We start from the raw sequence: 461373 nt of genomic DNA, 5'->3' as shown, positions 1-461373 counted from the left end.
CGAGTTCGCCGACCATCCAGCTGCTCAGGCCGCGCCTGCGATAGGCATCCAGTAGCTCGCCGTAGTACCAGAGATGGTCGTGCGGGTTCTTTCGGTTGAACCGGTCCCACAGTGACGGCCCGTGCGTGTGGTAGTCGCGCAGCATCGACCTCGCGTTGTCGAGCTTGTCGGCGACCGAGACCAACAGCATGTCCTGGCCGACGTCCGCCAGGTGGTCGATGTACTTTTGCTTGCGCTCCGGCCACGGCGGCTTCGGCACCTCGTTGGTGTCGCTGCACTCCTCGACGATGCGCGCGACCTCGTTGCCGAAATTGACGCGGATCTCCTCCAGCGTCGGGGGACCGCCCTGATCCTCGACGGCGTCGTGCAGCAGCGCCGCGATGGCCTGCGTCTCCGAGCCGCCGTCGTTGAGCACCAGCCCCGCGACCGTCAGCAGATGCCCGACATACGGGATGTCGCCGCCCTTGCGGACCTGGTCGTGATGCTTCTGCTCGGCGTACACCAGCGCTTTCGAGAACTGCCCCGTCAGTATCGGAGTTGCGGTTTGCTCAGTCACCTTCTTTTGCCTCCTCTTCCAGTACGACCATAGCGAGAGGGAGTGACATTTCTGTTTGCCCATCTCTCAGCGAGAAAGTCGCTGACGGGTCTCGAACGACCGCCCGCGCGGGACGAACTACACTCGTCTCAGCTTCACGAGATGCCGTCGCCAAGCTCCGACTGGACGGCACGCCAACCCCACGCTCGTGGGTGGCTCGGATGACGAAGCGGTCTGCACCAGCCGGTGCGGGCAAGAGCGCCTCGGCCGCCGGGGCCCGGAAACCTGAGAGCCTTTCGTGCGTAAGTCCTTCTTCCGCCATTTCATCGCCGACCCCGTGTGCGCGTTGTCTGACCCCGGTCATCACGTCGACATCGGCCGCTACTTCATGGCCGTGGTCAAGTCGTCGGTCGCCGTCCGGGTCACCGGGGTCGTCGGCGACGACGGGTTGGTCCGCCTCGACTGGGACGACGGGTCGGCCCGTCTCTGGCATCACCGCCCGGCGGATCTCGAATTCGCGCTGCGAGACACCGCGGGCCGCGCCGAATGGGCGCCGGAATGGCAGGTGCTGCTCGTGCCGGGCGCCGCTTTGGCCGACGAGCGCACGGTGTTCACCCTCGCCACACCCGACCAGCACAGCGAGTGCATCGCCGGTTGACGGTTACTCGAAGTCAGCCCTGCCCAACGGTGTTGGAGTCAACGGCGTTATCGTCACCGTGTTGGAGACACCGCTGACGCTCACGAGGCTGTCGTTGCACTCGATCGCCTTGTGGTCTCCGACGCCGGCGACGCTGATCTGCCCGCCCGGCTCCGGCGGCGCCACCGTGGGGTAGCTCGGCATGCTGGGGAAGCTGGGAATCGTCGGGATCGTGCCGCCGGGCAGCGCACTCTTCACGCTGTAGACGATCACGCCCGCGACCCCGCAGATGGTCCCACACGGCCGTTTGCGGTGCCGGGATTGCGGCAACTCCGCCGCCATGATCGGAAACCTGCGCTCCGTCGTGCTCGACACCAAAGATCCGCGCCAACTCGGACAGTTCTACGAGGCGGTGCTCGGCGGAACATTCGAGGCGGTGGACGACACCTGGTCGGTGCTGACGGACCCGACCGGCCGCCGCCTCGCGTTCCAGCTGTCGCCCGAACACCAACCGCCGCGCTTTCCCGACCCCAGGGGTTCCCAGCAGTTCCACCTCGACATCCAGGTCGACGACATCGACACGGCCGAGCGTGACGTGTTGGCGCTGGGCGCCAGCCGGGTGACGGACGCCGAAGGTGAAGACCGCTTCCGGGTCTTCCGCGACCCCGCGGGGCACACCTTCTGCCTGGTCTGGGGCATCACCCCAACCGATGTCTGATCGCGGCAGGCAGCGTCCCCTCGGGATCGCACAGTCGCAGGACTCGCAGCACCGCACCGCTGGCGAGCAGAATCCAGCTCACGGATGCCTGTGCGCATCGTGTTTCGATTGTGCGTAGCGCCGAAAACCCTGCGGTGCCAAAGAATTCCACCTGGCTCAGGTCCAGGATCAAGTGACGGCAGTTGGCGGCGCGCCCGAAAACGTGGGCCGCGAGGCACTCGGCGTTCGAAGCGTCGATGTCGCCGGCGACGCCGATGCGCACCTCGGAGGGACTGAGCCACTCGGTCGAGGCAAACAATCGGTCACCGCCGATCGCGGCCACGGGCCTGCCCGACGCCGGGCGGTCAGAGGGCATTGCTTCGGACATAAGTGTGGTTACGGAAGTAGACATAGCCGACATGGCTCCAATGGTCAGACTAAGAGAGAGCTTGAGGAATAGCGTCAAAAGGGCCGCATAAGCAGGAATGTTGATTCTGCACGCCTACGACGTTTGAAGGCTGGAAACTCAACCTGATCCAACTGTATCGCGAATCGGCCGCTTTCGGAGATTCCGCGTCGATTCAGCGTCGACTCTCATCGACCCGCCAGGATTGACGCTAACGCGCGACAACAGCAAAAGTGACCAAAGTCGCGGGCAGGCTCAGCAGCGCTACAGCCAGTCCCGGCGCCTGAACGTCCAGTACAGCCCTGCCACGCACAGCACGATGATCGCCGTGCTCGCGACCCACCCCCAGAATGTGCTGACGCCGGGATACTGCACGTTCTGGCCGTAGTAGCCGGTGACTGCCGTCGGCACCGCGATGATCGCCGCCCACCCCGTCAGCTTCTTCATCACCGTGTTGAGCCGGGCATCCTGCAGGGACAGGTTCGTCTCGAAAACCGTGGTCACCATGTCCCGCAACGATTCCGTCCACTCCGACACCCGCAACACATGGTCGTACAGATCGGCGTACTGCGGATCGAGTTGCGGCGCCGTCTTGGCGTCCAGCCTGCGATGCTGGATGGCGTTGACCACCTCCCGCATGGGCAGCACGACCCGCCGCAACTGGACCAGGTCCTTGCGCAGCGTGAACGTCCGGCGTTGGAGCGCAGGACCTTTGATGGGCTTGTCCGCGAACAGATCGTCCTCGATGCCCTCGATACCGTCGTCGAGATTCTGCACCGCCTCGAAGTGGCCGTCGACGATCCAGTCCAGCAGACCGTGCACCAGCGCACCGACCCCGTACTCCTGGCCGCCGAGTTCGTCGAACCGCTGCGAGATCGCCTCCACGTCGACGTCGGGGGACAGGCGCACCGTGATCAGGCCCTGCGGCAACACGAACCCCGAAATGCGGTGCACGTCGATCGTCGACTCCGCGACATCCTCCGGAGCGGGGTCCTTGGTGGTGACCGAGTAGACGGTGAAGAACGTGTGCGACTTGTAGACCGAGGCTTTGCTGCGTTCGGCGTCGTCGATCGCGTCCTCCACGGCCCAGTGGTTCAGTCCCAGCTCGTTGGCCAAGTCCTTGAGGATCGCGTGGTCGGGGTCCCAGATGTCGCACCACACCAGCGTGTCGTCCTGCCTCAGGTAGTCCGAGATCGCCGAGAAGTCGAAATCGTCCTGCGCTTTACCGTCTCGCCACACTCGGCCTCGGACGTGGGTCACCCGTCCATCATGGCGGCGACGGCCGATGGTGCCCTGGACGTACGCTGAGGGCGGGTCGACCGAAGGGGCGCCGATGACCGTCGAGTCTGAGAACACGGATCGCGACTATCCGCAGATGCCCGCCGCGCGCGGCCGCATCGAACCGTCGCCGCGGCGAGTCCGGGGCTATGTCGGCAGCGATCTGGTGGTCGACACGACCTCTGCCCTCTATGTGTGGGAGGTGCCGTACTACCCGGCGTACTACCTTCCGCTGCGCGACGTGCGTGAGGAACTGCTGAAGGACGAGGACCATCCGCAGAAGGTTCAGTTCGGTCGGTCGCGGATGTACGCGCTGACCGCCGGCGGGCGCACCCAACCGTCGGCGGTGCGCGTCTTCGACACCGGCGGCGACAGCCCGGTCGCAGGCACTGCGCGCTTCGAGTGGGACAGCATGGACTGGTTCGAAGAGGACGAACCGATCGTCGGCCACCCGCGCAACCCGTATGTCCGGGTGGATGCCCTGCGCTCGCACCGCCATGTCCACGTCGAACTCGGGGGCGTCGTGCTCGCCGATACCAGCTGTCCTGTAATGCTTTTCGAGACCGGACTGCCGACCAGGTACTACATCGACGCCACCGGCGTCGTGTTCGACCATCTGGAGCCGAGCGCGATGCAGACGTTGTGCCCGTACAAGGGGGTGACTTCCCAGTACTGGTCGGTCCGCGTCAACGGTGAGCTTCATGCCGATCTCGCGTGGGCCTATGACTATCCGCTGCCCGCGGTCGCTTCGATCACCAGGATGGTGGCGTTCTACAACGAGAAGCTCGACATCACCGTGGACGGCGTGGCGCTACCGCGGCCCCGGACGCACTTCGGGTGAGACCGGGAATCAGCATCGGTACCGACTCGCGATAGACGGCATCACTTCTCGGATCCGCCGGTCAAGCCGTGCTCGAGTGCGTACATGCTCGCTCCGATCCGGTTCGAGACGCCGATCTTCGCGTACGTCCGCTCGACGTGGTTGCGCGCGGTCTTTTCGCTGATCACCAGTTTCGCGGCGATCTCCTTGTTGCTCGCGCCCTGCGCCACCAGGCGCAGCACCTCGATCTCGCGGGCGGTGAGACCGCCGGGTCGTGACCTCGACGGGGTCGACGCGTGCCCAGCCGCGTGCAGTACCGCCTCCGCCGCGACGCCGTCGAGTTCCCCGTCGTGCACCCGCCCGCGTAACCGTCGCGCCGCACCCGCCGGCGAGAACGGCTCCCGGTACGGTCGTGGCTCCAGCGCCGACTGGTAGCTCACGGCGGCGGCGACGATGCGGTCCGGCACCGTCAGCTGTCGCGCGGACAACCCACGCGGGTAGCCCGAGCCGTCGAGGCACTCGTGGTGATTCGCCGCGACGGTGGCCACCTCCTTCAGGCCAGGCACCCGCTGCAGGATCCGTTCGGTCAGATACGGGTGGAGCCGCATCCGTTCGAACTCCGACATCGTCAAATCCCCAGGCTTGGACCAGATCTGGTTGGACACCCCGATCCGGCCGAGGTCGTGAATGTGGGCGGCCCTGCGCGTCAGCGCGACCTCATCGGCGTTGAGACCGGCGGCGAGTGCCGCATCGGCGGCGAGCTGCGCGGTGGCCCGCGAGTGCCCCAGCGTGAACGGGCATTTGAGGTCGACGAAGTCGCCCAGCGCGACGAGCAGGGCGTCCAGCGCGGGTCCGTTCAGCGCGGTGTGACGGTCGGGGGCGTTCTGCAGCGCCATCGCCCACGCGTCCCCGGTTGCCGGCACCGCGAGCAGGTTCTCGGCGTCGCCGACGAACGCGTCGACGACCGCCGGGTCGAACTGTCCACCTCGGCGGCTGCGCACCATCGCCACCGCGCCTTCGATGCCGTACTCGCGCTGGTGCACCTCGACCATGTCCGCGAGCTGGGCGACCCGCATCTCGATGGGGATGGCCTCGCCCTCCACACCGTTGGGCAGCCCGCCGCCGTCGAAGCGTTCGAACGTGTGCCGCAGCGCGGTCTGGACATCGTCGGCCAGCCCGATCCGCTGTGCCAGCAGCGCCGCCGACGTGCAATGTGAGTGGATGAGCTGCGAAATATGGCCCCGGGCATTGGCATACAACGTCGTCATGGTCTTCAGCCGCTGCAGCAACGACTCACCGTGTCCGATGTTCGTCAACAGGAAGCGTTGATACGGCAGCCCCGACCAGTCGACCAGATACGAGCCACGCCGGACCGCGATGTCATCGCCGAACCATCGCGCGTATTCGTGCGAATCGGCGTGACAGCCGATCCACATGATCAGATTGGAGTAGTAGACGCAGTCGCGTTGCGCCTTCGGCAGACCGAGCCGATCGGCGAGGCGTGTCGCGATCAGCGCCGACCGCAGCATGTGCTCGGCCGGCTGCCCGAGCCCTAGATCGATCGCGACCGACAGCGCCGCCAGAACTTCCGCGCGGGTCGGAAGCTCGGGCGATCGGCCGGACGTCACTCGCCGATTCTGCGCCGTCGCATGCGTCTGGTCAGCTGGATAGGTCAAGACGGGCCGAGTCACGGTGCCGGACGGTGTCGAACGGTTCGAACAGGCCTTGGCCGGCCACGCACACTCCGCGCTGCGGCAGGAGGAAGTCGCCGAGATTGTCCTGGGTGGGCAGCGGGCCGACAGGCCCGAGATCCTCGCCCCGCACAACGGCGGTCGAACCGGCGACCGCCCATACGCGTTTCGGCCCGATGCGGAACCGCTGGCCGTTGGGCATGGTGCCGGCCAGTCGCATCCGGCCGATGCCGAGCAATGGCCCGGCGATAGCGCTGAGCACGGCCAGGATGGCGCGATTGGTCCATGCGGCGGCGGGCAGACGGGTGGCGATCGCGGTCATCAGGCGTGTCGCCGGTGTGGCCTCGATGTCGACACGCCAGTCGACAAGCCCGTCGATGGAGATGGCCAGTGACCACGGCGTCACCCACCGGGATCGGATGTCGCACTGGATGGGATCGGTCGGGGTGGCCGAGCTGAAGTACCTGGAGCAGCTCTGCGCGCCCGGCGTGGTGGCGTAGAACGTCCACTGACCGTCCGGGGTGCGATGCCACACCGACAGGTAGGCCGGGGCGAAGGACGTCGCCGGGAAATCGCGGTACGCGAGGTAGTGTCCGCCGGCGAAGGGCAGGCCCATCACGCCGAAGCCGACCACCTTTTCGTCCTCTCCGTCGGGGAGTTGCATTTGCGTGGCGGCCTGGGCGGCCGCCTGGGGTGTCGTTCTCATGGCGTCATCATTTGTCGGCAGCCCGTGGCCGGACATGGGGCATTCGCCCCAATTCGCGTCGACCCAGTCGTCGGCCGCATCACCGCAGCCCGGTCAGAAGCGACGTCACGCCGAGATTCCACCGTCGTTCGATCAGCGGGGCCGACGGGCCCAGCGATCGGCCGGCCTCCTGGACCGCCAAACCCTGTGCGAGAGCCAGCAATACGTGTGCCATGTCGGTGGGATCACCGGTCAGCAGACCAGCGTCGATGCAACACTGGATCCGCCCGATGAACTCCTCGCGGACCGCTGACCCCGCCGCCAATTCGTCGGGGCCAGGCTCGAAATCGGCAAACGGCCGCGAGAACATCACCTGCGCCAACCGCGGATAGGCGCGGCAGAACAACCGGAACACCGGGACCAGCCGCTCCAGGTCACTCAGCGGGTCGTCGGTGTGCGGGACCTTGGCCAATTCGCTGCCGAGCAACCGGAACCCCTCGAAGAACATCGCCCGCACCAGGCCGGCCTTGTCGTCGAACAGCTCGTAGACCGCGGGCACCGATGTCCCCGCCCGCTCGGCGACCCGTCGCGTCGTGAACCGGGCGATGCCTTCCTCGGACAGCGTCGCGATTGCGACGTCCAGCAGCCGGTCCCGAAGCTCGGGTGTGCGCTGCTTGGCCCTCGGCATCGCAACGGCCTAGCCGGAGATTTCGCTCGGCAGCGCGTCGATTCCGGCCCGGATGGCCTTCAGCGCCGCATCGCGCACCTTCAACTTCGTCGCCAGGTGCGCACGGGCGTGCAGCGTCGTCGCCGCCTCGGCCGCCACCTCCTGCGCCCGCGTCAGCACCTTGTCGGCCTCGACGATTTCGTCGAGCCAGCCGCCGGCGACCGCCTCGTCGCCGGCGAACGTCGCCGCCAGCGCCGCTCCCCGGTTGAATGCGGCCGGTGTCAGGCGAGCGCGCATGATCTCGATCGCCGAAATCGGGATCGTCATACCGATCGCCACCTCGACCGCCTGGCAGCGTGATTTCGGTTGCCCGATCCGGTGATCACCGGACAACAGCAGGAACGATCCCATCGCGATCGCGGGACCCGTCGCGGCCATGATCACCGGAACCGGAAAACTCAGACACCGAATCGAGAGTTCGAATCCTCCCGCCAGCATCGCCAGCGCGGCCTCGGCGTCGCCGGACTGGAATACCGCCAGGTCGAAGCCGCCGCTGAAGACCCGCGCGTTACCGGCCAGCACCACGGCCTTGGCGCCGTCCTTCTCGGCGTGGTCGAGGGCCTCGTTGATGCTCTGTTGCATCGCGGGCCCCAGGACGTTGACCTTGCCGTCGTCGAGGGTGACGGTGGCGACGGTCTCGTTCAGCTCGTAGCCGACGCTGCTGGTCATGGACTCTCCTCCGAGCGCTGTACCGTTAATTGGACCGATGTTACGTAACGGTGATACGAATACCAACGGCCACTACCTGCATCGGGAGGCACGGGGCCCGCCCAAGTCAGGTAGTCCCCCACGCACGAAGAGGTTCCCGCCCCGCCTTGACGTCAGAGATGTCCCGGCGGCGAGGGGTCGCCGGGACATCGAACCAGGACCTCTTCGCGGGTCACACCGGCGGCAGGATCGAATTGCCACGAGCCCACCTCTGAGCGACAAAGTCGCTGGCAGCGACAGTGTCGCTGAGAGGTGGGCAGCTGAGAAACCGTCATGTGCGCGAAGCGCGCCACGAGGGGCCAACCATTCGAGTGGTGGCGTTTGGACTTCGTCAGTGACGAGCGCGCGGGTCATCCCTATCCGTGTGCGCCGCTCCGGATGAGCGCGGCCAGTTCGTCGCGGTCGGAGATGTCGAGCTTGATGCAGGCTCGATAGAGGTGGCCCTCTACCGTGCGCACGGACACCGTCAGCCGGTCGGCGATGTCGCGGTTGCTCAGCCCTGCCGCGACAAGGTTGGCGATCTCCCGCTCGCGAACCGTCAGCGGCAGCGGGTTGACCGCGAGCTCGAGTGCCGGCGTGCGGATTCCGCCACAAGCGGCAGCCAGCCGGTTCGCCGAGGCCGCGGCCTCCACGGCGCGCCGACGGTCGTCGTCGGCCGCGAACACGATTCCCGCCTGGGCGGCGGCATCGGCGGCTGACAGCAGTGCGCCGATCGCCTCGAATTGCTCTGCCGCCGCGGCTATTTGCGGGCCATTGCGGTTCCGCAACGCTTCGGCATGGGCCGCGATCGCCACTGCCAGCCGCCCGCCGGTCGCGGTGGCGACCTCCACCAGGCGGTCCAGACAGGTCTGGTCGCCGAAACGCGCAGCGTCATGCAGCGCCATCATCTCTATCGCCTGCTGGCCCGACTCTGCCGCCAGCCGTGCGGCGGTGAGCGCGAGTTCGATTGCCGTGCTGACGTTTCCCTCCGCGGCCGCCTGCCACGACTCAGCGATCTTGAGCTGCGGGCCGAACACCGCGACATGTTTGCCGTACCGCGTCTTCACCTCGGCCATCATCTTGGCACCCGGCTGCACACGTCCCAGCACGCAGTAGGACTGCGCGAGTAGGAGGCGGGCCGGGAAGCTCCATGACGCCGCCGATTCCGCGGTCAATGCCGCGACCGTCTGTTCCATCCGCGGCACCGTTTCGGCGAACAGGCCGCGGGCCACCCCGACGGTGCCGACCAGCACGTTGGCCATGCCCCACGCCAGATACTGGCCCGCCGAGGTGACCTTAACGATGTCGGCGGACCGCCGCGTCGCCGTCTCGAAGTCACCGGCCAGTGTCAGCGCACGGACCTCGCCGAAAGCGGCGAGGTAGCGCAGCAGTCCGTCGACCTTGCTCTCGACTTGATGACCCCGCTCGGCCACCGCGGCAACCTCGTCGGCGCGTCCCATCAAGGCGAGTGCCAACGCGCCGCCGAACGCCGCCCACTCGACGGCCGTCGGGTGCGCGTCGGGATCCGCAAGCACCTTCTCCGACAGGGTGACGGCCTCGGTGAGCTGGTTCTCGAACGTCCGGGATGCGGAGCCGACACCGTCGACGAGCAACTTGAATCCGTCATGGGTGACCTTGTCCCGTAAGACCTCGAATACTTCGTCAGCGCTCTCGGCATCGCCCATCGACCAGTGCAGGTTGGCGATCCGCGCCGAACCCCACCGCACCAGATCGAGTTCGTCCAGATCGTCGGGATCGAACACGCCAAGGATCTCCTCGGCCTCCGCGGCTCTGCCCTGCCACAGCACCGACCGGGCCACCAGCTCACTGGCCACCAGGCCGCCACCCCGGTGCACGGCCGCACGCGCCAGCCGCTCGCCCAGTGTGACGTTGGTCAGCGCGACCGCGTCCCGCGCCGCGGTCACGAGAAGTTCGAGATTAGGTTGCTCGTCACTGTCAAGGCTCAACTCCGCCAAACGAATTCGGTCCACCGGACCACGCAGCGGGCGGCCCCGCAGGCCGCGTACCACCTCGCCGCGCAGCCGCCGCGCCGCAGCCGTGCCCAGCTGTCTGCGGATCACCTCGCCGAACAGCGGGTGGTTGAACCGCACATCGATAACGGAGTGATCCTCGACGACCCGGATCAGGCTGCGGCTCTCGGCGTCCTCAACCGCATCGACACCGACGATATCGGTGAGCGTGTCGAGATCGAGCGGCTCGCAGAACGTGAGCAAACGCAGAGCGTGCAACACGCCGTCGGGCAACTGCTCGACCCGGGCGTCCAACAGTGATGCGAGTTCGGAGGTGACCGCGGTCCGGCCCCGGAGTTGCCACACGCCGCGGACCTGACGCAGTGTGCCCGCCTCCAGCGCGCCCTCGACGAGATGCCGGACGAACAAGGCGTTGCCGCCGGACGACTCCCACATCAGGTCGGCGGACAGCCCCTCGACGCGGCCGCCGAGTGCCTCCTCGATCAACGTGACGCATTGCTGCCGGGTGAACGGCATCAGGTGCAGCCGCCGCAGGTAGCCGTCCTTCCACAGCGAGGTGATGGCGTCGGGCACCGTCTCGCCCGTACGGACGGTGGCGACGATGCGCACCGAGCCGTCCAGCGCCAGCTGGTGCAGCAGGGTCGCCGACAGATGGTCCAGCAGATGGGCGTCATCGACGCCGATAATGGAATGTCCCTCGGTGAGAATGGATTCCCGCGCCGCCGCCAGGAAGGCGACCGGATCGCTGGCCGTGGCGGTGCCCACCAGGTGGGCGAACACGCCAAGAGGAATGCTGCGGGCGGATTCGGTACCGGCCACCCACGGCACACGCAGCGGCAGCGACTGCGTGACCAGGCGCGCCAGGGTCGTCTTTCCCACCCCGGCATCGCCGATGAGGACGATGCCGCACACGCCGTTTTGCTCGACGAGGGCGTTGTGAATGATCGTGTACTCGTCGTCGCGCCGCACCACAGGCCAGTTGTGGGCCATGAACTGCGACTTTACTACCTCCAGCGGGTCCAGAGCGGTGCTTGTCACGGGAGGATGTGCTCTCTGTCCACGAGTTCGGGTGGCAGCCCGAGGGTTTCGACTTGTTCCACCGGATCGGACGCCGAGGTGATGATCGTCATGTAGGGATTCTGCAGACCCACGACTCCGAAGTCTCGCGTAGTGCACTACGCGAATTTTCCAGGTGACTACGCCACAGTCAGTGGCGCTACCCGGCCCAGGGTGTGGCGGCACCCGCCAACTCGACGCCGGCGGCAACCGGCGCCGTACGCGCCGAGGTGTGCACGAGGCGTTCGCTGCGGGCCAGCCAGTCGAGGTCGGCCCACACCACATGCGCCGGCAGCCGTCGCCGGTATTCGGGATGTGCGCGCAGGTACATGTCGACGCTGGAGTGCACCACGGCGCTCTCCGGCAACCTGCGGATTGCGATCATGCGCGAGCTCTCCGCCGGCGCGCCGAAGGAACTCGGCGCGGGCGCGGTGTACCGATAACTCGGCCGCACCAGCAGTCCCGCCTCGAGCGCGCCGTCGAGCATCCAGTCGAACGTGATATCGGCCAGCGGCCAACATGCGCGCCGGCCACCCGCGACGTCGCGGTGCCCGCCACGGAACCACACCTCTTCGATCCGTTCGGAGTCCGGCGACACCAGATGCCCGCCGACCGAGGCGAGCCCCCCGTCGACGGCCACGGCATGGCGGCCGACCGCCACATTGGTCAGTATCTCCGGCCTTCGCGGCAAGCCCGGCACGCCCACCATGTCCCAGAGCCCGAAAAATTCACAGAAATGGCGTTTTCGGGTTTGCCAGACAATGGCGACGCCACCCGACGGGTGTGATTGACGCTTGACGACAGTTTGCCAGGCGCCAGTTCCCGTGTCTTGCGTATTGTGCTACTCAAACGAATTTCGTCGGCGGATTCTTGCCTTTGCAAGCTGTATCGCTGCGGAATCCGTGGGTTGCACGCCGCATGCACGTGCGAATTCCTCCGCATTCAAGCCGTCTGCGGAGTTCATATCGCAGGGACCGAATGGCGGTGCGCCCTCCGGGAGCCCACCGCCGTAGCCCTCGCCGTTGGTGTACTGGTGGGCGACCTTTCCCGGGTAGGGCGGGTTGTGGCCGTAGCCGGCGACCACCAGTCGGATGCCGGACGGTTTGTCCGGCCACAGACGGTTCAGGTCTCCGACGTTCCCGTAGCCGATCACCTTCGCCGTGGACCCGACGAACGCTCCGACCGCCTCATGGGTGGCGTTGATGTCCGCCGACCTGTTGCCACGGATCTGCCCCTCCCACGACTCGACGTCGAGCATCACGGCCATCCTCGGATGCGGCGTGCCAACCATGTCCTTGAAGGTGTCCACGGTTTGTTGCCAGTTGGGCCGCCAAACGAAGTAAACGATGAAGAACGTCAGGCGGCCGCTGCCGGCGCCGCGCAAACACCAACCATAATTGTTGACCCAGCGACGATCTCGATGTGTGCCGTCATTGGAGCGGATGCACAGCACCGGATACGGATAAGTGTCGTTGACGCCTACCTGCCACTCGGACACGTCGGCGTAGAGTGTGTCAGCCACGCCTCCCAGTCTTGCGCGCAGAGCAGACGGTTACGACAACGGGATGTCGACCCCAGGACTGACCGGGTCACCGTGCACCTCGAGCGTCTCCGGCACGGTGCCGGGCGGCACGTCGAATGCCAAGCCGACATCTGCGGTGTCACCCGGATTCAGCTCGGCCAGACCGCCGTTGAGGTAGGACGTCGCCTCGTCGTCGATGTTGTACACGGCGCCCGCCGCCTTCAGCTTCTGCAACGTGGCCAGAAAGGTCAGCGGCGCCTCGCCGGAGTTCAACACCGTCATGTTCACGATGACGAACTCACCCTGGGCGGTCTTCTCCGCCGGCGCGTCCCCGGACTGCACCGACGGAGCGGTCTGAACGCCGGTCACCGCGAAGGTGATGCCCGCATCACTGGCTTGGCCGGAAGGTGGTGCCGCAGTGGGGGTTTCGGCCGGAGCTTCGGTCTCGGTAGCGGTCGTCGACGTCGGCTTCGCCGCAGAGGTCGACGTCGGCGACGTGGTGGGCGGCGCCCCGACCTGGATCGCGTTGTCCTTGTGGATGAAGGCCGCATAGATGACAACGACCACCAGCACCGCCAGCAGGGCCGCACAGGCGACGCCGAACCGGATGGCGAGTTGTCGGTTGTCGCCGGCACCCTGCGGCGCCTCGCCGAACCGCCCACCGTACGTCGCCGGTTTGGGCTCCGGCGCGGGTCCGGTGAATGCGGCGAAAGGGGTCGGCTCCGGTCGCGTCGCCTCCGCCGGATACGTCACCGGCATCGTGGGCTGCGATATGACCTCGGTGCGCCCGGGCGCCATGCCCGGATCTGTATCGGGATCTGTGTCGTCTTCGGGCAGCGGGGCTGGGTCGTCATCGGGTTCGGGACGGCGGTGCGCGCCGACACGCTGACCGCTCGGGACGGATGAAAGGGAGACGACGACCGTCGGCTGCTCACCGCCATCAGTCTCCGGCTCAGAATCGACTTCCGGCTCGGGCATCGGCTGCGGCTCGAAAATCGGAGCTGCCGGTGCGCGGTGCTCGGTCCATGTGGAACCGTCCCAATACCGTTGACCGCCTGAACCGTCGGGATCCGGGTACCAGCCGGCGGGCGTGGGCGGTGTCGTCATCGCAGTGGGTCCTCCCCGTTGCGCGCCGCGGGGCGCTGAGCGGGAGAATAACGTAGGCCGTCATACCCACGTACGACTTTTGCTCATGCAAACACTGCGAAGGGCAGCGGGTCAGGCGCCCATCAACATGCGCCACTGGTCCAGATTGCTTGCCCGGTAGACGTAATTGGTCCGCTTGACCTCCTCGAGCGGCGCACTCGGTTGCGCCGAGTACCAATGCCCAGGAAACACCGTCGGATCGCCCGACAACTGCGCAAGAGCCTGCAGGCTTCGGAACATCTCGTCGACGTCGCCGCCCGGGAAATCGGTGCGGCCGCAGCCCTCGAGGAACAGCGTGTCTCCGGCGACGAGTCGGCCGTCCAGGAGGAAGCACTGGCTCCCCGGCGTGTGACCGGGGGTGTGCAGCAGCTCGATGTCGATGTCGCCGACGTTGACCACATCGCCGTGTTCGTGTGCGGTCAGCTCGCTGCGCGCGATTCCCGTGATCCGCGAAACATATTCCGCCTCATGGGCGTTCACGTGCACGGGCACGCTGACCCGCTCCATCAGCTCGGCGAGGCCCTTCAGCTCGAAGCCCATCATCGACCCGCCGACGTGATCGGGGTGGTGGTGTGTGACGAGCACACCCGCGAGGTGCATACCGTCACTCTCGAGCACATCGACCAGATCCTGCGCGGCATAGGCGGGGTCGACGACGACGGTGTCACCGGTCTGGCGGTCGCCGATCAGGTAGGCGAAGTTGCGCATCTGCGCGGCGATCATGTCGCCCGCGGCGAAATCGCGACCGGACAGCAACTGGCGGAAGTACAGGCGCCCGGGCTGTGAATCTGCCATGACTCTCAGCGTATCGGCGTCCCGGTCCTCTCACTCTCCGGTGTCTTCTGAGTGGTCTTCTAGGTGAAGCCGCACCATCCGCGTCGTGCTGCTCTCGTCCAGGTCGACCACACCAATGCGGGAGCGAAGAAAATCGCTGAACGAACGGAAGCCAAGCGCCTTCTCGGAGAACGACGGGTCCATCCGTTTCATCTGCGCCTTGACCGCCGAGTTGTGCAGCCAGTCGGCGTCGTCCTTCTCATGGCCGATCTGCAGGGCGCGCTGGAGCAGGCCGGTCGCGGCCGCTTGCGGATCCGGCTGTTCGGGCTCCTGGTCGGCATCGGCCTTGGTGCGCCGTGCCCGTTTCTTCGGCGCGTCGCCGGGGGCGAGCACCGGGACGCCGGGCAGCGCGTCGTAGGTGACGAACTCGTCGCAGGCGGCGGTGAGGGAGCGGCTGATCGACCCGGTGATGCCGATACCGACGACGTAACGACCCAAGCGCTTACACCGCTGGGCCAGCGCGATGTAGTCGGAATCGCCCGCGACGATCACCACGTGCGTGAGGTCCGGCAGGCGGAACATGTCCTCGACCGCGTCGACGGCCAACCGGATATCAGCGCCGTTCTTCGCGTATGCGGCGGCGGGGAAGAGTTGCACCAGGTCGACCGCGCGACCGACCAGCTGGCCGCGGTAGTCGGCGTTGACGTCGGCCGACCAGTCGGCGTACGCCTTCGTCAGCACCAGGGTGCCGAACGACGATGCGAAGTCGATGATGGCGCCGACGTCGACGGTCGCCGTGGTCAAGCGGCCCGGTTCCTTGTGGAAACCGGCGGTCCTGTCCCGATGGAACGAGTTGCGACCGTGCACCTGGTCGTAGCGCGAGATGACGATGTTGTCGAAGTCGAGGTAGACCGCGACGCGCGGCGCGCCAGGTTCCGTCACATCTGTTGTCCTATCACTCGAGTCACTCGTGTCATGCGCAATGGGCGTCGAAACTGCGCACAGATCGCATTTCAGTGTGGGTTTGCGATCTCCCAGCAGTCTCGGCGGGCTGGACCGCCGGCAGTGAACCGGCTGAGCAGCGGTTTGGCACCTCAAACCGCGAGAATGTACCCTCTTTAAGGCCCACGCCACTACTGCGCGGGTTTGGCCCCCTTAGCTCAGTCGGTAGAGCGTTTCCATGGTAAGGAAAAGGTCAACGGTTCGATTCCGTTAGGGGGCTCGGTGGTTGCCGAGCTTTTGGAGCTGGTCAGGCGGCGCCGGATGGCGGTGTAGCTCAGCTGGTTAGAGCGCACGACTCATAATCGTGAGGTCGGGGGATCGAGCCCCCCCACCGCTACAACACAAGCAGTACCTGAAGACGAAGGACGATAGACGTGGCCTCAAGTACCGACGTTCGGCCCAAGATCACTTTGGCCTGCGAGGTGTGCAAACACCGTAACTACATCACCAAGAAGAATCGCCGCAACGATCCGGACCGGCTCGAGATCAAGAAGTTCTGCCCGAACTGCGGCAAGCACCAGGCCCACAAAGAGTCGCGGTAGCGGTCAGAAAAAGGCCGGTTCAGCCAACCAATGGGGTTTTGCCCGGCCTGGCTAGGTAGGTTCACAGACTGTGTCGTTGTCACAGAACGTCGTCGGGATGCACTATCGCCACCCCGACCACTACGTCGTGGGCCGGGAGAAGATCCGCGAGTACGCGACCGCCGTCAAGAACGATGACGCCTCGTTCTTCGATGAGACGGCCGCCGCGGACCTCGGCTATCCGGGTCTGTTGAGCCCGCTGACCTTCATCTCGGTTTTCGGGTACCAGGCGCAGACGGCGTTCTTCGCCAGCGCCGATATCGGCATCAAGGACGCGAAGATCGTCCAGGTCGACCAGGAACTCAAGTTCATGAAGCCGATCGTCGCCGGCGATCGGCTCTACTGCGATGTCTACGTCCATTCGATACGGCAGTCGTTCGGCGCCGACATCATCGTGACCAAGAACATCGTCACCAACCATGCGGGTGACGTGGTGCAGGAGACCTATACGACTCTGGCGGGCCGTACCGCTGAAGAGGGAGAAGAGGGTGGCTTCAACGATGGCGTTGCGTGAGTTCGATTCGGTGAAGGTGGGCGACCTGCTGCCGGAGAAGGTCATCCCGCTGACCCGCCAGGACCTGGTCAATTACGCGGGCGTGTCGGGCGACCTCAACCCGATTCACTGGGACGACGAGATCGCCAAACAGGTGGGTCTGGACGTGGCCATCGCCCACGGCATGCTCACCATGGGTTTGGGCGGCGGGTACGTCACGTCATGGGTCGGTGATCCGGCCGCGGTGACGGAGTACAACGTCAGGTTCACCGCGGTGGTACCGGTGCCCAACGACGGCAAGGGCGCCGAAATCGTGTTCAATGGCCGTGTGAAAGCTGTTGAGCCAGAGACGAAATCGGTAACCATTGCGCTGTCGGCCACCACGGGGGGGAAGAAGATTTTCGGGCGCGCCGTGGCGACCGCGAAGCTGGCGTGACGCATGGCGCTCAAGGCTGACATCCGCGGCATGGTCTGGAAGTACCCGGACACCTTTGTCGTGGGTCGCGAACAGATCCGCCAGTACGCAGGCGCCGTCAAGGCCGATGACCCGGCGACGCACGACGAAGCGGCCGCCGCCGAGCTCGGGCACGATTCACTGGTCGCCCCGCCGACGTTCATGTCGATTTTCGCGGTGATGATCCAGCGGCACTTCTTCCAGCACGTCGACGTCGGCATGGAGACGATGCAGATCGTCCAGGTCGACCAGAAGTTCCTGTTCCATCGGCCGATCGTGGCGGGCGACGAGCTGACCGGCACCATGTACGTCCAGACGGTCGACGAGCGGTTCGGCGCGGACATCGTGACGACGCGCAACGTGCTGACCGACGCGAGCGGAGACACTGTGATGGAGTCGTTCACCACGCTGATGGGCCACGAGGGCGACAACTCGATCTCGGTGAAATGGGACCCGGAGAGCGGCCAGGTCGTACGTAAGGCTGTCGGCGAGTAGTCCCGGCGGCCCGGATTAGTAACTGGGACCGGGTGCGCGCTACACTCGGACCTCGGGGTTTTCCCATTCCAGCGCGCTATCCGTCGGTTTCAGATGGACCGAACGGGGAGCGCGCGAATTGTGTAAGCCCCGAATCGGGTGGCCCTGCCACAAGTGCCATCCTGAAGGGGCGTAGCTCAACTGGCAGAGCAGCGGTCTCCAAAACCGCAGGTTGCAGGTTCAAGTCCTGTCGCCCCTGCTCAACTGAATACTCGACAAGCGTGGACACTGGAAAGTGACCACGAAGACCAGAAGATCTCAGAACAGGAAGGCATGCGGTGAGCGACGAGCGCGATAGTGCCGGCTCCGCAGGCACCGGTACGGACACCGACTCCGACACCCAGGACACCGGCGACACCCACGGTCAGACCGCGGTGGTGACCCGGCCGTTGCGCCCGACCGGCAAGCGGTCCAGGCGTGGATCGGCCGCCGACGCCGAGGATGGCGAAGACACTTCGCCGAAGACCGAGGCCGCGGTCACCAAGAACGGGTCCGGCGGTAAGGCGAAGACGGCCAAGAAGCGTGAGCCGCGTCGCAACCCGATCACCTTCATCTGGAACTTCCTGCTTGAGGTCGTCGCCGAGCTGCGCAAGGTGATCTGGCCGAACCGCAAGCAGATGATCAGCTACACCACCGTGGTGCTGGTTTTCCTGGCCTTCATGGTGACGTTGATCGGGCTGGTCGATCTCGGCCTGGTCAAGCTCGTGACGCTGGTGTTCGGCTGACCGAGAGAATGAGAGAGGACTGACAAGTGACTTCCTTCGAGGGCGAATCGCCTTCGGCCGTGTCCGATGCGCTCGCCGAAGCGGCGGACCCGGCGACCGTGATCACAGACGAGGCCGCCGAGCATCTGCAGGACAGCACCGCTGCCGAGGCCGTCGAGGCTGCGGCGCCCGTTGACGAGACTCCGGCGCCCGTTGACGAGACTCCGGCCGCTGAGGCGCCCGCCGATGACGCCGAAGAGGAAGATCCGGCTGTCGCGCTGAAGAAGGACCTCCGCCTGAGGCCCGGCGACTGGTACGTCATCCACTCCTACGCCGGCTACGAGAACAAGGTGAAGGCCAACCTCGAGACCCGCGTGCAGAACCTCGACGTCGGCGACTACATCTTCCAGGTCGAGGTGCCGACCGAAGAGGTCACCGAGATCAAGAACGGCCAGCGCAAGCAGGTCAACCGCAAGGTGCTGCCCGGCTACATCCTGGTGCGCATGGACCTCAACGACGAGTCGTGGGGCGCGGTGCGCAACACGCCCGGCGTCACCGGTTTCGTCGGTGCGACGTCGCGTCCGTCGCCACTGGCACTCGACGACGTGGTGAAGTTCCTGCTGCCGCAGGGACAGCCCAAGAAGGTCGCCAAGAGCACATCCGGTGCCGCCGCGTCCACCGAAGCCACGCTGGAACGTCCGGAGATCCTGGTGGACTTCGAGGTCGGCGAGTCGGTGACGGTCATGGACGGTCCGTTCGCCACGCTGCCCGCGTCGATCAGCGAGGTCAATGCCGAACAACAGAAGCTCAAGGTGCTGGTGTCCATCTTCGGCCGCGAAACGCCTGTCGAGCTGACCTTCAACCAGGTCGCGAAGATCTAAGCCCGGGCGTCACGCCCACTAGAAAGGAACACCACACCCCATGCCCCCGAAGAAGAAAGTCGCCGGGCTGATCAAGCTGCAGATCCAGGCCGGGCAGGCCAACCCCGCCCCGCCGGTGGGTCCGGCGCTCGGCCAGCACGGCGTCAACATCATGGAGTTCTGTAAGGCGTACAACGCCGCGACCGAGAGCCAGCGCGGCAACGTCATCCCCGTGGAGATCACCGTCTACGAGGACCGCAGCTTCACGTTCGCGCTGAAGACCCCGCCCGCGGCCAAGCTGTTGCTGAAGGCCGCAGGCGTGCCGAAGGGTTCCGGCACGCCGCATACGACCAAGGTCGCCAAGGTGACGTGGGACCAGGTGCGTGAGATCGCCGAGACCAAGAAGGAAGATCTCAACGCCAACGACATCGACCAGGCCGCCAAGATCATCGCCGGCACCGCCCGGTCGATGGGGATCACCGTCGAATAGCGCCGAGTAGCGCAGCACTGTTCGACCGAGGTCCCGTGGAAGAGCTGGCATCGGCTCGCCTAAACCACAACTCCAACGATTGGAATATCAATGAGCAAGACCAGCAAGGCCTACCGCGAAGCCGCCGAGAAGATCGACAAGGAGCGTCTCTACACGCCCCTGGAGGCCGCGAAGCTGGCCAAGGAGACGTCCTCGAAGAAGCAGGACGCCACCGTCGAGGTCGCCATCCGGCTGGGCGTCGATCCGCGTAAGGCCGACCAGATGGTGCGCGGTACCGTCAACCTGCCGCACGGCACCACGGTAAGACCGCCCGCGTGGCGGTGTTCGCCGTCGGCGACAAGGCCGAGCAGGCCGAGGCCGCCGGCGCAGACATCGTCGGCAGCGACGATCTGATCGAGAAGATCCAGGGGGGATTCCTCGACTTCGACGCCGCGATCGCCACCCCCGATCAGATGGCCAAGGTCGGCCGTATCGCCCGTGTGCTGGGCCCGCGTGGCCTGATGCCCAACCCGAAGACCGGCACCGTGACGCCCGACGTCGCCAAGGCCGTGGCGGACATCAAGGGCGGCAAGATCAACTTCCGCGTCGACAAGCAGGCCAATTTGCACTTCGTCATCGGCAAGGCGTCGTTCGACGAGAAGTCGCTCGCCGAGAACTACGGCGCCGCGCTGGACGAAATCCTGCGGGCCAAGCCGTCGTCGTCGAAGGGCCGCTACCTGAAGAAGGTCGTCGTCTCGACCACCACCGGGCCGGGCATCCCGGTTGACCCGTCGGTGACGCGCAACTTCAACGAGGCGTAACCATCCGGGGCGCAGCAGGCAGCCTGATCGTCGTCACCACGGCGCGGTGGTCGGTGTCCGGGATCCGCACGGAATATGCGTCGACCGCGGTGCAGCGACGGAGCAGCACGTGGTCGATGCCGAACAATGCGAGCGCGCTCGGAAAGGTCGGCAGGCCGCCGGCGCCGGCCTGCTCGGCAGCATCACGGTAGCCGTCCCGCAGCAACGCACGGAACGGGTGCATGTCCAGCGTGCTGTTGAAGTCACCGGCCAGCATCACGGAGCCGTTCCCCGCCCAGCTGTCCATGTCACGCAGGGTGTCCGGCAGGCGGCCGATGTCGTGCCGATAGCCGTGGATGCGCCGCGGATTACGCAGGTGCACGGAAACGACGACGGGCGGGCTCTCCGCGTCCGGGACGTCGATCTTGGTGGCCAGCAACGGCATCAGATATCCCGATATCGATTGCGTCGCCATGATCGGGTACCTGCTCCAGACGCCGGTGCCGGCGCCACCGGGCCGCGGGTCGACGGCTCGATAGGGGAACAGCACGTCGATTCCGGCTGCCGACAATCGAGTGTGCGCCTCCGGAGTGAACTCTTGCACCGTGAGAACATCGGCCCCGGCTTGCCGTGCCGCGTCTACGAGCGCGTCGCAATCGACGCGGCCTATGAACAGGTTGGCGGTCATCAGCCGCAGCTCCCGGCCGGGGGAGTCGGGCGCCGTCCGGTAACGAGTGGCCTGAGTCGCCACCGCGGCCGCCGCGATGACCCCGGCACCGCCCGCCAGCCGCGGCCGGCGGGCCAGCGCCAGCGCCGCGGCGGAAACCGGTCCGGTGAGGGTCAGATACGGCAGCAACGCGGCGGCGAACAGCACGAAGCGATTCGCCACTGGAAGATAGCGCGCGATCACACCTGACGAAACGGATGCCAGTCCCGCCAGTCCCACGGCCGTGAGTAGCGAGCGTGCCGGGCCGTGGGGTCTCTTCACCCCCGACACCGTACCGGCAGAAACTTTCAGTCGGCGTTGATGATCCTTCCGAGCTCGGCGCGTGAGCTGATGCCGAGTTTGCGGTAGATCCGGGCGAGGTTGCTGTCCACCGTCTTCGGGCTGATGAACAGTTTCGCCGCCACGTCGCGGTTGGTCATCCCGGCCGCCGCCAGTTCGGCAACCTGTTGTTCGGATGGGGTCAGCGAAAGAGTACGAGTCGGAGCGACCTTGGTGCGTGCAAGGTCGGCCCGGGCCCGGTCGGCCCATAGCGGTGCGCCGAGTTCATCGAAGGCGTTCAGCGCCTGGCACAGAGTGGCCGTCGCGGTTCCCTTCTGCCGCAGACGGCGCTGAAGCTGGCCGAGCAACAGGAGTGTGCGGGCGCGTTCGAAGCGCATGGGTAACCGGTCGTGTTCGGCCAGCGCCTGTTGCGCCATCTGCTCGGCGGCCGTGACGTCGCCGCTCGCGGCCAGCAGCATGCTGCGGTAGCGGGCGCCCATCGCGATCATCCACGGGCGGTCGAGTCGACGGCCGTTCGTCTCCAGCGCCTTGATGAAACGCTCGGCTTCGCTGTGACGTCCCAGCGCCACCAGCGATTCCACCGCATCCGGGAGGTAGCCGGCGGTGATGATCTCGGTGCCGGGGACGAAGTCGAACCGCGCCATCATCGGTTTCAGGACGGTGAGTGCCTCGGCGTAGTTGCCGAGCGAGACTTCGAGGAAGCCCAGGCTGATCAGTGACCAGTCCGCGAGGCGATGTGAACCGCACCGCTGGGCGATTGCGAGGGCGGTCTGGGCCGCCTCTCTGGTCTCGCGTTCTCGGCCGGCGTAGGCAGCGATGGTCGCCCGAAGCGTCATCGCCACCACACGCAGGTGGTCGCCGCCGAGTTGTTCTGCGCGCTGGACGGTTTCATCGGCGACGATCTCCGCGTCGGCGAAGCGGCCACTCCAGATCTCGATCAACGTGGAGAAGAACGACACGAAGATGAGATCGGTCTCGGCGCCGCGCTCGACACAGTGCCTGCGCACCGACGTCATCTGCTTGCGGGCCTCGTCGAGCGCCCCGGTATACGCCAGCATGAATGCGTTGTTCGCACTGGCGCGGAACGCAATTGGCGCGTCGTCGTCGGGGTCTTCCAGGTCCAGCGCGCGCGCCATCCTGCCCTGGTCGAAACCCAGACCCGACATGCAATTCACCATCACCGAATTGGCCAGTACCTGGCTGGTCAATGCGGGGAGGCCGATTTCCTCCGCGTCGGCCACCGCCTGCTCCGCGGTGTATCGAGCGGCATCGAATTCTCCGCTGTTGAGTTGGGCGAAGGACAGCAGCATCAGGCTGTGAACGCCTATCTCGGGACTGTCGCCGGCGTTGACGAGGGCATCCTGGAGCAGTTCGGCGGCACGCTGGAAGCTGCTGTCGTGAAAGTGCATGGAGGCAAGCAGGTTCAGCGCCGTCGCCCGCTGGACGCCGTGCGGGAAGCGGTCGATCGATTCCTCGAGCAGCTCGTGGGCGCGGCCCGGATCACCCGCCTGCAGGTGGTGTCGCGCCGCGTGTATCCGGCGCCACGGGGAGTCGCCGCCCAGTCGGATCGCCAGCTCGAGCAGCTCGGCCGCCGCGGCGGGGGCACCCCGGGTCACCGCCGACTCGGCCGCGGTGTCGAGCGCCCGCAGCGTGTCCGGCTCCGCGCTCGACGCCGCCAGCGCCATGTGCCTGGCTCTGAGTTCGGGAATCTCCAACATCCGCGCCAGCGTCCGGTGCACCGCGCGCCGGCGCGATGGGCTTGCGTCGGTGTACACGCTCCGCGCGAGCAGGGGATGGGTGAACCGGACCTGATTGCCGTCGATCGTGATAAGCCCTTTGCCCGCAACGTCTTCTAGCAACTGTTCGGCGCGTTCCACCGTGGTCTCCGCTACCTGGGCGAGTAGTTCAAGAGACGGGTCGGCGACCGAAGCCGCCACCAACAACATGGTCACGACGTCGTGGTCCAGATTGCCGGTCCGCAGGCGCATCAGCTCGGCCAGCGAGCTGGGTAACGAGGCGCGGTCGCCCCTCGATCCGGGCTGGATCGAGCGGGCGAGTTCCAGGGCATAAAACGGGTTGCCGCCGGAGATCCCGGCGATCCGCACCAGCGTGGGGCGCGGGAACGATCGTCCGAGTCGGGTAGAGATCAGGGCGTGCAGACCGCCCAGACTCAGCGGACTCATCCGAATCCGTTCGATCCCGTCCGCGCGCACCATCTGCAGCCAGCTCGTCGCGGTTGCGCCGACGGAGTCCGCGCGCTCGGTGGCGACGACGCCGACCGGACCGGCGAACCGTCGGGCCGCGAACGAGATCACGGCCTGGCTGGATGCGTCCATCCATTGCACATCGTCGATCGCGACGAGTACCGGCGCCCCAACGGCGAGGCGGTCGACGATGCCGGCGAAAGCGGCCGCTACCACATGCTGATCGGTGGCCGGTCCATCCGAGGTGGTCCGCAGCAGAACATGGTCGACGGCGATGCGTTGCAGGTCCGGCAGGTCGGCGAGGATTCCCGGGTCCACGTCACGCAGCAAGTCGGCAACCGTGGCATAGGCCAACTGCGACTCTGTTTGCCCCACTCGGGCGGTCAAAACCCGGTATCCGCGCTCGCGGGCCTCGTCGACCGCCACCAACCACAGCGTGGTCTTGCCGATGCCGGCCTCACCTTCGATGGTGAGACCGGACGGCTGCGTGCCTGCCGATCGCAGGAACTCCGACACCGCTCGCAATTCCAGCGGCCGGTTGACCACTCCGGTATTCAACAACCCACCCCATGACAGATAGCAAACCGAGGATACAGCACCACACCACCTTCTGCCGGGGGCTGCGTGCCAGCTAGAGGGTGATTTTTCCGGTGCTCGACTCAGCGCGGCGGGTATATTTGCGGCAACGTCAATGAGGTCTCGCTCGGGCGCGCGCCGGATGCTGGTGCCGGATGCGGGTGCCGACCCGTCCGGTGAGACGCTGGTGCGGTACGCCTGCCCGCAGGCACGCCGCGGTGACAACGGCAGAGGATTCGGCGTCGAAGACGCCGTACAGCACCTCGTCGGTGGGCACGGCGAGCGTGACAATCAGGCGCACGGGCGTGCCTTCATCGCTGACGGTCGAGGTGGCCTGATCGAGCCTCGTGACGATGTCATCGACCGATTGCTCGGTCAATTCGGGCAGATACCACTCCGCCAGGTAATGAGAGACGTCGGGTCTGGCGTCCATGTGCCGACTGTATGCAAGCAGAGCCCAGACGGAATCGGGTGTTTCCCTACGGTCAGGGGCCTTACGTGACCGTTCAGAGATATCCGACTGTCACCACAAGAGCTCGATGGTCAGAGCCTGGCAAAGCCACGGTGCGCGCCGAAACCGCTTCGCAGTCGCGGGTCAGAATGTGGTCGAGTGCGAATACCGCCGGGATGACACGGAGATCGGCGGGATGAGTGCGAGTCAAGCCTGCGCCCGCCTGTTCGGCGGCGTCGCGGTAGCCGTTCCGAAGAAGTCGGCGAAACTCAAGCAGGTCCGGTGTGGCGTTGAGATCGCCGGCCACTAGCACGGGTCCGGGTGCTGATGTGCCAATCTCCTTCAGTGTCACGGCAAGGCGCGACATGTCGTCGCGCCAGCCCTGGAGCGGATCCGGCCATGGCGCGGACATGTGGGTGACGACGACGGTGGTCTCGCGGTCCGCGCCGGGTGTGCGAATCCGTGCTGTCAGCAATCCCAGCCAGAACTCGTCGTACTCCGCGCCAGGCAGGGCCGGGTAACGGCTCCAGATCCCCACGCCTGCAGGCCCTTCTCGAGCCCGTAACGCACGGTAGGGGAAGGTTGTGTCGATACCCGCGGCGGACAGCCGATCAGCCTCTTCTGGGGTAAGTTCCTGAACCGCAAGGATATCGGCATGCTGGTTCGCCAAATGCACGAGCGCATCGGGATCGGCGTGGCCATACCGCAGGTTGGCCGACATCATCCGCAGACCGCCCGCCGCGGTTTCCCCGCCGACCCACCACGGCAGCTGAACGGCAACCATGGCGATTGTCAGGGCAGCGCCGAGGAAGCCGAAGGTCCACTCCCGGATCGTCGCGAACAGGATCACGGCCAGGGGCGCGCCGAGCATGAGATAGGGCGCCAGCGCAGCCGTCACCAGCAGAGGGCGGTTTACGTTGGGAACGAAGCGGGCGGCGAACGCCGCCGCGGCGACGACAAGGGTCAGGCCGGCGATCACCGCGACCACAGTGCGGGCCATCACACGCTCTCAACGCGCACGGCGAGCGCGAGTGAGTACATTCGGGGTTGTCTCCTCCGGTTGTGCGTGGAACGCGGCGATCCGCACCGCCCAGCCTTGCGGGCCGGCCGATGTGGCGGCTACACGGATCGCCCGCCGCTGCCGGCCGGCATGGCTGCCAGCAAATCCGCGACGTAAGGCTACTAGTCTGAACGGCGGCGGCCACTTCCGACAGGTGGCATCCGGCATCGGACAGGGTCGCCGTCGGACAAACCAAATGAACGCCCGCGGCGTTAGGGGAGTTTTCAGTGAAGGTGTTGGTCACCGGCGGCGCCGGTTACATAGGCGGCCACGTCGTCAACTCACTCGAGGGTGATGGGCACGACGTGGCGGTTCTCGATGACCTGTCCACCGGGCAGCGAGAGAGGCTGAAGCCGCAGACGCCGCTGTTCGTCGGCTCGGTGCTCGACACCGAGTTCGTCGCCGGGACTTTGCGGGAGCACCGAACCGACTGCATCGTCCATGTCGCCGCCAAGAAGGCGGTGGAAGAGTCCGTCGGGGATCCTCTGATGTATTACCGCGAGAATGTGATCGGCATGCACAGCGTGCTGAGCGCGATGGTCCGCGTCGGAGTCGCGAAGTTGCTCTTCTCCTCGAGTGCCGCCGTATACGGGGTGCCCGCCGAGGGTTTGGTGATCGAAGATGCCCCGACGGTGCCGGCCTCGCCGTACGGCTGGTCTAAGCTGATGTGCGAGCAGATGATTCGTGACACCGCGCACGCTGAAGGGCTCGAGTGGGCTTCGCTGCGCTATTTCAATGTCGCGGGCGCCGTCGCACCCGAACTGGCCGACCGGGGTGAGAACAACTTGATTCCCCGCGTTTTCCGCGCCATCAGCGCCGGCGAGCGGCCACAGATCTTCGGAACCGACTACCCGACACGCGACGGCACCTGCATCCGGGACTACATCCACGTCGGTGACATCGCCGACGCCCATGCCGCGGTGGTCCAGCGCATGGCAGACGTACGGCTCGCCTCGACCTACAACGTCGGAACCGGCCAGGGCACCTCGGTGCTGGAGGTCATGCTGACGACGAGGCGGGTCACCGGTATCGACTTCTCCTGGGACGAACGACCCCGGCGGGCAGGCGATCCATCATCGGTCGTCGCCGACGCCAGCAGGATCGGATCGGAATTGGGCTGGCATTCTCGATACGACCTGGACAGTATCGTCGAAAGTGCTTGGCAGGCATGGTCCGCCGTGCCCAGCACGCCGCAGAGCTGAACCGGTCACTATTCGATGGTGGATCACAGCGACGTCAGGAACGCGACGAGCTGTCGATTGACCTCGGATGCACGCTCCTGTTGCAGCCAGTGCCCGGCGCCGGTGAAGATCTTCATGTCCTGAAGCCCCGGCACCTGGCCGGGCAGGCTCGCGAGTGCGTCCGGGGCGTTGCCGGCGATCAGGTCGTATTCGCCGGCAAGATACAGTGCCGGCTGGTGGATGGCCGCGCCCACGAACGGTCCGAGGATGGTCGGCAACGCCTTGATGTTGCGGTACCAGTTGAGACCACCGCGGAACCCGGTGCGGGAGAACTCCGACACATAGAACGCCACGTCGTCCTCGGTGAGCCAGGGGGGCAACACCTCGGGTCGCACGAGGTTCTCGACGAAACCCTGCCCCTTCGGGAAGTACCCGTCCCAGCCACCCGTATGCACACCGTCGGCCACGATGTCGCCGCTGATGGTGTACAGAAATCCGCGGATGGAATCGTCTACTTCGGCCTCCAGGTCGGCTTCGGCCACCCCGGGCTCCTGGAAGAACAGGCGGTAGTACTCCCGCGAACCCGCGACCTGCCGCATCACGTCGTTCATCGTCACGCCGTCGGGCAGTGCGGGAATCGGCGGCACGAAGGGCACGCTCAGCGCGGCAACCGCACGGAACATGTCGGGGCGCATCAGCGCGCTGTACCAGGCTGCCATGGCGCCCCAGTCGTGGCCCACCACGACGGCCTGCTGCGCTCCGGTCGCGGCGACCACACCCACCACGTCGGCCACGATGTGGCTGATCGAGTACGCCTCGACCGCGGCGGGCGCACTGGTGCCGCCGTAACCACGCATGTCCAAGGCCATCGCCCGGAAACCGGCCTCGGCGACCGCCGGCAGTTGGTGGCGCCAGGAGTACCACGACTCGGGGAATCCATGGCAGAACACCACCAACGGGCCGTCACCGATCGATACGGTATGTACCGCAATGCCATTGGACTCGATCTGGTCGTGCTCGAACGATTCAGTGCCCACCGCTACTCCTGTTTTGTCTATCGATGAATATCGAGCGCCACAATTCGATTGAGTGGAGTCGTTGCCGTGCAGGTCAACTCCCAGATATCGAGATAGACCTGCACGCGCCGCGTCTTGGCGCCGCCCCGAAATGTGACGAACGCGAACCGCGACCCACGTCCGTCAAACGCATAGCCAGGGCCAAATCGTGCACAACGTCTCGTATCCGCGTGTCAGGAGTGTCCCGGTCTTCGCCGAGGATCGGCTCGTCGACTCATGGACAATACGCCGGCCGACGGCCAGGAGACGCAATGTTGACGGTCAGATCGCGCACACCGGCACTGCTTGGCTGAACCTCAGAGTTAAACGGGCTATGAGGCGACAACACCGTGAGTGAGGCCGTCGCTGCACTCCTCGAAGCATATTTCCTCTTAGCCTTGACAAGACGGTGGCTGAGCACTCTGCCGCCGATGTCGCAGGGGAATCAGCCGCCGCATTCGGTGACACGGCGCTGCAGGAATGCCCGTGCGGGATCGGACCCGCTGTATCCCAGGGCGATTCCGTACCACTTTCGTGCGTCGGCTCGACGCCCAGCCCGTCGAAGGAGATCGGCGCGGATCGACGCCACCGTACTCGACCGGGCCAGCCGAGGATCATCGGCGACCTCGTCCAACGCGTTGAGCCCCGCGGCAAACCCATCACGGAATCCGATCGCGAGCGCTCGGTTCGCCCGTACCACCGGTGAGTCGGCGATCGCCAACTGCGTGTCATAGGCCCGGCAGATGGTCGACCAGTCCGTCTCCTGCCAACTCGGTGCTGTCGCATGCACCGCGGCGATCACCGCCTGTGGCAGGTACCCGCCTGCCGCGCCGGCGGCCCGACGCAGCTCGTCGAGCCCGCGGCTGATCCGGTCACGGTTCCACCGGCTGCGGTCCTGCTCATCGAGCGGTATCAACGCGCCGTCGGTGTCGACCCGCGTCCGGCGCCGCGAGTCATGCAGCAGGACAAGGGCGGCCAGGGCATGCGCATCACGCTCATCGGGCATCAACGAACACAGCTCGCCGGCCAGCCGGACGCCTTCGTCGCACAGCTCGTCACGGATCGCCGACGGTCCCGCGGTTGACCAGTAGCCTTCGGTGAAGACCGAGTAGATGCAGCCGAGGACATGTGGAGTCCGTTCCGGGAGCAGCTCCCTCGGCGGCACCCGCATCGGGATGTTGGCATGCCGAATCTTGCTCTTGGCCCGGGTTATTCGCTGGCCGACCGCAGACTCGGATTGCAGCAGTGCCCGCGCGATCTCGGGAACGGTCAGTCCGGAGATCAGCCGCAGGGTCAGCGCGAGCTGCGACGCGCTGTCCAGCGCTGGATGCGCGCAGGTGAACATCATTCGTAGCTCGTCGTCGCGCACGGGGTGCGGATCGGAGCGGGTGGCGCGGGCCGCAATATCATTGATCACGGCGGCGAGTTCCTTTCCCGGCCGCGCGGATTCTCGGCGCAGCCGGTCGAGGGCGCGGTTGCGGGCGACCGTCACAATCCATCCGCCCGCATTGTCTGGAACACCGTCGCGCGGCCAGGCGCGCAGCGCCTCGGCGAAGGCCTCCTGGACGGCGTCCTCGGCGACGGTGAGATCACCCGACCAGCGCGCCAGCACCGCGACGGCCGGACCCCACTCGCGCCGGAAGACGCCGTCCAAGTTCGTCATTGGGGCCAGTCGTCAGAGACCTGAGACGCCGGCCAGCCGACGCAACTCCACCGCCGATGCCGGTATCATCGAGGCGATCTTGACGGCTTCGTCGCGGTCCGGCGTATTGATGTAGTAAAAGCCGTTGGCCACTTCGGCACCTTCGGCGAACGGCCCGTCCGTCAGCGTCACCTGCCCGTCCCGCACCCGCACCGTTGTGGCGGTGGTCGGAGGCTGCAGCGGTGCCCCGCCGACGACGGTGTCACCCGCCACCTCGCCGAACGCGATGTGCGGCTTGACACCTTCATCCCACTCGGGCGTTCCCGGCGTCACCACGTTCTCGGGCGCTTCCAGGAGCAAGGCCAGCCAGCTGTCGCCGGTCAGCGGTGTCCGAGCGGGGGAATAGTGCACCATCGGCCACACCTCGACGGCGCCGTATTTTGCGGCGGGGATCTGGCGGGCGAGTTCGAGTGCGTCGTCGAGGTCGTCGGCCTCGAAGACGTAATAGCCGCCGGCCACCTCTGCTCCCTCGACGAAGGGACCGTCGGTGATGGTGGGATTGGCCGGGCCGCCGGTGATCCGCACCCCGGCAGCCGACGGGGTCAGCGCGTCACCCGAGCGGATGGCGGACGAAGCCACCGCGTGGAAAGCCTGGTATGCCTCCATCTCGGCGGCCAGGGCGTCCGGGTCCGGGGCCGTGGTGGGCTCGGGGCTGAGCAGCAGCGCGAAGTAGTGCATCGTCATGTCCTCCGGGATAGCGAGCGGAACCCTGTGTCCCACTCTCTACCTGTCCGACGAACGGCGTTGCCCGGATCCGACAGCCTCACAGGAACGTCAGAAATTGCTTCGGTGTTCTACCTTCTGCGTGCGGTGCGTTATGTGATTGTTAGCGAATGCGTAAATCGGTTCGGCCACTGGTCGTCGTTGTTCTTTCGCTTTTCAGCGCCGTCGTGCTCGGCATCGCCTCGGCCTTCGTGTCCGCACTCGCGTTCGGCGCGGTGGGGTTGATCGTGCCGGGCACCGGTACGCCGATCGCAAGCAACACGACGGACTACCTGAAGAACGCCCGCGATTACTACATGCAGGGGACGGCGTGTAGCGACGAAGGAAACTGTCCCGAGGCCACCAATCTCATCGGCATCGACTATCCGGCATCGTTCTGGCCGCTGCCGTTTGCCGGCTGGTGCCGATCGGGACCGGACGGGTGCGACAAGTGGGACGAGTCGGTGGGCAAGGGTGCTGCCGAGCTTCAATTGCAACTGCAGCACTACTTGGACTCAGATGACCCGGATGACCAGCAGATTGTCATCTTCGGTTACTCCCAAGGTGGCGCCGTCGTCTCCAACGTCTTGAACGCTTACATCGCCGGGCTCGGCCAATCGGAGAAGGATCGACTGAAAATAGTCACGATCGGCGGCATTCAGAATCCCAACGGCGGCCTGTGGCCACGCCTCGGGTTCTTGGGATTCATCCCCATTCTCGACGTGTCTTTGCGTCCACCGATGAATCCCAACACTGGCGTGACCTACACGGCCATCGGCTTCCAGTACGACCCCGTGACCTTGGCTCCGCGCTATTGGGGAAATGCCTTCGCGCTGCTGAACGCGTTGGCCGCGTTCGAGACCGTCCACGGCTACTACCTCGAACCAACGGGCCCCAACAACACCCCGCCCACGGGGTCCCCGGCCTACGGGTACGACCCAACGGAACTCGAGGACCAGGTGAACTGCACCGCGCACCCGGGGAATTGCCGCGACGACCAGTACGGCAACACGTACGTGACGATTCCAGCGCGGAGTCTGCCACTGACGGACCTGGTCATGTCGGTTGTGCCTGCGCCGCTGACCCCGATCGTGAAGCCGTTCATCGACCTGGCCAAACCGGTGCTGAAGGTGCTGGTCGATCTCGGGTACGACTTCAGCGGCGATCTCAGCGTGCCAACACCACTGTCGATCTTGCCGTTCAACCCCTTCCAGAACTGGCTCACCGTCGGGGTAAACCTCGCCAACGCAACGGCGCAGGGCATGCAGGCCTTCCTTGCCGACTTCGGCATCGGTGCCCCCGCCGTCGCACCGGCTGTCAGCGGGGTGACGTCGACGAATCAGATGCGTGCGATGTCGCTCGCGGGGCCGACGTCGAGCGAGCAACGAAATCAGGTCGAGCAGTCGAAGAAGGGCAGTGTCGCAGAGGAACTGGGATCCAACACCCAGACCGTGAAGCAGGACGGGGAACTCGATAAGAAGATCGAAGGAAACGTCGATGACACCCTGCCCGCCAAGACCGACATCGAGGGCGAGGGCAATGTCACGCAACCCGAGGTGACAGACTCCGATCCTGAGGAGACCCAGAAGGTGGACGACACCCAGAAGGTGGACGACAAGAAGGTGGACGACACCCAGAAGGGTTCCGAGGAAACCAAGAAGGGCTCCGAGGAGCTCAACAAGGACCCTGAAGACACCAAGCAGAACGACGTCAAGAAGGACGCAAACGAGGGCCGCGCCTCGATGAACTTCTCGCCGAAGAAGACGAACGAGGGCTCGGAGGGTGGTACGGGCGCAGGCAAGAACGACGCTGCGGGCACCCCGGCCCCGTCAACGAATGACACCGAGGGCTCTGAGAAGGCCGCGGCCTGAGCCTCCTGCCGTTCGCCGAGGGAGCGCCCTTTCGTGAGCTGTCACCGTGTGATGACGGCTTGCGAAAGGAAGCATCTCCGCTCCGACGCCTCCACGCGAGCGATTTTGCGGGGGACGACTAAACGGCTGCCGCCGGTTTCTGGCAGGTCGCCAGGTTTACGTCGGTAGGGCCACTGCAGTCGGGGCTTGTCGATGCGCAGGCGCTCCAAACGTGTTGTTTACCTTGGTGTTCGGCGGCGATAGCAGCGCCGAGACCGGTCCAGTCGCGACATGACCCGGACCAGACGCATGGATGGACCGTGAACGTCGCGTCAACGGCACGGACCGGCCGGCGTAACGGGCTGCCCCCGGCCCTCGCGGTGTCCGCTCTTCGGCTGACAAGAATTTGCTATATCTACATATCGATGCGCCATACGAAAATCTACTCGTCCAGCAATAGTTTGCCTCCTGCCAGCGGCAAGTCTGCTCCGCTCGGCAATAAATCCCATCTCAACTGCACTTATCAAGGGCTCGACAGAAAGTGAAGTTTCTCATTTCCTGTTGCACGATCTGCGTCCTTATGTAACGCTGGTCTCCTGAAGGACAAGATCAAACTTCGCCAGAACGGAATATAGGCGACATTCAAGGGTGAGGAGGCGCCGCAGCCATATCTGCGGGACGTATCTCAGCCGCTATCGAGCGGTGTGCAGGCCGAGGTTCGCTCACCCGAGCTTGACGACCACGTTTCCGAATGGATGCCTATTGCCCGAATCGCGCATGAACTCTGCGGTCGGCAACGACCGCGAAGCCGAGTTTGGTTGCGTCCGAACGAAATTCACAGAGGATCGTCCTCTGGAGAGGATCACGGGGAGAACTCAATGACCAACCTTCTGGCGCGGTCTCTTTCGACCAAGTGGGTTCGAGGGTGACGACACTGTCGATCGTCATGCCGGTCTACAACGAGTCGGCCACGATCGTTCGTGCTCTGGAACGCGTGCTTGCGGTGGAGTATCCCTGCCCCATGGAGTTGGTGGTGGTGGATGACGGAAGCACGGACATCACACCTGCGCTTCTGCAGCCCTTCCAGGATCGAGGGGTGACGACGGCTCGCCACACGACCAACTTCGGCAAGGGCGCGGCTGTTCGCACGGGGATCGAGATAGCGACGGGTACCCACATCATCGTTCTCGATGCCGACCTCGAATACTCACCGTCGGACATCCCCAGCCTGCTGGCTCCGGTGCTCGACGGCTTCGCCGACCACGTGTTCGGGACCCGAGTGTTCGGGCTGAACACGAGGTTCCCGTCCTACCGGTTCGCCAAGGGTGGCCGGTTCACCACGGCGGTGGCCAACATGCTGTACGACTCGTACATCACCGACATGCACACGTGTCTGAAGCTCATACCGTCACAGGACCTGCGGGCGCTCACCCTGTCCCAGGCGGGTTTTGGTCTTGATACCGAATTGACCGCCAAGCTACTGCGCGCCGGCATCCGGCCCTACGAAGTGCCAGTGACCTACTACGGACGGACAATCGCCGAGGGCAAGAAGATCACCTGGCGCGACGGCGTCGAATGCCTCTGGATTCTCGCGAAGATCCGGATGCGGCAACCCGATCAACTCCCGACAACCGCGCAGAACGTCAGCATCCTGTCGCGGCGGGGTATCCGCGCTATCCGGCCCATGCACAAGGTGTTGCTCGAGCCGAAAGTGGCAAATGCCCCGAGCTGACGAACTATCCGCGATCGGCTACGCCGACGACACTCGACCCCTTGTCTGCGCTGAGGATTCGACAACGGACACGGCGCCGAGAACCGAGCGGCGGCCGGCGCTCGGCGGCTTCGGCGCGGTGCTCGGTGCGCTCGTCGTTCTGCTGATCGGCGGTGCCGTCGCAGGCTTGGTGTCCAGTGGCGCCAGGCACCAACTGGCCATGTCATTCACGGAACAACCGCAGCGGTACACGGAGCTGTACTTCTCCTCGGCCACGGCGGCGCCGATCAAGGATGGGTCGAGTCGGTTGGCGGTGACGGTGTCATTCGTCGTGACGAATCACCAGGGCCAAGTGGTCGAGTATCCGTTTGCGGTGACGCTTGTCGACGCCGACGACCGGCCGGTCGCAGGCACGACTGGCACTGTGGCGGTGCCCGAGTCCGCGTCGACCACCCCCTCGGCCGTCGTCGATGTGCCGGGCTCGGCGCAGTGGACCGCCATCGAGGTCAGTTTGACCGGTCGATCGGAGCAATTGCACGTGCTGCGATCGCAGTTCGTGGCGGCAGACGGATGAGGATCGTCAAACGTGCTCAATGCCAAGGCCATCCGCCGCGACATCTCATCACATATGTCAGTGCTTTCTATCCGCCTCACGTCGGCGGCCTGGAAAGCGTCGCAGAGACGTTGGCCACTCGAGTGGCGACTCGACACGACGTCAGCGTCCTCACCACGAGGTGCGGCGCGCAAAAGGCTGCCGGCAGGGAGACGGACGCCGGTGTTCGGATCCGGAGATTCATCGGCTGGACGGTCGCGCACACCCCGCTGTCTCCCGGTCTGGTTCTGAAGCTGCTACTGGTGAGCCGGCGTTCCATTGTCCACGTCCACGTCGCGCACGCCTTCGTGCCGGAAGTCGTTCTGCTCACCTCGGCAATTCGGCGTCGGCCCTATGTCGCGCACTTCCATGTCGATGTCGAGCCGACGGGGCCGCTTGGTGTCTTGCTCGACACCTACAAGCGGTGGATCCTCCGGCCCGTCCTGCGCCGGGCGGCGGTCGTCATCACCCTGTCGAAGCATCAGGCGGATTTTGTCGAAACGCAATACGGCATCCAGCCTGCACGCATCGCGGTCATCCCGAACGGCGTTGACACCAATCGCTTCCGAAACGATGAACCCGCCGAAGGCCGAGAGACGACACAGCGTCCGCTGCGGATCCTGTTCGTCGGTCGGCTGGAACCCGAGAAGAACCTGACCCGACTGCTGGACGCATTGACCGACGTCTCATCCGATGTCGAGTTGGTCATCGTCGGGTCCGGCAGCCTGTCTGAAGATCTGCGTGATCAAGCGGATCGCCTGGGTCTGTCGGGCGTGAGGCTGGTGGGTGAAGCACGCGGCAACGCATTGACTCACTGGTACCGATGGGCCGACGCATTCGTATTGCCGTCGGACAGAGAGGGAATGCCCCTCGTCGCTCTGGAAGCCATGGCGGCAGGCCTGCCGATCATCGCCACCGACGCTGCGGAAACCCGCGAACTCATGGAGGGCGTCGCCTTGCTCACGGGGCGAACGCCGGAGTCGCTGGCCGAAGCCATCGAACGCATGGCGACCGACCATGAGCTTCGTTCACAGCTCTCCGCCTGCGGTGCCGATCGCAGCCGGGAATTCGACTGGGGCGCGACGGTCGTCAAGCTCGAGCAACTCTACGATGCGGTGGCGGCAAGGTGACCACCACCACGTCGGCGGCGCCTGCTCGCGGCCTTCCTCGCGCCTCCGGCAGCCGGGGAGAACTTGTGCTCATGTTCGCCTCACCCGCCGCGGCGGCTCTGGTGCTGGTCGGCTGGGGACCTCTGGTCCTGCGCATGGCCGCGGGCGTGTTCCTTCTCATCGGCCTGCCCGTCATTCTTCTTAACGCCAAGATCAATTGGCCGAGCGGGACCCGTCTTCACGAGTCGTTGTTGTACTCACTTGCGATCGTCATGGTGGGGATCATCTTCGGTGGTCTCGTGATAAATCAGACGCTGCAGTTTCTGGGTATTTCCCGACCACTCGACCGGGTACCGGTAGTTGCAACGGTTTTCGTCGTGCTCCTGGCTTTGGGGATCTGGCGCCCGCATCGATGGCGATGGTCCGACGGCTTGCCGCCCGATCACCCGCCGATCGCCCTTCTGGCGATCGGCCGCCGCGACCAAGTGCTCATTGTCGGATCCGTCGTCGTGCTCATCGGCTCGGTCGCCGGCGCCATCCGGCTGAACAACGATCTGGGTGGCGGTGTTGCCAACCTCACTCTGATCGTTGCCGCGATCGTTCTGGTCGCGTTCTTCGCCTGGCGTGATTCGATCAGCGAATTGACGGTGGGTATCACCGTCTATCTGGTGTCTTTGGCGCTGCTCTTGATGAACTCGCTGCGCAGTTGGCTATTCGTCGGCGGCGACATCCAGTACGAATTCTCGATGTACCAGCTCACCTCGGGCCATGGGCTGTGGGATGTCGGATCCCTACGTGAGGCGTACAACGCATGCCTTTCCGTCACCATTCTTCCCACGGTGATGGGGCATATCACCAGCGTTCCGGACCTGTATGTCTTCAAGGCGCTGATCCAGGTCTTGTTCGCGCTGTGCCCGGTGCTGCTGTACTTGATCGCTCGCCGCTTCGCCTCCAAATCGGTGGCGATGCTGGCGATAATCTTCTTCATCCCCCTGCCGATGTACTGGGGTGACATGCCCACGATGGTGCGCCAGGAAGTCGCTTTCTTCTTCATGGCGGTGGCGCTTCTCCTGATCACGAACCGTGCATTGTCGCTCCAGCATCGCCGAATCGGTTTCCTCATTCTCGGCGCCGGAGTGATGCTGTCGCACTATTCGACGATGTATGTCTTGTTGTGCACTTTCGTTCTGGCGCGCCTGATCGGCGGCGTCGTGACATTTGTCCGAAAGGTGCGTGAAAAGCGGCAGGGCAGGCGCCGAATTGTGCGCCACCGCCGGCCCTGGCCGAAAGCATCGGTTGTCGTCACCTGGCCTGTGATTCTGCTGCTTGCCTGCCTCACCTACGTGTGGATCGGACCGCTCACGGGCACGGGTGGGGAACTCGACAACACGTTGCGGTCGACGCTGAATTCTCTGAGCGGGGAACAGGCCGGCCTACGGTCTTCGTCAACGTCCTACAGCGTGCTGGGCGGCGGAAAGGCCACCCCGGAAGCTGTACTCCAGGACTACAAAGACTCCGCCATCAAGGACATGCAGGACAGTCGAGCACTCGGTCTCAGCTATCCGATCTCCGAGGTCGAAAAGTATCCGGCTGGTGTCGATCTCCCCGAAGACATGCCGCTGTCGGGGGTCGGACAGGCGGCGCAGCAAATGGGCGTGAACCTGCCCGATGTGAAACGCGTTGTCGCGGGAGTGCTGGCCAAAATGGTGCAGCTGTTCATAGGTCTGGGACTGCTGCTGGTGATCTTGGGGCGTGCGCGCGATTTTAGGCCCAGCCGCGAATTCACCATGGGCGCCGCCGCATGTGTCGTGATGATTTCTCTCGACGTGCTCCTGCCGATGGTGTCCACCCGCTACGACGTCGGGCGAATGCTCTGCCAGGGGCTGTTCTGGCTCGCCCCGTTCCTGGCGGTGGGTGCCATCCAGGCGTTCGGGTGGCTCGGACGGTCCTGGGCGGTGCGAGTGGCGTCGGGCCTCGCCATCACCCTGTTTCTGCTGTCGACCTCCTGTCTGTCCCAGCTGATGGGTGGGGAGCCTCCGGCATTGCACCTCAACAACGCCGGCCCGAACTACGACAAGCACTACCTGATCGAACAAGAAAGCACCGCGGCCCAGTGGCTACAACGACGCGTTGAGTACCGATCGGATTTCACGGTGCAGTCCGAATGGGATGCGGGTCTGATCGGCTTCTCGACCATTCGCCCCTCCGACGGTGCGTACCCGGCCTTCATTCGGAGGGACGGTTACGTGTTCCTCGGGATGTCCACCGTGGAGAAAGGCACGGTGACGGTTTTCCACGGTGGTGACTTGGTGGCCTATCACTATCCGTTCGACTTCCTGACGCAGAACAAGAGCCTCATATACAGCAACAACGCCGCGAGAATCTACCGATGAACCGTACCAACGCGGCTCCCGGCATTGGTGCCGACGCCAAAGCCACAGCAATGATTCTGGATGTCATCGCGGTGATGTGCGCTTGCGTCTGGTTCTATGTGGCGACTGTCGCGGCGCTGAAGCCTACTGAGTTGGTCCGGCCGTTGTGGGGGGTCGTTCCCTGGCGGCAGGACACCGTGGCGGCGGTCTGCTTCGCCGTGTCGGCGGCGGCATGTCTGGCGGCCCGTGTGGTCGTTCAACGGCGTCGGAATGCCGGATTGTCGCGGCGCGCGTTCGCGGAGGCGTGCCTTCGAACACTTCTCGTGTACAGCGGGTTGGTTGCGGTGTACCTGTGCGCCAACGCCATCACCCATCCCAGCACGCTGGATATGCCTTTGACTCACTTCATGAGTTGGCCGACGGAGGCTGTCGCGCTGGCAACGTCGATGATCTGTGTAGCCGCATCTTTCATCGTGCTCCGCAGCCTGGAGAACCGACGCCGACACGGGCTCGGTAACGGATCGGATCACGATGTTCAGTCAACGAACTGAACCTCATCCGCACCTCGATGCCGATGCCAGGGGCAACGTCGATCGGCTGGTCCGGAGTTCCGTATTTCTGATGGCGTCCTCGGCAACGATGGCGCTGCTGGGATTCTTCTTCTGGATCGTGGTCGCCCGCAACTTCAGTCCTGAACAGGTCGGTGTCGGAACCTCGCTGATTTCGGCGATTTCCCTGATCGCCTATCTCAGCCTGCTCGGGCTCAACGGAACGCTTGTCCGATTCATGGCGACGTCGAGGGCAAGAGACGCACAGATCACCGAAAGCCTGGTGGTGGTCGGCGTGGTCGGGATCGTCATCTCGCTGGTCTACCTCATGGTCGTGCCCCTCTACGCGCCGTCGCTCGCCTTCGTCGCCGACCATCCGTTGTATGCGTTGGTATTTCTGCTCGCCGGAGCAGCAGCCGCGCTGAACCTGCTGACCGACGCCGTCTTCATCGGAGCCCGCAAGCCGGAATACAACCTGCTCCTCGATGGTCTCGTCCAAGGGCTGGTGAAGCTCGTCCTGCCGATCGGGCTGTTGGGCCTCGGCGCATACGGGATCTTCGGCTCCGTTGCCACCGGTTATGTGGTCGTCGTCGTCCTGAGCCTGCTGTGCATGCGCCACTCGCTCGGCTTTCGATTCACCTTCCAGCGGTCGGCTATCACGAAATCGCAGTTCACTTACTCGATCTCGACCTACGTCTCCAGCGGCCTGGCGGTGCTGCCGACGTTGTTGTTGCCGTTGATCACGCTGCACACCCTCGGCGAGTCGCAGACGGCCTACTTCGCCTTGGCCTTTCAGATCGCCCTGACTCTTTATGGGGTTTCGTATGCGGTCGGAGAGGCGATGTTCGCGGAGGGTTCGTTCGACGAATCAAAACTGCCAAGCCTGCTGAAACGTTCCGCGCTGTTGTTGACTGCGGTGCAACTCTGCGGTGTCGTTGTGCTGATCGTCTCAGCGCCCCTGGTGCTGCGCCTCTTTGGCGCGCAGTACCGAGAACACGCGCTGGACGTGTTGGTGGTGCTCGCCGTAGGAGCGGTCGCGGTCGCGCTGCATACCTGGGCCGATTTCGTGCTCAAGGTGGTCGGGCTGATGCGGAACCTCGTCATCTCCGGCGTCATATGTGTGACAGTGACCATCGGCATGGCCCTGCTGTTCGGGTCGCGCGGCCTGACGTGGTTCGGGTGGGCATGGGTGATCGGAAATCTGGTCGCCGGTCTGTACGGAGGGTTCGTCGTCATCATGCGGCAGCGGCGCGCCGGGCACGACCTCGCGCTGACCGGTTCGCCCGACGCATATACGGGCCAGACGGAGACAGCCGATGCGGACTGAATCGCGTAAGTGGCGCGCTTGGATCGTCGATGGATGTCGTGATGGAGCCGGGAGAATTCGTTGCGTATCTGCTTTGTGACCAACCTCGGCTGGCCCGCCGGGGGCGCGGAGACCAGCATCATGTTGCTGCGCTCGGCGTTGGTCGAGCGCGGTCATGAAGTCCTGGTCGTGGCGACCGACGCGGGCGCGGCCGGCAGAAGCGATGTGTTCGCCGACATCTTGATCCCGCACATCGAAGGCGGGCCAGTCCGGCGGCTCGGTCAGTATCTCTTCTTCAGTGCGGGATACACCGCGCTGAAGCGGGCATTCACGTCGTTCCGCCCCGACATCGTGCATTTCCACACGGTGGGGGAGCTGAGTCCGGCGGCAATTTTCGCGGCGTGGGGCATCCCGTTCGTCATGACAGTGCACGGGCCCGAGGACTTCACCCTGGCACTACATCCCTGGCACCTGCCCGCCACCGACTACCGCCGCCGATCATATCGACGATCAGATATGCGGCCGATCGGTTACCTACGATTGCTGTACCTACGGCTGATGCAACGTCCTGTATATCGTTTGGCGCTCCGTCGCTGCAAGGCGTTCGTCGCGCCCAGTTCGTTCATCGCACGTGTGTTGGAAAGCGATGTGCGCTCCGATCGAATCGTCCAGCTCGACAACGGTGTCGTGCTCGGCGAACCGACGCCGGTGCCCGGCGGGGAACGCTTCGTGTATGTAGGGCGCCTGGAGGCCGTGAAGGGTGTCGATGTGCTGTTGCGCGCCGTCGCACGGGCACGTGTGCAGCGTCCTGAGATACGGCTGGCCCTGGTCGGGGACGGCGACGAACGGGCTTCACTCGAAGAGCTGAGCATGCGGCTCGGGGTTTCCGATTCGGTGACGTTCCGTGGACGCCTCGACAGCGCGGCCGTGGTCTCGGCGATCTCTGAGGCGAAAGCGCTTGTGATTCCCTCTCTTTGGCCCGAAACGTTCGGCTTGGTGATTGTCGAGGCGATGGCCGCGGGCAGACCGGTTCTCGGCAGTCGAGTCGGCGCGATTCCCGATATCGTCACCGACGGGGTGAACGGGATCATCACCGATCCTTACGACGAGGGGGCGCTCGCCGACGTGTTGGTGCGTCTGGCCGACGAGGATGCACTGTGTCGAAAGATGGGCGAGGCGGCCCGTGAACGCGCAGAGGAGTACTCCGTCGAGAAGTTCACGGAGAACATCTGGTCGCTCTACAACCGAATCGTGAGGATCGCGGCATGACCATGTACGCGCGTCGGCTGCCGACGCGAAGACAGACCCCGGCGACCGAGGTATTCGAGGCCGACGTCTTGTCGGTGGATTCTGAATTCAGAACGCTACCAAAGGCGCTCGTCGTTGCGCACTACTTGCCTCCGCACATCGGAGGGCTGGAATGCGTGGCACAAGCCGAGGCCGACGGACTGTCCGCCGCGGGATTCCAGGTTAAGGTCATCACGAGCTCCTGTGGAGCAGACCCAGCGGCTGCCGCCGCGTCGCAGACCGGTCCCGACATAGTGCGGCTGCGCGCTTACAACGGGTTCGAGAAGTATGGCGTTCCGTTCCCCGTCTTCACGCCAAAGATTTTCACTTCCGGATGGCGGCTCGTGCGGTGGGCTGACATCGTCCACATTCACGACACGCTCTACATCTCCTCCTGGGTCATCGCCGTCCTGTGCTGGCTTCTGCGGACGCCGTATGTCGTCACCAAGCACGTCTACTTCGTGGCACACCCGTCGCGTGTCGTCGGCGCGGTTCAGCTCGGTGTGAATCGACTTTTCGGCAGATGGGTGTTGGCAAAGGCACAAGCGATCCTGGCGATCAACCCGGATGTGGAGCGGTGCGTCGTCCAAGACGAACCCCGCTTCCGAGGCAAAACGCGGGTACTGCTGAATGGCGTGGACACCAACCGCTTTCGGCCGCCGACCGATACGGCCGAAATTGCGGAGATCCGCACACGATACGGATTGCCGAGCGGAGCGCTCGTCCTGTTCGCCGGCCGTTTCGTCCCGAAGAAGCGCCTTGAATTGTTGCTGGAGTGCGACAGCGACCACTACACGATCGTCTTTGCCGGTGGTGGACCTGACGACCCGAGCCGGTCCTCGGGTAATCGCGTATTCCTGGGCAGCCTCGCCCAAGGGCAGTTGGCGGAGGTCTACCGGGCGGTCGACATCTTTGTATGTCCCTCGATCTCGGAGCATATTCCGTTGACGGTGCTCGAGGCGTTGGCCTCGCGACTGCCGGTCGTGGTCGAGGACGATTCGACAGACGACCTGTCATCCTTGTTCGGGGAACAGTTGATCCGTGTGCCGGACCTGGCGTCGAACCTGGCCGAAGTTCTGGACAACCTGGCGATGGAGGTCACGCACCGACGGACCGGAGGTGACCAGGGCGTTGAGGCGGTGGCCGAATCGTTTTCCCTGGACGCACACATACGGAACCTGTTCGTCGCCTACGTCGAGGTGATGGATACATGCCGCGCCGATCGGCCGCAGTTGTCTTGAGTCCTGTGCACTTTTCTCGCATGACGGCATGCCTGGGCGCGATCGCGCTCATCGCCACGCTGTGCACCGCTGATAGATCCGCGAGCGAAAGGCCGGTACTCGTGAACGGAGAAGCCCTGCGGATCGGGCTGGCGTTCGGTGGCACCCTCACGTGGTTGCCGCCGGACCAGTTGGCCACGACCCTGGACGATGCGGTGGCGTCGGGCGCGAAATGGATTCGGACGGACCTGTCCTGGGCCGAGATCCAACCGGACTCGCCGACGGCGTACCGATGGCAACGCTTCGATCTGGTGGCGGCCGCGGCGCGCCAACGGGGCTTGACGCTGCTCCCCATCATCACGTACACCCCGGCGTGGGCCAGACCGCAAGGGTGCACCAGCGACAAGTGCGCACCGGCCGACCCCCGGCAGTTCGCGAAGTTCGCAGGCGAGGCGGCCGGCAGATACCGTGACATCGCCACCTGGGAGATATGGAACGAGGAGAACAGCGAATTGTTCTGGGAGCCAGCCCCAGACGCGCTCGCCTACGGCGAGCTCCTCGAGGCCACCACGGTGAGCATCCGCGCATCGAATCCGTCCGCCCAGGTGATCATCGGCGGCCTCGCCAATACCGGCGGGATCCCGCCCCGTGCGTATCTGGCGGACCTTGTCGCCACGGGTGCAACCCGAGAAGTGGACGGACTGGGGGTCCATCCCTACACCTATCCGGACCTGGCCAGCGCGAACGGTCCGTGGGATGGACCCGGCGGCAACAGCGCCACCAACCCGCAGAGCTTGCGTTCCGTGTTCGCAGAAGCCGGCATGCCCGAACTTCCGCTGTGGATAACAGAGTACGGTGCCCCGACCGGCGGGGGCGACGTGACCGACCACGTTTCGGAAGCACGGCAAGCGGAGCTCGTCGAAGACGGTCTGCAGACCGCCGCCGGTGACGACGCTATTGCATCGTTCATCTGGTACAGCTATCAGGACACCGGTTCAGATCCCGAAGATCCAGAAAGCCACTACGGCCTGGTCCGGGCCGACGGCTCGAAAAAGCCGGCCTACGAGGCATTTCGGCGGACGGCAGCTCGCCCTCATCGCTGAACCAGCTCATCCAGGAAGTCGATCATCTTCGCCATTTGGCCTGCGGATTCCCAGCGTTCGAGGGCGTCGACCCTTCCGGCCTTCCCCATCACATCCGACAGATGCGGATCCCTCAGTACGGTCAAGCAGGCGTCCGCGAGGGCCTTCGCATCGCCGGGGGGAACCAGGAATCCATTGACATTGTCTCTTACGCTGAATGGGATGCCACCGACATCGGATCCCACCACCGGCCGTCCGCACGCCATCGCCTCGATGAGCACGAGGCCGAGCGCCTCGGATTGGGTCACCGACGGCAGAGCCACTACCGCAGAACGACGATACGCCGCTGTCAGATCGTCACCATGAAGGTTCCCACGCCAAACGATGTGACCCGCAACATCCAGCGCGTCTGCACGCTCCTCGAGTTCGGGAATCCAGTCTCCCGAGCCCACCACCTCCAGACGCGCGGCCGGCATCTGGGCGACGATCGTCGCCATGGCGTCGATCAACACGTCGACGCCTTTCCACCGTGAACTGCGCTCGACCCGTCCGACATAGAGAATTACCGGGTCGCGGTCGAGGCCTTGATCCGCGGGCGAAAACTGTTGGGTATCAACGCCGCCGGGAATGATTCGGGCGCCCTGGTACCGGTTGGTCATCGAGATGGGTGAGACCGCGACCAGCCCCTTACACCGTCTGAACACCGCGGGAAGAACGTACTTCTCATAGACCTTCAACACGATGTCGACGCCCGAACGCCCCTTGAGCATGCTTCCCGAGTGGTAGGTCATGACGACGGGGCGGGACCTGTTCAAGAGCGCGGCGATATCGGGCAGGAATGGGACCGGCGCATGCGCACTGACGATATCGATGTCCAGCCTCTTCAGAAGGCGGCCGACCTGCCAGAGCCAGGACGGGTTGACAGGCGTGTTCGAAACCGTCCATCGCGTCCCGAGTCTGACGACGAGCACGCCGTCTCGTCGCTCGACCTGCGTGCTCCTCGAATCGTTGGCGCAGATGACCACGGCTTCGTGTCGCTCACTTGCATGCAGGGTCTGAGCCAACCGTTCGGCATACCGCTCGATGCCGCCGACCTCCGGTGGATAGCGGGGCACCACGATGGCCACCCTTGTCTGGCCCCTTCGGCCGGGGCCGGCCGCCGTCCGGCGTGGGTTCATGGTATGCCGTGCCTTGTGGTCGAAGGTGATAGGAACGGTATTACCCCAAGCCCGAGGCGACCAGCTTGAAGCTTGGGAATGACAGACTGCTCGCGATGCCGACCCTCGGGATGGCCAGCGGATCGGAGTCGAGATGTGCGAAACCGTGCGTTGTCGCCAGGGCCCACCGGATGCCACGTCCACGCAACGCTGTTCTGCAGCGTTCGTCGAAGTCGCGCAGTCCTCCGTTGGGATAGGCAAAAACTCTTGGCGCAGAGCCAATTTCACGTTCGATGTCAGCACAGGACTGGGTCACCTCATGCAGCACTTTCTCGTCGGAGCACTGGGAAAGGATCGGATGTGTGGACGAATGTGGGTGAAGTGTCACCGATCCATCGGCAGCCAGCAGTCGCGCCTGATCCCATGACAACAACCGGAACGGACCCGGGTCGCTACTGTGTGGGTTCAAGTGTGCGATAAGGGAGTCGACGGCCGCCAGCCGCTCGTCGTCCGGCAGCACCTTCAAGTGCTCGACCACCTTCGAGCATGCTGCTCCGCGCTCGGCGGCGCTGGCGAGCGCGACATCGCCCAGTTCGAGCGGCGCCAGGTCCAGCACCGGTGCGGAGGTATGCGCGAAGGCGAGCCACAGCGCATCCGCCCACAGTGCCTTCTCCGTTCCCATCAGCCCCGTCGCCAGGAATACCGCAGCAGGCAATTCGAGTTCGCGAAGAACCGGCGCCGCGTGGGTCAAGAGGTTCATGGTTCCGTCGTCGAAGGTGATGGTGGCGGCTCTCTTCGGCAGCGTTCCGGAGTAGAGCCGGTCGAGGGCTTCCTCGAGCGGGAGCACATGGAATTTGTCGCGGATGTATCCAAGCTCGCGCCGGAGGGTGGCGACGTCGAGCACGTAATCACACGGGGGAGAAACGGGTTCGGACTCCACGCCGTGGAACATGAGGATGGAGAGGCGTCGCCGGTTCACCCGCCTTGCGATCGCCGGCGCCCCGAAAGCGCACAACAGCACGGCGGCAAGGCGCTTGGCCACTCCGAGAAGCGATGGGCCCGTCACCGAGCGCTGCTCATTTGTTCGCCTTCCTGATCGCAAGCGATCCCATTTTGGCGCTTTTGCTAGATCTGGCAAGTAATCTCCTTGGCACCGCTAAGTCGCAATAGTTTGCTACGTTTGTTGGAAATTATCAAATCCTCCGAAGGAGGCCGATGACCGAGCTGCAGAGCCTGGGGCAGACGTGGAACTCGCTCGGGCAGATCAATCCGATGTGGGCGATTCTGACCGGATGCGGTCTCGGCAGGCTCACGCAGCCATTGGCGGACTATTTTCAGGAGGCCGTCGGGGTCGACATCGCTGCCGGCATGATCGAAGGCGCCCCCGCTTCGAATCGGCGCGGTGCGCGTTGCGAATTCGTTCACAACGACCACGACGACCTTGCGATCTTCGACGACGGTGCCTTCGACTTCACCTTCAGTCATCTGGTCCTCCAACATATGCCGCCAACTCTCGCCGAGCGTTACATGACAGAGTTCGTCCGGGTCCGCAAGCCGGGCGGAACTGGCTACTTCCAGATGACCGAGTATTCGCGGAACCCGGTGAAGCGGTTCATCATGAAACATGCACCACACGAGGAGCTCTACTGGCTTCTGCGGCACGGTACCCGCGCGCCGTTCCGGACGCCCGTGATCTCGACGATCGTCGCTAGCGTAACCGCGGCAGGGGCCCAAGTAGTGGGTGTCCGAACACGAGCCTACGGGGCCGGAAAGCTCTGGTTGGACCATCGCGTCGTGCTGAGGAAACCGCTATCGGTCACCGCCGAGTGAGGACCGGAAGGCGGCACGACACCTAGGCGGCGGCGCCCGGCTTCAAATAGGTCACCAGGCTCACGTCGATGGACTCGTCGATGAAGTAGTACTGGCAGCCCGTCAGGTACTTCATGTAGCGGTGATAGTTCTCTTCGTCGGTGGCCGCGATCGCCTCGTCCTTGTGCTGCTCGAGCCGGTCCGCCCAGATGCCGAGCGTCTTGATGTAGTGGTTGCGCAGCGACATCGTCTCCGGCACCTTGAAGCCGGCTTTCTCGCCGTGTTCCACCATCATCTGCGTGGTCGGAATGCGGCCGCCCGGGAAGATCTCGGTGATCATGAACTTGATGAACCGTGCCAGCTCGAACGTCAGCTTCTTGCCGCGGGCGTTCAGGTCGTACGGGTGATAACCGACGCTGCTCTGAATGGTCATCCTGCCGTCGTCGGGAAGGATGTCGAAGCAGGTCTTGAAGAAGTCGTCGTAGCGCTCGAAGCCGAAGTGCTCGAACGCCTCGATCGACACGATCCGATCGACCGGCTGGTGGAACTGTTCCCACCCCTCCAGACGCACCTCGAATGTGCGCTTGCTTTCGGACGTTGCCAGCAGCTGGTTGCAGTAGGCCTGCTGGTTCTTCGACAGCGTCAGGCCGATGACATTGACGTCGTATTTCTCCATCGCGCGCTGCAGCGTCAACCCCCAGCCGCAGCCGACCTCGAGCAGCGTCATGCCAGGCTTGAGGTCGAGTCGGTCCAGGTTCAGGTCGACGTCGGCGATCTGCGCCTCCGAGAGGGTGGCGCTGGGCCCGGTGAAGTACGCGCAGCTGTATTTGCGGGTCGGATCCTGAAACACGCCGAAGAAGTCGTCCGACAGGTCGTAGTGCGCCTGAATTTCCTCGAAGTGGGGCCGCAAGTCCTTCGTGCCAGTTGAGTTATCAGACATGTTTCCCCTGCTTGGCCTTTCCTCGTGAGGCTGCAGCCGCAGTCCATCACCAATGGTTGCAGTGACCGTACCGCGCCGCGGTCCGTCGACGTGTCGACACGCGTCTCAAGCGGTACACCATAGCGTTTCCGGGGTGATCCACTCCACTTCGGCCGTGGTGACGACACCATGCACCGCCGGGCGAGCCGAAATGGTTTATTTGACCAACGTGAATTGGTTGACATCGATGTAACCGACGCGGAATCCCTTTGCGCAACCGGTGAGGTAGCGCATGTAGCGGTCATACATTTCCTGCGACTGGATGGCGATCGCCTCGTCCTTGTGCGCCTCCAGCGCTTCGGACCAGCAGTCCAGCGTCCGCGCGTAGTGCATCTGCAGCGACTGGCGGCGGGCCAGCGTGAAGCCCGCCGGGGTGGCGTGCTCCTCGACCTTCTCGATGGACGGCAGCCGACCCCCGGGGAAGATGTCGGTGAGGATGAACTTCACGAACCTGGCCACCTCGAACGTCAGCGGTATGCCGCGGTCGACCATCTGCGGCAGCGTCAGCGCAGTGATGGTGTGCAGCAACATGACGCCGTCGTCCGGCAGCGCCGAATGGGCCATCTTGAAGAAGTCGTCGTAGCGATCGAACCCGAAGTGTTCGAATGCACCGATCGACACGATGCGGTCGACCGGCTCGTCGAACTGCTCCCAGCCCTGCAACCGCACCTGCTTGCTGCGGGGGCTGTCGGACTCGGCGAAGATCCTCTCGACGTGGCCCTTCTGGTTCTCGCTGAGCGTCAGCCCGATGACGTTGACGTCGTAGCGCTCGATCGCCCGCATCATCGTCGAACCCCACCCGCAGCCCACGTCGAGCAGCGTCATGCCCGGTTCGAGGCCGAGCTTGCCCAACGCGAGGTCGATCTTGGCCAGCTGTGCCTCTTCGAGAGTCATGTCGTCCCGCTCGAAGTACGCGCAGCTGTAGGTCTGGCTAGGGTCCAACCACAGGCGGAAGAACTCGTCGGACAGGTCGTAGTGGGCCTGAACGTCTTCGAAATGTGGTTGTAAGCTCTTGCCTCGAGCCATGGTCTCGGTGCCTTTCTGGCTGTTCACTCAACAGTCGACGTCACCTTTGTCGACGTCACCGATGACAACGTGCGATGCCCCCTGAAGCATTCGACCGAATGTTACGCGATTGGGGCTCCGGGAACCCAATTGACACGTGGGTCCTACGGGCTAGGCAGCTTCGGCGAAGGTGGTCTTCAACTCGCCGATGATGTCATCCCAGAGCTCACGCGGGAGCTCGTGTCCCATCCCACTGAACAGCACCAACCTGGCGCCCGCAATCGCTCGGGCAATCGCGCGGCCACCGGACGGGCGCATCAGCTTGTCGGCCCTGCCATGAATGACCACCGTCGGGGCGGTGATCTGCCGGTCGTAGTGCAGCAGGCTGCCGCTGCCCATGATCGCGGCAAAATGGCGGCCGACCCCGGCGGGGTAGTAGGAGCGGTCGTAACCCTCGATCGCCTCGGCGCGGATCCGATCGGCAGGAGCCGGATAGCCGGGGCTTCCTATGATCCTGGTGACCCGGATGGCGTTGTCGATGATGGCCTCGCGGGTGGCGCTCTTCGGCCGCTGCAGGATGGCCAGCAGTTGCTTGGGCCCAGGCGGCGGCAGCAACGGCTGGTTGTTGCTGGAGAAGATCACCCCCAGCGTCTTCGTGCGGGTGTGGTGACGAGCGGCGAAAACCTGCGCGACCATGCCTCCCATCGAGGCGCCGACGATGTGCGCCCGGTCGACGCCGAGGTGATCGAGCAGTGCGGCCGCGTCGTCGGCGACGTCTTCCAGCGTGTACGCCGCCGGACTGGGCAGACCGAGGAAGGAGCGGATCATCCGCGGTGCCATCGCGGCCCCGGTGTGCCGGCCCGTCACCTTGCTCGAGAGGCCGACATCGCGGTTGTCGTACCGGATGACGCGCAGACCCTGGTTGACGAGCTTCTCGCAGAAGTCCTTGCGCCAGAACAACAGTTGCGCGCCGAGCCCCATGATGAGCAGGACGGCAGGATGGTTCGGATCGCCCATGTCCTCGTAGTAGATGTCGAGCTCACCCGATTTCGCGGTGCCGGTGCGGACATCCACTACGCTTCGACCTCTTCTGTGTGTTCCCGGGAGACCTCGACCATGAAGTTGGCGAAGTAGCCCGTCAGCTGCGGATCGGACATCATCTGCCACTTCGGGGCCAGCAGCTTCATATAGCGCTCGACGTAGAGGAACTGCTTGCCGATCAGCACGAGCTCGCGGGGCAGCTTCACGTCGTAGGCATCGGCCAGCGTGGACAGCTGCTTGCCGATCTCGGCGTAGCTCATCTCGCCCAACGACGACATGGTCAACGGCGTCGCGAACCTTTCCAGGTCCTTGGCGGCCTCCGCCTCGGGCTTCATGGTGCCGACGGCACCCATCAAGACGACGATCTTGCCCGCCGCGGCGTGGTCCTTCGTCACCAGCAGGGCATAGACCAACTCGCGCAGCAGCCACCGGGTGCGTGGGTCGATACGGCCCATGATGCCGAAATCGAAGAACACGATCTTGCCGTCGGGGTCGACGTACAGGTTGCCGGCGTGCAGGTCCCCGTGGAAGAGGCCGTGGCGCAGGCCGCCCTCGAACACGCTGAATAACAATGCCTTGACGAGTTCGGTGCCGTCGAAGCCGGCCTTGCGGATCGCCGCGGCGTCGTCGATGCGGACGCCCTGGACGCGCTCCATCGTCAGCACCCGCTCGCTCGTCAGGTCCCAATAAACCTGAGGAACCCGGATGTTGCGGCCCAGCGGTGACGCGTGCATGTGTGACACCCACGCGTCCATCGACTGCGCCTCGAGCCGGAAGTCGAGCTCTTCGGCGAGGTTGTCGGCGAAGTCGGCGACGACATCCTGCGCGGACAGCCGCTGACCCAGCTTGGCGAACTCCACGAGGCGTGCGCCGCGCTTGAGGATCTGCAGGTCGGCCGCGACGCGGCGACGGATGCCGGGTCGCTGGATCTTGACGACGACCTCTTCACCGGTGTGCAGCGTCGCGTAGTGCACCTGCGCGATCGACGCCGACGCGAACGGCTTCTCGTCGAAGGTCGCGAACAGGTTCGAGGGTGCGTCGCCGAGGTCCTCCTTGAACAGCTTGTGCACTCCGTCCGTGTCGGCGGGCGGGACCGCGTCGAGCAGGCTGCGGAACTCCCGGGACAGCGACTCGCCGAAGGCGCCCGGGCTGGACGCGATGATCTGGCCGAATTTGACGTAGGTGGGCCCGAGATCGGCGAACGTCTTGGGGATCTGCCTGATCACCTTCTGCTGCAGCGAACCCTTGCCGGTGAGCTTGGTGACGATCCGGGCACCGGTGCGGGTCATCTGCCAACCCGTCGCGCCGATGCGGGCTGCCTCGACCGGCAGCGGTACCCGGTCCAGCCTGGCTACCTCACGGTGCGGTGTTTTCGGCGTAGGACTCATAGATTGCAGTGTCTCAAAATCGGCGGGCGGGCGAAAAAGCCTGTGGAGCGGGTCACAGTCCGGCTGACCGCGCCGAGACACAATTCCGGGCTGCCGCGGCGGTGGTTTGACGACCGAGGACGTTGTTTCGGCGTGTTCGAGGGCCTCGCGGTGAGCGGATGTTTCGTCTGCGCGGGGCAAAGCAGCGAGGTTTGGCCGCGAACTCATTTGGCTACCTAATAGATAGGGAGTCAATGTTGTCCCCTTCATCGTTCCGTTGGTCCCTATGAGCGCGTCCCGGGACCCATTTGATACCGGACGGAGTTGTGAATCATGAATTCGACGAAGTTCAAGGTTGTTTCGGCGGGCATCGGCGCGAGCGCCGCAGTCGCGATGACCGCACTCGGGGTGGCGTCCAGCACGGTCAGCTCCGCGGAACCGGGGGAGCCGTCGGCCCCGTCGACGGCGCCGGTTACCACGGGAGAGACCATCACCACGACCACGCCGCCTACCGAACCGCCCACGAGCGTGGCGGTTCCGTCGGTGACCGGCCCCGCGCCCCTCCCCAGTGAGGATCAGGGTGTGCCCGGCTGAGCCAGACGAAGCATGCCCTGCGGGTAGTCGCTGCGAGCCCTGAGCTCTTGAACCCGGTCAACGGGCAGAAGGAAGTTCGGGCCGTTGATGATCGAGATGTTGCGCACCTCGAACGCCAGCTCCTCGTCGGTGGACACGTGCTTGGCGGGCGCGCCGAACGCCAGCCTGATCACCCGCAGTCGTGGCACCGGGGAGGAGGGCCTGCCCGCACTGGTCATGATGAGTCCCAGCGACAGGATCTGGTCGGGGTGACTGCCGGCGAGCACCTGGGCGATCATCCCGCCCATCGATGCGCCGACGACGTGGGCACGCCCGATCTCGAGGTGATCGAGCAGTCCACGCACATCCTCGGCGAGGTCGACGAGGATGTGGGGCACGGACTGGCCCGGCCGACCAGATACCTCAACACTCGCGGGTACACCGACCCCGTGGCGCGGAGTCCGTTGCATCTTGCTCGACAACCCCGTGTCGCGATGATCGAAGCGGATCACGCGGTAACCACGCTCGATCAACTGGGCACAGAATCCGTCCGGCCACATCGTAGCTGGGCGCCCACGCCCATGATCAGCAGCACCGGAGGACCGGCGGGACTGCCGAGATCCTCGTAGAAGATTTCGACTCCATCGCCGCAGTCGGCTGTCCCGCTCCGGGTCTGCAGAGCTCGAAAGTACGGTTGTCGACGCTGATTGCGCGAATACCGTCGGAAACTTCATACCTGGACGGCTACACGAACGCGCTGATGCGCTCGTCGACTCCGAGTAGCGATTTGCCGAAGATCTCGTAGCCGACGACCGGATAGAAGCTGGCATGTCGGGCGGCGGTGTTGGCATCCCGCCAGAACTGTTGCAGCGGGTTCGATTCGGCGAAGGTGCCGGCGCCGTGGACGTCGACCAGGGTTTCGATCGCTTTGATCACCGTCCGCGCGGCGTAACCGCACTGCGCGCGGGCCTTCGCGCGCTCGTCGTAGCGGAGCGGCCGATCGGCGGTCACCGAACGGTCCAGCTGATCGGCAACGCTGTATGCGTGCAACCGGGCCGTCTCCAGCTGCAGCGCGGCCTCGGCGATCTGCACCTGCACCCCGACCGAGTCGCTCTGACTGGCGAAGAACGTGTGGTGCATGGCCTTCGTCGGCGCCTTGTCGATGGTGAAGTCCAGTGCCGCACGACCTATTCCGAGGATCGGCCCCAGCAGGTCGAGTGATGCGAGAATGGCGAACGGCAGTCGGTCCCTCGGTCCGGCGACGCTGCTGTCCAACTCTCCCGCCGACAGCACTCGGTAATCGGGAACGAAGATGTCCTCGCCGGCCCAGGTGTTGCTGGCGGTGCCGCGCATACCCGTGGTTCGCCAGGTGTCTTCGAGGCGCAGATCGGTCGCGGGGACCATGCAGTAGTACATGCCGGTGGTGGCTCCGGAATCATCGGCGGTGCTCACCGGGCATGCCGCCCACCTGGCGAACGCGGATCCGGACGCGTAGGGCCAGCGGCCGCTGAACCGAAGCCCCCCGGCGACGCGGCGACCGCGCGCCGGCGCGCTGCCCGCCGCGACGCGCGCGTTGCTGTCCTCGGCGAAGATCTCCGACTGCGCCTGCTCGGACAACCGGCCGACCATCCACGACGCGGTCGCCCCCAAACCCACCAGCCAGGCGGCGGAGCCGTCCGCCTCGCCCAGCTTTTCGGTGATCTCGACGACCGTGCGTACGTCGGCTTCGTAGCCGCCGAACTTCCGCGGAGTATGGAGCCGGAAGAAACCAGCCTCGGTCAGGCTGTCGACAACCTCGTCCGCCGTCCTGCGCGCGGCGTCGCCGGCGACGGCGTGTTTGCGCAGGAGCGGCTGTAGGCCAACGGCTTTCGACACGAGTTCATCGTGGATCGGATCCGCGATCGGAACGGTGGCGCACTTCATGTCCTCTACAACCCGGTCCGGACATGCGTTGGCGCAATCCGGTGAGCTACCTCACACAGCGGCCGGTCTCCATGGCTTGATCCAGTCGGTCTCCGGCCAACCCTCCAGACCGGCGATCAGGTCGTACATGGTCGCCCCGTCGATGGATTCTCTGATGATGTCGGCGTGTCCGGCGTGCCGGGCCAATTCGTTGATCAGGTGGTGAGCGACCCAGCGGATCGACCAGTTGGCGACGTCGGAGGGAAACCACGGTGCGTCGTGAGGCACCGGTACCGGGGTGTCGAGGTCGGACTCGGCGAAGATCCGCAGGGTATCGGCGTTCTGCGCCTTCAGTGCCGCGAGGAGGTCGCCGAGCGCCTCGTCCTCCCGCATCACGTACTCGTCCTGGTATTGCGCCGCGCGCTCCTCGAATGGCCGGTTGTCGGGGGCCGGAACGTCCGGCGCCGACGACACGCGCTGCATCCACGAGCGTTGGACACCCGTCGCGTGTTTGATCAAGCCGCCGATCGACAGTTTGCTCACCGAAGGGGTGGAGCGTGCCTGTTCGTCGGTGAGCCCATAGGCGACGGCGAAGAACGCTTTCTGGTGGTAGTCGAGAAATTGGTGGAGTGCATCGCGCTCGTCGTCGACGGGTGGGGCAATGCCGGGCATCGTTCAGTTCTCCTTCGTCGTGGTGGTGTGCGCGTACAGATCTCGAATGCAGGCGATCTCCGCGCCGTGGTGGATGACTTCCCGATTGATGTGCAGGACCAGGGCGCTGAATGGATAGTCGGCATACGGACCTTCGGCGGGTCCACACGGCCGGGTCAGGTCATCGTCGGAGAGGCTGCGGATGCCGTCGATCCATCTCCGGTACTCCTCGTCGAGCTGGCGCACCGCCGTCGCCGCGTCGGTGGCGTACTGCCATGTCTCATAGCTCGCCTCGGGGCCGCCGAAGTGGGAATGGCTGCGCATGGCCAGCACGCCGACGATCACGTGAGCGAGTCGCCACGCGATCGTCGTGAATGGGGCCGGCTCCGGCGCCGGGTAAGCGAAGTCGATCGAGCCGTCCCGGCCGACCGTCCAGCAGCCAGGGACCGGCTGCCAGAAGTACTCGTCGTCGGTCAGACCCGCCAATCGCGGACGCAATTGATGGGTCCAGTGGAAATCAAGCTGGTCGGCGAGCTGGGTGGTCAGGGTGTTTTCACTGGTTTTCTCAGGGGACCGTGCACTCATGTGACTACCCTGACATTGATATAGGACAGTTTCCGTCCTATGAATGCGGCAGAGTTGTCTCGTGTCGGAAACGACGAGCCGGGTGCTGCGGCTCCTCGGTCTGTTGCAGTCGCGCCGGGTGTGGACGGGTGAGGAGCTCGGCGAGCGGCTCGGCGTGACCACCCGTAGCGTGCGCCGCGATGTGGAGCGGCTACGTGACCTCGGCTACCCGGTGCATGCGAGCAAGGGACACGGCGGTGGCTACCAGCTGGGGGCGGGCGCCGCGTTGCCCCCGCTGCTGCTCGACCCCGATGAAGCCGTCGCCATGGCCGTCTGCCTCCGGCTGGCGGCTGGGGGCAGTGTGGCGGGTGTCGGCGAGTCGGCGCTGCGCGCGTTGAGCAAGCTCGATCAGGTGATGCCGGCGCGGCTGCGGTCACAGGTGTCGGCGGTCCACGACACCACGGTGACGCTCACGACCGACCACTCGGATTCACCCGTCGAACCCGATGTGCTCATGACCCTGGCCCGCGCCTGTCGCGATTGCGAACATGTCGCCGCCGGCTACATCGACCGCGCGGGCACCAGCACCGAGCGCAGGCTGGAGCCGTACCAACTGGTGACCACGGGACGGCGCTGGTATCTGCTGGCCTACGACCGGGATCGCCTGGACTGGCGCAGCCTGCGACTGGACCGATTCGGCGACGTCCGGGCACTCGGCAGCACTTTCACACCGCGCGAAGCGCCGGACGCGGCGACGTATGTACGCCGTTCGATCAGCTCGTCGCCCTACCGCTACGTCGCCCGGGTGCGCTACTTTGCCCCGCGAAATGTGGTGGCGCAATATTTCTCGCCCACCTCGGTGACCATCGAGGCCGATGGACCGGATGCCTGCGTGTTGACCGCGGGCGCGGACGATCCGGAGAAGATCGTCTTCTACCCGGCACTGCCCGGCCGTGATTTCGAAGTGCTCGACCCGCCGGAGGTGGCCGAGGCGGTGAGATCGCTGGCCGAGCGGCTGACTCGCGCCACGCTCAGGCCGTGATGCCCAACCGGTCGATGAGAAAGACCAACGCGGCGGCGAAGTCGTTATCGGCGGTGTCAGCGCGCACCCGATCCCAGTCCACCTGTTCGCGGACGGCCCGCACCGCCGGCAACAGTTCGGTGAAGTCGCAGTGATGCTCGTTGAGCGAATTCAGTTTCTCCGTGATCACCTGCGTCGGAGGCAGCACCGGCATGCGAATGGCGAGGACGTCGACGTCGTCCGACGAAGCGAGCGTCGCGGCGTCGACGGGCGTGTTGTTGAGCCGGTGCAGGACATCGATCACGAAGTCCTCGCCGACACACGCCTTGAACAGCCAGTCTTCCGGGGTGCGCTCGATCCGGAAGCCGACCTTCTCCAGCGTGAGCGCAGCGGCTTCGGTATCCGCTTCCGCGACGACGAAATCGACGTCGTGCACGGGTTCGGGGCCGCCATAGACCCACAGCGCATAGCTTCCCGCCAGCGCGAACTCCGGACCATGGGCCTTGAAGGCCGAGGCCGCGCGCTTCAGCGCCTCACGCAGATCGTCATTTCTTCTCGGCATCGTGGGTACCTAGTACCCATGCGGATGGCCACCTTCAACATCTTGCACGGGCGCAGTGTTCGCGACGGCACCGTCGGACCGGAACGACTGGCCGAATCGGTCCGTCAGCTCGACCCCGACGTGCTGGCGCTGCAGGAGGTCGATCTGGACCAGCCGCGCTCGGGCATGTCCGACCTGACCGCCGTCGCCGCCGAGGCGATGGGGGCGATCAGCCACCGGTTCGTGGCGGCGATCGCCGGTACGCCGGGCGCGACGTGGATGGCCGCGACGGGCCGCGAGCAGCCCGGTACCGCCGCCTACGGCATCGCGCTGTTGTCGCGGTTCCTCGCCGAAACGTGGCAGGTGGTGCGCCTGCCTCGGATACCGGTGCGATTTCCCATGTATCTGCCCGCACCCGGCCGTATTCAAGTGGTGAACGAAGAGCCCAGGGCGGCGATGGTCGGGCGGTTCGACACCCCGCTGGGCCCGTTGACCGTCGCCAACACCCATCTGTCGTTCGTGCCGGGATGGAACCGGATTCAACTGCGGCGGCTGATCCGCGATCTGCGCGGTTTCCCGGGGCCTCACGTGCTGATGGGTGATCTCAACATGACACCGACGGGCCCCAGTCGCTGGACCGGGATGCGTTCGCTGGGTGAGGCGCCCACATTTCCGGTCGACGACCCCGACCAACAGCTCGACCACGTCCTCACCGACGACCAGACTCTGCGGGTCGAGGCCTGTTCGGCGCCGCGCCTGCCCATCTCGGACCATCGTGCGCTTGTCATCGACATTTCCCGTCCTTGACGCCGTAGGGTTCTGGGGTGCAGGTCATCTCGGCGGAGTCGACGGAGCTGTTCACCGGGCCGCCGGACGCGCCGCTGCAGCTGGTGCGGGTCGCCCATACCGGCGGCGCCGCGGAGGTCCGGATCGTCGGTGACGGCCTGAGCACGCCGTCACCGGTGATGGCCTCCGCGGAGGGCTCGGTCGAAGTGCCGGTCGCCGTGACGGCCCCCGTCGTCGGTCAGCTACGCGATGCCGCGATCCTCGCCGGCGACGCCGCCACGCCGTTCACCTTCACCGTTGCCGAGCCCGGCTGGACCATGCACATGGTCAGCCACTTCCATTACGACCCGGTGTGGTGGAACACCCAGGCCGCGTACACCAGCGTGTGGACCGAGGATCCGCCCGGCCGGTGCCGGCAGACCAACGGGTTCGAGCTGGTCCACGCGCACCTCGAGGTGGCGCGCCGCGAACCGGAGTACAAGTTCGTGCTCGCCGAGGTCGACTATCTCAAACCGTACTGGGACACCCATCCCGAGGACCGTGCCGACCTGCGCCGGCTCATTTCCGAGGGCCGCGTCGAGATCATGGGCGGCACCTACAACGAGCCGAACACCAACCTCACGAGTCCGGAGACGACGATCCGGAACTTCGTGACCGGCATGGGTTTTCAGCGTGGCGTGCTCGGCGCCGACCCGGCCACCGCGTGGCAACTCGACGCGTTCGGGCACGACCCGCAGTTCCCCGGCATGGCCGCCGACGCCGGACTGACATCCAGCTCGTGGGCCCGCGGCCCGCACCACCAGTGGGGGCCGATGGCCGCAGGCGGCGACCCCGAGCGCATGCAGTTCGCCAGCGAGTTCGAATGGGTCGCCCCATCTGGACGCGGTCTGCTGACCCATTACATGCCCGCGCACTACGCCGCCGGATGGTGGATGGATTCGGCGGCGTCTCTCGAGGAGGCCGAGACCGCCACCTACGGTCTGTTCGCATCGCTGCGGCGGGTGGCGTTGACCCGCAACGTCCTGCTCCCGGTCGGCACCGACTACACGCCGCCGAACAAGTGGGTCACCGAGATTCACCGCGACTGGAATGCGCGCTACACCTGGCCGCGTTTCGTCTGCGCGCTGCCGAGGGAATTCTTTGCCGCCGTGCGCGCCGAACTGGACGCCCGCGGCATGGCCGCCTCACCGCAGACCCGCGACATGAACCCGATCTACACCGGCAAGGACGTGTCGTACATCGACACCAAACAGGCCAACCGGGCCGCCGAGGACGCCGTGCTCGACGCCGAGCGCTTCGCGGTGTTCGCGGGGCTGCTCGGAGGAGCCACCTATCCGCAGGCCGCGCTTCAGAAGGCGTGGGTACAACTCGCCTACGGCGCACACCACGACGCAATCACGGGGTCGGAGTCCGATCAGGTCTATCTCGATCTGTTGACCAGTTGGCGCGACGCGTGGGAGCTCGGGACCACGGCGCGCAACAATGCGCTGCAGCTGCTGTCCAGCGCGGTCGACGGATCAGTGGTGGTGTGGAACGCCTTGGCGCACAAGCGCACCGATGTGGTGACCGTCCGGCTGGGCCGCGCCGCCGGAGCGGGCGTGCGGGTGATCGACGCCGATGGCGCAACGCTGCCGGTGCACGTCGAGCACAGCGGACGCTCGCTGAGCTGGCTGGCGCGCGATGTGCCGTCGCTGGGGTGGCAGTCCTATCGGTTGGTTCCGGGTGAGCACGATGAAGGATGGGAACCCGTGGGCGGCAACGCGATCGCTAACGGGCACTACCGGCTGCTGGTGGACCCCATGAGGGGTGGCGGGGTGGGCTCCCTGGTCGAGCTCGCCTCCGGGCGCGAGCTGATCGGCGACGGCCGAGTGGGCAACGAGCTGGCCGTCTACGAGGAGTATCCGGCCCACCCGCAGGCCGGTGAAGGTCCGTGGCACCTGCTGCCGAAGGGGCCGATCGTCTTGTCGTCGATGGATTCCGCAGAGGCGCAGGCCTACCGCGGCCCGCTGGGAGAACGACTGGTCGTGCGCGGTCGGATCGGCGAATTGCTCTGCTATAAACAGACCTTGACGTTGTGGCATGGCGTGGACCGGCTGGACTGTGAGACCACGATCGACGACTTCGCCGGCGCCGACCGCCTGATCAGGCTGCGCTGGCCGTGTCCCGTGCCCGGCGCGCTACCGGTCAGCGAGGTCGGCGACGCCGTGATCGGACGCGGCTTCGGGCTGACCCACGGACGGGATCCGCGGTCCGCCGTCGACTCCGCGGTGCACCCGTGGACGCTGGACAACCCGGCTTACGGCTGGTTCGGGCTGTCGTCGGCGGTCAGGGTGCGCGTCAACAGCCGGGAGGTGCGCGCGGTGTCTGTGGCCGAGGTGGTGACGCCGACCGAGTCGGTGTCGGCGCACTTGGCGCGTGCCCTGGTGGTGGCGCTCGGCCGCGCGGGCGTCACAGCCACCTGCAGTAGCGCCGACAAGCCGCGATACGGTGATCTTACCGTCGACTCCAACCTGCCGGACACCCGGATCGTGCTCGGTGGTCCCGACCAGAATGCCTTCACTGCAGCCGTTTTGGCTGCCGCCGATCCGGTGTACGCCGAAGAGCTGAAGCGGCAGCTGTACGCGACGGGAGCCGCGCGGGTGTGGGTGCCCGCGACGTCGCCGCTCGTCGACCGGTGGGTGCCGGATGCCGATCTGCGAGGTGCCCGTGCGTTGCCGGTGCTCGTCGTCGCCGGATCGGATCTGGACGTCACGGTCGCCGGGGTGGTCGGTGATCTCGATGACGCCGAGATCACCGTCGAGCAGGAAGCTCCCGCGCAGTCGGGACCCTTCGAGGCCAGGACGGTTGCGGTGCTCAACCGCGGGATGCCCGGGTTCGCCGTCGATTCCGACGGCACGCTGAGCCTGTCGCTGATGCGGTCGTGCACGGGTTGGCCGTCGGGCACATGGATCGATCCGCCGCGCCGGACGGCACCCGACGGCTCGAATTTCCAGCTGCAGCACTGGACCCACTCGTTCGACTACGCGCTCGTGTCCGGCGACGGTGACTGGCGAGCCGCGGGAGTGCCGAGCCGCAGCGCGGAGTTTTCCCGGCCGCTCCTCGCGGTCGGCGAAAATACCAGGGCGGCAGGGGGATTGCCGTCCTGGGGCTCGCTGCTGGAGATCGAACCGGCCGGCAAGGTCTCTCTCGGGGCCCTCAAGGCGGCGGGCAACCCGCTGACAGCGGGCAGCGGCCAACCCGTCGACCCCGCCGAGGCCGTTGCGGTCCGCCTGGTCGAGACGTGCGGTGCCCCCACCGATGTCGTGGTCCGCTCCGGGCTGCGCCGGGTCTCGGCGGCCTCCCGCGTCGACCTCCTCGAACAGCCCCGGCTACAGGAACTCTCGCAAGACGGGCTGACGCTGCACGGCTACGAGATCGCCACCGTGCTGACCCGGCTGAACCTACCGCGGATGATCGAGGCCGATCACGCAGTCCTGGCGCCCGAAGCCGAAGCAGCGCAGCCGCTTTATGCACGGTACTGGCTGCACAACCGCGGACCCGCGGCACTGGGCGGGCTGCCCGCCGTGGCCCATCTCCACCCGCAATTCGCGGTAGCGGAGCCCGATTCCGAAGTGCGGCTTCGTCTTACCGCGGCCAGTGACTGCAGCGACGCGGTCCTGCACGGCAAGGTCCACCTGCTGTGCCCCGACCGCTGGACTTCCGATCAGGCCGAGCTGGCGTTCGTGTTGCCGCCCGGCGAGCACCTGGAGTCCGACATCGCCGTCGCCGTACCCGCTGACGCGCCACCGGGCCTTTATCCACTGCGTGCCGAACTTGTGGTCACGGGTAGCGATGCCGGTTCGATGCCGCCGGCGTGGCGTCAGGTGGTCGAGGACGTGTGCATCGTTTCGGTCGGCGCGCCGCAGGGACAGGTGCTGCTACGGCTGGTCGACGAGCCGGAAGCGGTGGAACTCGCGGCCGGTGAGACGGCCAGGCTGGCGGTCACGGTCGGCACCGACGCCCGTGCGGATCTCGCGGTCGAGGCGCACCTGATCAGCCCGTGGGGCACCTGGGACTGGTTGGGGCCTGCGGCGGTCGGCGCCGAGGTGCCCGCCGGGGGTGCGGTGGAACTTGCCTTCGAGGTGGCACCGCCGGTGTGGGTGGAGCGCGGTCAGTGGTGGGCGCTGATCCGGATCGGTTGTGCGGGAAGCCTGGTCTACTCGCCTGCGGTCACGGTGACGGTGCGGTGACACCGCAGCGCGCCGCCACCGTCGACGGCATCGTCGTGTCCGTTACCGAGGTGGACGCCCGCGAGGAACGGCTCCGGGCGACGCGGCTCGCCTCGTCGCTGCCCGACCGCCGCACCAGCGAGGGCCGGCAGTTGCGCCGCTGGCTGACCCAGCTGCTGGTATCCGAGCGTGTGGTGGCGAGCGAGGCGGCCAGGCGGGGCCTCTCCGCCGCCGGCGCACCGAGCGAGGACGAGCTGCTGCCGGATATCACCGCGCATATGGAGATCGGCAGTGTGGCCGCATCGGTGCTTGCCGATCCATTGGCGCGCGCGTTGTTCGTGAGCTTGACTGCCGGGGTGGACGTCACCGACGACGCCGTCGCCGCCTATCACGTGCGTAACCCGCTGCGGTTCGCCGCACCGCGGAAATGGACGGCTGAACCGGCCGACCCGCCCCCGCTCCACGACGTGCGCACCGAGGTGAGGGAGCATCTGCGCGCGGCGGCCAGGCGCCGCGCGTTCCGGCTGTGGCTCGACGGCAGGTTCGACGCACTCGTCGAACTCGCACCCGGCTATGAGCACCCCGGCGATCCCCGACAACCCGACAACACCCATAGGCACTGAGATGTCTCCTATGTCTCCTTCTTCCCCCTCCGAGCTCACGCTGGCGCTCGACATCGGCGGCACCAAGGTCGCCGCAGGCCTCGTCGACGACGCCGGTGAGATCGTCCAGCAGGCCAAACTGCCCACTCCCGACGGTGATGCCGAAGCGGTGTGGGCGGTTGTCGACACGCTCGTCACCGAAGCGCTGGCGGCCGCGGGTGGCCGAGTGAGCAGGGTGGGTATCGCGTCGGCCGGGCCTATCGATCTGCCGAGTGGCACAGTCAGTCCTATCAATATCACTGCGTGGCAACGCTTTCCAATTGTCGAGCGGGTGTCGACGCTCGCGGGTGTACCTCTGCGGCTCGGCGGGGACGCGCTGTGCCTGGCCCTGGGTGAGCGCTGGCGCGGTGCCGCGCGTGGCGCCGAGTTCCTGCTCGGGATGGTGGTCTCCACCGGGGTCGGTGGCGGGCTGGTGCTCGACGGCGCCCCCTACGACGGCCGCACCGGCAACGCGGGCCACGTCGGCCATGTCGTGGTCGACCCGGACGGCGGGCCGTGCTCGTGCGGCGGGCACGGCTGCGTCGAGACTGTCGCCGCCGGCCCCCGGATGGCGCAGTGGGCACGGGACAACGGATGGGACGCCCCGGCCGAGGCCGATGCCAGGGAACTGGCCGATGCTGCCTACGCAGGACATCCGGTGGCGCTGCGCGCCTTCTATCGCGGGGGCATTGCGGTCGCCGCCATGATCGCGTCGGTCGGCGCGGTCTGCGATCTCGACGCGGTGGTGATCGGCGGCGGCGTGGCCAAGGCCGGGAAGCTGCTCTTCGACCCGCTGCGCCATGGGTTGGAGCGGCATGCGCGGCTGGATTTCATCCGCGACCTGCGGGTGTTGCCCGCCGAGCTCGGGAGCGACGCCGGTCTGGTCGGCGCCGCTGCCCTGGCGCGCGACAGTTCGTCCTTCTGACCGTCAGGCCGTCGTGTTCTCGACCACGGCGCGTGACCGCAGCTTGCCCTCCGACAGCAGACCGAGCGCCTTGGACGCCTCGTCCATGGGAAAACGGTCCACCACTGTGCGCACCTTCCCGGCTGCGGCCAGGTCCAGCACCATCCGCATCTGTTCGCGGTTGCCGAGAAGTGACGTCTTGATCACCTGACCGAGGGCGAACGGAAGTCCGTCGACCGTCAGCGGTACGCCGGTGACCAGCGTGCCGCCCCACTTGAGGGTCCGCAGCGCCTGCGTTGTCACCTCATCGGACGGGGCGAACGTGATCACCGCGTCCATGGTGTCTGCTAGCGCGTCGAGAGCCGATGGATCCGAGGAGTTCACGATGTGGGCGGCGCCCAGTTCGCGTGCGACGCGCAGATGGTCTTCGCTTCGGCCCACCGCGGTGATCTCGGCGCCCGTCAGAGCCGCGAACTGCAGCGCCATGTGGCCGACCCCACCCAGCCCGAAGATCGCCACGGCGTCGCCCGGGCCGACGTCGAGCTTGTCCACCGCGCCATAGGCGGTGATGCCCGGGCAGAACAGCGGCGCGGCGTCGGCCAGGTCGAGGCCGGCCGGCACATGGTAGGTGTGCGCGGCGTTGGACAACATGTACTGCGCGTAGCCGCCGTCGACGTTCTCGCCGGTGATCCTGCGCTGATGACACAGTTGTTCCCGGCCGCTGGTGCAGAACTCGCATTCCTCGCATGTCCACCACAGCGGCTGGACGCCGACGGCATCGCCTGCCGCGAAGTCGGACACCCCCGCTCCGACGGCGGCGACGTGGCCGGTGACCTCGTGACCGGGAACGATCGGGCTGATCGACGGGGTACCGGCGTCGACCCAGTCCCCCTCGATCATGTGGAGGTTGGACCGGCACACACCGCAGGCGGCGACCTTGATCAGCAGCTGCCCGTCACCGGGTTCGGGGATGGCGGCCTGACGCCACTCCAGCGGGTTTTCGCTCAGCGGCGCGGGCTTGTCCAGTTCGTTGGCGTACATGGTGGCTGGACGGTCAGATGTCGCGGTCATGCAGGACACATACCCTCTCTCACCCGCTGTTGTCGATGCGTCTGGCGCGCGAGTGTGCGTGAACTCGGCAGTTTTCGCGGCGTGTCGGACGCGGACACGCACGCTCGCGGGCAGGGGTGGTCGGCGTTTTGGCTGATCGGGGGGCGACAGGCTATTCTTGGCCCGTTCCACCGAAGACCGTCGGTCACCGAGAAATCGGTTGAAGGTCCGGGATTACCCGGGCGGCCCACGCAGGAGGACGAGGCTACTGGTTCATTGTCACGCCCCGACCTGTCTGCGTCGGGGCGTTCGTCGTTTCCGGGCCTTGTGATCGGTCGGCCTCGGTCTGTGGCGGGACACCCGAATACCAACCACGAGGAGGCATGCATGGCCAAGGCTGACAAGGCCACCGCGGTTGCCGACATCGCCGAGCAGTTCAAGGACGCGACGGCGACGCTCGTCACCGAGTACCGCGGACTGACGGTGGCCAACCTCAAAGACCTGCGCCGATCGCTCGGTGACTCCGCCACCTATACGGTCGCCAAGAACACGCTGGTCAAGCGTGCCGCGGCGGAGGCGGGCATCGAGGGTCTCGACGAGCTTTTCGTCGGTCCCACCGCGATCGCGTTCGTCAAGGGCGAGGCTGTCGACGCCGCCAAGGCGATCAAGACCTTCGCCAAGGACAACAAGGCGCTGGTCATCAAGGGCGGCTACATGGACGGCCGTCCGCTCAGCGTCGCCGAGGTCGAGCGCATCGCCGACCTGGAGTCGCGCGAGGTGTTGCTGGCCAAGCTGGCCGGCGCGATGAAGGCCAATCTGTCGAAGGCCGCCGCCCTGTTCAACGCTCCGGCGTCGCAGGTTGCCCGGCTGGCAGCTGCCCTGCAGGAGAAGAAGGCCGGCGAAGAAGAGGCCGCGTAGCGGTCGCGCAGTACCACCCACCAAACCATCAGCACGATTAGCCAAGAAGAAGAATTCAGGAAGGACCCATCATGGCAAAGCTGTCCACCGACGACCTGCTCGACGCGTTCAAGGAACTGACGCTGCTGGAACTGTCGGAGTTCGTCAAGAAGTTCGAGGAGACCTTCGAGGTCACCGCCGCCGCGCCGGTCGCCGTAGCCGGCCCGGCCGCTGCGGCCGCTCCCGCCGAGGCCGCCGAGGAGCAGTCGGAGTTCGACGTCATCCTCGAGGGTGCCGGTGAGAAGAAGATCGGTGTCATCAAGGTCGTCCGCGAGATCGTCTCCGGCCTGGGCCTGAAGGAGGCCAAGGATCTGGTCGACAGCGCCCCCAAGCCGCTGCTCGAGAAGGTCTCCAAGGACGCCGCCGAGGAGGCCAAGGGCAAGCTCGAGGCTGCCGGCGCTTCGGTCACCGTCAAGTAGTAGCTCGATTCGCGCAAGACGCCCCCGCATACGCGGGGGCTTCTTCGTCTCTTGGTCGTTTCTACGCAGGCGATCCAGCAAACCCGTGGAGGCCCCGCCTCGCATCGTGTGAGCAGTAATAATGTGAGCTCACATCGGTGTTAGGGGCATGATGCGTAAGCTACAGTGACTCAAGCCACAGGCGGGAGCCATGTGGCGTGCCATTCATTGGTGGAAGGATTCGCGCGTGGGCATCGGAATTCAGGTTGAGGGACTCACCAAGTCCTTCGGTCCCCAGCGAATCTGGGAAGACGTCACCATGGAGGTTCCGGCCGGTGAGGTCAGCGTGCTTCTGGGCCCTTCCGGTACCGGCAAGTCGGTGTTCCTGAAGTCTCTGATCGGGCTCCTGCGTCCCGAGCGCGGCAAGATCATCGTCGACGGCACCAACATCATCGAGTGTTCGGCCAAGGAGCTCTACGAGATCCGCACGCTGTTCGGCGTCATGTTCCAGGACGGCGCGCTGTTCGGCTCGATGAGTCTCTACGACAACACCGCTTTCCCCTTGCGTGAGCACACCAAGAAGAAGGAAAGCGAGATCCGCAACATCGTCATGGAGAAGCTCGACCTGGTCGGCCTGGGCGGCGACGAGAACAAGTTCCCCGGTGAGATCTCCGGCGGTATGCGCAAGCGTGCCGGGCTGGCCCGCTCGCTGGTGCTGGACCCGCAGATCATCCTCTGCGACGAGCCCGACTCGGGTCTGGACCCGGTTCGTACGGCCTACCTGTCCCAGCTGCTGATCGACATCAACGCCCAGATCGACTGCACCATCCTGATCGTCACGCACAACATCAATATCGCCCGCACGGTGCCCGACAACATGGGCATGCTGTTCCGCAAGCACCTGGTCATGTTCGGGCCCCGCGAGGTGCTGTTGACCAGTGACGAGCCCGTGGTCAAGCAGTTCCTCAACGGCCGCCGCATCGGCCCGATCGGCATGTCCGAGGAGAAGGACGAGTCGACGATGGCCGAAGAGCAGGCCATGATCGACGCCGGCCACCACGATGGCGGTGTCGAGGAGATCGAGGGTGTGCCGCCGCAGATCCTGGCCACCCCCGGCATGCCGGAGCGGCAGGCCGTGGGCCGCCGCCAGGCCCGTGTGCGCGAGATCCTGCACACGCTGCCCCCGGCCGCGCAGGCCGCGATCCGGGACGACCTCGAAGGCACCCACAAGTATTCGGCCCACGAGTTCGGTGACACCGGCGATACCACCACCCGTCGCCGCACCGAGGACGAGGCGCCGACGGGTCGCATCCCGGTCAGCGAGGAGCGCTAGCCTCACCGCACCGCCACCCAGCAGCGGCGGTGGCCGACCAGTGGACCCGACGCCCTGACACCGCGGGCAATTTCTGTAAACGGCCCCGACGCTTTCAGCCTCGGGTTACCGTGGCCGCGGTCTGGGACAGGAGACGGCATGGTCAACCGGTTCTTGGTGTGGCTGGGCGCGGGCGTGGTCGCCGCAGGGATGACGGCGGCCGTCGCCACCGGGGCCGCGGCCGCGGATACCGGTTCCGAGTCGGGCGCCGGTGGCGCGACGTCGTCGGCGTCGACGAAATCCATTGACGACAAACCGGATTCGGAGAAGAACGGGTTCGCCGGTGACGGGTCGTCGGTGAAGCGCCATGGCCCGGTAGCGAAAACCGACGAGGGCGCAGGCGCCGCCGACGACGCCAAAGACGTCAAGCACCCGGACGCCGACAAGCCGGATGCCATGGACCCAACCGACACGGTTGCGACCGACGAAGACACCGACGTCACAGAGCCGATCACCGCGGAGCCGATCGTCAAGGACGATCCGCCGGTACAGGAGTCGAAGCCCTCGGGCGACGACTCCGACGGTCCGGTTGCCGGTCTGACCGCCGAGCACTACGCCAAGGACAACGGGTCAGCCGGTTCCGGAACCGCCAAGCCCATCACGACCGAGGTGGTCGAAAAGCCTGCCGCTACCGACTCCGGTGACAACGCCGAAGAAGCCGCCGTCGTAGACGTCGTAGACGACGTAGACGACGTGGACGACGTAGACGGCGGGGACTACAGGGACCCGGTCATCGCGCCGGAGAAGACGCCCGACGAGTCCACGCCCGCGGTGGCGGACCCACTGGCCACGGTTGTCGACACACCAGGCGCAGACGAGGACCACGCCACGTTCAGCGCCCGTAGCGCAACTTTCGCGATGTCTGCCGTGCAGTCGGCTCCGGAGATCACCGCCATGGCTGTCGCGCCGCCGCCGCCTTCGCTGATCAACGTGATCGGCACGCTGATCTTCACCATCTACAACGTGGCTTTGCGCCTCTTCGAAGGGCCGCCGGTGCTACCCCCGGGCAGTACGGTCACCGTGCGCAGTTCGACGCTCACGCTCGGTCCGGGGAAGGTGGTGCCCGCGGACTGGTACTTCCCGGCCGATCCGGACCCGACCAGGCTGATCTACCTCCAGCACGGCTTCCTGGCGAGCGGACGGTTCTACAGCTACACCGCGGCGACGTTGGCCCAGGAAACCCACAGCGTCGTGGTCGCGCCCTCGGTGACGTCGAACTTCTTCGCCATCGACGGCTTCTGGATCGGGGGTGCTCCGCTGCAAGGCGCGGTCGCCGACCTCTTCAACGGTGATCGAACTGCGCTCACCGACAGCGCCTCCACGGCGATCGGGCGCAGCGTCGACCTCCCGCAGCGGGTGGTGATCGCGGGCCACTCGGCCGGCGGTGGTCTGGCGCTCGCGGTGGCCGGCTACATGGCCGAGGACGGCACGATCGACGACCTGGCCGGCCTCGTCCTCCTCGACGGGGTGGCGCTCGGCGACGTCACCTCCACCGTCTCCGAGAACATCCCGGACTCTCTTCCGATCTATCAGATCTCGTCGCCCCCGTACGCATGGAACATGTTCGGCGCCACCAGCGCCGCCCTGGTCAAAGCGCGTCAGGGCGAATTCAACGGGGTCGAGCTGGTCGGCGGCTCGCACATCGACGCGATGCAGGGCGGCAACCCGCTGATCCAATTCGGCGCCTACTTGATCGCGGGCTTCTCGAAGCCACAGAACATCGAGGCGGTCAAGATTCTCGCGGTGGGCTGGATCAACGACATGTTCGCAGGCACCGACGAAGGCGTCGACGGTGATCCGGGTGAGGTGATTCCGATCCCCACCATTGCGGGGCCCGCCACCGCCGTCGCACTTCCGGCGTCCGAGAGCGGGCTGTCGCCGCTGGATCAGGTGCTGCAGTCGTTGTTCCTGGTGGGTTCACAGTTCTTCTTCACGCTCGGGTCGTCGACCCCCCAGTCCGTCGAGAGTAAGGAGTTGATGGCGGCCTGACAGCGTGGCAGACGACGAAAACAGCTGGGGGACAAGCCTGTTGGGTCGAACAATCAGTTCGTGCAGTTCGTCGTGGGTTCGATCAACGACTGCTGTGGCGACGCCCACACCGGCGAGTATCACGGCACGCAGCCGGCCGATGGAGCCTCGTCACCGACGCCCTGGTCGAATCCGTCGGGATACTCACCGTTGTTCACGGGGAACTGCGCGGTTGATCCCGGCGCGGCATTCGGGCTCAGAAATGCGGCGGTCGACGGAAAACTCCACACCAAACACGGCCCTATCTCTTGACGGACGGAGGCAAACGGGCCAATCTGTTGGGCAGCATGTGTGCACGGGTTGAGGACGCCAGCCAGCGCCCGGTGACTTTTGCATGCGGTGGTTGAGGAATACGCCGTCCTGCGGTACTGTTGGACGTTGCGCTGGCTGCATCCTGCCCACCCACACCCGCACATGACACCGATGTCCTAGCCTGAGTCCGCTCAGTGATCTAGTCGCGTGCCGTGCGTACGGGCACTTTGGGCTTGAGAAGGCCAGCCGAACCGACGCAGATATAGCGACGCAAAGGAACCGGCCTCGCCGGCTCTCGAAAGGTCGCATGAGGTGCTGGAAGGATGCATCTTGGCAGGCTCAGGCCAGATCAAGTCAGTCTCTACCAACAACAACTCCGTTCCCGGAGCACCCGACCGAATCTCCTTCGCAAAGCTGCGTGAGCCGCTCGAAGTTCCGGGGCTTCTGGACGTCCAGACCGAGTCATTCGACTGGCTGGTCGGATCGGATAGTTGGCGCGAGAAGGCGGCGGCCCGCAACGACGCGATCAACCCCGTCGGCGGCCTGGAAGAGGTGCTCGCCGAACTCTCACCGATCGAGGACTTCTCCGGCTCGATGTCGCTGTCCTTCTCGGATCCGCGCTTCGACGAGGTGAAGGCACCCGTCGACGAGTGCAAAGACAAGGACATGACGTACGCGGCTCCGCTGTTCGTCACCGCGGAGTTCATCAACAACAACACCGGTGAGATCAAGAGCCAGACCGTCTTCATGGGTGACTTCCCGATGATGACCGAGAAGGGCACCTTCATCATCAACGGCACCGAGCGTGTCGTGGTGTCCCAGCTGGTCCGCTCACCCGGTGTGTACTTCGACGAGAACATCGACAAGTCCACCGAGAAGACGCTGCACAGTGTCAAAGTGATTCCCGGCCGCGGTGCGTGGCTGGAGTTCGACGTCGACAAGCGCGACACCGTCGGTGTCCGCATCGATCGCAAGCGTCGTCAGCCCGTCACCGTGCTCCTGAAGGCGCTGGGCTGGACCAACGAGCAGATCGTCGAGCGCTTCGGCTTCTCCGAGATCATGATGGGCACGCTGGAGAAGGACAACACCGCGGGCACCGACGAGGCGCTGCTCGACATCTACCGGAAGCTTCGCCCGGGCGAGCCGCCCACCAAGGAGTCCGCGCAGACCCTGCTGGAGAACCTGTTCTTCAAGGAGAAGCGCTACGACCTGGCCCGCGTCGGCCGCTACAAGGTCAACAAGAAGCTGGGCCTGAACGCAGGCCAGCCGATCACGTCGTCGACGCTGACCGAAGAGGACGTCGTCGCCACCATCGAGTACCTGGTGCGTCTGCACGAGGGCCAGACCACGATGACCGCCCCCGGCGGCACCGAGGTTCCGGTGGAGACCGACGACATCGACCACTTCGGCAACCGTCGTCTGCGCACCGTCGGCGAGCTGATCCAGAACCAGATCCGGGTCGGTCTGTCCCGCATGGAGCGCGTGGTCCGCGAGCGGATGACGACTCAGGACGTCGAGGCGATCACGCCGCAGACCCTGATCAACATCCGTCCCGTCGTGGCGGCGATCAAGGAATTCTTCGGCACCAGCCAGCTGAGCCAGTTCATGGACCAGAACAACCCGCTGTCGGGTCTGACCCACAAGCGCCGCCTGTCGGCGCTGGGCCCCGGTGGTCTGTCCCGTGAGCGCGCCGGCCTCGAGGTCCGCGACGTTCACTCCAGCCACTACGGCCGGATGTGCCCGATCGAGACCCCGGAAGGCCCGAACATCGGCCTGATCGGGTCGCTGTCGGTGTACGCCCGGGTGAACCCGTTCGGCTTCATCGAGACGCCGTACCGCAAGGTGGTCGAGGGTGTGGTCACCGACCAGATCGACTACCTGACCGCCGACGAGGAGGACCGCCACGTCGTGGCGCAGGCCAACTCGCCGACCGTCGTGGCCGATGGCGGTGACAAGTTCGCCGAAGATCGCGTCCTGGTCCGCCGAAAGGGCGGCGAGGTCGAGTACGTGTCGTCCGATCAGGTCGACTACATGGACGTCTCGCCGCGCCAGATGGTGTCGGTCGCGACGGCGATGATCCCGTTCCTTGAGCACGACGACGCCAACCGCGCCCTGATGGGTGCCAACATGCAGCGCCAGGCGGTTCCGCTGGTGCGCAGCGAGGCCCCGCTGGTCGGCACCGGCATGGAGTTGCGCGCCGCGATCGACGCCGGCGACGTCGTCGTCGCCGACAAGGCCGGCGTGATCGAGGAGGTCTCCGCCGACTACATCACCGTGATGGCCGACGACGGCACCCGGCACACCTACCGGATGCGCAAGTTCGCCCGCTCCAACCACGGCACGTGCGCCAACCAGCGCCCGATCGTGGATTCCGGTGAGCGGGTGGAGGCCGGACAGGTCATCGCCGACGGTCCGTGCACCGAGAACGGTGAGATGGCGCTCGGCAAGAACCTGCTGGTGGCGATCATGCCGTGGGAAGGCCACAACTACGAGGACGCGATCATCCTCTCCAACCGTCTGGTCGAAGAGGATGTGCTCACCTCGATTCACATCGAGGAGCACGAGATTGACGCCCGCGACACCAAGCTGGGCGCCGAGGAGATCACCCGGGACATCCCGAACGTCTCCGATGAGGTGCTGGCCGATCTCGACGAGCGCGGCATCGTCCGCATCGGCGCCGAGGTCCGCGACGGCGACATCCTGGTCGGCAAGGTCACCCCGAAGGGCGAGACCGAGCTGACTCCGGAGGAGCGGCTGCTGCGTGCGATCTTCGGTGAGAAGGCGCGCGAAGTCCGCGACACGTCGCTGAAGGTGCCCCACGGTGAGTCCGGCAAGGTCATCGGCATCCGCGTGTTCTCCCGCGAGGATGACGACGAGCTGCCCGCCGGCGTCAACGAGCTGGTCCGTGTCTACGTGGCGCAGAAGCGCAAGATCTCCGACGGCGACAAGCTGGCCGGACGCCATGGCAACAAGGGCGTCATCGGCAAGATCCTCGCCGTCGAGGACATGCCGTTCCTGCCCGACGGCACTCCGGTGGACATCATCCTGAACACGCACGGTGTGCCGCGACGGATGAACATCGGCCAGATCCTGGAGACCCACCTCGGGTGGGTGGCCAAGAGCGGCTGGAAGGTCGACGGTTCGCCCGAGTGGGCGGAGCGGCTGCCGAAGGAACTGCTCGAGGCTCAGCCGGATTCGATCGTGTCGACGCCCGTGTTCGACGGTGCTCGCGAGGAGGAGCTGCAGGGGCTGCTGTCCTCGACGCTTCCGAGCCGCGATGGCGAGACTCTCGTCAACGCGGACGGCAAGGCGATGCTGTTCGACGGCCGCAGTGGCGAACCGTTCCCGTACCCGGTGACGGTCGGCTACATGTACATCCTCAAACTGCACCACTTGGTGGACGACAAGATCCACGCCCGCTCCACCGGTCCTTACTCGATGATCACCCAGCAGCCGCTGGGCGGTAAGGCGCAGTTCGGTGGCCAGCGGTTCGGCGAGATGGAGTGCTGGGCCATGCAGGCCTACGGCGCGGCGTACACGCTGCAGGAGCTGTTGACCATCAAGTCCGACGACACCGTCGGCCGGGTCAAGGTGTACGAGGCGATCGTCAAGGGCGAGAACATCCCCGAGCCGGGCATCCCCGAGTCGTTCAAGGTGTTGCTCAAGGAACTGCAGTCGCTGTGTCTCAATGTCGAGGTGCTTTCCAGTGACGGAGCTGCGATCGAAATGCGTGACGGCGATGACGAGGACCTGGAGCGCGCTGCCGCCAACCTCGGAATCAACCTGTCCCGCAACGAATCCGCCTCCGTGGAGGATCTTGCGTGATCTTCGGCGACCTCGCCTCCGTAGTTGTTTGTTTTTCTAATCCCGAGAGGGGAAAGGGAGTTACGTGCTAGACGTCAACTTCTTCGATGAACTCCGCATCGGCCTTGCCACCGCGGATGACATCCGCAATTGGTCCTTCGGCGAGGTCAAAAAGCCGGAGACCATCAACTACCGCACGCTGAAGCCGGAGAAGGACGGCCTGTTCTGCGAGAAGATCTTCGGACCGACTCGCGACTGGGAGTGCTACTGCGGCAAGTACAAGCGCGTCCGCTTCAAGGGCATCATCTGCGAGCGCTGCGGCGTCGAGGTGACGCGCGCCAAGGTGCGCCGTGAGCGGATGGGCCACATCGAGCTGGCCGCGCCCGTCACGCACATCTGGTACTTCAAGGGCGTGCCGAGCCGCCTCGGTTACCTGCTGGACCTGGCGCCGAAGGATCTCGAGAAGATCATCTACTTCGCGGCCTACGTCATCACCTCCGTGGACGACGAGATGCGCCACAACGAGCTGTCGACGCTGGAAGCCGAGATGGCCGTCGAGCGCAAGGCGCTCGAGGATCAGCGTGACGCCGACCTGGAGGCTCGGGCGCAGAAGCTCGAGGCCGACATGAAGGAGCTCGAGGACGAGGGCGCCAAGTCCGACGTCAAGCGCAAGGTGCGCGACGGCGGCGAGCGCGAGATGCGTCAGCTGCGTGACCGTGCCCAGCGTGAGCTGGACCGGCTCGAAGAGATCTGGACCACCTTCACCAAGCTGGCACCCAAGCAGCTGATCGTCGACGAGGTCCTCTACCGCGAGATCGTCGACCGCTACGGCGAGTACTTCCAGGGCGCCATGGGCGCCGAGTCGATCAAGAAGCTCATCGAGAACTTCGACATCGACGCCGAGGCCGAGTCGCTGCGCGACGTCATCCGTAACGGCAAGGGCCAGAAGAAGCTTCGTGCTCTCAAGCGGCTCAAGGTCGTCGCGGCCTTCCAGTCCAACAGCAATTCGCCGATGGGCATGGTGCTCGACGCGGTTCCGGTGATCCCGCCGGAGCTGCGCCCGATGGTGCAGCTCGACGGTGGCCGCTTCGCGACGTCGGATCTCAACGATCTGTACCGCCGCGTGATCAACCGCAACAACCGGCTCAAGAGGCTGATCGACCTCGGCGCACCCGAGATCATCGTCAACAACGAGAAGCGGATGCTGCAGGAGTCGGTGGACGCGCTGTTCGACAACGGCCGTCGCGGCCGGCCCGTCACCGGGCCCGGCAACCGTCCGCTGAAGTCGCTGTCCGATCTGCTCAAGGGCAAGCAGGGCCGGTTCCGTCAGAACCTGCTCGGCAAGCGCGTCGACTACTCGGGCCGTTCGGTCATCGTGGTCGGTCCGCAGCTCAAGCTGCACCAGTGCGGTCTACCGAAGTTGATGGCTCTCGAGCTGTTCAAGCCGTTCGTGATGAAGCGTCTGGTCGACCTGAACCACGCGCAGAACATCAAGAGCGCCAAGCGCATGGTCGAGCGTCAGCGTCCGCAGGTATGGGACGTCCTCGAAGAGGTCATCGCCGAGCACCCGGTGCTGCTGAACCGCGCACCGACGCTGCACCGCCTGGGCATCCAGGCCTTCGAGCCGCAGCTGGTGGAGGGCAAGGCCATTCAGCTGCACCCGCTGGTGTGTGAGGCGTTCAACGCGGACTTCGACGGCGACCAGATGGCCGTGCACCTTCCGCTGAGTGCGGAGGCGCAGGCCGAGGCGCGCATCCTGATGCTGTCGTCGAACAACATCCTGTCGCCTGCGTCGGGCCGCCCGCTGGCCATGCCGCGTCTGGACATGGTGACCGGGTTGTTCTTCCTGACCACCCTGATCGAGGGCGACACCGGCGAATACACGTCGGCCGCCAAGGACCAGCCGGAGTCGGGCGTGTACAGCTCGCCTGCCGAGGCGATCATGGCGATGGATCGCGGTGCGCTCTCGGTGCGCGCCAACATCCGGGTGCGGCTGACGCAGCTGCGTCCGCCCGCCGACGTCGAGGCCGATCTGTTCGGCGATGCGGGTTGGAAGCCGGGCGATGCCTGGACGGCCAACACCACACTCGGCCGGGTGATGTTCAACGAGCTGCTCCCGCTTGGATATCCGTTCGTCAACGAGCAGATGCACAAGAAGATCCAGGCCCGGATCGTCAACGATCTGGCCGAGCGCTACCCGATGATCGTGGTCGCGCAGACCGTGGACAAGCTGAAGGACGCCGGCTTCTACTGGGCCACCCGTTCGGGTGTCACCGTGTCGATGGCCGACGTGCTGGTGCCGCCGGAGAAGGGCGAGATCCTCGAGCGGTATGAGGCCGAAGCCGATGGCATCGAGAAGAAGTACCAGCGCGGTGCGCTCAACCACGACGAGCGCAACGAGGCGCTGGTGAAGATCTGGCAGGACGCGACGGAGGAGGTCGGCGAGGCGCTGCGGAGGCACTACCCCAAGGACAACCCGATCATCACGATCGTCGACTCGGGCGCCACGGGTAACTTCACCCAGACGCGCACGCTGGCCGGCATGAAGGGTCTGGTGACCAACCCGAAGGGTGAGTTCATCCCGCGTCCGATCAAGTCCTCGTTCCGTGAGGGCCTGACGGTGCTGGAGTACTTCATCAACACGCACGGCGCCCGAAAGGGTCTGGCGGACACCGCTCTTCGTACCGCTGACTCGGGTTACCTGACTCGTCGTCTGGTGGACGTGTCGCAAGACGTCATCGTGCGCGAGACCGACTGTGAGACCGAGCGCGGCATCAACGTCACGCTGGCCGAGCTGCAAGCCGACAAGTCGCTGGTGCGCGATCAGCACATCGAGACCTCGGCCTACGCGCGGACCCTGGCTCAGGACGCGGTGGATGCCACGGGCAACGTGGTCGTCGAGCGCGGTCACGACCTGGGCGACCCGGCGATCGACGCACTGCTGGCCGCGGGTATCACCGAGGTGAAGGTCCGCTCCGTGCTGACCTGCACCACCGGCACCGGCGTCTGTGCGATGTGTTACGGCCGTTCGATGGCGACGGGCAAGCTTGTCGACATCGGCGAGGCGGTCGGCATCGTGGCCGCGCAGTCGATCGGTGAGCCCGGCACACAGCTGACCATGCGTACGTTCCACCAGGGCGGCGTGGGTGAGGACATCACCGGCGGTCTGCCGCGCGTGCAGGAGCTGTTCGAGGCCCGCGTGCCACGGAACAAGGCGCCCATCGCCGACGTCACCGGGCGCATCCAGCTGGAGGAGGGTGAGCGCTTCTACAAGATCACCATCGTTCCCGACGATGGTGGCGAGGAAGTCGTCTACGACAAGCTCTCCCGCCGTCAGCGTCTGAAGGTGTTCAAGCACGACGACGGCACGGAGCGTCTGCTCACCGATGGTGACCACGTCGAGGTGGGCCAGCAGCTGATGGAAGGCTCGGCCGACCCGCACGAGGTGCTACGTGTCCAGGGCCCCCGCGAGGTGCAGATCCACCTCGTCAAGGAGGTCCAGGAGGTCTACCGCGCTCAGGGCGTGTCGATCCACGACAAGCACATCGAGGTCATCGTCCGGCAGATGCTGCGTCGCGTCACGATCATCGATTCGGGTGCGACGGAGTTCCTGCCCGGCTCGCTGACCGAACGCGGCGAGTTCGAGTCCGAGAACCGTCGGGTGGTGGCCGAGGGTGCTGAGCCCGCGGCCGGCCGCCCGGTGCTGATGGGTATCACGAAGGCGTCGCTGGCCACCGACTCGTGGCTGTCGGCGGCGTCGTTCCAGGAGACCACCCGCGTGCTGACCGATGCGGCGATCAACTGCCGCAGCGACAAGCTGCAGGGTCTGAAGGAGAACGTGATCATCGGCAAGCTGATCCCGGCCGGTACCGGTATCAACCGGTACCGCAACATCCAGGTGCAGCCGACCGAAGAGGCACGGGCCGCGGCGTACACGATCCCGTCGTACGAGGATCAGTACTACAGCCCGGACTTCGGCCAGGCCACCGGAGCCGCGGTTCCGCTGGACGACTACGGCTACTCCGACTACCGGTAGTCATCGGTTCTAAGAGAAAGCCCCCGCCATGTGCGGGGGCTTTTTCTTTGACTTCTGTGCCGCATGTTCGCTGCGGCGTAGCCACTCTTCATGGATGCCGTGGCGGCGGTGGTCATCCCCCGGTTGTTGTCATCATGCTCAGCGTGGCGATCACGCTTGTTGTCCGTCGAGAACAGCGACGCGACGATTGGCTACGCCACCGGGTCCGTCGGCCCGCGATCCATGCCCGCTGCTCACGACGCGCCATAGGGCATGTCGGCTCGCGTCACTAGACTGGCCGCGTGCTCATCGGTTCGCACGTCAATCAAGACGACCCCCTGGCCGCTGCCGAGGCCGACGGTGCCGACGTGGTGCAGTTCTTCCTCGGCAACCCGCAGAGTTGGAAGAAGCCCAAACCCCGCGAGGACGCGGAGGTGCTGAAGGCATCGAGCACGCCTCTGTACGTGCACGCGCCGTATCTGATCAACGTCGCCTCGGCGAACAACCGGGTGCGCATCCCGTCGCGCAAGATCCTGCAGGACACCTGCGACGCGGCATCGGAGATCAACGCCACCGCCGTCATCGTGCACGGCGGCCACGCCGACGACAACGACATGGAGGCCGGCTACGAGCGCTGGGTGAAGGCGCTCGACTACCTGAAGACCGACGTGCCGGTCTATCTGGAGAACACCGCAGGCGGTGACCACGCGATGGCCCGCCACTTCGACGTCATCGCGCGCCTGTGGGACTACATCGGCGACAAGGGCATCGGCTTCTGCCTGGACACCTGCCACGCCTGGGCCGCCGGTGAAGCACTGATCGACGCCGTCGACCGCATCAAATCCATCACCGGCCGCATCGACCTGGTGCACTGCAACGACTCGCGCGACGCCGCCGGTTCGGGTGCCGACCGCCACGCCAACTTCGGCACGGGGCAGATCGACCCTCAGCTCCTCGCGGCCGTGGTGAAGGCCGCCGATGCGCCGGTGATCTGCGAGACCGCCGACGAAGGGCGCAAGGACGACATCGCCTTCCTGCGCGAGCACGTCGGATGACGGTCGCGAGATCGCCGGGGCTCCGCGCGGCCTGATATAGTACGCATAGCGTACTAATATCGACGGGGGTGAAGCCGCGATGAACCACGCATCCTCTCGGGTGGAGGAGTCCGCCGCCGTCGCACTCACGCAGTCCGTCCATCGGCTGTCGCGCCGACTCCGAAAGCGTTCGCAGCTCGAGCTGACTCCGTCGCAGATGTCGGCGCTGAAGACGTTGGAGAGGCACGGCCCACTCCGGGTGGGGGAGCTCGCTCGCCTGGAGCAGGTCGGTAAATCGACGATGACACGCGTGGTGTCGAAGCTCGAGGCGGCCGGCTACCTCACACGCTGGGCTGACCCGGAGGACGGTCGTAGTTTCCTCGTCGCACTCACCGACCACGCGACCGGCGCATTGCAGGCCGCAGCGGCGCGTCAACATACATATCTCATGCGTCAGCTCGAGGCGCTCGACGCCGCCGACCGCGATGCGCTGTTCGCCGCCCTGCCTGCGATCGAGAAACTGCTGGAAGTCAAAGCGTGAAGCGGTATTTCGCGGCGACGTTCGCATCGCTTCGGATCCGGAATTATCGGCTGTACTTCATCGGCCAGTCGATCTCGTGGTCCGGCACGTGGATGCAAAAGCTCGCGCAGGCCTGGTTGGTCCTTGAGCTGACGAATTCCGGAGCCTGGCTGGGCACAACTTTGGCGCTGCAACAACTACCGACGCTTCTGCTCGCGCCATGGGGAGGAGTGCTGGCCGACCGATTCAACAAGCGAACGATCATGACCTGGACGGCCGCTGCCGCAATGGTGCCGGCGGCGCTGCTCGGTGTCCTGACCCTGGCCGGTAACACCAATATCTATGTGGTGATGTGTTTGGCGCTGGTCGGCGGGTTCGTCGACGCGTTCGACAAACCCGCGCGCCAGTCGTTCCCGAGCGACATGGTCGACTCCACGCACCTGACGAACGCGGTCATGCTCAACAGCGTCGTCCAGAATTCCGGCCGAGTCATCGGGCCCGCGATCGGTGGTTTTCTCATCGACGCCGTCGGCCTTGCGCCCACGTTCTTCATCAACGCCGCGTCGTTCGTGACGGTGATCGTCGGACTTCTCATGATGCGGACCGGCGAGCTGGCCGCGCCGACACCGCTGGTTCGCAGCCCGGGTCAGCTGCGGGCAGGCCTGGCGTATGTCCGGGCGAATCCTGCGCTTCTCGGTCCACTCGTCCTGCTGGGGTGTGCCGGCATGGTGGCACTCAACTTCCAGGTGCTGCTGGCGCTGCTGGGACGCGAGACGTTCAACGGGGATGCGCGGACGGTCGGCATGCTGCTCGGCGCGTTGGGGGCGGGTTCGGTCATCGGTGGGCTCGCACTTGCCGGCGTGCTCAAAGCGTCGGTCGGGCGGATCATCGGATCCGCGGTCGTGCTGGGTGCGCTGTTCATCGTCACAGGTCTTTCGCCGAACGTGACGTTGGCGGTCGGTGCCGTCTTCGTCCTCGGTGCGTGCAGCGTCGTATACAAGTCGCTCACGAGCACGTGGCTGCAGTTGACGGCGGCCCCTGAGATGCGCGGTCGTGTCCTTGCCCTGCTTGTGGTCGCCATGGGAGGAACCACCCCCATCGGTGCACCGATCATCGGATGGCTGGCCGAACACGTCGGCGCGCGGTTGACGTTTGTGATCGCCGGTGCCTCCACGGCCCTCGCCGCACTGGTTACCTACGGCTATGCCCGGCGCCACACCGGCATCACGCAGGCTCTCCGCACCGACGTTGTGGCACCAGGCGAGGCATCGATTGATCCCGCGGATTTTCCGGAAACCTCCGGGTCGGCACACCGCGGGTGACCCGGCTGAGTGACGGTTGTATAACCGAACGGTTGCCCAACTCGCCGTTATGCTGCGGTGAACTACGCTCGTTCGAGTGACCGCAGTTGACGATTCGTCAATTGCGGTAGCGCATGCCGAAGGCACGAAGCCCACCCGTCTTCGCACGCTGACCATCATGCGGCGAGTCGCGATCGCGATCTGGGCGTGCGTCGTGGTGTACCGCACCATCACCACGGGCTTCGCATTCAACCGCGAACTCCTTCTGCTGTACATCTGCAGCGGCCTGATCGCCGCGAGCATCGGGCAGGGCCGCCGCGTGCTCTACGTGGTCCGAGACTGGCTCCCGTTCGCCGTTGTTCTCGTCGGCTACGACCTGAGCAGGGGAGCGGCCACACTGCTCGGACGTCCGACATTGTGGCAATGGCAGGTCGACGCCGATCGATGGCTGTTCTTCGGAACGGTGCCCACGGTGTGGCTGCAGGAGCGCCTCAAACAGCCGATGCCGCCGTGGTGGGAGATCGTCATCAGCTCGGTCTACATGTCGTTTTTCATCCTGCCCTACGTGGTGGCGGCCGTGCTGTGGCTGCGCGACCGCGACGAATGGAAGGCCTTCGTCAGGCTGTTCGTCGTGCTGTCTTTCGCGGCCCTGGCCATCTATGCGGTGCTACCTGCGGCACCGCCCTGGGCCGCCGCGCGGTGCACCGCGGCCAAGGTCGCCGGGGGACCGGACGGGCCTGCTTGCATGTTCGGTTCCGCCCGCGGTGTGCCGGGCGGAGGGCTTCTCGGCGCGATGAGCAACTGGCAGCACGGCGCCCACCCGTGGATCGAGCGGATCGTCGGGCGCGGATGGGGCAAGCTGAACCTTCACTCCGCCAGTGCGCTGATCGATCAGGGCCAGGCCAGCGTGAATCTGGTCGCCGCGATCCCGTCGCTGCACGCCGGACTGACCGCGGCGATCGCCGCGTTTCTGTGGTGCCGGGTCAAGCGCAGGTGGCGGCCCCTGCTGGTGGCGTACGTCCTCGTGATGGCGTTCACGCTGGTCTATACGGCCGAGCACTACGTCGTCGACATCCTGCTCGGGTGGGCCCTGGCCGGTGTCGTCGTCATCGCGATGAGCAGATTCGGGTCGCTGCGGCCGCGCGCGAAGGCCGACGAACCCGTCCCCGCCGACTCGATTCCCTGACGCGGTGTCCTTCGATCACAAGGCTGTTACATCAGTTGTGCGACTGTCGGACAACTGTAATATGGCGATATGCCAGACACTCACACCGTCACCAATCAGGTCCCGCCGCTGGAGGGCTACAACCCGGCCTCGTCGCCGGTATTGACCGAGGCGCTGATCCGCGAAGGCGGTGAATGGGGGCTCGACGAGGTCACCGAGCTCGGCGCGCTTTCCGCTGGCGCACAGGCTCAGCGCTGGGGTGAGCTGGCTGACCGCAACCGCCCCGTCCTGCACACCCACGACCGCCTCGGAAACCGCATCGACGTGGTCGAGTACGACCCCGCCTATCACGAGCTGATGACGGTCGCCGTCGGTCACGGGCTGCATGGCGCACCGTGGGCCGATGACAGGCGCGGCGCACATGTCGTGCGAGCCGCGAAAACCTCGGTGTGGACGCCCGAGCCCGGACACATCTGTCCGATCTCGATGACGTACGCCGTCGTCCCGGCCCTGCGCAACAACCCGGAGCTCGCCAAGATGTACGAGCCGCTGCTCGCCAGCCGCGAATACGATCCCGAGCTCAAGATCCCAGCCACCAAGGCCGGCATCACCGCGGGCATGTCGATGACCGAGAAGCAGGGCGGCTCCGACGTCCGGGTGGGCACTACCCAGGCCACCCCCAACGGGTTCGGCAGCTACAGCATCACCGGTCACAAGTGGTTCACGTCGGCACCGATGTGCGACATCTTCCTGGTGCTGGCCCAGGCGCCCGGCGGGCTGAGTTGCTTCATGTTGCCCCGCGTCCTGCCCGACGGCAGCCGGAACCGGATGTTCCTGCAGCGGCTCAAGGACAAGCTCGGCAACCACGCCAACGCTTCCAGCGAGGTCGAGTACGACGGCGCGATCGCCTGGCTCGTCGGTGAGGAGGGCCGCGGTGTGCCGACCATCATCGAGATGGTCAACCTCACCCGCCTCGACTGCACGCTGGGCAGCGCGACGAGCATGCGCAGCGGCCTGACGCGCGCGATTCACCACGCGCAGCACCGAAAGGCGTTCGGCGCTTATCTGATCGACCAGCCGTTGATGCGCAACGTGCTCGCCGACCTCGCCGTCGAGGCCGAGGCCGCCACGATGGTCGCGATGCGCATGGCAGGCGCCACCGACAGTGCCGTCCGCGGCGACGAACGCGAGACGCTACTACGCCGGGTCGGACTGGCCGCCAGCAAGTACTGGGTATGCAAGCGCGCCACCCCACATGCTGCCGAAGCGATGGAATGCCTGGGCGGCAACGGCTACGTCGAGGAATCCGGCATGCCACGGCTGTACCGTGAGGCGCCGCTGATGGGCATCTGGGAAGGCTCGGGCAATGTCAGCGCGCTGGATACGTTGCGCGCCATCGCAACTCGGCCCGAATGCGTCGACGTGCTGTTCGACGAGTTGAGCAAGTCCACGGGCCAGGACCCGCGTCTCGACGCCCATGTCGACGCCCTCAAGCCGGTTCTCGGTCCCGAAGCCGACCTGGCGACCATTCAATACCGGGCGCGCAAGGTCGCCGAGGACATCAGCCTTGCGCTGCAGGGATCGCTGATGGTTCGCCACGGCCATCCTGCCGTCGCGGAGGCGTTCCTGGCCAGCCGGATGGGGGGTCAGTGGGGCGGTGCTTTCGGGACTCTGCCCACCGGATTGGATCTCGCGCCGATCCTCGAACGGGCGATGGTCAAGGGATGACTTGCGAGCGAGAAGCGAAGCGGGATCGCGCATGACCCACGCGATCAGACCGGTCGATTTCGACAACCTCAAAACGATGACCTACGAGGTCACCGGCCGCGTTGCCCGAATCACGTTCAACCGCCCCGAAAAGGGCAACGCGATCCTGGCGGACACACCGCTGGAACTGTCGGCACTCGTCGAAATTGCGGATCTAAACCCCGACGTGCACGTCATCCTGGTCTCGGGTCGCGGTGCAGGTTTCTGCGCCGGCTTCGATCTCAGCGCGTACGCGGAGGGAGCGTCGTCCGCGGGCGGTGGCAGCCCTTATCAGGACACCGTGCTGTCGGGAAAGACCCAGGCGATCAACCACTTGCCGGATCGGCCGTGGGACCCGATGATCGACTACCAGATGATGAGCCGGTTCGTCCGCGGCTTCTCCAGCCTGCTTCACGCCGACAAGCCCACAGTGGTCAAGATCCACGGCTACTGCGTGGCGGGTGGCACCGACATCGCGCTGCACGCCGATCAGGTGATCGCCGCGGCCGACGCCAAGATCGGCTATCCGCCGACCCGGGTGTGGGGGGTGCCTGCCGCGGGCATGTGGGCACACCGACTCGGTGACCAGCGCGCGAAACGTCTTCTGCTGACCGGGGATTGCATCACGGGTGCGCAGGCGGCGGAATGGGGGCTTGCGGTCGAGGCGCCGGATCCGGACGACCTCGACGACCGAACGGAGCGCTTGGTGGAACGCATCGCCGCCGTTCCGGTCAACCAGCTGATCATGGTCAAGCTCGCGATGAACGGCCCGCTGCTGCAACAGGGTGTCGCGACCAGCAGAATGGTCAGCACCGTGTTCGACGGTATCGCCCGCCACACCCCGGAAGGCCACGCGTTCGTCGCGGACGCCCGCGAGAACGGCTTCCGGGAAGCCGTCCGCCACCGTGACGAGCCGTTCGGCGATCATGGCCGGAAGGCGTCCGGGGTCTAGGCATGCCGTCGTACCCGAGGATGACGGCCAGGTCGGTCGTGCTGAGTGTACTTCTCGGCACCCATCCGGCCTGGGCTTCTGCGGGTGAACTGGTCCGACTGACAAGTGATTTCGGTATCCGCGAGTCCACCATGCGGGTCGCCCTGACCCGCATGGTGGGCGCGGGGGATCTGGTACGGTCGGCGGACGGATATCGACTCTCGGATCGCCTGCTGGTCAGGCAGCGCCGCCAGGACGACGCGATCGATCCTCGGTTGCATCCGTGGCATGGCGCGTGGGTCACCGTGGTGATCACCAGCGTGGGAGTCGACCCCCGCACCCGTGCCGACCTTCGCGCCACGCTGCAGCGCGCGCGTTTCGGCGAACTGCGCGAGGGGGTTTGGCTGCGGCCGGACAACATCGACGCCGGACTCAGCGCCGACGTGCTGAACCGGACCCGCGTGCTGTACGCCCGCGACGATGATCCCGCCGGCCTCGCGCACCTGCTGTGGGATCTCGAGCACTGGGCTCGGGTCGGCCGCGAACTTCACGAGGACCTCTCCGCCGCCGCCGACATGCCAGGTCGATTCGTCATCGCGGCGGCGGTGATCCGCCATCTGCTCACCGATCCGGTGCTACCCGACGAACTTCTGCCCGACGATTGGCCCGGCGATACGCTGCGCGAGGCCTACCAGAACTTCGCCGCCGAACTTCTCGCGCGGCGCGACGGAGTGAAAATGATGGAGGCGACATGAGCGGTGGAGTACGCGTCGAGCGCGCGGGGTCCGTGACGACGGTGATCATGAACCGGCCCGGTGCGCGCAACGCGGTCAACGGTCCGGCCGCCGCCGAACTCTATGCCGCGTTCGACGAGTTCGACAAGGACGACTCAGCGGCAGTCGCGGTCCTTTGGGGCGACAACGGGACCTTCTGCGCCGGAGCCGATCTCAAGGCATTCGGTACTGCCGACGCCAATGCTGTGCACCGCACCGGGCCCGGCCCGATGGGTCCGAGCCGGATGGTGTTGTCCAAGCCGGTGATCGCCGCGGTCGCCGGTTATGCCGTGGCGGGTGGTCTGGAACTGGCACTGTGGTGCGACCTGCGGGTGGTGGAGAAGGACGCGATCATGGGTGTCTTCTGTCGCCGCTGGGGCGTGCCCCTGATCGACGGCGGCACGGTGCGGCTGCCGCGGTTGATCGGGCACAGCCGGGCGATGGACCTCATTCTCACCGGTCGCGGCGTCGACGCCGACGAGGCCTTCGCAATGGGGCTGGCCAATCGCATCGTCCCCAAAGGTGAAGCGCGCCAACGGGCCGAGGAGCTGGCGGCGGAACTCGCCGAACTGCCGCAGCAGTGCATGCGCGCCGACCGGCTGTCGATGTTCAACCAATGGGGCAAATCCGAGGCCGAGGCCATGGACTTCGAATTCGGGAGCATGTCTCGCGTCGCGGCCGAATCACTGGCCGGCGCAGAGCGTTTCGCCGCCGGAGCGGGCCGCCACGGCGCCCACGCCTAGCCTGCGAACATGTCAGCCCTTCGAACAGCTCAGCCCTTCGAGACCTTGTTACCCGACCCGAGGTCGTTCAGCTCCGGGTCACCGTCCTTGTAGGTCACGGTGTTGTTCAGCCCGACCACCGATAATCCCTTGTCGATCTTGTCGAAGGTGATCTTGTTGTCTGCACCGCCGATGTTCACGTTGGCGCAGGTGCCCTTGACGGTCAAGGTGTTGTTGGAGCCGCCCACGTTGAGCGACTTCCCGTCGGCACAATCGATCTCGGCCGTGGTTCCGAACGACCCGTAGTTGATCGTGTTCGAGATCTCGACCTGCGCACCCGAGCTGCCTGCCGTCGCGGTCGGGGTTTTGGTGTCACTGCTCTCCGAGCCGCAGCCCGCCAGCCCGAAGACCGCCAGAGCACACATTCCACCAACCAGCCGAAGGCGGTAGACGCCCATGATTCCTCGCTTCCTCGACAAGAACTGTCAGGCGGGTACGCGATCGATGCGGTTGGTCATGCCCAACTCGCGGCCGCGGTCCCACACCGACGGTTCGCCGGTCTTGTAGAACACCGTCTGGTCGTTTCCGTACACGATGATGTTGTCCACCACGTTGTCGGCGACGATGATGTTCGACGACCCCTGCACCGTCACCGCCCAGCACGAACCCAGCGCGTAGATCTGGTTACCGGTCCCCATCACCAACAGCGTCGACTCGTTGCAATCGATCGTCTGGTTGATGCCCTGCCCGGTGATGTGGGTGTCACCGTTCTTCGCCTGGCCCGCGGGGCACCCCGACACCGACAGCGACGGCAAAGGTGATCGCACATGCGGCCAGTGACCGGCCCACTGCTGTCGAAATCACCATTGCTGCCCTTCGCCGCCGCACCGGCCCCGATGAACGTAGAGGGTACGTGGCGAAGCGTCCCGCGTGGCAGTGGTTTCGCACGAGTCGCCTTCGGTGACGTCGCTGGGTAGCGTGTTGGCACGATGCGATGGCCGGTCAAACCGGTTGCTGTCCTGGCGGTCACAGCGGCAGTGACCGTTGCAGGGTGCTCTCATTCCGTCAGCGGGACCGCGCGACGGGCCGAGCTTGTCGTGCCCGACCCCACCCGCAGCTACGGATATGCCGAGGATCGCTGTGGACTGCTGGTCGACAGTTCCGTACAGGAAGAGATCGGCGCGGACCACATCGTGCGCCCCTACAGCGGTGCGGTCTGTCAGTACGTGCTCTCGCGCGGTTCGGCGACCAACGGAACCGCCCCGGCGATGCTGATCGATGTCACGTTCTCCTGGTTCGAGACCGGCGACCTCGACCGCGAACGCGTACTTGCGATAGAGCGCGGTGCCACGATCACCGAGAAGATCGTCGAACGTCACCAGGCATTTCTGGCTCGCCGGGACACCACGGGAGTCTCGTGCTCGGCGACAGCCGCCGCGGGCACCGGTGTGCTGAGTTGGTGGGTGCAGTTCCGGAATCGGCACGACGGCGATCCCTGCACTGACGCCGAGAAGCTGCTTTCCGCCACGCTGCAGTCGGATATGTGACGTGGCCGCCCGAATGACTCGACTGTTGTTTTCGCGGTGCTGCGCCGCCCTGGCCGTGGGCGCCGTCCTGCTGGCCGGCTGCGGACCGTCGGACACATCGACCACCTCGACTGGACCGAACGCACCCACAGCACCGGGATCACCGGCGGCGTCGACGGGCGCCGGCTTCCGCAGCGCCGACTGCAACGGGGTCAGCGACGCCGATATCAACCGGGCGACCGCATCGTCGATGTTCAGCCAGGTGGTGGTCAGCGATGCGGGATGCTTCTGGCAGGAGAACACCGTGCTCGGCAACTTCGGTCAGGGCATGGGCATCTCGACGTGGTGGTACCGCGGCAGCGACATGGACACCGAACGCTCGCTGGAGCAACACGCCGGACGCACCCTCACGGAGCTCGCAATCGACGGCAACAAGGGTTTCAAGGCCTTTGACGCCAACGCGTGCAGCATCTACGTGGCCAAGGGCAGTGACGTCATCACCTGGTCGATCCAGACCATGAACCCCGGCAGGCTGCCCGATCTGTGCACGATCACCGAACAGCTCGCCGAGATCAGTCAGGAACGGGTGAACTGACTATCGCCCTAGAACGGGTTACAGTTTTTGGTTGAGCCGACCGCAGGGTCGAAACGATGATCCGAAGGACACGACGGAAAATGGCAGCTCGACCGCATGCGCAGTCGGCAGGCAGCCGTCCGCGCAGTCCGGCGCGCCCGGCCCGGCTGAGCCGGGAGTCGATAGTCAACGCCGCCCTGACGTTCCTGGACCGCGAGGGCTGGGATGCGCTGACCATCAATGCGCTGGCGATCCAACTCGGTACCAAAGGGCCGTCGCTGTACAACCACGTCAACAGCCTGGAAGACCTGCGCCGCACCGTCCGGATGCGCGTCGTGGGCGACATCATCGGGATGCTCAGCACGGTCGGGGAGGGGCGCACCCGCGACGACGCGGTCACGGCGATGGCCGGCGCCTACCGCAGCTACGCCCACCACCATCCCGGCCGGTATTCGGCGTTCACCCGGATGCCGCTGGGCGGTGACGATCCCGAGTTCACCGAAGCCACCCGCGCCGCGGCGGCGCCCGTGATCTCCGTCCTGGCCTCCTATGGGCTGGACGGCAACGACGCCTTTTACGCCGCGCTGGAGTTCTGGTCGGCGATGCACGGCTTCGTGTTGCTGGAGATGACCGGGGCGATGAACGGCATCGATACCGATACGGTGTTCACCGATATGGTGATGCGGTTGGCCTCCGGCATGGAGAGACGATAGTGCTGACCTGCAGAGAGACGTAAAAGTACGAGTTTGGATCGGCGCGGCCCGCCCTGGTATCGTGGACGATCGTGCCTGGCAGATTAAGGCGCATTGCGGACTTGAACCACGAAAAATCCGTAAGCATGCCTGCACGCCGGGCCAATTCGCGTGTCCACGAAGCCTAGAGAAAATCTACGCGGCGGGCGCATGCGACACACCCGGTCGCGGGGTAAGTGATCGGTAGATAACCGCAGTACAGAAGAACTTCGAACCACCTAGAGACGTACAAGCAACACAGGAAGCCGGTAGATGCCAACCATCCAGCAGCTGGTCCGCAAGGGTCGCCGCGACAAGATCGCCAAGGTGAAGACCGCGGCCCTCAAGGGCAGCCCGCAGCGCCGTGGAGTGTGCACCCGCGTGTACACGACCACCCCGAAGAAGCCGAACTCGGCGCTTCGCAAGGTCGCGCGCGTCAAGCTGACGAGCCAGGTTGAGGTCACCGCTTACATCCCCGGTGAAGGCCACAACCTTCAGGAGCACTCGATGGTGCTGGTGCGCGGCGGGCGTGTGAAGGACCTGCCGGGTGTGCGCTACAAGATCATCCGCGGCTCGCTGGACACGCAGGGCGTGAAGAACCGCAAGCAGGCCAGGAGCCGATACGGCGCCAAGAAGGAGAAGAGCTGATGCCGCGCAAGGGGCCCGCACCCAAGCGTCCGTTGGTCAACGATCCGGTGTACGGATCGCAGTTGGTCACTCAGCTGGTCAACAAAGTGTTGCTGGACGGGAAGAAATCGCTGGCCGAACGCATTGTTTATGGTGCGCTCGAACAGGCTCGTGACAAGACCGGCACGGATCCGGTGGTCACCCTGAAGCGTGCTCTCGACAACGTCAAGCCGGCCCTCGAGGTCCGCAGCCGCCGCGTCGGTGGCGCGACCTACCAGGTGCCTGTCGAGGTGCGTCCGGAGCGCTCCACCACGCTGGCTCTGCGCTGGCTGGTCAGCTTTTCCAAGGCCCGTCGCGAGAAGACCATGATCGAGCGTCTGGCCAATGAGATCCTGGACGCCAGCAACGGCCTGGGTGCCGCCGTCAAGCGGCGTGAGGACACCCACAAGATGGCCGAGGCAAACCGCGCGTTCGCGCACTACCGCTGGTGACACTCGCCTGCGTTGGGGCCGCGAAGGCGGCGCTCATCGGCAGAGTGGCCGATTCGGCGAAATAGAACTACCAAGCGAGAGAGAAGACTTCCGTGGCACAGAAGGACGTGCTGACCGACCTGAGCAAGGTCCGCAACATCGGCATCATGGCGCACATCGACGCCGGCAAGACGACGACGACCGAGCGCATCCTCTACTACACCGGTATCAGCTACAAGATCGGTGAGGTGCACGACGGCGCCGCCACGATGGACTGGATGGAGCAGGAGCAGGAGCGGGGGATCACGATCACCTCGGCTGCCACCACCACCTTCTGGGACGGTAACCAGATCAACATCATCGACACCCCGGGCCACGTCGATTTCACCGTCGAGGTGGAGCGCAGCCTGCGCGTGCTCGATGGCGCTGTCGCCGTGTTCGACGGCAAGGAGGGCGTCGAGCCGCAGTCCGAACAGGTCTGGCGGCAGGCCGACAAGTACAACGTGCCCCGCATCTGCTTCGTCAACAAGATGGACAAGATCGGCGCCGACTTCTACTTCTCGGTGCGCACCATGGAGGAGCGCCTCGGGGCCAACGTCATCCCGATCCAGCTGCCCATCGGTTCGGAGAACGACTTCGAAGGCGTCGTCGACCTGGTCGAGATGAAGGCGAAGGTCTGGCGCGGCGAGACCAAGCTCGGCGAGAAGTACGAAACCATCGACATCCCGGCCGAATTGGCCGACAAGGCTGCCGAATACCGCACCAAGCTGCTCGAGGCCGTCGCCGAGACCGACGAGGCCCTGCTGGAGAAGTACTTCGGGGGCGAGGAGCTCTCGGTGGCCGAAATCAAGGGTGCGCTGCGCAAGCTGACGATCACCTCGGAGGCCTACCCGGTCCTGTGTGGCAGCGCGTTCAAGAACAAGGGCGTGCAGCCCATGCTCGACGCGGTCATCGACTACCTGCCGTCGCCGCTGGACGTACCGGCGGCCGTGGGTCATGCCCCGGGCAAGGAGGACGACGAGATCGTCCGCAAGCCGTCGACCGACGAGCCGTTCTCGGCGCTGGCCTTCAAGGTCGCCACGCACCCGTTCTTCGGCAAGCTCACCTACGTCCGGGTGTACTCGGGCAAGGTCGACTCCGGCTCGCAGGTCATCAACGCCACCAAGGGTAAGAAGGAACGGCTGGGCAAGCTGTTCCAGATGCACTCCAACAAGGAGAACCCGGTCGAGACGGCGGCCGCGGGACACATCTACGCGGTCATCGGGCTGAAGGACACCACCACCGGCGACACCCTCAGCGACCCGAACGACCAGGTCGTGCTGGAGTCGATGACGTTCCCCGATCCGGTGATCGAGGTGGCCATCGAGCCCAAGACCAAGAGCGACCAGGAGAAGCTGAGCCTCTCGATTCAGAAGCTCGCCGAAGAGGATCCCACCTTCAAGGTCCATCTGGACCAGGAGACCGGCCAGACCGTGATCGGCGGCATGGGCGAGCTGCACCTCGACATCCTGGTGGACCGCATGCGTCGCGAGTTCAAGGTCGAGGCCAACGTCGGCAAGCCGCAGGTGGCCTACAAGGAGACCATCAAGCGGACGGTCGACAAGGTCGAGTTCACTCACAAGAAGCAGACGGGTGGCTCAGGTCAGTTCGCAAAGGTGATCATCAGCATCGAGCCGTTCACCGGCGAGGATGGTGCCACCTACGAGTTCGAGAACAAGGTCACCGGTGGCCGCATCCCGCGTGAATACATCCCGTCGGTGGACGCCGGCGCACAGGACGCGATGCAGTACGGCGTGTTGGCCGGCTATCCGCTGGTGAACCTGAAGCTCACGCTTCTCGATGGGGCGTTCCACGAAGTGGACTCGTCGGAAATGGCGTTCAAAGTCGCCGGTTCGCAGGCACTGAAGAAGGCAGCGCAGCAGGCGCAGCCCGTCATCCTGGAACCGATCATGGCTGTCGAAGTCACCACGCCCGAGGACTACATGGGTGAAGTGATCGGCGACCTGAACTCCCGCCGTGGTCAGATCCAGGCCATGGAGGAGCGGAGTGGTGCTCGCGTCGTCAAGGCGCACGTGCCGCTGTCGGAGATGTTCGGCTACGTCGGAGACCTTCGGTCGAAGACCCAGGGCCGGGCAAACTACTCCATGGTGTTCGACTCATACGCCGAAGTGCCGGCAAATGTGTCGAAGGAAATCATCGCGAAGGCGACGGGTCAGTGAGCAACTGTGCCTTGCGGCGTGGCCGCACGACACGGCGCGAACTGAGCCGGAGCCGAGCCCTGAATGGCGCGAAGGCGGCGGGTCGGTAATCGGACCCGTCGTTACCGCGGCGAACAACAACTGCAAAGATCAACACTGCTTTAAACGAAGCACCAACAAGTCCAGGAGGACATAGAAGTGGCGAAGGCGAAGTTCGAGCGGACGAAGCCGCACGTCAACATCGGGACCATTGGTCACGTTGACCACGGCAAGACGACGCTTACTGCAGCAATCACCAAGGTTCTGCACGACAAGTACCCCGATTTGAACGAGTCGCGCGCATTCGACCAGATCGACAATGCGCCTGAAGAGCGGCAGCGCGGCATCACGATCAACATCTCCCACGTGGAGTACCAGACCGAGAAGCGGCACTACGCGCACGTGGACGCCCCCGGCCACGCCGACTACATCAAGAACATGATCACCGGTGCGGCGCAGATGGACGGCGCCATCCTGGTGGTGGCGGCGACCGATGGCCCCATGCCGCAGACCCGCGAGCACGTGCTGCTGGCCCGCCAGGTCGGCGTGCCCTACATCCTGGTCGCTCTGAACAAGGCCGACGCCGTCGACGACGAAGAGCTGCTTGAGCTCGTCGAGCTCGAGGTCCGCGAGTTGCTCGCCGCCCAGGAGTTCGACGAGGAAGCCCCGGTCATCAAGGTCTCGGCTCTGAAGGCGCTCGAGGGCGACGAGAAGTGGGTCGAGTCGATCGTCGAGCTGATGGACGCGGTCGACGAGTCGATTCCCGATCCGGTCCGCGAAACCGACAAGCCGTTCCTGATGCCCGTCGAGGACGTTTTCACGATCACCGGCCGCGGCACCGTGGTCACCGGTCGTGTGGAGCGCGGTGTGGTCAACGTGAACGAGGAAGTCGAGATCGTCGGCATCCGCCCGGACACCACCAAGACCACCGTCACCGGTGTGGAGATGTTCCGCAAGCTGCTCGACCAGGGCCAGGCCGGCGACAACGTGGGTCTGCTGCTGCGCGGCATCAAGCGTGAGGACGTCGAGCGCGGTCAGGTCGTCGTGAAGCCCGGCACCACCACGCCGCACACCGAGTTCGAGGGCAGCGTCTACATCCTGTCCAAGGACGAGGGCGGCCGGCACACGCCGTTCTTCAACAACTACCGTCCGCAGTTCTACTTCCGCACCACCGACGTGACCGGTGTGGTGACGTTGCCGGAGGGCACCGAGATGGTGATGCCCGGTGACAACACCGACATCTCGGTGAAGCTGATCCAGCCCGTCGCCATGGACGAGGGTCTGCGCTTCGCGATCCGCGAGGGTGGCCGCACCGTCGGCGCCGGCCGGGTCGTCAAGATCATCAAGTGATCTGATCACGTACCGCGAAGCGGCGCTCACCCGTGAAGGGTGGGCGCCGCTTTGGTTTGCAGTGCTAGGCTCAATCATCGGATTCCGGGTCGGCGGTCCTTCCGCCGCGACGTTGTCGGCAAATCGAATTCTTCCTGGGGGAGGGACCACATGGACATGGACGCTGTGACAGGGCCTGTCCAAATTGCCGACCCGGAAGTCGCCGAGGCGCCGAAGCCCCGAACGGGGAAGACGCCGTTTACTCTGCGGGAGAAGACACCCTGGACCGCGCGGCCACCCATCATGATGGTCGCCAGCGCGGGACTCGGCGCGTTGATGGCCGCAATCGTCGTGCTCGTCTGGGCAGTGGTGGCCGGCCCGCAAAGCGGCCAACCCCAGGCCGACAGCAAGGCTTCGCCCGCCCAACCGGCTCCGGCCAACCCGTCCGACGTGCCCCTGTCCGCACCCGATGCGTCGGCCCTGCCGGGCGGATTGCCGGCGGGCCTTCCCGGCATACCGTCCGGCGCCGCCACTGGAGGGATCGGCGGCGCGAACCCGCTGGCCGCGTTCACGCCGCGACCGTCGGTTCTCTCCGGCGGTGGTGGCGGCGGAGGCGGCTCCGTTCCGGCTCTGCCGGCATTCCCGCCGCCTCCCGATCTGCAGACGACGTTGGACGCGTTGTCTCCCTACGCGGGGCCGGCCCTGGCGCAGTCCGTCACGGGTGACGCGATTGTCGGCCTGATATCCAACGTGGGCGGGTGGGCCACCGCCGCCGCGGTCGCAACGGCCAACAACGGCACATCTTTGGTGAACAACCTCATCCTGGCCAGCGCCCTATCGGGAGGCAATCCGCTGGGCTTTCTCGGCCAGGTGTCAGCGGGTGCAGTGGGGCTGGCGAACATCCCCGGGCAGATGCTGAATGCTGCGGCAAACCCCGTGGCGGCGTTGGGCGGCCTGGCCTCCGCGATGGCCGTGAGCATGCCCGCGCTGGATGCCCTGTCCAAGCTCCCGTCCATCCAACTACCTCCGATCGGTCTGCCGCAGCCGCCCCCGATTGGATTGCCCCCGATCGGGCTTCCGCCGCCCCCGCCGATCGGTCTGCCGGCACCACCGTCTCCGCTGATGCTCGCCGCACTGGGCCTCTGATCCAAAACCAGCCGCAGGGCGTTCATTCCACGCAGTGACACCACTTTGCTGGATATGCCTCCGAGCGCGGAAATCAGGCTGTATGGTGTTGCGATGGCAACGACGCGCGTAGCCGACCTGGATCTGTCGGTCACCGATATCGCGCGGAAGCTCGACCGCACAGGCTTCCTCTGTTTGAAGGATGTCGTCTCCCCAGCCTGGCTGGCCGAAGCGCGGGCCGGCGTCGACGCGAGCCTCGCCGAGTACGGCGAAACCGACTTCTGCGTAGTCAATCCGGGCAGAGAGGCGGGGACGCCCGCGCACCGCTTCATCACCGATCCGGACGTACGCGCCACGATGTCCGGGCTCGTGACGGATCGTTGGCCCCGCGCATTCGTCGAAGATGAAGAAATCGAAACGGTGCTTCGGGTGCTTGCCGGACCCGAACGGGCAGCTACCTCGTATGCGTTCCACTACGACGCGACCGTCATCACAATGCTGGTTCCCCTTTACATTCCTGCCGCCGGAACCGGCCGGTCGGGCGAATTGGTGGTCTTCGCGAACAAGCGCCCCTTCCGGCGCTCGGCGGTGATGAACATCGTCGACAAGATTGCCGCCCAGAACCCGCTGTACCGCAAGTACGCCGTGCGTAAGCTCCGGCGCGCGCCCGAGAAATACTCGGTGGTGCTCGAGCCGGGAAACGTCTACCTGTTCTGGGGTTACCGCACCTATCACGGCAACGGACCGTGCGCCACGGACACGGTGCGGGCAACGTTGCTACTTCACCTGGGAGATCCGCACCACGGCAGCCCGACCATCAATGCCGCCAAGGCCCTGAAGCTGTTTCTGGCGCCGTCTTCGGAGCGCACTGAAGCCACCGTGGAGCGGCTGTAGCACCTCTCGCCGTCGGGCGAAATGCCTGTCACCGCTGTAACGCATGGTTCGGCTGAGGCGATATCCATCGCAACGAACCTGTGGTTGGTGAGAACGGTGAGGGGTCGGGGTGTTTCGACGTTTTGGTGCGTTTGCATGCGCCGCTGCCGCGGTCGGCGCTGTGTTGGCCGGGTTGACGGCAGGCGCCGTTCACGCGGACCCCGGCTGTCCGGACGTCCATTGGATCGGTGCCGCCGGTTCCGGTGAGCGGGTGGATCCCACCGCGGACGCCGGAATGGGCCGCGTAGTGCTGCAGTCCTACCGCGACCTGGCCCGATATCTGCAACAAGATGGCCGCACCATCACCGCCGAAGCGGTCGAATACCCCGCCGTCGCGGTGCCCGCCGACGGTGATCTGCTCGGCTGGGCCGGCTTCATCCGCAGTGTGGACACCGGGGCCGCCGCGTTGGGTGTGCAGTACTCGTCGTTCGCGCTGCGGTGCCCGGGAACCAAAGTGGTGCTCGCCGGCTACTCGCAGGGCGCCATGGTGGTGCACCGCAATTTGCAGGCGCTCGCCGAGAGCCCGAACTTGGCTTCGGCGCTGCTGATTGCCGACGGTGACCGCTTGCCGAACGACACCACGGTCAATCTGGGTTCGGTCACCGCGGTCCGCGGCGCAGGTAAGGGTGTCGCGCAGGACTGGCCGATTCTGGCGCACGCGCCGACCGCCCCGCTGCCCCCGGCGCTCGGCGCCCGCACTGTCAGCGTGTGCGATCTCGGTGACGCGGTCTGCGACTACGACCCCGACGCCGAGTCGGTGTCGCCTGCCGCCGTGGCCATCCACACCAGCTACGCCCGATCCAGCAGCGGTGGTTACGCCTGGACCTGGCCGCTGTATCAACTCCTCGGGCCCTCGACTGCGACGGATCAACCGCTGGTGCTGGCGGCGGGCTAGCGTCGAGGCCTACGTGAGGGCTGTCCCCCCGCGACAATCACCGCCCCTGGTGCCGGTTTCGGCGCGTGCCCAGCGGGCCGCCGGCACAGTCACCGGGACTTCACAGCTTCGGGCGCCCCGCCGGCGATACGGCTCACGGTCGCCGCTGTGCGGCTAATCTGACACGCGAAAGCGGGCAAACGACGGGAGCGTGTAGATGCTAGGCCGTTACCTCAAGTCTCAAATGATGGTGCTGTTGTGCGGCGGTCTCGTCGGTCCGGTCTTCCTGGCGGTCTACTTCGCGACCGGTCAGACCAGCCTGTTGAAGTGGATGTTCTGGGTCGGCTTGCTGATCACCGCGGCCGACGTGCTGATTGCGATCGCGTTGGCCAACTTCGGTGCAAAGTCGGCCGCGAAGTCCCAGGCGCTCGAAAGGGGCGGCGTGCTGGCGCTGGCCCAGGTGGTCGGGATCCAGGAGACGGGCACCCGGATCAACGAGCAGCCGCTCGTGAAGATCGACCTCCAGATCTCCGGACCGGGCATCCGTCCGTTCAGCAGCCAGGACCGGGTGATCGCGTCGCTCACCCGGCTGCCGATGATCACCAGCCGCAAACTGGTCGCACTTGTCGATCCGGCCACCAATGAGTATCAAATCGATTGGGACCGAAGCAGTCTGGTCAGCGGGATGATGCCGGCCAACTTCACCATCGCCGAGGAGAACAAGACCTACGACCTGACCGGTCAGACCGGACCGTTGATGGAGATCCTGCAGATCCTCAAAGCCAACGGCATCGGGATGAACAACATGATCGACCTGCGCAACAACCCCGGCGCCCGGCAACAGGTGCAGGCGGTGGTGCGTCGCGCGGCCGAACCGGCGGCCGCCCCTGGCGCGGCACCATATCCGCCACCGCCGCCACCCCCAGCACCATATGCGCCGCCTCCCCTGCCGGAACCATCGGCCGCCCAGCGGCTTCAGGAACTGGAGACGCTGCGCGCCACCGGGGTCATCTCCGAAGCGGAGTACACCGCGAAGCGCCAGCAGATCATCGCCGACTTGTAGCGAGTCCTGGTTCGTCTCGGGCGGTGGCGGGCCGAATGGTCCTCGGCTCAAGTCGATGTGGTTCGCCGGGCGAGCTTTCCGGCGGGTCAGCCGCCGCAACCACCACGCCAAGGGAACGGTGATGACGACGGTGGCCAGCGTCAACACGGTCATCGAGCCGGTGAAAGGCCGCCATCCCAGAACGAATTCCATCGTCACCCACATCACGATGACGTGCAATAGAAAGACTTCGTAGGAGATCTCCCCGAGCCACACGGCCGGTCTGCTGCCGGTCAATCGGGCGTACCAGCCGCCATCGCCGAGAGCCGGCGGCGCGACGAGCAGGATGCCAACCACCGCATAGAGCAGATGTTTCACCACGGGCTGCCACCACGTCGGCGTGACGGTCAGTGCCCCGGCGATGGGGGTCGATACGATGAAAAAGCAGATCATCGCGACCGGAATGGCGACGAGGGCATAACAACGGACGCCCATCGCGCGCAGCACCGCGAGCATCATCCCCCCGACAAACCAGCCTAGGTTGGCGGGCAACCACATGCCCGCCGCGTTCGAGAACCAGTCGGTGGTTTCTTGCAGCACAAGCCAAATAGGGCTGATGGCACCCAGCATGCCCAAGCCTACGAGCAACCGGACGGGTCGCCAGCGGCGTCGGCACAGCCGGGTCAACAGTCCATAGACGATCAGGGGGAGCGTCACGTAGAACGCGACTTCCGTAGCCAGACTCCATGTTTGAGTGAGCCCCTGATGAAGATAGGTGAGGAGGTAATCGTCGGTATAGGTCTGGGTCAAGGTCAGGTAGCGCCACAATCCGGTCCAGGTGTGTCCGGGATTGGGATCGACCGGGTGCATCTGACAGACGACATACACGACCACCACCGTCACCAGGTATGCCGGCATGATTCGCCGTACCCGACGCCTGAGGTAGCGACCTGGCTCAGGCCACGCCGAGCCGGTGGCCGCCGCGGTCACCCAGGGCGTGAACAGCAGAAAGCCGGACAGCACGAAGAAGATCGTCACGCCGATCTCCCAGCGCGAGAAGAGTGTGCCCAGGTAGCTGTTGTCCTCTGCGCCGGTGCCGTACGCCGCATGTGTGCCGACGACGAGCAGCGCCGCCACGCCACGCAGCCCGGTGAGTGAATCCAGCCGTCCGCCGGGTGGTAGCGGGCCTCCCTGCTTCGGGCAGCGTGAATCGACCGAGGTCGAGGTCCACGCAGGGGGCAGGCAAAGCACCACGCCGAAGCTTAGCGTTTATAACTAAATTGGTCCTTAAATACCATAAGGGCCGGGATGATGGCGCGTTGCTGAGCTATCGTTCTCAGAGAGAAATCCCTGAACACACGCACGCCGGCGTCGGAGGTCGGAGGCGATCATGGCGAAGACTGAAGCGCCTGCCGAATTGCCTGCAGGGCAGACCAACGACACCGTCAGCCTTCCGACGCTGACCGCGATGGTGGTCGGCTCGATGATCGGGTCCGGCGTATTCCTGTTGCCACGCCGGTTCGGGGCCGAGACGGGCGTGCTCGGTGCGATCATCGCGTGGACCATCGCCGGGGCCGGGATGCTGATGCTGGCCTTCGTGTTTCAACGTCTCGCAACCCGCAAACCCAACCTCGATGCCGGTATCTTCGCCTACGCCAAGGCGGGATTCGGCGACTACGTCGGTTTCAATTCGGCGATCGGATACTGGGCGTCGGCCTGCGCGGGCAACACCTCCTACTGGGTTCTCATCACAGCCACGATGAGTGCGGTGGTCCCCGCGTTCGGCGCGGGCGACACAGTGCTTGCGGTGATCGTGTCGGCGGTCGGGGTGTGGTTGTTCGTCTTCCTCGTCCTGCGCGGTGTCAAGGACGCGGCGGTGATCAACTACATCGTCACTGTCGCCAAGGTCGTACCCATCCTGGTCTTCATCGTCATCGCGGCCATCGCGTTCAAGGCCGATGTCTTCACCGACAATTTCTGGGGCGGCGACAGTTACTCGTTCTCGTCGTTGTGGGACCAGGCCACCGGGACGATGCTGATCACCGTCTTCGTCTTCCTTGGCATCGAAGGTGCGAGCGTGTACTCGCGGATGGCGCGCAGGCGTGCGGACGTCGGCCGCGCCACCGTCATCGGATTCCTCAGCGTACTCAGTGTTTTCGCGCTAGTGACGCTGGTGTCCTACGGTGTGATGCCGCAGGGGGAACTGGCCGGCGCCGACCAGCCGTCGATGGCGGCTGTGCTGGAATCCATTGTCGGACCGTGGGGCTCGATCTTCATTCGTGTCGGCGTCATCGTTTCGGTGCTCGGTGCATACCTGGCATGGACGCTGATGGCCGCGGAGGTGCTCTACATTCCGGCGACCACCGAAGACATGCCGAGGTTCTTGGCGCGTACCAACCGTCACGGCGCTCCCATGCCGGCCCTGGTGATGGCCGCCGGGCTGATCTCACTGCTGCTCGTCGCGTTGCTATTCGCCGCCGATGCGCTGGATTTCATGCTCGATCTCACCGCGGCGCTGTCTCTCATTCCCTACCTATTCGCGGCGGCGTATGCGCTCAAGCTCACGGCGACCCGTGAGACGTACCAGGACGGGCACCCTCGAGCGGCTGACATGATCGTTGCCGCGCTGGCCACGGCCTATACGGTCTTTCTGATCTACGCCGCGGGAACCGACAAGCTGCTGCTGTCGTGCATCTTGTACGCGCCGGCCGCCGGGCTTTATGTCAAAGCGCGACGGGAACGCGGCCTCAGAGTCTTCAGGCCCGCGGAGGCGGTGCTGTTCGGCGTGATTGTCCTCGGCGCCGTCGCGGGTGTGGTGTCCTTGGCTACCGGGGCTATCGAAATCTAGTCGCCCGCGGTGTGGAAGGAGGGACAGATGACGAATCCGTCTGCCGACTACGGCGTTCACTCCGAGGTGGGCAAGCTGCGCAAAGTGCTGGTGTGCTCTCCCGGACTGGCGCACGAGCGGCTCACGCCGACCAATTGCGACGACCTGCTGTTCGACGATGTGTTGTGGGTGCAGAACGCTCGTCGCGACCATTTCGACTTCATCGACAAGATGCGCGACCGCGACGTCGAGGTGGTCGAGTTGCATGACGTTCTGAGCCAGACGATGAGCGATCCCGAGGCCAAGGCGTGGCTGTTGGACCGCAAGATAGTTCCGAACGAGGTCGGGCTCGGCCTGGTCGACGACACCCGCGGCTATCTGGACTCGCTGAAGCCGCCGCGTCTTGCCGAACTGCTCATCGGTGGCATGTCCATCCGTGATCTGCCGAAGGAACTGCAGTCCGGCTACCGCTCGCTGGCTCGCGAAAATACCGGTGTCACAGAATATCTGATGCCGCCGCTGCCCAACACGCTCTACACCCGCGATACCACCTGCTGGATCTACAACGGGTTGACCCTCAACCCGTTGTTCTGGCCTGCGCGGCACGACGAGACGCTGTTGATGAAGGCGATTTATGAATTCCATCCCGACTTCGTCGGCTCGCAGGTGTGGTGGGGTGACCCCGAGCAGGCATGGGGGATGGCCACCATCGAAGGCGGCGACGTGCTGGTGCCCGGCAACGGTGTGGTGATCATCGGCATGAGCGAGAGGACATCGCGGCAGGCGATCACGCAGGTGGCTGCCAGGTTGTTCGCCGAGGGCGCCGCCACCCAGGTGATCGTCGCCGGCATGCCGAAGATGCGGGCGGCCATGCACCTGGACACGGTGTTCACCTTCGCCGACCGAGACGTGGTCACGATCTATCCGGGAATCGTCGACGCCATGCAGACCTTCATCTTGAATCCAGGCGACAACGACGTCGGCGTGGAAGTCGTCGAGGCGAACAAGCCCTTCGTCGAAGAGGTCGCCGCGTCACTCGGGTTACCGAAGCTACGGGTCGTGGAGACGGGCGGCACCGCGTACGACTCCGAGCGCCAGCAGTGGGACAGCGGCAACAACCTCGTGGCAGTCGAACCCGGGGTGGTCTTCGCGTACGACCGCAACACCCACACCAACACCCTGCTGCGCCGGGCCGGAATCGAGGTCATCACCATCGTCGGCGCCGAGTTGGGCCGGGGCCGCGGTGGCGGGCACTGCATGACATGCCCATTGATCAGAGATCCCGTGTAGTGACGCAGGCCGACGGGTTACTAGAACACGTTCCAGTTCGGCTGTTAGCCTGATCCGCAAGCTCACGGAAGGAGCAGCGGTGACGGCATCTGGCGGACCCCTCGAAGGGCGAGTGGCACTGATCACCGGCGCCGCGCGCGGTCAGGGCAGGGCGCACGCGATCCGGTTGGCCGACGACGGGGCAGACATCATCGCCATCGACATCTGTCGGCCCATCTCGGACACCATCACCTATCCTCTGGCCACCCCCGAGGAACTCGCGGACACCGTGCGCGCGATCGAGGCCACCGGCCGTAAGGCGCTGGCCCGGGAGGTCGACATTCGCGACCTGGCTGCGCTGCAGCAGGTGGTGGCCGACGGTATCGAGCAGTTCGGCAGGCTTGACGTTCTGGTGGCCAACGCGGGCGTGCTGAGCTGGGGCCGGCTCTTCGAGATGTCAGAAGAGCAGTGGGAGGCCGTCATCGACGTGAACCTCAACGGCACCTGGAAGACGATCCGCGCCGCCGTTCCGGCGATGATCGAAGCGGGCAACGGCGGGTCGATCATCATCGTCAGTTCCTCGGCAGGTCTGAAGGCCACGCCGGGCAACGGTCACTATTCCGCCTCGAAACATGGTTTGGTCGCGCTCACGAACGCATTGGCAATTGAAGTGGGCGAGTATGGCATTCGCGTCAACTCCATCCACCCGTACTCGATTGAAACACCGATGGTCGAAAAGGAGGCGATGATGCAACTCTTCAGCAAGTACCCGAACTACATCCACAGCTTCTCGCCGATGCCTTACCGGCCCGTCAACCATCAAGGCAAGAAGGGCCTGCAGGAATTCATGGAACCCGAAGAGGTTTCCGATGTGGTCGCCTGGTTGGCCGGTGATGGCTCGGCCACGATCTCGGGCAGTCAAATCGCCGTGGACCGCGGCACCGCGAAGTACTGAGGTTGCTTGCGCGTGGGCCCAGCTCTCGCGCGTTAGCCCGGCAACACCAGGAACGGGACGGGGCTGTGCCGCAGGATCTTTGAACCGCGCGAGCCCAGGAACACGCGCGCGATACCGCCCACCGGCGAGGTGCCGATGCCCAGCAGGTCGCCCCTCCAGCCAGTCCGCGGCGTCGATCGCCTCATCCCAGCCCGTTGCCGGTGGCCGCCTGCAACACCACGTCGTCACCGACGACTCTGTCGGTCTTCAAATGCGCCAACATCTCTCGTGCTTGCGACCCCTACTGCTCGAGGACGGAGTCCTCGTCACACAGCCCGACCTCGGGCGGATACATCGTGCGGCCATGAACCAACGCACCGGTAATGCCCTGGCGGCCAAGCGTGCCCGGGCAGAGCGACTGGGCGCAGCGCCGGCCCTACCGATGCAGATCACCCGCCGCACCATCGCCGAGGGTGGCAACGGACGGACGTTCCAGGTGATCACCGAGGGGCCGATGGGCGACGGTGTCCCCACCGCCTGTGGCAAGACCCGCTGGTATGCGGCCACGATCAAGGCCGTGGTGACCAGCGACAACGCCGCGACACTGGCGTAGCGCGTGGAGGCCCGGGCGCGCGCGGGTACCGGTGGATCGACAGCGGCAACACCCTCAGGTCGATCTCCATCACCGGCAACCGGAGCCATTCTCCTGTGCCGGGGTCGGAAGACCGCAATCATGGTGCTCATCCACACTTCATCTGCGGCCTGTCCAGGATGTGTGGCTTGCGAGATACGGAGGCAGTCCCAGATGAGTGACACGCAGCCGAGCACCACCGTCTTGCCATCCCATTCGCAGGAGGACGTGCCGTATGTCAACGCCGTTCGCGCTTATGCATCAAAGGACTTTCTGCGGCTCGACGTCCCCGGCCACACAGGTTCGGCAGTCACTCAACCGGAGCTAGCCGACATGTTTGGCGAGTCGGTTTTGGCGCTCGACGTACCACCGCTGGTGGACGGCATTGATCAGGGACCCTTTCCCACCCCTATGCAACAGTCGGCCCAACTGGCGGCGGAGGCCTGGGGCGCCCACCGCACCTGGCTGCTAACGAACGGCGCGTCGAAGGGCAACTTGGTCACGTGCCTGGCGCTGCGTCACGTCGGGGAGCTGATCGTGGCCCAGCGGAGCATGCACTCGAGCGTTATGGACGGCATGGTGCTTGGCGGCCTTCAGTGCCATTTCGTCCAGCCGGTAATCGATGTCGAACTAGGGGCCGCGCACGGGATCACGCCCGCATCCTTGGCCGAGGCACTGGACACCTTTCCCGGCGCCGTGGCGGTGTACGTTGTCTCGCCGAGCTACTTCGGCGCGGAATCCGACCTTCAGGCGCTGGCCGATGTCGCCCACTCACGAGCCTGCGCGCTGATCGTGGACGGGGCATGGGGGTCGCACTTCGGTTTCCACCCCGACCTACCGCAGAATGCACTGGCCAAGGGTGCCGACGTGATGATTTCGAGTACCCACAAGCTCGGTGGCAGCCTCACCCAATCCGCAATGCTTCACCTCGGCAAGGGCCCATTCGTGGATCTGTTTGAGCCCCTTGTGAATCGGGCCTTCCGCTCGATGCAGTCCACCAGCGCGAGCTCCATCCTGATGATGTCATTAGACGTGGCCCGCAGGAATCTGGCGGTGCATGGCAAGGAGCGGATAAGCCGGTCGATCGAAGCCGCAAGCAAGCTGCGGCAGGGTGTGCGGGACGCGGGCCGTTTCGAAGAACTCTCAGACCGATTCCTGGCCTCTCCCGGAATTGTCGCGGTCGACCCGCTTCGCGTGGTGATCGATACCCGCCGCGGGGGGATCAGCGGTCATGAGGCCCGCAAGATCCTATTCGACGAGCACCGCATCCACGTCGAGATGGCCACCGACAGCGCTATCGTCGCCGTGATCGGTGCGGGATCGGCGCCCGACATGGACAGGATGCTCCTGGCGCTCGATGCGCTGCCCGATGCCGGCGCGGCCGATATTCCGCCCATCACGCTTCCCATGCCCGGCGAGGCCGTGATGTCGCTGCGCGAGGCATACTTCTCGCCCTCTCAGCTGGTGCCCACCTCGGCGTGCATCGGCCGAGTGTCCGCCGAGTCGCTCGCCGCCTACCCACCTGGGATCCCCAACCTGTTGCCTGGGGAGATCATCACCGAGGAGGTCGTCGACTTCCTGCTCCGCACGGCGCGGTCGCCGTTCGGACATGTCCGAGGCGCGGCCAAGCCCGACCTGAGCCGCATGCGAGTGCTGACGAAGTGATCGAGCGGATGGATGCTTGCGAGTCCTGAAGGCGACGAAAGAGCTGGTCGCACCGACCAATGCGGTGCAAGAGATATCGACCTCAAGAGGTCGGGCAGGCACAGCGCGAACGATGCCAGGACGGTGCGGATCCGGCAGGGGCGGGAGGGGATCTCCGCGGACATCTAATACGTCGAGTGGTGTCCCGCGGCAACCGATTCCCGGCAACTGGAAGGAAGCAGGACAAGCACCGATATCGGGGGTCGTCTTGCCCCGATATAACGACCGCACCATCGAATTGGTCCAACGGAGTTGTAGCGTCGAATGCCTTGAGGGTTGCGCGCGGTCACGAATGGATCGGCCTGGTTCACCTGTTAGCGAATTCTTCCGCCTGCCCGTGCGGCACTACCACCACCGGAACGGGTGAGCTGCGCAGGATTTTGGCTCCCCTGGACCCGAGAAACACCTGCGCGATCGGGCCGACTGGGCTCGAGCCGACCACCAGCACGTCGTCATCGTCCCAGCCGACGTCGTCGATCGCCTCCTCCCAGCTCTCGCCGTGTCCGACCACGGTCTCCACTTGGCGTGGCACCTTCGCCAGCTCCTCGACCTGCTCGAGTGCGGCGTGCACGCTCTTCTCGAGCTCAGTGATCCACTTCTGCAGCACCAGGTCCTCGGAGTCGGTGCCGAGCCTGGTCGTGTATGCGGGGCGTGACCACACCGCGAACGACACGATTCGCAGCGATGCGCCGACCCCTGCCGCCACTCGGGCCGCGGCAAGCAGCAAACTCTCATCGCTCGCCGACCCGCCGTACGCCGCGGTCACCCGCTTCACCTTCGCCCCCGGCTGGCTCCGGAACCCGCGCGGCGCCAGGGCGACGGCGACCGGCGAGCTGTGCAGCAGCCGGTTGGTGACACTGCCCAGCGAGATATGCCCGAACACGCCGGCCGACGACGTACCGACCACGATCATGTATGCGTCGTGCTGCTTTGCCACCTGGAGCAGGCCCGTGGGCGCGGACCGGGCGCTGTGCCGTTCGAACGTCGCCGATACGTCACCGGGCAGGTTCTTGCGGGCTAATGCCAGTGCCTGGTCGGCGATCTCGTCGAGCTCCTTGCGGTACTCCGCGTCAATCCGGGCCATGCCGGGGACCCACGGCGCCGGAATGACCGAGCAGACCACCAGCTCGTCGCCGAAAGACCGCGCCAGCATGCTGGCCAGGTGAAGTGCCGTTTTGCCACGTTCGTCGGGTGCATAAGCCACGGTAAGCGTCATTGCGCCGCGCCTAGTCGTGGATCAGGCCGACATGTTCGTGCCGGCCGAGGTGAGAGTGCCTGAACCCGTACGCGGCATACCAGACCATCGCCACCGCAACCCAGATCAGGAACACCCAGATGGTCACGGAACGCAGGTCCTTGATGATCCAGATGCAGCCGAGAATGGCAAGGACCGGCGTGACCGGATACCCCGGCACCTTGAACCCGCGCGGCAGCTCGGGATGAGTCCGCCGCAGCACCATCACGCCGATCGACACCACGAGGAACGCGACCAGCGTGCCGATGCTCGTCATTTCGGCGAGGAAGTTGATCGGAATCAGGCCGGCCAGCAACGCGATTACGACCGCGACGATGATCGTGTTCGGCACCGGGGTTAGGGTGCGCGGGTTCACCCGGTGGAACAACTCGGGCAGCATCCCGTCGCGCGACATCGCGAAGAGGATGCGGGTCTGGCCATACAGCGTCACCAGGGTCACGCTGAAGATCGAGATCACCGCGCCCGCGGCGAGTACCGTGGCCGGCCACGACGCACCGACGACCTTCTCCAGGATTGCCGCCAGCCCCGCCTCTTGGCCCTCGAATTCGGTGTACGGCTGGGCGGCCACCGCGACGACGGCGACCAGGATGTACAGGGTGGTCACCGTGATGAGTGCGATCAAGATCGCCAGCGGCATTGTCCGGCGGGGGTTCTTCACCTCCTCGCCCGCGGTCGAGACGGCGTCCAGACCGATGTAGGAGAAGAAGATGATGCCGGAAGCCGCGGTGATGCCGGCGAAGCCGAACGGCGCAAAGTCTGACAAGTTGTCGGCGTTCCAGCCCATCACGCCGAGGGCGATGAACAGCAGCAGCACGCCGATCTTGATCAGCACCATCACGGCGTTTGTCTTGGCGGACTCGCTCACGCCCCTGATCAGCAGCAGCGCGCACAAGAACACCAGGATGACCGCCGGCAGGTTGAACACCCCGCCCTGCTCGGGCGCCTGCGACAGGCTGTCCGGAATCCTGAAACCGAACAGGTTGTCGAAAAGCTCGTTCAGGTACTGCGACCAGCCGACGGCGACGGCCGCGGTGGACACGCCGTACTCCAGCAGCAGGCAGGCGGCGACACCGACGGCCGTCAGCTCGCCGAGCGTCGCGTACGCGTAGGAGTACGACGACCCCGACACCGGTACGGCGCTGGCCAGCTCGGCATAGCAGATCGCGGTGAGCCCGGCGACCAAGCCGGCGATCGCGAACGACACGATCACCGCGGGCCCGGCGACGGGGACGGCCACCGAGAGCACGAAGAAGATCCCGGTGCCGATGGTGGCGCCGACCCCGAACATCGACAACTGGAACAAGCCGATCGTGCGGGCCAGTTCACTTCGGCCGGTGTCGGCGCCTGTCTCATCGGACATCTCCGGAACGGGCTTGCGACGGAATAATTGTTGAAGCGTCGGCATGATTCCTCCTACCAAAGGCGCTGTCAAGCGTCTCCACTCATGGAGTTTGACACCGAAGACGGTGAGTGTCAGCGAGTCGGAGGTTCTGATACGAAAATGGCGGTTTTCGCCGGTTCAGACGTCGTATCTTCCCATTCGTCAGTGCATTTCCCGGCGGTTGTGCACAGCATTGAGCGCAACCCAACTCCGTCATGTCGGGTCATTCCAGGGGCGTGGTGTGCGACGTTGTCGCGGGATTCTTCGATGGGGTGATTCAGGCACCGAGCTGCTGAGCGACGGGGGCCTACTTCCATGACGACACCTGCGCGGCACTGGCGAGCCGCGCGCGGCGGCGGCACGGATGGGCGACGCCGACATGACCGCCGACGACGCCGAGCACACGCTCGCGATGCTGCGCCTCGACCGCGTCGCCGATGTGGTCGCGGTCGGCGTCCTCCGCCGGGGATCAGTTGTGACGGTGTGGTGCCGGCCTGCCGCAAGCGCCATGTGCACGGATAGCCTTGGCGCAGTGTCGAGCCCGGCGCGGCGCGCCCGCACTGCCGGTTCTTGTCGCCCACGACTACCACATACCGCCCCGGGTCCGGAAAGCTGTTGGCGCACCTTGATACTGGGCCGCGGAGCCCGGCGACCACCGGTGCGGCCCCAGGACCCCTCCCACCTGGGCGAGGGTGACGCGTCACCGAGTGTTGGCAGGGCATCGTCGGCGGGCCGTGCTCGAAAGCCGCCCGAGCCAATATCTTTCGTGCGTGCCAGCATGCGCGAATTCTCGCGCTTGATGAATCTTCAAGGAGTACACCAGCATGTCGTTGAAAACCACCGGCGGCACGTCGATACCGGTGGAAACGCTCAGAACCCGATCGACTCGAACGCCCGCTCGCGGCCGGGGTCCTCGTCGTAGCGGAACCGGTCCGGGTTCGTGCCGCGGGCCTCTGCCAGGTTGAGCGCGATGCATTGGACCACTGCGGTGAGCGCGAAGATCGACAGGGGTTCCCCCAGGTCGCGCTCGGCGAACCTCACGACTTGGGCGCCGCCGACCTCGACCGCCGCGGCGATGGCCTCGACCCGCTCGGCCATCGGCCCGCCGCCGTCGAGCACTACCAGCGTGTCACGCCCATCGAGGGCCACGCTGGGGCCGTGGAAGAACTGCTCGACCGACAGCCCCTCCGCGGCGACGTAGGAGGCCTCGCGGACCTTGAGCGCTCCTTCCTGCGCGGTCCACCCGTTCGGGCCCGCGCCGGTGAGTTCCAGCAGGCGCTGGGGCTCGGCAACGATCGGCGCGAGCCGCCCGAGGACGTCCTCGACGCGGTCGGGCACCGCGTCCAGGTCACCGAGCTCGGCTCCGAGCGCCGTCGCGATCTGGGCGAGGCGCAGCAGCGCCGCCGTGTGGCTCGCCGTGTAGGCGTACGAGCGCTCCGGCTCGACGGTCTCCACGTCGCCGCCGGCGCCGATCGCGGAAATCCCGACGGCCGGACCGCCCGCCCCGCGGGCGCGGCGCAGCATCTCGGCGCTATAGCCGGTGGAGCCCGTGTGGCTGAGGACGATCACGGCCTCGCCTTCTGCGAACCCGCGCCCGTACGGCGCGAGGTCGGCGGCGTGCTCAGCGCGGGCGTCGACGCCGGCCTCGGCGAGCAGCCAGGCGCCGTGCTGTGCGGCGTGCCAGCTGGTCCCGATCCCGACCAGCCTCACCCGGCGGCCGCGCAGCTTCCCGGCGGCCACCCGGGCCGGCTCGGGGTCGCCCAGCAGCCGGCGCAGCTCCGCGGGCTGCGCCCACATCGCGGCGCGCATCGCCGACCCACCGCTGCCGGCTCCGCCCTCGGCCACGATCTTCAGTCGCCGATCGCGATCATGACGTCGGACACCTTGACCACGGCGCTGACATCGCTGCACTCGGGGATGCCGAGATCGCTGATCGCCGGCGCCGACTCGCCTCGCCTCGGCGAATACGGACGACCTTCGCAGGCACCAGGTTACAAGCGCTGAGCATCATTTTCGTTCGCTCCTTTTGGCTTGTGTCGTTGGGGGAAAGCGTATCCGCCGGCCACCGGCGGTCGCGTGCGACCCTATAGGCGAGATCGTGGCGGTCAACCGGGACCTGGATCCTTACGAAAGGGCAGTGTTACGGCTCGTTCCCGAAGAAGTGCGCGGAAGGGTCCGGCGGCACCTCTACGAGGCTCGCACAGCTCTTCACAGATCATCGAGTTCGGCTCGAGATGTCGGCACTGCCCGACATCGGACGTCGGCGTCGCCATCGATGCGATGACCCCCGCCGACTCGTGTCATTTACCTGGACGGGATGTCCCGTAGCCGCACCGACAAGCACGTCACGCAGCCCTCGAGCTTCTCGAACTCCGAGATATCCACCCGCACGGGGGTATAGCCGAGATCCGAAAGCAGGTCAGCACTGCGCGGAGCGTTGTCGGCCATCAACACCAAGTCTCCGCCCAGAAGTACCACATGCGCGCCGGACTCTTCAGGCATCGGCATGAAATGCGGGAAGAACCCGGGGTCGTCGAGGGCGGCCGGCCAGCCGATGATCGTGCCGTCCGGCAGGGCCGTGACAGCGGTCTTCAGGTGCAAGACCTTCGTCAGCGGCACGGCGATGACACGCACGCCGAGCGGCGAGAACACCGCCCTCAGCTGTCGGATGCCCTCGCCGTTCGTGCGCCCTCCGCGCGCGACATACATGATGTCTCCAACTTTGAGGACGTCGCCGCCGTCGAGAGCGCCGGGCGCGGCGATGCGATGCACGTCGTAGCCCAAGGAGGACACCGCCTGCTCTGCGGCGGTGGTTTCAGGCTGGCGGGTCGGTGTACCCGGTCGCGAAATGACGACCGTCCCGCCGAACACGACCATCGTGTCTTCGATGAAAACGCTATCCGGGCAGTCGTCCGCGGGCGGCACCTCGACCGTGTGCCACCCCGAAGCTTGAAGCGCTGCGACATAGCCCTCCCACTGCTCGACTGCTCGCGCGACGTCGACCGACTCGCGCTCGATGTGCGAGACGATTCCCTCGTCGAGGTGCGGGCTCGGGCGGCGGATCAATGCGGTCGTGCTCATCTGTACTCCTGTGGATCAGCGCGCTGTCGGATACTTGTCGGCGACCGCGCCCAACGACGACGGGCACTGGGAGTGGCCAGGATCTCGGTTCGCGCGCGACCCCAGGAACACCCGCGAGACCGGCTCGAGGCTGGTCTTTGCGTCGCAAAAGCTGGCTTCGCAGTGAACTCACGATTCGTCCCAACCCCCGGCCGGTCTGCCAAGGCCTCACGCTATACCCGCGCGCCAACCCGCCGGCACGAATCGGACGGTGAGGACAACAGTCTTTGCTCGCGGTCCGCACCCACTTTGCCTTCGCCATGGATGATGGCGCTCTTCTGTTGAACACCCGCCTGGTAGCGGCGGAAGCGAAGACAATACAAACATCACGCTTTCCGACGTCAGGAAGGAAGGAAGCTCGCCTTTTGCGTGGAGGTCACCGGGTGAGTAGTGGTGCGTAACGTGTGGTTCACGCGAGAGTTGGCTGTAGGACTCTCCGTTTCCTTTGTACCAAGCGATGGAGGGCCGCGGACATGGCGAATGAATTCACTTCTGCGGCAGGCGTTGCGCAGCGGCCGGTCACGATATTCGGCCCCGATTTTCCGTTCGCCTTCGACGACTGGATCACCCACCCGGCCGGCCTGGGTTCGATCCCCCAGGAGCGTGTCGGCGAGGAGGTCGCGATCGTGGGGGCCGGGATGTCCGGCATGGTCGCGGCGTACGAACTCATGAAAATGGGCCTGCGGCCCGTTGTGTACGAGGCTTCTCACATGGGTGGTCGGCTTCGTTCACAGCAGTTCGAGGGTGCGCCGGCCGGCGTGGTCGCCGAGCTGGGCGGGATGCGTTTCCCCGTCTCATCGACCTCGTTCTATCACTACGTCGATCTCCTGGGGCTGGACACTGCGCCGTTTCCCAATCCGCTTGCACCCGGTTCTGACAGCACGGTCATTCATATCGAAGGCACGACGCATTACGCCGAGCAGCCCGACACCCTGCCGACACTGTTCCAGGAGGTGGCCCAGGCGTGGGCCGATGCGCTGGAAGCTGTGGGGTTCACCAAGATTCAGGACGCGATTCGAGCCCGTGATGTTGCGAGCTTGAAGTCCCTGTGGAACAACCTGGTGCCGATATGGGACGACCGCACGTTCTACGACTTCATCGCGAGTTCGGAAGCGTTCTCGAAGTTGTCCTTCTATCACCGTGAGGTGTTCGGTCAGGTCGGATTCGGGACCGGGGGTTGGGACTCCGATTTCCCGAACTCGATGCTGGAGATCTTCCGTGTCGTGATGACCAACTGCGACGAAGACCAGCGCCTCATCGTCGGCGGCGCCGAACAGGTGCCGCGTGGCCTGTGGGAGCACGCTCCGGCCAGCCGGACCCACTGGCCGGCGGGCACCAGCCTGGCATCGCTGCATTCTGGCGGCACCAGGCCGGGTGTAGCGCGAATAGCTCACGGCGACAATGGTTTTGAAATCACCGACGTGTGGGGAGTGGCCCGGCGTTATCCAGCGGTGCTCGTCACCTGCCAAGGCTGGCTACTGACCACCCAGATCAGTTGCGACGAGAGCCTGTTTTCGTACAAGCTGTGGACGGCGCTGGACAGAACGCGCTACATGCAGTCGTCGAAGACATTCGTCATGGTCGACCGGCCGTTCTGGAAGGACAAGGACCCCAGGACCGGGCGCGACGTCATGAGTACCACGCTGACCGACCGGCTCACCCGCGGGACGTACCTCTTTGACAACGGCGCGGACAAACCGGCCGTCATCTGCCTCACCTACTCTTGGATGAGCGACGCCTTGAAGATGCTGCCGCATACGGTCGAGCATCGGGTTCGGCTGGCGCTCTCGGCGCTCAAGCGCATCTATCCCGACGTCGACATCGCCAGCCACATCGTCGGTGACCCGATCACGGTTTCCTGGGAGGCCGATGAACACTCCCTGGGCGCGTTCAAGGGTGCGCTACCTGGCCACTATCGATACAACCTCCGGATGTACTCGCAATTCATGCAGGACGATTTGCCCGCACAACAGCGGGGCATTTTCCTGGCGGGCGACGACATCTCGTGGACTCCCGCGTGGGTCGAGGGCGCGGTACAAACCGCATTGAACGCAGTCTGGGGGATCCAGCGGCATTTCGGTGGTCGCACCCATCCGGACAACCCAGGTCCTGGCGACGTCTTCGCTGAGATCGGGCCCATTGAACTGCCCGACTGAGATACACCGGTGTCATTCTGATGCGAATCGCAATCTACCAATGTGAGCCCAGACCAGCGCAGGTCGATCGGAATCTCGAGCGGCTGGCGCGCATCACGAAACACGCCTCGATGGAGGGCGTCGCCCTGCTGATTTGCCCCGAAATGTACTTGACCGGGTACAACATTGGGATCGACGCGGTTCGTCAGCTGGCGGAGCCCAGCGATGGCGCGTCGGCCCACGCCGTGGCCGAGATGACCCGCGAGAACAGCGTCGCGATTGTCTACGGATACCCGGAGCGTGGTAGCGGGGATGCCATCTTCAACTCGGCGCAGCTGTTCAATGCAAAGGGGACCCCCCTTGCTAATTATCGTAAGACCCACCTATTTGGTGACCTCGACAACTCCATGTTCTGCGGGTCCGATGCCGACTCTGCGGTAGTGGAGTTGGGCGGATGGCGGGTTGGGATGCTGATCTGCTATGACGTGGAGTTCCCGGAGAACACGCGAAAGCTTGCGCTCCGCGGTACCGATCTCATCGTCGCCCCCACGGCGAATATGGTGCCGTTCGAGGTCGTCGCCAACACGATCGTGCCGGCTCGAGCATATGAGAACCAGGTGTATGTGGCGTACGCCAATTACTGCGGTCACGAGAATGGGCTCGAGTACTGCGGACTGAGCTGCGTGGCAGCACCAGACGGTTCCGATGCGGCGCGAGCTGGGCGTAAGGAGGAGCTGATCGTCTGCGAGCTCGATCACGGGCTGCTGACCGCATCACGCCGAACAGCCACCTATCTGGCCGACCGTCGCCCACAGCTCTACGCGGCATTGTCGACTCCAACTCCCCAATACGAAGAGCGAGAGCCCAAACGGCGGTGAGCTTTCGCTATGGCCGCGGGGCTGGCCGGGCGAGCCAGTCGTCGAAGGTAAACCACATGCGGGACTTGTCCTATTGGCGAGTCCCCATTACTGAGTCCACTGGTGTCGATCACGGGGAACCGGCCACAGCCGATATGTGTCGGAATGCCCAACGCACATTTTGCCGTCGCTGCGCGCGCTCCAGTCTTCACCGCCCGTCCAAGGCTTAGATCACCTCTGACCACCCGGCGGCATGTACGTGTCGGAGTAGTAACTACCCAAGTCCTCGTAATAGTCGACGTGCTCGGTGAGCGCCTGGTCGGGCTTGGGCGCGTGCTCGATCTGGTTCTTTGTACGGTCGACGTACACCTTCCTCTCCGTTGCGTCGATCCGCTCCACGAGACCTACCGGCAACGTGACGTGGTGGCCGAGAAGCCACGATCCGACGTCTACGTCGAGGTAAGCCGGCCGGCCGTCATACTCTGCCTCGACGTGACCGAGATCGCCGTCGACTGCGACAACCGTATAGCCGGTTAGATCAGTCCCCTTGACGAACCCCGCGTCGGCCCGGTACTCCCACGGCTTGAAGGTGGTCATCCTTACCCATCTCCTCCCTATCCTGTGGGCACTCGCTCCATTCCTCAATCCTCCACCCGCCGCTGCCCGCCGTCCACGATCGGCCCGGTGGTATTGCACAAGATGTCGTGTTTCAACGGGACCATCTTGCTGGCCACGGCCCCGTTGGCGAGCACTTTCTCATGACGGAGCTCGCGCATCACCACGGCGCTCATGCCAGGGGGCGCGAGCACCGCGATCTGCTACCCGTCCGGTCCGTCGACGAGCTGGCATCGAAACACTTATTTGAGGCCGAAATTTGAGACACCGCCAACTGGCTGCGGGGCTAGATCTCCGTATCGGATAAGTGTGAACCTGCATTCGCCAAGACATCGGCGAACTGACCGGTAGCCCAGTCGATCTCCTCGGCGGTGATCACCAATGGAGGCGCAAAACGCAGCGTCGAGCCTTGCGTGTCCTTGACGAGGACACCGCGTTCGGCCAGTTTGATGCTGATCTGCTTACCGGTGCCGAGCGCCGGGTCGATGTCCACACCCGCCCACAGTCCCATTCCGCGCACCGCGACCACGCCCCGGCCGATCAGCGCGCGCAGCCGCGCGTGCAGGCGCTCGCCCAATTCGCCTGAGCGAGACTGGAATTCGCCGCGACTGAGTATTGCGACGACGGTCGTGCCGATCGCCGCGGCCAGGGGATTCCCGCCGAACGTCGAGCCATGCTCGCCGGGGTGCAACACGCCGAGGATGTCGCGGTCGGCCACCACCGCCGACAGCGGGACCACGCCGCCGCCAAGCGCTTTGCCGAGAAGATAGATGTCGGGAACCACACCCCAGTGCTCGCAGGCGAAGGTGCGCCCGGTGCGCGCCAGTCCGGACTGGATCTCGTCGGCGATCATCAGCACGTTGCGTTCGGTGCACAGTGCGCGCACCCGCGGCAGGTAGTCGTTCGGCGGCACGATGATGCCTGCCTCGCCCTGGATGGGCTCGATCAGCACCGCCACGGTGTCGTCGTCGATCGCGGCGGCCATCGCATCGGCGTCCCCGAAGGGCACTGCGCGGAAGCCGGGGGTGTACGGGCCGAACCCACGCCGCGCCGTCTCGTCGTCGGAGAAGCTGATGATCGTGGTGGTCCGACCGTGGAAATTGTTGTGCGCCACGACGATGTTGCCACTACCGGCCGGGACGCCTTTGACATCGGTGCCCCACTTCCGGGCTACCTTGATGCCGCTCTCCACGGCCTCGGCGCCGCTGTTCATCGGCAGCACCATGTCCTTACCGCACAGATCGGCCAGCGCCTCGCAGAACGGGCCGAGCCGGTCGGAATGGAAGGCGCGGCTCACCAGCGTCACGGTGTCCAACTGCGCGTGGGCGACAGCGGTGATCTCGGGATTGCGGTGGCCGAAGTTCACGGCCGAGTAGGCGGCGAGGCAGTCGAGATAACGCCGACCTTCGACATCGGTGATCCACGCACCTTCGGCGCCGGCGGCCACCACCGGCAGCGGTGAGTAGTTGTGTGCGGCATAGCGATCATCGATGGCGATGGCCGCCTCGGTTGCCGAGTTCACGGTATCCAGAATGGTCACGGGTGCACCTCCAGCGTGCAGCATTTGACGGATCCGCCGCCCTTGAGAAGCTCCGACAGGTCGACGCCCACCGCCGTGAAGCCAGCGGTACGAAGCTGATCGGCAAACCCGGTCGCCGCCGCGGGCAGCACGACATTGCGCCCGTCGGAGACGGCGTTGAGACCGAACACGTCGGCATCGGCCCGTTCGACCTCGATCGCGTCCGGGAACAGTTCGAGCAGTCGGGCGCGCGCCGTTGGGCTGAACGCCGGCGGGTAGTAGGCGATCGTGGTGTCGTCGAGCACGGCAAGCGCGGTGTCGAGGTGGTAGAAGCGGGGGTCGACGAGCTCCAGGCTGACGACCGGCATGCCGACCAGCCTGGCGATCTCGTCGTGTGCCCGGCGGTCGGTGCGGAAACCGTAGCCGGCCAACACGATCGACCCGACCACCAGCAGATCGCCCTGGCCCTCGTTGACGTGCCGGGTCTCGGCGGGCTGGTAACCGTGACGGGTCATCCACTCCGCATAGGCGATGGACTCGCCGGCGCGCTGCGGGTAGGCGAAGCGTGCCACCACGGCCTTTCCGTTGACGACGAGCCCGCCGTTGGCGGCGTACACCATGTCCGGCAGCCCGGCGACGGGCTCGACGAGTTCGACGGTGTGGCCGAGTTCCTTGTAGGTCTGGCGCAGCGTCTCCCATTGATTGAGTGCGCGATGGGTGTCGACGGTGGCTGAGGTGTCCATCCACGGATTGATGGCGTATTCGACGGCAAAGAAGGTCGGCGCCGTCATGGCGTAGTGGCGGATACGGGATTCGCGCGCGGGCCGGTGCACGGCGACCTGGGGGATCGTCATGGATCAACGATATTTCGTGCAAGAAATGCAATCAATCGACAGTTATTGCGTATACAGGAGCAATCTGTTGTGTAAGCGCTGTGATGGCGAAGGTTCATTGCGTGAAACGGAGCGTGTTTGATCATGGACCGCCTGGACGAGACCGACGAACGGATTCTGGCCGAGCTGGCGGTGCATGCGCGGGCCACCTTTGCCGAGATCGGCGCGCGGGTGAACCTGTCGCCTCCGGCGGTCAAGCGGCGCGTGGACCGGATGCTCGACAACGGGGTGATTCGCGGCTTCACCACCGTCGTCGACCGCAACGCACTCGGGTGGACCACTGAGGCCTATGTTCAGGTGTTCTGCCACGGCACCATCGCCCCCGACGACCTGAGAGCCGCCTGGGTCGACATTCCGGAGGTGGTCAGCGCGGCGACCGTCACCGGCACGTCGGACGCGATCCTGCACGTGCTCGCCCGCGACATGCGCCATCTCGAAGAGGCGCTGGAACGGATCCGGTCCACGGCCGACATCGAACGCAGCGAAAGCATCGTCGTGCTCTCGAACATCATCGAACGGGCGTTGCCGTGAGGGCGGCAAAGCGCAGGGTTGCGTACAAATCGCCACCCGCATCGTGTAGAACTCCGACGTGAGCACACCCGGGGGCATTGTCATCGTGGGCGGAGGTCTGGCGGCCGCGCGCACTGCCGAACAGCTGCGCCGTTCCGAGTACGGGGGCCCCGGTCACCATCGTCAGCGATGAGGAGCACCTGCCCTACGATCGGCCGCCGTTGTCGAAGGAGGTGCTGCGCGCCGAGACCGATGACGTCACGCTCAAGCCGGCTGAGTTCTACGCCGAGAACGACATCACCGTCCTGCTCGGCAACGCGGTGCGGGCGATCGATGTGGCGGCGCAGATGGTGAAGCTGGCGAACGGTGGCGAGATTGCCTACGACGATGTGATCATCGCGACCGGCCTGGTGCCCCGGCGCATTCCGTCACTTCCGGATCTCGACGGCATCCACGTGCTGCGGTCCTTCGACGAATGCCTGAAACTGCGCGAGGAGGCCGGCTCCGCCCGGCGCGCGGTCATCGTCGGTGCCGGGTTCATCGGCTGCGAGGTCGCGGCCAGCCTCCGCGGACTCGGCATGGACGTGGTGTTGGTCGAGCCGCAGCCGACGCCGCTGGCATCCGTGCTCGGCGAGCAGATCGGCGCATTGGTTGCCCGGCTGCACCGGGCCGAGGGTGTCGACGTGCGCTGCGGCATCGGGGTGGCCGAGGTGTCCGGCGATCAACGCGTCCGCCGGGTGGTGCTGAGCGACGGCACCGAACTCGACGCCGATCTGGTGGTGGTCGGTATCGGCTCGCGCCCGGCGACGGACTGGCTCGAGGGCACCGGCATCGACGTGGACAACGGCATCGTCTGCGACGAGGCGGGACGCACCAGTGCGCCGCATGTCTGGGCGATCGGCGACGTGGCGTCCTGGCGCCACACCCTGGGACATCAGGTCCGCGTCGAACATTGGAGCAATGTGGCCGACCAGGCGCGGGCACTGGTGCCCGCCCTGATCGGCCAGGACGCGTCGGGCGCCGCCTCGGTGCCGTACTTCTGGAGCGACCAGTACGACGTCAAGATCCAGTGCCTGGGCGAACCCGAGGCCACCGACATCGTGCACATCGTCGAGGACGACGGCCGCAAGTTCCTGGCGTACTACGAGCGCGACGGTGTGGTGGCCGGCGTGGTCGGCGGTGGGATGCCCGGCAAAGTGATGAAGACCCGGTCCAAGATCGCCTCGGGCGCTCCCATCGCCGACGTCCTCGGATAACCCGCGACGCGGCATCTGCACAGCGATGGGCCGCGTCGAAGCATTTGTGCAAGAACATCACTCGTCCGGCGCGCGCCTCGGGAAACACGAACGCGCCGGCGCCTATTGCTGCACAAGCGGACTAGAACTCACCGAGATAGAAGCGGCTGCCCTGGTCGTCGGTGCACTGCGCGGTCCTGCCGTACGGCTGCTGGGCCGGCTCGTCGATAATCGTGCCGCCTGCTTCCCGCACGCGGGCCACTGCCGCATCGACGTCCGTGACGGTCCACATCGGGACGGTCACCTGCTGACCGCTACCACCGGCGACCCCCGCCATCGGATGGGTCTGTTCCACCTGCCAGCCGTCCTCGATCCGACCCGGTTCGAACGTCCAGAACAGCACCCGGCTGTAGAACGCCTTGAACGACGTGGAGTCGGGCACCTCGTAGGTGATATACGAAAGTTCGCCCGGTCCAGAGCCGTTGAGTTCCGGCCTCGGTTCACCGGCGACGGGTTCGAATACGGCGAACTCGGTGCCCTGCGGATCGGTAGCACCAAGCACGGTGCCGAAATCAAACTGCTGTACGTCGTCGACGGTGCCGCCTCCGTCGAGGATCGACTGCCGGGCACCCGCCAGGTCGGCTACCGCGTAGCAGCAGAACAACGTGCGCCTGCCGGGCACGCTGAAGATCCCGATGTGTGCTCTGGTGTTGGTCACTTCGTGGGTCCCCGGGTCAACCGTCCAGCCGAGGACGTGGCCGTAGAACGCCGCGGCCCGGTCGGCATCCGGGGTCCACACCGAGAGGTAGCCGACGTCGCCGTGCTGGATAGGTGTCACGGCGCCGGTGACCGGACCGGTGAGCATCCACCGATGCCCGAACGGGTCGACGATCGCCGCGCTTCGGGCTCCGTAGTTCTCGTAGGGCTCTCGCTGCACCAGGGCGCCGTGTTCCCTGGCGCGCTCCAGCGTCTCGTCGGTGTCGCGCACATGCAACATGAGACTCACCGAAGTCGCCTGTGGAGCAGGTGCCCGCAGTCCGATCTCGGGATATTCGTCGGCCAGGTACAGCACACCGGCGTCGATCGCCAGCTCGGCATGCCCGATGCGGCCGTCGTCCATCTCGAACGGTTCTCCGACCACCGAGGCGCCGAAGGCCTCGACGTACCACGTGATCGCCTCGCGTGCGTTGGCCACCGTCAGGTACGGCAGCGCGGCGGCCCGAGGGGGTGCGGCGGCCGGCTCTGCGGGCGTTTCGTTGAGTTCGGCGATGGCGGTGTCGGTGCCACTCATGACAACTCCTTGTGTTCGATTTGGTTGATCCTCAAAGAGATTCAGCGCATTCGCGAGGCGCGACCGCAGCCGGGCGGCGAATCCCTCATCGGGTTGAACCGGAAGCTCGTCACCATGCAGCACCGACAGGGGGTCCTGGCCGTTCATGACATTCCTCCTTCCGGTTCCGGGTAGTGCGATCTGAAGGCCCGACGGGCCCGCACGAGAAGTGCCTCGGTCGCGTGCACGGTGCGGCCGATCAGCTCGGCGCACTCGGGCACGGAGCAGTCGTCCATATAGCGCAGCGCCAGCACGGTGCGGTGCGGCTCGGACAGTCTGGCCAGGACCGCTTCGGCGACGATGCGATCCAACTCGGCGTCCCAGTCGTCGTCCGGGTGGACGGGCTCGGGAAGGTCCGCGACCGGCACGCTGAACCGATCACTGCCGCGCCGGTAGTGGTCGGCGAGCTTGTGCCGGGCGATCCCGAGCAGCCACGGCACGCTGATCGGCGCCGTGGCATTCTTGCGGGCGGTGTCCATTGCCGCCAGAAAGGTTTCCGACGTCAAATCCTCGGCGGTGCCGCGGTCTGCGCAGCGCCGAACGAAGTATCCGTAGACGTTCGGCAGCGCCTCGTCGTACAGCGCCAGCAGTGTCCGCGGAGCCTCCGTGCCATCCGGTTGGGCGCTCACACTCTTATCGTCGTCGTTCGACCTCGATCTCCGACGCACGATCTCGAGATTTCTCCAATCAGCCGCCGGGAGTGTCAGATTTGGTGGCGGCGGTCCAATCCATCCAGGCCGGCCCGCACCGTGTCGAAGGCGTCGCCGAGCGCATCGGCCAGTGACACCGACTCGTCGGCCAGCCAGTGTTCGTACGCCGAGAGTGCCACCCCGAGCATCGTCCAGGCCACCGTCTGCGGCGCGAGGTCGCCGGGCGTCACGCCGAGTCGTGTCTCGACGAACTCGGCGACGACGGCGCGCCATCCCGCATACATCGTCATCGAGTACGCCTGCAGCGCCTCGGTCTCCAGGATCACCCGCATCCGTTGCCGGTGCCGGGCCGTCTCAGCTTCGTCGAAGGTGTTGAACGCCAACAACGCCGTGCGCAGTGCATCGCCGATCTCGACGTCGGGATCCAGGTCGGCCAGCAGCTCGCGAAGGTGATCGAGGTGGGCGTCGAAATCGCCCCACGGCAGGGCGTTCTTCGACGGGTAATAGCGGAAGAGGGTGCGGCGGGAGATGCCGGCGGCCTCGGCGACATCGTCCACACTCACCTCGTCGAACCCGCGAGCCGCGAACAGATCGATCGCAACGGAGCTGATGTGGTCCCAGGTCGTCGAGCGTCGTCGGCCCACCCGGTGCTGGGAAACCGGACTCATGCGACTCGACCCCTTCCATTTAGGCACCCGATGCCATATTCTTGCGATCTCGATCACATTATGTCGAGACCCGGCAGCAGAAAGGTGCACTTGATGGAACCGAATCAGCAGGCCGAAACCGAAGCCGAACTCGTCACCGAGACCCTGGTCGAAGAAGTGTCGATCGACGGGATGTGCGGGGTTTACTGACGCATGACCGCGCCTGCCGGGGAGCCGGTGACGTTCGACCCGGGCCTCAGCTGGCGGCTGCACCGCCAGGTCGCCGTGCGACCCGAGCCATTCGGTGCGCTGCTGTACCACTTCGGCACCCGCAAGCTGTCGTTCCTCAAGAACCGGACCATCGTCGAGGTGGTGAACTCGCTGGGTGATCATCCCGACGCGCGGTCGGCATGTCGGGCCGCGGGGATCGACGATGCGCAACAGGCGCCGTACCTGCACGCGCTGGGCGTGCTCGCCCGGTCCAAGATGCTCGTCGCGGGAGAAAACGAATGACCCCATCAGATTCGGCGCTCGCGCCGGTGGCGCAACCGGTGCCCCGATTGGTCGAGCAGTTCGAGCACGGCCTCGACGCGCCGATCTGCCTCACCTGGGAGCTGACCTACGCGTGCAACCTGGCATGCGTGCACTGCCTGTCGTCGTCGGGTAAACGCGACCCGCGCGAGCTGTCGACGCAGCAGTGCAAGGACATCATCGACGAACTCGAACGCATGCAGGTGTTCTATGTGAACATCGGCGGCGGCGAGCCGACGGTGCGCCCCGACTTCTGGGAGCTGGTCGACTACGCGACCGAACATCACGTCGGGGTGAAGTTCTCCACCAATGGGGTGCGCATCACTGCGGAGGTGGCGGCGAAACTGGCCGCCAGTGACTACGTCGACGTGCAGATCTCCCTCGACGGCGCCACCGCAGAGGTGAACGATGCTGTGCGCGGCCAAGGTTCGTTCCCCATGGCAATGCGCGCGCTGGAGAACCTGGCCGACGCCGGCTTCACCGACGCCAAGATCTCGGTTGTCGCGACGCGTCACAATATCGACCAGCTCGACGAGTTCGCCTCCCTGGCAGCGCGTTACGGCGCAACCCTGAGGATCACCCGGCTGCGGCCGTCCGGACGCGGCGCCGACGTGTGGGACGAACTGCACCCCACCGCCGCGCAGCAGGTGCGGCTCTATGACTGGTTGGTCGCCAAGGGCGACGGTGTGTTGACCGGCGACTCGTTCTTCCACCTGTCCGGACTCGGCGAACCCGGTGCACTCGCCGGACTCAACTTGTGCGGCGCAGGCCGTGTGGTGTGCCTGATCGATCCGGTGGGCGATGTGTACGCCTGCCCGTTCGCCATCCACGACCGCTTTCTCGCAGGAAACATTCTGTCCGACAACGGTAACGGGACTGGTTTTCAAAGCGTTTGGAAGAACGCGCCGTTGTTCCGCGAGTTGCGTGAGCCGCAGTCGGCGGGCGCCTGCGGTAGCTGCGGGCACTATGACAGCTGCCGTGGTGGCTGCATGGCCGCCAAGTTCTTCACCGGCCTGCCGCTCGACGGGCCGGACCCGGAGTGCGTGGAGGGTTACGGCGCTCCGGCTCTCGCGCTCGAGCGGATTAAACCCACGCCGAGCGGCGACCACTCCCGCGGTACCAGGCAAGGGCCGATTCCGCTGACATTACTGACACGCCGACCTGCGTCTGACGTCGCCGCCGGGTCGGCTCCCGCCCGGCTCTGCAACGAAAATCCGGTGTAACAGTCATGGCACGCGACACATGGTTCGAGACAGTGGCGTTCGCCCAACAGCTGGCGAAGAAGCGGCTGCCGAAGCCGGTCTACTCTGCACTGCTGGCCGCCAGCGAGAGGGGCGTCACGGTAGCCGACAACGTCGACGCGTTCGCCGAGCTGGGATTCGCTCCCCACGTCATCGGCGCGCTGGAAAAGCGTGATCTGGCGACAACCGTTATGGGGCAGGATATTTCGCTGCCTGTGCTGATTTCGCCCACCGGAGTGCAGGCGGTGCACCCCGACGGTGAGCTCGCCGTTGCGCGCGCGGCGGCGGCGCGCGGCACGGCCATGGGGCTGTCATCGTTCGCGAGCAAGCCGATCGAAGAGGTCATCGCGGCCAACCCGAAACTCTTTTTCCAGGTGTATTGGCTCGGCGGCCGGGATGCCATCGCCGCGCGAGTGGCGCGGGCGCGGGAGGCGGGTGCCGTCGGCCTCATCGTCACCACCGACTGGAGCTTCTCACACGGTCGCGACTGGGGCAGTCCGAAGATCCCCGAGCAGATGAACCTGCGCACCACGGTGCGGATGCTTCCGACGGGGCTGACCCGGCCGCGCTGGCTCTATCAGTGGGCAAAGACCATGCATCCGCCGAACCTGCAGGTGCCCAATCAGGCGGCCCGCGGCGAGGCCGGACCGCCGTTCTTCGCCGCCTACGGCGAGTGGATGGGCACGCCGCCGCCCACGTGGGAAGACATCGCGTGGCTGCGCGAGCTGTGGGGCGGCCCGTTCATGCTCAAGGGTGTGATGCGGGTCGACGATGCGAAACGCGCTGTGGATGCCGGTGTTTCGGCTATTTCGGTGTCCAATCACGGTGGTAACAACCTCGACGGCACCCCCGCATCGATTCGGGCGCTGCCTGCCATTGCCCAGGCTGTCGGCGAAGAGATCGAGGTGCTGTTGGACGGCGGCATCCGTCGTGGCAGCGATGTCGTGAAGGCGTTGGCGCTCGGCGCGCGGGCCGTCATGATCGGCCGTGCCTACCTGTGGGGGCTGGCGGCCAACGGTCAAGCCGGCGTCGAGAATGTGCTCGACGTCTTGCGCGGAGGCGTCGACTCGGCTCTGATGGGACTTGGTCGCGCATCGATTCACGATCTGGTTGCCGGAGACGTGCTCGTACCGCCGGGATTCACCAGGGACCTCGGCGTGCCTGGCGGGCCCGGCGCCTGACGGGAGAGTCGCGAACGGCCTGGTACAGGCGTGGCGGAGGGGGTGGACGTGAACACGCGCGGCCCCGTCGCGAAAAAGCCGGGCAAATCAATCGCTGCGCATGCGCCAACAATTGGCGCACGCCAGGTGAATTGGGCCTACCATCGGCGGGTGGCCTTCCCCAGCGAGCTCGGGAACTCAACGTCGAGACAGCTGCACAGCACGTCGCCCGCGTTGGTCGTCCCCGTCGGTTCCACCGAGCAGCACGGACCACACCTGCCGCTGGACACCGACACCCGCATCGCCACCGCCGTCGGCCGTGCGGTTGCCGCCCGGCTCAACGATGAAGTTGAATGCAACTGGCTGCTGGCGCCGTCTATCGGGTATGGCGCGAGCGGTGAGCATGAAGGTTTCGCAGGTACCGTCTCCATCGGCACGTCGGCACTTGAACTTTTGCTGATGGAGTATGGTCGGTCGGCGGCGCGATGGGCATCGCGCCTCGTCTTCCTCAATGGACACGGCGGAAACGTCGAAGCGCTCGCCGCTGCGTCGGCTTTGCTTAGACACGAGGGCCGGGATGTCGGCTGGTGCTCCTGCACGGTCGCCAACGCCGACGCGCACGCCGGCCACACCGAAACGTCTGTATTGCTACATATTTCGCCACAGGATGTCTGGCTGGATGAGCGTCTGCCCGGCAACCGCTCACCCCTGGCCGAGCTGATGCCCCGAATGCGCCGGGGCGGAGTCGCAGCGGTGAGTGAGCTCGGTGTACTCGGTGACCCGACCACGGCAACCGCCGAAGAGGGCGGGCAGTTATTTACCGCAATGATCGACGGCTGTTTGCAGCGGATCACACGGTGGGTACCCGACCGTGACGGGAAGTTGACATGACGGGACCGCGGCTGCCGGACGGATTCGCCGTACAAGTAGATCGCCGAGTGAAGGTGCTCGGCGAGGGCTCGGCGTTGCTCGGCGGGTCACCCACCCGACTGCTGCGTCTGGCGCCGGCCGCGCAGACCATGCTCAGTGATGGGCGCCTGGAAGTCCACGACGCCGTCAGCGCTCAGCTCGCCCGTACGCTGCTCGACGCGACGGTCGCGCATCCCCGGCCGGCCACCGGTCCTTCGCATCGCGATGTGACGGTGGTTATTCCGGTGCGCGACAACGTTTCCGGTCTTCTTCGACTGCTCGCGGCACTGCGGGGAATGCGAGTCATCATCGTCGACGACGGTTCGGCGGTTCCGGTGCAACAGCATGACTTCTCCGGCCTGCACTGCGACGTCCAAGTGCTCCGACTCGCCAGGAGCAAGGGTCCGGCCGCTGCGCGCAACACCGGTCTGACCGCCTGCAATACCGATTTCGTGGCGTTCCTGGACTCCGATGTGGTGCCCCGCCGCGGATGGCTGGAGGCACTGCTGGGCCATTTCTGCGACCCCGCTGTAGCACTGGTCGCGCCGCGCATCGTCGGCCTGCGACAGGCCGACAATTTGGTGGCCCGGTACGAGGCGGTTCGGTCGTCACTCGACCTGGGTCTGCGCGAGGCGCCCGTCGTGCCGTACGGGACGGTGTCCTACGTACCCAGTGCCGCGATCATCTGCCGGCGCACCATGCTGAAGGAAGTGGGGGGCTTCGACGAGACGCTGAAGTCCGGCGAGGATGTCGACCTCTGCTGGAGGTTCATCGAAATGGGCGCCCGGTTGCGCTACGAACCGGTTGCCCTTGTTGCCCACGACCACCGCACTCAACTGCGAGATTGGTTCGTTCGCAAGAGTTTCTACGGCGAATCCGCAGCACCGTTGACGGTCCGGCATCCCGGCAAGACCGCTCCGCTGGTGATCTCGGGGTGGACGTTGGTGGTCTGGATCCTGATGGCGATGGGTTCGGGCATCGGCTATCTGGCATCGATGGTCGTTGCCGCGATCACCGGCCGCCGGATCGCCAATTCACTGAGCACGGTCGAGACCGAACCCAAGGAGGTCGCGGTCGTTGCCGCGCACGGTCTGTGGTCGGCGGCCCTGCAGCTGGCGTCGGCGATCTGCCGGCACTACTGGCCGATCGCTCTGATCACGGCGGTGCTGTCGCGACGCTGCCGGCAGGTCGTCCTGGTGGCCGCTATCGTCGATGGCGTGGCGGACTGGATCACCCGTAACGGCAACGTTGACGATGACACCAAACGCGTGGGACTGATCACCTACATCATGCTCAAACGTCTGGACGACATCGCGTACGGGACCGGCCTGTGGACGGGCGTGGTGCGTGAGCGCCATGCGGGCGCGCTCAAACCGCAGATCCGGACCTGACGCCGCACTTGTTTCGCTCCTCGGATCCGCGGTTTCTGCACAGCGATGTACTGATCGTCGGCGCCGGCAGTGCAGGATCGGTTCTGAGCGAACGACTTTCTGCCGACGCCGGGTGCCGTGTCACCGTTGTCGAAGCCGGCCCCGGGCCGTCCGACCCGCGGGTGCGCACGCAGATCAGCGACGGGCTGCGCCTGCCGATCGGAGCAGCGAGTTCGGTCGTGCGCCGGTACCCGGCGACCCTCACCGACGATCCTGTCCGTCGTGCGGAGATCATGCGGGGTGCGGTCGTGGGGGGATCGGGTGCGGTGAACGGCGGATACTTCTGTCGCGGATTGCCCTCGGACTTCGATGGCTGGGACCTGCCGGGGTGGACATGGGCGGACGTGCTGCCGCATTTTCGCGCCATCGAGAACGACCTCGACTTCGACAATGCACTACACGGTTCCAACGGCCCCATTCTGATCCGCCGAGTCGCTGAATTGGACGGCTGTACAGCGGCGTTCGTGCGATCGGCGACAGATGCCGGGTATCGGTGGATCGACGATCTGAACGGAGCGACGACGGGAGTGCCGCCGGCAAGTGGTGTAGGTGCGGTTCCGCTGAACATCAATGGCGGTACCCGGGTGGGGCCGGGTGGGGCGTACCTGCAGCCGGCCATGACGCGAGAAAACCTCACCTTGTTGACCAACACCCGGGTGAATCGGATACGGATCGCGGCAGGACGGGCGGTCGGTGTCGACTGCGTTGGACCCGACGGTTTCATCGATCTGACCGCGGAGCGAATTGTGTTGTCGGCCGGTGCAATCGGATCCGCACACCTACTGATGCTGTCGGGTGTGGGGCCTCAGGAGGTGCTGGCCTCGGCCGGGGTCCCGGTGGTGGCGGATCTTCCGGTGGGCATGTCCTGCATGGACCATCCGGAATGGGTGTTTCCCGTCGACTGGTCGGAGACGCACGGCCTCCCACCGCTGGAGGCGATACTCACCACTTCCGACGGGCTGGAAATCCGGCCGTACACAGCGGGGTTCGGGGCGATGGTCAGTGGTAGCCGTCGCGATACGACAGACCATCCGCACATCGGCGTCACGCTCACGCAGCCGCACTCCCGAGGCCGGGTCAGGCTGGGATCAGCCGACGCTGGTGAAAACCCGATCATCGAACACCATTACGACAGTGCCGCGGCCGACGTGGCGACACTCCGGGCGGGGACGGAACTGGCGCGCGAATTGGCGGGTCCGACAGCCAGAGCCGCCACCGTGTCGTGGTCGACATCGCAGCATCTGGCCGCAACCGCGCGGATGGGGGCCGATGACGACGAGACGGCGGTGGTGGATACGCGGTGCAGGGTTCGCGGTGTGGACGGGCTATGGGTGGTCGACGGCTCGGTGCTTCCGACCCTCACCAGCCGGGGACCCCACGCGACCATCGTCATGGTCGGTCACCGCGCCACGGAGTTCATCGTCTGAACCCGATGGGTGTTTTCTGAGGCGACGGATCAGAGGCCACTGCCGGCCGTCGCGGCCCGGCGACCAGGCGGCCACGAAGACGGCGGCGGCACAGACGATGATCGTGAGAACGAGCAGTGACAGATCCCAGATCCTCACTGCCTTGTTGCGCTCCGCCTTCGGGAAGGCGGAGCGCGAAGATCGCCAACCCGACGGGCAATGCTCCCCGCCGTCCGTATCGACCATCGAAGTGATCACCAGCAACACATCGACGCCGGCCACGATCAACAACCAGACGCGGCCTCGTTTGAACAGGCCGGCGATGCCTGCGTCGATATTCTGATCAGGCCGGTCGAGGGTGTCGATCATCGTCGTCGCCGTCCGTCGAGGATAGTTTTGAGACCATCAGTCTCGTAGCGAGACCAATAGTTTTGTGCGACGCGTGGGAGGTTGAAAAAGTGATGACCGCCGTGACCAGTGACCCGCGACCGGCGCGTTCACGGGCCCGTCTGCTCGATGCCGCGACGGACCTGCTGCGCTCGGGTGGACCCGGCGCGGTCACCATCGATGCGGTCACGCGCAGCGCCAACGTGGCCCGGGCGACTCTTTATCGCCACTTCTCCAGTGCCAACGACCTTTTGGCCGCGGCCTTCATGAGCCTGATACCACCGGCGCCGATGCCGCCGGACGAGGGATCGCTGCAAGAGCGCCTCACCGCCATCGTCGTGGCCTGGGCCGAGTCGATCGCCGAGGTGCCGACGACCCTGACCGCGATGGCATGGCTGTCGCTGGGACCCGACATCAATCAGGTCCCCGACGGGCGACCCCTCAAGGCCGGTGGGGCGGAAGTGCGGTCGCTGCGCGAACGCATCGCTGAGCAGTACTCGGCCCCGTTCAACCTGATCTTCGACAGTCCGCAGGCCGCCGCGGAACTCAAGCCGGTCGATCGCAGCATGGCTTTCGCGCTGCTGATCGGGCCGCTGGCGTTCGGTAGGATCAGCACGTTGACCGAGTTCGACTACCGGGCCGTGGCGATCGCCGCCGTCGACGGGTTCCTCAAGTGCTTCGCGAAGGATCTCATCGCCGAATCACTTCAGCGAGTAGCGGATCGGCAGATGTTTGAACCCACCGACGAACGTGGTCGCGGATAGTTCGGGCTCGCCGGCCAGCTCGATCGACTCCAGGCGCGGCAGCATTTCGGTGTAAAGGCTGTTCATCTCCATCCGGGCCAGCGCGGCACCCAGGCAGAAATGCACACCATAACCGAATGCGAGGTGTTTGTTGGGGTCACGGCCGACGTCGAACCGGAACGGGTCGTCGAAAACCTCCTCGTCCCGGTTTCCGGACACATAGGCGAGATACACCGATTGCCCTTTTGCGATGGGCACGCCACGCACTGTGGTGTCCTCGGCGGCGGTGCGCATGAATTCCTTGACCGGGGTGGTCCACCGGATCATCTCCTCCACCGCGGTCGGCATCAGGTCCGGGTTCTGCCGCAGTCGGGCCAGTTCGCCGGGGTTTTCGATGAGCGCGTGCAGTCCGCCGGAGATCGCGTCCTTGGTGGTGTCGTGTCCGGCGCTGGCGATGATCACGTAGTACGACACCGTGTCCATGTCCGTCAGTGGTTCGCCGTCGATGCGGCCGTTTGCGATCGCCGACGCCAGGTCCGCCGTCGGATGTTCGCGCCGTGACGCCGTGAGCGCCGAGAAGTAGTTGAAGAAGTCGGCGAGCACCGCGAGCATGTCCTCGGTGGTCTCGCCACGCTGGTGCTCCTCGTCGTCACCGCCGAACATCTCCTGGGTGAGCTTGTGCATGCGGCCGAAGTCCGACTCGGGCATACCCATCAACGAAAGAATCACATAGAGAGGGAAGTTCACGGCGACCTCTTCGACGAAGTCGCATTCGGGACCGACCTCGCGCATGCGGTCCACATACCGCTTGGCCAGTTCGTCGACGCGCACCTTGAGATCGCGCATGGCCTTCGGGCGGAACCAGTCCGCACCGATGGTGCGCACCTTGCGGTGGTGAGGGTCGTCCATGTGGACCAGGGTGCGCAGACCGATCCCGGCCTCCTGCTGTGCCTTCATGACGTCGTCGGCTTCCGCCGGGGCCAGCAAGGGCCGCGGTCCGGACAGGAACAGGTCATTAGCGCGCTCGATGGCCATGATGTCGGCGTGCTTGGTGATCGCCCAGAACGGCCGGTAGGGCGCGTTGTCGACCCAGGCCACCGGGTTGCTCGCCCGCAGATGGGTCAACGCCGCGTGCAGACGCCGATCGTCTGCGTAGGCCGTCGGATCGGCCAGGACTTTTGCGGCGTCGTCCATCGTCGGCGTGCTCATTCAGGCTCCATTCAGGTCCGGGCGGGAAGAAACTTGACGGGTGTCAAGTTCGCAGTCTATGTGATGGTGGCCACGCAGGAAAGCGATGTGTCGACCGGCTGGCGCTAGGCTCTAACGTCGTGCCGCCTGCATCTCATCGCCGACGGGTCAGATGGGCTCTGGCGCTCGTCGCGACCGTGTTGCTGGCGGTGGCGTGCGGTCATGGCGACGGCGAACCTCCGGCATCGGCGGTCCAGGCTGATCCGGGACTGGTCAAGACGGCCTCCGGCACCGTGCGGGGCGTCGTCGCCCCGGATCATCGCCTGTTCGCGGGAATCCCATATGCCGCACCCCCCGTCGGGCCTCTACGATTTGCGCCGCCGGCCCCTGCGCCGACCTGGGAAGGCGTGCGCGACGCTGCCCGGCTGGGGCCGCGGTGCATCCAGGACCGCGGTGCGGACCCGGAGTTCGGCAGGCAGACCGACGAGGACTGCCTGACCCTCAATGTGTGGACGCCGCCGGTAGCCCAGAGCGGTGATGAGCGACGTCCGGTAATGGTGTGGATCCACGGCGGCGCGTACGTCAACGGCAGCGGAGGCGCCTACGACTCCCACCGGCTGGCCGAGCGCGGCGGCATCGTGGTCGTCACGCTGAACTACCGGTTGGGCGCGCTGGGGTTCCTGGCGCACCCCGCCCTCGGTGCGCCGGGCGAGGTCGGCAACTACGGACTCGGCGATCAGCAGGCGGCCTTGCGATGGGTGCGGGACAACATCGCCGCTTTCGGCGGGGACCCGGACAGGGTCACCGTAGCCGGTGAATCGGCGGGCGGCATGTCGGTGTGCGACCACCTCGTGGCACCGGACTCGCAGGGGTTGTTCCGCGCGGCAATCATCCAGAGCGCCCCGTGCCAGGCGCAGGCGACGCTGCCCGTCGCGGAGAAGAGCAGCCTGGCGTACGCCGCCCAAGTGGGCTGCGGCGACGCGCAGTCCGCGGCGCGGTGCCTGCGGGCGCTGCCGGCCGGCAAGCTGGAGAAGTCGCCGTGGTACTTCGCGATCGGCAGAGACACATTGGTCGGGCCGGTCAGCGGAACCAAGGTATTGCCAGCAAATCCAGTTGCCATGTTCGCTGACGGACGTGCGGCCACCGTACCGGTGATGATCGGGACCAATCACGACGAGTTCACGTTGTTCGTCGCGCTGCAGTACCTCCGGTTGGGCGCCCACTACACCGCCGACCAGTACCCACAGTTGCTGGCGGAGACGTTCGGCGCCGACGCGGGCGTGGTGCAGGAGCACTATCCGCTTACGCGCTATGACAGTGTGCCAGTTGCCTATTCGTCGGCCGTCACCGATGGGGTGTTCGCCTGTGTAAGCGATCGGATGGCTGACTCACTGGCCAAGGCCGAGCCCGTCTATGCATATGAGTTCAACGACCGAGGGGCGCCGGCAGCGGATCCCTTGCGCAAGCTGCCGTTCCCGTTGGGCGCAAGCCACTCGTTGGAGTTGCGCTACCTCTTCGATCTCGGCGGTGTGTTGCGGCTGAACCCGGTCCAGCAAACGCTGTCCGACCAGATGATCGACTACTGGAGCGCATTCGTGAAAAACGGTTCGCCGCGCGCCGAAAAGCAGCCCGACTGGCCCGAGTTCGGTTCCGACCCCGCGGCGGGCAAGGTGCTGTCGCTGCAGCCCGACGGCAGCCGGGTCATCACATCTTTTGAACGAGAACACCAGTGCCCGTTCTGGGCCGGCCTGAAAGGCTGACGGCGACTTCGCCCTGACCGGCCCGGCTTGGGTTGCCTATCGCAGTTTCACTCCGAATTGTCCGTTTTCGGTCGTCCCGGTCTGTGTGTGGGCACAGACTGAAGTCGGTCCGGAAGGGGAGCTGTGGCCGATGCGAGCGGATACGCGTCCAGTGCGGCAGGCGCCTGTCGAGGCTGAGGTGATCGGTCGAGGTGCCCCCGGCGCGGGTGCGTCGGTGGCGTGGCTGCGACGCTTCGCCCGCACGACGCCCGGCCTCGTCGGCATGATCGCACTCACCGTCGCAGGTCTCTGCGTCCTCACCGGACTGGTGTGCGGCGCCCAACTCGATCGCCGGATCATCGAGAGTGACGCGGTTCTCGACCGTTCTGAGCCGTTCGCGTACTCGGCGCAGAACCTGTACGCCGCGCTGTCGGCCGCCGACGCCGCGGCCGCCACCGAGTTCCTCTCGGCGAGGGAAACGGCACCGGTTCGCGAGCGCTATCAGCAGGCACTGGCCGCCGCGTCATCGGCGTTGGCCGATGCGACGGCCGGATCAACCGACCTGGACACCCGGACGGCAGTGGCCGAAACAACGGCACAGCTGGCTGCCTACACGGGTCTGGTCGAGTCGGCACGGGCGAACAACCTGCAGTGGCATGTGACGGGGTCGGCGTACCTGCGGGAGGCGTCGACGTTGATGCAGGCGAAGCTTCTTCCTGGCGCCGAGAGGATCTACTCCCGAAACCTCGCCACAGTCGATGCCAACCAGGGCATTGTCGGATCGACGCCGAGAGCCAGTCTGCTGCTGCTCGGGCTGTCGCTCGGGGCCATCGGCATCGGCTCGGCGATCCTCTTCGCCAGGACCAACCGACAGTTCAATATCGGACTCGTCATCGCTGCGGCGTTGGTCTTGGTGGTGGCCGGATGGATCGTCGTCGCCACCCGGCTGGCGGCGGGCGATATCGAGCTGGCACGTGCTCAGGGCACCACGATGTTCCGTCAGTTTGCCCAGGCCCGTATCCACGCCCAGCAGGCGCGGACCGATGAGACCCTGGCCCTGATTGCACACGGGGACCCCACCGCGAGCGAAGCGTCGTTCAACGGTCACATAAGCGACTTGCGCGCGCTGATCGGCACCGCGCCGCCGGGGGTCACTGACGCTGTCAACGAGTGGATCGCCAGCCACCGGCTGCAGGTCGACGACTACAACAGCGGTGATTACAACGCTGCCGTCCGGCAGGCGATCGCCCCCGATCCGAAAGCTTCGACCGCGCAGTTCGCGCTCGTGGAATCCGGTTTGCGTGACGCCATTGAACACAGTCACGACACGCTTCGCGGCCGGGTGTCGGCGGCGGGCGCGTGGCTGTCGTGGAGTCCGACAGGCACCCTCGCGCTGATGGTTGTTGCCGCCACAACCGCCGTTGCCGGGTTATGGCCGCGGCTGCGGGAGTTCCAGTGATAGCACGGATCGCGGCGGCCCTGTTGACAGTCGCGTTCGCCGCCGGATGTGGACCGTCGTCGACACCGCCGCAAGCGGTCACGGTCGCGCCGGTGGACGTGAAACCGTCGGGTGCGGATGTGGTCACGTCGGCGCCGGCTCCGGGGGCGGCGGCTTCGAAGAACGACGACTGCGATCAAGAAGCGAGCCTGTATCCCGGTCCGATGCCGCCGCCCGGCGGCATGCCGCCCGATTCGACGATGGCGGCCATCGCCGAGCGCGGGCGGCTCATCGTCGGAGTCGACCAGAACACGAATCTGTTCGGGTTCAGAAACCCCGCCTCGGGCGAGATAGATGGCTTCGACATCGACGTCGCCCGGGAGATCGCCCGCGCCATCTTCGGCGATCCGGCCCCCATCGAGACGAAGGTCGTCGAAGCAAGCCAACGGGAGTCGGCGTTGCAGACAGGTCAGGTGGACATCGTGGTCCGGACCTACTCGATCACCTGTGCCCGCAAGCACGACGTCGCATTCTCCACCACATATTTCGAGGCCCAACAGAGAATCCTCGCGCTGAAAGGTTCGGGCATCGAATCCTCTGCAGACCTTGCGGGCAAACGGGTGTGCGCGGTGCGGGGCACGACATCGCTGCCCGCGTTGTCAGCGCTCGTCCCGAGGCCGACGGTGCTCGCGGTGAGTAATTGGACCGACTGCCTGGTGATGCTGCAACAGGGCCAGGCCGACGCAATCAGCACCGACGATGCAGTGCTGTGGGGACTCAAGATGCAGGACCCGAATGTCGATGTGGTGGGTCCCAGTATGGAACGCGAACCCTACGGCGTCGGGGTGAAGAAGGAGAGCAGCGACCTGGTCCGGTTCGTCAACGGAGTCCTCGCCCAGATGCGTGCCGACGGCACGTGGGAACGGCTCTACGACAAGTGGCTGCTCGAAATGGCACCGTCTCCTGGGCCGCCCACCCCCCGCTATGAGGACGGACCACCGTGATGCGGTGCGGCGTACCGGGTTGCGGCGGGACCATTGCCGCCGGTTACTGCGACGCCTGCGGCGTCGCGCCAACCGCAAAGGGCGCCGAGCGCTTTCAGCCGACGCGGCAGGCATCCGGCAGCCCGACCGCTGGACCGGGTCGCGCGGCCCACATCGGGTTGACGAAGCCGGGCGCCGGTCGCGGCCGCCTGGGCGCCGGGCTGGTCGCGATACCGCCGGTGCCCAAGGGTGATCCAGCGGCCGCGATTCTCGTCGACCCGCAGGTGCCGGAGCATCACCGGTTCTGCGGCAATCACAGATGCAACGAGCCCGTCGGGCGCGGACGCGACGGACGACCAGGACCCACCGAAGGGGCTTGCACCCAGTGTGGCATGCGATTCTCCTTCGTGCCCAAGCTTTCTCGTGGCAATCTCCTGGGCGGCCAGTACGACATCCAAGGGTGCATCGCGCACGGCGGTCTCGGCTGGATCTACCTGGCGATCGACCGCAATGTAGACAACCGCTGGGTGGTCCTCAAGGGACTGGTCAACTCCAGCGACGCCGACGCCATGGATGCAGCCGCTACCGAGGCCCGCGCCCTCGCGAAGGTCGAACACCCGAACATCGTCAAGATCCACAACTTCGTCGAGCATGCCGACGCCGCAGGCGTTCCCGTCGGCTACATCGTCATGGAATACGTCGGCGGAACGTCGCTCAAGCAACTCCGCAGAGCCGGCCCGCTGCCTCCGAGTCACGCGGTGGCCTACATCGTCGAGATCGCGCCGGCGATCGACTACCTGCATTCGCAAGGACTGGCCTACTGTGACTTCAAGCCGGACAACGTGATGCAGTCGGACGAACAACTCAAGCTCATCGACCTCGGCGCGATGGTCGACATGGACGACGAGGACAGTTCGATCTACGGCACCCCCGGCTATCAGGCACCCGAGATCGCTCATACGGGTCCCACCGTCGCCACCGAGGTGTACACGGTCGGGCGGACACTCGCTGCTCTGGTGATGGATGTCCCGCAAGGACGCGGGCGTTTCGGCGCGGAGTTGCCGGGACCGGCGGCCGAGCCGGTATTCGCACGGCACGAGTCGTTGTATCGCGCGATCGTCCGCGCCACCGACCCGGATCCGGCACGACGCTTTCCGTCGATGGACGAGATGGCCGATCAGCTCACCGGGGTGCTGCACGAAATCGTCGCCGCTGAAACCGATATCGCGCGGCCACGGCGGTCGAGCTGTTTCAGCCCGCAGCGGGCCGTCTTCGGTGCCGGCAAAGGCGTCCCGGTGCGGCCGGCCGACGTGATCGCGGCACTGCACGTCCCGGTGGTCGACCCGGAGGACCCCGGTGCGGCAGTGCTCGCGACGACCAGTGGTACCCCACCCGCCCAACTCGACCAGGCGGTGAACCTGGCGATGGGCGGCGCGAGTCAAGGCACCAGCGCCTCGATGGAGATACCGCTTCGATTGGTCCGCGCGTCGCTGGAAACCGGTGCCGCGGCTGACGCCCGCCAGCGGCTCACCGAGCTGGGTTCGGTGATGGCCGGAGACTGGCGGCTGAAATGGTACTGCGGACAATGCGCATTGCTCGAGGGTGAATTCGACAAAGCCGCAGCCGATTTCGATGCGGTATTGGCAATGTTGCCCGGTGAGCTCGCCCCCAAGTTGGCGATCGCGGCCACCGCCGAGTTGCACGGCGCACGCGACGACGCGGTGCGCTATTACGAGATGGTCTGGCGCACGGAGCACAGCTATTACAGCGCAGCGTTCGGCTTGGCGAGGTTGCGTGCGCGTATGGGGGACTGGACCGACGCCGTCGCGGCGCTGGACCAGGTCCCGTCCTCGTCGGCGCATTTCACGGTGGCGGGCGCCACCGCGATCGAGATCCTCCTGGACGGTCGTGAACCGGAGAACGCGGACGAGCAGACGCTGCTCGATGCCGGTGAGCGAACGGCTGCGCTCAACCTCGAGTCGGCCGAAAAACGGGCGACGATTCGGTTGAAGGTGCTCAGCGCCGCGCTGGACTGGCTCCGTGCCGGAAACCAAAGCACTGCCACGCATCTGCTCGGTGTCCCATTCGACGAGCCCGGCATCCAGACCGGGATGGAACGGGCATACCGGGATCTCGCGCGGGTGACGACCGGGATGTGGGACCGCATCGCGATGGTCGAGAAAGCGAACGCGATTCGGCCGAGGACACGGCTATGACGGGTTACCGCGGATCCACCAACATCCCACGCAGTCGGGCCCAGAAGCACACACTGATTGGGGTCGGACGGAGGACACCGTGACCGAACGGAGCGAACGCACGTCCCGCGTTTCGAGAGAGTCTGCCCGGCAGCACCAGGAGTTGGAGTTACGGGACGCCCGTCATCGGTCCAAAGCGAGCCGCGAGATCCTCGCGGCGCTCGGCCGTTCGGGCGCCGATCCCGAGGGCGTGCTCGGCGCCATCGTCGAAGAAGCCTCGCGCCTGTGCGGCGCGCGGGCGGCGCAGTTGTTCCTCCTTGACCACGATGCGGACGTGTTCCGGCTCTCACGTGTCGCCGGTGAGACCCCCGAGGTGTATCGCAAGTACCTGGAGGAAAACCCGATCGCGAGGAACCGGTCGTCCACGGTGGGTCGTTCGGCCGAGGACAGGCGCACCCACCAGATTCGCGATGTGCTCGAGGACCCCGAGTACGGACGCCCCGACCTGCAGAGCCGTGGGGGCTTCCGCACGCTTCTTTCCACGCCGATGATCCTGGAGGGCGAGGTGGTCGGCGTGTTGTCGCTGTGGCGTACCGACGTCGCGCCGTTCGATGACCGAGAACGGGAGCTTCTCGAGGAGTTCGCCGTCGAGGGTGCAATCGTGTTGCGACACGTCCGGCTGGTGCGCGCTCTCGAGACCAAGACCAGGCAGCTCGAGGTTGCCAGCCGGCACAAGTCGGAGTTTCTGGCCAGCATGTCGCACGAATTGCGGACACCGTTGAACGCGGTGATCGGCTTCTCCGAGGTGCTGCTGGATCGGCTGTTCGGGGAGATCAACGAGCGCCAGGAGGAGTACCTGCGTGACATCTTGAACTCGGGTCGCCACCTGCTCGAGGTGCTGAACGACATCCTGGACCTGTCCAAGGTCGAAGCCGGTCAAATGGTGCTCGAGCCATGCACGTTCGACGTCGGCAGTGTCCTGGAGTGGGCGACGGCGACGCAGCGGGTGCGAGCAACCGCGCACGCCATCACCATCACGGTGCAGCTCGCCGATGACGTCGGGGTGGTCGAGACCGATGAGCGGAGATTCAAGCAAGTGGTCCTCAACCTTGTCTCCAACGCCGTCAAGTTCACCCCCGACGGCGGCAGCGTTTCCATTGCCGCCTGCCGCCAGGGGACCGAGCTCATTGTCACCGTGACCGACACCGGCGTTGGGGTGCCTCCCGAGGACCAGACACGAATCTTCGAATCCTTCCAGCAGGGCGGCCGGGGACCCTTGAAGGAGGAGGGCACCGGTCTGGGACTGACGCTGTCGCGACGCATCGTCACGTTGATGGGAGGTCGAATGTGGCTCGAGAGCACGCCCGGGGTCGGAAGCACGTTCGGCTTCGCTGTCCCTGCTCAGCGGGCGCATGAGCACGCGGCGGCGTCGCCGCGGCGTGACGGTCTTCCCGTGGTCGTCCTCGTCGATGATGACCGGGTGTCGCTGGACCTCGACTCGGCCTACCTCGACGGTTCACCGATACGGGCCCTACGGGCCGGGGACGGCGTCGAAGGCCTCGAACTCATCCGAAGCGTGCTGCCGGCCGCCGTCGTGCTCGACATCAAGCTGCCACGACTTGACGGCTGGCACGTGCTGGCCGAGCTCAAAGCCGATCCCGTCACTGCCGGGATCCCCGTGATCATCGCCTCGGTCGTCGACGACCAGCCGCAGGGCCTGGCCCTTGGTGCGGACGTCTATCTGCGCAAGCCGGTCAGTCGCGACGAGTTGCTCGATGCGCTGCGGCGGGTGGCGGCGCTCCCCGCGGAGCCGTCATGACTCGCGAAATCCTTGAGGTCGGGCGGGGACAGTGACGGACATTCCCGTGACCGTGCTGGCCGTGGACGACCAGCCTGCCAATCTGCGACTCCTCGACGCAGTTCTCACGCCTCGGGGACATTGCGTTCTCCGCGCCTCGTCAGGGGCTGAGGCATTCGCCCTGCTCGAGGCCGAGGACGTCGACCTGGTGCTGCTCGACATCGTGATGCCGGACATGGACGGCCACGAAGTCTGTCGGCGGATCCGATCATCGCCGGCAACGGAGTTCCTTCCGGTGGTGATGATCACCGCCAGCGGAAGCGAACAACGTTTGGCCGCATTGGAATCGGGAGCCGACGACTTCATCACCAAACCGTTCGACAAGAGCGAGCTGCTGGCCAGGGTGGTGTCGCTGGCGCGCGTCAAACGTTTCCACGACACCATCCGGCGACAGGCCGACGAACTCGCCGAATGGAATACCGAGCTCGAGACCCGGGTCGCGCAGCAGGTCCAGGAGTTGGAGCGCACCAACCGTCTTCGCCGGTTCCTGTCGCCCCAACTGGCCGATCTGGTCGTCAGTGACGAGAAGCTCCTGGAGAGCCATCGGCGCGAGATCGTGGTCGTGTTCTGCGATCTGAGGAATTTCACCCCCTTCGCGCGCAACAGTGAGCCTGAGGAAGTGATGGGCGTACTCCGCGAGTACCACGAGGCCATCGGTGCGTTCGTCCACGAATACAAGGGCACCCTCGAGCGGTTCACCGGCGACGGGATCATGGCATTCTTCAACGACCCTGTGCCACAGGACGATGCGGCGGAGCGGGCAGTCCGGATGTCGATCGACATCCGCGACTCCGTGCGCGAGCTCGCCGAGCGTTGGTCTCGCAGGGGCCACGACCTCGCGCTGGGAATCGGTATCGCGCAGGACTTTGCGACGCTCGGCCGGATCGGCTTCGAGGGCCGCTTCGACTACGCCGCCATCGGCAGCGTCACCAATCTCTCGGCCCGGCTCTGCTCCGATGCCGGCCCCTGGCAGGTATTGGTCACCGACCGTGTGCTCGCGGCCACCGAGCACATCTGCGTGGCCGAAATGGTGGGTGACGTTGCGCCCAAGGGATTCAGCCGCACGGTGCGAATTCACAACATCAGTGCGCTCGTTGACAACAGGTAGGGGAGCAGATGACACAACTACAAGAACCCATCCAGCAGGGTCGACAACTGTCGCAGCTAGACGAAGACGAGCGCTATCGGTGTTTCGACGAACTGCAGCTGAAGATGCCGTCGGTCTGGGAGTCGATGCGGCTGGACATGGAGGACGAGTCGGTGGTGGTGGTCCCCTCGATCAGCATCGAGCGCACCACCCCGGGGAGCGGCACCGTCATGCAGGCGCTGGAGGAGCGGGCGCTGTTTCTGCTGCTGCTACTCCGCCAACCGCACCTGCGGATGATCTATGTGACCTCGCAGCCCGTTTCCGAGTCGATCATCGAGTACTACCTCGGGTTGCTGCCCGGCGTGATTCCCAGTCATGCCCGCGCCCGGCTCACGCTGCTCCCGGTCGGTGACGCTTCAACGGTCTCACTGAGTGCGAAATTACTGGCGCGGCCGCGGCTCCTGCGGGAGATCCGCTCCTTGATTCCCAACCCGGGCCGCAGTCACCTGATCCCGTACAACACCACACCGCTCGAGCGGGATGTCGCACTTAGCCTGCGGATCCCGATGTACGGCGCGGATCCCCGACTCGAGGACCTCGGTAGCAAGACCGGCTGCCGCAGGATGTTCGAAGAGCTCAGGGTCCGGTGCCCAGTCGGCGCCGAGGACCTCCATACGATCGACGACATCGTGGCCGGCGTGCGGAGCATGCGTGTGCGGCGGCCGTCGCTCGAGCAGGCGATCGTGAAGCTCAACGAAGGTGTTTCCGGTGCGGGCAACGCTCTGATGGACCTGAGCGAGCTACCGGCACCCGGCTCGCCGGACGAGGCCACCGCCATCAGGGACTGCGTGCTGAGATTGCAGCCAGAGTCGGAGAAACTCTCTGTCGACGTTTACCTGGAGGCGTTCGAGAAAAACGGCGGCATCGTCGAGGAGCGGATCATCGGAGAAACGCTGACAAGTCCCAGTGTCCAGATGCGCGCGCTGCCGGACGGCACTGTCGAGCTCTTGTCCACCCACGACCAGGTACTCGGCGGAGCGAGCGGTCAGAAGTATCTCGGCTGCGTGTTCCCGGCCAATCCCGACTACGCCGCGGCGATCGCAGAGCCCGCGATGGTGATCGGAAGACGGCTCGCAGAGCTCGGCGCGCTCGGCAGGTTCGCGGTGGATTTCGTTGTGGTGCAAGGTGACACCGGCGCGTGGACGCCCTACGCGATCGAGTTGAACCTCCGCAAGGGTGGCACCACCCATCCGTTCCTCACCCTGCAATTCCTCACCGACGGCACGTACGACGGTGAGCGCGGGATCTTCCTGACTCCCAGTGGCAGCCGCAAGTATCTGGTCGCGACCGACCACTTCGAGGACGAACGGCTCAAGACACTGACCGTGCCGGAGCTGTTCGACGTCGTTGTGCGCCACGGTCTGCATTTCGACCAGGCTCGACGGACCGGAGTGGTGCTTCACATGATCAGCTGTCTCACCGAATGCGGTCGGGTGGGCCTGACCGCGGTCGGAGACACGCCCGAAGACGCCTGGCGGATCTACGAGAAGGCGCAGTCCGTGGTGCTTCAGGAAGCGGACCTGGCTCTGGAGGAAGGCTTGCTGGTGTGAGGCCGGGATCAACTACCGCAATCAGGACTTCTTAACCCTCGAGACTGCGGTCAGATCACCGATCTCGACCGAATCGCGATCTCACCGCAGTCTCGGCGCAGGTTCGCGCGCTCAGCCCGCCGGCGTCACCCAGGTGGTGATGTCGGCGTGCACGACTTCGGTGCCATCACGGTCGACGATGCTGACGGGTACGACGAGATCGATGCCTTCGGCGATCGAGGAGAAGTCGGGCGGTTCCAGTCGGGCCTGCGCCCGCAGCGACGTCGTCGCCTTCTGCAGATACTGAACATTCATCGCTTTGGGAATCCAGCGGTGGCTGGTCGGCACGGTCGCCTCCATCAGCATTCCCATCGCCATCTCGGCCGCGTTGCAGGACGCGATCGCGTGCACGGTGTGCAGGTGGTTGTGGACGAAGTACCACTTCGGCACGGTGACCTCGGCGAAGCCGGGCTCCATCGTCACGACGTGCGGGAGGATCGATGCGAAGTACGGCACTCGCACCATCGCCGCGGCGGAGAACAACCGGGTTCCGCCAGGGCGCCCGGCGAGGCGTTTCCACATCCGGAATGTCGTCGTCGGGCCCGCCATGGCGAGCAACCTTACTCTGGAGTAAGGAGACGCCGCTCGAGCGTATGGGGTCTTTCCGGATCCCGGATGAACCAACGGTCGGGCCAAAACTTCGGGTAAGGCGTCCACCGGCGTCCGAATCGAGGAGATTTACGACAGTTGAGTTCGAGCCTCGGGAATGCACCTGCGGCACGCCCATGTCGAGATCGTGCTACCCGGAACCGTGTCATGAACGCTCCATTCGCGGTGGGGGCCGGCGCCGCTTCGGCGTACGCTGCTGTGCAGTACGAACGCCGCTGCGGCCCGCCGGGCCGCGGAGTCGGTTTCGCGTAGCCAGGGATTTGGAGCGGGCCGTTTTCTAGGGCATACTGTTCGGGTTGCCCTGAGCCGGAACGGTGCCTTTTGTAGCCCATCCGGCACAGGGCATACGACCGGCGCCCATACGGGCGCATCCGGTCCCCATCTCGATCGTGACGATTTGTCGCCGCGGGAGAGTGCGCGTGGGGCGACACACCCGACCGCGGGGACCGGTGAACCACAGACAGGTAAACAGCGGCGGCACAGCCAGCGCGCGGCCCGGGAAATCCGGACTGTGCGCACGAAGACCAGGCCCAAGCATTGGGCCCGTTAGTAGTGAGGTAGGAGAAGCGTGGCGGGACAGAAGATCCGCATCAGGCTCAAGGCCTACGACCACGAGGCGATTGACGCCTCGGCGCGCAAGATCGTAGAGACGGTCACCAGGACGGGCGCCAGCGTGGTCGGCCCGGTGCCGCTGCCGACCGAAAAGAACGTGTACTGCGTCATCCGGTCTCCGCATAAGTACAAGGACTCGCGGGAGCACTTCGAGATGCGCACGCACAAGCGACTGATCGACATCCTCGACCCGACGCCGAAGACCGTTGACGCTTTGATGCGCATCGATCTGCCGGCGAGCGTCGACGTCAACATCCAGTAGGAGACCTAGAAGAAATGGCTAGAAAAGGCATTCTGGGCACCAAGCTGGGCATGACGCAGGTGTTCGACGAGAACAACCGGGTCGTGCCGGTGACGGTTGTCAAGGCCGGCCCCAACGTCGTGACGCGGATCCGTACACCGGAACGCGACGGCTACAGCGCCGTGCAACTGGCTTACGGCGAGATCAGCCCGCGCAAGGTGAACAAGCCGGTGACCGGTCAGTACACCGCTGCGGGTGTCAATCCGCGCCGCCATCTCGTCGAGCTGCGGCTCGACGACGAAGCTGCCGCCGCGGAGTACGAGCTCGGTCAGGAACTGACCGCCGAGGTCTTCGCCGACGGCGCCTATGTCGACGTGACCGGCACCAGCAAGGGCAAGGGCTTCGCGGGCACCATGAAGCGCCACGGCTTCCGTGGCCAGGGCGCCAGCCACGGCGCGCAGGCGGTGCACCGCCGTCCCGGTTCGATCGGCGGCTGCGCCACCCCGGGCCGGGTGTTCAAGGGCACTCGCATGTCGGGCCGGATGGGCACCGACCGCGTGACGACGCAGAACCTGGTGGTGCACAAGGTTGATGCCGAGAACGGTGTGCTGCTGATCAAAGGCGCCATCCCCGGCCGCAATGGCGGTCTGGTGATGGTCCGCACCGCAATCAAGCGAGGCGAAAAGTAATGGCTGCTTTGAAGATTGATGTCCACACCCCGGGTGGTAAGACGGACGGCTCTGTCGAGCTGCCCGCGGAGTTGTTCGATGTAGAGGCCAACATCGCGCTGATGCACCAGGTGGTCGAGGCGCAACGCGCCGCGGGCCGTCAGGGCACGCACTCGACGAAGACGCGCGGCGAGGTCCGCGGCGGTGGCAAGAAGCCCTACCGGCAGAAGGGCACCGGCCGCGCACGTCAGGGTTCGACGCGTGCGCCGCAGTTCACCGGCGGTGGCGTCGTGCACGGTCCGAAGCCGCGCGACTACAGCCAGCGCACCCCGAAGAAGATGATCGCCGCCGCGCTGCGCGGGGCCCTCTCGGACCGGGCGCGCAACGGCCGCATCCACGCTGTCACCGAACTGGTGGAGGGTCAGACGCCGTCGACCAAGAGCGCCAAGTCGTTCCTGGCCACGCTAACGGCCGAGCGCACGGCCAAAAACAACAAGGTGCTGATCGTGATCGGCCGCACCGACGAGACCGGCGCCAAGAGTGTGCGCAATCTGCCTGGGGTGCATGTGCTTTCGCCGGATCAACTCAACACCTATGACGTGCTGAAGGCCGACGACGTGGTGTTCAGCGTGGAAGCGCTCAACGCCTACATCGGCGCAGCGAGCCAAGGTTCACACGACAACGCCGAGGAGGTTTCGGCCTGATGGCGACCGTCACCGACCCCCGCGACATCATCCTGTCGCCGGTCATCTCCGAGAAGTCATACGGACTGATCGAGGACAACGTGTACACGTTCGTGGTGCACCCCGACTCGAACAAGACCCAGATCAAGATCGCGATCGAGAAGATCTTCAAGGTCAAGGTCGATTCGGTGAACACCATGAACCGTCAGGGCAAGCGCAAGCGCACCCGGGCCGGGTACGGCAAGCGCAAGGACACCAAGCGCGCCATCGTCACCCTGGCCGCGGGCAGCAAGCCGATCGACCTGTTCGGAGCACCGGCGTAGCCGGCGGGAAGTAGAGAGACCTACAGAATCATGGCAATTCGCAAGTACAAGCCGACGACCCCCGGTCGCCGCGGTGCCAGCGTCTCCGATTTCGCCGAAATCACTCGCGACCATCCGGAGAAGTCGCTGGTTCGTCCGCTCCACGGCAAGGGCGGCCGCAACGCACACGGTCGGATCACCACCCGGCACAAGGGCGGTGGCCACAAGCGCGCGTACCGCGTCATCGACTTCCGTCGTAACGACAAAGACGGCGTCAACGCCAAGGTCGCGCACATCGAGTACGACCCCAACCGCACCGCCAACATCGCGCTGCTGCACTACCTTGACGGCGAGAAGCGCTACATCCTCGCGCCCCAGGGTCTCAAGCAGGGCGCCACGGTTGAATCCGGCGCCAACGCCGACATCAAGCCCGGCAACAACCTGCCGCTGCGCAACATCCCATCCGGCACCGTGATCCACGCCGTGGAACTGCGGCCCGGCGGCGGCGCCAAGATGGCGCGCTCGGCCGGCGCCAGCATCCAGCTGCTGGGCAAGGAGGGCGCCTACGCCTCCCTGCGCATGCCGTCGGGTGAGATCCGCCGCGTCGACGTGCGCTGCCGCGCCACCGTCGGCGAGGTCGGCAACGCCGAGCAGTCCAACATCAACTGGGGTAAGGCCGGCCGGATGCGGTGGAAGGGCAAGCGCCCCACTGTCCGTGGTGTCGTGATGAACCCGGTGGACCACCCGCACGGCGGCGGTGAGGGTAAAACCTCCGGCGGCCGTCACCCCGTCAGCCCGTGGGGCAAGCCCGAGGGCCGTACCCGCAAGCCCAACAAGCCCAGCGACAAGCTCATCGTTCGTCGCCGGCGCACCGGCAAGAAGCACCGGTAGGAGTAGACGATGCCACGCAGCCTCAAAAAGGGTCCGTTCGTCGACGACCATCTGCTCAAGAAGGTCGACGTCCAGAACGACAAGAACACGAAGCAGGTCATCAAGACCTGGTCGCGTCGATCGACCATCATCCCCGATTTCATCGGGCACACCTTCGCGGTGCACGACGGCCGCAAGCACGTCCCGGTGTTCGTCACCGAGGCGATGGTCGGACACAAGCTCGGCGAGTTCGCGCCGACCCGCACGTTCAAGGGTCATATCAAGGACGACCGCAAGGCGAAGCGGCGATGAGCGCTTGCGCGAAGAGCAGAGGGAACCGGTAATGATTACGACGACTGAATATCCGTCCGCGGTCGCGAAGGCGCGCTTCGTGCGCATCTCGCCGACCAAGGCGCGCCGGGTCATCGACCTGGTGCGCGGTAAGTCGGTGACCGAAGCGCTGGACATTCTGCGGTGGGCGCCGCAGGCCGCCAGCGAGCCGGTCGCCAAGGTGATCGCCAGTGCCGCGGCCAATGCGCAGAACAACGAGGGCCTGGATCCGTCCACCCTGGTCGTCGCCACCGTCTACGCCGACGAGGGCCCGACGGCCAAACGCATCCGTCCGCGTGCCCAGGGCCGCGCGTTCCGGATCCGCAAGCGCACCAGCCACATCACCGTGATCGTGGAGAGCCGACCCAGCCGTGACGGTGGACGCGGTGAGCGCACCGGCCAGTCGGCAGGTGCTTCACGTGCGCGTCGTGCGCAGGGCAGCAAGGCCGCCGCTGCAAAGAAGGCGCCCGCGACCAAGGCGGCCGCCGAGACGGCGGCTGCAACACCGGCGCCCGCCCAGAAGGCCGCCGCCAAGGCGGCTTCAAAGACTGCTGAAGCTTCAGACGAAGCGAAGGAGGGCTCAGAGTAGTGGGCCAGAAAATCAATCCCCACGGCTTCCGGCTCGGTATCACCACCGACTGGAAGTCCCGGTGGTACGCCGACAAGCAGTACAAGGACTACGTCAAGGAAGACGTGGCGATCCGTCGGCTGCTGGCCACCGGTCTCGAGCGCGCCGGCATCGCCGACGTGGAGATCGAGCGCACCCGCGACCGGGTCCGAGTCGATATCCATACCGCGCGTCCCGGCATCGTCATCGGCCGCCGCGGCACGGAGGCCGACCGCATCCGCGCCGATCTGGAGAAGCTCACCGGCAAACAGGTTCAGCTGAACATCCTCGAGGTCAAGAACCCCGAGTCGGTGGCGCAGCTGGTGGCGCAGGGTGTCGCCGAGCAGCTGTCCAACCGTGTCGCGTTCCGGCGCGCCATGCGCAAGGCCATCCAGTCGGCGATGCGCCAGCCCAACGTCAAGGGCATCCGCGTGCAGTGCTCGGGCCGCCTCGGCGGGGCCGAGATGAGCCGCTCGGAGTTCTACCGCGAGGGTCGGGTTCCGCTGCACACGTTGCGCGCCGACATCGATTACGGCCTCTACGAGGCCAAGACCACCTTCGGTCGTATCGGCGTGAAGGTGTGGATCTACAAGGGCGACATCGTCGGCGGCAAGCGCGAGCTGACCGCCGCGGTTCCCGCCGGTGCGGACCGGCCGCGCCGTGAGCGTCCGTCGGGTACCCGTCCGCGGCGAAGCGGCGCGTCGGGAACCACCGCGACGAGCACCGATGCCGGTCGCGCTGCGTCGGGCGCCGAAGAGGCGCCCGCGGTCGCGGAGGCGACCACAGGCACCGAGGCTGCTGCGGGTGCAGCGGTCGAGGCGCCCGTAACGGAGAACACGGAGAGCTGATTCATGTTGATTCCCCGCAAGGTCAAGCACCGTAAGCAACACCACCCCCGGCAGCGCGGCATCGCCAGCGGCGGGACGTCGGTGAGCTTCGGCGACTATGGCATCCAGGCGCTCGAGCACGCGTACATCACCAACCGGCAGATCGAGTCCGCTCGTATCGCCATCAACCGGCACATCAAGCGTGGCGGCAAGGTGTGGATCAACATCTTCCCGGACCGTCCGCTGACCAAGAAGCCTGCCGAAACCCGAATGGGTTCGGGTAAGGGTTCGCCGGAATGGTGGGTGGCCAACGTCAAGCCCGGACGGGTGCTGTTCGAGCTGAGCTACCCCGATGAGAAGATCGCGCGCGACGCGCTGACCCGTGCGATCCACAAGTTGCCGATCAAGGCGCGCATCGTGACCAGAGAGGAGCACTTCTGATGGCGGTGGGAGTGTCGACCGGTGAACTGCGCGAGTTGACCGACGACGAGTTGAAGGACAAGCTGCGCGAGTCCAAGGAAGAGCTGTTCAACCTGCGCTTCCAGATGGCCACCGGCCAGCTCGCCAACAACCGGCGGCTGCGCACGGTGCGGCAGGAGATCGCGCGTGTGTACACCGTTTTGCGTGAACGTGAGTTGGGTCTGGCTTCCGGGCCCGCTGGTGAGGATTCGTAATGGCAGACAATACTGAACCCAAGAGCGGCGAGAAGGGTCCGAAGCACACGCCGCGCACGGACAAGCCGCGCAGTCGTCGCAAGACGCGCATCGGCTATGTCGTCAGCGACAAGATGCAGAAGACCATCGTTGTCGAGCTGGAGGACCGCAAGAGCCACCCGCTGTACGGCAAGATCATCCGGACCACCACGAAGGTCAAGGCGCACGACGAGAACAGCATCGCCGGCATCGGCGACCGGGTTTCGCTGATGGAAACCCGCCCGCTGTCGGCCACCAAGCGCTGGCGCCTCGTCGAGATCCTCGAGAAGGCCAAGTAGCGCTTCCGGCGTGAACTGACGCAGGAGTCCCCGCACGCTCTGGCGTGGCGGGGACTTTTGCGTTTCCCGGACTGGCATCCTTTGTGGGATGCGCGGTGGCCAGCTGGCTGATCACCGGGCTTCCGTTCGCCCAGTTCAGCTCTCAGTACGGCAACACCGCAACCCTTGCGCAGTCGGGACTTGCGACGTCGGACTTCGGCGGCGGCCTCGTCTTCGCCGCGACGTGCATCACGCTGCTCGCCCCGACGCTGACCCGGACTTCACCGAGCTACTCAACGACCCCCGTCCACACCGCGTCGAGTATCAGTTGGCGGTGCCACCCAAGGGGCGCGGCATATCGGATGCGCTCAACGTGCGTTATCCGACGTTGTTCGACACCGGTGCCGATATCGCCAGACTTGAGCTCGAGATTCCCAACGACGGGGACAGCGAACCGACCTGGCGGCTATGCCGGGCGCAGGAGCCGGTTGCGGCCAACTGACTCCTCGTCGGCGAGTTCTTACTCCCGCCCGTTCTTGGCCTCGCGCCACTCCCGCTCGAACGGCAGCCGCCACGCATTGGGCGCGATCAACTGATGGATGGCGTTGGGGCCCCAGGTCCCCGCTGGGTATGACTTGACGGGCGGCGGGTCGGCGAGCAGTTCGGCCGACCGCTCCCACAGCGACTCGATGCCCTCGGCGGTGGTGAACAGCGTATGGTCGCCGCGCATCGCGTCCAGGATCAACCTCTCGTAGGCCTCCAGAACATCGCCGACGGTGTCGATCTCCTGCGTCGAGAACTGCATCGACAGCTTGTCCAGCTTCATGCCGGGCCCCGGTCTCTTGCCGTAGAACGACAGCGACACCTTGGAGTTGTCGGCGAGGTCGAACGTCAGGTGGTCCGGTCCCTGCGACCCGACACCGGAGCCGGTCGGGAACATCGTGCGCGGCGCCTCCTTGAACGCGATCGAGATGATGCGAATCCCCTCCGCCATCCGCTTGCCCGTCCGCAGATAGATCGGCACACCCGCCCAGCGCCAGTTGTCGATCCCGACCTTGAGCGCGATGAACGTCTCGGTTTCGGAATCTCTTGCCACGCCCGCGGTTTGGCGGTAGCCCACGTATTGGCCACGCACCACGTGGGCCGGGTCCACAGGCAGCATGGACCGGAACACCTTGTTCTTCTCCTCGCTGATGGCCCGCGGCTCCAGTGCGGTGGGCGGCTCCATCACCACGAAAGCCATCACCTGGAACAGGTGGGTGACCACCATGTCCTTGTACGCGCCGGTGCTTTCGTAGAAGTTGGCGCGCTCGTCGAGGCCGAGGGTCTCGGGGATGTCGATCTGGATGTGGTCGATGAAGTTACGGTTCCAGATCGGCTCGAACAGCCCGTTGGCGAACCGGAACGCCAGGATGTTCTGCGCGGCTTCCTTACCGAGGAAGTGGTCGATGCGGAAGATCTGTTGTTCACGGAATGTCTCGTGGACGAAGTCGTTGAGTTCGACGGCACTGGCAAGGTCGGTGCCGAACGGTTTCTCCATCACGACGCGCGACCGGTCCACCAGGTTCGCATCGCGGAGCATGGTGATCACCGCGCGGGCGGCCTTGGGCGGCACTGACAGGTAGTGCAGCCGACGCGCGCCAGGTCCGAGCTTCTTCTCCGCCGTGGCGACGGCGGCGGCCAGCGCGTCCGGACCTGCGCCCTGCGGCACATAGGTGACCGTCTCGGCGAACTGCGCCCACTGTTCGTTGCTGAGCTTGTGGGTCCCGAAATCGTCGACGGCCGACTCGGCCAGCCTGAGGAATTGCTCTCGGGTGAGATCCTCCAATGACGTCGCGACGATCTGGATGTGGGGCGCCAGCTCGGACTGGTCCAGATAAGCCAGGCCGGGAATCAGCTTTCGCCTCGCCAGGTCACCCGTCGCGCCGAACAGCACGACGACGTGCGGGTCGACGGAGAAGTCGTCATGACGGTGCGGCCGTGCGCCCGGCGCCGGGTAGGAGATCGTCTGCGGTTTGGTTGTCGCCACAATCGGCATACTTCCACTGCGGCGATGTCGGTGCATCCGTACCGGGTGCGCTGCCCCCGTGCCGTCACAGGTTCGACGACTCCACTCAACCCGTGGGAGAGTCGGCCGATCCCGCGATTGTCGCGGCCACCCCGTTGAGGAGCTGAGCCAGCCCCGACCTGAATTCGCCGAGGTGGTCGTTGCCCGAGCCGTCAAAGACACCGGCTTCGAGCGCGGCCGCCAAGGCGGGCAACCTGTCGGCATCCACGACGCGGCGCAGAAGCGTGGGATAGTCCGTTCCGTTGTCCTGACCGGCTTCGATGGCGAGGGCCGCCGCACCGCGCACGTAATGCAGCACGGCCATCATGGCGGTCAGCTTTTCCCGTTCGGCCAACGGTGTGCCGCTGAGTGCGGCGAGCCCCGCGTCCAGCCACGCCAGCTGGCCCGGATCGGCAGGCGGCCCCGCCGAGGCAGTCTGCAATATCCACGGATGCCGGTGATAGACGTCCCACAGTCCCGCTGCCCAATCGGCAAGCGCGCCAGGCCAGTCGACCCGGTCCGTCGGGACGGGCGGCGGACCCGGTGCCGTCGACAGCATGAACGTCAGCAGCTCCTCCTTGTTGGCGATGTGGCGGTAGAGCGACATCGTGCCGCACCCGAGCCGCTCGGCCAGGCGGGCCATCGACAGCGCGGCGAGGCCGTCGGCGTCGGCCAACTCCACCGCCGCCGCGATGATGCGCTCGCGGCTCAGGCCCCGGGACTGGCGGGTGTGCGGATCCGCCCGCCACAGTATTTCCAGCGCGCGCGGCAGTTCTGCTTCAGACATCAGGGATCAGCGTAATCGAGAAATACCGTAGACGCGTATGCCGTACGCTTTCGCGTATGACATACGCATCGGCTTCTGCGCGCCGGTGGCCCGCCCCGGCGCTGGCGGTCATCGTCGCCGTCTTCCTGGCGTACTCACTGCCGCCGTATTTCACCGGCGCGACGCGGGTGCCCCTGACCTTCGCCCTCCATTACCCGCTGCTGGCGGCCCATGTGATGCTGGCGAGCGCGGCGATGGTCAGCGCGGTCGCCCAGGTCTGGCCGCGGCTACGCACCCGGCACCCTGTTCTGCACCGCCGGATGGGCCGGATCTACGTCACGTCGGCGATCCCTGCGGCGTTGTGCGCGATGGTGATCGGTGCCGCCACGCCGTTCGGTCCGTTCCTGGCCGTCAGCAATGTGTTGCTGTCCGCGCTGTGGCTCTGGTTCACCGTGAAGGGCTATCTCGCGGGGCGGCAACGCCGTTACGCCGAGCATCGGCGTCACATGGTGCGCAGTGCCACACTCGCCCTGTCGATCATGACCAACCGGGTCTGGACGCCTGTTCTGGCCATGTCGCTGGACCCCTTGCAGGACAGCCTTTTTGACGGTGACCAGGAACACTTCAACTGGCTGGTGACCGGTGTCGGCGGCTGGCTGGGATGGACGATGCCGCTGATGACGCTGCAGTGGTGGCTCAACCGCGAATCGGTAACACCGTCGCCAGTTTCTCAGCAAACCTATACGCACCGGGTGTAATCTCCCCCGCGATCGTCAATATGGCGGCGGTCCACGACCGGAACGAGGCGGCATGGCGACCGAATTCAACGGCAAGATCGAGTTGGACATCCGGGATTCAGAGCCTGACTGGGGTCCGTACGCGGCGCCGACGGCGCCGGAAGATTCGCCCAACGTCCTCTACCTCGTCTGGGACGACACCGGCATAGCGACGTGGGACTGCTTCGGTGGCTTGGTGGAGATGCCCGCCATGAGCCGGATCGCCGAACGTGGTGTGCGCCTTTCCCAGTTCCACACCACCGCGCTGTGCTCGCCGACACGCGCCTCGCTACTCACCGGACGGAACGCGACGACCGTCGGCATGGCGACCATCGAGGAGTTCACGGATGGCTTCCCGAACTGCAACGGGCGTATCCCATACGACACGGCACTTCTTTCGGAAGTACTCGTCGAGAACGGCTACAACACCTACTGCGTCGGCAAGTGGCACCTGACGCCGTTGGAGGAGTCGAATTTGGCTTCCACCAAGCGGCATTGGCCGTTGGGGCGCGGATTCGAACGGTTCTACGGCTTCATGGGCGGCGAGACCGATCAGTGGTATCCCGAGCTCGTGTACGACAACCACCCCGTCGCGCCGCCGGGAACGCCGGAAGACGGGTATCACCTGTCGAAAGACATCGCCGACAAGACAATCGAATTCATCCGCGACGCGAAGGTGATCGCTCCCGACAAACCGTGGTTCTCCTACGTCTGCCCCGGCGCCGGCCACGCGCCGCACCACGTGTTCAAGGAGTGGGCCGACAAGTACGCCGGCACCTTCGACATGGGTTACGAGCGCTATCGCGAAGTGGTGCTGGAAAACCAGAAAAGGCTGGGAATCGTCCCACCGGACACTGAACTCTCGCCGATCAACCCCTATCTGGATGTCAAGGGACCCAACGGCGAACCGTGGCCGCAGCAGGACACCGTGCGTCCGTGGGACACCCTCGATGACGACGAGAGGCGGCTGTTCAGCCGGATGGCGGAGGTGTTCGCCGGCTTCCTGAGCTATACCGACGCCCAAATCAACCGGGTCCTGGACTATTTGGAAGAGTCCGGCCAGCTCGACAACACCATCATCGTGGTGATCTCCGACAATGGCGCCAGCGGCGAGGGCGGTCCGAACGGATCGGTCAACGAGGTCAAGTTCTTCAACGGATACATCGACACGGTCGAAGACAGCCTGCGCGTCATCGACAACCTCGGCGGTCCCGAGACCTACAACCATTACCCGATCGGCTGGGCGGTGGCGTTCAACACGCCCTACAAGCTGTTCAAGCGGTACGCCTCACACGAGGGAGGCATCGCCGACACCGCCATCATCTCGTGGCCCAAGGGCATCGCCGCTCACGGTGAGGTTCGCGACAACTATGTCAACGTCTGCGACATCACCCCGACCGTTTACGACCTACTGGAAATAACCCCGCCGGTCACCGTCCGCGGTACCCCGCAGAAGCCGCTCGATGGCGTGAGTTTCAAGGTGGTTCTGGATGCTCCGGATACGCCGACCGGCAAGGAGTCTCAGTTCTACGCGATGCTTGGTACCCGCGGCATCTGGAACAAAGGTTGGTTCGCCAACACCGTGCACGCGGCATCGCCCGCAGGCTGGTCGAACTTCGACAAAGACCGCTGGGAACTGTTTCACATCGAGACCGACCGCAGCCAGTGTCACGACCTGGCGGCCGATAACCCCGACAAGCTCGACAAGCTGAAGGCGCTGTGGTTCAGCGAGGCCGCGAAGTACAACGGTCTGCCGCTGGGGGACCTCAACATTCTGGAGACGATGATGCGGTGGCGTCCCTACCTGTCGGGCACCCGCGAGTCGTACTCCTACTATCCCGGGACCGCGGATGTCGGCATGGGCGCCGCGGTCGAGATCCAGGGGCGGTCATTCGCCATCATGGCGGAGGTGACGATCGACAGCACCGGAGCCGAGGGGGTGCTGTTCAAACACGGCGGCGGCCACGGTGGCCACGTGTTGTTCATCCAGGACGGGCGGCTGCACTACATCTACAACTTCCTCGGTGAGCAGGAACAGAAGGTGTCCTCGTCGGGCGCCGTCCCGCTCGGCGAACACAGGTTCGGGGCCGCCTTCACCCGGGTCGGGGTGGTCGAGGGCAGCCACACCCCCCTCGGTGACGCCGCGCTCTACCTCGACGGGACCGAGGTGGGATCTTTGCAGGGAATGCGGATTCACCCGGGCACCTTCGGGCTCGCGGGCGCGGCGCTGAGCGTCGGGCGCAACACCGGTTCGCCGGTGTCGCGCGACTACAACGCCCCGTTCCCGTTCACAGGTGGCACCATCGAAGAGGTGACTGTTGACATTTCCGGCAAGCCGTACGTAGACCTCGAGCGAGAGTTTGCGCGAGCATTCGCGAAAGACTGATGACCCGACTCCGCTGGACGATCCTCGTCGCGGTGTGTCTGGCCGCCGTGGTCCCGTCGGCGTGCGTCCGGACCAACGAAGGCACCCCCGTCGCCGTGCAGACTCCCGGAACCACCGCGCCGGCCCCGTCGTCGACCATCCCGACGAGGGAGGCCGATCAGTCGGCGCCTGGCGTCGTTTCCACCACCAGGGCGCCCGTGGCGCCGAACGCCGTCACCTGCTCACAACCCGTGCTGCCGCCGGTGCGGATGAAGGCCGAGGTGGACGATCCGAAGGCCCCCAGAATCACCGTCGGCGTACCCGACGGCTGGTCGACGTCGACCGGCTCGGGAGATATCGGTGCACAGCTGACCGGACCCGACGGAATGTCGGCCACGGTCACCATCGCGCCGACCCAGTTGGATCCTTCCTCGGCGTTCAGGAAGTACGCGGATGACCTGATGGGGCAGTCGGCGGTCAGCAGCGTCAGCGCCATGCCGGGCGAGCTGTGCGTTTACAGCGGCCAGAAACTCATGGGCGCGTGGTCGGACACGCCGCAGAACGCCGTCCAGTTCGAGGACCGAATCGTCCATGTGTGGACGAATGGAGGCCCCAGTTATCTGGTGGCCGTCCACGTGCAGGCCCCGACGGGAACCGAGGGGTTCGATGCGGCCGCGTCGGTGCTGACCGAGGACTTCGAGATCGAACTACCCTGACATCCATGCTCACTGAGCTCGTCGAGCTTCCGGGTGGGTCGTTCCGGATGGGCTCGACGAAGTTCTATCCCGAAGAAGTGCCGGTGCACACCGTCACGGTGGCCGCCGTGGCCGTCGAACGCCATCCGGTGACCAACGCCCAGTTCGCCGAGTTCGTCGCGGCCACCGGGTACGTCACGGTGGCCGAACAGCCGCTCGACCCGGCGCTCTATCCCGGCGTGGCGGAGCGGGATCTGATCCCCGGCGCGCTGGTGTTCCGGCCCACCCGCGGACCGGTCGATCTGCGGGACTGGCGGCAGTGGTGGCACTGGTCGCCGGGCGCCAGCTGGCGCCGTCCGTTCGGTCCCGACAGCGACAGCTGGAAATTGGGGGCCCGGCTCGACCATCCCGTTGTGCAAGTGGCCTATCCGGACGCCGCGGCCTACGCCCGCTGGGCGCACCGCAGGCTGCCCACGGAGGCGGAGTGGGAATACGCCGCGCGTGGCGGCGCCGACACCACCTACCCATGGGGCGAGGACGCCGCGCCGAATGGTGAGTTGATGGCGAATACGTGGCAGGGCAGGTTCCCGTACCGCAACGACGGGGCGCTGGGGTGGAGGGGCACGTCACCCGTGGGTGTTTTCCCGCCCAACGGCTTTGGGCTTTCGGACATGATCGGGAACGTCTGGGAATGGACGACCACGCAATTCTCGGCGCATCATCGGCTCGACGAGCCCGCCCAGGGATGCTGCCCGCCGGCGCATGCGGATCCGACGGTGAGCCAGGCGCTCAAGGGTGGTTCGCACCTGTGTGCGCCGGAGTATTGCCACCGCTATCGGCCTGCCGCCCGGTCGCCACAGTCCCAGGACAGCGCCACCACCCACATCGGTTTCCGCTGTGTGGCAGACATCGGCTAGCGCGGCACGGGGGCGGCCGCGGCCAGCCGTTCGGACAGTTTGGCGGTGAGCGCGAACGAACCCGCGAGGACGGCGACCAGCAGCACCCCGAGGCCGATGACGCTGCCGCTGAGGGTGGGGTCCGCATCGCCGGCCTGCGCTCTGGCCGAGCCGTTGAGGAACGTCATGGCCAGCAGCGCCCCGGCGGCGAGCACCACTTCCGCCGCCGCCAGGAGGGGAGCCGTGCGCAGGGCGAGACCGAACACCGAGCCGGTGTCGCCTGCCGCCCGGGCGTGGGCCATCCGTGGCATCAGCACGAACTCATGGGATGCGCCGATGAGAACGATCACCGCCACCAGCGACACCTTCACCAGCAGGACGTTGCCGAATTTGGTGGTGAACAGCTCGGCGGGACTACCGACGAGCGTCCAGGCCATGTACAGCCCGCTGACCATCAGGCAACCCATCGCGACCAGGGCGACGGTGCTGAACCGGCTCCACAGCTGTGCCCACACCACGCCCGCGCTCCGGGTCAACCGATGCCGCGCCAGCGCCAGTGCCACCAGCCCCGCGACGCCGCCGATCCACGTGCACACCGCGAGGACGTGGACGTGATTGGCCACGTCGTCGATCAGACTGTCGGCCGTCTCGGTGCTGAAAGTCGTTGGCACCAGGCTTATCTGGTGCGACACCAGGGTGATCGTCAGCGCAGTCCACACCACTGTCGTCAGCCGCGGCCGGACTCGCCGAACCCACAGCGACATCAGCACGATCGCGGCCAGTACCCACATCCCGTACTGAACGGCGGACACCGCGCCGGCGGAGATCCACTGCGCCGGTTTACCGGGCGTCGTCACGTAACCCCACATCGCCGCGGGGGACAGGGCGTCGCCGTACGGGGTTTTGGCGCCGCCGGGTCCTGGCGCGCGGGCGACGAGGGCGGCGAACTGGAAGTAGAGCGCCACCACGAAGAAGACGCCGGCACCGGCGAGCAACTGAGCAGTCCGCCCGTGCAGCACCGCGCGGTCGGCGGCATCCACCGACGGCCGGCTCAGCACCGGCCGCAACACCAACAGATGCAGCAGACAGCCGCCGATCACGCCGATCATCCCCGCGAAGTAGCCGGCCTTGGAGAGCACCCGCCACGCTGGCGGGGTCGGATTCGCCAGGGCGGCGGGTACGGCTTGGGCCAACAGGGACACCATCAGACGGGCACTCCTCCATCGCGCCGGGACAGTCCTCTGGACCCGGCCTTCGTAGGGATCTACGACGCCCGGTGGGCGACCGGTTCAACGGACTCGCCGACAGTGGCTTAGGACACATCCGCGCGTGGTCGTCGCGTCGTTCTGGCGCGCGGCCGATCGGCGGCGATGTCACCGGCGTAGAGATGGGCAGTGCCGGACGCGTTCGCCAGACCGACGACGCCGACAGCGATCAGGGCGCCCGACACGGCGATGGCCGCGAGCACGGCGGGGCGGTGAGGCGCGGGTGCGTCAAAGGCCACGATGCCCAGCGCGAAGCTTGCGACGGGGTTGGTGACGCTCATCGCGGCGATCGCCGGTGGCAGTGGACCGCTGGCGAATGCTATCTGTACCAACAACATTCCACTCACGGCCGTCACGGCCAACGCGTACCCGGGCCAGTCGGACAACGTGGCCACCGGGCCACCGTGATAGAGATCCTCGACCGTCAGCTTGAGGTAGACGGCAGTCAGCGCGTGGCACAAACCGGCGGCGACGCCCATCAGCGGACCGGAAAGCCATCCGAAGGCACGCCGACTCGTCTGGCGCAGCGTCACGATGAGGCCGGCCGTGCACGCCGTCGCCAGTAGCACGCGATGCCGGTGTGGCGCCCCGTCGAGGGGCGACGCGTCGGCCGCCAGCAGCAGTACCAGACCTGCGCACACCGCGAGCGCGGCCAACCAGTCACGGACCGACGGCCACCGGCGCTGCTCGCCCGAGGCGAGGGTCAGCACGAACAGAAGTTGCGCCGCCATCAATGGCTGGACCGCGGCCACCGACCCGACCTTGAGCGCGGACGCCTGGGTGACGACTCCACCGATGTTCGTCAACCATCCCGTCAGCCACGTCCTGCTCCGCACCAGACGGCGCAGCAGCCTGATCACCCCGGCCGCGTGGTGCAAGGAGGCGGTGTCGGAGCCCACGACGGTGCGCGCGGCCCTCTGCTGCAGGAGGGCCGACAGCGCGAACAGGAACGCGGCCGCCAGACCCAGGCCGGTAACGGCGATCATGTTGTCATCGCGGTCCAATCTCCACCGGGTGCAGTACGGCGAGATGAACACAGGCAAAATGCCAGGTATTGGCGGCGTGTCAGGGTGCAGACGGCGATATCGCCGCCCCGGCCGTCGCGGCGGGGGAGCGTGACCAGCGGCGATTTGGTTCCTACCAGGTCGTCCCCTAGAATCTAGGGGTTGCCTTGGGCAGACCTCGGTTCTCTGAAAAGAAAACCCTGCGTGCCCTTCGGAAACAGCAAGACCGCGCACGTCAGGTCGGTATCTGGCGTGCATACAAAACCAGGTCGAGGAGATCGAGTGATTCAGCAGGAATCGCGGGTGAAGATCGCCGACAACACGGGTGCCAAGGAAATCTTGTGCATCCGGGTGCTCGGTGGTTCGTCGCGGCGCTACGCCGGCATCGGTGATGTCATCGTGGCGACCGTCAAGGACGCCATCCCCGGTGGCAACGTCAAGAAGGGCGACGTCGTCAAGGCCGTCATCGTGCGCACCGTCAAGGAGCGCCGCCGCGCCGACGGTAGCTACATCAAGTTCGACGAGAACGCGGCCGTGATCATCAAGCCCGACAACGATCCGCGTGGCACCCGCATTTTCGGCCCGGTCGGCCGCGAACTGCGCGAGAAGCGCTTCATGAAGATCGTTTCGCTCGCTCCGGAGGTGTTGTAGATGAAGGTCCACAAGGGCGACACGGTGCTCGTCGTCTCCGGTAAGGACAAGGGCGCCAAGGGCAAGGTTCTGGTGGCCTTCCCGACGCGCAACAAGGTGCTCGTCGAGGGCGTCAACCGGATCAAGAAGCACACCCCCGAAAGCCGCACCGAACGCGGCGCGGCCTCCGGCGGCATCGTGACCCAGGAAGCGCCGATCTCCGTCTCCAACGTGATGGTCATCGACTCCGACGGCAAGCCGACCCGCGTCGGTTACCGCGTCGACGACGAGACCGGCAAGAAGGTCCGGATCGCCAAGACCAACGGCAAGGACATCTAGGACATGACCACCGTAGAAAACACTCAGAAAGCGCTCCCTCGGCTGAAGCAGCGCTACCGCGACGAGATTCGTGACGGGTTGCAGAAGGAATTCGGCTACGGCAACGTCATGCAGATCCCCGGCGTGGTGAAGGTCGTGGTGAACATGGGCGTCGGCGACGCCGCCCGCGACGCCAAGCTGATCAACGGCGCCGTCAACGACCTCGCGCTGATCACCGGCCAGAAGCCCGAGATTCGCAAGGCGCGCAAGTCCATCGCGCAGTTCAAGCTCCGCGAGGGCATGCCGATCGGTGCCCGCGTCACGCTGCGCGGCGACCGCATGTGGGAATTCCTCGACCGGTTGATCTCGATAGCGCTGCCGCGTATCCGCGACTTCCGCGGTCTGTCGTCCAAGCAGTTCGATGGCACCGGCAACTACACCTTCGGGCTGAACGAGCAGTCGATGTTCCACGAGATCAACGTCGACGACATCGACCGCCCGCGTGGCATGGACATCACTGTCGTCACCTCGGCGACCAACGACGACGAAGGACGTGCGCTCTTGCGTGCTCTCGGCTTCCCGTTCAAGGAGAACTGAACAGATGGCAAAGAAGGCTCTGGTCAACAAGGCCAACAAGAAGCCGAAGTTCAAGGTGCGCGGTTACACCCGATGCAACAGGTGCGGCCGGCCGCACGCGGTTTACCGCAAGTTCGGGCTGTGCCGCATCTGCCTGCGCGAGATGGCGCACGCGGGTGAGCTGCCCGGTGTCCAGAAGTCCAGCTGGTAAAGCACCAGACCATTGACTAATCCAAATAGGTACGCGGAAGGCCCCGACCGGGGAACCGCCGCGAGGAAGGTGAGCCGGCTGTCATGACCATGACGGACCCGATCGCAGACTTCTTGACGCGTCTGCGCAACGCCAATTCGGCGTACCACGACGAGGTGGCTCTGCCGCACAGCAAGATCAAGGCCAACATCGCCGAGATCCTCAAGGCGGAGGGCTACATCACCGACTACCACACCGAGGACGCCCGGGTGGGCAAGTCACTTGTGGTGCAACTGAAGTACGGCCCGAGCCGAGAGCGCAGCATCGCCGGTTTGCGCCGGGTGTCCAAGCCCGGTCTGCGGGTGTACGCGAGATCCACCAATCTGCCGCGGGTGCTGGGTGGCCTCGGCGTGGCGATCATCTCCACGTCGTCGGGTCTGCTCACCGACCGCCAGGCGGCACGACAGGGCGTGGGCGGCGAAGTCCTCGCGTTCGTCTGGTAGCGGGACAGGAGAGCAAGACTATGTCGCGTATTGGAAAGCAGCCGGTCACCGTGCCCAGCGGAGTCGACGTCACGATCGACGGCCAGAACGTATCGGTCAAGGGACCCAAGGGCACGCTGGAACTGGCGGTCGCCGAGCCAATCGCCGTGTCGCGCAACGACGACGGCGCCATCGTGGTGACCCGCCCGGACGACGAGCGGCGCAACCGCTCGCTGCACGGCCTGTCCCGCACCCTGGTGGCCAACCTGGTCACCGGTGTCACCGAGGGCTACACCACCAAGATGGAGATCTTCGGAGTCGGTTACCGCGTGCAGCTCAAGGGCAACACCCTCGAGTTCGCGCTCGGCTACAGCCATCCGGTGGTGATTCAGGCCCCGGAGGGCATCACGTTTGCCGTGGAGACGCCAACCAAGTTCTCGATCACCGGTATCGACAAGCAGAAGGTCGGCCAGATTTCGGCGAACATCCGCCGCCTGCGTCGCCCCGACCCTTACAAGGGCAAGGGCGTTCGCTACGAAGGCGAGCAGATCCGCCGCAAGGTCGGAAAGACAGGTAAGTAGTAAATGGCTACGAACACAAAAGACACCGCGACGCGCAAGCCGGTCGGGCGCAACGTGTCCGAGGCCCGTCGCGTCGCGCGGTTGCGTCGGCATGCCCGGCTTCGCAAGAAGATCGAAGGCACCGCCGAGGCGCCCCGCCTGGTGGTGAACCGTTCGGCGCGGCACATCCACGTCCAGCTGGTGGACGACCTCACCGGGACAACCGTCGCCGCCGCCTCCTCGATCGAGCCCGATGTGCGCGCGGTCGAGGGCGACAAGAAGGCCCACAGCGTGCGCGTCGGTCAGCTGATCGCCGAGCGCGCCAAGGCCGCGGGTATCGACACCGTGGTGTTCGACCGCGGTGGCTACACCTACGGCGGCCGGATCGCGGCGCTTGCCGACGCGGCACGCGAAGGCGGGCTCAAGTTCTGATGACGATGTACACCAATGGAAGGACGCAATAATGGCCGAACAGGCAGGAGCCGGCGGCCCCGCATCCTCGGACGGCCGAGGCTCGCGCGGTGACCGCGATGGTCGTGGCCGCCGTGACGACCGTGGTGGCCGTGGCGGCCGCGACAGCGGTGAGAAGAGCAACTACATCGAGCGCGTCGTAGCGATCAACCGGGTTTCCAAGGTGGTCAAGGGTGGCCGGCGGTTCAGCTTCACCGCGCTGGTCATCGTCGGTGACGGCAACGGCATGGTCGGTGTCGGCTACGGCAAGGCCAAGGAAGTTCCGGCCGCGATCGCCAAGGGTGTGGAGGAGGCGCGCAAAGGCTTCTTCCGCGTTCCGCTGATCGGCGGCACCGTCACTCATCCGGTTCAGGGTGAGGCGGCGGCCGGTGTGGTGATGCTGCGCCCGGCCAGCGCCGGTACCGGTGTGATCGCCGGTGGCGCGGCCCGTGCGGTGCTCGAATGTGCCGGCGTGCACGACATTCTGGCCAAGTCGCTGGGAAGTGACAACGCGATCAACGTGGTGCACGCCACCGTTGCCGCGCTCAAGCTGCTTCAGCGTCCGGAAGAGGTGGCGGCCCGTCGCGGCCTGCCCATCGAGGATGTCGCACCGGCAGGCATGCTGCGGGCGCGGCGCGAGGCCGACGCGCTCGCCGCGGCGTCGGCGCGTGAAGGATCGGCGTAACCATGGCAGAAGTGAAGATCACCCAGGTGCGCAGCACCATCGGTGCGCGCTGGAAGCAGCGGGAAAGCCTGCGGACGTTGGGGCTGCGCAAGATTCGCCAGTCCGTCGTCCGTGAGGACAATGCGCAGATCCGCGGACTCATCAAGGCGGTGCATCACCTCGTCGAGGTTGAAGCGGTGGGCGATGAGCCGCGTGCGCGTAGAGCAGAAGGTGAGGCGAAGTCATGACACCCATCAAACTGCACGACCTGAGGCCGGCCCCCGGCTCGAAGACCGCGAAGACCCGTGTCGGTCGCGGTGAGGGCTCCAAGGGCAAGACCGCCGGTCGCGGTACCAAGGGCACCAAGGCCCGTAAGAACGTCCCGGCGACGTTCGAGGGCGGCCAGATGCCGATCCACATGCGGTTGCCGAAGCTCAAGGGTTTCCGCAACCGGTTCCGCACCTCCTATGAGGTCGTCAATGTGGGTGATATCAACCGGCTGTTCCCCGAGGGCGGCGATGTCGGCGTCGACGAGCTGGTGGACGCGGGTGCGGTTCGCAAGAACTCACTGGTGAAGGTGCTCGGTGACGGCAAGCTGGCCGCGAAGGTCAACGTCACTGCGCACAAGTTCAGTGGCAGCGCGCGCGAGAAGATCACCGCCGCAGGCGGTTCGGCGACCGAGCTCTAGCCCGCGCTCAAACACGGTCTGAACGCTGAGGCCCCCGACACTCTCGACGTGTCGGGGGCCTTCGCGTTCCGTTGATCTTCCGTTGATCTATCGCGCCCGGATCCCCGGGCGGTTACCGGTTACTGTCCGTAGTTGAAGCAGCCGACGCCCGGCACGCAGCCGCCACCGCCGCCGGGACCGCCGTGGCCGCACGCGCCGTCGGCGGTGCAACCACCGCCGCCGCCGGGACCGCCACTGCCGAAGGAACCGTTGGCGGCCGTCCCGCCGCCGCCGCCAGGCCCGCCGTTACCACAGACCCCGTTGGCGCAGCCGTCTCCGCCGGGGCTGGCCGGAATGGTGATGCTGGGGGTGCCCGTCGCGACCGCGAAGGACTCTGCTGCTGCAATCGGCGCCGCGGCGATCGTCGTGGCCGCAGCTCCCGCCATGATCAGCGGGGCGATGAATTTCAATGTCGCCATCATGTTCCTAGATGTACCACCAAGATCGGAAACTTAAAACAGCTAATTTTCAGCGAACGGAGGAGCTCAACTGAGCTGCGGAATCACCTCTGCAGCAAGCAATTCCATTTGTCCGCGGTCCTCGGCGACGTCCGCACCGGTCGGGTTCAGCAGGATCACCTGAGCGCCGGCGTCGATGACTTCGCGAAGGCCGCGCACCACGTCGTCGGCCGTGCCCGACACCGGCACATCCTCGATACCGGACGCATCGCCGTAGATGCGGTGCAACCCCTCCACCACCCGCTCGCGAGCGCGGGCGGCGTTGTTGTCCACAGTCAGATAAACGCGCTTGGCGATCGCAAAATTCGCAGGATCCTTACCTTGCTTGTCCAGCTCGGTGCGGACGGTCTTGACCGCCTCGACGAATTTGGCCGTCGTCGACGAGCCCGCACCGAGAAACCCGTCGCCCAACCTCACTGCGCGAGCCAGGGCCGCCGGGGCGTTGGCGCCGAACCAGATCGGCGGGTGCGGCCGCTGCACCGGCTTGGGTTGGATCGGGAGTCCATCGACATCGCGGAAGCGGCCGTGGAACGTCACCTCCGGCTCGTCCGACCAGGCCCGCTTCATCAACTCCAGGCCCTCGGTGAAGCTGCTGATGAACGTGGACCTGTCGACGCCGAAGGCGGCGAACGGCCTGAAGCCGCCGCCGGGCGCCACGCCCAAGTCCAAACGGCCATGGCTCAATTGGTCGACAGCAGTGACTGCCGAGGCCAATTGCAGTGGATCGTGCAACGACGTGATCATCACCGCGACACCCAGCCGCAGGCGGGTGGTGTGGCCGGCCGCCCAGGACAACAACTCCAACGGTGCCAGCGCCGGCGCCTGGGCGGTCGTCTGCTCCAGAAGCCAGCCGCCCTCGAAGCCGAGTTCTTCGGCGCGTGCGAGATAGCTCCGCACCCCTTCTGCGTCGAATCCGTTGGCCACCCGCTGCGGGATCGAGATCGAGAACTTCACGGATCCACCTTAGGTCTCTTCAGCGGCGTGATGTGATGGGCAGGTGCCGGGGAGGGATGCCGTCGTCGAGCGATACCTCGGCGGCGATCGCGTCGCACCGGTGGGACGTCGTGGGTGAATGCATTGCCGTCGACGTCGTGCGCGTGGGCCCTCCCTATGGGGACCGCCTCGCCGGTCGCGATGACTTACCTGGCCTACCTCGTCGATACCATGCCGAAGCTGGCGGGCTACGCCATGGCGGTGCACCGCGTGACGTACGTGAGTGAGGCGCTCGCGTTCGCCGAACTGGCGGAAACGGTCGAGTTGGACGGAAAGCCCATGCTCACGGACGAGGTACTCGTCTTCGGATTCGACGATGACGGCCGCATCACGCGGGTCGACATCTTGGTCCAGACGCCGCGGCCGTTGCCGTCGCCGCCCTAGATCCGCCGATAGCCGATCGGCGTCGGTAGGCTCTGACCATGTTTGCTTTCCTGCCGGGCCTCCCGGGCGTCGATGACCTGCGTGCGCTGGCGAGGCGCGTCGACACCGCCCGCCACCGCGGGGTGTCGAACGGGTGTGTGCTCGAGCTGGATCTACTGACGGTGCCGAACGAGACCGGGAGCTTCGACCCGTTCGCGCTGATCGCCGGCGGCGGCAAGCCCCTGCTGTTGCGCGAGGCGATCTCCGCCATCCACCACGCGGCCGATGACCCGCGTGTCGCGGGGCTCATCGCACGGATCCAGATTCCGGCGGCAGCGGCCGGACCCGTACAGGAGTTGCGGGAAGCCATCTCGGCTTTCAGTGATGTCAAGCCGTCGCTCGCCTGGGCCGAGACGTACCCCGGCACGCTGTCGTATTACCTGGCGTCGGCGTTCCGCGAGGTCTGGATGCAGCCCTCCGGCACCGTCGGCCTGGTCGGCTTCGCCACCAATGCGTTGTTCCTCCGCGACGCGCTCGACAAGGCAGGTATCGAGGCGCAGTTCGTCGCCCGCGGCGAATACAAGTCCGCCGCAAACCTTTTCACTCAGGACAGCTATACAGACGCGCATCGCGAGGCCGACAGCCGGCTGATCGACAGCCTGCACTCGCAGGTGCTGGACGGGGTGGCGAGATCCCGTCATATCGATCCCGCCGATATCGACGCGCTCGCCGACAAGGCGCCGTTGCTGCGGGACGAAGCGGTGACAGGCCGGCTCGTGGACCGGATCGGCTTCCGCGACGAGGCCTACGTGCGTATCGCGGAACTCGTGGGGGCACCAGGCATTTCGCCGGAGACCGGTGACGCGGACACCAACCCCGATGCACCGGCGAGGCTGTACCTGTCGCGGTACGCGCGCAGCACCGGGACGAAGCCGCCGGTGCCGCCGATTCCCGGCCGCAAAGGCAAGCCCACCATTGCGGTGGTGACGCTGCACGGGCCGATCGTCAGCGGCCGCGGCGGTCCGCAGGTGCTTCCGTTCGGCCACTCCAGTGCGGGCGGCGACACCATCGCCGCGGCGCTGAGGGAAGCCGCCGCGGACGACTCGGTGTCGGCCATCGTGTTGCGGGTCGACAGTCCGGGCGGTTCGGTCACGGGCTCGGAAACCATTTGGCGCGAAGTCAATCGGGTGCGTGACGGGGGCAAACCAGTGGTCGCCTCGATGGGTGCCGTCGCCGCGTCGGGCGGCTACTACGTATCGATGGGCGCCGATGCGATCGTCGCCAACGCCGGCACGATCACCGGTTCGATCGGCGTGGTCACCGGCAAGCTGGTGGCGCGTGAACTGAAGGACCGGCTGGGCGTCGGTTCGGACTCGGTCCGGACGAACGCCAACGCCGACGCCTGGTCGATCAACCAGCCGTTCACCGACGCGCAGCGTGCGCATGTCGAGGCCGAGGCCGACCTGTTCTACACCGACTTCGTCGAGCGGGTCGCCGTGGGTCGCAAGCTGACGGTGGAGGCGGTCGAGGCCATCGCGCGCGGTCGGGTGTGGACCGGCGCCGACGCCAAAGAGCGCCGTCTCGTCGACGAACTCGGCGGTCTTCGCGCCGCGGTCACCCGCGCCAAGGTGCTGGCCGGCCTCGAACCCGACGCGGACGTCCGCATCGCGAGTTATCCGGGTTCGTCGGTGCTGGACTTCCTGCGGCCGAAACCGTCGTCACAACCGGCCGCGGCGTCATTACCGGAGGCAGCGGCCGCGGTGATCGGGCGTTCGGTGGCAGGAGTGCTGAGCCAGGCGGAACGTTCGCTCACCGGGACGAGCGCGCTCTGGGTCGGCGACTACCGCTTCTGAGCCTCCGCGGGTATCACGGCATCGCCTGCAGCCCGGCGCCGGTGAGGAAGTAGCCGGGTGCCACCGTTGCCGGATCGTCCTGGACCAGGTCCACGAGGAGGGAGCCGGCCAGCTCGGGGGTCAGCAGCTTGCCCAGCTGTTCGAGATACGCCGGCTCGGATAACCCGTTCCGGGCCGCGTACGCGCGAATGCCCCGTCGTCCGACGTCTCCGAACGGCGTCATTCTCGGCATGACGGCGGTAACGGTGATGTCCAGGCAGCAACGCTGCGACTCGTCGTGGGCGTATCCCGCGATGAACCGCTGGGTGGCCTTCGCTCCGGCATAACCACCGCTGGCCGGTGACCCGTTGACGGCGGCGCCGCTGCTCACCACGATCACCCGGCTGCCGGCCGGTAGTTGACTGTCCCGGCGAGCGGGCGCTGGTGGCACGATTTGTCCGCGCATTCGAATCCGGTGACGTCGATGCGCTGGTCGATTTGCTCACCGCGGGCGTCAACCTCTCCATGCCGCCGCTGCCGTTCGAATACCAAGGGCGCGATGCCGTCGCCCGTTTCTACACCGCGATGTTCGGTATCGGCCGGTTGTACCGACTCGTGCCGACACCTGCCAACGGTCAGCCCACGTTCGCCACCTACCTTCGCGCTGCCGCCGACGGCGTCTGCCACGGGGCAGGACTGCTCGTGCTCACGGTCGCCGGCGATCGGATCTGCGCCATGACGCGCTTCGAAAGCCATGTGCTCGGGTGGTTCGGGCTGCCGCGATCGTTACCCGCGGACTTGTGACTCATGCGCCGAAACAACGTTCCCGGTCGTTGAACGGGCCGCTTGACGACCGGGAACGTTGTTTCGGCGACGCTGTCGTGGGATGCGGAACTTCTTCATTTGGTAACCGGAGACTCTTGCTGATGACCGTACGACCTCGCTAATGTCGGATTGTCAACAAAACTACGACCTGACCCGAGGTGGCTCGGCCGGGGCAGCGTCCGAACAGTGTCGATGACACGAGGAGGATCCCCATGGGCATCCCCGACCACCAACCGTCGCAGTCCAACGCTGTCGCCGAACCGTCTCCGGCCGTACTGAAGAAAGCGGTCGCCGCGTCAGCCATCGGGAACGCGACCGAATGGTTCGACTACGGCATCTACGCGTATGGCGTGTCTTATATCTCGGCCGCCATCTTCCCTGGCGACACCCAGAGCGCGACGTTGTTGGCGTTGATGACGTTCGCGGTGTCTTTCCTGGTCAGACCCCTCGGGGGACTGGTGTGGGGACCGCTCGGTGACCGGATCGGGCGCCGGCAGGTGCTGGCGATCACGATCCTTCTGATGTCCGGGGCCACGCTGTGTGTCGGCCTGGTCCCGTCCTACGCGGCCATCGGTTTCTGGGCACCGGTGTTGATGGTGCTGCTGAGGATGATCCAGGGCTTCTCGACCGGCGGGGAGTACGGCGGCGCCGCGACCTTCATGGCGGAGTATGCGCCATGCCGCAGGCGTGGCTTCTTCGGCAGCTTCCTGGAGTTCGGCACCTTGGCGGGCTTCTCCCTGGGCGCGCTGCTGATGCTGGGCTTTTCACTGGTGCTCAGCGACGAGCAGATGAGCACCTGGGGCTGGCGGCTGCCCTTCCTCGTTGCGGCTCCGCTCGGCCTGATCGGCGTATACCTGAGGTCCCGGCTGGAGGACACCCCGATCTTCCGCGAGCTGGCGGAGTCCGGGGAGACGGAGGACCGCACCACCACTCAATTCAAGGATCTGATCAGCCGTTACTGGGCCCCGATTCTGCGGTTGGGTGGGGTGGTCGTCGCGCTGAATGTCGTCAACTACACGCTGCTGACCTACATGCCGACCTACCTGGAGAACTCGATCGGCCTGTCCGCCACGATGTCGCTGCTGGTGCCGATCATCGGCATGCTCGCCATGATGGTGTTCCTCCCGATCGCCGGAGGCGCGTCGGATCGCGTTGGGCGCAAACCGATGTGGTGGTTCTCGCTGATCGGCCTCTTCATTGCCGGCGTCCCGATGTTCCTGTTGATGGGCACCAACGCCCTCGGCGCGGTGATCGGATTCGCCGTCCTCGGACTGCTGTACGTACCGCAGCTCGCGACGATCTCGGCCACGTTCCCTGCCATGTTTCCCACCCACGTGCGCTATGCCGGATTCGCGATCGCCTACAACGTCTCGACGTCTCTGTTCGGTGGCACCGCGCCGGCGGTGAACGACTGGCTGGTCAACAAGACAGGCGACAATCTCGTGCCTGCGTACTACATGATGGCCGCCTGCGTCATCGGCGCCATCGCGCTGATCAAGGTGCCCGAGACCACCCGCTGCCCGATGAACGGCACGGAGACACCCGGCACCGCGGCCGCCCCGCCGCAGCTCCGATACGAGAAGAAGGAGGCAAGCCGGGTCTGACTATCGCGCGACCTCTCAGCGCGCCACGACGGCGCCGACGGCGTCGGCCCAGATGCTCGCCGCCTCGTCGACCTGATCGCTGGTCACCACCAGTGCCGGAATGAACCGCACCACCTGACCCCACGCCCCGCAGGTGAGCAGCAGCAAGCCGCGCCGGGCTGCCTCTTGCTGGACGGCGGCGGCCGTCGCCGGATCGGGTTTGCCGTTACCGTCACGGAACTCATTGCCGATCATCAGGCCGAGGCCGCGGACATCGGTGATCTGGTCGTGCTTGTCCGCGACCAGCTGCACCGCCTCCTTGAGTTGCGCGCCGCGCTGCGCGGAGTTGTCGACCAGGCCCTCGTCGCGGATCACGTCGAAGGTGGCCACCGCCGCCGCGCACGCCACCGCATTGGCGCCGTACGTGCCGCCCTGTGATCCCGGCCAAGCCTTGGCCATCAGGTCCGATGACGCCGCGATCGCGGACAACGGGAAGCCGGACGCCAGGCCCTTCGCGGTGATGAGAACATCCGGGCGCGCATTGAAATGCTCACCGCCCCAGAACTTCCCGGTACGGCCGAAGCCGGTCTGCACTTCGTCGACCGCCAACAGGATGCCGTGTTCGTCCGCGCGTTGCCGCAAGCCGGTGAAGAACCGTTCGTTGGCGGGCACGTAGCCACCCTCCCCCAGCACCGGCTCGACGATGAACGCGGCCGTGTCGGCGGGGGAGGACAGGGTCTGCAGGATGTAGTCGAGCTGGGCAAGCGCGAAATCGGTGGCCTGCTCGACCGGCCAGCCGTAGTGGGTGGGATCGGGGAACGGCGCCACGTGCACGCCCGCCATCAACGGTGAGAAGCCGGAACGGAACTTCGTGCCGGACGTGGTCAGTGAGGCCGCCGCCACCGTGCGGCCGTGGAACCCGCCGTGGAAGACGATGACGTTGGGCCTGCCGGTGGCCTGGCGGGCCAGCCGCAGCGCGGCCTCGACGGCCTCGCTGCCCGAATTCGCGAAGAACATCCGGTCCAGCCCGGCCGGCAGGACCTCGCCCAACCGGTCCACCAGCGTGAGCAGCGGTCGGTGCATGACGGTGGTGTACTGCCCGTGGATCAGCGTGCCGACCTGGCGTTGCGCCGCTTCGACCACCCGCGGGTGGCAGTGTCCAGTGCTTGTCACGCCGATTCCCGCGGTGAAGTCGAGGTATCGACGATCGTCTTCGTCGTAGAGCAGGACGCCCTCGCCGCGAGCGGCCAGTACGCCGGTCGCTTGTTTGAGGACCTGTGAGAGCTGAGCGGACGGAGCCACGTTCCTTCCCCTTGCCTGTAGACGTAAGATTGTCGACAATCAGCGTATCTGACTTGTCCGAGTTGTCTATGCGTGCGCCGACGTCGAAGGGGTATTGGTGAGCGAACACGATCAGGCCGACGAGTCCAGGGTCGTCCGAACCGTCCAGAAGCGACTGTTCATCGACGGCAAGTGGCTCGACGCATCGAACGGACGCACGTTCGACGTCGCCGACCCCGCCACCGGCAAGGCGCTGTGCGCGGTCGCCGACGCGTCCCCGGAGGACGGCAGGGCCGCGCTCGACGCCGCCGTCGCCGCGCAGCCGGAATTCGCCGCGATGTCACCGCGCGCCCGTGCCGACATCCTCGGCCGGTCGTTCGAACTCCTTCACGAGCGGATCGATGACCTCGCTTTGCTGATGACGTTGGAGATGGGTAAGCCGCTGGCCGAGGCTAGAGGTGAAATCGCTTATGCCGCAGAATTTTTCCGCCATTTCGCCGAAGAGGCCGTCCGGATCGACGGCGGCTATCAGACCGCGCCCGCCGGGGGATCGCGCTTCCTGGTCACCCGCCAACCGGTCGGCCCCTGCCTGTTGATCACGCCGTGGAACTTCCCGATGGCAATGGGCACCCGCAAGCTCGGTCCGGCCATCGCCGCCGGCTGCACCAGTGTGATCAAGCCGGCGCCCCAGACACCGCTGTCGATGCTGGCGCTGATGGACATCCTCTCCGCGGCGGGCCTGCCCGCCGGCGCGGTCAACTGCATCACGGTGACCGATGCCGGTCCGGTGATGGAACCACTGATCCGGTCGGGCCTGGCCAGGAAGCTGTCGTTCACCGGCTCGACGCAGGTCGGCCGGCTGCTGCTCGAGCAGTGCGCGGAGAAGATCCTGCGGACCTCGCTCGAACTCGGCGGCAACGCGCCGTTCATCGTGTTCGACGACGCCGACCTCGACGAGGCGGTCGAGGGGGCGGTCGCGGCCAAGATGCGCAACACGGGCGAGGCCTGCACGGCGGCCAACCGGCTCTATGTGCAGTCCTCCGTCATCGACGAATTCGGTCGCCGGCTCGCGGCCCGGATGGCGACGCTGCCGGTCGGCCGCGGCACCGAACCGGGCGTCGCCGTCGGTCCGCTGATCGACGCTTCGGCGCTGCGCAAGGTCGAGACGCTGGTGGCCGACGCCGTCGACCGTGGTGCCACCGTGCTGACCGGCGGCTCGGCACCCGCCGGTGACGGTTACTTCTATCCGCCGACCGTGCTCACGGGCGTGCCGCGCGACGCCGAGATGTGCGACCAGGAGATTTTCGGGCCGGTCGCCCCCCTCACCCCGTTCGAGACGGAGGAAGAGGTGATCGCGGCGGCCAACGACACCGAGTACGGCCTGGTGTCCTACGTCTTCACCAACGACCTGCGGCGTGCTCTGCGGGTCGCCGAGGCGGTCGAGACCGGCATGGTGGGGCTGAACCAGGGCGTGGTCTCCAACCCCGCCGCGCCGTTCGGCGGCATCAAACAGTCCGGTCTCGGCCGCGAGGGCGGTGCCATGGGAATCGACGAGTTCCTGGAGACGAAGTACATCGGCATCGCGATGCGCTGACTGCCCGGTGGCCGCGGCTACGCGCCGGCCGGCTCCGCTCCGCCGATCGTGTTCCTGTCGTGGGTGAGCCGGTGGATGGCGTCGTCCATATGCGCGGTCAGCAGCCGGTCGGTGAGTCCGCGGTCTCCGGAGCGGATCGCGTTTGCCAGCGCCCGGTGCTCGTGATCGCGCACCTCGGACTTCGCGTAGCTTTCGTCGAGCGCATGAATGCACATCCGGGTCTCGGTGATGAAGGTCTGGTGTATTCGGGACAGCCGCCGGCTGCGGGCCAACTGCAACAGGCGCTCGTGGAAGGTGATGTCGAGCTCGCTGACCTCGGCCGGCGTACCCGCCGCCGCCATCTGGTCCACGATGAGCAGCAGCTCGTCACCGGCCGTGACGTGGTCGCCGTCGAGGATCTTGCGCGCAGCGGCCCGCTCGATCGCTTCGCGGGCGACGTACATGTCGCGGACGTCGTCGGGGGTCATCTCGACCACGAACAGCCCGCGATTGCGGATCGCGACCAGTAGACCCTCCTGCGTGAGGCGCTGCATCCCCTCCCGCAGCGGGCCCCGGCTGACTCCGAGCTTGCGCGACAAGTCGGCCTCGCCCAGCTGCGCACCCGGTTTCAGCTCGCCGTGGGCGATGGCCCGGCGCAGTTTGTCCGCGATGATGCTGGGCGTCGACTCGCGGGACAGCGGCTCGATGAAGCTGGTCATCGGCGGTCTCCGAACAGCGTGCCGAGCCGGGGCAGCTTAGGCGCCGGGCCCAGCAGGTCCAGGCCCTTCCAGACCGTCACCTGATTGGCGGTCAGCACGGTCTTGCCGACTGCCGCTTCCAGCTTGTCGACGATCGCCAGCGTGTGCATCGCGGTATCCGGAACCAGCACTGCTTCGGCGTCGGGGTGGTCGGCCGCGGCGACCATGGTGACGATCTGGTCTGGCTCCAGCGTCCCGACCTCGGCCGCGGTGTAGATCCCATGGCTGCCCATCGAGACGACTTCGGCGCCGCCGGCGGTCAGGAACGCGACGAAATGCGCCGCGACGTCATCGGGATAGGACGCGGCCACCGCGACCCGACGGATGCCGAGATGCCGTAGCGCGTCGACGAAGGCGATCGAGGTGGACGACGCGGGCACGCCCGCCGCGGCCGCCACGGCCGACACCTGGTCCTGCGCGCCCTGCGGCCCGAACACGAAGCTGCCCGAGGTACACGCCCACATCACCGAGTCCGGCTTCTCAGCGGCCAGTTGCGCGGCCCCCTCCGCCAACCGGTCGTTGCTGCCCAGGTCGAGCAGCGCGTCGACGCGATGCGCGTCCTCGCCGACCGAGGTGATCGTGACCGGCAGGCGCACGGCGCCGGCGATCCGTGCCTCCAGCGCCGGAAAGTCGTCCTCGGCGCTGTGGCCGGGGTAGAGCAGTCCCACCGTTGGCATATTCATCTCCCTTGGATCATCGTCACCGAGATAGGTAGATTGTCGACAATGTTAACCCGCGCGAGCTATGACGTAGGCAAGCTCCGTGCAGCGCTGCGCGCAGAGCTTCGCGGAGCGGTGCGCGACGACAGTGCAGGCCGCGGCCTGTACGCCGTCGACGGGTCGAATTACCGCGTGATTCCCGAGCTCGTGGTGGTGCCGGCTGACGCCGAGGAGTTGGCCGCCGCGGTGGCGCTCACCGCCGCGGCCGGGGCGCCGGTGACGATGCGTGGCGGTGGCACCTCGATGGCGGGTAACGCGATCGGCGGGGTCGTGATCGACGCCTCGCGTCACGTGAACAAAATTCTGGGCATCGACACCGATAGCCGGACCGCGGTCGTGGAACCCGGCGTCGTGCTCACCGACCTGCTCGGCGCGGCGCGGCCGTTGGGGCTCACCTTCGGCGCGGATCCGTCCTCGGCCAGCCGCGCGACGATCGGCGGGATGATCGCCAACAACGCCTGCGGCGCGCACTCCGTGGCGTGGGGGACCACCGCCGACAACGTCCGGTCGCTTGACGTAATCCTCGCCGACGGCACCTGCTGCACCGTCGAATCAAGCGGCGTCCCAGCCGAACTGGCGTGCAGGCCGGGGCGTGAGGGTGAGCTGCACCGGGCCTTGCAGGCCTTCGTCGACGAGCATCACCTGGTGATCAAGCGCAGGTTCGGACTTTTCACCCGCCAGATCTCGGGTTATGCGTTGCACCGGCTGCTGCCCGAACACGGCTACGACGTCGCGGGACTGCTGTGCGGCAGCGAAGGCGGGTTCGCGGCCACCCTGCGGGCGACCGTCGCATTGACCCCATTGCCGGCGGCGCGGGTGCTGTGCGCCCTGGGTTTCGCCGATTCCGTCTCATCGGCCGAGTGCATACCGGTGGTGCTGCCGCATGGTCCGCTGACCATGGAGTCCATCAACATCGATCTGGTGGACCGGTTGCCCGGGGAGGTGCGCCGCGCCGCAATTGAGGCCGGTCTCCCCGCCGGGCGCGCCTGGCTGCTCGTCGAAATGGGCGGGGAGGATCGGGCGGCCGCCACGGCGTCGGCCGAGTTGATCCTCGCCGCGCTGCGTGATTCGGGTTCACCGGCCACGGCCTCGTTGGTGTCCGACCCGGCGGCCCAGGCCGTGCTGTGGCGCTGCCGCACCGATGCGGCCGGGTTAGCGACACGGCGCGCCGACGGCGGCGAGGCGTGGGGCGGCTGGGAGGACGCTGCGGTGCCGCCGGAACGCCTCGCCGACTATCTGCGCGGCCTGGACTTGCTGATGGCCGGCTACGGCGTGTCCGGCGCGTCCTACGGTCACTTCGGCGAGGGCTGCATGCACATGCGGATCGACTTCGATCTGTTCAGCGAGCGCGGGGTGGCCGCCTACCGGTCGTTCGTCGAGGAGGCCACCGATCTCGTCGTCTCACTCGGCGGCTCGGTTTCCGGGGAGCACGGTGACGGCCGGGCGCGCTCGGAACTGTTGGGCCGCATGTACGGCCGCGACGGTCTGGCGGTCATGGCCGAGATGAAAAGCATCTGGGACCCGGTTCACGTGATGAATCCGGGGGTGATCGTCGACCCCTCCCCACTCGACGAAGGGATCCGTCACCTCGGGCCGGCGAAGGACCGGAAACTGTTGACACTCTTCAGCTATCCCGATGACAACGACGACTTCGCCCAGGCGCAGCGGCGCTGCGTCGGCATCGGGAAATGCCGGCAGTCCAGCGGCGGCGTGATGTGCCCGAGCTACCAGGTGACCCACGACGAGATGCACTCCACCCGCGGCCGGGCCCACCTGCTGTGGGAGATGCTGCAGGGTGATCTGGTCACCGACGGCTGGCGCTCGACCGAGGTGCGCGACGCTCTGGACCTGTGCCTGTCCTGCAAGGGATGCCTATCGGACTGTCCGGTCAACGTGGATATGGCCACGTACAAGGCGGAATTCACTCACCACCACTACGCCCGCAGGCCGTGGGCCCGTCCGCTGTCGCACTGGTCGATGGGCTGGCTGCCGCAGATGTCGCGAATCGCGTCGGTGGCACCCCGACTGGTCAACCGGGTAGCGGGAACGTCGCTGGTGAAGCGTCTCGGCGGGATTGCGCCGGAGCGGGATGTTCCGGCGTTCGCCGAGCAGACATTCGCGGCGTGGTTCCGCGGACGCGGCCCCGATGCCCGGCCGGCGCCGCATGGTGCCGTCGTCCTGTGGCCGGACAGCTTTACCAATTACCTTGCGCCACAGGTGGGGCGCGCCGCTGTCGCGGTGCTGGAGGACGCCGGATACCGGGTCGTGCTGCCCGATGGCCCGGTGTGCTGCGGGCTGACGTTGATCTCCACCGGTCAGTTGCGGGCCGCCAAGCGGCGGATCGCGCGGTCGCTGGCGGTGCTGGCACCGCATCTGGATGCCGGCACCCCTGTCGTGGGGCTGGAGCCGAGTTGCACCGCGGTGCTGCGCCGAGATGCTGCCGAACTCCTGCACGACGACCCTCGGGTAGCGAGGCTGGCCGAGTCGACTTCCACCTTCGCCGAGTTCCTCACCGGCTCCGGCTGGGAACCACCCAAGGTCGCGACCGACGCGCTCGTGCAGACGCACTGTCACCAGCACGCGGTGCTCGGGTTCGACGCTGACCGCGCGCTGATGGCCAGGGCCGGGATTCGGGCCGACATTCCGGATTCCGGATGTTGCGGTCTGGCAGGAAACTTCGGCTTCGAGCGCGGCCACTACGAGGTGTCCCGCGCCGTCGGGGAGCGCGTGCTGCTGCCCGCCGTGCGGGCGGCAGCCCAAACGACGGCCGTCGTCGCCGACGGCTTCAGCTGCCGAACCCAGATCGCCCACGGCACCGAGCGGCGGGCGGTGCACCTGGCCGAGTTGCTCGCCACGGGCCTCGACCGCTAGCTCGGCGAGCGTGCGTGTCTGCGGCCGACCCGCCCGTGGTGGGCCAGCACTTTGCGCACGGTCGGGGCAGCCGTGCTGACCTACAGTGCGGTGTCGAGTTGTCCCAGGTCCTCGATGAGGCGCATGTTCTCCGAATAGTCGACGGGGCAGGCGATCATCGACACGCCGTCGTCGGCCAGCGCCGCTCGCAGGGTGGGCAGCAGTTCGTCGGCGGTGGCGATGCGATATCCCTTGGCGCCGAAGCTCTGCGCGTACATGACGATGTCGGGGTTGGTGAACGTGACATTCGAGTGGGTGCCCAGTTCGAGGTCCATCTTCCATTGGATCAGGCCGTAACCGCCGTCCTCCCATATCAGCACGACGAGCGGGATGCGCTCCCGCACGGCCGTCTCGATCTCCTGCGAGTTCATCAGGAACGCGCCGTCGCCCATGACGGCGAGCACCTTGCGGTCGGGTTGGGCCAGGTGCACGCCCAGCGCGCCGGGCAACGCGAACGCCATGGTGGACAGCCCGTTGGAGATCAGGCAGGTGTTGGGCTCATAAGTCGGGTACAGCCGGCCCATCCACATCTTGACCGCGCCGGTATCCACCAGCACGACGTCACCGCGGCCCAGCGCGGCCCTGGTATCGGCCACTACGCGCTGTGGCGCCAACGGATAACGCGAGTCCTGTTGTCCCCGCGCGATTTCCGCCGCAAGCAAGTGGTTGCTCGGCGTGTCCTGCGGATCGTCGAACGTGATTCCGGACAGCCGATCGGTCAACGCGTCCAGCGACGCGGTGATATCGCCCTCGATGCCGACGCCCACCGGATAGTGCATGTCCACCTCCGCGGGAAGGCGGTGGATGTGGATGATCCGCTTGTCGGAATTCGGGTTGATTCGCACGGGATCGAACTCCTGCAGCTCGTATCCGACGGCGATGATCACGTCGGCGTTGTCGAAGCCGAAGTTGACGTAGTCGCGCCGCATGAACCCGATGGTGCCGCGGCTGTTGGGGTGGTCGTCGGGCATCACCCCCTTACCGTGAAAAGTGTTGGCCACCGAAACATTGGCGCTTTCGGCGAACCGGATGAGCGCCGCCGTCGCCTTCGCCCTGGCGGCGCCGTGGCCGGCAAGGACCACCGGGTTGTGGGCCGCGCGCAGGATGTCGACCGCGCGATCGACCTGCGCCGCCGAGGGCGCTTCGGCCCGAACGACGTTGCGCGGCAGCGGTGCGAGCGGGTAGTCGTTCTCGTCCTCGTCGATGTGCTCGGGGATGGCCAGGTAGACCGCGGCAGGCCGCTCGGTCTCGGCGAGCTTGAACGCCTTGCGGAACATCTCCGGGATCGCCGCTGCGGTCGGCACCCCGTCCGACCATCGGGTGATCGGGGCGAACATCGACACGAGGTCGACGGACTGATGCGACTCCTTGTATTCGCGGTCCTGGCCGACCTGCGCCGAAATCGCGACCATCGGGGTGCTGTTGGTGGTGGCGTCGGCGACTCCGAGTTGTAGGTTGATCGCCCCGGGACCCAGCGTGGCCGACACCACCGCGGCGCGTCCGGTCACCCGCCCGTACATCTCGGCCATGAACGCCGCCGCCTGCTCGTGCCGGGTCAGCACATAGCGGATCGGTGAGGAGGCCAGCGCCTGCACGAAACGGATGTTCTCCTCGCCGGGGATTCCGAAGATCACCGAAACACCCTCGGATTCAAGGCACTTGACCATCAACTCCGCTGCCGTTGCCACGATTCTCCTCGGTTCTGGTCGCTTACGTCACCATCCCCAACGTTAGCGGCCCCGACGCTGCGTTCACGCCAATAGGCGCAAGGCGGTCAGCGCGTAGGCGCGCGCGGCGATGACCAGCTCCTCTACCGCCACCGATTCGTCCGCACGATGGGCCTGACTGGTGACGGAGCCCGGCCCCAGCACCACGACGGGCACGCCGAGGTCGCGGACGATGAACCCGCCGTCGCACGCGGCCGTCCAGCCGCCGGGCATCAGGTCCGGTCCCCCCGCATCGGTCACCGCGGTGCACGCGGCGAGGGCGAGCGGCGAGTCTGCGGACGTCTCGAAGGCAGGCATCTCCATCGGCATCGCCACCTCGACGGTCAAGCCGCGATCGCCCAGCCGCAGCACCTCGAGGCGCAGCCGAAGGTCCTCCAGCACGGTTTCGGTCGACTCACCCGGCAGTAGGCGCCGATCGGCGACGACGGTGCATTCGGCGGGCACGATGGCGCCGCCGGTGCCGCCGTTGATCTGGCCGACGCTCCATGTCGCCGGGCCCAGCAGCGGGTGCGGTGCGCCGGCCAGCTCGCGGTGAAGGCGTTCGATCTCCGCCACCACCTCCGCTGCGCCGTAGATCGCGTTCGCGCCGTCGTCGGGGTTGCCGGCATGACAGGCGATTCCGCGAATGTCGACGCGAAGGTACGAGTCACCGCGCGCGCCGACGATGGTCTGCAGGTCGGTGGGTTCCGCGGTGATGCAGCCCAGGAACGCCGACGTGGTCCCCGACCCGATGTAGGCGCGGATACCGGCGCCCGTCTCCTCCTCGTCGATCAGAGCGGCCAGCTCGACGGGACCGCCGAGCCCCGCCCCTCGCAAAGCTGCCATCGCTGAAAGGGCTGCCCCCAGACCACCTTTCATGTCGGAGGAACCGCGGCCGTAAATCCGGCCGTCCTCGATGACCCCGCCGAACGGATCCCTCGTCCACCCATCACCAATGGGCACCACGTCGGTGTGCCCAAGCAGCAGCAGGCCGGGACCGCCGCCGCCCGGCAGGACCACCTGCAGGTTGCTGCGCCCTGGCTGTACCGATTCGTCGGACACGGCGAGGCCCAATTCGGCGGCCGCGGAGGCGAGTACCGCCACCGTCGCCGCCTCCTCGCCGGGTGGATTCTGCCCTTCGGCCCGCACCAGCGAGCGGGTCAGCTCGACCAGGTGGTCCTCGTCGATCTTGTCCAGGACGGCCCGCTCGGCGGTGGTCAGGGCCACGTCAGTCCTTCGTGGTCAGATCGACGGCCCGGCGCAAGCGCGCGACACCCTCGCGGATCCGGTCGGGCGGGTTGGAGGCGAAGCACAGCCGCAACGCATTGGTGAACCGGCCGGACGGCGAGAAGGCCGACCCGGGGATGAATGCGACTCCCTCGGCCAGGGCGGGTTCGAAAAGTGCGGTGGCGTCGACGCGGTCGAAGGTCACCCAGCAGAAGAAGCCGCCCTCCGGGTCGGTCCAGTGGGCGATGTCGCCGAAGTGTTCGTGCAACGCCGCGTGCATGGCGTCCTTGCGCCGCCGGTATTCGGCCCGCTGTGTCGTCAGGTGATCGCCGAGATGCCCGCCGGTCAGAAAGCCGGTCAGCAACCGTTGGGCGGGCAAGTTGGTGCAGGTGTCCATCGCCTGCTTGGCGTTGATCAGCAGCGGCTGAAGCTCGGGGACGGTGTCGACCCAACCGACCCGCAAACCGGGCGCGACGATCTTGGAAAACGTGCGCACCGCGAACACCAGGGGGTCGCCGCCGCCCAGCTCGCGCAGTGTCGGCAGTGGCTCACCCGCGAAGCGCAACAACCCGTACGGGTCGTCGTCGATGACCATCGAACCCCAGGCCCGGGCCAGCTCGAGGAGCCGCAACCGGCGCTCCAGCGACAGCGTGACGCCCGACGGATTCTGGAACGTGGGGATGGTGTAGATGGCCTTGGGGGTCCGGCCCGCCTGGGCGACCAGGCGCTCGAGTGCGTCGACGTCCATGCCGTCGTCGTCGACGGGGATCTCCAACAGCGTTGCGCCGTAGGACAGGGCGGTCGCGCTGCCGTTGGTGTAGGTGGGTGACTCGACGGTGACGAGATCGCCGGGATCGACGAAGATCTTGCAGAACAGGTCGAGTCCCTGCATGCCGCCCGCGGTGATCGTCAGCCGGTCGGCGGTGGTCTCGTCACTGGTGCCGAGCAGCATCTCCAGCAGCGCCGCGTGCAGCGGCGGATCGCCTTCCGTGGCCGCATAGTCGTAGGCGTCGGGCTTGCTCAGCTCGATGGCCGCGATCCCGGACAGGATCTCCGATGGCACGGCCTCGGATGCGGGGCTGCCCATGGCGAACCGGACGACGTCGTGTGGCTGTTTGTACAAAAGCGATGTGCTGGAGTCGATCACGGATCCGACCAGCCCAGCGGCGCGCGCGGCGTAGGGGAGCGTCGAGGTTTTCACGGATTACCTCCAGATCGTGAGTTCGTGAGGCAGGTCGGTCAGGCGTTCCACTGTGCCGTCGGTGACCACCACCGGCTCGGACAACTCATAGCCCCAATCGTCCATCCAGATGCCGAGGATGACGTGAAAAGCCATGCCCGCGGACAGTTCTGTCGTCTCACCAGGACGCAGGCTCACGGTCCGTTCACCCCAGTCGGGCGGATACCCGATACCGATCGAGTATCCGATACGCGAATCCTTTTCCAGGCCATGGGGTTTGATCACGCGGTCGAAAGCCTGGTGCACGGTGCCGCCGTCGACGCCCGGGCGGATGGCGGCCAGCGTGGCGTCCATGGCCTCGGCGACCACCTTCGCAGTGTCGGTGAGCCGCATGGGTGGATCACCCAGCATCACGGTCCGCGCCAACGGGGCGTGGTAGCGATCGAACACCCCGGCCAGTTCGATCGTGGTGGCTTCACCGGATCGGAAGACCCGTTCGGTCCACGTCAGATGCGGTGTCCCCGCAGCGTCGCCGGTGGGCAGCATCGGAACCAGGGCGGGGTAGTCGCCACCGTGGGTCGGTGTTCCGGATGCCTGCGCGGCCATGATCTCGGCGACCACGTCGCACTGTCGGCGCCCGGGCCGTACATTGGCGACAGCGGTGCGCATCGCATTCTCGGCGATCGTCCCCGCGATGCGCAGCTGTTGTACTTCGTACGGAGACTTGACGACTCGCACCCAGTTGACCAGTTCGGCGGAGTCGACGAGCCGGTTCGACGGTACCCCGCGCTCGAGCGCCAGATAGCCGCGCGCCGAGAAGAAGTGGGAGTCGCCTTCGATGCCGATCACCTCGCCCGCGGGTACGAGTCGGCGTACCCGGGCGGCGATCCAGTCGAACGGGTGCACGTCGGGGCGGTGCACCAGATCCTCCGGGTAGCCGTGGATGTGGTCGTCGTCGAGGTCGGCAGTGAAGCCCGCGCCCGCCGCGTCCATCGCTCTGGTGAACAGGTGCGGCGGTCCCTCCGCGGCAACCAACAGGCACTGCGGCGTGTAAAACGACCACGCGTTGTAGCCGGTGAGATAGAACAGGTTCGCCGGATCGCACACCACCAGTGCGCCGAAGCCGCGCTGCCCCATGGCTTGTCGCACCCGTCGCAATCGGGTGGCGTACTCGGCCGTCATCACGGCGCGGTCGGCCATCCTCACCGCTCCAGCAGCTGTTGGCCGAGCCCGACCGCCTTGCGGCCGATGGCGTCGAGTGCTGACCACATGGTGACCTGGTTGGCGGTCAGCACCGGCTTGCCGAGCTCACGCTCCAGGCGGGTGATCACGTCATAGGTGGGCAGGTTGGTGCAGCTCACGAAGAGGGCCTGCGCGTCCGGCGTATCGGTGTCGCGGACCAGGCGCGCCGTCACCTCGTACGGCACGAGCCAGATATCGGTGGTCAACCCGAGCCCGGCGGATGCGACCACCTCGACCCCGGCCTCGGCGAGAAAGGCGGTGAGGCCGACGGTGAGTTCGGCGACATAGGGAGTCGCGGTGGCGATCCGGTGGACGTCGAGGTGGCGCAGCGCGGAGAGCAGGGCACCGCTTGTGGTGACCGCGGCCCTGGCCCCGGCGTCGACCATCGCGGCCCTGATCGCCGCTTCGCCCGCGACGCCGCCGATGAAGCTTCCGGAAGTGCACGCATATGCCGTCACCAACGGCGAGACCACGCGCACGTCCGAAACCCCCTGAGCGACCAGTTCTGGGTCCGAGATGTGCACGGCCATCTCCACGGTTGAGGGCAACGGCGCATACGGCATGCGGGTGAGGTGCAGGCTGACGTCCTCGGGAACCCAGCGCCACAGCTCGCGGTCGAGCGCGAAGTCGTAAGGCGCGATGACACCGATTCCGGACTGCTGTAGCGGCGGCGAATGAGCCATGGCCCCAGTCTGGGGGCGCCCCACGCGGACTGCAAGCCGATTGTTGACAATCGTACGGTTTCGTTCCTAGCCTCGGACCCGTGCCTCGAACACGACCGGTCGCCGCGGTCCTGTGCGAGAAGGCGACCGACCGCCCACCCGGCCTCGAAGGCCTGGACGTGGACTTCCGCTACTGCGACGCCGACGGCCTCGCCGAGGCGGTCCGCGGCGCCGAGGCACTGCTGCTCTGGGACTTCTTCTCCACCGCAGTGCGTGACGTCTGGGCCGACGCCGACCGGCTCGAGTGGATCCACATCACCGCCGCCGGCGTGGACACACTGCTCTTCGACGAACTGCGGGACTCCGATGTGCTGGTGACGAATGCGCGCGGCGTTTTCGACCGGCCGCTGGCCGAATACGTCCTCGGCGCCGTGATCGCCTTCGCCAAGGACAGTCTCACGAGCTTCGACCTCCAACGGCGCCACGAATGGCGCCACCGCGAGACTCGCAGCATCAGCGGTGCGACCGCGCTGGTGGTCGGTACCGGAGGCATCGGACGCGAGATCGCCAAACTCCTGCGGGCCGCCGGCCTCGAGGTCCGCGGCGCGGGCCGCAGGCAGGTCGCCGACGACCCCGACTTCGGCGAGATCATCGAGAGCGCCAACCTCGCCGCGGAGGCCGGCTGGTGCGATCACCTGATCCTGGCCGCGCCGCTGACCCCGGCGACACGTGGACTGGTGAACGCGCAGGTGCTCGCCGCCATGAAACCGGACGCGCACCTGGTCAACATCGCCCGCGGGCCGATGGTCGACGAGTCCGCGCTGCTCGAGGCGTTGGCGCAACGACGCATCGGCGGCGCCACCCTCGACGTCTTCGACACCGAGCCGCTGCCGCGGGGCCACCCGCTGTGGGACGCGCCGAACGTGACGGTCACCGCGCACATGTCGGCCGACGCGGTCGGCTGGCGCGAAACCCTGGCCGCCCAGTTCGTGACGAACGCCCGGCGCTGGCTGGCCGGGCAGCCGCTGCTGAACGTGGTGGACAAAAAGCTCGGCTACGTATCGGCGAGAGCAGGCACATGATCCCGCTGGCGACGGAGCTCATCGAGGGCTACCGGAACAAGACGCTCTCGCCCGTCGATGCGACCGAGGCGGCACTGGACGCGATCGACAGCCACGACGGCCGGGTGAACGCCTTCGTCCTGGTGGATCGCGACGGTGCACTCGCGGCGGCCAAGCAGTCGGAGGCCCGCTGGCAGGCCGGCGAGCCCCTCGGGCCCGGCGACGGCGTGCCCACCTCGATCAAGGACGCGCTGTGGACCCGCGGCTGGCCTACCGTGCGTGGCAGTCACCTCATCGACGCGGCGGGTCCGTGGGAGGAGGACGCGCCCAGCGTCGAGCGACTCCGCGAGACCGGCGCGGTCATCCTCGGCAAGACCACCACACCCGAATACTCGTGGAAGGGCGTCACCGACTCGCCGCGCTACGGCGCGACGGGCAACCCGTGGGATCCCACCAAGACGTCGGGTGGATCGAGCGGCGGCAGCGCGACGGCCGTCGGCCTCGGAATGGGGGTGTGGTCGGTCGGCACGGACGGTGGCGGCTCCGTGCGTATCCCCGCGGCGTTCACCGGAACTGTCGCGCTGAAGCCCACGTACGGTGTGATCCCGTTTTATCCGCCGAGCCCGTTCGGGACGCTGTCGCACGCCGGTCCCATGACCCGAACCGTGCGCGACGCCGCCGCGCTGATGGATGTGATCACCGGCTTCGATGCCCGCGACTGGGCGGCGATGCCAACTCCGCAGTCGTCCTTCCTGTCCGAACTCGACGATGGGGTGGCCGGCCTGCGCATCGCCTACTCACCGGATCTGGGATTCGTCCGCAACGACGCCGACGTGGACGCTGCTGTCCGGGCCGCGGTCGACGTGCTGGCCGACGCAGGTGCCGAAGTGGCTGAGGTCGATCCGGGCTTCGATGATCCGGTCGACGCCTTCCACGTGCTGTGGTTCAGCGGCGAAGCCAAGGTGCTGCAGTCCTACGGCGCCCTCGAGGAGCTGGCCGACCGGATCGACCCCGGACTGCACCGCACCGCGGCCATCGGCACCACGTACTCCGCGTCGGACTACCTGGACGCCATGGCGGAACGGATGAAGCTGGGCGGGCTGATGGGTCGCTTCCACCAGACTTACGACGTGCTCGTGACGCCGACGCTGCCGTTACCCGCTTTTCCGGTCGGCCAGGATGTGCCGGACGGTTCGGCGTCACCGGACTGGACGAGTTGGACGCCGTACACCTATCCGTTCAACCTGACCCAGCAGCCCGCACTCAGCGTGCCGTGCGGGTTCACCACCGCCGGCCTGCCGATCGGGTTGCAAATCGTCGGCGCCCGGCACACCGATGCGCTGGTGCTCCGCGTCGGCCAGGCCTACCAGTCCGCCACCGACTGGCACCGGCGCACACCAGCAATACTTTCCGAGGAGGATTCGAGATGAGCAGGCTGATCACCGTCTCGCTGGACAAGCGCGGCGTCAGCTGCGTAGCCCGGATGCTCGACGACGCGGCGCCGCGGACATCGGCCGCGGTATGGGATGCGCTGCCGCTGTCGGCGCCGGTGTTCCACGGCAAGTACGCCCGCAACGAGATCTACACGCTGCTGCCCGCGTTCGCGCCCGCCGATCCGGGTAAGGAGAACACCACGATCACTCCGATCCCGGGCGATCTGTGCTGGTTCTCGTTTGACTCCGACGACCTCGGCAATCCGGCGTACGGCTACGAGAACACCACCGGCACAGGGACAACCGGAGCCATCGTTGACCTCGCGCTGTTCTACGGCCGGAACAATCTTCTGATCAACGGCGACCAGGGCTGGGTGCCGGGCAATGTCTTCGGCGCCATCACCGAAGGGCTCGACGAGATGGCCGCCGCCTGCCAGGACCTGTGGATGGGCGGGGCGCGCGGGGAGACGCTGAGCTTCACCCGCCGCGGCTGACTTCCCCAGGCCGTCGAACGGCCAGCCTCGAACGGCCAGCCTCGACCGGTCATCGGGGCGGAGGCTACGGCTGCAAGCCGGGCGAATACGGGTGTTCGCTGATGTTTGTGGTTCGCGGCCTGTGCAAGCTGGCTGGCATGAGCGAACGCGCGGACACGACGCCGTTGAACTGGAGCGACTTGGGCGTGAATGAGCTTCCGACGGGGACGGTGACGTTGCTGCTGGCCGACGTCGAGGGATCGACGCGGTTATGGCAAACGCAACCAGGGGAGATGACCGCCGCGCTCGCACGCCCGAACCGTGCGGTGGACGATCTCGTCGCCGCCCATGGCGGGGTGCGGCCGGTCGAGCAGGGTGAGGGCTCCCGCGTTCAGCTTGCGCAGGAAGCGGCACGTCGCACCTGATTCACTGCGGTGCGAGCGTGCGCGAGATCGGAAGATTTCCCGGCGTGTCGGTCGCAGACACGCACGCTCGCCGCGAAACTACCGCTTCACAGCGCTGACGTAGCTGAGGTTGGAGAAGAAGCCGATGGTGTCGTCCTCGGGGAACTCGAAACCCTTGGCGTCAAAGGCTTCCCGCATCGTCTTCGCCGTGACATCCCAGCCGTGTCCCGCCAGGTAGTCGGTGACGTGGCTGCGTTCACCGTGGTAGATGAGGTCCTTCATCTCGATGTCGTGGCCGTATTTCTTGAGCCGCTCGGTGATGCGCTGCGACCGCTCGTCCGAGAACATGCTGATGTCCGGAATGTGTTCGGTCGCCACCCGGCTGCCCGGCGCGCTGAGCTCGTCGATCCGGTCGAACAGCAGGTCCTGGGCCTCGGGCGGGAGATAGATCAGCAGTCCTTCGGCGATCCACGCGGTAGGCCTGGTCGGATCGAAGCCGTTGTCCAGCAGCGCCTTCGGCCAATCGTTGCGAAGGTCGATCGCAATGGTGTGTCGTTCGGCCTTGGGATTGGCGCCCATGTCGGCCAGCGTGTTCGTCTTGAAGTCGATGACCTCCGGCTGGTCCAGCTCGTACACCGTGGTGCCGTCGCGCCACGGCAGCCGGTATGCGCGGGCGTCGAGTCCGGCGGCGAGGATCACCGCCTGCCGGATCCCGGCCGCGGCGGCGTCGAGGAACAACGTGTCGAACCATCGGGTGCGGACTGCCATGCCTTCGGCGGCCCGTCGCATGTTGAACTCCGGGTCGACATCCTCGAGTTCGATCTCGCCGTCGAGCGCCTTGGTGATGAATTCGACACCGACGGCACGCACCAGCGATTCGGCGAACGGGTCGTCGATCAGGCCTTCGCGGTGGGCGATCGCGCGCTGGGCAGCCACCATGGAGGCCGTCGCGCCCACACTGGATGCCAGATCCCAGGTGTCGTTGTCCGAGCGGGCCATCACGCCTCCTGCAGGGTTGCCGTGAGGTAGCCGGAGTCGCCGATCAGCCTCGTGAGTTCGTCGTCGGGCAGCTCGAATCCATTGGCGGCAAATGTCTCTGCGGTCGAGTGGGTTGCCACCCGCCAGCCGTGTGACGACAGGTAGTCACCGGCGGCGTTGCGTTCACCCGAATAGAACAACTCCGAAAGGTTGAGGTCGGTGCCCGCACGGCGGGACCGTTCGTCGAGTTACTCCGCCCAGTCCTCGGGCATGTTCGCCATGTCCATGTGCTCGGTGGCAAGCCTGCTGCCCGGCGCGGACAGCGCGGTGATGTTGTCGAACAGTCGATCCTGCGCCTCGGGCGGCAGGTAGACCAGCAGCCCTTCGGCGATCCAGGCCGTGGCCTGTGCCGGCTCGAAGCCCGCGTCGCGCAGTGCGCTGGGCCAGTCGTCGCGGAGATCGATCGCGACAGTGCGGCGTGCGGCGGCGGGGACGGCGCCGAGTCCGTCGAGCGTGGCGGTCTTGAATGCGATCACCTCGGGCTGGTCGACTTCGAAGACCACGGCGCCCGAAGGCCACGGGAGCCGGTAAGCACGGGTGTCCAGGCCCGCCGCCAGAATGACGGCCTGACGGATTCCGGCTTCAGATGCGACGGTGAAGAAGTCGTCGAAAAACCGCGTTCGGACAGCGATCTGCTCGCTTATCGTCCTGCGGTTCATCAACGGATCGTCGTCATCGGGCACCTGGCCGTCGATCATCCTGACGAACGAGTCGAGGCCGACCGCACGTACCAGAGGTTCGGCGAACGGGTCGTCGAGAAGTGGGTCGGGTCCCTGGGACGCGATGGCGCGGGAGGCGGCGACGGCGGTGGCCGTCGCGCCGACACTGGACGCCAGGTCCCATGAGTCATTATCCGTTCTGGCCATGGTGCACACCTACTTTCGTGTCGCGATGACCGCGAGCGAATTGCGCAGCGGCGCAAGCTCGTCGGTATCGGGAAAATCCTTGCCATAGTCTTTGAACAGCTCGGGTCGAGGTTGCGCGGACACCGTCCAGCCGTGCTCGGCCAAATAGTCGACGACGTTGTTGCGTTCGCCCGGGTAGAACAGGTCGGCCAGGTTGACGTCGAATCCGTGTTCCTGCCATTCGCTTCGCAGCGCGGCGGCGCGCTCACCGATGCTCGCTCCCGCGTCCGGGTGGAATTCGGTGGCCAGCCGGCTGCCGGGCGCGCTGAGTGCCGCGATGTTGTCGAAGAGCCTGTCCTGAGCCTCAGGCGGCAGATAAACGAGCAGCCCCTCGGCGCTCCATGCCGTCGGCGCGGTGTCGTCGAATCCGCTGCGCCGCAACACAGCAGGCCAGTCGTGACGCAGGTCGATGGCCACCGCCCTCCGCTCCGCGCTCGGTGTCGCGCCGATGGCCGACATCGTCGCCGTCTTGAACTCGATGACCTGAGGCTGGTCGATCTCGTAGACGACGGTGCCGTCCGGCCAGGGCAACCGGTACGGTCGCGCATCCAGGCCCGAGGCCAGGATCACCGCTTGCCGGATGCCGTTGGCCGCGGCGTCGGTGAAGAAGTCGTCGAAGAACTTGGTGCGCACCGCCATCACGGTGGTCATCAGCCGTGCGGTGTTGCTCTTGTCGACGTCATCCAGATTGAGCTCGCCGTCGGCGAAGCGGGTGAAGAACTCGATTCCGACCGCCCGCACCAGCGGGGCCGCGTAGGGATCGTCGATCAGCGGGCTGGGCTCCCGGCTCGCCACGGCCCGCGCGGCGGCGACCATGGTCGCCGTGGCGCCCACGCTGGACGCGATGTCCCAGCTGTCGATTTCGGAACGGGTCATGCAGCGTCCCGGTCAGCCAAGGTGCCGCTGACGTATTGCAGGTCGCCGAAATTGGTCGTGTCCTCGGCCTCGAGCGGAGGCAGGCCGTTGGCGGCGAATAATTCGCTGACACTGGTGCGGTCGAGCTGCCAGCCGTGGTTTCCCAGGTAGGTGGCGGCTTCGTTGCGGTCACCGAGGTACACCAGTTCGGCGAAATCCAAGTCGAATCCGTGGTCGCGCCACCGCTCGGAAATCGCCTGCATGCGCTCGATGGCCTTCTCGTGGTCGGCCGGGTTGATGTTGGGCACGCTCTCCACGGCCACTCGGCTGCCGAACGCGCTCAGCTCGGTGATCGTGTCGAGCAACCGGTCCTGAGCGTCGGGTGGGAGATAACCGAGGAGGCCTTCAGCACTCCAGGCGGTGCGCTGCTTCGGGTCGAAACCCTCTTCGATCAACGCCGAGGGCCAGTCGTAGCGCAGGTCCATCGCCACGGTGCGCCGGTTCGCGGAGGGCTCGGCGCCGGACTGGGCCAGCGTGGTGCTCTTGAACTCGATGACCTCCGGCTGGTCGATCTCGTAGACGGTCGTCCCCGCCGGCCACGCCAACCGGTACGCGCGCGAATCGAGTCCCGACGCCAGGATGACCACCTGTCGGATTCCTGCCGCGGTCGCATCGAGAAAGAACTCGTCGAAGAACTTCGTCCGGACGGCCATGTTGTCGGTCATCCGCTGCATGCCGGGCGTATCGCTGTCCAGATCTTCGGGCCGCAGGTCGCCGGTGGCGAGGCGGGTGAAGAAGTCCACCCCCACGGCGCGCACGAGCGGTTCGGCGTAGGGGTCGTCGATGAGCGGATTGGGGGCCTTGGTCGCCATCGCTCTGGCCGCGGCAACCATCGTGGCCGTGGCACCGACGCTCGATGCCAGATCCCATGTGTCGTTATCGGTTCGCGCCATGTCCTGACCCCAATCGCCGTAGTACAGGCCGTTAGTTAGTTGATGTAACGACCCGTCGCCGACTGTACGCTCCGAATCTTAAGGACGGCTTCGCGCTGGTCGCGCGGATTGGATGCGGGCCAACGGAACCTCAACTGTTACTCTCGTAGACTGTTTGATGCGTGACTTCGCAGGCTGTGAGCTTGACGGGGCGGCGCGCACGAGTTAACCAAGACGCTGGTGAAACCAGCCCCATCCGCACGCCGCGACCTACGCCTCGGCTGCGCAGGAGGAAGAGTGCTCTCGGCTTTCATCTCATCGCTGCGGACTGTTGACCTGAGGCGAAAGATTCTGTTCACCCTGGGCATCGTGATCCTGTACCGGGTCGGCGCCGCGCTTCCGTCACCGGGCGTGGACTACCCGAATGTGCAGAAATGCGTCGCACAGGTCACCAGTGGCGATTCGGCGCAGATCTACTCGCTGATCAACCTGTTCTCCGGCGGTGCGCTGTTGCATCTGTCCGTGTTCGCCCTCGGCGTGATGCCCTACATCACGGCCAGCATCATCGTGCAGCTGCTCGGCGTGGTCATCCCACGCTTCGAACAGCTGCGCAAAGAGGGGCAGGCCGGCCAGACCAAGCTGACGCAGTACACCCGCTATCTGGCGGTTGCGCTGTCGATCCTGCAGGCCACCAGCTTCGTCGCGCTGGCCGCCAACGGCGGGCTGCTGCAGGGCTGCGATCTGGACATCATCATCGGGCAGAGCCAGGGCCTGAACATCTTCACGCTCGTCGTCATCGTCGTGGTGATGACCGCGGGTGCTGCCCTGGTGATGTGGATGGGCGAGCTGGTGACCGAGCGGGGCATCGGCAACGGCATGTCGCTGCTGATCTTCGCGAGCATCGCCTCGCGGATCCCTACCGAGGGCAAGACCATCCTGGACAGCCGCGGCGGTCTGGTGTTCGCCGCGGTCTGCGCGGCCGCACTGGCCATCATCGTCGGCGTGGTGTTCGTCGAGCAGGGTCAGCGCCGCATCCCCGTCCAGTACGCCAAGCGCATGGTGGGCCGTCGCATGTACGGCGGCACGTCGACGTATCTGCCCCTGAAGGTCAACCAGGCCGGCGTCATCCCCGTGATCTTCGCGTCCTCGCTGATCTACATCCCGCATCTGATCACCCAGCTGGTGCAGAGCGGGCGCACCGATCCGGGCAACGGCTGGTGGCAGTCGTTCATCGCCACCCATTTGACCAATCCGGCCGATCCCATCTACATCGGGATCTACTTCGGGCTGATCGTCTTCTTCACGTACTTCTACGTGTCGATCACATTCAACCCCGACGAACGCGCCGATGAGATGAAGAAGTACGGCGGATTCATCCCGGGCATCCGGCCGGGCAAACCCACCGCTGACTACCTGCGCTATGTGCTCAGCCGGATCACCCTTCCCGGCTCGATCTACCTGGGCGTGATCGCTGTGCTGCCGAACCTGTTCCTGCAAATCGGCAACACCGGCTCCGTTCAGAACCTGCCCTTCGGCGGAACGGCGGTTCTGATCATGATCGGCGTCGGGTTGGATACGGTCAAACAGATCGAGAGCCAGCTGATGCAGCGCAACTACGAAGGGTTCCTGAAGTGAGAGTCGTTCTACTCGGACCGCCCGGCGCGGGTAAGGGCACGCAGGCACAGAAACTGTCCGAGAAGCTCGGCATCCCGCAGATCTCAACCGGGGACCTTTTCCGCAAGAACATCAGCGAGGGCACCCCGCTCGGAGTGGAGGTCAAGCGCTACCTCGACGCCGGCGACCTGGTGCCTGCGGAGTTGACCAACAAGCTGGTCGAGGACCGGATCGAACAGGCCGATGCCGCCGACGGATTCATTCTCGACGGCTATCCCCGCTCGGTGCAGCAGGCCGAGGCGTTCGACGAGATGCTGAAGAACCACAACACCAAACTCGACGCGGTCCTGGAGTTTTCCGTGTCCGAAGCGGAGCTTTTCGAGCGGCTCAAGTCCCGTGGCCGCGCCGACGACACCGAAGAGGTCATTCACAATCGGATGCAGGTGTACCGCGACGAGACCGAGCCGCTCCTGGAGTATTACGGCCGCAGCAACCTGCAGCGGGTTGATGCGGTGGGCTCGCTCGACGAGGTGTTTCGGCGTGCCCTGCAGGCGCTGGGTCGGTGAAACCGACAATCGGGCAGAAGTCGGTGAAACCGACAATCGGGCAGAAGTCGGTGAAACCGACAATCGGGCAGAAGTCGGTGAAACCGACAATCGGGCAGAAGTCGGTGAACCGACAATCGGGCACAAGTCGGTGAACCGGCGATTCAACGGGAGCAAGTGATCGATGATCGGCCTGCCAGGCCTGCGTAATCGCAAGGTGGTCGCGCAGCGCAGCGCCGGTGAACTCGACGCGATGGCCGCGGCCGGGTCGCTGGTCGCCACCGCTTTGCTTGCCGTGCGCAACGCGGCGGCGCCCGGAGTCTCGACTCTCGCGCTGGACGAGATCGCGGAGTCGGTGATTCGCGACGGCGGCGGCGTCCCGTCATTCCTCGGCTATCACGGCTTCCCGGCCAGTATCTGCGCGTCTGTGAACGACCGTGTGGTGCACGGCATCCCGTCGGCCGCCGAAAAGCTGGCGCAGGGGGATCTGGTCTCCATCGACTGCGGCGCGATCCTCGGCGGCTGGCACGGCGACTCGGCGATCACGTTCGGTATCGGCCCGCTGATCGCCGTCGACGAGGCGCTGTCGGAGGCCACCCGCGAATCCATGGAGGCCGGCATCGCCGCCATGGTGCCCGGAAACCGGCTCACCGACGTGTCGCACGCGATCGAGGCCGGCACGCATGCGGCCGAGGCGCGATACGACCGCAAATTCGGCATTGTCGCGGGCTATGGCGGCCATGGGATCGGCCGCCAGATGCACATGGACCCGTTCCTGCCCAACGAGGGCGCGCCGGGCCGCGGCCCGTATCTGGCGCCCGGCTCGGTACTGGCCATCGAACCCATGCTCACGCTGGGCACCACGAAGACCATCGTCCTCGGGGACGAATGGACCGTGGTCACCGCCGACGGGTCTCGCGCGGCGCACTGGGAGCACACCGTCGCCGTGACCGACGACGGCCCGCGAATCCTCACCGGCTAGGCGCCCGCACGCCCACCCGGCGATCGTCACAAAACCCCAGCGAACTGCGTGTTCGCTGGAATGCGAATGAACCGGATCACCGCCGACGTCGTATCACTGACGGAGGTTGGTAGTGAACGATCCAGAGGCCGCCATGATGCGGGTGCTTTACGACGAGCACGCCGCAGCGTTGTGGCGCTATGCCCTGCGGCTGACGGGCGACCAGGCGCGTGCGGAAGACGTGGTGCAGGAGACGTTGCTGCGTGCCTGGCGCCATCCCGAGGTGACCGACGAGGTGGAGCGGTCGGCCCGGGCGTGGCTGTTCACGGTCGCGCGAAACCTCATCATCGACGAGCGCCGCAGCGCTCGATACCGCAACGAGGCCGGCACGCCGGACATGGAACAGGTCGCCGATCGCGCCGGACCCGACGAAGTCGACTCTGCGCTCGACCGCCTCCTGTTGAGCACGGCCTTGAGCCAGCTGTCCGAGGAGCATCGGGCGGTGATCCGCCGGGCCTATTACCAGGGCTGGACCACGGCGCAGATCGCCAACGATCTGCAGATTGCGGAGGGCACCGTGAAATCCCGGCTTCATTACGCGGTCCGGGCGTTGCGGCTCAACCTGCAGGAAATGGGGGTGACACGATGAAAGAATTCGGTTTTCCCCTAGGCGGTGATTTGTTGGACGGCGATCGCTACTTGACTTGGGACGCTGCCTACGTGCTCGGATCGCTGTCAAGCGCTGAACGCCGGGAATACGAAGCCCATCTGGAAACCTGTGGTCGCTGCCGGTCCGCGGTGGCCGAACTCAGCGGAGTGCCCGCGCTGCTCGCCAAACTCGACCTTGAGACCGTCCGGTCCCTAGACGACGAGGACCGTGAGGACACGCCGCCTCTGCGGCCCGAGCTGCTCGATTCGGTCCTGGACAAGGTCCGGTGGCGCCGGCGCCGCTCACGGCTGCTGACCTCGGCAGCGGTCGCGCTGGCCGCGGCGCTGCTGGCCGTCGGACTGGTCATCGGGATTCGTCCCGAGATCGTGGGTCTGCAGACGAACACTGCGGACAACACCGCGCAGGGCATGGAAATGACCCATGTGAGCCCGACGCCGATCAACGCCAGCATCACGATGACCGGGTACGGCTGGGGCACCCGCATCGACATGGCTTGCTCCTACGGCGACTGGGGCGAGAGTGGCAACACGCCTGCCCAGTCGCTGGGAATGGTGGTCGTCGGCCGCGACGGCAGCCACACACAGGTCGCCACCTGGTTGGGGTTGTCCGGCGCGACCGCGTTACCCAGCGGCAATACCCCGATGCAGAAGGACGAAATCGCTGCGGTGCAACTGGTTTCATCCGACAACGGACAGGTGCTGCTCGAAAAACATCTGTGATTTCGCCGATCCAGTGAACTCGATCGCGACGCGCGTCGTGTAACTGGTGGGGTCGGGAGAAGCGGGTGAGATATGGCCAGCAGGCATCGGGTCGTCGATCACATCGTCGAGTACCTCGCCGCCTCCGGCGTCGAATTCATCTTCGGCGTCGACGGCGCCAATATCGAGGATGTCTACGACGCGGCGTTCTTCCGCGACGAGATCACCGCGGTGCTGGCCAAACACGAGTTCTCCGCCGCGACAATGGCCGACGGCTACAGCCGGTCGGGTGCCGGGCTCGGCGTGGTGGCCGCGACGTCCGGGGGCGGGTGCCTGAACACGGTGCCGGGCCTGGGTGAGGCATACGCCAGCCGGGTGCCCGTGCTCGCGTTGATCGGCCAGCCGCCGACCACCCTCGATGGCCTCGGCGCATTCCAGGACACCAGCGGACGCAATGGCGCGCTGGACGCATACGCGCTGTTCTCCGCGGTGTCGGTGTTCTGTCGCCGGGTGACGACCCCCGAGGAGATCCGGACTGCGCTGCCCGCGGCGATGGAAGCCGCGCAAACGGGCGGACCCGCAGTCCTCCTGCTGCCCAAGGACATTCAGCAGGCAGAACTGGGAGTCAACGGCGGCGTCGGCAGATTCGAACAGGTGTCGACCCAGCTGGGCGACCCGCATATAATCGCATCTGCGCTTCGCCTCGCCGTCGGCCCGATCACGATCATCGCAGGCGAGCAGGTCGCCCGGGACGACGCGCGCGCCGAACTCGAACAACTCCGGGCGATGCTGCGAGCCCGGGTGGCCACCGTGCCCGACGCGAAAGACGTCGCGGGCACCCCGGGGATGGGTTCCTCGTCGGCACTGGGTGTTACCGGGGTGATGGGGCATCCCGGCGTCGCGGCGGCAATCGCCGACAGCGCGCTGTGCCTTTTGGTCGGCACCCGCATGACGGTGACCTCACGCGCCGGCCTGGACGACGCCCTGGCGTCGGTGCCGGTGTTCTCGATCGGTTCCGCGCCACCGTATGTGGGCAGCATCCACGTACCCACGGCCGATCTGCGCGGCTCGCTGTCGTTGTTGACGAGCATGCTGTCCCGCCACGGCCGGCCCGCCGGCAAACCTGTGCCGGAGACGATGCCGCACAGCGAACTACGAACGCCGCCGCACGCCGGCCCGGGGGTCCGCTACCGCGATGCGATGCGGGTGCTCGACGGCATGCTTGCCGACGGTACCGACATCGTCGTGGATGCGGGCAACATCGGCGCATCCGCCATCCACTATCTGCCGGTGCGCCGAGGGGGCCGGTTCGTCGTGGCCCTCGGGATGGGCGGCATGGGCTACAGCTTCGGCGCCGGTATCGGCATCGCGTTTGCCGCGAGGAGCGAGCAGTCTCGCCGCCGGATCATCGTCATCGCCGGCGACGGTTCATTCTTCATGCACGGCATGGAGATACACACCGCACTGCAGTACCGGCTACCCGTGACTTTCCTGCTGTTCGACAACCATGCCCATGCGATGTGCGTGACCCGCGAGCAGGTGTTTTACCAGGACCGCTACAGCTACAACCGATTCGGGCCCAGCCGCCTGGGCAGTGGCCTCGCGGCGATGTTTCCCGGGCTGCCGTCGATGGATGTCGACGAGCTCGTAGAACTGCCCGCGGCGCTCGAGTCGGCGCTGGGCATCGACGGCCCGTCAGTGATCAGCGTCGAGTGCTCGGCCGACGAAATACCGCCCTTCGCAAACTTGCTCGGCAGTGCCGCTCGCGCCGCCGGCGATAGATCACCCATTGTCAAGGAGGACTCCGATGTCCCTGCCCGCGCTCGATGACATAACCACCCACCGGGGTACCGCCGAACCGATCGAGGACGTGGTCCGGATCGAGACCGCGCCCCGGGAAAAGGCCACCCCGATCATCATGGAGATGATGCGGTCGGTATATCCGCACGACCAGGTTTTCGGCGAATACTGCACGGTCCACAGCTTCATCGATTGTCCACCCGACGAGTTGTTCGAGTACCTGACCGATACGCGAAGCCTCGAGGAGTGGACATACAGCCTGAGGGGGTTCACCCCGACCGACGAACCCGGACTATGGCTCGCATATGACCGGCTGGGCTCGGAGACAAAAATATTCACCCGCACGGTCGCCAACAGAGAGGCGATGTCGGTCGACTACCACTGCGCATGGGACCAGGGCAAGCATCTCTGGATGATCTACCTGATGCGGGTCGTCGACGCCCAGGTGGTCTTCGACAAACCGGGGTCGGTGGTGCTGTGGACCAACTGTCATCACCCCTTCTACGAACACAATCCCTACCCCGAGACCGCGCCGCCCGAACGGCCGGTGTGGGTCGGAGACTTCTGGGACATGTTCGCCGCCGGCCATCTGCTGGAGCTCAAGAACCTCAAGGCGATCGCCGAATACCGGTACCACAACGGACTTTCCGTGACACCTGCCTGGATGAGGTGAGCACGCATGAGCGAACGGAACCCGGTCAGCCTCATCGATGTCTCGACGTATCTTCCGGGCGAGCCGATCGGCGCCGAATATTACGCGCAATTCGCCGAATCGGCTGATCTGCGCGAGAACCTGATGTTTCGGGCACCCAGATTCCGCCACCACGTGGCCGAGGACGAGACCGCCATCGACATGGTGGAGCGCGCCACGACGGGCCTGGTCGAGCGGCACGGCCACGACACCGTGGCTGACGTCGACGTACTGATCACGCACACCCAGATGCCGGATATGCCGTTTTACGGCGGCGGTGGCGGAGTGGCACATCGACTCGGCATGAAGCCGAATTGGGTGCTGGATCTGCACAACGGTGGGTGTGCCGCGTTTGTGCTGGCGCTGAAAGTAGCCCGCCAGCTGCTCGCCGCCGAAGAGGGGAAGACCGCACTCATCGCGGTCGCGCAGAACGCGGGTGGTCAGATCTTCGACCAGCCCGGCGTGCGGCGTAAGGCCCAGGCGTCGGTGCCGGGGGACGGCGCGGCCGTGGGGCTGGTGACCCTGTCGGATCAGTCGCCGATCCTGGACGTCGAGTGCCGCACCTACGGTGAGTTCGCCGGCGACATGACGATAGCCGTCGACCCGCCGCGCAAGTGGTGGCAGCCTGGCCCGGGGGAGGGCTACATCGGCTTCACCGAGAGCAAGATCACCAAGGTGCTGGCGAGGGGCAACCGGCAGGTGCCCGAAGTGTCGTACGCGGTGTGTGACCGAATCGGCATGCAGACCAAGGACCTCGACCTCCTGGTCACCAACCAACCCAATCGAGTGTTCCTGCGCAACTGGCGCGAAGCGTTGGAACTACCGCGGGAGCGCCATGTCGACACGTTCGACGACTGCGGCAACCTGTTCGCCGCAGGTATCCCGATCAACCTCGACCGTGCGATCACCGACGGCCGGCTGAAGAAGGACGATGTGGTGATGATGGCGGCGTTCGCGCACGCCGGCGACTTCGCCGGTGCCGCCGCGGTCAGGTGGGGCGGGCGGGGATGATGACCACATCGAGGAGCGACGTCGCCGAAGCGGTGGACGCGCTGCCCACCGCCGTGGACCCGATGGCATTGTCGCTCAACGAGAATCCGTTCCCGCCACTGCCCGCCGTGCGGTCGGCGCTCATCCCCGCGATCGATGCCGTCAACCGCTACCCGGAGTTCCTTCCCGAGCGGCTGCGGGCGTTGATCGCCGCGCACATCGGCGTCGACGACGAGCAGGTGGTGATCGGGTCCGGCGCCACCGGTGTGATCCTTCAGGTGCTGCAGGCGGTCACCAGCCCCGGTGAGACGATCGTGCTGACGTCGCCGACGTTCGACGGGTATCCGATCCTCGCGCACATGAGTCGGCTGAGATGTGCAACCGTCGCGCTCGATGTGCACGGCCATCACGATCTCGACGCGATGGCCGACGCGACTGCACACGCGCGGGTGGTGGTCGTCTGCCGGCCGCACAACCCGACTGGCACGATCGAACCCGTCGACGACATCGAGCGCTTCCTGAACCGGGTCCCAGTGGACACCGTGGTGCTACTCGACGAGGCCTACGTCGAGTTCCTGCCGCCGGTCGATCGGATCGACGCGGCCGCACTGGTCGCCCGGCACCCCAATGTTGTGGTGGTGCGGACCTTCTCGAAGGCCTACGGGTTGGCGGGCCTCCGGATCGGTTATGGATTCTGTGCCCCGGATCTGGCCCGTCGGTTGTGGAACATGCAGTCGCCCTTCGGCGTCGGCATCACGGGTCTGGTGGCGGTCGCCGCCTCCTATCACGCCGAAAGTGAGCTTCGGCAACGTATTCGAATGATCGGGGCGGAGAGGCGCTACCTGCGGACGCGGTTGCGGTCGTTGGGGGTGTACAGCCACGACGGACACGCCAACTTCGTCTACCTCCCGCCGGGCGGCCGCCCGTGGCGCGAGGTGTTCGACGGCACCGGGTTGAAGGTGCGCAATTACGCCGACGGCGGCGTGCGGATCTCTGTCGGCAGCCGCCAGTCCACCCGCACGGTGCTGGCGGCAGTCGCCGCCACGGCCGCGAGCTGACGGCGTCAGTACTCGACCCGGAAGCCGCCGATGAGCCGGATCGTGTTGCCGTCGGGATCGACCAGCGTCGACAGCCGGACGCCCTTGTTCGCATCGTCGATGCCACCCGGCTCGAGACCCCGCTGCCTCAACTCGCCGATGTGACGCGCGAGGTCGTCAACGGCGAAGTTCAGCAGGCCCGAGCCGGCCCGCTGCTCGTCGGTGAACACTTGAACCCAGCCGCCGGGCACGACCTGCCATTCGACGAGCGTCGGCATGGGGTTGTTGTCGGCCGGGCGGCCGAAGAGCTTCTCGTAGAAGCCATTGCCGGTCTCCAGATCGGAGACCGGCACCACGGCCAGCAGATGTTCGATCGACATGAATGACGTTTCCTTTCCTTGGCACTTTGTGCTCATCAGACTGACTTGTCCACCGCAGCGAACTCATCGGCGGTGGTTCGCCGTCCCGGCACCCGTGGGTGCGGTATGAAGAGGCGTGCCCTCGCAACCGCCACGGCCGGACAAACGCGATCCGATCGCATCCGCGCGCGCCAACTGGGAGCGCTCGGGCTGGGGTGAGGTCGCCGACGGGATGGTCGCGGTGACCTCGGTGATGCGGGCGCATCAGATCCTGCTCGCCCGCGTCGAATCCGCGTTGAGGCCCTACGACCTGAGCTTCTCGCGTTATGAGTTGTTGCGGCTGCTGGCGTTCAGCCGCACCGGCGCGCTGCCGATCACAAAAGCGAGCGACCGGCTGCAGGTACACGTCACCAGCGTCACCCACGCCATCCGTCGATTGGAGTCGGACGGGCTGGTCCAGCGCACACCGCATCCGACCGACGGCCGCACCACGCTTGTGCAGATCACCGAATTGGGGCGGTCCACGGTCGAGGACGCGACCGTGACGCTCAACAGCGAAGTGTTCGCGGACATCGGCATATCCAACGACGAGTCGCGTGCGCTCGCGGAGTCCATCGAGACGCTGCGCCGCCACGCGGGCGACTTCTGACCCAGATTCGCCGAAACGGCATTCCTGGTCACTAGATCGGGCCGTCAGCAGCCCTGCCTTCAGTCTCGGCGAGCTGCGAGGGTAGCGGGATGGTGGCGGTGACCGCCGTCCCCGAGCCGGGCCGCGACCGGATGTTCAGCCGGCCGCCGACGATCTCGGCACGTTCGGCCATCGACAGCAGGCCGTAGCCACCCATCTCGTCGCTGCCCAGCGGACGCTCGAGAGTGTCGAAACCGACTCCGTCGTCGACGATCTCGAGCCGTGCCGTATCCCCGGCGTCGCCCGCCTCCACTGCGAAGGTCAGCCGGGCGCGCTCGGCCTTGGCGTGCTTGACGACATTCTGTAAGCACTCCTGGGCGATGCGGTAGAGCGCGATCTCGATGTGGTCGGGCACCCGGGTGTCGGCGAGGTCGACGTCCATCTCGATCTGCGGGATCGAGCGGGCCAGGCTGGCAAGTCCGCCGGCCAGTCCGAGGTCGTCGAGCACGGGCGGTCGCAGCCCGCTGATCGCGGCGCGCGCCTCCGCCAACGCCAGGTCGACCAATTCGCGGGCCTTCCCGAGCTGCTCGGCGGCGGCACCCGGGTCATCCGGCACGGCCCGGCTCGCCGCGTCCAGCCAGTAGGACAGCGTGATCAACCGCTGCGAGATGCCGTCGTGAATGTCGCCGGCCAGCCGGCGTCGCTCGATCTCCTGCGCCTCGATCACCTGCTCGACGAAGTTCTCGTGCGCACGCTCGCGAGCCACCAGCTGACGGTGTAACCGGGCCTGGTGCAACGCGCCCGCGATGAGCCGCCCGATGACCAGCAACAGCTCGACATCGCGGTCGGTGAATTCGCGTCGCTCGACGGTGTGCACGTTCAGCACGCCGACCAGCCCGCCGGGATCGGTCTCCATCGGAACCGAGACCATCGAGGTGAAGTCCGAGCCGCGCAGCGACTGGAACGGCATGTAACGGGGATCGGACTCTTTGTCGTGGCGGATGACCACCGGTTCGCGGTGGCTGGCCACCCATCCGGAGATGCCCTGGCCCAGCGGCAGCCGGATCTTGCCGACCTCGGCGTCGAACGGCGGTGTCGCACCGGCCAGCGTCAGCGACCGGTCGGTGTCGTCGAGCACGTGGACGAAGCACACATCGCTGGCGGTGGCGGCGGTGATCATCCGGGCCGCCGCCGCGGCCAGGGGTTCGACACCGGGTCCGCTCGACGCGGCCTGGATCAGCTCGCGAAGCAGAGCGAGCTCGCGATCGGCGTCGACGAGATCGCGAACGGCGTTGGCGCCACCCTTGGCCGGGCGTCGTCCTGTCTTCACCGGTAGATGCCTTCCCGCAGGGCGGTCGCGACGGCGCCGGTGCGATCACTGACCCCGAGCTTGCGGTAGATCGAACTCAAATGGCTCTTGACGGTTTCATCGCCGATCACCAGCTTGCCGGCGATCGCCCGGTTGGACAGGCCGTTGACTACGTACGAGAGGATTTCGCTCTCGCGCTGCGTCAGACCCTGTCGGGCACCGGGCCAGAACTCGTCGCGCTGCAGGCGGGCCGCCGTGTCCACCGCCCTGGCCGCCATGCCGGGATCGATTGCGGTCTCCCCGCCCTGCACGAATTCGAGTTGACGCACCAGCTCGTCGCTGCTGATGCTCTTCAGCAGGTATCCGGACGCGCCGACCCGGAGCGCCTGAAAGAGGTACTGCTCGTCGTCGTAGACGGACAACATGACGATCTTGCGGTGCCCGTCCCGCTCCCGCAGTTCCTGGCACAGGTCGAGCCCGCTGGACCCCTGCATGCGCACATCGCACAGCACGATGTCGGGATCGAGGTCGTCGACGACACTGAGCGCCCGGTCAGCGCCGACGGCCTGGCCGACAACGGTCACCCGGTCGCCGAACGCGGCGAGCATCGCCTTGAGGCCCTCGATCACCATTTCGTGGTCGTCGACGAGGACAAGGCGCACCGGAGGGCCGCTCCCGGACGTCATGGCACCACCTTAGGACCGGCGTTTCGCGAGGTAGATGAACTTGACCTGGACAATCCCCCAATTGGGGGAGGACCGATGGCTGTGATGTGCGCCACTCTATCGGGGTGCGGACAACACAGGAGAGTACTTGGCGGGCCGGGCGGTTCTGGTGGGACGCCACCACTGCGATGAACTCCCATGTCTACCCACTGCGCGCGGTGATCTTCGACCTCGACGCGCTGGCCGACATCGAATGCGAGGGACACCGGGTGGCGTTCAACGCGGCCTTCGCCGCGCACGGCCTTGATGTCCAGTGGTCCGTCAGCCGCTACCGCAAGCTCCTGGCGCTCAGCGACGAGCGCCAGCGGGTATCGGCCGAGTTGCGCAAGCGCGGTATCGCCACGGAATGCGATGTGCTGACCGAACTGCTGGCCGACGAGATCTACGCGACCAAGACCATGATGTTCGACGAACTGATCAGCGATGCCGACCTGGCGCCCCGGCCGGGTCTGGTCGATCTGGTCTTGGACGCCTTCGCCGCCGGTGTCTGGGTCGGCGTGGTGACGAACGGTCCGCGCCGCTGGACCGAGCCGGTGATCCGGCACCTCGTCGGCGACGGACTGGTGGAAACGGTCGTCACCGCCGACGATGTGAAGATGCCCATGCCGGATCGCGAGGCCCACCAGAACGTGTTGTGGGAGCTGGGAATACCGGCCGAGAATGCACTTGCCATCTCCGGTTCGGCGTCGGGTCTGCGGGCGGCGACCACCACCGGCTTGCCGACCATCGTCATCACGGGCGACGGCGCCCCGACCATCCCCGCTGCGGTGGCGGTGCGATCCGGTTACGACGGCAATGAACCGTTGCGCATCACCGATTGCCAACGTATGCACGGCCATTGGTGGGCCGCCCGCCAGAGGTCAGCCGCGTAGCAACTCGATGACGGCGCTGAAGTCCTTGTCGGCGTGGTCGGCGGCGAATTTCGCGTAGATCTCGGCGGCATGGCTGCCCAGTGGCGCCGCTGAACCGGTCGAGCTCACCGCTGCCATCGCCAGCCCGAGGTCCTTGTTCATCAATGCGGTGGCGAAGCCGGGCTTGAAGTCGTTGTTGGCCGGCGATGTCGGAACCGGTCCGGGTACCGGGCAATTCGTGTGAACCGCCCAGCAGTTGCCGGTCGCGCCGGTGATCACATCGAACAGCGACTGCGCAGGCAGGCCCAGCTTGTCGGCCAGGACGAAAGCCTCACCGACCGCGATCTGCTGGACGGCCAGCACCATGTTGTTGCACAGCTTCGCGGCCTGCCCTGTGCCTGACGCACCACAGTGGATGACCTTGCCCGCCAGAGGTTCCAGTATCGGCCGCGCCCGCTCGACGGCTTCCTCCTCACCGCCCACCATGAAGGCCAGAGTGCCCGCCGTGGCTCCCTTGACACCACCGGAAACGGGTGCGTCCAATTGGGCGCAACCCCGTTCCCCGGCCTGGGCATGGATTGTGCGGGCATCGTCGACCGAGATGGTCGATGTGTCGATGAACAATGCGCCCGGCTTGGCCGCGCCGAGCACCTCGGCGTAACAGGCCTTCACGATCTCGCCGTTGGGTAGCGAGGTGAACACCACCTCGGCGTCGGCGACCGCGCCGGCGCCGGTGTCGAAAACGGTTGCGCCCTTGTCCGAGGCGGCCGACTTGAGCGGGGGCACCGGGTCGAAGGCGTGGACAGTATGGCCTGTGGCGACGAGGTTGGCCGCCATCGGGCCGCCCATATTTCCCAATCCCAAGAACGCAATCGTCGCCATCTGACAAGCCTCCCGGTCAAGATGCGCGAGCCCGGGCGGCCTCGGCCCGACCGATGACCACACGCATGATTTCGTTGGTTCCCTCGAGGATTCGGTGCACCCGCAGATCGCGGACTATCTTCTCCAGCCCGTACTCACGAAGATAGCCGTAGCCGCCGTGGAGTTGCAGCGCTTTGTCGGCAACGTCGAAACACGCATCGGTGACATAGCGTTTCGCCATCGCGCACAGTTCCACCTTGTCGGGGTGGTTGTCGTCGAGTGCGCGCGCCGCGCGCCACAGCAGGGTTCGCGATGATTCCAGCGCGGTCGCCATGTCGGCGAGCGTGAAGCGGACGGTCGGCTCGTCGAGAAGCGGGCCGCCGAACGCCTGCCGAGCGGCGAGATAGCTCCTGGCCTTGTCATGCGCGGCCTGGGCACCGCCGATCGAGCACGCGGCGATGTTGATGCGGCCGCCGTTGAGACCGTTCATGGCGATGGCGAAGCCGGTGCCCTCGCCGTCGGCGCCGCCGAGCATCGCGTCGGCGGGCACCCGCACCCCCTCGAAAATCACCTGCGCGGTGGGCTGGGCATTCCAACCCATCTTCGACTCGTCGGCACCAAAACTGAGTCCGGGCGTGTCTTTCTCGACGATGAAGGCCGAGATGCCGCGGGGTCCGTCGCTTCCGGTGCGGGCCATCACCACGTACATGTCGGAGGTGCCGGCCCCGGAGATGAACTGCTTGACGCCGTCGATGACGTAGTCGACACCGTCGCGGACCGCCTTGGTGCGCAGCGCGCCGGCGTCGGACCCGGCGCCGGGCTCGGTCAGGCAGTAGCTGGCGATGGACTCCATGGACGCCAGTCTCGGCACCCACGACTTGCGTTGCTCGTGGGTTCCGAACGTGTCCACCATCCACGCACACATGTTGTGGATGGACAGGAACGCCGCGATCGTCGGATCCGCCGTCGCCAGCTGTTCGAAGATGCGCACCGCGTCCAGCCTGTGCAGCCCGCTGCCGCCGACATCGTCGCGACAGTAGATGGCCGCCATGCCCAGTTCGGCCGCCTCGCGCAGCACGTCCGTGGGGAAGTGATGCTTCTCGTCCCACTCCAACGCGTATGGCGCGAGCCGTTTTTCGGCGAACGCGGCCGCCGTCTCGGCGATCACGCGGGCGTCGTCGTCCAGCCCGAAGTAGTCCATCGCAGTGCTCGTCCGGGGTCCGGAGCCTAATTCATCGTCGGGATGACGAACTCGGCGCCATCCTTGATGCCGGAGGGCCACCGTTGGGTCACCGTCTTCACCTTGGTGTAGAAGATGACCGACGAGGGGCCGTGCTGGTTGAGGTCGCCGAAGCCCGACCGCTTCCAGCCGCCGAAGGTGTGGTAGGCCACCGGTACCGGGATCGGCACGTTGACACCGACCATGCCGACCTGCACCCGGGAGACGAAATCGCGGGCCGTGTCACCGTCTCGGGTGAAAACTGCCACGCCGTTGCCGTATTCGTGTTCTGTCGGCAACCGCAGCGCCTCTTCGTAGTCGTGGGCGCGGACGATGCACAGCACAGGTCCGAAGATCTCGTCGGTGTAGATCGACATGTCGGTGGTCACGTGGTCGAACAGTGTCGGGCCGATGAAGAAACCGCCCTCGAGGTTCGCGTCGCCGAACTGAAGATCGTCGCTGGCGCGGTCGCGGCCGTCGACCACCACCTCGGCGCCGGCCTCCACGCCCTGGTTGATGTAGTCGCGGACGCGCTTGAGCGCCGCCTCGGTGACCAACGGTCCGTACGTCGCCTTCGGGTCGAGGCTGTGGCCCACCCGAAGTTCGTTGATCTTCTCGACGAGCCTGGCGCGCAAGCGTTCCGCCGTCTGTTCGCCGACCGGCACCGCGACGCTGATCGCCATGCAGCGTTCACCGGCGCTGCCGTAGCCGGCACCGATCAGCGCGTCGACGGCCTGGTCGAGGTCGGCATCGGGCATCACGATCATGTGGTTCTTGGCGCCGCCGAAGCACTGCGCCCGCTTGCCGTTCGCTGCGGCGGTGGAGTAAATGTACTGCGCGATGTCGGAGCTGCCGACGAAGCCCACGGCCTGGATCACCGGATGCTCGAGGATCGCGTCCACCGCCTCCTTGTCGCCGTGCACCACCTGGAACACGCCCGGAGGCAGTCCCGCCTCGAGGAACAGCTCGGCCAGTCGCACCGGCACCGATGGGTCGCGCTCGCTGGGCTTGAGGATGAATGCGTTGCCGCAGGCCAGCGCGGGCCCCGCCTTCCACAGGGGGATCATGGCCGGGAAGTTGAAGGGCGTGATGCCGGCGACCACGCCGAGCGGTTGGCGCAGCGAATAGACGTCGATCCCGGTGCCCGCCCCCTCGGTGTACTCACCCTTGAGCAGGTGCGGGATGCCGATGGCGAACTCGATCACCTCCATGCCGCGCTGAATGTCGCCGAGCGAATCGGCGTGGGTCTTACCGTGCTCGAGGGACAGCAGTTCGGCCAGTTCGTCGGCGTTCTGGTTGACCAGATCGACGAAGCGCATCATCACCCGGGCCCGTCGCTGCGGATTGAACGCCGCCCACTCTCTTTGCGCCTTCGCCGCGCCGGCGACCGCCGCGTCGACATCGGCCGCCGACGCCATCGGCACGGTCGCCTGTACCTTTCCGGTGTTCGGGTTCATGACGTCGGCGGTGCGCTTGGACTGCCCGGCAGTGCGCTGACCGTCGATGAAATGGGAGATATGTGTGGTCATGAGAATGCCCTTCAATGCGGATACTTGGATATCCTAGTAATTGCCCAAGGTCTTCGCAAGGCCCGTCGAAACTGCGGGCAGATCAATAATTTGTCGAAAAACGCGCTCTCTGCGCAGGCTCGACCCTGTCGCTACGCGCGGCGGCGCAGTTCGTCGACGAACGCGCGGGTCTCGTCCCACGTCGGTAGCAGGCCGGCGGCCTCGACCTCGGCCAGTGACGGCGCCTCGCGGTCGCGGTCGGACAGGATCGGCTCGCCGTCCATGGCGGGCCAGCTGATGCCGAGCGCCGGATCGAGCACGTTGATGGTGTGCTCGCGTCCCGGGTTGTAGCTCGTCGAGCACAGGTACATGACCGTCGAGTCGTCCTCGAGCGTCAGGAAGGCGTGGCCGAGGCCCTCGGAGATGTAGATCGACCGTCGTTCGCGGTCGTCGAGCATCACCGAATCCCAGCGTCCGAAAGTCGGTGAGCCGACGCGGATGTCGACGACGATGTCCAGCACCCTGCCGTGCAGACAGGTGACGTATTTGGCCTGGCTCGGCGGCAGCTGCGCGAAGTGCAGGCCGCGCAGTACACCCGCGGCCGACACCGAGCAGTTGGCCTGACGCAGCTCGAACGTGTGCCCGGCGAAGTCGGTGAACGCGGCATCGGTGAACCATTCGAAGAACGTGCCGCGGGAATCGGCGTGCAATTGCGGGGTGATCTCCCAGGCGCCGGGCACCAGGAGTTCGCGGGCATTCACTGGCCACGCCCCGCGTAGGTGGCCTCGACGGCGTCTTTGAGCGGACGCCACCATGATTCGTTGTCGCGGTACCAGTCGATGGTGGCGCGCAGCCCGTCCTCGAAATCGGTGTGCTTCGGCGCCCATCCGAGTTCCTCGTACAGCACCGAAGGGTCGATCGCGTACCGCAGGTCGTGACCGACGCGATCGGTGACATGGTCGAAGTCGTCGGCGCCGTGGCCCATCAGCCGCAAGATCGTCCTCATCACCGACAGGTTGTCCCGTTCGCCTTCGGCGCCGATCAGGTAGGTGCGGCCGATCTGGCCGTCGTTGAGGATGCGCCAGACGGCGCTGTTGTGGTCTTCGACATGGATCCAGTCGCGCACATTGGCGCCGCGGCCGTAGAGCTTGGGGCGCCGTCCGGTCAGCACGTTGGTGATCTGGCGAGGAATGAACTTCTCCACATGCTGATACGGCCCGTAGTTGTTGGAGCAGTTCGAGATTGTCGCCCGCACCCCGTAGGACCGCACCCACGCCCGCACCAGCATGTCCGAGGCGGCCTTCGTCGACGAGTACGGGCTCGACGGGTTGTACGGCGTCGCCTCGGTGAAGCGTTGCGGGTCGTCGAGCGGCAGATCGCCGTACACCTCATCGGTGGACACGTGATGGAGCCGGACCCCGTGCGCGCGCACCGCTTCCAGAATGGTGAAGGTGCCGACCACGTTGGTGTGCAGGAACGGCTCGGGTGCGGCGAGGGCGTTGTCGACGTGGGTCTCCGCGGCGAAGTGCGCGACGGCGTCGGCCTCGGCGACGAGTCGGCCGACCAGGTCGGCGTCGGTGATATCGCCTTCGATGAGTCGGATGTCGTTCTCCACCGGCGCCAGCGACTCTCGGCTGCCCGCGTAGGTGAGTGCGTCGAGCACGGTGACCGAGTCGACCGCCTGTTCGCGCACCGCAGTGTGCACGAAGTTGGCGCCGATGAACCCTGCCCCTCCAGTGACCAGCAACCGCATGGTCAAACCCTAGCGGCGCGTCAGTGCGCCAGTCCCAGCGGTCCGGACAACTCCTCGAGCGTCGACAGCAACTCGTCACCGCCGCCGAGCACCTGGATCGCGACGTGGTCGGCCCCGGCCGTCACATGCTCGTTGAGCCGTTCGGCGATCTCGTCGGGGGTGCCGTAGGCGACCACCGAGTCGATCAGCCGGTTGCTGCCGGGTCTGGCCACGTCGGCGTCGGTGAAGCCCAGCCGCTTCCAGTTGTTCACGTAGTTCGACAGCCCGAGGTAGTAGTCGACCGTCTTGCGGCCGATCTCGCGTGCCCTCTCCGGGTCGGTCGTCAGCACAACCTTGTGTTCGGGTGCCAAATAGACTGTCGGACCGAGTATTTCGCGAGCCTGGTCAGTATGGGTCGGTGTCGTGAGGTACGGGTGCGCACCGGCGCTGCGTTGCGCCGAGAGCTTGAGCACCTTCGGTCCCAGCGCCGCAAGAACCCGACGGCTGGTCGGCACGCACTCGGTGTCGAGCACCTCGAGGTATTCGACCAGTGCGTCATAGGGCTTGCGATAGGTGCCGGTGTGCTCGGGATGCCCGACCCCGACGCCGAGCAGAAACCGGCCCGGGTAGGCGTCCTCGATGCGGTGATACGACTTGGCGACTTCCTTGGCGTCGGCCGACCAGATGTTGACGATCCCCGTGGCGACCTGCAGCGTCTCGGTCTGTTGCAGGATCGGCTCGACGAACGCGAGGTCCGCCGCTGGTGATGCGCCGATCCACACGGCGCCGTAGCCGAGTCTTTCGATCTCAACGGCCTGCTCGGGTGCGACCGGTCCGCCCGTCCAGACGCCGAAACGGCCGAGTGCGGGCTTGAGCGAAGCAGCGTCGGTCATACCAATCCTTTGAAAGTCGGGGTTACTGGAGGCCGAGCGGTCCGGCCAGTTCGGCGAGTGCTGGCACCAGCTTGTCAGGTCCCGTGAGCACTTGCACGGCCACGTGGTCCGCGCCGGCCTCGAGATGTTGCCGCAGCCGCGCCGCGATGGCGTCGGTGCTGCCGTAGGCGACGACGGCATCGACCAGTCGGTCGCTGCCCGGCTTCGCAACCTCTTGGTCGGTGAAGCCGAGCCGCTTCCAGCTGTTGAGATAGTTCTGCAGGTTGAGGTAGATCTCCAGGGCCTTGCGGCCGACGGTGCGGGCCTGCTCCGCTGCATCTTCTGAGGTGGTCAGCACGACCTTGTGTTCGGGCGCAAGGAATGCGTCCGGACCCATCACCGCACGGGCTTCGGAGGTGTGCTCCGGCGTCGTCAGGTACGGATGTGCGCCGGCGCTGCGGCGCGCGGACAGCTTGAGTACCTGCGGTCCGAGGGCGGCGACGACGCGACGGTTCTTGGGCACGCCGTACTCGTCGAGCTTGTCGAGGTACTCGTTGAGCGCATCGATGGGCTTGCGGTACTGCTGATGTGCCTCGGGGTGCCCGACGCCGATGCCGAGCAGGAAGCGGCCGGGGTAGGCGTTGTCGATGCGGTGGAAGGATTCCGAAACCGGCCCGGCTTCCGCGGTCCAGATGTTCACGATGCCGGTGGCCACCTGCAGCGTGGTGGTCTTCTCCAGGATGGGCTCGACCCAGTCCAACTCCGCGGGCGGCGATCCGCCGACCCAGACGGCGCCATAACCCAGCGCCTCGATGTCCTTCGCCTGTTCCGGGGTGACCCCGCGGCCGAACGATCCGAATTTTCCGAGGTTGGGCTTCTGAGCGGCATCAGTCATGTGATCTGCAACTCGCTGCGCGGCACCGGCTATTCCGTTGAGGCGGCGAGCTCCGTCGGCGTTGCGGCCTCCGGCGCGGGTGCCTCCAGCGGCAGAAGGATGATGAACCGGGTGTTCCCGGGCGCAGACTCCACGCGGATGTCACCGTGATGCTTCTCGACGATGATCCGGCGGGCGAGGTCCAAACCGAGCCCGGTCCCTTCGCCGAAGGCCTTGGTGGTGAAGAACGGGGTGAATATGCGGTCCATGATGTCGGCGGGAATGCCGGGGCCGTCGTCACCGATTTCGACTCGGATCATGTTCTCGTTTTCGCGCGCGGTGCGTAGCGTCAGCGTGCCATGGCCATCCATGGCCTGGATGGCGTTGTGGATGATGTTGCTCCACACTTCGTTCAAATCGCCGGGATAACAAGCGATCTGGGGCAGCGATTTGTCCACGTCCTTGACCAGCTTGATGGGCTTGTCGTTGCCGATCCTGTCGCCGAACAGCGTCTTGATCGTGCTCCACAGCAACTCGTGGACGTCAGACTGTTGGTAGGGCGCACGGTCCATCTGCGAGTACTGCTTGGCGCCGGCCAGCAACGCCGAGATCCTCTTGCTGGCGTCGGCGATCTCGTTCATTCGCAGCTCGGTGTCGATGGTGTACTTCAGCCACCCGATGGCGCTCTGCAACGTCGCCGAGCAGTCGACGTCGTCGATGGAGGCCTGGACGCGCTCCAGCCAGTCGATATCGAGGCCGGCCTCCACGAAGGTCGGTGCGAAGTCCCAGGCGCCGGCGATGCCGTGATCGTCGAGCCAATCGCCGATCTGGTCCTCGCGGTCGGACGACTCCAGTGCGGTGAGCTCCTGCGCCTTGGACTTGGCCACCTGTTCGGCCACCTCATCCTGGATGCTCACCAGAACCCGCAGCGCCTCAGGCGTGAACTTGCCGTAGGCCAGCATCGCCAGCTTGTGCCGCATCTTTCCGACACCTTCGCGCAGGTCGGCGACGGCGCGCGCGGTGGCTGCCGCCGGGTTGTTGAGCTGATGGGTGAGGCCGGCGGTGATCGTGCCGAGCGCCAGCAGCTTTTCGCGCTGCCCGATGACTTGGCTCTGCCGACGGCCACCGACCATGTGCCCCTCGAGCAGGTGTACGGCCATCGGGAATTGCGTCTTCATGAAGGTGGCGAACGCCTCGGCGTCCAGGACGAAGAAGCGTGACGGCTTGGTCACCCGTACCGATGCCGAGTACACGTGTTCCTCACCGGGCACGTAGGCCGACCACGCACCGCAGTACACGCCGCGCTGGGAGGTTTGGCTGGTGACGATGTCCACGCCACCCGAGCGCTTGGACATCACCAACTCCCCGTCGAGCATGACGTAGAAGCACGTCGCAGGGTCGCCCTCGATGCAGACGGGGCCCGGCTCGAACACGGCGATGTGGCCGTGGTCGCACAGTGTCTGCAGTTGTGCGTCGCTCAATTTCTCGAACAGGAACAGCGTCCGTAATTCGTCAGGCACACATGTCTCGCCCATCACTTCGCTCTTTCTACGTCTCGGCCAGGTACCGGTGCACCAACATCACGGCCATCGACCCTTCGCCGACGGCGGCCGCCACACGCTTGGCGGATTCGGAACGCACGTCCCCTGCAACAAACACACCGGGCACACTTGTTTCCAGATGGTGCGGCGGGCGGTCCAGCGTCCAGCCGCTGACGTCCTTCAGGTCCGGACCGGACAGGATGAAACCGTGGTCGTCCTTGGCGACGACGTCCAGCCAGTCGGTGCGCGGCTCCGCGCCGATGAAGCAGCAGAGCCGGTCGGCGGGCACCGTGTCCTTTTCTCCGGATTGCTTGTTGAACAGCACCAGGCCGGTGAGATGGTCGTCCTCGCCGACGGTATCGACGACTTCGGTGCACGTCCGGATGGTGATGTTGTCGTTCTTCTCGATCTGCTGGATCAGGTAGTAGGACATCGACGCTTCCAGCGAAGGACCGCGTACCAGCAGCGTCACCGATTTCGCCGAGCGAGACATGAACATCGCCGCCTGGCCGGCCGAGTTCGCGCCACCCACGATGAAGACGTCCTCGCCCTGGCACTCCGACGCGTCCGAGACCGAGGCGCCGTAGTAGACGCCGCGGCCGATGTAGTTGCACGCGTTGTCCGCGGGGTCGTCCCAGCAGCCGGGAACGTCGCGCAGTTGGCGATAGGACACGCCGGTCGCCAGAATCACCGCCTGGGCTCCGATGGTGCTGCCGTCCTCGAATTCGATGGTGCGTGCGCTGCCGCTGTCCCCGGCGTGCAGTCGGACCGCTTTGCGGGTGGTGATGACCTCGGCACCGAATCGTTCGGCCTGCCTACGTGCCGACGTGGTCAGCTCGGCGCCCGAGACTCCGGTGGGGAAGCCCAGGTAGTTCTCGATCTTGGAGCTGCGGCCCGCTTGGCCACCGGTCGTGGTCTCCTCGATCAGCACGGTCTTCAGGCCCTCGGAGGCGCCGTACACCGCCGCCGCGAGGCCGGCGGGTCCGCCACCGATGACGGCGAGCTCGTACATCTCCAGCGACGGGCTCGTGGACAGGCCCAGCATCGCGGCCAGCTCGGCGTTGGTGGGCTCGACCAGCGTCTCGCCCTGCTCGGTGATCACCACCGGCAGCTGGTAGCCGTCGAGGCCCGCCGCATCCAGCAGCTGCTTTCCCTTGCTCTCGTCGGCCATGAACGACCGGAACGAGTGCTGGTTGCGGGCCAGGAACTGCCGGACCTCCCACGATCGTTCGTTCCATCGGTGTCCGATGACCTTGGTGTGTGGAATCGCCCGGTCGCCGGTGGCGTGCCAGGACTCGAGAAGTCCGTCGATCACCGGATAGAGCTTCTCTTCCGGCGGGTCCCACGGCTTGAGCAGGTAATGGTCCAGGTCGACGACGTTGATGGCATCGATCGCCGCGTGGGTGTCGGCGTACGCCGTGAGCAGCACGCGGCGGGCCAGCGGGTAGATGTCCATCGCTTCTTCGAGGAACTCGATACCGCTCATCTGCGGCATTCGGTAGTCGGCGACGAACACTGCAACGGTGTCGCCGCGCAGCTTGAGCTCGTTGAGGGTCTCCAGGGCGTCCGTTCCGGATTCGGCACGAACGATTCGGTATCGCTCGCCGTAGTGGCGGCGAAGATCGCGGGCGACGGCCCGGGACACGGCCGGGTCGTCGTCGACGGTCAGGATCACGGGTTTACGGGGCTGGGAGGCGGGTCCAGTCATCGGTTACAAGTATGCGCCCGTCGTCCAGCGGATATGTCGGCCAGCCAGCACCGACCCGGGCCGTCAGGCCCCGAAGGCACGGTGCGGGCCGCGAGTTTGCCTGTGGCCTGCACAGTTGGGCGGCACGATACGGTGAATCACCACGGGTGCGGCGGTCCCGGGTCCTCCGGTCGGAGTGGCGCGATCTCTGCGGTGGGCGGGATGATTTTGGCATCGCTGAGCTGGCGGTTCCGCGATTTTGGGGCGGACGGCCGAACGGGTAGTATGGACCAACGGTGCGGCATCCGCGCCGACTCTTGCGTGCTCCGTGTCCGTGGAATTGCTGGAATTTCTGGCTACAGGCTCACGTTTTGTAGTCGGACGAAAGCTGCGCTCAGCAGGCGCCAACGATATACAGGGACACGGAGGATCTCCGAAAAATAATGGCCAAGAAAGACGGTGCCATCGAGGTTGAGGGTCGCGTGGTCGAACCCCTGCCCAATGCGATGTTCCGCATTGAGCTGGAGAACGGTCACAAGGTCCTTGCCCACATCAGCGGCAAGATGCGGCAGCACTACATCCGCATCCTGCCCGAGGACCGCGTCGTGGTGGAGTTGTCTCCCTACGACCTGTCCCGGGGCCGCATTGTTTACCGGTACAAGTGACGAGCGCTCGCGCGAGTCGGTAGCAACACAGAAGACCAACGAGACAAGAACAGGATCGACGAGCCGTGAAGGTGAACCCGAGCGTCAAGCCCATTTGCGACAAGTGCAGGGTGATCCGTCGGCATGGGCGGGTCATGGTGATCTGCTCGGATCCGCGCCACAAGCAGCGACAGGGTTAGACAGGGGCTGAGCACCACAAGCCCGAGCGCTTGCGCGACGAGCAGAAGCGCGAGCCACAACTCAATGACGAAATCCCAGCACCACTGAGCGGATCGGCCGCTCACCACGTCCGGCACGGAGGCCGGACCCCGCAATCGATGAGGGAACGGGCTGGGACCAGACCTCCGCATAGAAGAAGGAACACTGCCTGATGGCACGTCTAGTGGGCGTAGACCTCCCGCGCGACAAGCGCATGGAGATCGCCCTTACCTATATCTACGGCATCGGCCGTACCCGCTCCCAGGAAATCCTGGACGCCACCGGCATCGACCGGGACCTGCGCACCAAGGACCTGAGCGACGATCAGGTCACCCAGTTGCGTGACTACATCGAAGGCAACCTCAAGGTGGAGGGTGACCTGCGCCGTGAGGTGCAGGCCGATATCCGCCGCAAGATCGAGATCGGCTGCTACCAGGGCCTGCGGCACCGCCGTGGCCTGCCGGTGCGCGGCCAGCGGACCAAGACCAATGCGCGCACCCGCAAGGGCCCGAAGCGCACCATCGCCGGCAAGAAGAAGGCCAGGTAACCCCGGATGGCACAAGCAAAGAAGGGTGGCGCTGCTCCCAAGAAGGGACAGAAGACCCGTCGCAGGGAAAAGAAGAATGTCCCGCACGGCGCCGCACACATCAAGAGCACGTTCAACAACACGATCGTGTCCATCACCGACCCCCAGGGCAATGTCATCGCCTGGGCGTCGTCGGGCCACGTCGGCTTCAAGGGCTCGCGTAAGTCGACCCCATTCGCCGCGCAGCTGGCCGCCGAGAACGCCGCCCGCAAGGCGCAGGAGCACGGCGTCAAGAAGGTCGATGTGTTCGTGAAGGGCCCGGGCTCGGGCCGCGAAACCGCCATCCGTTCGCTGCAGGCCGCCGGCCTCGAGGTCGGTGCGATTGCCGACGTCACGCCGCAGCCGCACAACGGCTGCCGTCCGCCCAAGCGGCGCCGGGTCTAACGGGAACAGAAGGGGAGACTTAGATGGCACGTTATACCGGACCCGCGACCCGCAAGTCGCGGCGCCTGGGCGTCGACCTCGTCGGCGGCGACCAGTCGTTCGAGAAGCGTCCCTACCCGCCCGGCCAGCACGGCCGCGCGCGCGTCAAGGACAGCGAATACCGTCAGCAGCTGCAGGAGAAGCAGAAGGCCCGCTTCACCTATGGCGTGATGGAGAAGCAGTTCCGCCGCTACTACGAAGAGGCCAACCGGTTACCCGGCAAGACCGGTGACAACCTGCTGCGCATCCTGGAGAGCCGGCTGGACAACGTCGTTTACCGCTCCGGTCTGGCCCGCACGCGCCGGATGGCGCGCCAACTGGTCAGCCACGGCCACTTCACCGTCAATGGCGTGAAGGTGGACATCCCCAGCTACCGGGTGTCGCAGTACGACATCATCGACATCAAGGACAAGTCGCTGAACACGCTGCCGTTCGAGGTGGCGCGTGAGACCGCAGGCGACCGTCCGATCCCGGCGTGGTTGCAGGTTGTCGGCGAGCGTCAGCGCATCCTCGTGCACCAGCTACCGGAGCGCGCGCAGATCGACATCCCGCTCACCGAGCAGCTGATCGTCGAGCTCTACTCGAAGTAAGACTTCTCATCCGCCCGGATGGCGGTTGAGTACACGGCATCAAATAGTGGGTGTCGTGAAGGAGGAAAGAAAACATGCTGATTTCTCAGCGACCGACCCTGTCTGAAGAGGTCAAGGCCGAAAACCGCTCCCAGTTCGTCATCGAGCCGCTGGAGCCCGGATTCGGTTACACCCTTGGCAATTCGCTGCGGCGCACGCTGCTGTCGTCGATTCCCGGCGCAGCCGTCACCAGCATTCGCATCGACGGTGTGCTGCACGAGTTCACCACCGTGCCCGGAGTCAAGGAAGACGTCACCGACATCATCCTGAACCTCAAGGGGCTGGTCGTGTCCTCGGAGGAGGACGAGCCGGTCACCATGTACCTGCGCAAGCAGGGTCCAGGTGAGGTCACCGCGGGTGACATCGTTCCGCCTGCCGGCGTGACGGTGCACAACCCCGAGATGCACATCGCCACACTCAACGACAAAGGCAAGCTCGAGGTGGAGCTGGTCGTCGAGCGCGGCCGCGGCTACGTCCCCGCCGTGCAGAACAAGGCGTCGGGCGCCGAGATCGGCCGCATCCCTGTCGATTCCATCTACTCGCCGGTGCTGAAGGTCACCTACAAAGTGGAGGCCACCCGCGTCGAGCAGCGCACCGACTTCGACAAGCTGATCCTCGACGTCGAGACCAAGAGCTCGATCACCGCTCGGGACGCGCTCGCGTCGGCGGGCAAGACCCTGGTCGAGTTGTTCGGTCTGGCAAGGGAACTCAACATCGAGGCGGAGGGCATCGAAATCGGGCCGTCGCCGGCCGAGGCTGACCACATTGCCTCGTTCGCGCTGCCGATCGACGACCTGGACCTCACGGTGCGGTCCTACAACTGCCTCAAGCGCGAAGGTGTGCACACGGTCGGCGAGCTCGTCGCCCGCACGGAGTCCGATCTGCTGGACATCCGCAACTTCGGCCAGAAGTCGATCGACGAGGTGAAGATCAAGCTGCATCAGCTCGGTCTGTCGCTGAAGGACAGCCCGGCCACGTTCGATCCGTCCGAGGTTGCCGGTTACGACGTCGCCACCGGCACCTGGAACAGCGACGCCGGCTACGACCTGGACACCGACCAGGACTACGCCGAAACCGAACAGCTCTAACTCAAGTCACCACCTTTTAAGTAGGAGTTCGCAATGCCCAAGCCCACCAAGGGCCCTCGCCTCGGCGGGTCGTCCTCGCACCAGAAGGCGATCCTGGCCAACCTGGCCACGTCGCTTTTCGAGCACGGCCGAATCAAGACGACCGAGCCCAAGGCGCGGGCATTGCGGCCTTACGCCGAGAAGCTCATCACCCACGCCAAGAAGGGCACGCTGCACAACCGGCGTGAGGTGATGAAGAAGATCCGCGACAAGGACGTGGTGCACACGCTGTTCGCAGAGATCGGCCCCTTCTTCTCCGACCGTGCCGGCGGCTACACCCGCATCATCAAGGTCGAGAACCGCAAGGGCGACAACGCCCCGATGGCGGTCATCGAACTGGTGCGAGAAAAGACGGTGACGTCGGAAGCCAACCGTGCCCGCCGTGCCGGGTCGCCGAAGACGGCCGAACAGCCGGTGGCGGCAGCGGCCGCGCCGCAGGCAGCCGTCGAGCCGGAGGCCTCTGTCGGTCCCACCGCCGACGAGGCGTCGGCCGCCGGCGAGGCCTCGGCCGCCGACGAGGCCTCGGCCGAGGAGCAGACGGCCGAGGAGCAGACAGCGGAAGTCGAGTCGGTCGAAGAGGTCAAGGCCGAGGACGCCGCGATCGAAGAGGCCCAGACCGCGGAGGCCGAAGAAGAGGTCGAGGAGAAGGCCGATTCGGATGAGGCCGACGACGCCAAGTCCTAGTGACATGAACGACGGACCCGCCACTGACACCGGTGGCGGGTTTGTTCGTCTTCGGCTCGATATCGCCTACGACGGAACTGGCTTCGCCGGCTGGGCGGCGCAGACCGGGCAGCGCACCGTCGCGGGAGTGCTCGGCGACGCATTGTCAACGGTATTCCGCACGTCGATACAGCTGCGGGCGGCGGGACGCACCGACACCGGCGTGCACGCGACAGGGCAGGTGGGCCATGCCGATGTGCCCACCGATGCCCTGGGCCACGCGTTTCCCCGCACCACCCACGCCGGCGACAGCGAGTTTCTGCCGTTGGTACGGCGGCTGGCGCGGTTCCTACCCGAGGACGTGCGGGTTCTCGATATCAGCCGCGCCGCAGCGGGTTTCGATGCGCGGTTCTCGGCGCTGCGCCGGCACTACGTGTACCGGTTGTCCACCGCACCGTACGGGGTGCAACCTCGGGAGAGCCGATTCGTGACCGCGTGGCCCCGTCCGCTGGACGTCGACGCGATGGCCGCGGCGTCGCGGACCCTGGTGGGACTGCACGACTTCGCCGCGTTCTGCCGTCACCGCGAAGGCGCCACGACGATCCGCGACCTGCAGCGGCTGGACTGGTCGCGCGACGGCGATCAGATCACCGCCTATGTCACCGCCGACGCGTTCTGCTGGTCGATGGTGCGGTCACTGGTCGGTGCGCTGCTGGCCGTCGGTGAGCGGCGCCGCGAACCCGACTGGTGCGCAAGGCTGTTGACGTCCACGCGACGCTCCAGTGATTTCGCCGCCGCACCGGCGCGCGGGCTCACGCTCGTCGCAGTGGATTACCCGCCCGACGATCAACTCGCGTCGCGCAACATGGTGACCCGCGACCTGCGCCGCCTCGACTAGGAAGTGTGTTTGTGCCGATTTTCGGTGCCCGTGCCCGGACTGCCGCTCTTGGGTGGATTCGCTCGGCCGGCGCGTGTTCCCACGTGGTCCGGATGCGACTTCCTGAAAGTAGTCTTCGTGCTCGATGTGCTCCCCGGTTTGGTCACGGTTGGCCGATTCACTTGAGCGACGGTGGCGTTATTGGTGCCAGACGCTTTCGTTGCGGGCGTGTTCGGGTGCGACGAGCTGCCGCGTTGCGTGCCCGTAGGGGCGGTCGCCGCTGTGTCGTCGTCCTGTCCGGCCGTGTTCCCATCGTCGGCTGACTTGGTGGGTACAACCGGTGCCGGTTCGCCCGCGACAGAGCGTGGCTTCCAACGCCCTCGATGACCGGGATCGCTTCGATGCTTCGACCTCGGTAGCCCAACCGAGTTGGACGTAGAGGTACTCGCGGGCGTATCACTTGCAGCCTTCTTGACGGCCGCGACCGCGTTTTCCCTGAGGTCGCTCCCGACTCCAAGCAAAGCACCGACTGACTCCCGCAGGGATTGAAGATCACCATCGACGTCATCCAACGTAATCTTCACGACGGCTGTCTCACTGTCGATGAAGTTCTCGAGCGCGGTGTCGATCGTGTCCGGATTGAGCGAAGCGGCATCGATGAGGAGTTCGTCGATGTTGAAGGCCGTCGCTCCAACGATCATGGCGGGTTCAGCGATCATGATGTCTATCGCCAATTGCGCGGCATGAGCCACCACGTCTGCGATGCCGGGTAGCTCGACGGTCGCCACCGCAGTGCTGCGGGCTGATGGCCGGGCGTTGTCAGAATCCGGCCTCGATGCCTGCGACGGCGTCATCGCCGCGGTGGCAGAGCGACCGGCGGCTATGCGTGCAACTGGAGACGGTGCGTGCTTCGCAGGACCGGATGGTGTTGCGGCGGCTGACTTCGCCGATTCGAACTTGCGCGTTACCTCGGCAAGTGCGTGTACCGGCATCGCGGTGTGTGCGACATGCCGTGTGGTGACGGGTGGTGCCGACACGGCAAGTTGGATCTGTTGAATATGCACTGGCGAATGCGCCGTATCGGGTCGCGTCCGTAGCGATGCCATCGGTGTGGCCATGATGGTGCCGACTGGCAAAGCCAACATGCCAGCTATCAAGCACGAACGGACCGGGATATGCATGGTTCTCCCTGAGCAAGAAGGAAACGGTGCAGTAATTACTTCACAGTGCGGTCGGCCGGAGGAAGAAGCAATGTTGTGAAAGCTGTCACATAGCCATGGCTTTCAGGATTACGCGTCAATAACGCTGTTGGACAACGCATGTCATGAACACGAACATCGAATTACCAGGCGAACATGCAGCGACGCTCAGGTGGCCATTCATCGTCCTGCTCTCAAATTGTTAACAAGACGGTGCCGGTGGATGTGATCGCCGATTGTTTAGGAATCCGATCGGGTTTGGCTCCGATGCAGGACTCCTCACTCTGCGGAGTCTGGTGGCGCCCTGTGTCCAATTGAACGGTTTGCGGGCGCCAAAGTCGCGAGCATCAACGTAGTGGTGGACGTGCGATGCGCGCGACGCCGATAGCCGAACGGTTGATCGGCCACTTGTGTTGTGGGGCTGTGATCTTGGTTCTAGGCCGACGAACGGTGATCAGACGTAAGGGTCAATGGAGTCATTGGATCACCTGCCGTCACTCGTCGCCGGATCGGCGTGAGTGTGTTCTGTCTGTCAGTTTGTGAAATTTCGTGATCCTCATCATGGCGGATAGCGTTGCGGCTCAGTGCCGTTCATAGGGCTGTCACCAACGGGACATGTCAATATCCGGATCTACTGGTCGCGAGTCTCTTAGTCTTCCGCAGCCCCGCACTCTGCGAGGCATGAATGAGCACGCCGGAACCAGGAGGATTCCAATGGAATTGAATCGTCGCCAATTGATGGCGGTCGGGGGAGCCGTGGTAGCCATCGCCGGGCTGAACGCGACACGGGCGTTCGCGGCGCCGGACACGGGCGGTCGCACCAGCGTTGGTGGTGGGGCACCCAAGGGGATATGGCTTGCCGGAGACACGCATGTTCATGACGATCATTCCGCGGACGGCAGTCTGCCTCGACAGCAATCCAAACAGGTGCTGCCGGGAAATCTCCCAGTAGCCGATCAGATAGGCCAGGGTGAGCGAACCGGTCTGGACTTCATGCCGCTGACCGACCACCGGACCTTCGACCAACACTGGGACCCCGGCTGGAAGTCATCGAATCTGCTCCTGATACCGGGCGAAGAGGCAAACGGTTCGCCTCACGCTATCGTGCTCGGTGCTGTCGACACCGTGGTCGACGGCGCAAATCCGCCCGGTTCCCCGGGATTCCGCCATGTTCAGCAGTCAATCTGGGATGCACGTGCCCAAAACGCAATATGGCAGACTGCCCACCCCGACGACGGCGAGTTCACGCCGGCCGGCGGCCCCACCGACAACGCTAGCGTCCAGGGGATGAGCACGGTCGAGGTGTACAACGACTCCACTGACCCTGAGGCGCAGATAACCTATGCCGAGGATCGCTGGAACCGTGGCTTCCGGTTCGGCGTAGCAGCGGCGAGTGACGACCATTTCCGGGAGTTGTGGGGCATCGCCGGCCCGGGCCAGCCCACGACATACGCGTTTGTCACGAAGCGGTCGGTGCAGGGTGTCCTTGACGCCCTGCGCGCCGGCCGCACCACGGTATCGGCAAGCCGCAGCGGGCCGATGGCGACGCTGGAGGCGGACGTCGATGGCGATGGCGAATTCGAGGCCATCGGCGGAGACGAGGTGATCGTCACGACCCGCAGTCTTCCCAAGAACGCGAACCTGCGGGTCCGTGTGAAGGCCGGTGCCGGAACCACGGTGCATGTGTACGCCGCACCGGGTCGGTCGGCCGGGCCGCTCACCACCTTCTCTCCGGCGTCCGACGATGAACAGCACTTGGTGCCGATTACCTTGATGGGTGACCACAGCTGGTTCCGTGTCGAGGTACGCGCTCCGGGGTCGCCATCCGGTGCAGATACCGACCCGAGCCTGCCCGATCAGTTGCGAGCCGCAACATCGCCGATTTTCATCTCGATGCGCCAGCCTGCAGACCCGCGACCGGAAATTCCGCTGCCGGCGCAGGCGGCCGGTTCGGAACCAGCGGCGCTCGCTGCGGGCGATGCCGGCATGTTCACCGGGTTCGCCGACATTGCGACCGAAGACAGCATCGTCCATGCGGTCTTCGAACGGCACACCGACGCTTCGACATCGGTGATCTACCAGCAGATGACGCTTATCGGACGCAACAAGTTGCGCGGGGGCAAGGCAATCGAGATCTCCGATGGATCAGCGACGGCCCGCTGGCCGCGGATTGCGATTTCCGGTAAGGACGTTTGGGTGGTCTGGCAGGACGAGCGTGGCCAGGAACAACCTCACCGGCCGTCTATCTTTTTGCGTCACAGCAGCAATGGCGGGGCCTCGTTCGACTCGGCCGTGCAATTGACCAATGGAACCGGTCGTGCCGTCCAACCCGCCATCGCCCTGGTGGACGGCGACCACCCTGCGGTCGCCTGGGCAGACAACAGTGGCGGCGCCTTCGACGTCTACGCGCAGATAGTCGGTTCCGACAAGGCGCCGATCAACCTGTCCGCCAACGGAAAGACCACCAACCCAGGGGTCGCCGGTGACGCGCGCTCTCCCCGCTTTCCGGCGTCGTTGTTTCCCTCGGTTGCGGTGGGGAGCCAAGGCCGGGTGATTGTGGCCTGGGAGGATGACCGGTTCGACCCGGATCCGCTGTGGACCGGACATACTCCGGCCGCGGGCGAGGCACCCAGTGGCACTGATCCGGACAACTGGCAGATTCTTGCGGCCGTGCGCGCGGACTCAGGAAGCTGGTCCGCGCCCGTAAAGGTCAGCGCCGCGACCAACGCCGCCGACCGGCATCCGAGCGTTATCGCCGACGGTGATGGAGCGTTCGCGGCTATTTGGGAGAGCAAGGCCTTACAGAGTTCGGGTGCCAACCTATCCCTGCACTCGGCCTGGTCCAGTGACGGTGGCAAAAGCTGGTCGACCTCTGCGCCTGTCGCGTCGGATGCGAACGCGATGAGCCAGCGTGCGCGGTTGTCCAGCGACTCGGATGGCACCGTGCGTGCGGTCTGGTATGACAGCCGCAGTTCGGACTGGCGGTGGAAGGTCTTCACCGCCGTGCTCAACGGGAGCCAGGGGTGGGGCGAACCGAAGATGCTGGGGGGCACCGGCAACTGCACTTGGCCATCGGCTGACAAGGGTATCGTCGCGTTCACCAGTGACGGGGCGGCCGAGCGCACCCAGCGCGACATCACTCATCAGGTCTATATCAGCCAGGTGACCTAACTCCCTCGCACCGACGATGGTTCGCCGTGCCACAGTCGCCGCGGCGGACCCGGGAGACCGAGGACGAAATGCCGCGCCGACGCGGCGCAACAATGACCGGGCACGCCATTGGCGTTTCGCCAACTCTCAAGAGACCTAGCCTCAGGGACAGCGAGCTTCAGCCATTCGAGCCAGCGCGACTAGATTTTGCCCGCGACGAAGTTGGCGGCCTGGTCCACCATGCCGGCGCTGAGGTAGGCCTTGGCAAGGTGGTCGGGCCAGTTGGCCTCCCAGGTGTCCGGGTCGGCGGGGTTGCAAATCGGATCCGCGCCGTGGCACATCTCGATTGTGCGATCGTTGTAGAGCGGATTGAAGTTCGTGATCGGCCCCACCCACTGCGCCCCGTTACCGAACAGTGCGACCGCGGCGATGTGCTGGTCCGCGCCCGGCGGCAGCGGATTCTTGAAGCCGAAGATGTCGAACGGCACGGCGAGCACCACGTCGGCCACCGCGGCTCCGAGGGAGTAACCCCCGAGCACCAATCGAGTGTCCGGGCAGGTGTTCATCATCGACTGGACGTGTGCGCTCATGTCGTTGGCCCCGATATCGACCTCGGTGTTGGCGGGGTAGCGAACCGCGTAGGAGCCGATGTTCTTATCCGACTTCGAGCGGAGTGCGCTGACGAAGGGGTTGCCGATCGCCCCCAGTCCCGCGGGTTCGATCCGCCCGCGGGCGAAGACTACCTCGACTTGGGGGCAGGCGGCGGAGGCTGACGGAATGGCGCCGGTCGTGCCGGGGACGGTGCTGGGCACGAGCAACGCGGCCACGGCGAGAAGGACGGCCGCCGCAAGGAGCAGGCCGCGACGGACCCGCCGTCCAGGATCACTTCTCATCCCGAGGATACTAACGGAACCAATCCACGTGATCGTCGATTTCTGCCCGGCCGAGCAACCATGCGCAGACGGGCTGCGAAACGCTCTGCGCCCCAATGTTGACCCGTCCGGAAAGGCTAAACCCTCGACGCTACGAAGCCGGCAGCCTGGGGAATGAAGTCCGAGGATTCGTAGTGGGTGTGCGCGAAGGGATTCCGCCCGCGCGAGCAGATCGGATCGCCATCGCTACAGAGGTCGATCGATCTTCCCGCGAAGGCGCCGGTACCGGAGACGGGGTTCCCGAACTTCGTCGCAGGGTTGCCGAACACCGCCACCGCGGCCACATTGCCGTCGAGGCCCCCGGGAAGCGGCGGTGCCGACCCGATGCTTCCGACCCTGTCACCCAGCGGAGGCACCCCGGCCAGCATGTCCACCACCGCTGCGCCTTGCGAATAACCGCCGAGCACAATCCGCGTGTTCGGGCACTGCGCGGCCATCGCGGTGATGTGATTGGTGGCGTCGGCCGCCCCGTCGGCAGCCGTCAGAAAGTCATAGGTGGCCGGATAGATCACGCCGTAGGTGCCGACCACCCGCGGCGCGATCTGGGCCTGCAGTGCGTCGGCGAGTGCTTGGCCCACCCGTCCGATGCCGGCAGGTTCGCTGGTACCGCGCGCGAAGACCACCTCGACGTCGGGGCAGGGATCGGCGGAGGCGCTCGGTGCGGGGATGAGCACGGTGGCCGTCGCAGTGGTCACAACCGCCAGCACGCAGCGGCGAACAAGATCAAAGGTCACAAGACACCGTAACGTACGGCTTCGCCAAACCAATTCCGCGACGAAGTCAGCGGCCCCGCTTGTCCGGTCTGCGCTCACTAATGGCTGTGAGCGAACGGGTTCCGGCCCCAGAGCAGATGCGGTCGCCGTCCTAGCAACTCGATGGCCCTGTCCGCGTAGCGGGCGCTGGCCGATGAGATCGGATTGCCGAAGTTGGCCGGCGGGTTCCCGAACACCGCGACGGCGGCGATGTTGGGGGAGATACCGGCGACGTGGACACCGGGACACGAATCAGGGAGCGCCGCCGCCGGCGGAGCGGTCAACGCGGCGGTGGCGATCGTCAACATGTGGCCGCAACCGCCGGGAAAGCCGCGCCGACAACAGACCGAACCGCTCGAGCTGCGCTCATGCGGCTGATGATCACATATTGACGCCGATGTTCGGCGAATCATCCGTCGATCGATCCGCCGCTAGAGCAGTCCTGCGACGAACCCGGCGGCCTGGCTCGTCAGCCCGGTGGCCGGATAATTTTTGTGTGCGGCGAAGTTGTCACCGTCGGAACACACCGGGTCGCCCACGTTGCAGAGGTCGATCGCCCTGCTGCCCCACACGGGGCTGATGGTCAGCGGCGCGCCCAGCTTGGCCGACGGGTTGCCGAACACCGCGACGGCGGCGACATGCTCCGGGACGTCCGGCGGCATCGGGTTGTTGAACCCGATCGCAGGGAACGGCACCGCGGCGATGATGTCGATCACGGCCGCACCTTGCGAGTAGCCGCCCAGCACCATGCGGGTGTCGGGACAGTTCGCCACCATGTACTGGATGTGTGCGCTGGCGTCGTTGGCGCCGTCGGCGGCAGCGAGGAAGTCGAATGTCGCCGGGTAGTCGACGGCGTACGCCCCGACCGAGCGGCCACCGACCTCGCCCCGAAGCGAGTCGATGAACGCGCCGCCGACGCGGCCCGCGCCGGGCGTGTCGTTGGTTCCGCGGGCGAAGACCACCTCGATGGCCGGGCAGTCGTCGGCGCGGGCGGACGGAGCGGCGTTCGGCGCGCTGAGCATGACACCTGCGGTAAGCATGACGACGGCGAGCGACGTGAGCCACCGTGCGCCATGTCGCCGCGTATCGTGCCAGCTATCAAGATCGATCTTCACGCGGCGATGCTACAGATGGTTTGCGGGCGTGCCGCTGATCGAGCAAGCCGTCAATCTCGACGGCCGGCCGTGATCTCTTCACAGGGATCGCCGGGCCACGTCACCTGATCGAGCTTGTCGGAACGGTCGCCCTGGCGCGCCAGCGCGAGCCCGACCAGTACCACCCCGCCGCCGATTGCCTGGATCGGCGTCATCGCCTCGCCGAGCAGCACCCAGGCCGCCAGCACCGCGAACATCACCTCGGACAGGCCCACCAGCGAGGCGAACCGCGGCTGCAGCCGGGCGATGCCCATGATCCCGAGCGTGTACGCGATGGCGGTGGGGAACAGCGCCAGCGTGATGACCGGAACCACCCACGACGTCGTCCACCCCGCGACGACGGCATCGTGAGTGGTGAAGGTCATCGGCATCACGCCGGATGCGCCGAGCAGCCCGACGGCGCCCGCGCCGACGACCAGCCCGGCCGCGGCCAGTGTCACCGGGCTCAGGTGCTCACCGTCGGCCCGTGCGGACTTGGAGGTGTCGGACATCATGAAATAGCACGCGGCGCAGACGGCGGCCGCCAATGCCCACCCGACCCCGATCATGTTGATGTGCGCGTCACTGAACACGTTGAGCACCAACATGATTCCGGCCACTGCCAGTGCGACACCGGTCAGCGTCAGGGTGCTCGGGCGCCGCCGCGTGGTGGCCCACAGCCAACCGACCACCAGCACAGGGGCGGTGTATTCCAGCAGCAGAGCGACGCCAACGGACAGGTGCGCGACGGCGTTGTAGTAGCACAATTGGGCCCCGGCGATCGGGATGATCCCGTAGGCGACGACGGTCCCGAAGTGCTGCAGCGCCTCGCGGATCCAGCCGGGCCGCGCGATCGTGGCGAAGACGGCCAACAACAGGGCACCGCCGGCCAGGCGAGCTGTCACGGCGGCGGTCGGGCTCCAGCCGGCCTCCATCAATGATTTGCCGAACGGCCCGGAAGATCCGAACGCGAGCGCCGAGCCGACCGCGAGAAACAGACCGAGGCGGAAGTGGTCGACGGCCGCCGGCGAAGTGGACTGCGTTGCGGTCATGGATGCACCTCCGGAATGTAATGAGTAAAATGGACTTTGATCATGACACTACAGCCGAAGGGGGTCATGGGTCAAATGCTTTTCAGTCATGACACCGAGCTCACGTTGCGGGCCGCGTGTGATCTGATCAACAGCGACCGCGTGGACGGCGAGCAACTCGGCGAGATGGCGGCTCTGGACAGTTACCTGGACGGATTCGGCTGGACGGGACGGCGCGACCACGACGCTGCCGAACTCGAGTCCGTGCTCCGGTTGCGTGAGCGACTCGGCAAGATCTGGGACGTTGCCCGCGACGAGGAAGTCGCGGTCGGGCAGGTCAACGCCCTGCTCAGCGACACCGAGGCATCCCCGTGGCTGACGCGGCATCCCGAGATGCCCGGGTGGCATCTGCATCTCGCATCGAGTAACGACCCGTTGTGGCAGCGGATGGGCGCGGAGTTCGCGATGGCGCTGGCCGACGTGATTCGCGTGGGCGAATTGCGCCGGCTCAAGGTCTGTGCCGCGCCCGACTGTGATGCGGTGCTGGTCGACCTGTCTCGCAACCGATCCGGAAAGTTCTGCGACACCGGTAACTGCGGCAACCGCCAGCACGTGGCCGCCTACCGGGAGCGACGGTCAAAGGACGGCTGAGTGTGCGAGTTCGGCGATTCGATGAACTCACGAGAACCGTGCGTCGTATCGACATAGAGAGGCCGCGGACTCAGCGTTAGGAGGCATGCGATGAACGAGGGATCGTACGCAGCGGAAACTCGCATCAGGCATACCGCATCAACGGTGGTATCCAAGCTCGAACGTCAGGAGTGGCTCGATCGCCCGAGTTACCGGTTCGAGCATGTCCTCACGATCGTGTTCGCGTCATTCGGCCGCGGGCGCGAGCGGGTGAGCAATTTCCTGCACGGGACGTGGCTGGGTCATCCGCTGCATCCGGTCATGACGGCGCTGCCGACCGGAGCGGTGGCGACGGCCGTCGCACTCGATGCGGCGAGCGTACTGCCCGGCCACTCCGCGGCCTGTCGCGAGGCGTCCCGGCTCGCCCTGGGTGTCGGCCTCGCCGGAAGCATCGGCGCAGCGGTCACTGGAGTGACCGACTGGCAACACACTCAGCAGCAGTCCCGGCGGGTCGGACTCGTCCATGGCGTATTGAACGCCCTCGCGACCGCGCTGTATGTGATGTCGTGGTGGGACCGCCGACGTGACCGTCACCTGCGCGGTGCGACCAGCTCTGCGGTGGGCTACGGAATCACGTTGGGCAGTGGGTATCTGGGTGCCTCGCTGGTCTACCGATCCGGTGTAGGAGTCGATAGCTCCGGCCCGCGGCTGGTGACCGACGACTGGAAGCCGGTCATGCTGGTGACCGCGCTGAACGGAGAGCCGCAACGGGTGAACGTCGACGGCGTCGATGTGGTCTTGCATCGAGACGGTGACGATGTCCTCGCGGTGGGAGACCGCTGCCCCCATCTGGGCGCACCGATGTCGGACGGCTGGGTCGACCGTGGTCGCGTCGTATGCCCCTGGCACGGTTCACGATTCGAATGCAGCTCGGGGGAAGTGGTGCGCGGTCCGGCCACCGCGCCGTTGCCCAGTTACCCAACCCGGATACGCCGGGGAGTGATCGAAATCCGCGGCATGGCAACGGACGCCGCAAAGACCGGAGCAACTCGATGAATGCCTACGACGTCTTGTTCGATCACCACAACGTCCTGCGCGGGCTGTGCAAGAAGATCACTGCCTTAACGCCGACTTCCGACGAACGGCAGGCAACCCTCGATCAGCTACTCGTCGAGCTGGATATCCACATGCGTATCGAGGACGACCTCTTCTATCCCGCGGTGCAAGCGGCGAGCAAGCTGGTGGCGATCGCGCATGCCGAACACCGACAGGTCTTCGACCAGCTGACCGTGGTGCTACGGACACCGCCGTCGGCGCCCGGGTACGACGACGAGTGGCGATCTTTCGTCATGGTGCTCGACGCACACGCCGACGAAGAAGAACGCGACCTGTGCCCGCCGCCGATCGAGATGAGTGAAGCCGATCTGAGCACGCTGGGTGATTCGATGCGCCAACGCATTTCCGACCTGCGTGACTCGACGGTCGAGAAGCTTCACGTGCGAGGCAGAACTGCACTGTTGCGGGCGATGTAACCGGCCGGCGGCTCTGTTGAGGCCGAGACCGACGTTTCGCAGGAGAACCGGGGGAGGACGACTGCGAAACGCCGATCTGGGCGTGGGACTAGCTTGTTTGGTGCGGCGGACCGAGATAGGGAAACTCGGTCAGGGTGTCGGTGTGCGGGCTCAATCCGGACGGCGGGGCGTCGCCCTTGGTGAGGAACGCCAACCGATAGTCGATGACGTCGTCGGTGAAGACACGCCCGTTCGGGTATCTGGCAGGCTGTGATGGGTCGAAGTGCAGCATGTCGGGAAGCGTGCCCTCGTTGTCTATTGCCTCTATTGCCTCGTCGCGCGTGTAGCCGCCGGTGTGGCCCATCAGGTGGATGAACATGCCGATCCACCGCGTCCGGTCATTGACGGGTTCGCTGGCGTTGTATTCCTCTTTGGTGTCGTCGGTGTTGAAGAAGCTGCTCACCGATGGGTGTCCGGCGCGGTCGACATGGAGCAGCTCGCCGTCCTGCCGCACGCTGCACCGCCCCCAGATCCTGATGTCGGGGTCGGCGCCCAGGAACGCGGTGGGCATTTCGATGGCAATGGAGAACACGTTGGCCCCGGTATTGGAATCGATACCGGTCCAAGGGGATTGGTCACCCAGGTGTAGGGCGGTGAAGTTGCGGCCGCCGGAGGTGTCGAACAGGTTCTTGACGCCGTCGAAGTCGAAGAAGAACGCGTCACTGCGAGCGCCGGCGAAGAAGGTGAAGTCGCCGGACGTCGCGATGTGCGGTGCCGGGCCGAACGAGACCGGGACGCCGGAGAAGACCCTCTCGCCGACCGCCTCGACCGAGCGGGCATCCTCGCCCACCGCGAGGTACACGTCGGCGGTATGCTCGCCGTCGCGTGGTTCGGAGAACACATAGCTGAAGGCGATGTCGTTCTGCAGATCCCCGTCGTTGTCGATCGCCAGCCGGTAGGTCGCCGCGGGGTGCAGCGCATCGGCGTTGGGGTTCGCGTTCAGGATCAACACCGTGCGGTCAGGGTCGGCCGGTGAGACGAAGGCATACAGATCGCACAAGTCAAGACGCTGGTCGCCGAGCGGCGGTCCCAAGCTGAGGCCGGTGAAATGGTTGGACATGCCTGAGTGACCCTTCGATGGAGGTCGGACAGCCAGAAACCTACCTTCTTACGAGCCGGTGAGCCGGGAAACCCGGGAAAATTAACGCAATCGTCAGGCTGATCGGTGCGGGGTGTGTTTGCCGCGCGGTGTCATCAAAATCGACGCCACTTCCGCGGCGAATCGGTGCGCAGCGGTCGGCCGGGCCGCGGTTAGGCTGACCAAGGGGGAGTGATGGCTCGGCAACCGACAACATGGCTGCATGTCAGCGGCTATCGATTTCTGTTGCGCCGGATGGAGCACGCGCTGGTGCGTGGCGACGTCAGAATGTTGGATGATCCGATTCGCGCGCAATCACTTTCGCTCACCGCCGGCTGCATCCTCGCGGTCGTCGTCATCGCGGCGTGCACTGTACTCGGCATCATGAGACCCCACGGTGCGCTTGGCGATGCGCCGATCGTGATGTCGCGCGAATCGGGCGCGTTGTACGTCCGCATCGGCGACAGCCTTCATCCTGTTCTGAACCTCGCCTCTGCCCGACTGGTGGCGGGAACACCTGCGAATCCGGAGGTCGTCGGTGAACCGGCGATCAGCGTGGCGAAGCGTGGTCCGCTGGTAGGCATTCCGGGTGCGCCGGCCACGATAGCCGAGCCGCTTGATGCAGGTGAGTCCAGATGGACGCTGTGCGAGTTCGATTCGTCCACCACGTTATCCGTCGGAGCAGATCTGGATGAACTGCTGCCGGGGCGGAGCCTTCTGGTCACGCCACGCTCGGAAAGCGCCTCGACCACCTACCTGCTCTACGGCGGCCGGCGGGCCGAAGTTGATCTGCGGAACCAGGCCGTCGTGCGGTCGATGCAGTTGAGTGAAATTGAGCCCCGGGAGGTTTCACGAGCTACGCTGGATGCGCTTCCCGAGATGCCGCCCATCACGGTGCCGTACGTTCCCGACGCCGGTATGCCAGGCCCGCTGACTTTACGCGCATTCCCGGTCGGCACCGTCATGCGGGTGCGCCGCGCCGCCGGGCCGGAGTATTACGTCGTGCTCCGCGGTGGCATTCAGCGCATCGGCGAGGTCGCCGCCGACCTGATCCGGTTCACCAACCCACAAAGCGGGCGCAACATCGTCGACGTCGCACCCCATGTGATCGGTTTCGTTCCCACCGTCGACACCCTGCCCGTCGCAACGTATCCGGAGCGGCCGGGGGTGGCTGACGACGGCGTGCCGTGCGTTCGCTGGATGCCGGCTGCCGACGGCGAAGCGACCCACGCCGAGGTGTTGGTGGCCAGTTCACTTCCTCGGGACTCCGGTGCACCGGTGACGTTGGCGCAGGCCGACGGCGAAGGCCCGAACATCGACTCTGTGGTGGTTCCCGGCGGTCGGAGCGGCTATGTACGTGCCGTCGGCGTGACCGGCGCGAGCCAGGATTCCGGAGCGTTGTACCTGGTCACTGACTCCGGGGTGGTGTTCGGCATCCGCGACGGGGAAACCGCGAAACACCTAGGGCTCGCAACGTCCCCGGTTCCGGCGCCTTGGCCGGTGCTCTCCCGATTGCCCCGCGGACCGGAACTGAGCAAGGAGGGCGCCTCAATCGTGCGGGACGCCGTCGGGGCGCCGGCGTAGGCGACCTGCCGAGGCGGTCATCGCGACCGTGGTAACCGCAACGGCGAGACAGATGGCCGCACCGCGCAGAGCGGCTCGATGTGGACGATCATCGATCGGGGCCCCCGCGGCCGTCGACACAGCGCGCGGCCCGTCGGTATGGCGGGTCTGCGACGACGCTGTCGGGGGACCGCCGCTGACCGCGGCCACCGGATCAACTCCGCCGTGCCCGACAACGGGATCCCAACCCGCCGAGGGTCGCTGAGCAGTTTCCTCGATGCGCTGCATGACCTGCCGCGCGGTCAGCTCGGGCGACCGGGACCGCAGCAACGCCACGATGCCGCTGACGACCGGCGCGGCATAGCTGGTTCCCGCGATGGCCGTCGACCACCCGACTCCGGGCGCCGCGTCGACCAGGCCCTCGCCGTCCGGATCCAGCGAGACGACACCCTCGCCCGGAGCCGCCACGTCGACCCACGGCCCGGCAAGGCTGAACCGTGAAGGTTTGCCGTCCGGACCGACCGAGCCGACCGTCAACACGTAGTCGTCGTACCATGCTGGGCTGACGACGACTTGCACCGTTGCCCAGTTCGGCTGTCCCGGCGTCATGGGATCGGATAGCGGGTTCTGCTCGGGACATTGGCCCGGTCCTCCGACATTTCCGGCGGCCGCGACCACAACGACATTCTTGACGTCCACGGCGTAGGACAACGCCGCCCCGAGGGCACGGTCGTCGAGGCCGTCACCGGCGGGCAGACAGGCCACCGTCGAGACATTGATGACCGTCGCTCCCATGTCGGCCGCGGCCCGAACGGCCATCGCCAGCGTGTCCACATCGCCGAACCCCGATCCGGCGCGATCGGCGATGGCGCGGAACTTATTGCTGGACTGACGGATAGCGATGATGGTCGCATCGGGCGCGACACCACCGAAGGCGTCGGCATCGCCCGCGTCCGCGGCCGCGCCGATGATCCCGGCCACGATCGTTCCGTGGCCGTCGCAGTCCTCGGTGCCGTCACCGGTGGACACGTAATCTCCGCCGGGAACCAGATGTGGCAGCAGCCGGTGCCGCGAGACACCGGTGTCGATGACCGCGACCGTCTGCCCGCTTCCCCGGGTGAGGTTCCAGATCGATTGCAGATCGACCGCGTGCAACTGACCGTCGCCAGGATCAACAGGGGTGGTCCGGGAGAATTTCGCGCAGTCGTCCTGCCGCTCCGTCTGTTGCGGCGGAGTCGGCGGGCCGGCCACAGGCAGCATGGTGTTGTCGATGCGGGGTGGCGTCACGGCGCCGGCTTCCGGGGCCGACAGCCACGGGGCAGTTGCCAGCACAGCCGCGGAGACCAGGCGCACTGCCCGCGTCGCCGGCGCGGTCATATCAGGCTCGTTTCGCGGACCAGTGCGTAGAGATCGCCCGCCCAGCAGGCCAGCGGAACCACTCCCGCCAGGGCGGCGTACTCCACCATTTCGGCGGCGCGACGCGCGACGGGGCTGATGGTCACGTCGAAGAACCGGGCCAGCGCGGAGACTCCGGCTGCGGTCGCCGCGACGCTTGCCCACATGGCATGCGCAGGCGACGCCGTCACCAGAACTGCCAGTGCCACGGTGATACTTGCGGTCCCCCCGGCACCGAGTGCGATCCGGCGACGACGGTCGGCATGGGTGGCTGTCCGCATCAACAGCACCAGGCCGACCGTCGCGGCGAACGCAGCGAGAACTGGCCACCGGCTGCCGTTCTGGAGGTCGCCCCACGCCATGAGCGCCGTGCCGAGCGGCGCCGCGCACGACAACCCGATGACTATACCGGTCAAACAGTGATGGGCGAAGGCGGTTTGGGCGCCCGATACGTCGACGGTCGAAGACGCCTCGTCGGACCTTGGCATGGCCGCCGCGAGCCCGGCTATCGAGATCGACAACTTCGCCGATATGCCGAGTCCGGCGACCGAGACGACGGACATCGCCACACCCGTCGCGGTCGTCGATATCCATATCCGGCCGCCCGCGGCGGCCGCCAGCAACCCGGCGACGGTCGCGATTGCCGTCAAAGGCACTGTGCCGCAACCCGTGAAACGCAGCAACAGGATGGCTGCGGCGAATGCGCAGGCCGCCGCCAGCAACACGCTGCCATCCTGCGGGCCGTCGGGAACCGCCAGGAAACCGGCGGCCGCGCTGAAGACGACGGACACGACGCTCAGCGCGACGCATGCCGTGGAGTCGGCGTGGGCGCGTCGGATGACAACCGCCGCCACCATAGCCGAGACCGCGATTGCGGCCGCGACAACAGCATGAGCGTGGCGGTCGGCCAGCTGCGATCCCACCAGCGCGGCCGCACCGCACCCAGCGGAGTACACACACGCGACGACGGCGGTGCTGTGCGTCGTGGGCTCGTGCGCCAGGTCGGTGAAGCTCGCGGCGCTCTGAAACGGATCGTCGGCCGACCACTGCGGGGCCGGTGGGTCCGCCACTGCGAGCAGGAGCAGCTCGCCGTCGCGAACACCATTCTCCAGCAACGTCATCGACTCGTCGACCGGGTAGCCACCGATGCGTGACAGGCGCCATCGACGCGACTGTGTCGCGGTTTCGGCGAAGACGATGTCGACAATCGATGACATCAACAGGCCGACCTGGACGTCGGCCGGCAGAGCGAGGTCAACCGCGCCCTTCGCGGACCCGTCGCCTGCCTTGATCGACATCCTGCACAGCGCATCCGGCATCGCATCAACCCCCGTCCTGCGTGCTGTCAACCTAACCTGCGCGGAAGGCGTACCGGCGCGACAATCGAGCGGGCTGGGGATGGAACGAGATTCGCGGCGTCGGCGTCCACTCACTGATGGAATTCGCGTGTGATGCCCGGCTTGCCGCGCCACCGATCGATGACGGTGAGATCGCGGTCGACCCGCCGCCCGAGATACCGAAGGCGGCGCCGGTCAACCCGCTGGCGCGGCTGTTACCGATCGTCATGGTGGTCGCCACCGGCGGAATGATGGCCGTCTACTTCACCTCGGGAGCTTCGGCACTGCGAAGTCCGATGTCCATGTTCTTTCCCGTCATGATGTTGACCTCCGTGCTCGGAACGTTCGCCTTCGGTGGGCGTGGAACCAGTCGCACGGCAGAGGTCAACCATGATCGCCGGGCATACCTCCGCTACCTCGCCGGCCTGGACCTCACCGTCTTGTCGATGATCGAGAGGCAACATCGAGCCCTGGCCTGGAGCCACCCCGATCCCGATGTTCTCTGGTCATTGGTGGGTGGCCGCCGGATGTGGGAACGTCGACCGTCGGATGAGGATTTCTGTCAGGTCCGAGCCGGACTCGGTGAAGGGCCGCCGGCCGCAAGGCTGTCGGTACCGGATCTACCGTCCTGTGACGAGCGCGACCCCGTCACGACCGCGGCGCTGCTCGGACTGATCCGACGTCGATCGGTGGTACGGGATCTTCCGGTAACGGTGGCGCTGCGGGCAGTCCGGGTCCTGACACTCCGCGGCGGCGAGGCAGGCGGGCGCGCACTGCTGCGGGCGATGATCTGTCAGTTGGCGGTCATGCACAGCCCGGACCATGTCAAGGTCGCCGCTGTGGTGGGCCCGCCCGCTGTGGAAGAGTGGGACTGGCTCAAATGGCTTCCGCATCATCAACATCCGCGAGCGGTAGACGGCGCCGGACCGGCCAGGCTGGTGTATGGCACGCTGGGCGAAGCGGAACGGGCCTTGGCGGCGGTGACCGATGGCGGCGAAATCTCACACCTGGTGGTGATCCTCGACGGTGTATCCCGGTCGGATGTCGAACCACGTTTGCCGGGAGCGTGTTTGACGGCGGCCACGCTGCTGGTGGTGGGGTCGTGCAGCAGCGGGGCAGCGGCATCGGGTGCTTCAGCCGATCTGGACGTCGATCTGGACGAGCTGACGATTCGGGGCGGCATCGTCGATCGGGTGCTTGCGCGTGCCGACACGTTGACGACCGCCCAGGCCCTGCAGTGTGCGCGGCGGCTTGCTGCGTACCGGACGGCCGATGCGTCGAGCGGCCGAACGGTGCGCGCGATGAACGAGCAAGGCTGGCCGGAGCTGATGGGTCTGAACGACCCCGCACGTTTCGATCCGGACGCGCACTGGCGCAGCGCAGACCATCGACCTGTACTGCGGGTCCCGATCGGCCTGACGGACGACGGGAGAGCCGTCGAGCTGGACATCAAGGAGGCCGCCCGAGACGGCATGGGACCGCACGGATTGTGTGTGGGAGCAACAGGCTCCGGTAAGTCGGAGTTCCTGCGCACCTTGACCCTCGGGATGATCGCCGCGCATCCGCCCGATGTTCTCAACCTCGTCCTCGTCGACTTCAAGGGTGGTGCGACGTTTCAGGGACTGGAGCGGACCCGTCATGTCGCCGCGCTGATCACCAACCTCGCCGGCGACGCGCATCTGGTCGCACGCATGCAGGATGCACTGGCCGGCGAGATGAACCGGCGGCAGGAGTTGCTCAGGGCGGCGGGGAACTTCACGGACACCGCCGACTACGAAAAAGCCCGCGCCGGAAACCCCGCCCTGGCTCCGCTGCCCGTGTTGTTCATCGTGGTGGACGAATTCTCCGAACTGCTCAGTCAGCATCCCGAGTTCGCCGAGCTGTTCGTAGCCATCGGCAGGCTGGGACGGTCGCTGGGGATGCACCTTCTGCTGGCCAGCCAGCGCCTCGACGAGGGCAGGCTGCGCGGGCTGGAGACCCACTTGTCCTACCGGATATGTCTGAAGACCTTCTCCGCCGGCGAGTCTCGCACGGTTTTGGGTGTGCCCGACGCCTATCATCTTCCGGGCTCGCCGGGTGCGGCCTTTCTCAAGACTCCTTCCGGGGAGTTGGTGCGGTTCCGAACCGCTTTCGTGTCCGGCTCTTACCGATTGCCCGATGACAGCCGGGTGGAACACAACGGGCCGGCCGCGGCACAGGTATTCACGGCCGTGGCGGTCGGCGACGTCGTCGAACCACGCGAAGCCGCCGGTGGACTTGCCGTCTCGACACGGCCGCTGCTCGATGTCATCGTCGACCGCTTACAGGACCATGGCGCCTCCGCGCACCGGGTGTGGCTGCCGCCGTTGACGGGTTCACCTCCTCTCGACGCCGTGATGTCGCACGGCGGTCGACGCGGGCGGCTGGCTGTTCCGATCGGGCTGATCGACAGTCCCTACCAGCAGCGCCGCGATCTGTTGGTCGCCGAGGTGGACGGCGCGGCCGGAAACATCGCGGTGGTCGGCGCCCCACGTTCGGGGAAGTCGACGGCGCTCCGCACGATCGTGATGAGTCTGGCCGCTGCGCACGGCGCGGCAGAGGTGCAGTTCTATTGTCTTGATTTCGGCGGGGGCGCGCTGTCGTCGCTGGATGGGCTGCCTCATGTCGGGGCGATGGCGGGACGCCGCGACACCGACCTGTGCCGCCGGACGATCGCGGAACTGGAATCGTTGATGCGTTCGCGCGAGACCCGGTTTCGTCGGCTGGGGATCGATTCGGTGGATGACTATCGCCGACTTCGGCGGGCGGAAGATCCGGCAGCCTCCGATGACCCGTTCGGTGACGTGTTCCTGATCGTCGACGGCTGGGCAACACTTCGACAGCAATTCGACGGCCTCGAAGCATCGATCACCGGGCTTGCCGCGCAGGGTCTTTCGTTCGGAATTCATGTCGTCATCTCGGCCTCGCGCTGGGCCGAGATTCGCCCGGCGTTGAAGGACCAGATCGGTACCCGAATCGAACTGCGGCTCGGTGACCCGGCGGACTCCGAGGTGGACCGCAGGCAAGCTCGTCGACTATCGCAGGCCCCGCCCGGGCGGGGCATCACCCGTGACGGGCGCGAAATGGTGATCGCGCTTCCCCGGCTGGACGGATGCACCACGGCCGACGGGCTCTCCGAAGCGATCGCGGCCGCAGTCACTCGTCTGAGAGCCCGATGGCGGGCCGACCAGGCACCACGCATCGAACTGTTGCCCACGCGGGTCGATCGCGACGCGCTTGTCGCCCGCTCGCCTGGGCCGTCGACGGGACCGTTGATCGGTGTCGGTGAACGCCAACTGAACTCCGTGGCTGTGGATTTCACGGAGCACGCGCATCTTCTGATTCTCGGCGAAGGAGAATGCGGCAAGACGTCGGTGCTGCGGTTGCTGTGTCGCGAGATCGTCCGGAACAACAGCCCCGACAGCGCCCAACTCGAGATCGTTGACTTTCGCCGCACGCTGCTCGGTGTCGTCGAAACCGGGCATCTCGCCGGTTATTCGATGTCGCCCGCCGGGCTGGTGTCCCGCGTCGCGGTTCTGCTCGGTCGCTTGGCGGACCGGATGCCCGGCGACGCCGTGACGCAACAACAGTTGCGCAGCCGGTCGTGGTGGTCGGGCCCCGAGATCTACCTCGTCGTCGACGACTATGACCTCGTCGCCGCCGCCTCCGGCAACCCGCTGACACCGCTCGCCGATTTCCTGCCGCACGCAAAAGATCTCGGACTGCACCTGATAGTGGCCCGCCGCTCGGGTGGTGCTTCCCGGGCGATGTTCGATCCGGTGCTCGCCCGCCTGCGTGACCTCGGCTGCACGGGATTGATGATGAGCGCGAGCCCGGAGGAGGGTGTGCTACTCGGCTCGGTGCGGCCATCGGCGTTACCGCCGGGTCGCGGCACATTGATCACCCGTGGATATCCCGATCACCTCGTTCAGGTTGCATGGACGGATCCGCCGTGACCGGGCTGCTCGTCGAGATCGGCCCGGGAGCCGTCCGGGGTCCCAACGACGCCAGGGAGGAATGGGTCTCGGCCGCCATCGAATGCATCGATGACACGATCGCATTGATCGACGACAGCCCCGTCCCGTTGGCGCAGGTCTGGCGGACCGTGCTGCACGAGGTGATCGGATCCTCCGACCCGACTGCGGTCATGGTGTTGGTGATGGTGTTTCCGACGTGGTGGCCACTGCGACGGATCGATCTGGTGACCGAGGCCGCGCGAGGCCTCGCGACGGATATCGCGGTGCGGCGCCGAACAGCGCTGCTGCGGCGCCGGTTCGACGGCAGTGCCGTCACGTTCGCAGAGATCGCTGACGACTTCGTCATCATGTCGCCACCGGGCACCGCCGCGGTCGTGGTGCCGCGTTGTGATGGCTCTGATGTCGCGCTCGCGGTGGCGCGCGAGGTCGGCTCCGCCACCGCGGTCGTTGTCGATGCTCCTCCCCGCATAGCCGGCGCGGTGCCGCTCGGCGCGGCGATCGCCGCGCGACTACGTGCCGATGGTGTCGTGGTCACCATTCCCGATCTGGACTGGGCCGTCGATGCGACGGAGCTCCTGCCCGCGGTGGCCCGGGACGGACCCGCACCTCTCGACGGGGTGGAGAAACCGCAGGAGAGTCGGCGCCTCGGTCGCCGGACGGCCATGGTCGCGGGCGCGCTTGTGTCCTGCTTGGCGGTCGAGATCGCCGTGGCGGCTTTCCCGGCCGTGGATCCGCCGGCCGATCACATGCCCTCGGTGCTGGTGGTGGAGGGCCGCCTCGGTGTCGAGGTCCCTGCCCAGTGGCCCGTTCGGCGTATCACGTCGGGTCCGGGTTCGGCGCGATTGCAGATCAGCTCGCCGTGGGCCGACGACCTGGCCATCCACATCACGCAGTCCCGTCTGGCGCCGCGTCAGACCGAGAAGAGCGCGGCGGATTCGCTGTCGCACGCGATGAACGAGCAGCCCGACGGTGTCTTCGTCGATTTCGACCCGGCGGCCGTCGTGGCGGACAGGCCGGCGGTGACATATCGCGAAGTGCGCGCCGCTCGCCAGATCCTGTGGACGGTTTTGGTCCAGGGAACACTTCGCATCGCGATTGGATGCCAGAGCGCACCGGGTCGGGAATCGGCGATGCACAGCGTGTGCGATCACGCCGTGCGATCCGCGCATCCGGTGTTCTGATTCACCAAAGCCGATGGAACCGAATGCATATCGGTCGCGTCGAACATATCTATACGGCCGCAACGATACGAAGGGATCTCCATGACAACACCGGCGGGCGGTTCGCTGAACACCGATTTTGATCTCATGACATCGGTCGCAGCGAAGACCGATGCGCGCAATGACGAGATCCGCACGATGCTGCAGTCGTTCATCGACCGGATGACCAGCGTGCCGCCGTCGGTATGGGGTGGTGTGGCGGCAACGCGGTTCCGTGACGTCGTCGATCGATGGAATGCCGAGTCGGTGAAGCTGCACGCCGCATTGCAACGCATCGCGGAAACCATCCGCTACAACGAGCAGACGCTGCGCGAGGCCAGTGAAATGCATTCACATCAAATCGGTTCCGTCGCCACCACCCTGTAAGGAGATGTCATGGATCAGGTGCTGTCGTACAACTTCGACGAGATCGAGTACACGGTCCGTCAGGAAATCCACACCACCTCCGCACGGCTCAACTCGGCGCTGGATGACCTGAGGATGCAGATCACGCCGCTGCAGCAGGTCTGGACGCGGGACGCCGCGGAGGCGTACCGCGTCGAGCAGGCACGGTGGGAGCAGGCCGCCGGCGCCCTCAACGAGATCCTGTTCAGCCTGGGCAACGCCGTACGGGACGGCTCAGAGGATGTCGCCGCCACCGATCGCACTGCCGCCAACGCGTGGGGCTACTGACGCCCTACCCACAGGACCCTGTGCGGTCCCGCTTGGAGGGGAGCCAACGGGACCGCACAGTTCTGTGCCGAGTAGGCATCAGCACTCGCAGGCCACGCCGTCGCTGTCGCGATCCAATTTCGCGAGGTAGTTGGGGGAATCCTGGGTGATGTTGCATACGCCGTCGGCCTTGGCTTGGCTGCAGTTGCTGTATGGGCCGGCGGCACCGGCGATCGGAGCCAATCCGATACCCACCGCGACCATAAGACCGGCGGCGGGAATGAGAGTACGAACATCTTGACCCCGTGGTGATCGTCAACTTGTGCAGAGACGGGCCAGCGGAGCTGGAACCGTGGCCGAGAGGCCACGGCTAACTACCGGCGCAAGGAATCGGGCGCTTCCTATGGTTTGTGGCAGCGGCTGGCGCGCCGGGAGCATGCGCGCGGTGCAGGCGCGCCGACGCCACCCCGACCACCGTTCAGTGGTCACCTACGGAGGCGTTTTGACCTGCGACGACGTCCGCCGGTAAGCTGCAGCGTTGGCGTGCGGTAAGCACGGGGCTTCGGGTCAATGTCGGTCGCCGAAGAACCCCACCGTCACCGCCTGACCGGCACCCGGGAACCGGGGATCCAACCCGAGAGAGAAGGTACGCGCTGTGCCTACATACGCGCCGAAGGCTGGTGACACCACACGTTCGTGGTACGTCATCGATGCCACCGACGTGGTGCTCGGCCGGCTCGCTGTGGCAGCTGCAAATCTGCTGCGCGGCAAGCACAAGCCGACATTCACGCCCAATGTCGACGGTGGCGATTTCGTCATCGTCATCAACGCCGACAAGATCGCCATCAGTGGTGACAAGCTGGCCAACAAGTATGCCTACCGTCACTCGGGTTATCCCGGCGGTCTGCGCAAGCGAACGATCGGTGAGCTGATGGACAAGCATCCCGACCGCGTCGTCGAAAAGGCGATCGTCGGCATGCTGCCGCACAACAAGCTCAGCCGGCAGATCCAGAAGAAATTGAAGGTGTACGCCGGACCGGAACATCCGCACAGCGCTCAGAAGCCGGTTCCGTACGAGATCAAGCAGGTGGCCCAGTGACCGAAACCGTCGACACCACAGACGCCGCAGAGACCACGGAGACCGCGGAGACCACGGCTACGGCCGAGGACACCGTGGCCGCCGCCCCGGAGACCGAGGCCGCCCCGCGCGAGCCGATCATCATGGACCGTCCCATCCAGACCGTCGGCCGCCGCAAGGAGGCCGTGGTGCGGGTGCGCCTGGTGCCCGGCACCGGCCAGTTCCACCTGGACGGCCGCACACTGGAGGCCTACTTCCCGAACAAGGTGCACCAGCAGCTGATCAAGGCTCCGCTGGTGACCGTCGACCGGGTGGACAGCTTCGACGTCTATGCCCACCTCGACGGTGGTGGCCCGTCGGGGCAGGCCGGTGCGCTGCGCCTGGCGATCGCCAGGGCGCTCATCCTGGTGCAGCCCGAGGACCGGCCAGCGCTGAAGAAGGCCGGCTTCCTGACCCGTGACCCGCGGGCCATCGAGCGCAAGAAATACGGCCTGAAGAAGGCTCGCAAGGCACCTCAGTACAGCAAGCGCTGATCGATCGACGACAACCGCCGGGCGTGTGCGACACGCCCGGCGGTTTCGTCTCTCACCTGGATTTTCCGGGCTTTGGGTTTGAAGTGGGGGTGATCGTGGGAAGCCCTGGAGACGAAAGCGCGGGTGGCGCGCGCGATGGCGTGCGTAGGCAGGCCGCTCCTGCCGCCGGCACCGAGTTTGCACTCGTTGAGGGTCCGGACCGCTGCTTTCCCAATTGATAAGGAGCTATCCATGAGCAGAATCATGCGCAAGACCGCTGCGGGCGCCGTCCTGGGGGGATCGCTGCTGTTCACCGCGGGCCTTGGCATGGCCAACGCCGAGCCCCTGCCCGGCGCCAACATGGTCGACCTGGCCATCGGTAACGTCAAGATCCTGCAGAGCGCCAACCTCGACACCGCCGCCTCGGTGGCCGGTGCGGTCTGCAACATCAACACGTCGCAGGCCAACACCCTGGCCCAGCAGGCGAGCACCGCGAGCAGCGCGCAGACGATCTGCAACCTGCCCGCCGGCCCCGTGACGTTCTCGCAGGCCGGCTCCGTCACCGGCGGAACCGGACCCGCAGAGGCCCCGGTTGCGGGGACGCCGTACAACCCGACGAACCCGGTCAATCCCGCCAACCCGATGTACCCGGCCGAGCAGCCCCACTGATCCCGATGTCGACCTCACCGCCCGCACCCGCGCCCGGGGGCGGGCGGTGAGCCCTTTACAGGTCTCAACCGTGTACCGATTCAGCGGCGGCAACGCCGGCGACATCGTTGGTTGGCCCTGCGGCATCGATTTATGAGAGGTTTGTCGGCATGGCTCGACTGTTCGGTACCGATGGGGTGCGCGGCGTCGCCAACCAGGGTCTGACCGCTGAGTTGGCGCTGGCACTGGGTTCGGCCGCGGCCCGACGGCTGGGCAGCGTCGGCGGACACGCCCGGCGCGTGGCCGTGGTGGGCCGTGACCCCCGGGCCAGCGGCGAGATGCTCGAAGCCGCGGTGATTGCGGGCATTACCAGCGAGGGTGTGGACGCGCTTCGGGTGCGCATCCTGCCGACGCCCGCGGTGGCCTATCTGACCAGCGCGTATGACGCCGACTTCGGCGTGATGATCTCCGCGTCGCACAACCCGATGCCCGATAACGGCATCAAGATTTTCGGCCCCGGCGGCCACAAGCTCGACGACGCCACCGAGGACCGCATCGAGGAACTGGTCAGCTCCGGTCCCGGTAGCCGGCCGACCGGGGCCGGTATCGGTCGGGTCATCGACGCCGAGGACGCCATCGACCGGTACCTACGCCACGTCGGCAAGGCCCTGACGACCCGCCTCGACGGGCTCACGGTGGTCGTGGACTGCGCACACGGGGCCGCATCGGCCGCCGCTCCCCGGGCCTACCGCGCCGCCGGGGCGAACGTCATCGCGATCCACGCCGAGCCGGACGGCCTGAACATCAACGACGGTTGCGGCTCCACACACATGGAAACCCTGCAGTCGGCCGTGGTGTCCCACGGCGCCGATCTCGGACTCGCACACGACGGCGATGCCGACCGGTGCCTGGCCGTCGACGCCGCAGGCAACGTCATCGACGGTGACTCGATCATGGTGGTGCTCGCGCTGGCGATGCGGGAAGCCGGCGAACTGGCCTCCAACACGCTGGTGGCGACCGTGATGAGCAACCTCGGGCTGCACCTGGCGATGCGCGCGGCAGGCATCGAGGTCCGCACCACCGGTGTCGGCGACCGCTACGTGCTGGAAGAGTTGCGGGCGGGGGAGTACTCGCTCGGTGGAGAACAGTCGGGCCACATCGTGATGCCCGCGCTGGGCACCACCGGCGACGGCATCCTCACCGGCCTGCGGCTGATGTCGCGGATGGCCCAAACCCGTTCGCAGCTCGCTGATTTGGCCGCGCCGATGCAGACACTGCCACAGGTTCTGATCAACGTCGCGGTGGCTGACAAGGCGACGGTCGCCGATGCGCCGTCCGTGCGGTCCGCGGTCGCCGAGGCCGAGGCCGAACTCGGTGACACCGGACGAATTCTGTTGCGGCCCTCAGGAACCGAGCAAGTCGTGCGGGTGATGGTGGAGGCCGCCGACGTGGACACCGCGCGGCAGGTTGCGGTCCGGGTCGCCGAATCGGTCAGCGACCAGCGCTGAATCCGGGCGGAACCGGCGGTGTCTCGCCGGCGTCATAGCCTGCATGGGAGAACGACCGGCCACCCTGGTCGATATCGCGGCGTTGTCCGGCATCGCCCGCCAATTCGAGATCGTCGCCGACATCGTCGACAGCGCCGCGCGGCGACACCTGTCGGGTGTGGCATTCAACGGCGCCACGGCGGGCCGTATGCACGTCGGGCATGGTGACGCGTTACGCGCCGCCGTCGACCACATCGGAGATCAACTGCACCAGTGGTCGCGGGCCGCCGCCGAGATCGGCGCCGTACTACGGACGTCGGCGCAGCGCTATTCCGATGCCGACGCCCGCGCGGCCGACCGAGTGGGTTAGTGATGGCCGACAAATTCGATGTGTCTTCGCGGTTGGCCGAAGGCCGTCCCGCCGTCGACAACGTGCAGAACTACGTGTGGGCCTGTCAGCTGCTGGGCTACCAGAATCCGGACCTGACCCTGCACGCCTCGCAGGTGCGCGACTGGTACGGCAGCGAGGACGGGCTGGACCTGCGGACCCTGGATGCCGACCGCGCCGCTCTGGAATCCGTGGTGGCGGCGACGCAGGATGCGCTGGCCCGCCAGGACGACCAACTCGCCGAACTCGCCGCCGTCTGGCACGGACCCGGTGCGGACGCCTCACAACAATTCCTGCGTCGCCATGTCGAGGCATCGGTGACGGTGGCGGCCGCCGTGCGTACCGCCACCGAGGCGCTCACCACTCTGCGGGACAACCTGTGGCACGCGGTCGACGGAAAGGTGGTCGCAGCCACCGCCATCGACGAACGGACACAAGCCCAGCGCCCCGATTGGCTGGCCGCCGCACAGACCGTCGCGACCGGAGCGGGTGATCGCGCAGCGGCCAGCGAGGTGATCGACCAGTCGGTGAAACCTTTCGTGGACAACGATATTCGCACAGACTGGCTTTCGGCGATGCGCGAAGCGATGGCAGCGACAACGGACGCCTACGACGCGGCCCTGTCTGAGTTGGGCTCCGAGGCGCTGGCCGTGTTCGACGTCCCCGGCGATCTCGGGCCGTCGTGGACGCCACCTCGGGTGGACGACACCGCGAACACACCGGCCGCCGGAGTTACGGCCCCGGCGTCCGCGACGCCGGCAACCCTTCCCGGCGCCGGGTCGCCGGTGTGGAGCGTGCCCGCCGCGGTGCCACCCCCGCCGCCGATGCCCTCACCGCCCTCGGAGTGGACGGCGCCGGCGCCGCCCCTCGACCCGGCGGCTGCCGTGCCCGCCGCGGCCGTGCCCGCGATGCCGTCACCGAGCGGCCTCGGCGGTGGCGCTCCCGATATCGGCAGCGGCCTTTCGGGATTCGGCCAGCAGCTCGCCGACACCCTCGGGAGCCTGTTCGACAACTCGTCGGGCGACGCGCTGCCGGAACCGGCCGAGCTCGAGCCGCCCGATGCCGAGGAGCTCGACGAGTCCGACACCATCGACGACGAGCCCGACGACGAGTCCGACACCATCGACGAGGAATCCGACGCCGAACCCGACGAGGAACTGACCGAGGAATCCGACGACGAACTCGGCCGCGACCCTACTGCCGACATGTGCGCTGCCGGCGAAGAGCCCGTCGATCCGGCGGCCGACGATCTGTCCACCGAGCCGCCGCCTGCGCCTGCGCCCACGTCCGTGCCTGAGCCGCCGACGACACCAGCGCCAGCGGCGCCATTCGAGCCGATCCCGCCGCCGAGTCCGGCCGGCCCGGCGGAGCCGGCGGCAACTCCCTGTGAGATCGCCGCAGACGAACTTCCGCAGGTCGGCGAGTCACCCGGGTAGCCTGCGACCCGTGATGTTGTGCGTGCCAGGAGCCGCGTATCACCGTCACCATCCGTCAGGGTGTCGCCGGCGTGGCGGCGTCCTCGGCACCTACGTCACCACCGCACTCGTGCACGGCGCACCAAGATCGCCGCCTAGAACCGTTGGGCCGGCGTCAGATCGTCTCGGCCCGGCATGCCAGCGCCGCGCTGACGAAGGCGTCGCGAGCCAGGCTGCTCACCGCGGCATTCCAAATCAGGGTCACGCGGCTCGGCGCGATGTCGCCGATCGGGATCACCCGTACATCCGGCCGCCGGTAGAACTTCGTCGTCGAACGTGGCAGGACGGCGAAACCTTCCTGAGCGGCAACGAGTTCCAGCTTCTCCTCGACGGTCGACACCATCTTTTGCGAGGAAGCGCGGCGCTGGTCGGGCTCGGCGATCGCATACCACTCCGGAACAGTGCCAGGGTCCTGTAGCAGCCGACGGGACGCAAGGTCAGCCAACCGCAGCGACGGCTTGTCCGCCAGCGGATCCGCGGTCGAGACCAGCGCGTCCCGCGGCTCCTCTAGCAACGGGGCCGTTCCCAGCCCATGGTGATCGATGGGCTCCCGCGCGTAGACGACGTCGACGTCACCGCGCTGTACCACGGTCACCTGCTCTGCCCACCGCACCTGAACGACCTCGGCGCGGTGCCCGGCGTCGGCCGATTCGAACCGCCGCACGGCGGCCGTCGCGAGCAGCCCGGGCATCACCCCGACAGTCACGGTGACCGTCGGTGTTGCTGCCTGAAACAGCCTTTGCCGCAATGCCTTCGACTCGGCAAGCAGAAACTTGGCGTCCTCGAGCAGCTGGGTACCCGCGGCCGTCAGCCGAGTTCCCCGGGAGTCGCGGTCGAACAACTGCACGCCGAGTTCGCCCTCGAACGAGCGGATCTGGCGGGACAGCACCGGCTGCGCGATGTGCAGGCGATCGGCGGCCCGGCCAAAGTTCAGCTCCTCGGCCACCGTCACGAAGTAGCGGAGCTTGCGCATGTCCAGATCCGCCGTCGTCATACCCCAAGGGTATCGCTCGTCGACGAAAAGGGTCTTGGACGGCTCACGGCTACCCGCGAACAGTGGAGCCATGAGCTTGAAGAACTCACGAGTCCTTGTCATCGGCGGCACGTCCGGTATCGGCCTGAGCGTCGCCTCCGCCGCGGCCGAACGCGGTGCCGTACCGATAGTCGTCTCGCGGCGCCAGTCCAGCGTCGACCACGCCATCTCTCAACTGCCCGACGGTGCGCGCGGCGCCACCGTGGACCTCGCCGATCCGGCATCGTTGGACCGGTTGGCCGCCGACCTCGGGCAGGTCGATCACTTGGTCTACACCGCTGGCGATGCGCTCGAGATGGCGTCCCTGCCAGACCTCACACCAGAGGTCATCAACCGGCTCCTCTTCGTCCGGTATGTCGGTGCCCTCAGCGCGGTGCGGGTGTTCGCGCCGCGCATGGCGACGGGCGGGTCGGTCACGCTCACCAGCGGCACGGCCGGTGAACAGTACGGCTTCGGAGTGCTGCCCGTGAGCATCTGCAAGGCGATGAACGGAGTGACAAAGGCGCTGGCCGTCGAACTTGCTCCGCTGCGGGTCAACGCCGTGGCGCCGGGTGTTGTGCGCACCCCGCTGTGGGACACGATCGGCGACGCCGATCGACAGGCGATGTATGACCAAGCGGCACAGCGGCTTCCACTCGGCCGGGTCGGAGAGGTTGCCGATATCGCGCGGGCTTACATCTACCTGATGGAGCAGGAATACGGGACCGGCGTCATCCTGACCGTGGATGGCGGCACCGTCCTCGTCTAGGCCCCGGAACTAGGGCAGAAGGTCGCGCAGTTCCTCCACGAACCGCAGGGCCTCGCGGCGATCGCCCGAAAGTGTTTGCAGCAGAAGCGTGGTGGCTCCGCCCTCGGCATAAGCGGCAATGCGCTCCTTGACGTAGCCGCGCGGACCCACCAACGACACGTTGCGCACCAGATCGTCGGGCACGGCGTCGGTGGCCTCGCTCTTCTTGCCTGCGAGATAGAGATCCTGGATGTGGTCGGCGAGGTCGCCGTACCCGTAGCGCGTGGCCAGGTTGTGGTAGAAGTTGCGCCCGCGGGCGCCCATGCCGCCGATGTAAAGTGCCAACTGTGGTTTCGCCCAGGCCAATCGATCCTCCACATTGTCACCGATGGCCAGGGGGGCACTCACCATGACATCCAGCGGACCCAGCGCCGGATCACGCTTGGCGAAGCCGGCCCGAAGTGATTCGCCCCATACGTCATCCGCCTTCTCCGGATAGAAGAACACCGGCTGCCAGCCTTCGGCGATCTCGGCGGTGAGCTCCACGTTCTTCGGTCCCAATGCCGCGATTGTTATCGGAATGCTTTGGCGGACAGGGTGATTGATGAGCTGTAGCGGCTTGCCCAGGCCGGTGCCCTGGTCGGCAGGCAACGGAATCCGGTAATACTTCCCGTCGTATTGCACCCGCTCGCGCCGCCACACCTGCCGGCAGATGTCGACCACCTCGCGGGTGCGGCCCAGCGGCGCGTCGAACGGCACGCCGTGGAAGCCCTCCACCACCTGCGGGCCCGACGTGCCGATGCCCAATCGGAAGCGGCCGTTCGACACGTAGTCCAGCCCGGCGGCCGTCATGGCCAGTAGCGACGGCGTCCGGACGTAGATCGGCACCACTCCGGAGCCCAGCTCGATTCGCGACGTCTTCGCGGCCAGGAAGCCGAGTTGGCTGATCGCGTCGTAGGAGTACGCCTCGGCGACCAGCGCAATGTCGACGCCGATCTTCTCCAACTCGACGACCTCGTCGGCAGCCTCGGCAAAATTCGAGTAGCCGCCGTCCGCATAACTCAGAAAAGTCCCGGTCCGCATCATCTGATGTATACACCAACCAGTTGGTTGAGATTGCCTCAGGGTTTCAGGAGGGCGATCACTTTGTCTTCGAGATCCACCGGGTCGTCGGCGAACGGATCGATGGCCGGCGCCTTGGCCAGATCGATTTCGGGGTCGGCGAAGTCACGGTAGGTCTTGTCGCCGGCCAAGAGGTGCAGCAGGTAGCCGGTCGTCAGCGCGCGCACCGCCTTCTGGGTGCTGCGGTCCGCGCCGGGCAGCCCGACCATTCGGGCCAGTCGTCGGCCTTCGACCATGCCACCGGCCTTGGCCTTGTTCATCGTCCGCAGCGTCGCGCTCTTCCATGCCCGACCCAGCTCCACCGCGTTGGACCGCAGCGTCATCGGATCGCCAGGCGCGGTCAAGATCAGACCGGGCACCTCAAGCGTCGCCGCGGGATCCTCGGCGGGCGGCTTGGTCGCCGTGGGAAACATCGCCACCACAGCCTTGAGACCGTGCGGCCCGTGTGGCATGCCGGCCGCCGCGAACACCGCCGCGGACCCGCCGAAGCCGTGCCCGACGACACCGAGCTTGCCCGGGTGCACGCTGATCTTTCCCGGACCCAGCCGCACACCTGAGATGATGTCGAGTGTCGTGCCCAGATCGAACGCCAGGTTGAGCACCGAGGGCGCGATCCCGGTCTCCGTGTCGGGCGCCGCCGCGACGATGCCCCACGAAGCCAGGTGCTCGAGGGTGGCGTGATAGCGGTCGGTCCGGGCAAGCCAGTCGTGACCGAACGCCACGCCGGGCAGATTCATCCCGGATTCGGGGGTGTAGACCACTCCCCGGAGTCCAGCAAACGCCAGGTCGCCGCGCAAAACCCGGTTCGGGCCCCGACGGGTCAGAGCGGCGAAGAGCTTCTTCGTGCGGGCCACCCGATGACCGTAGCCCACTGGGTGTGATGGCCACCGCGCGTGGTGGTCCGGACTCTGCCGTACGGTGCCCAGTGGATCCCTTTGCTGTCGTCCCGATGGACGACATTTTTCAGCCGTAGTGGAAGTTTTTTGCTCTCAATTGAGTGTGCTGCGGCTCGGTGCATTACCCTAGGTTGCTATGTGCGGAATCGTCGGTTATGTCGGGCAGCGTCCGGCGTGTGGCATCGTCGTCGATGCCCTTCGTCGAATGGAATACCGCGGTTACGACTCCTCCGGCGTCGCGTTGCTGGACGGTACGGGCGGCCTGACGGTCAGCCGCCGCGCGGGCCGACTGGCCAATCTGGAATCGGCGCTCGGCGCGGCTGATGCGGCCACCCTCCACGGCAGCACGGGACTCGGCCACACCCGCTGGGCGACGCACGGACGTCCCACCGACCGCAACGCCCACCCGCACCGCGACGCGGCAGGAAAGGTCGCGGTCGTCCACAACGGGATCATCGAGAACTTCGCGGCGCTGCGCTCCGAGCTGGAGTCTGCAGGCGTCGAGTTCGCCAGCGACACCGACACCGAGGTCGCCGTCCATCTCGTCGCCCGGGAGTACCAGGGCGGGCAGAACGCCGGCGATTTCGCGGCGTCCGTGTTGGCCGTGTTGCGCCGGCTGGAGGGCCACTTCACGCTGGTGTTCGCCAACGCCGACGAGCCCGGCACCATCGTCGCCGCCCGACGCTCCACGCCGTTGGTGCTCGGCGTCGGCGACGGTGAGATGTTCATCGCCTCGGACGTTGCCGCGTTCATCGAACACACCCGTGACGCCGTCGAACTCGGCCAGGATCAGGCTGTCGTGCTGACCGCCGACGGCTACCGGATCACTGACTTCGACGGCACGGACGCCGTCGACTTCCGCGAGTTTCATATCGACTGGGACATGTCGGCTGCTGAAAAGGGCGGCTACGAGTACTTCATGCTCAAGGAGATCGCCGAGCAGCCCGCCGCGGTCGCCGACACGCTGCTCGGGCACTTCGCCGACAACCGCATCATCCTCGACGAACAACGACTGAGCGACCAGGAACTCCGCGAGGTCGACAAGGTGTTCGTGGTGGCGTGCGGCACGGCCTATCATTCCGGGCTGCTGGCCAAGTACGCGATCGAGCACTGGACCCGGCTGCCTGTCGAGGTCGAGCTGGCCAGCGAGTTCCGTTACCGTGACCCGGTTCTGGACCGGCACACCCTGGTCGTCGCGATCTCGCAGTCCGGCGAGACGGCCGATACCCTGGAAGCGGTCCGGCACGCCAAGGCGCAGAAGGCCAAGGTGCTGGCGATCTGCAACACCAACGGAAGTCAGATCCCGCGCGAATGCGATGCGGTGCTCTACACCCGCGCCGGGCCGGAGATCGGCGTGGCGTCCACGAAGACGTTCCTGGCGCAGGTCGCCGCCAATTACCTTGTCGGTCTGGCGCTTGCGCAGGCCCGCGGTACCAAGTACGCCGACGAGGTCGAGCGGGAGTACCGCGACCTGGAAGCGATGCCCGAGCTGATCGAGCGCATGCTGACGATGATGAACCCCGTCACCGCCTTGGCGCACCGGTTCGCCGAATCGCAGACCGTGCTGTTCCTCGGACGCCATGTCGGCTACCCGGTGGCCCTCGAGGGTGCGCTCAAGCTCAAGGAATTGGCGTACATGCACGCCGAGGGCTTCGCTGCGGGTGAGCTCAAGCACGGGCCGATTGCGTTGATCGAGGACAACCTGCCGGTGATCGTCGTGATGCCGTCGCCGAAGAACTCGTCGATGTTGCACGCCAAGCTGCTGTCGAACATCCGGGAGGTCCAGGCCCGCGGCGCGACCACCATCGTCATCGCCGAGGAGGGCGACGATACGGTCCGGCCGTACGCTGACCATCTGATCGAAATACCAGCCGTGTCAACGCTTTTCCAGCCTCTGCTTTCGACGATTCCGCTCCAGGTGTTCGCCGCAGGTGTCGCGCAGGCGCGCGGCTACGACGTCGACAAGCCACGTAATCTGGCGAAGTCCGTCACCGTCGAGTAGGCGTGCCACCCCGTCGCGCCGCCGGTCCTGCTTCTTCCCGGCCGCAACGCGCCCACTCCGATGTGGCGGGTCAACATCGCGGGCATGTGCCGGCACCGCGCCGGATTGCCTCGCCCTGCTTGGCACGTCGATGCCCAGGATGTTCCCAAATGATCAACTGCGCGCCCTCGAGGCACCGGTGCTTGCGCTGATCGGCGGCCGCAGCGTGATCCACGACACCAACCGCGCAGCGGCGCGGGCACGACCCCCTGTTGCGCCGCGGCGACGTGGAATTGTGGCCGGATGCCTCGCACGCCATCAACGGCGAGTATCCGACGGAGATCGCCGAGCGTGCGGGCCGGTTCAGGGGGGCCGCCGACGGGCTCAGCTGACGCATGGCCCGGTCGCCACCGGATCTCCGGTGCCGACTGCCGCCAAATGTGGCTCGACCTGGGCAGCGGAGAGGGCGAATCCGGTGCTGGGCTCGTCGGTCTCCGACCCGAAAGCCAGGCCCAGCACATGTCCGGTCATATCGAGGAGCGGGCCACCGCTTTCGCCGTGCGGCACGACTTGGCCGCGGCCACCGCTGATGATGTAGACCTCACGGCTCGTCTTCGTCGTCCGGTAGATGTCGGGGCCGTCGAGTTGGATCCGATCGACGATCCGCACCGGTGTCACGACCAAAGACATGCCACCGGGGTATCCCATCAACAAGGCCTTGGTGCCGACCGCTGCGGGGACGTTGCCGAAAGGCAGCGGTGGTGCCGGCAAGCTCGGCACGTCCACCACGGCGACATCAGTGGCCGAGTCATACGAGACCACGTGTGCGTCATAGACCGCGCCGCCGATGTCCACCGAAACCTTGTCGCCGCCGGCGACGACGTGAGCCACGGTCAGCACCCGGTTCGGTGCCACGACAAAGCCGGTGCCGTCGAGCAACTTCTGACAGGTATGCGCTTCCGTGTGAACCTTCACGACGCTGCGCCGCGCGGTGGCGACGTCGACGTCATGATCGGGTTGAGGAGCCTGCGTTTCCTCCGAACGTGTGGTGAACGGCCTGTCTGCCCACCGTTCCACGACTGGAGCACAACCGAGCAGTGTGCCCAGTGACAGGGCGATGACGGCAAGCATCGAGGGCGCGACGCGCAGTCGCCTCATAGGAAGACACTAGAGGGCGGACCCAATCGCCGACGACGGAGCCGCGACGGCACGTAGCCTGTCAGGTGCGGGCACGTCGAGCAGAACGGGAGCTGATGCGGTACTACTACTCCGCCGACGCGATCCGAGAAGCCGAAGCGCCGCTGCTGGCGTCGCTGCCCGAAGGCGGGCTGATGCAGCGGGCGGCGTACGGCCTGGCCACCGTGATCGCCCGCGAGCTGAGGCTCCTCACCGGCGGCGTGGCAGGCAGGACCGTGTGCGCGGTCGTCGGCTCCGGCGACAACGGCGGCGACGCGCTGTGGGCGTCGGCGTTCCTGCGCAGGCGCGGCGCCAACGTCGCCGCCGTCTTGCTCAATCCGGATCGCACCCACGACAAGGCCCTGTCCGCATTCGTCCGCGCCGGCGGCAGGGTGGTACAAAAGCCGCCCGCCACAACCGATCTGGTGATCGACGGGGTGGTCGGCATCTCGGGTTCGGGCTCGTTGCGGCCGAACGCGGCCGAGGTGTTCGCCGGTATCGACGATGCCGGGACCCCGGTCGTGGCGGTCGACATCCCCAGCGGCCTCGCTGTGCAGACCGGCGCCTCCGACGGCCCACACGTGAAGGCGGCGCTGACCGTCACATTCGGCGGCCTCAAGCCCGTTCATGCGCTGGGCGAGTGCGGTCGCGTCGAACTGGTGGACATCGGTCTGGACCTGCAGCCGTCGGACATGGTGAGTCTGGCCGCGGCCGACGTCGAGGCGCTCTGGCCGGTGCCCGGTGCCAAGGACGACAAATACACCCAGGGCGTCACCGGCGTCCTGGCCGGATCATCCACCTACCCCGGGGCGGCGATCCTGTGCACCGGCGCAGCGGTGGCCGCCACGTCGGGAATGGTTCGGTATGCGGGAAGTGCGGCCGCCGAGGTGGTTTCGCACTGGCCGGAGGTGGTGGCGGCGCCCGATGCGGGCGCTGCGGGACGAGTGCAGGCGTGGGTCGTCGGGCCCGGTCTCGGCACCGACGACAACGGAGCGGCGGCGCTGTCGTTTACGCTTGACACCACGTTGCCCGTCATCGTCGACGCCGACGCGCTGACCATCTTGGCCGCGCATCCCAACCTCGTCGCCGACCGTACTGCGCCGACTGTATTGACCCCGCACGCAGGGGAATTCGCCCGGATAGCCGGATCGCCCCCCGGCGACGACCGCGTCGCCGCTGCGCGCAGACTCGCCGATCGGCTCGGCGCCACGGTGCTCCTCAAGGGCAACGTCACCGTCATCGCCGAGCCCGGTGGACCGGTTTTCCTCAACCGCGCGGGCCAATCGTGGGCCGCCACCGCAGGTTCCGGTGATGTGCTCTCCGGCATCATCGGAGCGCTGCTCGCCGCCGGTTTGCCCACCGGCCGGGCGGCGGCGGCCGCGGCATTCGTGCATGCCCGGGCGGCCAACCTGTCCGCCGAGGACCCCGGGCCCCGACCCGCGCCGACGTCGGCGTCGCGCATCCTCGCTCACGTGCGCAACGCCGTCGCCGACCTGTAAACCCAACCGAAAGGACTGCCATGTCGCGCAAGCGCACTCACGCACCGCAGATCGCCCCGGCCTATACCGGGCGGTTTTCCATGGCACCGGTGCCCTCGCTGCGATTGCCTGACGAGAGCATGGATCCCGACGCCGCCTACCGATTCATTCACGACGAACTGATGCTGGACGGCAGCAGCCGGCTGAATCTGGCCACGTTCGTGTCTACCTGGATGGATCCGCAGGCGGAAAAGCTGATGGCGGAAACGTTCGACAAGAACATGATCGACAAGGACGAGTATCCGGCTACCGCCGCCATCGAGGCACGGTGCGTGTGCATGGTCGCCGACCTGTTCCACGCCGAGGACCTCCGCGACGACGACCCGGCCAGCGCCACCGGGGTGTCGACGATCGGATCGAGCGAGGCGGTGATGCTGGCCGGGCTGGCGATGAAGTGGCGCTGGCGCGAGAAGGTCGGCAAAGACTGGAAGGGCCGCACGCCGAACATGGTGATGGGCTCCAACGTCCAGGTGGTGTGGGAGAAGTTCTGCCGTTACTTCGACGTCGAGCCGCGCTACCTGCCGATGGAGAAGGACCGCTACGTCATCACGCCAGAACAGGTGCTGGCGAACGTCGACGAAAACACGATCGGTGTGGTCGCGATCCTCGGCACCACGTTCACCGGCGAGCTCGAACCCATCGTTGAGATCTGCGCCCAGCTCGACAAGCTGGCGGCGGATGGCGGACTCGACGTTCCCGTGCATGTCGACGCCGCCAGCGGCGGCTTCGTGGTGCCGTTTCTGCACCCCGACCTGGTTTGGGACTTCCGGCTGCCACGGGTGGTGTCGATCAACGTCAGCGGGCACAAGTACGGCTTGACCTACCCGGGCATCGGCTTCGTGGTCTGGCGCAGCCACGAGTACCTGCCCGAGGACCTGGTCTTCCGGGTCAATTACCTCGGCGGCGATATGCCGACCTTCACGCTCAACTTCTCTCGCCCGGGCAATCAAGTGATCGGCCAGTACTACAACTTCCTGCGACTCGGCCGCGCCGGCTACGGGCAGGTGATGCGGTCCCTGTCGCAGACCGCGCGATGGCTGGGCGACGAACTGCGAAACGGCGAGCATTTCGAGGTGATCACCGATGGCTCGGCGATCCCTGTCGTCAGCTTCCGGCTGGCGGGCGATCCCGGCTACACCGAGTTCGACGTCTCGTACGCGCTGCGCGCCTTCGGCTGGCAGGTGCCTGCCTACACCATGCCCGACAACGCCAATGACATCGCCGTGCTGCGCATCGTGGTGCGAGAAGGGTTCTCCGCCGACATGGCCCGGGCGCTACGCGATGACATGCTGACCGCATTGGCCCACCTCGAAGAACTCAAGCCGAAGGGGCACTTCGATACGCTGCAGCCCTTCGCGCACTGATACGTCAGGCTGATTGCCGCGTCTTGCCGAGCTGGATTCACGGTCGCCTCGCATTGGCGGTGATTGCTCATCGACCAGCGCCGGTTCTGCCAGTGACGAGGGACTCGGGGTGAGTCAGCCGTCAAGGTCGTTACAGGTGTCTTCCTCAAGTCGGGCATCACGGGAACGCGTTGAAGTGGTTTCGAAAGGTCATGCGGTCGATAGAGCCAGCCAGCAACCTCCCGCCGCGCTCTGGGACAATTAGCCGGGGTGACATGACAATGCAGACAACCGAGCTCACGACGTCGTCAAACGCGGCCGCCGAGGCCGTGGTGGACCTCGACGCCATCGCGCACAACGTGCGGTTGTTGCGTGAGTACGCCGGAGCGGCCGAGGTGATGGTGGTCGTCAAGGCCGACGGGTACGGCCACGGCGCCCACCGAGGTCGGACGGGCCGCACTCGCGGCGGGCGCCGCCGAACTCGGTGTCGCCACCGTCGACGAGGCGCTGGCGCTGCGCCGCGACGGCATCACCGCACCCGTCGTCTCGTGGCTTCATCCGCCCGGCACCGACTTCGCCCCCGCGGTGGCGGCCGATGTCCAGATCGCGGTGTCGTCGGTGCGGCAACTCGACCAGCTGAGGGACGCGGTCACCCGCACCGGCCGTGTCGCGAGCGTCACCGTCAAGGTCGACACCGGGCTGACCCGCAACGGTGTCGCCGCCGCCGACTTTCCCGCGATGCTCACCGCGTTGAAGCGGGCACGGTCCGACGGGCAAATCCGGTTACGCGGCATCATGTCGCATCTGGCGCACGGCGACGTCCCCGGCCATCCCTTCAACGATGTTCAGGCTCAACGGTTGCGCGACATGCTGGCCGAGGCCCACGACGAGGGTGTGGCTTTCGAAGTCACCCACCTATCGAACTCGCCGTCCGTGTTGACGCGGCCCGATCTGGCCTTCGACATGGTCCGGCCCGGCATCGCGGTGTATGGACAGACACCGATTCCGGAGCGCGGCGACATGGGGTTGCGGCCGGCGATGACGTTGAGATGCTCGGTGGCACTGGTCCGCTCGGTGCGGGCCGGCGACGGGGTGTCCTACGGTCACACCTGGATCGCCGACAGGGACACCACCGTGGCGCTGTTGCCGATCGGCTATGCCGACGGCGTGTTCCGGAACCTCGGCGACCGTATCGACGTGCTGATCAACGGCCGGCCCCGCCGCAGCGTCGGACGCATCTGCATGGACCAGTTCGTGGTCGATCTCGGCCCGGATCACGTCGACGTCGCCGAGGGTGATGACGCCATCCTGTTCGGCCCGGGCAGCCAGGGGGAGGCCACCGCGCAGGATTGGGCTGACCTGCTCGGCACCATCAACTATGAAATCGTCACGAGTCCACGCGGCCGGGTCACCCGAACATACCGCGGCACGACGGGCCGAAGCCGTTGAGCGAGAAGGAGCCCGAACAGTCGAAGGCGCGCAGGCCGATGGCCGGATGGCTGGCGGGTGCAGCCGGGGTGACCGCGGTGGGCACCGCCGCGGGCGTCTCCGTCGCGCGGTCGCTGCGCCGGCGGGTCAGCTCCGACGACCCGTACGCAGACGAGGACTTCGAACTTCTCGGCGCCGACCGCGGATCTGTCGTCACGACTCCCGACGGGGTGCCACTGGTGGTCCGTGAGGTCGGACCCCAGGATGCGCCATTGACCGTCGTCTTCGCACACGGTTTCTGCCTGCGGATGGGCGCGTTTCACTTTCAGCGCGCACGGCTGATCGACCAGTGGGGCGCGCAGGTGCGGATGGTGTTCTACGACCAACGCGGCCACGGCCAGTCGGGTGAAGCGTCACCGGATTCCTACACGGTGACGCAGCTGGGTAAGGATTTGGAAACCGTGCTGGCAGTGATGGCGCCGCGTGGCCCCGTCGTTCTGGTGGGCCATTCGATGGGTGGCATGACGGTGCTGTCCCATGCCCGCCAGTTCCCTCAGCGGTACCCGACCCGTGTCGTGGGGGTGGCACTCATCGCGTCTGCAGCCGAAGGTGTTTCGCGTTCGCCGCTGGGTGAGATCCTGAAAAACCCGGCGCTGGAGGCCGTCCGCTTCGCGGTCCGCTATGCCCCGAAGACCGTGCACCGCACCCGCGGGGCCGCCAAGTCGGTGATCGCCCCGATTCTGCGGGCCGCGTCGTTCGGCGGCGAGAAGGTCAGCCCCAGCGTCGTCGCGTTCTCGGAGAAGATGATGCACGAGACGCCGATTGTGACCCTCGTCGAGTTCCTGCACGCACTCGAGGTGCACGACGAGACCGACGCCCTGACCTCCCTCGCGAAGGTGCCGACGCTGATCGCCTGCGGCGACCACGATCTGCTCACCCCCATGGAGCGCTCGCAGGCGATGGCCGCCGAACTGCCGAAGTCCGAGCTGGTGATCGTAGCTGGTGCAGGCCATCTGGTGCAGCTGGAAGAGCCCGAAGTGATCGACGACGCGCTGGTCCGACTCGTTGAGCGGGCGACGCCGTCGCGGCTGGTCAGGTTGACCCGGCGGGTGCGTGAACGGGCCAGGCGACATGGCTGACGACACCGCCGGCGAGGCCGCCCGGTCGGGGAGCGGAACTGCCGAGCTGCCGACCGCCGAGGACACGATTGCGCTCGGCGCCCGACTCGGCGGCCGACTTGCGGCCGGAGATGTCGTCGTGCTGTCGGGGCCTTTGGGAGCGGGAAAGACCGTGCTTGCCAAGGGGATCGCCGAAGGGCTGAACGTCGAGGGCCCGGTGACGTCGCCGACCTTCGTGCTGGCCCGCGTGCACCGGGCGCGCCGGGTCGGCGGGCCTACGATGGTCCATGTCGACCTGTACCGGCTGCTCGACCACGCATCGGTCGACTTGCTCGCGGAGCTGGACTCGCTGGATCTCGACACCGACCTCGATGACGCGGTGGTCGTGGTCGAGTGGGGAGAAGGGCTCGCAGAGCGACTCTCCGATACCCACCTCGACATCCGGCTTGAGCGTGGTCCCGATTCTGAAGCGCGCAAAGCGATCTGGCAGTGGAGCCGGTGATGAGTCAACTGATCCTGGCCATCGACACGGCCACCCCGGCGGTGACGGCCGGTGTCGTCCGGCTTGATGGCACCAGTGTGGAGGCGCTCGCCGAGCGCATCACCGTCGACGCCCGTGCACACGCCGAACGACTCACCCCGAACGCGGTCGGCGCCCTCGCCGACGCGGGGCTCACCGTGGCGGAGCTCGACGCCGTCGTCGTGGGTTGTGGGCCGGGACCTTTCACGGGCCTGCGGGTGGGGATGGCCACCGCGGCGGCTTACGGGCACGCGCTGGCGATCCCGGTGTACGGGGTGTGCAGTCTGGATGCCATCGGTATCGAGACCGCAGCCACCGCAGGCGAGGTTCTCGTGGTCACCGACGCCCGTCGTCGGGAGGTGTACTGGGCGCGTTACCGCGGCGGCGTGCGGGTCGACGGACCGGCCGTGAGCGCGCCCGCCGACGTCCCCGCCGGCGGGGACGCGGTCGCCGGCTCACCGGATCACGCGGCGCTGTTCGAGCTGCCGCGACTGTCACCGGCTTATCCGACGGTGTCGGGACTGGTTGGCGCCGTTGCCGATTGGACTGCCGAGCCGGCCGCGCTGGTGCCACTTTACCTGCGCAGACCCGACGCCAAGCCACGGCCGGACCAACCGGTGGTGGCCCGGTGACGGTCGTGTACGGCCCGCTGCACCGGACCGACGCCGCACGGTGCGCCGAGCTGGAAGCGCAGCTGTTCGGCGGCGACGACCCGTGGCCGGCCCGCGCATTTCTGGCCGAGCTCGAAGCCAAGCACAACCATTACGTCGCCGCCCGTGCCGACGGCAAGCTCGTCGGCTATGCCGGCATTGCGCGGCTCGGGCGGAAGCGCCCGTTCGAATACGAGATCCACACCATCGGCGTCGATCCCGAATATCAAGGTCGGGGCATCGGCAGGCGGCTGCTGAGCGAAACGTTCACGATCGCCGCGGACGGTGTGATCTTCCTGGAGGTCAGAACCGACAACGCGACCGCGATTGCTCTCTACGAAAGCGAAGGATTCGCCAAAATCGGTGTACGCAAGCGCTATTACCGTGCCAGCGGTGCCGATGCCTACACCATGCAACGTCTCCCCCCTGGGAAGCCGGTATGACGATCATCCTCGCAATCGAGAGCTCCTGCGACGAAACCGGAGTCGGTATCGCCGAATTGGCCCAGGACGGTGCCGTCACATTACTCGCCGACGAAGTAGCCTCCAGCGTCGATGAGCACGCGCGGTTCGGTGGCGTCGTACCCGAGATCGCCTCGCGGGCCCACCTTGAGGCACTCGGGCCCACCATGCGCCGTGCGCTGGAAGCAGCGGGTGTGACACGGCCCGACGTCGTGGCGGCCACCATCGGGCCGGGGCTGGCGGGTGCATTGTTGGTGGGAGTCGCCGCGGCCAAGGCATATTCGGCTGCCTGGCAGGTGCCGTTCTACGCGGTCAATCATCTCGGTGGTCACCTCGCCGCCGACGTCTACGACCACGGCCCGCTGCCCGAGAGCATCGGCCTGCTGGTGTCCGGTGGCCATACCAACCTCCTGCACGTGCGGTCGCTGGGCGAGCCGATCGTCGAACTCGGCAGCACCGTCGATGATGCGGCGGGGGAGGCCTACGACAAGGTCGCCCGTCTACTGGGCCTCGGATATCCCGGCGGCAGGGTGCTCGACGATCTGGCGCGTGAGGGCGACCGCGATGCGATCGCGTTTCCTCGCGGCATGACCGGACCGCGCGACGACCTGCATGCGTTCAGCTTCTCCGGCCTGAAGACCGCGGTCGCGCGGTATGTGGAGGCCAACGCGGGCCGGCCCGATTACCACCCTGCGGACGTCGCCGCGGGCTTCCAGGAAGCGGTGGCCGACGTGCTGACGATGAAGGCCGTCCGCGCCGCCACGGACTCAGCGGTGTCGACACTGTTGATCGCCGGCGGGGTGGCGGCGAACTCGCGGTTGCGCGAGTTGGCCGAGCAGCGATGTGCAGCGGCCGGGTTGACGCTGCGGATCCCGAGGCCGCGGCTGTGCACGGACAACGGTGCGATGATCGCGTCCTTCGCGGCACACCTCATCGCCGCGGGCGCATCGCCGTCGCCGCTGGACGCGGCCAGCGATCCGGGTCTCCCCGTGGTGAAAGGACAAGTGGCTTGAATGCCCGAAGACGAGCGCGAGTGAGGATCGTAGTGAGGCACGAGTGAGGACCGGAGCGCGCGGGAGTCGAGGCGTGAGTACGGCTGACGACAAGCTGGCCGTCACCGAACTGCTGTACCGCTATGCGGAGCTGATCGACGCCGGCGACTTCGACGGGGTCGGCGAGCTGCTCGCCAGGGCGACGTTCCGCGGGACGGGGCCGCGGGGGGCGTCGGGGGCTGAGGCGATCGTGAAGATCTACGCGGCGACCACCCGTCGCTACCCCGACCACGGCAACACACCGCGCACCCGGCACCTCGTGCTCAACCCGATCGTCGAGGTGAGCGGGCCGCGAACCGCGACCTCTCGCTCGACCTTCTGCGTCATGCAGGTCACCGAGACGGTGCCGTTGCAGCCGATCGTGGTGGGTCGCTACTTGGATGCTTTCAGTTGCGACGATACCGGCTGGTACTTCACCGAGCGTCAGGTCGAGGTGCAGATGGTGGGGGATGTGTCGGCCCACTTGACGGTCGACCCGACGGGTTTCGGCGCGTAGGCGTGATCGCGACGCGTGGGCGCGCACAGGGGTGACCTTGAGTGCTAGCACTCGCATGTATAGAGTGCTAGGTGGCAGGTGGCCAACCCCCTGCGCCGGCACCCGCGACGACGGCGCAACGGACACGGACGCATGCCGAACACCTGGTAATCAACCCAGGTCCGGGGCTGTCCCGGGCCTACACCCGAACTAAGTGGAGGGCTCCATCGTGGCGAGCGTGAACATCAAGCCACTCGAGGACAAGATCCTCGTTCAGGCCAACGAGGCCGAGACCACGACCGCGTCCGGTCTGGTCATCCCTGACACCGCCAAGGAGAAGCCGCAGGAAGGCACCGTTGTCGCCGTCGGCCCCGGCCGGTGGGACGAGGACGGCGAGAAGCGGATTCCGCTGGACGTGTCGGAAGGCGACACCGTCATCTACAGCAAGTACGGCGGCACCGAGATCAAGTACAACGGCGAGGAGTACCTGATCCTGTCCGCCCGCGACGTGCTGGCGATCGTCAACAAGTAAGCACCCGTGTCCCGCCCCGGAGATCCCCGTAGTCACGGGTGATTTCCGGGGCGGAATGCTTGGTGCCTGAACATCAGTCAGGAATAGACATATGAGCAAGCAGATCGAGTTCAACGAAACTGCGCGCCGCGCAATGGAAGCCGGTGTCGACAAGCTCGCCGGTGCGGTGCGCGTGACGCTCGGCCCGCGCGGCCGCAACGTGGTGCTGGCCAAGGCGTTCGGTGGCCCGCAGGTCACCAACGACGGCGTTACGGTCGCCCGCGAGATCGAGCTGGAGGACCCGTTCGAGAACCTCGGCGCACAGCTGGTGAAGTCGGTGGCCACCAAGACCAACGACGTGGCCGGCGACGGCACCACCACCGCGACCGTGCTGGCGCAGGCGATCGTGAAGGCGGGGCTGCGGCAGGTCGCCGCGGGCGCCAACCCGATCGCCCTGGGTCTGGGCATCAACAAGGCCGCCGACGCGGTGTCGGAGGCGCTGCTGGCCTCCGCCACGCCGATCAAGGACAAGAACGGCATCGCGCAGGTCGCCACCGTCTCCTCGCGCGACGAGGAAATCGGCGAGCTGGTCGGCGAAGCGATGACCAAGGTGGGTCACGACGGCGTCGTCTCCGTCGAGGAGTCGTCGACGCTGAACACCGAGTTGGAGATCACCGACGGCGTCGGGTTCGACAAGGGGTTCATCTCCGCGTACTTCATCACCGACTTCGACTCGCAGGAAGCCGTGCTCGAGGACGCGCTGGTATTGCTGCATCGCGAGAAGGTCAGCTCGCTGCCGGACCTGCTGCCGCTTCTGGAGAAGGTGGCCGAGAGCGGTAAGCCCCTCCTGATTGTTGCCGAGGACGTGGAGGGCGAGGCCCTTTCCACGTTGGTGGTCAACGCGATTCGCAAGACGCTGAAGGCCGTCGCGGTGAAGGCGCCGTTCTTCGGTGACCGGCGCAAGGCCTTCCTCGATGACCTCGCGGTGGTCACTGGCGGCCAGGTCGTCAACCCCGACGTCGGTCTGTTGCTTCGCGAGGTCGGCCTCGAGGTGCTCGGCAGCGCGCGGCGTGTCGTGGTGACCAAGGACAGCACCACGATCGTCGACGGTGGCGGCAGCAAGGAGGCCATCGACGGCCGTTCCGCGCAGCTGCGGGGCGAGATCGAGAACACCGATTCGGACTGGGATCGCGAGAAGCTCGAGGAGCGGCTCGCCAAGCTGTCCGGCGGGGTTGCCGTGATCAAGGTCGGAGCGGCCACCGAGACGGCGCTCAAGAAACGCAAGGAAAGCGTCGAGGACGCTGTCGCTGCCGCCAAGGCGGCGGTGGAAGAGGGCATCGTCGTCGGCGGCGGCGCAGCACTGGTGCAGGCGCGTTCGGCACTCAAGGCGCTGCGCGAGTCGTCGACCGGTGACGAGGCCCTGGGCGTCGAGGTGTTCGCCTCGGCGCTGTCGGCGCCGCTGCACTGGATCGCCGCCAACGCCGGGCTCGACGGTGCGGTAGTGGTGAACACGGTGGCCGAGCTGCCCGCCGGTCAGGGGTTCAACGCCGCCACGCTGGCCTACGGCGATCTGGTTGCCGACGGCATTGTCGACCCGGTCAAGGTCACCCGGTCGGCGGTTTTGAACGCGGCGTCGGTCGCCCGGATGGTGCTCAGCACCGAGACGGCAGTGGTGGACAAGCCGGCCGAGGACGAAGACCACGGCCACGGTCATCACGGCCACGCGCACTAGAAACACCCGTCGAAGCACCCCCGGTCCTGTTTGGGCCGGGGGTGTTCTCTATGCGGCAGCCGGTCGGAGGCCGAGCCGGATCACGCCTCGGACGGCGTAGGCGTCTTGGACCTCGGACGGGTGCGGAGCCGGTCCTTGGCTCTCTCGGATGGACTCCAGGTGGTCGGCCTGGTGTTGTCCATCGCGCCGTGGATCGGCGGATACGCCGGCGACGGTGCGGCCTGGGTGTCGTGGTTCGGCGGGGTGGCGCTGATGTTGCTCACGGGGGCGGCCTACATCGCCGACGAGGCGGGCGCAGTGACCGCAACCGAGAGAATCAAGGCCCTTGCCAAATACCAGTCGCAGCTCGCTAATCCATCGGACCCGGTCCCAACAGCTGCGATTGCATCGATCGGGCCGGCCGAGATCGACGCGCGTCGGGGTTTCGACGACGCGCTGCCCGTCAGACCCGGACATGGTGCCGATTACTGACGGCAGCACCTGCGTGTGTACGACCTGAGTGATCATGGGCGCCGCTCGTCTTCAACTGAACACAACCGGGACCGCGGCGGTGGAACAGCATGGCCGTGGAAGAACATCACGGCCATCGTCATCGTGGCCGCGTGCAGTATTTATTTGAGACGGCCCGCGGCTGACCGCCGGGGACCGTTTCGTTTCTGATCCGGCATTGGTCCGGCGCGGGCGGAATGATCCGCGCCTGGAGTGGTTACACATTTGCGTGACGATTCGACTCGGATTGCAGATTCCCAACTTTTCGTATGGCACATCGGTCCCCGAGCTGTTTCCCGCCGTCAAGGCACAGGCCGAGGAGGCGGAGGCCGCCGGCTTCGACACCGTCCTGGTGATGGACCACTTCTATCAGTTGCCCGGGCTGGGCGAACCCGACGAGCCCATGCTGGAGGCCTACACCGCCCTGGCCGCCTTGGCGACGGCCACCGAGCGGGTCCAGCTGTCCACCCTGGTCACCGGCAACACCTATCGGAACCCGACTCTGCTCGCCAAGACGGTGACGACGTTGGACGTGGTCAGCGCCGGGCGTGCCATTCTCGGCATCGGGGCGGGTTGGTTCGAATTGGAGCACCGGCAGCTGGGCTTCGAGTTCGACACCTTCACCGAGCGGTTCGAAAAGCTCGAAGAGGCGCTGCAGATCATCGTCCCGATGTTGCACGGTGAGCGGCCCACCTTCGCCGGCAAGTGGTACCGCACCGAGAACGCGATCAATGAGCCCCGGTACCGGGACCACATTCCGATCATGCTCGGCGGCAGCGGTGAGAAGAAGACGTTCCGTCTGGCCGCCCGGTACGCCGACCACCTCAACCTCATCGCCGACATTGCCGAGCTCCCCGCCAAGTTGAACGTACTCCGGCAGCGCTGCGCCGAAATCGACCGTGACCCGGAAACTTTGGAGACCAGCTGCTTGCTGACAGTCGTCGTCGACGGTTACGACGCGCCGAAAGACATCGACGAGGCGCGCGGTGGCCGGGCGCTCAGCGGGACCGTTGATCAGGTAGCCGACGAGATCAAACGCCGTGTGCTCGACATCGGCATCGACGGGGTGATCATCAATCTTCCGACGCACCGCTACACGCCCGGGGTAATCACCGAGGTAGGCGACGCGCTCAGGCCGCTCGTCGGCGCATAGCGCGCCCGGAACTCAGCGCACGGTGTGGCACTGATGGTGCGGCTTCTCAGCCGTTGTGGACCTCGGACAAGTCTGTACGCCGCCGATGACTTGTCGCTGGGCAAATTGTGCGCATTCTCACCGGCACGACCGCCCTTCGGCAGAGTTTCTAAGAGTAGTATGAGAAATACTGCTCAACACCTCATCATCGACCGACAGCGGCCCGGTAATCCGCTGCGTGCAGAAGTCCGTCACGCCCTCCGCGGGCGTCGACTCTGCCCGGTATTGGGGAAGCGAGTGAAAAATCCAAAGCTTCAGGCTCGTTGCGAGTATCTGGGTTCGTCGTTGAGAACGAGGGGAGTGTAGTGGAGGTGACCCGTGATCGGGCGGCCCAGCAGAGGCGCGCACGCCATCGCGAGATCTTGAACCGAATCGTTCGGGAAACCGAGCCACCGACGGACAGCCTGCCGCGGATAACGGATCAAGGGCGCAAAGAACGCGACGACTCGTACTACGGCTTGGTCGTCGAGGTGCTCGATCTGGCGGGCAACATCGGTGCCATCCTGATGGCATCGGGGACACCGGCCACCGCCACGATGGACCAGGTCACGGCCATCACGACCGCCTACGGCATCGACCGTTGCGAGGTCGATGTCATCAACACGACGATCCACGTCGCCGCATTTCTGGGTCCGACGTCGCCGCCGGCCAGCACCCTGCACATCGTGCAATCCCGGTCGCTGGATTTCAGCCGACTGGCGGCCGTCGACCGTCTGATCGCTCGTATCCGCGCCGGCCACGTGTCGCCGTCGAAAGCCCGCGACGAGCTGGACGCCATCATCACCGCGCCGCATCCGTACAAGCGGTGGATCGCCACCCTTGCCTGGGGTGCGCTGGCCTTTGCGACGGCGGGAACGCTGGGCGCCGGTCTGTTGGCCTGCCTGGTCAGCGCGCTGAGCGCCATGACGATCGACCGGGTCAACCGGATACTGAACAGGCAAGGACTGCCGTTCTTCTTTCAGTACGCGGTTGGCGGCGCGATCGCGACCGCGCCTCCGTTGGTGCTGTACTGGCTGAGCCCCAGACTGGGGCTGCAATTCGAGCCGACGGTGGCGATCGCCGCCGGCCTCGTCGTGCTTCTTGCCGGGCTTTCGCTGGTGGGCTCGGTTGGCGACGTCATCACGGGCGCGCCGGTGACGGCTGCGGCCCGCTTCTTCGAGTTGGTCATGATGACCGCCGCGACGATCGCCGGTGTGGCGTTGGTACTGCATCTCGCCAACCGCTTCGGCGCGCCGTTCGTCGCCATCAGCGCGGAGGCGCCACCCGCCTTGGCGGAGTGGCCCGCGCGTGTCGCATTCGGCGCGGCGAGCGCTGTGGCCTACGCCGTGGCCTGCTATGCCGAACGTTCCGCAGCGATGGCCGCGGCATTCGGCGGCGCAGCAGGTACCGTCGTGTTCCTTCTGGCCCAGGGCGCGGGTCTGGGTGCCGTAGTGGCATCGTTCGCCGCGGCGGTGCCGATCGGCCTCGTAGGCCGGCTGATGGAGCGTCGCAATCTCGCACCGCCGCTGGTCGTGTCGATCGCCGGCATCGTCCCCCTGCTGCCGGGACTGGCACTGCTGCATGGCATCTACGCGATTCTCAACGATCAGCACGCCGTCGGATTCGCATCGGTGTTGGGCGCAATGGCGATCGGTACCGCGCTCGCGGCCGGCGTCTCATTGGGCGAATGGAGCTCGTGGAAAGTTCGGCGGCGCCGACTTGCGGCCCGCCGCCGCAGCCGCAGCCGCAGGACACGGGTCGCCGGACCCGCCGCGCTCAGCTCTGCTGACTAAAACGGGTGTCACCCGGGGATGTGGTGATGTGGACTTCCGACGTCAGGGTTTGGTGAACGGGGCAACGTTCGGCGATCTGCATCAGCCGTTGCCGTTGTGTGTCGTCGAGTTCGCCCGTCAACTCGATGACGCGATCAATCTGATTGACCCATCCCTTGGTCGTCTCGCAATCGGCGCAGTCGTCGGCGTGAATGCGCGAGTGTCGCAACGTCACTCGAATCCGCTCGAGAGGCCAGCCCTTGCGGTCTGCGTACATCCGCACCGTCATGGAGGTACATGCTCCGAGCGCGGAAAGTAGCAGATCGTAGGGTGTTGGCCCGGCATCGTCGCCAATCGGCGATGGCTCATCGGCGATCAGCTGGTGGTACCCGGCGGTGATCTGCTGCGTGTACGGCCCCGGGCCCGTCTCGGTAACGGTCACGGTGCCCTCGGGCGTTGCGTCATCGCCAGGCTCGTGTGTTGTCATGCACGTCTCCTTCGCGGTTTGAATGGCGACACCCGATCGATCGTCTCGTGTCTGCGCGTCAAAGACTGCCATCACATCAATACCTCCCAATCGGCTGCGTCGGCTTCTACGGTTGTGGCAGCTCTGAGCGTTGACGGAGGTCCCATGACAACAGCAGAGGCGATGGAAGCGCATCGTGCAACACCCGACGAGCGCTCCCAGGTCGTCGCCGCATTGTGCAGCGCCTTCTTCGATGACCGGATTTACCGGTGGGTGGTTCCCGACGATGCCCAGCGGCGCCGCAGCACAACCTTCTTCTATTCGCGCGTCGTCGATGCATGCTGGCCGCACGGCGGGGTGTACGCGGCGGGCGATGGAGCCGGCGCGGCGCTGTGGGTTCCGCCCGGCAAGCAGCTGGTTGCCGACGAAGAGGGTGAGACCTTCGGTCGTGAACTGGTGGAGAGTGCCGGAGACGACGCCTCTTCTGCGCGGATGGCGCAACTCTCCCAAATGATCGGCGACAACCACCCGGTGGACGCCTGCTGGTATCTGGCATTCATGGGGGTGGACCCGTCAGCGCAGGGCCGCGGTATCGGTACCCGGTTGCTGGCGGCGGTGCTCACCCAGGCTGATCGTGACCAGGCATCGGCATATCTCGAGGCGTCGTGCCCAGAGAATCGGCGGCTATACGAGCGCCATGGTTTTCAAACGACGCGTGAGCTGACGGTGGCGGATTCCCCGACCATCTACGCCATGTGGCGACCTGCAACGAATCTTCGGTAGCCGACGAAAACCCTTGGAGCTGGCGGCTTCCAGTAATACTGCCGGTGCGCCGGACCGAGTGACGATTCGATACCAGTTCACCAAGATGATGATGAGGAGCCGTTGTGCCCGTGCTCTCAGCGATCGGAGACAGCCCATGACCGACCCAGCCGATCTCGAGTCGTTTCTGGCCGGAGCCCAGGTCGATCCCGCGGTGTTCGAGCTGCGGCCCGACTACCGCGCCCTGCTTCTGGCCGTCGGCGGATTCGTGCCCGGACCGAGCGACCAGGCCGGCGAGGCGCTGCTGCAGAAAGCCGAATCCTCAGTACAGGAAGCTCTTCGCGAATCTCCAGTGGATCAGTTGCCGCATATTGCGGCGTGGCGGGAGGCCTATCGGGCATTCGGCGCCAAACCGCAACGCACCCGCAACAGCGTGGAATCCCTGATGCGCCGCGCCGAGGCGGGCCTGCCACGGGTCAACCGGCTCACGGACGTCTACAACGCAATCTCCGTATTGCATCGGCTGCCGGTGGGTGGGGAAGATCTGTCCCGGTACATGGGCGCGCCGCAGCTCATTCGGGCCACGGGTACCGAACCTTTCGACACGACCGCCGACGGCGCTGCGGTGATCGAGCACCCTGACCCCGGCGAGGTGGTGTGGAGTGATGACGCCGGGGTGACCTGCCGGCGCTGGAATTGGCGCCAGGCCCGGCGCACCCAGCTGCGTGACGACACCACAGCCGCGCTGTTCATCATGGACGTTCTCGACCCGATGACCGATGCGGAGTTACATGCGGCTGTCGAGGACCTGAGCGCTCATCTGCGTCGGTTGGGTCCCGACGTGCGCATCGCCCGGCGCCGGCTGTCGGCCAACGCGGTTCCGGCGCCGGCGGACTGAGATCCCGCCCTCGCCCGCATACCCCGAGAAGGCCTCACCGAGATTTGCTGGCGTCGGGCCTCCTCGAGCTCCCGGCGCGCTCGCGCGAAGGATTTCTGATGTCAGGAGGCGCGGCGGATGCCCCGCTTGAGCAGCATCTCGCGCTCGGACTCGGACAGGCCGCCCCAGATGCCGTAGGGCTCGCCGACGGCCAATGCATGCGAACGGCATTGAGTGATCACCGGGCAACTCCGGCACATCTCCTTGGCGCGCAACTCGCGCTGCGAACGGGCCCGACCGCGCTCGCCGTCGGGGTGGAAGAACACGGAAGAGTCGACGCCTCGACAAAGGCCGTGCATCTGCCAATCCCAGATATCGGCGTTCGGTCCTGGTAGCTGCTGCGGCTGTGGCACTGGAAAACCCCTCTCTACACACCCTTTTCGGACACGCGGGAGTGCGTGAGTTGTGGAACCGATCCGAGCACAAGTCGCCGATGACTACTCGTGCACACAAACTAGGGGGGCTCGGGAAAATCCGTCAATAGCCGAACATGTGCTCAACCACATAACCGCAGGCGGAGAATTTACATCACGTTCATCGGTGCGACCCGCCGGCAACGCGATCGGTGGTAACGAGCAGGTCAACGCCGACTGACGCCTCTGGGTTTTGGCTGTTGGCACCAAACGGTGTCGCGTCGGTCGGTTTCGGTACCTTCCGGCCGGTTGACATCGAATTAACATCGCCACCATCAGCTGTTAACCGATGTGAATTTTGCGGGGCGCCACACGTGGGACCGCCGGTCGCGGGTATTTGCTCGGCCCATTGATAGCGTCGCGACAAATGACCGCCATCGACCCGGATCCGTATTCTCGCCGCATCCGCACCCTGCCCGACACCGCTGTCGCCGTGCTGCGCAACGCCGCGTTCGGTGATAATCCGGGACTCTGGCCGCTACCCGCCGCGACCACGCCCGAGGAGCTGTGGCTGCGCGCCGTCGTCGCCGGCGGGCAGGGGCGATACAGCAGTGCGGAGGCCGACCTCGCCGGTGTGCGGCGCCTCCTTCACGGCGGACCACTGGTTTCGCTGGCGACGAGCACGGGCGCCTCGTTCCTGCGCCAGCTGGGCCGGCACGCCGAGGCCCGCGGCCGGGACGGCCGAGCGTGGGCGCTCGCGGACGGGGATGTCGAAGCTGGGGTCGATGCGCTCATCGGCCTGGCCGCCGATGCGCTCGGCATCGGCCGCTTCGCGGCGTCGGCGGCCGCGCTCGGGCGCGCCCGCGACCTGCTCACCGACGACGCGCCGCCCCGCCTGGTTGTGCGCCTGGCTTGGGTGTCGGCGGAACTGGCGATGGCGCGCGGCGAGGGCGCAACCGCGGTCCGAACCGCCGAGCGCGCCGTCGAACTGGCCGCGGCACTCGGCTCTTCCCGGCACGACCTGAAGTCGAATGTCGTGTTGGCCGCGGCGCTGTGCAGCGCGGGCGATGTCGAGTCGTCCCGCCATCTGGCCGATGCTGCGCTGCAGGCCGCGGCGCGGCTGGGAATCGTCCCGCTGCGCTGGGCGTTAGCCTGCCTGCTGAACGACATCGGAAGTGCGCTCTCGCCCGGCGAAGTCGTCACGATCCGCGACGAGTCCGCCGATATCGTGCGGCGACGCGGCGGCGTGTGGCGTGTGGCGTGAGCCGGTCCGGCTCATTTCGACCGTTATCGTTTAGCTGAGCAACCCTGCCGGGATAAGTCCCATTCGTAACGCTGGAGAGACTGCCCACGATGACATTTTCGGGAGAACATCTCGATGCTGTCGTTGCTGAAGCCGTGGCGGGAAATCGGGACGCGCTCCGAGAGGTGCTGGAGACCATTCGTCCGATCGTGGTGCGGTACTGCCGAGCCAGAGTAGGGACGACTGAGCGGAGCGGTCTGTCGGCAGATGACGTTGCACAGGAGGTTTGCTTGGCTGCCATCACGGCGCTGCCGCGCTACAAAGATCAGGGGCGTCCGTTCCTGGCCTTTGTGTACGGTATCGCCGCGCACAAGGTTGCTGACGCGCACCGCGCAGCAGGCCGGAACCGCGCCGAGCCGATGGATGTCGTGCCGGAGCGATTCTCGGGCGACGCGGGGCCGGAACAGATGGCGCTCGATTCCGAATCGTCGGCGCGGATGGCCAAACTCCTGCAGGTCCTGCCGGAGAAGCAGCGCGAGATCCTGATCCTGCGCGTGGTCGTCGGCATGAGTGCCGAGGAGACGGCCGAGGCGGTCGGCAGCACGCCCGGTGCGGTCCGGGTCGCGCAGCACCGTGCGCTGGCGCGGCTGAAGGCAGAAATCATCGCGACGGGGCACAACCATGCCTGACTTCGGACGCTGGAATTCCAACGGCGGTGACCCGTCGCTCAATGAGATCAACCGCGCGGACCGGTTCATCGACGCGCTCGCGTCGCAGCAGCCGGTGTACTCCACCGATCCCGGCGAGGCCGAACTCGCACAGCTGCTGGCCGGATGGCGTGACGAGATTCGCACTCCGCCGCTGATGGCTCCCGGCACGCCGCGTGACGCGTCGGTGGCGCTGCGGCGTGCGGTGGAGTCGCGGAAGCGCAGCCGGACGTCGTTCGCGGTCGTCGGATCCGTCGCAGCGGCGGTGCTCTGCCTGGGCGGCTTCGGCGCCCTTGTCGCCGGTGCGGGACCGGGTGACCCGCTCTACGGCGTGCACACCATGTTGTTCGGCGAGCAGCCGCAGACACGGCAGGACGCGGTGATGCTGGCCTCCCAGCAGATCGCCGAAGTTCAGCAGCTGATCGACCAGGGTCAGTGGCAGGCCGCCCAGGACAAGCTGCAGACGCTCACCACCACGGTGGCGACCGTCAACGATGTCGAACAGAAAGAGCAACTGGTCACCCAGTGGCAAGAGCTGACGGTCAAGGTGGACAGCCAGGACGCGAGCGCCACCCTGCCGCCCGGCGCGCCGGCGCCGACCTTCCCGGATCTGCCCGCGGTGGTCGCTCCGGAGACGACCACCTCGGAGAGCAGCACGCCGCCGTCTGAGACGACAACGTCGCCGTCCGAGACGACGTCGCCCACTTCGCCGACGACCCCGACGTCGTCGACGGGGACGTCTTCAACGTCTTCAACGTCTCCAACCGAACCGTCGACTACGACGTCACCGTCGGCTGGGACATCACCGACTTCGCCGACGGCCGCGACGACCACGACGGCTGCCCAGGAACCGGCGCCTGCGACCACGACCCCGGGGACGACCACGAGCGCGGCACCGGCGACCAGCGCGACGACGACCACGGCAGCCGCTCCACCGCAGACGGCTACGACCACCACGACGGTGGTGGGGGCGCCCGCGGCGGGTGCGCCGGCCGGTGGCGGGCCCATTGCGAACAGTCCGGAAGAGGTGGCTCCTGCGGCTCCGCCCGCAACTGCCGTCCCATCTGCGCAGGCACCCCGGCAGGCGGTCACGCCACCGCAGGAGCCGGCAGCGGCGCAGGCCCCTGCCATCGAAAAATCGCGCTCACGCGCCCCGGAAAGCCCGCCGTCGCAAGGCTCGGTGACAGTGAACGTGCCGGCCACGACAACGATCGTCGTTCCGCCGCCCAACGCGGGCGGGACCGGCTGACGGCCGGGGGGAGAAGTTCAGCCCTCAGCGATATCCGTCGGACTCCGACGTCGCCTCGTTGAGTGAGGCGTCGGCGTAGCCGCGGCAGTAATCCCAGGTCACGTAGGCATCCGGCTCGGGATCGTAGGCCGGCTCGTGCGGGCGTACGGTGCCGTCTACGAGCAGCTGCAGCAGGTTCGCGCGCAGCATGTCCCAGTCGTGATAGTGGTCCTGCTGGCATTCGTCACAGCACACCACCAAGCCGCGAATACCCTTATGCGCCAACAGCGCTTCGTACACCGCCAGATCGGCCAGATCAGCCTCGACCGCCGTCCGTTCCTGCGGGTCCAGCGGCTGGCCCGGCTCGATGGCGTCGAGAGCCGCGGAAGGATCGCACGGGTCATCCGCGAACGGATCAGGCGGCAAACCCGGTGGGAGGTGATCGCGCACGACTCCACATTACGCAGCAGTGCTGGTATCGCGCCAGCCGTTGAGCGGCGTGCCAGCAGCGTATCCAGCGCGCAGCGTGGGACTGAGACTGCGAGGTCGATGCCGATAAGATTAGGTATCTAGCTCTGCGACTGCGCTTGACCGCGTCTGGTTACGGAAGGCCCCACCCATGTCGATCGCTGAAAGCGACATTCCCATCGCCGTTCCGGTTCTCACCGGCGGCGATGACCCGACCAAGATCGCGATGCTGGGTCTCACCTTCGACGACGTGTTGTTGCTGCCCGCCGCGTCCGATGTGGTGCCCGCCACAGCGGATACCTCCAGCCAGCTCACCAAGCGGATCCGGCTGAAGGTGCCGTTGGTCAGCTCGGCGATGGACACCGTGACCGAAGCCCGGATGGCGATCGCGATGGCGCGCGCAGGCGGCATGGGCGTGCTGCACCGCAATCTGCCGGTGGCCGAACAGGCCGGTCAGGTCGAGACGGTCAAGCGGTCGGAAGCCGGCATGGTCACCGATCCCGTCACCTGCTCGCCGGACAACACCCTCGCCGAGGTCGACGCGATGTGCGCGCGGTTCCGCATCTCCGGCTTGCCCGTCGTGGACGACACCGGCTCGTTGGTCGGCATCATCACCAACCGCGATATGCGCTTCGAGGTCGACCAGTCCAAGCCGGTTTCCGAGGTGATGACCAAGGCGCCGCTGATCACCGCCAAGGAGGGTGTCTCCGCCGAGGCGGCACTCGGGCTGTTGCGCCGCCACAAGATCGAGAAGTTGCCGATCGTCGACGGGCACGGCACGTTGACCGGGCTGATCACCGTCAAGGATTTCGTCAAAACCGAACAGTTCCCGCTGTCCACCAAGGACATCGACGGCCGACTGCTGGTCGGCGCGGCGGTCGGTGTCGGCGACGACGCGTGGACTCGGGCCATGACACTCGTCGACGCCGGTGTGGACGTGCTCATCATCGACACGGCGCACGCACACAACCGTGGCGTGCTGGACATGGTGCACCGGGTCAAAATGGCGGTCAGCGACCGTGTCGACGTGATCGGCGGAAACGTCGCTACCCGCGCGGCCGCGGCGGCTCTGGTCGACGCCGGGGCCGATGCGGTGAAAGTCGGCGTCGGTCCGGGCTCGATCTGCACCACCCGCGTGGTCGCCGGCGTCGGCGCACCGCAGATCACCGCAATCCTGGAGGCCGTCGCCGCCTGCGCGCCGAAGGGCATTCCGGTCATCGCCGACGGCGGCCTGCAGTACTCCGGCGACATCGCCAAAGCGCTTGCCGCCGGGGCGTCGACGGCCATGCTGGGCTCGCTGCTGGCCGGTACGGCCGAATCGCCGGGCGACCTGATCTTCGTCAACGGCAAGCAGTTCAAGAGCTACCGCGGCATGGGGTCGCTGGGTGCGATGCAGGGCCGCGCCGGAGGGAAGTCGTACTCGAAGGATCGCTACTTCCAGGACGACGCGCTGTCGGAAGACAAGCTGGTGCCGGAGGGTATCGAGGGGCGGGTGCCGTTCCGCGGACCGCTGTCGACGGTCATCCATCAGCTGACCGGCGGACTGCGCGCGGCCATGGGATACACCGGCGCGAGCACCATCGAGCAGTTGCAGCAGGCGCAGTTCGTCCAGATCACGGCGGCGGGGCTCAAGGAGAGCCATCCGCACGACATCACGATGACCGTCGAAGCGCCGAACTACTACAGCCACTAGGAAGGCTGGAGATCTCATGCGTGACATGGTCGAGATCGGCATGGGCAGGACGGCCCGCCGCACTTATGAACTCGATGACATCAACATCGTGCCGTCGCGTCGTACCCGGTCCTCCCAGGACGTGTCGACCTCCTGGCAGATGGATGCCTACCGCTTCGAGATCCCGGTGGTGTCCCACCCGACTGACGCCTTGGTCTCGCCGGAGTTCGCCATCGAACTGGGCCGTCTCGGCGGGCTCGGAGTGCTCAATGGCGAAGGGCTGATCGGCAGGCACGCCGACGTTGCAGACAAGATCACCCAGGTCATCGAGGCTGCGGAGAAAGAGCCGGAACCCTCGACGGCGATCCGACTGTTGCAGCAACTGCATTCGGCGCCGCTGGATCCCGATCTACTGGGTGCAGCGGTGGCGCGCATCCGCGACGCGGGGGTGACCACGGCCGTCCGCGTCAGTCCGCAGAACGCCCAGGCGCTGACACCGTCTCTGGTGGCGGCGGGGATCGACCTGCTGGTCATCCAGGGCACCATCATCTCGGCCGAACGTGTCGCGAAGGATCATGACGGGGTCGGCGAACCTCTGAACCTCAAGACGTTCATCTCCGAACTCGACGTCCCGGTGGTGGCCGGTGGCGTGCTCGACCATCGCACCGCGCTGCACCTGATGCGCACCGGCGCCGCCGGCGTCATCGTCGGTTACGGCTCCACCAGCGGTGTGACCACAAGCGATGAGGTGCTGGGCATCAGCGTCCCGATGGCCACTGCGATCGCGGACGCTGCCGCCGCGCGCCGCGAGTATCTCGATGAGACCGGCGGCCGATACGTGCACGTGCTCGCCGACGGCGATATCCACAGTTCCGGAGATCTGGCCAAGGCGATCGCGTGCGGGGCCGACGCGGTGGTGTTGGGTACTCCGCTGGCCACGTCGGCAGAGGCAATGGGCGACGGCTGGTTCTGGCCCGCCGCGGCGGCGCACCCGTCGTTGCCGCGGGGCGCGCTGCTGCAGGTCGCGATCGGTGAGCGTCCGTCGTTGAAGCAGGTGTTGACGGGTCCGTCCGATGACCCGTTCGGTTCGCTGAACCTGGTAGGCGGCCTGCGCCGGTCGATGGCCAAAGCCGGCTACTGCGATCTCAAGGAATTCCAGAAGGTCGGTCTGACCGTCTCGGTCTGATTCCGGACTTCTCTGGCCGGCTGAAGCGTTGACGACAGAGGCGGCGTGATCGCGCCGCCGTCAGCCTCCGACGAACAGGGAGATCCGCACGATGGATTACACGCGGCTAGGGTCCTCCGGCCTCAAAGTCAGCCGAATCACATTGGGGTGCATGAGCTTTGGCGCGCCGACCGAGGTGACTCCGTGGACGTTGAACGATGAGGGCGCCGAGCCGATCTTCCGCCGGGCCGTCGAGTCCGGCATCACGTTCTGGGACACCGCCAACGTCTACGGAGCCGGCACGTCCGAAGAGATCGTCGGTCGCGCGATCCGGAAATACACCAAGCGCGACGACGTCGTGCTGGCCACCAAGGTGTTTGCGCCAATGCATGCCGGCCCGGGTGGTGGCGGTCTGTCCCGCAAAGCCATCCTGGAGCAGGTCGATGCCTCGCTGCGACGGCTGGACACCGACTACGTCGACCTCTACCAGATCCACCGGTTCGATCCGGAGGTACCGGTCGAGGAAACGATGGAAGCGCTGCACGACATCGTGAAGTCGGGGAAGGCGCGCTACATCGGTGCCTCATCGATGTGGGCGTGGCAGTTCGCCACCATGCAGTATGTCGCCGCAAGCAACGGCTGGACCCCGTTCATCTCCATGCAGAACCAGTACAGCCTCATCTACCGGGAAGAAGAGCGCGAGATGTTCGGTCTGCTGGCCGCGCTGGGCGTCGGCAGCATCCCGTGGAGTCCGCTCGCCGGCGGCCGGGTCGCCCGTCCCTGGGGTGAGCGGACGACCCACCGGGGAGAGACCAGCCGCGACACCGACTGGGTCGGCAATCCGCTGTTTCTCGACACCGATAAGAAGATCGTCGACTCGGTCGAACGCATCGCGAACGCGCGCGATGTGTCGATGGCGCAGATCGGCATGGCCTGGGTGTTGACGAACCCGCAGGTCGACTCGCCGATCGTCGGTCCGACCAAACCCCATCACCTGACTGACGCGGTCGCGGCGCTGGACATCGAGCTCACCGCCGACGAGATCGGCGAGTTGGAGCGGCCGTACCTGCCCCGCACCCCGACATTCTTCTGACCGAGGGCTCGCCACCCAGCCATCGGATTTAGGCTCACCTATCTAGCAAGTTACCGACCAGTAAGGTGATACTGAGTCGATGGAACCTGACTATGACGTCCTGATCATCGGTTCTGGCTTCGGCGGCAGCGTAAGCGCCCTGCGGCTAACCGAGAAGGGCTACCGAGTCGGGGTGCTCGAGGCGGGCAGGCGGTTCGCCGACGACGAGTTCGCCAAGACCTCGTGGAACCTGCGCAGGTTCCTGTGGGCGCCGCAGTTCGGAATGTATGGCATCCAGCGCATCCATCTGCTCCGCAACGTGATGATCCTGGCGGGTGCCGGCGTCGGCGGCGGATCGCTCAACTATGCCAACACGCTGTACGTGCCGCCGGAGCCGTTCTTCAACGACCCGCAGTGGAAGAACATCACCGACTGGCGCTCCGAGCTGATGCCGCACTACGACCAGGCGCAGCGGATGCTGGGGGTCGTCACCAATCCGACGTTCACCGACGCCGACCGGATCATGAAGGAAGTCGCCGACGACATGGGCGTCGGCGACACCTTCGTCCCCACGCCGGTCGGCGTGTTTTTCGGGTCCGGCGGCGAGAAGGAAGCCGGTAAGACGGTGCCGGACCCCTATTTCGGTGGTGCCGGGCCCGCGCGGACCGGCTGTATCGAATGCGGCTCCTGTATGACGGGGTGCCGCTACGGCGCCAAGAACACGTTGGTGAAGAACTACCTTGGGCTGGCGGAATCGGCTGGCGCACAAGTGCATCCGCTCACCATGGTGAACGGCTTCGAACAGCGTGCCGACGGCATATGGGAAGTGCGCACGGCGCGCACCGGTAGCAAGCTGCGCAGGCGGCGGCGCACGTTCACCGCGCGTTACGTCGTCCTGGCTGCGGGTACCTACGGCACTCAGAAGTTGATGTTCAAGATGCGCGATGCGGGCAAGCTGCCGAAGCTGTCCGACAAACTCGGCGTGCTGACCCGGACCAACTCGGAGTCCATCGTCGGTGCGGGCCGTCTGCAGGTGCGCGACGACCTCGATCTGACCCATGGGGTGGCGATCACGTCCTCGATCCACCCGACCAGCGACACCCACGTCGAACCGGTTCGCTACGGCAAGGGCTCGAACGCAATGGGACTGTTGCAGACCCTGATGACGGATGGCGCGGGACCTCAGGGCACCGACGTGCCACGCTGGAAGCAGCTGTTCCAGAACGCGGAAGCCGACCCCAAGGGCACGCTGCGGCTGCTCAATCCGCGGCGGTGGAGTGAGCGGACGGTGATCGCGCTGGTCATGCAGCACCTGGACAACTCGATCACCACCTTCACGCGGAGGACGAGATTCGGCTTCCGCATGTTGGACAGCAGGCAGGGCCACGGCGAGCCGAACCCCACGTGGATACCTGCGGGCAACGAGGTCACCCGGCGCATTGCCGAGAAGATCGACGGCGTCGCCGGCGGCACGTGGGGCGAGCTGTTCAACATCCCGCTCACCGCGCACTTCCTCGGCGGCGCCGCTATCGGCGACAGCCCGCAGACCGGCGTGATCGATCCCTATCAGCGGGTGTACGGCTATTCGACGCTGTCGGTGATGGACGGCGCGGCGGTCTCGGCGAATCTGGGCGTGAATCCGTCGCTTTCGATCACCGCACAGGCCGAGCGCGCGGCCGCGCTGTGGCCCAACAAGGGTGAGGTCGATCAGCGGCCGGAGCAAGGCCAGCCCTATAAGCGCCTTTCCCCGATCGCGCCGAAGCATCCGGTGGTTCCCGAGGATGCGCCCGCGGCGCTGCGCCGGTTGCCGATCGAACCGGTCACCTCGGCGGGTTAGACGTTTACATTCCTCATTTGTGGGTACGTACTGTGCGCCCGGGACCGACCGATCCCTGGCAACTGGAGGCTGGCGCCATGCGAACCGCGTATCACGATCAGTTATCAGCGCAGTGCGCACAGCTGGGTGAGATGTGCGGCCTGGCGGCCGACGCAATGGAACATGCCACTCAGGCGTTACTCGGCGCGGATCTGTCCTTGGCCGAACAGGTCATCGCCGACCATGAGCACATTGGGCAGTATCACCGTCGGGCCGAGGCCACCGCGATCAGACTGCTCGCATTACAACAACCCGTGGCAGGGGACCTGAGGAAAGTGATCGGCTCGATCCACATCAGCTCGGATCTCGAGCGGATGGGAGCCTTGGCGGTGCATGTCGCGAGGATTTCCCGACTCAGGCATCCCGAGTGTGCATTGCCCGATGACGTCCGCGCCAGCTTCGCGGCAATGGGCTCCGGGGCAGTGCAATTAGCCAGAACTGCGCGGGAAGTCCTGCTCACCGGCGACCCCGACAAGGCGGGGCGCCTGCGCGCCGAAGACGACGCGGTGGATGCCGAGCACCGGCATCTGTTCACGCTGCTGATCGATCACAAATGGCGGGATGGGGTGTGCTCGGCGGTGGACGTCGCCCTGCTGGGGCGCTACTACGAACGCTTCGCCGACCATGCGGTGGAGATCGGACGACGGGTGATCTTCGAGGTGACCGGCGGCCTGCCCGATCAGAAGCAACTGGCCTGACGTACGCACGACCAGCCGTCGGGGTCGGCATCGCACACGAGTTGCTGCGCGCCGGCAGCGTCGTCGAGGTCGATGGTGCCATGTGGCCCGGTGTGCTCATGTTGAGCGTCCTCAGGTGGGGCGACGGCGGACGGGCTCGCGACCGGGGGGCTGCTGTGGCGGTGGTAGCGGCGCATTGCGTTTCTTGATCGCGACCGTCGACGGGTCTTTGGAGCTGAGCTCCAGGTCCTTTCCGGCATGGCGGATCGTCAGGCAGGCGTCTGGTCCGTCCCGCAGGCTGTAGGTCACGTCGGCATGGGTCACATCGACCTTCAGCCGGAAGTCCCGCCAGCGCAACCGGAATCGAAGCCGCGAAATGCCTTCGGGCAGCTGCGGATCGAGCGACAGCACGCCCTCGTCATCACGAAGGCCGCCGAACCCGGCGACCAGTGCTGTCCAGGCTCCCGCCAGCGACGCCATGTGCAGGCCGTCGCGGGTGTTGTGGTGGAGGTCGCGCAGGTCGATCATGGCGGCCTCGTACGTGTAGTCATGGGCCAGTTCCAGGTGGCCGACCTCCGCGCACATCACGGCCTGCGTGCACGCGGACAGCGATGAATCGCGGGTGGTGCGCCTTTCGTAGTAGTCGACGTTGTGGGCTTTTTGTTCCGGGGTGAACGCATGGCTCTGCCAGTGCATTGCCAGCACGAGGTCGGCCTGTTTGAGCACCTGCGCCGGGTACAGGCGCACATAGGGCTCATTCAGCAACAGCGGGTAGGTGGTGTTGGCGGAGAAGTTCCATTCGGCAAGCGTGGTGAAGCCCTCGCACTGTGGATGTACACCGAGTTCGATATCGAAAGGGATGTGTGCGGCGTCGGCTGCGTCGCGCCACGCGGCGGCTTCCTCCGTCGTGATACCCATCGCGTACGCCGCATCGGCGAGCCGTGCACAGGCGTCCGCGGCGGCGCGCAGATTATTGGCCGCCATCATGTTGGTGAAGACGTTGTCCCGAACGATTCCGGTGTACTCGTCGGGGCCGGTGACGCCGTCGATGTGCCATACGCCGTGCCGATCGTGGTGCCCGAGCGAGAGCCACAGCCGGGCAGTCTCGACGAGCACCGCCAGGCCGCACTCATCCTCCAACGAGTTGTCGCCGGTCACGATCCGGTACCGCTCGAACGCCATCGCAATGTCGGCGTTGATGTGCCATGCGGCGGTGCCGGCCGGCCAATAGGCCGAGCACTCCTCACCGCGGATCGTGCGCCACGGGTAGGCCGCGCCGTCGAGATCGAGCTGGGCGGCCCGTTCCTTGGCGATGTCGAGGATCGACGCCCGCCACCGAAGCGCATCCGCCGCCGCCCGAGGCGTCGTGTAGGTCAGCACCGGCAGCACGAAACCCTCGGTGTCCCAGAACGCGTGGCCGTCATAGCCGGTACCGGTCAGACCCTTGCCTGCGATCGCGCGGCGTTCGGCGCGCGCGCTGGCCTGCAGTACGTGAAACAGACCGAACCGTACCGCCTGCTGGCAATCGGGATCGCCTTCGACCTCCACGTCGGCGCTGTCCCAGAAGTCGTCCAGATATGCGCGCTGGCCCTCGAGAAGTCCGTCCCATCCGGTGTAGCGGGCGCCGCTGAGGGCGGCCGCCACCTGATCACGCAGGGCCGGTCGCGAGCGCAGGCTGGACCAACCGTAGGCAAGGTACTTGATGATCCGCAGACGTTGTCCCGGGCGCAAACCGCAGATGACGGTCGTGCGCGCCCAGTCGTCCCCGGATTCGGTGGTGACCTCCACGCGTCCGGGAACCTCGACGTCGTGGTCCATCGCCGCAGCCATCATCAACTTGCTGGCTCGGGTCCGATGCACGAGAAGCGCGCCGCGGTCGGTGTTTTCGTGCTGAATCGCTTTCAGCGGGTTCTTCAGCGCGGCGGCGACCCGGGGATCGGGCGACATCGACGGCTGGTCCTCGTTCGCGACCAGCTCGGATTGCACAGTGGCGCGGACGAATTCGTCGATCGCCTCGACTATGTACTCGATGGCGGCGACGCCGCGCTGATTCAGCGATACCAGCCGGGTCGACACCACCTTGACCTGCTTGGCCGCCGGGGATCGCCACTGGACGGTGCGCGTCAGCGTTCCGGCGCGCATATCCAGAACCCGCTCGTGCTCCAGTAGTTCGCCGTAGCGCACGTCGAACGGTTCATCGTCGACGAGCAGGCGCAGTAGCTTGCCGTTGGTGACGTCGACGATGGTCTGCCCGTCCTCGGGATAGCCGTAGCCGGCTTCGGCGTAGGGCAGCGGGCGGGTCTCGTAGAAGGAGTTGAGATAAGTACCGGGAAGGCCGTGCGGCTCACCCTCGTCGAGATTCCCGCGCATGCCGATGTGCCCGTTCGACAGTGCGAACAGTGACTCGGATTGCGCCAGAAGGTCGAGATCGAGCGAGGTTTCGCGGACGTGCCAGGGTTCGACGGGAAAGCTGTCGTCGGTGATCATTTGGCCAACAACTCCGCGAGGTCGGTCACCACGATGTCGGCGCCGTTGCGGCGCAGCGCCTCTGCGTGACCGACGCGGTCGACGCCGACGACGACGCCGAAATGTCCGGCTCGGCCCGCCATCACGCCCGAGATGGCGTCCTCGAACACGGCCGCCGCGGGAGGCTCGACCCCGACCAGCTCGGCGGCCCGCAGGAAGGAGTCGGGAGCGGGCTTGCCGGCAATGTTCTCGTCACGCATCACCACACCGTCCACTCGGTGTTGGACGAACTTGTCGAGTCCGGTCAGTTCGAGCACCTCCTTGGTGTTCGCGCTGGAGGAGACCACCGCGACGCCAAGGCCGGCGTCGTGGGTCGCCTGAAGGTAGCGCCGCGAGCCGTCGAACACCTTGACCCCGTCACGGTGCAGGGTCTGTACGAAAGCTTCGTTCTTGCGGTTGCCGAGTCCGTACACCGTCTCGGTGTCGGGGCCGTCGCCCGGGTCGCCCTCCGGCAGTCTGATGTCACGACTGGCGAGGAACGAGCGGACACCGTCCTCGCGCCTCTTGCCGTCGACGTAGTCGAGGTAGTCTGCGTCGACGTCGAACCCTACGAAATCCTCGCCCGACCGGTCGGCCCTGCGGCGCAGGAAGTCGTCGAACATGGCCTTCCACGCCTTCTTGTGCACGCTCGCCGTATCCGTCAGGACCCCATCGAGGTCGAACAGAACGGCGCGGGTCTGATCCGGCAGGCCAAGCACGACGACACCTCCGCTTCGCATCACTGGAGCACTCGGTTGGTTCTACTCCACCATGCCCCTTATGGATCGTGGGCATACTTGGGCGCCGACGGCGAGGCGTGATCGAGATAACCGCATAGCGCAGTATGCAGCAAACCGGTGTTCTATATTGAGCTCGCCCGGCACCGGGGCTCGCAACCTGGGGCACCCTTAATAGAAGAGGGACTTCACACCATGACCTACCAGCCGCTCACGTCTTACGGCGCCCCTCACGGTGGCGGTATGCCCACACAGCAACCCAACAGCAACTTGGTATGGGGGATTCTGGTTACGCTGCTGTGTTGCCTGCCCTTGGGCATCGTGTCGATCATCCAGGCGAGCAAGGTGTCGGGGCTGTGGGGTCACGGCCGTTATGCCGAAGCGCAGTAGGCGTCCGATTATGCGAAGAAGTGGGCGATCTGGGGAGCGGTGGCCGGCGTGATCGTCGGCATCATCTACGGCATCATCGCCGTCATGGGCGGCCAATTCTCGTACAAGTGATGCGTTTTCGTCTCGCTCACCGCTTGCGATGCCACTGGTCGTGGCCGCGGGTGGCGGGCGGCGGGTGCGCGGTCGTCTGGCTGGCCAATCCGGCGGTGCCCGGGGGGATTCTCCCGGTGTGTCCGACGAAGGCGCTGTTCGGCATCGACTGCCCCGGCTGCGGCAGCCTGCGGATGATCAACTCCCTACTGCACCTCGATCTGACGGGAGCGCTGCGGTACAACGCCCTGGGGCTGGCGGCGGTGGGCTGATGTTGTGGGCGTTCGGGGCCTGGACCTACGGTCGGCTGGTGGCAGGCGGATTCGAAGCTGGCAGCACCTGCGGTGGGCGGCCCCGGTGGCTCTGGCCCTGACCCTTATGTGGGTTTGTGGTGCGCAACTTGGGGTTTGAGCCGTTCGCCGCTCTATACGTCTGAAGTGACGCCGACAGGGTGGGTTTGTCGCCACGCGAACTAGACTGTGTACGTGGAATCTGTAGCTCCCCGCCCTGTATTGGTAGTCGACTACGGCGCGCAGTACGCGCAGCTGATCGCTCGACGGGTGCGTGAAGCCCGGGTGTATTCAGAGGTTGTTCCGCACACCGCGACCGTCGAGGAGATCAAGGCCAAGGACCCGCAGGCCATCGTGCTGTCCGGTGGTCCGGCCAGTGTGTATACCGATGGCGCTCCACAACTGGATCCCGCGCTGTTCGACCTGGGGGTTCCGGTGTTCGGCATCTGCTACGGGTTCCAGGCGATGGCGCAGGCACTCGGCGGCACCGTCGCCCGTACCGGAACCAGCGAGTACGGTCGAACGGAACTGAAAGTGGATGGGGGACAGCTACATTCCGATCTACCCGGCACTCAGCCGGTGTGGATGAGCCACGGGGACGCGGTGATCGCGGCCCCTGAGGGTTTCGCCGTGGTCGCGACGAGTGCGGGCGCCCCGGTTGCGGCGTTCGAAGACCGGGCTCGTCGGCTGGCCGGGGTGCAGTACCACCCTGAGGTGATGCACACCCCACACGGACAGCAGGTGCTCAGCCGGTTTCTGCACGAGTTCGCGGGGATCGACTCGACGTGGACGCCCGCGAACATCGCCGGCGCGTTGGTCGAACAGGTGCGTCAGGAGATCGGCAACGGCCGGGCGATCTGTGGGCTGTCGGGGGGCGTGGACTCGGCGGTCGCGGCAGCTCTCGTGCAGCGCGCCATCGGTGACCGGTTGACCTGCGTGTTCGTCGATCACGGTCTGCTGCGCGCCGGTGAGCGGGGCCAGGTTCAACGCGATTTCGTCGCCGCCACCGGCGCCAACCTGGTCACCGTCGACGTGGCCGACCGGTTTCTCGAGGCGCTGGCCGGGGTCACCAACCCCGAGGGCAAGCGCAAGATCATCGGCCGTGAGTTCATCCGGGCGTTCGAGGGGGCGGTTCGAGACACCATAAAGGGCGCTGCCGCCGACGAATCCGATGTCGAGTTCCTGGTGCAGGGCACCCTGTATCCCGACGTCGTCGAATCCGGCGGCGGCTCGGGCGCGGCGAACATCAAGAGCCATCACAATGTCGGTGGGCTGCCCGACGATCTGAAGTTCAGACTCGTGGAGCCGCTGCGGCTGTTGTTCAAGGATGAGGTGCGCGCCGTGGGCCGCGAGCTGGGCCTGCCCGAGGAAATCGTTGCGCGCCAGCCTTTCCCCGGCCCCGGCCTCGGCATCCGGATCGTCGGCGAGGTCACCGCGGAACGACTGGACACGCTGCGGCGTGCAGACGCGATCGCCCGCGAGGAACTGACCGCGGCGGGCCTGGACAATCAGATCTGGCAGTGCCCGGTGGTGCTGCTTGCCGACATCCGGTCTGTGGGTGTGCAGGGCGACGGCCGCACCTACGGCCACCCGATCGTGCTGCGACCGGTGTCGAGTGAGGACGCCATGACCGCGGACTGGACGCGGGTGCCCTACGAGGTGCTCGAACGCATCTCCACCCGCATCACCAACGAGGTTCCCGAGGTCAACCGCGTGGTGCTGGATGTCACCAGCAAGCCGCCCGGCACCATCGAGTGGGAATAGCGCCTCTTTAGGTCGAGCCGGGCCCGGCGTGCCGCATCGAAGCCCGCTTGACGGTGTCGGTGGGTGGGTGTTTACTCGCAGTATCGAACATACATTCGAACCCAGGATGATTCTGATGGTGCGGGAGGTACTGCTGTGACGGCAGCGGTCACTCTGGGTCAGCGCCGGTTTAACCACGCTGAACAGGTAGAACACCTTCGACAGAAGATTGCGGCGGTCTCCGGCAAGGTGGGCGACGGACATCGTGGCCGCGACCCGTCCGCCGATCTGCTGCCGGCTTCGGAATCTTTGCTGCCGATGCCTGAAGTGTCTCCCGGGTGGTACCCCCAGGCCGAATCGCTCCCCACCTCGTTGCCGCGCGGCACGGTCGCTGTGCTGTCGGGCGCCCGGTCGCTGCCGCTGAGCATGGTGGCGGCGGTGACGGCCGAGGGCGGGCACGCCGCGATCGTCGGCCAGCCCGATGTCGGCCTGTTGGCGGCCGTGGAAATGGGAGCGGATCTGAGCAGGATCGCGCTCATTCCCGAACCCGGAGCCGATCCGGTCGAGGTGGCGGCCGTGCTGATGGATGGCATGGATCTGGTGGTACTCGGCCTTGGTGGTCGGTCGGTGCCTGCCACCCGGGCGCGAGCGGTGGTGGCCCGTGCCCGGCAGAGGGGCTGCACCCTGCTGGTCACCAATGGTGACTGGCAGGGGGCGTCCGCTCGGCTGGAGGCCAGGGTCTGTGGCTACGAGGTGACCGGCGCCGGTGACAGTGCGCCCGTTCCGGGCTGTGGCCGGATCAGCCGGGTGCGGCTGACCATGCGTGCCAGGGGCCGGTCCTTCGGCGCCGCCCGTGCCGTAGGCGGGTGAGAGATGGCTGGCTCGTCGCGGGTGCTGGCGATTTGGTGCATGGACTGGCCCGCGGTCGCAGCGCTGGCGGCCTCGGGCCTGCCGCCGACGGCCCCGGTGGCGGTTACGCTGGCCAACCGGGTCATCGCCTGTTCGGCGTCGGCCAGGGCGGCCGGTGTGCGACGCGGCCTGCGCCGCAGGGAATCACAGGCACGATGCCCCGAACTGCATGTCGTCACGGCCGACCCCGCGCGGGATGCCCGCCATTTCGAAGATGTGACCGCCGCGGTGGACGACCTGGTACCCAGGGCCGAGGTGCTGCGGCCCGGTCTGCTGGTCCTGGCGGTTCGCGGGGCGGCACGTTACTTCGGATCCGAGCAGGCCGCCGCTGAGCGACTGGTCGACGCGGTGGCTGCGGCCGGGGCCGAATGCCAGGTCGGGATCGCCGACCAACTGTCGACGGCCGTCTTCGCCGCCCGAGCCGGTCGGATCGTGGAGCCCGGCAAGGATGCGCTGTTTTTGTCCGCGCTGTCGATCCGGCAACTGGCCACCGAACCGAGCCTGGCCGCAGCCGGCCGCGAGGAGCTGGCGGACCTGCTGTGGCGCATGGGTATCCGCAACATCGGCCAATTCGCTGCACTGACGCGAAGCGATGTGGCCTCACGGTTCGGGGCCGAAGCGGTGGTTGCGCACCGGTTCGCTTGTGGCGAGCCCGCTCGCGGCCCGTCGGGACGTGAGCCGCCGGCTGAGCTCGATGCCGTCATGAACTGCGACCCGCCCATCGACCGGGTGGACGCCGCGGCATTCGCGGGACGGTCGCTGGCCAGCACCTTGCACCGCACCCTCGAGGCGTCGGGGGTTGGATGCACCCGATTGGCCATTCACGCCGTCACCGCCAACGGTGAAGAGCTGGAGCGGGTTTGGCGTTGCGCGGAACCGCTGACCGAGGATGCCACCGCGGACCGGGTGCGCTGGCAGCTGGACGGCTGGCTCAACAGACGCAATCGGAGCGACCGGCCCACCGCGGCTGTCACCGTGATTCGCCTGCGCCCGGTGGAGGCGGTGTCGGCCGAGGCGTTGCAACTGCCGTTGTGGGGCGGAATCGGTGAAGAGGATCGATTGCGCGCCCGCCGTGCGCTGGTGCGGATCCAGGGCCTTCTCGGACCGGAGGCGGTACAGGTGCCTGTGCTCAGCGGGGGCCGTGGGCCTGCCGAACGCATCACCCTCACACCGCTGGGCGATGAGCTGGTCCCGCGGGCCGATCCTGGTCAGCCCTGGCCGGGGCAACTACCGGAGCCGTCGCCGACGGTACTGCTGGACGACCCGGTCGAGTTGTTTGATGCCGACGGTAATCCCGTGCGGGTGACTTCCCGGGGGTTGTTCTCGGCCGACCCGTGGCTGCTGACCGGTCCCGGCCGGGAGGACCGGTTGTCCTGGTGGACCGGGCCATGGCCGGTCGACGAGCGCTGGTGGGATCCCGAACAACCCAAGGCCGGCCGCACCGCCCGGACGCAGGTGCTGCTCGATGGTGACCCGGCGACGGCGCTGCTGCTGTGCTACCGCCAGCGGAGGTGGTACGTCGAAGGGATTTATGAGTAGAAGAGATCGATTGTTCTACTCGGCGTCTCGCGCGATGACGGCGGCCTACCGGCCGATTCCGACCGAGATGAACCTGACCTACCCGCAGTATCTGATGATGCTGGTGCTGTGGGAAGAGCGGTGCATCACCGTCGGCCGGCTCGGTGAGCGCCTGCAGCTCGACTCCGGCAGGCTGTCGCCATTGCTGAAGCGCTTGGAGGCCAACGGATTTGTCCAGCGCGAACGCTCACCTGATGACGACCGGCATGACAGAACGAGACGCTGCGGACCTGCGTGATGCGGTCCGTGACCTCACCGATGCGCTCAACGCATCACTACGAAAGACATCTCACGAAGTGAGAAGTCAAGCCGCGAGCGGGAGAGGAGGTGGAAACGCCCGGTGTTCGTTATAGAGCTGGCCGGTTTGCAGGCAGTGATGAAGCTGGCCGAGGAATTTGTTGAACAGGTTTCGTTGTGCTTGGTGGTTCCAGTCTCCGGCCGCGCGGCGGGCGTCGAAGTGGCGACGGGCGCCCGACGAGGCACGCAGCGATGCCAGCGCCCAGATCGGGCCGACGGCGGCCAGGCGCCGGTTTTTAATATGGCGCTGCAGCACAATGATTTTCCTGCCGCTGGCGCGGGTGATCGGTGCGGACCCGCGAATGCTTTGAGCCCGCGGGCATCGGCGAAGCGGGATCGGTCATCGCCGATCTCGGCCAAGACCCGGGCGCCGGCCAACATCCCGAGGCCGGGGAAGCTGGTGATGATCTGGGCGTCCGGGTGTTGGTCAAAATGGGCGATCGCCGCCTCGGCCAGCTCGTCGGCAGCGGTGGCCGCGGCCTCGAACTGACGCAGCAACGGACTCAGCTGGATACCCATCGCGTTTTCGACCACTGGCGGTTGGTGCAGGTAGGTGTCGGTGAACACCTCTCGCAGGCGCTCGACGTCGCGGTCGAGGTGACGACGGCGGCCAGCCTTGACCAGCAGCCGGCGCAGCCGCGGGGGGGTCAGCTTGGCCGCCTGCGCCGGGGTGGGGGCAGCGGTCAGGATGGTGCGCGCGTCGGCGCGGGCCAGCCCACCCTCGGGCAGCCCGGCGAACGCGACCAGTGCAGCTGGGTAGAAGTCTTTGAGCAGGTCGTCGCGGACCTGGTTGCCGACCTGTTGGCGCGCCCACACCGCGTCTTGCTGGGCACGGGCCCACACCCGGATGGCCTGAGCCAGCTCGGTGTCGGCGGGCAGCGGCCGGTGCGCGCCGGGGTCGGTGCGGATGATGTTGGCCAACAGCACCGCGTCGGTGGCATCGGATTTGGCCCCCGACGCCGCATACCGGGCCCGATACCGCGAGGCCGCCAGCGGGTTGATCGGATAGATCACCCGGCCGGTTTCGCGCAGGGCGCCCACCCACAACCCGCGGTCGGTTTCGATACCCACCGGGATCGGATGCTTAGCGGTGTCGCCGGCCTCGGCCAGCAGCCTCAACAGAGCCGCGAACCCGGCAGCGTCGTTGCGGACCCGTCGGCGGGCCACCACGCGCCCGTCGTCATCGACAACGGCGACATCGTCATGTTCAGTGGCCCAATCGATTCCACAAAACAAGCCCAAGGTTTCATCCCTCCTTCGATCGATGGTTATGCCGTTGCCGGTGGACTCAGGCGGCGCCCTAATCGTGGGACTCTTGGGTCCGTCATCTCACTAGCCGTCCGTGACTCCACCACACCACAGGACCTCGTTCTGTCGAAGAGCTCAAGGCTCGGGAACAACTGTCGGGAAGTCAACCCTGCGGTCGTCTCGCGTCGGGAAACCCCAGGCATCACCTGGCGGCAGTCCCCGCAAGGAACAGGCCCCGGTTACCACCGCCGGATAACCCATCCCTACTAAACGATTAGACATCCGTGTGAAGACGCTCTATACCGCCGAGGCCCTGGCCTCCGGCGAAGGACGCGACGGTCACGGCCGTAGTTCGATGGCAGGCTCGCCCTCGACCTCGCCATTCCCAAGGGTATGGGCGGCAGCGGCAACGGCACCAAACCCGAGCAGCTTTTCGCGATCGGATATGCCGCCTGCTTCCATTCGGCACTGCGCCTGGTCGGCCGCCAAGAGAAGGCCGATGTAACGGATTCCGTTGGGCGAACGTGTTTCGCTCGGGCAGGTCGACGATGGCGATTTCGGCCTGGCGGTCGAGCTAGAGATCGCCATGCCCAACCTCGACCACGACACCGCACAGCAACTGGCCGAGAAGGCACACCACGTGTGTCCCTACTCCAACGCCACCCGGGGCAATATGAGGTCAAGCTGGTCGTCACCGACGACTGAACTCGGCCCGCGAACGTCAGCCGAGTCGCTTCGCGAACGGTCCCACGCGGGCGAGGAACCGTTCGAAGAACACGTTGACGTCGACCTCGACACCGATGAGCGCGTTGGGCTCTCGGCCCCACCGGCCGCGCCAGTCCACCACTGTCATGCCGCGAGTCAACGTCCCGGTCAGTTCGACGTCGATCGCGGCCCGCCGACACTGCACCAGGTCCGGGTCGAGTGCGACGGCGGCGGCCAACGGATCGTGGAGATGGGCGAGATAGCCCTCGCCCTCGTCGAAGTGGAACTCGAAATAAAACCGCATCGCGTCCTCGAGCACCTGGATCAGCGGATTCGATGCCACTGACCGGGTGCCACGGTCGTCCAACACGCTCATCGGCACGGACGACGAATCCGCCGCGGTCGCGAGCCGGCTCAGAATCGTCGGTGTCATCGCGACGTTCTCGGTCAGGTTGAGTCCCAGCACGATCGGAATGTGGGTAGGCCGCTCCAGTCCCCATGCTGCGCCCCACACGGCGAACACTTCGGCCGCCGCTTCGGGGTCGACGCTGATGTTCCATTCGGCAACCGGTGTCGTGTTCCCGCGATAGTCGAACGCGCCGCCCATGATCACCAGCCGCCGCAGCAGCTTGGGCAACGACGGTTCCTTGCGGAGCGCCAGGGCCAGGTTGGTCAGCGGTCCGGTGGCGACGCCGATCAACTCGCCCGGGTGTGCCTGCGCCGCCAGCACCCAGGCCTCGGCGGCGTCGTGGGGGGTGAGCTGCCGCTCGGTCGTCGGTAGCTGGGCGTATCCGATGCCCTCTGGGCCGTGGGTGTCTTCGGCGGTCCGAAGCGAGCCGCTGACGGGTTCGGAGGATCCGCGCGATACCGGAATGCTGGGCATCTGGCACAGCTCGAGCAGTCCCAAGTTGTTGTGGCAAACCTGATGCACTCCGACGTTTCCGGCGGTCGATGCTATTCCGATCAGGTCGGCGTCGTCACCGGCGAACAGGTACACCAGCGCCATCGCGTCATCCACGCCGGTATCGACGTCGATGAATACGGGCTGTGGAGTCCCCGGCGCCTCACGACCGACGGTCACGCCGCCAACGATAGGGCCGACCGGCGACCGGCGCACGCATACTCGCCGGTACGTGAGCTTCGTGACACCTCGGTGGAGACCTGACCCGGGTGCCGTCGCCATCGGACGGTCCGACGGCGAGGAGGTAACCCCCTGCACGGCCATCGGCATCGTCCTGCCGTTGTCCCGACGATCTCCGCGCCGCTGCCGCGGCATGCGTACCGGTCTATCCCTGAGATTTATTGCGGTGCAACTCGGCCGATCATCTTCGCCAGTTCGGCAGCTCGAAACCCGCAGCACAGCAACCGAATAGTTCGAAGACGGTTGCGGCATTGGGTAGGCGGGACCGGCCTGCCACAGAATGGAACTTCGAATCAATGCATCGTACGCGTCGCGGGTCTATCGACGCTGCCCGCCCGCCATGAATAGACTGAGAATATCGACCAAAATTGCTATGCAGCAGCGATGTTCGAATACCCAACGAAAGGCCCTGAACGCGAGTGGATATCACCAGGTGTGGCTGGTTGACCGGCCACCGCTGCCTGTGATAGTCGACACGAATTGCACCATCGGCTGAACCTGAACGGTGGCCGCCACGTATCCCCCATTGAAGACTGAAATCTAGGTTCGGGATAGGTCGGATAAGTTCATGAGTGCATACATAACAGCCACAGGAAGTTTTCTTCCGGGTAGTCCGGTGCCAAACGAGGAGATCGAGGACTACATCGGCAAGGCGGGCCGCTCGACCTCCGATTTGAAAGCCATCACGCTCGCGAACTGCGGTATCAAGACCCGTCATTACGCGATCGACAAGAACCAGCGCACGTTGATGTCGAACGCGGAGATGGCGGCGGGTGCAGTTCGCGTCGCAGCGGAGCGCGCAGGGCTCGGATCCGACAGTGTCGAGCTGCTTTGCGCAGCAACGACGATGCCCGACGTTCTGGCCCCGGGACACGCCAGCATGGTGCACGGTGAGCTCGGATACGGTCCGCTCGAGATCGCGACGATGCACGGAGTGTGCACGTCCGGGATGATGGCGCTGAAGAACGCGTACCTTCAGGTGGCTATCGGCGAAAAGCGCAATGCGATCAGTGTCGCCAGCGAATTCGCGTCCCGATGGTTCAAGAGCTCTCGCTACGAACCGATGGGGGCGACCGCCGAACAGGGAACCCTTCCATTGGAGGCGGCGTTCTTGCGATACATGCTCTCGGACGGTGCGGGCGCCGTGGTCATAGAGAGCGAGCCCAGGGCCACTGGGGTGAGTCTGCGGATCGATTGGATATCGCTCACTTCATATGCACATACCGAGACGGCATGCATGTATCTCGGCAGTAGCAACAAGTCGTGTGCGATGAGTTGGGGCGATTACTCGAGCGCGTCGGTCGCCGACGCCGACGGTGCGACGGTTTTGCGGCAGGATCTGTCGCTACTGCCGCATCTGGTGAACGTCGGAGTCGACGAGTATGAACGTCTTCGTTCGCTCGGCAAGTTCGATCCGTCGACGCTGAGCTGGCTTCCAGCCCATTATTCGAGCGAGAAGATGAAAGAAATGGTGCTGGGCGAGTTTTCCAGGCGTGGCATCAGTATGGACCGGCCGGAGATTCTGTACAGCAATCTGACCAGCGTCGGAAACATCGGTAGTGCGGCGATATACGTCATTCTCAACGAAATGATGGAACAGGGTCTGGTCAGAGATGGTGACACCCTGCTGTGCATGGTTCCAGAATCTGGCCGGTTCGCGGTCTCCTTCATGCATCTCACCGCGGTATCAGCAGCGTCCGCGCGGGACGCCTCGCAATGACCCAGGGCTCCGCAAGCACGACGACGGAGCCACCGCGGCCGCGTGCGGTCGTCTACCTCTACACCCAGACCGGCCAACTGCGGGAAGTCGCAGGCGCGTTGACCGCTCCGCTGAAGGGCCGTGGCTGGGATGTCCGATGGGTGGACGTGCGACCGCGGGACGCTTTTCCCTTTCCGTGGCCGATTCGGCGATTTTTCGGGGTGTTTCCGCAGGCGGTGGATCCCGAGGCGGCGGTGGACCTCATCGTGCCGGAAGGCGGCTTCGAAGCCGGGGCGGACGAGTTGGTCATTCTCGCTTGCCAGGTCTGGTATCTGGCCCCTTCGCTACCTGTCAGATCCCTGTTGACGACGCATCCGGAAGCGGTCCGCGGACGACATGTCGTGTCCCTGATCGCATGCCGCAACATGTGGTATTCGGCGGCCGTCGAAATTGCTGGGCTGCTGCGTTCTGCTGGGGCGCGTCGTGTCGACGTGGTCACCGCGACCGACACGCGCCCGTCGTCGACGACGCTGGTCACCACGCTGCGCTGGTTGCTGACCGGCAGGCGCGAACCATTCCTGTGGTTCGGCCGGGCCGGCGTCGGTGACGACGAACTGGCGCGGGTCCGCGCGGTTGCGCAGGGCATCGCCGGTCCCTGGTTCTCTCCTCAGGACGCGGCCCCCGTTGTCCCAGCATTGGCTGCGGCCGACCTATTGGCAGGCAGCGTGTTTCGCCGATGGGGCCGACTGGTCAGGTCCGCGGACGGTGTCGGCTCCGCCGCGCACGCCCTGAGCTTGGTTGCGTTCGTGCTCGGCTTGGTGACCGCGATCGTCGTGGGTCTGCCACTCATCGGACTCGCGGCACTCGTCGGCGGCGAGCGATTCACCGGCGCGGTGCGCCGTTCTGTTTATCGACGAATCGCCTACGTTCAATCAGCACCGGATGGAGTGGTTTCGACATGTCCGTGACCTATGACAAGCCCTCGTACGAGGAAATGGTCGACTGGTTGGCCAGGAGGGTGGCCCGCGCACTCAACGTGGCACCCGAGACGATCGATGTCGACATCCCGCTGGCCGATTACGGGATCGATTCTGCCGCAAGCCTTGCGTTGTGTGCAGACCTCGAGAGCGAGAAGAGGATCGCCGTGGAGACCACGATCGTGTGGGATTACGCGACCATCGACGCGATCGCCGGCTATCTCGTCACGCAGGAAGTCGCGTCATGATTCCCATCGCTGTCATCGGTATCGACTGCCGCTTTCCCGGCGCCCCCGACAAGGAGGCCTTTTGGCAACTATTGATGGATGGCAAAGTAGCCGACACCGAAATCCCTTCGCAGCGTTGGAATGTCGACACCTACTATGACCGTGACGGCGGCGCCGGCTCGATGAACACTCGGCGCGGGCACTTCATCGATGGCGTCGACGCATTCGACAACGATTTCTTCGGCATAGCGCCCATCGAGGCGGCGGCACTCGACCCGCAGCAACGGCTGTTGCTGCAAACCTCGTGGCGTGCCGTGGAAGATGGCGCGATCGATCCGCGATCCCTGAAGGGCACGTCGACTGGCGTTTTCGTCGGCATGATGTCCAGCGAGTGGAGCAGCCTCCAGCTCATCGACTTCGCCGATCTCACCGCGTTTCGCGGAACCGGTAGCGGTTACTTCATGTCGGCGAACCGCATCTCCTACCACCTCGGCTTGACCGGGCCGAGTGTGGCGACCGACACCGCCTGCTCGTCTTCATTGACCGCAGTCCACCAGGCGTGCGCGGCGCTACGGTCGGGGGAGGCCGACACGGTCATCGCCGCCGGAGTGAATCTGATTCTGACCCCGGCTCTTTCGATCTTCTATACGCAGGCCGGGCTGTCCGCGCCGGACGGCCGGTGCAAACCGTTTCGACGTGATGCCGATGGCATCGGAAGGGGCGAGGGTGTCGGCGCTGTGGTGTTGCGCCGACTCGACGACGCGCTCGCCGACGGGCAGTCGATCTATGCGGTCGTGAAGAGTTCGATGATCAATCACGATGGGCGCAGCAACGGGATCACCGCCCCGAACCGCCGGTCGCAGGTGGCCCTGATGCGCCGGGCGCTTGACCTGGCCGAGGTCGATGCCGAACAACTTGCTTTCATCGAGGCGCACGGCACCGGTACCACGCTCGGCGACATGATCGAGGTCAGTGCCCTCGGCGATGTGCACAGGGCCCGCCGTCACGAGCCCTGCCTGCTCGGTTCGGCCAAGGGAAACATCGGTCACACCGAGGGCAGCGCCGGCATTGCAGCATTCATCAAGACCTGCTTGGCGCTGCACCGACGTGTGCTGCCGCCAACGGTGATCGGCGACGGCGCGAACCCGGACCTGCGACTGGCCGAGAACGGCCTGCGGCTCGCAGAAGGTCCGCAAGTGTTGCCGCGGCACGGCGTGCTGGGTGCGGTCAGTTCGTTCGGCCTCGGGGGCGGCAACGCGCACGCGATCGTTGAATCTGCCCCTGCCGTTGCGGTGCCCCGCCCGGGACGACACGGCGTAGTGACGATCTCGGCTCCATCTGAACAGGCGCTGCGCCGCAACGCCGGGTCGATGGCGGCCGCGTTGCGTACCATCGACACCTCCCTTGTTGCTGCCTGGTGCCGGTCGACCAACGCCATCAAGCGATCGCATCGGCAGCGCGTCGTGCTCGAAGGCGACCGCGACACCCTCGCCGACGGATTCGAGCAGTTCGCCGAGGGTACCCGAGGCCATCTCGCCAAATCCGATGCGCGCCATCAGAGCCCGGCCGGCGTCGGAATACTGTTCTCGGGTCAAGGCACGCAGTACCCGGGCATGACCCGCCCGCTCTATGACACGAATCCGATCTACCGCGGCAATCTCGACACTGCGGCCAGCGCAGTGAGTACTCATTTGGGCGAGGACTTGCTCGCTGCGATCTTCCGACCCGATTCCCGCCTCGACCACACCAGCCTGGCGCAGCCTGCGTTGTTCGCCGTGTCGTACGCGCTGGGAAAGACGCTGCTGCAGAGCGGTATCCGGGCCAGATTCGGGATCGGCCACAGCGTGGGGGAGATCGCCGCCGCATGCCTGGCCGGTGTGCTGACCGTTGACGCGGCCGCCAAGCTCGTCGTCGTGAGAGGGCGGCTGATGGGTTCCCTGCCGCCCGCCGGAGCAATGGTCGCGGTCGACCTCGGCATCGAAGAGGCGCAGGCGTACCTGACCGACGAACCCTCCTGCGCGATCGCGGCCATCAACGGACCGCGCTCACTGACGATTTCCGGGCCTGCCGGCGCCGTGGCGCGAATACAGGCTCTCGTTCAGCGGCAGGGCACCAGGGCTGTGGGCCTGGCGGTGTCACATGCGTTTCACTCTCCGATGATGGAACCGATCGTGTCGGACTTCCGGCGTGCGTTGGACGGGCTGGAACCCCGACCCGCCGGCTTCCCACTGTTCTCGACGGTCATCGGCAGACAGGTCGACGGCACCGAGATGACCGCCGATTATTGGGCTCAGCAGCTGTGTTCCCCGGTGCGGTTTTACGACGCCATCGGCGCTGCCATGAACACGATGGGTGCGGATTATCTCGCCGAGGCCGGTCCGAGGTCCGGGTTGCTCGCCCTTGCCAGACTGCACGAATCATCGTTTCCGACAACGCCGTTGCCGTTGTGCAGCGGCCAGAACTCCGACGGCGTGGAACTGCTCGGGGTGGCTGCGACGCTCATGCGCGACGGGTACTCGCCCGATCTGGATCCGCTGTACGGCGAGCCTGCGGGCACTTTGCCGCCGGTCCCGCCATATCAGTTCGATGACACCAACCGGTTCTGGTTCGACCGTCCCATCGACGAGACCGAACACCGAGCGCGGCCCGTCCAGGTTCAGATCGAACCATCGGCTGCCGCACATGCCGAAGAGTCTCACGGCACCGCCGAGGACGAAGTCCTGTCACTGATCGCCGATGTCGGCAACTATTCGGTCGGCACGCTTGCGAGGTCCAAGCGGTTGGCGGACGACCTGGGGTATGACTCCTTGTTACAGCTCCAACTCTTGGATCGACTCCGCACGGCATACCCACAGCTTGCGGAGGTCGACGTGACGGATCTGCTCCCGAGAATCCACTACGTCGGCGATCTGGTCGACTTCGTTGTGCATGAGTTGGCTCGAACGGCGTGATGCGGTGATGATGTCCGTTGAGCTGGTCTGCTTCCACCATGCCGGTGGTGGATCGGCATCCTTTCATCCATTACGGCGGGCCTTGGCCGATATGGGAGCCAAGGCGCGAATCAGAACGGTGACGCTACCGGGTCGGGAGTCGCGGCGGGCCGAGCGACGTCATGTCGATGCCGAGGGCTGTGTTGCGGCCCTGGCCGACGAGCTCGAGACTCAGTTGACCGGGCCCCATGTCCTGCTGGGTCATAGCATGGGTGCGTTGCTGGCCTACGCCGTCGCGCAGCAACGTATCTCGCGTGGGCAACGCCCACCGGAAGCAGTTGTCGTCGCGGCTTGCCGGGCCCCACAGCGGCCTGCGCCTGTGCAGGATCTGCGGCTGATCGACGATCACCAACTGGCCACGCAGCTGGCGGCCTATGGCGGGCTGCCGACAGAGCTACTGGACCGGCCGGAATGGCTCGCTCTGCTGATGCCCACGGTGCGTGACGATCTGCGGATCGTTCAATCTTTCCGGCCGCCGGATCAGCCACCGCTGCCGTGTCCGTTGCATATCTTCGGCGGCTACCGAGATCCGCTGGTGCCCCCGGACGCGCTGGCCGCCTGGTCAACCCTGTCCACACAGCCTCACCCCGTGCGCCTGTTCTCCGGCGGCCACTTCCTGTTTCGCGCGCCGGAGCCGGCATTGGTGGCCAGGATCGCGAGTGTCGCAGCGGAGGCGTCATGGCGAAGGAGCGGATTGCGTTGAGCGTATTCACCCGCGGCATACTCGCCGCTGCAACATTGTCACCACGGCATCTGACCGCTGGGACGGTCGCCGAACCTGTGCGGCTCACCTGGCAGGAAGTCCACCAGCGAGCGGAACGGATCGGCGGTGGTCTGGCCGCGAAAGGGGTCGGCCATCATGGTTCTGTCGCCGTATTGGCATCCGATGCCGCCGAAGTCGCGCCGTTGGCACAGGCGGTGTGGCTTCGTGGTGCCGCGCTGACGGTACTTCAACAGCCGACACCGCGCACCGATCTGGCCGTGTGGCTGGCGGACACGGTCCGCGCGATCCAGCTGATCAAGGCGGACTTAATCGTTGTCGGCGAGCCGTTTCTGGCGGCACTGGATCATCTGGCGGCCCACGACTTGGCTGTCTGCACTATCGATTCGATGCGGGCCGCTGAGCCTGCCGAAATTGCCGTCGATCCCGACGACGACGATATCGCACTGCGGCAGTTGACATCTGGGTCGACCGGTGATCCGAAGGCCGTCGAGATCAGCCACGGAAACCTCGCGGCGAGCGCCATCGCGCTGCACGACGCATTGGACGCCGATGGTGACACCGACGTGTTGATGAGCTGGTTGCCGCTCTCGCACGACATGGGGATGATCGCTTTCCTGTGCGTCCCCATGCAGTTGGGTTTTGAAACCGTCATCATCTCACCGGAGCAATTCCTGAAGCGACCGCTTGTCTGGGCGGAGGTGATAGCTCGCCACCGGGCGACCATCACCTCCGGGCCGAGCTTTGCCTATTCGGTACTTGCCCGTGTCTTGAAGCTTCGGCCGGATCCAGTCGACCTAGACCTCTCGTCGCTTCGGGTGGCGGTCAACGGGGCCGAACCCATCAATCACCGCGACATCGCGGACTTCGCGGCCGTCGGGGCTCGATTCGGCATGCGGCCTACCGTTTCGATGCCGGGCTATGGGCTCGCGGAAGCGACTTTGGTCGTTTCACTGGGCTCGCCGCACGATCCCGCTGTCGTCGACGTGGTATCTCGCCGGGCGGTCACGGAGGAGCACCGTGCTCTGCCTGTCGGTGATGACTCCCAGGATCCGCAGCACGTGGTATGCGTTGGGTTACCAGTGACGGGCATGAAGGCTCGCATAACGCGGGAAGCACAAGTATTGGCGCCCAGGGAAATCGGCAATATCGAATTACGCGGCCCCACCGTAGCGAAGAACTATCTGACCACAACCGGCGTTGTGCCGCTGACCTCCGATGACGGTTGGTTCGACACCGGTGACCTCGGTTACGCCGACGAGGAAGGGCGACTGTACATCTGCGGTCGATCGAAGGATCTCATCGTGTTGTCGGGCAGGAACCTGTATCCGCAAGATATCGAGCGCGCGGCGGAAACCGTCGACGGCGTGCGAAAGGGCTGTGTAATCGCGCTGCGTGTCGATGAGGGTGGGGAGGGCTTCGCGGTGCTTGCCGAGGTGCGCAATTCGGACGACGAGGATGTGCGCCTGCGGATCAGCCGGGACATCGCCGCTCGGGTGAGCCGTCACGTCGGGCACCGCCCGCGCCATGTTCTGGTGTTCCCCGCAGGCACGTTACCGAAGACCCCGTCGGGCAAGCTGCGCCGCAGCAATGCCCGTCAATTGCTGCCGACCTGAACAGCGTTGTGCGAACAAGCCCGCTGAGGCCGATATTCGCCCGGGTGAGCCGACTCACCCGGGCGAATATCGCTAGACGGCTTCGGCCTCCACGAGGCTGTAGGGCGATGCGGTCTGCACAACACGCGCCATGCGGAACCCGGCACGCTCGAGCAGGGCTCGATATTCCGCGGCAGTACGCTCACGGCCTGCCTGGCACACCAGCATTTCCAGATCGCTCAACTGACCGAGATGTACGCGGTTGCGTTCGGGTATCACCAGTTCGATCAAGAGTATCTTGGTACCGACCTTCGTCGCCGCATGCACTTTCCGCAAAATTTCGAGCGCTTGGTCGTCATCCCAGTCATGGATCACCATTTTCAGAATGTAGATGTCGCCGCCGGTGGGAACGCTGTCGAAGAACGAACCCTCCACCACTCGGACCCGATCTTCGATTCCGTGTCGGCGCATGAGCGCCGGTGCCTCGGCGGCACCATGAGGCAGGTCATAGAGAATCCCGCGGGCCGTCGGTGTTTCGGTCAGGATGGCAGCCAGCAGCCGGCCCATTCCACCGCCGACATCCACCACCGTGCGGTACGGGTCGAACGCGTACGCGGCAAGCAGGTAGGCGATTGACGCCTCGGTGGTTTCGGCCATCGCTCTGTTGAAGGTGTCGGCGATTTCGGGCTGTCCACTGAGCCAGTCGAATGCGTCCATGCCCTCCACGACCGGGATGACTGCTTTTCCAGTTCTGATCGCATAGGCTAGATGACTCCAGTGCTCGCGATGTTCACGCGACCCGAGAGTTCGGGCGAATGCCGCTGCCGATAATGGCGCATCACTCCGTAGAGTGTTCGCCATCGAGTTCAGCTCGTAACGGCCATCCCGGCGTTGGCGGAAAATGCCGCGGCCGATCAAGGCGCGCAGCAGCCGGCGAAGCGCGTCAGGGTCCGCGTCCACCCGAGACGCAAGTTCCTCGGCTCGCAGCGGTCCGTCGGCGAGGGCATCTGCGATACCAAGCTCCACGGCAGCCGTGATCGCCTGTGCAGCCCAGGCGTTCATGATCATCTCCATCATCGCGGCGTACGGCGGGAAGGTCCGCTGATGAACCCGGAGGAGATGATGGCGCGCACGCTCGACGAACCGGACCAACTTCGCGGGTGGCACTGGAGCAGATCTCATTTTGTGTCCTTCTGATCGACTACAGGAGTCATTGGGTTTATCGGGGTTGTCAAATCTGTTGCCTGAGAACGCAACCGTCGGTGCAGATGTCGGCGCAACACACGCGCTGCGCCGAATCGGCCGGGCTCGGCGCATGGCCGGCCGGGTCTTCTCTCTGGTGGTGGTCGATGTCGGCGAGCGTTTCGTTGACGTCGAGCTCTTCGGGAGGTCCGCAGGCTTCTGCGGCTGGATGGATGGCGGGTGGGGGCATGCGCACGGCGACGTCGCCGCCATTGGGGTCGCGCAGCCACAGTGTCGTCACGCCCGCCTCTCGGGTTGCCCGATGCGGTCGCGAGCCGAGGTCCGCCAACCTGTTGAGGGTCCGATGCACAGTCGGCAGATCATCGAATGTCAGCGCGATCGCGGTGACCCCGCAGGCTTCGGGGTGATAGGCGAATGCGATCTGAGATCGCTCGATCACCAGCCGCAGGGATCGGCCGGCGATGACGGTGGTCCGGGAACTGAGAGGTCGTGGTGTGCCGTCGAGCATCGCGCCCCACCACGTCTCCATTTCCTTTGGCTGATGCGTCAGCAACCGCAGTTCGACGGGCGGTGCCGCGATAGTCATCTCTGTCCCCCTTTCGCTGGTGCCGACAAGGGCGCACCGACGACTGAGAGCACGTGCCTCAAGGACGCGGCACCCTGCCGGTCGGAGTGCAAGGCAGCGGCGATGTGGCCATCCGGACGGACAACGAGTGCGTCCGGGTCGCTACCCGCGAGACCGGTCTGGAAGACCTCGTTGGCATCTTCACAGAGCGGCACCAGCGATATCGGAAGTCCCTGTGCGGCAGCAGACCATGCGCGGTGGCCTTCCGCAGACACCATCAGTGTCAGTTCATCGTGACTGACCAGATCCAGCGTGGACGCACGTGTGTCGCGGTCGGACACCCAATGATGTGGTAACCGGCCACCGGCACGGACACACGGCGTATAGAACTGCGGGTCATCGGGTGGTGGCGGCAGCCCATCATCGATCACCGCGCCGCGCTGGTAACGCACTCCCAGGTCGCGTCCCCAGCTGCGGTAGTGCGGGCCTTGTCCGGCAATCGCGGTCGCGGCCTTCTGTCGTATCCGCCGTCCGATCCGGCCGCGCGACTGGGCCAGCCGAAGTCGTTGATAGGCCAGACTTGTCAGCCCTCGGAAGAGCGCCCGGCTTGGTCGCCGCGGAATCCATTGCGGAACAGCGCTGATGACGCCTGGGAGTAGGCGTACCGCCCGCCGCGGTATCCCCAGTGCCGCCACCACTTCGAAGAGTCCCTCAAGATTTGCCACCGAGTCGGCGGTCGCGGCGGCGCCGACTGGACGGCGTTCCTGCTCATAGGTATTCAGTAGCGTCTCATCGGCACGACCGTGGATCACCCACGCCAGCTTCCAGGCAAGGTTGTGCACATCTGCGGCGCCGGTGTTGAGACCCAGACCACCGGTGGGAGGGAATCGATGGGTCGCATCGCCTGCCAGGAATATTCTGCCCGCCCGGTACCTGGTGGCGACTTGGGCGTGCATTGCCCATGACTGGATCGACTTGATCTCGATATCGACTGCCGCACCGACGGCGTCGACGATCCGGCTGCGGCAGACCTCGGGCGAAAAGTCGTCCAACGACTCCAATGGTGGAAAATAAGGGATTTGAAACACCAGGTCATGTGGCGAGTGGTGCACGATGACGGTGCCGAGCCCCTTGGCCGTGTGAGTCCAGATAACCGGCCCCCGACGGTGATGGCGGAACGGTTCGAGATCCGCGGAGAAATGCACGCTGATCATGTGCTGGAGGGCGGGACCGTCCATCGTGATCCCCAGTGCCTGGCGTATTGCGCTGGCTGCGCCGTCCGCGGCGATGACATAGCCGGCGGTGAGTGTCCGGCGTGCACGTGTGCTGTCGGCGATCGTGATCGAAACACCGTGTGCGCCATCGGTGTGGGACTGATACCGCCACCCGGTACGGAGATCGATCCGCGCATGGCCACGCAGGTACTTCCACAGCAACGGTTCGAGCACGTTCTGCGGCAGGTGCGCACTGCGGGTCGGGCTGACCGATTCAATCGCGTCCATCTGCTTGTCGGGCAGGTCGGCGAGTGCCACGCGCCCGAGTTCGGGACCGGCCAACGTGGTGCAGTACGCGATGCAGCGCAGTTCGTGGTGCGGGGCGCTGAGCCGGCGGATGTCGCGTTCGAGTCCGATTTCGCGCCAGATCTCCAGCGACCGGGTCGAGAGCACATGCGCGGCGGGGTGGCGCTGCGGCTCCCGGCGTGCTTCGACCACAATGCAGTGCAGGCCGTAGCCGGCCAGGAGCAGGGCTGCCGTGGCGCCCACCGGCCCGGCGCCGACAACGATGACATCACACGTGTCACTCACGATGACCCTCGAAGTGCGGCGTGTGGTCATCCGCCATCTGATCGGGTCCCTCGGTGAGCCCGATGCGTTGGTGGAGCCGGGCCAGCGGGGCAGGTGCCCACCAATTGGCTCGGCCGAGCAATCGCATGAGGGCGGGCAGCAGCAGCGTACGAACGACCGTGGCATCGACCAGCACCGCGATGGCGAGGCCGAGTCCGAACATCTTCACGAACGAAACCTGCGCGGTCAGAAGGGCGGCGAAGGAAATCGTCATCAGCAGCGCCGCGGCAGTGACCACGCGTCCTGTCCTGGCGAGGCCCCGGGCGACGCTTTCGTCACTGTTATGCACGGTGCGGTCTGAGTCCAGCCAGTATTCGCGAATCCGCGACAAGAGGAATACTTCGTAGTCCATCGAAAGGCCGAACGAGACGCAGAACATCAGCACCGGCAGGTTGGCCACCAGCGTCCCGGTCGCGGTGGTGCCCAGAGCGCCGAGGTGACCGTCCTGAAACACCCAGACCAGGGCTCCGAACGTGGCGGTCAGCGAAAAGATATTCAGTACCAGCGCTTTCAGCGGAAGAACGATGCTACCGGTGATCAGGAACAGCACTACGAAGGTGATAACCGCGATCACAGCAAGGACTATCGGGAGCCGCGATGTGATGGAGGCGACGCTGTCGACGCTGTTCTGCGCCACACCTGCGAGGAGGACGGGCTGGCCGGCAGGCCCTGGCACGGCATGAAGCGCCCGGAGCTGGTTGTTCGAGGCATCGGAGAACAGCGCGGCACGGCTCTGCACGGTGAGAAACGCCGAGTCATCGGCGAAGGCGGTAGGCGCTGTCGGTGGTCCGGTCAGACGACCGTCCACGAATGCGCCGGCCGGTGATGAGACCGTGGCCACGTCTGGCACCAGGGATAGCTGTGCGGCATAGGCACTCAGCTCTGGGCCGGCGGCCGAGATCTTGGGGATGACGACGGTGACATTGCTCACCGGGTTCACCGCGAACTCGGTGCGCGTCAGATCACCCACTTGCCGCGAACTCGCCGTGGGCGGCATCACGCGGTCATCTGGAAAACCCCATCTGACGCCGAGGAATGGAGCCCCGATCAGGAGCAGCAGCGCGATGAGCGTCACGCTGACCACGACGGCGTGGCGCATGACGAAGTGAGTGGTCCGGTACCAGTACGAGCGCTCCATGGGCTGCGTTGTCGGAGCGGGCGGCCTGCGCAGGGCTCGCCGGGCGAGGCTGCGGACATCGAATGAGTCCAATCGTGGTCCCAGCAATGCGATCGCGGCGGGCGCGATGACGATGGCGGCGGCGGCGGCAAAAAGGACCGCCGCGACCCCGGCAAAGGCGAAGGACCTCAAGAAGAAATTGGGGAAGAGGATCATTGCGGTCATCGCGAGTGCGACGGTCATGGCAGAGAAGGCAACTGTGCGACCAGCGGTGTTCATCGCCCGCACCAGCGCCTGATTCGGTGCTGCGCCGTCAGCGATCTCGTCGCGGTATCGGCTGACGATGAGCAGCGAATAGTCCACTGCCAGAGCCAAAGCCAGGGCAACGGTGAGATTCAGGGCGAAAACCGACACATCGGTGAAGAGCGTCACGATCCGAATCACGGCAAGGGAACCCAGGACTGCGAACAGGCCGATCATGATCGGAAGGGCGGCGGCGAACAACCCGCCGAACACCCACACCAACGCGACGAAGCTGACAGGAATCGCGATCGATTCCATCAAGACCAGGTCACGCTCGGTCTGTTCGAAAGTCTCGGAGTAGGTCAACGCGCCGCCGGCCCGAACGACCACGCCGGTGCGTTCAGGCGGGAACTGGTCGACCAGTCGGCGGGCAATCTTGGCGTAGTCAGCGTCACTGCCCCGCAGTCCGGCCATGATGAGGCCTGTCTTGCCGTCGGTGCTCGTGAGAGTCGGAGCGGCGGCAGGCGGCGCGGTCCACAGCGAGGTCACACCGATGACGTCAACGGATCTTTGCAACCCGGCGAGGATTTCGGTGGCGGTCTCGGTCGCGCCCGGGCTGCGGGCTCCCGCGTCGGCGGTCACTGTGATGAGCAACTGCACGGGACTCTGATTGAATTTGCTGACCAGAATGTCGGCCGCCCTTGCCGACTCTGAGGCCGGATCGGTGAATCCGCCAGAAGAGAGGCTCTTGGTGACGGGCACACCGAATATCGTGCAGGCAACCATCACAAGTACCGCGATTCCGATGATTCGCTTCGGCGCCGCCGCCGCAGCCAGCGCGATGCGGTGCAGCGCCGTGCCCGCATGCGGGGCGGAATGTTGCACCGAACCGTCGGCGATGCTACGCGGCGAGGCTTTCACCTTCGACGATCGACTGCCGGGGACGGAGAGCCAGACGTCACTGCCGCGAAAGTGCGCAGCGCGACACCTCGACGCTCTCCCCAATGTTGACGACGGCGCCGCGGATTTGCTTGCGGCAGCGTTCGCCCAGGGTCGGTTGCGCCATGTCTCACACCAGTTGTTACGTATGAGTGGTGGCACGTGGTTCAACTGGACGCGAGAACTGTGGCGCAGCCAACACGGCGTAGCCAACGGCGTAGATCATCAAAACCTTTTGGGATGAGTGAATTCGCGAGCAAGATATCCGGCAATTCGGGGGAGATAGCTGGACGGCGAACCATCCGATCACCTGCCAATGTTCTGGGAAACGCCATGGAAAGAGCGCGAAGGAATGTCGCTGAGGCGCATCTCACCAGTGCACACCCGGCAGCAGCCGATTGTCGCGCTTGACGGGTCGGGGGACGCGGAGGGATGGCACGGCGCGCCATGGCCGCTTGGGCCGTCGTGCCGGGGTGACGTTCAATGTGGCATCGGATGAATTGCCCCGCGCCGCAGCCGAATACGGGTAGCCGAGGTAGAGCTGATGCAACGCCCGCCGAGACAGTATCGGCGTGAAGTAGTTCCCGAAATCTGCGATCCTGCCGAGGGGGTGTCGATCCGCGCAGGCTTTTCCACCAAGCCGCGCACGACCATCGCCGCAGCATGCCCGGCGTTGATCGGCGGGACGGGATTCAAGCGCCGCGACGGTGCGATCATCGGCGTACGCATGAGCGGCACGTGGATGTTGGTGAACGTGATGTGATCCGAGAGCGTCTCCGTCGACACCACATCGGAGAACGCGTCGAGCACGACCTTCGTCGGCAGGAACGAGCTGTATCGGGTTGCGCGCCTGCAACCCGGCGCTGGACACGTTGACCACATGGCCGAATCCGGCATTCCCGTCAGTGCGGCAGCAACGCCACTATCATGCGCACGGCGTCGAAATAGTTGACCGCCATCACCCGCTCGTAGTCGTGCAGCCGATCGGTGGAGGCGAACACCGACCGGCGGATGGACCGGCCCGCGTTGTTGACCAGGTAATCGACGTGACTGAACCGGCCCAGGATGTCCTTGACCGTGTGTTCCACCGATGCGGAGTCGGTGACGTCACACGTGAACGCATATCCCTGCCGGCCGGCCGCACGAATCTCGGCTGTCAGCTCGTCGCGCGCATCGGCATTGCGCGTCAATGCGAAAATTGTCGCCACCGTGTGCTGCGACCGCGATCGCCGATGCCCGGCCTATGCCGCTGGAGGCACCCTTGATGATCACGTGCCTGCCGACCAGCGCACCGGCCGGATCGTCGCGCCCGGCCCGGTCCGGATCAAGGTGTTCGGCGCAGTACTTCCGCAGCATCGAGGCGTAGCCTGCAAAGTCCGGTACGGCTAACCCGTACCGCGCAACGCTTCTGCCGCATTGTCAGCGGTTAAGGTGGGGATCAGATCCACCACATCGGGATCTGGGCCGGAACGCCCACCTGGGTGGCCGCCATGTCGCGGAACACTCTGGCACGCCCGGTGATCTTCGGGAGCGGCGCCGCAGCGGAGCGAGGCACGGAGCCGCGCAGCTGCGGCAGCCCGGGCGCTCTCGCGATACCGCGGTAGATGCCGCGCAGTCCAATGGTTTTCGGCGCGGCGAGGTGGAAGGTCTGACCGTCGCGCCCGTCGGCGTGCATGAACTCCACGAGGGCGTCGGCGACATAGTCGACCGGAACGATGTTGGTGCGTCCGGTGTCCGGCAGCACCATCGGCGTCAATGACGGCAATCGCCGGAGCTCGGCCGGGACGCCGAAGAAGTAGTAGGGGCCCTCGATCTTGTCCACCTCGCCGGTGGGAATCCCCGACCACGACCGAAGGTCGGGATACCCGGTACCGCAGCCCGTGTGCCGAGCGGACCAGCAATTCGGCTTCGAACTTGGTCTGGTGATATGGCGTCGGAAGATCCTGGGCGACGTCGAAATCGTCTTCGGTGCACTCGCCGCGGTAGGTGCCGGCCACGGCGATCGACGACAGATGGTGCAGCGTCGCGTCCAATGGTTTCGCGCGTCGCCCCAGGCCCGGCCACCGTCGGCCGCCAGCCACTCGAACGTCGCCAGCGACGTCCGCCGGACCAGGACCCACACCTCGGCAGCATCGTCGCGGGCCAAGATACGTGAGGCGCCCGATCAACCCGGTACCGCCGGTAACGACATAGCGCATGCGCGCCATGGTGCCCCTGCCAGGTCAAAGATCAACCGGCGCCAGCTATCGTCCGTCTCAGCGACGAAGGGAACATCAATGCCGATCGATCCGAACGCCATCGGCGCGAAGACGGAACCGCACCTGTTCGAGTGGGCCGACCGCGACACGTTGCTCTACGCGCTCGGCGTCGGTGCCGGAACCCGAGATCTGGCCTTCACCACCGAGAACAGCCACGACGTCAAGCAGCAGGTACTCCCGACCTATGCGGTCATCGCGTGCCTACCCTTCGCCGCGGCCGGCAAGATCGGCACCTTCAATTTCGCCATGCTCCTGCACGGATCCCAGGAGATCCGGCTGTTCCAACCACTGCCCGCAGCAGGCAAGCTCAGTGTCGTCGCCGAGGTCGCCGACATCCAGGACAAGGGCGAGGGCAAGAACGCGATTGTCATGTTGAAGGCCACCGGCACCGATCCGGATACCTCCGCGGTGGTCGCCGAGACGCTGACCACCACCGTCATCCGCGGCGAAGGCGGCTTCGGCGGGCAGCCGGGGCAGCGGCCGGTGGCCCCCGGGATTCCCGAACGCGAACCCGATGCCCGGGTGGCGTTGCCCACCCGCGAGGACCAGGCACTGATCTACCGTCTGTCGGGCGACCGAAATCCGCTGCACAGCGACCCGTGGTTCGCGCAGAATCTGGCCGGCTTTCCAAAGCCAATACTTCACGGGCTGTGCACATATGGGGTCGCGGGCCGTGCGTTGGTGAGCGAACTCGGCGGTGGTGACGCGACGAAGGTCAGCGCCATCGGCGCCCGGTTCACGTCGCCGGTCTTCCCCGGCGAGACGCTGACCACGTCGATTTGGCGCACCGACGCCGGACGCGCGGTGTTCAGAACCGAGGCGGCCGAGCGCGACGGGTCGAACACCCGGCTCGTGCTCGAGGATGGCACGGCCGAGTACGGCGACTGATCGCGTCGTGGTTGGGCCGATTTGGTTCAACCGCCGATGCGCACCGGTTCTGATTGACAGGATGTGCCCAGGAACGTCTGCACGGCGTGGTGCGAGATGGGCGGTGGTTCGGCTATGAAGTTGGTCGTTGGGTATCTGGCAACTCCCGGTGGCGCAGACGCGATGGCACTCGCGACGCGTCTGGCCCGGACGCTCGGGGCAGAACTCGAGGTGTCCATCATCCTGCACCCGGACAGTGCGCTGCCCTCCCTCGTCACCACCGGTGGCTATGAGGAAGTGCTCGCCGAGCAGGGGGAGAAGTGGCTCGCCGAGGCACTCGCGTCGGTGCCCGACGATGTCATCGCACGCAGCCGCGTGAGCTTCAACGACTCGTTCGCCGACGGACTGATCGGTGAGGTGTCGCGGGTCGAGGCCGATCTCATCGTCGTGGGCGGGTCGGGAGGCGGTTTGGCCGGCAGCTACTCACTGGGTTCCGTCGTCAACGAGCTGCTGCATTCGGCCCCGGTGCCCGTGGTGGTGGCGCCCCGCGGTACCCGCAACTCCACGGTGGAGCGGGTCCGGGAGGTGACCTGTGCCATCGGGCAACGGCCGGGGGCGGACCTGTTGCTCGACACGGCCGTGCGGTTCAGCAGGGCGGCGGGCACGCCGCTGCGATTGGTGTCGCTGGTCGCGCTGGACCCGACATTCGGTGCGTTGCGTGGCGACAGCGAAGCCGTGCACGAGCGCGCCATCGCGCACGCCGAACGTGCGCTCGAAACCGCGAAAACCGCTCTTCCGGAGGGGGCTGCCGTCACCTCGATGATCGGCGACGGCGACACGGTGGAGGATGCGGCGAGCAAGCTCGAGTGGCACGACGGTGATCTGATCATGGTCGGGTCCAGCCGTCTCGGTGCGCCCCGGCGACTGTTCCTCGGTTCGACCGCGGCCAAAATGCTGCGCGTGCTCGAGGTGCCGATGATGGTCGTACCGAGAGACCAGATCGCCATGGAGGACCTGCCGTGAGCGATACCGCGGACAAACCGTCCGTGGTCACCGAAGAATCGGGTCTCGTCTCGAAGGGACTCGCCACAGGCAAGGTCGGTACATTCTCCGGTGCGGTGCTTGGCATTTCGTCTGTTGCGCCGGGATACACGCTCACCGCCAGCATCGGCCTCATCGTCGCCGCGGTGGGTCTGAAGATGCCCGCGATCCTGATCGCGGGCTTCATCCCGATGTTCCTCACCGCCTACGCGTATCGGGAGTTGAACTCACGCGCCCCCGACTGCGGCGCGTCATTCACGTGGTCCACCAAGGCATTCGGGCCCTACGTCGGCTGGATGTGCGGGTGGGGCATGGTGGTCGCCACCATCATCGTGTTGTCCAATCTGGCGGCAATCGCGGTCGAGTTCTTCTATCTGTTCATCGCGCGGATCGTCGACAACCCCGATATCGCCGACCTCGCGGCCAACAAGCGGGTGAACATCGTCACCACTCTGGTGTTCATCGCGATCGCCACGGCGATCGCCAGCCGCGGCATCACCACCAGCGAGCGGGTGCAGTACGTGCTGGTCGGTTTCCAGATGACCATACTGGTCGCATTCGCGGTGGTGGCGCTGCTGCACGTCGGTCGCGGGGACGCGCCGGCCGGGCTGAGCTTCGATCTGGACTGGTTCAATCCGTTCACCGGGCTTACGCTGAGCGCCTTCGTGATTGGAGTGACTGGCTCGATATTCGCCTTCTGGGGCTGGGACACCTGTTTGACACTCGGCGAGGAATCCAAGGACCCGACGAAGGTGCCCGGTCGCGCCGGACTGCTGTGTGTGATGTCCATCCTGCTCACCTATCTGCTGGTGGCCGTCGCGGTGATGATGTACGCCGGCGTCGGGGACGCCGATCTCGGCTTGGGCAACGAGGAGAACGCGGACAACGTCTTCGGCGCCATGGCAGATCCGGTGTTGGGCACATGGGCTGGACCGTTGCTATTCCTGGCGGTGTTGGCGTCCTCGGTGGCCAGCCTGCAGACCACCTTCCTGCCGGCCGCCCGCGCCATGCTGGCCATGGGTGCCTACGGCGCGTTTCCCGAGAAGTTCGCAAAAGTCAGCCCGCGTTACCTGGTGCCCACGTATTCCACCATCGTCGCGGGCGTGGTCACCGGGGTCTTCTACACGGTGGTGAGCCTGCTGTCGGAGAAGGTACTTTTGGATACCATTGCCGCGCTTGGCATCATGATCTGCTGGTACTACGGCATCACGGCCTTCGCCTGTGTCTGGTTCTTCCGCCGGGAGCTGTTCAGCAGCGTTCACAACGTGGTGTTCAAGTTCCTGTTCCCGTTGCTCGGCGGCATCATGCTGGCACTCGTCTTCGTGATCTCGGTGAGCGAGAGCATGAACCCCGAAAATGCCAGCGGCGGATCAATCTTCGGGATCGGCCTGGTGTTCTACATGGGCTTCGGCATCCTGCTGCTGGGCGCGACACTGATGGTGATCTGGCGCGTCCGCAGTCCGGGTTTCTTCGAGGGCAGGACGCTCGCCCGCACCAGATCGGACCAGGCGCCGGTCGGATAGCTCACCAGGTTTGTTCGGCCGCCCTGACCAGCATTTCGTTGACGGCGACGCGCCGGTCCCGGGTGACCATGTACACCACGGCGTCGGCGATGTCGCTGGGTTCGAGTTTCACCATGCCCGCGGTCCGCTCGTCGAGGGCGGCGCGGTCCTGGGCGGGCAATGCGGTGGTGATCTCCGTTTGGACCGTGCCGGGTTCCACCAGGCCGACCCGGACGCGCTGGCCGAGCAGTTCCTGGCGAACCGACTCGGAGAACGCACCGATGCCGAATTTCGTCAGGGCGTACACCGCGTTTCCGGGTCGCGCGACCCGGCCGGCTGTCGAGCTGATGTTCACGATGTCGGCCACCCGACGGGGTGAATCGCTGGCCGCCTTGATGAGGTGCGGCAGCGACGCCCGGGTGACATAGAGCAGTCCCTGGACATTGACCGACACCATGGCATCCCAGTCCGCCGGATCGGCTTCGGCAGCCGGCCCGATCCGCATCAGCCCGGCGTTGTTGACCACGGTGTCGAGCCGGCCCAGTTCGGCGACCACGCGCTGGACGGCATCGTCGGCCTGTGCGCGGTCGGCGACATCGGCGTCGACAGCAAGGGCGGCGCCGCCCGAGGCTTCGATGCGGCCCGTGAGCTGGTCGAGTCGGTCGCGGCGGCGGGCCACCAGCGCGACGGTCGCGCCCTGGTCGGCGAGCGCGAGCGCGGTTGCCTCGCCGATCCCGCTGCTGGCACCCGTGACGAGGGCGACTGTTCCGTCGAGTTTTCGGTTCATGCTCACATCTTGCGCACTGAAGCTGAGCGAACAGTCGTTCGACTCGGAGCTACCGCTGTCCGTCGGGGCCGTAGATCCGGGCGATGTCGGGGGAGTCGAGCCAGTTCGAGTAGGTCGGCGACTTCGGCCAACCGTCGGGCGAGTCCTGCCACTCCTCCTGGCGGCCCCATGGCAGGGTGTCGATCAGTCCGAAGCTGTGGCTGAGCTGTTCGGTTCCGCGGCCGTCGGTGTGCCAGGTGCGATATACGGTGTCGCCGGAACGCAGGAACACGTTGACGGCGAAGCCTGCGCCGGGCGGGGCGCCGACGTCGGCGGCGAAGGAACTCTCCGACGACGAGTACCAGGCCATCTTGTTGCCGACCTTGGTCTTGTAGGCCAGTGCTTCGTCGATCGGCCCGTTCGTGACGATGACGAATCGGGCGTCGTAGTTGTCGAGAAATTCGAGTCGGGTGAATTGGCTCGTGAACCCGGTGCAGCCGCCGCACTGCCATTCGGCGTCGTCGAACCACATGTGGTTGTAGACGATGAGCTGTGCGCGGCCGTCGAACACGTCGGCCAGCGGGACGGGTCCGTTCGCACCGATCAGCGTGTAGTCCGGCATCTCGACCATCGGCAGCCTGCGCCGCTGCGCGGCGATGGCGTCGAGTTCACGGGTGGCGGCCTTCTCCCGCGTGCGCAGGTCGTCGAGAGCCTGCTGCCAGGTCTGCTGGTCGACGACCGGAGGTAGGGCGGTGGCAGTCTTCTGCTCGGTCACGGTGCCTCCTGGGGCTCGGACGGATAACTATTTGCAGTGTTGACCGGAGACGGGCGCCGAACTCATCGCGGTCCGGGAAGGCGGCGTGCAAGCGGCCCGCATCTCGTTGCCGTATTACTGAGTCGATTCGCCCGCCCTGCGTAGTGGGCGAATAGCGCATAGAACGTATGTTCGATACACTGCGGGAGTGGGCTGGCACACCGGGCCGCCGAGCTGGACGGAAATGGAGCGGGTGCTCAATGGCAAACCGCGCCGCGCAGGGTGGCCAATTGACGAGCAGATCGGCGACGGTGGCGACAGTCCGGCCTGGTCGCGCAAGCGCGCAAGCTACCAGCCGCTGGACGTCGACCGTCCATCTTCGTCGGTCCCGTACGCCGAGTTGCACGCCCATTCGGCATACAGCTTCCTCGACGGAGCCAGCACCCCGGAAGAGCTCGTCGAAGAGGCCGCCAGGCTAGATCTGCGGGCCATCGCGCTGACCGATCACGACGGCCTCTACGGGGTGGTGCGGTTCGCCGAGGCCGCCAAGGAACTGGGTGTGCAGACGGTGTTCGGCGCCGAACTGTCGCTGAGTAATGTCGCCCGCACCGAGGAGCCCGATCCACCGGGACCGCATCTGCTGGTGCTGGCGCGGGGGCCGGAGGGATACCGGCGGCTGTCGCGTCAGATCGCGGGGGCTCACCTGGCCGGTGGAGAGAAAGGCAAGCCCCGCTACGACTATGACGCGCTCACCGAGGCGGCGGGCGGCCATTGGCACATCCTGACTGGATGCCGTAAAGGACATGTCCGGCAGGCACTTTCGACGGGTGGTCCCGATGCGGCCGCGGCGGCGCTGGCCGACCTGGTCGATCGGTTCGGCCGCGACCGCGTCACCATCGAACTGACCCACCACGGCCATCCTCTCGACGACGAACGCAACGTGGTGCTGGCCGAGTTGGCGCCACGCTTCGGCATCGGTCTCGTCGCCACCACCGCCGCACACTTCGCCGAGCCGTCCCGGGGCAGGCTGGCCATGGCCATGGGGGCGATCCGTGCCCGCAACTCGGTTGACGAAGCGGCGGGTTTCCTTGCGCCACTGGGAGGCTCCCACCTGAGGTCGGGGGAGGAGATGGCCCGGGTCTTCGCCCATTGTCCCGAGGTGGTGACGGCCGCAGCCGACCTCGCAGAGCAGTGCGCGTTCGGGCTGGCGCTGATCGCCCCGCAGTTACCACCGTTCGATGTGCCGGCCGGGCATACCGAGGACAGCTGGCTGCGGCACCTGGTCATGGCGGGAGCGCGGCACCGGTACGGATCGCCCGCGCGCGCACCGCGCGCCTACGGGCAGATCGAACACGAGTTGAAAATCATTGAACAGCTGACATTCCCGGGCTACTTCCTGGTGGTCCACGACATCACCCGGTTCTGCCGGGAGAACGGCATCCTGGCCCAGGGCAGGGGATCGGCGGCCAACTCGGCGGTCTGCTATGCGCTCGGAGTCACCAACGTCGATCCGATAGCCAACGAGTTGCTGTTCGAGCGGTTCCTGTCGCCTGCGCGGGACGGGCCGCCGGACATCGACATCGACATCGAGTCCGACCTCCGGGAAAACGCCATCCAGTACGTCTACAACCGCTACGGCCGTGACTATGCCGCCCAGGTCGCCAACGTCATCACCTTCCGCGGCCGCAGTGCGGTGCGGGACATGGCCCGCGCGCTGGGCTTCTCCCAGGGACAGCAGGACGCGTGGAGCAAGCAGATCGGCCAATGGGGGAACCTGGCGGAATCGCCGCACGTCGAGGACATCCCGGAACAGGTGATCGATCTGGCGATGCAGATCTCGAACCTGCCGCGGCACATGGGTATCCACTCCGGCGGCATGGTGATCTGCGACCGCCCGATCGCCGACGTGTGCCCGGTGGAGTGGGCGCGGATGGAGAACCGCAGCGTACTGCAGTGGGACAAAGACGACTGCGCCGCGATCGGTTTGGTGAAGTTCGATCTGCTGGGTCTGGGCATGCTCTCGGCGCTGCACTACGCCATCGATCTACTGGCCGAGCACAAGGGAATCGAGGTGGACCTGGCCAAACTGGACCTGAGCGAGCAGGCGGTGTACGAGATGCTGCAGCGCGCCGACTCCGTTGGTGTGTTCCAGGTGGAGTCCCGCGCACAGATGGCCACCCTGCCTCGGCTGAAGCCGCGGGTGTTCTACGACTTGGTGGTCGAGGTCGCGTTGATCCGCCCCGGCCCGATTCAGGGCGGTTCGGTGCATCCCTACATCAAGCGTCGTAACGGAGAGGAGCGTGTCACCTACGACCACCCGTCGATGGAGCCCGCGCTGCGAAAGACACTGGGGGTGCCACTGTTTCAGGAGCAGCTCATGCAACTGGCGGTCGACTGCGCCGGCTTTTCGGCCGCTGAAGCCGATCAGCTGCGCCGGGCGATGGGATCCAAACGCTCGACGGAGCGGATGCGGCGGCTGCGGGGCCGGTTCTACGACGGTATGCGCAACCGGCACGGAATCACCGGTGAGGTCGCTGACCGAATCTACGAGAAGCTGGAAGCCTTCGCCAATTTCGGTTTCCCGGAGAGCCATTCGCTGTCGTTCGCCTCACTGGTGTTCTATTCGTCCTGGTTCAAGCTGCACCATCCTGCGGCATTCTGCGCGGCGCTGCTGCGGGCACAGCCGATGGGTTTCTACTCCCCGCAGTCGCTGGTGGCCGATGCGCGCAGGCACGGGGTGACCGTGCACGGGCCCGACGTCAACGCCAGCCTGGCGCACGCGACGCTGGAGAACGAAGGCCTCGAAGTACGGCTGGGCTTGGGCAGTGTTCGCCATATCGGCGACGATCTCGCCGAGCGGATGGTCGCCGAACGCAATGCCGACGGGCCGTTCGCTTCTCTGCTGGACCTGACGGGGCGGTTGCAGCTCTCCATACCGCAGACGGAGGCGCTGGCCACCGCCGGTGCGCTGAGTTGCTTCGGCGTCACCCGGCGAGAAGGGTTGTGGGCCGCCGGCGCGGCGGCCACCCAGCGCCCGGACCGGTTGCCGGGAGTCGGGTCGTCGTCGCATGTTCCGTCGCTGCCCGGCATGAGTGAGCTCGAGCTGGCCGCCGCCGACGTGTGGGCAACCGGTGTTTCGCCGGACAGCTATCCCACGCAGTTTCTGCGTGAGGATCTGAACGCCCTTGGCGTGGTTCCCGCCGCCCAGCTGTTGACGGTGCCCGACGGCACCCGGGTACTGGTGGCCGGCGCGGTGACGCACCGGCAACGGCCGGCGACCGCTCAGGGGGTGACGTTCATCAACCTCGAGGATGAGACCGGGATGGTGAACGTGCTGTGCTCCCAGGGCATCTGGGCACGCCACCGCAAACTTGCCCAGACCGCGTCAGCGCTGCTGGTCAGGGGACAGGTGCAGAACGCCAGCGGGGCGGTGACAGTGGTCGCCGACCGCATGGGAAAACTTCCCATGGCGGTCGGCTCCCGCAGCCGCGACTTCCGCTAGCTGGCGCTGCCCGATCCCTCACCGCCGGTGGCTGATTCACCAGCGCCTGATTCACCCGCACCGGAGCCTGATCCGCCGGACGCCGCTGCACCGTGCTCTGAACCTGAGCCGCCAGTTCCCGAGCCCCCTGCCGTGCCGGTGTCGGTGGACGTGGAGGTCGTGCTGCCGGTTGTGGTGCCGGTGGTGGTGCTGCCAGTGGTGGAGCCGCTGGATCCGCCGGAGTCATCGGGGCCGACCTCTCCCGGGCGCGCGACCAGCCCGGTCCGAACCGGCTCTCGCGACTCTGCGCCCGTGGCCTGGACCGCCAGAGTCGTCGAGCCCGATTCGACGGTGACCGTTGACCCATTGACAGCACCCGAATCATCGTTGCCCTTGATGGCGTCCTTGTCGGTGTCGTTGTCGGTGTCATTGCCCGTCGATTCGATCTGCGGATCTGCCTCGGTCGAACCAGCCGGCGTCCCCTCGGCGCCGGATGCATTCGTCCCATTCGACTCTTCGGTCTCCGAGCCCTGGACGTCTGCGGCACCCACGACGTCGTTCTCGACCGGGCCACTCTCCTCGGCGTTGACTTCATTGACCTGGTCCACCGAGTTGATCTCTGTGACTTTACCTTTCGCTTCCAGATCGTCGATGGTTGATGATCTCATGTCTTCCGTTCCCGACGTGTCCTCGCCGAGAGAGGCGCCGGCAGACGACACTGCGGCGAAGCTGGCCGCCTGAACTACTTGGGCCTGTTGCTGGGACAGGCTCATCGGGTTGATAATTCCGACGATCGTTTTGACAAGCGCCTCCGCTACGGCACCGAACGCGGCTTGTATCGAGCCGAACACGCTTTGGAAAGCCTGCGCGAACCCGTTGAGCATCTGCTGCAAGGCGGCTATGAGTTGTGCGATCGGGTTTCCCGCCGCCGAGGCCAACGGGTTCTGTGCACCCGGATTCTGCGCGCCGGGGTTCAGAATTGGCGGCAGCTCACCGTTCCCGTACTGCGCGATGAAGTCCCTGATGATGTCCACCGCCGACTTCATCACCCACCCCTGCGCCACCGAATCCCAGACCTGCGCCGCTCCCTTTTCCACCCATTGCGCCGTCGCCACATCCCATCGGTACAGCCCGTAGGAGCCGTCCTCGGTGCCGGCACCGAGGACGCGGTCGCGTGTGGTGAAGATGAATGAGGGTCCGGCGAAGTCTCCCAGGCTGGGATACAAATTCTGAAGGTTCGCCCACGTCCGCAAGAAATCGTCGATGAACTTTGCTTGTTTCTGGTCGCTGACCGCATTGGGACCGCCGGTCGGCAGGCCGTATTCCGTCGCCCAGATCCGCAGGGCGGCGTCCCCCTTGTTGATCATCATCTGGCGCATCTGGATCAGCTGGTCGATCGGCTCGTAGGGGTAACCATTGTTGATACCCGCAGAGAACTGTGTCGTGAAGTGATAGGGATGGAACGACAGGGCGTCGAAGTATCCCTTGGCCCCGTTTTGATACATCTTGTCGAGGAAGGTCACCGGGCTCATGAAGGCGCTGCCGTAGTCAATGACGGAGGTGAACACACCGGCGACGACCATCGGATCATTGGGGTTGACAACGCCATTCACGTCGTTGGCCGTTTTGATCGCGTTGTAGGCAAGCTTCAGCATCTGGGTGTAGGACGCCGGGTCGACTGCCGGATTCCAATACAGAGCCGAGTTCGGCTCATTCCAGATCTCGTACGCCGAGATGTTGCTGCCATAGCGTTTGGCCACCTCACCGGCGAAGTTGGCGAATGACTGTGGATCCGGCGCGGCGGTGAAGGGGAGGCCGCCGCTGGGTTGGCTACCCCAGGTCAGAGGTGTCGAGTTAATCGCTCCGAGCACCGACATGCCACGGTCGGTGGCCTGCTGGACGATGAAGTCCACCTTGGACCAGTCGCGATAGGCACCATTGGGAGCGTTCGGCGCAACCGGCTGGACGGCGGCCCACGGGACGATCACGCGGACAGTGTTGACGCCAAGGGACTGCATCTGGTCGAACGTCGCGACGATGTCGGTGGTCGACATGTTGAAGAGCTCGGAGTCGGCTATGCCGATCGTCGAAGACGATTGATCGATAGCTACAACGGGCGTGTAATCGAGGCTGATCGCCATCGGCTTGGTGGAGAGCAAATCACTCATCGCGATCAGCATGATGGCGAGCGGCACCATCGCGATGACGGTCGCGATCGCGATGCGGCGTAGGCGGCGGGCGGATCGTTGCCTCATAGTTCGCTCCCCTTCGGTCCTGGATTGGTGCGCCACCAGCAGTGTGTCGGGAGTCAAATTAACCCACGCGGCAGTTAAGTTTTGCCCGAATGCCTAAATAGGTTTTGCTCGCCACCATTATTACCGCCCGGTACCCAGGTGTCTATTACATTCCGACACCGGGTGCCATCCCAAATTGGTCCCGTGTGTGTAGTTCTAGCAACGTATCTGTGGAGATATATTGCATTCGCCACGTCTGCCGATGGAAGGTTGTCGCAGCAGTTCACACGCCATGATGGGAGCTGTGAGCGATGATGACAAATTGACTACTGGACGGCAGTTGACAAATCTGGTGAATAATGGCGGCCATCCGTTTACGAACCGATAACGACTAAACTCATCCGTGTAACTTGCTGAGCTAATCAGTGCGCTGGGCCGAGATCGGAAGCTAGCTGTGGCGAAATTCGATCTTGAATGGCGTTCGCGGCAATCGAGGAGGGTGCCGATCGGAGGGGCGGTCGGGGCCGTTACGCGCACATGTAGTGACGTTTGCTCACGGGTTTGAGGATCATGAGAGGTGCGCCAGGCCATCGTGGGCTGGCTGGAGACCGCATCACGACGGGGACTGACGGGCAAAACGACACCCGAACCTTCGCCGGGGCGCCGCGATCCCAAGTCGTATTAGCTGAGCGGTGGTCCGCCAGCGGTCGGATGTCGTCCAGCGCCGCCGACCCGGCCAAATATGTTGCGTCGTGCAGCAATAACGCGGCAGCGGGCGGATCGAGGATGGTTAACCTTCGGCGGGTGTCGTCCACACCTTGTCGATGGTGATCTTGAGCCGTGTGTTGTAGTCGGCCATCGCCTCTGCCAACCCCGAACTGCTCCGCGTCGGCGGAGTACTTGTCCCAGTAGGCCTTGTCCTCCCGCGGGTCCACCTCGGCCGCGTCCACAGCGGCGGGGCCGCCGACGATGATGATTCCCGCGCCGTTTCCGTCGGAATCGAGGTTCAGACTTACCCGTGGGTGAGCCTGACCTTCGCCGTGCCCGACATCGAGTACACGATCACATCTGTACCGTCGAAGTAGAACCACACCAGCCGCGGAACGGGCTGGCCCGACTTTGCGACCGTCGTCAGCCATCCGTGGTGGTCAGACCGGAGCCTTTCAGAAACCTCTCGGGTGAAAACGACTGCCATGGAACAAATGTAGTCTCGGAGCAATGACCTTGAACCTGTCCGTCGACGAACTCCTGTCCACCACGCGCTCGGTGCGCAAGCGGCTTGACTTCGAGCGGCCGGTATCACGCGAGGTGATCATGGAATGCCTCGAACTGGCGCTGCAAGCGCCCACGGGTTCGAACGCACAGGGCTGGCAGTGGGTGTTCGTGGAGGATCCGCAGAAGAAGAAGGCGCTTGCCGATATCTATCGCGCGAACGCGACGCCCTATCTCGATCGACCCAAGCCCCAACGCGGAGACGTCCGCGACCAACAGATCGGCGCAGTGGTGAGTTCGGCCAAGTACCTCAACGAGCACTTCGAGGAAGCGCCGGTGCTGTTGATTCCCTGTCTGGAGGGGCGACCCGACGGTGCGTCCGCGGACAGTACGGCGGGATTCTGGGGATCGCTGTTGCCGGCCGTGTGGAGCTTCATGCTCGCGCTGCGGTCTCGCGGCCTCGGTTCGGCGTGGACGTCGCTGCACCTGGCGGGCGGCGGGGAGAAAGAGGCCGCCGAGCTGCTCGGCATTCCGTTCGACAAATACTCGCAAGGCGGGCTGTTTCCCATCGCCTACACCAAGGGCACCGACTTCCGGCCGGCCAAGCGGCTGCCTGCTGAACAGCTCGCCCACTGGGACAGCTGGTGAGCTTGTAGGAAATGCCCGGCACGGGCTGCAGCGGATCGCTCACTTCGCACCAGGGAACCCCTGCTGGCGCCATGCCTCGTAGACGGCGACCGCCGCGGCGTTGGAGAGATTCAGCGACCGTCGGCCCGCCAGCATCGGAATGCGCACCTGCGCGGTGATGTTCGGGTCGGCCAGCGTGGCCGCGTCGAGGCCCGTCGGTTCCGGGCCGAACAAAAGCACATCGCCGGCGCGGTAGTCGATGTCGGCGAATGACGCGGTGGCATGCGCGGTGAACGCGTAGACCCGCGCCGGCTGGAGCGCAGCCCACGCGGCGGACAGATCGGCGTGCACGGTCACCGACGCCAGGTCGTGGTAGTCGAGGCCGGCGCGGCGCAGCTTGGGTTCGGACAGATCGAAACCGAGAGGCTCCACGAGGTGCAATTCGCATCCCGTGGCGGCGACCATGCGGATCGCATTGCCGGTGTTGGGAGCAATGCGCGGCGAGTAGAACATCAGCCGGAACATTCCATGATGATGGCAGCCGAGTCGAGCCGAGTTGCAAAGCCGGTGTGGCATGGGTCATTTGCTCGGTTACCGATAAACGGGACAACGCTGCGGCGGTGAACTCTGTCTGTTCAGTAAGAATTGTGGAAACGACCGCGCATGGCTGGCATACTCGATCAATTGCCAGGCGTTGGACGCCAGCCCTTATGACGGCGAAAATCAGCAGGAAGCCAGATGACCGACGCTCCATTAGTGAAATGCGGACCGGCCCCCGACCGGGCGAGCGTGCGCCGATGACCGCGTTCTCGCAGTTGAAGCAGTCAGACGGCACGCTCGTCGACTTCCAGCCACCACCCGAGCCGCAGCCGTCGCAGAAGCGTCCGGCGCGATGGTCGCTGTCGAATTGGCCGGTCCGCTGGAAAGTGTTCGCAATCGTATTGATCCCGCTGGTGCTCGCAGGGACATTCGGCGGATTGCGTATCTATGCCAGCGCAACGAAGGCGGCCGATTTGCGTCGCTCCGCGGATCACGCCGAAATGGTCCCGGCGATCGCTGACTACATGGCGTCCCTCGAAGGGGCGATGCTGGCCGGCTCGACCGGTGGCGATAGCCAGGCCGCCCGGACCAAATACGACTCAAGCCGACGGGAATTGCAGGGTCGACTCGCCGACACCGACGTGGCGCCGGACGTCCGTAAGGGCGTCACGGCGGTCATCGACGGCGGTCAAGCGTTGATGGACGAGGTCACGTCGAACAGCATCGCGCTGCGTGACCGGATCCAGGCGTATGCGCTGCTGCTGCTGCCCGCCGAGGAGGCTATCAACGGATCGGTTCGCGTCGCCGATGAGAGCATCCGTTCGGAGACGCTCGGCCTGAGCCGGGCCGTGGGCGCGCGCGGACAGATGATGATGCAGAAGCTGACCCTCACGCAGGGCGCCGAGATGCCGGAGCCCGAGTTGCGCACGACGATGATCACCGTCGCCGGCACCGAGCCGTCGACACTGTTCGGCATGGCCCAGGTGTTGGGCGTGGGCTCGCCGGACGCCCAACGGCTGCAGGAAGAGCTCGTCAAGCGGATGGCCCTGATGTCGGATCCGACGGTCTCGCTCGTCAACAACCCCGAGTTGCTGGCATCGGTCGACGCCACTGACCAGATCGCGGGCAAGATCATCGCCGACGCCACCAAAGCGGTGACCGCCGGAGTGGAGGGCAAGGCGGCGGCCGCCCGCACCGCCGCGATCCGCGACGGCGCAATCGTCATCGGCGTCATGTTGCTGGCCCTGGTTCTCGTGATCCTGGTGGCCCGGACGTTGGTTCGTCCGCTCCGCAAGTTGCGTGACAGCGCCCTGCGGGTGGCCCACGACGACCTGGCCCGTGAGATCGAGCGGGTGCGCGCCGGTGGTGAGCCGGGCCCCGTCGATTCGATCCCGGTGTACACATCCGAAGAAGTCGGCCAGGTTGCGCACGCCGTCGACGAGCTCCACGAGCAAGCCGTCCTGCTGGCCGGGGAGCAGTCCCGGTTGCAGCTGCAAGTCGGTGACATGTTCGAGACCTTGTCGCGGCGCAGCCGATCCCTGGTCGACCAGCAGCTGTCCCTGATCGACCGCCTCGAGCGCAACGAGGAGGACCCCGAGCGGTTGGAGAGTCTCTTCCGGCTGGATCACCTCGCCGCCCGGATGCGTCGCAACGGCGCGAACCTGTTGGTGCTGGCGGGCGCCAAGCTGCCGCGGGACCGGACGGAGACGGTCCCCGTAGCGGCGATCATCAACGCCGCGGCTTCCGAGGTGGAGGATTACACCCGGGTGGTGACCGCCACCGTTCCCGACAGCGAGGTCCACGGCGCGGTCGCCGGCGATCTGGTGCACCTTCTGGCTGAACTGCTCGACAACGCGCTGCGCTACTCACCGCCGGTATCACAAGTACGGGTGTCTGCGGTGCACACCGGCAACGGCGCCTTGGTCATCGAAGTGAGCGACACCGGGATCGGTATGACGGAATCCGATCTGCGTGTGGCGAATACGCGACTGCAGTCCGGTGGCGAGGTGAATCCGTACACCGCCCGACACATGGGGCTGTTTGTGGTCGGCCGGCTCGCGGCGCAGAACAACCTGGTCGTCCGGATGCGCAGCACCATTGCGGGCGAACCGGATTCGGGTACCACCGCAGGCGTTTACGTGCCTGTCGAGCTACTGATGGGCGCCGGAACCCCAGACGAATTCGATGGTCCCGACCACAGCGCGGCCGATGCACACGCGCGCATCTTCAACACCCCGGCAGTCGACGACGAGTACGCCGACTACGACGAACAGCCCGTGCCGCAGGAGTACCTCAACGGTCATTCGCAGGTTCCGGTGTCGCTGCTGCCGCAGCGTAATCCCGGGGCCAGTGGAATTTCCGACATCCCGACGTCGCTGGTGGCGCCCGCCGCGGAGTCTGGAATGGAGCCCTCTGCCTGGCCAGCCGATGCGTGGCCGGCGGACTCGATGCCGGTGCAGACGGCCGAGCCTCCCGTTCGGGAGCGGCCGGCATCCGCCAGCCACGCGACGGCCCCGACCGATACGTCCGCGTTCTTCGCCTCGCGCACGCACGTTGCGGGCAATGGAGTGCCGACGTCGGATCGCACGGCCGAGCCGGATCAGCAGCCCCCGGCGGCGCCGGCCGTCGCGGACGGGCCGTCGCCGGCCGCAGGAGCGGACGACGCGATCTATCAGAAAATGCTCTCCGAATGGCTGCTCGATCCCACTGACCTGGCCAACAGCACCGACCTGAACTGGGAATCGGTGTGGGATCACGGCTGGTCGGCCGCGGCGGCCGCCGAGGACGCGCCGGTTCTGCAGCACACCGAGGACGGTCTGCCGATGCGCCAACCGGGTGCCCGGCTGGTGCCGGGCGCGGTGGAGGCCACTGACCCGGATAATGCGCACCCCACCGGATTGCCGCAACGCAACGGCGGCGCTCACAGGAGCGACGATCGCGATGACGAGGTAGCATCGGCGGCTGAGTTCGACACCGGCGGTCACGCGCTGCCGCTCCGCGATCCGGACGCTGTCCGGGCAAGCATCAGCACCCATTTCAGTGGTGTGCATGCCGGCCGATCGCATGCCCGAGAGTCCAGAGGAACAGATAACGCATGACCCGTCCGCCACGTTCGACGCAGCGCGATTCGCTCGACTGGCTGGTCTCGAACTTCGCCCGCGAAGTGTCCGGTGTCTCGCACGCGGTGCTGGTGTCCGCCGACGGCCTGCTGATGGCGGCCAGCGAGCACATGCCGGTGGAGCGCGCCGATCAGCTCGCCGCGGTGGCCTCCGGACTGGCCAGCCTTTCGACCGGCGCCGCCCAGCTTTTCGACGGTGGCTACGTCCTGCAGTCCGTCGTCGAGATGGAGAACGGTTACCTGCTGCTGATGCGTGTCGGGGACGGCTCCAACCTGGCCACCCTGGCGATCCGCCACTGTGACATCGGCCAGATCGGTTATGAGATGGCCGTTTTGGTGGAGAGGGTGGGCGCCATGGTGCAATCGCCGCGGCGGGCTCCGCAGCACTCGTGAGTGACCCGTGGACATGTCGGAGGACTGGTGGGAGGCAACTGGCGGATCGCGGTGGGAGTCCGATGCCGACGTCGAGCCGAATCTGGTCCGGCCGTATACGCTGACCGCGGGCCGTACCGATTCCCGCGTCCATCTTCCGCTCGAGGCGCCCGTCGAAACGCTGCCCACCGGGACGGCGCCGGAATGGCCGGGAAACGATGTGCGCGGCCAGATCCTGGCAATGTGTGTCGACAGCCCATCTGTCGCCGAGATCGCCGCTCATCTCTCGGTGCCGCTCGGCGTGGCGCGAGTGCTGATCGGTGACCTGGTGATGCAGGGTTATCTGCGGGTGCACACCACCCTCGGTGATACGACGACGAACGACGAACGACGCGAACTGATAGGAAGGACCCTGCGTGGCCTCAGGGCACTCTGACGGGCGACTCGCCCCGACCGTACGCGCCGACAGGCGGCGAGCCGCCTCGACGAAGATCGTCATCTCCGGCGGCTTCGGCGCCGGCAAGACGACGTTCGTGGGCGCGGTGTCCGAGATCATGCCCCTGCGCACCGAGGCGTTGGTCACCAACGCGTCCGCGGGAGTGGACGGGCTCGGCGGCAACCCGCTGAAGAGGACCACCACGGTGGCGATGGATTTCGGTCGCATCACGCTGGCCGAGGATCTGGTGCTCTACCTGTTCGGTACGCCGGGCCAGCGCCGGTTCTGGTTCATGTGGGACGACCTGGTGCGTGGCGCCATCGGCGCCATCATCCTGGTCGATGTCCGCCGACTCCAGGATAGTTTCGCCGCGGTCGACTTCTTCGAGGCGCGCAACCTGCCGTTCCTGGTTGCCGTCAACGAGTTCGACGGGGCGCCACGGCATCCCGCTGACGCCGTACGCAAGGCGTTGGCGCTGCGCGACACTACTCCGGTGATCGCCGTCGACGCCCGCGACCGGCAGTCGGCACGAGCCGCCCTGATCACCGTCACCGAGTATGCGCTGTCCAGCCTGACTTCCCTGCCCGGCTGAGCTCGTGAGCGACACCGAGGAATTCTGGGTGGAGCAGGAATTCAACTCCCGCGATTTCCGTGACGAGGACCTGAGCCGTTTGCGAACCGAACGTGTCGTGTTCACCGAGTGCGACTTCAGCGGCGCCGACCTGTCCGAATCCGAGCACCTCGGATCGGCGTTCCGTAACTGCACATTCCGCCGGACTTCCTTCTTGCACAGTACTTTTCAGCATTGCAGCTTCCTGGGTTCGGTGTTCACCGAGTGCCGTTTGCGGCCGATGAAACTGGTTGAGGTGGACTTCACCCTGGCGGTGCTCGGCGCCGCCGATCTGCGTGGTGCGGATCTGTCCGACTGCCGGCTGCGCGAGGCGGGGCTGGTCGATGCCGACCTGCGCAAAGCTGTGCTGCGGCGGGCGGATCTCAGCGGTGCGCGCGTGCAGAATTCCAAGCTCGACGAGGCCGACCTGCGCGCTGCGCGCATCGACCCCACGCTGTGGACGGCCGCGGCGCTGCGCGGCGCCAAGGTCGACATCGAACAGGCACTCGCCTTCGCCGCGGCGCACGGCCTCGACATCCACGGCGAATGAGCAGAGCTGTGATACGACGCATGACACGATCGCAAAATGGCGGGGGTGGTCACCAGCGGGCGACCTCGGGCGGCGCCCCCTCTCCATCGGAATAAGTAGGGAATAAGCAGGGTGCATTTGGGTTTACCGTGAAATGGCTGAGAGCGGATTTCACGAGGGTGAGCGCATGGTGCAGGCCCGCGCCGGTGTGCTGGCGCAGGCGGCGTACCTGGGCGGCGCCATGCTCGGCACTCCGAACCTGAACGGCGGGATGGGCCACTTCCTCGCCGACCGCGAGTTCGCCGTCCTGACGGGCCGCGACGCAGACGGCCGGTTGTGGACGTCACCTCTGGTCGCGGAGCCGGGATTCCTCGACGCGTTCGACCGCACCCTGCGGATACACGCCACCTTCGGCCCGCAGAGTCCTTTGCAGGGTCTCGAAGCGGGCCAACCGGTCGGCCTGCTCGCTATCGAATTCGCCACCCGCCGCAGGCTGCGCGTCAACGGCACCCTGACGTATGCCGGGGGGGATACCCTCGAGGTGTCGGTCGACCAGGCATTTGGCAACTGCCCCAAGTACATTCAGCAACGCGACATCGAACGCACCGAGCGCCCGTCGGCCATGGGCTCACACATCGCGCGGTCGGGGAGGCTGGAGGCAGAACAGATTGCGCTCGTCACCCGTGCGGACACGCTGTTTCTTGGAACCGTGCACCGTGTCCGCGGAGCCGATGCGTCACACCGCGGCGGTCCGCCCGGGTTTGTCCGGGTCGAGGACGGCCGGCTGTGGTGGCCCGACTACGTCGGCAACAACATGTTCAACAGTTTCGGCAACCTCGCCACCGACCCGTCCGCCGCCCTGCTGTTCGTCGACTTCGACACGGGCGAAACCCTTCACCTTTCGGGCACGGCCGCAGTTGAATGGACGGCTCCACATATCGGGGGAGACGACGGCGGAGTCGGACGCCGCACGAGGTTCGTGGTGGAGGCGGTCGCCTCGGGTACGTCTACGGGGATCCACGCCGGCCCGCCGCGGCCGTCGCCGCACAACCCGCTGATCACCTGACCCGCGGTCAGGCGCCCTTGAGGCGAATCTTCCAGCGCACCAGGCTCAGATAGCCGACGCAGATCGCCCCCTGCATGGCCATGTTGAACCACCACGTGCCAACGGTGTGCTTCCAATGCGAGTCTTGCGGTGTGAGCGGGCCCGGGACGAGCCTGATCAGATCGATCGTCGACGCCGTCGAGGCGAATCCCCAGCGGGCCGGGGTGACCCACGACATCTGGTCGAGGGCGATACGACCGGTCACCGGGATCATGCCGCCCTGGAACACCAGCTGCGACATGATCGCGATCACCAGCAGCGGCATGATCTGCTCGTTCGACTTGGCCAGCGCCGACAGGGCCAGGCCGACCATCGCTGCGCCGACGCAGCAGGCCGCAACATCGACGTACAACTCCAGGGATCGGTTGGGTATCACCACGCCGCTGGCCACCGCTCCCGGACCCCACCCTTTCCCGAATATGTTGATGGCGACGACGACTGCCGACTGCAGCAGGGCGAACCCGGCGAAGACGAAGACCTTGGCGAACATGTATGCGGTCGTGGACAATCCGACCGCCTGCTCGCGTAAGAAGATCGCTCGCTCCCCGATGAGCGCCCGGATCGTCAGCGCGGTGCCCATGAAGATGGCGCCCACATTGAGCAGCACCAGAATCTGACCCGGTTCGTTCGGCGCTTCGCCGCCCTTGATCGCCGGCACGGGCACGCCGAAGCCGACATCTCCGGGCACCGACAGCGACAGTGCGCCCATGATGAACGGCAGAAACGCCAGGAAGACGAAGTAACCGCGATCCGAGATGATCAGCCGCATCTGGCGGCGAGAAATCGTCGAAAACTGTTTTCGCACGCTGGTGCGTGTCGGCTTACCGAGGTCGGACGGTGTCTCGGTGGGGGGCGGGGGCGCGGGTGGCCCGTGCTGCTCAAGGAAGCGTTTGCTGGCCGCATCGGGGTCGCCTGCGACCGTGCTGAAGATATCGGCCCAGTTGGTCGTCCCCATGGACGCGCCGATCTGGCTCGGCGGCCCGTAAAACGCGGTCTTGCCACCGGGTGCCAGCAGCAGTACCTGGTCACACACGTCCAGGTAGGTCAGCGAGTGCGTCACCACGAGGACCACACGGCCGGCATCGGCCAGCTGGCGCAGCATGGTCATGACCTGCCGGTCCAGCGCCGGGTCCAGGCCCGACGTGGGCTCGTCGAGGATCAGCAGCGAGGGACCGGTCAGCAATTCCAGTGCCACCGACGCGCGCTTGCGCTGGCCGCCGGAGAGCTTGTCCACGCGGGTGTCCAGGTGCTTGGTCATCTCGAGTTCCTCGAGCACCTGCATGACGACCTGTTCGCGGTCGGCCTTCGTGGTGTCCGGCGGCAGCCGAAGTTCGGCGGCGTACATCAGCGCCTGTCTGACGGTGAGCTGACCGTGCACGACATCGTCCTGCGGAACCATCCCGATTCGGGAACGCAGCGATGCGTATTCGGCGTGAACGTTGTGGCCTTCGAAGGTCACCGTACCGGTTGTCGGGTGCGTGTAGCCGGCCACCAGCCGCGCGAAGGTCGACTTGCCCGCCCCCGACGGGCCGATGACGGCGGTCAGGGTGCCCGGCCGCGCGGCGATCGAGATGTTCTCCAGCAGCGTCTTGTTGCCCTCGATGGTCCAGGTGACGCTGTGCACTTCGAGGCCGCCGGTGCGGGTGGCCGCCTCTGTCTCGGTGCGCCGGGACAGGGTCCCACCACTGAACACCAGGTCGACGTTGCCGATGGTGACCGTGTCACCGTCATGCAGGATCGCGGACTCGACCCGGGCCCCGTTGACGAATGTGCCGTTGATGCTGCGGTTGTCGCGGATCTCGGTTCCATCGGCGCCCGGGATCAGGGTGGCGTGATGCCTCGACGCCAGCACGTCGGGAATGACGATGTCGTTGTCGGTGGCGCGGCCGATCTTGGTCGAGCCGGCCGGCGCGTCCGCGGGCCGGCCCGGGCGGAGGATCTTGAGCATGCTCGTCGCGAGGTTTCCCTCGCTCGAGCGGGGTGCTGCGGTCGGTCCCATCGCGGTGACCGATTCGAGGGCCGGTTGAGAAATCGGCTGCGACACCGGCTGGTGGTGCACCGGTTGGGCGTTGCTCGCTGGGTAGCCCGCATTGGGCTGGTAGGCCGTGGGAGTGCTGGGATAGCTGGGCTGAGCGCCCGACGGGTACCGCTGCTGCGGGCCTGACGGATACCCCTGCTGCGGGCCTGACGGATACCCCTGCTGCGGACCAGACGGATATCGCTGCAGCCGCTGCGACGCATTCGACGGCGGAATCGGCGGCCGCGGTGTCGGCGACGGCGTGGGTGAGTAGTTGGCCGGCCGCGCCGCCACAGGTACCGACGTCGTCTGCGGCGGTGTCCCCGCGGACCCCTGATGCCGCCCGACCTCGAAGACCAGTCGCGGGCCGTCGGGGTTGCCGATGTTGATCTGCTGCCCGTCCTGGATATCCACGACCGGCATCCGGCGTCCGTTGACGAACATCCCGTTGAGGCTGCCGTTGTCGATGGCGATCCACCTGCCCTGATCGAACCGCAGCACCAGATGCGCGCGGGAGATCAGGGGATGGGCGATGCGCACATCGGCGCGGAGGTCGCGGCCCACGACAACGTCGTTGCCGGCCGCGAAATTGCGTGTTGATCCGTCGTACCGAACGGTCAGCGCGGGAGGTGCTGGTCGGCTCATCGGGACCAACTCTATCGGTAGCGCCCCGACGCGCGGGGCAACGTCCGAGCGCCTGTCACGAAGTGATCGGAAATGCCCCCCGTCGGCCACTGATCGGCTCGGCCCGGTTGTCTGGGCGCCGGGCGGGTGCGTGCATCAACGCTTTTCGAGGTCGCCGAACTCCGCCAGTTAACATTTCTGACGGCAGCACGGCGCGTCGGCTTCACCCATTGGCAACTTCGTGATCAGCTGAGGACATGCCGCCGAGCAGAGCCGTGGCGGGGCGACATGGCAAATTGCAAACGGTGCTTCGCCTGTATGCCATGAGTGCCGTCTGGCTGGCCGCGGCAGCGTTGCTGCCGGTCGCCGCCGCTCAGCCGGGCACATTTGCCACCGATAGCAGTGGATTCATCGACACCCCGGCGCGCTGCGAAAGCCCGACGTTCGCCGTGGCCATCGGTCGCACCGCGCAGTCGCTGGTGGCGATCTGCGTCGACGGCAGCGGCCATTACGACTATCGCGGCGTCAGGCTGAGTGATCACTCGGTGCTCGACGCGTCCGCCACGGCCACCGCGGATGGCCGGTTCGTCGTCGACAACGCCGGTTTCACCTATACCTTCTCGCCGAAGGAACTCGTCATCGCCCAGGGCGCTCGGGTGGTCCGGACAGAGCCGATGGCGGCCTATGTCGAGCCGCGCGTGCCAGACGAGTTCGCGGAAAGCTAGCGCCTCAGCCCGGCGATCCGGTCACCACACAGTGGGTATGGCTATAGATCGTGGCCATGCACTCGTTGCAGTGGGTACAGGCCGAGAAAACCGAGTGGGCGTCGCCGTCGGCCTGAATCCGGTTGATCAGGTCCGGTTCGGCCAGCAGTGCCCGGCCCATCGAGACGAAGTCGAACCCCTCGGCCATCGCGAGATCCATCGTCGCGCGGTTGGTGATTCCGCCGAGCAGGATCAGCGGCATCTTCAACTCGGCGCGAAACAGCCTCGCGTCGCGCAGCAGATACGCCTCGCGGTAGGGGTACTCGCGCAGAAATTTCTTACCGGTCATCCGGATGCCCCACCGCAGCGGCGGCTTGAACGCCCCGGCGAACTGTTTGATCGGGGCGTTGCCGCGGAACAGATACATCGGATTGATCAGGGAACTGCCCGCCGTGAGCTCGATGGCGTCGAGTCCACCGTCCGCCTCAAGCCATTTCGCGGTTCTCAACGACTCCTCGGTCGATATGCCGCCGCGCACACCGTCGGCCATGTTGAGTTTGGCGGTCACCGCGATCGGGGTGCCCTCTTTCTCGACCGCGCGGCGCACCGCCAGCACCATGCCGCGTGCCACCTTGGCGCGATTCTCCAGCGATCCGCCGAACTCGTCGTCGCGCCGGTTGATCAGCGGACTCAAAAACGAACTGGCGAAGTAATTGTGGCCGAGATGGATTTCGACCGCATCGAACCACGATTCGATCGCGTATCGGGCCGCGTCGGCGTGTGCGGTGATGATGTCGTCGATGTCTTCGCGAGTGGCCTTCTTCGCGAAGCGCATCGACATCGGGTTGAAGAACCGCACCGGCGCATGCGCCTTCGCCTTGTTGGAGCGCGCATTGGCCACCGGACCGGCGTGGCCGATCTGAGCGCTGATCGCCGCTCCTTCGGCATGAACGGTGGCGGTCAGTCTGCGCAGACCGGGCAGCACCTCCGGGCGCCACCAGATCTGCTTTCCTTCGGTTCGTCCGCCCGGGGACACTGCGAGGTAAGCGACGGTCGTCATGCCGACGCCACCCGCGGCGGGGAGCCGGTGATACGTGATGAGGTCGTCGGTGACGAGCGCATTCGGGGTCGACGCCTCGAAGGTCGCGGACTTGATGATCCGGTTGCGAAGCGTCACCGGCCCGAGTTTGGCCGGAGTGAACACATCGGCAGGAATGTTCATACGCGCCGAGCCTGCCACAATGGCCACCGTGGGTGCGATCACTTTGGACGGTAAGGCCACGCGGGATGAAATCTTCGTCGACCTCAAGCAGCGGGTCGCGGCGCTGACCGCCGCGGGCCGCACACCGGGGCTCGGCACCGTGCTGGTGGGCGACGACCCCGGTTCCCACGCGTATGTGCGTGGCAAGCACGCCGACTGCGCGAAGGTCGGCATCAACTCGATCCGCCGCGATCTGCCTGCCGACATCAGCCAGGCCAAGCTCGACGAGACCATCGACGAGCTGAACGCCAACCCCGACTGCACCGGCTACATCGTGCAGCTCCCGCTGCCCAAGCACCTCAACGAGAACGCCGCGCTCGAACGCGTCGACCCGGGCAAGGACGCAGACGGGCTGCACCCGACCAATCTCGGCCGCCTGGTGCTCAACGAGCCTGCGCCGCTGCCGTGCACACCGCGCGGCATCGTGCACTTGCTGCGTCGCTACGAGGTCGAGATCGCCGGTGCCCAGGTGGTGGTGATCGGTCGCGGGGTCACCGTCGGCCGGCCGCTCGGCCTGTTGCTCACCAGGCGTTCGGAGAACGCCACTGTGACGTTGTGCCACACCGCCACTCGTCATCTGCCTCAGTTGACGCGGGAGGCCGACATCATCATCGCCGCGGTGGGTGTGCCGCACATGGTCACCGCCGAGATGGTGCGCAAGGGCGCGGCCGTCGTGGACGTGGGCGTGAGCCGAGACGACGCGGGAAAGCTGGTCGGCGATGTGCATCCCGACGTGTGGGAGATCGCCGGGCATGTATCGCCCAATCCCGGCGGCGTCGGCCCGCTGACGCGGGCGTTCCTGCTCACCAATGTCGTCGAGCGGGCCGAGCAACAGCCATGACGGTGCATGAGTTCGCCCGCAAGGTGTTCGGGGGACAATGGCCGATCTTGCTGGTCGGGCTGACATTCATCGCCGCCTTCGGCCTGGTGATCGCGGGTTACTGGCGCCGCGGTGCGCTGGTCGTGGCGATCGGCGTCGGCGTCGCAGCTGCGCTGCGGCTCGCACTGCCCGACGATCGCGTCGGCCTTCTGGCGGTGCGCAGCAGGGCCGTCGACTTCGTCACGACCGCCACCGTCAGTGCGGCCATGCTGTACGTCGCCTGGACCATCGACCCGCTGGGCACCAGTTAGCGGAAGAACCGGTGGTCCACACCAATCGACCCTCACTCGCAGCGGATCGGGAGCCGATCCCAATCTCAGCGCGTAAAGCTGTTGATACAGCGCGAATGAGGGCGATTGACGGTGATCCACGATGAATAGGCAGAGCAGGCAAGATAGGGATGCCTGGAACCTTTCGACCACGGCGGGAACGACCGCGACGATGGTGGCTGCGGCAAGAGCCCCGCGGCAAGCAGGCGGCCGAATCCGTTGATCGTGGCCAGTACGCCGAGCCACTGGTGCGTGCGGTGGGCATCGCGTCTTCACCCAGTTGGCCAGCGGCGAAATGGACTTCGCCGACATCGGGGGTCACACTCGGGCCGGCTGGATGCCGGTCACCTGGGGCGTGCGAACGAAGTACTTCGACGACTTCTTTCACGCCGCCGCGTCCGAACAGTGCATCCAGCAGATGGTGATCCTGGCGTCGGGGCTGCATTCCCGCGCCTACCGCCTGACGTGGCCGGCAGGCACCCCACCGTCTACGGAATCGACCGGACCGAGGTGATCGAGTTCAAGTGGGCCACGCTCTCCGGCTTGGGTGCGACTCCGATGGCAGATATTCAGACGATTGGAATCGATTTGCGAGACGATTGGCGAACGGCTCTGCGTCGGAGCGGTTTTGATCCTGACCAACCGACGGCGTGGGCAGCGGAAGGGTTGTTCACCGGGGTTCTGCCTGGTGAGGCACAGGCGCAATTGATCCGAGACATCACCGAAATGATTGATCTGGAGCCTTTTGGCGGCAGATCACCTACCCGGGCTGGCCGAGGCGCTCGGCAAGATGATGCAAACTATCGGCGATGATTGGCGCGCCCTCGGCCTGGCCGTCGACTTCAGCAAGCAATCTCTACTACCCCGGCGACCGCGGTGACATCGAACTCGAACTGCAGGCTCGAGGATGGGAGGTGGTGGGCACGAGTACCGCGGCAAGGAGCGTAAGCGTCGCCGATCCAAATGTGCCTACCGAGCAACTTTGCACGGCGTGCAAGTTACGCGTATGGTGACGCCATGGCCGAAGCCCACCTCGGTTTGAGGGAGCGCAAGAAACTCGATACCCGCCGTGCGCTGAGCGACGCGGCCCTGCAGCTGGCTTTCGAGCGCGGGTTCGACACCGTGACTCGCGAAGCGATCGCCGAACTGGCCGGCGTGTCATTGCGCACGTTCAACAACTACTTCACCGGCAAGTACGAGGCATTGGCCTATCGCCAGTCCGAACGCGTGCGGCGCAGCATCGGCGTGCTGCGCCAACGCCCCAAGGACGAGCCGCTGTGGACCTCGATCACCGAGGCTGTGCTGGCGCCTCTGACAGATGACTTTCGTGACGCGGACGGCGACGAGAACCGGATACCGAGCCGCGAGGAATTCGCCGAGATACGGAAGCTGTTGTTGAGTCCCGAGATCCGTGACGCGGTGTCCAAGAAGCTGTTCGACGACTGGATCGCCGCCATCGCCGAGCGGACAGGCACCGATCCGGACCGCGACATGTATCCCCGTCTCGTCGCCGCGGTTGTGCGCGCCGTCGGCGACGCCGCCACCGACGCATACGTGAGAGCAGATCCGCCGGTGCCGATCACCACGCTGCTGCGCTCGGCCTTCGCCGACGTGGCGGCCGGTTTGCCCGAACCCACCGAATCCGAGGGGAGGGCTCGTGGCCCCAGAACACACTGAGCGCGCGGACGTCGTCATCTCAGGCGCCGGGCCGAACGGCTTGATGCTGGCATGTGAGCTTGCGCTTGCCGGCGTCGCATCAGTGGTTATCGACAGACTGGCCGCCCCCAGCGACGAGCCCAAGGCCAACGGCCTTGTCGGACAGGTGATTCGGCAGCTCGACCTCCGTGGCCTCTACCATTTGTTCGGCGGGGATGACGGCCCGCCGCGCCCGAGCTTCGGATGGATGTTCGCCGGAATGTCGCTGAGCTTCCTGGGCATCGAGGACAACCCGATGTATTCGCTGTTGCTGCAGCAGCCTCGACTGGTGCGCCTCCTGGAAAAGCGTGCCCGCGATCTGGGCGTGGACATCCGGTGGGGCCATGAACTTAAAGGGCTCAACGCATCCGACGACGAGGTGACGGTGACGGTGAGATCGGCCGAGCGGATCTACCGTCTGGACGCCGACTATCTGGTGGGCGCTGACGGCGGGCGCAGCACCGTGCGCAAGAGCATGGGAATTGGCTTCCCCGGTCACACCTCGCCGATCGTGAGCCGGATCGCCCACGTCCACCTTCCCGAAGAACACTTGGTGCCCGGTCGCGGCTACCAGATTCCAGGGTTCGGCCTGTTGGCCTTCGGTACCAGCCGGTTCGACAACGGCAGCGTCATTTTCTTTCCGCTTGAGCAGGACCGGCCGATGCTCGGCACGATCGAGTACGGGTGGACGCCCGGCAGTGCCGACGGGCCGGTGACCCTTGACGAGCTGCGGGACAGTCTCCGCCGCATGCTGGGCGTCGATGTCCCCCTGGCGGCGCCGAAAAAGCCAGGGGCACATGCGCTGCGCCGGCTCGATGGGATGAACTCCAGGCAGGCCGAACGCTATCGAAGCGGGCGGGTGCTGCTCGTCGGCGACGCCGCGCACGTGCACTCACCGATGGGCGGGCCCGGATTGAACCTGGGCATGCAGGACGCGGTCAACGTCGGCTGGAAACTGGCGGCCGTGGTGAACGGATGGGCGCCGGCGGGGCTGCTCGACACGTACGAGTCCGAGCGCTTTCCAGTGGGGGAGCGCGTGATGATGCATTCACAGGCTCAGCTCGCGCTGGCGGCGCCAGGACCCGAAGTCTCAGCCCTGCGCCAGCTTTTCGGCGAACTGGCGAGCAAACCGGAGGTGGCGGCGCATCTCGCCGGTCTGTTGGCCGGCTCCGACGTCCGCTACGACGTCGGCGACGAGCACCGGATGTCCGGGCTGCTCGTACCCGACCTTGTCTTCGACGACGGCAGCCGCCTCGCCGACCTCTTCCACGAGGCGCGCCCGCTTCTGCTCGACCTGTCGGACGGGGAGGTGACGGTGGCCGCAGCGCCATGGTCGGACCGCGTGGACGTGCTTTCGGCCCGGATTGCGGAAACGCCGGCGGCCGCACTACTCATTCGGCCAGACGGCTATGTTGCCTGGGCGGCAGACAGATTCGAGCCTGATGACGCGAAACGCCTGCGCACGGCACTGCGCCGCTGGTTCGGCGATGAAAGCGGTGATCTCAGGACAGTGTCGCCCTGATGCACACGGTGACGTAGGGCAACGCCAGGCCACTGGAGTTGGCCAGGGCCGGATGAGTGGCCAGCAGGTTGCGGACCCGGTCCAGAGTCTTGGTGCGCACCTGCTCGGGCGAGGTGATGCAGTAGCTACGCGACGCGACCAGATCGATCAGCGCCTGGGGGGTCAGATAACTGGTCCACTCGACCTGATGTCGCTCCTGGCCCGTGAAGGGCTTCGGCAGCGTGACCGTGCTGCTGAAGGGGTCATCCTCGTGGCCGATGATCTGGCCCAGATCCTTGACCCAGCCCAACCGTTCGTCACGGGCGTTCCACAGCAGTCCGAGCCTGCCGCCCGGCCGCAGCACCCGAGCCACTTCCTTGATGGCCCGCTCGAGATCGAACCAGTGCCACGCCTGCGCCACGAGGACCGAGTCGACGCTGTCGTCGGGGAGCGGAATCTCCTCGGCAGTGCCGAGGAGCGCCGGGGTGTCCGGCAGCGAACTGCTCAGCATCTCAAGCATTTCCGGGATCGGATCAACCGCGAAGACCGCAAGCCCGCGCTCTACCAACCGCGTCGTCAGCTTTCCCGTGCCTGCGCCGAGGTCGAGCACATCCTTGGCGCCCGGCGGCAGCAGCCAGTCGATCGCCTCCGGCGGATACGACGGCCTGCCTCGCTCGTAGGCCGCCGCCTCCTGGCCGAACGACAGTGACCGCTGCCGCTGCCGCGTGTCCTCCGTCACCGCGAGGCCAACTCCAGCGTCTGACGAATCAATTTGCCCACCACCTCGGTTTCCAACAAGAAGCCGTCATGACCGTATTTCGAATCGACCACGTTCAACTCGGTACAACCAGGCAACAGCTCGGCCAATTCCTCTTGCAACCGCAGCGGGTAAAGCCGGTCCGAGGTGATACCGCCGACAACCACCGGTACCGGGCAACCGCGCAGCGCGGCCTCGACACCGCCACGGCCGCGGCCGACGTCATGGCTGGAAAGGGCATCGGTGAGGGCGACGTAGGTGCCCGCGTCGAAGCGCGCCAAGAGCTTCCTGCCCTGGTACTCGAGATAGCTCTGCACCGAATACCGACCGCCGTTCAACGGGTCCTCGTCACCCTGCGGGTCATTGGCGAACCGGGCGTCCATCTCCGCCTCGCCGCGATACGTCAGGTGGGCGAAGCGACGCGCGATCTCCACGCCGACGTCAGGTGAGCGCCCGCTGCCGTAGTAGTCGCCGTTCTGCCAGGCAGGGTCGGATTTGATCGCGGCGACCTGAGAGCTCTGGGTGCCGATTTGATCGGCGGTGGCGCGCGCGCCCACGGCCAGGACGAGGGCCGCGCGCACGTCGTCGGGATGGCTGACCACCCACTCCAGCGCACGGGCGCCGCCCATCGAGCCGCCGACGACCGCGGCGACCTCGGTGATGCCCAGCGCCGCCAGCGCGGCGATGTCCGCCTCGACCTGGTCGCGCACGGAAACCTGGGGAAACCGTGACCCCCATGGCCTGCCGTCCGGCGCGATCGAACTCGGGCCGGTCGAGCCCCGAAAGCCACCCAGGACGTTGGTGGCGACCGCACACCAGCGGTCGGTGTCGATCGGGGCGCCTGGTCCGGCGACGCCCTCCCACCAGCCCTCGGTCTCGTCACCCGGTCCATCCGGACCCGTCACGTGCGAATCGCCGGTCAGCGCATGCAGCACCACCACCACGTTGTCGCGGCCGGGGGAGAGCTCACCCCACCGCTGCACGGCGATCGACACGTCCTCGATCACCGCCCCGTTCTCCAGCGTCAGGGCGCCGATCTTCACCACGCCGACTTCACCCTCGGCGGGGAGACCGACCGTTGTCATAGCTATCGAAGCCATATCGACCGGCGTCGTATCAAAGATTGTCACGTCATCTCCCTAGAACGACGCCACCGTTTGCGGATCGGCCTTTCCGGCCCTGTTGAACGGCTTGGCGGCGGCGAAACCCTGCTCCAGGTCGGCCAGGATGTCGTCGATGCCCTCGATACCGACCGCGAGCCGCACCAGACCCGGTGTCACGCCGGTGGCCAACTGCTCCTCGGGGCTGAGCTGGGCGTGAGTGGTCGACGCCGGATGGATCACCAGCGAGCGGACGTCGCCGATGTTGGCGACGTGGCTGTGCAGCGTGAGCGCGTTGACGAAGGCCTTGCCCGCTTCGATGCCGCCAGCGAGCTCGAAGGCCAGCACGGCGCCGGTTCCCTTGGGCGCCAGCTTCTTTCCGAGTTCGTGCCACGGGGACGTGGGCAGGCCGGCGTAGTTCACCGACGTGACGTCGGGGTGGTCGACCAGGTACCCGGCGACCTTCTGCGCGTTGGCCACATGTCGCTCGATACGCAGGCTGAGCGTTTCCAGTCCCTGCGCGATCAGGAAGGCGTTGAACGGCGACGCGGCCGAGCCGAGGTCACGCAGCAACTGGACGCGGGCCTTGAGGGCGAACGCCGGCGGTCCGAGTTCGGCGAACACCACACCGTGGTAGCTCGGATCGGGCGTCGTGAACCCGGGGAACTTGCCGTTCGTCCAGTCGAAGGTGCCGCCGTCGACGATCACGCCCGCGATCGCGGTACCGTGCCCGCCAAGATATTTGGTGGCCGAGTGCACGACGATGTCGGCGCCGTGGCTGATCGGCTGGATCAGAAAGGGCGTGGCGATGGTGTTGTCGACGATCAGCGGGACGCCCGCGTCGTGGGCGGCGGCCGCGACGCTCGGGATGTCGAGCACGTCGATCTGCGGGTTGGAGATCGTCTCGGCGAAGAACGCCTTGGTGTTGGGCCGGACGGCGGCGCGCCAGGCGTCGAGGTCATCGGCGTCCTCCACGAAGCTGACCTCGATGCCCATCTTGGGCAGCGAATAGTGGAAAAGGTTGTAAGTGCCGCCGTACAGTCGCGGGCTCGACACGATGTGGTCACCCGCATTGGCGATGTTGAGTATCGACAGTGTCTCCGCGGCCTGACCCGACGAGAGGAACAGTGCGGCCACACCGCCCTCGAGCGCGGCGATGCGTTGCTCGACCACGTCCTGCGTCGGGTTCATGATGCGGGTGTAGATGTTGCCGGGTTCAGCCAGCCCGAACAGGGCGGCCGCGTGGTCGGTGCTGTTGAAGGTGTAGCTGGTGGTCTGGTAAATCGGCAGGGCCCGCGCGTTCGTGGTGCCGTCGGGCGTCTGACCGGCGTGGACCTGTTTGGTCTCGAAAGACCAGCGCGCGGTGGGGTCGTCGAGTTCGTTGCTGCTCATGTTCGGGGTCGCTCCTAGGAGGTTCGGAAATCCAGGGGAAGGCGCCGGCGGCCGGGTACGTCAAGTAACGACGGCGCACGGCGGGGGGGTTCAACAGCAACGGCACACAGTGGGCCTCCGCATCAGGTTTCCCTGTCTCTCGGGGGGCCCGTTCTGACGGACCCGCGCTTGCCGCGTAGCCGGCTGGGGCTACTCAACCTGGTCATCACCCGGGGCACCCCACCGCGGTTGGAGGGTTGCCGGCCAGCGAGCCGGGGCTTGACGCTGGCGCTCATGACCGACCCGAAGCGTATCGCACCAGACTGATCGGTTGCCAGCGGGTTCTGCGGGGGCGAGGACACCATGTGATCCTCCCGCCGGCGCGACGTGCCCCGCATGGGGAAAATGCCCCTATCTTGCGGACCGCTCGCCGTGTACCCGACCTCGATCGGGAGCAGTACCCGGACCCCTCGCTCGCGCGTAGCGTCATACCCAACGCGATACTGATAGCCGCGTGACAACGCGGAGCTACTTTCAACCTGACCGACACCGACGCGGGAGACAACATGAGCGCCGAGCAGCCGACCATCATCTACACGCTGACCGACGAAGCGCCGCTGCTTGCGACCTATGCCTTTCTGCCGATCATTCGGACGTTCACCGAACCGGCGGGGATCAACGTCGAAACCAGCGACATTTCGGTGGCGGCACGCATCCTGGCGGAGTTCTCCGACCGCTTGACCGAGGAGCAGCGCGTCCCGGACAACCTGGCTGAACTGGGTGGCCTCACGCATCTGCCGGACACCAACATCATCAAGCTGCCGAACATCAGCGCCTCGGTACCTCAGTTGCTGGCGGCCATCAAGGAACTCAAGGCCAAGGGCTACGACCTGCCGGACTACCCCGGGGAACCGAAGACCGACGAGGATAAGGCCATCAAGGAGCGCTACGCGAAGATCCTGGGCAGCGCGGTGAACCCGGTACTGCGCGAGGGGAATTCGGACCGTCGCGCGCCCAAGGCGGTCAAGGAGTACGCACGCAAGCATCCGCACAGCATGGGCGAGTGGTCACAGGCATCGCGCACACACGTCGCGACCATGAAGGGTGGCGACTTCTACCACGGCGAGAAGTCCATGACGCTCGACAAGGCGCGCAAGGTCAAGATGGTGCTGAAGACCAAACGGGGCGGGGAGCCCGGAAAGACCGTTGTCCTCAAGCCGGAGGTCGAGCTCAACGAGGGTGATGTCATCGACAGCATGTTCATGAGCCGCAAGGCGCTCTGCGACTTCTTCGAGGAGCAGATCGAGGACGCTTACAAGACCGGCGTGATGTTCTCGCTCCACGTCAAGGCCACGATGATGAAGGTGTCGCACCCCATCGTCTTCGGCCACGCTGTCAAGGTCTTCTACAAGGACGCTTTCGCCAAGCATCAGAAGGTGCTCGACGAACTGGGGGTTAACGTCAACAACGGCATGTCCGATCTCTACGACAAGATCGAGGCGCTGCCGGCGTCGCAACGCGAAGAGATCATCCAGGACATCCATGCTGTCCACGAACACCGCCCGGAGCTGGCCATGGTCGATTCGGCGCGTGGTATCACGAACTTCCACTCTCCCAGTGATGTCATCGTCGACGCGTCGATGCCGGCGATGATCCGGCTCGGCGGCAAGATGTATGGCGCCGACGGGCGGACCAAGGACACCAAGGCGGTCAACCCGGAGTCCACCTTCTCCCGCATTTACCAGGAGATCGTCAACTTCTGTAAGACCCACGGCCAGTTCGACCCGACCACGATGGGCACCGTGCCCAACGTCGGCCTGATGGCTCAGCAGGCCGAGGAGTACGGCAGTCACGACAAGACCTTCGAGATCCCCGAGGACGGGGTGGCCGACATCGTCGACCTCGACACCGGCGAGGTCTTGCTCACACAGAACGTGGAAGCCGGCGATATCTGGCGCATGCCCATCGTCACGGACGCAGCGATCCGGGACTGGGTGAAGCTGGCCGTCACCCGGGCGCGTGCCTCGGGCATGACCGTGGTGTTCTGGCTGGATACCGAGCGTCCGCACGAAGCCGAGCTGCGCAAGAAGGTCAAGGAGTACTTGAAGGACCACGACACCGAGGGCCTGCAGATTCAGATCATGCCGCAGGTGTGGGCGATGCGGTACACGCTGGAGCGTGTCATCCGCGGCGAGGACACCATCGCCGCGACGGGAAACATCCTGCGCGACTACCTGACCGATCTGTTCCCCATTCTGGAGCTGGGCACCAGCGCGAAGATGCTGTCGATCGTGCCGCTGATGGCCGGCGGTGGCATGTACGAGACGGGCGCAGGCGGGTCGGCGCCCAAGCACGTCCACCAGCTGGTCGAGGAGAATCACCTCCGCTGGGATTCGCTGGGCGAGTTCTTGGCCCTCGGCGCCTGTTTTGAGGACCTCGGCCGCAAGACCGACAACAAGCGCGCCACGCTCCTGGGCACGACCCTCGACGGGGCCATCGGAAAGCTGTTGGAAGCCAACAAGAACCCGTCGCGCAAGACCGGTGAACTCGACAACCGGGGCAGCCAGTTCTATCTCGCCATGTACTGGGCACAGGAACTCGCCGAGCAGACCGACGATAAGGAGTTGGCTGACCACTTTGCCTCACTGGCCAAGTCGTTGGCCGAGAACGAAGACGCCATCGTGTCCGAACTGGCTGAGGTACAAGGCGATACGGTCGATATCGGCGGTTACTACTACCCGGACCGCGAGAAGACCATGGCGGTCATGCGGCCGAGCAAGACGCTGAACTCCACGCTGGAGGCCGCGAAGGTCTGACACACCGGCCGGGGCACCCGCCGGTTGCGAAAGCGAAACGTAACGGGCTGGTCAGCCCTTGTAGGGTGGCGCCTATGTCGAAGATCAAGGTCGAAGGCACGGTAGTAGAGCTCGACGGCGACGAGATGACCCGCATCATCTGGAAGCTGATCAAGGACACTCTCATCAACCCGTACCTCGACATCGACCTGGACTACTACGACCTCGGCATCGAGCACCGCGACGAGACCGACGATCAGGTCACCGTCGACGCCGCCGAGGCGATCAAGCGCCACGGCGTCGGCGTCAAGTGTGCCACCATCACGCCCGACGAGGCCAGGGTCAAGGAGTTCAATCTCAAGCAGATGTGGCTGTCGCCCAACGGTACGATCCGAAACATTCTGGGCGGCACCATCTTCCGCGCGCCGATCATCATCAAGAACGTGCCGCGTCTGGTGCCGGGCTGGACCAAGCCGATCATCATCGGCCGGCACGCGTTCGGTGACCAGTACCGGGCCTTCAACACAAAGGTGGACCAGCCGGGCACCTTCACGGTGACATTCACGCCGGACGACGGCGGCGAGCCGATGGTGCACGACGTCGTCCAGATCCCCGAGGGCGGCGGCGTGATCATGGGCATGTACAACTTCAAGAAATCCATTCAGGACTTCGCCCGCGCGTCGTTCAATTACGCTCTGCAGCAGAATTATCCGGTGTACCTGTCGACGAAGAACACGATCCTCAAGGGTTACGACGGCTTGTTCAAGGACGAGTTCCAGCGGATCTTCGACGAGGACTACAAGGACGAGTTCGACGCCAAGGGGCTGACTTACGAGCACCGGCTGATCGATGACATGGTGGCGTCCTGCCTCAAGTGGGAGGGCGGTTATGTGTGGGCCTGCAAGAACTACGACGGTGACGTCCAGTCCGACATCGTCGCGCAGGGGTACGGCTCGCTCGGTCTGATGACGTCGGTGCTGATGACCCCGGACGGCAAGACCGTCGAGGCCGAGGCCGCGCACGGCACCGTGACCCGGCACTTCCGCCAGCACCAGCAGGGCAGGCCCACCTCGACCAACCCGATCGCGTCGATCTTCGCGTGGACGCGGGGGCTGGCGCATCGCGGGAAGCTGGACAGCACCCCCGAGGTGATCAACTTCGCCAACACGTTGGAGGAAAGCGTCGTCGGCACGGTCGAGGGCGGGCAGATGACCAAGGACCTCGCCCAGCTGATCGGCGACGAGCAGCCCTACCAGACCAGCGAGGAGTTCCTCGACACCATCGCGGTCAACTTCAAGAAGTCCCTCGACACCTAGCCGATCGCCTCGTTGGGCGGTGTCTGCACCGCGTACCGGTCGACGAAGTCGACGACCACCTCGGCGACCCGGGCCGGCGCCTCGAACATGGGGATGTGCCCGACGCCGTCGAGGTGCGTGATCTGGGTGTCTTTGGGCAGCTGCGTGGTGAAGTGTCGGGTGAACCGCGGGTGGGGCAGCACCCGATCCTTCTCGCAGATCACCAGGTGGGTGGGCGCGCTGCCGTCGGCCATCTCCAGCAGTCCCGGCAACGTGAGCGACTTGACCAGCAACTGGTAGTACGCCGGGCAGTGCGAGACGTCGTCGATGATGTCGGCGAGATCCTGGTCGGACAGCGCGTTCGGCGTCGCGCTCACCGGGAGGTACGCGAGCCGCCGGGTGATCGGCAGTTTCAGCAGGTGCCGGCCGAGCACCAGGGTGGACACCCACAGCGGCAAACCGGCAAGGAACTTCCCGACGATCTCGAACTTCACCGGGGTGAAATGGCGCCAGCCGCCCGCCGGGGCGATACCGGTCAACGTCCGGGCCCGGCCGCGGCGCTCGAGTTCGAATGCCACCCAGCCGCCGAGCGAGTTGCCGACGATGTGCGCGGTGTCCCAGCCCAGCGCGTCCATCCGGCGTTCTGCATCATCGGCCAGTGCGCCGGAATGCAGGAAAAACGGCCCGCGGCGTCCGCCGTTGTGGCCGGGCATGGTCGGGGCGACGACCTCGTACCGGCCCGTCTCAGCAATCAGCGGCGCGACGTCTTTCCACACATTCTGCGACATCATAAACGGATGCAGCAACAACATCGGCTCGCCGGAACCCAGGTGTATCGGAGCGCGCTCGGTCATGCTGCCCGACATTAAGGCGATACCGCCGGTACCGCAAGTTCGTCGATTAAGGTCATCGGCTGATGTCCCCTCTGATCGTCAGCACCATCAATGTCAACGGCATCCGCGCGGCGACGAAGCGGCGGTCCGACGACAACCTCGGGCTCTTGCCGTGGCTGGCCGAAACGACGGCCGATGTGGTGTGCCTGCAGGAAACGCGCGCCGACGACGACCAGCTCGCTTCGGCGCTGGCGCCGGCGCTGTCCGAGGGCTGGCAACTCGCGTCGGCGCAGCCGCACCTGAAGGGCCGCAGCGGTGTCGCGGTCCTGTCCCGCCATCCGATCGTGGCCGCGCAGCTGATGGAGTCACCCGAGTTCGGTTCTCATGGGCGGTATCTCGAGGTCGACACGGCCGGCGCGACGGTCGTCAGCCTCTACATCCAGACCGGTGAGGCGGGGACGGACCGCCAAATGGAGAAGGAGCGCTTCATGAATGCGCTCGCGGACCGGATGACCGTGTTGAGCCAGACCGGCCGCGATGCTGTGGTGTGCGGCGACTGGAACGTCGCGCACACCGAGAACGACATCAAGAACTGGCGCGGCAACGTCAAGAAATCGGGCTTTCTGCCCAGCGAGCGGCAGTGGCTGACCGAACTGCTCGCTTCCGGTTGGGTCGACGTGGTGCGTGCGCTGCACCCGGGCGTGGCGGGCCCGTATTCATGGTGGTCCTGGCGTGGGCGCGCGTTCGACAACGACGCGGGCTGGCGGATCGACTACCAGCTGGCCACCCCGCCGCTGGCCGCGCGGGCCGTCAGCGCGCGGGTGGAACGTGCCGACGCGTACGCGCTGCGGTGGTCGGATCACTCGCCGGTGACCGTCGAGTACCGCTGAGCCCAGTCCGGCTTACGGCCCAGATGGCGCAGGATCCGGTCGAAGTCACCTGCGCCGTCGACCGGTTCGAGCGCGGGGCCGAACGGGACGTTCTCGAGCAGGCGGACATCGCCGTCGGGCACCGCGAGCACCAGTGGCAGCGCGGCCGCGAGCACGTCGGCGGCAGTTCGTAGTCGACACCGAGCGATGCCGCGACGTCCATCCGTGGACGACGTAGTCCACGAAGTGGAAGCCGATCGCGATCGACCCCGGAAACACGACGCCCCGGCCTCGCGGCGATGCTGGGCCCGCTGCTTCGGGAGCTGATCACGGCGGAGGAACCCGTCCTCGCGGCCCACGACGTGACGATGTGGGGCTACGTCGTGCTGGTGGCCCTCGACAGGTCGTCGATGCGCACCCAGGCCGCGCTCGCCGCGGCGATCGGAGCCGACAAGACCCGCATCATCCGCGATCTCGACGAACTCCAGCAGCGCGGCCTGATCGAGCGGATGCCCGATCCTGACGACCGCCGGGTGCGGCTGCTCGCGATCACCGATGCCGGGCGCGCGGTGAAGAACGCGGTTCAGGACGAGATCCAGCGCGGCGAGGAGCGCTGGCTGGGTGACCTCAGCGCCGACGAGCGGCGCACGTTTCTCCGCGTACTGGGCCGGTTGACGTCCGGTGAGACACAATGACCTACACCCGCGGACGTACACCCGCGCCGGTGACCGTCGAGTATCGGGCCATGTCACCCGAAACCCGCGTGGAGTGTGGATCAACCCGACCCTCGGCGCGCGCGTCACGGCTAAGGTCTGTCCGTCTGCGAGTCTCGGGAGGAGTGCAGCCAATGAGTGTCCCCAGCGTCGCCCCCCGGCGTCATAGCGTGGTGATCATCGGGTCCGGATTCGGTGGACTGTTCGCCGCGAAACACCTCAAACGTGCGGACGTCGACGTCACGGTCATCGCGAAGACGACGCATCATCTGTTCCAGCCGCTGCTCTATCAGGTCGCGACGGGCATTCTTTCGGTCGGCGAAATCGCCCCGGCAACGCGAATGATCCTGCGCAAGCAGAAGAATGCCAAGGTGTTGCTGGGCGATGTCGTCGGGATTGACCTGAAGGACAAGATCGTCACATCGAAGTTGATGGACTGGCAGCGGGTGACGCCGTTCGACAGTCTCATCGTCGCCGCCGGTGCTCAGCAGTCCTACTTCGGGAACGACCATTTCGAGGCGTTCGCGCCCGGGATGAAGACCGTCGACGACGCCCTCGAGTTGCGGGGCCGCATCCTCGGCGCCTTCGAGGCTGCCGAGGTGACGGAGTCGCAAGCCGAACGTCAGCGCCGACTGACCTTTGTCGTGGTGGGCGCAGGCCCGACGGGCGTGGAGGTCGTCGGGCAGATCGCCGAGCTTGCCAACCGCACTCTGGAGGGTGCGTTCCGCACGATCGACCCGAGCGGAGCCCGGGTGATCCTGCTCGAGGCCGCGCCCGCGGTGTTGCCGCCGATGGGACCCAAGCTGGGGCTCAAGGCCCAGCATCGGCTGGAGAAAATGGGCGTCGAGGTCATGCTCAACACCATGGTGACCGACGTCGACTACATGGGGCTCACGGTCAAGGAGAAGGACGGCACTGAACGTCGCATCGAGGCCGCATGCAAGGTGTGGTCCGCCGGTGTACAAGCCAGCCCGCTCGGCCGCCAGATCGCCGAGCAGTCCGACGGTACGCAATGTGATCGCGCGGGTCGCGTGATCGTCGAGCCAGACCTGAGTGTCAAGGGCCATCCCAACGTCTTCGTCATCGGCGACATGATGAGCGTGCCCGGCGTGCCTGGCCAGGCCCAAGGCGCGATCCAGGGCGCTACCTACGCCACCAAGCAGATCAAGGCCGGCCTCAAGGGCGAGGACCCGACGACGCGCAAGCCGTTCAAGTACTTGGACAAAGGCAGTATGGCGACCATCTCGCGGTTCAACGGGGTGTGCCAGGTGGGCAAGCTCGAGTTCGGCGGTTTGCTGGCCTGGCTGGCGTGGCTGGGCTTGCACCTCTTCTACCTTGTCGGCGGCCGCAACCGCCTTGTCGCCGTCATTTCGTGGTTCGTCACCTTCCTCGGACGGGGGCGCGGTCAGATGGCGATCACGGAGCGCTGGGTGTTCGCGCGCAAGGCGATGGATCAACGCGACGAGCAGCAGACCCCGAAGGCCATCGGCTGACGCGGCCCGTACGACTGGTCGGATCCGTCAGGTGGCGGCGTGAAAAGATTGACTGATCATGAGTACTCCCAGCCGATCAAGCCGTGTTGTTTTCTCCGGGGTGCAGCCGACGTCGGACTCGCTGCACTTGGGCAACGCATTGGGCGCGATCAAGCAGTGGGTGGGCCTGCAGGACGAGTTCGACGCCTACTTCTGCGTCGTGGACCTGCATGCCATCACCGTCCCGCAGGACCCTGAGCAGCTCCGCCGGCGCACGCTGGTCACCGCCGCGCAGTATCTCGCGCTCGGCATCGACCCGGCTCGCTGCACCATCTTCGTGCAGAGCCAGGTGCCCGCGCACGCCGAATTGACCTGGGTGCTGGGCTGTTTCACCGGCTTCGGGCAGGCCTCGCGGATGACGCAGTTCAAGGACAAGTCGCTGAAGCAGGGCACCGACTCGACGACCGTGGGGCTGTTCACCTACCCGGTGCTGATGGCCGCCGACGTGCTGCTCTACGACACCGATCTGGTGCCGGTCGGGGAGGACCAGCGCCAGCATCTGGAGTTGGCCCGCGACCTCGCGCAGCGCTTCAATGCGCGCTTTCCGGAGACGTTCGTGGTGCCCGACGTGCTGATCCAGAAGGCCACCGCCAAGATCTACGACCTGCAGGATCCGACGGCGAAGATGAGCAAGTCGGCGGCGACGGAAGCCGGGCTGATCAGCCTGCTCGACGACCCGAAGACCTCGGCCAAGAAAATTCGCTCGGCCGTCACCGACAGCGAACGCGAGGTGCGCTTCGATCCGGAGACCAAGCCGGGCGTGTCGAATCTGCTCACGATCCAGTCGGCGGTGACCGGCACCGACGTCGACAAGCTCGTCGAGGGTTACGCCGGCCGCGGCTACGGCGATCTGAAGTCCGAGACCGCCGAGGCGGTGGTCGAATTCGTGGGGCCGATCAAGGCTCGTGTCGACGAGTTCCTCGCCGAACCGGCCGAGCTCGAGGCCGTGCTCGCCGCGGGCGCCGAACGCGCCAGGGACGTGTCTGCGAAGACGCTGAAGCGGGTATACGACCGGTTAGGGTTTCTGCAGCAACGCACCTGTTGACATGGGGAGGCTGGTATGACAGAGCCGGCCGAACCGGGCTTCCTCGACCGACTGCGGGCGCGTTGGTCGTGGTTCGACCATGCGATGCGGGCTCAGGAACGCTACCAGGACAGCAAGGGCGACTTCTACGCCGCGGGCGTCACGTATTTCACTGTCTTCGCGCTTTTCCCGTTGCTGATGATCGGCTTCGCCGCGGCCGGGTTCGTGCTGGCCCGCAATCCCGATCTGCTCGCGGATATTGCGGCGCAGATCAAATCGAAGGTGTCCGGCGACTTCGGTGAGCAGCTGGTGAAGCTGATGGAGTCGGCGATCGAGTCGCGGACCTCCGTCGGCATCATCGGACTGGCCACCGCCGCCTGGGCGGGTCTGGGCTGGATGGCCAACCTGCGTGAGGCGTTGAGCCAGATGTGGGGTCTGCTACGTCAGGAGCCGCTGGGCTTCCTCCGGACCAAGCTGTCGGATCTGGTGGCAATGATCGGTCTGTTGCTCGCCATCACCGTGACCATCGCGCTGACCGCGCTCGGCAGCTCAGACCTGATGAGAAACGTGCTGGAATGGCTTGGACTGCAAGATGTCCCGGGTGTCGGCGTGCTCCTGCGGGTGGTCTCCCTTCTGGTGTCGGTGTTGATCTCCTGGCTGCTGTTCACCTGGGCCATCGCCCGACTGCCGCGCGAATCGGTCAGCTTCCGCAGTTCCGTGCGCGCCGGATTGATTGCGGCCGTTGGCTTCGAGGTCTTCAAGCAAATCGGGTCGATCTATCTGCAGTCAGTGGTGCACGGCCCGGCGGGCGCGACGTTCGGGCCCGTCCTCGGCCTGATGGTGTTCGCGTACATCACCGCCCGGCTCATCCTGTTCGCGACGGCGTGGGCCGCCACCTCGGCGGAGAACCTCGCCGCCGCGCCGGTCGAGCCGCCCGGTACGGCCCTCATCACTCCTCGGGTTCAGGTGGACGAGGGCCTGAGCACCCGGCAGACGCTGGCCGCGACGGCGGTGGGAGCCCTGGGCGCCCTGGGGATTTCACGCTTGGCGCGGCGCCGCTGAGGCCGCGACGATGGTCAGCTGATGAGCTTCAGTCCCACAATGCAGCCGACAATGCCGGTCATCAGTACGACTTTGATCACTGACGCCGTCTCCTGACCCGTCAGCATCGCGTAGCCGATCGTCAGCACCGCGCCGATACCGACCCACACCGCATAGCTGGTTCCTGGTGGCAGGCTGCGCATCGCGATCGCGAGCCCGGCCATCGAGATTATCAGTGCCACACCGAATATCAGCGATGGAATCAGTCGGCTGAAGCCATCAGAGCGGCTCAGCGCCGTGGCCCACACGGCCTCGAGAACACCTGACGCGACAAGAATCAGCCATGCCATCACGCACCTCCGAACGCGCCGTCTTTTCGCTGGCCGGGTACGGGGCTCCTCGTCCGGGTGTCGGTGACCTGACCACTCGACTGTATCGCCGGCCGTCTCGGCGGCAAAATGTCAGTGCTGCGGCCGCCGGTTCACTGAACGCGCAGCCATGATCAGCCCGAACACGATGACGGCTCCGACGACACCCACTCCGACGCGCACCGGCATCGCGTCGACGTCGGGCAGCCCGGGAGCGGCGACACTGGCGTCGGGGCTGTGCGCCGCGTCCGGCTTGGCGGCCACCAGTGAGGGGTCGGGTTCGATCAGCGCCCCGACCTTGGTGCCTGGTGCCGTCGCGAAGCCGTAGTCGAGGAGGTGGGCCGCCTGCTCCCACGGCGCGATCGGCTGACGGGTGCCGTGCAGCAGCACGGCGACCAGGCGGCGGCCGTCGTGGTTGGCGGCGCCGACGAACGTCTGGCCGGCGTCGTCGGTATAGCCGGTCTTCCCGCCGAGCGCGCCGGGGTAGTTGTACAGCAGCTGGTTGTCGTTCTCCACGGGGTAACCGACGTCGCCGCGGCCCGGGAAATCGAAGCTCTGGGTGGCGACGATGTCGGCGAAAGTCGGGTTCTGCCAGGCATATCGGTAGAACAGCCCGAGGTCGTAGGCCGACGTGCTCATGCCGGGTCCGTCGAGGCCGGACGGTGTCGCGGCCCGGGTGTCGCGGCCGCCGAGCTTGCGGGCGAGATCGTTGATCTTCTGCACGGCGGTGTCCATCCCGCCGAGTTGCGCGGCGAGCGCGTGTGCGGCGTCGTTGCCGGAGTGCATGAGCAGGCCGTGCAGCAGGTCGTTGATCGAGTAATGGCCGTCCGGGCCGACGCCGACCTTGGTGCCTTCGGCGTTGGCGTCATCCTGGGTGCCCGCGATGACCTTGTGGATCGGAAGCTCGCGGATGGCCTGCATGGCGATCAGCACCTTGATGATGCTGGCCGGCCGATGCCTGCCGTGCGGGTCGCGCGCCGCGATGATGTCTCCGGTGTCGACGTCGGCCACCAGCCACGCCTCGGCGGAGATGTCGTCGGGGACCGGTGGGGTGCCGGGTGCCGTGACGATGCCGCAGCCGGAAAGGGCATCACCGCCAAGTGGCTTGGCGGGCACGGGCAGCGGTTGCGGCGGATCGCCGGCCTGGGGTACCTCGGAGGAATCGACCGCCGGGGGGGTCGACACGCGATACGGGCATGCGTTCACGTCGGGCGCGGCGTTCGGTTCGGCGGCGGCCACCGGCACGCCGACGAGTGCGGGCGCAGCAAGTATTGCGAGTGCGGCTACCTGGCATAAGGCACGCCGGCGGAGCATCCGTGAAGTCGCCATCGTGTGCGCAGATTAGGCGACCCCGGACCAGATTTTGCGGAGGCTCGCTGTGACTCATGTGATTGGAGTTTCAAATGTGACTCGAGCGGGTAGGAAGTTCCGCCCCGAACGACCACCGGCGGGTGGGTCCGACGCTCAGGTGGTCGCGTCCTTGTCGGTGCCCGGCGACAGCACGGTGACGACGCTGGAGTCGTCGTGGGCCCCCAGCCCCGCCGCCTCGGCAATCAAGTAGAGCTGTAGCGCGGCCGCGGCGAGCGGCAGGGGCACGTGGGATGCGCGGCCGACGGCCGTCACGATCCCCATGTCCTTGACGAAGATGTCGATTCTCGACTTGACCTCGGCGCCGCCGGTGTAGGCCTGCAGCATCCTGGGGCCGCGGTCAGCGAACATGAACGAGCTGGCGGCGCCCTGGGACAGTGCGTCGACGACCAGTGCTGGATCCAGACCGAGTCCGCGAGCCAGGGCGACGGCTTCTGCCGCCGCCGCAATGTGAACGCCCGCGAGCAGTTGGTTGATGGTCTTGAGCGCCTGGCCGTCGCCGGGCCGCGATCCCACGATGGTCAGGGTGGACGATAGATGATCCAGCACGGGGCGAACGATCTCCAGGGCGGTGTCCGCCGCCCCGACGACGATGAGTAGATCACCGTTGCCCGCCCGTACCGGGCCGCCGCTGATCGGCGCGTCGACGAGTGGATAGCCCTGGGCGGCAAGCCTTTCGGCCAGTTCGCGTGCTGCGTCCGGCCCCACTGTGCTGGTCAAGACCACCGGCGATCCCGGCGTCAGGGTGGCGAGCACCCCGTCCGGACCGAACAACGCCGCTTCCGCCTGGGCCTGGTCGCGCACCGCGAGCAGCGCGATATCCGCCTCGCGGCAAGCCGCGGCCGGTGTCGTTGCGACCTGCAGGCCGGCTTGCTCGGCCTGTTCGCGGCGCGGCGCGTACGGCTCGAAGCCGGTGACCCCGAAGGTGGTGAGGAGGTGGGTGGCCATCGGTAGGCCCATTGCGCCAAGGCCGATCACGGCGATCTGTGCTGTGTTGTGTCGGGTCATCCGGCCGCGCTTCTTTCTGCTGGTTTTACTCGTTGTCCTCAGGTGGCTGTGCGTCGGCTCCGCAGCGTGCTGATGACCGCAGCCAGGGCATGGTCGTCACCGACGTTGCCCGCGAACACGATGTACGGAATTCCTTGCGCGGGGCCGGCGACCGGCTCCCACAACGACACAATCCCCGGCAGCATATTGCCTCGGCACCAGGCCCGCCGGATCCCCAGACCCTCGGTCGCGGTGTCCGACGATGTGATTCCGCCCTTGGCGACCACGAACGACGGGCGGACCTGATCGACGACCTCGCGGACCGTGCCGACCAGCGCCGCGCTGACGGTGCGGGCGATCACCAGGCTGTCGGTCGCGTCCGAACCGGTGACCAGGGTGCGGCTGGTCCGAATGACGACATCGCCGTCGGAAGGATTGTCCCGCAACAAGTTCGACGCTTGGGCGGCGATCTCGGTGACATGCTGATCGCGGGTGCGCGGCTCCAGCAGAGTGGGTACGTCGAGTTCCAGTTCCAGAATCTGGCCGACGGCACGCAGGTGGTCGAGTTGGCGGGTGGTCAGGCCGACGTGCGAGCCGACCACGATGAGCCCGTGCCGCACCGAGGGCCTGCCGTCGGTGCGGCGGTCCGAGTTGGCCTGGGTCACGATCTCGGCCAGTCGGGTGGCGTCGATGGCCGGGGTGGGGCGCTGACCGGTACGGGCCCGGACGAAGGACGGTCCGCTGCGATAGACGAATGTCTTGCCGTCTGCCTCGGCGCGGATCAATGCGAGCACCACCACCTGGAAGTCGGCGTCATCGGCGGCGTCGACCACCACCGGCCGGCCCTCGGTCAGCCCATTGAAGATCGCCTGGACGCGCTCCGGGCCGCCCTCGCGGATGTCGGTGAGGGTGACCGTCGCGACCTCCGAACGGGAGATCCGGCCGCCGGTTTTCTCTTCCACCCAGTCGCGCAAGTCGGAATTGAAGTATCCGAAGCTGGCATCCTTGGCGAACTCGCTGTGCGCGACCGGGATCATCCCGTCGTCGGTGCGCATCCAGTGCACGGAATCCACCGTCACGCGACCAGGTTCGAAATAGGCCGGACAGATGACGACTCCGTCTACCGTGGTTCCGCGCTTCGCCAGTTCGGCGGACACCACATCGGTCTCGAGCGGAAAGTATCCGCGCATCGTGGAGTCGCTGCGGCTCAGAATCGCAAACGGCACCTCGCCCTCCAGGCGAGCCGCTTCGGCGAGAGCCGCCACCACCTGCGAGTTGCGCTCGGCGGCATCGGCTTCGGACAGACTGCGAGTGTTGGTGAGCACGAAGAAGCCCGTTGTGGGCTGTTGCAGCGCCCACCGCAGATCCTCCACCGTCCACCGGGTCAGCACCGGCAGGTCGGCGATGGTCTGGGTGCCGGTGGGGTCATCGTCGAGCACCACGACACGACGGCCGGCGCGGATCTCGTCCACGTTGGTGCCGACGTCACGCACCGGAGGTCGATCTGCCAGCAGTGTCTGCAGTGGTACTGCGCCCCGGAAGGGCGGCTCAGGGCTTCGAGGGCGCTGGGCGGTCATAGTGAACCTTTCGAGGCCGGGCTGGCAAAGACAGAAAATGACCAACGACGCGGCTGTTCCCAGAAAATTTCCTGCACCATATAGGATCGCCGAGTATGACGACAACCCCGGTGTCGGGGGAACACTCCACCAAATTCGGCCGCAGTCCGAGCACGTCCCGAGCGGCAGCGCCGGGCGGCGTGGCCGTGCAGCGCCGGGTGCTTCGAGACGGCGTCTATGACGCCATCCTCGAAATGCTGTTGGAAGGCCAGGTTTTGCCCGGGGAATCCTTGAGCATCGAAGGCCTGGCGCGCGCGCTTGATGTTTCACCCACACCGGTCCGCGAAGCGCTCGGTGCGCTCGAGCACACGGGTCTGGTCACTCGTGCGGCACTCAGGGGGTACCGCGTTTCACCTCCGCTCAGCCCGGCGCTGATCGCTGAACTGATCGATGCCCGTGCCCTCATCGAAGTCGCGGCCATCCGGGGGGCGATGCCGGCTACTCCCGAGATGCTGGACGAACTCGAGATCGTCACCAACCAGCATCGCAGCGCCGCGGTCCGGGTGCGCAAGATGGCCGAGCGCGATGCGAGCCGACTCGACTGGACGACGATGCGCCAGTACTACAACGTCGACTGGGATTTCCACCTCGTCTTCCTCCGCAACTGCCATAACGGTTATCTGCTGGAGATGGCGGAGGGTCTGGCTCCGCATGTACACCGGCTCCGCCAGTCCATGAACCACGGAACGATCGATGTCGAGCAGGCCGTGACCGAACACGCCACCATCCTCGACGCCGTGCGGCGCGGTGATCCCGACTTCGCCGCTGCCGCGATGGCCGATCACATTTCGGCCGTCCGTGGGCGCGCGTTGGCCGACGGCTGACTTCGGCAACCCAGCGGCACCGGCATCCCTCCGACCGACCGTCTGACAGCCCTTGACGTGTGGCATAGATCCTATAGGATCTTCGATCACACCGGTGATGACAGTCACGGCGAGCAAGAGAATGTGTTTTGGATCACTAGCGGTGCGGGTACTGCCCAGTGGGCGCCTGCAGGGCCCGCGGAGCTGTCTCCCGAGATCTATCCGCGGACGTCGGGCCCTTGCGAGCAGGTGCCCCACGGTGCGCCGCGCGCAACCAAGGAGGTCGTGCTCAGCATGACGGATCGAGTCCAACGAATCGCCATCGTCGGCGCCGGCTACATGGGCGGCGGCATCGCCCAGGTATTCGCGATGGCCGGCTTCGATGTGGTCATCGTCGACGCGGACCCTGCCCTGACCCGTCGCCACCTCGATCGGCTCTATGCCGAAGCCGAGGACTTCGAGACCCAGGGGCTCTTCGACGCCGGCTCGGCCGAGCTGATCCGGGCCAACCTGCGCGCGGCCGAGACCCTGCCCGACGCAGTCGCCGAGGCGGACCTGATCGAGGAAGCCGTCCTGGAGCAGCCCGAGGTCAAATGCGCGGTGCTCAAGAACATCGAGGCCGCCGCCCGGCCGGAGGCGATCATCGGCAGCAACACCTCGACGATCCCGATCGGTGACCTGACGGCCGGCCTGACCCACGCCGAGCGCTTCCTCGGCATTCACTTCTCCAATCCCGCTCCGTTCATCCCCGGTGTCGAGCTGATCGCGCACGCCGGCACCGACGAGGCCGTCGTGCAGGCCGCCGAGGCCGCGGTCGCGCGGACCGGCAAGCTCAGCGCCCGGGTCAACGACAAGGCCGGATTCGTGCTGAACCGGCTGCAGTACGTGCTGCTGAAGGAGGCCATCAACCTCGTCGAGGAAGGGGTGGCCACGGCGGAAGACATCGACATCGTGGTGCGCACCACCTTCGGCTACCGGCTGCCGTTCTTCGGCCCGTTCGCGATCGCCGACATGGCCGGCCTCGACGTCTACCGCGCCTGCTTCCGCACCTTCGAGGAGTACTACGGCGAGCGGCTGGCCGCGCCCGCCATGCTCACCGAGTTGGTCGACGCCGGCCGCTACGGGGTCAAGCAGGGAGGCGGGTTCGTGATCCCGGCCGGCGACCAGGCCGAGCTCATCGCCTACCGCAACATCGCCTACGCCAAACTCGGCCAGCTGTTGCGCGAGCTCGGGCCCGTCCCCGCGCAGGGGCGACCCGCACCGAAGACGACAGGAGCGAAAAGCCAATGAGCACAATCGAATACACCGCCGACAATTGGCCGATCGCGGCCGCCATGCTGCCGTTCGGCAGTGTTGACTCGCACGGCGGGCATATCCACGACGCCGAACCACAGGAATGGGCCAAGCATCTGAACCTGGTCGCGCGGTCAGGGTTCACCGAGGTCGACCCCACTGACACCTGGGTCAGGGTGGCCGATCTCAGCCCGGAGCGGCTGGCCGACTTCCAGAGCGTGCTCAAGGACGCCGGCCTGACCATCCCGGCGATCTCCACCTCGCGCCGCAGCGTGATGGACCCCGAGCGCGGCGAGGAGTACCTCGCCTACAGTCACCGGCTGCTCGACGCCGCTGCCGAACTCGGCGTCCCGATGGTGAGTTTCGGTTTCTTTCAAGCGTTCACACCCGCCCAGGAGAAGGCGCTGTGGTTCTGGCTCGAAGACGGTTGGCACGACGACGAGAGCCCGGAGGCGCGCGGCCGCGCGGCCTCGTTGATGCGCGAGCTCGCCGAACATGCGCAGAGCAACGGTCAGCAGATCACTCTCGAGATGTACGAGGACACCTACGTCGGCACCGCCGACGGCGCGATCCGGTTCCTCGAAGAGGTCGGGCACGAGGCCTGTGGCCTGAACCCCGACATCGGCAACTTCGTCCGGTTGCACCGACCGCTGGAGCCGGTGGACGAAATGCTCGACAAACTGCTGCCGCACACCAACTACTGGCACGTGAAGAACTATCTGCGAGACGAAGACCCGCAGACCGGTCAGGTGATGACCTTTCCGGTGCCGATGGACTTCGGCTTGATCAACTACCGTTCCGCGATCACCAAGGCTGTCGGGGTCGGCTTCCGCGGCGCCTTTCTCTGCGAGCACTACGGCAGCGACGCCATCACGGTGATCGCCAAGAACCGGGCGTACATCCGCGACGTCCTCGCCACGGTCATCGACTGACCGACCGGATCGACAAGGAGCGCAACCAATGACGTCTGACGCATCCACCACCGCACCACCTCGGCTGCCCGAGCGGCGTACGGCCGTCATCACCGGCGCCGGCGGGCCCGCGGGTATCGGCCGGGTCACCGCCAGGATCCTGGCCGAGAACGGCTGGCACGTCGCGCTGGCCGACATCAACGCCGAGGGACTCGCCGCGGTGGAAGCCGAGCTGCGCGACGCCGGCCATGACGGGGTCGTCGCAGTTGCGACCAACATCGCCTCCGAGGACTCGGTGAACGAGCTCTTCGCGCGGGTCGACGCCGAGCTGCCGCCGGTGGCCGGCCTGGTCAACCTGGCCGGAATCGCCTCGCAGGCCACCTTGCACGAGTGTGAGGTCAAAGAGTTCGAGCGGGTCATGGCGGTGAACGTCACCGGTTCCTACCTGATGCTCAGGGCCGCCGCGGCGCGAATGATCCCGCAGGGCGTCGGACGGATCATCAACACCTCCTCCATCACGGCGTTCGACGGCGGTGGAACCTTCTCCAAGGGTGTCTACGCCACTGCGAAAGCCGCCGTGATCGGCATGGCCCACGGCGGTGCCCGGGAGCTCGGGCAGTACGGCATCACCGTGAATGTGTTGGCCCCCGGTCCGATTGACACCGAAATCATGGGCGGTCGCCTCACCGATGAACGCAAGGCATCGATGTCGGCCGGCATCCCGCTGGGCCGCGTGGGCCAGCCGGACGAGATCGCAGCCACGGTCGCCTTCCTGCTCTCCGACGGAGCCGGCTACATCAGCGGAGCGACCATCCAGGTCGACGGCGGCAAGTACATGCACTGAGGGACAAGCAGCCCGCCCTCATCACGATCCGGCCATACCAACCAAGGAGACGAAATGTCGGACACCACCGCGACGGCCGCGCAGCGCCGCCATGACCTGAGCGAGCTGGCGACGAAGAAAGTATTCCGCCGGCTGCTTCCCTTCCTGCTGCTGATGTACATCATCGCGTTCCTGGACCGCAGCAATGTGTCGTTCGCGCAGAAGGAATTCGAGGTCGACTTCGGCATCAGTGCCGGCGCCTACGCATTCGGGGCCGGCCTGTTCTTCGTGGGCTACGCCATCTTCGAGGTGCCGAGCAACCTGCTGCTGCACAAGGTCGGGGCGCGCTGGTGGCTGGCCCGAATCATGGTGACATGGGGCATCGTTGCCGTGGCGTTCATGTTCGTGCAGGGACCGACGAGCTTCTACATCCTGCGGTTCCTGCTGGGCGTCGCCGAGGCGGGTTTCTTTCCCGGCGTCATCCTCTACCTGACCTACTGGATTCCCGCGCGGCACCTCAGCCGGGCGCGTGGCTACTTCTACATGGGCATCGCGATCGCAGGCATTCTGGGTAACCCGCTGTCCGGCGGTCTGCTCGAACTCAACGGATTCCTGGGACTTCGCGGCATCCAGTGGATGTTCATGATCGAGGGTCTGATCGCCGTCATCGTGGGCGTGTGGGCGTACTTCTACCTGACCGACAAGCCCAAGGACGCCAAGTGGCTGCCGGAGGACGAGCGCCAGGCATTGGCCGAAACCATTGCGGCGGAAGACTTCGCGAAGTCGGAGGGACATGGGCCGAAGAAGGTGCTCCGGGCACTCGGGAACTGGCGGGTATGGTACTTCGCGCTGATCTACTTCTGCATTCAGATCGCGGTGTACGGGGTGACATTCTTCCTGCCGACCCAGGTGACGGCCATCACCGGCCAGAAGCTCGGCTTCCAGGCGTCGCTCGTCACCGCCATTCCGTGGGTCTTCGGGCTGGCCGCGGTGGCATTCTTCCCGGGTCTGGCGGACCGGACCCGCAAGCACCGGCCGATCGGCACGACGTTGCTGCTGGTCACTGCGTTGGGAATTTTCATATCCGGCGCACTGAGCGGCACACCGGTGTTGGCGATCGCCGGACTTTCCATCGCGGCAATGGGATTCGTGTCCATGCAGCCGATCTTCTGGACGCTGCCCACCGAGTACATGACCGGGTTCGCCGCGGCCGCCGGCATCGGCCTGATCAACTCGCTGGGCAACCTGGGCGGGTTCATCGCGCCGAACCTACGCAATTACTTCGACGAGACCATGGGCGGTAACGCGGGTCTGTACTCCTTGGCGGTGGGCGCCATCATCGGTGCGATCCTGTTCGCCTCGACTGCGTTGTTCAAGAAGGCGAACCAGATCGAGGCCGGCCGGCTGGATGAGGTCGACGCGGCGGTTCCGGTGCAGCGTTGACCCCGATCACTGGCAGCATGCAGACCCCGAGCAAGGAGGTCAGATGAAAGCTTTGGTGCTGCGTGGCGACTACGACATCGCGGTGGAGGAGCGGCCCGACCCGCAGCCCGGCGACGGCGAGGTGGTGGTCGAGGTCATCGCAACCGGCATCTGCGGCTCGGATTTCCACGGCTACTCCGGTGAGAACGGGCGCCGCCATCCGGGCCAGGTGATGGGCCACGAAACCGTCGGCCGGATCGGCGAAATCGGCTCCGGGGTCACCGAGTTCGCGCCGGGCCAGCTCGTCACCATCAACCCGGTGATGGCCTGCGGAGCCTGCGCAGCGTGTCGTGATGGTCAGCAGCAGTGGTGCAGCCGCCGCAAAGTGCTCGGCGTGGCCCCCGAGATTCCGGCGGCGTTCGCCGACCGGGTGGCCGCCCCGGCGAGAAATATCGTGGTGCTGCCGGAGCGGATGCCGGCCGAACTCGGCGCGCTGGTCGAGCCGCTGGCCGTGGGCTACCACGCCGTCCGTCGCGGCGGCCCCACCGCCGATGACCGCGTCCTGGTGATCGGTGGTGGCCCGATCGGGCAGGCGTGTCTGCTGGCTGCGCGGCGCCTGGGGGTGGCGATCGTGGCCGTTTCCGATGTCAGCGCGTCGCGGCGGGACCTGTGTGTCAAGCTCGGCGCACACGCGATCGACCCCACTTCCGGAGATCTGGCCGAGGCGGTCGCCGCCCGACTCGGCGGGCCGGCCACTTTGGTGATCGACGCCGTCGGGGTGAACCAGACCATCGCCGACGCCTTCACCGCGTCGGGACTGGGCAGCCGAATAGTCCTGGTGGGCATGGGTTCGCCGCGCTTGGATCTGGCGGCGTACGCGGTCAGCACCGAGGAGCGGACCCTGATCGGGGCGTTCACCTACACTGCCGATGACTTCGCCGAGACCGCCGCCTGGGTCGGCACCCAACCCGATGGCATCGAAGCGCTGATCGACGGCCGTGTCGGCTGGGAGCAGGCGCCGCAGAGTTTTGACGACCTCGCACGGGGACGCACTACGGCGAGCAAGATCCTGGTGTTCCCGCAGGGTCCGCCCTCGCCGGAATCCGCAGGAGGCGAATCGCGTTGAGCACGCCGCGGATCCGGCACGTTCGCGCCTATACGGTCGGTGCCGGTGGGGGTGCCGATTACCACGACCAACAGGGTTATCACTGGATCGACGACCACATCGCGACACCGATGTCGCGCTATCCCGGTTACGCCGACAGCCGCCGCACCTTCGGCATCAACGTGCTGGGCACGTTGGTCGTACAGGTCGAGGCCGATGACGGCACCGTCGGCTTCGGCGTCACCACCGCAGGTGAGCCCGGCGCGTGGATCGTGGAACGCCATCTGGCGCGCTTCCTGGAAGGCGCCCAGATCAGCGATGTCGAGAAGATCTGGGACCAGATGTACCGATCCACCCTGTTCTACGGGCGAAAAGGACTGGTGCTCAACGTCATCAGCGTAATTGATCTCGCCCTCTACGATCTGCTGGGGCGGTTGCGCCAGGAGCCCGTCTACCATTTGCTGGGCGGTGCGGTCCGCGACGAGCTCACCTTCTATGCCACTGGTGCGCGGCCCGACCTGGCCCAGCAGATGGGTTTCGTCGGCGGGAAGATGCCGCTGCACCATGCGCCGCACGAGGGAGAGTCGGGTTTCCGCGCCAACATCGCCGAACTCGCGGCGATGCGGGAAAAGGTCGGCGACGACTTCTGGCTGATGTGGGACTGCTGGATGTCACTCGACCTCGATTACGCCACCCGTCTGGCCATCGCCGCCCATGAGCACGGGTTGAAGTGGTTGGAGGAAGCGCTGATCCCGGACGACTACTGGGGCTATCGCGACCTGAGGCGCGCGGTGCCGCGCGGGATGCTGGTCACCACCGGTGAACACGAGTCGACCCGGCACGGGTTCCGGATGCTGCTCGAGATGGGCTGCGCGGACATCCTGCAGCCCGACGTCGGATGGTGTGGCGGTATCACCGAATTGATCAAGATCTCGGCGCTTGCCGATGCGTATGGGGCGCTGGTCGTGCCGCACGGGTCGAGCGTGTACTCCTACCATTTCGTCATCACCCGGACCAACAGCCCGTTCGCGGAGTTCCTGATGATGGCGCCCGAAGCCGACGAGGTGGTGCCGATGTTCCAGCCGCTGTTGGTCAATGAGCCGGTTCCGGTAAACGGGCGGATGACCTTGCCGGACACGCCTGGTTTCGGGGTGGAACTGAACCCCGATGTTGCGCTGGAGCGCCCGTTTGCGCGCTGAGAACTCAACCGTCTCGCTCCGCCGCGGCCGCCAGATCGGAAGCCAGGCCGACGAGCTCGACCTGGATGCCGGGCACCGCCGCCATCGCTCCGGCGGACTCCAGGGTCAGCGGAGCGCCCGCGTAGTCGGTGCACACGGCTCCCGCCGCGCGGGCGATCGCATGCCCGGCGACGACGTCGTAGGGGTTGTTGTGGGCCAGCACCATGCCTTGGATCTGGCCGCCGGCCAGCCAGGTCCAGAGCACCGACGCCGCGCCGACACACCGGAACCGCAGCGCCCGCCGATGCGCGTTCGCCGTGAGGTCGAGGTACGCGTCGAGCCGGGCGCCGCCGCGGTGGAATGCGTCGCCCATCCCGATGATCGCCTCCTGGAACGAGCCGACGTCGGCCACCGCACCCGAGTCGATCCGGACGTCGAGGAACGGCAGATCGATCACGCCCAAGGTCGGCACTCCGTGGTCGAGCAGACCGAGCATCACACCGCACAGCGGCGAGCCGGTCGCATAGTTGACGGTCCCGTCGAGCGGATCGGCAACCCAGACCTTGTCCGAATCGAGGGCGGCGCCGCCGCCCTCTTCGCCGTAAAAGCCGATCCCGGGAGTCGATTCCGCCAACGAGCGCTGCATCGCCGACTCGCTGGCCAGATCGACTTCGGTGAGGAAGTCCTTGGCCGCCTTGGTGATTCGCTGGTGTGGTCGGGAACGCCCCTCGCGCAGGATCGCCACCGCTTCATCCACCGCGGCATGCGCCGCCACCAGCTCGGGCCTCATCCAGGCATCATAGTTCGGCACCTTTCCCAACCCTTCGACGAGGAGCATCCATGCGCTTCGGCAACCTGTCCGGACGTTTGACCCTGTTCACCGACGGCGGTGCCGTCGACGTGGCGCACGCCTCGGGTGACCGGTTCAGCTCTGATCCTCAGGCGATCTACGACGTCTGGGATGACTTCATGAGCTGGGCGGCGGCGCCGGGTCAGCTCGACGCCGGCTCGTTCGACCCGACCGACCTCGGAGCACCGACACCCGCCCCGGCGCAGGTGTTCGCGATCGGGTTGAACAACCGTGCCCACGCGGCCGAGTCGAAGCTCGACGTTTCAGACACCTTCCCTCCGGTGTTCACCAAGTTCCGCACCGCACTCTCGGGTCCGGTCACCACTGTGGCGCTCCCGCCGGGCGGCCACGTGGACTGGGAGATCGAGCTCGTCGCGGTGATCGGCCGGCGGGCCGAGAAGGTGTCCGCGGCGCAGGCCTGGTCCCATGTGGCCGGGCTGACCGCCGGCCAGGACCTGTCCGAGCGAATCACCCAACTCGCCGGGACGGCACCACAATTCAGCCTGGGGAAGTCATTCCCTGGCTTTGCGCCGATCGGCCCGTGGGTTGTGACGGTCGACGAATTCGATGATCCCGACGACATCGAGCTGAAATGCTCGGTCGGGGACGAGACGCTGCAGCATGGCCGAACCAGTGACTATCTCTTCGGCGTACCGGCGCTGATCGAGGGCCTGTCGCGAGTGACAGCGTTACTGCCCGGCGACATCATCTTCTGCGGTACGCCGCCGGGTGTCGGCCTCGGTCGTGACCCGCAGCGGTTCCTGCAACCCGGCGAGGAACTGATCAGCCAGGTAGCGGGAATCGGCGAGTTGCGTCAGAGATTCGTCGCGAGCTGACCGGGTCCGACGCAATTACGCCGGAGTGCGCTCGATCGCGTCGAGGTGCAGCATCCGCGCCAGCACCTTGTCCAGTTCGCTGTCGTCGAAAATCTTCTTCCAGTCGTCTTTGATGAGGGTCTCGCGGCCGTAGTCCATTGCGATGAGGCAGGCGTCGGAGAACGGGTTCGAGCCGCGCAGAGTGTTCGCCAACGCCACCTGGACGTGACCGAGCAGCATTGCGCGTGCCGCCGGTTCCGGCACTCCGACGGTGTGGACGGTTTCCTCCAGAGCTTCCTTGAGCAGCGCGCCGATCATGCAGGCGACGGTCTCGACCAGGGTCGGTTCCAGCACCGCGAGTTGTTTGACGGTCACCCAGTGCACATCGACGACCGGGCTGTAGGCGTATCGCACCACGTCCTCGGTCAATTGCTGTGCCTCGGGTGCGCCGTTCTCAAAAGCCGCGACGACGTCCTGCGGTGCGGCGATCCCGCCGAACGTGTCGGCGTACTCCTCTTTCGTGGAACGCTCCAGGAAGACCGAGGGGTGGCACGGGTGCGCGACGGCGTAGGCGATGTCGTCGCGCCGGTAGAGCAGGTTGGCGTAGGCAGCGGCCGGATCGAGGGTGAGCAGGACCGCTCGCGGCTTCATGGTGGGAACGATGTCGGCCGAGATCTTGCCCAGCAGAACGTCGGGAACGGCGAGGATCACCACGTCGCTCTGAGCGGCTGCTTCATGCGTGTCGGTCACCTCGCGACCGAGCCCACGAATGTGCTCCTGGCCCTTGGGTGAATTCTCGGCGTAGAGCACGCGGTAATCGCTGTCGGCCAGGTTGTTCGAAATCCGCTGGCCCATCTTGCCTCCGGCGCCCACGATGGCAACGGTCGCCTGCTTGTCGGTCATGATTTACTCCTCAAATAGTGGATACTGTGTTGTGTCCATTGGTCTTCCATCGCGCAGGTCGTCGCCGCATCTTGTCGCCAGGGCAGCCAGTGCTCCACGATCTGGTTGATGTCGCCGAATACCGGGTCGACGGTCTTCCGGATGCCGTCGTAGTCCAGCAATCCTTCGCCGAGCGGGCAGCCGACCAGGTTGAATCCGACCCAGCCCGCTTGCCGGGTGAAGGCGAAGTCTTTGACGTGCCAGTTCTTCACGTGCGGCGCGGCGGTGGTGACGACGTCGTCGGGCAACTCGAGAGCGGCAACGCAGTTGGCCGGATCCAAGCACACCCCGAGGGCCGGTGAGCCGACCGACTCGATGATGCGGACCAGTTGGGCCGATGGCACCTGCTCGTATGTTTCCAGCGCCAGGGTGACGCCCCGCTCCGCGTACTCCGGTGCCGCGCTGCGTAGCCACTCGATGGCGGCGGCCTCCGAGGGCCGCTCAGTGGCGGTGTTCAGCATCGACCGGACCAGCGTCACGTCCAGCAGGGTGGCCATTTCCAGGTAGCGGCGCAGATGCCCCGGGCTGATGCCGCGGGTGCCGAGCTCCAGTTGGATTTCGAGGTCCTCGGCGGTGTGCCGCAGTGCCTTGAGCCCGTCGATGGTGAGGTCGTCCAACGGGGCGAAGTCGCAGATCTGCAGCAGCGTGCACCCGGCGGTGGCGGTCGCTTCCAGGATGTCGTACAGGGTCATCGGATTCTCCACCCGAGCGGAACTGCGCCACAGAAAGGCGTAGGTGCTCAGTCCGATGGTCACGGTCGGCGTCCTTCAGGGCGAACGGCGGCGCAGGTCAGGTGTGCGTCGGCCTGTGTTTCGGCGAGAATCAGCTCGACCGCCGCGGGATCGTGGGCGAACCGGCCCAGGAACAGCCCGTCGACACCGGTCTTGAGCTCGGTGAACAAGCCCGGTCCGGCGCTGCCACCGTAGATCACCTGGCTGCCGGCGAACTGGGCCATCGAGTCGAGGTGGCCGCGCAGTGCGACCGACACCTCCGTGATGTGCTCGGGTGAGGCAGGTTCTGCGGCCCCGATGGCCCACTGCGGCTCGTAGGCCACTGCCAGCGGCCCGGTGGCCGCTTCATCGGCGGCTACTGCCAGCGCCGAATTCAGCTGTGCCAGGCATTCGTCCGCCGCCGCAGCGGGTGCACCGCGCCGGACCTCGCCGACGCAGACGATCGGGGTCAGCCGATTGCGGTAGGCGGCGGCGGTCTTGGCGGCAATGAGGGCGTCGTCCTCGCCGAAGAGCCGCCGACGCTCGGCGTGCCCGATTTCGACGTAGCCGCAGCCGAGCTCGGCCAGCTGGGCACCGCTGACCTCTCCGGTGAACGCACCCTGGTCGCTGCAGTAGAGGTTCTGTGCGCCGACCTCGACCGGAGTTTCGGCGAAGATGTTCAGTGCATCGACCAGGTAGGGGAATGACGGCAGGACAACCAATGTGACATGCCCGTCACGCGTCGCCGGGTGAGTGTCCGCGATATCGGCCACGGCATGGCACCACTGAGAGGTACGACGTCGGTCGAAATACATCTTGTGGCTGATGCCGATCAGAAGTGAAGACACGTCAGCACGTTCCCGTTTCTTCGTAATCGGTCAGCACCCGCACCTTGTCCGCTGACGCCGACGTGTCGTCGAACCGGTAGGTGACCCATTCCCGAGCAAGGCGGCGCGCGAGTTCCAGACCGATGACCCGCTGTCCGAAGGTGAGGACCTGGGCGTTGTTGGACAAGATGGAACGCTCTACCGAGAAGCTGTCGTGTGCGGTCACCGCCCGGATGCCGGGGACCTTGTTGGCCGAAATTGCCACTCCCAGACCGGTTCCGCAGACGAGCAGCGCCCGGTCGGCGTCCCCGGCGGCCACCAGTTCCGCGGCGCGGATCGCCACCTGCGGGTAGGCGGTGTGCTCATCGGAGCCGACGCCGACATCGACGACGGACTCCACCAACGGGTGGTCGGCGAGGTCGCTGTTTCAGCGCCTCCTTGTAGTCGAAGCCGGCGTCATCCGCGCCTACGACGATGCGCAGTTTGTCTTCCATGTCGTGTCCTTCTCTGTCAGTGGTTCGGTGGCTGGTCAGCAATCCGCCAGCGCACGGCTGGCAGCCTGAAATGCGAGCGCCATCGACACCGCTCCGGCATCCGGTGTGCCGAGGCTCTTCTCGGCGAGCGGGCGGGCGCGACCGATCTTGGGCAGCAGCTCGGCGGTCGCCTGTGCCGCTTTGTCGGCGACGTCGGCTGCCGCTGCGAATGCGGCACCGAGACCCTGACCCTCGGCCACTGCCGAGGACAGCGCGTCACCGGCCGGTGCCAGCACATCGACGAGGGTCTTGTCGCCGATCTCGGCCTTGCCGATCTGTTGGATGCTGTGCAATGCCGCGGTGATTCCTTCGCTGACGAGGCGGGCGTCGGGCGTGCCCTGATTGCCGATGGCCGAGCCGAGCGCTCGCAGGCCCAGGCCCCACAGCGCCCCGGATGTTCCGCCGGCGCGATCGGACCAGGCATCCGCGCCAACGGTGAGTACCGTGCCGGCCCCTGCACCGTCGGCCAGCGCAGCCTGGGCGGCCTCGACGGCGGCGCGTGCGCCTCGCTGCATGCCGATCCCGTGATCGCCGTCCCCGGCCACCGCGTCGATGTCACCCAGCCTTTCGACGTTCTCGTCGATGGTGTCGCGGATCGCGGTCAGCGCGTTGACGACGGCCTGCGCCGCGGCCCGGGATGCTTCGTCGGCGCCCTCCTCGGGCTGTGCCACCGGCACCTGACGCGAGGGTGCCGGCTGACCGCTATCGGCCGGTGAGGTCTGGACATTGGTCACGGCGCCCTTGCGGTAGGCCGGCGAGTACGCCGGTGCGCTCCAGTAGGTCTCGAGTTCGTCGTCGAGCCAGAACAGGGTCAGCGACATTCCGGCCATGTCATAGCTGGTGACGAATTCGCCCACCTCGGGGTCGACCGTGATGATGCCCGCTTCGTCCAGCAATTGGGCGATCCGGCGATAGACGACGTAGAGCTCTTCGTATTTGACGGTGCCCAGCCCGTTGAGGATGAGCCCGACGCGGGCGCCGCGTACGTCGGTGACATCGGCAGGCACGTCGCGCAGCAGATTTGTCACCAGTAGTTCGGCGAGGCCGTCGGCACTGGGAACGTCGGTCTCGCTGGTGCCCGGTTCGCCGTGGACGCCCATCCCGACCGACATCCGGCCGACCGGCACGGTGAACAGTGGCTTGTCGGCGCCGGGCAGCGTACATCCGGAGAACGCCACCCCCAGTGTGCGGGTGCGGTCGTTGGCGTGCGAGGCGACGCGGTACAGCTCGTCCAACGACAGGCCCGCGTCGGCGGCGGCTGCGGCCACCTTGAAGACCGCCAGGTCCCCGGCCACACCCCGCCGCTTGTCCGCCTCGTCAGCGGTGGCGCTGGAGATGTCATCGGTGACCGGGAGTGAGACCGTCGGAATTCCGTTGTCATTCAACATCTCCGCCGCTTGTCCGAAATGCAGCACGTCACCCGCGTAGTTGCCGAACGTCAGCAGCACCCCTGCGCCCCGTTCGGCGGCGCTTGCCACCGAGTACACCTGCCGCGCCGAGGGAGAGGCGAAGATATTGCCCAGGGCTGCGCCGTCGGCCATCCCGGGGCCGACAAGGCCGGCGAAGGCGGGGTAGTGCCCTGAGCCGCCGCCGACGACCACCGCCACCTTGCCATCGGGGGCCGGGCTGGTTCGGACGACCCCGCCGGGCACCCGGCGCACCAGGTTCGCGTGCGCGGCGACGAAGCCGTCGAGCATCTGGTCGGCGAACTCGGCCGGCTCGTTGAACAGCCGCGTCATCGGGCCGGTCCGCTCGTGGCGAGGGGGGCTCCACCGTCATCGGTAGTCGTTGCGGCATCGGAGGTTTCGTCGATCTGCCCGCTGCGGTCCAGCCACACCATCAGCACACCGGAGAGCACCATCAGTCCGCCGACCACGATCATCGGCAGGACGTAGGAACCGCTGAGGTCCTTGAGGAATCCGGTCACATAACCGGCGGCGAAGCCACCGATGTTGCCGAAGGTGTTGATCAGCGCGATGCCGACGGCCGCTGCGGTGCCGGTCAGGAACTTCGACGGCACGGTCCAGAAGTTGGGCAGCGCCGCGAAGATGGCGCATGCGGTCACGGTGATCACCGCGATGGTCGCCGCGGGGCCGGGCATGAACAGCGCCACCGGCACGCTCACCCCGCCGACGAAGGCGGGCACCGCGATGTGCCAGGTCTTCACGCCGCGCTTGCCGGCGTCGCGTGACCAGAGATAGAGCACGATGGCGGCGGGCACGTAGGGGATGGCGGTGATCAGACCCTTTTCGAACACATCGAACTTGGTGCCGAACTGCTCCTGGAAGCCCGCGATGATGGTGGGCAGGAAGAACGCCAGCGCATACAGGCCGTAGATGAAGCCGAAGTAGATGACGGCAAGCACCCAGACACGTCCGCTGCGCATCGCGGTCATCAGGCTGCCGCGGCTGGAGTGGCCGGTCTTGGTCTTGGCTTCGCCCTCGATCTCGCGGGTCAGCCACTCCTGTTCCTCGGAACTCAGCCACTTGGCCTGACGGGGGCTGTCGGCGAGGTAGAACCAGGTGGCGATGCCGATGAGGATCGCCGGGATCGACACGCACAGGAACATGAAGCGCCAGCCGGCCAGACCGAAGACGCCGTCGTGACCGATCAGCCATCCCGCCAGGGGAGCGCCGATCACAGTGGTCAGGGGCTGCGCCAGATAGAACAGGGCCAGGATCTTGCTGCGGTAGCGGGCAGGCACCCACAGGCTCAGGAACAGGATCGCGCCGGGGAAGAACCCCGCCTCGGCGATGCCGAGCAGCACCCGCAGCGAATACAGGCCGCCGATGCTGTCCACGAAGGTGAACAGCAGGGAGACGATGCCCCACGACACCATGATTCGAGCCAGCCACCGGCGGGCGCCGAATTTGTGCAGGGCGACATTGCTGGGGATCTCGAGCAGGATGTAGCCGACGAAGAACACGCCGGACGCAAAGCCGAACTGAGCGGCGGTCAACCCCAGGTCGTCATTCATGCCGTTGGGTCCGGCGAACGAGATGGCGGTGCGGTCCAGGTAGTTGATGAAGAACATCAGGGCGACGAACGGCACAAGGCGCATCGCGACCTTGCGTATCGCCGAACGCTCAACCGGCGGGGCCATGGTAGTGGACGTGGCCATGGTGTGGCTCCTCGGGCAAAGGGATGGACGGGGACAGCGGGTGCGGTGATGTTATGGGCGCGCGGTCATCGCGTTAAAGAGGCGATGAACGGAATTGCAGCGCGGGCCCGCCTGCGAACTCAGCGAAGGCAGCATCTGAGCTGCAAGAACGGATTATGACCGGCAGCACATCCCGGCGGGGAGGTGATCTGTATCACTCGGCTGATCCAGCGACCGGGTGGGTAAATGAAAATCCGTTCAGGTCGGTACGGACCTGGTTGCCTGTGCGAGCAGTTCGGCCGCGGCGTCGTCGACGACGAGGTCGGTGACCGCACCGGCGAGCAGGGCGGCGCGGATGATGTCGGCTTTCTCGCCGCCGACGGCGATGCAGAGCCGCCGCGAAATCCGTCTGACGCTCTCGATGGGGAGGCCGCTGGACCGGTTGTTGAGATCGACGAATGCGGTGGTCCCGTCGGCGCGCAGGAAGACGGTGCCCAACTCGCCGACGACACCCTGCTCGGTGAGCGAGCGCAGCTCATCGCGCTGCAGGTAGCCCGCCCGGTACAGATGGCCGGGGACCCGACCGCCGAGGGTGCTGAGCGAGAACACGGCGAGGTCGGCCCGCTGCTGCAGCCGTAGCACGCGTTGCACGGACCGCTCGGCCCACACGGCTTCGCGGGTCTGAGCGGAGTCGAAGAAGGCGGGCACCGGGAAGTGGTGTACCCGCGCTCCCAACGCCGCGCCGAAGCGGCCGAGCGTCGCCGAGGCGTACTCCGCTCCGGAGGAGAACGTGTTTCCGGTACCGCCGACCTGCACGATTTGCAGTCCCGGCACCACGCCGGGGGACAGACTGCGCGCCAGTGTCGAAACGGTGTCGCCGCAGAACACCGCGAGGGTCTGGTCGGGCGCAAGGTGAGTGCGCAACAACGTGGCGCCTTGGGCGGCGGCGTGACGCAATCGGTCGCTGTCGCTGGCGTCCGGCGGTGGGGCCACGACGGTGACGGTGACGCCGTAGCGTTCGGCGATCACCCGCTCCAGGGTGGCGGCCGCCCTGCCCTTGCGGTGCACGATGATCTCGACCAGGCCCGCCGATCTGGCCTCGCTGATCAATCGCGACACCGTGGCGCGCGAGCAACCGAGGCTTTGACTGATCGCGTCCATCGTCAGGTTGTCCACGTAGTACAGCTCGGCCGCGCGTAACGCGGTGGCGTGTCGGGGGATGGTGGTCACGCGAAGTGCTCGGACACCGCGGTCATCACGATCGCGAAGGACACTGCGCCGGGATCGGGGTGCCCGACGCTGCGGGCCGCCAACGGTCGCGCGCGGCCCAGCCGCGGCGTGAGCGATGCGGTCGATTCGGCGGCACGTCCGGCCGCGGCGGCGGCATTCACCCATGCGGCGCCCACGGGCAGCTCCGCGCCCAGATCGGCTTCGAGGCTTTCCACGAACGGCAGGAAGGCGTCGACGAGGGTCTTGTCGCCCAATCGGGCATTGCCGTACGCGGTGACGGCGTCCAGTGCAGCGCGCGGTGCCGCGTGTGGCGCGTCAGGCACCGGTTCCTCATCGGACAATGCCCGGGCTCCGGCGCGTAACCCGTTGCCCCACAAAGCACCTGATGTGCCTCCGGCCCGGTCGCTCCACGCGTCGGCCGCATGCAGCAGGGTAGTGGCCGCCCCCGCACCCTGGGCGACCGCGCGGGCCGCCGCAGCTGCTGCGGCGCGTGCACCGCGGGTCATCACCCGGCCGTGATCACCGTTGCCGGCGAACGTGTCGAGCTCACCGAGCTCGGTCTCGTGTTCGGCCAGCGACCCGGCGACCGATTCGAGCGCGGCGAGAATGCGTTTGGCCAATTCCCGCGATGACTCGCTGGCCTCGGGAATCGGCCGCGCGGCCGGGATGTGCACCGAGCGAACGGTCCCGACGGCAGGTCGGGCAGCCGATTTGCGGTAGGCCGGCGAGGTGGCCGGTGCCGCCCACAGGGTCTCCAGCTCGTCGTCCAGCCAGCTGATCGTCAGGGATACCCCGGCCATATCCAGGCTGGTCACCAGCTCGCCGACCTCGGGCTCGACGATGTCGACCGCTTCACGTTCCAGGCGGGGGGCGATCTCGTTCCACAGCACGAACAGCTCTTCGTATCGCGTGGAGCCCATCCCGTTGAGCAGCACGGTGGCCCGCTGCGCGTGATCCGGACGTTCGGCCAGCACACGAGTGACCAGCAGCTCGGCGAGCTCTGCGGCGGGCAACAGCGGCTCTTCGGAGATTCCCGGCTCGCCGTGCAGTCCGAGACCGACGCCCATCTTGCCCGCTGGAAGCGTGAACAATGGCGCATCGGTCCCTGGCATCGTGCATCCGGTGAACGCGACGCTCAGCGACGACGTGCGTTGGTTGGCCCGCGCCGCGACGATGGCGACCGCGTCGAGGTCGTAGCCGGCGTCGGCGGCCGCCGCGGCGACCTTGATCACGAACAGGTCGCCTGCCGTACCCCGGCGAAGCTTGCGGTCGGCCAGCGGTGCCGAGGCCAGGTCATCGGTCACCACCACGGATCGGGTCGATATCCCGGCGGCGATCAGATCGTCATGTGCCGCTTTGAAATTCAACACATCGCCGGCGTAGTTGCCGTAGGCCAACACCACACCCGCACCGGCGTCGGCGGCGGTCGCGACCGAGATCACCTGATGCGCCGAGGGCGAGGCGAACACATCGCCGACAACCGCGCCGTCGGCCATGCCGGGACCGACCCAGCCGGCGAACGCCGGATAGTGACCACTGCCCCCGCCGATGACGACGGCCACCTTGCCCGGCGCCGGGGGGTCGGCGCGGATGACGCCACCGGGGATCGGCTGCACGAATCCCGGGAAGGCGCGCACGAATCCCGACAATGTCTCGGCGGCGAAATCGCCGGGATCATTGCAGATCTTCGACATCTCACCGCCGTCCTCTACTCGCTTGCTGGCCCGAGTCTAGGGCGAGGTGCGCCGAGCCGGTTGGCCGAAACGGTGGCCGGCCCGTGTTACTGGGATGATGCAGGGGGGCAGCCGGGCGCCCGCCAGTGTCCGGTCGACGTTGAGGAGACGCCATCACACGCGACATCTCGAGGCTGAGCGCGGGGTTGTTGATACCGGCCGCACTGCTACTTGGCGGCTGCGGCGTGCATTCGCCGCCGCCACTCGGGCCGTCGGGGAGTTCTGCCCCACCCGGTGTCGACGATGTGGCCGAGCCCTGGACGCTGGTGAAGGCCTTCACCCACGCACGCCTGCCCGTCGCCCACGCCCGCGACACGACGGCGCAGCGATGTCCCGCGATCGGATGTACGGGGGCCGTGGCCACCGATGCGGTGTCCGTGCTCGTGTTCGGCAAGTCGCGCGACGCGCAACTGTACGAGGCGTCCTCGCATGACAGCTACCAGATCGCCGACGTGGTACTCGAGTTCGCGCCGACCGACCCGCCGGCGCAACGAGCGGCATACGAACACATCGTCGAGCGCGCGGTGAGCTGAGCAGGATGGGCGGTACCCGATGACGGCGGAAGGGGTTCCGCCGTCATCGCGGGCAGATCTAGAGTCGCCGGCTGGCCTCGCCCAGCACGTCGCGCAGAATCTCGTAGATGGCGTCGAATTCCTTCTGCCCGCTGATCAGCGGCGGGGCCAGCTGGACGACTGGGTCGCCGCGGTCGTCGGCACGGCAGTACAGGCCCGCTTCGAAGATCGCCGGCGTCAGGAACCCGCGCAGCAGCCGCTCGCTCTCCTCGTCGTTGAAGGTCGCCTTGGTGGCCTTGTCCTTGACGAGCTCGATCCCGTAGAAGAATCCTTCGCCGCGGACATCGCCGACAATCGGCAAGTCGTAGAGCTGTTCCAGCGTCGCCCGGAACGCGGGCGCCATCTCCTTGACGTGGTCGTTGATGCCTTCCCGCTCGAAGATGTCGAGGTTGGCCAGCGCCACCGCCGACGACACCGGGTGGCCGCCGAACGTGTAGCCGTGGCCGAAGGTGGTCTTGCCGTCGTTGAAGGGCTCGAAGAGCCGGTCGCTGGCGATCATCGCGCCGATCGGCGAATAGCCCGAGGTGAGTCCCTTGGCGCAGGTGATCATGTCCGGCACATAGCCGAAGTCGTCGCAGGCGAACATCGAGCCGATCCGGCCGTAGGCGCAGATGACCTCGTCGGAGACCAGGAGCACGTCGTACTCGTCGCAGATCTCGCGGACGCGTTCGAAGTAGCCCGGCGGCGGCGGGAAACAGCCCCCGGCGTTCTGCACCGGTTCGAGGAAGACCGCGGCGACGGTGTCGGGGCCCTCGAATTCGATGGCCTCGGCGATCCGGTCGGCGCAGTACCGTCCGAACGCCTTGATGTCCTTGTCATACGGTTCGGGAGCCCGGTAGAAGTTCGTGTTGGGCGCCCGGAAGCCGCCCGGTGTCAACGGCTCGAACGGCGCCTTGAAGGCCGGCAGGCCGGTGATGGCCAGCGCGCCCTGCGGGGTGCCGTGATAAGCGATCGACCGCGAAACCACTTTGTACTTCCCGGGTTTGCCGGTCAGCTTGAAATACTGCTTGGCCAGCTTCCACGCGGTCTCGACGGCCTCGCCGCCGCCGGTGGTGAAGAAGACGCGGTTCAGATCGGCCGGTGCGTAGTTGGCGATACGCTCGGCGAGTTCGATTGCCGGCGGTGTCGCGTAGGACCACAGTGGGAAGAACGACAGCGTCTCGGCCTGCTTGGCCGCCGCCTCGGCGAGCTCCTTGCGGCCGTGACCGACCTGGACGACGAAAAGGCCTGAGAGCCCGTCGATATAGCTCTTACCCTTGTCGTCCCAGATCGTGACGCCTTCGCCACGCGTGATGATCGGCGGGGTGATGCCCTCGCCGTGTCGTGCGAAGTGTCCCCACAGGTGGCGATTGGCCTTGGCGGCGAGGTCGCTTGTTACTTCTGGTGCGATATCGGTTGTTGTCATCTTGTACCCCAATTGTATTGCTGCTTAACCAGTTTCAGATATACCAGTGTTTCGGTGGATATCACTCCCGGCAGTGCGCGAATTTGAGTGTTCAGTAAATCGAGCAGACTGTCGTCGTCTTCGCAGACGGCTTCGACGATGGCGTCGAACGACCCCGCGGTGAGTACCACGTAATCGACTGATTCGATGGCGGCCAATTTCTCCGCCACCCGTGTGGTGTCCCCGGTGCACCGGATGCCGATCATCGCCTGGCGGGCGAAGCCCAACTGCATCGGATCGGTGACCGCCACGATCTGCATGACGCCCGCATCCACCATGCGCTGGACCCGCTGCCGGACAGCCGCCTCGGACAGTCCCACGGCCTTGCCGATGCCGGCATACGATCGCCGGCCATCCTGCTGCAGTTTCTCGATGATCTGCTTCGACAATTCGTCGAGCTGGAAAGCCGCGCCAGGCCGAGATTGGTTCACGCGGAATGAGACGGGCGCCATGCCGTGCGATGCACCCGGGTTGGCCATGCATGAGATTGTGCACGGAATCCGTCGTGGCAAGCAACCATCACCATGAATTCCTTCGTTTGAACGACTTCGCGCTGCGGGAATGCGTAGCCGTGGTAGTTGTGGTCGGCTAGCGTTGGCCCATGACTGTTGTTCAATCCAATTCCGTCTCCACCAGCGTGGCAGGCAGCTGGATCGACGGTGCCCCGGTGGTCACCGGAGGCCGCCTGCATCAGGTCATCAACCCCGCGACGGGCAGGTCGGTCGCCGAATTCGCGTTGGCCGCGCCCGCCGACGTCGACCGCGCCGTCGCCTCGGCGCGGGCGGCGCTGCCCGGTTGGGCCACGGCGACGCCGGCCGACCGGTCAGCGGTGCTGGCCAAGCTGGCCGAGCTGGCCGGTGAGCGCGCCGACGAACTGGTCGCCGAGGAGGTCAGTCAGACCGGCAAACCGGTGCGGCTGGCGACGGAGTTCGATGTGCCGGGCAGCGTCGACAACATCGACTTCTTCGCCGGGGCGGCCCGCCACCTCGAGGGCAAGGCCACCGCGGAGTACTCCGGCGACCACACGTCGAGCATCCGGCGGGAGGCCGTCGGTGTCGTCGCGACCATCACGCCGTGGAACTACCCGTTGCAGATGGCGGTGTGGAAGGTTCTGCCCGCCTTGGCGGCCGGCTGCTCGGTGGTGATAAAGCCTGCGGAGCTGACCCCGCTCACGACGCTGACGCTGGCCCGCCTCGCCAGCGAAGCGGGGCTGCCCGACGGTGTGTTCAATGTCGTGACCGGCGCGGGCTCCGACGTCGGCACCGCGTTGGCCGGTCACCCCTATGTGGACGTGGTGACCTTCACGGGGTCGACCGCCGTCGGCCGCAAGGTGATGGCGGCCGCCGCCGTGCAGGGCCACCGTGTCCAGCTCGAACTGGGGGGCAAGGCCCCGTTCGTGGTGTTCGACGACGCCGACCTCGACGCGGCCATCCAGGGTGCGGTCGCGGGGTCGCTGATCAATTCCGGCCAGGACTGCACCGCCGCGACCAGGGCGATCGTGGCCCGCGAACTCTACGACGATTTCGTCGCCGGTGTCGGCGAGCTGATGAGCAAGATCGTCGTCGGCGCCCCCGAGGATCCGGATACCGATCTCGGTCCGCTGATCACGGCGGCCCACCGCGCCAAGGTCGCGGGCATGGTGGAGCGGGCGCCGGGCGAGGGTGGACGCGTCATCACCGGCGGCAGCGCACCGGATCTGCCCGGATCGTTCTACCGGCCCACGCTGATCGCGGATGTCGGTGAGGACTCGGAGGTCTACCGCGACGAGATCTTCGGCCCGGTGCTGGTGGTGCGTTCCTTCACCGACGACGATGACGCGTTTCGGCAGGCGAACGACACCGTGTACGGACTGGCGGCGTCGGCATGGACGCGCGACGTCTATCGGGCGCAGCGGGCGTCCCGTGAGATCAAGGCCGGCTGTGTGTGGATCAATGACCACATCCCGATCATCAGCGAGATGCCGCACGGCGGCATGGGTGCATCGGGTTTCGGCAAGGACATGAGCGACTACTCCCTGGAGGAGTACCTGACCATCAAGCACGTGATGAGCGACATCACGGGCGTCGCCGACAAGGACTGGCACCGAACCGTCTTCGCCAAACGCTAGCGAGGCGCTGCGATGCCGATCCGGCTCGGTGACAGACTCGAGCGGTGAAATACGGCGAGGGTTGGCGGCCGGCGCCCGTCGACTGGTCGTCGACGCGCGGCCGCATCCTGCTCGCCTCGTCGACGTTGTTCGCCCAACGCGGCTACTTCGGGACCTCGACCCGTGACATCGCGGACGCGGTACAGATCAGGCAGCCGTCGCTGTTTCATCACTTCGAAGCCAAGCACGAGATGTTCCGGACATTGGTCGAGCTGGATCTCGGGCCATCGATCGAGCGCATCCGCTCCCGGCTCCCGGAGGATTCGACGTGGGCCGAGAAGCTGCACCTCACCATTGCCTGCGACGTGCGCGAGGTGCTTATCCAGCCGTTCGACGCCCGCGGCCTGTACCAGGACGCCGTGCTCGGGCTGGACGAGTTCGCCGACGAGCGCGAGGGCATCGCGCTGTTTCACCAACTGGTGGAGCAGGTGATCACCGGCGGTCAGCAGGCAGGTGAATTCGTGGTGTTCGAACCGAGCTTCGTGCAGCGGGCCGTGAACGGCGTGCTGTTCGAGACCCTCCGCGAGCAGGGCGGTCCCGGCGGTCGCATCCGGGAACGTCGTCCGCTGCAGGCGGCCGACTTCGTGCTCCGGGCGCTGCTCATCGACGAGACCAGCCTGGATCGGATCCGCGCCGTCACGCAGCACCGCCTGGGAAAATCTGAAGCCGCCCCAGTCCGCTGAGCTGCGGCTATACGTTTGCCAGTTCGGTCAGTCACCCCGTTCCCCGACGAATTTGGGATGAATTTCGCGGAAATGTGGCCTATCAAACGATAGGGGCCTATCGTTCGATAGATCACAGGCGACGCGCACCGACGCGCCGCCCCCCGATCGCCAATCGCCCCCAGCAGTGGAGACATCGTGAACAAGACCGCCGGCATCTGCATCATTTTCTGCGCCCTCGGGCTCGCCCTGTCGGGTTGTTCGTCGTCGTCCGACGACGCGGCACCCGCCAGCACCGGCCCAGCCAAGGTCGCGCCACCCGCGGTCCTCCAGGCGGGTTCGCTCAAGATCTGTGCCCCGAACGACGGCACGCCGCCGAGTGTCTACCACGACGAAACCGGTGCACTGGTGGGCAGCGAGGTCGATCTCGGTAAGGCGATTGCGGCGAAGCTCGGGCTGACCCCGCAGTTCGTCGAGTCCGCCTTCGCCGCGGTGATCCCGACCCTGCAGGCCAAGCAGTGCGATGTCATCATGGCCCAGCTCTACATCAAGCCGGAACGCGAGCAGGTTGTCGACTTCGTGCCCTACGTGTGGTCAGGTACCGGCATCGCGGTGTCAAAGGCGAAGCCGTCCGACATCACCGGCATGGACGACAGCCTGTGCGGCAAGAAGGTCATCGTCGCGGTCGCGACGACGGCCGAATCGCTGTCACAGCAGCAGTCCGACAAGTGCACGGCCGCAGGAAAGCAGGGCGTCGACATCACTCGAAACAGTCACGCCGATGTGTCGATTCAGCAGGTCCAGAACGGCCAGGTGGATGCCTACCTCGACACCGCTGAGTCGCTGGGTTATTACGCGACGAAGACCGGAGCCCAGATTCAGATGGCCGGCCAACCCTTCGGCACCATCAAGATCGGTGCGGCGACCTTGAAGGGAAACACGGAACTGCACAAAGCGATTCAGCAGGCGCTGACCGAACTCGAGGCCGACGGCAGCTACGCCAAGGTCCTCGACCAGTGGGGTCAGTCCGACCTCAGCATCCAGAAGTGATCGCAGGGCCGGGCCACCATGCACTTTGACTGGCAGTTCTTCTGGAAATCGCTGTTCACCCCGAGTGGGCCGTTCCTCGACGGCCTGGTACTGACCATCGTGATCTCGGTGGTGGCGATGATCCTGGCCACGATCGTCGGTCTGGTCATCGCGCTGATGCGGCGCTCCCGATTCGCGGTGCTGCGCTGGTGTGCCAGCGTCTACATCTGGGTGATCCGCGGCACCCCACTGCTGGTGCAGCTGGTGCTGATCTACACCGGCCTTGCTGCCGTCGGCCTCTACCAGTTCCAGGACATCTCGCTGCTCGGCCTGTCCGTCAAGGCGGCGGTGCAGGCCGCGATCATCGGGCTGATGGTCAACGAGAGCGCCTACATCGCCGAGATCATCCGAGCCGGAATGGATTCCGTGCCCAAGGGACAGTTCGAGGCGGCGGCGTCGATCGGCATGAAGCCGGCCAAGGTGATGCGGTGGGTCATCCTGCCGCAGGCACTGCGCGTCATGGTCCCGCCGCTGGGCAACTCATTCAACGGACTGATGAAAACCACGTCGGTGCTGTCCGTCATCGGCGTCAGTGAGATGTTTCTGGTCACCCAGTCGATCAGCTCGTACACGTTCCATACGTTCGAGATCTTCATCGTCGCGGCGATCTATTACCTTGCGCTGACTACGATCTGGACGCTGATCCAGGCTGACATCGAGAACCGGTTGGCTCGTCAGCTGGGCATCGAGCAGCGAATCCGGATCACCCAACGACTCCTCGGTTCTCGCCGGCCCGGGGTCCCTGCCCTGCAGGCGCATGGATGAGGAGAACGATGAATGTGGAGCAATCGACCGTGAGTATCTCCGTCCCGTCCACGGCGGTCGCCGTCTCCGTGCGCGGCGTGTCGTGCACCCTCGGCGGCCGCACGGTCCTCGACGATGTCTCCCTCGACGTGATGCGCGGACAAGTCGTCGTACTCATCGGGCCGTCGGGAGCAGGCAAGACCACGCTGCTGCGGTCGCTGAACCACCTCGAGCAGGTCGACAGTGGCGAGATCCTGATCGACGGTATGCCGATCGGTTACCGCGACACCACCAGCAAGAAAAAGGTGAGCACCGGTGAGCTCGCGCGACGTCGGCGCGAGATCGGCTTCGTTTTCCAGCATTTCAACCTCTTTCCGCACATGACCGCAGCCGAGAACGTGTGGAATGGTCCGGTGCGGGTGCTCGGAACGTCGAAGGACAAAGCGCGCCGCGATGCCCAGGCGTTGTTGGAGCGCGTCGGCCTGGCTGACAAGGCCGAATCGCGACCCAGCCAGCTGTCGGGCGGCCAGCAGCAGCGGGTGGCGATCGCCCGCGCACTGGCGATGCGGCCCAAGGTCATGCTGTTCGATGAGCCGACCAGCGCACTCGACGTCGAGATGGTCGGCGAGGTGCTGGCCGTGATGCGCGAACTCGCCAGGGACGACATGACGATGGTTGTCGTCACCCACGAAATGCGCTTCGCACGTGAGGTGGCGGACCGCATCATCGTGATGGACGCGGGCCGGATTATCGAGGACGCCCCGCCCGGCCAACTCTTCAGCGACCCAAAGCACGAACGCACCAAGGCTTTCCTGTCCACCATCAGCTGACGCGGCGCGCACCGCATCACCGCGCGCCACAAATCCCTGTCCCGCTGCGCTCACAGCAAGGAGTTTCCCTCACCGTGTCCATCCCCTCGTCTTCCACGTCGTCCACGTCGTCCACGTCGTACACCGGAGCGCTCGCCACGCCGCACGCGCTGGCTACCGAGGCCGGGATGAGCGCATACCGGCAGGGCGGCAATGCGATCGACGCGGCGATTGTCGCCGCTGCGGCGCTCACCGTCGTCTATCCGCACAATGTCGCGTTGGGCGGCGACCTCATCGCGCTGGTCCGCACCCCTGACGGAACGGTGCGCTGCATCAACGCATCGGGATGGGCGGGCGCCGCGGTCGACGCGGCAGCGCTACGGAGCAAATACGGTGAGTCGATGCCGGTGCGCGGCGCTGACGCGGTGACGGTGCCGGGCGGCGTGCGGGGCTGGGAGGCGTTGCGTCGCTCCGGTGCCCGACTGACGTGGGATCAGACTTTCGACGCCGCGGAGTCGATGGCCCGGTACGGCGCACCGGTGGCGCCGTCGTTGGCCTCGCACCTGGCGGATCCGGAGAACGCCGACCTGTTCGGCGCCGAGGACTTCGATCGGGTGTTCCGTCCGGACGGCAGGGCCCTGTGTGCGGGCGACGATCTCGTGCAGCCGATGCTGGCGGACACCTTCGCCGCGTTGCGCAAGAACGGACCGGATGCCTTGTACGCGGGCGAACTCGCCGAGCGCTCGGTTGCCTACCTCGGGTCGCACGGATCCTGTCTCACCAGAGAGGACTTCGCCGCTTTCCAACCGGAAGACACCGATCCGATCTCGGTGGCGTTCCGCGGTCTGACCGTGCTGACGAGTCCGCCGAACACACACGGCTTTGTGCTGCTGCGGGCCCTGCGCGCCATCGACGAACTCGGCATCGGTGACCCGCTCGGGGACGGGTTCGGCGTACTGATGCGGGTCTTCCACCGAGGCAACAGGTTGCGTGCGTCGAGGCTGGCCGATCCGCGATTGGCCGACGTCGATGTCGCAGCGCTCATCAACGACGGGCTGCGGGAGACGGCCGAATTGGGTGCCGCACACACCGGCCCCACGTCGGTGCCCCACGGCGACACGGTCGGTGTCGCCGCTGCCGACGGCGACGGGTATGCGGTCTCGCTGATTCAGAGCGTCTATCACGCCTTCGGGTCCGGACTGATCGATCCGGCCACCGGCATCCTGTTTCACAACCGCGGAACCGGTTTCGCCCTGGATGGCGCTTCCCCCAATGTGATCGGTCCGCACAAGCGGCCGGTGCACACCTTGATGCCCGTGCTGACGACGCACCTTGATCGGCCCCGCCACGTCCTGGCGACGATGGGGGGGCAGGGCCAGCCGCAGATCCTCGCGCAGGTGTTGCTGCGCGCCGTTGGCGGCGCGAGCGCCGAGGCTGCGGTCGCCGCTCCGCGGGCCGTCGTCGGGCTTCAAGTCGACGGTGGCACGGCCGACTCGGTGACCGCGGAGTCCGATATCGGTGCGGTGGCGAGAGACTCGATCTCTCGAGCCGGTCTGGCGGTCACCGAGGTGGCCCCTCACACGGAGGCGCTTGGACAGTCCAACGTCGTGTTTGCCGATGCCGAGGGATCGATGACGGCGGCCTCTGATCCACGGTCGGACGGCGCCGCGGTTGTGGCCCATTATCCCCGCCCCTTCGCTTCGTAAGGCCTATCCTCCTAGCGGATGGCCAGCGGCTGAAACGGGTATCCGCTGCTGCGGTCACGCGACGACGGGAGTGCCATGAGTGCAACGCCGGAACTGAAAAAGGCTCTCAACCAGCGGCAGCTGACGATGATCGCGATCGGCGGGGTGATCGGCGCCGGTCTCTTCGTCGGTTCTGGGGTGGTGATGGCCGACACCGGACCTGGCGCATTCATCACCTATGCGCTCAGCGGGATCCTGATCATCATGGTCATGCGGATGCTGGCCGAGATGGCCGTCGCCAATCCTTCGACGGGGTCGTTCGCCGACTACGCGCGTGACGCGCTGGGACACTGGGCGGGCTTCTCGGTCGGCTGGCTGTACTGGTACTTCTGGGTGATCGTCGTCGGTTTCGAGGCGATCGCCGGCGCGAAGATCATTCAGTACTGGATCGACGTCCCGCTGTGGCTGTCCGCGCTGGTCTTCATGGTGCTGATGACGGCCACCAACCTGTTCTCGGTCAAGTCCTACGGTGAATTCGAGTTCTGGTTCGCCGGCATCAAAGTGGCGGCGATCCTTTCGTTCATCGCGATCGGGGCGTGCTTCGTGTTCGGGCTCTGGCCGGGTAAGTCGATGGACTTCTCGAACCTCACCGCACACGGCGGGTTCATGCCGATGGGCGCCGGCGCGATCACTGTCGGCATCGTCACCGTCATTTTCTCGATGGTCGGCGCCGAGATCGCCACGATTGCAGCCGCGGAATCATCGGACCCGGAAAGGGCGGTGGCGAAGGCCGCCAACTCGGTGATCCTGCGGATCCTGCTCTTCTATGTCGGCTCGGTGTTCCTGCTGGTGACGATCTTGCCGTGGAACGACAAGGGGTTGTCCGCCTCGCCGTTCGTCGCCGCCTTCACTGAAATGGGGATCCCCTACGCCGACCACATCATGAACGCCGTGGTGCTGACCGCGGTGCTGAGCTGCCTGAATTCCGGGATGTACACGGCCTCTCGGATGTTGTTCGTCCTCGCCGCGCGCCGCGAGGCGCCGCCGCAGCTGGTTCAGGTCACGCCTCGCGGCGTGCCCGCGAACGCGATTTTGGCGTCGTCGGTCATCGGGTTCCTGTGCGTGATCGCCGCCGCGTTGTCGCCGGACACCATCTTTGCCTTCCTGCTCAATTCCAGCGGCGCGATCATCCTGTTCGTCTACCTGCTGATCTCCATCTCGCAGATCGTGCTGCGCTACCGTGCCCGCGATTCCGAGCTGAAGGTGAAGATGTGGCTGTTCCCGGTGTTGTCGATACTGACGACGGTCGCGATGCTGGCGATCCTCGTGCAGATGTTCCTGGACGACAAATTGCGGTCACAGCTGTTGCTGAGCCTGTTGTCCTGGGCAGTGGTGTTGGTTTTGTTCGGCATCAACAAATGGTTCGTGAAGAGCCGACCCGCGGAAGAGGTTGTCGGCATCGGCGGCGAGAAGCCACACAAGGTGCTGGTGCTGGCCAATCAGAATGTCGACTCAGAGGAGCTGCTCGACGAGCTCCGGCGTATCGAAGCCGATACCAGCGCAACCTATTTCGTGGCGGTGCCGGCCAGTCCGATCGACACCGGCGCAGCGGCCACCCATGGGCCCCTCGATGTGCAGGAGGCCACCGAACACGCCGCGCAGGAGCGGTTGGACCGCACGCTGGCCATCCTGCGGTCGGAGAACCTCGACGCAGACGGTGCGTTAGGTGATTCCCGACCGCTGCGGGCACTGGCGGACGCCGTCGACTCGTTCAGGCCGGATCGGATCGTGATTGCGACGTTGCCGCCCGAGTTCTCGGTGTGGCACCGATTCGACGTCGTCGATCGCGCACGTGCCCAGCATGGGCTGCCGGTCACGCATGTGGTTGCCAGAACTGCGGTTGCCGGCCAGAGCTAGCCGGACGACGATCAAGCGGCGTGGAGGCACCTCCCGCTTGCGGGGGAGTGCGAGCCGCGTTGAGGAGTGCGGCAATTGGCGCTGGCCGGACGACGATCAAGCGGCGTGGAGGCCACCTCGCGCTTGCGGGGGAGTGCGAGCCGCGTTGAGGAGTGCGGCAATTGGCGCTGGCCGGACGACGATCAAGCGGCGTGGAGGCACCTCGCGCTTGCCGGGGAGTGCGAGCCGCGTTGAGGAGTGCGGCAATTGGCGCTAGCCGGACGACGATCAAGCGGCCTGGGGGCCACCTCGCGCTTGCCGGGGAGTGCGAGCCGCGTTGAGGAGTGCGGCAATTGGCGCTGGCCGGACGACGATCAAGCGGCCTGGGGGCCACCTCGCGCTTGCCGGGGAGTGCGAGCCGCGTTGAGGAGTGCGGCAATTGGCGCTGGCCGGACGACGATCAAGCGGCGTGGAGGCACCTCCCGCTTGCCGGGGAGTGCGAGCCGCGTTGAGGAGTGCGGCAATTGGCGCTAGCCGGACGACGATCAAGCGGCCTGGGGGCCACCTCGCGGTTGCGGGGAAGCACGAGCCGCGTTGAGAAGTGCGGCAATTGGCGCTAGCCGACGTCCCCGCGCGGGATCACGATCACCAGCGCGTCGACCCCGGCCAGGATCCGCGCCGCCGTCGAACCCAGGAAGATGCGCGAGGCGCGGCGAACCGGCTGGAGCCCACGACCAGAACATCGCCCTTCATCCCAGTTGAGCTTCTTCAGGGCCGACTCCAGCGTCTTGCCGTCGGCCACCAGCGACGAGATCTCGGGTGAATCGGGCAGTGCGCGAGCGGCCAGCACGAGGTTCTTGTGCGCGGCGGCGACCTGCATCTGGCGGACCTCCCTGGCGCTGTCGGCTTCCGCCAGATTCTCGGCCGATACCAGCGACAGCATCCGGATCGGGAGTCCCGCCACGCGCGCGAGCGTCAACGCGAACGGTAACGGGTTGTCGTCGCGGGGGCGGGTCGGCACCGCGGCGGAGACGGCGTCGATGGTCGCCGGAGGGTCCTCGGCGTATCCGCGCGGGGCGAGGGCGCCCGGGATCGGCGAGCAGTGCAGCAGCGCCCCGGTGACCGAGCCGATCACGTCGCAATACTGTAGGCGGGCGCCACCGCGGACAGTCCGATGACGACGTTGCCGACGAGGCCGAGGGCACCGCCTGCAGGCCCTTGTCGCCGACGGCGGGGGCCTCGGACACCTTGATTGCCACGCGCGCGATATACGGTTTGAGTTGTTGCTGGGTGGTCTAACCGGGAAAACGTCGCAACTAGGGGGCTATGCGACGAAATCGATCGCCGTTGCTCGCCAACTATGCTGACAAGATGACCGCGAGCACGCGAGTCGACGAATTCGAGGCGCTGCGGCCGCATCTGCTGGCGGTTGCTTACCGGCTCACCGGCACCGTCGCCGACGCCGAGGACATCGTGCACGATGCCTGGCTGCGGTGGGACGGCAGCGAGCCGGGTGATATTCACGATCTGCGGGCCTGGTTGACCACGGTCGTGAGCCGGCTGAGCCTTGACCGGCTACGGTCTGCCGCGCACCGCCGCGAAACCTACGTCGGTGAATGGCTGCCGGAGCCCGTGGTGACTGGTTTCGACGGCAGCGATCCGCTCGCGGCGGTGGTGGCCGGTGAGGATGCCCGTTTCGCGGCGATGGTGGTGCTCGAGCAATTGACGCCAGATCAGCGGGTGGCGTTCGTGCTGCACGACGGATTCGCGGTGCCGTTCGGGGAGATCGGTGAAGTGCTCGGCGTGAGCGTCGCGTCGGCCAGGCAGCTGGCGTCGCGGGCGCGCCGGGTGGTGGCGTCGGCGCCCCTGCCGGCGGCCGACGAGACACACAACGAAGTGGCCGGTGCGCTGATGGCCGCGTTCGCCGCCGGCGACATGGACGCCGTTGTGCGGCTGCTGCATCCGGAGGTCACATTCACCGGCGATTCGAACCGCCGCGCGCCGACGGCGGCACGGGTGATCCACGGCCCGGACAAGGTGGCACGGTTCCTGTTCGGGCTGGCGCAGCGGTACGGGCCCAACTGGCTTGCATCGAATCAGCTGGCGATGGTCAACGGCCAGCTGGGGAGCTACACCACGGGATCGGCCGTCGACGCAAGCTATCCTGCCGTGACTGCTCGGGTGACCGCCATGACGGTGCGCGACGGAAAGGTCTGCGCCATCTGGGATATCGCGAATCCCGACAAGTTCACCGGCTCGCCGATCGCCCGGAATCCCCGGTAGCGGCCCAGGGCACCCGGCACGCGTCGCCCGAATTGAACCCCTGCTCGGTGATGCCCAGTGCCGAGTACATGCGCGCCCGCATGTTCTCCACGCCGATCTGATAGGTCAGCTCGATGACGCCCGCGTCGCCGAAGCGCCGGCGCAGGTCGGACACCTGCTCGTCGGTCACGGTGTGGGGGTCGGTGGTCATCGCATCGGCATACGCGATCGCCGCGCGCTCGTCGTCGGTGTACCGCGGTGAGGTGGCGTACTCGTCGATGTCCTTCAGCCGGTCCACGTCCAGGCCCTCCAGCCGGATCAGCATCGAGCCGAAGTCGACGCACCACGAGCAGCCGATGGTGCGGGCGGTCCAGAACACCGCCAGTTCACGCACGCTGGCGGGCAGCTTCTTCGACCCCGACTGCAGCAAGGTTTCGTGCACGGCGTTGGCCATCATCAGCCGGGGATGGTGGGCGGCCACGGCGAAGGGTTCGGGCACCTCGCCGAACCGGCGCTTGGCCATCCGATAGAAGATCCTGGTCAGCAGGGATGCCCGCTGCGGAGGCACGGGGTCGATTCGGATTTTCTGTGTCATACCCGTTAGACGAGACGGCGTCCGGATGTGTGACAGCGTTCGCCGAGACTGCGGGGAGATCGCGCCGCGGTCGATTTTCGCGATCTGTGAGCAGTCTCGGCGAGCGTGTTGATCCCTTCGGCTCTGCTCCCGGGGCCCCGAAACTGCGGGCAGATCGTGTAAACGCGCGAATCGGCGATCTGTGAGCAGATTCGGCGACTGGCCCTAACCGATAACAAGAATGTGACAGGTTATAGGGAAGCGATTAGCCTGCTACCCCGAAACGGTAAGAGGTTGTCCAGAAACGGAGGTGCCATGGCGGCGACGAATCTGGAGGCCGCGTCGACTTCCACGCTCCCGGCGGCGCCCGCAGTCGTGCGCGAGGCGCCCGGCGGCGAGACCATGCGGGCGATCATCCTGGAGAAGTTCGGCGGACTCGAAAGCCTCGTCTACACCGACATCCCCAAGCCGCTGCCCCGGGACGGTGAAGTCACCATCAAGATCAAGGGATTCGGGCTCAACCACGCCGAAATGCACATGCGCCGGGGTGAGTGGGCGGAAGCGGCGGAGGTGAGCGGCATCGAATGCGTCGGCGTCGTCGATGCGTGCCCGACGGATGAATTCCCGGTCGGTTCCAAGGTGGCCGCGCTGATGGGCGGGCTCGGCCGCACCATCAACGGCAGCTACGCCGAGTACACCCGGGTGCGCGCCTCCAACGTCGCCCTCATCGAGTCCGGCCTGGGGTGGGCGCAACTGGCCGCGCTGCCCGAGACCTACGCCACCGCCTGGACCTGCCTGTTCCGTAATCTCAACCTGACCGAGGGCCAGACCGTGGTGGTGCGGGGCGCGACGTCGTCCTTCGGCCAGGCCGCGGTCAAGCTGGCCGTCGCGGCCGGTGCGCGGGTCGTCGCCACCACCCGCAGCCGTGACCGCTTCGCCATGCTCGAGCAGTTCGGCGCCGAACGGGTCGAAATGGAGATGCCGGACCTGTCCACCCGAATCGCCGCGGCCAAACAGATCAACGCGGTTCTCGATCTGGTCGGCAACAGCACCATCCTCGACTCCCTGAACATGCTGCGCCGCGGCGGCAGTGCCTGTCTGGCGGGATGGCTCGGCGGACTCGCGCCGATCGCCGACTTCAATCCGCTGCTGCAGATGCCCAGTGGTGTGAACCTGACGTTCTTCGGCAGCTTCGTGTTCGGGACGCCCGGATTTCCGCTGTCCGACGTGCCGCTACAAAGGGTCGCGCGGCAGATCGAGGACGGCAGGCTGCACGCCGAACCTGCCCGGGTCTTCTCGTTCGACGAGATTCGCGAAGCGCATCGCGTGATGGAAGCGGGACAAGCCGGCGGAAAGATGGTCGTCGTTCTCGACTGAAGTCGCCTGGTACGGGAGCGGCGATGACACGTGGCGACGTGGACGCCGGGGCCTGTGTGTCGTGCGGTGGGCAGCTGGTCGCGAACGCCAGGTTCTGCAGACAATGCGGCGCGCCGGCTCACCAGTCCGCCCAGCCGACGGAGTATAGGTAGGTGACGGTTGCTGTTCGCCGATGTGGTCCGGTCCATGGACATCGCGGCGGCGCTCGGACCTGAACGGCTTCGCGAGATCATGGCCGAGCTGGTGGAGCGCCGGTGGCGTTCGAGGATCATGCGGTCCGCGCGTGCCTCGGGCACTTGGCGTCCAAGACGGGGTGCAGCTTGGCCGTCAATGTCCGCGAGCGCGATGGGGCCGACCTCCAGTTGCGGGTGGGGCTCAACTCCGGTGAGGTGTTCGCGGGCCAAATGGGCGCCCCCGCTGTCGGTTACACGGCAATCGGCGAGCAAGTCGGGATGGCACAGCGGATGGAGTCGGTCGCCCGGCCCGGCGTCGTGATGCTCAGCGCTTCCACGGCGCGACTCGTCGAGGGTACGGCCGCCATGGGCGATGCCGAGTTCGTCTCGATCAAGGGGGCGGAAGAACCGATCCCGGCCCGACGGCTTCTCGGCATGGACGGACGCCGTCGCGCTGCGGGCCGTGACGATTCGGCGTTCGTCGGCAGGCGCTGGGAGATGGCCGCTGTCGAAAGCTTGTTGGATGGAGCGGTCGAAGGCCACGGCACGGTGGTCGGGCTCGTCGGACCGGCCGGAATGGGAAAGAGCCGCGTCGTTCGGGAGATCACAGCCATCGCGCAGCGCCGCGGTGTCGAGGTGATCACATCTTCTGTGAGTCACACACCCGCCAGGTCCCATTGCACGCCGTGGGACGGCTGTTACGCGCCGCCGTCGGGGTGGAGGGTCTCGACGCGGCGTCAGCGCGCAGTCTGATCCGCGTCGCTGCGGCGGACATCGATGATGCGGACCTGCTCCTGCTCGATGACTTGCTGGGCATCGCCGATCCTGACGCGGTGCTGCCGCCGATCGATCCCGATGCCCGTCGCAGACGACTGACGGCTCTGGTGAACACCGCAGCGCTGTCCCGTCAGTCACCGGCGGTCTCTGTCGTCGAGGACACTCACTGGATCGAGGCGGTCAGCGAGTCGATGTTGGCCGAGTTTCTCACGGTCGTCACCCAGGCGAGATTGCTTGTGCTCCTGACTTATCGACCGGAGTACCAGGGGGCGTTGACACGGGTATCCGGTGCCAGACCATTTCCCTTGCGCCTCTGCGGGCTGCCGCGCTGACCAAGGGTCTGCTGGGCGCCGACCCTTCGGTGGCCGATATCTGCACGACGATTGCCGACCGCGCGGTCGGTAATCCCTTCTTCGCCGAGGAGATCGTCCGCGACGACGTGGGGGGTCGGCGGCGATGTCGCCGACAACGGATTCCACGAACTGCGTGCCCTGTGCGAGGGCGTTGGCGACGAACTCTCTCTGGCAATCGCGATGTACGGTCAGATCGTCGGGCTCGTCTTCTCGCTTCACTATTCCGAAGCCTCGCTGCTCGCGTCAGAACAACTCGCCCTCCTAGAGAAGATCCCCAATGCTGAGGTGGCCCTGGGCATTATCCACAGAGCGGTGTTGGCGAAGCTCCACAGCGGCGAGCGGTCCGAGGCATATCGCGTCGCGGACTGGGCGATCGGATTGCTCGACGACGATCCCGTTGCCCGATCGACCGTCGGTGGTTCCGCACTCGCGGCAACCCTGCTCTGGCGCGGCGTCGCGGGAATCAGCTTGGGCCATATCGCGTGGCACGATGATCTTCGTCGGGCTATCGAGATCGAGCAGTCAATCGACGCAGAAGGTGTGTCCCTGGTCTTCCTGATGAGCATCGCCGGCATGGAATTCCTGCAGCGTGGTCGCGAAATGCACGTTCAGCAGCGTGTTTTGGTGAGGCATCGAGAAGGCGCGGTCGATACTCGAGACCTTGATCGAGAGCGAGGATAAGTTCGTCCGGGGTAGAGCGACGGCGACCCTGGTGCAATCGCTGTTACTGCGAGGGCAGGACGCTGACCTGAGAGAGACCGCCGCCGAGATCGAACGGCTGGCGGCTGTGTCGATCGACCCCCGATCCGTGCAACAAACATCGAGATGCTGGCGATGCGTGCTCTGATCGCTAGAGCACGCGGCTATCAAGTCGCCTTCCGCGACTATGCCGAGGGGTACCGCACAAGAGCCGTTTCCCTTGGCTTCACGGGGCACATCGCGATCGCCGAGGAGACGCTCAGCGCGCCAACATCGGCGCGCGCCGAAACCGACGCCTGGATGTAGCGGCAGTCAGCCCTCACGGTTCATGAAGGTGACCATCAGCTTCCGCGGTTCGCCGGTGGCGAAGGCATGTGCGAATTCCGCCACGCTGTTGTCGATCGAAATCTCCAGTGGTTCGGCCTCCCACTCTCTCAGCAGACGCTTCTGCTGGCGCAGCACCCGCTGGCCGAGCCCTGCCAGCAAGTCCGCTACACGTGCGACTTCGACATCAAGGTCCGTGAGCGGAACCACGCGGCTGACCAATCCCGCCGACAGGGACTCGTCGGCATCGAAGATCTCGCCCGTCAGCAACAACCATGCGGCACGGGCATGGCCGATCAGACGGGGCAACAGTGCGGCGTGAATGACGGACGGTATGCCGACTTTCACTTCTGGCATGCCCAGTTTCGCGTCATCGGAGGCAATGCGAATGTCACAAGCCAGGACGAGTTCCAAGCCGCCGCCGAGGCACCAGCCAGGCATGCGGGCGATCACCGGCGTGGGGAAGTGCCGGACGGCGTCGCACAGCGTGCGCAGCCGGCTGATGAATTGCTCTGCGGACGTGCTTGTCAACGATGCCATCTCGTTGATGTCCGCACCACCGGTCAAGCCTTTGTCACCTGTGCCACGGAGAATCAGAACTCGGACACCGTCGTATTCAGCCAGTGCCTGAACCGACCGAGTCAGGTCTGCGATGACCGGTGTACTGAGAATGTTCAACGACTTGGCTTCACGGATCGTCACCAGAGCGATCCCGCGGTCGTCTATCTCGACGGCGGCGTGGCGGCTCGAAAGGTCTGCGCTCATCGATGTGGCGCGCACTCCGGTCGCATCCCCGCCGGTCAACGCGCAAACATCAACGCGCGCTTGACCTCCTGGATCGCCTGGGTCACTTGGATGCCCCGCGGGCAGGACTCGGTGCAGTTGAAGGTGGTGCGGCACCGCCACACCCCGTCGACCTCGTTGAGGATGTCCAGACGCTCCGCGGCGCCTTCGTCGCGGCTGTCGAAGATGAACCGGTGCGCGTTGACGATCGCGGCCGGGCCGAAGTAGCTGCCCTCGCTCCAGTACACCGGGCAACTCGTGGTGCAGCACGCGCACAGAATGCACTTGGTGGTGTCGTCGTAGCGGGCGCGGTCGGTCTGGCTCTGAATGCGTTCCCGGGTGGGCGGATTACCGCTGGTGATCAGGAACGGCTTGATGGCCCGGTAGGCGTCGAAGAACGGCTCCATGTCCACCACGAGGTCCTTCTCCACGGGCAGTCCGCGGATCGGCTCGATGGTGATGGTCAGCTGCTTGTCGGGATTCTTCGGCAGCATGTCGCGCATCAGCACCTTGCACGCCAACCGGTTGACGCCGTTGATGCGCATTGCGTCCGAGCCGCAGACGCCGTGCGCGCAGGACCGCCGGAAGGTCAAGGTGCCGTCGAGGTACCACTTCACGTAGTGCAGCAGGTTGAGTAGTCGGTCGCTCGGCAGTGACGGGACGCGGAAGCTCTGCCAACCTCCCGAGTCGGCATGAGCGTCCGGATCCTCGGGATTGAACCTGGCAATCTTCAGTGTCACCATCACCGACCCCTCGGGGACCGGCGGGGTGTCCTGCTTGTCGATAACGGGCGCGCTCATCAGTATTTCCGCTCCATCGGCTCGTAGCGGGTCTGCACCACAGGTTTGTAGTCCAGGCGAATATCCGAAAGCAGATCGCTGCCCTCCTTGTAGGCCATGGTGTGACGCATGTAGTTCGTATCGTCACGGTTCGGGTAATCCTCGCGGGCGTGGCCGCCGCGCGACTCCTTGCGGTTGAGCGCGCCGACGACGGTCACCTCGGCCAACTCGAGAAGGAAGCCAAGTTCGATGGCCTCGAGAAGGTCGCTGTTGTAGCGTTTCCCCTTGTCGTGCACCGATATTCGCGCGTAGCGCTCCTTGAGACCGTGGATATCGGTGAGCGCCTGCTTCAACGTCTCCTCGGTGCGGAACACCGCGGCGTTGTTGTCCATCGACTGCTGCAGAGCCCCGCGGATGTCGGCGACGCGTTCGTTGCCGTGCTCCGAGAGGATGTCGCCGACCCAGCCCACCACCATCTCGGCCGGCCTCGGCGGCAACTCGACGAAGTCATGGCCCAGTGCGTAATTCGAGGCGGCGATGCCCGCGCGGCGGCCGAACACGTTGATGTCCAGCAGCGAGTTGGTGCCCAACCGGTTCGCACCGTGTACCGACACGCATGCGCACTCACCGGCGGCGTACAGGCCCGGCACGATCGTCGTGTTGTCGCGCAGCACCTGCCCGTTCACGGTGGTCGGAATGCCGCCCATCACGTAGTGGCAGGTGGGGTAGACCGGCACGAGTTCCGTTACCGGGTCGACGCCCAGGTAGGTCCGGGCGAACTCGGTGATGTCGGGCAGTTTCGCCTCGAGAACGTCGGCGCCCAGGTGGCGCACGTCGATGTAGACGTAGTCCTTGTTGGGTCCCGCGCCGCGGCCCTCGAGCACTTCGAGGACCATCGACCGGGCGACGATGTCGCGGGGCGCGAGATCGACGATGGTCGGTGCGTAGCGCTCCATGAAGCGCTCCCCGTCACCGTTGAGCAGACGCCCGCCCTCGCCGCGCACGGCCTCGGAGATCAGGATGCCCAGGCCGGCCAGTCCGGTCGGATGGAACTGGTGAAACTCCATGTCCTCCAACGGAAGTCCCTTGCGGAACACGATGCCCAAACCGTCGCCGGTCAGGGTGTGGGCGTTGGAGGTCGTCTTGTACATCCGGCCCGATCCGCCCGTGGCGAACACGATCGCCTTGGCGTGGAACACGTGGATGGCGCCGGTGGCCAGCTCGTAGGCGATGACGCCGGTCGCCACCGGCCCCGAGGGCGTCTCGGTCATGGCGACGTCGAGGGCGTAGAACTCGTTGAAGAACTCGACGTCGTGCTTGACGCAGTTCTGATAGAGCGTCTGCAGGATCATGTGGCCGGTGCGGTCCGCGGCGTAACAGGCCCGGCGCACCGGTGCCTTGCCGTGGTCGCGGGTGTGGCCGCCGAACCGGCGCTGGTCGATGCGCCCCTCGGGAGTGCGGTTGAACGGCATCCCCATCTTCTCGAGGTCGAGCACCGCGTCGATGGCCTCCTTGGCCATGATCTCGACGGCGTCCTGGTCGGCGAGATAGTCGCCACCCTTGACGGTGTCGAAGGTGTGCCATTCCCAGTTGTCCTCTTCGACGTTGGCCAGTGCGGCGCACATGCCGCCCTGGGCCGCGCCGGTGTGACTCCGGGTCGGATAGAGCTTGGTCAGCACCGCGGTGCGGACTCGCGGGCCCGCCTCGACCGCGGCACGCATGCCTGCGCCGCCTGCGCCGACGATGACGACGTCGTAGCGATGTTCCTGAATCATCGGACCGTTCCCTCTCACGAGATGTTCGCGTCGAAGGTCAGCAGCACGTACGTGCCGAGCACCAGGGTGAAGGCCATCGACAGCGCGAGCAGCGTGTTGAGCCAGAATTTCGTGGAATCCTTGCGGCTGTAGTCGGCGATGATCGTGCGCATGCCGTTGCCGCCGTGCAGCTGCGCGAGCCACAGCAGCAGCAGATCCCAGGTCTGCCAGAACGGCGATGCCCAGCGTTGGGCCACGTAGTTGAAGTCGATGCGGTAGACCCCGTTGTCCCACATCAGCATGACGAACAGGTGGCCGAGCGCGAGGAACACCAGCACGATGCCGGAGAACCGCATGAACAGCCACGCGTACTTCTCGAAGTTCGGCATGCCGCCGGCGCGCCGCGGTGACCGCGGGTTGTCGAGACCGGCCGGCCGGTCGTGACTGCGCTGCATGACGGGCGCCGGACCCCCGCGGTCGTTGATGTGGTCATACGGGTTCTCGCCCCGGACCGCTTCGGTGCTCATAGGAACCTCTCCGCCATGTGCATGCCGAGCACGCCCAGCGCCGGGATCATCACGGCCAGCCAGACAGCGGCGATGATCCACAACATCAACCGTTGGTAGCGCGGGCCGTGCTGCCAGAAGTCGATCAGGATGACCCGCAGTCCGTTGAGCCCGTGGTAGAGCACGGCGGCGACCAGGCCGACCTCCATCAGGCCGACGAGCGGGGTCTTGTACGTCTCGATGACCTCGTTGTAAGCCTGCGGGCTGACCCGCACCAGCGCGGTATCGAGCACGTGCACGAACAGGAAAAAGAAGATGGTGGCACCCGAGATGCGGTGCAGTACCCAGGACCACATGCCCGGGTCGCCGCGATAGAGAGTGCGCCTGCGCGACGCGGATCGCGGAGCCGGGACGCTCGGGCTGCCCCCGGGTGTCGGTCCGGAAGTTTGAGTACTCATCTGGCCTCCAACGCCATCGGTGGACGCTTGGGCTTGGAGCCGCCGCGCGGCCACATCGGTCGCGGCGGAAAACCCCAGCCCAAACCTCGGGGCGACTCTAAACCCAGTTGTACTGCTAAACGAACTACCGTTTAGCCGTCGGCGCATTGGAAACGCTAAAAGTTAGGGTTACCTACACTCGTCGCCGGCCCGCGGAGTGGAGGCTTCGGAATGCATTCAGAATCGGTCCGGTGGAGTTGAGATGACTGCGGATATCGATTGGAAATCGTTGCGGCGCAAGGCAACTGAAGCAGCGGCCAATGCGTATGCTCCGTACTCGGGATTTCCGGTCGGGGCCGCGGCGCTGGTGGATGACAGCAGGACGGTGGTCGGCAGCAATGTGGAGAATGTCTCATATGGCCTTGGTCTCTGTGCCGAGTGCGCTGTGGTCTGCGCCTTGCATTCCGGGGGCGGCGGCAAGCTGATCGCGCTGTCGTGTGTCGACGGCTCAGGCGAGCTGTTGTCGCCATGCGGGCGGTGCCGCCAGGTACTGCTGGAGCACGGCGGCCCGCAGTTGCTGATCGATCATCCGGCGGGTCCGAAGCCGCTGGCGGAGCTGCTGCCCGAGGCGTTCGGGCCGGAGGACCTGGCGCGGACCAAGCGGTTGGCCGAAGAGGAAACTCCGTGACGGAGTTCACATTCGACGCTCCGACCGTCATCCGGACCAAGCGGGACGGCGGGGTGCTGTCCGACGAGGCGATTGACTGGGTGATCGACGCCTACACCCATGGCGGGGTCGCCCAGGAGCAGATGTCGGCACTGCTGATGGCGATCTTCCTGCGCGGTATGACAGGTGGGGAGATCGCGCGGTGGACCGCCGCGATGGTCGACTCGGGCGAACGGCTGGACTTTACGGATCTGCGTCGTGGTGGCAAGCCACTGGCTTTGGTGGACAAGCACTCCACCGGCGGGGTGGGGGACACAGATCACCATTCCGCTGGTGCCCGTCGTGATGGCCTGCGGCGGTGCGGTGCCGCAGGCAGCGGGCCGAGGGCTCGGCCACACCGGCGGCACGCTGGACAAGCTGGAATCCATTCCGGGTTTCACCGCGGAGCTGTCGAAAGCTCATATCCGGCAACAGCTTTGCGATCTCGGAGCGGCGATTTTCGCCGCAGGCGAGCTGGCCCCCGCGGACCGCAAGATCTATGCGTTGCGGGACGTGACGGGAACCACCGAGTCGTTACCGCTCATCGCCAGCTCGGTGATGAGCAAGAAGATCGCCGAGGGCACGGGCGCCCTGGTGCTGGACTGCAAGGTCGGGTCGGGCGCCTTTCTGGGCACCGAGGCCGAGTCGCGTGAGCTGGCGCGCACGATGGTCCGGCTGGGTACCGAATACGGACTGGTCACCCGCGCGCTCCTGACCGACATGGAGACGCCGCTCGGCCGCGCCGTCGGCAACTCCGTCGAGGTCGTCGAATCGTTGGAGGTGCTGGCCGGAGGGGGTCCGGCCGATGTCGTCGACCTGACGCTGGCGCTGGCCGGCGAAATGCTCGATGCCGCCGGCCTCGACGGCGTGGACCCTGCACAGGTCCTGCGCGACGGCACCGCGATGGACCGCTTCCGCGCATTGGTCGCCGCCCAGGGCGGCGACACTGCGAGCCTGTCCGCCGAGGGGCTACCCACCGGTGCCAGTGCCGAGACGATCACCGCGCCACACGGTGGCACGATGGGAGATATCGACGCGATGGCGGTGGGTTTGGCGGTGTGGCGACTCGGTGCGGGCCGCTCCCTTCCCGGTGAGCGCGTGCAGTCCGGCGCGGGTCTGTACATCCACCGCAGGCCGGGAGAACTTGTTTCCGCCGGTGAGCACTTGTTCACGCTCTATACGGAAACGCCGGAGCGCTTCCCGGCGGCGGTCGCGGAGCTCGGCGGCGCTTGGAGTATCGGCGACCGGCCGCCGGCGACGCGTCCTCTCATCATCGATCGAATCACCGCGCACGGGAAGGACCGAAGCTGACATGACGACCCCGTTGACACTGGAGACCATCAGCCAGGCGCCGAAGGCGCTGCTGCACGACCATCTCGACGGCGGGCTGCGCCCGTCCACGGTGCTCGAGCTGGCCGAGGCGAACGGCTATGACGACCTGCCAGTCGCCGGCGTGGACGAACTGGCGATGTTCTTCCGCACCGCCGCGCACAGCGGTTCTTTGGTGCGCTATCTGGAGCCGTTCGCCCACACGGTCGGGGTGATGCAGACGCCCGAGGCGCTGCACCGGGTGGCCTACGAATGCGTGGAGGACCTGGCGGCCGACAACGTGGTGTACGCCGAGATCCGCTTCGCGCCCGAGTTGCACATCGACAACGGCCTGTCGCTGGATTCGGTCGTCGACGCCGTCCTTGCCGGCTTCGCCGACGGCGAGAAGGCGGCAAGCGCCGACGGCCGCGGGATCACGGTGCGATGTCTGGTCACCGCGATGCGGCACGCCGCACGATCGCGTGAGATCGCCGAGCTGGCAATCCGGTTTCGCGACAAGGGTGTGGTGGGTTTCGACATCGCGGGAGCAGAGGCAGGTTATCCGCCGACCCGGCACCTGGATGCCTTCGAGTACATGCGAAGCAACAACGCCCGCTTCACGATTCACGCGGGTGAAGCCTTCGGGCTGCCGTCCATCCATGAAGCGATCGCGTTCTGCGGCGCCGACCGTCTCGGGCACGGCGTGCGCATCGTCGACGACATCGCCGAGGCACCCGACGGCACCGTCCTACTCGGCCCGTTGGCGTCTCTGTTGCGCGACAAGCGGGTCCCGTTCGAGATGTGTCCGAGCAGCAACGTGCAGACCGGCGCGGTGGGCAGTATCGCCGAGCATCCGTTCGACGAGCTGGCGCGGCTGCGCTTCCGGGTCACCGTGAACACCGACAACCGGTTGATGAGCGACACCACGATGAGCCAGGAGATGCTTCGGCTCGTCGAGGCGTTCGGCTACGGGTGGACTGATCTGCTGCGCTTCACCATCAACGCGATGAAGTCGGCCTTCATCCCGTTCGACGAGCGACTGGCGCTTATCGACGACGTGATCAAACCCCGCTACGCCGTACTCATCGGCTGACTCCTCCTCACGCGGGGATCACGTCAGGACTTCGGTGAGGCGTGCGGCGAATTCGGCCGGCACGCCGAGGAATCCGCCGTGATCGCCGGGAAATGCGATGGTTTTGGTGCCGAGCAGATCGGCCAGCGCCGTGGAGGTTCGATGCGTCAGTAGGGGGCCGGATTCGGCTCCGAGGCCGACCAGCACGCGCGTTGGACCCGCCCGCAACGCCTCGATATCGGGATGGTACTGCGTGGTGTGCCACAGCTCATGTTCGAAGAATCGGGCGGCCTCGCGACGTTCGGTCTCGGACGGCTCCGACGGCTCGGACAGCTCGGACGGCTCGCACTGCTCAGCCGGCTGCGCAGGCGCCGATTCGCCCCCGCCATCGCCCGCGGACATGTCGAAGCCGGCGTTCGACATGAACTTGAACCAGGCGGCATGCATGCCGTCGCTGCGGAAGGTGTCGATGATGTCCTGGGTCGCGGCCCGCTGCTGCGCGGCATCGGCCAGCAACTCCAGTAGCGGCGGTTCATGTGCGACGAGTGTGCGCACCCGGCCAGGGTGGCCGACGACCAGCGCCAGGCCCGTCACCGCGCCGCCGCTCGACCCGAACACATCGGCCGATTCGGCACCGAGGTCGTCGAGGATCGCGGCGATGTCATCGGCGCGCAGCGCGAGCGTCGAGTCCTGTCCGGGGTCGTCGATGGTGCTGTTGGCGAAGCCGCGGGGGTCGTAAGTGACGACGGTGTGGTCACCGGCCAGCGCGTCGGCAACCGGCGCGAAGTCCGCCGAGGCCATCGGCGCGCCGATGACGAGTAGCAGTGGGCCCGTCCCGCGGACCTCGTAGTGAAGGTGCGCGCCGGGAACTGCGACGGTACGGACGGTGGGGGTGGAAGGCAGGGTCATACCGGTGCAGACCACCGGCGGGCGGCGAACTCATCGCGGCCGCGACGGACGACGGACTACCTCGGCTACTCGGCCCTCAGTCGCGACTCGACGAAAGTCTCCAACGCATCCCACTGTTCGACGGCCTTGGCGTAGGGCGGGCTGGGCGCGCGGACCGTGTCGGGGTCGAGCACATGAGCCACCAGCCGGCCCAGGGCCTGGTCGGCGTCCAGGGCTTCTTCGACGGCGGTGTCCTCGGCGTAGTCACTCACGTCCCTCAATAACTCGACCGCCAGCTCCAGCTGGTCGCGGTCGACGGCGTCGGGACCGTCGGCGAGGTCATCCGAGATGCCGCTGAGCACGTAGACGTTGTCGTCGGTGACGGTTACCTGCAGCGAGCCGTCGGTGGCCGCGGTGCGGATGTCGTCGTAGGTCGCCAGGTTGGACAGGTCGTGGTCGTGTTCGTCGGCGAGGTAGCGCGCGAGCGAACGCTCGGAGGTGAACACGCTGATTCGACCGTTGCGACCCAGGAAGATCGGCTCGTCATCGAGATAGCAGCGCAACGTGTAGTACGTGCCGCCGCTGGTCATCATCCGCACCGGATCGATGCCGACCTTGGCCCAGAAGTCCTCGTCGCTGCCCAGCACCAGCCCCTCGGCCTGTTCGGTGAGGCCGTCGGACGCCTCGTCCTCGGTCTCGTCGTCTTCGGGCTCCGTCTCGTCCGATTCGGAGACCGCCTCGACCTCGTCCTCCTCGGGCTCGGGCGCCGGCTCGTCCAGCTCGGTCTGCGCCTTCTCCACCGCGGGTGCGTCGACGTCGGGGGTGGTGACGATCTCGTCGATAGCGTCGACCACCGCGTCCCAGCCGCGTCCGATGAGCGACTCGATATCCGCCCACCGCTTACGGCCGGTACGGCCCGCGAAGGCGTCGGCACCGCCGCCCACCGTGCCGAGCACGGGGTTGCCGTTGAAGAACTTGGTGACCGACGGCAGCTCGCACACCGATCCGATCGACGACACGATGACCAGGGTGCGGTGCAGCGCCTGGACCGTCTCCTCGGTGGGCTTGGAGGCGACCAGCTCCGCCAGACCCACGAGGTCGAACTGCCTTTCCTCCGCAGGATCGAAGGCGTGCGCGTTTGCCTCGGTCAGCGGCCGCCACGCCGGGTGGTCGGTCAGGTCATTGTCGGTGCTGGTCCGGACAAACGCGGCCAGGTCGGCCACGGATTCGAACGCATAGAGGTCCTCGTCCTTGCCGAGGAACGCCTCCCACTCGTCGCCCTGATCGCGCCAGCGTGGAGCCCACAAGGTGTACTGGTCGCCTTTGGTCAGCGCGAGCCGGATCGGCACGATGTCAGCAGCCATGCGGCACAGCCTAACCACCGAGTTCCAGCGCCAAGTCGGCACTAGGGCGTCCACTCCTGAAGAACGGCGGTATCGACGCAGCGTTAGCGATTCCGTGCGATCACTTATGGAGCACGTCGGGTGAGCGTGGCTGAGGCGTTCTAAACGAACCTCGAGGTCGCCGCTGAGCACCCCGATCACAGGAGCCCACGAGATTCGAGTAGGGCCTTACTCGCCCCGCCGCACCGAACGCGACCGACGATGTCGATGTCAGAAATGGCCGCGACGCCGTGGCGCTCCTTCGCCATGGCAGCGATGGAGAAATGACGATGAGCATCGAAAATTCCGCTGGCCGCGGCGCCGGGCGACGATGATGACCGATCACCGAGATTGCCGTGGGGCTCGCACCATGCGCCGGTCTGTCCGCTCTTACTTCGTCGCGGGCGGCGCCGTCGTTAGCGCCGTCGTCCTCGCGTGGGGCCTCGTGACAGCACCACCGGAGCCTGACGGAGCCAGGACTGATGTCCGTGCCGTGCAGTTCGCCGCTTTCGCGCGGCCCCCGGCAGCACCTTTCGTCCATTCCTGAATCGTCGCGATTTTCCGCCACCCGATGTCGACGTCGTGGATGCGGCATAACCGGACTCACACCGACGGCCGGCAGAATCTCTGAAAGCCCAGTCCGGCGTTGGTCGTTCGGATCGGCGACAGCTGGATCGGGTCGCCGGCTTCGGCAGGTGCGATATGGCAGACAGGTCTGACCAGCGGTGTCACGATACTGACGTGGACGACAACGGGGACGGTCGGGCCGCGCAGCCGGCCTGTGAACTGTCATGCGGATCGTGCGGCACCCGGTTGAGCGCGATAGCGAAGTTCTGCGGCGAATGCGGTTCACCGCTCAGGGAGGCCACCCGATCGGCGGAGTACAAGCAGGTGACGGTGTTATTCGCCGACGTCGTGCACTCCATGGACATCGCGGCGGCAGTGGGTCCGGAACGCTTCCGCGAGATCATGGCCCAACTTGTCGATCACGCCGCTCGAGTGGTGATGCGCTACGGCGGGACTGTCGACAAGTTCACCGGCGACGGCATCATGGCGGTCTTCGGCGCTCCGATCGCGTATGAAGACCATGGCGCTCGGGCCTGTCTGGCGGCGATCGGCATCCAGGAGCAGATGGCTCAGATAGCGGCTGGGGTCGCGGGCCGAGATGGAATCGAGTTCCGTTTGCGAATCGGGCTCAACTCCGGTCAGGTCATCGCCGGTGACATCGGCTCCACTTCTCTGGGCTATACGACGATCGGCGAGCACGTTGGGTTGGCACAGCGGATGGAGTCCGTGGCACCGCCTGGTGGCGTGATGCTCTCAGACTCCACTGCGCGGATCGTCGCTGATGTGGCGACCCTTGCGGAGCCTGAGATGGCACACATCAAAGGTGTGACTGGGCCCGTGTCAGCGCACCGCCTCCTGGCGATGATGGAGCATCGTGAACTCGGTTCCCGCCCCGCATCCACTCTGGTGGGACGTGAGTGGGAAGTGGGCGCATTGACCGGAATGTTGCACCGCGCGGTCGGCGGCCACGGATGCCTGGTCGGCCTCGTCGGTCCCGCTGGAATCGGCAAGAGCCGCCTGGTAGGCGAAACGGCAATGGTTGCGAAAAGCCAGGGTGTAGACGTCTTTCCAGCCTTCTGTGAATCGCATGCTGCCGAAGTGCCCTTCCATGCGATCGCAGCGCTCCTGCGGACGGCGTTCGGGATCAATGAGTTGGACGCTGAGTCAGCCAGGAACCGCATCCGCGACCGCGTCCCCGATGTCGACCCCGAAGATCTTCTTTTGCTCGATGATCTGCTCCGGATTCGCGACCCGGGGCGTGACGTCCCCGACATCGCCGCTGACGCTCGGCGCCGACGTCTCACCTCGCTGGTCAACGCGACGTACCTGGGCCGGTCGACCCCGGCCATGTATGTCATCGAGGACGCGCACTGGATCGACCCGACCAGTGAGTCGATGCTGGCGGATTTTCTGTCGGTGGTCGCCCGCACTCACTCGCTGGTCCTGGTCACATACCGGCCCGAGTACCGTGGAGCGCTGTCACACGTTCCCGGTACTCAGACGATCTCTCTCGCACCGCTGGATGATTCGCAAACCACGTCGCTCGTCAGGGAGTTGCTTGGTTCACACTCATCCGTTGCCGCTTTGGTTTCGCAGATCTCTGACCGCGCGGCCGGCAATCCTTTCTTCGCCGAGTCCATCGTGCGTGACCTCGCCGACCGCAACGTGCTCGAGGGGTCACGAGGAAACTACGAATGCACTCGTGATTACGCGGACGTCACCGTGCCTGCGACCCTTCAGGCCGCGATCGCTGCCAGGATCGACCGGCTCGATGCTACGGCTAAACGCACGCTCAACGCCGCGGCGGTCATCGGTGTGCGATTCGACGAGGACCTGCTGGCCGAACTCAACGACAGCGCCGCGCTGCCAAAGCTCCTCGCGGCGGAACTGATCGATCAGGTGGCGTTCGCGCCGCGAGCTGAGTTCGGGTTCCGCCACCCGTTGATTCGTCGGGTGGCCTACGAGTCCCAGCTGAAGGCGGATCGCGCTGCGCTGCACCGACGGCTCGCGGACGTCATTGCAGTCAAGGCGTCGGTGGGCAATGAGAATGCGGCACTGATCGCCGAGCACCTGCAGGCCGCCGGGGATCTGCGCGCCGCATACGACTGGCACATGCGGGCAGCGGCGTGGTCGGCCAACCGCGACATCGCGGGAGCGTGCTCGAGTTGGGAGCGGGCGCGGCAGGTGGCCGACTCGATCGCCGTCGATGATCCCGACGCCGTGGCGATGCAGATCGCGCCGCGCACGTTGTGGTGTGCCAATGCCTGGCGGCTTCACGCCGGTGTCGGTGGCCGGCGTTTCGAGGAACTGCAGGAGTTGTGCGATCGCGCCGGAGACAAGACGTCGCCGGCCATTGCCATGACGGGGCTGCTGGCCGAAGGCGTGGTTCAGGGGCGGATACGGGAGGCATCCCATCTCGCCGCCGAGCACACGGCGCTGCTCGAGTCGATCGCCGATCCGACGTTGATGGTGGGTCTTGCGGTCGGGACGATCGGGGTCAGAGTCGTGACGGGCGAGATCGGGGAAGTGCTGAGGTGGTCGGACACCGTCATCGACTTGGCGCACGACGATCCGGTCAAAGGGAACTACGTCATGGGCTCTCCGCTGGCCACCGCGTACGCCACTCGCAGCCTCGCGCGATGGTGCCTCGCGCGTCCGGGGTGGCGCAACGACATCGAGCGGGCGGTCGAGCTGGCCCGCAACAGCGATCCGTGGACCAGAGCGACCGTCATGTTCTTCACCTTCGGAACATCGATAGCGTGTGGTGTTCAAACGGTCGACGACGTCGCACACCGCGAAATCGATGATGCGCTAAGGATGGCGGAGGCGTCGGGTGACGATCTCGGAGTGAGCTTCACCAAGTACACGAAGGGACTGCTGCTGGCTCACGGGGACTCCGCGGACCGCAACCGTGGGCTCGAGTTGCTGACGGAGGTCCGTGAGCTGACTGTGGAGGGCCGCTTCTACCTGTCGGAGCTGCCGGTGCTCGAGTTGTACGCCGCTCGGGAACAAGCCAGACACGGTCATGTCGACGACGCCATCGGCGGTATGCGGACCGCGCTCGACTTGTTGTTCGGGCGAGACCAGTTCGCATGGGGCGTGGTGGCCAGTGCGATTTTCGTCGAGACATTGCTCGACCGCGGCGGCAAGGGCGATCTGGCAGAAGCCGAGGGGGTGGTAGATCGGATGGAAACCGCCCCGCTCGAAATGGCGTCGGAATGCCGCGACTTGTGGCTGCTGCGGACGCGCGCTCTACTCGCCGACGCCCGCGGTGACGAGAGCGTCTACCGTGACTATCGGGACCGCTATCGTGCGACGGCCGCATCGCTCGGCTTCGAGGGACACATGCAGTGGGCCAAGGAAATGCCCTGACCCGACTCACACTGTGGGCCGCCAGAATCCTTGAAAGCCCCGTCCGGCGTTGGTCGTCGGATCGCGGAGAGCTGAACCGGGTCGCCCGGCTTAGCCAACTGTTCATACGGGCACCGACGATCGAGAAGGGCGTCACGTTGGTGCACATGATTCTGGGCGTGTGGGCGATCAGTCTCGCGTTGAGCACGATCCGATCCACGAAGTCATAGCTGCCGGTCAGCAGATCCTTGGTAGTGAAGGCTGAAATCGTCGCCCGTCGGCCCAACCTACGACCGAAGCGGCGCGCGCACCGCCGCCGAGCCGAAATCGCCCGCAGGGCTACCATTTCCGGGCGCAGTCTGGGCGGGACGCAACGCCGTCAGGACCCCGTATCGGGCGACGATTGGGCGGCCCACAAGTCGGGTCCGAAGACTTCATAACGGATTCGGGCCGGCGGCACTCCACGGTCTAGCAGCGTCGACCTGACGAGCCGCATGAACGGCAACGGGCCGCAAGTAAAGACTTGGATGTCGTTCGGGAGCGGAATGTCGGTCAAGTCCATGAAGCCCTGGCGCGAGCGGCTGTCATCCTCGTCGACGGTTTCATACCAGGTGTAAGAGCTGAAGTCGTCGATCCCTCGACCGAGATGCAGCACGGTTTCTCGAAGGGCGTGATCTCGAGCTCGGCGGTCGGCGTGGGCGACGATGACGGTCCGCTGTGGCTGGGTACGAGCGATTTGTTCGACTATGGGCAGCACCGTCGTGATGCCGGCGCCCGCACTCGCCAACAGGATCGGGGACTCAGTGGGCATCAGCACGAAGTCGCCGGCAGGGGAGCTCACATCGAGCACATCTCCGAGCTTTACATGATCATGGAGGTAGCTGGAAACGCGGCCGTCCGGGGCCCCGTTCACGCCTCGGACCCGCCTCACAGTGATCTGCAGGCGCGTCCGTATGGCGGTAGAGGACACCGTGTACTGCCGGGGTTGGCGATCGCCATCGGGCAGGTCGACGAACACCGAGACGTACTGGCCGGGCGCGATGGCCGGCAAAGGGCCTCCGTCGGTCGGTTCTAGAACAAGGGAGACGACGTCAGCGGTTTCCTCGATGCGGCGGACCACCCGGTACGGGCGAGTCGGCTGTTCGGGATCCACGTTCGCGTGCTGGTACAGCCGCGCCTCCTCCGCGACCAGTTGGAGCGCGAACAGCCAATAGACCTCACTCCACGCCGCGGCGACCTCGGGAGTGACGGCATCGCCGAGCACCTCACCGACGGAAGCAAGCAGATTCTCGCCGACAATCGTGTACTGCTCAGGGCGGATGCCGAGGGAGACATGCTTGTGGGCGATGCGCCGCATGACGTGATCAAACGACGGCGCCTCGGGATCGATGAGTTGCACCGCGTACGCGACAACCGAACCGGCCAACGCTTTGCTCTGCTCGCCGGTGGCCTGATTTCCCTGGTTGAAGACTCGCAGCAGTTCGGGATGGGCCGCAAACATGCGGGGATAGAAGTGTGCGGTGATCTCGTCGGCGTGTGCAGCGACGACGGACGCAGTTGCCTGGACCACACTCAGCGATTGGTCCGACAAGAGGGACGGTATCGGAGCTTCATTAAGGTTTGACACGGTCTCTCCCTTCGCTGGTCGCCCACTAGGGCCTGGGCGGTGCCGGATTCAGGCGATTTGCCTAACTCCCGTGCAGTGGGGGTGCCGTTGTCTACCAAACCACTGTCGTGAGTGAACATGTGCCTTTTCGGCATCAGCGGTATGGTCTGTCACCTCTAACCGCGTTGGGTTATCTCGTGGGGCACTGCTGGCCGATGACGCCGTGCTGACGGAGATTGACGAGGCCGCGACTTGTGCACCAAGCAGCGTGACGCTTTGAATGCGGTTCCTTGTTTCCGCGTGTACGCCGCGCGCGAGAAAGCCGCGCTCGGAGACCGCGTTGGTCGAGACGATTCTAGAGCGCGGCTGCGACGGCGATCTCGCGGACGTTAAGGCCGCCATCGATCGGATAGAAATCTGCCCGTTGATATCGATTGGGCGGCAAGCGATATCGCGGTGTGGCGGCTGTGCGGGACTTGGCGCACCGCTATCGCGCGGCAGCCACCGCACTTGGTTATGAGGGGCATATGCAGTGGGCTGACGCGATGCCATGACGGTGGTCACACTGTGGGCCGCCAGAATCCTTGAAAGCCCTGCCCGGCGTTGGTCGTTCGGATCGGCGAGAGCTGAACCGGGTCACCGGCTTCGATCATGGTGCCGTTGCCGACGATCATCGCGACATGGCCGTCCCACACCGCGAGGTCACCCGGTCGCAGTGACCCCGAGTCGACAGCGGCGCCGATGTCCTGTTCCTGCGCCAACCGCGGAATATTGAGCCCCGCTTCGTGATACGCCCACTGGGTGAGACCGCTGCAGTCGAGACCCACCCCGGGTGCCGTCCCACCCCACTGATAGGGCACGCCGAGCTGTGTCAGCGCATGTCGTACGGCGCTGGCCGCGACCGCATTGGGTGCCATCGCGGTGCTGCCGTCGGGAAGTCGGACCGCAATGCCGGTTCCGAAAGTCCCCGCCTCGGGAAGTTCGCCTGGGTCGCGCGGGGCCACGAGGGAGGCCAGCTCGCCGAGCCCGGAACCGGGCGCACCCGCCGCACCCGACAGCGGGCTCGTCGGCATCCCGCCGCCCATCCCGGAGCCCATCGCGGGGGCCGATGGGCTCGTCAGTCCAGCAGGCGCAGTAGCGGGCGGACTCGACGGTGCCGGACCCGCCAGCGCGGCCGCGTGGCTGTCGAGCTCGGCCTGTAGTTCGTCGACCACCGCGACCGCCTCTGCCAGCGATCGCCGTGCCTCCTCCAGCATCTCTTCCGCCACGCCGGGGGAGTCCAGGTGTGGTTCGAGCGCGGTCGCGCGCGCCTCGAAGCGGTCGATGATCGCCTGCAGTCTTTCGTTGGCCCGGGCGACCGCGGCTGATGCCGCGTCGACCGTCGTACCGAGGTCACCGATGCGTGCCGCCAGCGCGTCGGTGGTGGCGACCGTCTGCGACGCGAACTCGGCGGCACCGTCGGCCCCGGCGCCCCCCCACGATGCTTCGGCCTGATTCCAGGCCCGGCCCCCCGCCGCGGAAAGATCGGCCAGCGCCTCTCGCATCTCGCGCAACACGGCGCCCGGATCGCTTGCCGGATCACCGGTCCAACCGGGTCCGACCAGCGACTGCACCTCACGGATCGGCGCTGTCAGCGCATCGACGAGGGCGGTAGGCACCGCTAGGCCCCCGAGATTGCCGCGCCGGCCCGGCCGTCGGCCTCGTCGTACGCGACTGCCGTGGCATGCGCGGTGGTGGACGTCGATGCCACCCGATCGCTCAACGCCGTGACGGCCAGCGATTCGCCGGATACCGCGGCGGCCAAAGCGGACAGAAAGAGGGCACCGACGGGACCGAGTGCCGAAGCCGAGCCGGCGGCCGGCAGCAATGACAACCTGGCCGCGATCGCGGCGAGATCGGCGGCCTGCGACCTGTTGGCGGCCCCGAAGGCCCGGATGGCGTCGGTGTCGGCGAACATGCGGTTAGGACGGCCGCGGCGGTGTGACGGTTCCATTAGGGTCACCGCATGGAAGTGCGCGTTGTCGACCACCCACTGGCCGCGACGCGGCTCACCACGCTGCGTGACGAGCGCACCGACAATGCGGGTTTCCGCGCCGCGCTGCGCGACCTCACCTTGATGCTGGTCTACGAGGCCACTCGGGATGCCGCCTGCGAGACCATCCCGGTCCGCACGCCGTTGGCCGACACCACCGGATCGCGACTGGCCAACCCGCCGCTGCTGGTCCCCGTGCTGCGGGCCGGCCTCGGCATGGTGGACCAGGCGCATGCCCTGATCCCCGAGGCGCGCGTCGGATTCGTCGGCGTGGCCCGTAACGAGGAAACACACCAGCCCACACCCTATTTGGAGTCGTTACCCGACGATCTGAGTACCCGGCCCGTCATTGTGCTCGACCCGATGCTGGCGACGGGTGGATCGATGGCCCACACCATAGAGCTGTTGCTGTCCCGCAACGCCGTCGACATCACCGCGATCTGCGTCGTCGTCGCGCCCGAAGGCATTGCGGCCCTGGAGAAGGTGGCGCCGAAGCTTCGGCTGTTCACCGCCACGGTGGACGAACGGCTCGACGAGACCGCGTACATCGTGCCGGGCCTGGGCGACGCCGGCGATCGGCAGTTCGGTCCGCGCTGACTCGTCACCACTGGCCTGCGACCGCGACCAGTTCGTCCTGCAGTGCCCTGGCCCGATCCCGGACGCTGTCCAGATCGGTGATGGCGCCGGCCGCACCGCATCGAACTTCAATGTAGGACTTCAGCTTTGCCTCGGTTCCGGACGGCCGTACGACCAACCGGACGGACGTGCTGCCGTCGCCGCCGGACATGATCAGCGCGTCGGTGCGATCCAGGCCCGGCCGCGTCAGCAAGTCCTCGACCGTCACCTCGAAGCCCGCGAGCCGGTCCGGCGGTGTGTCACGCAACCGTGCCATCACCGCCGCGGCCTCATCGGTGTCGGAAACCGGGCGTGACACCGCGGTCGTGGTGTGCACGCCGTGACGACGGGCCAGATCGTCGAGCGCGTCGAGCACCGTGCGGCCGTGTTCGCGCAGCGCGGCGACCAGGTCGCAGGCGAGTACGGCGGCGCTGATGCCGTCCTTGTCACGCACCCCGGCCGGGTCGACACAGTGACCGATGGCCTCTTCGTATGCGTAAACGAGGGTGGCCCCGGGCAGGCCGGCGTCAGCGCGGCACAGCCACTTGAAGCCGGTCAGCGTCTCCACGTGGCGGGCGCCGTGTGCTGCGGCGATGGCCGCGAGCATGCGGGACGACACCACCGTGCTCGCCACCAGAGTGGCGGCCGAGACGGCCCCGGGTTCAACCTGAGACAGGATGTAATCGCCGAGTAGCCAACCCGTTTCGTCGCCGGAGAGCATGCGCCACCCGTCCGGTGTCGGCACCCCGATCGCGCAGCGGTCGGCGTCGGGGTCCAGCGCGATGGCGATCTCGGCGTCGATCTGCGACGCCAGGTCCAGCAGCGCGTCGACCGCGCCCGGTTCCTCGGGGTTGGGGAAGGACACCGAGGGAAAGTCCGGGTCGGGTGCAAACTGGCTCTCGACGACGTGGATGTCATCGAGCCCGGCACGCACCAGCGCGTCGACGGCGAACTCGCCGCCCACGCCGTGCAACGGGGTCAGCGCCACCCGCACCGATCCCGAGCTGTACCGCACCTGGGCCGCTCGATGCACGTACCGCTGCACCAGGTCCACCCCCTGGCGAGTGACGGGTCGGCGGTGGATCTCGTCGGCATGCGGGGCTTGCGCGATGGCCTGTTCGATCTCCCGGTCCGTGGGCGAAACGATCTGCATCCCGCCGTCGAAATAAACCTTGTATCCGTTGTCGGAGGGCGGGTTGTGCGATGCGGTGATCTGGATGCCTGCGACCGCGCCCGAGTGCCGAACGGCGAAGGCGACGATCGGTGTCGGCACGGCGGCGAACATCAGGATCACTCGGAATCCTTGAGCGGCAAGGACTTCGGCAGCGGCAAGCGCAAATTCCTCGGAACCGTGCCGGGCGTCGCGGCCGACGATCACGTGCGATCCGCCCAGGCGACGATCCTTGAGGACCTTGGCGACGGCCCAGGTGGTACGCAGGACCACCGCAAGGTTCATCCCGTCGGGTCCGCCGCGCAGGGGACCCCGCAAACCGGCGGTCCCGAAGGTCAGCGGGTGGGCGAACCGCTCCGCGAGTTCGGCCTCACCGCACGACGCCAGCTCGGCGGCCGTCCGAGGATCGGGGTCGTGTGCAATCCACTCGCGCGCGGCCGCCACAACCCGCGTCGGAGTCATGCCGGTAGTGTGCCCGCTTTCGTCTCCGCGTATGCCAGCTTGCGAAGCACCGGCGCGACGAGCATCAACAGGTCGAATTCGAGCTGCGACAGATTGTCACGCATGGTCGCGTGGAGCCACGCGTCACGCTCCGCCCGGTCTGCGTCCAGCAAAGCGGTGCCCGCGTCGGTGATCTCGATGAGCTGACGACGACGGTCGGACTCGTCGGGTCTGCGCGTGATCAGTTCTCGGCTGACGAGTTCGTTGAGGCCATCGGTCAACGACTGGGCCCGTACCTGCAAGTGGACGCCGAGCTCGGCGGGAGTGGTCACCCTGGCTCGGCTGATCTCGCCGAGAAGCTGCATCTGGCTGAGCGTAAGACCGTTGTCAGGGCGGTGTCTGCGCATCTGGCGGGTGACGGCCATCATCGATTCCCGCAGCTCGGTGGCCGCCGAGGACCTGGTGGAACGTTCGAGAGCAAACGTTGGCATAACCAAGGTATACCTTGGGAAATCCTCATTGTCATCTAAATCACTGCTTGTTGCTGTAGAAAAATACGAAGTGCATACTTGGAAACAGTGATGAATGTGCGGCAGGGACTCAAGTGGGTGTTGCTGGCGGCGGTGACCGCTGGCGTCGCGTTCCCTCTGACGCTGTTGGGCGTGCCGTCCGCCGCACTGTTCGCCGCGTTGGTCGTCGGCATCGCACTTGCGTTGACGTCTCTGGCTCCGACACGGGTACCCCGCAGCGCGGGCGTGGCCGCTCAAGGCGTGCTGGGTGTCTACATCGGCACGATGGTCCACCAGAATGCCGTCGGAGCGCTCGGAGCCGATTGGCCGATCGTGATCGGCATCGCGGTCGCCACATTGGTGCTCAGCATCGTGGCCGGCGCGCTGCTCGGCATGCACCGCGACGTCACCCCGCTGACGGGTGCGCTGGCACTGGTTGCCGGCGGCGCATCAGGGTTGGTGGCCATCGCCCGTGAACTCGGTGGCGATGACCGGGTGGTGTCCGTCGTGCAGTACCTACGGGTGGGGCTGGTCACCGCGTCGATGCCCGTCGTCGTCACGCTGGTCTACCAGGCCGACAAGACGCACGGCTCGGCTACCCTCCAGCAAAACGACACCGGGCCTTGGTATCTCAGCCTCGGAATGGTGATCGTGCTGGTGCTGGTCGGCGCCAACGTCGGCCGGATGGTGCATCTGCCGGGGGCGGGGCTGCTCGGCCCGATGGCCTTGACTGTCATCCTCGAACTCACCGGGTTGTCCTTCGGCCTGGACGTGCCGATGGTGCTGGTCCAAATCGGCTACGCGGTGATCGGATGGCAGGCCGGGCTGGCGTTCACGATGGAAGCGCTGCGGGCCATCGGCCGGATGCTGCCCCTTGCGATCGGGCTCATCGTGGCGCTCGCCGCCGGCACCGCGGGCCTCGGGGTGGCGCTGGCACACTTCACCCATTTGACGCCGCTGGAGGGCTATCTCGCGACGAGTCCCGGCGGCGTGTACGCCGTGCTGGGGACTGCCGTCGAAACCGGGTCCAATGTGACGTTCATCATCGCGGCGCAGGTGGTCCGGATTCTGCTGATGCTGTTCGCCGCGCCGCTGATGGCCCGCTGCGTGGTGTGGGCGAGCCGACGGCTGAGTCGTCAGACCCGCGATATGACCGCGGCCAGCAGGGAACCCATCCGCGTCGCGGATTGACGTCCGGTCTCCAGTACTTCCGCGTGGCTCAGCGGCTCGCCGGTCATTCCGGCGGCCAGGTTGGTCACCAGCGATACGGCGAGCACGTCGGCGCCTGCGGCACGGGCCGCGATGGTTTCGTGCACGGTCGACATGCCCACCAGATCGGCGCCCAGGGTGCGCAGCATCCGGATCTCGGCCGGCGTCTCGTAGTGGGGACCCGGCAGTCCCGCGTAGACCCCCTCGGTCAGCGACGGATCGATCTCGCGGGCGATCGCCCGCAGCCGCGGCGAATAGGCATCGACGAGATCGACGAATTGGGCGCCGACCAGCGGCGATCGCGCGGTGAGGTTGAGGTGGTCCCTGATCAGCACCGGCTGTCCGGCGGCGTAGTCCGCACGGAGGCCGCCCGCGGCGTTGGTCAGAACCACCGTGCTCACGCCTGCCGCGCATGCCGCCCGTACCGGGTGCACGACGTGGCGCAGTCCGTGGCCTTCATAGGCGTGGGTTCTGCCGACGAACACCAGCACGTGGTGGCCGCCGATGCGCACAGACAGCAGTTGGCCGGTGTGCCCAGCGGCCGACGGTGGGGTGAAGCCAGGCAGTTCGGCCTGCGGCACCACGGCGACCGAATCGCCGAGTGCGTCGACGGCCGGCGCCCACCCTGATCCAAGGATGATCGCGACATCGTGCTCGCCAACGCCGGTGCGATCGCGGATCGCCGCCGCCGCCTCTTGCGCCACCGCCGCCGGGCTAGTCACGGTAGGCGAGCTTAGCTGTCAGGAAGCGCACCAGCGGTCAGTGAGATACTGCAGGGATGCCTACCGCCACCGCGTCGATCAGCGTCGAAGACGCCGTCAAGCGCCGTAGTGGCGATCTGATCGAGCTTTCGCACGCGATTCACGCCGAACCGGAACTCGCGTTCGCCGAACACCGCAGCTGCGCCAAGACGCAGGCACTCGTCGCCGATTACGGCTTTGAGATCAGCCCGGCGCCCGCCGGCCTGGAGACCGCGTTCCGTGCCGACTTCGGCAGCGGGCCGTTGGTCATCGGTATCTGTGCCGAGTACGACGCGCTACCGGGGATCGGGCATGCCTGCGGGCACAACATCATCGCCGCCTCGGCGGTGGGTACCGCACTGGCCTTGGCCGGGGTCGCCGACGAGCTGGGTCTCACGGTGGTGTTGCTCGGCACGCCCGCCGAGGAGGCCGGTGGCGGAAAAGCCTTGCTGATCAAGGCCGGAACGTTCGACGACATCGCGGCGACCGTGATGTTGCATCCCGGGCCGATCGATATCGCCGCGGCGCGCTCGTTGGCGCTGTCGGAGGTGACCGTCCGATATGCCGGCCGCGAATCACACGCCGCGGTGGCGCCGTTCCTCGGTGTCAACGCAGCAGATGCGGTGACGGTCGCGCAGGTGGCCATCGGGCTGTTGCGCCAGCAGCTGGCGCCCGGCCAGATGGTGCACGGGATCGTCACCGACGGCGGTCAGGCCACCAATGTCATCCCGGGACGGGCCGAGTTGCGGTACACGATGCGTGCGGTGGAGTCCGAGTCGCTGCGCGCGCTCGAGGACAAGATGGCGGGGTGCTTTGCGGCCGGCGCGATCGCGACGGGCTGTGAGCACACGGTCGACGAGACCGCGCCCGCGTACGCCGAGTTGGCGCCCGACCCGTGGCTGGCCGCGACCTTCCGCGCCGAGATGGTGCAGTTGGGCCGCCACCCGGTTCCTGAGGGATCCGAGTCGACGCTTCCACTGGGCAGCACCGACATGGGCAATGTCACCCAGGTGATGCCGGGGATCCACCCCGTGGTCGGCATCGACGCCGGCGGCGCTTCCATTCACCAGCCGGCGTTCACCGAGGCTGCGGCCGGGCCGAGTGCCGACCTGGCCGTTGTGGAAGGTGCGATCATGCTGGCGCGTACGGTCGTATCTCTGGCCGAGACACCGTCGGAGCGGGACCGGGTAATGGAGTTGCAATCGAGGAGGGCGTCATGACGATCGTCGACGCCGCCGAAGCCTGGCTGGACGGCCATTACGACGACCTCGTCCGGTGGCGCAGACACATGCACGCGCATCCCGAACTCGGTCGTCAGGAGTTCGCCACTACCCAGTTCGTTGCGTCGCACTTGGCCGATGCCGGGCTGAATCCGAAGGTGCTGCCCGGTGGCACAGGGCTGACCTGCGACTTCGGCCCGGAACACGGCCCGCGAATCGCGCTGCGGGCCGATATGGACGCGCTGCCGATGGCCGAGCGCACCGGCGCGCCCTACACGTCGGAAGTGCCCAACGTCGCGCACGCCTGCGGCCATGACGCGCACACCGCGATTCTGCTGGGCTCGGCGCTGGCGCTGGCGTCGGCGCCCGAACTGCCCGTCGGTGTGCGGTTGGTCTTCCAGGCGGCCGAGGAACTGATGCCCGGCGGCGCCATCGATGCCATCGCGGCGGGCGCGCTCACCGGCGTGTCGCGCATCTTCGCGTTGCACTGTGACCCTCGTCTTGCGGTGGGCAAGGTCGCGGTGCGGCCGGGCCCGATCACGTCGGCGGCCGATCAGCTCGAGGTGCTGCTGCAGTCACACGGCGGGCACACGTCGCGCCCACACCTGACCGGCGACCTGGTGTACGGAATCGGCACCCTGATCACGGGTCTGCCCGGCGTGCTGTCGCGGCGCATCGATCCGCGCAACAGCACCGTGATGGTGTGGGGCGCGGTCAACGCGGGCGTGGCAGCCAATGCCATCCCGCAGTCCGGAACCCTGGCCGGTACCATCCGCACCGCGAGTCGCGAAACCTGGCTGACACTGGAATCGATTGTGCGGGATACAGTTACGTCTCTTTTGGAGCCATTGAACATCGAGCACACCGTGCAGTACCGGCGGGGCGTGCCGCCCGTGGTCAACGAGGAAATCTCGACCCGCATCCTCACCCATGCGATCGAGTCGGTGGGCCCCGATGTGCTGTGTGACACCCGCCAATCCGGCGGCGGCGAGGACTTCTCGTGGTATCTCGAGGAGGTGCCCGGTGCGATGGCGCGGCTGGGCGTATGGACGGGCCGCGGCCCGCAACTCGACTTGCACCAGCCGACGTTCGACATCGACGAACGGGCGATGGCGGTGGGCGTGCGGGTAATGGTCAACATCATCGACCAGGCCGCGCACTTCTAGTTCCAGCTCCGTGAGACTGCGGGGAGATCGCGATTCTAGTTGAATACGTGATGTGTGCGCAGTCTCGACGATGATCGCGGGCAAAGACGCTACGTGCCCGGGCCGATGTTGCGCGACGGGCGGGTTCGCAAGTCGTGCACGTATTCTGCTGGCGCACCGGCGATTTCGGCGGCATCTGCCATGACCCCGAGATAGCGCGCCGACGGAATCCCGCCTTCCCACGCGTCGACGACATACAGCCAGGCAAGCACCGGATCCGTGTCGGTATCGGATGACAGGCGATCCACCCGGCAGCGGATCTTCTTGTGGAACCCCAGCTCTGAGCCTTCCCAACGGTCGAGGTTCTTCTCGTCCTCCTTGGTCATGTCGTAGAGCACGACGAACACCCTCGCGGTCGGATCCTCGACCAGAGTTGCCAATGCGCCCTCCCAGCCGATGTCCTCCCCGCCGAACGTCAGGCGCCAACCGTGCAACCAGCCCGTTCCCGCCATTGGGGAGTGCGGAGCGCGCTCCAACATCTGTTCCGGATGCATGTTCGATCCGTACGCGGCGTAGATCGGCACGGGGAAAGCCTAAGGCTTTGCCCGGTGGCTGGGCGATCAACGGTCCGCTTGACTAGGTTAGGGGCCGTGGCAACGCGCATCGTGATCATCGGCGGCGGGCCCGCCGGATATGAAGCCGCACTGGTAGCGGCCGCGCGCGGTCCCGAGGTCGCCGAGGTCACCGTGGTCGACTCCGACGGCATCGGCGGTGCCTGCGTGCTGTGGGACTGCGTTCCGTCGAAAACCTTCATCGCCTCCACCGGCGTGCGCACCGAACTGCGCCGCGCACCCGACCTGGGCTACGCGCTGGAGTTCGAGGACGCCAAGATCGAGCTGCCGGTGATCAACAACCGCGTGAAGAGGCTGGCCGCAGCTCAGTCCGTGGACATCGCCGACCGGCTGCGGAGCGAGGGGGTGACGCTCATCGCCGGTCGCGGCGAGCTGGTCGACGACGTGCCGGGGATGGCGGCGCACACCGTCAAGGTCACCGCGCACGACGGCACGGTGAGCAAGCTCACGGCCGACGTGGTGCTCGTCGCCACCGGCGCCAGCCCGCGGGTGCTGCCGGGCGCGGAGCCCGACGGGGAATGCATCCTCAACTGGCGTCAGCTCTACGACCTCGACCGACTGCCCGAGCATCTCGTCGTCGTCGGTTCGGGCGTCACCGGCGCCGAATTCGTCAACGCGTACACCGAACTCGGTGTCGCGGTGACGGTGGTCGCCAGCCGTGACCAGATCCTGCCGCACGAGGACTCCGACGCCGCAGGGGTGCTCGAGGACGCGTTGGCCGAACGCGGTGTGACGTTGGTCAAGAACGCGCGTGCGGAGTCGGTGACTCGCAGCGACGACGGCGTGCTGGTGACGATGACCGACGGGCGCACCGTCGCGGGCAGCCACGCGCTGATGACCGTGGGTTCGGTGCCCAACACCGGCGGGCTCGGCCTCGAGAGCGTCGGCATCGAGCTCGGCCCGGGAAACTATCTGACCGTCGACAGGGTCTCGCGCACTTCGGTGCCCGGTATCTACGCGGCCGGTGACTGCACGGGCCTGATGCTTCTGGCGTCGGTGGCCGCAATGCAGGGCCGGATCGCGATCTATCACGCGCTGGGGGAGGGGCTGAGCCCGATCCGGCTGCGCACGGTGGCCGCGGCGGTCTTCACCAGGCCCGAGATCGCCGCCGTCGGAGTGCCGCAAGCCAAGATCGACGACGGTTCGGTGCCGGCGCGGACCGTCATGCTGCCGCTGAACACCAACGCCCGCGCCAAGATGTCGGGCCTGCGCCGCGGCTTCGTGAAGATCTTTTGCCGACCGGCCACCGGCGTGGTGATCGGCGGGGTGGTGGTGGCGCCGATCGCCTCTGAGCTGATCCTGCCGATCGCCCTGGCGGTGCAGAACGGCAATACCGTCGGGGACCTCGCACAGACCTTCTCGGTGTACCCGGCGCTGTCGGGTTCGATCACCGAGGCGGCCCGGCGGCTGATGGCGCACGACGATCTGGACTGAGCCGCACACGCGAGGAGCGCTCGGACCCACGTAGCCTGGGAATGGCCAAACGTACCGACGAGTAACTAGGAGTCCACTCCGGTGAGTGACCCGATCACGGGCAACGGGCAGACGCTGCTCGGCCCTGGGCAGCGGGAGCAGGCGTGGGAGCGGCTCGGCACCGAACAATTCGACGTGGTCGTCGTTGGCGGTGGCGTGGTCGGTGCGGGTGCGGCGTTGGATGCCGCCACCCGGGGGCTGAAGGTGGCGCTGGTGGAGGCCAGGGACTTCGCCTCGGGTACCTCCAGCCGCTCATCGAAGATGTTCCACGGCGGTTTGCGATATCTGGAACAGCTGGAGTTCGGATTGGTCCGGGAAGCGCTGCACGAGCGTGAGCTGTCGCTGACGACGCTGGCGCCGCATTTGGTCAAACCGCTGCCGTTCCTCTTCCCGCTGACCAACCGGTGGTGGGAGCGTCCTTACGTGGCCGCCGGTATCTTCCTCTACGATCAGCTTGGGGGCGCGAAATCCGTTCCCGCACAGAAGCATCTGACCCGCGCTGGTGCGCTGCGGCTGTCGCCCGGACTCAAGCGATCCTCGCTGATCGGCGGAATCCGCTATTACGACACCGTGGTCGACGATGCCCGGCACACCATGACGGTGGCACGCACAGCGGCGCACTACGGCGCCGTCGTGCGGTCCTCGACGCAGGTGGTATCGCTGCTGCGCGAAGGCGACCGGGTGATAGGCGTGACAATCCGCGACTCGGAGAATGGCGCCATCACCGAAGTACGTGGCCATGTCGTGGTGAACGCAACCGGCGTGTGGACCGACGAAATCCAGGCGCTGTCCAAGCAACGTGGTCGCTTTCGGGTGCGGGCGTCCAAGGGCGTGCACATCGTGGTGCCGCGCGACCGCGTCGTCAGCGAGGTGGCGATCATTCTGCGCACGGAGAAGTCGGTGCTGTTCGTCATCCCGTGGGGCACGCACTGGATCATCGGCACCACCGACACCGACTGGAACCTCGACCTCGCCCACCCGGCGGCGACGAAGGCCGACATCGACTACATCCTCGGCCACGTGAACACGGTGCTGGCCACGCCGTTGACGCACGACGACATCGACGGCGTCTACGCCGGGCTGCGGCCGCTGCTGGCGGGGGAGAGCGAGGAGACCTCGAAGCTGTCTCGGGAGCATGCCGTCGCGGTGCCGGCGCCGGGTCTGGTGGCCATTGCGGGCGGCAAGTACACGACGTACCGGGTGATGGCCGAGGACGCGATCGACGCTGCCTCCGAATACATCCCGGCTCGGGTGGCGCCGTCCATCACCGAGAAGGTCCCGTTGATGGGCGCCGACGGTTACTTCGCGTTGATAAACCAAACCGAAACGGTGGGTGCGCATTACGGCCTGCATCCCTATCGGGTGCGCCATCTGCTTGACCGCTACGGTTCGCTGATCGGCGAGGTACTGGCGATGGCGGAGAGCCGGCCGGAACTGCTGACGGCGATCACCGAGGCGCCGGTGTATCTGAAGGTGGAGGCCTGGTATGCGGCGGCCGCCGAGGGTGCGCTGCATCTCGAGGACATTCTGGCCCGGCGGATGCGGATCTCCATCGAGTATCCCCACCGCGGGGTGGACTGTGCGCGCGAGGTCGCGGAAGTGATTGCGCCCGTGCTCGGTTGGAGTGCGGAGGACATCTCTCGCGAGGTCGACACGTATTGCGCTCGCGTGGACGCCGAGGTGCGCTCACAGCAGCAGCCCGATGACGAGTCTGCCGATGCGTTGCGGGCGGCCGCGCCAGAAGCGCGGGCGGAGATCCTCGAGCCGGTGCCGCTCAATTGAGACGGGCCGCACCGCTGCCGGTGCGTGACGGGCTCGGGCCGGCGCGGGTCCGCCTGTTCGGAGGACCGGTGCTGGCGGAATTGGAGGCGCGGTTCGGCGAGACGGCGCGGGCGAAAGTGGTCGCGGGAGAGGTAGTCGACGCCGACGGAGCGGTGATTACCGAGGGCAGTGAGTTGCCGGCGGGCGCGCATGTCTTTCTGTACCGCGAGCTGCCCGACGAGATGCCGGTGCCGTTCGGCATTCCAGTGCTGCATCGCGACGACGACATCGTGGTGGTCGACAAGCCGCACTTCCTGGCCACCATGCCGAGGGGCCGCCATGTCGCGCAGACCGCGCTGGTGCGGCTGCGCCGCGAACTCGATTTCCCTGAACTGAGCCCTGCTCACCGACTCGACCGGCTGACGGCGGGTGTCTTGCTGTTCACAACCCGGCGTGAGGTCCGGGGTGCCTATCAGACGCTGTTTGCGCGCGGATTGGTACACAAGACGTACCTTGCCCGAGCAGCGGTCGACGACGGCCTGGAGTTTCCGATGGTGCTGCGGAGCCGGATCATCAAACAACGCGGGCAGTTGCAGGCGGTCGAGCAGTCCGGCGAGCCAAATGCGGAGACGTTGGTGGAACATCTCGGCGCGGGACTGTACCGGTTGACACCGCGTACCGGCAGAACCCATCAGCTACGTGTGCACATGACATCTCTGGGTTTGCCGATCTCTGGAGACCCGTTGTACCCGAAAGTGATCGATGTGGCGCCCGAGGACTTCTCGCGACCGCTGGCGCTGCTGGCTGAGCGCCTGGCGTTCGACGATCCGGTTTCTGGTCGCCGACGCGAATTCGTCAGCGCTCGCACGGTGACGCCGAAATAGCAGCCGGGTGTGTCTCCGCCTGCGCCCAACGTCAGCTTGTGCACGAATGTCGGGCCGGACCACCAGCGTCAGTGGTTGGATCTGGTGATGAGTTCGTCCCTGCAGCCGACGCCGCAACAGATCGCGGCGCTGGCCGCTCGGCCGGCCGATGCGCCGGTCGTGATGATCAACCTGCTGCAATTCCGCATGGACGGCGGGCGACAGAGCTACGTGCGCTACGCCCGTGAAGTCGCGCCGCATCTCGAGCGGGTGGGAGGGCTGGTCCGTTACGCCGGCGCCTCGCCCACGGTCGTCATCGGTGACGGCGAGAAGCCGTCGTGGGACGCGATCATCGTCGTCGAGTATCCGTCGCCCGCAGCATTCGTCGACATGGTGACCAACGAGGAGTACCTCGCGATCCATCGGCATCGTGCGGCAGGGCTGGACAGAGGCGATCTGATCGCGACGTCGGTATGGACGATGGCAGAGTGATGTCGTGTACTTGATCACCGGTGCCGGCGGAGGAGTCGGGGGCGTCAGTCGCGTGGTCGTCGAGTCGCTGCTCGATGGCGGTGCACCGGTGCGGGCGATGGTCCACCGCGACGACGACCGCGCCGACGCGCTGCGGGCGCTGGGCGCCGACGTCTTCGTGGGTGATCTGACCCGTGCCCGCGACATCGACGAAGCGATCACCGGTGTGACGCGGATGTTTTTCAGCATGAGCGTGTCCGCGGATTACTTGCTGGCCACCGCCGAAGTGTGTGCGGCGGCTCTGGAGCAGGGTCACCTCGAGGTGATCGTCAACATGTCGCAGATGACGGTGTCCCAGATGACGCTGACGAGTACCGGCGAATCCAATCAGCATCGACTGCATTACCTTGCCGAGCATGTGCTGAATTGGTCCCGGCTACCCGTGATACATATTCGCCCAACGGTTTTCGCTGAGAACCCACTGTTCACCGTCTTGGCGGCGCGCACTATCAAAGACCGCGACGTACTTGCCTTGCCCTTCGGCGGCGGCAGCACGTCGCCGATCGCGGCCGCCGATGTGGCGCGCGTCGTGACCACCCTGCTTCGCGACCCGGCCGGGCGCATCGGCTCTGTCTATGACCTGACCGGGCCCCAAGTCCTCGACCTCCATGGCCTGGCCGAGCAGTACAGCCGTGCGCTCGAGCGGCCGATCACCGCCGAGGACCAGCCCTACGACGTGTGGCGCCGAGAGGTACTCGAACCCATCGGACTGCCGGAGCACGTCCAGCAGCACATCGCCACCATGGCGCGTCTGCACCGCGAAGGCCGGTACAACCGGTCCACCGACGACGTTGAGCGGATCACCGGCCAACCGGCCCAATCCGTTGCGGAATACGTGGCGTCCCGCCGCGATCTGTTTGACTGACGGCGTGGACCGCACATCGTTTGACCGGTTGTTCGACATGACCGAACGCACTGTCCTCGTCACGGGCGGAACCAGGGGCATCGGCCTGACACTTGCCGAGGCCTACGTTCTTGCGGGCGCTCGCGTAGTGGTGGCAAGCCGCAAACCCGATGCGTGTGAAGAGGCCGCTAAGCATCTACGCGGTCTGGGCGGCAAGGCCATCGGCGTACCCACCCATCTCGCCGACGTCGACTCGCTCGGCGCCCTCGTGGGGCGGACGGTCGATGAGTTCGGTGGCCTCGATGTACTCGTGAACAACGCCGCGAACGCCCTGGCGCAGCCACTGGGCCAGATGACCCCTGAAGCGTGGGACAAGGCGTACGCGGTCAACCTGCGCGGCCCACTGTTCCTGGTGCAGGAGGCGCTGCCCCACTTGAAGGACAGTGACCACGCCGCGGTGCTCAACTTGGTCTCGACGGGTGCTTTCCTCTTCGCGCCGATGCTGACGATGTACGCGGGTGCCAAGGCCGCGCTGATGTCCTACACCCGGTCGATGGCAGCGGAGTTCGTCTCGTTCGGCATCCGGGTCAATGCGTTGGCGCCGGGCCCGGTCGACACCGACATGATGCGCAAGAATCCGCAGGACGCCATCGACCACATGGTCGCTGGGACACTGATGAAACGACTCGCGACGCCTGACGAGATGGTCGGTGCAGCATTGCTTTTGACGTCTGACGCGGGGAGCTACATGACTGGACAGGTCATCATCGTGGACGGCGGCGGAACGCCTCGCTAGCCTCGACCATCTCGCCACTGGGGCACGCGAAGATCTGGCTGCGGTTCTCCAGGTGCAATGCCGATTCCAGGCTCGATGCGTCGAGATTCGCCCACAGCACCTGCTTGGTCGATTTCACTCCGAATTTCCCGTAACTGCACAAAGTCTCGGCGATCGCCAACGCCTCGTCGAGCACCGAAGACTCGCCCACCAGCCGCGAGACGAGGCCGAGCCGCAGTGCCTCGTCGGCGTCCACCGCCCGTGCGGTGAGTATCAGGTCGAACGCAGGTCCTGCGCCGATGATCCGGGGCAAGGTGTAGCTCACGCCGATATCGCAGCCGCCGAGACCCAGCTTGATGAATTGTGTGCAGAAACCGCGCGGAGTCCGAGGCGATCCGGATGTCGCACGCGAGGGCGATCCCGAAGCCGCCGCCGTCGGCGGGACCGGTCACCGCTGCGATGACCGGCTGCCGGAGACGGTGAATCCGCGCGGTGAGCTCCGCGGTCCGTTCCTGCCAGCGCATACCCGACCGCGGGAGTTCTGTTCCGCCGCCCGCCTCAGTGGGGTTGGGAGCGGTCAACCAGGCCAGAGCAGAACCCCCGCCCCGCGCCGGTCAGCACGACTGCCCGGCACTCGTTGTTGCCGGCGACGCTGCCGAGCGCGGCGTGCAGGTCTTCGACCAGTTCTTAGGACAGCGCGTTGAGCTTCTCCGGCCTGTTGAGCGTGAGAACGGCGATGTCGGGGCGCGGAAAGGTCAGCTCGAGATGCGACATGAGCCTCACGCTAGCCGCCGCGATGTCTCAGACCGTGGTGCGCCAGCCGGTCACGCCGACGACGATCATCCGAAGCTGCTTGATGGCGGTCCTCTTGATGTCCTCGAGAGAGAGCGGATCGTGGGCGTCCTCGATGGCCTCCGCGATGACGATCATCGCGTTCACGAACAGGCTGGCGAGAATGTTGAGGTCCTCGCTGCTCCACGTCGTCAGTCCGGGAAAACGGGCCAAGTCGATCGCCAGCTCGGAGGTGATCAACCGAATCTCCGTGCGAATGGCGTAGCGCAGCACGGTCACCCCGCTGGAGCGCTCACGTCCGATGAAGCGCCAGTGCTCGCGACGGTCGTTGACGCCTTCGATGAGAATGTCGACCGACGACTCGATCACCCGACTCGGATCGAGCCTGGCCGCGCGCGCACTGCGCAGCATGTCCCGGAGTGCGCGAAAAGACTCGTCGATGAGGACCAGACCGAGCGCTTCCATGGATTCGAAATGGCGGTAGAACGCCGCAGGCACGATTCCAGCCTCCCGGGTGACCTCCCGCAAACTGAGGGCAGCGAAGCTGCGGTCTTCCAAGAGTCGCAGTGCGGCAGCAACTATGGCGCGGCGCGTGGCTTCCTTGCGTTCTTCGCGGGAGAGCGTCTCCCGAGACGTCTCGCGGGAGCCCTCGCGGGATCGTGACCTCCCCGAACGGCTCGATCGACCCGTTCGTGAACTAGGCGTACGACTGTTCACTGTGTGAAACATACCACAACCTGCTTGAACGGGTTGACGGACTGCTTCCAGCGGTCGCAGAGTGTACATATGTTCACTGAAACATTGACGCGGCGGGTGCTCCGGTCACCGCTGGTCGATCTGCTCACCGGGCCGCACGGCGTCGACCGGTATACGGAGCTCGTCGACCCGACCTGGACCGTTGGAGACGCCCGCGCGAAGGTGATCGCGGTGCGGCGGCAAACCCCGCGCAGCGTCACTCTGACCTTGGAGCCCAATCATGCGTTCACCGGCTTCAAGGCCGGGCAGCACATCAACCTGACGGTCGAGATCGACGGCCGTCGCCGCACCCGTCCCTACTCGCCGGCCAGTGCCGAGGGCTCGCCCTACATCGAGCTGACGATCGGCCTGCACGACGGCGGAGTGGTGTCGCGCTATCTCTACGACCAGGCCCGCCCCGGGATGGTGCTCGGCCTGGACTCGGTCGGTGGCGGCTTCACCCTGCCGACCGCGCGCCCCCGGCGCATCTTGCTGATCTCCGGCGGCAGCGGGATCACCCCGGTGATGTCCATGCTTCGCACATTGCGGGCCGAGGGCTTCACCGGCGAGGTGGCGTTCGTGCACTACGCGCGCAGCTCCGAGGAGGCGTGTTATCGCCGCGAGCTCGACGCGATGCCGGGCGTGCGGGTACTGCACGGCTATACCCGTGCCCCGGGCGGTTCTGACCTGGTCGGCCGCTTCGGTGCCCAGCACCTCGCGTCCGCGATGCCCGAACCGGATGCCGTCTTCGTCTGCGGTCCGCCCGAACTCGTCGACGACGTCCGGGCACACAGCGCCAATGTGAGCTCCGAAAGCTTCGTCCCACCCGTGTTCGACGTGCCCGCCGAGGCATCCGGCGGCGCCGTCACTTTCGCCGACAGCGGCGTCCAGATCACCGATGACGGCCGACCGCTGCTCGAGCAGGCCGAAGCCGCTGGGCTGACACCCGAGAGCGGATGCCGGATGGGCATCTGCCACAGCTGCACCCGCCGCAAGACCCGTGGCGCGGTGCGCAATCTCATCACCGGAGCAGTGTCGAGTGCTGACGGGGAGGACGTGCAGATTTGCGTGTCCGTTCCCGTCGGCGATGTCGACCTGGCCCTGTAAATCAATCGAAAGGAGTTCGGCGACATGACTGTGACCTCTGAGACCTCTGAGACTTCCGAAACCACCGAAACCCTCACCACCACCGCCGAGCCGGCGGCCGCCCAGCCGCAGGCCATCGAGAAGACCGTCGGCGGCAAGACCGTCAGGATGACGCCCGAGCGGGCCGAGGCGTTCGGCCGCGAACTCGACGCCCTCAAGGAGCGTGTGATCGCCGACCTCGGGGAGCGGGACACCACCTACATCCGGCGAATCATCAAGGCGCAGCGCGGCCTCGAGATTGGCGGCCGTGCTCTGCTGTTCGGCGGGATATTCCCGCCGTGCTGGCTCGCCGGCACCGCAATGCTGGGCCTGTCGAAGATCCTCGACAACATGGAGATCGGGCACAACGTCATGCACGGCCAGTACGACTGGACCGGCGATCCGGCGTTGTCGAGCAAGAAGTTCGAATGGGACACCGCTTGCCCGGCGGACCAGTGGCGCCATTCCCACAACTACATGCACCACACCTACACGAACATCGTCGGGATGGACCGCGACATCGGCTACGGCATCCTTCGGATGAGCGAGGATCAGAAGTGGAGCCCGTATTTCCTGGGCAACCCGGTCTATGCGTTTCTGCTGATGGTGTTGTTCCAGTACGGTGTTGCGCTACACGAATTGGAGACCGAGCGGATCCGCACCGGAGAGATCACGATCGCGGACAAGCGCGAGATCCTCGAAGGCATCTGGCGCAAGACCAAGCGCCAGACACTCAAGGACTACGTGGCTTTCCCGTTGCTGGCCGGACCTTTCGCGCCGTGGGTGTTCACGGGGAATATGACCGCGAACCTGATCCGCAACGTCTGGTCGTACATGATCATTTTCTGCGGCCACTTTCCCGAGGACGTCCAGGAATTCACCATCGAGGAGACGAAGGCGGAGACCCGTGGCATGTGGTATTTCCGTCAGGTCCTGGGCTCGGCGAACCTCACCGGCGGCAAGCTGTTTCACATCCTGAGCGGCAACCTGTCGTTCCAGATCGAGCACCATTTGTTCCCCGACATCCCGGCCTTCCGGCACGCGGAGATCGCGCCCAAGGTCCAGGAGATCTGCGATCGTTACGGCGTTCCGTACAACAGTGGGTCGCTGCCGCGGCAGTTCGCGACGGTGGTGCGCAAGATCGTCAAGCTGGCGCTGCCGGGCTAGGTCTGACAGACCGGGCACCAGTACATGATCCGGTCGCCGCTGTCGTTTGACCGGACGGGTGTTCCGCACCGCCGGCAGGGTCTCCCGATGCGGCCGTAGACCCAGAGGTCTTGGCCGCTTCGGGTGTTCCCGGTTGTCGTTCGGTTCCAGCGGGAGCGGTTGAGCCACAACATATCGCGTGCCCGCTGTACCATCCGCAGCGGATCCTTGATATCGCGGACGGGCGCTGTCGGGAGGTGACCGGTGATGAAGCACAGCTCGTTGCAGTACACGTTTCCAACGCCGGCCAGCACTCGCTGGTCGAGGAGGGCCTCGGACAGCGGACGGTCCGGGTCGGCGGTGAGGTTGGCGACGGCGGTTCGCGGGTCCCAGTCGTCACCGAGTAGGTCCGGCCCGAGATGGGCGACCACCTCCATGTCGCGCTCCCGCTCCAGCACCTCCAACACCCCGAGATCGATGCCTGCGGCCTGAATATCGGCGGTTTCCAGAATGATTCGTATCCGATAACCGGCGCGGCTCGGCTTATCGACGGGGTTGACCTTCCAGCTGCCCTCCATCTTAAGATGCGAATGGATGCTGGCCTCGCCGACGCGGATGAACAGGTGCTTACCGCGGCTGACGACTTCGTCGACCATGTGGCCGGTGAGGTCGACGGCGGCGTAGCGCGGCACCCGGACATCGCACCGGGTCAGCGTCTTGCCGACGAGTGCGTCGCGCAGGATGGCAGCCGTGTGCCAGACGGTATCGCCCTCAGGCATAGCTCATTGAATCAGCTTCAGCGACAGAGTCCACAGCCGAGTAGTTCTCCTGGTTGCCGTATGACATCGATACAAGAATATGGCGCACAGATTAGACGAGTGCAGTACTGGAGGTCGACCAGATCGGCACACATTGATCAGCACGGCACGGATCGCGACGGCAGGCGTTATCCCGGTGGCGCAGAGCGTAATACATCCTCGAGATGCGCTGCAGCAGCGTGGAGTTGACGGGCTACCCGGAGATGATCGCGTGGCTGCATTCGGTCAGCAGGACCAACCGCGTTGATAGCGGCAACGGTGACGTCGTCACGGTTCCGAACCGGAGTAGCCATTGAGATGACGTTGTCGGACCGATAGTTGAGGGCGTAGCCTCGGTCGCGGACCTGCTCGAGTTCTTTGCGTAATGCGGGGATGTCCACATCCTGCGTTTCGAGCCCGCGCAGTATCGACTCGAGCACATTCGCGGGGAGGTCGGCCAGCAGGACGCGTCCGGTCGCGCTGGTGTGCGCGGGCACAACTTGGCCTGTGCGGTCAGCGACCCGCAACGCCTCTTCACCCTCAGCGCCAAGCAGGTACCGAACGTTGGTTCCTTCAAGCTGGGCGAGGTGCACCGTTTCCCCAAGCTTCATCGCGAGGTCGGCGAGAATAGGCCGGGCGTGGGCGCGGATGTCCATGTTGCGCACCGCGGCCAATCCGATGTCGACGAATGCAGGTCCCGGAACGTAGGTGCGGGTGTTGTCTTCCTGTCGGACGAAGCCCCTGAATTGCAGCATCGCGAGTAGGCGATGTGCAGTCGACGTCGATACACCGAGGGCTTTGGCGGCGTCGGAGAGCCGGATACGGCTGTGGTCTTTGAACATCAGCATGAGCCGCAGCGCATTGTCGACCGACGTGATCGGATAGGTCGGCTGGCTCTTTTCCTCGGATCCCACGGGCAACTCGGCGCCCCCTGCCATCTCCGCCCGGCGGCCTGCCTTGACGCTCACGTCCACAACCTAAATGAAGATGGACAGATTCTTGGCGAGCAGAACAGTTTGGTCCAACAGAACATATCGGCGCACCACCTTCCAGCCTTTAGCCGGATCCCTACGCACAGTGTCTTCGCGTCGGCCGACGAGGATGTCCGTTTCGTCGGCCACCCGGTTGCGGTATACCAGGAATCTGCTGGATAGCCGTACCTCGTCGCCGTTGACCTCGTCGATCCTGATGTTGGTGATCAGGTGGGCTACGCGCGATACCGGTTCCTCTGCCCAGTGCAACCCGGTCTGCAACTGCGTCACCCGCAGCTCGACCGTGTCTTTCGGCTCGTCAAACCAGCACACGTCTTCACCGGACTTTGTCTCGCTCTTGGTGTCGGCGTCCGCGTAGGGCACATTGAGGCGCAGCGGCATGCAGTAGGTGAAGTCATCGGCGAGCAGATCGAGCCACTCGGTGTAACGGCGCTCGTCGAGCAGGTCGGCCTCCCGATATAGGAATTCCGATACCTCTGCGAGCAGCAGATACCTTTCGAGCCCTTTCGGCTGGCTGGACTGGCCGGCTGGGGAGTCGCTGACTATCTGATCGGTGTCAGTCATGGCTGTCATGCCCCTTTCACGGATTGCGCGTCGGCAGCCTTGCCGGTCTCACGCCGCAGGATCGCGTCGATTCGGTCGTCGTGCGCGGCGAGCCGGGTGAGTTCTTCTGCCGAGAGGTTGTCGACGTATTCCGCCCACCGGCGGTAGAACGCCCTGGCGTTGACTTCGCCGGCGATGGCGTGGTTTGAATGCACCGCGCGGTCGAGTTCGGAGAGCTGCTCGGCGTTGAGGCCTTGCTGGTAGTTGTAGGCGTATCGGCGCGCGACGACGCCGCGGCTGGCTTGCGTCGCGTAATCCCAGTTCTCCATGTCGTCTTGTTCGGTCATGCCGCCGGGTCCGGCATACCGCATGTAGTAACGGCGCAGCCATTGCCGCACAAATTTCGGCGCGGTTTTGTCGACCAGGAACCACCGCCACACCTCGGTCTCGGTGGCGCTGATGGGGTGAGCGACAAGGATGCTCCGGGGGAAGCCGGCTGCGAAGGACATGTTGGGAAACATGGTGGCCGGGCCGCGGCCGCCCAGCAGCCGGCCCTCGGCGCGCAGTTTCTCGGCGCGGGTGTCCCATGCTCGGGTGAAGTACTCGGTCATTTCGGGTTCGGCGAACTCGGGGTAGGCGATTTCGTATCCGAGGTTGTCTGAGGCGCCGTGGCCCATCCGGAACGAAGTTTTCATCCGGCCTTTGGAATGTCCGCCTTGGTCCTGGCGTTCGCCGTGGCGTCGATTGCCGCGGCCGCCCGGTCCGATACCGACGGCTTCGACCGATGCGTGCGTTGACGCGCCGTGGTAGGTGTCGCCGAGGAAGTTCTCGGCGACGAACTTCCAGTTCGACTTGATTCGCCACTTCAGGACGCCGTGGAAGACCTCGGTGCCCGCCTCGGTTCCGTCGAATGCATCGGCGAGATTGTCCAGCCAGTGATGAAATTCGCCGACATAGGTTTCGAAATCTTCGGCGTTTTCGTCCCAGCTGGCGAAGACGAGGCCCTTGTAGTTTTTGATCTTGGGGCAGTGGACCAGCCCCCATTGGTGCTTCTCGAGCTTGCCTCCATAGGCGGCCTTCATGTGCGGCACGCCGAACAGGTCGCCGGGTGTGTCTACCAGCGAGCCGTCGATCGAATACGACCAGGCGTGATACGGGCAGGTGAATTGCATGGTGTTGCCCTCGTCGTACCGGCACACTCGCATGCCGCGGTGGCGGCACGAATTGAGCAGTACGTGGATGTCGCCGGCGTCATCTCGCGTGAGCAGTACCGGGTCTGAACCCATCCAGGACGAGAAGTAGTCGCCGGGATTGGGAATCTGACTCGCGTGTCCGACGAACAGCCATGCCCGCGGGAACAGGTAGTTCATTTCGCGTTCGAAATATTCTGCGTTGACAAAGATTTCGCGGCTGATGGTTCCGCCGGCCGCATCGACGAGCTCCCGCGCGGATGCTCCCGCGGGGTATGACCCGGCATTGGGGTGACTCATTGTCATCTGATGGATCCTTTCTGTGCGAAGAGAAACTTCATGGCGTCAGCCTGATGCCGCGATCTGGCGCTGCGTTGATTTGTCGGCCATGTTCTGAAGCTCGTTGAGCACGTCCTCGACGACTGTGTGCTGTCGCCAGTGTCTGCGCAGCGCAGCCATTGCCCGGGGCCAACCCAGTGTGATCGCGGCGCTGAGCCGGTGTTGTCGGGAGAACAGCGCCGCCACGGATCGGCGGCCCGCGATCTCGAACGCGTGCACCTCCACGGTGTCGGTCGATTCAACGTGACCGACCATCTGAATCTTGCTGCCGTACTGGTCCGACCAAAAATAGGGTGCTGCGTGGTACTCGCGAGGCTGATCGGGGTGGATGATGTTGTGAGCCACGATGTTTGCTTGGTCGACGGCATTCGTCCAGTGACCAACACGGCGCGCTCGCCCAATAGACAGGTCGTGCCAATTGGCGACGTCGCCGACGGCGTACACGTCGCCGGCGCCTATGACCCGGCAGTATTCGTCGGTGCGCACGCCGTCGTCGATGGTCAGGGTCGAGCCGACGAGCCAATCGGTGTTGGGTGTCACGCCGATCCCGGCGACCAGGACATCAGCATCGATCACGCGGCCGCCGGCCAGGGTGATTCGTGCACCGGTGCCACCAGATCGGCGCACAGTGTCGACTCTGGTGCCTGCCAACACCGTTGTCCCGCCATCGCCATGCAGAGCGCCCAGCAGTGCGCCCACTTCATCGCCGACCGCCGTAGCCAGTGGCACCGCCGCAATATCGATGATGGTTGCCGCACAATCCAGTTGGCGGGCAGTAGAGGCGACCTCGCAGCCGATGAAGCCAGACCCGATGACCACGACATGACCGCCGCGCTGCATCGCTTGCTTCAGTGCCTCGCTCTCGTCAAGATCTCGGATGGTGTGCCCGAGCGGTTCGCCGTCGGCGTCGAATAGGGTTTTCGGCCGAGCGCCGGTGGCGATGACGACGCGGTCATAGGCGATCTGTTGCCCGGAGTCCAACGTCACCTTCTTGGCTGCGCAGTCGAGTGCAATCGCCGCATGACCCAGCACCGGTTCGAGTCCGGCGCCGTGCCAACCATCCTCGTTGAGGAGGGCGAATTGCTCGGGTGATTTCTGCCCGGTCAGGAATTCCTTGGATAGCGGTGGCTTGTCGTAGGGTTCGACGGGTTCAGCGCCGATGACCAAGACGTCGCCATCGAATCCACCGGACCGCAAGGCTTGTCCGGTTCGGATACCGCCGACCGAGGAGCCAACGATAACGACCCGCTCACGCACCGTCATCGACCATCCCCAGCGCAGCGACGGGGCAACTGCGCACCGCCGCGGCGGCGCTTTCCTTCTCGTCGTCCGTAACAGAATCTCGCAGCACCACCACGAGTCCGTCGTCGTCGAGGTCGAAATGTTCCGGGTCGGCGGCGATGCAGTTGCCGTAACCCTGGCACAGGTGCACGTCGGAGGTGATGCGCATGTCAGTGTCCTTCCCTGGGTGATTCCGCGGCAGTGACCGACGGGTTTTTTCGAGCCACAACGACTGCTGGTAGGAGCATCAGCGCCCCGGCAATGCCGAGGGCAACTCCGATCGGCAACGCGAGGACCATGGCCCCTACCCCGAGCGGAGCGATGAGCAGTGTCGCAGCGCGGAATGTTCCGTTGGATGCGATTGCGTCGCCGCGCTCCTCGGGCTGCACCGAGTCCGCCGCGAGGGCCGGGCCCATGGTCTGGAGGATCCCTGCGCCGATTCCTGCGATCGCGAGGGCGACGGCGACCATCGCAACGGCGCCCGGGAGTACACCGGTCAGCGCTATGCCGAGTCCAGTGGGCAGCAGCCCCGCCAGGACGGAAGTGCGTAAACCCGCTGTGTGCACCAACTTCGAGCTTGCACTGCCGCCAAGGGCGGCGATGTTGCCAACCGTGACGAGTACACCGATAACGGGAGCGGCGTGACCGGCGTTGGCGAGGATGACGGGTACATAGGAGTTCATCAGTCCGCGCCAAGCCCCTCCGCCCGCCGTCATCGCACATGCGGCACCGACGCCGGGTCGCCGCCAGATCTGCAGCGAGCCGGTCCGCCGATCTTTGTGCGCCGTCGGGAAGGGCGTTAGGCGGGTCAACAGCGCTGCCGGCGCGAGTGCGAGGATTCCGGTGACCCCAGCTATCGCAAGCGACAGAGTCAGCGATCCCGCGGCTAGCAGCCCGGCAAGTGCCGGTCCCACCAGCGATCCCGTCCCATTGGCCACGTTGATCACCGCCAGCCCGCCGACGGAGGTAGGCCACGCTCGCACGGCGTGAGTCTGACTGCCCGTCCAGAACAGCGCTCGAGCCAAACCCTGAAGTAGTTGGGAGGCAACGAAAGCCCAGATTTCTGTGCTGAAAACCAACAGAGCACACGATGTGGCGAGCGCGAGTGCGGCCAGCACCACGAACCATTTATCGGGGAACCGACGCAATAGTCGGCCCATGCACAGCCGGGCGGCCATCTGCGATACCCCGGCCAGTGCGACGAGGACTCCGATGACGGTTGCCGAGATGCCGACGTGTAGCGCCGCCAGGGGCGCACTGACACCGACCATGCCCAGGGCAGTGCAGAACAACAGGGTGGCGCCCACGCTCAGACGTCGATCGCCGCCCAGCGCGGTTGGCAGGGGGTCGTCGCCAATCCCCACGGGCGTGGTGTTCTGCGGTGGCACCGCGGCTACCTCGGCAGATCCAAGCCGGCCAGCTCCAATCGCGACCGGTGGTGCTGCCAGACGTAAACGTCGTTGAACATCGTGCCCAGATCGGGCATGGCGGCGATGTCTTCGGGCGGTAGCTCCGGCGGGATGGTTCCGCGCTGGCCCGCCGCCAGGGTCATGCGGGCCAGGATCTCGATGTTGAGAGCACGGACGACGGCTTGCTCGATGCTGTCGCCTACTGTGACGATGCCGTGGCCTCGCAAAATGCACACCGGCCGGTCACCGAGGGTGTCGGCGACGGCGTCGCCGAGGTCGTCGGTGTTGATGAGCACGCTGCGGGGATAGATCGGGAATCCGTCGCTGGCCATCCGCATTGCGGGAATGTTGTAGGCGCCGACGATGGGTCGCAACGGCAGGCCGGCCAGGTCACACGCCACCACCGCGGGCGGGTGAACATGCACCACCGCGGAAATATCGGGTCTTGCCCGCAGCACTCGGCTGTGGATCGGAAACTCGTTGGGCCGCCGGTAGCCGCGCGGCAGGTTCTCTGAGTCAGCACCGATTTCGTGGATGTCCTCCGGTGTGGTGAACAGCAGCCCGCGTTCATGGGAGCTTCGTGAGCGCACCAGCACAGAGTCGGCGCGCGGCGCGCGAGCGCTCACATGACCGAGGATGTCTTCGGCCAGGCCGGCGTGGGCCAAGATTCGGCACGCCTCAGCTAATTTCACTACCAAATCAGCGTGGCCGTCGTCGATTCCGGCTGCGCCTTCGTCGGAGGTTGCGGTCGAACCGTTCAGCTCAGAGGCTCCGATGGCGTCGTGCTTCACAGCTTCTCCTGGGAGTTTGTGGCGCCCTGCCTGACGCATAGTTTTTCGAGCAGGGCGATGCTGGCGGGGAATGGGACTGCGGCATAAGGGCTGTCGACGGCTGTGTCGAAGAAGTTCTTCAGTTCTGTGAGGGTGGGACTGTTGATGTCGAGCGTGTCCGCCAGCTCGGCGGCCAGCCGCATGTCTTTGGCGATGGTACGTACGTTGGCGTGCTTCTTGATCTCGGTGCTGTCGTCGAGGAAATACGCTGCCGCGTCACGAAATCCGCGGTCTGAGCCGCTGGAGGCCAAGACAGCTTCGACCGCAGTGGCCGGGTCCAAGCCGTAACGCTGGGCGATGAGCAGTGCCTCGGCTGATGCCAGGTACCAGCCGTATTTGACGTGCTGGTTGACCAGTTTCGCGGCGTATCCGTGACCGAGTGCGCCGCAGTAGACGACGGTGGAAGCGACATCGGCGAGCAGTGCGGCGGTGTCGTCGTCGATCTCTGCCCGGCTTGCGCCTATCAGGACGCTCATCCGTGGGGCTTTTCCCGATACCGGCGCGTCGACGAACCGTCTGCCTGCCGCAATGAACGCGCGGCCGAGTAGGTGAGCCAGACCGGGATCCGCCGTGGTCATGTCGATCATCAACGCACCCTCGTTTAGACCGGCCAGGATTCCGGTGCCCGCATCGAGGGCGACCTCAACAACGGCGTCGCGGTCGGGCAGCGTCGTGAATACCACGTCGCTCTCGCTGCCGACCTGGCGTGCGTTGACTGCGGTGGATGCGCCGATCATCGCGGTCGTCGCCACCTTCTCGGTGTCGCGATCCCACACGGTCAGGTCGTGGCCGGCTGCGATGAGCGCCCCCGCCAATGCCTTGCCCATCGGCCCGAGGCCGACCACACCCACGCGCAATTCCATCTGCAACTCCATTGGCCTTGTCGCCCTAAAGAATGTGATTCTGTATAGCAGGAAGTAAAGTCATACGTCTAGTTCGAGTGGCTCACCGCAAGCTGATCAGTGCTCGAAAGCGACAGAAGCCGCGAAGGCCTGAACCGTGGCATCCGGACGTCGCACCCGGCTCGTTCTGCCGGTACAACAGCACATTTCACGTAGCGACAAGGCCCAAATCGTGCCGCGTACCACGCGTTGACACCCTATGTGACCCAGGGTACAGTCACCAGCCAATTGCAGAAATATTCTCTGCAAGGTGAAAGCCTAAGTTCGGCGCGGGTGCCGGGACTGGAGATGGCTCCTTGTTAGAGCAGTTGGGAAACGCCTTCGCGCTGGTGGTCGCCCCCGAGTCGCTGATGATGCTCGTGCTCGGCGTCCTCATCGGTTTCGTCGTCGGGATCCTCCCCGGGCTGGGCGGTGCCGTGACCATCGCCCTGCTCATTCCCGTCACCTTCGGCATGCATCCCGTCCCGGCGTTCGCCCTGCTGTTGGGGATGTATGTGGTGTGCGCCATCGCCGGCGACTTCACGTCGGTGTTGTTCGGCATTCCCGGGGAGGCCAGCGCGGCGGCAATGGTGCTCGACGGGTTCCCCCTCAACAAGAAGGGCCAGGCCGGTCGAGCTCTGGGGGCGGCGCTGGCCAGCTCCGCGATCGGAGCTGTATTCGGTGTCACGGTCCTGACCCTGCTCATCCCGGTCATGCGACCGCTGGTGCTCAAGATCGGGCCGCCCGAATTGTTCGCGATTGGCCTGCTCGGGCTGGCGTTCATCGCCTCGCTATCAGGCAAGAACATGTTCAAAGGCACCATAATGGCCAGCCTTGGTGTCCTTCTGGCATTGATCGGACTTGACCCCAACACCGGGATTCCTCGCTACACCTTCGGCTCGCTGGAGCTGTGGGACGGCGTCGGAATCGTGCCTGTCGTCGTCGGCTTGCTGGGTGGAGCCGAATTGCTCCAGATCATGCTCGATAAGGACAACCAGACCCGTCACCTCGGCCGGCCCGAGCTAGGCGGAATCAGGATGGGAGTCCTCGACACGTTGCGGCACTGGTTTCTTGTCCTTCGCGCCAGCGCAATCGGATCCGCGGTCGGCATGGTGCCGGGTCTGGGCGGCTCGATGGCTCAATTCATTGCTTACGGGCACGCCAAGCAGACCTCGAAGCGGCCGGAGCAATTCGGTCGCGGCTCGATCGAGGGCGTGATCGCCGCCGGGGCAACAAGTACGGCAAAGGACGGCGGAGCCTTGGTACCGACGATCGCCTTCGGTGTCCCGAGTTCGGTCTCGATGGCCGTACTGCTGGGCGCCTTCGTCATCCTTGGCCTCGACCCCGGACCGTCCATGCTCACAAGCGATCTTGACGTAACCCTGTCCATGGCCTGGATCGTGGTCCTGTCGACACTGACCGCCGTCGCGCTCGGCTATGTACTGTTGCGCCCACTGACTCACTTGACTCGAGTCAACGGCCGGGTGCTGGTTCCTTTCCTGATTCTCGTCCTCACCCTGGGCGCCTACTCCGAATCCAATAGCTTCTCCAATGTCTTGGTAATGTTGGTGTTCTTGGCAATTGGCGTCATCACGGTTCGATGGGACTGGCCACGGGTGCCGCTGCTCCTCGGCCTGGTCCTCGGCGAGATACTCGAGCGATATTTCACGTTGTCCCATTCGCTCTACGACTGGACCTGGCTGTCGAAACCATCCGTGATCGTCATCATCGCCGTCGCGCTTCTGCTGGTGGTCTCGCAGGTCATGCGCGCTTTGCGCAAACCAAAAACCCCGGCTCAAACGAAGGTGGAAGCAGGCGTCCCGGCATGACCCACAACACCGAATCCCATAGCGCGACAACCGCCGACACCGTCGCATCGGCCAACGCGTCAGCCGGCCCTGCACCTGATCAATCGTCTGTGCCAAACGGTGTTCCCGACGACGAAGCGCCACCGCGGGCGCCGCACCCAACCACCGGGCCGAGAAACGCGGCGATCGACTGGGGCGACGTCATCATCAGCGCGGCCCTGCTCATCATCTTCATCGCGGCCTTTGTCAACGCGCTGCAGTGGGAGGCAATCGCCGCACTGTTTCCCAAGCTGGCCACCGGAATCGGGGCTGTGCTCTCCGCCGCCTTCCTCGCGCGATCAATCCTGGGTCAGCGCAAAACGGCCGGAAGTACCGGAAGTACCCTCGCACGCCAGTCGGAGACCACCGAAGCGTCGGGCCTGACTGGTGAAGGTGATGAGCTGGGCGCCGATCAGGCAGAGTCCGAGCGGGCGTTCTTCGCTTCGTTGAGCCTGCGGGATTGGCTCGTGTCGCTGGCCTGCTTTGCTGCCTTCTTCATCAGCCTCTACGTGCTCGGCCTCTACGTCACGTCCCTGCTTTTCACTACCGGTTATCTGAAGTTCCAGGCGAGGTCGTCATGGCGATTCTCGGTGATCTACGCGATCGTGCTCACCGCCGCGCTGTACGGGCTATTCGGATATGCGTTGAAACTGCCGGTGCCTGAGGGCCTGTTCGGTCTGTCGGGACTATGAAGCCAATCACGTGCACAAAAGGATCCACGTTGCACCTACTGCGCCGTGTCGCCGCGTTCATCGCGATACTCGTGACCGCCACAGCCTGCGGACACAACGCGACCTCCACCGATGGCCCCCCGAGCCTGGCAGGCGAGACCATCGAGTTGATCGTGCCGTTCGCCCCCGGCGGCGGATATGACGCCTACGCTCGTCAGCTGGCGCCCAAGCTGGGTGCCGAGCTGCACGCTACTGTCATTGTGCTGAATAAGCCTGGCGCCGGCGGAGTTCTGGCGACGAATGAGGTGTGGAAGGCAGAGCCTGACGGCACCACAATCGCTCTGTTCAACACTCCCGGGCACTTGGGCAGCGCGCTGGCACAATCTCCCGGCGTCCGTTACAACGCCGAAGAGTTTTCCTATATCGGTCGCCTCAGCTCCGAGCCGGACGTGGTGCTTACCGCCAAAGACAGCGGATACAAGTCGTGGACAGACGTCATGGCAAAGGAGGGCAATCCGCCAGTACGGTTCGCCGCCACCGGTCCTGGATCCAACGAATACATCGACGGAGTAGTCCTGCAGAATCTGCTCGGCCTCGACAGCAAAGTCGTCACCGGCTACTCGACCAGCAATGAAGCATACTTGGGCATCTTGTCCAAAGTTGTTGACCTACATTCTCGTTCCTATGGCAGCCAGGAGTCAGCACTGAAATCCGGCGACGCGATACCGCTGCTGACCGTGGGCAGCAAGGACGGATACAAATTGCTCGCCGATACTCCCACGCTCGTCGATGTCGTGGCCGATGACCAAAAGGCTCTGGCCTACAGCCACTCTGAACTCATCGAGAGCGGCCGTACCATCGCCGGACCACCCGGCATGCGTCCTGAATTGCTCGAACTCCTACGCAACGCATTTCAGAAGGTAGTCACCGATCCCGACTACGACGCCGCCGCGAAAAAAGCGCGCAGGCCAATCTCTTTCGCCACCGGCCAAGAAGTCGCAGACAACGTCAAGAAGATCATGCATTCCCCGAAGGAATACGTTGACCTGATCAAGAAGGCCTACGGCACTACAGCGCAATGAGACCGCGCAATGCGCCAACGCGCTCTCAACGGGTCATGTTCCGCGCGGCGGCGATCGCATGTTCAGCCTGCTCGGCAATGCGTGCGACGAGCGCGCTCGCGGCGTCCAGCTCGGTGATGAGGTCGACGGATTCACCCGCCCAGATCGGCGCATAGTCGGGATCGCCGCGGTCGACTCCAGCGCGATACGCCGCCAGTGCCGTCGCATCCGTCTGGAGCTCGAGTTCTCGGCCCTGCCAGGCATCGGTGAACTGGTTCCGAAGTGTCCGGGCGGGGTAGCGGTCGGGCCAGTCCGCACCGGCCGCCACGTCGATGGCGCGGCCGCGCGTGGTGTCACTTGCCGCCGCGGCCGTGATCGCCTTGGCTTCCGCGGCGGTGATCAGCGCGTCGTTGGTCGCTTCGAACCGGGTCCCGATCATCGCTCCGGCCGCACCCAGAACCAGTGCGGCAGCCAGCCCTCGGCCGTCGGCAATGCCGCCGGCGGCCAGCACCGGAATGCCTCCGGCCAGGTCGACGACGGCGGGGACGAACGGCAGGGTGGCCCGGCCGCCGCCGTGGCCGCCCGCCTCAGATCCTTGCGCCACAACGATATTCGCTCCGACCTCCAGAGCGACTCTTGCCTCCTCCATCGAGGTGACCTGCACCATGAGCGGGATGCCTGCGGAACGGATGGTCGCGGCGAACGGGGTCGGATCTCCGAACGACAACGCGATCACCGCGGGTGACTGTTCGATCGCCGATTCGATGGCCTGCGGGCCGACTCCCCAGGACAGGAAACCGACGCCCCAGGGTTTCGATGTCGCCCGCACCCTCGCATATTCGCGATCGAGCCACTCGGGATCCCCGCGCCCGGCGCCGATGAGCCCGAGGCCCCCGCCCTCGGATACGGCGGCCGCAAGCGCACCGCCGGCCACGCCGCCCATCGGGGCGAGCACGACGGGATGCTCGATGCCGAACATCGCCGTCAACGCGGTGGACAACGCCATGTCATCACTGTAGGGCGAGGGTCTGTCGCCGTCCGGCGGCCCGCCGGGTCACCGAGTGTAACCAGGCGGCGCGCGGTCGGCTGAATTGCCGCCATGGCATTACATTCGGTGATCCCATGGGGCCCAACGGTTGGATCTCAGCGGACTTCAGCTCAACGTAGCCGCAGACCGCGCGGTGTGCGGGCGAATCCCGCGGCGATCAGCGCATCATGCACAGCGGCGCGATCACCCTCGGCGACCGGTTCCAGAACAGGTACGCCGTTGACCTTTTCCACCAGGAACGATCCCACCCGGCCCTTGCTGACCTGATCGGCCAGCGCGGCCGCTGCCGCCGCGTGTGCGTCGGGATCATCGGTGAAGCTGAGCAGGGAACGCCCGCCGCGCTCGAGGAACCACGCCAAGTGGCCGTCGACCAGGGCCACGAGCGCGCCGGCCTTGCGTCCCGGCCGGTGCACCGTGTCATCGTCGGCCGCCGTTCGGCTGGGCCACGGCAGGGCCGCGCCGTACGGGTTGGCCGGATCTGCGGCGGCCAGCACGACGGCGTGATACTCGCGGCTGTCCGGGTCGACACCGTCGAGGTAGGACCGCAGCCTGTCCACAGTGGATGCCACGGCGAACTGCGCTCCACCCAGTGATTCGACGAAATACCCGCGCTGGCACCGTCCCGCGTCTTCGAACGCGGTCAGCACCTTGTAGAGCATTGCGAATCCGCCGGGTACTTCCTCGGCCGCCACCGCGCCCTTGGTCAGGACGCCGTAACGGTTCAGCAGAAGTTCGGCCTGAAAGTGCGCGCGCACGGTCGACTCCGGCTCCGCGGTGGGCAGCACCGACCACCGGCCCGCGACGGCCGGATCGGAACTGCGGGCGGCTTGCGCGTGGGCGACGCTGTAGCGGCTGAGTCGCGGTGGCCGCTGACGCTGCCGGTGCGCGGGGGACCCTCGGCCCCCCGTCGATCGCCGGGTGCCCGTCAGTATCGCCCGCACCGGGGCGAACGTGTCGCCGGTGATCCTGCCGGCCCAAATCAACTCCCATAAAGCCTGTTTGAACTGCTCGGGGCTTTCCGGGCCGGCCTCGCTGACCAACTGGCGGAAGAAGTACGCCCCACCGCCAGCCAGGATTTCCAGGATCGTGCGATGCGTTTCGGTGAGTTCGGTCGCGGTCGGCGCCGCGAGCGTCAGCGGTGCCGAATCGGCGGTGTGGAACGCGATCCACCCGTCGCCTCCACCGATCTGTCCCGAACCCGACCAGGTGACCTCGCCCGACGCCAGCAGCTCGTCGAGCATGGCCGGCTGGTAGTCGCGGACACGCTGGCCGAACACCAGCGGCTCGATCGCCGACGCCGGGATCGGCACACCGGCCACCTGTTCGATCACCGCGGCCAGTCCGTCGATCCCGGAGTTATGGGAGCCGACCTGCTGCCATGCGGGAAGGAAGCGGCCGTATGCGGCGGTGCTGACCGGCTCCACCTGCGCCCGTAGCGCGGCCAATGACCGACGGCGCAGAATCCTGAGCACGTCGGCGTCACACCACTGGTCACCGGCGCCGGACGGGCCCGGCGATCCGGTAGAAGCGGAATCGGTGAATTCGCCACGTATCAGTCGGCCGTCGACCGCCAGCCGGCCCAGCATATCGGCGCAGACGCGTAGGCCGAGGCCGAACCGCGCTGCGGCGTCGTGCGTGGTGAACGGACCGCGGGTGCGCGCATAGCGGCCCAGCAGTTCGGCGAGCGGATCGGTGACCGATTGGGTGAAGGCGGCGGGCACGCCGACGGGGACTGCGACCCCGACGCCGTCGCGAAGCAGGCCAATGTCTTCGACTGCCACCCACCAGGTTTGGTCCGCGAAGGAGACTGTCAGCGCACGTTTGGCGGTGTACAGGCTGTCCAGCCAGCCGCCGACCTCATCCGTCGTACAGCGGTCGGTGATCTCGCGTTCGGTCAGCGGTCCGAGCACGCGCAGCAGGTCGGCGATGCCCTCGGCGTCGCGGGCCCGGCGGTCCTCACTGAGGTGTTGCAGTTGGCGCACGGTGGAGGCGATCACCTGCGGTTCGAGCAACTCACGTAGCTCGACGCGGCCCAGCAACTCGGCCAACAGCACGCTGTCCAGCGACAATGCGGCCGCCCGTCGCTCGGCCAGCGGGCTGTCGCCCTCGTACATGAACGCACCGATGTAGCCGAACAGCAGTGAGGCTGCGAATGGGGACGGTGTCGCGGTCTCGACTTCGACCACCCGAAGCTTCCGTTGGGCGATCTGGCGCATGAGTTCGGTCAGCGCGGGCACGTCGTAGACGTCCTGCAGACATTCACGGACCGCCTCGAGCACCATGGGAAAGTCCGGGTACTTGCGCGCGACATCGAGCAACTGCGCGGCCCGCTGTCGCTGGTGCCACAGCGGCGACCGCTTACCGGGATGTCGGCGTGGCAACAACAGGGCGCGCGCGGCGCATTCACGGAACCGCGATGCGAACAGCGCCGAACCGCCGACTTCGGCGGTGACGATGGGCTCGATCTCGTCGGCGTCGAAGACGAACAGGTCCGCGCCGGGAGGAGTGTCGTCGGTATCGGGCAGTCGCACGATGATGCCGTCGTCGGAGGCCGTCGGCTTCTCGTCGATGTCGTACCGTTCCCGCAGCCTGCGCGAAACCGCCAGCGCGAGGGGGCCGTGGACCCGGAGCCCGTAGGGCGAATGCAGGATCACCCGCCAATCGCCGAGTTCGTCGCGGAAACGTTCGACGACGAACGTCGTGTCGGTGGGTACGGTGCCCGTGGCTTGCCTCTGGTCGTCGAGCAGCCGCCAGAGGTTGTCGGTGGCGAACTGGTCGAAACCTATTGTGCGGCAACGGTGGGTGAACCCGTCCTGGTCCAGGCGGGACAGTTCACCGGTGAATGCGCCGACCGCGGCGCCGAGCTCGGCGGGGCGCCCAATACCGTCACCACGCCAGAACGGCAGCCGCGCCGGTTGCCCCGGGGCGGGCACGACGAGCACCCGGTCATGGGTGATCTCGGTGATCCGCCAACTCGTCGCGCCCAGCGAGATGACATCCCCGGGGCGGGACTCGTACACCATCTCTTCGTCGAGTTCACCGACCCGCGAAGGCTTTTCGGTGTCGGCGCTGGGAGCCAGATATACGGTGAACAGGCCGCGGTCCGGAATGGCTCCGCCCGAAGTCACCGCCAGTCGCTGCGCGCCGGGCCGGGCGGTCAGAGTGCCGGTGTCGCGGTCGTAGACCAGCCTCGGACGCAGTTCGGCGAATTCGGTGGACGGATATTTGCCGGACAACAGATCCAGCGTGGCCTCGAACGCACTGCGTGGCAGCGTGGCGAACGGGGCACTGCGGCGAACGGCGTCGAACCAGCGGTCGGCGTCCAGTGGCTCCAGTGCGCAGGCGGCCACCGTGTGCTGGGCCAGTACATCCAGCGGATTCGTCGGCACCCGCATGGTCTCGATCTCGCCGGCGAGCATTCGACGCACCGTGACCGCACAACTGATGAGGTCGGTGCGGTGTTTGGGAAACAACACGCCTTGGGATATCTCGCCGACCCGGTGGCCCGCGCGACCGATGCGCTGTAGACCGCTGGCGACGGAGGGCGGCGACTCCACCTGGATCACCAGATCCACCGCGCCCATGTCGATGCCCAATTCCAAGCTGGAAGTGGCGACGACGGCCTTCAGCCGGCCGGTCTTCAGATCGTCTTCGACCAGGGCGCGCTGTTCCTTGCTGACCGAACCGTGATGGGCCCGGGCCAGAAGTGTCGGTGCACCCGATGCCTGGCCGCTGCCCATGATGTGTGCGGGGGAGCCGCCACCGACGTGGTTGTTGGGACCGGAGGGCAATTCGACCCCGGTGCGTTCGGCGTGAATCTCGTTGAGCCGTGACGTGAGTCGCTCGGCGAGCCGCCGGGAATTTGCGAACACGATCGACGAGCGGTGCGCCTCGATCAGATCGACGATGCGTTCCTCGACGTCCGGCCAGATGGTGTTGTTCTCGAGATCGGCCATATCGGGGACCGGCACCTGCACCGACAGATCGAACGTCTTGGCGGCCGGCGGCGCGACGATTGAGGTCCTGGCCTGACCGGACAGGAACCTGCCGACCTCCTCCGGCGGCCGGACCGTCGCCGACAGCCCGATCCGCTGCGCGGGAGTCTCGAGCAACTGGTCGAGCCGCTCGAGCGACAGCGCCAGGTGCGCCCCGCGCTTCGTGGCCGCAACCGCGTGCACCTCGTCGACGATGACGGTCTGGACCTCGGCGAGCGTCTCGCGCGCGGCCGAGGTCAGCATCAGGAACAGCGACTCCGGCGTGGTGATCAGGATGTCCGGCGGCCTGCTGATCAATTCCCGGCGCTGAGCCGGCGGAGTGTCGCCGGACCGCACACCGACGGTGATCTGCGGTGGCGAGACGCCGCGGCGCTCGGCGACGCGCGCGATGCCGGTCAACGGGGTGCGCAGGTTGCGTTCGACGTCGACGGCGAGGGCCTTGAGGGGTGATACGTACAGCACCCGGGTGCCAGCCGCGGCGAGCCGCGTATTGGACGCCGCGGCGAGCCGCGTATTGGACGCCGCGGCCGGTCGAGGTTCGGCGGCAAGGCGGTCGATCGCCCATAGAAAGGCCGCCAGCGTCTTACCCGACCCTGTCGGGGCGATGACCAGCGTGTTGGCGCCGTCGGCGATGGCGGACCATGCCTCGGCCTGCGCAGCGGTGGGAGCGGCGAAGGTGCCGGTGAACCACTCCCTGGTGAGCGGGCTGAAGCGCGCCAGGGCCTGCGCCTGACTGCCGCCGCTCCGTTTGGTGCTCACGTAGCCATCGTGCCAACGGCCACCGACAACTCCGACAAATATCCGACCATCCGGGAAATATCAGCGGCGCTGCGCCCTGACCGCTTCGCCCAGAGCGGAAGGGATGCCCGGAACCCGCCCGACGGCCTCGAGCAGGGTCTGTGCACACGCGTCGGCGACGTAGCCGGCGTCGATCGACGGATCTATCAGGCGTTGCCGGCACATCTCGAACGTGAAGGCGAGCCAGGCGTAGATGGTGATCCGTAGGTCGCGTTCGACCTTGGAGTCCATAGTGGCGCCGACGGCGTCGGTGAGACGGGCAATGATGCGGTTGGCCTGGCGGTCGTTGTCGATGTCCTCGATACCGCGCAGCACGGGGTCCGAGCGGCCCATGCCCATATAGGCGGTCCACGCGCCGTGTGGATGTTCCTCGTCGTAGTGCAGGTACGCGAGCACGCCGGTGCGCAGTTGCTCGAACAGACTCTGTCCCGGATCAGGCAGGGCGTTGGTGGCCTCGAAGAGCCGCTCACCCTCCGCCCGCACCACGGCGGCGAAGAACGCCCGCTTGTCCGGGAAGTAGTGATACATCAGCGCACGCGACACGCCCGCCCGTTCGGCGATCTCGTCAATGCGGACCTCGTCGTACGGATGCTGGCCGAACACCTCGGCGCCGAGGGCCAGCAGTTGGTTGCGTCGATCGTCCGGCGACAGCCGTCGCCTCGACTCGGGCATGCTGCCCATGGTAATCAACACCTGTCTAACAGCATATGCGGTGCCTGCGTGAAGCCCTTGGGTAGCGCTTGTACAGCTTTGCCCGTCACTTTTTGGCTAAGCAGTGGTCACCTTTGCGTGGTGCACTGTGGCCGTGACACCCGTCGACCGCAGAGACGCCAGTGCACTGCAGGCAGCCTGTGCGCGGGACCTCTACCGCCTGTACCTCTGGCAGGCGGCCGATGGTTATCGCGACTCGCTCGCGCTGTGCCTCATCGATGCCGCGCTCGCTCTTCGCATGAACTACTCCGCCGTCACCGATGCCGTCGACGCGTACTGCCGAAGGCGGCGCCAGTCCGGTGACGACGCCTTCACCGACAGTGTGGACGAATTGCGCCAGGCCACAAATCAGCTGGGCGATGTCGACCCCGCGGCCGGCTCGGCAATTCGCCGCGCGGCAAAGGTGTTCAGTGAGTCCGGCGTTCACAACGTCAGCCAGCTACGCCGGGACGGGGCTTCACTGCATCCGATGCGGCGGGCGTGGCGCGCGGCGCTAGGCCCGGGGTCCACTGCGGCCTGGTCGTATGCGATGCGCCTGGCTCATGTGCCTGACGTTCCCGCCGACCGACTGATCGTGGGTTATGTCGCGGAGGCCATCGGTGTCTCACCGAGGCGCCTTGCCCCCACCATCGCGACCCGGCTGATCGCCGCTGCGGCCGACGGCCTCGGCGGCAACCGGATGCACCTCGAGCACGCGATCTGGAGGTTCCAGGCCGGTCGCTCGTACCGGGAGCCCGACCGGGTGACGAGGTCCATGGGGATGGCCGGCTAGTTTCACCGACCTATGCCCGCGACGCCGAGTCGACGGACGGCAGCGGCACCAGGCGTAGGGCGAGCAGTCCGGTGATCAGTACCGACAGCGCCGGAGCGCCGAACAGGACGACGGCCAGTGTGAATGAGGTGACGGAACCACTCAGTGCCGACGCGAAGACGAACGCTGCGATCACCAGCGATACAACGCAGGTGATGAGCGTGACGCCGACGGCGACCACCAGGCTTCGCAGCGGCCCGTAGTACCTGAGTCCGCTCAACATCAGCACCACGAGAACGGGTAAGCCGAGGATCAGCGCGGACCACACCAAACCCGCCGAAGTGCCGAGGTGACGCGCCGCAGGCATCACCAGGGCCGCGGCCAGCGCAGCCCCTACGACGACCCCCACCACCGCGATCAACCGTGAACTGGATCCTTGCATGAAGATCGGGTTACCGGTTGCGACCTGATCAAACTCCCGGGCGTCAGCGATTGGTTGTACGCCGAAACTGCGGGGAGATCGTCATTTTACGAGATTCCACGATCTCCCCGCAGTTTCGAGTGCCACGTCAGCCGAAGTGAACGCCCTGCGCCAGCGGGAGTTCCGAGGAGTAGTTGACCGTGTTGGTGGCGCGACGCATGTAGGCCTTCCACGCGTCCGAACCGGACTCGCGGCCGCCTCCGGTCTGCTTCTCGCCCCCGAATGCGCCGCCGATCTCGGCGCCCGAGGTGCCGATGTTGACGTTGGCGATGCCGCAGTCTGAGCCGTCAGCGGCCATGAAGCGCTCCGCTTCGCGCACGTCCATCGTGAAGATCGCCGACGAAAGGCCCTGAGGCACCTCGTTGTTCAGAGCAATCGCGTCATCGATCTCCTGATAGGTGAGCACGTAGAGGATCGGCGCGAAGGTCTCGTTGTGCACCACCTCGGTCTGCGACGGCATCCGCACCAGGGCAGGCGCGACGTAATACGCGCCCTCGGCAACGTCGCCGCCGACATCGTGTCGCTCCCCGCCGAAGACCACTCCGCCGTCGGCGCGGGCCTGTTCGAGCGCACCGACCATGTCGCGGTAGGCGGTCTCGTGGATGAGTGGGCCCACCAATGTGCGGTCGGATGCGGGATCGCCGATCGGTAGCTGCCGGTAGGCCGACACGATGCGCTCGACCAGCTCGTCGGCGACCGACTCGTGCACGATCAGCCGGCGCAGGGTGGTGCAGCGCTGGCCGGCGGTGCCCGCGGCGGAGAAGACGATGCCCCGCACGGCCAGGGCCAGGTCGGCCGACGGTGTCACGATCGCCGCATTGTTGCCGCCGAGTTCCAACAGGGCCTTACCGAATCGCTGCGCGACGCGCGGACCGACCTGCTGGCCCATCCGCACCGATCCGGTCGCGCTGAGCAGAGCCACCCGGGGATCGTCGACCAGCCGCTCGCCGACCTCGCGACCGCCCTGAATGAGCCGGCTCACCTCGGCGGGTGCTCCGACATCCATGGCGGCCCGCTCGATCAGGGCCTGGCATGCCAGCGCGGTCAACGGCGTCAACTCGGACGGCTTCCACACCACCGTGTCGCCGCACACCAACGCGATGGCGGTGTTCCACGACCACACGGCGACCGGGAAATTGAAGGCGGTGATCACGCCGACCACCCCCAGCGGATGCCACGTCTCCATCAGCCGATGGCCCGGGCGCTCGGACGCGATGGTCTTGCCGTACAGCTGGCGGGACAGGCCGACCGCGAACTGGCAGATGTCGATCATCTCCTGGACCTCGCCCAGCGCCTCGGAGGTGATCTTGCCCGCCTCGATGGTGACAAGCGTTGCGAGAGCTTCCTTGTGCTCGACCAGCAGCTCACCGAGCCGAGCCACCAGCGCGCCGCGCGCCGGGGCCGGTGTGGTGCGCCATGTGCTGAACGCGCGGGCCGCTGCGGCGATCGCGGCTTCGGCCAGCTCGGGTGTGGTCTCGGCCACGGTGAACAGCACGTCACCGGTGATCGGTGTCGAGGCCGGCAACCCGTGGCCGCCGGGTTCACCGACCTCGGCACGTGAGCCGACGGCGCGTAGCGCCTCGCGCGCCTGTGTGCGCAGGGCATCGGCGGTCGGGAGCTGGGATGTCTGAACGGTGGTCATGATGATGCCGCTTTCTCGTAGAGCTCGTACGGATCGTGAATGTGGTGCCCGATCTGACCGGCCAGCCAATCCAGGCTGTACACGGAATTGTCGACCGCGTCGGCCGCCTGCGTGTCGGTATCGAGGTCGGACCGGAAGATGCCCGCCGCGGATGCGGGCAGAAAGTCCTCGTAAGTAACGGGTTTCGATGGATCGCCACCGTGATAGTAAGCCAGCCCCGAGGACGCCATTTCCCGGTCGGTTGCCGGAAAGTGCTCGTGCCACGTCGCCGCCGGGTCCGGCGCCGCCATCGCGGTGTCGTACCGCTGGCGCCCAGTCGGCGTCAGCGCGACTCCGCGGGCTTCGACTTCTCCGAATCGCACCCTCACTGCCCGGTCGCGGACGGAGCCGGCCGCGTCGCGGAACCGCCGGCGTTCGGCCAGCGCCCTGAACGACGTCTGCCGCAGCAGCACAGGGGGGCCGGGCGATCGGGGCGGGCCCTGGATGTCGTCGAACATCGTTATGCCCCGCGCGGTCATGCGCGTATACAACTCGTCGATGTCGAGCACACGTGGTGTCAAGTGGTTGATGTGCGTGCCGGCGCCGCCCGCGATGTCCGCGGCCACCGCCGAGACCCGGGTCAGCTCGTCGTACCAGCCGCGGTCGATGGGTTCACGGGACAGCGCGAACGCGGCGACGGCCCGCTGGACGAACTCCTTGGCGTGCTCGACGTCCGCACCGCCGTCGGAGGCGATGTGGCGCGCCTCCTCGATGAGCGCGGGGTCGAACAGTTGCCGGTCTGCCACGAATCTTTCGACCCGGCCCCGTAGGCCGGTGGGGAAGTACCGCCGGTCGCCGGTGGCCAACATCGACGTGAAAACCCTAAAGGGGTTGCGAGCCAGCTGATCCGCATCGATCGGCCGAAATGCGACAGACACCACAAGCACCGGCGGCGTTGCATCGCGCAGGTCGTAGAAGCCGACCGAGTGCATGCCGAACGCCGCGAACAATCCGGCCACATCGGCGAGTTCGCGTGGGCTGCCGACCCGGACCGTCCCGTGGCGTTCGGCGGTGACCCGATCCAGGGCGCCGAATCGCTCCGCATCGGACCGGCTGTGGGCGTAGTCACGGTTCACTTCGGCGCAGACCTCGACCAGGGTGGTGTAGGCGGGCGCCTCGGCGCCGTACATCCTCGACAGCGCCCCGGCGAATTGCGCCCGCAACTCCCAGGTTTCGATACGTCGACTCATCAGTGGGCCGGCCTCGGATACAGTGCGGCCATGGGTGAACCCGACGAACACCCCCACGCGCCGGTGCAGCTCGACGACATCGACCGCATCATCGCGCGCGAACTGGTCGCGGACGGACGAGCCACGCTGGCCCATCTGGCGGCGACGGCCGGCCTGTCGGTGTCCGCCGTGCAGTCGCGCGTACGGCGCTTGGAGGCGCGGGGTGTGGTGACCGGGTACGCGGCGAAGATCAACCCTGAAGCCGTCGGGCACCTGCTCTCGGCGTTCGTGGCCATCACTCCTCTCGATCCCTCTCAACCTGACGACGCGCCTGCCCGGCTCGAACACATCGAGGCCATCGAGTCGTGTCACTCGGTGGCCGGCGAGGAGAGCTACGTGCTGCTCGTGCGTGTCGAAACGGCGCGGGCGCTTGAAGACTTGCTGCAACAGATCCGGACGGCCGCGAACGTCCGCACCCGAAGCACGATCATCTTACAGACTTTTTACGCAGGACGCGACTTCGTACCGTAATAGTTCCGGTCAGAGCGGCTTAGCACCGTAAATAATGCGTTAAGATGGCTCCATGACCGCTGCCCTCACACGTACAGCTATCGCCGCCATCGCAGCTGACGACGTTCGTGACGTCCTGGCCCGCAGCATCCTGGCCGACGGCCTCGATTTCGTCCTCGACATCGACCGCTCGGCCGGGTCCTACCTGGTGGACGCCCGCACGGGTGACCGCTACCTGGACATGTTCACGTTCTTCGCGTCCTCGGCTCTTGGCATGAACCACCCCGCGCTCGCCGACGACGAGGCGTTCCGTGCTGAACTGGCCCAGGCCGCAGTCAACAAGCCGAGCAACTCCGACGTCTACAGCGTGCCGATGGCCCGCTTCGTCGACACGTTCGCGCGGGTGCTGGGCGACCCGGCGCTGCCCCACCTGTTCTTCGTCGACGGGGGCGCGCTGGCGGTCGAGAACGCGTTGAAGGTCGCCTTCGACTGGAAGAGCAGACTCAACGAGTCGCGCGAAGTGGACCCGGATCTGGGCACCAAGGTGCTGCACCTGCGCGGTGCCTTCCACGGCCGCAGTGGATACACGCTGTCGTTGACCAACACCGATCCGAACAAGGTGGCGCGCTTCCCGAAGTTCGACTGGCCACGCATCGATGCACCCTTCCGCCGCCCCGATGCGGATATGGACGCGGTGGAAGCCGAGTCGCTGCGGCAGGCGCGGGCGGCGTTCGAGGCGCATCCGCACGACATCGCCTGTTTCCTCGCCGAACCCATTCAGGGTGAAGGCGGTGACCGCCACTTCCGGCCCCAGTTCTTCGCCGCGATGCGTGAACTATGCGACGAGTTCGACGCGCTGCTCATCTTCGACGAGGTGCAGACGGGTTGCGGGCTGACCGGAACCCCGTGGGCGTACCAGCAATTTGGGGTCACCCCCGATGTCGTCGCCTTCGGCAAGAAGACGCAGGTATGTGGAATCATGGCTGGCCGCCGTGTCGACGAGGTGCCGGACAACGTGTTCGCGGTCAGCTCGCGGATCAATTCCACCTGGGGCGGCAATCTGGTCGACATGGTGCGGTCGCGTCGCATCCTGGAGGTGATCGAGTCCGATGAGTTGATGAGCCGCGCAGCCGAGGTCGGTGACTACCTGGTCGACCGTCTACAGGAACTCGCAACCGAATTTCCAGGGCTCGTGCTCGACGTTCGCGGCCGCGGCCTGATGTGTGCCTTCAGCCTGCCGAGCAGCACGAAGCGCGACACGCTCATCACCCGTCTCTGGGACCATCGGGTCATCATGCTGGGCAGCGGCGAAGCGAGCGTGCGGTTCCGGCCGGCCCTTACCGTGTCGCGTGAGGAAATCGACGCCGCGGTCGCGGCCGTACGCGACGCCCTTCGCTAGAGCGCCGTCGGCTTCGACGATTCGGTCAGCCGCCGAATCGTCGACCGCAGACGCGGCAGTTCGGCCCGGCCGACCAGCTCGCAGCCGTGCAACTCGGCGAGTTTGCGCGCCGCGGGCGTGAAGTCGTGGTTGGTGACTACCATCGTCTTGGCGCAGTCCTGCATCGGGGCCCCGGCGACGACCTCCTGGACGGCGCCCGGGCCTACTGGACGCGAACGCCGTTTGCATTGGATGGCAAGACGATCGGGCCGCTTCCCGACGATGAGGTCGACGCCCCAGTCGCCGGTCACCGACGTCATGATCACCGGAACACCGCACGAGCGGGCGATTCGGGCCACGTAATCCTCGAAATCCGTGCCGGACATATCGGCGGCTGCGTCCTTGCCGGTGGCGGTGCTTGCGCCGACGATCGTGCCGAGCAGGAATCGTGGTGCCGCCGCGGCGACGGCGGGCCCGACGGCCCCGATCGCCGCGCTCCACCAGAGGGTCGCACCGAGCAGGTGCGCGACCACGCCGCACGCCACAGCCGCAGGAAGATAGACCTTGACCCCGCCGTGCATCACGGCCGAATAGTAGTTTGTCCCACTGATGCTGGGCGATATCCGCGCTCTGTGTCGCCGTGTGACGGTGGTTCAGCCGGGTTCGTCGACGGCGTCAGCTGTCCATTAAACGAAGCCCTGGATCTGCAGCGATGCCGGGGTGCTGGTTACCGCGTTAATCTGCACACCATGACCGGTGAGCTGGCCGACGCTGCGGGGCAGACTCCCGTCGAGCACGCGCTCGCGGGCGGTGAGCCGCAGCGCGTGGGTTGGTTCCGCTTCTACTTCGCCGATGAACGCTGGGAATGGTCGCCACAGGTCGAACGGATACACGGCTACGAACCCGGCACCGTGCATCCGACCACCGATTTGGTGTTGTCGCACAAGCACCCTGACGATTACGGACAGGTCGCCGCCACGCTCGAGGAGATCCGGCGTACCTCCGGGGCATTCTCGACGCGGCACCGGATCATCGACACCCACGGCGATATTCACCATGTCGTCGTGGTCGGTGACCAGCTTTACGACGACGAGGGCGGGGTGGTCGGCACCCACGGTTTCTACGTCGACGTCACACCGTCCATCCAAGAGGCCCACGAAGAGATCGTGACCGAGGCGGTCGCCGAGATCGCAGAGGCCAGGGGTGGCATCGAGCAGACCAAGGGCATGCTCATGCTGATCTACCGGATCACCGCCGAATCGGCCTTCGAACTGCTCAAATGGCGGTCCCAGGAAACCAACACCAAACTGCGCGCGTTAGCCGAGCAAATAGCCGAAGACTTCCTGGAGTTGACCTACGACGAGGAGTTACCCGACCGCGCCGTCTTCGACAAGTTGCTGCTGACCGCGCACTTGCGCGTCGGAAACTGACGTTTACCGGGGCCGGGCTGCGGGAATCCTCCGCACCGTCGATGGTGATGTTGATCCAATCAGCGAAATTCGGGGAGGGTCCGGTCATGGCGGTCCGCCGGGAAGCTGCCGAGCACGCGAAGAGCCCTGAGTGAATGTCGGTGTACCAGCAATCACACGACCTGCACCAGGATGATGCCAATGTCCGGGGCGCCTTGCGTTTCGGTGTCGCGGTGGCGGTCGCCGGAGTCGTGTTCCTGGTCGTCGCCGGGTTCTGGGTCAGCACGTGCAGCGGAGCCACCGCCGACACTGTTGCGTGCGGGGCGCCCCAGCGAACGTTGCTCTCGATCGGGGCGCCGGTCATTCTCCTGGTCGGCGGGCTGCGGGCATTCTTTCGGACGTATCAAACGTGGCGCAGGCACCAGACCTGGTGGGCGTGGCAGGGCGCCGGGTGGTTCCTGCTCACCCTGATGTTGCTTGCGCTGACGATGAGCATGCCGGCCCTCGCCGGCCCCGCGGTGTTCGGCGGATGAGCGCGGGTTTCGCCACCCCCGTCTAGCTGCTCAACCACATCGGCTAGAGCATTCCGGCCCAGGGCGGACACGGAGACGCGTATTGAGAGGGCGAAGCCGTGGAGTCCAGGGATGCCCCCTTTGCGGGCCGCTCAATAATATGCGCCTACCAGTGATGTTTGTTCTCTCGCCAACGGCAACGCGTCGTTCTACCGTGGGAAGCAGCCCCGTGAGGGGTGGGCAAAGGTAAGCCGAGAGAGGAGTACCTGATGAAGGGCCCAAAAGATCCCGTCGACCATTCGCGGACAACCCGTCCGCATGCCGGCGAATCGATGAAAGACAACAAAATCATGCCGGGGCTGATCGTGATCGGGTTGGCGTTGGTGTCGTTTGTCTCGTGCCTTGCGGCATTCGCCACAAGTCACCATCACGTCGGACTCACGTTGGCCGCACTGGCCATGGCCGGATTCGTGGTGGGCGGGGTGTGGCTGGCCATTGAGCACATCCGCGTCCGGCGTATCGAAGACCGTTGGTACGCAGAGCATCCCAATGCGCACCGGCAGCGGCCCAGCAGTTAGTGAAGGTGAAAGAGCCCAGCCGCCCTTGGTGACTGGGCTCTTTTCGCGTTCATCGGGAAGCTTTACTGATTGGCCTCCTGGCGCTTCTCGGCCGCCTTGGCGCCGCTGCGGGCCGACTCGGCCTCGGCTTCCTTCTTGGCCGCGTCCTGCTGGGCGTCTGCCTTGTCCTGCTGAGCCTTGCCCTCGCGGACCATGTCGTCACGTCCGGTGACGGTGCCGACCGTTTCCTTGGTCTTACCCTTCACGTCCTCGACGACGCCCTTGATGCCTTCCTCAGGGCCACTGTCCTTCTCGGTCATATTCACCTTTCCGCGTCTGGTGCAGTGGATCGGTTCTGGTGCCCACTTCTTGAGCTTGGTCGAACCCTTGCGGGCCGCACGAAGTGAACCTGGCTCCGTAATCTGCGGGTTCCCGACCGCTGACGGAACTAAACGGATGGCGGCGACGGGCGTCTGCGCGGCGGCGAACGCCCGTTCGCAGGCACAACCGACGAAACCCGTAGTCGCCGGAGTACGAGAGCCGCCAGCAGGCGCAACGGGGATGCGGATTGTGTGACGAGTCACCGATGGCGGGGCGCTGGGTGTCGATCACGGTGTGGACCAGATGTGAGCCGGCGACGTGTTTGCTACGGAAACTTCTGCAGCCGACCGACGACGGCCGTGGTCGAGGTGATGCGCAGGCGCTGGGGCTCGTTGTTTTCGGCAATGTCGATCGGCGGCTCCCCAATTCTGTTGTATGTCTTGAGTATTCGTGCCGAACGTTGGCCGGCAGGCCGCGGATTCAGGTATCTCGGTCCAATTCCTCGAGCTCCGGATCGAGGTCGACACTCTCGGACTGCTGCCGCCAATCGGCCTCGGTGGCCTCGAGCGGCGGCTCTTGCGTCGTTTCCGCAGGCGACTCCTCTTCGGGTACCGGCTCAACCACTTCTTGTTGTTGCTCCACGGCGTCGGTGACGGGAACCTCGTCGGGAATGTCTTCGCTGTGCTGCATGGCCCTTCAATACCCGTCGATCTGGCGGTGAAACGGCATGCATCGGCGAACCATCCCATAAGCGAAACCTCGCGAGCCGAAATGCGAACAGCGTTGAACCCAACGGTTTCTCGCGCTCGCGACGGCGGGTATGCACGCGACACGGGCGCGAGAGCTCCGTTACGTGGCGTGCCGTGCAAGGAGTTGGGGATCTGGTTGATGCAGATTGCAATGGTTTCGGGCGCGTCGAGTCCGCTGTCGAGTCGGCAGCGCGCGCGTGATGGGCAAACCACCGGGCTGTCAGCCGCCTTGGCCCGCCGCGGCCATCGGGTAACTGTGTACGGGCGCCGCGACGACCCCGATTTGCCCGACCGCGTCGAGACGCCGCACGGCTTCGATGTGGTGCATGTCGGCGCCGGCCCGGCCGAGAACCTCTCAGCCCGAACTATGTTGCAGCACATGGGCCAGTTCGCCCGGTACCTTCATGGGCAGTGGACGATCGCCCGGCCCGATTGTCGTCCATGTCCATTCCTGGGTGACCGGCATCCCCACGCAACTGGCGGCAAAGCAACTCGGTATCCCCGTTGTCCAGTCGTTTCACGCCCTCGATGCGGCGCAGCGTCGGCTACCGTGCGCCGAGATCACGTCCCCGCCCGAACGGCACCAGATGGAGCGGATGCTCGCCAGGCAGGCGGATTGGGTCGTTGCGGCCTGCACGGAGCAGGTGTCTGAGCTGATACGGATGGGACGGCCAAGGGCGAGGATCTCCGTCGTTCCCTGCGGCGTCGACGTCGACCTGTTCACCCCGGCGGGGCACGACGCGCGCCGCGACAGGAGCCGGCGAATCGTTGGTATCGGAAGTCTGGTTCCCCGCAGTGGGTTCGATGTGGTGGTGCGTGCGCTGCCGCACCTGCCAAACGCAGAGTTGCTGATCGTCGGCTGGGGTAGCGAGGGCGAACTGAAGTCACATCCCGAGGCCTGCCGACTGCGTCTCCTAGCGGAAAGACTCGGTATCGCCGATCGAGTGCTGCTCTGCGGATCCAGGACGGGCGAGCAGATCCCGGGACTCCTGCGGACCGCCGATGTGGTGGCCTCGACCCCGTGGTTCGACCCCGCCGGCATTGTGGCGGTAGAGGCGATGGCATGCGGCATTCCCGTGGTCGCGTCCGCAGTCGGCGCGATGCTCGACATCGTCGTGCCGGACGTCACCGGACGGCTGGTGAAGCCGCGACACCCCGAAGCGGCTGCCAACGCGCTTCATGACCTGATGCGGGACGACTTTCTGCGTCACAGCCTGGGCGCGGCCGGACGGGACCGCGCCCGCTCCCGTTACTCGTGGGACCGGATCGCCGCCGACACCCTCCGCATCTATCACCGGGTGGCCCCCGACGGACACCGGGGTTCGGTCGACGGCGCCGTCCGCGCGTGCGGCTGACGCGTCGCACATCAGCGTTTGGCGACGTTGCGGATCAACCGCGCAGTGCTGTTTTCCAGGATCGCCTGCCGCTTGGCGGTGGACCGTGTGCGGGCGGCGCGCCGCACCCCGGCGGCGATGGTCAGACCGGCCTCGTAGCCTTCGACCACCCGGGGATCCACATACGACTTACGGGTCACCGCAGGCGTGTTGCCCAACTCCTCGGCGACCTCTTTCATGACGGCCGATTCCACGCGCTTCATGACAGTCTTGTTGACCGGAGGGTCGGCGTCCACGAACGCCGCTGCGCCCAGCACCGTGCCGTGCCAGGTGCGCAGGTCTTTGACCGTGTATTGCTCTCCGACAAGCTCTTTGAAGCGTGCATTGAGGTCATCGGCGTGAACGTCGGTCCATCCCGATGAATTTCGGCAGACGAGTAAGCGGTCGGTCCGATCGGGCCGACGCAGCAGGGCGCGCACCGACCGGAGAACCTCGCGGTCCTCGATTGTCATCGTGCGCCGTACGCCGCTCTTGGCGGGAAAGTCGAACTCCACCGCATTCTTCCGCAGCGATACGTGTTCACAGAGGAGGGTGGAGATCCCGAAGGAGTTGTTCTCCGCGGCGTATTGCTCGCCGCCGGAACGAAAGTAACCGAGGTCCGCCAGCAGCAGGGCGAGTGCCAGCACGCGGTTCCGAGTGAGTTCGCGGCCGCGGAGGTCGGCCGCGATGCGCCGGCGCATTTCGGGCAGCGCCGCTGACATCTCCAGCACCCGGTCGAACTTCTCCTCGGTGCGGTCCTCCTGCCACCTCTGGTGATACAGATACTGCTTGCGGCCGGCCGCATCGGTTCCGACCGCCTGGATGTGTCCGTTGGCATGCGGTGAGATCCACACGTTCTTCCACGCCGGTGGTATCACCAGATCATTGATGCGCTGCACCGTCGCGGCGTCGGTGACGGCCTCGCCGTTCTCGTCGTGATAGGAGAAACCACGTCCGCGCCGGACCCGGTGCAGTCCAGGGCCGCCGACTACGCTGCGCCGGAGGCGCATGCCGAACCGCCGGTTGCCGGCTTCCGATAAAGGGGTTTGGCGTCGGAACACCTACGGGTATTGGACGGGGACCATGGCTTCGATAGAACTGACAGAACTGACATCGTCGGCGTCACTGCATCATCGGTGCGAGCATGATGAAGGCGCCGGCATAGATTGCCACCGCCAGCAGAATCAGGGCAACCAGCACCAGACCGGCAGCGAGCAGCAGACGACGCAGCAGCCCGCTGTCCGGCGACTCCGGGTGGGTGGCATGCACCCGCGGGTCAAACTCCGGCATGGGGGGCGGTTACCCAGCGCGGGCGATTGCCACACCCGCTCGGGGGCAAGCCATTGGAACGCCGGTGGTTAGCGGGAACTCGACCAGGGGTAGTCTCGCTTCGACATTGCCGGGAGGTCAGATGGCCGACGCCACGAATAACGGACTGCGATACAGCACCAGGTCGGTCGAGCTGCGCGTGGCCGCCAAGTTGGAAAATCTTGCGGTGCTCCGCACGCTCGTCGGAGCCGTCGGCACGTTCGAGGACCTCGACTTCGACGCCGTGGCAGATCTGCGGCTCGCCGTCGACGAGGCCTGCACCCGCCTGATCCGGTCGGCGGTGCCCGACTCGACTCTGCTGCTGCAGATCGATCCACGTGACGACGCGGTGGTCGTGGACGCGTCGACGACTTGCAAGACCTCCGACATCCTGGCGCCAGGCAGTTTCAGCTGGCATGTGCTGAGCTCGCTGACCGACGAGGTACGAACCTTCTCCGACGGGCAGGGCGCCGACGACGGCCAGATCATGGGGATATCGATGACGACGAGGCGAGCGAGTTCGTTGAGGTGACCCGGTCGTCGTCCAAGGGTTCGTCATCACGATCGAACTCGGAATACGCGGACGTCACCGACATGTTCCGCGAGTTGAAGGGCATGCCGGCGGAGTCGGCCAAGTTCCTGCGCCAGCGCGACCGCATCGTCGAGCGGTGCCTGCCGCTCGCCGATCACATCGCCAGACGCTTCGACGGCCGCGGCGAGCCGCGCGACGACCTGGTGCAAGTGGCCCGCGTCGGACTTGTCAACGCAGTGATCAGGTTCGACGTGGACGCCGGATCGGACTTCGTGTCGTTTGCGGTCCCGACCATCATGGGCGAGGTCCGTCGACACTTCCGCGACAACAGCTGGTCGGTCAAGGTGCCACGGCGCCTCAAGGAACTACATCTACGGCTCGGTGCGGCCACGGCGGACCTGTCGCAGCGGCTCGGGCGTGCGCCCACCGCGTCGGAACTGGCCGCCGAGCTGGACATGGACCGCGACGAGGTCGTCGAGGGGCTGGTGGCCGGCAGCTCGTACAACACCCTGTCGATCGACAGCGGCGGCAGCGGCACCGACGACGCCCCCGCCATCGCCGATACGCTCGGTGATGTGGACCTCGGCCTGGATCAGATCGAGAACCGAGAAGCGTTGCGTCCGTTGCTTGATGCCCTGCCCGAGCGCGAACGCACAGTGTTGCTGCTCAGGTTCTTCGAATCGTTGACCCAGACACAGATTGCCGAGCGGGTCGGCATTTCACAGATGCACGTGTCCAGGCTGCTCGCAAAATCGCTAACGCGACTTCGCGACCAACTGCAGTAAGCGAGGCGATTGGCCCTGCACGGTCGACAATGCGACGTCGACGGTGTCGCAGATCGGCAGGGCCGAGTCGGGATCGCAGATCCGCAGCAGCCGATTGACGGCCGGACTCGGGGTCAACGCCCACTCAATCCGATCTCCGGCGCAGCGCACGTTCAGCGTGTGCAGTGCGGAGAAGCCCGCGGTACCGAAGAACTGGACTCCGGACATGTCCACCACCAGACCGTCGAGGTCCGGGGCGTGGCGCAGGGTGTAGTCGGCGAAGTCTTTCGCATTGGCTGCGTCCAACTCACCGTGCACGGTGACGATAGCCAACGCCGGCCTCAGCCAGCGGGTGGCGAATTGTGCCGTATGGCACTCGTTGCGCTCGTTCACGAACTCATGCGAGGCGTGACGGGCGCGAGGAAGGGTAGACATTGTGACTCCATCAGTCGGAATACGCGATTTCGTACTGTGGCTCACGTCAAGATTTCAGGCCCTGCGTCCTCAAAGCCTTCGCTGCAGAGGCGGGGAGTCCTGCCCTGCGCGTCGATGACGCTTCCAGCTGGCTGTGAACTCAACCTGTCTAAAACAGTACCCCGCATGGACACAATCGACAATCGATGCAAGACGCTATTAATAATCTCAGCTCAGGCTGCGAATTCGCGCCGCGAAGACGGTGTTGGGCATAACTTGTGTCCGGTTGGTGACAATTGTGAAAAGGCGGCACGGATGTGAATCTGTCCACATGCCGGTGAGCGCCGCGGCAGCGGGGGTGCTGCTGGCCGCCGGGGCAGGCACTCGCTACGGGATGCCGAAAGTCCTTGCTGCGGAAGGGCAATGGCTACGTGACGCTACCTCGGCGCTCTACGGCGGCGGGTGTGCCGACGTCGTTGTCGTGCTGGGAGCCGCGGTCGTCCACGTGCCCGAGCCGGCTCGCGCCGTGATCGCCGACGATTGGGCAGAGGGGATGAGCGCCTCGCTGCGGGCGGGTTTGTCGGCGATCGACCCAGGACACGCACAGTTCGCGGTGCTGCACACCATCGACACCCCGGATATCGGCGCTGACGTGGTACGACGGGTGCTCGACGCGGCCAGGTCCACGCCGTCCGGGCTGGCTCGCGCCCGATACGGCGGCGCCCCCGGACATCCCGTCGTCATCCCGCGCAGGTACTGGCCCGAGTTGCTCCAGCGACTGTCCGGTGACGAAGGGGCCAGGGCCTTCCTGCGGGAGCGCACGGACGTGGCCACCGTCGACTGCGCCGACCTGGCGTCGGGCCGGGATATCGACTTCAACTTGTGACGGTGATCCCCAGCGCCCCGGCGGCGAATCTGCGCACCGATATCTCCGCGATGGCCGCCGCATCGGTGTGTCCGTCGCGGGCGCGGCTGCGCATGGTGGCCGCCACCGGATCCAGCGTGACCTCGGCGAGCATCTCGCCGGTGGTGGGCTCGCAGACGGCCCACGTGTAGCGGGTGTCCGACGCCCATCGAGCGGTGCACACAGTGACGTAGTCCGGGTCTGTTTCGCCGAGCGCAGCCAGCGAGGGCCGGTCGTCGATCAGTTCGTCTTCCCTGGGCGCGCGCAGATACCAGGCGCCGGCATTGATCTCGACGGGATCCACGTCAGCGCGCCGTCATGCGCGAGCGTGTGAGCGTGGCAGGCGCCACCAGACAGCGATTTACGGCCACCGGGGAATGATAGAGACCAGGGCGTCGCCGCCGCGCTGCCGTTGGCCACGTTGCCGCGGCCGCGCCGAACCTGGCAAAACAGCGCGGCGATGTCACCTTCGTGTGCAAATCGCCGGATCGCCCGGCGACCGACGCTGCGCAAGCCGGCGACAGCTACGACGAAAGCAGCGTTCTGCGCAGCGGAGGCGAGGCGTTGCCGGGTAATCGGCTGTGTGGCCGTACGCACGACCGTCGTACGCTACAACGGGACCCTGTGCGACGTCGTGCTCGATGCGGTGCGAGGTGCCCAGGCATCGACCGCAGGTGTCGGACAGGCCACCACCTGCTGCGAAAGGCGTTCACAACATGAGGGTTACCGTGATGGGAGCCAGCGGGCTCATCGGGTCGAAGGTCGTCGATCTGCTCTCGGCGGAAGGCCACGAGGTCGTCGCGGCCTCGCGATCCTCGGGAGTCGACGCGATCACCGGAGATGGCCTCGGCGAGGCGCTCGCCGAGGCGGATGTGCTTGTCGACGTGATGAACTCGCCGTCGTTCGACGACGAGCCGGTAATGGAGTTCTTCACGACCTCGACCACCAACCTGTTGACTGCTGCCAAGGCGGCGGGCGTCGGCCACTACGTCGCGTTGTCCATCGTCGGCGCCAACGGACTGCCAGAGAGCGGCTACCTGCGCGCCAAGGTCGTCCAGGAGAAACTCATCACCGAGTCCGGAGTGCCGTACTCGATCGTGCGGGCGACTCAGTTCATCGAGTTCACCGATGCCATCACGGCCGGGATGACGGACGGTGACGTAGTACGCGTTCCCGACGCGCTGATCCAGCCGATCGCGGCAGCCGACGTGGCGGCGGATGTGGCCCGCATCGCCGCGGCCGAACCCACCGGCGGGGTCGTGAACATCGGTGGGCCCGTGAAGATCTCGTTCGAACAGATGGCGCGTGAGGTGTTGACCCGTAGGGGCGAGACCAAGACCGTCGTCGTCGATCCGCAGGTCGGCTACTTCGGCACGCCGCTGGAGCAGCGCAGCCTGGTGACCCCGGACTGAATGGCTACTTGATCTCGGCCAGCACCGTGCCCTGAGTGACCGCGGCGCCCGCCTCGACCGCCAGGCCGGTGATGGTGCCGTCCTTGTGGGCGGTGACCGGATTCTCCATCTTCATCGCCTCGAGTACCACGACCAGATCGCCGGCGGAGACCTGCTGGCCGTCCTCGACAGCCACCTTGACCACGGTGCCCTGCATCGGTGCCGTCACCGCGTCGCCCGACGCGGCGGCACCGGCGGCCGCACCCCGCTTGCGCGGCTTGGGCTTCTTGCGCACGACGTTGCCCGCGCCGGCGGCCGGAGCGCCGCCCCCACCCAGGGCCAGATCTCCCGGCAGCGATACCTCGAGGCGACGACCGCCCACCTCGACAATGACCGTCTGCCGGGGGATGGTGTCTTCCTCCTCGATGGGATCACCGCCGGTGAACGGCTCGATCGTGTTGTCCCACTCGGTTTCGATCCAGCGGGTGTGGACCGAGAAACCGTCGGCGTCACCGATGAACGCGGGATCGGAGACGACCGCACGGTGGAAAGGGATCACTGTCGCGAGCCCTTTAACCGTGAACTCGTCCAGCGCCCGTCGTGACCTCTCCAGTGCCTCGTCGCGGGTGGCGCCGGTGACGATCAGTTTGGCCAGCATCGAGTCGAACTGGCCACCGATGACGGAGCCGGTCTCGACGCCCGCATCCACGCGGATGCCCGGGCCTTGGGGCGCCTCGAACTTGGTGACCGGGCCGGGGGCGGGCAGGAAGCCGCGACCGGCGTCCTCGCCGTTGATGCGGAACTCGATCGCGTGGCCGCGCGGTGTCGGGTCCTCGGTGATGTCCAGGGCCTCGCCGTTGGCGATGCGGAATTGCTGGCGAACCAGGTCGATGCCCGAGGTCTCCTCGGTCACCGGGTGCTCTACCTGCAGGCGCGTGTTGACCTCGAGGAACGAGATCAGCCCATCCTGACCGACCAGGTATTCGACGGTGCCCGCGCCGTAGTAGTGGGCCTCCTTGCAGATGCGCTTGGCCGACTCGTGGATCTCCTTGCGCTGCGCGTCGGTCAGGAACGGAGCGGGCGCCTCCTCGACGAGCTTCTGGAACCGGCGCTGCAGCGAGCAGTCACGCGTGCCCGCGACCACCACGTTGCCGTGCTGGTCGGCGATCACCTGCGCCTCGACGTGGCGCGGCTTGTCCAGGTAGCGCTCGACGAAGCACTCGCCGCGCCCGAACGCGGCGACGGCCTCGCGAGTGGCCGACTCGAACAGCTCGGGGATCTCCTCGATGGTGCGGGCGACCTTCATGCCGCGGCCGCCGCCGCCGAACGCGGCCTTGATCGCGATCGGCACGCCGTACTCCTTGGCGAACGCGACGACCTCGTCGGCGTCCTTGGCCGGTTCGGCGGTGCCTGGCACCAGCGGCGCCTGAGCGCGGGCGGCGATGTGGCGCGCGGTGACCTTGTCGCCCAAATCCCGGATCGACTGGGGGCTGGGTCCGATCCAGATCAGGCCGGCGTCAAGCACCGCCTGCGCGAAGTCGGCGTTCTCCGAGAGGAATCCGTACCCGGGATGGATCGCGTTGGCGCCCGACTTCGCGGCCGCGTCGAGCAGTTTGCCGAAGTCGAGGTAGGACTCGGCCGAGGTCTGGCCGCCGAGAGCGAACGCCTCGTCGGCGAGCCGCACATGGGGCGCATCGGCGTCCGGTTCGGCGTAGACCGCCACGCTTTGCAGCCCGGCGTCCCTGGCCGCCCTGATCACGCGGACAGCGATCTCCCCGCGATTGGCGACGAGCACCTTGGAGATCTTCGAGCTGGCGTGACTGGCCACTGCGCCTCCTGCTGTGTCCGCCCTCTTTGGGCAAGTTCTTTTAAGAAACGTTATTAGGAACGTATCCCGAGGCAGTTTAAGGGGCGATACCGTCGCGCCGTCTACTCGCCCCGTAGTCGTCGCTTGATCCGAGCCAGCATGGCCGACATGCCGCGCAGCCGCAGCGGACTGACCAGGGCGGCCAGGCCCAAATCGGTATAGAAGTCATCGGGCACGGCGAGGATGTCCGCGGCAGGCTGCTCGTCGAGGCCCGCTGCCAGAATCGCGGCGAACCCGCGCGTCGTCGGGGCTTCGGCGGGCGCGCTGAAGTACAGCCGCACGTGGTCCCGGTCCGCGGCGTCGACATGCAAAAACAGTGGCGACTGACATTCCGGTACCGGTTCCATCGAAGCTTCTTGGAGCTCGGCCGGTAGCGCAGGCAGCTCATTGGCGAACTCCAGCAGCAGTTGCAGCTTGTCCTGCCCCTGAACTTCCTGGAAATCGTTGACCACTTCGGCCAGCGCAGCCGGCATGGAACTCATGAGGAGCCCGGCGCCCCACCCGGATCGTCCCCGACGGCCACCGGCACCCGCACCGCGTTGCCCCACTCGGTCCACGATCCGTCGTAGTTGCGTACGCCCGGCAGCCCCAGCAGATGTGTCAACACGAACCAGGTGTGGCTGGACCGTTCGCCGATGCGGCAGTACACAATCGTCTTGTCGTCTGGTGACACGAAGCCGTAGAGCTCTTCGAGTTCGGCCCGGCTGCGGAACTGGCCGTTGTCCCGGGCCGCCTTGGCCCACGGAATGGAGCGGGCGGTGGGGATGTGTCCCCCGCGCAACGCGCCTTCCTCGGGATAGTCCGGCATGTGGGTTCGCTCGCCGGTGTACTCCTGCGGCGAACGGACGTCGATCAGAGGCTGCTTGCCGAGAATGCCGAGCACATCGTCCTTGAACGCACGGATCGGTGCGTCCTCGCGCTCGACGACCGGATATCCGGTGGACTGCCTGCTCGGCACGTCGAGTGTGGTGTCACGACCGTCGGAGATCCAGAGGTTGCGGCCGCCGTCGAGCAGTCGGACGTCGGGATGGCCGAAAAGGGTGAACACCCACAGCGCGTAGGCGGCCCACCAGTTGCTCTTGTCGCCGTAGATGACCACCGTGTCGTCGCGGGCGATGCCCTTGCGATTCATCAACTCGGCGAATTGCGCACCGTCGATGTAGTCGCGGACGTGGGGGTCGTTGAGGTCGGTATGCCAGTCAATCTTCACCGCGCCCGGAATATGGCCGGTGTCGTAGAGCAGGACGTCCTCGTCGGACTCGACGATGGCGAGCCCGGCGCGGCCCAGGTTCCCCGACAGCCAGTCGGCGGTGACCAGCCGTTCCGGGTGGGCGTAGGCGGCCAGGGCGGGATCTGGGTCAGCAGGCAACGGCACACCAAGAGCCTACCCAGGCGGCAGGGAAAACAGCACACACCCTTCGCTGGCATAGAACACTGGCAAAGTATCGTGAGCACTTGGTGTCGCAACGTCTCCGCGCCAGGAACTAGAGGAATGATGACTGGTCCAGCAAATTACGACGTCGGGATCGTCGGACTCGGTTATGTGGGATTGACTTTGGCGACCGTGCTCGCCGAAGCGGGGAACACGGTGATCGGGGTCGAGCGACGCTCGGACCTGGTCGACCTGACCAATCGGGGCACCCCCCACTTCACCGAGACGGGTTTGCCCGACGCACTGGCGGGCGTGACCAAGTCGAAGAAGCTGGTCGCTGCCGAACGGTTCGACAACAGCTTCACTTGTGGCACATACATCATCACCGTCGGCACACCGCTGTCCAGCGACGGGGTGGCCCGGCTCGACATGATCGAACAGGCCGCCGGCGACATCGCCGAGAATATGCGGGACGGCGCACTGGTGATCCTGCGTTCCACGGTCAAGATCGGCACGACGCGCGACGTCGTGTCACCGATTCTGGCCGCGAGTGGAAAGGCATTCGGTATCGCGATGTGCCCGGAGCGCACTCTCGAGGGCAAGGCGCTGCAGGAATTGCGAGAATTGCCGCAAATTGTCGGCGCCGACGATCCGGCGGTCGCCGATCGCGCTGCCGCTGTTTTCCGCAGACTGACGAGTTCCATCGTTCTGGTGTCCGATATCGAGACCGCCGAGATCATCAAGCTGATCAGCAACACGTTCCGCGACGTCCAGTTCGCGTTCGCGAACGAGGTCGCGCGCGTGTGCGATGCGTTCGGCGTCAGCGCCCACGAAGTCATCTCGGCGGGCAAGCTCGGCTACAACCGCACCAACATTCCGCTGCCCGGTCTGGTCGGCGGGCCATGCCTGGAGAAGGACCCGCACATCCTGATGGAGAGCGCCCGCACCCGCGGGATCGACCTGGAGATCACCACCGCGGGCCGCCTGGTCAACGAACGCCAGCCCGAGGAGACCGTCCGCTTCATCACCAGCGAAATCGAGCGACGCGATCTGGCGGGTGCCGGGCCGCTGAAGATCAACATCCTCGGCATGGCGTTCAAGGGAATACCGGAGACCAGCGACCTGCGCGGGTCGATGTCGATCAAAGTGCTCGATGCTCTGAAGAAGGCGCATCCCAACGCCGATATCGGCCTCTACGATCCGGTCACCTCACCGGAAGTGCTGAGCGCCGAGTTTCCGGACGAGAGGGTGTTCAACAGGTTTGGCGACGCGGTGAGCGGGGCCTCGGTGGTGGTGATCGCCAACAACCATCCGTCGCTCGGCACCATTTCACCGCGCACGATCGGCGAGTTCATCAGCCCCAACGGCTTCGTCTTCGACTACTGGAACCACTTCAGCCATCTGCCCGCATCCGAACTCGGTGATGCCTATTTCGCGGTCGGCAAGAGCGGATGGGTGCCGGCCAATGGCTGACCGTGTGGTGATCACCGGTGGCGGCGGATTCATCGGCGCCTATCTCGTCAAGCGCATGGTCGCCGACGGATGGAACGTCGCCGTCGTCGACACCATGGTGCGTGGGGATGCCGGCCGGTTCGCCGAGGTCGCCGACGAGGTGGAGCTGTTCACCTGCGACGTGCGCGACCAGGATGCGCTGGAGCGGGCATTCGAGGGCGCCACGGTGGTGATGCACCTGGCCGCCATCAATGGCACCGAAAACTTCTACAAGCGACCGGAACTCGTACTCGACGTGGGTCTGCGCGGGGCCCTGGCGGTGGTCGACGCGAGCCGCAGCGTCGGCGTGCCCGATCTGGTCGTGGCGTCGACCGCGGAGGTTTACCAGACGCCGGCCGTCGTGCCAACACCGGAGACGATCCCGCTGATGCTGCCCGACAGCCTCAACCCTCGTTACTCCTATGGAGGGTCGAAGATTGTCAGCGAGCTGATCGCCTTCAACTACGGCCAGGACCACTACCGGCAAGTGCAGGTGTTCCGGCCGCACAACGTGTTTGGGCCCGACATGGGCTGGAAACATGTCGAGCCGCAGTTCATCATGCGAGCCTTGGCTGCCAAGGCGGCCGGCGATGGCACGTTCCCGATCCAGGGGGATGGCACCGAGACGCGCTCGTTCTGCTACGTCGACGACATCGTCGAGGGCATCCTGACGATGTACGAGAAGGGCGGGCATCGCGAGATTTACCACCTCGGCAGCGACGAGGAGACCGCCATTCGAGACCTCGCCTCGCGCATCGGCAAGATCGTCGGCATCGATCTGGACATCCGGCCCGGTGAAATCGCCGCGGGCGGCACTCCGCGTCGCTGT

At 66.1% G+C, this 461373-nt stretch carries 425 protein-coding genes, 3 tRNA genes, 19 pseudogenes and 3 riboswitches (2 of these 450 cut by a window edge); of the genes and pseudogenes, 269 read left to right on the top strand and 178 right to left on the bottom strand.

All coding sequences use genetic code 11. The features are described from left to right. Positions 1-556, bottom strand: the 5' portion of a protein-coding gene (locus tag ACVWWN_RS36115) for an HD domain-containing protein (protein ID WP_457148133.1). Its footprint begins 62 nt before the window's first position; 556 of the gene's 618 nt are visible here — the first part of the coding sequence; the start codon lies at positions 554-556; its stop codon lies off the left edge, out of view. A gap of 132 nt (positions 557-688) precedes the next feature. After that, positions 689-800, top strand: a riboswitch (SAM riboswitch). Between the two features lie 33 nt (positions 801-833). Between ACVWWN_RS36115 and ACVWWN_RS36110 the strand changes: the two genes are divergently transcribed. Then, a complete protein-coding gene (locus ACVWWN_RS36110) occupies positions 834-1193 on the top strand; it encodes a hypothetical protein (RefSeq protein ID WP_457148132.1) in 360 nt (119 codons plus the stop codon). Between the two features lie 3 nt (positions 1194-1196). Here the strand turns inward: ACVWWN_RS36110 and ACVWWN_RS36105 are convergent, their stop codons facing one another. Beyond that, positions 1197-1514 (bottom strand): hypothetical protein, encoded by a 318-nt coding sequence (locus ACVWWN_RS36105; protein ID WP_457148131.1) that lies wholly within the window; start codon positions 1512-1514, stop codon positions 1197-1199. Here ACVWWN_RS36105 and ACVWWN_RS36100 point away from each other — a divergent pair. Further along, positions 1513-1890 (top strand): VOC family protein, encoded by a 378-nt coding sequence (locus ACVWWN_RS36100; protein WP_457148130.1) that lies wholly within the window; start codon positions 1513-1515, stop codon positions 1888-1890. The genes ACVWWN_RS36105 and ACVWWN_RS36100 overlap by 2 nt on opposite strands. On the opposite strand, the gene ACVWWN_RS36095 is transcribed toward ACVWWN_RS36100, so the two are convergent. Together ACVWWN_RS36095 and ACVWWN_RS36090 are read right to left on the bottom strand one after the other, a co-directional pair. Continuing rightward, positions 1871-2245, bottom strand: a complete 375-nt coding sequence (locus tag ACVWWN_RS36095; RefSeq protein ID WP_457148129.1) for an STAS domain-containing protein — start codon at positions 2243-2245, stop codon at positions 1871-1873. The two genes, ACVWWN_RS36100 and ACVWWN_RS36095, sit on opposite strands and share 20 nt — an antisense overlap. Before the next feature lie 294 nt (positions 2246-2539). Continuing rightward, positions 2540-3535, bottom strand: a complete 996-nt coding sequence (locus tag ACVWWN_RS36090; protein WP_457148128.1) for a magnesium transporter CorA family protein — start codon at positions 3533-3535, stop codon at positions 2540-2542. A 73-nt stretch (positions 3536-3608) separates the two neighbouring features. Here ACVWWN_RS36090 and ACVWWN_RS36085 point away from each other — a divergent pair, with 73 nt between their 5' ends. Next, positions 3609-4394 carry a DUF427 domain-containing protein gene (locus ACVWWN_RS36085; protein ID WP_457148127.1) on the top strand — a complete coding sequence of 262 codons (786 nt, stop codon included), beginning with the start codon at positions 3609-3611 and terminating at the stop codon, positions 4392-4394. Between the two features lie 41 nt (positions 4395-4435). On the opposite strand, the gene ACVWWN_RS36080 is transcribed toward ACVWWN_RS36085, so the two are convergent. The 10 genes from ACVWWN_RS36080 to ACVWWN_RS36035 form a co-directional block, all read right to left on the bottom strand. Then, positions 4436-6001 carry an HD domain-containing phosphohydrolase gene (locus ACVWWN_RS36080; protein WP_457148126.1) on the bottom strand — a complete coding sequence of 522 codons (1566 nt, stop codon included), beginning with the start codon at positions 5999-6001 and terminating at the stop codon, positions 4436-4438. 31 nt (positions 6002-6032) lie between these two features. Further along, positions 6033-6770, bottom strand: a complete 738-nt coding sequence (locus ACVWWN_RS36075) for a hypothetical protein (RefSeq protein ID WP_457148125.1) — start codon at positions 6768-6770, stop codon at positions 6033-6035. Between the two features lie 79 nt (positions 6771-6849). Next, positions 6850-7437, bottom strand: a complete 588-nt coding sequence (locus ACVWWN_RS36070) for a TetR/AcrR family transcriptional regulator (protein WP_457148124.1) — start codon at positions 7435-7437, stop codon at positions 6850-6852. A gap of 9 nt (positions 7438-7446) precedes the next feature. Further along, a complete protein-coding gene (locus tag ACVWWN_RS36065; protein ID WP_457148123.1) occupies positions 7447-8145 on the bottom strand; it encodes a crotonase/enoyl-CoA hydratase family protein in 699 nt (232 codons plus the stop codon). A gap of 395 nt (positions 8146-8540) precedes the next feature. Then, entirely contained in the window at positions 8541-11144 is a 2604-nt protein-coding gene (locus tag ACVWWN_RS36060) for a LuxR C-terminal-related transcriptional regulator (RefSeq protein WP_457149411.1), read from the bottom strand. A 226-nt stretch (positions 11145-11370) separates the two neighbouring features. After that, positions 11371-11973: a phospholipase effector Tle1 domain-containing protein gene (locus ACVWWN_RS36055; protein WP_457149410.1), complete on the bottom strand. Its 603-nt coding sequence runs from the start codon at positions 11971-11973 to the stop codon at positions 11371-11373. 78 nt (positions 11974-12051) lie between these two features. Beyond that, a complete protein-coding gene (locus tag ACVWWN_RS36050) occupies positions 12052-12732 on the bottom strand; it encodes a hypothetical protein (RefSeq protein ID WP_457148122.1) in 681 nt (226 codons plus the stop codon). Between the two features lie 30 nt (positions 12733-12762). Next, positions 12763-13839, bottom strand: coding sequence for a DUF4352 domain-containing protein (locus tag ACVWWN_RS36045; RefSeq protein ID WP_457148121.1), 1077 nt, complete (start codon positions 13837-13839; stop codon positions 12763-12765). 111 nt (positions 13840-13950) lie between these two features. Then, positions 13951-14673 (bottom strand): MBL fold metallo-hydrolase, encoded by a 723-nt coding sequence (locus ACVWWN_RS36040; protein ID WP_457148120.1) that lies wholly within the window; start codon positions 14671-14673, stop codon positions 13951-13953. A gap of 30 nt (positions 14674-14703) precedes the next feature. Beyond that, on the bottom strand, positions 14704-15594 hold the full coding sequence (locus tag ACVWWN_RS36035; protein ID WP_457148119.1) for an NYN domain-containing protein: 891 nt from the start codon (positions 15592-15594) through the stop codon (positions 14704-14706). Between the two features lie 207 nt (positions 15595-15801). Between ACVWWN_RS36035 and ACVWWN_RS36030 the strand changes: the two genes are divergently transcribed. The 11 genes and pseudogenes from ACVWWN_RS36030 to rplA all read left to right on the top strand — a co-directional run bounded on the left by ACVWWN_RS36030 (position 15802) and on the right by rplA (position 20570). Further along, positions 15802-15874, top strand: a tRNA-Thr gene (locus tag ACVWWN_RS36030). 43 nt (positions 15875-15917) lie between these two features. Further along, positions 15918-15991: transfer RNA gene (locus ACVWWN_RS36025), tRNA-Met, on the top strand. A gap of 37 nt (positions 15992-16028) precedes the next feature. After that, entirely contained in the window at positions 16029-16196 is a 168-nt protein-coding gene (rpmG, locus tag ACVWWN_RS36020; RefSeq protein ID WP_003929651.1) for a 50S ribosomal protein L33, read from the top strand. A 97-nt stretch (positions 16197-16293) separates the two neighbouring features. Next, complete coding sequence (hadA, locus tag ACVWWN_RS36015) at positions 16294-16749, top strand: (3R)-hydroxyacyl-ACP dehydratase subunit HadA (protein ID WP_457149409.1); 456 nt, start codon at positions 16294-16296, stop codon at positions 16747-16749. Beyond that, on the top strand, positions 16736-17164 hold the full coding sequence (hadB, locus tag ACVWWN_RS36010; RefSeq protein ID WP_457149408.1) for a (3R)-hydroxyacyl-ACP dehydratase subunit HadB: 429 nt from the start codon (positions 16736-16738) through the stop codon (positions 17162-17164). The genes hadA and hadB overlap by 14 nt, the downstream gene beginning before the upstream one ends. 3 nt (positions 17165-17167) lie before the next feature. Beyond that, positions 17168-17677, top strand: coding sequence for a (3R)-hydroxyacyl-ACP dehydratase subunit HadC (gene hadC, locus ACVWWN_RS36005; RefSeq protein WP_457148118.1), 510 nt, complete (start codon positions 17168-17170; stop codon positions 17675-17677). Positions 17678-17842: 165 nt separating this feature from the next. Then, positions 17843-17915 (top strand) — tRNA-Trp (locus ACVWWN_RS36000). 79 nt (positions 17916-17994) lie between these two features. Then, entirely contained in the window at positions 17995-18441 is a 447-nt protein-coding gene (gene secE / locus ACVWWN_RS35995) for a preprotein translocase subunit SecE (RefSeq protein ID WP_457148117.1), read from the top strand. Between the two features lie 26 nt (positions 18442-18467). Then, the gene (gene nusG / locus ACVWWN_RS35990; protein WP_457148116.1) at positions 18468-19301 is read left to right on the top strand and encodes a transcription termination/antitermination protein NusG; all 834 of its coding nucleotides are present in this window, start codon (positions 18468-18470) and stop codon (positions 19299-19301) included. Positions 19302-19341: 40 nt separating this feature from the next. Next, a complete protein-coding gene (rplK, locus tag ACVWWN_RS35985; protein ID WP_457148115.1) occupies positions 19342-19770 on the top strand; it encodes a 50S ribosomal protein L11 in 429 nt (142 codons plus the stop codon). A 90-nt stretch (positions 19771-19860) separates the two neighbouring features. Then, a pseudogene (rplA, locus tag ACVWWN_RS35980) lies at positions 19861-20570 on the top strand (50S ribosomal protein L1). Here the strand turns inward: rplA and ACVWWN_RS35975 are convergent. From ACVWWN_RS35975 to ACVWWN_RS35960, 4 genes are all read right to left on the bottom strand, one after another. Beyond that, positions 20557-21537 carry an endonuclease/exonuclease/phosphatase family protein gene (locus tag ACVWWN_RS35975; RefSeq protein WP_457148114.1) on the bottom strand — a complete coding sequence of 327 codons (981 nt, stop codon included), beginning with the start codon at positions 21535-21537 and terminating at the stop codon, positions 20557-20559. The pseudogene rplA and the gene ACVWWN_RS35975 sit on opposite strands and share 14 nt — an antisense overlap. A gap of 26 nt (positions 21538-21563) precedes the next feature. Continuing rightward, positions 21564-24317 (bottom strand): helix-turn-helix transcriptional regulator, encoded by a 2754-nt coding sequence (locus tag ACVWWN_RS35970; RefSeq protein WP_457148113.1) that lies wholly within the window; start codon positions 24315-24317, stop codon positions 21564-21566. Positions 24318-24447: 130 nt separating this feature from the next. After that, positions 24448-24768 (bottom strand): hypothetical protein, encoded by a 321-nt coding sequence (locus tag ACVWWN_RS35965; protein ID WP_457148112.1) that lies wholly within the window; start codon positions 24766-24768, stop codon positions 24448-24450. A 73-nt stretch (positions 24769-24841) separates the two neighbouring features. Beyond that, on the bottom strand, positions 24842-25786 hold the full coding sequence (locus ACVWWN_RS35960; protein ID WP_457148111.1) for an endonuclease/exonuclease/phosphatase family protein: 945 nt from the start codon (positions 25784-25786) through the stop codon (positions 24842-24844). Positions 25787-26073: 287 nt separating this feature from the next. Between ACVWWN_RS35960 and galE the strand changes: the two genes are divergently transcribed. Next, positions 26074-27048 carry a UDP-glucose 4-epimerase GalE gene (gene galE / locus ACVWWN_RS35955; protein WP_457148110.1) on the top strand — a complete coding sequence of 325 codons (975 nt, stop codon included), beginning with the start codon at positions 26074-26076 and terminating at the stop codon, positions 27046-27048. 23 nt (positions 27049-27071) lie between these two features. Here the strand turns inward: galE and ACVWWN_RS35950 are convergent, their stop codons facing one another. The 3 genes from ACVWWN_RS35950 to ACVWWN_RS35940 form a co-directional block, all read right to left on the bottom strand. Next, positions 27072-28064 (bottom strand): alpha/beta fold hydrolase, encoded by a 993-nt coding sequence (locus ACVWWN_RS35950; protein ID WP_457148109.1) that lies wholly within the window; start codon positions 28062-28064, stop codon positions 27072-27074. Between the two features lie 463 nt (positions 28065-28527). Beyond that, a complete protein-coding gene (locus ACVWWN_RS35945; protein WP_457148108.1) occupies positions 28528-29745 on the bottom strand; it encodes an RNA polymerase sigma factor in 1218 nt (405 codons plus the stop codon). Between the two features lie 12 nt (positions 29746-29757). Then, complete coding sequence (locus tag ACVWWN_RS35940) at positions 29758-30462, bottom strand: YciI family protein (RefSeq protein WP_457149407.1); 705 nt, start codon at positions 30460-30462, stop codon at positions 29758-29760. Between the two features lie 155 nt (positions 30463-30617). Here ACVWWN_RS35940 and ACVWWN_RS35935 point away from each other — a divergent pair, with 155 nt between their 5' ends. The 10 genes from ACVWWN_RS35935 (at position 30618) to ACVWWN_RS35890 (ending at position 43584) form a co-directional block, all read left to right on the top strand. Then, positions 30618-32357: a PE-PPE domain-containing protein gene (locus ACVWWN_RS35935; RefSeq protein WP_457148107.1), complete on the top strand. Its 1740-nt coding sequence runs from the start codon at positions 30618-30620 to the stop codon at positions 32355-32357. A gap of 904 nt (positions 32358-33261) precedes the next feature. Beyond that, positions 33262-34068, top strand: a complete 807-nt coding sequence (locus ACVWWN_RS35930) for a glycosyltransferase family 2 protein (protein WP_457148106.1) — start codon at positions 33262-33264, stop codon at positions 34066-34068. Beyond that, complete coding sequence (locus tag ACVWWN_RS35925) at positions 34055-34621, top strand: hypothetical protein (protein ID WP_457148105.1); 567 nt, start codon at positions 34055-34057, stop codon at positions 34619-34621. Before ACVWWN_RS35930 ends, ACVWWN_RS35925 begins: the two co-directional genes overlap by 14 nt. Next, positions 34618-35769: a glycosyltransferase family 4 protein gene (locus ACVWWN_RS35920; RefSeq protein WP_457148104.1), complete on the top strand. Its 1152-nt coding sequence runs from the start codon at positions 34618-34620 to the stop codon at positions 35767-35769. Before ACVWWN_RS35925 ends, ACVWWN_RS35920 begins: the two co-directional genes overlap by 4 nt. Next, a complete protein-coding gene (locus tag ACVWWN_RS35915; protein WP_457148103.1) occupies positions 35766-38141 on the top strand; it encodes a DUF2206 domain-containing protein in 2376 nt (791 codons plus the stop codon). Before ACVWWN_RS35920 ends, ACVWWN_RS35915 begins: the two co-directional genes overlap by 4 nt. Next, on the top strand, positions 38138-38671 hold the full coding sequence (locus ACVWWN_RS35910) for a hypothetical protein (protein ID WP_457148102.1): 534 nt from the start codon (positions 38138-38140) through the stop codon (positions 38669-38671). Before ACVWWN_RS35915 ends, ACVWWN_RS35910 begins: the two co-directional genes overlap by 4 nt. Then, positions 38652-39995, top strand: a complete 1344-nt coding sequence (locus tag ACVWWN_RS35905) for a lipopolysaccharide biosynthesis protein (protein WP_457148101.1) — start codon at positions 38652-38654, stop codon at positions 39993-39995. Before ACVWWN_RS35910 ends, ACVWWN_RS35905 begins: the two co-directional genes overlap by 20 nt. 60 nt (positions 39996-40055) lie before the next feature. After that, positions 40056-41243: a glycosyltransferase family 4 protein gene (locus ACVWWN_RS35900; RefSeq protein WP_457148100.1), complete on the top strand. Its 1188-nt coding sequence runs from the start codon at positions 40056-40058 to the stop codon at positions 41241-41243. After that, on the top strand, positions 41240-42502 hold the full coding sequence (locus tag ACVWWN_RS35895; protein ID WP_457148099.1) for a glycosyltransferase family 4 protein: 1263 nt from the start codon (positions 41240-41242) through the stop codon (positions 42500-42502). Before ACVWWN_RS35900 ends, ACVWWN_RS35895 begins: the two co-directional genes overlap by 4 nt. Positions 42503-42522: 20 nt before the next feature. Then, positions 42523-43584, top strand: coding sequence for a cellulase family glycosylhydrolase (locus ACVWWN_RS35890; RefSeq protein WP_457148098.1), 1062 nt, complete (start codon positions 42523-42525; stop codon positions 43582-43584). On the opposite strand, the gene ACVWWN_RS35885 is transcribed toward ACVWWN_RS35890, so the two are convergent. Then, positions 43575-44690, bottom strand: a complete 1116-nt coding sequence (locus ACVWWN_RS35885; protein WP_457148097.1) for a glycosyltransferase family 4 protein — start codon at positions 44688-44690, stop codon at positions 43575-43577. The genes ACVWWN_RS35890 and ACVWWN_RS35885 overlap by 10 nt on opposite strands. 91 nt (positions 44691-44781) lie before the next feature. Then, positions 44782-45786: a polysaccharide deacetylase family protein gene (locus tag ACVWWN_RS35880; RefSeq protein WP_457148096.1), complete on the bottom strand. Its 1005-nt coding sequence runs from the start codon at positions 45784-45786 to the stop codon at positions 44782-44784. 149 nt (positions 45787-45935) lie between these two features. On the opposite strand from ACVWWN_RS35880, the gene ACVWWN_RS35875 reads away from it, so the two are divergent. Next, entirely contained in the window at positions 45936-46550 is a 615-nt protein-coding gene (locus tag ACVWWN_RS35875) for a class I SAM-dependent methyltransferase (protein WP_457148095.1), read from the top strand. 22 nt (positions 46551-46572) lie between these two features. On the opposite strand, the gene ACVWWN_RS35870 is transcribed toward ACVWWN_RS35875, so the two are convergent. From ACVWWN_RS35870 to ACVWWN_RS35830, 9 genes are all read right to left on the bottom strand, one after another. Further along, positions 46573-47469, bottom strand: coding sequence for a cyclopropane mycolic acid synthase family methyltransferase (locus ACVWWN_RS35870; protein ID WP_457148094.1), 897 nt, complete (start codon positions 47467-47469; stop codon positions 46573-46575). Positions 47470-47664: 195 nt separating this feature from the next. Continuing rightward, the gene (locus ACVWWN_RS35865; protein ID WP_457149406.1) at positions 47665-48534 is read right to left on the bottom strand and encodes a cyclopropane mycolic acid synthase family methyltransferase; all 870 of its coding nucleotides are present in this window, start codon (positions 48532-48534) and stop codon (positions 47665-47667) included. Positions 48535-48684: 150 nt separating this feature from the next. Beyond that, the gene (locus ACVWWN_RS35860) at positions 48685-49587 is read right to left on the bottom strand and encodes an alpha/beta fold hydrolase (protein WP_457148093.1); all 903 of its coding nucleotides are present in this window, start codon (positions 49585-49587) and stop codon (positions 48685-48687) included. Next, complete coding sequence (locus ACVWWN_RS35855) at positions 49587-50942, bottom strand: ABC1 kinase family protein (RefSeq protein ID WP_457148092.1); 1356 nt, start codon at positions 50940-50942, stop codon at positions 49587-49589. Before ACVWWN_RS35855 ends, ACVWWN_RS35860 begins: the two co-directional genes overlap by 1 nt. Positions 50943-51205: 263 nt before the next feature. After that, positions 51206-51445 (bottom strand): hypothetical protein, encoded by a 240-nt coding sequence (locus ACVWWN_RS35850; RefSeq protein WP_457148091.1) that lies wholly within the window; start codon positions 51443-51445, stop codon positions 51206-51208. A 51-nt stretch (positions 51446-51496) separates the two neighbouring features. After that, the gene (locus ACVWWN_RS35845) at positions 51497-52054 is read right to left on the bottom strand and encodes an alpha/beta fold hydrolase (protein WP_457148090.1); all 558 of its coding nucleotides are present in this window, start codon (positions 52052-52054) and stop codon (positions 51497-51499) included. A gap of 184 nt (positions 52055-52238) precedes the next feature. Then, positions 52239-53369, bottom strand: coding sequence for an acyl-CoA dehydrogenase family protein (locus ACVWWN_RS35840; RefSeq protein ID WP_457148089.1), 1131 nt, complete (start codon positions 53367-53369; stop codon positions 52239-52241). A gap of 99 nt (positions 53370-53468) precedes the next feature. Then, positions 53469-54068, bottom strand: coding sequence for a DinB family protein (locus tag ACVWWN_RS35835; RefSeq protein WP_457148088.1), 600 nt, complete (start codon positions 54066-54068; stop codon positions 53469-53471). Between the two features lie 3 nt (positions 54069-54071). Then, positions 54072-54632, bottom strand: coding sequence for a DinB family protein (locus ACVWWN_RS35830; RefSeq protein ID WP_457148087.1), 561 nt, complete (start codon positions 54630-54632; stop codon positions 54072-54074). A 61-nt stretch (positions 54633-54693) separates the two neighbouring features. Here ACVWWN_RS35830 and ACVWWN_RS35825 point away from each other — a divergent pair, with 61 nt between their 5' ends. Beyond that, a complete protein-coding gene (locus ACVWWN_RS35825; protein WP_457148086.1) occupies positions 54694-55653 on the top strand; it encodes a helix-turn-helix transcriptional regulator in 960 nt (319 codons plus the stop codon). On the opposite strand, the gene ACVWWN_RS35820 is transcribed toward ACVWWN_RS35825, so the two are convergent. Next, the gene (locus ACVWWN_RS35820) at positions 55643-56194 is read right to left on the bottom strand and encodes a hypothetical protein (RefSeq protein ID WP_457148085.1); all 552 of its coding nucleotides are present in this window, start codon (positions 56192-56194) and stop codon (positions 55643-55645) included. The two genes, ACVWWN_RS35825 and ACVWWN_RS35820, sit on opposite strands and share 11 nt — an antisense overlap. An 18-nt stretch (positions 56195-56212) precedes the next feature. Between ACVWWN_RS35820 and ACVWWN_RS35815 the strand changes: the two genes are divergently transcribed. From ACVWWN_RS35815 to ACVWWN_RS35800, 4 genes are read left to right on the top strand one after another with little or no spacing between them, the layout of a single operon-like run. Beyond that, positions 56213-56980, top strand: coding sequence for an endonuclease/exonuclease/phosphatase family protein (locus ACVWWN_RS35815; RefSeq protein ID WP_457148084.1), 768 nt, complete (start codon positions 56213-56215; stop codon positions 56978-56980). A gap of 17 nt (positions 56981-56997) precedes the next feature. Next, positions 56998-61188 (top strand): glycoside hydrolase family 38 N-terminal domain-containing protein, encoded by a 4191-nt coding sequence (locus ACVWWN_RS35810; RefSeq protein WP_457148083.1) that lies wholly within the window; start codon positions 56998-57000, stop codon positions 61186-61188. Further along, a complete protein-coding gene (locus tag ACVWWN_RS35805) occupies positions 61185-61790 on the top strand; it encodes a DUF7158 domain-containing protein (protein ID WP_457148082.1) in 606 nt (201 codons plus the stop codon). The genes ACVWWN_RS35810 and ACVWWN_RS35805 overlap by 4 nt, the downstream gene beginning before the upstream one ends. A gap of 10 nt (positions 61791-61800) precedes the next feature. Next, the gene (locus tag ACVWWN_RS35800; protein WP_457148081.1) at positions 61801-62733 is read left to right on the top strand and encodes an ROK family protein; all 933 of its coding nucleotides are present in this window, start codon (positions 61801-61803) and stop codon (positions 62731-62733) included. Positions 62734-62736: 3 nt separating this feature from the next. Here ACVWWN_RS35800 and ACVWWN_RS35795 read toward each other — a convergent pair whose 3' ends face one another. Beyond that, positions 62737-63783, bottom strand: a complete 1047-nt coding sequence (locus ACVWWN_RS35795) for an alcohol dehydrogenase catalytic domain-containing protein (protein WP_457148080.1) — start codon at positions 63781-63783, stop codon at positions 62737-62739. A gap of 366 nt (positions 63784-64149) precedes the next feature. Between ACVWWN_RS35795 and rplJ the strand changes: the two genes are divergently transcribed. The 14 genes from rplJ (at position 64150) to ACVWWN_RS35725 (ending at position 84801) form a co-directional block, all read left to right on the top strand. Then, positions 64150-64680: a 50S ribosomal protein L10 gene (rplJ, locus tag ACVWWN_RS35790; RefSeq protein WP_457148079.1), complete on the top strand. Its 531-nt coding sequence runs from the start codon at positions 64150-64152 to the stop codon at positions 64678-64680. Between the two features lie 71 nt (positions 64681-64751). Next, positions 64752-65138 (top strand): 50S ribosomal protein L7/L12, encoded by a 387-nt coding sequence (gene rplL / locus ACVWWN_RS35785; protein ID WP_457148078.1) that lies wholly within the window; start codon positions 64752-64754, stop codon positions 65136-65138. A gap of 226 nt (positions 65139-65364) precedes the next feature. After that, positions 65365-66450: an ABC transporter ATP-binding protein gene (locus tag ACVWWN_RS35780; protein ID WP_457148077.1), complete on the top strand. Its 1086-nt coding sequence runs from the start codon at positions 65365-65367 to the stop codon at positions 66448-66450. A gap of 138 nt (positions 66451-66588) precedes the next feature. Then, positions 66589-68478 carry an alpha/beta hydrolase gene (locus ACVWWN_RS35775; RefSeq protein WP_457148076.1) on the top strand — a complete coding sequence of 630 codons (1890 nt, stop codon included), beginning with the start codon at positions 66589-66591 and terminating at the stop codon, positions 68476-68478. A gap of 603 nt (positions 68479-69081) precedes the next feature. Continuing rightward, complete coding sequence (rpoB, locus tag ACVWWN_RS35770; protein ID WP_457148075.1) at positions 69082-72594, top strand: DNA-directed RNA polymerase subunit beta; 3513 nt, start codon at positions 69082-69084, stop codon at positions 72592-72594. 64 nt (positions 72595-72658) lie between these two features. Continuing rightward, the gene (locus tag ACVWWN_RS35765) at positions 72659-76609 is read left to right on the top strand and encodes a DNA-directed RNA polymerase subunit beta' (RefSeq protein WP_457148074.1); all 3951 of its coding nucleotides are present in this window, start codon (positions 72659-72661) and stop codon (positions 76607-76609) included. A 281-nt stretch (positions 76610-76890) separates the two neighbouring features. After that, positions 76891-77643: a deoxyribonuclease IV gene (locus ACVWWN_RS35760; protein ID WP_457148073.1), complete on the top strand. Its 753-nt coding sequence runs from the start codon at positions 76891-76893 to the stop codon at positions 77641-77643. A gap of 79 nt (positions 77644-77722) precedes the next feature. Next, positions 77723-78163, top strand: coding sequence for a MarR family winged helix-turn-helix transcriptional regulator (locus ACVWWN_RS35755; RefSeq protein ID WP_457148072.1), 441 nt, complete (start codon positions 77723-77725; stop codon positions 78161-78163). After that, positions 78160-79464, top strand: coding sequence for an MFS transporter (locus ACVWWN_RS35750; RefSeq protein ID WP_457148071.1), 1305 nt, complete (start codon positions 78160-78162; stop codon positions 79462-79464). Before ACVWWN_RS35755 ends, ACVWWN_RS35750 begins: the two co-directional genes overlap by 4 nt. Before the next feature lie 76 nt (positions 79465-79540). After that, entirely contained in the window at positions 79541-80629 is a 1089-nt protein-coding gene (locus tag ACVWWN_RS35745; protein ID WP_457148070.1) for a phosphatase PAP2 family protein, read from the top strand. 69 nt (positions 80630-80698) lie between these two features. Then, complete coding sequence (locus ACVWWN_RS35740) at positions 80699-82336, top strand: acyl-CoA dehydrogenase family protein (protein WP_457148069.1); 1638 nt, start codon at positions 80699-80701, stop codon at positions 82334-82336. A 31-nt stretch (positions 82337-82367) separates the two neighbouring features. Next, on the top strand, positions 82368-83306 hold the full coding sequence (locus tag ACVWWN_RS35735) for a crotonase/enoyl-CoA hydratase family protein (protein ID WP_457148068.1): 939 nt from the start codon (positions 82368-82370) through the stop codon (positions 83304-83306). A 2-nt stretch (positions 83307-83308) separates the two neighbouring features. Further along, positions 83309-84040: a PaaX family transcriptional regulator C-terminal domain-containing protein gene (locus tag ACVWWN_RS35730; RefSeq protein WP_457148067.1), complete on the top strand. Its 732-nt coding sequence runs from the start codon at positions 83309-83311 to the stop codon at positions 84038-84040. Further along, entirely contained in the window at positions 84037-84801 is a 765-nt protein-coding gene (locus ACVWWN_RS35725) for a crotonase/enoyl-CoA hydratase family protein (protein WP_457148066.1), read from the top strand. The genes ACVWWN_RS35730 and ACVWWN_RS35725 overlap by 4 nt, the downstream gene beginning before the upstream one ends. Positions 84802-84830: 29 nt before the next feature. Here ACVWWN_RS35725 and ACVWWN_RS35720 read toward each other — a convergent pair whose 3' ends face one another. Together ACVWWN_RS35720 and ACVWWN_RS35715 are read right to left on the bottom strand one after the other, a co-directional pair. Next, the gene (locus ACVWWN_RS35720; RefSeq protein ID WP_457148065.1) at positions 84831-85238 is read right to left on the bottom strand and encodes a DUF3060 domain-containing protein; all 408 of its coding nucleotides are present in this window, start codon (positions 85236-85238) and stop codon (positions 84831-84833) included. A gap of 27 nt (positions 85239-85265) precedes the next feature. After that, positions 85266-85647, bottom strand: a pseudogene (locus ACVWWN_RS35715) (DUF3060 domain-containing protein). A 122-nt stretch (positions 85648-85769) separates the two neighbouring features. On the opposite strand from ACVWWN_RS35715, the gene ACVWWN_RS35710 reads away from it, so the two are divergent. From ACVWWN_RS35710 to ACVWWN_RS35660, 11 genes are all read left to right on the top strand, one after another. Continuing rightward, positions 85770-86327 carry a DUF3558 domain-containing protein gene (locus ACVWWN_RS35710; protein ID WP_457148064.1) on the top strand — a complete coding sequence of 186 codons (558 nt, stop codon included), beginning with the start codon at positions 85770-85772 and terminating at the stop codon, positions 86325-86327. Positions 86328-86340: 13 nt separating this feature from the next. After that, a complete protein-coding gene (locus ACVWWN_RS35705; protein ID WP_457148063.1) occupies positions 86341-86901 on the top strand; it encodes a DUF3558 domain-containing protein in 561 nt (186 codons plus the stop codon). A gap of 80 nt (positions 86902-86981) precedes the next feature. Next, complete coding sequence (locus tag ACVWWN_RS35700; protein ID WP_457148062.1) at positions 86982-87593, top strand: TetR/AcrR family transcriptional regulator; 612 nt, start codon at positions 86982-86984, stop codon at positions 87591-87593. Between the two features lie 291 nt (positions 87594-87884). Next, positions 87885-88259, top strand: coding sequence for a 30S ribosomal protein S12 (gene rpsL, locus ACVWWN_RS35695; protein WP_007167812.1), 375 nt, complete (start codon positions 87885-87887; stop codon positions 88257-88259). Beyond that, positions 88259-88729 (top strand): 30S ribosomal protein S7, encoded by a 471-nt coding sequence (gene rpsG / locus ACVWWN_RS35690; protein WP_313777384.1) that lies wholly within the window; start codon positions 88259-88261, stop codon positions 88727-88729. The genes rpsL and rpsG overlap by 1 nt, the downstream gene beginning before the upstream one ends. Before the next feature lie 92 nt (positions 88730-88821). Continuing rightward, a complete protein-coding gene (gene fusA / locus ACVWWN_RS35685; RefSeq protein WP_457148061.1) occupies positions 88822-90927 on the top strand; it encodes an elongation factor G in 2106 nt (701 codons plus the stop codon). Between the two features lie 177 nt (positions 90928-91104). Continuing rightward, the gene (tuf, locus tag ACVWWN_RS35680) at positions 91105-92295 is read left to right on the top strand and encodes an elongation factor Tu (RefSeq protein ID WP_457148060.1); all 1191 of its coding nucleotides are present in this window, start codon (positions 91105-91107) and stop codon (positions 92293-92295) included. Positions 92296-92445: 150 nt separating this feature from the next. After that, a complete protein-coding gene (locus ACVWWN_RS35675) occupies positions 92446-93420 on the top strand; it encodes a hypothetical protein (protein ID WP_457148059.1) in 975 nt (324 codons plus the stop codon). Positions 93421-93513: 93 nt separating this feature from the next. Continuing rightward, entirely contained in the window at positions 93514-94293 is a 780-nt protein-coding gene (locus tag ACVWWN_RS35670; RefSeq protein ID WP_457148058.1) for a hypothetical protein, read from the top strand. A gap of 109 nt (positions 94294-94402) precedes the next feature. Beyond that, the gene (locus tag ACVWWN_RS35665; protein ID WP_457148057.1) at positions 94403-95227 is read left to right on the top strand and encodes a cutinase family protein; all 825 of its coding nucleotides are present in this window, start codon (positions 94403-94405) and stop codon (positions 95225-95227) included. Between the two features lie 196 nt (positions 95228-95423). Then, on the top strand, positions 95424-96269 hold the full coding sequence (locus tag ACVWWN_RS35660) for an SHOCT domain-containing protein (RefSeq protein WP_457148056.1): 846 nt from the start codon (positions 95424-95426) through the stop codon (positions 96267-96269). Positions 96270-96350: 81 nt separating this feature from the next. Here ACVWWN_RS35660 and ACVWWN_RS35655 read toward each other — a convergent pair. Then, a pseudogene (locus ACVWWN_RS35655) lies at positions 96351-97412 on the bottom strand (acyltransferase family protein); the annotation flags it as partial. 226 nt (positions 97413-97638) lie between these two features. Here ACVWWN_RS35655 and ACVWWN_RS35650 point away from each other — a divergent pair. From ACVWWN_RS35650 to ACVWWN_RS35640, 3 genes are all read left to right on the top strand, one after another. Next, positions 97639-99096, top strand: a complete 1458-nt coding sequence (locus ACVWWN_RS35650; protein WP_457148055.1) for a basic amino acid/polyamine antiporter — start codon at positions 97639-97641, stop codon at positions 99094-99096. 27 nt (positions 99097-99123) lie between these two features. Further along, positions 99124-100365, top strand: a complete 1242-nt coding sequence (locus ACVWWN_RS35645) for an arginine deiminase (protein ID WP_457148054.1) — start codon at positions 99124-99126, stop codon at positions 100363-100365. Positions 100366-100444: 79 nt separating this feature from the next. Next, complete coding sequence (locus ACVWWN_RS35640; RefSeq protein ID WP_457148053.1) at positions 100445-101299, top strand: mycofactocin-coupled SDR family oxidoreductase; 855 nt, start codon at positions 100445-100447, stop codon at positions 101297-101299. A 32-nt stretch (positions 101300-101331) separates the two neighbouring features. On the opposite strand, the gene ACVWWN_RS35635 is transcribed toward ACVWWN_RS35640, so the two are convergent. After that, complete coding sequence (locus ACVWWN_RS35635) at positions 101332-101484, bottom strand: universal stress protein (RefSeq protein WP_457148052.1); 153 nt, start codon at positions 101482-101484, stop codon at positions 101332-101334. 158 nt (positions 101485-101642) lie between these two features. Here ACVWWN_RS35635 and ACVWWN_RS35630 point away from each other — a divergent pair, with 158 nt between their 5' ends. Next, the gene (locus tag ACVWWN_RS35630) at positions 101643-101891 is read left to right on the top strand and encodes a hypothetical protein (protein ID WP_457148051.1); all 249 of its coding nucleotides are present in this window, start codon (positions 101643-101645) and stop codon (positions 101889-101891) included. 192 nt (positions 101892-102083) lie between these two features. After that, a complete protein-coding gene (locus ACVWWN_RS35625) occupies positions 102084-103574 on the top strand; it encodes an aminotransferase class I/II-fold pyridoxal phosphate-dependent enzyme (protein ID WP_457148050.1) in 1491 nt (496 codons plus the stop codon). A 346-nt stretch (positions 103575-103920) separates the two neighbouring features. On the opposite strand, the gene ACVWWN_RS35620 is transcribed toward ACVWWN_RS35625, so the two are convergent. The 3 genes from ACVWWN_RS35620 to ACVWWN_RS35610 form a co-directional block, all read right to left on the bottom strand. After that, the gene (locus ACVWWN_RS35620) at positions 103921-104829 is read right to left on the bottom strand and encodes a universal stress protein (RefSeq protein WP_457148049.1); all 909 of its coding nucleotides are present in this window, start codon (positions 104827-104829) and stop codon (positions 103921-103923) included. 10 nt (positions 104830-104839) lie between these two features. Beyond that, positions 104840-106273, bottom strand: a complete 1434-nt coding sequence (locus tag ACVWWN_RS35615; protein ID WP_457148048.1) for an amino acid permease — start codon at positions 106271-106273, stop codon at positions 104840-104842. A gap of 846 nt (positions 106274-107119) precedes the next feature. Next, a complete protein-coding gene (locus ACVWWN_RS35610) occupies positions 107120-108094 on the bottom strand; it encodes an SIS domain-containing protein (protein WP_457148047.1) in 975 nt (324 codons plus the stop codon). 24 nt (positions 108095-108118) lie between these two features. On the opposite strand from ACVWWN_RS35610, the gene ACVWWN_RS35605 reads away from it, so the two are divergent. Continuing rightward, a complete protein-coding gene (locus tag ACVWWN_RS35605) occupies positions 108119-108253 on the top strand; it encodes a hypothetical protein (RefSeq protein WP_457148046.1) in 135 nt (44 codons plus the stop codon). Positions 108254-108553: 300 nt separating this feature from the next. Here the strand turns inward: ACVWWN_RS35605 and ddaH (ACVWWN_RS35600) are convergent, their stop codons facing one another. Next, a complete protein-coding gene (ddaH, locus tag ACVWWN_RS35600; RefSeq protein WP_457148045.1) occupies positions 108554-109330 on the bottom strand; it encodes a dimethylargininase in 777 nt (258 codons plus the stop codon). 512 nt (positions 109331-109842) lie between these two features. Here ddaH (ACVWWN_RS35600) and ACVWWN_RS35595 point away from each other — a divergent pair. Both ACVWWN_RS35595 and ACVWWN_RS35590 read left to right on the top strand, forming a co-directional pair. Next, entirely contained in the window at positions 109843-111525 is a 1683-nt protein-coding gene (locus tag ACVWWN_RS35595; protein ID WP_457148044.1) for a flavin monoamine oxidase family protein, read from the top strand. A 20-nt stretch (positions 111526-111545) separates the two neighbouring features. Next, positions 111546-112382 carry a carbon-nitrogen hydrolase family protein gene (locus tag ACVWWN_RS35590; RefSeq protein ID WP_457148043.1) on the top strand — a complete coding sequence of 279 codons (837 nt, stop codon included), beginning with the start codon at positions 111546-111548 and terminating at the stop codon, positions 112380-112382. Positions 112383-112592: 210 nt separating this feature from the next. On the opposite strand, the gene ACVWWN_RS35585 is transcribed toward ACVWWN_RS35590, so the two are convergent. The 4 genes from ACVWWN_RS35585 to ddaH (ACVWWN_RS35570) all read right to left on the bottom strand — a co-directional run bounded on the left by ACVWWN_RS35585 (position 112593) and on the right by ddaH (ACVWWN_RS35570) (position 115349). After that, positions 112593-112958, bottom strand: a complete 366-nt coding sequence (locus tag ACVWWN_RS35585; protein ID WP_457148042.1) for a PRC-barrel domain-containing protein — start codon at positions 112956-112958, stop codon at positions 112593-112595. Between the two features lie 44 nt (positions 112959-113002). After that, positions 113003-113170: a hypothetical protein gene (locus ACVWWN_RS35580; protein WP_457148041.1), complete on the bottom strand. Its 168-nt coding sequence runs from the start codon at positions 113168-113170 to the stop codon at positions 113003-113005. A 92-nt stretch (positions 113171-113262) separates the two neighbouring features. Beyond that, positions 113263-114540 carry an ornithine--oxo-acid transaminase gene (gene rocD, locus ACVWWN_RS35575; RefSeq protein ID WP_457148040.1) on the bottom strand — a complete coding sequence of 426 codons (1278 nt, stop codon included), beginning with the start codon at positions 114538-114540 and terminating at the stop codon, positions 113263-113265. Further along, a complete protein-coding gene (gene ddaH / locus ACVWWN_RS35570; RefSeq protein WP_457148039.1) occupies positions 114513-115349 on the bottom strand; it encodes a dimethylargininase in 837 nt (278 codons plus the stop codon). The genes rocD and ddaH (ACVWWN_RS35570) overlap by 28 nt, the downstream gene beginning before the upstream one ends. Positions 115350-115472: 123 nt before the next feature. Between ddaH (ACVWWN_RS35570) and ACVWWN_RS35565 the strand changes: the two genes are divergently transcribed. Both ACVWWN_RS35565 and ACVWWN_RS35560 read left to right on the top strand, forming a co-directional pair. Then, positions 115473-115919: an Lrp/AsnC family transcriptional regulator gene (locus tag ACVWWN_RS35565; RefSeq protein WP_457148038.1), complete on the top strand. Its 447-nt coding sequence runs from the start codon at positions 115473-115475 to the stop codon at positions 115917-115919. Positions 115920-115977: 58 nt separating this feature from the next. Beyond that, a pseudogene (locus ACVWWN_RS35560) lies at positions 115978-117154 on the top strand (NAD(P)/FAD-dependent oxidoreductase). Positions 117155-117275: 121 nt separating this feature from the next. On the opposite strand, the gene ACVWWN_RS35555 reads toward ACVWWN_RS35560, so the two are convergent. The 3 genes from ACVWWN_RS35555 to mftR form a co-directional block, all read right to left on the bottom strand. Continuing rightward, entirely contained in the window at positions 117276-118571 is a 1296-nt protein-coding gene (locus tag ACVWWN_RS35555; protein WP_457148037.1) for a VOC family protein, read from the bottom strand. Next, positions 118568-119092 carry an RNA polymerase sigma factor gene (locus ACVWWN_RS35550; protein WP_457148036.1) on the bottom strand — a complete coding sequence of 175 codons (525 nt, stop codon included), beginning with the start codon at positions 119090-119092 and terminating at the stop codon, positions 118568-118570. Before ACVWWN_RS35550 ends, ACVWWN_RS35555 begins: the two co-directional genes overlap by 4 nt. 74 nt (positions 119093-119166) lie before the next feature. Continuing rightward, positions 119167-119781 (bottom strand): mycofactocin system transcriptional regulator, encoded by a 615-nt coding sequence (gene mftR / locus ACVWWN_RS35545; RefSeq protein WP_457148035.1) that lies wholly within the window; start codon positions 119779-119781, stop codon positions 119167-119169. A gap of 93 nt (positions 119782-119874) precedes the next feature. On the opposite strand from mftR, the gene mftA reads away from it, so the two are divergent. The 8 genes from mftA to ACVWWN_RS35505 all read left to right on the top strand — a co-directional run bounded on the left by mftA (position 119875) and on the right by ACVWWN_RS35505 (position 127588). Then, the gene (gene mftA, locus ACVWWN_RS35540; protein WP_457148034.1) at positions 119875-119970 is read left to right on the top strand and encodes a mycofactocin precursor MftA; all 96 of its coding nucleotides are present in this window, start codon (positions 119875-119877) and stop codon (positions 119968-119970) included. 3 nt (positions 119971-119973) lie between these two features. Further along, positions 119974-120273 (top strand): mycofactocin biosynthesis chaperone MftB, encoded by a 300-nt coding sequence (mftB, locus tag ACVWWN_RS35535; RefSeq protein WP_457148033.1) that lies wholly within the window; start codon positions 119974-119976, stop codon positions 120271-120273. Positions 120274-120299: 26 nt separating this feature from the next. Further along, positions 120300-121514, top strand: coding sequence for a mycofactocin radical SAM maturase (gene mftC / locus ACVWWN_RS35530; RefSeq protein WP_457149405.1), 1215 nt, complete (start codon positions 120300-120302; stop codon positions 121512-121514). Between the two features lie 5 nt (positions 121515-121519). Continuing rightward, entirely contained in the window at positions 121520-122713 is a 1194-nt protein-coding gene (mftD, locus tag ACVWWN_RS35525) for a pre-mycofactocin synthase MftD (protein WP_457148032.1), read from the top strand. Positions 122714-122839: 126 nt separating this feature from the next. Continuing rightward, positions 122840-123583 (top strand): mycofactocin biosynthesis peptidyl-dipeptidase MftE, encoded by a 744-nt coding sequence (gene mftE / locus ACVWWN_RS35520; RefSeq protein WP_457149404.1) that lies wholly within the window; start codon positions 122840-122842, stop codon positions 123581-123583. After that, complete coding sequence (gene mftF, locus ACVWWN_RS35515; protein ID WP_457148031.1) at positions 123580-124992, top strand: mycofactocin biosynthesis glycosyltransferase MftF; 1413 nt, start codon at positions 123580-123582, stop codon at positions 124990-124992. The genes mftE and mftF overlap by 4 nt, the downstream gene beginning before the upstream one ends. A gap of 35 nt (positions 124993-125027) precedes the next feature. Continuing rightward, positions 125028-126458 carry a mycofactocin dehydrogenase MftG gene (gene mftG, locus ACVWWN_RS35510; protein ID WP_457149403.1) on the top strand — a complete coding sequence of 477 codons (1431 nt, stop codon included), beginning with the start codon at positions 125028-125030 and terminating at the stop codon, positions 126456-126458. Positions 126459-126898: 440 nt separating this feature from the next. Continuing rightward, complete coding sequence (locus tag ACVWWN_RS35505) at positions 126899-127588, top strand: TetR/AcrR family transcriptional regulator (RefSeq protein WP_457148030.1); 690 nt, start codon at positions 126899-126901, stop codon at positions 127586-127588. Here ACVWWN_RS35505 and ACVWWN_RS35500 read toward each other — a convergent pair. Further along, entirely contained in the window at positions 127526-128776 is a 1251-nt protein-coding gene (locus ACVWWN_RS35500) for a cytochrome P450 (RefSeq protein ID WP_457148029.1), read from the bottom strand. The two genes, ACVWWN_RS35505 and ACVWWN_RS35500, sit on opposite strands and share 63 nt — an antisense overlap. A 119-nt stretch (positions 128777-128895) precedes the next feature. On the opposite strand from ACVWWN_RS35500, the gene ACVWWN_RS35495 reads away from it, so the two are divergent. The 7 genes from ACVWWN_RS35495 to ACVWWN_RS35465 all read left to right on the top strand — a co-directional run bounded on the left by ACVWWN_RS35495 (position 128896) and on the right by ACVWWN_RS35465 (position 139665). Next, positions 128896-130515 (top strand): carboxylesterase/lipase family protein, encoded by a 1620-nt coding sequence (locus ACVWWN_RS35495; protein ID WP_457148028.1) that lies wholly within the window; start codon positions 128896-128898, stop codon positions 130513-130515. Between the two features lie 151 nt (positions 130516-130666). Further along, positions 130667-131953, top strand: coding sequence for a hypothetical protein (locus tag ACVWWN_RS35490; protein ID WP_457148027.1), 1287 nt, complete (start codon positions 130667-130669; stop codon positions 131951-131953). Beyond that, positions 131926-132936: a glutamate ABC transporter substrate-binding protein gene (locus ACVWWN_RS35485; protein WP_457148026.1), complete on the top strand. Its 1011-nt coding sequence runs from the start codon at positions 131926-131928 to the stop codon at positions 132934-132936. The genes ACVWWN_RS35490 and ACVWWN_RS35485 overlap by 28 nt, the downstream gene beginning before the upstream one ends. Beyond that, a complete protein-coding gene (locus ACVWWN_RS35480) occupies positions 132936-135131 on the top strand; it encodes a tetratricopeptide repeat protein (protein WP_457148025.1) in 2196 nt (731 codons plus the stop codon). The genes ACVWWN_RS35485 and ACVWWN_RS35480 overlap by 1 nt, the downstream gene beginning before the upstream one ends. Positions 135132-135210: 79 nt before the next feature. Continuing rightward, positions 135211-136929, top strand: a complete 1719-nt coding sequence (locus ACVWWN_RS35475; RefSeq protein WP_457148024.1) for an ATP-binding protein — start codon at positions 135211-135213, stop codon at positions 136927-136929. A gap of 31 nt (positions 136930-136960) precedes the next feature. Further along, entirely contained in the window at positions 136961-138076 is a 1116-nt protein-coding gene (locus tag ACVWWN_RS35470; RefSeq protein WP_457148023.1) for an adenylate/guanylate cyclase domain-containing protein, read from the top strand. A gap of 8 nt (positions 138077-138084) precedes the next feature. Next, positions 138085-139665 carry a peptide ligase PGM1-related protein gene (locus tag ACVWWN_RS35465; protein ID WP_457148022.1) on the top strand — a complete coding sequence of 527 codons (1581 nt, stop codon included), beginning with the start codon at positions 138085-138087 and terminating at the stop codon, positions 139663-139665. Between the two features lie 111 nt (positions 139666-139776). On the opposite strand, the gene ACVWWN_RS35460 is transcribed toward ACVWWN_RS35465, so the two are convergent. After that, positions 139777-140253 (bottom strand): hotdog fold domain-containing protein, encoded by a 477-nt coding sequence (locus ACVWWN_RS35460; protein ID WP_457148021.1) that lies wholly within the window; start codon positions 140251-140253, stop codon positions 139777-139779. A 628-nt stretch (positions 140254-140881) separates the two neighbouring features. Between ACVWWN_RS35460 and rpsJ the strand changes: the two genes are divergently transcribed. The 12 genes and pseudogenes from rpsJ to ACVWWN_RS35400 all read left to right on the top strand — a co-directional run. Next, the gene (gene rpsJ / locus ACVWWN_RS35455) at positions 140882-141187 is read left to right on the top strand and encodes a 30S ribosomal protein S10 (protein ID WP_003883485.1); all 306 of its coding nucleotides are present in this window, start codon (positions 140882-140884) and stop codon (positions 141185-141187) included. Positions 141188-141201: 14 nt separating this feature from the next. After that, a complete protein-coding gene (gene rplC / locus ACVWWN_RS35450) occupies positions 141202-141855 on the top strand; it encodes a 50S ribosomal protein L3 (RefSeq protein ID WP_457148020.1) in 654 nt (217 codons plus the stop codon). Then, entirely contained in the window at positions 141855-142538 is a 684-nt protein-coding gene (gene rplD, locus ACVWWN_RS35445) for a 50S ribosomal protein L4 (RefSeq protein WP_457148019.1), read from the top strand. Before rplC ends, rplD begins: the two co-directional genes overlap by 1 nt. Continuing rightward, entirely contained in the window at positions 142538-142840 is a 303-nt protein-coding gene (gene rplW, locus ACVWWN_RS35440) for a 50S ribosomal protein L23 (protein ID WP_457148018.1), read from the top strand. The genes rplD and rplW overlap by 1 nt, the downstream gene beginning before the upstream one ends. A 30-nt stretch (positions 142841-142870) precedes the next feature. Next, a complete protein-coding gene (rplB, locus tag ACVWWN_RS35435) occupies positions 142871-143710 on the top strand; it encodes a 50S ribosomal protein L2 (protein ID WP_457148017.1) in 840 nt (279 codons plus the stop codon). Between the two features lie 9 nt (positions 143711-143719). Continuing rightward, complete coding sequence (rpsS, locus tag ACVWWN_RS35430; protein WP_064283843.1) at positions 143720-144001, top strand: 30S ribosomal protein S19; 282 nt, start codon at positions 143720-143722, stop codon at positions 143999-144001. Positions 144002-144032: 31 nt separating this feature from the next. Continuing rightward, positions 144033-144608 carry a 50S ribosomal protein L22 gene (gene rplV / locus ACVWWN_RS35425; protein ID WP_457148016.1) on the top strand — a complete coding sequence of 192 codons (576 nt, stop codon included), beginning with the start codon at positions 144033-144035 and terminating at the stop codon, positions 144606-144608. After that, the gene (gene rpsC / locus ACVWWN_RS35420) at positions 144608-145474 is read left to right on the top strand and encodes a 30S ribosomal protein S3 (RefSeq protein ID WP_457148015.1); all 867 of its coding nucleotides are present in this window, start codon (positions 144608-144610) and stop codon (positions 145472-145474) included. The genes rplV and rpsC overlap by 1 nt, the downstream gene beginning before the upstream one ends. Positions 145475-145477: 3 nt before the next feature. After that, a complete protein-coding gene (rplP, locus tag ACVWWN_RS35415) occupies positions 145478-145894 on the top strand; it encodes a 50S ribosomal protein L16 (protein ID WP_457148014.1) in 417 nt (138 codons plus the stop codon). Next, positions 145894-146127 (top strand): 50S ribosomal protein L29, encoded by a 234-nt coding sequence (rpmC, locus tag ACVWWN_RS35410; RefSeq protein WP_457148013.1) that lies wholly within the window; start codon positions 145894-145896, stop codon positions 146125-146127. Before rplP ends, rpmC begins: the two co-directional genes overlap by 1 nt. Continuing rightward, complete coding sequence (gene rpsQ / locus ACVWWN_RS35405; RefSeq protein ID WP_457148012.1) at positions 146127-146444, top strand: 30S ribosomal protein S17; 318 nt, start codon at positions 146127-146129, stop codon at positions 146442-146444. Before rpmC ends, rpsQ begins: the two co-directional genes overlap by 1 nt. A gap of 247 nt (positions 146445-146691) precedes the next feature. Continuing rightward, a pseudogene (locus ACVWWN_RS35400) lies at positions 146692-146925 on the top strand (ABC transporter); the annotation flags it as partial. Between the two features lie 18 nt (positions 146926-146943). Here the strand turns inward: ACVWWN_RS35400 and zwf are convergent. Then, positions 146944-148452 (bottom strand): glucose-6-phosphate dehydrogenase, encoded by a 1509-nt coding sequence (zwf, locus tag ACVWWN_RS35395; protein WP_457148011.1) that lies wholly within the window; start codon positions 148450-148452, stop codon positions 146944-146946. Between the two features lie 85 nt (positions 148453-148537). Beyond that, complete coding sequence (locus tag ACVWWN_RS35390; protein WP_457148010.1) at positions 148538-149257, bottom strand: TetR/AcrR family transcriptional regulator; 720 nt, start codon at positions 149255-149257, stop codon at positions 148538-148540. Between the two features lie 56 nt (positions 149258-149313). On the opposite strand from ACVWWN_RS35390, the gene ACVWWN_RS35385 reads away from it, so the two are divergent. Genes ACVWWN_RS35385 through ACVWWN_RS35370 form a run of 4 tightly spaced genes read left to right on the top strand, consistent with a single transcriptional unit; the run spans position 149314 to position 153989 of the window. Next, positions 149314-149994, top strand: a complete 681-nt coding sequence (locus tag ACVWWN_RS35385) for a DUF2306 domain-containing protein (protein ID WP_457148009.1) — start codon at positions 149314-149316, stop codon at positions 149992-149994. Between the two features lie 52 nt (positions 149995-150046). After that, complete coding sequence (locus ACVWWN_RS35380) at positions 150047-152398, top strand: sulfatase-like hydrolase/transferase (RefSeq protein WP_457148008.1); 2352 nt, start codon at positions 150047-150049, stop codon at positions 152396-152398. Further along, positions 152398-153093, top strand: a complete 696-nt coding sequence (locus ACVWWN_RS35375; protein WP_457148007.1) for a hypothetical protein — start codon at positions 152398-152400, stop codon at positions 153091-153093. The genes ACVWWN_RS35380 and ACVWWN_RS35375 overlap by 1 nt, the downstream gene beginning before the upstream one ends. A gap of 5 nt (positions 153094-153098) precedes the next feature. Further along, the gene (locus tag ACVWWN_RS35370) at positions 153099-153989 is read left to right on the top strand and encodes a formylglycine-generating enzyme family protein (RefSeq protein WP_457148006.1); all 891 of its coding nucleotides are present in this window, start codon (positions 153099-153101) and stop codon (positions 153987-153989) included. Here the strand turns inward: ACVWWN_RS35370 and ACVWWN_RS35365 are convergent. Together ACVWWN_RS35365 and ACVWWN_RS35360 are read right to left on the bottom strand one after the other, a co-directional pair. Next, positions 153986-155173, bottom strand: a complete 1188-nt coding sequence (locus tag ACVWWN_RS35365; protein WP_457148005.1) for a CopD family protein — start codon at positions 155171-155173, stop codon at positions 153986-153988. The genes ACVWWN_RS35370 and ACVWWN_RS35365 overlap by 4 nt on opposite strands. Before the next feature lie 107 nt (positions 155174-155280). Then, positions 155281-156270 carry a DMT family transporter gene (locus ACVWWN_RS35360; RefSeq protein ID WP_457148004.1) on the bottom strand — a complete coding sequence of 330 codons (990 nt, stop codon included), beginning with the start codon at positions 156268-156270 and terminating at the stop codon, positions 155281-155283. 249 nt (positions 156271-156519) lie between these two features. Between ACVWWN_RS35360 and rplN the strand changes: the two genes are divergently transcribed. From rplN to rplO, 10 genes are all read left to right on the top strand, one after another. After that, a complete protein-coding gene (gene rplN, locus ACVWWN_RS35355; protein ID WP_457148003.1) occupies positions 156520-156888 on the top strand; it encodes a 50S ribosomal protein L14 in 369 nt (122 codons plus the stop codon). Continuing rightward, positions 156889-157206, top strand: a complete 318-nt coding sequence (gene rplX / locus ACVWWN_RS35350) for a 50S ribosomal protein L24 (protein ID WP_457148002.1) — start codon at positions 156889-156891, stop codon at positions 157204-157206. It begins immediately after the preceding gene. 3 nt (positions 157207-157209) lie between these two features. After that, on the top strand, positions 157210-157782 hold the full coding sequence (gene rplE, locus ACVWWN_RS35345) for a 50S ribosomal protein L5 (protein WP_457148001.1): 573 nt from the start codon (positions 157210-157212) through the stop codon (positions 157780-157782). Between the two features lie 4 nt (positions 157783-157786). Further along, positions 157787-157972 (top strand): type Z 30S ribosomal protein S14, encoded by a 186-nt coding sequence (locus ACVWWN_RS35340; protein WP_006245130.1) that lies wholly within the window; start codon positions 157787-157789, stop codon positions 157970-157972. 83 nt (positions 157973-158055) lie between these two features. Continuing rightward, positions 158056-158454, top strand: a complete 399-nt coding sequence (gene rpsH, locus ACVWWN_RS35335; protein WP_457148000.1) for a 30S ribosomal protein S8 — start codon at positions 158056-158058, stop codon at positions 158452-158454. Positions 158455-158474: 20 nt separating this feature from the next. Next, entirely contained in the window at positions 158475-159014 is a 540-nt protein-coding gene (rplF, locus tag ACVWWN_RS35330) for a 50S ribosomal protein L6 (RefSeq protein WP_457147999.1), read from the top strand. A gap of 3 nt (positions 159015-159017) precedes the next feature. Further along, a complete protein-coding gene (rplR, locus tag ACVWWN_RS35325; RefSeq protein ID WP_457147998.1) occupies positions 159018-159425 on the top strand; it encodes a 50S ribosomal protein L18 in 408 nt (135 codons plus the stop codon). A 31-nt stretch (positions 159426-159456) separates the two neighbouring features. Then, positions 159457-160128: a 30S ribosomal protein S5 gene (gene rpsE, locus ACVWWN_RS35320; protein WP_457147997.1), complete on the top strand. Its 672-nt coding sequence runs from the start codon at positions 159457-159459 to the stop codon at positions 160126-160128. 2 nt (positions 160129-160130) lie between these two features. Beyond that, the gene (gene rpmD, locus ACVWWN_RS35315; RefSeq protein WP_457147996.1) at positions 160131-160355 is read left to right on the top strand and encodes a 50S ribosomal protein L30; all 225 of its coding nucleotides are present in this window, start codon (positions 160131-160133) and stop codon (positions 160353-160355) included. Continuing rightward, the gene (gene rplO / locus ACVWWN_RS35310) at positions 160352-160795 is read left to right on the top strand and encodes a 50S ribosomal protein L15 (protein WP_457147995.1); all 444 of its coding nucleotides are present in this window, start codon (positions 160352-160354) and stop codon (positions 160793-160795) included. Before rpmD ends, rplO begins: the two co-directional genes overlap by 4 nt. 119 nt (positions 160796-160914) lie before the next feature. On the opposite strand, the gene ACVWWN_RS35305 is transcribed toward rplO, so the two are convergent. Then, complete coding sequence (locus tag ACVWWN_RS35305; protein WP_457147994.1) at positions 160915-161253, bottom strand: PE-PGRS family protein; 339 nt, start codon at positions 161251-161253, stop codon at positions 160915-160917. Positions 161254-161319: 66 nt separating this feature from the next. Continuing rightward, entirely contained in the window at positions 161320-162246 is a 927-nt protein-coding gene (locus ACVWWN_RS35300; protein WP_457147993.1) for an LLM class flavin-dependent oxidoreductase, read from the bottom strand. Positions 162247-162402: 156 nt separating this feature from the next. Here ACVWWN_RS35300 and ACVWWN_RS35295 point away from each other — a divergent pair, with 156 nt between their 5' ends. Both ACVWWN_RS35295 and sppA read left to right on the top strand, forming a co-directional pair. Continuing rightward, positions 162403-162669, top strand: coding sequence for a hypothetical protein (locus tag ACVWWN_RS35295; RefSeq protein WP_457147992.1), 267 nt, complete (start codon positions 162403-162405; stop codon positions 162667-162669). A 38-nt stretch (positions 162670-162707) separates the two neighbouring features. Next, a complete protein-coding gene (gene sppA / locus ACVWWN_RS35290) occupies positions 162708-164501 on the top strand; it encodes a signal peptide peptidase SppA (protein WP_457147991.1) in 1794 nt (597 codons plus the stop codon). A 13-nt stretch (positions 164502-164514) separates the two neighbouring features. Here the strand turns inward: sppA and ACVWWN_RS35285 are convergent, their stop codons facing one another. Then, entirely contained in the window at positions 164515-164931 is a 417-nt protein-coding gene (locus ACVWWN_RS35285) for a hypothetical protein (protein WP_457147990.1), read from the bottom strand. On the opposite strand from ACVWWN_RS35285, the gene ACVWWN_RS35280 reads away from it, so the two are divergent. Both ACVWWN_RS35280 and ACVWWN_RS35275 read left to right on the top strand, forming a co-directional pair. Continuing rightward, the gene (locus ACVWWN_RS35280; protein WP_457147989.1) at positions 164925-165284 is read left to right on the top strand and encodes a nuclear transport factor 2 family protein; all 360 of its coding nucleotides are present in this window, start codon (positions 164925-164927) and stop codon (positions 165282-165284) included. The two genes, ACVWWN_RS35285 and ACVWWN_RS35280, sit on opposite strands and share 7 nt — an antisense overlap. A 233-nt stretch (positions 165285-165517) precedes the next feature. Continuing rightward, positions 165518-166909, top strand: a complete 1392-nt coding sequence (locus ACVWWN_RS35275; RefSeq protein WP_457147988.1) for an MFS transporter — start codon at positions 165518-165520, stop codon at positions 166907-166909. Positions 166910-166924: 15 nt separating this feature from the next. Here the strand turns inward: ACVWWN_RS35275 and ACVWWN_RS35270 are convergent, their stop codons facing one another. Beyond that, on the bottom strand, positions 166925-168190 hold the full coding sequence (locus tag ACVWWN_RS35270; protein ID WP_457147987.1) for an aspartate aminotransferase family protein: 1266 nt from the start codon (positions 168188-168190) through the stop codon (positions 166925-166927). A 94-nt stretch (positions 168191-168284) separates the two neighbouring features. On the opposite strand from ACVWWN_RS35270, the gene ACVWWN_RS35265 reads away from it, so the two are divergent. Then, a complete protein-coding gene (locus tag ACVWWN_RS35265; protein ID WP_457147986.1) occupies positions 168285-169763 on the top strand; it encodes an NAD-dependent succinate-semialdehyde dehydrogenase in 1479 nt (492 codons plus the stop codon). A gap of 17 nt (positions 169764-169780) precedes the next feature. Here ACVWWN_RS35265 and ACVWWN_RS35260 read toward each other — a convergent pair whose 3' ends face one another. Further along, on the bottom strand, positions 169781-170461 hold the full coding sequence (locus tag ACVWWN_RS35260) for a GntR family transcriptional regulator (protein WP_457147985.1): 681 nt from the start codon (positions 170459-170461) through the stop codon (positions 169781-169783). Then, positions 170458-171177 (bottom strand): maleate cis-trans isomerase family protein, encoded by a 720-nt coding sequence (locus ACVWWN_RS35255; RefSeq protein ID WP_457147984.1) that lies wholly within the window; start codon positions 171175-171177, stop codon positions 170458-170460. Before ACVWWN_RS35255 ends, ACVWWN_RS35260 begins: the two co-directional genes overlap by 4 nt. 48 nt (positions 171178-171225) lie before the next feature. On the opposite strand from ACVWWN_RS35255, the gene ACVWWN_RS35250 reads away from it, so the two are divergent. Continuing rightward, complete coding sequence (locus tag ACVWWN_RS35250) at positions 171226-174090, top strand: FAD-binding and (Fe-S)-binding domain-containing protein (RefSeq protein ID WP_457147983.1); 2865 nt, start codon at positions 171226-171228, stop codon at positions 174088-174090. Positions 174091-174170: 80 nt separating this feature from the next. Here ACVWWN_RS35250 and ACVWWN_RS35245 read toward each other — a convergent pair whose 3' ends face one another. From ACVWWN_RS35245 to ACVWWN_RS35225, 5 genes are all read right to left on the bottom strand, one after another. Next, on the bottom strand, positions 174171-175817 hold the full coding sequence (locus tag ACVWWN_RS35245; protein WP_457147982.1) for an acetolactate synthase large subunit: 1647 nt from the start codon (positions 175815-175817) through the stop codon (positions 174171-174173). 63 nt (positions 175818-175880) lie between these two features. Further along, positions 175881-177056, bottom strand: coding sequence for a M20 family metallopeptidase (locus ACVWWN_RS35240; RefSeq protein WP_457149402.1), 1176 nt, complete (start codon positions 177054-177056; stop codon positions 175881-175883). A gap of 7 nt (positions 177057-177063) precedes the next feature. Continuing rightward, complete coding sequence (locus ACVWWN_RS35235; RefSeq protein WP_457147981.1) at positions 177064-178263, bottom strand: aminotransferase-like domain-containing protein; 1200 nt, start codon at positions 178261-178263, stop codon at positions 177064-177066. 3 nt (positions 178264-178266) lie between these two features. After that, a complete protein-coding gene (locus tag ACVWWN_RS35230; RefSeq protein WP_457147980.1) occupies positions 178267-179442 on the bottom strand; it encodes a M24 family metallopeptidase in 1176 nt (391 codons plus the stop codon). A 2-nt stretch (positions 179443-179444) separates the two neighbouring features. Then, a complete protein-coding gene (locus ACVWWN_RS35225; protein WP_457147979.1) occupies positions 179445-180167 on the bottom strand; it encodes a maleate cis-trans isomerase family protein in 723 nt (240 codons plus the stop codon). An 80-nt stretch (positions 180168-180247) separates the two neighbouring features. On the opposite strand from ACVWWN_RS35225, the gene ACVWWN_RS35220 reads away from it, so the two are divergent. The 4 genes and pseudogenes from ACVWWN_RS35220 to ACVWWN_RS35205 all read left to right on the top strand — a co-directional run. Beyond that, the gene (locus ACVWWN_RS35220; protein WP_457147978.1) at positions 180248-181228 is read left to right on the top strand and encodes a D-2-hydroxyacid dehydrogenase; all 981 of its coding nucleotides are present in this window, start codon (positions 180248-180250) and stop codon (positions 181226-181228) included. Continuing rightward, entirely contained in the window at positions 181225-182637 is a 1413-nt protein-coding gene (locus tag ACVWWN_RS35215; protein ID WP_457147977.1) for an amidase, read from the top strand. Before ACVWWN_RS35220 ends, ACVWWN_RS35215 begins: the two co-directional genes overlap by 4 nt. Beyond that, the gene (locus tag ACVWWN_RS35210; RefSeq protein WP_457147976.1) at positions 182634-183134 is read left to right on the top strand and encodes a DUF3830 family protein; all 501 of its coding nucleotides are present in this window, start codon (positions 182634-182636) and stop codon (positions 183132-183134) included. The genes ACVWWN_RS35215 and ACVWWN_RS35210 overlap by 4 nt, the downstream gene beginning before the upstream one ends. A gap of 137 nt (positions 183135-183271) precedes the next feature. Continuing rightward, positions 183272-183514 (top strand): annotated as a pseudogene (locus ACVWWN_RS35205) (hypothetical protein); the annotation flags it as partial. 102 nt (positions 183515-183616) lie between these two features. On the opposite strand, the gene ACVWWN_RS35200 reads toward ACVWWN_RS35205, so the two are convergent. The 4 genes and pseudogenes from ACVWWN_RS35200 to ACVWWN_RS35185 form a co-directional block, all read right to left on the bottom strand. After that, the gene (locus ACVWWN_RS35200) at positions 183617-184516 is read right to left on the bottom strand and encodes a class I SAM-dependent methyltransferase (RefSeq protein WP_457147975.1); all 900 of its coding nucleotides are present in this window, start codon (positions 184514-184516) and stop codon (positions 183617-183619) included. Further along, positions 184516-185421: pseudogene (locus ACVWWN_RS35195) on the bottom strand (class I SAM-dependent methyltransferase). Before ACVWWN_RS35195 ends, ACVWWN_RS35200 begins: the two are co-directional and overlap by 1 nt. Positions 185422-185430: 9 nt before the next feature. Then, entirely contained in the window at positions 185431-186336 is a 906-nt protein-coding gene (locus ACVWWN_RS35190; protein WP_457147974.1) for a class I SAM-dependent methyltransferase, read from the bottom strand. After that, the gene (locus tag ACVWWN_RS35185; RefSeq protein ID WP_457147973.1) at positions 186333-187268 is read right to left on the bottom strand and encodes a class I SAM-dependent methyltransferase; all 936 of its coding nucleotides are present in this window, start codon (positions 187266-187268) and stop codon (positions 186333-186335) included. The genes ACVWWN_RS35190 and ACVWWN_RS35185 overlap by 4 nt, the downstream gene beginning before the upstream one ends. 276 nt (positions 187269-187544) lie before the next feature. On the opposite strand from ACVWWN_RS35185, the gene secY reads away from it, so the two are divergent. From secY to ACVWWN_RS35140, 9 genes are all read left to right on the top strand, one after another. Continuing rightward, a complete protein-coding gene (gene secY, locus ACVWWN_RS35180) occupies positions 187545-188882 on the top strand; it encodes a preprotein translocase subunit SecY (RefSeq protein ID WP_457147972.1) in 1338 nt (445 codons plus the stop codon). After that, positions 188879-189427 (top strand): adenylate kinase, encoded by a 549-nt coding sequence (locus ACVWWN_RS35175; protein WP_457147971.1) that lies wholly within the window; start codon positions 188879-188881, stop codon positions 189425-189427. Before secY ends, ACVWWN_RS35175 begins: the two co-directional genes overlap by 4 nt. 163 nt (positions 189428-189590) lie before the next feature. Next, positions 189591-190388 carry a type I methionyl aminopeptidase gene (map, locus tag ACVWWN_RS35170; protein WP_457147970.1) on the top strand — a complete coding sequence of 266 codons (798 nt, stop codon included), beginning with the start codon at positions 189591-189593 and terminating at the stop codon, positions 190386-190388. Between the two features lie 112 nt (positions 190389-190500). Further along, positions 190501-191016: a sigma-70 family RNA polymerase sigma factor gene (locus ACVWWN_RS35165; RefSeq protein ID WP_457147969.1), complete on the top strand. Its 516-nt coding sequence runs from the start codon at positions 190501-190503 to the stop codon at positions 191014-191016. After that, entirely contained in the window at positions 191013-191756 is a 744-nt protein-coding gene (locus tag ACVWWN_RS35160; RefSeq protein ID WP_457147968.1) for an anti-sigma factor family protein, read from the top strand. The genes ACVWWN_RS35165 and ACVWWN_RS35160 overlap by 4 nt, the downstream gene beginning before the upstream one ends. A 72-nt stretch (positions 191757-191828) precedes the next feature. Further along, the gene (locus ACVWWN_RS35155; RefSeq protein ID WP_457147967.1) at positions 191829-193565 is read left to right on the top strand and encodes a thiamine pyrophosphate-binding protein; all 1737 of its coding nucleotides are present in this window, start codon (positions 191829-191831) and stop codon (positions 193563-193565) included. Beyond that, positions 193543-194208 (top strand): SRPBCC family protein, encoded by a 666-nt coding sequence (locus ACVWWN_RS35150; RefSeq protein WP_457147966.1) that lies wholly within the window; start codon positions 193543-193545, stop codon positions 194206-194208. The genes ACVWWN_RS35155 and ACVWWN_RS35150 overlap by 23 nt, the downstream gene beginning before the upstream one ends. 6 nt (positions 194209-194214) lie before the next feature. Next, positions 194215-195237 carry a 3-oxoacyl-ACP synthase III family protein gene (locus tag ACVWWN_RS35145; RefSeq protein ID WP_457147965.1) on the top strand — a complete coding sequence of 341 codons (1023 nt, stop codon included), beginning with the start codon at positions 194215-194217 and terminating at the stop codon, positions 195235-195237. Then, positions 195237-196274 (top strand): pyridoxal phosphate-dependent aminotransferase, encoded by a 1038-nt coding sequence (locus ACVWWN_RS35140; RefSeq protein WP_457147964.1) that lies wholly within the window; start codon positions 195237-195239, stop codon positions 196272-196274. The genes ACVWWN_RS35145 and ACVWWN_RS35140 overlap by 1 nt, the downstream gene beginning before the upstream one ends. A 5-nt stretch (positions 196275-196279) precedes the next feature. On the opposite strand, the gene ACVWWN_RS35135 is transcribed toward ACVWWN_RS35140, so the two are convergent. After that, a complete protein-coding gene (locus ACVWWN_RS35135; protein ID WP_457147963.1) occupies positions 196280-196633 on the bottom strand; it encodes a VOC family protein in 354 nt (117 codons plus the stop codon). A gap of 115 nt (positions 196634-196748) precedes the next feature. On the opposite strand from ACVWWN_RS35135, the gene ACVWWN_RS35130 reads away from it, so the two are divergent. Beyond that, complete coding sequence (locus ACVWWN_RS35130) at positions 196749-197261, top strand: MarR family winged helix-turn-helix transcriptional regulator (protein ID WP_457147962.1); 513 nt, start codon at positions 196749-196751, stop codon at positions 197259-197261. Between the two features lie 31 nt (positions 197262-197292). On the opposite strand, the gene ACVWWN_RS35125 is transcribed toward ACVWWN_RS35130, so the two are convergent. Together ACVWWN_RS35125 and ACVWWN_RS35120 are read right to left on the bottom strand one after the other, a co-directional pair. Continuing rightward, the gene (locus ACVWWN_RS35125) at positions 197293-198570 is read right to left on the bottom strand and encodes a GAF domain-containing sensor histidine kinase (protein WP_457147961.1); all 1278 of its coding nucleotides are present in this window, start codon (positions 198568-198570) and stop codon (positions 197293-197295) included. Continuing rightward, positions 198567-199235: a response regulator gene (locus ACVWWN_RS35120; protein WP_457147960.1), complete on the bottom strand. Its 669-nt coding sequence runs from the start codon at positions 199233-199235 to the stop codon at positions 198567-198569. The genes ACVWWN_RS35125 and ACVWWN_RS35120 overlap by 4 nt, the downstream gene beginning before the upstream one ends. A 104-nt stretch (positions 199236-199339) precedes the next feature. Between ACVWWN_RS35120 and ACVWWN_RS35115 the strand changes: the two genes are divergently transcribed. Beyond that, entirely contained in the window at positions 199340-200146 is an 807-nt protein-coding gene (locus ACVWWN_RS35115) for an HAD hydrolase-like protein (protein WP_457147959.1), read from the top strand. Here ACVWWN_RS35115 and mmsB read toward each other — a convergent pair. The 9 genes from mmsB to ACVWWN_RS35070 all read right to left on the bottom strand — a co-directional run bounded on the left by mmsB (position 200135) and on the right by ACVWWN_RS35070 (position 210440). Next, on the bottom strand, positions 200135-201007 hold the full coding sequence (gene mmsB / locus ACVWWN_RS35110) for a 3-hydroxyisobutyrate dehydrogenase (RefSeq protein WP_457147958.1): 873 nt from the start codon (positions 201005-201007) through the stop codon (positions 200135-200137). The two genes, ACVWWN_RS35115 and mmsB, sit on opposite strands and share 12 nt — an antisense overlap. A gap of 16 nt (positions 201008-201023) precedes the next feature. Continuing rightward, entirely contained in the window at positions 201024-202187 is a 1164-nt protein-coding gene (locus ACVWWN_RS35105) for an acyl-CoA dehydrogenase family protein (RefSeq protein ID WP_457147957.1), read from the bottom strand. Positions 202188-202213: 26 nt separating this feature from the next. Further along, positions 202214-203734, bottom strand: a complete 1521-nt coding sequence (locus ACVWWN_RS35100) for a CoA-acylating methylmalonate-semialdehyde dehydrogenase (protein WP_457147956.1) — start codon at positions 203732-203734, stop codon at positions 202214-202216. A gap of 131 nt (positions 203735-203865) precedes the next feature. Beyond that, positions 203866-204474: a dTDP-4-dehydrorhamnose 3,5-epimerase gene (gene rfbC, locus ACVWWN_RS35095; RefSeq protein WP_457147955.1), complete on the bottom strand. Its 609-nt coding sequence runs from the start codon at positions 204472-204474 to the stop codon at positions 203866-203868. Further along, positions 204471-205466 (bottom strand): dTDP-glucose 4,6-dehydratase, encoded by a 996-nt coding sequence (rfbB, locus tag ACVWWN_RS35090; RefSeq protein ID WP_457147954.1) that lies wholly within the window; start codon positions 205464-205466, stop codon positions 204471-204473. The genes rfbC and rfbB overlap by 4 nt, the downstream gene beginning before the upstream one ends. 20 nt (positions 205467-205486) lie before the next feature. After that, positions 205487-206338, bottom strand: coding sequence for an LLM class F420-dependent oxidoreductase (locus ACVWWN_RS35085; RefSeq protein ID WP_457147953.1), 852 nt, complete (start codon positions 206336-206338; stop codon positions 205487-205489). A 22-nt stretch (positions 206339-206360) separates the two neighbouring features. Beyond that, positions 206361-207212, bottom strand: coding sequence for an LLM class F420-dependent oxidoreductase (locus ACVWWN_RS35080; RefSeq protein WP_457147952.1), 852 nt, complete (start codon positions 207210-207212; stop codon positions 206361-206363). A gap of 29 nt (positions 207213-207241) precedes the next feature. Next, positions 207242-208726 (bottom strand): ATP-binding protein, encoded by a 1485-nt coding sequence (locus ACVWWN_RS35075; RefSeq protein ID WP_457147951.1) that lies wholly within the window; start codon positions 208724-208726, stop codon positions 207242-207244. A 13-nt stretch (positions 208727-208739) separates the two neighbouring features. Next, a complete protein-coding gene (locus tag ACVWWN_RS35070) occupies positions 208740-210440 on the bottom strand; it encodes an FAD-dependent oxidoreductase (RefSeq protein WP_457147950.1) in 1701 nt (566 codons plus the stop codon). A 422-nt stretch (positions 210441-210862) separates the two neighbouring features. Between ACVWWN_RS35070 and infA the strand changes: the two genes are divergently transcribed. The 8 genes from infA to truA all read left to right on the top strand — a co-directional run bounded on the left by infA (position 210863) and on the right by truA (position 215608). Then, positions 210863-211084: a translation initiation factor IF-1 gene (gene infA / locus ACVWWN_RS35065; protein WP_003418601.1), complete on the top strand. Its 222-nt coding sequence runs from the start codon at positions 210863-210865 to the stop codon at positions 211082-211084. A gap of 65 nt (positions 211085-211149) precedes the next feature. Beyond that, positions 211150-211263: a 50S ribosomal protein L36 gene (gene rpmJ, locus ACVWWN_RS35060; protein WP_003879483.1), complete on the top strand. Its 114-nt coding sequence runs from the start codon at positions 211150-211152 to the stop codon at positions 211261-211263. Positions 211264-211454: 191 nt separating this feature from the next. Further along, the gene (rpsM, locus tag ACVWWN_RS35055; RefSeq protein WP_457147949.1) at positions 211455-211829 is read left to right on the top strand and encodes a 30S ribosomal protein S13; all 375 of its coding nucleotides are present in this window, start codon (positions 211455-211457) and stop codon (positions 211827-211829) included. 6 nt (positions 211830-211835) lie between these two features. Further along, entirely contained in the window at positions 211836-212252 is a 417-nt protein-coding gene (rpsK, locus tag ACVWWN_RS35050) for a 30S ribosomal protein S11 (protein ID WP_457147948.1), read from the top strand. Between the two features lie 23 nt (positions 212253-212275). Continuing rightward, entirely contained in the window at positions 212276-212881 is a 606-nt protein-coding gene (gene rpsD / locus ACVWWN_RS35045) for a 30S ribosomal protein S4 (protein WP_457147947.1), read from the top strand. A 74-nt stretch (positions 212882-212955) separates the two neighbouring features. Further along, positions 212956-214008, top strand: a complete 1053-nt coding sequence (locus ACVWWN_RS35040) for a DNA-directed RNA polymerase subunit alpha (protein ID WP_457147946.1) — start codon at positions 212956-212958, stop codon at positions 214006-214008. Positions 214009-214041: 33 nt separating this feature from the next. After that, positions 214042-214731: a 50S ribosomal protein L17 gene (rplQ, locus tag ACVWWN_RS35035; RefSeq protein ID WP_457147945.1), complete on the top strand. Its 690-nt coding sequence runs from the start codon at positions 214042-214044 to the stop codon at positions 214729-214731. A 4-nt stretch (positions 214732-214735) separates the two neighbouring features. Beyond that, positions 214736-215608: a tRNA pseudouridine(38-40) synthase TruA gene (gene truA / locus ACVWWN_RS35030; protein ID WP_457147944.1), complete on the top strand. Its 873-nt coding sequence runs from the start codon at positions 214736-214738 to the stop codon at positions 215606-215608. On the opposite strand, the gene ACVWWN_RS35025 is transcribed toward truA, so the two are convergent. Continuing rightward, positions 215605-216768: a hypothetical protein gene (locus tag ACVWWN_RS35025; protein ID WP_457147943.1), complete on the bottom strand. Its 1164-nt coding sequence runs from the start codon at positions 216766-216768 to the stop codon at positions 215605-215607. The two genes, truA and ACVWWN_RS35025, sit on opposite strands and share 4 nt — an antisense overlap. A gap of 732 nt (positions 216769-217500) precedes the next feature. On the opposite strand from ACVWWN_RS35025, the gene ACVWWN_RS35020 reads away from it, so the two are divergent. Beyond that, a complete protein-coding gene (locus ACVWWN_RS35020; protein WP_457147942.1) occupies positions 217501-219957 on the top strand; it encodes a CehA/McbA family metallohydrolase in 2457 nt (818 codons plus the stop codon). A 179-nt stretch (positions 219958-220136) separates the two neighbouring features. On the opposite strand, the gene ACVWWN_RS35015 is transcribed toward ACVWWN_RS35020, so the two are convergent. From ACVWWN_RS35015 to ACVWWN_RS34995, 5 genes are all read right to left on the bottom strand, one after another. Next, positions 220137-220829, bottom strand: a complete 693-nt coding sequence (locus ACVWWN_RS35015) for a cutinase family protein (protein WP_457147941.1) — start codon at positions 220827-220829, stop codon at positions 220137-220139. 116 nt (positions 220830-220945) lie between these two features. Continuing rightward, on the bottom strand, positions 220946-221572 hold the full coding sequence (locus tag ACVWWN_RS35010) for a cutinase family protein (protein WP_457149401.1): 627 nt from the start codon (positions 221570-221572) through the stop codon (positions 220946-220948). Between the two features lie 107 nt (positions 221573-221679). Further along, entirely contained in the window at positions 221680-221928 is a 249-nt protein-coding gene (locus ACVWWN_RS35005; protein ID WP_457147940.1) for a hypothetical protein, read from the bottom strand. 123 nt (positions 221929-222051) lie between these two features. Beyond that, positions 222052-222660 (bottom strand): cutinase family protein, encoded by a 609-nt coding sequence (locus ACVWWN_RS35000; protein ID WP_457149400.1) that lies wholly within the window; start codon positions 222658-222660, stop codon positions 222052-222054. Between the two features lie 125 nt (positions 222661-222785). Further along, positions 222786-223805 (bottom strand): EamA family transporter, encoded by a 1020-nt coding sequence (locus ACVWWN_RS34995; protein WP_457147939.1) that lies wholly within the window; start codon positions 223803-223805, stop codon positions 222786-222788. 75 nt (positions 223806-223880) lie between these two features. On the opposite strand from ACVWWN_RS34995, the gene ACVWWN_RS34990 reads away from it, so the two are divergent. The 3 genes from ACVWWN_RS34990 (at position 223881) to ACVWWN_RS34980 (ending at position 225946) form a co-directional block, all read left to right on the top strand. After that, positions 223881-224435, top strand: coding sequence for a CGNR zinc finger domain-containing protein (locus ACVWWN_RS34990; RefSeq protein WP_457149399.1), 555 nt, complete (start codon positions 223881-223883; stop codon positions 224433-224435). Positions 224436-224525: 90 nt separating this feature from the next. Continuing rightward, positions 224526-225470 carry a Rieske 2Fe-2S domain-containing protein gene (locus ACVWWN_RS34985; RefSeq protein ID WP_457147938.1) on the top strand — a complete coding sequence of 315 codons (945 nt, stop codon included), beginning with the start codon at positions 224526-224528 and terminating at the stop codon, positions 225468-225470. Then, positions 225467-225946, top strand: a complete 480-nt coding sequence (locus ACVWWN_RS34980; RefSeq protein WP_457147937.1) for a hemerythrin domain-containing protein — start codon at positions 225467-225469, stop codon at positions 225944-225946. Before ACVWWN_RS34985 ends, ACVWWN_RS34980 begins: the two co-directional genes overlap by 4 nt. A gap of 88 nt (positions 225947-226034) precedes the next feature. Here ACVWWN_RS34980 and ACVWWN_RS34975 read toward each other — a convergent pair whose 3' ends face one another. Then, positions 226035-227045, bottom strand: a complete 1011-nt coding sequence (locus ACVWWN_RS34975) for a DUF4331 family protein (protein WP_457147936.1) — start codon at positions 227043-227045, stop codon at positions 226035-226037. Positions 227046-227258: 213 nt separating this feature from the next. On the opposite strand from ACVWWN_RS34975, the gene eccB reads away from it, so the two are divergent. Further along, the gene (gene eccB / locus ACVWWN_RS34970; protein ID WP_457147935.1) at positions 227259-228647 is read left to right on the top strand and encodes a type VII secretion protein EccB; all 1389 of its coding nucleotides are present in this window, start codon (positions 227259-227261) and stop codon (positions 228645-228647) included. Here the strand turns inward: eccB and mycP are convergent. Then, on the bottom strand, positions 228612-230003 hold the full coding sequence (gene mycP, locus ACVWWN_RS34965; RefSeq protein WP_457147934.1) for a type VII secretion-associated serine protease mycosin: 1392 nt from the start codon (positions 230001-230003) through the stop codon (positions 228612-228614). The two genes, eccB and mycP, sit on opposite strands and share 36 nt — an antisense overlap. Further along, positions 230000-231319 carry a type VII secretion integral membrane protein EccD gene (gene eccD / locus ACVWWN_RS34960; RefSeq protein WP_457147933.1) on the bottom strand — a complete coding sequence of 440 codons (1320 nt, stop codon included), beginning with the start codon at positions 231317-231319 and terminating at the stop codon, positions 230000-230002. Before eccD ends, mycP begins: the two co-directional genes overlap by 4 nt. 137 nt (positions 231320-231456) lie before the next feature. Between eccD and eccCa the strand changes: the two genes are divergently transcribed. The 4 genes from eccCa (at position 231457) to ACVWWN_RS34940 (ending at position 237245) form a co-directional block, all read left to right on the top strand. Then, on the top strand, positions 231457-235332 hold the full coding sequence (gene eccCa / locus ACVWWN_RS34955; RefSeq protein WP_457147932.1) for a type VII secretion protein EccCa: 3876 nt from the start codon (positions 231457-231459) through the stop codon (positions 235330-235332). Next, positions 235329-236534, top strand: coding sequence for a type VII secretion-associated protein (locus ACVWWN_RS34950; protein WP_457147931.1), 1206 nt, complete (start codon positions 235329-235331; stop codon positions 236532-236534). Before eccCa ends, ACVWWN_RS34950 begins: the two co-directional genes overlap by 4 nt. Positions 236535-236615: 81 nt before the next feature. Continuing rightward, positions 236616-236939, top strand: a complete 324-nt coding sequence (locus ACVWWN_RS34945; RefSeq protein WP_457147930.1) for a WXG100 family type VII secretion target — start codon at positions 236616-236618, stop codon at positions 236937-236939. Positions 236940-236948: 9 nt separating this feature from the next. Beyond that, positions 236949-237245 carry a WXG100 family type VII secretion target gene (locus ACVWWN_RS34940; protein ID WP_457147929.1) on the top strand — a complete coding sequence of 99 codons (297 nt, stop codon included), beginning with the start codon at positions 236949-236951 and terminating at the stop codon, positions 237243-237245. A gap of 78 nt (positions 237246-237323) precedes the next feature. Here ACVWWN_RS34940 and ACVWWN_RS34935 read toward each other — a convergent pair whose 3' ends face one another. Continuing rightward, positions 237324-237479: an excalibur calcium-binding domain-containing protein gene (locus ACVWWN_RS34935; RefSeq protein ID WP_457147928.1), complete on the bottom strand. Its 156-nt coding sequence runs from the start codon at positions 237477-237479 to the stop codon at positions 237324-237326. Between the two features lie 400 nt (positions 237480-237879). Here ACVWWN_RS34935 and rplM point away from each other — a divergent pair, with 400 nt between their 5' ends. The 6 genes from rplM to ACVWWN_RS34905 all read left to right on the top strand — a co-directional run bounded on the left by rplM (position 237880) and on the right by ACVWWN_RS34905 (position 242773). Beyond that, positions 237880-238323 (top strand): 50S ribosomal protein L13, encoded by a 444-nt coding sequence (gene rplM / locus ACVWWN_RS34930; protein WP_457147927.1) that lies wholly within the window; start codon positions 237880-237882, stop codon positions 238321-238323. Between the two features lie 122 nt (positions 238324-238445). Further along, complete coding sequence (gene rpsI / locus ACVWWN_RS34925; RefSeq protein ID WP_457149398.1) at positions 238446-238835, top strand: 30S ribosomal protein S9; 390 nt, start codon at positions 238446-238448, stop codon at positions 238833-238835. 231 nt (positions 238836-239066) lie between these two features. Continuing rightward, positions 239067-239483 (top strand): hypothetical protein, encoded by a 417-nt coding sequence (locus ACVWWN_RS34920; RefSeq protein WP_457147926.1) that lies wholly within the window; start codon positions 239067-239069, stop codon positions 239481-239483. A 149-nt stretch (positions 239484-239632) separates the two neighbouring features. Then, positions 239633-240970, top strand: coding sequence for a phosphoglucosamine mutase (gene glmM / locus ACVWWN_RS34915; RefSeq protein ID WP_457147925.1), 1338 nt, complete (start codon positions 239633-239635; stop codon positions 240968-240970). Between the two features lie 43 nt (positions 240971-241013). Beyond that, positions 241014-241319, top strand: a complete 306-nt coding sequence (locus tag ACVWWN_RS34910; RefSeq protein ID WP_457147924.1) for a type VII secretion target — start codon at positions 241014-241016, stop codon at positions 241317-241319. Positions 241320-241321: 2 nt separating this feature from the next. After that, complete coding sequence (locus ACVWWN_RS34905; RefSeq protein ID WP_457147923.1) at positions 241322-242773, top strand: hypothetical protein; 1452 nt, start codon at positions 241322-241324, stop codon at positions 242771-242773. Between the two features lie 154 nt (positions 242774-242927). Here ACVWWN_RS34905 and ACVWWN_RS34900 read toward each other — a convergent pair whose 3' ends face one another. Then, positions 242928-243806 (bottom strand): LysR family transcriptional regulator, encoded by an 879-nt coding sequence (locus ACVWWN_RS34900; RefSeq protein ID WP_457147922.1) that lies wholly within the window; start codon positions 243804-243806, stop codon positions 242928-242930. 70 nt (positions 243807-243876) lie between these two features. Between ACVWWN_RS34900 and ACVWWN_RS34895 the strand changes: the two genes are divergently transcribed. Further along, positions 243877-244593 carry an SDR family oxidoreductase gene (locus tag ACVWWN_RS34895; protein ID WP_457147921.1) on the top strand — a complete coding sequence of 239 codons (717 nt, stop codon included), beginning with the start codon at positions 243877-243879 and terminating at the stop codon, positions 244591-244593. A gap of 9 nt (positions 244594-244602) precedes the next feature. On the opposite strand, the gene ACVWWN_RS34890 is transcribed toward ACVWWN_RS34895, so the two are convergent. Further along, positions 244603-245655 carry an LLM class F420-dependent oxidoreductase gene (locus tag ACVWWN_RS34890; protein ID WP_457147920.1) on the bottom strand — a complete coding sequence of 351 codons (1053 nt, stop codon included), beginning with the start codon at positions 245653-245655 and terminating at the stop codon, positions 244603-244605. A gap of 38 nt (positions 245656-245693) precedes the next feature. Continuing rightward, positions 245694-246548, bottom strand: coding sequence for a dienelactone hydrolase family protein (locus ACVWWN_RS34885; protein WP_457147919.1), 855 nt, complete (start codon positions 246546-246548; stop codon positions 245694-245696). Between the two features lie 178 nt (positions 246549-246726). Here ACVWWN_RS34885 and glmS point away from each other — a divergent pair, with 178 nt between their 5' ends. Further along, the gene (glmS, locus tag ACVWWN_RS34880; RefSeq protein WP_457147918.1) at positions 246727-248592 is read left to right on the top strand and encodes a glutamine--fructose-6-phosphate transaminase (isomerizing); all 1866 of its coding nucleotides are present in this window, start codon (positions 246727-246729) and stop codon (positions 248590-248592) included. A gap of 363 nt (positions 248593-248955) precedes the next feature. Here the strand turns inward: glmS and ACVWWN_RS34875 are convergent, their stop codons facing one another. Next, positions 248956-249729, bottom strand: coding sequence for a trypsin-like peptidase domain-containing protein (locus ACVWWN_RS34875; RefSeq protein ID WP_457147917.1), 774 nt, complete (start codon positions 249727-249729; stop codon positions 248956-248958). 95 nt (positions 249730-249824) lie between these two features. Between ACVWWN_RS34875 and ACVWWN_RS34870 the strand changes: the two genes are divergently transcribed. From ACVWWN_RS34870 to ACVWWN_RS34805, 14 genes and pseudogenes are all read left to right on the top strand, one after another. Beyond that, positions 249825-251246, top strand: coding sequence for an NAD(P)H-hydrate dehydratase (locus ACVWWN_RS34870; protein ID WP_457147916.1), 1422 nt, complete (start codon positions 249825-249827; stop codon positions 251244-251246). Between the two features lie 20 nt (positions 251247-251266). Beyond that, positions 251267-252649 (top strand): glutamate decarboxylase, encoded by a 1383-nt coding sequence (locus ACVWWN_RS34865; RefSeq protein WP_457147915.1) that lies wholly within the window; start codon positions 251267-251269, stop codon positions 252647-252649. Between the two features lie 260 nt (positions 252650-252909). Next, positions 252910-254077 (top strand): annotated as a pseudogene (alr, locus tag ACVWWN_RS34860) (alanine racemase). A gap of 38 nt (positions 254078-254115) precedes the next feature. Next, on the top strand, positions 254116-255195 hold the full coding sequence (locus ACVWWN_RS34855) for an alpha/beta fold hydrolase (RefSeq protein WP_457149397.1): 1080 nt from the start codon (positions 254116-254118) through the stop codon (positions 255193-255195). Continuing rightward, positions 255188-255676, top strand: coding sequence for a tRNA (adenosine(37)-N6)-threonylcarbamoyltransferase complex ATPase subunit type 1 TsaE (gene tsaE, locus ACVWWN_RS34850; RefSeq protein ID WP_457147914.1), 489 nt, complete (start codon positions 255188-255190; stop codon positions 255674-255676). The genes ACVWWN_RS34855 and tsaE overlap by 8 nt, the downstream gene beginning before the upstream one ends. Next, positions 255676-256326, top strand: a complete 651-nt coding sequence (gene tsaB / locus ACVWWN_RS34845) for a tRNA (adenosine(37)-N6)-threonylcarbamoyltransferase complex dimerization subunit type 1 TsaB (RefSeq protein ID WP_457147913.1) — start codon at positions 255676-255678, stop codon at positions 256324-256326. The genes tsaE and tsaB overlap by 1 nt, the downstream gene beginning before the upstream one ends. Then, positions 256323-256787, top strand: a complete 465-nt coding sequence (gene rimI, locus ACVWWN_RS34840) for a ribosomal protein S18-alanine N-acetyltransferase (protein WP_457147912.1) — start codon at positions 256323-256325, stop codon at positions 256785-256787. The genes tsaB and rimI overlap by 4 nt, the downstream gene beginning before the upstream one ends. After that, the gene (gene tsaD / locus ACVWWN_RS34835) at positions 256784-257818 is read left to right on the top strand and encodes a tRNA (adenosine(37)-N6)-threonylcarbamoyltransferase complex transferase subunit TsaD (RefSeq protein WP_457147911.1); all 1035 of its coding nucleotides are present in this window, start codon (positions 256784-256786) and stop codon (positions 257816-257818) included. Before rimI ends, tsaD begins: the two co-directional genes overlap by 4 nt. 73 nt (positions 257819-257891) lie before the next feature. Then, positions 257892-258353, top strand: a complete 462-nt coding sequence (locus tag ACVWWN_RS34830) for a nuclear transport factor 2 family protein (protein ID WP_457147910.1) — start codon at positions 257892-257894, stop codon at positions 258351-258353. Positions 258354-258561: 208 nt separating this feature from the next. After that, on the top strand, positions 258562-258864 hold the full coding sequence (groES, locus tag ACVWWN_RS34825) for a co-chaperone GroES (protein ID WP_066982812.1): 303 nt from the start codon (positions 258562-258564) through the stop codon (positions 258862-258864). Positions 258865-258955: 91 nt separating this feature from the next. Then, on the top strand, positions 258956-260575 hold the full coding sequence (groL, locus tag ACVWWN_RS34820; RefSeq protein ID WP_457147909.1) for a chaperonin GroEL: 1620 nt from the start codon (positions 258956-258958) through the stop codon (positions 260573-260575). Positions 260576-260710: 135 nt separating this feature from the next. Continuing rightward, positions 260711-261046 (top strand): hypothetical protein, encoded by a 336-nt coding sequence (locus ACVWWN_RS34815; RefSeq protein ID WP_457147908.1) that lies wholly within the window; start codon positions 260711-260713, stop codon positions 261044-261046. 247 nt (positions 261047-261293) lie between these two features. Next, positions 261294-262217, top strand: coding sequence for an LLM class F420-dependent oxidoreductase (locus ACVWWN_RS34810; protein WP_457147907.1), 924 nt, complete (start codon positions 261294-261296; stop codon positions 262215-262217). Positions 262218-262618: 401 nt separating this feature from the next. Next, positions 262619-264028, top strand: coding sequence for a threonine/serine ThrE exporter family protein (locus ACVWWN_RS34805; RefSeq protein ID WP_457147906.1), 1410 nt, complete (start codon positions 262619-262621; stop codon positions 264026-264028). Here the strand turns inward: ACVWWN_RS34805 and ACVWWN_RS34800 are convergent. After that, on the bottom strand, positions 264012-264494 hold the full coding sequence (locus tag ACVWWN_RS34800; protein WP_457147905.1) for an OsmC family protein: 483 nt from the start codon (positions 264492-264494) through the stop codon (positions 264012-264014). The two genes, ACVWWN_RS34805 and ACVWWN_RS34800, sit on opposite strands and share 17 nt — an antisense overlap. Before the next feature lie 144 nt (positions 264495-264638). On the opposite strand from ACVWWN_RS34800, the gene ACVWWN_RS34795 reads away from it, so the two are divergent. After that, positions 264639-265256: a GNAT family N-acetyltransferase gene (locus ACVWWN_RS34795; protein ID WP_457147904.1), complete on the top strand. Its 618-nt coding sequence runs from the start codon at positions 264639-264641 to the stop codon at positions 265254-265256. Positions 265257-265392: 136 nt separating this feature from the next. Continuing rightward, positions 265393-266133, top strand: a complete 741-nt coding sequence (locus tag ACVWWN_RS34790; protein WP_457147903.1) for a B3/B4 domain-containing protein — start codon at positions 265393-265395, stop codon at positions 266131-266133. Positions 266134-266234: 101 nt separating this feature from the next. Here the strand turns inward: ACVWWN_RS34790 and ACVWWN_RS34785 are convergent, their stop codons facing one another. Beyond that, entirely contained in the window at positions 266235-266525 is a 291-nt protein-coding gene (locus tag ACVWWN_RS34785; RefSeq protein ID WP_457147902.1) for a WhiB family transcriptional regulator, read from the bottom strand. 427 nt (positions 266526-266952) lie between these two features. Here ACVWWN_RS34785 and ACVWWN_RS34780 point away from each other — a divergent pair, with 427 nt between their 5' ends. From ACVWWN_RS34780 to ACVWWN_RS34770, 3 genes are all read left to right on the top strand, one after another. Next, on the top strand, positions 266953-267789 hold the full coding sequence (locus ACVWWN_RS34780; protein ID WP_457147901.1) for a hypothetical protein: 837 nt from the start codon (positions 266953-266955) through the stop codon (positions 267787-267789). An 89-nt stretch (positions 267790-267878) separates the two neighbouring features. Then, positions 267879-268457: a sigma-70 family RNA polymerase sigma factor gene (locus ACVWWN_RS34775; RefSeq protein ID WP_457147900.1), complete on the top strand. Its 579-nt coding sequence runs from the start codon at positions 267879-267881 to the stop codon at positions 268455-268457. Beyond that, positions 268450-269724: an anti-sigma-D factor RsdA gene (locus ACVWWN_RS34770; RefSeq protein ID WP_457147899.1), complete on the top strand. Its 1275-nt coding sequence runs from the start codon at positions 268450-268452 to the stop codon at positions 269722-269724. The genes ACVWWN_RS34775 and ACVWWN_RS34770 overlap by 8 nt, the downstream gene beginning before the upstream one ends. Positions 269725-269748: 24 nt before the next feature. Here ACVWWN_RS34770 and ACVWWN_RS34765 read toward each other — a convergent pair whose 3' ends face one another. Continuing rightward, positions 269749-270153, bottom strand: a complete 405-nt coding sequence (locus tag ACVWWN_RS34765; RefSeq protein WP_071026514.1) for a DUF5319 domain-containing protein — start codon at positions 270151-270153, stop codon at positions 269749-269751. Between the two features lie 169 nt (positions 270154-270322). Here ACVWWN_RS34765 and guaB point away from each other — a divergent pair, with 169 nt between their 5' ends. The 5 genes from guaB (at position 270323) to phoU (ending at position 276654) form a co-directional block, all read left to right on the top strand. Further along, positions 270323-271864 carry an IMP dehydrogenase gene (gene guaB / locus ACVWWN_RS34760; protein WP_457147898.1) on the top strand — a complete coding sequence of 514 codons (1542 nt, stop codon included), beginning with the start codon at positions 270323-270325 and terminating at the stop codon, positions 271862-271864. Positions 271865-271889: 25 nt separating this feature from the next. Next, positions 271890-273029, top strand: a complete 1140-nt coding sequence (locus ACVWWN_RS34755) for a GuaB3 family IMP dehydrogenase-related protein (protein ID WP_457149396.1) — start codon at positions 271890-271892, stop codon at positions 273027-273029. A gap of 91 nt (positions 273030-273120) precedes the next feature. Next, positions 273121-274101, top strand: a complete 981-nt coding sequence (locus ACVWWN_RS34750; RefSeq protein WP_457147897.1) for an aldo/keto reductase — start codon at positions 273121-273123, stop codon at positions 274099-274101. A 79-nt stretch (positions 274102-274180) separates the two neighbouring features. Continuing rightward, a complete protein-coding gene (locus ACVWWN_RS34745; RefSeq protein ID WP_457147896.1) occupies positions 274181-275917 on the top strand; it encodes a GMC oxidoreductase in 1737 nt (578 codons plus the stop codon). A gap of 77 nt (positions 275918-275994) precedes the next feature. After that, positions 275995-276654: a phosphate signaling complex protein PhoU gene (phoU, locus tag ACVWWN_RS34740; protein ID WP_457147895.1), complete on the top strand. Its 660-nt coding sequence runs from the start codon at positions 275995-275997 to the stop codon at positions 276652-276654. 111 nt (positions 276655-276765) lie between these two features. Here phoU and ACVWWN_RS34735 read toward each other — a convergent pair whose 3' ends face one another. After that, positions 276766-279120 (bottom strand): glycoside hydrolase family 65 protein, encoded by a 2355-nt coding sequence (locus tag ACVWWN_RS34735; protein ID WP_457147894.1) that lies wholly within the window; start codon positions 279118-279120, stop codon positions 276766-276768. Beyond that, a complete protein-coding gene (locus tag ACVWWN_RS34730) occupies positions 279117-279878 on the bottom strand; it encodes a beta-phosphoglucomutase family hydrolase (protein WP_457149395.1) in 762 nt (253 codons plus the stop codon). The genes ACVWWN_RS34735 and ACVWWN_RS34730 overlap by 4 nt, the downstream gene beginning before the upstream one ends. Before the next feature lie 192 nt (positions 279879-280070). Between ACVWWN_RS34730 and ACVWWN_RS34725 the strand changes: the two are divergent. The 6 genes and pseudogenes from ACVWWN_RS34725 to ACVWWN_RS34700 all read left to right on the top strand — a co-directional run bounded on the left by ACVWWN_RS34725 (position 280071) and on the right by ACVWWN_RS34700 (position 285228). Continuing rightward, a pseudogene (locus ACVWWN_RS34725) lies at positions 280071-280376 on the top strand (CD225/dispanin family protein). 28 nt (positions 280377-280404) lie between these two features. Continuing rightward, positions 280405-280791: pseudogene (locus ACVWWN_RS34720) on the top strand (DUF2752 domain-containing protein). 49 nt (positions 280792-280840) lie between these two features. Continuing rightward, entirely contained in the window at positions 280841-282409 is a 1569-nt protein-coding gene (gene guaA, locus ACVWWN_RS34715; RefSeq protein ID WP_457147893.1) for a glutamine-hydrolyzing GMP synthase, read from the top strand. Between the two features lie 135 nt (positions 282410-282544). Beyond that, entirely contained in the window at positions 282545-283258 is a 714-nt protein-coding gene (locus ACVWWN_RS34710; RefSeq protein WP_457147892.1) for a hypothetical protein, read from the top strand. A 3-nt stretch (positions 283259-283261) separates the two neighbouring features. Then, on the top strand, positions 283262-284836 hold the full coding sequence (locus ACVWWN_RS34705; RefSeq protein ID WP_457147891.1) for a DNA polymerase Y family protein: 1575 nt from the start codon (positions 283262-283264) through the stop codon (positions 284834-284836). Next, a pseudogene (locus tag ACVWWN_RS34700) lies at positions 284829-285228 on the top strand (MarR family winged helix-turn-helix transcriptional regulator). Before ACVWWN_RS34705 ends, ACVWWN_RS34700 begins: the two are co-directional and overlap by 8 nt. Here the strand turns inward: ACVWWN_RS34700 and ACVWWN_RS34695 are convergent. Next, positions 285180-286408: pseudogene (locus ACVWWN_RS34695) on the bottom strand (IS110 family RNA-guided transposase). The pseudogenes ACVWWN_RS34700 and ACVWWN_RS34695 overlap by 49 nt on opposite strands. Positions 286409-286706: 298 nt before the next feature. On the opposite strand from ACVWWN_RS34695, the pseudogene ACVWWN_RS34690 reads away from it, so the two are divergent. Further along, positions 286707-287125, top strand: a pseudogene (locus tag ACVWWN_RS34690) (organic hydroperoxide resistance protein). 16 nt (positions 287126-287141) lie between these two features. Here the strand turns inward: ACVWWN_RS34690 and ACVWWN_RS34685 are convergent. Beyond that, positions 287142-288206, bottom strand: a complete 1065-nt coding sequence (locus tag ACVWWN_RS34685; RefSeq protein WP_457147890.1) for a nucleoside hydrolase — start codon at positions 288204-288206, stop codon at positions 287142-287144. A gap of 676 nt (positions 288207-288882) precedes the next feature. Between ACVWWN_RS34685 and ACVWWN_RS34680 the strand changes: the two genes are divergently transcribed. Genes ACVWWN_RS34680 through ACVWWN_RS34655 form a run of 6 tightly spaced genes read left to right on the top strand, consistent with a single transcriptional unit; the run spans position 288883 to position 296496 of the window. Then, complete coding sequence (locus tag ACVWWN_RS34680; protein WP_457147889.1) at positions 288883-289986, top strand: StlD/DarB family beta-ketosynthase; 1104 nt, start codon at positions 288883-288885, stop codon at positions 289984-289986. Further along, positions 289983-290933, top strand: coding sequence for a hypothetical protein (locus ACVWWN_RS34675; protein ID WP_457147888.1), 951 nt, complete (start codon positions 289983-289985; stop codon positions 290931-290933). Before ACVWWN_RS34680 ends, ACVWWN_RS34675 begins: the two co-directional genes overlap by 4 nt. Continuing rightward, positions 290924-291190, top strand: coding sequence for an acyl carrier protein (locus ACVWWN_RS34670; RefSeq protein ID WP_457147887.1), 267 nt, complete (start codon positions 290924-290926; stop codon positions 291188-291190). Before ACVWWN_RS34675 ends, ACVWWN_RS34670 begins: the two co-directional genes overlap by 10 nt. Then, on the top strand, positions 291187-294120 hold the full coding sequence (locus ACVWWN_RS34665) for a type I polyketide synthase (protein WP_457147886.1): 2934 nt from the start codon (positions 291187-291189) through the stop codon (positions 294118-294120). The genes ACVWWN_RS34670 and ACVWWN_RS34665 overlap by 4 nt, the downstream gene beginning before the upstream one ends. Positions 294121-294127: 7 nt before the next feature. Then, positions 294128-294862 (top strand): thioesterase II family protein, encoded by a 735-nt coding sequence (locus ACVWWN_RS34660; protein WP_457147885.1) that lies wholly within the window; start codon positions 294128-294130, stop codon positions 294860-294862. Next, positions 294838-296496 carry a fatty acyl-AMP ligase gene (locus ACVWWN_RS34655; RefSeq protein ID WP_457147884.1) on the top strand — a complete coding sequence of 553 codons (1659 nt, stop codon included), beginning with the start codon at positions 294838-294840 and terminating at the stop codon, positions 296494-296496. The genes ACVWWN_RS34660 and ACVWWN_RS34655 overlap by 25 nt, the downstream gene beginning before the upstream one ends. A 72-nt stretch (positions 296497-296568) precedes the next feature. Here the strand turns inward: ACVWWN_RS34655 and ACVWWN_RS34650 are convergent, their stop codons facing one another. From ACVWWN_RS34650 to ACVWWN_RS34630, 5 genes and pseudogenes are all read right to left on the bottom strand, one after another. Further along, positions 296569-297657, bottom strand: coding sequence for a methyltransferase (locus ACVWWN_RS34650; protein ID WP_457147883.1), 1089 nt, complete (start codon positions 297655-297657; stop codon positions 296569-296571). Between the two features lie 49 nt (positions 297658-297706). After that, positions 297707-298264: a hypothetical protein gene (locus tag ACVWWN_RS34645; protein WP_457147882.1), complete on the bottom strand. Its 558-nt coding sequence runs from the start codon at positions 298262-298264 to the stop codon at positions 297707-297709. After that, positions 298261-300048 (bottom strand): FAD-dependent monooxygenase, encoded by a 1788-nt coding sequence (locus ACVWWN_RS34640; RefSeq protein WP_457147881.1) that lies wholly within the window; start codon positions 300046-300048, stop codon positions 298261-298263. Before ACVWWN_RS34640 ends, ACVWWN_RS34645 begins: the two co-directional genes overlap by 4 nt. Beyond that, the gene (locus ACVWWN_RS34635; RefSeq protein WP_457149394.1) at positions 300041-302332 is read right to left on the bottom strand and encodes an MMPL family transporter; all 2292 of its coding nucleotides are present in this window, start codon (positions 302330-302332) and stop codon (positions 300041-300043) included. The genes ACVWWN_RS34640 and ACVWWN_RS34635 overlap by 8 nt, the downstream gene beginning before the upstream one ends. A 424-nt stretch (positions 302333-302756) precedes the next feature. Then, positions 302757-304584, bottom strand: a pseudogene (locus ACVWWN_RS34630) (SDR family oxidoreductase). Positions 304585-304662: 78 nt separating this feature from the next. Between ACVWWN_RS34630 and ACVWWN_RS34625 the strand changes: the two are divergent. The 3 genes from ACVWWN_RS34625 to ACVWWN_RS34615 all read left to right on the top strand — a co-directional run bounded on the left by ACVWWN_RS34625 (position 304663) and on the right by ACVWWN_RS34615 (position 308075). After that, complete coding sequence (locus ACVWWN_RS34625) at positions 304663-305532, top strand: MaoC/PaaZ C-terminal domain-containing protein (protein ID WP_457147880.1); 870 nt, start codon at positions 304663-304665, stop codon at positions 305530-305532. Between the two features lie 114 nt (positions 305533-305646). Then, positions 305647-306534: a universal stress protein gene (locus ACVWWN_RS34620; protein ID WP_457147879.1), complete on the top strand. Its 888-nt coding sequence runs from the start codon at positions 305647-305649 to the stop codon at positions 306532-306534. After that, positions 306531-308075, top strand: coding sequence for an APC family permease (locus ACVWWN_RS34615; RefSeq protein WP_457147878.1), 1545 nt, complete (start codon positions 306531-306533; stop codon positions 308073-308075). The genes ACVWWN_RS34620 and ACVWWN_RS34615 overlap by 4 nt, the downstream gene beginning before the upstream one ends. A gap of 1 nt (position 308076) precedes the next feature. Here the strand turns inward: ACVWWN_RS34615 and ACVWWN_RS34610 are convergent, their stop codons facing one another. Next, entirely contained in the window at positions 308077-308841 is a 765-nt protein-coding gene (locus tag ACVWWN_RS34610) for an SDR family NAD(P)-dependent oxidoreductase (RefSeq protein ID WP_457147877.1), read from the bottom strand. Between the two features lie 49 nt (positions 308842-308890). Further along, positions 308891-309595, bottom strand: a complete 705-nt coding sequence (locus ACVWWN_RS34605; RefSeq protein ID WP_457147876.1) for a DUF899 domain-containing protein — start codon at positions 309593-309595, stop codon at positions 308891-308893. Positions 309596-309782: 187 nt separating this feature from the next. Between ACVWWN_RS34605 and ACVWWN_RS34600 the strand changes: the two genes are divergently transcribed. Then, on the top strand, positions 309783-313076 hold the full coding sequence (locus ACVWWN_RS34600; RefSeq protein ID WP_457147875.1) for an error-prone DNA polymerase: 3294 nt from the start codon (positions 309783-309785) through the stop codon (positions 313074-313076). Here ACVWWN_RS34600 and ACVWWN_RS34595 read toward each other — a convergent pair. Together ACVWWN_RS34595 and ACVWWN_RS34590 are read right to left on the bottom strand one after the other, a co-directional pair. After that, the gene (locus ACVWWN_RS34595) at positions 313073-315310 is read right to left on the bottom strand and encodes a cellulase family glycosylhydrolase (protein WP_457147874.1); all 2238 of its coding nucleotides are present in this window, start codon (positions 315308-315310) and stop codon (positions 313073-313075) included. The genes ACVWWN_RS34600 and ACVWWN_RS34595 overlap by 4 nt on opposite strands. 769 nt (positions 315311-316079) lie before the next feature. Then, a pseudogene (locus ACVWWN_RS34590) lies at positions 316080-316484 on the bottom strand (TIGR03667 family PPOX class F420-dependent oxidoreductase). 23 nt (positions 316485-316507) lie between these two features. On the opposite strand from ACVWWN_RS34590, the gene ACVWWN_RS34585 reads away from it, so the two are divergent. After that, complete coding sequence (locus tag ACVWWN_RS34585) at positions 316508-317149, top strand: nitroreductase family protein (RefSeq protein ID WP_457147873.1); 642 nt, start codon at positions 316508-316510, stop codon at positions 317147-317149. Between the two features lie 39 nt (positions 317150-317188). On the opposite strand, the gene ACVWWN_RS34580 is transcribed toward ACVWWN_RS34585, so the two are convergent. Next, positions 317189-317653, bottom strand: coding sequence for a tRNA (cytidine(34)-2'-O)-methyltransferase (locus ACVWWN_RS34580; RefSeq protein WP_457147872.1), 465 nt, complete (start codon positions 317651-317653; stop codon positions 317189-317191). A 272-nt stretch (positions 317654-317925) separates the two neighbouring features. Here ACVWWN_RS34580 and ACVWWN_RS34575 point away from each other — a divergent pair, with 272 nt between their 5' ends. From ACVWWN_RS34575 to ACVWWN_RS34550, 6 genes are all read left to right on the top strand, one after another. Continuing rightward, positions 317926-320766 (top strand): ATP-binding protein, encoded by a 2841-nt coding sequence (locus ACVWWN_RS34575; protein WP_457147871.1) that lies wholly within the window; start codon positions 317926-317928, stop codon positions 320764-320766. Beyond that, positions 320763-321179: a roadblock/LC7 domain-containing protein gene (locus tag ACVWWN_RS34570; RefSeq protein ID WP_457147870.1), complete on the top strand. Its 417-nt coding sequence runs from the start codon at positions 320763-320765 to the stop codon at positions 321177-321179. The genes ACVWWN_RS34575 and ACVWWN_RS34570 overlap by 4 nt, the downstream gene beginning before the upstream one ends. Positions 321180-321192: 13 nt before the next feature. Then, positions 321193-321594, top strand: a complete 402-nt coding sequence (locus ACVWWN_RS34565; RefSeq protein WP_457149393.1) for a DUF742 domain-containing protein — start codon at positions 321193-321195, stop codon at positions 321592-321594. A gap of 55 nt (positions 321595-321649) precedes the next feature. After that, complete coding sequence (locus tag ACVWWN_RS34560) at positions 321650-322186, top strand: GTP-binding protein (RefSeq protein ID WP_457149392.1); 537 nt, start codon at positions 321650-321652, stop codon at positions 322184-322186. 4 nt (positions 322187-322190) lie between these two features. Next, positions 322191-322754, top strand: a complete 564-nt coding sequence (locus ACVWWN_RS34555) for a pentapeptide repeat-containing protein (protein WP_457147869.1) — start codon at positions 322191-322193, stop codon at positions 322752-322754. A 133-nt stretch (positions 322755-322887) separates the two neighbouring features. Then, positions 322888-323799, top strand: coding sequence for a pyridoxamine 5'-phosphate oxidase family protein (locus ACVWWN_RS34550; RefSeq protein ID WP_457147868.1), 912 nt, complete (start codon positions 322888-322890; stop codon positions 323797-323799). A 7-nt stretch (positions 323800-323806) separates the two neighbouring features. Here the strand turns inward: ACVWWN_RS34550 and ACVWWN_RS34545 are convergent, their stop codons facing one another. Beyond that, positions 323807-326500 (bottom strand): FHA domain-containing protein, encoded by a 2694-nt coding sequence (locus ACVWWN_RS34545; RefSeq protein ID WP_457147867.1) that lies wholly within the window; start codon positions 326498-326500, stop codon positions 323807-323809. 302 nt (positions 326501-326802) lie between these two features. On the opposite strand from ACVWWN_RS34545, the gene ACVWWN_RS34540 reads away from it, so the two are divergent. Then, positions 326803-327204 carry a hypothetical protein gene (locus ACVWWN_RS34540; RefSeq protein ID WP_457147866.1) on the top strand — a complete coding sequence of 134 codons (402 nt, stop codon included), beginning with the start codon at positions 326803-326805 and terminating at the stop codon, positions 327202-327204. Positions 327205-327208: 4 nt separating this feature from the next. On the opposite strand, the gene ACVWWN_RS34535 is transcribed toward ACVWWN_RS34540, so the two are convergent. Further along, positions 327209-328405, bottom strand: a complete 1197-nt coding sequence (locus ACVWWN_RS34535; protein ID WP_457147865.1) for an NADH:flavin oxidoreductase — start codon at positions 328403-328405, stop codon at positions 327209-327211. A gap of 28 nt (positions 328406-328433) precedes the next feature. On the opposite strand from ACVWWN_RS34535, the gene ACVWWN_RS34530 reads away from it, so the two are divergent. The 6 genes from ACVWWN_RS34530 (at position 328434) to ACVWWN_RS34505 (ending at position 332810) form a co-directional block, all read left to right on the top strand. Further along, complete coding sequence (locus ACVWWN_RS34530) at positions 328434-329285, top strand: bifunctional methylenetetrahydrofolate dehydrogenase/methenyltetrahydrofolate cyclohydrolase (RefSeq protein ID WP_457147864.1); 852 nt, start codon at positions 328434-328436, stop codon at positions 329283-329285. Beyond that, on the top strand, positions 329282-329575 hold the full coding sequence (locus ACVWWN_RS34525) for a DUF3017 domain-containing protein (RefSeq protein WP_457147863.1): 294 nt from the start codon (positions 329282-329284) through the stop codon (positions 329573-329575). Before ACVWWN_RS34530 ends, ACVWWN_RS34525 begins: the two co-directional genes overlap by 4 nt. A gap of 298 nt (positions 329576-329873) precedes the next feature. After that, on the top strand, positions 329874-330107 hold the full coding sequence (locus ACVWWN_RS34520) for a class I SAM-dependent methyltransferase (protein WP_457147862.1): 234 nt from the start codon (positions 329874-329876) through the stop codon (positions 330105-330107). Next, entirely contained in the window at positions 329999-330406 is a 408-nt protein-coding gene (locus tag ACVWWN_RS34515) for a class I SAM-dependent methyltransferase (protein ID WP_457147861.1), read from the top strand. The genes ACVWWN_RS34520 and ACVWWN_RS34515 overlap by 109 nt, the downstream gene beginning before the upstream one ends. 204 nt (positions 330407-330610) lie before the next feature. Further along, a complete protein-coding gene (locus tag ACVWWN_RS34510) occupies positions 330611-331270 on the top strand; it encodes an acyl-CoA-like ligand-binding transcription factor (protein WP_457147860.1) in 660 nt (219 codons plus the stop codon). After that, positions 331251-332810, top strand: coding sequence for an FAD-dependent monooxygenase (locus tag ACVWWN_RS34505; protein WP_457147859.1), 1560 nt, complete (start codon positions 331251-331253; stop codon positions 332808-332810). The genes ACVWWN_RS34510 and ACVWWN_RS34505 overlap by 20 nt, the downstream gene beginning before the upstream one ends. Here the strand turns inward: ACVWWN_RS34505 and ACVWWN_RS34500 are convergent. Genes ACVWWN_RS34500 through ACVWWN_RS34490 form a run of 3 tightly spaced genes read right to left on the bottom strand, consistent with a single transcriptional unit; the run spans position 332791 to position 336038 of the window. Continuing rightward, positions 332791-333528 carry a class I SAM-dependent methyltransferase gene (locus ACVWWN_RS34500; protein WP_457147858.1) on the bottom strand — a complete coding sequence of 246 codons (738 nt, stop codon included), beginning with the start codon at positions 333526-333528 and terminating at the stop codon, positions 332791-332793. The genes ACVWWN_RS34505 and ACVWWN_RS34500 overlap by 20 nt on opposite strands. Beyond that, positions 333525-334646, bottom strand: coding sequence for a homoserine O-acetyltransferase MetX (gene metX / locus ACVWWN_RS34495; protein ID WP_457149391.1), 1122 nt, complete (start codon positions 334644-334646; stop codon positions 333525-333527). The genes ACVWWN_RS34500 and metX overlap by 4 nt, the downstream gene beginning before the upstream one ends. A gap of 39 nt (positions 334647-334685) precedes the next feature. After that, positions 334686-336038 (bottom strand): bifunctional o-acetylhomoserine/o-acetylserine sulfhydrylase, encoded by a 1353-nt coding sequence (locus ACVWWN_RS34490; protein ID WP_457147857.1) that lies wholly within the window; start codon positions 336036-336038, stop codon positions 334686-334688. Between the two features lie 159 nt (positions 336039-336197). Further along, positions 336198-336317, bottom strand: a riboswitch (SAM riboswitch). 266 nt (positions 336318-336583) lie between these two features. On the opposite strand from ACVWWN_RS34490, the gene ACVWWN_RS34485 reads away from it, so the two are divergent. Both ACVWWN_RS34485 and ACVWWN_RS34480 read left to right on the top strand, forming a co-directional pair. Then, complete coding sequence (locus ACVWWN_RS34485) at positions 336584-338833, top strand: NADP-dependent isocitrate dehydrogenase (protein WP_457147856.1); 2250 nt, start codon at positions 336584-336586, stop codon at positions 338831-338833. 74 nt (positions 338834-338907) lie between these two features. Continuing rightward, positions 338908-340128, top strand: a complete 1221-nt coding sequence (locus tag ACVWWN_RS34480) for an NADP-dependent isocitrate dehydrogenase (RefSeq protein ID WP_457147855.1) — start codon at positions 338908-338910, stop codon at positions 340126-340128. On the opposite strand, the gene ACVWWN_RS34475 is transcribed toward ACVWWN_RS34480, so the two are convergent. Further along, positions 340125-340961, bottom strand: a complete 837-nt coding sequence (locus ACVWWN_RS34475) for an alpha/beta fold hydrolase (RefSeq protein WP_457147854.1) — start codon at positions 340959-340961, stop codon at positions 340125-340127. The two genes, ACVWWN_RS34480 and ACVWWN_RS34475, sit on opposite strands and share 4 nt — an antisense overlap. Before the next feature lie 71 nt (positions 340962-341032). Here ACVWWN_RS34475 and ACVWWN_RS34470 point away from each other — a divergent pair, with 71 nt between their 5' ends. After that, complete coding sequence (locus tag ACVWWN_RS34470; protein WP_457149390.1) at positions 341033-341830, top strand: exodeoxyribonuclease III; 798 nt, start codon at positions 341033-341035, stop codon at positions 341828-341830. Here ACVWWN_RS34470 and ACVWWN_RS34465 read toward each other — a convergent pair. Next, complete coding sequence (locus ACVWWN_RS34465; RefSeq protein ID WP_457147853.1) at positions 341800-341985, bottom strand: hypothetical protein; 186 nt, start codon at positions 341983-341985, stop codon at positions 341800-341802. The two genes, ACVWWN_RS34470 and ACVWWN_RS34465, sit on opposite strands and share 31 nt — an antisense overlap. A 123-nt stretch (positions 341986-342108) precedes the next feature. On the opposite strand from ACVWWN_RS34465, the gene ACVWWN_RS34460 reads away from it, so the two are divergent. The 4 genes from ACVWWN_RS34460 (at position 342109) to yhjD (ending at position 346140) form a co-directional block, all read left to right on the top strand. Next, positions 342109-342504 (top strand): MarR family winged helix-turn-helix transcriptional regulator, encoded by a 396-nt coding sequence (locus ACVWWN_RS34460; RefSeq protein WP_457147852.1) that lies wholly within the window; start codon positions 342109-342111, stop codon positions 342502-342504. Between the two features lie 152 nt (positions 342505-342656). Beyond that, complete coding sequence (locus tag ACVWWN_RS34455) at positions 342657-344015, top strand: NAD(P)/FAD-dependent oxidoreductase (RefSeq protein WP_457147851.1); 1359 nt, start codon at positions 342657-342659, stop codon at positions 344013-344015. 58 nt (positions 344016-344073) lie between these two features. Then, positions 344074-345099 carry a tryptophan--tRNA ligase gene (gene trpS, locus ACVWWN_RS34450; protein WP_457147850.1) on the top strand — a complete coding sequence of 342 codons (1026 nt, stop codon included), beginning with the start codon at positions 344074-344076 and terminating at the stop codon, positions 345097-345099. Positions 345100-345114: 15 nt separating this feature from the next. Then, complete coding sequence (gene yhjD, locus ACVWWN_RS34445) at positions 345115-346140, top strand: inner membrane protein YhjD (protein ID WP_457147849.1); 1026 nt, start codon at positions 345115-345117, stop codon at positions 346138-346140. Positions 346141-346154: 14 nt separating this feature from the next. On the opposite strand, the gene ACVWWN_RS34440 is transcribed toward yhjD, so the two are convergent. From ACVWWN_RS34440 to ACVWWN_RS34425, 4 genes are all read right to left on the bottom strand, one after another. After that, a complete protein-coding gene (locus ACVWWN_RS34440) occupies positions 346155-346469 on the bottom strand; it encodes a DMT family transporter (protein WP_457147848.1) in 315 nt (104 codons plus the stop codon). Between the two features lie 12 nt (positions 346470-346481). Beyond that, positions 346482-346547: riboswitch (guanidine-III (ykkC-III) riboswitch) on the bottom strand. A gap of 33 nt (positions 346548-346580) precedes the next feature. Further along, positions 346581-347816 (bottom strand): D-alanyl-D-alanine carboxypeptidase family protein, encoded by a 1236-nt coding sequence (locus tag ACVWWN_RS34435; protein ID WP_457147847.1) that lies wholly within the window; start codon positions 347814-347816, stop codon positions 346581-346583. Positions 347817-347951: 135 nt separating this feature from the next. Then, positions 347952-348863 (bottom strand): NAD(P)-dependent oxidoreductase, encoded by a 912-nt coding sequence (locus tag ACVWWN_RS34430; protein ID WP_457147846.1) that lies wholly within the window; start codon positions 348861-348863, stop codon positions 347952-347954. A gap of 38 nt (positions 348864-348901) precedes the next feature. After that, entirely contained in the window at positions 348902-350419 is a 1518-nt protein-coding gene (locus ACVWWN_RS34425; protein WP_457147845.1) for a four-carbon acid sugar kinase family protein, read from the bottom strand. 95 nt (positions 350420-350514) lie between these two features. Here ACVWWN_RS34425 and ACVWWN_RS34420 point away from each other — a divergent pair, with 95 nt between their 5' ends. The 7 genes from ACVWWN_RS34420 to rhmD all read left to right on the top strand — a co-directional run bounded on the left by ACVWWN_RS34420 (position 350515) and on the right by rhmD (position 358014). Further along, positions 350515-351282 (top strand): GntR family transcriptional regulator, encoded by a 768-nt coding sequence (locus tag ACVWWN_RS34420; protein ID WP_457147844.1) that lies wholly within the window; start codon positions 350515-350517, stop codon positions 351280-351282. A gap of 273 nt (positions 351283-351555) precedes the next feature. Continuing rightward, positions 351556-352551, top strand: coding sequence for a 3-hydroxyacyl-CoA dehydrogenase family protein (locus ACVWWN_RS34415; protein WP_457147843.1), 996 nt, complete (start codon positions 351556-351558; stop codon positions 352549-352551). Beyond that, the gene (locus ACVWWN_RS34410) at positions 352548-353486 is read left to right on the top strand and encodes a sugar phosphate isomerase/epimerase family protein (protein WP_457147842.1); all 939 of its coding nucleotides are present in this window, start codon (positions 352548-352550) and stop codon (positions 353484-353486) included. Before ACVWWN_RS34415 ends, ACVWWN_RS34410 begins: the two co-directional genes overlap by 4 nt. A gap of 28 nt (positions 353487-353514) precedes the next feature. Then, positions 353515-354309 carry an SDR family NAD(P)-dependent oxidoreductase gene (locus ACVWWN_RS34405; RefSeq protein ID WP_457147841.1) on the top strand — a complete coding sequence of 265 codons (795 nt, stop codon included), beginning with the start codon at positions 353515-353517 and terminating at the stop codon, positions 354307-354309. Between the two features lie 54 nt (positions 354310-354363). Continuing rightward, the gene (locus ACVWWN_RS34400; protein ID WP_457147840.1) at positions 354364-355731 is read left to right on the top strand and encodes an MFS transporter; all 1368 of its coding nucleotides are present in this window, start codon (positions 354364-354366) and stop codon (positions 355729-355731) included. Between the two features lie 43 nt (positions 355732-355774). Next, entirely contained in the window at positions 355775-356836 is a 1062-nt protein-coding gene (locus tag ACVWWN_RS34395) for a zinc-dependent alcohol dehydrogenase (RefSeq protein WP_457147839.1), read from the top strand. Further along, positions 356833-358014 (top strand): L-rhamnonate dehydratase, encoded by a 1182-nt coding sequence (gene rhmD / locus ACVWWN_RS34390; RefSeq protein ID WP_457147838.1) that lies wholly within the window; start codon positions 356833-356835, stop codon positions 358012-358014. The genes ACVWWN_RS34395 and rhmD overlap by 4 nt, the downstream gene beginning before the upstream one ends. A gap of 4 nt (positions 358015-358018) precedes the next feature. Here the strand turns inward: rhmD and ACVWWN_RS34385 are convergent, their stop codons facing one another. Further along, positions 358019-358783 carry an inositol monophosphatase family protein gene (locus tag ACVWWN_RS34385; RefSeq protein ID WP_457147837.1) on the bottom strand — a complete coding sequence of 255 codons (765 nt, stop codon included), beginning with the start codon at positions 358781-358783 and terminating at the stop codon, positions 358019-358021. A gap of 50 nt (positions 358784-358833) precedes the next feature. On the opposite strand from ACVWWN_RS34385, the gene ACVWWN_RS34380 reads away from it, so the two are divergent. Further along, the gene (locus tag ACVWWN_RS34380) at positions 358834-359679 is read left to right on the top strand and encodes a fumarylacetoacetate hydrolase family protein (protein ID WP_457147836.1); all 846 of its coding nucleotides are present in this window, start codon (positions 358834-358836) and stop codon (positions 359677-359679) included. Between the two features lie 15 nt (positions 359680-359694). Here the strand turns inward: ACVWWN_RS34380 and ACVWWN_RS34375 are convergent, their stop codons facing one another. From ACVWWN_RS34375 to ACVWWN_RS34340, 8 genes and pseudogenes are all read right to left on the bottom strand, one after another. After that, positions 359695-360561 carry a phosphogluconate dehydrogenase C-terminal domain-containing protein gene (locus tag ACVWWN_RS34375; RefSeq protein WP_457147835.1) on the bottom strand — a complete coding sequence of 289 codons (867 nt, stop codon included), beginning with the start codon at positions 360559-360561 and terminating at the stop codon, positions 359695-359697. Further along, positions 360558-361355, bottom strand: a complete 798-nt coding sequence (locus ACVWWN_RS34370; protein ID WP_457147834.1) for a sugar phosphate isomerase/epimerase family protein — start codon at positions 361353-361355, stop codon at positions 360558-360560. Before ACVWWN_RS34370 ends, ACVWWN_RS34375 begins: the two co-directional genes overlap by 4 nt. Then, entirely contained in the window at positions 361352-362158 is an 807-nt protein-coding gene (locus tag ACVWWN_RS34365; RefSeq protein ID WP_457147833.1) for a triose-phosphate isomerase family protein, read from the bottom strand. Before ACVWWN_RS34365 ends, ACVWWN_RS34370 begins: the two co-directional genes overlap by 4 nt. 1 nt (position 362159) lies before the next feature. Beyond that, positions 362160-362631, bottom strand: a pseudogene (locus tag ACVWWN_RS34360) (ribose-5-phosphate isomerase). A gap of 35 nt (positions 362632-362666) precedes the next feature. Next, complete coding sequence (locus ACVWWN_RS34355) at positions 362667-364409, bottom strand: dihydroxyacetone kinase family protein (protein ID WP_457147832.1); 1743 nt, start codon at positions 364407-364409, stop codon at positions 362667-362669. Then, positions 364406-365791 carry an MFS transporter gene (locus ACVWWN_RS34350; RefSeq protein WP_457147831.1) on the bottom strand — a complete coding sequence of 462 codons (1386 nt, stop codon included), beginning with the start codon at positions 365789-365791 and terminating at the stop codon, positions 364406-364408. The genes ACVWWN_RS34355 and ACVWWN_RS34350 overlap by 4 nt, the downstream gene beginning before the upstream one ends. A 237-nt stretch (positions 365792-366028) precedes the next feature. Continuing rightward, positions 366029-367000, bottom strand: coding sequence for a sugar-binding transcriptional regulator (locus ACVWWN_RS34345; RefSeq protein WP_457147830.1), 972 nt, complete (start codon positions 366998-367000; stop codon positions 366029-366031). After that, positions 366997-368694, bottom strand: coding sequence for a dihydroxyacetone kinase family protein (locus tag ACVWWN_RS34340; protein ID WP_457147829.1), 1698 nt, complete (start codon positions 368692-368694; stop codon positions 366997-366999). The genes ACVWWN_RS34345 and ACVWWN_RS34340 overlap by 4 nt, the downstream gene beginning before the upstream one ends. Positions 368695-368879: 185 nt before the next feature. On the opposite strand from ACVWWN_RS34340, the gene ACVWWN_RS34335 reads away from it, so the two are divergent. After that, positions 368880-369266, top strand: a complete 387-nt coding sequence (locus ACVWWN_RS34335) for a hypothetical protein (RefSeq protein WP_457147828.1) — start codon at positions 368880-368882, stop codon at positions 369264-369266. 58 nt (positions 369267-369324) lie between these two features. On the opposite strand, the gene ACVWWN_RS34330 is transcribed toward ACVWWN_RS34335, so the two are convergent. Then, complete coding sequence (locus ACVWWN_RS34330; protein ID WP_457147827.1) at positions 369325-370710, bottom strand: aspartate aminotransferase family protein; 1386 nt, start codon at positions 370708-370710, stop codon at positions 369325-369327. Beyond that, positions 370707-371228 (bottom strand): Lrp/AsnC family transcriptional regulator, encoded by a 522-nt coding sequence (locus ACVWWN_RS34325; RefSeq protein ID WP_457147826.1) that lies wholly within the window; start codon positions 371226-371228, stop codon positions 370707-370709. Before ACVWWN_RS34325 ends, ACVWWN_RS34330 begins: the two co-directional genes overlap by 4 nt. 122 nt (positions 371229-371350) lie before the next feature. Between ACVWWN_RS34325 and ACVWWN_RS34320 the strand changes: the two genes are divergently transcribed. The 7 genes from ACVWWN_RS34320 to ACVWWN_RS34290 all read left to right on the top strand — a co-directional run bounded on the left by ACVWWN_RS34320 (position 371351) and on the right by ACVWWN_RS34290 (position 379801). Continuing rightward, positions 371351-372856: a gamma-aminobutyraldehyde dehydrogenase gene (locus ACVWWN_RS34320; protein ID WP_457147825.1), complete on the top strand. Its 1506-nt coding sequence runs from the start codon at positions 371351-371353 to the stop codon at positions 372854-372856. A gap of 44 nt (positions 372857-372900) precedes the next feature. Then, the gene (locus ACVWWN_RS34315; protein WP_457147824.1) at positions 372901-373578 is read left to right on the top strand and encodes a TetR/AcrR family transcriptional regulator; all 678 of its coding nucleotides are present in this window, start codon (positions 372901-372903) and stop codon (positions 373576-373578) included. 177 nt (positions 373579-373755) lie between these two features. Next, positions 373756-374607 carry a transporter substrate-binding domain-containing protein gene (locus ACVWWN_RS34310; RefSeq protein WP_457147823.1) on the top strand — a complete coding sequence of 284 codons (852 nt, stop codon included), beginning with the start codon at positions 373756-373758 and terminating at the stop codon, positions 374605-374607. Between the two features lie 18 nt (positions 374608-374625). After that, the gene (locus ACVWWN_RS34305) at positions 374626-375411 is read left to right on the top strand and encodes an amino acid ABC transporter permease (RefSeq protein ID WP_457147822.1); all 786 of its coding nucleotides are present in this window, start codon (positions 374626-374628) and stop codon (positions 375409-375411) included. An 8-nt stretch (positions 375412-375419) separates the two neighbouring features. Continuing rightward, positions 375420-376220, top strand: a complete 801-nt coding sequence (locus ACVWWN_RS34300) for an amino acid ABC transporter ATP-binding protein (RefSeq protein ID WP_457147821.1) — start codon at positions 375420-375422, stop codon at positions 376218-376220. 74 nt (positions 376221-376294) lie between these two features. Further along, complete coding sequence (locus tag ACVWWN_RS34295) at positions 376295-377905, top strand: gamma-glutamyltransferase family protein (protein ID WP_457147820.1); 1611 nt, start codon at positions 376295-376297, stop codon at positions 377903-377905. 75 nt (positions 377906-377980) lie between these two features. Beyond that, positions 377981-379801 (top strand): amino acid permease, encoded by a 1821-nt coding sequence (locus ACVWWN_RS34290; protein ID WP_457147819.1) that lies wholly within the window; start codon positions 377981-377983, stop codon positions 379799-379801. A gap of 595 nt (positions 379802-380396) precedes the next feature. Here the strand turns inward: ACVWWN_RS34290 and ACVWWN_RS34285 are convergent. Further along, positions 380397-380915 carry a hypothetical protein gene (locus ACVWWN_RS34285; RefSeq protein ID WP_457147818.1) on the bottom strand — a complete coding sequence of 173 codons (519 nt, stop codon included), beginning with the start codon at positions 380913-380915 and terminating at the stop codon, positions 380397-380399. A gap of 236 nt (positions 380916-381151) precedes the next feature. On the opposite strand from ACVWWN_RS34285, the gene ACVWWN_RS34280 reads away from it, so the two are divergent. Then, complete coding sequence (locus ACVWWN_RS34280; protein ID WP_457147817.1) at positions 381152-382063, top strand: sigma-70 family RNA polymerase sigma factor; 912 nt, start codon at positions 381152-381154, stop codon at positions 382061-382063. Here the strand turns inward: ACVWWN_RS34280 and ACVWWN_RS34275 are convergent. Beyond that, positions 382029-382670, bottom strand: a pseudogene (locus tag ACVWWN_RS34275) (carboxymuconolactone decarboxylase family protein); the annotation flags it as partial. The gene ACVWWN_RS34280 and the pseudogene ACVWWN_RS34275 sit on opposite strands and share 35 nt — an antisense overlap. A 261-nt stretch (positions 382671-382931) precedes the next feature. On the opposite strand from ACVWWN_RS34275, the gene ACVWWN_RS34270 reads away from it, so the two are divergent. The 5 genes from ACVWWN_RS34270 (at position 382932) to ACVWWN_RS34250 (ending at position 386301) form a co-directional block, all read left to right on the top strand. Beyond that, complete coding sequence (locus ACVWWN_RS34270; protein WP_457147816.1) at positions 382932-383993, top strand: zinc-binding dehydrogenase; 1062 nt, start codon at positions 382932-382934, stop codon at positions 383991-383993. Between the two features lie 254 nt (positions 383994-384247). Then, the gene (locus tag ACVWWN_RS34265) at positions 384248-384919 is read left to right on the top strand and encodes an adenylate/guanylate cyclase domain-containing protein (protein WP_457147815.1); all 672 of its coding nucleotides are present in this window, start codon (positions 384248-384250) and stop codon (positions 384917-384919) included. Continuing rightward, the gene (locus ACVWWN_RS34260; protein WP_457147814.1) at positions 384853-385275 is read left to right on the top strand and encodes a hypothetical protein; all 423 of its coding nucleotides are present in this window, start codon (positions 384853-384855) and stop codon (positions 385273-385275) included. The genes ACVWWN_RS34265 and ACVWWN_RS34260 overlap by 67 nt, the downstream gene beginning before the upstream one ends. Before the next feature lie 201 nt (positions 385276-385476). Further along, entirely contained in the window at positions 385477-385977 is a 501-nt protein-coding gene (locus ACVWWN_RS34255; RefSeq protein WP_457147813.1) for a hypothetical protein, read from the top strand. A gap of 153 nt (positions 385978-386130) precedes the next feature. Next, on the top strand, positions 386131-386301 hold the full coding sequence (locus ACVWWN_RS34250) for a hypothetical protein (protein ID WP_457147812.1): 171 nt from the start codon (positions 386131-386133) through the stop codon (positions 386299-386301). Between the two features lie 6 nt (positions 386302-386307). On the opposite strand, the gene ACVWWN_RS34245 is transcribed toward ACVWWN_RS34250, so the two are convergent. From ACVWWN_RS34245 to sdhC, 5 genes are all read right to left on the bottom strand, one after another. After that, positions 386308-387084: an enoyl-CoA hydratase gene (locus ACVWWN_RS34245; RefSeq protein WP_457147811.1), complete on the bottom strand. Its 777-nt coding sequence runs from the start codon at positions 387082-387084 to the stop codon at positions 386308-386310. Positions 387085-387119: 35 nt separating this feature from the next. Further along, positions 387120-387902 carry a succinate dehydrogenase iron-sulfur subunit gene (locus ACVWWN_RS34240; RefSeq protein WP_457147810.1) on the bottom strand — a complete coding sequence of 261 codons (783 nt, stop codon included), beginning with the start codon at positions 387900-387902 and terminating at the stop codon, positions 387120-387122. Next, positions 387902-389656, bottom strand: coding sequence for a succinate dehydrogenase flavoprotein subunit (gene sdhA / locus ACVWWN_RS34235; protein WP_457147809.1), 1755 nt, complete (start codon positions 389654-389656; stop codon positions 387902-387904). Before sdhA ends, ACVWWN_RS34240 begins: the two co-directional genes overlap by 1 nt. 14 nt (positions 389657-389670) lie before the next feature. Next, a complete protein-coding gene (locus ACVWWN_RS34230; protein ID WP_457149389.1) occupies positions 389671-390090 on the bottom strand; it encodes a succinate dehydrogenase hydrophobic membrane anchor subunit in 420 nt (139 codons plus the stop codon). Positions 390091-390158: 68 nt separating this feature from the next. Beyond that, the gene (gene sdhC, locus ACVWWN_RS34225; protein WP_457149388.1) at positions 390159-390497 is read right to left on the bottom strand and encodes a succinate dehydrogenase, cytochrome b556 subunit; all 339 of its coding nucleotides are present in this window, start codon (positions 390495-390497) and stop codon (positions 390159-390161) included. Positions 390498-390840: 343 nt separating this feature from the next. Here sdhC and ACVWWN_RS34220 point away from each other — a divergent pair, with 343 nt between their 5' ends. From ACVWWN_RS34220 to ACVWWN_RS34210, 3 genes and pseudogenes are all read left to right on the top strand, one after another. Beyond that, positions 390841-391266 (top strand): cytidine deaminase, encoded by a 426-nt coding sequence (locus ACVWWN_RS34220; protein WP_457147808.1) that lies wholly within the window; start codon positions 390841-390843, stop codon positions 391264-391266. Further along, positions 391263-392595, top strand: a pseudogene (locus tag ACVWWN_RS34215) (thymidine phosphorylase). Before ACVWWN_RS34220 ends, ACVWWN_RS34215 begins: the two are co-directional and overlap by 4 nt. A 1-nt stretch (position 392596) precedes the next feature. Next, the gene (locus tag ACVWWN_RS34210) at positions 392597-393685 is read left to right on the top strand and encodes an adenosine deaminase (RefSeq protein ID WP_457147807.1); all 1089 of its coding nucleotides are present in this window, start codon (positions 392597-392599) and stop codon (positions 393683-393685) included. Positions 393686-393703: 18 nt separating this feature from the next. On the opposite strand, the gene ACVWWN_RS34205 is transcribed toward ACVWWN_RS34210, so the two are convergent. Together ACVWWN_RS34205 and satS are read right to left on the bottom strand one after the other, a co-directional pair. Further along, positions 393704-394573, bottom strand: a complete 870-nt coding sequence (locus tag ACVWWN_RS34205) for an alpha/beta fold hydrolase (RefSeq protein ID WP_457147806.1) — start codon at positions 394571-394573, stop codon at positions 393704-393706. 65 nt (positions 394574-394638) lie between these two features. After that, positions 394639-395916 (bottom strand): protein export chaperone SatS, encoded by a 1278-nt coding sequence (gene satS, locus ACVWWN_RS34200; RefSeq protein ID WP_457147805.1) that lies wholly within the window; start codon positions 395914-395916, stop codon positions 394639-394641. 759 nt (positions 395917-396675) lie between these two features. On the opposite strand from satS, the gene ACVWWN_RS34195 reads away from it, so the two are divergent. Beyond that, a complete protein-coding gene (locus ACVWWN_RS34195) occupies positions 396676-399873 on the top strand; it encodes an ATP-binding protein (RefSeq protein ID WP_457147804.1) in 3198 nt (1065 codons plus the stop codon). A gap of 358 nt (positions 399874-400231) precedes the next feature. Here the strand turns inward: ACVWWN_RS34195 and ACVWWN_RS34190 are convergent, their stop codons facing one another. The 3 genes from ACVWWN_RS34190 to ACVWWN_RS34180 form a co-directional block, all read right to left on the bottom strand. Continuing rightward, complete coding sequence (locus tag ACVWWN_RS34190) at positions 400232-401422, bottom strand: globin domain-containing protein (RefSeq protein ID WP_457147803.1); 1191 nt, start codon at positions 401420-401422, stop codon at positions 400232-400234. 596 nt (positions 401423-402018) lie between these two features. Next, positions 402019-403116 (bottom strand): NlpC/P60 family protein, encoded by a 1098-nt coding sequence (locus ACVWWN_RS34185; protein ID WP_457147802.1) that lies wholly within the window; start codon positions 403114-403116, stop codon positions 402019-402021. A 2-nt stretch (positions 403117-403118) separates the two neighbouring features. Continuing rightward, a complete protein-coding gene (locus tag ACVWWN_RS34180) occupies positions 403119-403415 on the bottom strand; it encodes a hypothetical protein (RefSeq protein WP_457147801.1) in 297 nt (98 codons plus the stop codon). 48 nt (positions 403416-403463) lie between these two features. On the opposite strand from ACVWWN_RS34180, the gene upp reads away from it, so the two are divergent. Next, positions 403464-404087 carry a uracil phosphoribosyltransferase gene (gene upp / locus ACVWWN_RS34175; protein ID WP_457147800.1) on the top strand — a complete coding sequence of 208 codons (624 nt, stop codon included), beginning with the start codon at positions 403464-403466 and terminating at the stop codon, positions 404085-404087. 4 nt (positions 404088-404091) lie between these two features. Here the strand turns inward: upp and ACVWWN_RS34170 are convergent, their stop codons facing one another. Together ACVWWN_RS34170 and ACVWWN_RS34165 are read right to left on the bottom strand one after the other, a co-directional pair. Then, the gene (locus ACVWWN_RS34170) at positions 404092-405738 is read right to left on the bottom strand and encodes a phospho-sugar mutase (protein ID WP_457147799.1); all 1647 of its coding nucleotides are present in this window, start codon (positions 405736-405738) and stop codon (positions 404092-404094) included. Next, the gene (locus tag ACVWWN_RS34165) at positions 405735-406208 is read right to left on the bottom strand and encodes a MarR family winged helix-turn-helix transcriptional regulator (RefSeq protein WP_457147798.1); all 474 of its coding nucleotides are present in this window, start codon (positions 406206-406208) and stop codon (positions 405735-405737) included. Before ACVWWN_RS34165 ends, ACVWWN_RS34170 begins: the two co-directional genes overlap by 4 nt. Before the next feature lie 90 nt (positions 406209-406298). On the opposite strand from ACVWWN_RS34165, the gene ACVWWN_RS34160 reads away from it, so the two are divergent. Continuing rightward, complete coding sequence (locus tag ACVWWN_RS34160; protein ID WP_457147797.1) at positions 406299-407417, top strand: AbrB family transcriptional regulator; 1119 nt, start codon at positions 406299-406301, stop codon at positions 407415-407417. Here the strand turns inward: ACVWWN_RS34160 and ACVWWN_RS34155 are convergent. Then, a complete protein-coding gene (locus ACVWWN_RS34155) occupies positions 407363-408157 on the bottom strand; it encodes a purine-nucleoside phosphorylase (protein WP_457147796.1) in 795 nt (264 codons plus the stop codon). The two genes, ACVWWN_RS34160 and ACVWWN_RS34155, sit on opposite strands and share 55 nt — an antisense overlap. A 56-nt stretch (positions 408158-408213) precedes the next feature. On the opposite strand from ACVWWN_RS34155, the gene ACVWWN_RS34150 reads away from it, so the two are divergent. Together ACVWWN_RS34150 and ACVWWN_RS34145 are read left to right on the top strand one after the other, a co-directional pair. Then, positions 408214-409395: a M20 family metallopeptidase gene (locus ACVWWN_RS34150; RefSeq protein ID WP_457147795.1), complete on the top strand. Its 1182-nt coding sequence runs from the start codon at positions 408214-408216 to the stop codon at positions 409393-409395. Beyond that, positions 409392-410561: an amidohydrolase gene (locus tag ACVWWN_RS34145; protein WP_457147794.1), complete on the top strand. Its 1170-nt coding sequence runs from the start codon at positions 409392-409394 to the stop codon at positions 410559-410561. Before ACVWWN_RS34150 ends, ACVWWN_RS34145 begins: the two co-directional genes overlap by 4 nt. Before the next feature lie 89 nt (positions 410562-410650). Here the strand turns inward: ACVWWN_RS34145 and ACVWWN_RS34140 are convergent, their stop codons facing one another. Further along, positions 410651-411124, bottom strand: coding sequence for a gamma-glutamylcyclotransferase (locus tag ACVWWN_RS34140; protein ID WP_457147793.1), 474 nt, complete (start codon positions 411122-411124; stop codon positions 410651-410653). 66 nt (positions 411125-411190) lie between these two features. Between ACVWWN_RS34140 and ACVWWN_RS34135 the strand changes: the two genes are divergently transcribed. From ACVWWN_RS34135 to ACVWWN_RS34110, 6 genes are all read left to right on the top strand, one after another. Then, positions 411191-412606, top strand: coding sequence for an NAD(P)H-quinone dehydrogenase (locus tag ACVWWN_RS34135; protein ID WP_457147792.1), 1416 nt, complete (start codon positions 411191-411193; stop codon positions 412604-412606). A gap of 81 nt (positions 412607-412687) precedes the next feature. After that, positions 412688-414427, top strand: a complete 1740-nt coding sequence (locus ACVWWN_RS34130) for a glycerol-3-phosphate dehydrogenase/oxidase (protein ID WP_457147791.1) — start codon at positions 412688-412690, stop codon at positions 414425-414427. 20 nt (positions 414428-414447) lie between these two features. Further along, entirely contained in the window at positions 414448-415290 is an 843-nt protein-coding gene (locus tag ACVWWN_RS34125; RefSeq protein ID WP_457149387.1) for a pseudouridine synthase, read from the top strand. Between the two features lie 87 nt (positions 415291-415377). After that, positions 415378-415761, top strand: coding sequence for a DUF1330 domain-containing protein (locus tag ACVWWN_RS34120; protein WP_457147790.1), 384 nt, complete (start codon positions 415378-415380; stop codon positions 415759-415761). Between the two features lie 4 nt (positions 415762-415765). After that, positions 415766-416665: an NAD(P)H-binding protein gene (locus tag ACVWWN_RS34115; RefSeq protein ID WP_457147789.1), complete on the top strand. Its 900-nt coding sequence runs from the start codon at positions 415766-415768 to the stop codon at positions 416663-416665. 4 nt (positions 416666-416669) lie between these two features. Next, entirely contained in the window at positions 416670-417440 is a 771-nt protein-coding gene (locus ACVWWN_RS34110; RefSeq protein WP_457147788.1) for an SDR family NAD(P)-dependent oxidoreductase, read from the top strand. Here the strand turns inward: ACVWWN_RS34110 and ACVWWN_RS34105 are convergent. Continuing rightward, positions 417409-418193 (bottom strand): annotated as a pseudogene (locus ACVWWN_RS34105) (enoyl-CoA hydratase/isomerase family protein). The gene ACVWWN_RS34110 and the pseudogene ACVWWN_RS34105 sit on opposite strands and share 32 nt — an antisense overlap. Positions 418194-418220: 27 nt before the next feature. After that, on the bottom strand, positions 418221-418928 hold the full coding sequence (locus ACVWWN_RS34100; protein WP_457147787.1) for a TetR family transcriptional regulator: 708 nt from the start codon (positions 418926-418928) through the stop codon (positions 418221-418223). A gap of 69 nt (positions 418929-418997) precedes the next feature. Between ACVWWN_RS34100 and ACVWWN_RS34095 the strand changes: the two genes are divergently transcribed. Next, complete coding sequence (locus tag ACVWWN_RS34095) at positions 418998-420053, top strand: ferredoxin reductase (RefSeq protein ID WP_457147786.1); 1056 nt, start codon at positions 418998-419000, stop codon at positions 420051-420053. Between the two features lie 24 nt (positions 420054-420077). Beyond that, complete coding sequence (locus ACVWWN_RS34090; RefSeq protein WP_457147785.1) at positions 420078-421238, top strand: fatty acid desaturase family protein; 1161 nt, start codon at positions 420078-420080, stop codon at positions 421236-421238. Here the strand turns inward: ACVWWN_RS34090 and nei2 are convergent. From nei2 to ACVWWN_RS34045, 9 genes are all read right to left on the bottom strand, one after another. After that, positions 421235-421996: an endonuclease VIII Nei2 gene (gene nei2, locus ACVWWN_RS34085; RefSeq protein WP_457147784.1), complete on the bottom strand. Its 762-nt coding sequence runs from the start codon at positions 421994-421996 to the stop codon at positions 421235-421237. The genes ACVWWN_RS34090 and nei2 overlap by 4 nt on opposite strands. A 167-nt stretch (positions 421997-422163) precedes the next feature. After that, the gene (locus ACVWWN_RS34080) at positions 422164-422982 is read right to left on the bottom strand and encodes an IclR family transcriptional regulator (protein ID WP_457147783.1); all 819 of its coding nucleotides are present in this window, start codon (positions 422980-422982) and stop codon (positions 422164-422166) included. A gap of 9 nt (positions 422983-422991) precedes the next feature. Further along, on the bottom strand, positions 422992-423570 hold the full coding sequence (locus ACVWWN_RS34075; protein ID WP_457147782.1) for a 3-phenylpropionate/cinnamic acid dioxygenase subunit beta: 579 nt from the start codon (positions 423568-423570) through the stop codon (positions 422992-422994). Positions 423571-423575: 5 nt separating this feature from the next. Further along, complete coding sequence (locus ACVWWN_RS34070) at positions 423576-425045, bottom strand: Rieske 2Fe-2S domain-containing protein (protein ID WP_457147781.1); 1470 nt, start codon at positions 425043-425045, stop codon at positions 423576-423578. 39 nt (positions 425046-425084) lie between these two features. Next, positions 425085-426341, bottom strand: a complete 1257-nt coding sequence (locus ACVWWN_RS34065) for an NAD(P)/FAD-dependent oxidoreductase (RefSeq protein WP_457147780.1) — start codon at positions 426339-426341, stop codon at positions 425085-425087. Next, complete coding sequence (locus tag ACVWWN_RS34060) at positions 426328-426528, bottom strand: ferredoxin (protein ID WP_457147779.1); 201 nt, start codon at positions 426526-426528, stop codon at positions 426328-426330. The genes ACVWWN_RS34065 and ACVWWN_RS34060 overlap by 14 nt, the downstream gene beginning before the upstream one ends. Before the next feature lies 1 nt (position 426529). Then, entirely contained in the window at positions 426530-427747 is a 1218-nt protein-coding gene (locus tag ACVWWN_RS34055) for an MFS transporter (RefSeq protein WP_457147778.1), read from the bottom strand. Positions 427748-427752: 5 nt separating this feature from the next. Continuing rightward, the gene (locus ACVWWN_RS34050; RefSeq protein ID WP_457147777.1) at positions 427753-428559 is read right to left on the bottom strand and encodes a class II aldolase/adducin family protein; all 807 of its coding nucleotides are present in this window, start codon (positions 428557-428559) and stop codon (positions 427753-427755) included. Further along, the gene (locus ACVWWN_RS34045; RefSeq protein WP_457147776.1) at positions 428556-429461 is read right to left on the bottom strand and encodes an NAD(P)-dependent oxidoreductase; all 906 of its coding nucleotides are present in this window, start codon (positions 429459-429461) and stop codon (positions 428556-428558) included. Before ACVWWN_RS34045 ends, ACVWWN_RS34050 begins: the two co-directional genes overlap by 4 nt. A gap of 335 nt (positions 429462-429796) precedes the next feature. On the opposite strand from ACVWWN_RS34045, the gene ACVWWN_RS34040 reads away from it, so the two are divergent. The 3 genes from ACVWWN_RS34040 to ACVWWN_RS34030 all read left to right on the top strand — a co-directional run bounded on the left by ACVWWN_RS34040 (position 429797) and on the right by ACVWWN_RS34030 (position 433079). After that, the gene (locus tag ACVWWN_RS34040) at positions 429797-431308 is read left to right on the top strand and encodes a tripartite tricarboxylate transporter permease (protein ID WP_457147775.1); all 1512 of its coding nucleotides are present in this window, start codon (positions 429797-429799) and stop codon (positions 431306-431308) included. A gap of 89 nt (positions 431309-431397) precedes the next feature. Continuing rightward, the gene (locus tag ACVWWN_RS34035) at positions 431398-432018 is read left to right on the top strand and encodes a tripartite tricarboxylate transporter TctB family protein (protein ID WP_457147774.1); all 621 of its coding nucleotides are present in this window, start codon (positions 431398-431400) and stop codon (positions 432016-432018) included. Positions 432019-432089: 71 nt separating this feature from the next. Beyond that, the gene (locus ACVWWN_RS34030) at positions 432090-433079 is read left to right on the top strand and encodes a Bug family tripartite tricarboxylate transporter substrate binding protein (RefSeq protein WP_457147773.1); all 990 of its coding nucleotides are present in this window, start codon (positions 432090-432092) and stop codon (positions 433077-433079) included. Positions 433080-433104: 25 nt separating this feature from the next. Here the strand turns inward: ACVWWN_RS34030 and ACVWWN_RS34025 are convergent, their stop codons facing one another. From ACVWWN_RS34025 to ACVWWN_RS34015, 3 genes are all read right to left on the bottom strand, one after another. Next, positions 433105-434064 carry an NAD(P)H-dependent flavin oxidoreductase gene (locus ACVWWN_RS34025; protein WP_457147772.1) on the bottom strand — a complete coding sequence of 320 codons (960 nt, stop codon included), beginning with the start codon at positions 434062-434064 and terminating at the stop codon, positions 433105-433107. Positions 434065-434216: 152 nt separating this feature from the next. Then, the gene (locus tag ACVWWN_RS34020; RefSeq protein ID WP_457147771.1) at positions 434217-438860 is read right to left on the bottom strand and encodes an ATP-dependent helicase; all 4644 of its coding nucleotides are present in this window, start codon (positions 438858-438860) and stop codon (positions 434217-434219) included. Positions 438861-438920: 60 nt separating this feature from the next. Continuing rightward, the gene (locus ACVWWN_RS34015; RefSeq protein ID WP_457147770.1) at positions 438921-439571 is read right to left on the bottom strand and encodes a TetR/AcrR family transcriptional regulator; all 651 of its coding nucleotides are present in this window, start codon (positions 439569-439571) and stop codon (positions 438921-438923) included. Positions 439572-439704: 133 nt separating this feature from the next. Between ACVWWN_RS34015 and ACVWWN_RS34010 the strand changes: the two genes are divergently transcribed. Then, complete coding sequence (locus tag ACVWWN_RS34010; RefSeq protein WP_457147769.1) at positions 439705-440382, top strand: hypothetical protein; 678 nt, start codon at positions 439705-439707, stop codon at positions 440380-440382. Positions 440383-440392: 10 nt separating this feature from the next. On the opposite strand, the gene ACVWWN_RS34005 is transcribed toward ACVWWN_RS34010, so the two are convergent. From ACVWWN_RS34005 to hglS, 3 genes are all read right to left on the bottom strand, one after another. Further along, positions 440393-440803, bottom strand: coding sequence for a hypothetical protein (locus tag ACVWWN_RS34005; RefSeq protein ID WP_457147768.1), 411 nt, complete (start codon positions 440801-440803; stop codon positions 440393-440395). A 127-nt stretch (positions 440804-440930) separates the two neighbouring features. After that, complete coding sequence (amaB, locus tag ACVWWN_RS34000) at positions 440931-442484, bottom strand: L-piperidine-6-carboxylate dehydrogenase (RefSeq protein ID WP_457147767.1); 1554 nt, start codon at positions 442482-442484, stop codon at positions 440931-440933. Next, positions 442481-443713, bottom strand: coding sequence for a 2-oxoadipate dioxygenase/decarboxylase (hglS, locus tag ACVWWN_RS33995; protein WP_457147766.1), 1233 nt, complete (start codon positions 443711-443713; stop codon positions 442481-442483). Before hglS ends, amaB begins: the two co-directional genes overlap by 4 nt. Before the next feature lie 30 nt (positions 443714-443743). On the opposite strand from hglS, the gene ACVWWN_RS33990 reads away from it, so the two are divergent. Both ACVWWN_RS33990 and lat read left to right on the top strand, forming a co-directional pair. Beyond that, positions 443744-444223, top strand: a complete 480-nt coding sequence (locus tag ACVWWN_RS33990; RefSeq protein WP_457147765.1) for an Lrp/AsnC family transcriptional regulator — start codon at positions 443744-443746, stop codon at positions 444221-444223. 52 nt (positions 444224-444275) lie between these two features. Continuing rightward, positions 444276-445601 carry an L-lysine 6-transaminase gene (lat, locus tag ACVWWN_RS33985; RefSeq protein ID WP_457147764.1) on the top strand — a complete coding sequence of 442 codons (1326 nt, stop codon included), beginning with the start codon at positions 444276-444278 and terminating at the stop codon, positions 445599-445601. Here lat and ACVWWN_RS33980 read toward each other — a convergent pair. Next, positions 445598-446161 (bottom strand): restriction endonuclease, encoded by a 564-nt coding sequence (locus ACVWWN_RS33980; protein WP_457149386.1) that lies wholly within the window; start codon positions 446159-446161, stop codon positions 445598-445600. The two genes, lat and ACVWWN_RS33980, sit on opposite strands and share 4 nt — an antisense overlap. A gap of 168 nt (positions 446162-446329) precedes the next feature. Between ACVWWN_RS33980 and ACVWWN_RS33975 the strand changes: the two genes are divergently transcribed. The 3 genes from ACVWWN_RS33975 to usfY all read left to right on the top strand — a co-directional run bounded on the left by ACVWWN_RS33975 (position 446330) and on the right by usfY (position 448079). Then, on the top strand, positions 446330-447010 hold the full coding sequence (locus tag ACVWWN_RS33975) for a PAS and ANTAR domain-containing protein (protein ID WP_457147763.1): 681 nt from the start codon (positions 446330-446332) through the stop codon (positions 447008-447010). Between the two features lie 134 nt (positions 447011-447144). Further along, entirely contained in the window at positions 447145-447522 is a 378-nt protein-coding gene (locus tag ACVWWN_RS33970) for a hypothetical protein (RefSeq protein WP_457147762.1), read from the top strand. Between the two features lie 248 nt (positions 447523-447770). Continuing rightward, positions 447771-448079 carry a protein UsfY gene (usfY, locus tag ACVWWN_RS33965; RefSeq protein WP_457147761.1) on the top strand — a complete coding sequence of 103 codons (309 nt, stop codon included), beginning with the start codon at positions 447771-447773 and terminating at the stop codon, positions 448077-448079. A 62-nt stretch (positions 448080-448141) separates the two neighbouring features. Here the strand turns inward: usfY and mbp1 are convergent, their stop codons facing one another. Together mbp1 and ACVWWN_RS33955 are read right to left on the bottom strand one after the other, a co-directional pair. Next, positions 448142-448378: a microaggregate-binding protein 1 gene (gene mbp1, locus ACVWWN_RS33960; RefSeq protein ID WP_457147760.1), complete on the bottom strand. Its 237-nt coding sequence runs from the start codon at positions 448376-448378 to the stop codon at positions 448142-448144. Between the two features lie 481 nt (positions 448379-448859). Beyond that, complete coding sequence (locus tag ACVWWN_RS33955) at positions 448860-449069, bottom strand: hypothetical protein (protein WP_457147759.1); 210 nt, start codon at positions 449067-449069, stop codon at positions 448860-448862. Positions 449070-449445: 376 nt separating this feature from the next. Here ACVWWN_RS33955 and ACVWWN_RS33950 point away from each other — a divergent pair, with 376 nt between their 5' ends. Then, a complete protein-coding gene (locus tag ACVWWN_RS33950) occupies positions 449446-450483 on the top strand; it encodes a glycosyltransferase (protein WP_457147758.1) in 1038 nt (345 codons plus the stop codon). 11 nt (positions 450484-450494) lie between these two features. On the opposite strand, the gene ACVWWN_RS33945 is transcribed toward ACVWWN_RS33950, so the two are convergent. Further along, positions 450495-451511 (bottom strand): DNA topoisomerase IB, encoded by a 1017-nt coding sequence (locus tag ACVWWN_RS33945; protein WP_457149385.1) that lies wholly within the window; start codon positions 451509-451511, stop codon positions 450495-450497. Positions 451512-451623: 112 nt separating this feature from the next. Continuing rightward, positions 451624-451791, bottom strand: a complete 168-nt coding sequence (locus tag ACVWWN_RS33940) for a hypothetical protein (protein ID WP_457147757.1) — start codon at positions 451789-451791, stop codon at positions 451624-451626. 121 nt (positions 451792-451912) lie between these two features. On the opposite strand from ACVWWN_RS33940, the gene ACVWWN_RS33935 reads away from it, so the two are divergent. Both ACVWWN_RS33935 and ACVWWN_RS33930 read left to right on the top strand, forming a co-directional pair. Then, complete coding sequence (locus ACVWWN_RS33935; protein ID WP_457147756.1) at positions 451913-452341, top strand: ATP-binding protein; 429 nt, start codon at positions 451913-451915, stop codon at positions 452339-452341. 62 nt (positions 452342-452403) lie between these two features. Then, on the top strand, positions 452404-453126 hold the full coding sequence (locus ACVWWN_RS33930; RefSeq protein ID WP_457149384.1) for an RNA polymerase sigma factor SigF: 723 nt from the start codon (positions 452404-452406) through the stop codon (positions 453124-453126). Here the strand turns inward: ACVWWN_RS33930 and ACVWWN_RS33925 are convergent. After that, positions 453097-453540 carry an STAS domain-containing protein gene (locus ACVWWN_RS33925; protein ID WP_457147755.1) on the bottom strand — a complete coding sequence of 148 codons (444 nt, stop codon included), beginning with the start codon at positions 453538-453540 and terminating at the stop codon, positions 453097-453099. The two genes, ACVWWN_RS33930 and ACVWWN_RS33925, sit on opposite strands and share 30 nt — an antisense overlap. Before the next feature lie 310 nt (positions 453541-453850). Between ACVWWN_RS33925 and ACVWWN_RS33920 the strand changes: the two genes are divergently transcribed. Further along, positions 453851-454405: a nucleotidyltransferase family protein gene (locus ACVWWN_RS33920; RefSeq protein WP_457147754.1), complete on the top strand. Its 555-nt coding sequence runs from the start codon at positions 453851-453853 to the stop codon at positions 454403-454405. On the opposite strand, the gene ACVWWN_RS33915 is transcribed toward ACVWWN_RS33920, so the two are convergent. Then, positions 454395-454727 carry a hypothetical protein gene (locus ACVWWN_RS33915; RefSeq protein WP_457147753.1) on the bottom strand — a complete coding sequence of 111 codons (333 nt, stop codon included), beginning with the start codon at positions 454725-454727 and terminating at the stop codon, positions 454395-454397. The genes ACVWWN_RS33920 and ACVWWN_RS33915 overlap by 11 nt on opposite strands. Positions 454728-455139: 412 nt before the next feature. On the opposite strand from ACVWWN_RS33915, the gene ACVWWN_RS33910 reads away from it, so the two are divergent. Beyond that, positions 455140-455835, top strand: coding sequence for an SDR family oxidoreductase (locus ACVWWN_RS33910; RefSeq protein ID WP_457147752.1), 696 nt, complete (start codon positions 455140-455142; stop codon positions 455833-455835). A 4-nt stretch (positions 455836-455839) separates the two neighbouring features. Here the strand turns inward: ACVWWN_RS33910 and ACVWWN_RS33905 are convergent, their stop codons facing one another. From ACVWWN_RS33905 to ACVWWN_RS33895, 3 genes are all read right to left on the bottom strand, one after another. Then, positions 455840-457642 (bottom strand): ATP-binding protein, encoded by a 1803-nt coding sequence (locus ACVWWN_RS33905; protein WP_457147751.1) that lies wholly within the window; start codon positions 457640-457642, stop codon positions 455840-455842. 101 nt (positions 457643-457743) lie between these two features. Further along, a complete protein-coding gene (locus ACVWWN_RS33900) occupies positions 457744-458163 on the bottom strand; it encodes a SufE family protein (RefSeq protein ID WP_457147750.1) in 420 nt (139 codons plus the stop codon). Next, positions 458160-459056 (bottom strand): sulfurtransferase, encoded by an 897-nt coding sequence (locus ACVWWN_RS33895; RefSeq protein ID WP_457147749.1) that lies wholly within the window; start codon positions 459054-459056, stop codon positions 458160-458162. Before ACVWWN_RS33895 ends, ACVWWN_RS33900 begins: the two co-directional genes overlap by 4 nt. 120 nt (positions 459057-459176) lie before the next feature. Here ACVWWN_RS33895 and ACVWWN_RS33890 point away from each other — a divergent pair, with 120 nt between their 5' ends. Further along, a complete protein-coding gene (locus tag ACVWWN_RS33890; RefSeq protein ID WP_457147748.1) occupies positions 459177-460526 on the top strand; it encodes a nucleotide sugar dehydrogenase in 1350 nt (449 codons plus the stop codon). Then, a protein-coding gene (locus ACVWWN_RS33885; protein ID WP_457147747.1) for an NAD-dependent epimerase/dehydratase family protein crosses the window boundary here: on the top strand, positions 460519-461373 show its 5' portion. Its footprint extends 126 nt past the window's final position; only the first 855 of its 981 coding nucleotides appear in the window; its start codon is at positions 460519-460521; its stop codon lies beyond the right edge, outside the window. Before ACVWWN_RS33890 ends, ACVWWN_RS33885 begins: the two co-directional genes overlap by 8 nt.

This window comes from Mycobacterium sp. URHB0021 (assembly GCF_054057895.1).
This window is presented reverse-complemented; position numbering and strand designations above follow the sequence as displayed.

Excerpts from the sequence above, each read along its gene's own strand:
- ACVWWN_RS36100 (WP_457148130.1), top strand. The coding sequence starts at position 1,513 with ATGATCGGAAACCTGCGCTCCGTCGTGCTCGACACCAAAGATCCGCGC.
- ACVWWN_RS36105 (WP_457148131.1), bottom strand. The coding sequence starts at position 1,514 with ATGGCGGCGGAGTTGCCGCAATCCCGGCACCGCAAACGGCCGTGTGGG.
- ACVWWN_RS36095 (WP_457148129.1), bottom strand. The coding sequence starts at position 2,245 with ATGCCCTCTGACCGCCCGGCGTCGGGCAGGCCCGTGGCCGCGATCGGC.
- ACVWWN_RS36085 (WP_457148127.1), top strand. The coding sequence starts at position 3,609 with ATGACCGTCGAGTCTGAGAACACGGATCGCGACTATCCGCAGATGCCC.
- ACVWWN_RS36075 (WP_457148125.1), bottom strand. The coding sequence starts at position 6,770 with ATGAGAACGACACCCCAGGCGGCCGCCCAGGCCGCCACGCAAATGCAA.
- ACVWWN_RS36070 (WP_457148124.1), bottom strand. The coding sequence starts at position 7,437 with ATGCCGAGGGCCAAGCAGCGCACACCCGAGCTTCGGGACCGGCTGCTG.
- ACVWWN_RS36065 (WP_457148123.1), bottom strand. The coding sequence starts at position 8,145 with ATGACCAGCAGCGTCGGCTACGAGCTGAACGAGACCGTCGCCACCGTC.
- ACVWWN_RS36060 (WP_457149411.1), bottom strand. The coding sequence starts at position 11,144 with ATGGCCCACAACTGGCCTGTGGTGCGGCGCGACGACGAGTACACGATC.
- ACVWWN_RS36045 (WP_457148121.1), bottom strand. The coding sequence starts at position 13,839 with ATGACGACACCGCCCACGCCCGCCGGCTGGTACCCGGATCCCGACGGT.
- ACVWWN_RS36040 (WP_457148120.1), bottom strand. The coding sequence starts at position 14,673 with ATGGCAGATTCACAGCCCGGGCGCCTGTACTTCCGCCAGTTGCTGTCC.
- hadA (WP_457149409.1), top strand. The coding sequence starts at position 16,294 with ATGCACTATCGCCACCCCGACCACTACGTCGTGGGCCGGGAGAAGATC.
- hadB (WP_457149408.1), top strand. The coding sequence starts at position 16,736 with ATGGCGTTGCGTGAGTTCGATTCGGTGAAGGTGGGCGACCTGCTGCCG.
- hadC (WP_457148118.1), top strand. The coding sequence starts at position 17,168 with ATGGCGCTCAAGGCTGACATCCGCGGCATGGTCTGGAAGTACCCGGAC.
- rplK (WP_457148115.1), top strand. The coding sequence starts at position 19,342 with ATGCCCCCGAAGAAGAAAGTCGCCGGGCTGATCAAGCTGCAGATCCAG.
- ACVWWN_RS35965 (WP_457148112.1), bottom strand. The coding sequence starts at position 24,768 with ATGGACGCCAGACCCGACGTCTCTCATTACCTGGCGGAGTGGTATCTG.
- ACVWWN_RS35960 (WP_457148111.1), bottom strand. The coding sequence starts at position 25,786 with ATGGCCCGCACTGTGGTCGCGGTGATCGCCGGCCTGACCCTTGTCGTC.
- ACVWWN_RS35945 (WP_457148108.1), bottom strand. The coding sequence starts at position 29,745 with ATGACGAACTTGGACGGCGTCTTCCGGCGCGAGTGGGGTCCGGCCGTC.
- ACVWWN_RS35940 (WP_457149407.1), bottom strand. The coding sequence starts at position 30,462 with ATGCACTACTTCGCGCTGCTGCTCAGCCCCGAGCCCACCACGGCCCCG.
- ACVWWN_RS35935 (WP_457148107.1), top strand. The coding sequence starts at position 30,618 with ATGCGTAAATCGGTTCGGCCACTGGTCGTCGTTGTTCTTTCGCTTTTC.
- ACVWWN_RS35925 (WP_457148105.1), top strand. The coding sequence starts at position 34,055 with ATGCCCCGAGCTGACGAACTATCCGCGATCGGCTACGCCGACGACACT.
- ACVWWN_RS35920 (WP_457148104.1), top strand. The coding sequence starts at position 34,618 with ATGAGGATCGTCAAACGTGCTCAATGCCAAGGCCATCCGCCGCGACAT.
- ACVWWN_RS35910 (WP_457148102.1), top strand. The coding sequence starts at position 38,138 with ATGAACCGTACCAACGCGGCTCCCGGCATTGGTGCCGACGCCAAAGCC.
- ACVWWN_RS35905 (WP_457148101.1), top strand. The coding sequence starts at position 38,652 with ATGTTCAGTCAACGAACTGAACCTCATCCGCACCTCGATGCCGATGCC.
- ACVWWN_RS35895 (WP_457148099.1), top strand. The coding sequence starts at position 41,240 with ATGACCATGTACGCGCGTCGGCTGCCGACGCGAAGACAGACCCCGGCG.
- ACVWWN_RS35890 (WP_457148098.1), top strand. The coding sequence starts at position 42,523 with ATGACGGCATGCCTGGGCGCGATCGCGCTCATCGCCACGCTGTGCACC.
- ACVWWN_RS35875 (WP_457148095.1), top strand. The coding sequence starts at position 45,936 with ATGACCGAGCTGCAGAGCCTGGGGCAGACGTGGAACTCGCTCGGGCAG.
- ACVWWN_RS35870 (WP_457148094.1), bottom strand. The coding sequence starts at position 47,469 with ATGTCTGATAACTCAACTGGCACGAAGGACTTGCGGCCCCACTTCGAG.
- ACVWWN_RS35865 (WP_457149406.1), bottom strand. The coding sequence starts at position 48,534 with ATGGCTCGAGGCAAGAGCTTACAACCACATTTCGAAGACGTTCAGGCC.
- ACVWWN_RS35855 (WP_457148092.1), bottom strand. The coding sequence starts at position 50,942 with ATGAGTCCTACGCCGAAAACACCGCACCGTGAGGTAGCCAGGCTGGAC.
- ACVWWN_RS35845 (WP_457148090.1), bottom strand. The coding sequence starts at position 52,054 with ATGTGGCCGGACGGATTCTGTGCCCAGTTGATCGAGCGTGGTTACCGC.
- ACVWWN_RS35835 (WP_457148088.1), bottom strand. The coding sequence starts at position 54,068 with ATGCCCGGCATTGCCCCACCCGTCGACGACGAGCGCGATGCACTCCAC.
- ACVWWN_RS35830 (WP_457148087.1), bottom strand. The coding sequence starts at position 54,632 with ATGAGTGCACGGTCCCCTGAGAAAACCAGTGAAAACACCCTGACCACC.
- ACVWWN_RS35820 (WP_457148085.1), bottom strand. The coding sequence starts at position 56,194 with ATGCCGAGAAGAAATGACGATCTGCGTGAGGCGCTGAAGCGCGCGGCC.
- ACVWWN_RS35815 (WP_457148084.1), top strand. The coding sequence starts at position 56,213 with ATGCGGATGGCCACCTTCAACATCTTGCACGGGCGCAGTGTTCGCGAC.
- ACVWWN_RS35800 (WP_457148081.1), top strand. The coding sequence starts at position 61,801 with ATGTCTCCTTCTTCCCCCTCCGAGCTCACGCTGGCGCTCGACATCGGC.
- ACVWWN_RS35795 (WP_457148080.1), bottom strand. The coding sequence starts at position 63,783 with ATGACCGCGACATCTGACCGTCCAGCCACCATGTACGCCAACGAACTG.
- rplJ (WP_457148079.1), top strand. The coding sequence starts at position 64,150 with ATGGCCAAGGCTGACAAGGCCACCGCGGTTGCCGACATCGCCGAGCAG.
- rplL (WP_457148078.1), top strand. The coding sequence starts at position 64,752 with ATGGCAAAGCTGTCCACCGACGACCTGCTCGACGCGTTCAAGGAACTG.
- ACVWWN_RS35775 (WP_457148076.1), top strand. The coding sequence starts at position 66,589 with ATGGTCAACCGGTTCTTGGTGTGGCTGGGCGCGGGCGTGGTCGCCGCA.
- ACVWWN_RS35755 (WP_457148072.1), top strand. The coding sequence starts at position 77,723 with ATGAACCACGCATCCTCTCGGGTGGAGGAGTCCGCCGCCGTCGCACTC.
- ACVWWN_RS35740 (WP_457148069.1), top strand. The coding sequence starts at position 80,699 with ATGCCAGACACTCACACCGTCACCAATCAGGTCCCGCCGCTGGAGGGC.
- ACVWWN_RS35735 (WP_457148068.1), top strand. The coding sequence starts at position 82,368 with ATGACCCACGCGATCAGACCGGTCGATTTCGACAACCTCAAAACGATG.
- ACVWWN_RS35730 (WP_457148067.1), top strand. The coding sequence starts at position 83,309 with ATGCCGTCGTACCCGAGGATGACGGCCAGGTCGGTCGTGCTGAGTGTA.
- ACVWWN_RS35725 (WP_457148066.1), top strand. The coding sequence starts at position 84,037 with ATGAGCGGTGGAGTACGCGTCGAGCGCGCGGGGTCCGTGACGACGGTG.
- ACVWWN_RS35720 (WP_457148065.1), bottom strand. The coding sequence starts at position 85,238 with ATGGGCGTCTACCGCCTTCGGCTGGTTGGTGGAATGTGTGCTCTGGCG.
- ACVWWN_RS35710 (WP_457148064.1), top strand. The coding sequence starts at position 85,770 with ATGCGATGGCCGGTCAAACCGGTTGCTGTCCTGGCGGTCACAGCGGCA.
- ACVWWN_RS35705 (WP_457148063.1), top strand. The coding sequence starts at position 86,341 with ATGACTCGACTGTTGTTTTCGCGGTGCTGCGCCGCCCTGGCCGTGGGC.
- ACVWWN_RS35700 (WP_457148062.1), top strand. The coding sequence starts at position 86,982 with ATGGCAGCTCGACCGCATGCGCAGTCGGCAGGCAGCCGTCCGCGCAGT.
- rpsL (WP_007167812.1), top strand. The coding sequence starts at position 87,885 with ATGCCAACCATCCAGCAGCTGGTCCGCAAGGGTCGCCGCGACAAGATC.
- rpsG (WP_313777384.1), top strand. The coding sequence starts at position 88,259 with ATGCCGCGCAAGGGGCCCGCACCCAAGCGTCCGTTGGTCAACGATCCG.
- ACVWWN_RS35675 (WP_457148059.1), top strand. The coding sequence starts at position 92,446 with ATGGACATGGACGCTGTGACAGGGCCTGTCCAAATTGCCGACCCGGAA.
- ACVWWN_RS35670 (WP_457148058.1), top strand. The coding sequence starts at position 93,514 with ATGGCAACGACGCGCGTAGCCGACCTGGATCTGTCGGTCACCGATATC.
- ACVWWN_RS35660 (WP_457148056.1), top strand. The coding sequence starts at position 95,424 with ATGCTAGGCCGTTACCTCAAGTCTCAAATGATGGTGCTGTTGTGCGGC.
- ACVWWN_RS35650 (WP_457148055.1), top strand. The coding sequence starts at position 97,639 with ATGGCGAAGACTGAAGCGCCTGCCGAATTGCCTGCAGGGCAGACCAAC.
- ACVWWN_RS35645 (WP_457148054.1), top strand. The coding sequence starts at position 99,124 with ATGACGAATCCGTCTGCCGACTACGGCGTTCACTCCGAGGTGGGCAAG.
- ACVWWN_RS35635 (WP_457148052.1), bottom strand. The coding sequence starts at position 101,484 with ATGAGGCGATCGACGCCGCGGACTGGCTGGAGGGGCGACCTGCTGGGC.
- ACVWWN_RS35630 (WP_457148051.1), top strand. The coding sequence starts at position 101,643 with ATGAACCAACGCACCGGTAATGCCCTGGCGGCCAAGCGTGCCCGGGCA.
- ACVWWN_RS35625 (WP_457148050.1), top strand. The coding sequence starts at position 102,084 with ATGAGTGACACGCAGCCGAGCACCACCGTCTTGCCATCCCATTCGCAG.
- ACVWWN_RS35620 (WP_457148049.1), bottom strand. The coding sequence starts at position 104,829 with ATGACGCTTACCGTGGCTTATGCACCCGACGAACGTGGCAAAACGGCA.
- ACVWWN_RS35615 (WP_457148048.1), bottom strand. The coding sequence starts at position 106,273 with ATGCCGACGCTTCAACAATTATTCCGTCGCAAGCCCGTTCCGGAGATG.
- ACVWWN_RS35605 (WP_457148046.1), top strand. The coding sequence starts at position 108,119 with ATGACGTCGGACACCTTGACCACGGCGCTGACATCGCTGCACTCGGGG.
- ddaH (WP_457148045.1), bottom strand. The coding sequence starts at position 109,330 with ATGAGCACGACCGCATTGATCCGCCGCCCGAGCCCGCACCTCGACGAG.
- ACVWWN_RS35595 (WP_457148044.1), top strand. The coding sequence starts at position 109,843 with ATGGCGAATGAATTCACTTCTGCGGCAGGCGTTGCGCAGCGGCCGGTC.
- ACVWWN_RS35590 (WP_457148043.1), top strand. The coding sequence starts at position 111,546 with ATGCGAATCGCAATCTACCAATGTGAGCCCAGACCAGCGCAGGTCGAT.
- ACVWWN_RS35585 (WP_457148042.1), bottom strand. The coding sequence starts at position 112,958 with ATGACCACCTTCAAGCCGTGGGAGTACCGGGCCGACGCGGGGTTCGTC.
- rocD (WP_457148040.1), bottom strand. The coding sequence starts at position 114,540 with ATGCTGCACGCTGGAGGTGCACCCGTGACCATTCTGGATACCGTGAAC.
- ddaH (WP_457148039.1), bottom strand. The coding sequence starts at position 115,349 with ATGACGATCCCCCAGGTCGCCGTGCACCGGCCCGCGCGCGAATCCCGT.
- ACVWWN_RS35565 (WP_457148038.1), top strand. The coding sequence starts at position 115,473 with ATGGACCGCCTGGACGAGACCGACGAACGGATTCTGGCCGAGCTGGCG.
- ACVWWN_RS35555 (WP_457148037.1), bottom strand. The coding sequence starts at position 118,571 with ATGAACGGCCAGGACCCCCTGTCGGTGCTGCATGGTGACGAGCTTCCG.
- mftR (WP_457148035.1), bottom strand. The coding sequence starts at position 119,781 with ATGAGTCCGGTTTCCCAGCACCGGGTGGGCCGACGACGCTCGACGACC.
- mftA (WP_457148034.1), top strand. The coding sequence starts at position 119,875 with ATGGAACCGAATCAGCAGGCCGAAACCGAAGCCGAACTCGTCACCGAG.
- mftB (WP_457148033.1), top strand. The coding sequence starts at position 119,974 with ATGACCGCGCCTGCCGGGGAGCCGGTGACGTTCGACCCGGGCCTCAGC.
- mftD (WP_457148032.1), top strand. The coding sequence starts at position 121,520 with ATGGCACGCGACACATGGTTCGAGACAGTGGCGTTCGCCCAACAGCTG.
- mftF (WP_457148031.1), top strand. The coding sequence starts at position 123,580 with ATGACGGGACCGCGGCTGCCGGACGGATTCGCCGTACAAGTAGATCGC.
- ACVWWN_RS35505 (WP_457148030.1), top strand. The coding sequence starts at position 126,899 with ATGACCGCCGTGACCAGTGACCCGCGACCGGCGCGTTCACGGGCCCGT.
- ACVWWN_RS35500 (WP_457148029.1), bottom strand. The coding sequence starts at position 128,776 with ATGAGCACGCCGACGATGGACGACGCCGCAAAAGTCCTGGCCGATCCG.
- ACVWWN_RS35485 (WP_457148026.1), top strand. The coding sequence starts at position 131,926 with ATGGCCGCGGCTGCGGGAGTTCCAGTGATAGCACGGATCGCGGCGGCC.
- ACVWWN_RS35480 (WP_457148025.1), top strand. The coding sequence starts at position 132,936 with ATGCGGTGCGGCGTACCGGGTTGCGGCGGGACCATTGCCGCCGGTTAC.
- ACVWWN_RS35465 (WP_457148022.1), top strand. The coding sequence starts at position 138,085 with ATGACACAACTACAAGAACCCATCCAGCAGGGTCGACAACTGTCGCAG.
- ACVWWN_RS35460 (WP_457148021.1), bottom strand. The coding sequence starts at position 140,253 with ATGGCGGGCCCGACGACGACATTCCGGATGTGGAAACGCCTCGCCGGG.
- rplC (WP_457148020.1), top strand. The coding sequence starts at position 141,202 with ATGGCTAGAAAAGGCATTCTGGGCACCAAGCTGGGCATGACGCAGGTG.
- rplD (WP_457148019.1), top strand. The coding sequence starts at position 141,855 with ATGGCTGCTTTGAAGATTGATGTCCACACCCCGGGTGGTAAGACGGAC.
- rplW (WP_457148018.1), top strand. The coding sequence starts at position 142,538 with ATGGCGACCGTCACCGACCCCCGCGACATCATCCTGTCGCCGGTCATC.
- rplB (WP_457148017.1), top strand. The coding sequence starts at position 142,871 with ATGGCAATTCGCAAGTACAAGCCGACGACCCCCGGTCGCCGCGGTGCC.
- rpsS (WP_064283843.1), top strand. The coding sequence starts at position 143,720 with ATGCCACGCAGCCTCAAAAAGGGTCCGTTCGTCGACGACCATCTGCTC.
- rplV (WP_457148016.1), top strand. The coding sequence starts at position 144,033 with ATGATTACGACGACTGAATATCCGTCCGCGGTCGCGAAGGCGCGCTTC.
- rplP (WP_457148014.1), top strand. The coding sequence starts at position 145,478 with ATGTTGATTCCCCGCAAGGTCAAGCACCGTAAGCAACACCACCCCCGG.
- rpmC (WP_457148013.1), top strand. The coding sequence starts at position 145,894 with ATGGCGGTGGGAGTGTCGACCGGTGAACTGCGCGAGTTGACCGACGAC.
- rpsQ (WP_457148012.1), top strand. The coding sequence starts at position 146,127 with ATGGCAGACAATACTGAACCCAAGAGCGGCGAGAAGGGTCCGAAGCAC.
- ACVWWN_RS35390 (WP_457148010.1), bottom strand. The coding sequence starts at position 149,257 with ATGTCTGAAGCAGAACTGCCGCGCGCGCTGGAAATACTGTGGCGGGCG.
- ACVWWN_RS35385 (WP_457148009.1), top strand. The coding sequence starts at position 149,314 with ATGACATACGCATCGGCTTCTGCGCGCCGGTGGCCCGCCCCGGCGCTG.
- ACVWWN_RS35380 (WP_457148008.1), top strand. The coding sequence starts at position 150,047 with ATGGCGACCGAATTCAACGGCAAGATCGAGTTGGACATCCGGGATTCA.
- ACVWWN_RS35375 (WP_457148007.1), top strand. The coding sequence starts at position 152,398 with ATGACCCGACTCCGCTGGACGATCCTCGTCGCGGTGTGTCTGGCCGCC.
- ACVWWN_RS35370 (WP_457148006.1), top strand. The coding sequence starts at position 153,099 with ATGCTCACTGAGCTCGTCGAGCTTCCGGGTGGGTCGTTCCGGATGGGC.
- ACVWWN_RS35365 (WP_457148005.1), bottom strand. The coding sequence starts at position 155,173 with ATGGTGTCCCTGTTGGCCCAAGCCGTACCCGCCGCCCTGGCGAATCCG.
- rplX (WP_457148002.1), top strand. The coding sequence starts at position 156,889 with ATGAAGGTCCACAAGGGCGACACGGTGCTCGTCGTCTCCGGTAAGGAC.
- rplE (WP_457148001.1), top strand. The coding sequence starts at position 157,210 with ATGACCACCGTAGAAAACACTCAGAAAGCGCTCCCTCGGCTGAAGCAG.
- ACVWWN_RS35340 (WP_006245130.1), top strand. The coding sequence starts at position 157,787 with ATGGCAAAGAAGGCTCTGGTCAACAAGGCCAACAAGAAGCCGAAGTTC.
- rpsH (WP_457148000.1), top strand. The coding sequence starts at position 158,056 with ATGACCATGACGGACCCGATCGCAGACTTCTTGACGCGTCTGCGCAAC.
- rplF (WP_457147999.1), top strand. The coding sequence starts at position 158,475 with ATGTCGCGTATTGGAAAGCAGCCGGTCACCGTGCCCAGCGGAGTCGAC.
- rplR (WP_457147998.1), top strand. The coding sequence starts at position 159,018 with ATGGCTACGAACACAAAAGACACCGCGACGCGCAAGCCGGTCGGGCGC.
- rpsE (WP_457147997.1), top strand. The coding sequence starts at position 159,457 with ATGGCCGAACAGGCAGGAGCCGGCGGCCCCGCATCCTCGGACGGCCGA.
- rpmD (WP_457147996.1), top strand. The coding sequence starts at position 160,131 with ATGGCAGAAGTGAAGATCACCCAGGTGCGCAGCACCATCGGTGCGCGC.
- rplO (WP_457147995.1), top strand. The coding sequence starts at position 160,352 with ATGACACCCATCAAACTGCACGACCTGAGGCCGGCCCCCGGCTCGAAG.
- ACVWWN_RS35305 (WP_457147994.1), bottom strand. The coding sequence starts at position 161,253 with ATGGCGACATTGAAATTCATCGCCCCGCTGATCATGGCGGGAGCTGCG.
- ACVWWN_RS35295 (WP_457147992.1), top strand. The coding sequence starts at position 162,403 with ATGGGGACCGCCTCGCCGGTCGCGATGACTTACCTGGCCTACCTCGTC.
- sppA (WP_457147991.1), top strand. The coding sequence starts at position 162,708 with ATGTTTGCTTTCCTGCCGGGCCTCCCGGGCGTCGATGACCTGCGTGCG.
- ACVWWN_RS35275 (WP_457147988.1), top strand. The coding sequence starts at position 165,518 with ATGGGCATCCCCGACCACCAACCGTCGCAGTCCAACGCTGTCGCCGAA.
- ACVWWN_RS35260 (WP_457147985.1), bottom strand. The coding sequence starts at position 170,461 with ATGACCAGCTTCATCGAGCCGCTGTCCCGCGAGTCGACGCCCAGCATC.
- ACVWWN_RS35255 (WP_457147984.1), bottom strand. The coding sequence starts at position 171,177 with ATGCCAACGGTGGGACTGCTCTACCCCGGCCACAGCGCCGAGGACGAC.
- ACVWWN_RS35250 (WP_457147983.1), top strand. The coding sequence starts at position 171,226 with ATGTTAACCCGCGCGAGCTATGACGTAGGCAAGCTCCGTGCAGCGCTG.
- ACVWWN_RS35230 (WP_457147980.1), bottom strand. The coding sequence starts at position 179,442 with ATGGCCGACCGCGCCGTGATGACGGCCGAGTACGCCACCCGATTGCGA.
- ACVWWN_RS35225 (WP_457147979.1), bottom strand. The coding sequence starts at position 180,167 with ATGGCTCATTCGCCGCCGCTACAGCAGTCCGGAATCGGTGTCATCGCG.
- ACVWWN_RS35215 (WP_457147977.1), top strand. The coding sequence starts at position 181,225 with ATGATCCCGCTGGCGACGGAGCTCATCGAGGGCTACCGGAACAAGACG.
- ACVWWN_RS35210 (WP_457147976.1), top strand. The coding sequence starts at position 182,634 with ATGAGCAGGCTGATCACCGTCTCGCTGGACAAGCGCGGCGTCAGCTGC.
- ACVWWN_RS35200 (WP_457147975.1), bottom strand. The coding sequence starts at position 184,516 with ATGGCCCGCTCGGACAACGACACCTGGGATCTGGCATCCAGTGTGGGC.
- ACVWWN_RS35190 (WP_457147974.1), bottom strand. The coding sequence starts at position 186,336 with ATGACCCGTTCCGAAATCGACAGCTGGGACATCGCGTCCAGCGTGGGC.
- ACVWWN_RS35185 (WP_457147973.1), bottom strand. The coding sequence starts at position 187,268 with ATGGCGCGAACCGATAACGACACATGGGATCTGGCATCGAGCGTCGGT.
- map (WP_457147970.1), top strand. The coding sequence starts at position 189,591 with ATGATCGGCCTGCCAGGCCTGCGTAATCGCAAGGTGGTCGCGCAGCGC.
- ACVWWN_RS35160 (WP_457147968.1), top strand. The coding sequence starts at position 191,013 with ATGAAAGAATTCGGTTTTCCCCTAGGCGGTGATTTGTTGGACGGCGAT.
- ACVWWN_RS35155 (WP_457147967.1), top strand. The coding sequence starts at position 191,829 with ATGGCCAGCAGGCATCGGGTCGTCGATCACATCGTCGAGTACCTCGCC.
- ACVWWN_RS35150 (WP_457147966.1), top strand. The coding sequence starts at position 193,543 with ATGTCCCTGCCCGCGCTCGATGACATAACCACCCACCGGGGTACCGCC.
- ACVWWN_RS35145 (WP_457147965.1), top strand. The coding sequence starts at position 194,215 with ATGAGCGAACGGAACCCGGTCAGCCTCATCGATGTCTCGACGTATCTT.
- ACVWWN_RS35140 (WP_457147964.1), top strand. The coding sequence starts at position 195,237 with ATGACCACATCGAGGAGCGACGTCGCCGAAGCGGTGGACGCGCTGCCC.
- ACVWWN_RS35135 (WP_457147963.1), bottom strand. The coding sequence starts at position 196,633 with ATGTCGATCGAACATCTGCTGGCCGTGGTGCCGGTCTCCGATCTGGAG.
- ACVWWN_RS35120 (WP_457147960.1), bottom strand. The coding sequence starts at position 199,235 with ATGACGTCCGGGAGCGGCCCTCCGGTGCGCCTTGTCCTCGTCGACGAC.
- mmsB (WP_457147958.1), bottom strand. The coding sequence starts at position 201,007 with ATGGCGACGATTGCGTTCTTGGGATTGGGAAATATGGGCGGCCCGATG.
- ACVWWN_RS35105 (WP_457147957.1), bottom strand. The coding sequence starts at position 202,187 with ATGGACTACTTCGGGCTGGACGACGACGCCCGCGTGATCGCCGAGACG.
- ACVWWN_RS35100 (WP_457147956.1), bottom strand. The coding sequence starts at position 203,734 with ATGACCACACATATCTCCCATTTCATCGACGGTCAGCGCACTGCCGGG.
- rfbB (WP_457147954.1), bottom strand. The coding sequence starts at position 205,466 with ATGCGGTTGCTGGTCACTGGAGGGGCAGGGTTCATCGGCGCCAACTTC.
- ACVWWN_RS35085 (WP_457147953.1), bottom strand. The coding sequence starts at position 206,338 with ATGACCGACGCTGCTTCGCTCAAGCCCGCACTCGGCCGTTTCGGCGTC.
- ACVWWN_RS35080 (WP_457147952.1), bottom strand. The coding sequence starts at position 207,212 with ATGACTGATGCCGCTCAGAAGCCCAACCTCGGAAAATTCGGATCGTTC.
- ACVWWN_RS35075 (WP_457147951.1), bottom strand. The coding sequence starts at position 208,726 with ATGGGCGAGACATGTGTGCCTGACGAATTACGGACGCTGTTCCTGTTC.
- ACVWWN_RS35070 (WP_457147950.1), bottom strand. The coding sequence starts at position 210,440 with ATGACTGGACCCGCCTCCCAGCCCCGTAAACCCGTGATCCTGACCGTC.
- infA (WP_003418601.1), top strand. The coding sequence starts at position 210,863 with ATGGCCAAGAAAGACGGTGCCATCGAGGTTGAGGGTCGCGTGGTCGAA.
- rpsM (WP_457147949.1), top strand. The coding sequence starts at position 211,455 with ATGGCACGTCTAGTGGGCGTAGACCTCCCGCGCGACAAGCGCATGGAG.
- rpsK (WP_457147948.1), top strand. The coding sequence starts at position 211,836 with ATGGCACAAGCAAAGAAGGGTGGCGCTGCTCCCAAGAAGGGACAGAAG.
- rpsD (WP_457147947.1), top strand. The coding sequence starts at position 212,276 with ATGGCACGTTATACCGGACCCGCGACCCGCAAGTCGCGGCGCCTGGGC.
- ACVWWN_RS35040 (WP_457147946.1), top strand. The coding sequence starts at position 212,956 with ATGCTGATTTCTCAGCGACCGACCCTGTCTGAAGAGGTCAAGGCCGAA.
- rplQ (WP_457147945.1), top strand. The coding sequence starts at position 214,042 with ATGCCCAAGCCCACCAAGGGCCCTCGCCTCGGCGGGTCGTCCTCGCAC.
- truA (WP_457147944.1), top strand. The coding sequence starts at position 214,736 with ATGAACGACGGACCCGCCACTGACACCGGTGGCGGGTTTGTTCGTCTT.
- ACVWWN_RS35025 (WP_457147943.1), bottom strand. The coding sequence starts at position 216,768 with ATGCATATCCCGGTCCGTTCGTGCTTGATAGCTGGCATGTTGGCTTTG.
- ACVWWN_RS35020 (WP_457147942.1), top strand. The coding sequence starts at position 217,501 with ATGGAATTGAATCGTCGCCAATTGATGGCGGTCGGGGGAGCCGTGGTA.
- ACVWWN_RS35015 (WP_457147941.1), bottom strand. The coding sequence starts at position 220,829 with ATGAGAAGTGATCCTGGACGGCGGGTCCGTCGCGGCCTGCTCCTTGCG.
- ACVWWN_RS35005 (WP_457147940.1), bottom strand. The coding sequence starts at position 221,928 with ATGTTGACGATCGCCACCGCCGCGTTGACCGCTCCGCCGGCGGCGGCG.
- ACVWWN_RS35000 (WP_457149400.1), bottom strand. The coding sequence starts at position 222,660 with ATGCTTACCGCAGGTGTCATGCTCAGCGCGCCGAACGCCGCTCCGTCC.
- ACVWWN_RS34995 (WP_457147939.1), bottom strand. The coding sequence starts at position 223,805 with ATGACCGCAACGCAGTCCACTTCGCCGGCGGCCGTCGACCACTTCCGC.
- ACVWWN_RS34990 (WP_457149399.1), top strand. The coding sequence starts at position 223,881 with ATGCTTTTCAGTCATGACACCGAGCTCACGTTGCGGGCCGCGTGTGAT.
- ACVWWN_RS34985 (WP_457147938.1), top strand. The coding sequence starts at position 224,526 with ATGAACGAGGGATCGTACGCAGCGGAAACTCGCATCAGGCATACCGCA.
- ACVWWN_RS34980 (WP_457147937.1), top strand. The coding sequence starts at position 225,467 with ATGAATGCCTACGACGTCTTGTTCGATCACCACAACGTCCTGCGCGGG.
- ACVWWN_RS34975 (WP_457147936.1), bottom strand. The coding sequence starts at position 227,045 with ATGTCCAACCATTTCACCGGCCTCAGCTTGGGACCGCCGCTCGGCGAC.
- eccB (WP_457147935.1), top strand. The coding sequence starts at position 227,259 with ATGGCTCGGCAACCGACAACATGGCTGCATGTCAGCGGCTATCGATTT.
- mycP (WP_457147934.1), bottom strand. The coding sequence starts at position 230,003 with ATGACCGCGCCGGCGACGCGGGCAGTGCGCCTGGTCTCCGCGGCTGTG.
- eccD (WP_457147933.1), bottom strand. The coding sequence starts at position 231,319 with ATGTCGATCAAGGCAGGCGACGGGTCCGCGAAGGGCGCGGTTGACCTC.
- eccCa (WP_457147932.1), top strand. The coding sequence starts at position 231,457 with ATGGAATTCGCGTGTGATGCCCGGCTTGCCGCGCCACCGATCGATGAC.
- ACVWWN_RS34945 (WP_457147930.1), top strand. The coding sequence starts at position 236,616 with ATGACAACACCGGCGGGCGGTTCGCTGAACACCGATTTTGATCTCATG.
- ACVWWN_RS34940 (WP_457147929.1), top strand. The coding sequence starts at position 236,949 with ATGGATCAGGTGCTGTCGTACAACTTCGACGAGATCGAGTACACGGTC.
- rpsI (WP_457149398.1), top strand. The coding sequence starts at position 238,446 with ATGGACCGTCCCATCCAGACCGTCGGCCGCCGCAAGGAGGCCGTGGTG.
- ACVWWN_RS34920 (WP_457147926.1), top strand. The coding sequence starts at position 239,067 with ATGAGCAGAATCATGCGCAAGACCGCTGCGGGCGCCGTCCTGGGGGGA.
- glmM (WP_457147925.1), top strand. The coding sequence starts at position 239,633 with ATGGCTCGACTGTTCGGTACCGATGGGGTGCGCGGCGTCGCCAACCAG.
- ACVWWN_RS34910 (WP_457147924.1), top strand. The coding sequence starts at position 241,014 with ATGGGAGAACGACCGGCCACCCTGGTCGATATCGCGGCGTTGTCCGGC.
- ACVWWN_RS34905 (WP_457147923.1), top strand. The coding sequence starts at position 241,322 with ATGGCCGACAAATTCGATGTGTCTTCGCGGTTGGCCGAAGGCCGTCCC.
- ACVWWN_RS34900 (WP_457147922.1), bottom strand. The coding sequence starts at position 243,806 with ATGACGACGGCGGATCTGGACATGCGCAAGCTCCGCTACTTCGTGACG.
- ACVWWN_RS34895 (WP_457147921.1), top strand. The coding sequence starts at position 243,877 with ATGAGCTTGAAGAACTCACGAGTCCTTGTCATCGGCGGCACGTCCGGT.
- ACVWWN_RS34890 (WP_457147920.1), bottom strand. The coding sequence starts at position 245,655 with ATGCGGACCGGGACTTTTCTGAGTTATGCGGACGGCGGCTACTCGAAT.
- glmS (WP_457147918.1), top strand. The coding sequence starts at position 246,727 with ATGTGCGGAATCGTCGGTTATGTCGGGCAGCGTCCGGCGTGTGGCATC.
- ACVWWN_RS34875 (WP_457147917.1), bottom strand. The coding sequence starts at position 249,729 with ATGAGGCGACTGCGCGTCGCGCCCTCGATGCTTGCCGTCATCGCCCTG.
- ACVWWN_RS34870 (WP_457147916.1), top strand. The coding sequence starts at position 249,825 with ATGCGGTACTACTACTCCGCCGACGCGATCCGAGAAGCCGAAGCGCCG.
- ACVWWN_RS34865 (WP_457147915.1), top strand. The coding sequence starts at position 251,267 with ATGTCGCGCAAGCGCACTCACGCACCGCAGATCGCCCCGGCCTATACC.
- ACVWWN_RS34855 (WP_457149397.1), top strand. The coding sequence starts at position 254,116 with ATGGCCGGATGGCTGGCGGGTGCAGCCGGGGTGACCGCGGTGGGCACC.
- tsaE (WP_457147914.1), top strand. The coding sequence starts at position 255,188 with ATGGCTGACGACACCGCCGGCGAGGCCGCCCGGTCGGGGAGCGGAACT.
- tsaB (WP_457147913.1), top strand. The coding sequence starts at position 255,676 with ATGAGTCAACTGATCCTGGCCATCGACACGGCCACCCCGGCGGTGACG.
- tsaD (WP_457147911.1), top strand. The coding sequence starts at position 256,784 with ATGACGATCATCCTCGCAATCGAGAGCTCCTGCGACGAAACCGGAGTC.
- groL (WP_457147909.1), top strand. The coding sequence starts at position 258,956 with ATGAGCAAGCAGATCGAGTTCAACGAAACTGCGCGCCGCGCAATGGAA.
- ACVWWN_RS34800 (WP_457147905.1), bottom strand. The coding sequence starts at position 264,494 with ATGACAACACACGAGCCTGGCGATGACGCAACGCCCGAGGGCACCGTG.
- ACVWWN_RS34795 (WP_457147904.1), top strand. The coding sequence starts at position 264,639 with ATGACAACAGCAGAGGCGATGGAAGCGCATCGTGCAACACCCGACGAG.
- ACVWWN_RS34790 (WP_457147903.1), top strand. The coding sequence starts at position 265,393 with ATGACCGACCCAGCCGATCTCGAGTCGTTTCTGGCCGGAGCCCAGGTC.
- ACVWWN_RS34780 (WP_457147901.1), top strand. The coding sequence starts at position 266,953 with ATGACCGCCATCGACCCGGATCCGTATTCTCGCCGCATCCGCACCCTG.
- ACVWWN_RS34775 (WP_457147900.1), top strand. The coding sequence starts at position 267,879 with ATGACATTTTCGGGAGAACATCTCGATGCTGTCGTTGCTGAAGCCGTG.
- ACVWWN_RS34770 (WP_457147899.1), top strand. The coding sequence starts at position 268,450 with ATGCCTGACTTCGGACGCTGGAATTCCAACGGCGGTGACCCGTCGCTC.
- guaB (WP_457147898.1), top strand. The coding sequence starts at position 270,323 with ATGTCGATCGCTGAAAGCGACATTCCCATCGCCGTTCCGGTTCTCACC.
- ACVWWN_RS34755 (WP_457149396.1), top strand. The coding sequence starts at position 271,890 with ATGGTCGAGATCGGCATGGGCAGGACGGCCCGCCGCACTTATGAACTC.
- ACVWWN_RS34750 (WP_457147897.1), top strand. The coding sequence starts at position 273,121 with ATGGATTACACGCGGCTAGGGTCCTCCGGCCTCAAAGTCAGCCGAATC.
- ACVWWN_RS34745 (WP_457147896.1), top strand. The coding sequence starts at position 274,181 with ATGGAACCTGACTATGACGTCCTGATCATCGGTTCTGGCTTCGGCGGC.
- phoU (WP_457147895.1), top strand. The coding sequence starts at position 275,995 with ATGCGAACCGCGTATCACGATCAGTTATCAGCGCAGTGCGCACAGCTG.
- ACVWWN_RS34735 (WP_457147894.1), bottom strand. The coding sequence starts at position 279,120 with ATGATCACCGACGACAGCTTTCCCGTCGAACCCTGGCACGTCCGCGAA.
- ACVWWN_RS34730 (WP_457149395.1), bottom strand. The coding sequence starts at position 279,878 with ATGCGAAGCGGAGGTGTCGTCGTGCTTGGCCTGCCGGATCAGACCCGC.
- ACVWWN_RS34705 (WP_457147891.1), top strand. The coding sequence starts at position 283,262 with ATGGCTGGCTCGTCGCGGGTGCTGGCGATTTGGTGCATGGACTGGCCC.
- ACVWWN_RS34675 (WP_457147888.1), top strand. The coding sequence starts at position 289,983 with ATGACCCAGGGCTCCGCAAGCACGACGACGGAGCCACCGCGGCCGCGT.
- ACVWWN_RS34670 (WP_457147887.1), top strand. The coding sequence starts at position 290,924 with ATGTCCGTGACCTATGACAAGCCCTCGTACGAGGAAATGGTCGACTGG.
- ACVWWN_RS34665 (WP_457147886.1), top strand. The coding sequence starts at position 291,187 with ATGATTCCCATCGCTGTCATCGGTATCGACTGCCGCTTTCCCGGCGCC.
- ACVWWN_RS34660 (WP_457147885.1), top strand. The coding sequence starts at position 294,128 with ATGATGTCCGTTGAGCTGGTCTGCTTCCACCATGCCGGTGGTGGATCG.
- ACVWWN_RS34655 (WP_457147884.1), top strand. The coding sequence starts at position 294,838 with ATGGCGAAGGAGCGGATTGCGTTGAGCGTATTCACCCGCGGCATACTC.
- ACVWWN_RS34650 (WP_457147883.1), bottom strand. The coding sequence starts at position 297,657 with ATGAGATCTGCTCCAGTGCCACCCGCGAAGTTGGTCCGGTTCGTCGAG.
- ACVWWN_RS34645 (WP_457147882.1), bottom strand. The coding sequence starts at position 298,264 with ATGACTATCGCGGCACCGCCCGTCGAACTGCGGTTGCTGACGCATCAG.
- ACVWWN_RS34625 (WP_457147880.1), top strand. The coding sequence starts at position 304,663 with ATGCCGATCGATCCGAACGCCATCGGCGCGAAGACGGAACCGCACCTG.
- ACVWWN_RS34620 (WP_457147879.1), top strand. The coding sequence starts at position 305,647 with ATGAAGTTGGTCGTTGGGTATCTGGCAACTCCCGGTGGCGCAGACGCG.
- ACVWWN_RS34610 (WP_457147877.1), bottom strand. The coding sequence starts at position 308,841 with ATGAACCGAAAACTCGACGGAACAGTCGCCCTCGTCACGGGTGCCAGC.
- ACVWWN_RS34595 (WP_457147874.1), bottom strand. The coding sequence starts at position 315,310 with ATGAGGCAACGATCCGCCCGCCGCCTACGCCGCATCGCGATCGCGACC.
- ACVWWN_RS34585 (WP_457147873.1), top strand. The coding sequence starts at position 316,508 with ATGACCTTGAACCTGTCCGTCGACGAACTCCTGTCCACCACGCGCTCG.
- ACVWWN_RS34580 (WP_457147872.1), bottom strand. The coding sequence starts at position 317,653 with ATGTTCCGGCTGATGTTCTACTCGCCGCGCATTGCTCCCAACACCGGC.
- ACVWWN_RS34575 (WP_457147871.1), top strand. The coding sequence starts at position 317,926 with ATGACCGCGTTCTCGCAGTTGAAGCAGTCAGACGGCACGCTCGTCGAC.
- ACVWWN_RS34570 (WP_457147870.1), top strand. The coding sequence starts at position 320,763 with ATGACCCGTCCGCCACGTTCGACGCAGCGCGATTCGCTCGACTGGCTG.
- ACVWWN_RS34565 (WP_457149393.1), top strand. The coding sequence starts at position 321,193 with ATGTCGGAGGACTGGTGGGAGGCAACTGGCGGATCGCGGTGGGAGTCC.
- ACVWWN_RS34550 (WP_457147868.1), top strand. The coding sequence starts at position 322,888 with ATGGCTGAGAGCGGATTTCACGAGGGTGAGCGCATGGTGCAGGCCCGC.
- ACVWWN_RS34545 (WP_457147867.1), bottom strand. The coding sequence starts at position 326,500 with ATGAGCCGACCAGCACCTCCCGCGCTGACCGTTCGGTACGACGGATCA.
- ACVWWN_RS34540 (WP_457147866.1), top strand. The coding sequence starts at position 326,803 with ATGAGTGCCGTCTGGCTGGCCGCGGCAGCGTTGCTGCCGGTCGCCGCC.
- ACVWWN_RS34535 (WP_457147865.1), bottom strand. The coding sequence starts at position 328,405 with ATGAACATTCCTGCCGATGTGTTCACTCCGGCCAAACTCGGGCCGGTG.
- ACVWWN_RS34525 (WP_457147863.1), top strand. The coding sequence starts at position 329,282 with ATGACGGTGCATGAGTTCGCCCGCAAGGTGTTCGGGGGACAATGGCCG.
- ACVWWN_RS34510 (WP_457147860.1), top strand. The coding sequence starts at position 330,611 with ATGGCCGAAGCCCACCTCGGTTTGAGGGAGCGCAAGAAACTCGATACC.
- metX (WP_457149391.1), bottom strand. The coding sequence starts at position 334,646 with ATGGCTTCGATAGCTATGACAACGGTCGGTCTCCCCGCCGAGGGTGAA.
- ACVWWN_RS34490 (WP_457147857.1), bottom strand. The coding sequence starts at position 336,038 with ATGAGCAGCAACGAACTCGACGACCCCACCGCGCGCTGGTCTTTCGAG.
- ACVWWN_RS34485 (WP_457147856.1), top strand. The coding sequence starts at position 336,584 with ATGAGCGCCGAGCAGCCGACCATCATCTACACGCTGACCGACGAAGCG.
- ACVWWN_RS34480 (WP_457147855.1), top strand. The coding sequence starts at position 338,908 with ATGTCGAAGATCAAGGTCGAAGGCACGGTAGTAGAGCTCGACGGCGAC.
- ACVWWN_RS34475 (WP_457147854.1), bottom strand. The coding sequence starts at position 340,961 with ATGACCGAGCGCGCTCCGATACACCTGGGTTCCGGCGAGCCGATGTTG.
- ACVWWN_RS34460 (WP_457147852.1), top strand. The coding sequence starts at position 342,109 with ATGCTGGGCCCGCTGCTTCGGGAGCTGATCACGGCGGAGGAACCCGTC.
- ACVWWN_RS34455 (WP_457147851.1), top strand. The coding sequence starts at position 342,657 with ATGAGTGTCCCCAGCGTCGCCCCCCGGCGTCATAGCGTGGTGATCATC.
- trpS (WP_457147850.1), top strand. The coding sequence starts at position 344,074 with ATGAGTACTCCCAGCCGATCAAGCCGTGTTGTTTTCTCCGGGGTGCAG.
- yhjD (WP_457147849.1), top strand. The coding sequence starts at position 345,115 with ATGACAGAGCCGGCCGAACCGGGCTTCCTCGACCGACTGCGGGCGCGT.
- ACVWWN_RS34440 (WP_457147848.1), bottom strand. The coding sequence starts at position 346,469 with ATGGCATGGCTGATTCTTGTCGCGTCAGGTGTTCTCGAGGCCGTGTGG.
- ACVWWN_RS34435 (WP_457147847.1), bottom strand. The coding sequence starts at position 347,816 with ATGGCGACTTCACGGATGCTCCGCCGGCGTGCCTTATGCCAGGTAGCC.
- ACVWWN_RS34430 (WP_457147846.1), bottom strand. The coding sequence starts at position 348,863 with ATGACCCGACACAACACAGCACAGATCGCCGTGATCGGCCTTGGCGCA.
- ACVWWN_RS34425 (WP_457147845.1), bottom strand. The coding sequence starts at position 350,419 with ATGACCGCCCAGCGCCCTCGAAGCCCTGAGCCGCCCTTCCGGGGCGCA.
- ACVWWN_RS34420 (WP_457147844.1), top strand. The coding sequence starts at position 350,515 with ATGACGACAACCCCGGTGTCGGGGGAACACTCCACCAAATTCGGCCGC.
- ACVWWN_RS34415 (WP_457147843.1), top strand. The coding sequence starts at position 351,556 with ATGACGGATCGAGTCCAACGAATCGCCATCGTCGGCGCCGGCTACATG.
- ACVWWN_RS34410 (WP_457147842.1), top strand. The coding sequence starts at position 352,548 with ATGAGCACAATCGAATACACCGCCGACAATTGGCCGATCGCGGCCGCC.
- ACVWWN_RS34405 (WP_457147841.1), top strand. The coding sequence starts at position 353,515 with ATGACGTCTGACGCATCCACCACCGCACCACCTCGGCTGCCCGAGCGG.
- ACVWWN_RS34400 (WP_457147840.1), top strand. The coding sequence starts at position 354,364 with ATGTCGGACACCACCGCGACGGCCGCGCAGCGCCGCCATGACCTGAGC.
- ACVWWN_RS34395 (WP_457147839.1), top strand. The coding sequence starts at position 355,775 with ATGAAAGCTTTGGTGCTGCGTGGCGACTACGACATCGCGGTGGAGGAG.
- ACVWWN_RS34385 (WP_457147837.1), bottom strand. The coding sequence starts at position 358,783 with ATGAGGCCCGAGCTGGTGGCGGCGCATGCCGCGGTGGATGAAGCGGTG.
- ACVWWN_RS34380 (WP_457147836.1), top strand. The coding sequence starts at position 358,834 with ATGCGCTTCGGCAACCTGTCCGGACGTTTGACCCTGTTCACCGACGGC.
- ACVWWN_RS34375 (WP_457147835.1), bottom strand. The coding sequence starts at position 360,561 with ATGACCGACAAGCAGGCGACCGTTGCCATCGTGGGCGCCGGAGGCAAG.
- ACVWWN_RS34355 (WP_457147832.1), bottom strand. The coding sequence starts at position 364,409 with ATGACGCGGCTGTTCAACGAGCCGGCCGAGTTCGCCGACCAGATGCTC.
- ACVWWN_RS34350 (WP_457147831.1), bottom strand. The coding sequence starts at position 365,791 with ATGGCCACGTCCACTACCATGGCCCCGCCGGTTGAGCGTTCGGCGATA.
- ACVWWN_RS34340 (WP_457147829.1), bottom strand. The coding sequence starts at position 368,694 with ATGTCGAAGATCTGCAATGATCCCGGCGATTTCGCCGCCGAGACATTG.
- ACVWWN_RS34330 (WP_457147827.1), bottom strand. The coding sequence starts at position 370,710 with ATGACAACAACCGATATCGCACCAGAAGTAACAAGCGACCTCGCCGCC.
- ACVWWN_RS34325 (WP_457147826.1), bottom strand. The coding sequence starts at position 371,228 with ATGGCCAACCCGGGTGCATCGCACGGCATGGCGCCCGTCTCATTCCGC.
- ACVWWN_RS34320 (WP_457147825.1), top strand. The coding sequence starts at position 371,351 with ATGACTGTTGTTCAATCCAATTCCGTCTCCACCAGCGTGGCAGGCAGC.
- ACVWWN_RS34305 (WP_457147822.1), top strand. The coding sequence starts at position 374,626 with ATGCACTTTGACTGGCAGTTCTTCTGGAAATCGCTGTTCACCCCGAGT.
- ACVWWN_RS34300 (WP_457147821.1), top strand. The coding sequence starts at position 375,420 with ATGAATGTGGAGCAATCGACCGTGAGTATCTCCGTCCCGTCCACGGCG.
- ACVWWN_RS34290 (WP_457147819.1), top strand. The coding sequence starts at position 377,981 with ATGAGTGCAACGCCGGAACTGAAAAAGGCTCTCAACCAGCGGCAGCTG.
- ACVWWN_RS34280 (WP_457147817.1), top strand. The coding sequence starts at position 381,152 with ATGACCGCGAGCACGCGAGTCGACGAATTCGAGGCGCTGCGGCCGCAT.
- ACVWWN_RS34270 (WP_457147816.1), top strand. The coding sequence starts at position 382,932 with ATGGCGGCGACGAATCTGGAGGCCGCGTCGACTTCCACGCTCCCGGCG.
- ACVWWN_RS34255 (WP_457147813.1), top strand. The coding sequence starts at position 385,477 with ATGTACGGTCAGATCGTCGGGCTCGTCTTCTCGCTTCACTATTCCGAA.
- ACVWWN_RS34250 (WP_457147812.1), top strand. The coding sequence starts at position 386,131 with ATGCGTGCTCTGATCGCTAGAGCACGCGGCTATCAAGTCGCCTTCCGC.
- ACVWWN_RS34245 (WP_457147811.1), bottom strand. The coding sequence starts at position 387,084 with ATGAGCGCAGACCTTTCGAGCCGCCACGCCGCCGTCGAGATAGACGAC.
- ACVWWN_RS34240 (WP_457147810.1), bottom strand. The coding sequence starts at position 387,902 with ATGAGCGCGCCCGTTATCGACAAGCAGGACACCCCGCCGGTCCCCGAG.
- sdhA (WP_457147809.1), bottom strand. The coding sequence starts at position 389,656 with ATGATTCAGGAACATCGCTACGACGTCGTCATCGTCGGCGCAGGCGGC.
- ACVWWN_RS34230 (WP_457149389.1), bottom strand. The coding sequence starts at position 390,090 with ATGCAGCGCAGTCACGACCGGCCGGCCGGTCTCGACAACCCGCGGTCA.
- sdhC (WP_457149388.1), bottom strand. The coding sequence starts at position 390,497 with ATGTGGTCCTGGGTACTGCACCGCATCTCGGGTGCCACCATCTTCTTT.
- ACVWWN_RS34220 (WP_457147808.1), top strand. The coding sequence starts at position 390,841 with ATGACTGCGGATATCGATTGGAAATCGTTGCGGCGCAAGGCAACTGAA.
- ACVWWN_RS34210 (WP_457147807.1), top strand. The coding sequence starts at position 392,597 with ATGACGACCCCGTTGACACTGGAGACCATCAGCCAGGCGCCGAAGGCG.
- ACVWWN_RS34205 (WP_457147806.1), bottom strand. The coding sequence starts at position 394,573 with ATGACCCTGCCTTCCACCCCCACCGTCCGTACCGTCGCAGTTCCCGGC.
- satS (WP_457147805.1), bottom strand. The coding sequence starts at position 395,916 with ATGGCTGCTGACATCGTGCCGATCCGGCTCGCGCTGACCAAAGGCGAC.
- ACVWWN_RS34180 (WP_457147801.1), bottom strand. The coding sequence starts at position 403,415 with ATGTTCGCCGACACCGACGCCATCCGGGCCTTCGGGGCCGCCAACAGG.
- upp (WP_457147800.1), top strand. The coding sequence starts at position 403,464 with ATGGAAGTGCGCGTTGTCGACCACCCACTGGCCGCGACGCGGCTCACC.
- ACVWWN_RS34170 (WP_457147799.1), bottom strand. The coding sequence starts at position 405,738 with ATGACTCCGACGCGGGTTGTGGCGGCCGCGCGCGAGTGGATTGCACAC.
- ACVWWN_RS34165 (WP_457147798.1), bottom strand. The coding sequence starts at position 406,208 with ATGCCAACGTTTGCTCTCGAACGTTCCACCAGGTCCTCGGCGGCCACC.
- ACVWWN_RS34160 (WP_457147797.1), top strand. The coding sequence starts at position 406,299 with ATGAATGTGCGGCAGGGACTCAAGTGGGTGTTGCTGGCGGCGGTGACC.
- ACVWWN_RS34150 (WP_457147795.1), top strand. The coding sequence starts at position 408,214 with ATGCCTACCGCCACCGCGTCGATCAGCGTCGAAGACGCCGTCAAGCGC.
- ACVWWN_RS34145 (WP_457147794.1), top strand. The coding sequence starts at position 409,392 with ATGACGATCGTCGACGCCGCCGAAGCCTGGCTGGACGGCCATTACGAC.
- ACVWWN_RS34120 (WP_457147790.1), top strand. The coding sequence starts at position 415,378 with ATGAGTTCGTCCCTGCAGCCGACGCCGCAACAGATCGCGGCGCTGGCC.
- ACVWWN_RS34095 (WP_457147786.1), top strand. The coding sequence starts at position 418,998 with ATGTTCACTGAAACATTGACGCGGCGGGTGCTCCGGTCACCGCTGGTC.
- ACVWWN_RS34090 (WP_457147785.1), top strand. The coding sequence starts at position 420,078 with ATGACTGTGACCTCTGAGACCTCTGAGACTTCCGAAACCACCGAAACC.
- nei2 (WP_457147784.1), bottom strand. The coding sequence starts at position 421,996 with ATGCCTGAGGGCGATACCGTCTGGCACACGGCTGCCATCCTGCGCGAC.
- ACVWWN_RS34075 (WP_457147782.1), bottom strand. The coding sequence starts at position 423,570 with ATGACTGACACCGATCAGATAGTCAGCGACTCCCCAGCCGGCCAGTCC.
- ACVWWN_RS34070 (WP_457147781.1), bottom strand. The coding sequence starts at position 425,045 with ATGACAATGAGTCACCCCAATGCCGGGTCATACCCCGCGGGAGCATCC.
- ACVWWN_RS34065 (WP_457147780.1), bottom strand. The coding sequence starts at position 426,341 with ATGACGGTGCGTGAGCGGGTCGTTATCGTTGGCTCCTCGGTCGGCGGT.
- ACVWWN_RS34060 (WP_457147779.1), bottom strand. The coding sequence starts at position 426,528 with ATGCGCATCACCTCCGACGTGCACCTGTGCCAGGGTTACGGCAACTGC.
- ACVWWN_RS34045 (WP_457147776.1), bottom strand. The coding sequence starts at position 429,461 with ATGGAATTGCGCGTGGGTGTGGTCGGCCTCGGGCCGATGGGCAAGGCA.
- ACVWWN_RS34025 (WP_457147772.1), bottom strand. The coding sequence starts at position 434,064 with ATGGCGTTGTCCACCGCGTTGACGGCGATGTTCGGCATCGAGCATCCC.
- ACVWWN_RS34015 (WP_457147770.1), bottom strand. The coding sequence starts at position 439,571 with ATGCCCGAGTCGAGGCGACGGCTGTCGCCGGACGATCGACGCAACCAA.
- ACVWWN_RS34005 (WP_457147768.1), bottom strand. The coding sequence starts at position 440,803 with ATGCAAGGATCCAGTTCACGGTTGATCGCGGTGGTGGGGGTCGTCGTA.
- amaB (WP_457147767.1), bottom strand. The coding sequence starts at position 442,484 with ATGACCACCGTTCAGACATCCCAGCTCCCGACCGCCGATGCCCTGCGC.
- hglS (WP_457147766.1), bottom strand. The coding sequence starts at position 443,713 with ATGAGTCGACGTATCGAAACCTGGGAGTTGCGGGCGCAATTCGCCGGG.
- ACVWWN_RS33990 (WP_457147765.1), top strand. The coding sequence starts at position 443,744 with ATGGGTGAACCCGACGAACACCCCCACGCGCCGGTGCAGCTCGACGAC.
- lat (WP_457147764.1), top strand. The coding sequence starts at position 444,276 with ATGACCGCTGCCCTCACACGTACAGCTATCGCCGCCATCGCAGCTGAC.
- ACVWWN_RS33980 (WP_457149386.1), bottom strand. The coding sequence starts at position 446,161 with ATGCACGGCGGGGTCAAGGTCTATCTTCCTGCGGCTGTGGCGTGCGGC.
- ACVWWN_RS33975 (WP_457147763.1), top strand. The coding sequence starts at position 446,330 with ATGACCGGTGAGCTGGCCGACGCTGCGGGGCAGACTCCCGTCGAGCAC.
- ACVWWN_RS33970 (WP_457147762.1), top strand. The coding sequence starts at position 447,145 with ATGTCGGTGTACCAGCAATCACACGACCTGCACCAGGATGATGCCAAT.
- usfY (WP_457147761.1), top strand. The coding sequence starts at position 447,771 with ATGAAGGGCCCAAAAGATCCCGTCGACCATTCGCGGACAACCCGTCCG.
- mbp1 (WP_457147760.1), bottom strand. The coding sequence starts at position 448,378 with ATGACCGAGAAGGACAGTGGCCCTGAGGAAGGCATCAAGGGCGTCGTC.
- ACVWWN_RS33955 (WP_457147759.1), bottom strand. The coding sequence starts at position 449,069 with ATGCAGCACAGCGAAGACATTCCCGACGAGGTTCCCGTCACCGACGCC.
- ACVWWN_RS33950 (WP_457147758.1), top strand. The coding sequence starts at position 449,446 with ATGTGGTGCATGTCGGCGCCGGCCCGGCCGAGAACCTCTCAGCCCGAA.
- ACVWWN_RS33945 (WP_457149385.1), bottom strand. The coding sequence starts at position 451,511 with ATGCGCCTCCGGCGCAGCGTAGTCGGCGGCCCTGGACTGCACCGGGTC.
- ACVWWN_RS33940 (WP_457147757.1), bottom strand. The coding sequence starts at position 451,791 with ATGCCGGAGTTTGACCCGCGGGTGCATGCCACCCACCCGGAGTCGCCG.
- ACVWWN_RS33935 (WP_457147756.1), top strand. The coding sequence starts at position 451,913 with ATGGCCGACGCCACGAATAACGGACTGCGATACAGCACCAGGTCGGTC.
- ACVWWN_RS33930 (WP_457149384.1), top strand. The coding sequence starts at position 452,404 with ATGTTCCGCGAGTTGAAGGGCATGCCGGCGGAGTCGGCCAAGTTCCTG.
- ACVWWN_RS33925 (WP_457147755.1), bottom strand. The coding sequence starts at position 453,540 with ATGTCTACCCTTCCTCGCGCCCGTCACGCCTCGCATGAGTTCGTGAAC.
- ACVWWN_RS33920 (WP_457147754.1), top strand. The coding sequence starts at position 453,851 with ATGCCGGTGAGCGCCGCGGCAGCGGGGGTGCTGCTGGCCGCCGGGGCA.
- ACVWWN_RS33910 (WP_457147752.1), top strand. The coding sequence starts at position 455,140 with ATGAGGGTTACCGTGATGGGAGCCAGCGGGCTCATCGGGTCGAAGGTC.
- ACVWWN_RS33900 (WP_457147750.1), bottom strand. The coding sequence starts at position 458,163 with ATGAGTTCCATGCCGGCTGCGCTGGCCGAAGTGGTCAACGATTTCCAG.
- ACVWWN_RS33890 (WP_457147748.1), top strand. The coding sequence starts at position 459,177 with ATGACTGGTCCAGCAAATTACGACGTCGGGATCGTCGGACTCGGTTAT.